390 protein-coding genes, 5 tRNA genes, 3 pseudogenes and 1 riboswitch (2 of these 399 cut by a window edge) are annotated in these 461373 nt (G+C 32.6%); of the genes and pseudogenes, 245 read left to right on the top strand and 153 right to left on the bottom strand.

The genetic code is table 11. The features are described from left to right. The 3 genes from GQR95_RS06280 to GQR95_RS06290 form a co-directional block, all read left to right on the top strand. Window positions 1-692, top strand: partial view of a sugar MFS transporter gene (locus tag GQR95_RS06280; RefSeq protein ID WP_159022355.1) — the 3' portion only. It extends 649 nt beyond the left edge of the window; only the last 692 of its 1341 coding nucleotides appear in the window; its start codon lies off the left edge, out of view; the stop codon is at window positions 690-692. Window positions 693-810: 118 nt separating this feature from the next. Further along, the gene (locus GQR95_RS06285; RefSeq protein ID WP_159022356.1) at window positions 811-2067 is read left to right on the top strand and encodes a Y-family DNA polymerase; all 1257 of its coding nucleotides are present in this window, start codon (window positions 811-813) and stop codon (window positions 2065-2067) included. Then, complete coding sequence (locus tag GQR95_RS06290; protein ID WP_159022357.1) at window positions 2064-2504, top strand: LexA family transcriptional regulator; 441 nt, start codon at window positions 2064-2066, stop codon at window positions 2502-2504. Before GQR95_RS06285 ends, GQR95_RS06290 begins: the two co-directional genes overlap by 4 nt. Before the next feature lie 203 nt (window positions 2505-2707). Here GQR95_RS06290 and GQR95_RS06295 read toward each other — a convergent pair whose 3' ends face one another. The 5 genes from GQR95_RS06295 to GQR95_RS06315 form a co-directional block, all read right to left on the bottom strand. Further along, a complete protein-coding gene (locus GQR95_RS06295; RefSeq protein WP_159022358.1) occupies window positions 2708-3001 on the bottom strand; it encodes a F0F1 ATP synthase subunit epsilon in 294 nt (97 codons plus the stop codon). A 73-nt stretch (window positions 3002-3074) separates the two neighbouring features. Continuing rightward, complete coding sequence (gene atpD, locus GQR95_RS06300; protein WP_159022359.1) at window positions 3075-4583, bottom strand: F0F1 ATP synthase subunit beta; 1509 nt, start codon at window positions 4581-4583, stop codon at window positions 3075-3077. 430 nt (window positions 4584-5013) lie between these two features. Next, complete coding sequence (gene glmS / locus GQR95_RS06305; RefSeq protein WP_159022360.1) at window positions 5014-6864, bottom strand: glutamine--fructose-6-phosphate transaminase (isomerizing); 1851 nt, start codon at window positions 6862-6864, stop codon at window positions 5014-5016. An 18-nt stretch (window positions 6865-6882) separates the two neighbouring features. Beyond that, entirely contained in the window at window positions 6883-7443 is a 561-nt protein-coding gene (locus GQR95_RS06310) for a hypothetical protein (RefSeq protein WP_159022361.1), read from the bottom strand. 16 nt (window positions 7444-7459) lie between these two features. Next, entirely contained in the window at window positions 7460-8269 is an 810-nt protein-coding gene (locus tag GQR95_RS06315; RefSeq protein WP_159022362.1) for a glycogen/starch synthase, read from the bottom strand. Window positions 8270-8378: 109 nt separating this feature from the next. Here GQR95_RS06315 and panC point away from each other — a divergent pair, with 109 nt between their 5' ends. From panC to dcp, 11 genes are all read left to right on the top strand, one after another. After that, on the top strand, window positions 8379-9227 hold the full coding sequence (gene panC / locus GQR95_RS06320) for a pantoate--beta-alanine ligase (RefSeq protein WP_159022363.1): 849 nt from the start codon (window positions 8379-8381) through the stop codon (window positions 9225-9227). Between the two features lie 13 nt (window positions 9228-9240). Further along, the gene (gene panD / locus GQR95_RS06325) at window positions 9241-9591 is read left to right on the top strand and encodes an aspartate 1-decarboxylase (protein WP_159022364.1); all 351 of its coding nucleotides are present in this window, start codon (window positions 9241-9243) and stop codon (window positions 9589-9591) included. Between the two features lie 77 nt (window positions 9592-9668). Further along, complete coding sequence (locus GQR95_RS06330; RefSeq protein ID WP_233266013.1) at window positions 9669-10556, top strand: lysylphosphatidylglycerol synthase transmembrane domain-containing protein; 888 nt, start codon at window positions 9669-9671, stop codon at window positions 10554-10556. Between the two features lie 89 nt (window positions 10557-10645). After that, window positions 10646-11794 carry an alpha/beta hydrolase gene (locus tag GQR95_RS06335; RefSeq protein WP_159022366.1) on the top strand — a complete coding sequence of 383 codons (1149 nt, stop codon included), beginning with the start codon at window positions 10646-10648 and terminating at the stop codon, window positions 11792-11794. Next, a complete protein-coding gene (gene radA / locus GQR95_RS06340; protein WP_159022367.1) occupies window positions 11794-13155 on the top strand; it encodes a DNA repair protein RadA in 1362 nt (453 codons plus the stop codon). Before GQR95_RS06335 ends, radA begins: the two co-directional genes overlap by 1 nt. A gap of 110 nt (window positions 13156-13265) precedes the next feature. After that, window positions 13266-15371 (top strand): M13 family metallopeptidase, encoded by a 2106-nt coding sequence (locus tag GQR95_RS06345; protein ID WP_159022368.1) that lies wholly within the window; start codon window positions 13266-13268, stop codon window positions 15369-15371. 336 nt (window positions 15372-15707) lie between these two features. Then, window positions 15708-19112 (top strand): isoleucine--tRNA ligase, encoded by a 3405-nt coding sequence (gene ileS, locus GQR95_RS06350; protein ID WP_159022369.1) that lies wholly within the window; start codon window positions 15708-15710, stop codon window positions 19110-19112. A 4-nt stretch (window positions 19113-19116) separates the two neighbouring features. Continuing rightward, window positions 19117-19497 carry a TraR/DksA C4-type zinc finger protein gene (locus GQR95_RS06355; protein WP_159022370.1) on the top strand — a complete coding sequence of 127 codons (381 nt, stop codon included), beginning with the start codon at window positions 19117-19119 and terminating at the stop codon, window positions 19495-19497. Between the two features lie 64 nt (window positions 19498-19561). Then, a complete protein-coding gene (locus tag GQR95_RS06360; RefSeq protein ID WP_159022371.1) occupies window positions 19562-20182 on the top strand; it encodes a hypothetical protein in 621 nt (206 codons plus the stop codon). A gap of 29 nt (window positions 20183-20211) precedes the next feature. Continuing rightward, window positions 20212-20832: a lipoprotein signal peptidase gene (locus tag GQR95_RS06365; protein ID WP_159022372.1), complete on the top strand. Its 621-nt coding sequence runs from the start codon at window positions 20212-20214 to the stop codon at window positions 20830-20832. Window positions 20833-20969: 137 nt separating this feature from the next. Next, window positions 20970-23096, top strand: a complete 2127-nt coding sequence (gene dcp, locus GQR95_RS06370; protein ID WP_159022373.1) for a peptidyl-dipeptidase Dcp — start codon at window positions 20970-20972, stop codon at window positions 23094-23096. A 60-nt stretch (window positions 23097-23156) separates the two neighbouring features. Here the strand turns inward: dcp and GQR95_RS06375 are convergent, their stop codons facing one another. From GQR95_RS06375 to GQR95_RS06390, 4 genes are read right to left on the bottom strand one after another with little or no spacing between them, the layout of a single operon-like run. Beyond that, window positions 23157-23720 carry a 5-formyltetrahydrofolate cyclo-ligase gene (locus tag GQR95_RS06375; RefSeq protein ID WP_159022374.1) on the bottom strand — a complete coding sequence of 188 codons (564 nt, stop codon included), beginning with the start codon at window positions 23718-23720 and terminating at the stop codon, window positions 23157-23159. 3 nt (window positions 23721-23723) lie between these two features. Continuing rightward, entirely contained in the window at window positions 23724-24695 is a 972-nt protein-coding gene (locus tag GQR95_RS06380) for a succinylglutamate desuccinylase/aspartoacylase family protein (protein WP_159022375.1), read from the bottom strand. Between the two features lie 3 nt (window positions 24696-24698). After that, a complete protein-coding gene (rimK, locus tag GQR95_RS06385) occupies window positions 24699-25577 on the bottom strand; it encodes a 30S ribosomal protein S6--L-glutamate ligase (protein WP_159022376.1) in 879 nt (292 codons plus the stop codon). Continuing rightward, window positions 25577-25999 carry a RimK/LysX family protein gene (locus GQR95_RS06390; protein ID WP_159022377.1) on the bottom strand — a complete coding sequence of 141 codons (423 nt, stop codon included), beginning with the start codon at window positions 25997-25999 and terminating at the stop codon, window positions 25577-25579. The genes rimK and GQR95_RS06390 overlap by 1 nt, the downstream gene beginning before the upstream one ends. A 111-nt stretch (window positions 26000-26110) precedes the next feature. On the opposite strand from GQR95_RS06390, the gene uvrC reads away from it, so the two are divergent. The 8 genes from uvrC (at window position 26111) to GQR95_RS06430 (ending at window position 38902) form a co-directional block, all read left to right on the top strand. Then, on the top strand, window positions 26111-27904 hold the full coding sequence (gene uvrC, locus GQR95_RS06395) for an excinuclease ABC subunit UvrC (RefSeq protein WP_159022378.1): 1794 nt from the start codon (window positions 26111-26113) through the stop codon (window positions 27902-27904). 37 nt (window positions 27905-27941) lie between these two features. Further along, entirely contained in the window at window positions 27942-30137 is a 2196-nt protein-coding gene (locus GQR95_RS06400) for a patatin-like phospholipase family protein (RefSeq protein ID WP_233266014.1), read from the top strand. Between the two features lie 224 nt (window positions 30138-30361). Then, window positions 30362-31147 (top strand): DUF3108 domain-containing protein, encoded by a 786-nt coding sequence (locus GQR95_RS06405; RefSeq protein WP_159022380.1) that lies wholly within the window; start codon window positions 30362-30364, stop codon window positions 31145-31147. 390 nt (window positions 31148-31537) lie between these two features. Then, window positions 31538-32848 (top strand): peptidoglycan DD-metalloendopeptidase family protein, encoded by a 1311-nt coding sequence (locus GQR95_RS06410; RefSeq protein WP_159022381.1) that lies wholly within the window; start codon window positions 31538-31540, stop codon window positions 32846-32848. 2 nt (window positions 32849-32850) lie between these two features. After that, on the top strand, window positions 32851-34497 hold the full coding sequence (gene pgi / locus GQR95_RS06415) for a glucose-6-phosphate isomerase (RefSeq protein WP_159022382.1): 1647 nt from the start codon (window positions 32851-32853) through the stop codon (window positions 34495-34497). A 159-nt stretch (window positions 34498-34656) separates the two neighbouring features. Continuing rightward, on the top strand, window positions 34657-37206 hold the full coding sequence (locus GQR95_RS06420; protein WP_159022383.1) for a TonB-dependent receptor domain-containing protein: 2550 nt from the start codon (window positions 34657-34659) through the stop codon (window positions 37204-37206). Window positions 37207-37217: 11 nt separating this feature from the next. Then, the gene (locus tag GQR95_RS06425) at window positions 37218-38357 is read left to right on the top strand and encodes a hypothetical protein (protein ID WP_159022384.1); all 1140 of its coding nucleotides are present in this window, start codon (window positions 37218-37220) and stop codon (window positions 38355-38357) included. A 101-nt stretch (window positions 38358-38458) separates the two neighbouring features. Beyond that, window positions 38459-38902: a hypothetical protein gene (locus GQR95_RS06430; RefSeq protein ID WP_159022385.1), complete on the top strand. Its 444-nt coding sequence runs from the start codon at window positions 38459-38461 to the stop codon at window positions 38900-38902. A gap of 34 nt (window positions 38903-38936) precedes the next feature. Here GQR95_RS06430 and GQR95_RS06435 read toward each other — a convergent pair whose 3' ends face one another. After that, window positions 38937-39947 carry an endonuclease/exonuclease/phosphatase family protein gene (locus GQR95_RS06435; protein WP_370514536.1) on the bottom strand — a complete coding sequence of 337 codons (1011 nt, stop codon included), beginning with the start codon at window positions 39945-39947 and terminating at the stop codon, window positions 38937-38939. Window positions 39948-40094: 147 nt separating this feature from the next. Here GQR95_RS06435 and GQR95_RS06440 point away from each other — a divergent pair, with 147 nt between their 5' ends. Continuing rightward, window positions 40095-42857, top strand: coding sequence for a carboxypeptidase regulatory-like domain-containing protein (locus GQR95_RS06440; RefSeq protein ID WP_159022387.1), 2763 nt, complete (start codon window positions 40095-40097; stop codon window positions 42855-42857). A 21-nt stretch (window positions 42858-42878) separates the two neighbouring features. Then, complete coding sequence (locus tag GQR95_RS06445; RefSeq protein ID WP_159022388.1) at window positions 42879-44285, top strand: DUF5689 domain-containing protein; 1407 nt, start codon at window positions 42879-42881, stop codon at window positions 44283-44285. 1 nt (window position 44286) lies between these two features. Here the strand turns inward: GQR95_RS06445 and GQR95_RS06450 are convergent, their stop codons facing one another. Continuing rightward, on the bottom strand, window positions 44287-45225 hold the full coding sequence (locus GQR95_RS06450; protein ID WP_159022389.1) for an endonuclease: 939 nt from the start codon (window positions 45223-45225) through the stop codon (window positions 44287-44289). A gap of 113 nt (window positions 45226-45338) precedes the next feature. Between GQR95_RS06450 and hflX the strand changes: the two genes are divergently transcribed. After that, window positions 45339-46565, top strand: a complete 1227-nt coding sequence (hflX, locus tag GQR95_RS06455) for a GTPase HflX (RefSeq protein ID WP_159022390.1) — start codon at window positions 45339-45341, stop codon at window positions 46563-46565. 116 nt (window positions 46566-46681) lie between these two features. Beyond that, on the top strand, window positions 46682-48988 hold the full coding sequence (locus GQR95_RS06460) for an FdhF/YdeP family oxidoreductase (protein WP_159022391.1): 2307 nt from the start codon (window positions 46682-46684) through the stop codon (window positions 48986-48988). 62 nt (window positions 48989-49050) lie between these two features. On the opposite strand, the gene GQR95_RS06465 is transcribed toward GQR95_RS06460, so the two are convergent. The 11 genes from GQR95_RS06465 to GQR95_RS06515 form a co-directional block, all read right to left on the bottom strand. Continuing rightward, window positions 49051-49968, bottom strand: a complete 918-nt coding sequence (locus GQR95_RS06465) for a DUF3078 domain-containing protein (protein WP_159022392.1) — start codon at window positions 49966-49968, stop codon at window positions 49051-49053. A 67-nt stretch (window positions 49969-50035) separates the two neighbouring features. Next, the gene (locus GQR95_RS06470; RefSeq protein WP_159022393.1) at window positions 50036-50542 is read right to left on the bottom strand and encodes a DUF2480 family protein; all 507 of its coding nucleotides are present in this window, start codon (window positions 50540-50542) and stop codon (window positions 50036-50038) included. Between the two features lie 3 nt (window positions 50543-50545). Next, the gene (locus GQR95_RS06475) at window positions 50546-50869 is read right to left on the bottom strand and encodes a DUF59 domain-containing protein (protein ID WP_159022394.1); all 324 of its coding nucleotides are present in this window, start codon (window positions 50867-50869) and stop codon (window positions 50546-50548) included. Beyond that, on the bottom strand, window positions 50870-51292 hold the full coding sequence (locus GQR95_RS06480) for a SufE family protein (protein WP_159022395.1): 423 nt from the start codon (window positions 51290-51292) through the stop codon (window positions 50870-50872). It lies immediately after the preceding gene. 36 nt (window positions 51293-51328) lie between these two features. Then, a complete protein-coding gene (locus tag GQR95_RS06485; protein WP_159022396.1) occupies window positions 51329-51766 on the bottom strand; it encodes a hypothetical protein in 438 nt (145 codons plus the stop codon). Window positions 51767-51816: 50 nt separating this feature from the next. Beyond that, complete coding sequence (locus GQR95_RS06490; RefSeq protein WP_159022397.1) at window positions 51817-53031, bottom strand: aminotransferase class V-fold PLP-dependent enzyme; 1215 nt, start codon at window positions 53029-53031, stop codon at window positions 51817-51819. Window positions 53032-53127: 96 nt separating this feature from the next. After that, entirely contained in the window at window positions 53128-54441 is a 1314-nt protein-coding gene (gene sufD / locus GQR95_RS06495; protein WP_159022398.1) for a Fe-S cluster assembly protein SufD, read from the bottom strand. 141 nt (window positions 54442-54582) lie between these two features. Further along, entirely contained in the window at window positions 54583-55335 is a 753-nt protein-coding gene (gene sufC, locus GQR95_RS06500) for a Fe-S cluster assembly ATPase SufC (RefSeq protein ID WP_159022399.1), read from the bottom strand. 26 nt (window positions 55336-55361) lie between these two features. Continuing rightward, a complete protein-coding gene (locus GQR95_RS06505) occupies window positions 55362-55748 on the bottom strand; it encodes a hypothetical protein (RefSeq protein WP_159022400.1) in 387 nt (128 codons plus the stop codon). 20 nt (window positions 55749-55768) lie between these two features. Further along, a complete protein-coding gene (gene sufB / locus GQR95_RS06510; RefSeq protein ID WP_159022401.1) occupies window positions 55769-57217 on the bottom strand; it encodes a Fe-S cluster assembly protein SufB in 1449 nt (482 codons plus the stop codon). Window positions 57218-57294: 77 nt separating this feature from the next. Further along, complete coding sequence (locus GQR95_RS06515; RefSeq protein WP_159022402.1) at window positions 57295-57624, bottom strand: iron-sulfur cluster assembly accessory protein; 330 nt, start codon at window positions 57622-57624, stop codon at window positions 57295-57297. Window positions 57625-58182: 558 nt separating this feature from the next. Here GQR95_RS06515 and thiL point away from each other — a divergent pair. Then, window positions 58183-59238: a thiamine-phosphate kinase gene (thiL, locus tag GQR95_RS06520; RefSeq protein ID WP_159022403.1), complete on the top strand. Its 1056-nt coding sequence runs from the start codon at window positions 58183-58185 to the stop codon at window positions 59236-59238. Between the two features lie 3 nt (window positions 59239-59241). Here thiL and GQR95_RS06525 read toward each other — a convergent pair whose 3' ends face one another. Next, window positions 59242-59514 (bottom strand): hypothetical protein, encoded by a 273-nt coding sequence (locus tag GQR95_RS06525; protein ID WP_159022404.1) that lies wholly within the window; start codon window positions 59512-59514, stop codon window positions 59242-59244. A gap of 64 nt (window positions 59515-59578) precedes the next feature. After that, window positions 59579-60352: an alpha/beta fold hydrolase gene (locus tag GQR95_RS06530; protein ID WP_159022405.1), complete on the bottom strand. Its 774-nt coding sequence runs from the start codon at window positions 60350-60352 to the stop codon at window positions 59579-59581. Between the two features lie 179 nt (window positions 60353-60531). Between GQR95_RS06530 and GQR95_RS06535 the strand changes: the two genes are divergently transcribed. Next, window positions 60532-62229, top strand: a complete 1698-nt coding sequence (locus tag GQR95_RS06535) for an FAD-dependent oxidoreductase (protein WP_159022406.1) — start codon at window positions 60532-60534, stop codon at window positions 62227-62229. Between the two features lie 105 nt (window positions 62230-62334). Here the strand turns inward: GQR95_RS06535 and GQR95_RS06540 are convergent, their stop codons facing one another. Next, window positions 62335-62991, bottom strand: coding sequence for a hypothetical protein (locus tag GQR95_RS06540; RefSeq protein ID WP_159022407.1), 657 nt, complete (start codon window positions 62989-62991; stop codon window positions 62335-62337). Between the two features lie 102 nt (window positions 62992-63093). Between GQR95_RS06540 and GQR95_RS06545 the strand changes: the two genes are divergently transcribed. Further along, complete coding sequence (locus GQR95_RS06545; protein ID WP_159022408.1) at window positions 63094-64416, top strand: aspartate kinase; 1323 nt, start codon at window positions 63094-63096, stop codon at window positions 64414-64416. A gap of 56 nt (window positions 64417-64472) precedes the next feature. Next, the gene (locus GQR95_RS06550; RefSeq protein ID WP_159022409.1) at window positions 64473-64919 is read left to right on the top strand and encodes a GNAT family N-acetyltransferase; all 447 of its coding nucleotides are present in this window, start codon (window positions 64473-64475) and stop codon (window positions 64917-64919) included. 159 nt (window positions 64920-65078) lie between these two features. Here GQR95_RS06550 and GQR95_RS06555 read toward each other — a convergent pair whose 3' ends face one another. From GQR95_RS06555 to GQR95_RS06565, 3 genes are all read right to left on the bottom strand, one after another. Beyond that, window positions 65079-65708 carry a DUF6563 family protein gene (locus GQR95_RS06555; RefSeq protein ID WP_159022410.1) on the bottom strand — a complete coding sequence of 210 codons (630 nt, stop codon included), beginning with the start codon at window positions 65706-65708 and terminating at the stop codon, window positions 65079-65081. A gap of 34 nt (window positions 65709-65742) precedes the next feature. Beyond that, a complete protein-coding gene (locus tag GQR95_RS06560; protein ID WP_159022411.1) occupies window positions 65743-66309 on the bottom strand; it encodes a hypothetical protein in 567 nt (188 codons plus the stop codon). Between the two features lie 189 nt (window positions 66310-66498). After that, window positions 66499-67791, bottom strand: coding sequence for an aminopeptidase P family protein (locus GQR95_RS06565; RefSeq protein ID WP_159022412.1), 1293 nt, complete (start codon window positions 67789-67791; stop codon window positions 66499-66501). A 378-nt stretch (window positions 67792-68169) separates the two neighbouring features. Between GQR95_RS06565 and GQR95_RS06570 the strand changes: the two genes are divergently transcribed. From GQR95_RS06570 to GQR95_RS06600, 7 genes are all read left to right on the top strand, one after another. Beyond that, window positions 68170-68829 carry a succinate dehydrogenase cytochrome b subunit gene (locus GQR95_RS06570; protein WP_159022413.1) on the top strand — a complete coding sequence of 220 codons (660 nt, stop codon included), beginning with the start codon at window positions 68170-68172 and terminating at the stop codon, window positions 68827-68829. A gap of 12 nt (window positions 68830-68841) precedes the next feature. After that, window positions 68842-70854, top strand: coding sequence for a fumarate reductase/succinate dehydrogenase flavoprotein subunit (locus GQR95_RS06575; protein WP_159022414.1), 2013 nt, complete (start codon window positions 68842-68844; stop codon window positions 70852-70854). A 10-nt stretch (window positions 70855-70864) separates the two neighbouring features. Next, entirely contained in the window at window positions 70865-71611 is a 747-nt protein-coding gene (locus GQR95_RS06580) for a succinate dehydrogenase/fumarate reductase iron-sulfur subunit (protein ID WP_159022415.1), read from the top strand. A gap of 99 nt (window positions 71612-71710) precedes the next feature. Next, entirely contained in the window at window positions 71711-73480 is a 1770-nt protein-coding gene (locus GQR95_RS06585) for a DNA mismatch repair protein MutS (RefSeq protein ID WP_159022416.1), read from the top strand. A gap of 186 nt (window positions 73481-73666) precedes the next feature. Next, complete coding sequence (locus tag GQR95_RS06590) at window positions 73667-74794, top strand: efflux RND transporter periplasmic adaptor subunit (RefSeq protein ID WP_159022417.1); 1128 nt, start codon at window positions 73667-73669, stop codon at window positions 74792-74794. Next, a complete protein-coding gene (locus GQR95_RS06595; RefSeq protein WP_159022418.1) occupies window positions 74794-77997 on the top strand; it encodes an efflux RND transporter permease subunit in 3204 nt (1067 codons plus the stop codon). The genes GQR95_RS06590 and GQR95_RS06595 overlap by 1 nt, the downstream gene beginning before the upstream one ends. Continuing rightward, on the top strand, window positions 77987-79303 hold the full coding sequence (locus GQR95_RS06600) for a TolC family protein (RefSeq protein WP_159022419.1): 1317 nt from the start codon (window positions 77987-77989) through the stop codon (window positions 79301-79303). The genes GQR95_RS06595 and GQR95_RS06600 overlap by 11 nt, the downstream gene beginning before the upstream one ends. A gap of 81 nt (window positions 79304-79384) precedes the next feature. Here GQR95_RS06600 and GQR95_RS06605 read toward each other — a convergent pair whose 3' ends face one another. The 4 genes from GQR95_RS06605 to GQR95_RS06620 all read right to left on the bottom strand — a co-directional run bounded on the left by GQR95_RS06605 (window position 79385) and on the right by GQR95_RS06620 (window position 87410). Next, window positions 79385-80407 (bottom strand): phytase, encoded by a 1023-nt coding sequence (locus GQR95_RS06605; RefSeq protein WP_159022420.1) that lies wholly within the window; start codon window positions 80405-80407, stop codon window positions 79385-79387. A gap of 139 nt (window positions 80408-80546) precedes the next feature. Further along, a complete protein-coding gene (locus GQR95_RS06610; protein ID WP_159022421.1) occupies window positions 80547-83399 on the bottom strand; it encodes a TonB-dependent receptor in 2853 nt (950 codons plus the stop codon). A 162-nt stretch (window positions 83400-83561) separates the two neighbouring features. After that, window positions 83562-85187 carry a tetratricopeptide repeat protein gene (locus GQR95_RS06615; RefSeq protein ID WP_159022422.1) on the bottom strand — a complete coding sequence of 542 codons (1626 nt, stop codon included), beginning with the start codon at window positions 85185-85187 and terminating at the stop codon, window positions 83562-83564. Window positions 85188-85322: 135 nt separating this feature from the next. Further along, window positions 85323-87410, bottom strand: coding sequence for a S46 family peptidase (locus GQR95_RS06620; protein WP_159022423.1), 2088 nt, complete (start codon window positions 87408-87410; stop codon window positions 85323-85325). Between the two features lie 183 nt (window positions 87411-87593). Here GQR95_RS06620 and GQR95_RS06625 point away from each other — a divergent pair, with 183 nt between their 5' ends. Continuing rightward, complete coding sequence (locus tag GQR95_RS06625) at window positions 87594-87911, top strand: hypothetical protein (RefSeq protein ID WP_159022424.1); 318 nt, start codon at window positions 87594-87596, stop codon at window positions 87909-87911. After that, the gene (locus GQR95_RS06630; RefSeq protein ID WP_159022425.1) at window positions 87911-88690 is read left to right on the top strand and encodes an amidohydrolase; all 780 of its coding nucleotides are present in this window, start codon (window positions 87911-87913) and stop codon (window positions 88688-88690) included. The genes GQR95_RS06625 and GQR95_RS06630 overlap by 1 nt, the downstream gene beginning before the upstream one ends. Here GQR95_RS06630 and GQR95_RS06635 read toward each other — a convergent pair. After that, entirely contained in the window at window positions 88677-90284 is a 1608-nt protein-coding gene (locus GQR95_RS06635; protein ID WP_159022426.1) for an Ig-like domain-containing protein, read from the bottom strand. The two genes, GQR95_RS06630 and GQR95_RS06635, sit on opposite strands and share 14 nt — an antisense overlap. 56 nt (window positions 90285-90340) lie before the next feature. Beyond that, the gene (locus GQR95_RS06640) at window positions 90341-91018 is read right to left on the bottom strand and encodes a ComF family protein (protein ID WP_159022427.1); all 678 of its coding nucleotides are present in this window, start codon (window positions 91016-91018) and stop codon (window positions 90341-90343) included. An 87-nt stretch (window positions 91019-91105) separates the two neighbouring features. Here GQR95_RS06640 and GQR95_RS06645 point away from each other — a divergent pair, with 87 nt between their 5' ends. After that, window positions 91106-92647, top strand: coding sequence for a glycine--tRNA ligase (locus GQR95_RS06645; RefSeq protein ID WP_159022428.1), 1542 nt, complete (start codon window positions 91106-91108; stop codon window positions 92645-92647). Between the two features lie 454 nt (window positions 92648-93101). Here the strand turns inward: GQR95_RS06645 and GQR95_RS06650 are convergent, their stop codons facing one another. Continuing rightward, entirely contained in the window at window positions 93102-96506 is a 3405-nt protein-coding gene (locus GQR95_RS06650; RefSeq protein ID WP_159022429.1) for a hypothetical protein, read from the bottom strand. A 283-nt stretch (window positions 96507-96789) separates the two neighbouring features. Between GQR95_RS06650 and GQR95_RS06655 the strand changes: the two genes are divergently transcribed. From GQR95_RS06655 to GQR95_RS06675, 5 genes are all read left to right on the top strand, one after another. Further along, window positions 96790-97551: an exodeoxyribonuclease III gene (locus tag GQR95_RS06655; RefSeq protein WP_159022430.1), complete on the top strand. Its 762-nt coding sequence runs from the start codon at window positions 96790-96792 to the stop codon at window positions 97549-97551. A 31-nt stretch (window positions 97552-97582) separates the two neighbouring features. Beyond that, a complete protein-coding gene (locus GQR95_RS06660; RefSeq protein ID WP_159022431.1) occupies window positions 97583-98542 on the top strand; it encodes an OmpA family protein in 960 nt (319 codons plus the stop codon). 152 nt (window positions 98543-98694) lie between these two features. Beyond that, window positions 98695-100878, top strand: a complete 2184-nt coding sequence (locus GQR95_RS06665) for a tetratricopeptide repeat protein (RefSeq protein WP_159022432.1) — start codon at window positions 98695-98697, stop codon at window positions 100876-100878. Window positions 100879-100893: 15 nt separating this feature from the next. Beyond that, window positions 100894-101931 (top strand): aldo/keto reductase, encoded by a 1038-nt coding sequence (locus GQR95_RS06670; protein WP_159022433.1) that lies wholly within the window; start codon window positions 100894-100896, stop codon window positions 101929-101931. Window positions 101932-101972: 41 nt separating this feature from the next. After that, window positions 101973-102557, top strand: a complete 585-nt coding sequence (locus GQR95_RS06675; RefSeq protein ID WP_159022434.1) for a hypothetical protein — start codon at window positions 101973-101975, stop codon at window positions 102555-102557. A 58-nt stretch (window positions 102558-102615) separates the two neighbouring features. Here the strand turns inward: GQR95_RS06675 and GQR95_RS06680 are convergent, their stop codons facing one another. After that, window positions 102616-104160 carry a ribonuclease E/G gene (locus tag GQR95_RS06680; protein ID WP_159022435.1) on the bottom strand — a complete coding sequence of 515 codons (1545 nt, stop codon included), beginning with the start codon at window positions 104158-104160 and terminating at the stop codon, window positions 102616-102618. Between the two features lie 372 nt (window positions 104161-104532). Continuing rightward, window positions 104533-104826 (bottom strand): HU family DNA-binding protein, encoded by a 294-nt coding sequence (locus GQR95_RS06685; RefSeq protein WP_038532346.1) that lies wholly within the window; start codon window positions 104824-104826, stop codon window positions 104533-104535. 135 nt (window positions 104827-104961) lie between these two features. On the opposite strand from GQR95_RS06685, the gene mutY reads away from it, so the two are divergent. From mutY to GQR95_RS06715, 6 genes are all read left to right on the top strand, one after another. Beyond that, window positions 104962-106002, top strand: a complete 1041-nt coding sequence (gene mutY, locus GQR95_RS06690; protein WP_159022436.1) for an A/G-specific adenine glycosylase — start codon at window positions 104962-104964, stop codon at window positions 106000-106002. Window positions 106003-106092: 90 nt separating this feature from the next. Beyond that, a complete protein-coding gene (locus tag GQR95_RS06695) occupies window positions 106093-106539 on the top strand; it encodes a single-stranded DNA-binding protein (protein WP_159022437.1) in 447 nt (148 codons plus the stop codon). 23 nt (window positions 106540-106562) lie between these two features. Beyond that, entirely contained in the window at window positions 106563-107867 is a 1305-nt protein-coding gene (locus GQR95_RS06700) for a gliding motility-associated protein GldE (RefSeq protein ID WP_159022438.1), read from the top strand. A 1-nt stretch (window position 107868) separates the two neighbouring features. Then, window positions 107869-108456 (top strand): gliding motility lipoprotein GldD, encoded by a 588-nt coding sequence (gldD, locus tag GQR95_RS06705; protein ID WP_159022439.1) that lies wholly within the window; start codon window positions 107869-107871, stop codon window positions 108454-108456. A 173-nt stretch (window positions 108457-108629) separates the two neighbouring features. Beyond that, window positions 108630-109517, top strand: a complete 888-nt coding sequence (locus GQR95_RS06710; protein WP_159022440.1) for a dienelactone hydrolase family protein — start codon at window positions 108630-108632, stop codon at window positions 109515-109517. 244 nt (window positions 109518-109761) lie between these two features. Then, entirely contained in the window at window positions 109762-110553 is a 792-nt protein-coding gene (locus GQR95_RS06715; protein ID WP_159022441.1) for a transglutaminase family protein, read from the top strand. A gap of 83 nt (window positions 110554-110636) precedes the next feature. Here the strand turns inward: GQR95_RS06715 and GQR95_RS06720 are convergent, their stop codons facing one another. Beyond that, window positions 110637-111209 carry a heavy-metal-associated domain-containing protein gene (locus GQR95_RS06720; RefSeq protein WP_159022442.1) on the bottom strand — a complete coding sequence of 191 codons (573 nt, stop codon included), beginning with the start codon at window positions 111207-111209 and terminating at the stop codon, window positions 110637-110639. A gap of 93 nt (window positions 111210-111302) precedes the next feature. On the opposite strand from GQR95_RS06720, the gene GQR95_RS06725 reads away from it, so the two are divergent. After that, window positions 111303-112178, top strand: a complete 876-nt coding sequence (locus GQR95_RS06725) for a DMT family transporter (protein ID WP_159022443.1) — start codon at window positions 111303-111305, stop codon at window positions 112176-112178. Window positions 112179-112228: 50 nt separating this feature from the next. Here GQR95_RS06725 and GQR95_RS06730 read toward each other — a convergent pair whose 3' ends face one another. Together GQR95_RS06730 and GQR95_RS06735 are read right to left on the bottom strand one after the other, a co-directional pair. Beyond that, complete coding sequence (locus GQR95_RS06730) at window positions 112229-114280, bottom strand: pitrilysin family protein (protein ID WP_159022444.1); 2052 nt, start codon at window positions 114278-114280, stop codon at window positions 112229-112231. Between the two features lie 17 nt (window positions 114281-114297). After that, complete coding sequence (locus GQR95_RS06735; protein ID WP_159022445.1) at window positions 114298-115617, bottom strand: pitrilysin family protein; 1320 nt, start codon at window positions 115615-115617, stop codon at window positions 114298-114300. A gap of 379 nt (window positions 115618-115996) precedes the next feature. On the opposite strand from GQR95_RS06735, the gene rplU reads away from it, so the two are divergent. Then, on the top strand, window positions 115997-116617 hold the full coding sequence (rplU, locus tag GQR95_RS06740; RefSeq protein ID WP_159022446.1) for a 50S ribosomal protein L21: 621 nt from the start codon (window positions 115997-115999) through the stop codon (window positions 116615-116617). Between the two features lie 42 nt (window positions 116618-116659). After that, window positions 116660-116920, top strand: coding sequence for a 50S ribosomal protein L27 (rpmA, locus tag GQR95_RS06745; RefSeq protein WP_159022447.1), 261 nt, complete (start codon window positions 116660-116662; stop codon window positions 116918-116920). A 183-nt stretch (window positions 116921-117103) separates the two neighbouring features. Here rpmA and ahcY read toward each other — a convergent pair whose 3' ends face one another. Then, window positions 117104-118420, bottom strand: a complete 1317-nt coding sequence (ahcY, locus tag GQR95_RS06750) for an adenosylhomocysteinase (protein WP_159022448.1) — start codon at window positions 118418-118420, stop codon at window positions 117104-117106. 62 nt (window positions 118421-118482) lie between these two features. Here ahcY and GQR95_RS06755 point away from each other — a divergent pair, with 62 nt between their 5' ends. The 8 genes from GQR95_RS06755 (at window position 118483) to GQR95_RS06790 (ending at window position 125855) form a co-directional block, all read left to right on the top strand. Then, window positions 118483-119109: a 4'-phosphopantetheinyl transferase superfamily protein gene (locus tag GQR95_RS06755; protein ID WP_159022449.1), complete on the top strand. Its 627-nt coding sequence runs from the start codon at window positions 118483-118485 to the stop codon at window positions 119107-119109. Beyond that, window positions 119110-119838 (top strand): geranylgeranylglyceryl/heptaprenylglyceryl phosphate synthase, encoded by a 729-nt coding sequence (locus tag GQR95_RS06760; RefSeq protein WP_159022450.1) that lies wholly within the window; start codon window positions 119110-119112, stop codon window positions 119836-119838. A 111-nt stretch (window positions 119839-119949) separates the two neighbouring features. After that, window positions 119950-120210, top strand: a complete 261-nt coding sequence (locus tag GQR95_RS06765; protein ID WP_159022451.1) for a hypothetical protein — start codon at window positions 119950-119952, stop codon at window positions 120208-120210. Next, window positions 120194-120826 carry a nicotinamide riboside transporter PnuC gene (pnuC, locus tag GQR95_RS06770; protein ID WP_159022452.1) on the top strand — a complete coding sequence of 211 codons (633 nt, stop codon included), beginning with the start codon at window positions 120194-120196 and terminating at the stop codon, window positions 120824-120826. The genes GQR95_RS06765 and pnuC overlap by 17 nt, the downstream gene beginning before the upstream one ends. Next, window positions 120787-121353, top strand: coding sequence for an AAA family ATPase (locus GQR95_RS06775; RefSeq protein WP_159022453.1), 567 nt, complete (start codon window positions 120787-120789; stop codon window positions 121351-121353). Before pnuC ends, GQR95_RS06775 begins: the two co-directional genes overlap by 40 nt. Further along, window positions 121350-122903, top strand: coding sequence for a DUF4301 family protein (locus GQR95_RS06780; RefSeq protein WP_159022454.1), 1554 nt, complete (start codon window positions 121350-121352; stop codon window positions 122901-122903). Before GQR95_RS06775 ends, GQR95_RS06780 begins: the two co-directional genes overlap by 4 nt. Window positions 122904-122905: 2 nt before the next feature. Then, a complete protein-coding gene (gene arfB / locus GQR95_RS06785) occupies window positions 122906-123313 on the top strand; it encodes an alternative ribosome rescue aminoacyl-tRNA hydrolase ArfB (RefSeq protein WP_159022455.1) in 408 nt (135 codons plus the stop codon). Between the two features lie 51 nt (window positions 123314-123364). Next, a riboswitch (TPP riboswitch) is annotated at window positions 123365-123456 on the top strand. 206 nt (window positions 123457-123662) lie between these two features. After that, the gene (locus tag GQR95_RS06790; protein WP_159022456.1) at window positions 123663-125855 is read left to right on the top strand and encodes a TonB-dependent receptor; all 2193 of its coding nucleotides are present in this window, start codon (window positions 123663-123665) and stop codon (window positions 125853-125855) included. Between the two features lie 44 nt (window positions 125856-125899). Here GQR95_RS06790 and GQR95_RS06795 read toward each other — a convergent pair whose 3' ends face one another. After that, window positions 125900-126337, bottom strand: a complete 438-nt coding sequence (locus tag GQR95_RS06795; RefSeq protein WP_159022457.1) for a hypothetical protein — start codon at window positions 126335-126337, stop codon at window positions 125900-125902. Window positions 126338-126486: 149 nt separating this feature from the next. Here GQR95_RS06795 and greA point away from each other — a divergent pair, with 149 nt between their 5' ends. Both greA and GQR95_RS06805 read left to right on the top strand, forming a co-directional pair. Next, complete coding sequence (gene greA, locus GQR95_RS06800; protein ID WP_159022458.1) at window positions 126487-126960, top strand: transcription elongation factor GreA; 474 nt, start codon at window positions 126487-126489, stop codon at window positions 126958-126960. A gap of 112 nt (window positions 126961-127072) precedes the next feature. Continuing rightward, the gene (locus GQR95_RS06805; RefSeq protein ID WP_159022459.1) at window positions 127073-127462 is read left to right on the top strand and encodes an HIT family protein; all 390 of its coding nucleotides are present in this window, start codon (window positions 127073-127075) and stop codon (window positions 127460-127462) included. Here GQR95_RS06805 and GQR95_RS06810 read toward each other — a convergent pair whose 3' ends face one another. Continuing rightward, window positions 127463-128635, bottom strand: a complete 1173-nt coding sequence (locus GQR95_RS06810; protein WP_159022460.1) for a PAS domain-containing sensor histidine kinase — start codon at window positions 128633-128635, stop codon at window positions 127463-127465. It abuts the gene before it with no gap. A 545-nt stretch (window positions 128636-129180) separates the two neighbouring features. Here GQR95_RS06810 and GQR95_RS06815 point away from each other — a divergent pair. Both GQR95_RS06815 and aat read left to right on the top strand, forming a co-directional pair. Further along, window positions 129181-129558, top strand: coding sequence for a DUF3127 domain-containing protein (locus tag GQR95_RS06815; RefSeq protein ID WP_159022461.1), 378 nt, complete (start codon window positions 129181-129183; stop codon window positions 129556-129558). Window positions 129559-129660: 102 nt separating this feature from the next. Continuing rightward, the gene (gene aat / locus GQR95_RS06820; protein ID WP_159022462.1) at window positions 129661-130284 is read left to right on the top strand and encodes a leucyl/phenylalanyl-tRNA--protein transferase; all 624 of its coding nucleotides are present in this window, start codon (window positions 129661-129663) and stop codon (window positions 130282-130284) included. 1 nt (window position 130285) lies between these two features. On the opposite strand, the gene GQR95_RS06825 is transcribed toward aat, so the two are convergent. Then, a complete protein-coding gene (locus GQR95_RS06825) occupies window positions 130286-130849 on the bottom strand; it encodes a DNA-3-methyladenine glycosylase I (RefSeq protein WP_159022463.1) in 564 nt (187 codons plus the stop codon). Between the two features lie 97 nt (window positions 130850-130946). Here GQR95_RS06825 and GQR95_RS06830 point away from each other — a divergent pair, with 97 nt between their 5' ends. Beyond that, window positions 130947-131567 (top strand): thioredoxin family protein, encoded by a 621-nt coding sequence (locus GQR95_RS06830; RefSeq protein WP_159022464.1) that lies wholly within the window; start codon window positions 130947-130949, stop codon window positions 131565-131567. On the opposite strand, the gene GQR95_RS06835 is transcribed toward GQR95_RS06830, so the two are convergent. The 5 genes from GQR95_RS06835 to GQR95_RS06855 all read right to left on the bottom strand — a co-directional run bounded on the left by GQR95_RS06835 (window position 131564) and on the right by GQR95_RS06855 (window position 135320). After that, on the bottom strand, window positions 131564-132349 hold the full coding sequence (locus GQR95_RS06835) for a hypothetical protein (protein WP_199269646.1): 786 nt from the start codon (window positions 132347-132349) through the stop codon (window positions 131564-131566). The two genes, GQR95_RS06830 and GQR95_RS06835, sit on opposite strands and share 4 nt — an antisense overlap. A gap of 55 nt (window positions 132350-132404) precedes the next feature. Continuing rightward, complete coding sequence (gene truB, locus GQR95_RS06840) at window positions 132405-133100, bottom strand: tRNA pseudouridine(55) synthase TruB (RefSeq protein WP_159022465.1); 696 nt, start codon at window positions 133098-133100, stop codon at window positions 132405-132407. Window position 133101: 1 nt separating this feature from the next. Continuing rightward, window positions 133102-133896: an undecaprenyl-diphosphate phosphatase gene (locus GQR95_RS06845; RefSeq protein ID WP_159022466.1), complete on the bottom strand. Its 795-nt coding sequence runs from the start codon at window positions 133894-133896 to the stop codon at window positions 133102-133104. Next, complete coding sequence (locus GQR95_RS06850; RefSeq protein ID WP_159022467.1) at window positions 133896-134150, bottom strand: DUF3098 domain-containing protein; 255 nt, start codon at window positions 134148-134150, stop codon at window positions 133896-133898. Before GQR95_RS06850 ends, GQR95_RS06845 begins: the two co-directional genes overlap by 1 nt. A 291-nt stretch (window positions 134151-134441) precedes the next feature. Further along, the gene (locus tag GQR95_RS06855) at window positions 134442-135320 is read right to left on the bottom strand and encodes an ABC transporter permease (RefSeq protein WP_159022468.1); all 879 of its coding nucleotides are present in this window, start codon (window positions 135318-135320) and stop codon (window positions 134442-134444) included. A 126-nt stretch (window positions 135321-135446) separates the two neighbouring features. On the opposite strand from GQR95_RS06855, the gene leuS reads away from it, so the two are divergent. From leuS to GQR95_RS06870, 3 genes are all read left to right on the top strand, one after another. Next, window positions 135447-138275, top strand: coding sequence for a leucine--tRNA ligase (leuS, locus tag GQR95_RS06860; RefSeq protein WP_159022469.1), 2829 nt, complete (start codon window positions 135447-135449; stop codon window positions 138273-138275). Window positions 138276-138451: 176 nt separating this feature from the next. Further along, window positions 138452-139552 carry an alanine dehydrogenase gene (gene ald / locus GQR95_RS06865; RefSeq protein ID WP_159022470.1) on the top strand — a complete coding sequence of 367 codons (1101 nt, stop codon included), beginning with the start codon at window positions 138452-138454 and terminating at the stop codon, window positions 139550-139552. 81 nt (window positions 139553-139633) lie between these two features. Beyond that, entirely contained in the window at window positions 139634-140329 is a 696-nt protein-coding gene (locus GQR95_RS06870) for a zinc metallopeptidase (RefSeq protein WP_159022471.1), read from the top strand. Window positions 140330-140410: 81 nt separating this feature from the next. Here GQR95_RS06870 and GQR95_RS06875 read toward each other — a convergent pair whose 3' ends face one another. Beyond that, window positions 140411-141019 carry a superoxide dismutase family protein gene (locus tag GQR95_RS06875; RefSeq protein ID WP_159022472.1) on the bottom strand — a complete coding sequence of 203 codons (609 nt, stop codon included), beginning with the start codon at window positions 141017-141019 and terminating at the stop codon, window positions 140411-140413. 99 nt (window positions 141020-141118) lie between these two features. Continuing rightward, entirely contained in the window at window positions 141119-141589 is a 471-nt protein-coding gene (locus GQR95_RS06880) for an Lrp/AsnC ligand binding domain-containing protein (protein ID WP_159022473.1), read from the bottom strand. Window positions 141590-142340: 751 nt separating this feature from the next. On the opposite strand from GQR95_RS06880, the gene GQR95_RS06885 reads away from it, so the two are divergent. The 3 genes and pseudogenes from GQR95_RS06885 (at window position 142341) to pckA (GQR95_RS06895) (ending at window position 146406) form a co-directional block, all read left to right on the top strand. Then, entirely contained in the window at window positions 142341-142736 is a 396-nt protein-coding gene (locus tag GQR95_RS06885) for a DUF423 domain-containing protein (RefSeq protein ID WP_159022474.1), read from the top strand. A 105-nt stretch (window positions 142737-142841) separates the two neighbouring features. Next, the gene (pckA, locus tag GQR95_RS06890; RefSeq protein WP_159022475.1) at window positions 142842-144473 is read left to right on the top strand and encodes a phosphoenolpyruvate carboxykinase (ATP); all 1632 of its coding nucleotides are present in this window, start codon (window positions 142842-142844) and stop codon (window positions 144471-144473) included. A 319-nt stretch (window positions 144474-144792) separates the two neighbouring features. Further along, window positions 144793-146406: pseudogene (gene pckA / locus GQR95_RS06895) on the top strand (phosphoenolpyruvate carboxykinase (ATP)). Window positions 146407-146497: 91 nt separating this feature from the next. On the opposite strand, the gene GQR95_RS06900 reads toward pckA (GQR95_RS06895), so the two are convergent. Together GQR95_RS06900 and GQR95_RS06905 are read right to left on the bottom strand one after the other, a co-directional pair. Next, the gene (locus tag GQR95_RS06900; RefSeq protein WP_159022476.1) at window positions 146498-147247 is read right to left on the bottom strand and encodes a uroporphyrinogen-III synthase; all 750 of its coding nucleotides are present in this window, start codon (window positions 147245-147247) and stop codon (window positions 146498-146500) included. Between the two features lie 25 nt (window positions 147248-147272). Beyond that, the gene (locus GQR95_RS06905; RefSeq protein ID WP_159022477.1) at window positions 147273-147920 is read right to left on the bottom strand and encodes a DUF4271 domain-containing protein; all 648 of its coding nucleotides are present in this window, start codon (window positions 147918-147920) and stop codon (window positions 147273-147275) included. A gap of 108 nt (window positions 147921-148028) precedes the next feature. On the opposite strand from GQR95_RS06905, the gene GQR95_RS06910 reads away from it, so the two are divergent. The 3 genes from GQR95_RS06910 to GQR95_RS06920 are packed head-to-tail and all read left to right on the top strand — an operon-like array spanning window position 148029 to window position 150576. Beyond that, window positions 148029-148754 carry a polyprenol monophosphomannose synthase gene (locus GQR95_RS06910; protein ID WP_159022478.1) on the top strand — a complete coding sequence of 242 codons (726 nt, stop codon included), beginning with the start codon at window positions 148029-148031 and terminating at the stop codon, window positions 148752-148754. 4 nt (window positions 148755-148758) lie between these two features. Next, window positions 148759-150105, top strand: a complete 1347-nt coding sequence (locus GQR95_RS06915; protein ID WP_159022479.1) for a dihydroorotase — start codon at window positions 148759-148761, stop codon at window positions 150103-150105. Continuing rightward, complete coding sequence (locus GQR95_RS06920) at window positions 150106-150576, top strand: DUF4296 domain-containing protein (protein WP_255473256.1); 471 nt, start codon at window positions 150106-150108, stop codon at window positions 150574-150576. It begins immediately after the preceding gene. Here the strand turns inward: GQR95_RS06920 and GQR95_RS06925 are convergent. Further along, window positions 150573-151580, bottom strand: coding sequence for an NAD-dependent epimerase/dehydratase family protein (locus tag GQR95_RS06925; protein ID WP_159022481.1), 1008 nt, complete (start codon window positions 151578-151580; stop codon window positions 150573-150575). The two genes, GQR95_RS06920 and GQR95_RS06925, sit on opposite strands and share 4 nt — an antisense overlap. An 85-nt stretch (window positions 151581-151665) precedes the next feature. Between GQR95_RS06925 and tyrS the strand changes: the two genes are divergently transcribed. Continuing rightward, on the top strand, window positions 151666-152970 hold the full coding sequence (tyrS, locus tag GQR95_RS06930; RefSeq protein ID WP_159022482.1) for a tyrosine--tRNA ligase: 1305 nt from the start codon (window positions 151666-151668) through the stop codon (window positions 152968-152970). Window positions 152971-153150: 180 nt separating this feature from the next. Here tyrS and GQR95_RS06935 read toward each other — a convergent pair whose 3' ends face one another. Continuing rightward, window positions 153151-154131: an acyl transferase gene (locus GQR95_RS06935; RefSeq protein ID WP_159022483.1), complete on the bottom strand. Its 981-nt coding sequence runs from the start codon at window positions 154129-154131 to the stop codon at window positions 153151-153153. 129 nt (window positions 154132-154260) lie between these two features. Continuing rightward, window positions 154261-154593, bottom strand: coding sequence for a T9SS type A sorting domain-containing protein (locus tag GQR95_RS06940; protein ID WP_159022484.1), 333 nt, complete (start codon window positions 154591-154593; stop codon window positions 154261-154263). Between the two features lie 197 nt (window positions 154594-154790). On the opposite strand from GQR95_RS06940, the gene GQR95_RS06945 reads away from it, so the two are divergent. Beyond that, complete coding sequence (locus GQR95_RS06945) at window positions 154791-155465, top strand: response regulator transcription factor (RefSeq protein WP_159022485.1); 675 nt, start codon at window positions 154791-154793, stop codon at window positions 155463-155465. Then, on the top strand, window positions 155465-156508 hold the full coding sequence (locus GQR95_RS06950; protein WP_159022486.1) for a cell wall metabolism sensor histidine kinase WalK: 1044 nt from the start codon (window positions 155465-155467) through the stop codon (window positions 156506-156508). Before GQR95_RS06945 ends, GQR95_RS06950 begins: the two co-directional genes overlap by 1 nt. Here the strand turns inward: GQR95_RS06950 and GQR95_RS06955 are convergent. Next, window positions 156491-157537, bottom strand: a complete 1047-nt coding sequence (locus tag GQR95_RS06955) for a glycosyltransferase (protein ID WP_159022487.1) — start codon at window positions 157535-157537, stop codon at window positions 156491-156493. The two genes, GQR95_RS06950 and GQR95_RS06955, sit on opposite strands and share 18 nt — an antisense overlap. A gap of 219 nt (window positions 157538-157756) precedes the next feature. Between GQR95_RS06955 and trmB the strand changes: the two genes are divergently transcribed. The 8 genes from trmB (at window position 157757) to GQR95_RS06995 (ending at window position 165099) form a co-directional block, all read left to right on the top strand. Further along, complete coding sequence (gene trmB, locus GQR95_RS06960; protein WP_159022488.1) at window positions 157757-158431, top strand: tRNA (guanosine(46)-N7)-methyltransferase TrmB; 675 nt, start codon at window positions 157757-157759, stop codon at window positions 158429-158431. Between the two features lie 4 nt (window positions 158432-158435). Continuing rightward, on the top strand, window positions 158436-159071 hold the full coding sequence (locus tag GQR95_RS06965; RefSeq protein ID WP_159022489.1) for a lysine transporter LysE: 636 nt from the start codon (window positions 158436-158438) through the stop codon (window positions 159069-159071). Next, on the top strand, window positions 159071-159418 hold the full coding sequence (locus GQR95_RS06970) for an MGMT family protein (protein WP_159022490.1): 348 nt from the start codon (window positions 159071-159073) through the stop codon (window positions 159416-159418). Before GQR95_RS06965 ends, GQR95_RS06970 begins: the two co-directional genes overlap by 1 nt. A 60-nt stretch (window positions 159419-159478) precedes the next feature. Further along, complete coding sequence (locus GQR95_RS06975; RefSeq protein WP_159022491.1) at window positions 159479-162028, top strand: M1 family aminopeptidase; 2550 nt, start codon at window positions 159479-159481, stop codon at window positions 162026-162028. Between the two features lie 210 nt (window positions 162029-162238). After that, window positions 162239-163375, top strand: a complete 1137-nt coding sequence (locus tag GQR95_RS06980; protein ID WP_159022492.1) for an Mrp/NBP35 family ATP-binding protein — start codon at window positions 162239-162241, stop codon at window positions 163373-163375. A 4-nt stretch (window positions 163376-163379) separates the two neighbouring features. After that, complete coding sequence (locus GQR95_RS06985; RefSeq protein WP_159022493.1) at window positions 163380-163619, top strand: NifU family protein; 240 nt, start codon at window positions 163380-163382, stop codon at window positions 163617-163619. Window positions 163620-163652: 33 nt separating this feature from the next. Next, window positions 163653-164705: an NAD(P)/FAD-dependent oxidoreductase gene (locus tag GQR95_RS06990; protein WP_159022494.1), complete on the top strand. Its 1053-nt coding sequence runs from the start codon at window positions 163653-163655 to the stop codon at window positions 164703-164705. A gap of 58 nt (window positions 164706-164763) precedes the next feature. After that, complete coding sequence (locus tag GQR95_RS06995) at window positions 164764-165099, top strand: 2Fe-2S iron-sulfur cluster-binding protein (RefSeq protein ID WP_159022495.1); 336 nt, start codon at window positions 164764-164766, stop codon at window positions 165097-165099. A gap of 111 nt (window positions 165100-165210) precedes the next feature. On the opposite strand, the pseudogene GQR95_RS07000 reads toward GQR95_RS06995, so the two are convergent. The 5 genes and pseudogenes from GQR95_RS07000 to GQR95_RS07020 all read right to left on the bottom strand — a co-directional run bounded on the left by GQR95_RS07000 (window position 165211) and on the right by GQR95_RS07020 (window position 169436). Beyond that, window positions 165211-166078: pseudogene (locus tag GQR95_RS07000) on the bottom strand (serine/threonine protein phosphatase). Between the two features lie 31 nt (window positions 166079-166109). After that, window positions 166110-167288, bottom strand: a complete 1179-nt coding sequence (locus tag GQR95_RS07005) for an acyl-CoA dehydrogenase family protein (RefSeq protein WP_159022496.1) — start codon at window positions 167286-167288, stop codon at window positions 166110-166112. A gap of 95 nt (window positions 167289-167383) precedes the next feature. Next, on the bottom strand, window positions 167384-168097 hold the full coding sequence (locus GQR95_RS07010; RefSeq protein ID WP_159022497.1) for a tRNA1(Val) (adenine(37)-N6)-methyltransferase: 714 nt from the start codon (window positions 168095-168097) through the stop codon (window positions 167384-167386). Window positions 168098-168315: 218 nt separating this feature from the next. Next, window positions 168316-168846, bottom strand: a complete 531-nt coding sequence (rimM, locus tag GQR95_RS07015) for a ribosome maturation factor RimM (RefSeq protein WP_159022498.1) — start codon at window positions 168844-168846, stop codon at window positions 168316-168318. A gap of 65 nt (window positions 168847-168911) precedes the next feature. Then, on the bottom strand, window positions 168912-169436 hold the full coding sequence (locus tag GQR95_RS07020; RefSeq protein WP_159022499.1) for a 30S ribosomal protein S16: 525 nt from the start codon (window positions 169434-169436) through the stop codon (window positions 168912-168914). Window positions 169437-169585: 149 nt separating this feature from the next. Here GQR95_RS07020 and GQR95_RS07025 point away from each other — a divergent pair, with 149 nt between their 5' ends. From GQR95_RS07025 to GQR95_RS07060, 8 genes are all read left to right on the top strand, one after another. Continuing rightward, on the top strand, window positions 169586-170101 hold the full coding sequence (locus tag GQR95_RS07025; RefSeq protein ID WP_159022500.1) for a DUF6252 family protein: 516 nt from the start codon (window positions 169586-169588) through the stop codon (window positions 170099-170101). Window positions 170102-170238: 137 nt separating this feature from the next. Further along, window positions 170239-174627: a DNA polymerase III subunit alpha gene (gene dnaE, locus GQR95_RS07030; RefSeq protein WP_159022501.1), complete on the top strand. Its 4389-nt coding sequence runs from the start codon at window positions 170239-170241 to the stop codon at window positions 174625-174627. 135 nt (window positions 174628-174762) lie between these two features. Then, window positions 174763-175080: a thioredoxin gene (gene trxA, locus GQR95_RS07035; protein ID WP_159022502.1), complete on the top strand. Its 318-nt coding sequence runs from the start codon at window positions 174763-174765 to the stop codon at window positions 175078-175080. 84 nt (window positions 175081-175164) lie between these two features. Next, window positions 175165-176094 (top strand): DUF58 domain-containing protein, encoded by a 930-nt coding sequence (locus GQR95_RS07040; RefSeq protein ID WP_159022503.1) that lies wholly within the window; start codon window positions 175165-175167, stop codon window positions 176092-176094. Between the two features lie 82 nt (window positions 176095-176176). After that, window positions 176177-176250: transfer RNA gene (locus GQR95_RS07045), tRNA-Asp, on the top strand. A gap of 314 nt (window positions 176251-176564) precedes the next feature. After that, window positions 176565-176638 (top strand) — tRNA-Asp (locus GQR95_RS07050). Window positions 176639-176947: 309 nt separating this feature from the next. Further along, the gene (locus tag GQR95_RS07055) at window positions 176948-177085 is read left to right on the top strand and encodes a hypothetical protein (RefSeq protein ID WP_159022504.1); all 138 of its coding nucleotides are present in this window, start codon (window positions 176948-176950) and stop codon (window positions 177083-177085) included. Window positions 177086-177144: 59 nt separating this feature from the next. Further along, complete coding sequence (locus GQR95_RS07060; RefSeq protein WP_159022505.1) at window positions 177145-177330, top strand: hypothetical protein; 186 nt, start codon at window positions 177145-177147, stop codon at window positions 177328-177330. Window positions 177331-177440: 110 nt separating this feature from the next. On the opposite strand, the gene GQR95_RS07065 is transcribed toward GQR95_RS07060, so the two are convergent. From GQR95_RS07065 to GQR95_RS07080, 4 genes are all read right to left on the bottom strand, one after another. Beyond that, window positions 177441-178328 (bottom strand): transglutaminase family protein, encoded by an 888-nt coding sequence (locus GQR95_RS07065; RefSeq protein WP_159022506.1) that lies wholly within the window; start codon window positions 178326-178328, stop codon window positions 177441-177443. 2 nt (window positions 178329-178330) lie between these two features. Then, a complete protein-coding gene (locus tag GQR95_RS07070) occupies window positions 178331-180892 on the bottom strand; it encodes a circularly permuted type 2 ATP-grasp protein (RefSeq protein WP_159022507.1) in 2562 nt (853 codons plus the stop codon). Between the two features lie 7 nt (window positions 180893-180899). After that, window positions 180900-184232 carry a DUF2126 domain-containing protein gene (locus GQR95_RS07075; RefSeq protein ID WP_159022508.1) on the bottom strand — a complete coding sequence of 1111 codons (3333 nt, stop codon included), beginning with the start codon at window positions 184230-184232 and terminating at the stop codon, window positions 180900-180902. Window positions 184233-184523: 291 nt separating this feature from the next. Beyond that, entirely contained in the window at window positions 184524-185822 is a 1299-nt protein-coding gene (locus tag GQR95_RS07080) for a D-alanyl-D-alanine carboxypeptidase/D-alanyl-D-alanine-endopeptidase (RefSeq protein WP_233266015.1), read from the bottom strand. A gap of 417 nt (window positions 185823-186239) precedes the next feature. On the opposite strand from GQR95_RS07080, the gene GQR95_RS07085 reads away from it, so the two are divergent. Next, window positions 186240-189386 (top strand): SusC/RagA family TonB-linked outer membrane protein, encoded by a 3147-nt coding sequence (locus GQR95_RS07085; RefSeq protein ID WP_159022509.1) that lies wholly within the window; start codon window positions 186240-186242, stop codon window positions 189384-189386. Window positions 189387-189398: 12 nt separating this feature from the next. After that, window positions 189399-190877 (top strand): SusD/RagB family nutrient-binding outer membrane lipoprotein, encoded by a 1479-nt coding sequence (locus GQR95_RS07090; RefSeq protein ID WP_159022510.1) that lies wholly within the window; start codon window positions 189399-189401, stop codon window positions 190875-190877. A gap of 61 nt (window positions 190878-190938) precedes the next feature. Here GQR95_RS07090 and GQR95_RS07095 read toward each other — a convergent pair whose 3' ends face one another. From GQR95_RS07095 to GQR95_RS07120, 6 genes are all read right to left on the bottom strand, one after another. After that, window positions 190939-191958, bottom strand: a complete 1020-nt coding sequence (locus GQR95_RS07095) for an aminotransferase class I/II-fold pyridoxal phosphate-dependent enzyme (protein ID WP_159022511.1) — start codon at window positions 191956-191958, stop codon at window positions 190939-190941. Window positions 191959-191963: 5 nt separating this feature from the next. Continuing rightward, window positions 191964-192974, bottom strand: a complete 1011-nt coding sequence (locus tag GQR95_RS07100) for a dipeptide epimerase (protein ID WP_159022512.1) — start codon at window positions 192972-192974, stop codon at window positions 191964-191966. A gap of 150 nt (window positions 192975-193124) precedes the next feature. Next, window positions 193125-195983 (bottom strand): alpha-amylase family glycosyl hydrolase, encoded by a 2859-nt coding sequence (locus GQR95_RS07105; RefSeq protein WP_159022513.1) that lies wholly within the window; start codon window positions 195981-195983, stop codon window positions 193125-193127. Between the two features lie 59 nt (window positions 195984-196042). Then, the gene (locus GQR95_RS07110; protein ID WP_159022514.1) at window positions 196043-197356 is read right to left on the bottom strand and encodes a SusF/SusE family outer membrane protein; all 1314 of its coding nucleotides are present in this window, start codon (window positions 197354-197356) and stop codon (window positions 196043-196045) included. Window positions 197357-197373: 17 nt separating this feature from the next. Further along, a complete protein-coding gene (locus GQR95_RS07115; RefSeq protein ID WP_159022515.1) occupies window positions 197374-198987 on the bottom strand; it encodes a RagB/SusD family nutrient uptake outer membrane protein in 1614 nt (537 codons plus the stop codon). 12 nt (window positions 198988-198999) lie between these two features. Beyond that, window positions 199000-201915 (bottom strand): TonB-dependent receptor, encoded by a 2916-nt coding sequence (locus tag GQR95_RS07120; protein WP_159022516.1) that lies wholly within the window; start codon window positions 201913-201915, stop codon window positions 199000-199002. Window positions 201916-202146: 231 nt separating this feature from the next. Between GQR95_RS07120 and GQR95_RS07125 the strand changes: the two genes are divergently transcribed. The 29 genes from GQR95_RS07125 to GQR95_RS07265 all read left to right on the top strand — a co-directional run bounded on the left by GQR95_RS07125 (window position 202147) and on the right by GQR95_RS07265 (window position 236081). Further along, a complete protein-coding gene (locus GQR95_RS07125; protein ID WP_159022517.1) occupies window positions 202147-203187 on the top strand; it encodes a LacI family DNA-binding transcriptional regulator in 1041 nt (346 codons plus the stop codon). 125 nt (window positions 203188-203312) lie between these two features. After that, entirely contained in the window at window positions 203313-204695 is a 1383-nt protein-coding gene (locus GQR95_RS07130; RefSeq protein ID WP_159024249.1) for an MFS transporter, read from the top strand. Beyond that, window positions 204692-205348: a beta-phosphoglucomutase gene (gene pgmB / locus GQR95_RS07135; protein WP_159022518.1), complete on the top strand. Its 657-nt coding sequence runs from the start codon at window positions 204692-204694 to the stop codon at window positions 205346-205348. Before GQR95_RS07130 ends, pgmB begins: the two co-directional genes overlap by 4 nt. 74 nt (window positions 205349-205422) lie before the next feature. Continuing rightward, window positions 205423-207717 (top strand): glycoside hydrolase family 65 protein, encoded by a 2295-nt coding sequence (locus GQR95_RS07140; protein ID WP_159022519.1) that lies wholly within the window; start codon window positions 205423-205425, stop codon window positions 207715-207717. A 165-nt stretch (window positions 207718-207882) separates the two neighbouring features. Then, entirely contained in the window at window positions 207883-209997 is a 2115-nt protein-coding gene (locus tag GQR95_RS07145) for a glycoside hydrolase family 97 protein (protein WP_159022520.1), read from the top strand. Window positions 209998-210101: 104 nt separating this feature from the next. Beyond that, window positions 210102-211946, top strand: a complete 1845-nt coding sequence (locus GQR95_RS07150; RefSeq protein WP_233266038.1) for a glycoside hydrolase family 13 protein — start codon at window positions 210102-210104, stop codon at window positions 211944-211946. A 113-nt stretch (window positions 211947-212059) separates the two neighbouring features. Beyond that, on the top strand, window positions 212060-214450 hold the full coding sequence (locus tag GQR95_RS07155) for a TIM-barrel domain-containing protein (protein WP_159022521.1): 2391 nt from the start codon (window positions 212060-212062) through the stop codon (window positions 214448-214450). Further along, window positions 214443-216329: an alpha-amylase family protein gene (locus tag GQR95_RS07160; RefSeq protein WP_159022522.1), complete on the top strand. Its 1887-nt coding sequence runs from the start codon at window positions 214443-214445 to the stop codon at window positions 216327-216329. Before GQR95_RS07155 ends, GQR95_RS07160 begins: the two co-directional genes overlap by 8 nt. A gap of 3 nt (window positions 216330-216332) precedes the next feature. Continuing rightward, window positions 216333-218003, top strand: coding sequence for an alpha-amylase family glycosyl hydrolase (locus tag GQR95_RS07165; protein WP_159022523.1), 1671 nt, complete (start codon window positions 216333-216335; stop codon window positions 218001-218003). Between the two features lie 347 nt (window positions 218004-218350). Next, window positions 218351-218800, top strand: coding sequence for a peptide-methionine (R)-S-oxide reductase MsrB (gene msrB, locus GQR95_RS07170; RefSeq protein WP_159022524.1), 450 nt, complete (start codon window positions 218351-218353; stop codon window positions 218798-218800). Window position 218801: 1 nt separating this feature from the next. Continuing rightward, complete coding sequence (msrA, locus tag GQR95_RS07175) at window positions 218802-219338, top strand: peptide-methionine (S)-S-oxide reductase MsrA (RefSeq protein WP_159022525.1); 537 nt, start codon at window positions 218802-218804, stop codon at window positions 219336-219338. A 9-nt stretch (window positions 219339-219347) separates the two neighbouring features. Continuing rightward, window positions 219348-220919 (top strand): YdiU family protein, encoded by a 1572-nt coding sequence (locus tag GQR95_RS07180; RefSeq protein ID WP_159022526.1) that lies wholly within the window; start codon window positions 219348-219350, stop codon window positions 220917-220919. 43 nt (window positions 220920-220962) lie between these two features. After that, window positions 220963-222180: a bifunctional alpha/beta hydrolase/OsmC family protein gene (locus GQR95_RS07185; protein ID WP_159022527.1), complete on the top strand. Its 1218-nt coding sequence runs from the start codon at window positions 220963-220965 to the stop codon at window positions 222178-222180. Window positions 222181-222368: 188 nt separating this feature from the next. Continuing rightward, window positions 222369-223325: an aldo/keto reductase gene (locus GQR95_RS07190; protein ID WP_159022528.1), complete on the top strand. Its 957-nt coding sequence runs from the start codon at window positions 222369-222371 to the stop codon at window positions 223323-223325. 108 nt (window positions 223326-223433) lie between these two features. Beyond that, entirely contained in the window at window positions 223434-223787 is a 354-nt protein-coding gene (locus tag GQR95_RS07195) for a YtxH domain-containing protein (RefSeq protein WP_159022529.1), read from the top strand. Between the two features lie 26 nt (window positions 223788-223813). Next, entirely contained in the window at window positions 223814-224248 is a 435-nt protein-coding gene (locus GQR95_RS07200; protein ID WP_159022530.1) for a hemerythrin domain-containing protein, read from the top strand. Between the two features lie 208 nt (window positions 224249-224456). Continuing rightward, window positions 224457-225332, top strand: a complete 876-nt coding sequence (locus GQR95_RS07205; RefSeq protein WP_159022531.1) for an acyl-CoA thioesterase II — start codon at window positions 224457-224459, stop codon at window positions 225330-225332. Then, window positions 225333-226022 (top strand): glycerophosphodiester phosphodiesterase family protein, encoded by a 690-nt coding sequence (locus tag GQR95_RS07210; protein WP_159022532.1) that lies wholly within the window; start codon window positions 225333-225335, stop codon window positions 226020-226022. After that, on the top strand, window positions 226019-227233 hold the full coding sequence (locus tag GQR95_RS07215; RefSeq protein WP_159022533.1) for an NAD(P)/FAD-dependent oxidoreductase: 1215 nt from the start codon (window positions 226019-226021) through the stop codon (window positions 227231-227233). Before GQR95_RS07210 ends, GQR95_RS07215 begins: the two co-directional genes overlap by 4 nt. Then, window positions 227233-227769, top strand: coding sequence for a DUF1697 domain-containing protein (locus GQR95_RS07220; protein ID WP_159022534.1), 537 nt, complete (start codon window positions 227233-227235; stop codon window positions 227767-227769). The genes GQR95_RS07215 and GQR95_RS07220 overlap by 1 nt, the downstream gene beginning before the upstream one ends. Before the next feature lie 4 nt (window positions 227770-227773). Continuing rightward, window positions 227774-228859 (top strand): diphosphomevalonate/mevalonate 3,5-bisphosphate decarboxylase family protein, encoded by a 1086-nt coding sequence (locus GQR95_RS07225; protein ID WP_159022535.1) that lies wholly within the window; start codon window positions 227774-227776, stop codon window positions 228857-228859. A 211-nt stretch (window positions 228860-229070) separates the two neighbouring features. Next, window positions 229071-230000 carry a mevalonate kinase gene (locus GQR95_RS07230; protein WP_159022536.1) on the top strand — a complete coding sequence of 310 codons (930 nt, stop codon included), beginning with the start codon at window positions 229071-229073 and terminating at the stop codon, window positions 229998-230000. Between the two features lie 46 nt (window positions 230001-230046). Next, window positions 230047-230952 (top strand): geranylgeranylglycerol-phosphate geranylgeranyltransferase, encoded by a 906-nt coding sequence (locus tag GQR95_RS07235; protein ID WP_159022537.1) that lies wholly within the window; start codon window positions 230047-230049, stop codon window positions 230950-230952. 67 nt (window positions 230953-231019) lie between these two features. After that, window positions 231020-231877: a pseudouridine synthase gene (locus tag GQR95_RS07240; RefSeq protein WP_159022538.1), complete on the top strand. Its 858-nt coding sequence runs from the start codon at window positions 231020-231022 to the stop codon at window positions 231875-231877. Between the two features lie 340 nt (window positions 231878-232217). Continuing rightward, complete coding sequence (locus GQR95_RS07245; protein WP_159022539.1) at window positions 232218-233618, top strand: arginine decarboxylase; 1401 nt, start codon at window positions 232218-232220, stop codon at window positions 233616-233618. Beyond that, on the top strand, window positions 233608-234546 hold the full coding sequence (gene speB / locus GQR95_RS07250) for an agmatinase (RefSeq protein WP_159022540.1): 939 nt from the start codon (window positions 233608-233610) through the stop codon (window positions 234544-234546). The genes GQR95_RS07245 and speB overlap by 11 nt, the downstream gene beginning before the upstream one ends. Beyond that, window positions 234536-235510 (top strand): deoxyhypusine synthase family protein, encoded by a 975-nt coding sequence (locus GQR95_RS07255; RefSeq protein WP_159022541.1) that lies wholly within the window; start codon window positions 234536-234538, stop codon window positions 235508-235510. Before speB ends, GQR95_RS07255 begins: the two co-directional genes overlap by 11 nt. Window positions 235511-235527: 17 nt before the next feature. Next, window positions 235528-235833: a hypothetical protein gene (locus GQR95_RS07260; protein ID WP_159022542.1), complete on the top strand. Its 306-nt coding sequence runs from the start codon at window positions 235528-235530 to the stop codon at window positions 235831-235833. Between the two features lie 20 nt (window positions 235834-235853). After that, on the top strand, window positions 235854-236081 hold the full coding sequence (locus GQR95_RS07265) for a hypothetical protein (protein ID WP_159022543.1): 228 nt from the start codon (window positions 235854-235856) through the stop codon (window positions 236079-236081). Between the two features lie 200 nt (window positions 236082-236281). Here the strand turns inward: GQR95_RS07265 and GQR95_RS07270 are convergent, their stop codons facing one another. Continuing rightward, window positions 236282-237394 (bottom strand): glycosyltransferase 87 family protein, encoded by a 1113-nt coding sequence (locus tag GQR95_RS07270; RefSeq protein ID WP_233266016.1) that lies wholly within the window; start codon window positions 237392-237394, stop codon window positions 236282-236284. Between the two features lie 420 nt (window positions 237395-237814). Between GQR95_RS07270 and mce the strand changes: the two genes are divergently transcribed. From mce to GQR95_RS07315, 9 genes are all read left to right on the top strand, one after another. Beyond that, window positions 237815-238228, top strand: a complete 414-nt coding sequence (gene mce / locus GQR95_RS07275; RefSeq protein ID WP_159022545.1) for a methylmalonyl-CoA epimerase — start codon at window positions 237815-237817, stop codon at window positions 238226-238228. Window positions 238229-238253: 25 nt separating this feature from the next. Beyond that, window positions 238254-239813 (top strand): acyl-CoA carboxylase subunit beta, encoded by a 1560-nt coding sequence (locus GQR95_RS07280; RefSeq protein WP_159022546.1) that lies wholly within the window; start codon window positions 238254-238256, stop codon window positions 239811-239813. After that, window positions 239813-240172, top strand: coding sequence for an OadG family protein (locus tag GQR95_RS07285; RefSeq protein WP_159022547.1), 360 nt, complete (start codon window positions 239813-239815; stop codon window positions 240170-240172). Before GQR95_RS07280 ends, GQR95_RS07285 begins: the two co-directional genes overlap by 1 nt. Window positions 240173-240217: 45 nt before the next feature. Then, on the top strand, window positions 240218-240646 hold the full coding sequence (locus GQR95_RS07290; RefSeq protein ID WP_159022548.1) for a biotin/lipoyl-containing protein: 429 nt from the start codon (window positions 240218-240220) through the stop codon (window positions 240644-240646). A gap of 91 nt (window positions 240647-240737) precedes the next feature. Then, complete coding sequence (locus tag GQR95_RS07295) at window positions 240738-242060, top strand: sodium ion-translocating decarboxylase subunit beta (RefSeq protein ID WP_159022549.1); 1323 nt, start codon at window positions 240738-240740, stop codon at window positions 242058-242060. Between the two features lie 52 nt (window positions 242061-242112). Continuing rightward, window positions 242113-243399 carry an acetyl-CoA hydrolase/transferase family protein gene (locus GQR95_RS07300; RefSeq protein WP_159022550.1) on the top strand — a complete coding sequence of 429 codons (1287 nt, stop codon included), beginning with the start codon at window positions 242113-242115 and terminating at the stop codon, window positions 243397-243399. 20 nt (window positions 243400-243419) lie between these two features. After that, window positions 243420-245228, top strand: a complete 1809-nt coding sequence (locus tag GQR95_RS07305; RefSeq protein ID WP_159022551.1) for a methylmalonyl-CoA mutase family protein — start codon at window positions 243420-243422, stop codon at window positions 245226-245228. Window positions 245229-245306: 78 nt separating this feature from the next. Then, window positions 245307-247445: a methylmalonyl-CoA mutase gene (gene scpA / locus GQR95_RS07310; protein WP_159022552.1), complete on the top strand. Its 2139-nt coding sequence runs from the start codon at window positions 245307-245309 to the stop codon at window positions 247443-247445. A gap of 541 nt (window positions 247446-247986) precedes the next feature. Next, window positions 247987-248751 carry an SDR family NAD(P)-dependent oxidoreductase gene (locus tag GQR95_RS07315; protein ID WP_159022553.1) on the top strand — a complete coding sequence of 255 codons (765 nt, stop codon included), beginning with the start codon at window positions 247987-247989 and terminating at the stop codon, window positions 248749-248751. Window positions 248752-248943: 192 nt separating this feature from the next. Here the strand turns inward: GQR95_RS07315 and meaB are convergent, their stop codons facing one another. The 10 genes from meaB to GQR95_RS07365 form a co-directional block, all read right to left on the bottom strand. Continuing rightward, window positions 248944-249948 carry a methylmalonyl Co-A mutase-associated GTPase MeaB gene (gene meaB / locus GQR95_RS07320; protein ID WP_159022554.1) on the bottom strand — a complete coding sequence of 335 codons (1005 nt, stop codon included), beginning with the start codon at window positions 249946-249948 and terminating at the stop codon, window positions 248944-248946. 214 nt (window positions 249949-250162) lie between these two features. Further along, on the bottom strand, window positions 250163-251653 hold the full coding sequence (locus tag GQR95_RS07325; protein WP_159022555.1) for a cellulose synthase family protein: 1491 nt from the start codon (window positions 251651-251653) through the stop codon (window positions 250163-250165). Next, window positions 251650-252342, bottom strand: coding sequence for a glycosyltransferase family 2 protein (locus GQR95_RS07330; RefSeq protein WP_159022556.1), 693 nt, complete (start codon window positions 252340-252342; stop codon window positions 251650-251652). The genes GQR95_RS07325 and GQR95_RS07330 overlap by 4 nt, the downstream gene beginning before the upstream one ends. 241 nt (window positions 252343-252583) lie before the next feature. Then, on the bottom strand, window positions 252584-254125 hold the full coding sequence (locus GQR95_RS07335) for a carboxypeptidase-like regulatory domain-containing protein (protein ID WP_159022557.1): 1542 nt from the start codon (window positions 254123-254125) through the stop codon (window positions 252584-252586). 75 nt (window positions 254126-254200) lie between these two features. Then, on the bottom strand, window positions 254201-254902 hold the full coding sequence (locus GQR95_RS07340; protein WP_159022558.1) for a TIGR04283 family arsenosugar biosynthesis glycosyltransferase: 702 nt from the start codon (window positions 254900-254902) through the stop codon (window positions 254201-254203). A gap of 21 nt (window positions 254903-254923) precedes the next feature. After that, entirely contained in the window at window positions 254924-255814 is an 891-nt protein-coding gene (locus tag GQR95_RS07345) for a sterol desaturase family protein (protein WP_159022559.1), read from the bottom strand. A gap of 79 nt (window positions 255815-255893) precedes the next feature. Continuing rightward, on the bottom strand, window positions 255894-256706 hold the full coding sequence (locus GQR95_RS07350; RefSeq protein WP_159022560.1) for a purine-nucleoside phosphorylase: 813 nt from the start codon (window positions 256704-256706) through the stop codon (window positions 255894-255896). Further along, the gene (locus GQR95_RS07355; protein ID WP_159022561.1) at window positions 256699-257376 is read right to left on the bottom strand and encodes a TIGR04282 family arsenosugar biosynthesis glycosyltransferase; all 678 of its coding nucleotides are present in this window, start codon (window positions 257374-257376) and stop codon (window positions 256699-256701) included. The genes GQR95_RS07350 and GQR95_RS07355 overlap by 8 nt, the downstream gene beginning before the upstream one ends. A 40-nt stretch (window positions 257377-257416) precedes the next feature. Further along, complete coding sequence (gene arsS / locus GQR95_RS07360; RefSeq protein WP_159022562.1) at window positions 257417-258472, bottom strand: arsenosugar biosynthesis radical SAM (seleno)protein ArsS; 1056 nt, start codon at window positions 258470-258472, stop codon at window positions 257417-257419. Between the two features lie 83 nt (window positions 258473-258555). Next, window positions 258556-258891 carry an arsenosugar biosynthesis-associated peroxidase-like protein gene (locus tag GQR95_RS07365; protein WP_159022563.1) on the bottom strand — a complete coding sequence of 112 codons (336 nt, stop codon included), beginning with the start codon at window positions 258889-258891 and terminating at the stop codon, window positions 258556-258558. A 166-nt stretch (window positions 258892-259057) separates the two neighbouring features. Here GQR95_RS07365 and GQR95_RS07370 point away from each other — a divergent pair, with 166 nt between their 5' ends. From GQR95_RS07370 to GQR95_RS07380, 3 genes are all read left to right on the top strand, one after another. Continuing rightward, complete coding sequence (locus GQR95_RS07370) at window positions 259058-260299, top strand: sodium:proton antiporter (RefSeq protein ID WP_159022564.1); 1242 nt, start codon at window positions 259058-259060, stop codon at window positions 260297-260299. A 177-nt stretch (window positions 260300-260476) separates the two neighbouring features. Next, window positions 260477-261379, top strand: coding sequence for a mechanosensitive ion channel family protein (locus tag GQR95_RS07375; RefSeq protein WP_159022565.1), 903 nt, complete (start codon window positions 260477-260479; stop codon window positions 261377-261379). Between the two features lie 76 nt (window positions 261380-261455). Next, a complete protein-coding gene (locus GQR95_RS07380) occupies window positions 261456-262031 on the top strand; it encodes a hypothetical protein (protein WP_159022566.1) in 576 nt (191 codons plus the stop codon). Here the strand turns inward: GQR95_RS07380 and GQR95_RS07385 are convergent. Then, complete coding sequence (locus GQR95_RS07385; protein ID WP_159022567.1) at window positions 262028-263560, bottom strand: GH3 auxin-responsive promoter family protein; 1533 nt, start codon at window positions 263558-263560, stop codon at window positions 262028-262030. The two genes, GQR95_RS07380 and GQR95_RS07385, sit on opposite strands and share 4 nt — an antisense overlap. A gap of 171 nt (window positions 263561-263731) precedes the next feature. After that, window positions 263732-263807, bottom strand: a tRNA-Phe gene (locus GQR95_RS07390). Between the two features lie 99 nt (window positions 263808-263906). On the opposite strand from GQR95_RS07390, the gene GQR95_RS07395 reads away from it, so the two are divergent. The 6 genes from GQR95_RS07395 (at window position 263907) to GQR95_RS07420 (ending at window position 270682) form a co-directional block, all read left to right on the top strand. After that, window positions 263907-264638, top strand: coding sequence for a type III pantothenate kinase (locus GQR95_RS07395; protein WP_159022568.1), 732 nt, complete (start codon window positions 263907-263909; stop codon window positions 264636-264638). A gap of 347 nt (window positions 264639-264985) precedes the next feature. Next, complete coding sequence (locus GQR95_RS07400) at window positions 264986-266368, top strand: hypothetical protein (protein WP_159022569.1); 1383 nt, start codon at window positions 264986-264988, stop codon at window positions 266366-266368. A 32-nt stretch (window positions 266369-266400) separates the two neighbouring features. Continuing rightward, entirely contained in the window at window positions 266401-266922 is a 522-nt protein-coding gene (gene lptC / locus GQR95_RS07405; protein ID WP_233266017.1) for an LPS export ABC transporter periplasmic protein LptC, read from the top strand. A 38-nt stretch (window positions 266923-266960) separates the two neighbouring features. Beyond that, window positions 266961-267149 (top strand): hypothetical protein, encoded by a 189-nt coding sequence (locus GQR95_RS07410; protein WP_159022571.1) that lies wholly within the window; start codon window positions 266961-266963, stop codon window positions 267147-267149. Window positions 267150-267158: 9 nt separating this feature from the next. Next, window positions 267159-268451: a hemolysin family protein gene (locus GQR95_RS07415; RefSeq protein WP_159022572.1), complete on the top strand. Its 1293-nt coding sequence runs from the start codon at window positions 267159-267161 to the stop codon at window positions 268449-268451. Window positions 268452-268558: 107 nt separating this feature from the next. Beyond that, entirely contained in the window at window positions 268559-270682 is a 2124-nt protein-coding gene (locus tag GQR95_RS07420; protein WP_159022573.1) for a SurA N-terminal domain-containing protein, read from the top strand. A gap of 119 nt (window positions 270683-270801) precedes the next feature. Here GQR95_RS07420 and GQR95_RS07425 read toward each other — a convergent pair whose 3' ends face one another. Both GQR95_RS07425 and GQR95_RS07430 read right to left on the bottom strand, forming a co-directional pair. After that, window positions 270802-271707: a GYDIA family GHMP kinase gene (locus GQR95_RS07425; RefSeq protein WP_159022574.1), complete on the bottom strand. Its 906-nt coding sequence runs from the start codon at window positions 271705-271707 to the stop codon at window positions 270802-270804. A gap of 2 nt (window positions 271708-271709) precedes the next feature. Further along, window positions 271710-273026 (bottom strand): hydroxymethylglutaryl-CoA reductase, degradative, encoded by a 1317-nt coding sequence (locus GQR95_RS07430; RefSeq protein ID WP_159022575.1) that lies wholly within the window; start codon window positions 273024-273026, stop codon window positions 271710-271712. A gap of 212 nt (window positions 273027-273238) precedes the next feature. Here GQR95_RS07430 and GQR95_RS07435 point away from each other — a divergent pair, with 212 nt between their 5' ends. The 4 genes from GQR95_RS07435 to GQR95_RS07450 all read left to right on the top strand — a co-directional run bounded on the left by GQR95_RS07435 (window position 273239) and on the right by GQR95_RS07450 (window position 279075). Continuing rightward, the gene (locus GQR95_RS07435) at window positions 273239-275389 is read left to right on the top strand and encodes a S9 family peptidase (RefSeq protein ID WP_159024251.1); all 2151 of its coding nucleotides are present in this window, start codon (window positions 273239-273241) and stop codon (window positions 275387-275389) included. 37 nt (window positions 275390-275426) lie between these two features. Continuing rightward, a complete protein-coding gene (locus GQR95_RS07440; RefSeq protein ID WP_159022576.1) occupies window positions 275427-276794 on the top strand; it encodes a peptide MFS transporter in 1368 nt (455 codons plus the stop codon). Window positions 276795-276833: 39 nt separating this feature from the next. Beyond that, entirely contained in the window at window positions 276834-278414 is a 1581-nt protein-coding gene (locus tag GQR95_RS07445) for a peptide MFS transporter (protein ID WP_159022577.1), read from the top strand. A 115-nt stretch (window positions 278415-278529) separates the two neighbouring features. Beyond that, window positions 278530-279075, top strand: a complete 546-nt coding sequence (locus GQR95_RS07450; RefSeq protein ID WP_159022578.1) for a thioredoxin fold domain-containing protein — start codon at window positions 278530-278532, stop codon at window positions 279073-279075. A 4-nt stretch (window positions 279076-279079) separates the two neighbouring features. Here GQR95_RS07450 and GQR95_RS07455 read toward each other — a convergent pair whose 3' ends face one another. The 5 genes from GQR95_RS07455 to surE are packed head-to-tail and all read right to left on the bottom strand — an operon-like array spanning window position 279080 to window position 283857. Beyond that, complete coding sequence (locus GQR95_RS07455) at window positions 279080-281104, bottom strand: ComEC/Rec2 family competence protein (protein WP_159022579.1); 2025 nt, start codon at window positions 281102-281104, stop codon at window positions 279080-279082. A gap of 19 nt (window positions 281105-281123) precedes the next feature. Then, complete coding sequence (locus GQR95_RS07460; protein ID WP_159022580.1) at window positions 281124-281684, bottom strand: C40 family peptidase; 561 nt, start codon at window positions 281682-281684, stop codon at window positions 281124-281126. Window position 281685: 1 nt separating this feature from the next. Further along, entirely contained in the window at window positions 281686-282804 is a 1119-nt protein-coding gene (lpxB, locus tag GQR95_RS07465) for a lipid-A-disaccharide synthase (RefSeq protein WP_159022581.1), read from the bottom strand. Next, a complete protein-coding gene (locus tag GQR95_RS07470; protein WP_159022582.1) occupies window positions 282804-283088 on the bottom strand; it encodes a hypothetical protein in 285 nt (94 codons plus the stop codon). The genes lpxB and GQR95_RS07470 overlap by 1 nt, the downstream gene beginning before the upstream one ends. Further along, a complete protein-coding gene (gene surE, locus GQR95_RS07475; RefSeq protein WP_159022583.1) occupies window positions 283081-283857 on the bottom strand; it encodes a 5'/3'-nucleotidase SurE in 777 nt (258 codons plus the stop codon). The genes GQR95_RS07470 and surE overlap by 8 nt, the downstream gene beginning before the upstream one ends. Before the next feature lie 154 nt (window positions 283858-284011). On the opposite strand from surE, the gene GQR95_RS07480 reads away from it, so the two are divergent. Together GQR95_RS07480 and GQR95_RS07485 are read left to right on the top strand one after the other, a co-directional pair. Continuing rightward, window positions 284012-286192, top strand: a complete 2181-nt coding sequence (locus GQR95_RS07480) for a carboxy terminal-processing peptidase (RefSeq protein WP_159022584.1) — start codon at window positions 284012-284014, stop codon at window positions 286190-286192. 7 nt (window positions 286193-286199) lie between these two features. Then, window positions 286200-287294, top strand: coding sequence for an ABC transporter permease (locus GQR95_RS07485; protein ID WP_159022585.1), 1095 nt, complete (start codon window positions 286200-286202; stop codon window positions 287292-287294). Here GQR95_RS07485 and yihA read toward each other — a convergent pair. Together yihA and GQR95_RS07495 are read right to left on the bottom strand one after the other, a co-directional pair. Continuing rightward, entirely contained in the window at window positions 287291-287896 is a 606-nt protein-coding gene (gene yihA / locus GQR95_RS07490) for a ribosome biogenesis GTP-binding protein YihA/YsxC (RefSeq protein ID WP_159022586.1), read from the bottom strand. The genes GQR95_RS07485 and yihA overlap by 4 nt on opposite strands. A gap of 15 nt (window positions 287897-287911) precedes the next feature. Next, window positions 287912-288676 (bottom strand): alpha/beta fold hydrolase, encoded by a 765-nt coding sequence (locus tag GQR95_RS07495; protein ID WP_159022587.1) that lies wholly within the window; start codon window positions 288674-288676, stop codon window positions 287912-287914. A 293-nt stretch (window positions 288677-288969) separates the two neighbouring features. Between GQR95_RS07495 and mraZ the strand changes: the two genes are divergently transcribed. The 20 genes from mraZ to GQR95_RS07595 all read left to right on the top strand — a co-directional run bounded on the left by mraZ (window position 288970) and on the right by GQR95_RS07595 (window position 315642). After that, window positions 288970-289440, top strand: a complete 471-nt coding sequence (mraZ, locus tag GQR95_RS07500) for a division/cell wall cluster transcriptional repressor MraZ (RefSeq protein ID WP_159022588.1) — start codon at window positions 288970-288972, stop codon at window positions 289438-289440. Continuing rightward, window positions 289415-290323: a 16S rRNA (cytosine(1402)-N(4))-methyltransferase RsmH gene (gene rsmH / locus GQR95_RS07505; RefSeq protein WP_159022589.1), complete on the top strand. Its 909-nt coding sequence runs from the start codon at window positions 289415-289417 to the stop codon at window positions 290321-290323. Before mraZ ends, rsmH begins: the two co-directional genes overlap by 26 nt. Beyond that, window positions 290320-290637 carry an FtsL-like putative cell division protein gene (locus GQR95_RS07510; RefSeq protein ID WP_159022590.1) on the top strand — a complete coding sequence of 106 codons (318 nt, stop codon included), beginning with the start codon at window positions 290320-290322 and terminating at the stop codon, window positions 290635-290637. The genes rsmH and GQR95_RS07510 overlap by 4 nt, the downstream gene beginning before the upstream one ends. 63 nt (window positions 290638-290700) lie before the next feature. Then, the gene (locus tag GQR95_RS07515) at window positions 290701-292653 is read left to right on the top strand and encodes a penicillin-binding protein (protein WP_159024252.1); all 1953 of its coding nucleotides are present in this window, start codon (window positions 290701-290703) and stop codon (window positions 292651-292653) included. Next, the gene (locus tag GQR95_RS07520; protein ID WP_159022591.1) at window positions 292650-294113 is read left to right on the top strand and encodes a UDP-N-acetylmuramoyl-L-alanyl-D-glutamate--2,6-diaminopimelate ligase; all 1464 of its coding nucleotides are present in this window, start codon (window positions 292650-292652) and stop codon (window positions 294111-294113) included. The genes GQR95_RS07515 and GQR95_RS07520 overlap by 4 nt, the downstream gene beginning before the upstream one ends. Before the next feature lies 1 nt (window position 294114). Then, on the top strand, window positions 294115-295356 hold the full coding sequence (mraY, locus tag GQR95_RS07525; RefSeq protein WP_159022592.1) for a phospho-N-acetylmuramoyl-pentapeptide-transferase: 1242 nt from the start codon (window positions 294115-294117) through the stop codon (window positions 295354-295356). Between the two features lies 1 nt (window position 295357). Further along, window positions 295358-296689 (top strand): UDP-N-acetylmuramoyl-L-alanine--D-glutamate ligase, encoded by a 1332-nt coding sequence (gene murD, locus GQR95_RS07530; RefSeq protein WP_159022593.1) that lies wholly within the window; start codon window positions 295358-295360, stop codon window positions 296687-296689. Further along, window positions 296689-297885, top strand: coding sequence for an FtsW/RodA/SpoVE family cell cycle protein (locus GQR95_RS07535; protein ID WP_159022594.1), 1197 nt, complete (start codon window positions 296689-296691; stop codon window positions 297883-297885). Before murD ends, GQR95_RS07535 begins: the two co-directional genes overlap by 1 nt. Then, window positions 297885-298982, top strand: a complete 1098-nt coding sequence (murG, locus tag GQR95_RS07540; RefSeq protein ID WP_159022595.1) for an undecaprenyldiphospho-muramoylpentapeptide beta-N-acetylglucosaminyltransferase — start codon at window positions 297885-297887, stop codon at window positions 298980-298982. The genes GQR95_RS07535 and murG overlap by 1 nt, the downstream gene beginning before the upstream one ends. Then, entirely contained in the window at window positions 298983-300335 is a 1353-nt protein-coding gene (gene murC, locus GQR95_RS07545) for a UDP-N-acetylmuramate--L-alanine ligase (RefSeq protein ID WP_159022596.1), read from the top strand. Further along, window positions 300325-301050 (top strand): cell division protein FtsQ/DivIB, encoded by a 726-nt coding sequence (locus GQR95_RS07550; protein ID WP_159022597.1) that lies wholly within the window; start codon window positions 300325-300327, stop codon window positions 301048-301050. The genes murC and GQR95_RS07550 overlap by 11 nt, the downstream gene beginning before the upstream one ends. Before the next feature lie 3 nt (window positions 301051-301053). Beyond that, window positions 301054-302403 carry a cell division protein FtsA gene (gene ftsA / locus GQR95_RS07555; protein ID WP_159022598.1) on the top strand — a complete coding sequence of 450 codons (1350 nt, stop codon included), beginning with the start codon at window positions 301054-301056 and terminating at the stop codon, window positions 302401-302403. A 91-nt stretch (window positions 302404-302494) separates the two neighbouring features. Beyond that, window positions 302495-304486, top strand: coding sequence for a cell division protein FtsZ (gene ftsZ / locus GQR95_RS07560; protein ID WP_159022599.1), 1992 nt, complete (start codon window positions 302495-302497; stop codon window positions 304484-304486). 96 nt (window positions 304487-304582) lie between these two features. Next, window positions 304583-305032, top strand: coding sequence for a GatB/YqeY domain-containing protein (locus GQR95_RS07565; protein ID WP_159022600.1), 450 nt, complete (start codon window positions 304583-304585; stop codon window positions 305030-305032). 44 nt (window positions 305033-305076) lie between these two features. Further along, window positions 305077-305150, top strand: a tRNA-Arg gene (locus tag GQR95_RS07570). 229 nt (window positions 305151-305379) lie between these two features. Beyond that, on the top strand, window positions 305380-307530 hold the full coding sequence (locus GQR95_RS07575; protein ID WP_159022601.1) for a prolyl oligopeptidase family serine peptidase: 2151 nt from the start codon (window positions 305380-305382) through the stop codon (window positions 307528-307530). Between the two features lie 668 nt (window positions 307531-308198). Beyond that, on the top strand, window positions 308199-311234 hold the full coding sequence (locus GQR95_RS07580) for a TonB-dependent receptor (RefSeq protein WP_159022602.1): 3036 nt from the start codon (window positions 308199-308201) through the stop codon (window positions 311232-311234). 23 nt (window positions 311235-311257) lie between these two features. Further along, a complete protein-coding gene (locus GQR95_RS07585; protein ID WP_159022603.1) occupies window positions 311258-312790 on the top strand; it encodes a RagB/SusD family nutrient uptake outer membrane protein in 1533 nt (510 codons plus the stop codon). A gap of 503 nt (window positions 312791-313293) precedes the next feature. Beyond that, the gene (locus GQR95_RS07590; RefSeq protein WP_159022604.1) at window positions 313294-314547 is read left to right on the top strand and encodes an Nramp family divalent metal transporter; all 1254 of its coding nucleotides are present in this window, start codon (window positions 313294-313296) and stop codon (window positions 314545-314547) included. A gap of 3 nt (window positions 314548-314550) precedes the next feature. Beyond that, entirely contained in the window at window positions 314551-315642 is a 1092-nt protein-coding gene (locus GQR95_RS07595) for a type I phosphomannose isomerase catalytic subunit (RefSeq protein ID WP_159022605.1), read from the top strand. Window positions 315643-315757: 115 nt separating this feature from the next. On the opposite strand, the gene GQR95_RS07600 is transcribed toward GQR95_RS07595, so the two are convergent. The 4 genes from GQR95_RS07600 to GQR95_RS07615 all read right to left on the bottom strand — a co-directional run bounded on the left by GQR95_RS07600 (window position 315758) and on the right by GQR95_RS07615 (window position 324279). After that, window positions 315758-316141 carry a DUF3037 domain-containing protein gene (locus GQR95_RS07600; protein WP_159024253.1) on the bottom strand — a complete coding sequence of 128 codons (384 nt, stop codon included), beginning with the start codon at window positions 316139-316141 and terminating at the stop codon, window positions 315758-315760. Continuing rightward, the gene (locus GQR95_RS07605) at window positions 316128-316913 is read right to left on the bottom strand and encodes a HipA family kinase (RefSeq protein ID WP_159022606.1); all 786 of its coding nucleotides are present in this window, start codon (window positions 316911-316913) and stop codon (window positions 316128-316130) included. Before GQR95_RS07605 ends, GQR95_RS07600 begins: the two co-directional genes overlap by 14 nt. A gap of 83 nt (window positions 316914-316996) precedes the next feature. After that, complete coding sequence (locus GQR95_RS07610; RefSeq protein WP_233266019.1) at window positions 316997-319294, bottom strand: BamA/TamA family outer membrane protein; 2298 nt, start codon at window positions 319292-319294, stop codon at window positions 316997-316999. 5 nt (window positions 319295-319299) lie between these two features. Then, the gene (locus GQR95_RS07615; protein WP_159022607.1) at window positions 319300-324279 is read right to left on the bottom strand and encodes a translocation/assembly module TamB domain-containing protein; all 4980 of its coding nucleotides are present in this window, start codon (window positions 324277-324279) and stop codon (window positions 319300-319302) included. A 261-nt stretch (window positions 324280-324540) separates the two neighbouring features. Here GQR95_RS07615 and GQR95_RS07620 point away from each other — a divergent pair, with 261 nt between their 5' ends. From GQR95_RS07620 to GQR95_RS07635, 4 genes are all read left to right on the top strand, one after another. Beyond that, window positions 324541-324879: a cupin domain-containing protein gene (locus tag GQR95_RS07620; protein WP_159022608.1), complete on the top strand. Its 339-nt coding sequence runs from the start codon at window positions 324541-324543 to the stop codon at window positions 324877-324879. A gap of 508 nt (window positions 324880-325387) precedes the next feature. Next, the gene (locus tag GQR95_RS07625; RefSeq protein ID WP_159022609.1) at window positions 325388-325540 is read left to right on the top strand and encodes a hypothetical protein; all 153 of its coding nucleotides are present in this window, start codon (window positions 325388-325390) and stop codon (window positions 325538-325540) included. A gap of 324 nt (window positions 325541-325864) precedes the next feature. Beyond that, window positions 325865-327664, top strand: a complete 1800-nt coding sequence (locus GQR95_RS07630; protein WP_159022610.1) for a tetratricopeptide repeat-containing sensor histidine kinase — start codon at window positions 325865-325867, stop codon at window positions 327662-327664. 11 nt (window positions 327665-327675) lie between these two features. Next, a complete protein-coding gene (locus tag GQR95_RS07635) occupies window positions 327676-328350 on the top strand; it encodes a response regulator (RefSeq protein ID WP_159022611.1) in 675 nt (224 codons plus the stop codon). A gap of 218 nt (window positions 328351-328568) precedes the next feature. Here the strand turns inward: GQR95_RS07635 and GQR95_RS07640 are convergent, their stop codons facing one another. Then, window positions 328569-329078, bottom strand: a complete 510-nt coding sequence (locus GQR95_RS07640; RefSeq protein WP_159022612.1) for a DUF456 domain-containing protein — start codon at window positions 329076-329078, stop codon at window positions 328569-328571. A gap of 121 nt (window positions 329079-329199) precedes the next feature. On the opposite strand from GQR95_RS07640, the gene GQR95_RS07645 reads away from it, so the two are divergent. From GQR95_RS07645 to GQR95_RS07655, 3 genes are all read left to right on the top strand, one after another. After that, entirely contained in the window at window positions 329200-329559 is a 360-nt protein-coding gene (locus GQR95_RS07645) for a BlaI/MecI/CopY family transcriptional regulator (protein WP_159022613.1), read from the top strand. Between the two features lie 2 nt (window positions 329560-329561). Continuing rightward, on the top strand, window positions 329562-330884 hold the full coding sequence (locus tag GQR95_RS07650) for a M56 family metallopeptidase (RefSeq protein ID WP_159022614.1): 1323 nt from the start codon (window positions 329562-329564) through the stop codon (window positions 330882-330884). Between the two features lie 171 nt (window positions 330885-331055). Continuing rightward, the gene (locus GQR95_RS07655; RefSeq protein ID WP_159022615.1) at window positions 331056-331532 is read left to right on the top strand and encodes a hypothetical protein; all 477 of its coding nucleotides are present in this window, start codon (window positions 331056-331058) and stop codon (window positions 331530-331532) included. Between the two features lie 5 nt (window positions 331533-331537). Here GQR95_RS07655 and GQR95_RS07660 read toward each other — a convergent pair whose 3' ends face one another. Further along, entirely contained in the window at window positions 331538-332668 is a 1131-nt protein-coding gene (locus GQR95_RS07660; protein ID WP_159022616.1) for a glycosyltransferase, read from the bottom strand. 3 nt (window positions 332669-332671) lie between these two features. Then, window positions 332672-333634, bottom strand: a complete 963-nt coding sequence (locus tag GQR95_RS07665) for a lysylphosphatidylglycerol synthase domain-containing protein (RefSeq protein WP_159022617.1) — start codon at window positions 333632-333634, stop codon at window positions 332672-332674. Window positions 333635-333661: 27 nt separating this feature from the next. Between GQR95_RS07665 and GQR95_RS07670 the strand changes: the two genes are divergently transcribed. Genes GQR95_RS07670 through GQR95_RS07690 form a run of 5 tightly spaced genes read left to right on the top strand, consistent with a single transcriptional unit; the run spans window position 333662 to window position 337254 of the window. Beyond that, on the top strand, window positions 333662-334309 hold the full coding sequence (locus GQR95_RS07670; protein WP_159022618.1) for an outer membrane beta-barrel protein: 648 nt from the start codon (window positions 333662-333664) through the stop codon (window positions 334307-334309). After that, a complete protein-coding gene (gene ruvC, locus GQR95_RS07675; protein ID WP_233266020.1) occupies window positions 334309-334926 on the top strand; it encodes a crossover junction endodeoxyribonuclease RuvC in 618 nt (205 codons plus the stop codon). The genes GQR95_RS07670 and ruvC overlap by 1 nt, the downstream gene beginning before the upstream one ends. Beyond that, window positions 334923-336089 (top strand): radical SAM family heme chaperone HemW, encoded by a 1167-nt coding sequence (hemW, locus tag GQR95_RS07680; protein WP_159022619.1) that lies wholly within the window; start codon window positions 334923-334925, stop codon window positions 336087-336089. Before ruvC ends, hemW begins: the two co-directional genes overlap by 4 nt. Window positions 336090-336104: 15 nt before the next feature. Further along, window positions 336105-336860, top strand: coding sequence for a cyclase family protein (locus GQR95_RS07685; protein WP_159022620.1), 756 nt, complete (start codon window positions 336105-336107; stop codon window positions 336858-336860). 31 nt (window positions 336861-336891) lie between these two features. Next, window positions 336892-337254: an MmcQ/YjbR family DNA-binding protein gene (locus GQR95_RS07690; protein ID WP_159024255.1), complete on the top strand. Its 363-nt coding sequence runs from the start codon at window positions 336892-336894 to the stop codon at window positions 337252-337254. 24 nt (window positions 337255-337278) lie between these two features. On the opposite strand, the gene GQR95_RS07695 is transcribed toward GQR95_RS07690, so the two are convergent. Next, entirely contained in the window at window positions 337279-338121 is an 843-nt protein-coding gene (locus GQR95_RS07695; RefSeq protein ID WP_159022621.1) for an AraC family transcriptional regulator, read from the bottom strand. Between the two features lie 578 nt (window positions 338122-338699). Here GQR95_RS07695 and GQR95_RS07700 point away from each other — a divergent pair. The 4 genes from GQR95_RS07700 (at window position 338700) to GQR95_RS07715 (ending at window position 343639) form a co-directional block, all read left to right on the top strand. Next, window positions 338700-340280: an aldehyde dehydrogenase (NADP(+)) gene (locus tag GQR95_RS07700; RefSeq protein ID WP_159022622.1), complete on the top strand. Its 1581-nt coding sequence runs from the start codon at window positions 338700-338702 to the stop codon at window positions 340278-340280. A 108-nt stretch (window positions 340281-340388) separates the two neighbouring features. Then, window positions 340389-341684, top strand: a complete 1296-nt coding sequence (locus GQR95_RS07705; RefSeq protein ID WP_159022623.1) for an aminopeptidase P family protein — start codon at window positions 340389-340391, stop codon at window positions 341682-341684. A 5-nt stretch (window positions 341685-341689) separates the two neighbouring features. After that, window positions 341690-342910 carry a Xaa-Pro peptidase family protein gene (locus GQR95_RS07710; RefSeq protein ID WP_199269647.1) on the top strand — a complete coding sequence of 407 codons (1221 nt, stop codon included), beginning with the start codon at window positions 341690-341692 and terminating at the stop codon, window positions 342908-342910. Window positions 342911-343060: 150 nt separating this feature from the next. Then, window positions 343061-343639, top strand: coding sequence for an alkylphosphonate utilization protein (locus GQR95_RS07715; RefSeq protein WP_159022624.1), 579 nt, complete (start codon window positions 343061-343063; stop codon window positions 343637-343639). A gap of 152 nt (window positions 343640-343791) precedes the next feature. On the opposite strand, the gene GQR95_RS07720 is transcribed toward GQR95_RS07715, so the two are convergent. Beyond that, window positions 343792-344757 carry an ornithine cyclodeaminase family protein gene (locus GQR95_RS07720; RefSeq protein WP_159022625.1) on the bottom strand — a complete coding sequence of 322 codons (966 nt, stop codon included), beginning with the start codon at window positions 344755-344757 and terminating at the stop codon, window positions 343792-343794. A 441-nt stretch (window positions 344758-345198) separates the two neighbouring features. Here GQR95_RS07720 and GQR95_RS07725 point away from each other — a divergent pair, with 441 nt between their 5' ends. Continuing rightward, entirely contained in the window at window positions 345199-346533 is a 1335-nt protein-coding gene (locus tag GQR95_RS07725) for a M28 family peptidase (RefSeq protein ID WP_159022626.1), read from the top strand. Window positions 346534-346900: 367 nt separating this feature from the next. Here GQR95_RS07725 and GQR95_RS07730 read toward each other — a convergent pair whose 3' ends face one another. After that, on the bottom strand, window positions 346901-348292 hold the full coding sequence (locus GQR95_RS07730) for a dipeptidase (RefSeq protein ID WP_159022627.1): 1392 nt from the start codon (window positions 348290-348292) through the stop codon (window positions 346901-346903). A 101-nt stretch (window positions 348293-348393) separates the two neighbouring features. Between GQR95_RS07730 and GQR95_RS07735 the strand changes: the two genes are divergently transcribed. From GQR95_RS07735 to GQR95_RS07755, 5 genes are all read left to right on the top strand, one after another. Then, window positions 348394-348475 (top strand) — tRNA-Leu (locus GQR95_RS07735). Between the two features lie 820 nt (window positions 348476-349295). Then, window positions 349296-349565, top strand: a complete 270-nt coding sequence (locus GQR95_RS07740) for a helix-turn-helix domain-containing protein (protein WP_159022628.1) — start codon at window positions 349296-349298, stop codon at window positions 349563-349565. 32 nt (window positions 349566-349597) lie between these two features. Next, window positions 349598-350998: a DUF3987 domain-containing protein gene (locus tag GQR95_RS07745; protein WP_159022629.1), complete on the top strand. Its 1401-nt coding sequence runs from the start codon at window positions 349598-349600 to the stop codon at window positions 350996-350998. A gap of 219 nt (window positions 350999-351217) precedes the next feature. Then, complete coding sequence (locus tag GQR95_RS07750) at window positions 351218-352303, top strand: DUF6371 domain-containing protein (RefSeq protein WP_255473257.1); 1086 nt, start codon at window positions 351218-351220, stop codon at window positions 352301-352303. 255 nt (window positions 352304-352558) lie between these two features. Further along, complete coding sequence (locus GQR95_RS07755) at window positions 352559-352942, top strand: BfmA/BtgA family mobilization protein (protein WP_159022631.1); 384 nt, start codon at window positions 352559-352561, stop codon at window positions 352940-352942. Window positions 352943-353125: 183 nt separating this feature from the next. Here the strand turns inward: GQR95_RS07755 and GQR95_RS07760 are convergent, their stop codons facing one another. The 14 genes from GQR95_RS07760 to GQR95_RS07825 all read right to left on the bottom strand — a co-directional run bounded on the left by GQR95_RS07760 (window position 353126) and on the right by GQR95_RS07825 (window position 369729). Continuing rightward, entirely contained in the window at window positions 353126-354529 is a 1404-nt protein-coding gene (locus GQR95_RS07760; protein WP_159022632.1) for a DUF3570 domain-containing protein, read from the bottom strand. Window positions 354530-354544: 15 nt separating this feature from the next. Continuing rightward, the gene (locus tag GQR95_RS07765; RefSeq protein ID WP_159022633.1) at window positions 354545-354757 is read right to left on the bottom strand and encodes a DUF4266 domain-containing protein; all 213 of its coding nucleotides are present in this window, start codon (window positions 354755-354757) and stop codon (window positions 354545-354547) included. Then, on the bottom strand, window positions 354750-355739 hold the full coding sequence (locus tag GQR95_RS07770; RefSeq protein WP_233266021.1) for an FAD:protein FMN transferase: 990 nt from the start codon (window positions 355737-355739) through the stop codon (window positions 354750-354752). The genes GQR95_RS07765 and GQR95_RS07770 overlap by 8 nt, the downstream gene beginning before the upstream one ends. Next, entirely contained in the window at window positions 355729-356166 is a 438-nt protein-coding gene (locus tag GQR95_RS07775; protein ID WP_159022634.1) for a thioredoxin family protein, read from the bottom strand. Before GQR95_RS07775 ends, GQR95_RS07770 begins: the two co-directional genes overlap by 11 nt. A 203-nt stretch (window positions 356167-356369) precedes the next feature. Beyond that, window positions 356370-356948, bottom strand: coding sequence for a cytochrome b/b6 domain-containing protein (locus GQR95_RS07780; RefSeq protein ID WP_159022635.1), 579 nt, complete (start codon window positions 356946-356948; stop codon window positions 356370-356372). A 309-nt stretch (window positions 356949-357257) separates the two neighbouring features. Continuing rightward, on the bottom strand, window positions 357258-358142 hold the full coding sequence (locus GQR95_RS07785; RefSeq protein WP_159022636.1) for a diacylglycerol kinase family protein: 885 nt from the start codon (window positions 358140-358142) through the stop codon (window positions 357258-357260). A gap of 1 nt (window position 358143) precedes the next feature. Further along, window positions 358144-360123, bottom strand: coding sequence for an LTA synthase family protein (locus GQR95_RS07790; RefSeq protein WP_159022637.1), 1980 nt, complete (start codon window positions 360121-360123; stop codon window positions 358144-358146). Between the two features lie 21 nt (window positions 360124-360144). Next, the gene (locus GQR95_RS07795; RefSeq protein ID WP_159022638.1) at window positions 360145-360744 is read right to left on the bottom strand and encodes an HD domain-containing protein; all 600 of its coding nucleotides are present in this window, start codon (window positions 360742-360744) and stop codon (window positions 360145-360147) included. Further along, the gene (locus tag GQR95_RS07800) at window positions 360722-361210 is read right to left on the bottom strand and encodes a hypothetical protein (protein ID WP_159022639.1); all 489 of its coding nucleotides are present in this window, start codon (window positions 361208-361210) and stop codon (window positions 360722-360724) included. Before GQR95_RS07800 ends, GQR95_RS07795 begins: the two co-directional genes overlap by 23 nt. 15 nt (window positions 361211-361225) lie before the next feature. Then, window positions 361226-361942, bottom strand: coding sequence for a VIT family protein (locus tag GQR95_RS07805; protein WP_159022640.1), 717 nt, complete (start codon window positions 361940-361942; stop codon window positions 361226-361228). Beyond that, entirely contained in the window at window positions 361943-363109 is a 1167-nt protein-coding gene (locus GQR95_RS07810; RefSeq protein WP_159022641.1) for an efflux RND transporter periplasmic adaptor subunit, read from the bottom strand. Window positions 363110-363111: 2 nt separating this feature from the next. Further along, the gene (locus GQR95_RS07815; protein ID WP_159022642.1) at window positions 363112-367449 is read right to left on the bottom strand and encodes a CusA/CzcA family heavy metal efflux RND transporter; all 4338 of its coding nucleotides are present in this window, start codon (window positions 367447-367449) and stop codon (window positions 363112-363114) included. A 241-nt stretch (window positions 367450-367690) separates the two neighbouring features. After that, window positions 367691-369025, bottom strand: a complete 1335-nt coding sequence (locus GQR95_RS07820) for an ATP-binding protein (RefSeq protein WP_199269648.1) — start codon at window positions 369023-369025, stop codon at window positions 367691-367693. Between the two features lie 35 nt (window positions 369026-369060). After that, the gene (locus GQR95_RS07825; RefSeq protein ID WP_159022644.1) at window positions 369061-369729 is read right to left on the bottom strand and encodes a response regulator transcription factor; all 669 of its coding nucleotides are present in this window, start codon (window positions 369727-369729) and stop codon (window positions 369061-369063) included. A gap of 256 nt (window positions 369730-369985) precedes the next feature. Between GQR95_RS07825 and GQR95_RS17080 the strand changes: the two genes are divergently transcribed. Beyond that, a complete protein-coding gene (locus GQR95_RS17080; protein ID WP_370514537.1) occupies window positions 369986-370237 on the top strand; it encodes a DNA-binding protein in 252 nt (83 codons plus the stop codon). A gap of 167 nt (window positions 370238-370404) precedes the next feature. On the opposite strand, the gene GQR95_RS07830 is transcribed toward GQR95_RS17080, so the two are convergent. From GQR95_RS07830 to GQR95_RS07860, 7 genes are all read right to left on the bottom strand, one after another. Continuing rightward, window positions 370405-371625, bottom strand: coding sequence for a site-specific integrase (locus GQR95_RS07830; RefSeq protein WP_159022645.1), 1221 nt, complete (start codon window positions 371623-371625; stop codon window positions 370405-370407). A 397-nt stretch (window positions 371626-372022) separates the two neighbouring features. After that, entirely contained in the window at window positions 372023-373093 is a 1071-nt protein-coding gene (locus tag GQR95_RS07835; protein WP_159022646.1) for a nucleotidyltransferase family protein, read from the bottom strand. A gap of 9 nt (window positions 373094-373102) precedes the next feature. Next, window positions 373103-373339: a hypothetical protein gene (locus GQR95_RS07840; protein WP_159022647.1), complete on the bottom strand. Its 237-nt coding sequence runs from the start codon at window positions 373337-373339 to the stop codon at window positions 373103-373105. Window positions 373340-373418: 79 nt separating this feature from the next. Further along, window positions 373419-373703 (bottom strand): hypothetical protein, encoded by a 285-nt coding sequence (locus tag GQR95_RS07845; RefSeq protein ID WP_159022648.1) that lies wholly within the window; start codon window positions 373701-373703, stop codon window positions 373419-373421. A 100-nt stretch (window positions 373704-373803) separates the two neighbouring features. Next, window positions 373804-374235, bottom strand: coding sequence for a hypothetical protein (locus tag GQR95_RS07850; RefSeq protein WP_159022649.1), 432 nt, complete (start codon window positions 374233-374235; stop codon window positions 373804-373806). 3 nt (window positions 374236-374238) lie between these two features. Beyond that, a complete protein-coding gene (locus tag GQR95_RS07855; protein ID WP_159022650.1) occupies window positions 374239-374505 on the bottom strand; it encodes a hypothetical protein in 267 nt (88 codons plus the stop codon). Between the two features lie 31 nt (window positions 374506-374536). After that, on the bottom strand, window positions 374537-376723 hold the full coding sequence (locus tag GQR95_RS07860) for a T9SS type A sorting domain-containing protein (RefSeq protein WP_159022651.1): 2187 nt from the start codon (window positions 376721-376723) through the stop codon (window positions 374537-374539). A 468-nt stretch (window positions 376724-377191) separates the two neighbouring features. On the opposite strand from GQR95_RS07860, the gene GQR95_RS07865 reads away from it, so the two are divergent. The 36 genes and pseudogenes from GQR95_RS07865 (at window position 377192) to GQR95_RS08040 (ending at window position 415587) form a co-directional block, all read left to right on the top strand. Further along, window positions 377192-377875, top strand: coding sequence for a zinc-dependent peptidase (locus GQR95_RS07865; RefSeq protein ID WP_159022652.1), 684 nt, complete (start codon window positions 377192-377194; stop codon window positions 377873-377875). 235 nt (window positions 377876-378110) lie between these two features. After that, on the top strand, window positions 378111-378629 hold the full coding sequence (locus tag GQR95_RS07870; protein WP_159022653.1) for an ArsR family transcriptional regulator: 519 nt from the start codon (window positions 378111-378113) through the stop codon (window positions 378627-378629). A gap of 96 nt (window positions 378630-378725) precedes the next feature. Beyond that, a complete protein-coding gene (locus tag GQR95_RS07875) occupies window positions 378726-380042 on the top strand; it encodes a nucleotide sugar dehydrogenase (RefSeq protein ID WP_159022654.1) in 1317 nt (438 codons plus the stop codon). Window positions 380043-380065: 23 nt separating this feature from the next. Continuing rightward, the gene (locus tag GQR95_RS07880) at window positions 380066-381064 is read left to right on the top strand and encodes an SDR family oxidoreductase (protein ID WP_199269649.1); all 999 of its coding nucleotides are present in this window, start codon (window positions 380066-380068) and stop codon (window positions 381062-381064) included. A 30-nt stretch (window positions 381065-381094) separates the two neighbouring features. Next, window positions 381095-382213 carry a GDP-mannose 4,6-dehydratase gene (gene gmd / locus GQR95_RS07885; protein ID WP_159022655.1) on the top strand — a complete coding sequence of 373 codons (1119 nt, stop codon included), beginning with the start codon at window positions 381095-381097 and terminating at the stop codon, window positions 382211-382213. A 12-nt stretch (window positions 382214-382225) separates the two neighbouring features. Beyond that, window positions 382226-383182, top strand: coding sequence for a GDP-L-fucose synthase (locus GQR95_RS07890; protein ID WP_159022656.1), 957 nt, complete (start codon window positions 382226-382228; stop codon window positions 383180-383182). Between the two features lie 6 nt (window positions 383183-383188). Then, a complete protein-coding gene (locus GQR95_RS07895) occupies window positions 383189-384580 on the top strand; it encodes a UDP-glucose 6-dehydrogenase (RefSeq protein WP_370514538.1) in 1392 nt (463 codons plus the stop codon). 2 nt (window positions 384581-384582) lie between these two features. After that, window positions 384583-385605: an NAD-dependent epimerase gene (locus GQR95_RS07900; protein ID WP_159022657.1), complete on the top strand. Its 1023-nt coding sequence runs from the start codon at window positions 384583-384585 to the stop codon at window positions 385603-385605. A 1-nt stretch (window position 385606) separates the two neighbouring features. Beyond that, window positions 385607-386476: an ABC transporter permease gene (locus GQR95_RS07905; protein WP_159022658.1), complete on the top strand. Its 870-nt coding sequence runs from the start codon at window positions 385607-385609 to the stop codon at window positions 386474-386476. Between the two features lie 25 nt (window positions 386477-386501). After that, window positions 386502-387764 (top strand): ABC transporter ATP-binding protein, encoded by a 1263-nt coding sequence (locus GQR95_RS07910; RefSeq protein WP_159022659.1) that lies wholly within the window; start codon window positions 386502-386504, stop codon window positions 387762-387764. Between the two features lies 1 nt (window position 387765). Continuing rightward, the gene (locus tag GQR95_RS07915) at window positions 387766-388458 is read left to right on the top strand and encodes a hypothetical protein (RefSeq protein WP_159022660.1); all 693 of its coding nucleotides are present in this window, start codon (window positions 387766-387768) and stop codon (window positions 388456-388458) included. 2 nt (window positions 388459-388460) lie between these two features. Next, a complete protein-coding gene (locus GQR95_RS07920; protein WP_159022661.1) occupies window positions 388461-389621 on the top strand; it encodes a glycosyltransferase family 2 protein in 1161 nt (386 codons plus the stop codon). A 1384-nt stretch (window positions 389622-391005) separates the two neighbouring features. Continuing rightward, window positions 391006-391164, top strand: a pseudogene (locus tag GQR95_RS17085) (DapH/DapD/GlmU-related protein); the annotation flags it as partial. Window position 391165: 1 nt separating this feature from the next. Further along, on the top strand, window positions 391166-392125 hold the full coding sequence (locus tag GQR95_RS07930; protein ID WP_159022663.1) for a glycosyltransferase family 2 protein: 960 nt from the start codon (window positions 391166-391168) through the stop codon (window positions 392123-392125). Continuing rightward, window positions 392100-393071 (top strand): sulfotransferase, encoded by a 972-nt coding sequence (locus tag GQR95_RS07935; protein WP_159022664.1) that lies wholly within the window; start codon window positions 392100-392102, stop codon window positions 393069-393071. Before GQR95_RS07930 ends, GQR95_RS07935 begins: the two co-directional genes overlap by 26 nt. 49 nt (window positions 393072-393120) lie before the next feature. Next, a complete protein-coding gene (locus GQR95_RS07940; RefSeq protein ID WP_159022665.1) occupies window positions 393121-393852 on the top strand; it encodes a glycosyltransferase family 2 protein in 732 nt (243 codons plus the stop codon). Further along, window positions 393845-394816: a glycosyltransferase family 2 protein gene (locus GQR95_RS07945; RefSeq protein WP_159022666.1), complete on the top strand. Its 972-nt coding sequence runs from the start codon at window positions 393845-393847 to the stop codon at window positions 394814-394816. Before GQR95_RS07940 ends, GQR95_RS07945 begins: the two co-directional genes overlap by 8 nt. A gap of 3 nt (window positions 394817-394819) precedes the next feature. Further along, window positions 394820-395968 (top strand): glycosyltransferase family 4 protein, encoded by a 1149-nt coding sequence (locus tag GQR95_RS07950; protein WP_159022667.1) that lies wholly within the window; start codon window positions 394820-394822, stop codon window positions 395966-395968. Beyond that, on the top strand, window positions 395965-396786 hold the full coding sequence (locus GQR95_RS07955) for a glycosyltransferase (RefSeq protein WP_159022668.1): 822 nt from the start codon (window positions 395965-395967) through the stop codon (window positions 396784-396786). Before GQR95_RS07950 ends, GQR95_RS07955 begins: the two co-directional genes overlap by 4 nt. Continuing rightward, window positions 396783-397940: a glycosyltransferase family 4 protein gene (locus GQR95_RS07960; protein WP_159022669.1), complete on the top strand. Its 1158-nt coding sequence runs from the start codon at window positions 396783-396785 to the stop codon at window positions 397938-397940. Before GQR95_RS07955 ends, GQR95_RS07960 begins: the two co-directional genes overlap by 4 nt. Before the next feature lie 379 nt (window positions 397941-398319). Further along, the gene (locus GQR95_RS07965; RefSeq protein WP_159022670.1) at window positions 398320-399189 is read left to right on the top strand and encodes a glycosyltransferase family A protein; all 870 of its coding nucleotides are present in this window, start codon (window positions 398320-398322) and stop codon (window positions 399187-399189) included. 2 nt (window positions 399190-399191) lie between these two features. After that, window positions 399192-399842 carry a DapH/DapD/GlmU-related protein gene (locus GQR95_RS07970; protein ID WP_233266022.1) on the top strand — a complete coding sequence of 217 codons (651 nt, stop codon included), beginning with the start codon at window positions 399192-399194 and terminating at the stop codon, window positions 399840-399842. A 58-nt stretch (window positions 399843-399900) separates the two neighbouring features. After that, window positions 399901-400620 (top strand): putative nucleotide-diphospho-sugar transferase, encoded by a 720-nt coding sequence (locus GQR95_RS07975; protein ID WP_159022671.1) that lies wholly within the window; start codon window positions 399901-399903, stop codon window positions 400618-400620. Then, entirely contained in the window at window positions 400620-401594 is a 975-nt protein-coding gene (locus GQR95_RS07980; protein ID WP_159022672.1) for a glycosyltransferase family 2 protein, read from the top strand. Before GQR95_RS07975 ends, GQR95_RS07980 begins: the two co-directional genes overlap by 1 nt. 10 nt (window positions 401595-401604) lie before the next feature. After that, window positions 401605-402894: a hypothetical protein gene (locus GQR95_RS07985; RefSeq protein WP_159022673.1), complete on the top strand. Its 1290-nt coding sequence runs from the start codon at window positions 401605-401607 to the stop codon at window positions 402892-402894. Window positions 402895-402905: 11 nt separating this feature from the next. Next, a complete protein-coding gene (locus GQR95_RS07990) occupies window positions 402906-404153 on the top strand; it encodes a hypothetical protein (protein WP_159022674.1) in 1248 nt (415 codons plus the stop codon). A gap of 5 nt (window positions 404154-404158) precedes the next feature. Continuing rightward, complete coding sequence (locus tag GQR95_RS07995; RefSeq protein ID WP_159022675.1) at window positions 404159-405328, top strand: glycosyltransferase family 4 protein; 1170 nt, start codon at window positions 404159-404161, stop codon at window positions 405326-405328. Window positions 405329-405333: 5 nt separating this feature from the next. After that, entirely contained in the window at window positions 405334-406617 is a 1284-nt protein-coding gene (locus GQR95_RS08000; protein WP_159022676.1) for a hypothetical protein, read from the top strand. Continuing rightward, window positions 406601-407596 (top strand): glycosyltransferase family 1 protein, encoded by a 996-nt coding sequence (locus GQR95_RS08005; protein ID WP_159022677.1) that lies wholly within the window; start codon window positions 406601-406603, stop codon window positions 407594-407596. The genes GQR95_RS08000 and GQR95_RS08005 overlap by 17 nt, the downstream gene beginning before the upstream one ends. Continuing rightward, window positions 407589-408728 carry a glycosyltransferase family 4 protein gene (locus GQR95_RS08010; protein ID WP_159022678.1) on the top strand — a complete coding sequence of 380 codons (1140 nt, stop codon included), beginning with the start codon at window positions 407589-407591 and terminating at the stop codon, window positions 408726-408728. The genes GQR95_RS08005 and GQR95_RS08010 overlap by 8 nt, the downstream gene beginning before the upstream one ends. A 17-nt stretch (window positions 408729-408745) precedes the next feature. Further along, the gene (locus GQR95_RS08015; protein WP_159022679.1) at window positions 408746-409693 is read left to right on the top strand and encodes a UDP-glucuronic acid decarboxylase family protein; all 948 of its coding nucleotides are present in this window, start codon (window positions 408746-408748) and stop codon (window positions 409691-409693) included. 1 nt (window position 409694) lies between these two features. Further along, window positions 409695-410234: a WcaF family extracellular polysaccharide biosynthesis acetyltransferase gene (locus GQR95_RS08020; protein WP_159022680.1), complete on the top strand. Its 540-nt coding sequence runs from the start codon at window positions 409695-409697 to the stop codon at window positions 410232-410234. 4 nt (window positions 410235-410238) lie between these two features. Then, on the top strand, window positions 410239-410994 hold the full coding sequence (locus tag GQR95_RS08025; RefSeq protein ID WP_159022681.1) for a glycosyltransferase family 2 protein: 756 nt from the start codon (window positions 410239-410241) through the stop codon (window positions 410992-410994). Between the two features lie 218 nt (window positions 410995-411212). Continuing rightward, the gene (locus GQR95_RS08030; RefSeq protein WP_159022682.1) at window positions 411213-412361 is read left to right on the top strand and encodes a glycosyltransferase family 4 protein; all 1149 of its coding nucleotides are present in this window, start codon (window positions 411213-411215) and stop codon (window positions 412359-412361) included. A gap of 59 nt (window positions 412362-412420) precedes the next feature. Then, window positions 412421-413185 (top strand): polysaccharide biosynthesis/export family protein, encoded by a 765-nt coding sequence (locus GQR95_RS08035; protein WP_159022683.1) that lies wholly within the window; start codon window positions 412421-412423, stop codon window positions 413183-413185. A gap of 5 nt (window positions 413186-413190) precedes the next feature. Beyond that, a complete protein-coding gene (locus GQR95_RS08040; RefSeq protein ID WP_159022684.1) occupies window positions 413191-415587 on the top strand; it encodes a tyrosine-protein kinase in 2397 nt (798 codons plus the stop codon). A gap of 419 nt (window positions 415588-416006) precedes the next feature. On the opposite strand, the gene GQR95_RS08045 is transcribed toward GQR95_RS08040, so the two are convergent. The 8 genes from GQR95_RS08045 to GQR95_RS08085 form a co-directional block, all read right to left on the bottom strand. Beyond that, window positions 416007-416594, bottom strand: coding sequence for a hypothetical protein (locus tag GQR95_RS08045; protein WP_159022685.1), 588 nt, complete (start codon window positions 416592-416594; stop codon window positions 416007-416009). Window positions 416595-416758: 164 nt separating this feature from the next. Beyond that, window positions 416759-417421 (bottom strand): ribulose-phosphate 3-epimerase, encoded by a 663-nt coding sequence (gene rpe, locus GQR95_RS08050; protein ID WP_159022686.1) that lies wholly within the window; start codon window positions 417419-417421, stop codon window positions 416759-416761. Window positions 417422-417555: 134 nt separating this feature from the next. After that, window positions 417556-418419, bottom strand: coding sequence for an RNA polymerase sigma factor RpoD/SigA (locus tag GQR95_RS08055; RefSeq protein WP_159022687.1), 864 nt, complete (start codon window positions 418417-418419; stop codon window positions 417556-417558). Between the two features lie 254 nt (window positions 418420-418673). Next, window positions 418674-420905 carry a polyribonucleotide nucleotidyltransferase gene (locus GQR95_RS08065; protein WP_159022688.1) on the bottom strand — a complete coding sequence of 744 codons (2232 nt, stop codon included), beginning with the start codon at window positions 420903-420905 and terminating at the stop codon, window positions 418674-418676. Window positions 420906-421052: 147 nt separating this feature from the next. Continuing rightward, the gene (rpsO, locus tag GQR95_RS08070) at window positions 421053-421322 is read right to left on the bottom strand and encodes a 30S ribosomal protein S15 (protein ID WP_159022689.1); all 270 of its coding nucleotides are present in this window, start codon (window positions 421320-421322) and stop codon (window positions 421053-421055) included. Between the two features lie 146 nt (window positions 421323-421468). Next, entirely contained in the window at window positions 421469-422326 is an 858-nt protein-coding gene (accD, locus tag GQR95_RS08075; RefSeq protein ID WP_159022690.1) for an acetyl-CoA carboxylase, carboxyltransferase subunit beta, read from the bottom strand. Between the two features lie 236 nt (window positions 422327-422562). Next, window positions 422563-423630 carry a class II fructose-bisphosphate aldolase gene (gene fbaA / locus GQR95_RS08080; RefSeq protein ID WP_159022691.1) on the bottom strand — a complete coding sequence of 356 codons (1068 nt, stop codon included), beginning with the start codon at window positions 423628-423630 and terminating at the stop codon, window positions 422563-422565. Between the two features lie 134 nt (window positions 423631-423764). Continuing rightward, the gene (locus GQR95_RS08085; RefSeq protein ID WP_370514539.1) at window positions 423765-426266 is read right to left on the bottom strand and encodes a BamA/TamA family outer membrane protein; all 2502 of its coding nucleotides are present in this window, start codon (window positions 426264-426266) and stop codon (window positions 423765-423767) included. A 130-nt stretch (window positions 426267-426396) separates the two neighbouring features. Here GQR95_RS08085 and GQR95_RS08090 point away from each other — a divergent pair, with 130 nt between their 5' ends. Beyond that, window positions 426397-427131: an RNA methyltransferase gene (locus GQR95_RS08090; protein ID WP_159022693.1), complete on the top strand. Its 735-nt coding sequence runs from the start codon at window positions 426397-426399 to the stop codon at window positions 427129-427131. Here GQR95_RS08090 and GQR95_RS08095 read toward each other — a convergent pair. Both GQR95_RS08095 and ubiE read right to left on the bottom strand, forming a co-directional pair. Next, complete coding sequence (locus GQR95_RS08095) at window positions 427118-427888, bottom strand: porin family protein (RefSeq protein WP_159022694.1); 771 nt, start codon at window positions 427886-427888, stop codon at window positions 427118-427120. The genes GQR95_RS08090 and GQR95_RS08095 overlap by 14 nt on opposite strands. 1 nt (window position 427889) lies before the next feature. Continuing rightward, entirely contained in the window at window positions 427890-428618 is a 729-nt protein-coding gene (ubiE, locus tag GQR95_RS08100) for a bifunctional demethylmenaquinone methyltransferase/2-methoxy-6-polyprenyl-1,4-benzoquinol methylase UbiE (RefSeq protein WP_199269650.1), read from the bottom strand. Between the two features lie 137 nt (window positions 428619-428755). On the opposite strand from ubiE, the gene trkA reads away from it, so the two are divergent. Together trkA and GQR95_RS08110 are read left to right on the top strand one after the other, a co-directional pair. Further along, complete coding sequence (gene trkA / locus GQR95_RS08105) at window positions 428756-430105, top strand: Trk system potassium transporter TrkA (RefSeq protein ID WP_159022695.1); 1350 nt, start codon at window positions 428756-428758, stop codon at window positions 430103-430105. Window positions 430106-430108: 3 nt separating this feature from the next. Then, a complete protein-coding gene (locus GQR95_RS08110; RefSeq protein WP_159022696.1) occupies window positions 430109-431602 on the top strand; it encodes a TrkH family potassium uptake protein in 1494 nt (497 codons plus the stop codon). 58 nt (window positions 431603-431660) lie between these two features. Here the strand turns inward: GQR95_RS08110 and GQR95_RS08115 are convergent, their stop codons facing one another. The 3 genes from GQR95_RS08115 to GQR95_RS08125 all read right to left on the bottom strand — a co-directional run bounded on the left by GQR95_RS08115 (window position 431661) and on the right by GQR95_RS08125 (window position 434825). Further along, window positions 431661-432386, bottom strand: coding sequence for a CPBP family intramembrane glutamic endopeptidase (locus tag GQR95_RS08115; RefSeq protein WP_159022697.1), 726 nt, complete (start codon window positions 432384-432386; stop codon window positions 431661-431663). Window positions 432387-432523: 137 nt separating this feature from the next. Then, complete coding sequence (locus tag GQR95_RS08120; protein ID WP_199269651.1) at window positions 432524-433711, bottom strand: pyridoxal phosphate-dependent aminotransferase; 1188 nt, start codon at window positions 433709-433711, stop codon at window positions 432524-432526. A 13-nt stretch (window positions 433712-433724) separates the two neighbouring features. Continuing rightward, window positions 433725-434825: an acyl-CoA desaturase gene (locus GQR95_RS08125; RefSeq protein ID WP_159022698.1), complete on the bottom strand. Its 1101-nt coding sequence runs from the start codon at window positions 434823-434825 to the stop codon at window positions 433725-433727. Window positions 434826-434961: 136 nt separating this feature from the next. On the opposite strand from GQR95_RS08125, the gene rsmG reads away from it, so the two are divergent. Further along, a complete protein-coding gene (gene rsmG / locus GQR95_RS08130) occupies window positions 434962-435591 on the top strand; it encodes a 16S rRNA (guanine(527)-N(7))-methyltransferase RsmG (RefSeq protein WP_159022699.1) in 630 nt (209 codons plus the stop codon). A gap of 2 nt (window positions 435592-435593) precedes the next feature. Here rsmG and GQR95_RS08135 read toward each other — a convergent pair whose 3' ends face one another. The 3 genes from GQR95_RS08135 to GQR95_RS08145 form a co-directional block, all read right to left on the bottom strand. Further along, the gene (locus GQR95_RS08135; protein ID WP_159022700.1) at window positions 435594-436727 is read right to left on the bottom strand and encodes a lactonase family protein; all 1134 of its coding nucleotides are present in this window, start codon (window positions 436725-436727) and stop codon (window positions 435594-435596) included. A gap of 235 nt (window positions 436728-436962) precedes the next feature. Beyond that, complete coding sequence (gene apaG, locus GQR95_RS08140) at window positions 436963-437349, bottom strand: Co2+/Mg2+ efflux protein ApaG (RefSeq protein WP_159022701.1); 387 nt, start codon at window positions 437347-437349, stop codon at window positions 436963-436965. A gap of 105 nt (window positions 437350-437454) precedes the next feature. Continuing rightward, the gene (locus tag GQR95_RS08145) at window positions 437455-438708 is read right to left on the bottom strand and encodes a DUF5103 domain-containing protein (RefSeq protein ID WP_159022702.1); all 1254 of its coding nucleotides are present in this window, start codon (window positions 438706-438708) and stop codon (window positions 437455-437457) included. A gap of 193 nt (window positions 438709-438901) precedes the next feature. Here GQR95_RS08145 and GQR95_RS08150 point away from each other — a divergent pair, with 193 nt between their 5' ends. The 6 genes from GQR95_RS08150 to nqrF are packed head-to-tail and all read left to right on the top strand — an operon-like array spanning window position 438902 to window position 444949. Beyond that, complete coding sequence (locus tag GQR95_RS08150) at window positions 438902-440257, top strand: Na(+)-translocating NADH-quinone reductase subunit A (RefSeq protein WP_159022703.1); 1356 nt, start codon at window positions 438902-438904, stop codon at window positions 440255-440257. A gap of 2 nt (window positions 440258-440259) precedes the next feature. Beyond that, entirely contained in the window at window positions 440260-441459 is a 1200-nt protein-coding gene (locus tag GQR95_RS08155) for an NADH:ubiquinone reductase (Na(+)-transporting) subunit B (protein WP_159022704.1), read from the top strand. 2 nt (window positions 441460-441461) lie between these two features. Then, a complete protein-coding gene (locus GQR95_RS08160; RefSeq protein WP_159022705.1) occupies window positions 441462-442214 on the top strand; it encodes a Na(+)-translocating NADH-quinone reductase subunit C in 753 nt (250 codons plus the stop codon). 3 nt (window positions 442215-442217) lie between these two features. Further along, the gene (locus GQR95_RS08165; RefSeq protein WP_159022706.1) at window positions 442218-442865 is read left to right on the top strand and encodes an NADH:ubiquinone reductase (Na(+)-transporting) subunit D; all 648 of its coding nucleotides are present in this window, start codon (window positions 442218-442220) and stop codon (window positions 442863-442865) included. A 44-nt stretch (window positions 442866-442909) separates the two neighbouring features. Next, a complete protein-coding gene (gene nqrE / locus GQR95_RS08170; protein ID WP_159022707.1) occupies window positions 442910-443626 on the top strand; it encodes an NADH:ubiquinone reductase (Na(+)-transporting) subunit E in 717 nt (238 codons plus the stop codon). Window positions 443627-443632: 6 nt separating this feature from the next. Then, window positions 443633-444949 carry an NADH:ubiquinone reductase (Na(+)-transporting) subunit F gene (nqrF, locus tag GQR95_RS08175; protein ID WP_159022708.1) on the top strand — a complete coding sequence of 439 codons (1317 nt, stop codon included), beginning with the start codon at window positions 443633-443635 and terminating at the stop codon, window positions 444947-444949. Between the two features lie 50 nt (window positions 444950-444999). Here nqrF and GQR95_RS08180 read toward each other — a convergent pair whose 3' ends face one another. The 3 genes from GQR95_RS08180 to GQR95_RS08190 all read right to left on the bottom strand — a co-directional run bounded on the left by GQR95_RS08180 (window position 445000) and on the right by GQR95_RS08190 (window position 447413). Continuing rightward, window positions 445000-445458: a Na(+)-translocating NADH-quinone reductase subunit F gene (locus GQR95_RS08180; protein WP_159022709.1), complete on the bottom strand. Its 459-nt coding sequence runs from the start codon at window positions 445456-445458 to the stop codon at window positions 445000-445002. Between the two features lie 97 nt (window positions 445459-445555). Further along, complete coding sequence (locus GQR95_RS08185; RefSeq protein ID WP_233266024.1) at window positions 445556-445984, bottom strand: response regulator; 429 nt, start codon at window positions 445982-445984, stop codon at window positions 445556-445558. Continuing rightward, entirely contained in the window at window positions 445941-447413 is a 1473-nt protein-coding gene (locus GQR95_RS08190) for a PAS domain S-box protein (protein WP_159022710.1), read from the bottom strand. Before GQR95_RS08190 ends, GQR95_RS08185 begins: the two co-directional genes overlap by 44 nt. A gap of 165 nt (window positions 447414-447578) precedes the next feature. Between GQR95_RS08190 and GQR95_RS08195 the strand changes: the two genes are divergently transcribed. Together GQR95_RS08195 and GQR95_RS08200 are read left to right on the top strand one after the other, a co-directional pair. Beyond that, window positions 447579-447956, top strand: a complete 378-nt coding sequence (locus GQR95_RS08195) for a Na(+)-translocating NADH-quinone reductase subunit F (protein ID WP_159022711.1) — start codon at window positions 447579-447581, stop codon at window positions 447954-447956. Beyond that, on the top strand, window positions 447957-448943 hold the full coding sequence (locus tag GQR95_RS08200) for an FAD:protein FMN transferase (protein WP_159022712.1): 987 nt from the start codon (window positions 447957-447959) through the stop codon (window positions 448941-448943). A 16-nt stretch (window positions 448944-448959) separates the two neighbouring features. Here the strand turns inward: GQR95_RS08200 and GQR95_RS08205 are convergent, their stop codons facing one another. Genes GQR95_RS08205 through map form a run of 3 tightly spaced genes read right to left on the bottom strand, consistent with a single transcriptional unit; the run spans window position 448960 to window position 450924 of the window. Next, the gene (locus GQR95_RS08205; protein WP_159022713.1) at window positions 448960-449331 is read right to left on the bottom strand and encodes a DUF423 domain-containing protein; all 372 of its coding nucleotides are present in this window, start codon (window positions 449329-449331) and stop codon (window positions 448960-448962) included. A gap of 9 nt (window positions 449332-449340) precedes the next feature. Then, window positions 449341-450105, bottom strand: coding sequence for a class I SAM-dependent methyltransferase (locus tag GQR95_RS08210; RefSeq protein ID WP_159022714.1), 765 nt, complete (start codon window positions 450103-450105; stop codon window positions 449341-449343). Beyond that, window positions 450106-450924 carry a type I methionyl aminopeptidase gene (map, locus tag GQR95_RS08215; protein ID WP_159022715.1) on the bottom strand — a complete coding sequence of 273 codons (819 nt, stop codon included), beginning with the start codon at window positions 450922-450924 and terminating at the stop codon, window positions 450106-450108. It abuts the gene before it with no gap. Window positions 450925-451049: 125 nt separating this feature from the next. Here map and GQR95_RS08220 point away from each other — a divergent pair, with 125 nt between their 5' ends. Continuing rightward, window positions 451050-452321, top strand: coding sequence for an acetyl-CoA hydrolase/transferase family protein (locus GQR95_RS08220; RefSeq protein WP_159022716.1), 1272 nt, complete (start codon window positions 451050-451052; stop codon window positions 452319-452321). Here GQR95_RS08220 and GQR95_RS08225 read toward each other — a convergent pair whose 3' ends face one another. Then, the gene (locus GQR95_RS08225) at window positions 452322-452738 is read right to left on the bottom strand and encodes a BT0820 family HAD-type phosphatase (protein WP_159022717.1); all 417 of its coding nucleotides are present in this window, start codon (window positions 452736-452738) and stop codon (window positions 452322-452324) included. A gap of 28 nt (window positions 452739-452766) precedes the next feature. After that, window positions 452767-454287 (bottom strand): 2,3-bisphosphoglycerate-independent phosphoglycerate mutase, encoded by a 1521-nt coding sequence (gene gpmI, locus GQR95_RS08230; RefSeq protein ID WP_159022718.1) that lies wholly within the window; start codon window positions 454285-454287, stop codon window positions 452767-452769. Window positions 454288-454971: 684 nt separating this feature from the next. Between gpmI and GQR95_RS08235 the strand changes: the two genes are divergently transcribed. Both GQR95_RS08235 and GQR95_RS08240 read left to right on the top strand, forming a co-directional pair. Continuing rightward, window positions 454972-455370 carry an ankyrin repeat domain-containing protein gene (locus tag GQR95_RS08235; protein ID WP_159022719.1) on the top strand — a complete coding sequence of 133 codons (399 nt, stop codon included), beginning with the start codon at window positions 454972-454974 and terminating at the stop codon, window positions 455368-455370. A 34-nt stretch (window positions 455371-455404) separates the two neighbouring features. Then, window positions 455405-455566, top strand: a complete 162-nt coding sequence (locus tag GQR95_RS08240; protein WP_159022720.1) for a hypothetical protein — start codon at window positions 455405-455407, stop codon at window positions 455564-455566. Window positions 455567-455705: 139 nt separating this feature from the next. On the opposite strand, the gene GQR95_RS08245 is transcribed toward GQR95_RS08240, so the two are convergent. After that, window positions 455706-456485, bottom strand: coding sequence for a zinc ribbon domain-containing protein (locus GQR95_RS08245; protein ID WP_159022721.1), 780 nt, complete (start codon window positions 456483-456485; stop codon window positions 455706-455708). A gap of 3 nt (window positions 456486-456488) precedes the next feature. Then, complete coding sequence (locus GQR95_RS08250; protein ID WP_159022722.1) at window positions 456489-457583, bottom strand: Nif3-like dinuclear metal center hexameric protein; 1095 nt, start codon at window positions 457581-457583, stop codon at window positions 456489-456491. A 53-nt stretch (window positions 457584-457636) separates the two neighbouring features. Here GQR95_RS08250 and lpxK point away from each other — a divergent pair, with 53 nt between their 5' ends. Continuing rightward, window positions 457637-458644: a tetraacyldisaccharide 4'-kinase gene (gene lpxK, locus GQR95_RS08255; protein ID WP_159022723.1), complete on the top strand. Its 1008-nt coding sequence runs from the start codon at window positions 457637-457639 to the stop codon at window positions 458642-458644. Here lpxK and GQR95_RS08260 read toward each other — a convergent pair. Both GQR95_RS08260 and gap read right to left on the bottom strand, forming a co-directional pair. Further along, entirely contained in the window at window positions 458641-460878 is a 2238-nt protein-coding gene (locus tag GQR95_RS08260; RefSeq protein WP_159022724.1) for an ATP-binding protein, read from the bottom strand. The genes lpxK and GQR95_RS08260 overlap by 4 nt on opposite strands. A 48-nt stretch (window positions 460879-460926) precedes the next feature. Next, window positions 460927-461373: the 3' end of a type I glyceraldehyde-3-phosphate dehydrogenase gene (gene gap, locus GQR95_RS08265; RefSeq protein WP_159022725.1), read on the bottom strand. The gene runs 549 nt beyond the window's last position; 447 of the gene's 996 nt are visible here — the last part of the coding sequence; the start codon falls outside the window, past its right edge — the gene reads right to left on this strand; the stop codon is at window positions 460927-460929.

Consider the following 461373-nt stretch of genomic DNA (forward strand, 5'->3'; position numbering starts at 1 on the left):
CAAAAGCACCATTACCACATGTTGAAGCAGATGAGACTGATGAAGAAACAGTAGAAGGATCAGTTGTTGTAAAAAAGACCAGTATATTTCAGTTTCCACATTTATGGTTAGGCGTTTTAGCACTGTTCTTATATGTAGGAGTAGAGGTTATTGCTGGAGATACTATTATTTCTTATGGTTTATCGCTTGGTATGCCAGGAGAAGAAGCCAAGTCGTTTACGTTAATGACGCTTTTTGCAATGGTAGGTACTTATCTTTTAGGTGTCATTTTAATTCCTAAATATGTTAGTCAGGTGTTGGCTTTAAAAGTCAGTGCTATTCTAGGAATAGTATTTGCTATTTGTGTATTATATACTACTGGATTTACATCTGTATTATTTGTGGCTGCACTTGGAATTTCTAACGCCTTAGTTTGGCCTGCAATTTGGCCTTTAGCTTTAAATGGTATGGGGAAATTCACTAAAACAGCTTCAGCTTTACTTATTATGGCTATTTCTGGAGGAGCGATTATACCGCCTTTATATGGAGCCTTAGTCGATTCTAAAAAAATAGAGTTAATTGCTCAAGGAGTGGAACAAGCTACGGCAACAGCAACGGCAGCAACTTCTGGATATTGGATCTTAATTCCGTGTTATGCATTTATACTGTTTTTTGCTGTTTACGGACATAAAGTTGGTTTAAAAAAAGCGTAAATTTATGTGATTTAGAGTTAGGACGTTATACTTATTTAAAACACTTTTTTCAAAGTTTAACAACCTAACATTTGTGCATTTTGATTCGTGTATATGAAAAAAATGTACCTTTATCACTATGTATGCTTTAGTAGATTGTAATAATTTTTACGCCTCTTGCGAGCGAGTTTTTAATCCGGATTTGCGAGGAAAACCCATTGCCATTTTGTCTAATAACGATGGTTGTGTAATTGCGCGTAGTGACGAAGCTAAAGCATTAAACCTTCCTATGGGAGCACTCGCTTTTAAGTATGAAGGTTTTTTTAAGCAGAATAATATTCAGGTTTTTTCTTCAAATTATCCGTTGTATGGAGATATGAGTACACGTGTTATGCGTATTTTAGAACAGTTTACTCCCGATGTTGAAGTGTATAGTATAGATGAAGCTTTTTTAGAATTTAAGGGCTTTGAAAATTTTGATTTAATAAACTGTGGTCATGAAATGCGCACTCGTATTTTAAAATGGACCGGCATACCAACTTGTGTAGGTGTTGCACCTACTAAAGCATTGTCTAAAGTGGCTAATAAAATTGCACGTAAATTTCCAGTACAAACTAAAGGTGTCTTTTTTATAGATTCTGAAGCTTCTAGAATTAAAGCTTTAAAATGGTTTAAAATTGAAGATGTTTGGGGTGTTGGTAGACGCTTGGCAAAACGATTAAAATATAAAAATTGCCATACAGCATACGATTTTACACAGCTTTCTGACGATTATATAAGAAAGGAATTCTCTATTGTAGAGTGGCGCTTAAAACAAGATTTGTTAGGTAACCCGACCTTGAGTTTGGAAGAACCGACTCCTAAAAAATCTATTGCAACAACGCGTAGTTTTGAAACCACATATTCTGATATAGATAACATTACTGAACGTATCTCTACATTCGCTACCAGTTGTGCAGAGAAATTACGGAAACAGAAAAGCAGTTGCCATATGATTATTGTACATTTAAGTAGCGACAGGCATAATAAAAACCATGCACATGAATATGGTAGCAAAATGATTACCTTGCCGTACCCAACAGATTCGTCTTTACTTATAAGTACACAGGCTGTAGCTGCTGCAAAACAATTATTTCATGCAGGAGTTAAATACAAGCGAGCCGGGGTTGTTGTTACCGGATTAGTACCTAATAATGCATTTCAATTAGATTTGTTTGCTTCCGAAAACCCGAAACATAAACCTTTAATGCATGTTATAGATGCTTTAAATACAAAGTATAGAAGACATGCTATTAAATTAGGAAATCAAGATTTAGAGCGTACATGGAAAATGAAACAAGAACGGTTATCTCCTAAATATACCACCAATATTAACGATATTATTATTGTAAAATGATGCTACATAAAACTCAAAATTTAACTTTTTTTACTCCTGAAGCCGATCCGGATTCTGGAGCTGTTTTTGTCGATTCTGGTATTTCTGCAGGATTTCCTTCACCAGCAGACGATTTTAAGGAAGAACGTTTATCGTTAGATGTTGAATTAGTACGCAATAAAGAAGCTACTTTTTTTGCGCGTGTTAGCGGGCAGTCTATGATAGGAGCAGGACTTGACGATAACGACTTATTAGTTATAGATAGAAGTTTGTCTGCTTCACATAATAAGATTGCCGTATGCTTCTTAGATGGAGAATTTACAGTAAAACGTTTAAAGGTAGAAGGAGGAGAAGTTTGGTTACAACCAGAAAACCCTAAATACGATCCCATTCAGGTTACAGATGATAATGATTTTGTAATTTGGGGAATCGTGACTAATGTGATTAAACGTGTGTAATTAAGCCTGTTTATGAAGGAATATTTCCCAATACTAATTACTGTTATTGTCATTGGAGTTCTGATATATAAAAATAGAACAGGAACTAATGATGATTCTGGTTTTGATGATTTTGACTTCGATTAAAATAATGGACTTTAATAAAACTAAAAACGCCTCAAAAATTAATTTTTGAGGCGTTTTTTATATGAGTAATAAAATTGTTAATCGGCTAAGATTATAATTTTATTGTCTTTAGATTCTAAAGTACCAGACTTAATTTTTAAAGTTAATACTTTGTTGTCTGACATGTGAGGTGTTACCTCAGGATGTAATTTTTCAAAATCTAAATGCGTCTGAGTATGAACCTTAATTTTTACAGTTCCAGCTGTTAAAAGTGATACTATAGCAGCGTGATGATTAAGCATTTCAAACTCTCCATCTGCTCCTGGTGCAGTAATGGCATCTATTTCCGAACTAAATAAAGTCGCTTCTGGCGATACAATTTCTAAATACATAGTTTATAGTTGTTTGTTAGTAGTAAATAAATGTTAATCAATAAGTAACTAATAATTATTTACTATTAACCAATTATGCTTCGGCTAACATTCTCTCTCCTGTTTCAATAGCTTCTTCAATAGAACCTTTAAGGTTAAATGCTGCTTCAGGTAAGTGATCTAATTCACCAGCCATAATCATATTAAATCCTTTAATGGTTTCTTTAATGTCTACTAAAACACCTTTAAGACCTGTAAATTGTTCTGCAACGTGGAATGGTTGAGATAAGAAACGTTGTACACGTCTTGCTCTACCTACGGCTAATTTATCTTCTTCAGATAATTCTTCCATACCTAAAATTGCAATAATATCTTGTAATTCTTTATAGCGTTGTAATAACTCTTTTACATTTTGAGCACACTCGTAATGATCTTTTCCTAAAATATCTGCAGTTAAAATTCTTGATGTAGAATCTAAAGGATCTACCGCTGGGTAAATACCAAGTTCTGCAATTTTACGAGATAATACAGTTGTTGCATCTAAGTGAGCAAAGGTTGTAGCAGGAGCAGGGTCAGTCAAATCATCTGCAGGTACGTAAACCGCTTGTACAGATGTAATAGATCCTGTTTTAGTTGATGTAATACGTTCTTGCATTGCACCCATTTCTGTAGCTAATGTTGGTTGGTAACCTACGGCAGAAGGCATACGACCTAATAATGCAGATACCTCTGAACCAGCTTGTGTAAAACGGAAAATGTTGTCTACGAAGAAAAGTACATCTTTTCCTTGACCATCTCCAGCTCCATCACGGAAATATTCTGCGATAGTTAAACCAGATAATGCAACACGTGCACGTGCTCCAGGTGGTTCGTTCATTTGTCCGAATACGAAAGTCGCTTTCGATTCTTTCATGATGCCTTTATCTACTTTAGATAAATCCCAACCTCCATCTTCCATAGAGTGCATAAAGTCATCTCCGTATTTAATAATACCAGACTCTAACATTTCTCTTAAAAGGTCATTTCCTTCACGAGTTCTTTCTCCAACTCCCGCAAATACTGAAAGTCCACCGTGACCTTTTGCTATATTGTTAATCAACTCCTGAATTAATACTGTTTTACCAACACCAGCACCTCCGAATAAACCAATTTTACCTCCTTTTGCGTAAGGCTCAATTAAGTCAATTACTTTAATACCTGTAAATAAAACTTCCGTAGTTGTTGATAAATCTTCAAATTTTGGAGCTTGTCTGTGGATTGATAATCCTGACTCTCCAACTTTTGGTAAGTTTCCTAAACCATCAATAGCATCTCCAATTACATTGAAAAGTCTACCATATACATCACCTCCAATAGGCATTTGTATTGGAGATCCAGTAGACACTACTTCTGTACCTCTACTTAATCCATCTGAAGAGTCCATCGCGATAGTACGAACAGTATCCTCACCAATGTGAGATTGTACTTCTAATACTAGAAGTGTACCATCAGGTCTTGTAATTTCTAATGAATCGTAAATTTTTGGAAGAGCTCCTTCTGAGTCGAATACAACATCGATAACTGGACCAACGATTTGTGCAACTTTACCTGTAACTTTTGACATTACTTAAATGTTTATAGATTTTTGCTTAATTTTTCTTGAAAAATAACTGTTTTTTCCGAGCTGCAAATATAATAGTTTATATTTAAAAAGAAATATGTTTTTCTCTTTTTTACGTAAAACAAACCCCTTTAAATTGATGATATTTAGATTTTTTTAGTGTATTTATCATATTGAGGTAAAGAAGACGCGTTTCTTGGGGAATTCTCATGTTTTGGAATGTTTCTCTAAATTTTACAATTTGATTAAAAAAGTAGAAATTGTCTTTATTTGCGACTTCAATTTTATTAATCATTTATATAATTTTATTTATCTATTAATACAATTATATAATGAAGCGCTAAGTTTATATGTGGTTGTGAAAATCACATATAAAATAAAGGTGCTTAAAACCGAAGTTTTAAACACCTTTATGTATCGTTTAAAAATAATGTTACTCTACAGTAACAGATTTTGCTAGGTTACGTGGCTGGTCTACATTTTTACCTAATTTAACTGCTATATGGTACGATAATAATTGTAACGGAATGGTTGTTAATAAAGGTGTTAAGAATTCTGACGATTCAGGAACTTCTATAACATGATCTGCAAGTCCTTTTACACTTTCATCTCCTTCTGTTACAATTCCTATAATTTTACCTTTTCTAGATTTAATTTCCTGAATGTTACTTACTACCTTTTCGTAATGTCCTTTTTTGGTTGCAATAACAATAACAGGCATTTGTTCGTCTATTAAAGCGATAGGTCCATGTTTCATTTCTGCTGCAGGATAACCTTCTGCGTGTATATAAGAGATTTCTTTTAATTTTAAAGCGCCTTCTAATGCAACAGGAAAATTAAAGCCTCTACCTAAATACAGACAGTTTTTAGCATCTTTATAGATTTCGGCAACGGTTTTAACATATGCGTCAGATTCTAATGCTTTTTTAACTTTAGCAGGAATAAGTTCTAACTCGATTAAATGATGACGGAAATCTGAACTAGAAATGGTTCCTTTAGCTCTCGCTAATCTTAAGGCCATTAATGTTAAAACAGTAATTTGTGTTGTAAATGCTTTTGTAGATGCGACACCTATTTCTGGTCCTGCATGTGTGTAAGCACCTGCATCAGATTCTCTAGCGATAGACGATCCAACAACATTACAAACTCCAAAAACAAAAGCGCCTTTAGATTTTGCTAACTTAATAGCAGCTAAAGTGTCTGCTGTTTCTCCAGATTGAGAAATGGCAATTACAATATCTTTTTCTGTTATAATAGGGTTTCTATATCTAAACTCTGAAGCATACTCTACTTCTACGGGAATTCGTGCTAAATCTTCAAAGATATATTCTGAAACTAATCCAGCATGCCAAGACGTACCACAAGCCACAACAATAATACGTTCTGCATTAAGGAATTTCTTCATGTTATCCTCTATACCAGACATTTTAATTATAGCTTCGTTTACTAATAAACGTCCTCTAAATGTATCTAAAATAGCATTTGGCTGTTCGTATATTTCTTTTAACATGAAATGCTCGTACCCGCCTTTTTCAATTTGCTCAAGATTTAATTGAAGTTTTTGAACATAAGGATCGACCATAGAGTCGTCTTTAATTTTTCTAACTTTAATTTGTTTTCCTAAACGAATAATAGCCATTTCTTCATCTTCAAGATAAATAGCATTTTTCGTAAATTCTAAGAAAGGAGAAGCGTCACTAGCTATAAAAAATTCGTTTTCACCAACACCAATTGCTAAAGGACTTCCTAGTCTTGCAGCAACAATTTCGTCTGGTTTATTTTTATCGAATACAGCAATTGCATAAGCACCTACGACTTGGTTTAATGCAATTTGTACTGCTTTTCCTAGCTTGATTTTTTCTTCTTTTTTCATGACATCTTCAATCAGATTGATTAACACCTCGGTGTCTGTGTCTGATTTAAAAGTATATCCTCTAGTAATAAGCTCTTTTTTTAAAGACTCGTAGTTTTCAATAATTCCATTGTGTATGATTACTAAATCTCCAGAATTAGAATAATGAGGGTGCGAGTTTACATCGTTAGGGATACCGTGTGTTGCCCAACGCGTATGGCCAATAGCAACGTGGCCTTTTGTTAAAATTTCTTTTTCAACACGTGCTTCAAGGTCTGAAACTTTACCTTTAGTTTTGCAAACTTTTAGTTCTTCGCCATCGTATATAGCAATACCTGCGCTATCGTAACCACGATATTCTAAGCGTTTAAGTCCGTTAATTACAATTGGGTAAGCTTCTCTGTAACCTATATATCCTACAATTCCACACATAAATTTTTAGTTTTTCGATTATGAATAATAAATATCTAATGTTGTACGCGAATTAATTAGACTGCTATGTAAATATATAGTATTCAGTATGTTATTTGCGTTTGCGGATAAAACTAAGTTGTTTTTTGTACTTGTTTTATCTTTTATTAGAATATTTTTAAAATGTTCTATTGCTTTTGTTTTGTACGTATGCGTATTTTTATTCTCTGTTTGTTGGGCTAGACTTAATATGTTTGTATGTGCAAGTTTTAAATTACAAGTACTAAAATAATAGTTGCCTTTATATGCAGAATGTTCTATTGAAAAATCATGAAATAAAGAATCTAATTTACATGTAATAGCATCATCTTTATCAAGTTTATTCGATAAGGAGAAATTTAGAATAGTTATTACGTTAGATGCTGTTTCAGGATGTTTACCTAAGGGAGTATTATTGGTGTTAGAAACCATTTTAAAAATCATTTCTGCATTTGTTTTTAGGCCATAGTTAGAAATATAATTTCTGTAAATGGCTGTAAAAACTGCTAGTGATAACAGTGTGCAGCTAGATAATGTAATGGCTCTTAAACCTTTTTTCATCTATTTTATAAACAGATTATTTTAAAACTTCTGTCATATAGAAATTAGAATATGCTTCACCAAATTCTTCTTTACTTTTATATCCTAATACAGGTTTGTCAGACTCGTCTATATGCGATTTTATTTCTTCTGGAATTTCTTCAGAACCAATAATAATAGCATCAGAATAATCTATGGCAACTTTCATTAAGTTATTGTAAGTTGGGTTGCTTAACGTTTTAACAACATCATCGCTAATATTGTCAAACTTCACTTTAGCTCCCATATTTTTATTTAATGTACCATCATAACCTTGATTATAGATAGATGTTACAACCTTACTGTCGTTAAATAATGGTTCTTCAGCAAAATATTCTTTTAAATATAAAGGAAGTAAAGATGCTAGCCATCCATGAACATGTATAATGTCTGGAGCCCAGTTTAATTTTTTAACTGTTTCTATAACACCTTTTGCAAAGAAAATAGCACGCTCATCATTGTCTGAAAATAAGTCGCCATTCTCGTCTGTTAGTGTTGCTTTACGCTTAAAGTATTCGTCGTTGTCTATAAAGTAAACTTGAATACGTTCTTTAGGAATCGATGCTACTTTAATAATAAGTGGCATGTCTAAATCATTAATTACTAGGTTTATACCAGATAATCTAATAACTTCGTGTAGTTGGTGTCTTCTTTCGTTAATGTTTCCATATCTAGGCATAAAAATCCTGATTTGACCACCTTGTTGATTTACCATTCTAGGGGTCTCAAATGACATAGATGAGATTTCTGTTTCAGGTAAATAAGGAACTACTTCAGATGATACATATAATATCCTCTTATCTTTCATAAATTACTGGGCTTTTGAGAATTCAAAATAAAAAACAAGCAAAATTACAAAAATTTATGCAGATTGCGAGTAAAATAATAACTTTGCCTCCGTTAATTTTTTATTTAGGGTGAAGATAATAACTGTACAATCGGAATTAAAAAAAGAAATAGAACTATTAAAATCTCAAGGTAAGACTTTGGGATTGGTTCCAACAATGGGGGCTTTGCACCAAGGACATTTGTCTCTGGTAAAGCGTGCTTTAAAAGAAAATGATGCACTTGTTGTAAGCATTTTTGTAAACCCTACTCAATTTAATAATACAGAAGACTTGGTGCAATATCCAAGAACTTTAGAGCGTGATGTTGCATTATTGCAAACCGCATCTGATGCGATTTTAGTATACGCGCCAGAAGTTGCAGATGTTTATGGAGAAGATGTAGCGTCTGTGCATTACGATTTTGGCGGACTAGAACATAAAATGGAAGGCCAATTTAGACCTGGACATTTTGATGGCGTCGGGACAATCGTTAAAAGATTGTTCGAGATTGTAACTCCGGATTATGCTTATTTTGGAGAAAAAGATTTTCAGCAATTAGCCATTATTAAAAAAATGGTTAAAAACTTTAAGATTCCTGTAGTTGTTGTGCCATGCGAGATTTTGCGAGAAGAAAATGGTTTAGCAATGAGTTCTAGAAATGTACGTTTAAAACCGGAGTATGCAGAAGCGGCACCGTTTATATATAAAACATTGCAAGATGCTAAAGTTATGTTTGGCACAGAACGTGCTAATAAAGTAACAGAATGGGTTGAGAGTCAGTTTGAAAATCATCCGTTGTTAAAGTTAGAATATTTTGTAATTGCAGATATTCAGACTTTAGAAACCATAGAGAATAAACTAGAAAACACTTTATATCGTGCGTTTGTAGCAGTATATGCCGACGATATAAGATTAATAGATAATTTAGCACTAAATTAATTATATTTGCCGCATGCAGATTCAAGTAGTAAAATCGAAAATTCACAGGGTAAAATGCACAGGTGCAGATTTAAATTACATTGGTAGTATAACTATTGATGAAGATTTAATGGATGCAGCTAACATTATTCAAGGTGAAAAAGTTCAGATTGTTAATAATAACAATGGAGAACGTTTAGAGACTTATGCTATTCCAGGACCACGTAATAGTGGTGAAATTACATTAAATGGTGCAGCCGCAAGACGTGTAGCAACAGATGATGTGTTAATCTTGATTACTTATGGTATCATGGATTTGGAAGAAGCTAAAACATTTAAGCCATCGTTGGTTTTTCCAGACGAGGCAACCAATAAGCTTATTTAATTATTGAATCCAAAAATATCTAAAATATTAAAAATTCACTCCCAATTTTATTGGGAGTTTTTTTAATATCATATTCGTTGTCAAAGGTATCGATAGACGAACTTCTAGTATACTTTAAAAACGCCAATTATTGGTGGATTTTGCTGGGTGCCATTCTTGGGTTGCTTAGTCATTTGTCGCGCGCATACCGTTGGTTGTTTATGTTAGAGCCTATGGGCTATCATGTAAAACTATCTAATAGTGTTATGGCCGTTTTTGCCGCGTATTTAATAAATTATACCATTCCAAGAGCAGGAGAAGTAGCTCGTGTTTCTGTAATTACAACCTACGAAGGTGTGCCTTTCGATAAAGGTTTTGGTACCGTAGTTGCAGAGCGTATTGCAGATTTAATTATCATGTTAAGTATTATTTTGGTGACATTATTCTTGCAGTTCGATTTTATTTTTGATTTCTTTCTTTCAAAATTCGATTTATCAAAAGTGATTATAGCCATGGTTGGGCTTAGTATTTTAGGTTTAGCTTTTCTTATCTATATTAGAAAAAGCCATTCGGTGTTGGCTGTTAAAATAAGAACCTTTGTTTTGGGGTTAATAGAAGGTGTTTTTAGTATTTTTAAGATGAAGAAAAAGTGGCCATTTATAGCGCATACGTTATTTATTTGGGCCATGTATGTCTTAATGTTTTACATTACCACTTTTGCAATAGAAGGCTTGCAACCTATCGCTTTAGGAGCAATTTTAGTCGGATTTATTTCAGCAAGTTTTAGTATTGCTGCTACAAATGGAGGTATTGGGTCTTATCCTGTTGCGGTGTATGCTGCATTCTCTTTGTTTGGAATTGCGCAAGGTCCTAGTATTGCTTTTGGCTGGATTATGTGGTCTTCACAGACGTTATTAATTATTGTTTGCGGCGGACTTTCACTCTTGTTTCTTCCTGTTTTTAATAGAAAATTCAATTTAAAATAGTCCTGTAAAAGATAATTTTATTAAGACGGAAGTTTTTTTTAAACAAAAAAACTATTTTCATACCTTGCGTAAGACTAACCTTGCTAAAAATGAAAAAATTACTTTACTTATTTATACTACTGTTTTCATGTCAATTTGTTTCAGCTCAAGCTATTTATGAGACAATAAGATCTGAAAAACTTGATGCAACAAGAAAAATTAAAATTCAATTACCAAGGAATTACAGTGAGAATACCGAGAAAAAATATCCTATTGTAGTTGTTTTAGATGGCGATTATTTATTTGAAGTTGTTGCCGGAAATATAGATTATTACTCGTATTGGGAAGATGTTCCAGAAGTTATTGTTGTTGGAATTAATCAAGTTGAAACGAGATATGACGACACAATGTTTTCAGAGCAAAACTCGTTGCCTTTAGATAGTAGTGCGAAGTTTTATGAATTTATTGGTATGGAATTACTTCCGTATATTAAAGAGAAGTATAGAACAGAAGATTTTAGTTTAGCTATTGGGCATGGAGAAACAGCTAATTTTATAAATTATTATTTATTAAAATCTAAACCTTTATTTCAAGCATATATAGTAATTAGTCCAGAATTAGCTCCTAATATGACTAAATATATCCCAGATCGTTTAAGTAAAATTGATAAAAAAACATTTTATTATTTAACAACAACTACAGACGATCTTAAGTCTGTAAAAAAAGGAACGCACTTGTTAAATACGGCAATTAAAAACGTAGAAAACGATTATTTGCAATACGATTATAAGGAGTTTGAAGGGTTAACGCATTATTCTGTGGTTGCGCAAGCAGTTCCAAAAGCATTAGAGAGTATATTTTATATCTATCAGCCTATAACTTCAGGGGAGTTTCAAAAAGATATCATGGCTTCAGACGACCCTGCTATAGATTATCTTAAAAATAAATACGAATCTATTCAAGAATTATACGGCGTAAAGAAAACGATTTTAATAAACGATTTTAAAGCCATTGCATCTGCAATAGAAAAGAAATCGGAATTTAAAGATTATCAAGAGTTAAGTAAAATGGCTCGAGATTCTTACCCAGAAACGTTGTTAGGTCAATTTTATTTAGCGCGTTTTTATGAGGAAACAGATCAGCCTAAAAAAGCAATGAAAACATATCAGTCGTCTTATATTTTCGATGAAATTGGAGGTTTAACAAAAGAAGATATGATTGAACGCGCAAACCGACTTAAAGCAGATTACGGATATTAATGGCAAAAGTAAAAACTACATTTTTCTGTCAGAGTTGTGGTGCCCAATATGCTAAATGGCAAGGCCAATGTAACTCTTGTAAAGCTTGGAATACTATAGTAGAAGAGGTGATTCAGACGCCTGAAAAAAGCGATTGGAAAACACCAACGTCAAGCAATACAAAACGGTCTTCTATACCGCTTTTAATAAACGAAATAGATGCGTCTCAAGAAGCGCGATTAGACACATTCGATCAAGAATTTAATCGTGTATTAGGTGGCGGAATTGTGCCGGGTTCTTTAACCTTATTAGGAGGAGAGCCAGGAATAGGGAAAAGTACTTTGTTGTTACAAGTCGCTTTAAAATTGCCTTACAAAACACTTTATGTCTCTGGAGAAGAAAGCCAGAAACAAATAAAAATGCGTGCAGAGCGTATTAATCCTAATAATAGCAACTGCTATATATTAACAGAAACAAAAACACAAAATATTTTCAAGCAAATAGAAGCCTTGGAGCCCGATATAGTGATTGTAGATTCTATTCAGACGCTACATAGCGATTATATAGAATCGTCTTCGGGAAGTATTTCACAAATAAAAGAATGCACTACAGAACTTATAAAGTTCGCAAAAGAAACATCTACTCCGGTTGTTCTTATAGGCCATATTACTAAAGACGGTAATATCGCTGGACCTAAAATTTTAGAACATATGGTAGATACGGTACTTCAGTTTGAAGGCGATCGTAATCATGTGTTTAGAATATTAAGAGCCAATAAAAACAGATTTGGATCTACCAATGAACTTGGTATTTACGAAATGCAAGGTTCCGGTTTACGTGAAGTTTCTAATCCTTCAGAAATTTTAATTTCTAAAAAAGATGAAGAATTGAGCGGGAATGCAATTTCTGCAACTTTAGAGGGTATGCGTCCGTTAATGATAGAAGTTCAGGCTTTGGTAAGTACTGCCGTTTATGGTACGCCACAGCGATCTGCGACAGGTTTTAATGCCAAGCGATTAAACATGTTACTCGCTGTTTTAGAAAAACGCGCGGGATTTAGATTGGGAGCTAAAGATGTCTTTTTAAATATTACAGGCGGAATTACTGTAGACGATCCTGCTATAGATTTAGCAGTTGTTGCAGCTATTTTGTCTTCTAATGAAGATGAAGCTTTGGCAAAAGATTATTGCTTTGCTGCAGAAGTTGGCTTGTCCGGAGAAATCCGTCCAGTGCAACGGGTAGAGCAACGTATTCAAGAAGCCGAAAAATTAGGATTTTCAACTATATTTGTATCTAAGTATAATAAAATTTCCCTGAAGCCAAAAGCTATTAAAATTCAATTGATTTCTAAAATTGAAGATTTAGTAGATTTAATTGTTTGATCTTAGTAAGTATTTTAAATTTACAGTAACTTTTTAAACTAAATGTAGACTACTCTTTGTGTGAGTTTATTTAAAAAATAATTCAAAAAAAACAATTCAAACTTAAATATATGAAAACTAATATTTTAAAGTTATCTGTGCTTAGCGCCATAGCTTTTGGAAGCTTAACAGCTTGTAAAGACGAGGCAAAAAAAGAAACGGCAGAGGTAGCAGTTAAAGAAGAAGTTGTTCCTGGAATCAATTTAGATTATATTGATAATTCGGTTAAGCCTAACGACGATTTTTTTAAATATGTAAATGGTAATTGGTTAAAAAACAATACAATCCCAGATGATAGATCTAGATGGGGAAGTTTTGATGAGTTAAGACAAAAAACAGATCACGATGTTTTAGATATTTTAAAATCAGCAATGTCTGACGATAAAGATGTTAATAAAATAGAAGTGCTTCCTGGTTCAGATCAAGAAAAAGCTGTTTTTCTTTACGAAACTATTATGGACACCGTTGCTAGAAATAAAGCAGGAATAGAGCCATTAAAACCTATTTTAGCTAAAATTGATGCTATAAACAGTGTTAAAGATTTAGAAAGTTATTTAATAGAAATGGAACCTAAAGGCGGAGCAGGATTCTTTGGTTTTGGAGTTGGTGCAGATGCAAAAGATAGTAATAAAAATGCAGCGTATTTAGGAACAGGTCGTTTAGGTCTTCCAGATCGTGATTATTATGTTAAAGACGATGCAGATTCTAAAGAAAAAAGAGCATTATATGTAGCACATATTACTAAAATGCTTCAATTTTTAGGAGATACAGAAGCCGTTGCTAGTACGCAAGCAAAACAAATTTTAGCATTCGAAACCAGTTTAGCAGAGCCTAAAATGGATAAAGTAGAATTAAGAGATAGTAGAAAAACGTATAATCCTACTGCAGTATCAGATTTACAAAAAATGGCTCCAGCTATAGATTGGACGGCATATTTTGATGGAATTGGTGCTAAAAAATTAGATACAGTAATTGTTGGTCAGCCAAAATATATAAAAGCATTACAGTCTATTCTTGCAAAAAACAATGTGAGCGATTGGAAAGCATATTTACGTTGGTCTGCTTTTAATCGTGCAGCTGGTTTATTGAGTAGCGATATAGAATTAGCAGATTGGGAGTTTTATAATAAAACATTACGTGGAGAGAAAAAACAACGCCCAAGTAACGAAAGAGCTTTGCAAACGGTTAACGGTACTATAGGTGAAGCTTTAGGGAAATTATATGTAGATAAAAAATTCCCGCCAGAAGCTAAAGTGAAAGCAGAAGAAATGATTAAAAATGTAATTAAAGCATTTGAAAATAGAATTTCTGTATTGCCTTGGATGAGTGAAGACACCAAAACAAAAGCTATCGAGAAACTTAAAGCAACTACAATAAAAATTGCATATCCAGATAAATGGAAAGATTATTCTGCTTTAGAAATTGTAAGTCCAAAAGATGGTGGTACATATCTTCAAAACATGCAAAATGCTAGAGCTTGGAATTTTCAAGAAGATATTGATAAATTAGGAAAACCTGTAGATAAAACAGAATGGGGAATGTCTCCACAAACGGTAAATGCATATTTCAATCCATCTTATAACGAGATTGTATTTCCTGCAGCGATCTTACAACCTCCTTTTTACAATTACCAAGCAGACGATGCTGTAAATTATGGTGGAATTGGAGCCGTAATTGGTCATGAAATTTCTCATAGTTTTGATGATTCTGGAGCACGTTACGATAAAAATGGAAATTTAAATAATTGGTGGACAGACAAAGATTTAGAAGAGTTTACTAAGTTAGGAAAAGCATTAGCAGATCAATACAGTGCAATAGAAGTATTGCCTGATACTTATATTAATGGTGAATTTACTTTAGGTGAAAACATAGGAGATTTAGGTGGTGTAAATGCTGCTTACGATGCTTTACAAATGAGTATGAAGAAAAATGGAAGACCAGAAGATATTGATGGATTTACTCCAGAACAACGTTTCTTTATGTCTTGGTCTACAGTTTGGAGAAGTTTATCTAGAGAAGATGCTTTAAAAAATCAGATTAAAACAGATCCGCATTCTCCAGGAATGAATCGTGCTGTACAACCACTTTTAAATGTCGATGCTTTTTATAATGCATTTGATATTAAAGAAGGAGATAAAATGTATATCGCACCAGAAAATAGAGTAAAAATCTGGTAAGCGTATTTATTCATTTCGATTAAAAAAAATAAAAACCCTCGGCATTATGTCTGAGGGTTTTTTGTGGTTTATATATTCTGTTTTTTATTTATTGTTAGTGCTTTCAATCTGTAAAATTCAGGTAGTAAAAACCGAAAATAAGTTCATTTTAAATAGAAGATAAAAATGGATATAATATTGCTTTTAATAAAGATGAAAATACTTTTAAAAGGAATATAAAAAGCAGAAAAAAAATAAAAATTAGAGGAGATTATTTTGAATCGGTTTTTTTGATTATTAACACCGCTGTTTTCTTAAAATTGATTAATTTCGCGTTCTTATAAGAAAATAGAACGAATGAGCATGAGATTTCCTGAGTATAAAGGTCTTAACTTACCAAACGTCGCAGAAGAAATTCTTGATTTTTGGGAGTCAAAAAATATATTTGAAAAGAGCATCACAACAAGAGAAGGACACGAACCCTACGTGTTTTTTGAAGGGCCTCCATCCGCAAACGGATTACCAGGTGTTCATCATGTTTTAGCGCGTTCTATTAAAGATATTTTTCCGCGTTACAAAACCATGAAAGGGTTTCAAGTAAAACGTAAAGCGGGTTGGGATACACATGGTTTACCTGTAGAACTTGGTGTAGAAAAAGAATTAGGAATTACCAAAGAAGATATTGGTAAAACCATTTCTGTAGAAGATTATAATGCCGCTTGCCGTACTGCCGTAATGCGCTACACAGGAATTTGGAACGACTTAACCCGTAAAATGGGATATTGGGTAAATATGGAAGATCCATATATTACTTACGAACCAAAATACATGGAAAGTGTGTGGTGGTTGTTAAAGCGAATTTACGACAAGAAGTTAATCTACAAAGGGTATACTATTCAGCCGTATTCTCCTAAAGCAGGAACAGGTTTAAGTTCTCACGAATTAAATCAGCCAGGAACATACCAAGATGTTACAGATACAACAATTGTTGCGCAGTTTAAAGCAAATGCAGATTCGTTACCAAACTTTTTACAAGACGAAGGCGATATCTTTTTCTTAGCATGGACAACAACACCTTGGACTTTGCCAAGTAACACAGCTTTAACTGTTGGAAATAAAATTGACTACGTTTTAGTAGAAACTTATAACCAATACACATTCGAACCTATGAATGTGGTGCTTGCAAAACCATTATTAGCAAAACAATTTGCTGGTAAATGTTTTCAAGTAGATAATAAACCTGCATTATTAGATTATAAGCATGGTGATAAGAAAATTCCGTTTTACGTTGTAAAAGAATTTAAAGGAAAAGATTTAGTAGGAATTACGTACGAGCAATTAATGCCTTATGCACTTCCAAACGATAATCCTGAAAATGCATTTAGAATTATTGCTGGAGATTTTGTGACTACAGAAGATGGTACAGGTATTGTACATACAGCGCCTACTTTTGGAGCAGACGATGCTTTGGTTGCCAAACAAGCAACGCCAGAGATTCCGCCAATGTTGGTAAAAGACGAAAATGGAAACTTAGTACCGTTAGTAAATTTACAAGGTAAATTCAGACCAGAAATGGGAGAATATGCTGGTAAATATGTGAAAAACGAATATTATAACGATGGTGAAGCTCCAGAACGTTCTGTAGATGTAGAAATTGCTATTCGTTTAAAAGAAGAAAATAAAGCCTTTAAGGTTGAAAAATATAAGCACAGTTATCCAAATTGTTGGAGAACAGACAAGCCTATTTTATATTACCCATTAGATTCTTGGTTTATTAAAGTTACCGACGTTAAAGGACGTATGGTAGAGCTTAATGATACCATAAACTGGAAACCAAAATCTACAGGAACAGGTCGTTTCGGGAACTGGTTAGCTAATGCTAACGACTGGAATTTATCGCGTTCTCGTTATTGGGGAATTCCATTACCAATTTGGAGAACCGAAGATGGTAAAGAAGAAATATGTATAGGATCTGTTGCTGAATTAAAAGCAGAAATGGCTAAGGCTGTTGAAGCTGGCGTTTTAGAGAAAGATATTTTTGAAGGTTTTAAAGTTGGAGATAATACAGATGAGAATTACGCATTATTAGATTTACATAAAAACATTGTAGATCAAATTACTTTAGTTTCTGCTTCAGGGCAACCTATGAAACGTGAAAGCGACTTGATAGATGTTTGGTTCGATTCTGGTTCTATGCCTTATGCACAATGGCATTATCCGTTTGAAAACAAAGAAAAAATTGACGGAAACGAATCGTATCCAGCAGATTTTATAGCGGAAGGTGTAGACCAAACACGTGGATGGTTTTATACACTTCACGCCATTGCTACTATGGTATTCGATTCTGTAGCGTATAAAAACGTGGTGTCTAACGGATTAGTGTTAGATAAAAACGGACAAAAAATGTCTAAGCGTTTAGGAAATGCTGTAGATCCTTTTGAAACACTTACTGCTTACGGTCCTGATGCCACACGTTGGTACATGATTAGTAATGCAAATCCTTGGGATAATTTAAAATTCGATATTGAAGGTATTGAAGAGGTGAAACGTAAATTCTTCGGAACACTTTACAACACGTATTCATTCTTTAGTCTATATACAAATTTAGATAAATTCACGTATAGTGAAGCAGATATTCCTTTAGAGGAACGTCCAGAATTAGACCGTTGGGTGTTATCAGAATTACACTCACTTATACAACGTGTAGACGAATATTATGCAGAATACGAGCCTACAAAAGCGGCACGTGCAATTTCAGAGTTTACACAAGATTATTTAAGTAACTGGTATGTGCGTTTAAGCAGAAGACGTTTCTGGAAAGGTGAGTACGAACAAGATAAGATTTCGGCTTACCAAACATTATACACATGTATGTTAACCATTGCAAAATTAGGTGCTCCAATAGCTCCGTTTTTCATGGATAAACTTTACCGAGACTTAACACAAGTGACACAAAAAGAAACATTTGAAAGTGTACATTTGGCCGAGTTCCCTGTGTTTGATGAAGCTATTATAGACAAGTCTTTAGAGCGTAAGATGGGGCGTGCTCAAGTTATTTCATCATTAGTATTATCGTTACGTGCTAAGGAAAAAATTAAAGTGCGCCAGCCGTTACAGAAAATCATGATTCCTATAGATACTAAGGAACAAAAAGAAGAGATTCTGGCAGTTGCAGATTTAATTAAGCACGAGGTTAATATTAAGGATATTGAGCTGTTAGAAGATGCTTCAGATATTTTAGTAAAACAAATAAAACCAGATTTTAAAGTCTTAGGTCCTCGCTTTGGAAAAGATATGAAGTTGATAGCTAGTGAAATAGCTAAAATGGCTTCAGAAGACATAAAAAAAATAGAGCAAAGCGGTAGTATAGATGTTGAGGTTAATGGAAAAAGTATTACTTTAGGACGTGAAGATGTAGAAATTATATCACAGGATATTGAAGGTTGGTTAGTTGCTAACGAAGGTAATTTAACAGTTGCTTTAGATATTACAATTTCTGAAACGTTAAGAGAAGAAGGAATTGCAAGAGAGCTAATAAATAGAATACAAAATTTACGTAAAGATTCTGGTTTCGAAGTTACAGACCGTATAACTGTTAAGCTTCAAAAACATGAGGATATTGTAAAAGCTGTAGCAACAAATTTAGAATATATTAAGGCAGAGACTCTAACCGCCAAACTTGAAATTATGGATCTAATAAACGACGGTATCGATATTGCTTTTGATGGTATTGAAACTAAGTTGTTTATTGAAAAACACTAACATTATGAGCGTAGACGTAAACGTAAGATACTCCGATAAGGATTTAGCCGAATTTAAGGAGTTAATTCAGGATAAAATTGAAAAAGCTAAACGAGATTTAGACTTAATTAAGAGTGCATATCAAAACGATTTAAATAACGGGACAGATGATACGTCTCCAACGTTTAAAGCTTTTGAGGAAGGAAGCGAAACGATGAGTAAAGAAGCAAATTCGCAATTAGCAATCCGTCAAGAAAAGTTTATACGTGATCTTAAGAATGCGCTTATAAGAATTGAAAATAAAACGTACGGAATTTGCCGTGTTACTGGTAAATTAATTAATAAAGACCGTTTAAAATTAGTACCACATGCAACGCTTAGTATTGAAGCTAAGAACATGCAATAGATGTACTTTTAAATTTATAAAAAATAAACGCCTTACATTTTATGTATAGGCGTTTTTTGATTTCATGAAATATATATTAGTAATTATAATTGGCTTTTATTGTTCTGTATCGCGCGCTCAAAAACGGGTCGATAAAATAATTGATGCTCAAGATATTTCTACGATCCAGATTAATGGAAATAATTGTTTTAAAATTCATGTACTTGCCTTAAATACAAGTGAAATAGCTATTCAGACCATAATTGAAGGGGAACATAGTGAAGATATGGTTGTTGTTGCAAGAAAAAGTAACGATACACTTTTTGTGTCTACAGGGTTTCAACCATTATTTAAAGCCGATAATGATAAATTAAGTGCGCATAAACTGATGTCTGTAGAGTTGGATATTCAAGTTCCAAAGCATCTAAATTTTAATGTAAAAAGCGATATTGCAAGTGTAGAAGCAGAAGGTGTTTTTAATACTGCCTTTATCGAGCTAAATCAGGGACACTGCAAATTGTTATCGTTTTTAGGTTCGGCTAGAGTTAATACTATTAACGGCTCTATTTATGTAGAAACCAATTATGCGAATGTTAGTGCGTCTTCCAGACATGGAGTTGTAAAGCTTCAACCATTAACTTTAGGACAGCATCAGCTAGATTTAAAGTCTATTCAAGGTGATATAAGTGTAATTAAAACAGAATAATATTCTTATTTTTGTTCAAAATCCAAAGCATGTCCTTAAAAAAAGCCAGTTTACTTATTTTTATTGTTCTATTAATAGATCAAATAAGTAAAATATATATTAAAACACATTTTATTTTAGGAGAGGATGTTACTGTTTTTAATTGGTTCAGAATTTATTTCATTGAAAATGAAGGTATGGCTTGGGGAACTAAAATAAGCGATTTCACTTCGTATATTTCAGATAGAACAGCTAAAACCTCACTTACCGTTTTTAGAATATTTGCCATTTTTGGTATTGGATATTGGTTATATGCCACTGTAAAGAGTAAAGGGCATTATTTGCTTACTATAGCAGTCGCTTTAATATTTGCAGGAGCTCTAGGTAATATCTTAGATTCTGTGTTTTATGGTATGATATTTAATGACAGTCATGGTCAAATTGCTTCGTTTCTGCCTGTAGATGGTGGTTACGATTCTATACTTCATGGTAAAGTAGTAGATATGTTGTATTTCCCTATATGGAAAGGGTATTTGCCAGAATGGTTACCTATTTGGGGAGGGAAATTTTTTACCTTTTTCGAGCCTGTTTTTAATGTTGCAGATGTAGCAATTAGTACAGGATTCGTTATGTTATTGTTATTTAATAAAAAAGCATTTCCTAAAGATTAATTTTAAGAATATAAATATTGCATGGTTTATAACGTAAATAATTTTCTGTGTGGTATTTAAAATATATGCATTTTCAAAATACAAATGAAGTTAATGTATAAAACACTTAATATATTATATAAATAAAGTTTAAAACTATGAAACAATTATCAGTGTTTGCTTTATTCGCCGTAGTTATTTTAACAACCTCTTGCCAAAAAGAAGCAAAGAAAGTTGAAGAAGTGAAAGACGAGTTATCAGCAACAAATCCATTTTTTGCACCTAGCGATTTACCTTTTCAAGCGCCAGATTTCGATAAAATTAAAAACACAGATTTCTTGCCAGCAATGGATGCGGGAATGAAAGCGCAATTAAAAGAAATTAAAGCAATAGTAGAAAATCCAGAAGCTCCCACGTTTGAAAACACTTTTGTGTCTTTAGAAAAAACGGGGCAGTTATTAATGCGTGTTAATAATGTGTTTAACTTATTGTCTGGAGCAAATACAAATCCAGAATTACAAGAAATAGAAGAAGTTTCTGCTCCAAAGTTTGCAGAACATAATGATGCTATTTATTTAAATCCTCTATTATTTGCACGTGTAAAAACAGTATACGATTCTAGAGATTCTCTTAAATTAGATCCTGAATCTATGCATTTGGTAGAGTATTATTATCAACGTTTTGTGTTAGCTGGAGCTAATTTAAACGATGCTGATAAAATAAAATTGAGAGAGTTAAATTCAGAGGTTGCTTCGTTAAGCGCTAAGTTTACCAATCAGTTATTAGCAGCAGCAAAAGCAGGCGCTTTAGTTGTAGATAATAAAGAAGCTTTGGCTGGTTTGTCTGATGCAGAAATTAGTGCAGCAGCAAACGATACGAATACAGAATGGACTTTACCATTACAAAATACAACGCAACAACCAAGCTTACAAAACTTAACAAATCGTGAAACACGCGAAAAATTGTTTACTAATTCTTGGACGCGTGCTTCTAAAGGAGATGAAAACGATACTAGAAAAACCATAGAACGTATTGCTGTGATTCGTGCAGAACAAGCGTCTATCTTAGGGTATGAAAACTATGCAGCTTGGAAACTTCAAAACCAAATGGCAAAAACGCCAAAGGCAGTTCAAGACTTTTTAGATCAATTAGTGCCAGCTACTGTAGCTAAAGCTAAAGTTGAAGCAGCAGATATTCAAGCATTAATAGATAAACAAAAAGGTGGATTTAAACTTGAAGCTTGGGATTGGAATATGTATGCTGAACAAGTTAGAAAAGAACGATACGATTTAGACGATAGCCAAATTAAACCTTATTTTGAATTATATAATGTATTAGAAAACGGTGTGTTTTACGCTGCTAATCAATTATACGGTTTAACGTTTAAGGAACGTAAAGATTTACCAGTATACCAAGAAGATGTTCGTGTTTACGATGTTATAGATAAAGATGGAACTCAAATTGGATTGTTTTATGGCGATTATTTTAAACGTGATAATAAATCTGGTGGTGCTTGGATGAGTAATATTGTAGAGCAATCTAAACTTTTAGGTACACAACCTGTAATTTATAATGTTTGTAACTTTACTAAGCCAGCAGACGGAGAACCTGCTTTAGTAAGTTTTGACGACGTAATTACGATGTTTCATGAATTTGGACATGCATTACATGGTTTCTTTGCAAATCAGGAATATGTGAGCTTATCAGGAACAAATACACCACGAGATTTCGTAGAATTTCCTTCTCAATTTAATGAAAACTGGGCGCTTTATCCAACCATATTAAATAATTATGCTAAGCATTATAAAACTGGAGAGCCAATGCCACAAGCATTAATAGATAAGATTAAAAAAGCATCTACGTTTAATCAAGGTTATGCATTAACAGAAGTGTTATCTGCTGCAAGTTTAGATATGCAATGGCACACTATTTCTAAAGATGTAAAAATTGATGATGCAGATGTGTTTGAAAAAGAAGCATTAAAACGTACGCATTTAGATTTAAGTGCTGTGCCACCACGTTACCGCTCAACATATTTCTTACATATTTGGGGTAATGGTTATGCTGCTGGATATTATGCGTATTTATGGACAGAAATGTTAGATCATGATGCATTTGCATGGTTTGAAAATCATGGTGGTTTAACACCTGAAAATGGTCAGCGTTTTCGTGATATGATTTTGTCTAGAGGAAATACAGAAGAATTCGGAAAATTATACCGAGATTTTACAGGTGAGGATCCAAAAATTGAACCGATGTTAAAAAGTAGAGGTTTAACAGAATAGAGTAAAAAAATAAAATAATAAGAAAGCCCGCAATTTTATATTGCGGGCTTTCTTTATGTTTTAAAAGGTGTAAACTTGTTTTGGTGTAACGCAATAATCTAAAGGAATGTCGCTGTCGTAAACATCAGAAATTTCAGCTTCAGCTTCAAAAAAAGATAATCCAATTTTTAGGGTTTCTGGGGGGCAAGCGTCTAAAAAACGATCGTAAAAACCTTTACCGTAACCAATTCTGTTTCCTGTTTTATCGAATGCTAATAGCGGAATAAAAACCACTTCAATACTAGAATCAGGAATAGGAATACCATCTATAGGTTCGGGAATATTGTATGAGTTTTTCTTAATAGTAGTTGCGTCTGTAAGTAATACATGATGCATTAATCCTGTTTTGAAATCACTCTTAGAAATCACGATATTTTTATCTTTCCCAGAGAGAATATTCAGAATAAATTCTGTGTTTACTTCCTTTTGTTCTTCAATAGTTAAAAAGATATGATAGAACGATTTGTCCCAAATAGGGAGCTTTAAAAGTTGGTTAGAAATGTCTATACTTAAATCGTCGCAAGCACCTATAGAAAGTGCTTTGCGTTTTGTTTTGTATAATGTGCGTAACTCAGATTTAGTCATGAATTATTGTTTCAGTTTTCTTGTAATATGAAAAAGAGCATCGCCTTGGTACACAATCGGAGATTCGTTTACATTAATAATATATCCGCTTATTTCAGCTTTCACAAAATCATTAAATTTCCCATAAGGATCGGTAATGTTTCCTAAAATATCTCCTTTTTTTACTTTAGCAGACATTAAATCTAAAGTAGGTCTAAATAATCCAGAATAGTTTGCGCGTTGCCATCTGCTTTCTAAAATAAAAACACAAGGTTTCTTTGGCGGAGAGACTTTAAATTTTGTGTTTAGCATATTTAAGTGCGATAAAACACGCTTTGCTCCATTAACACCCGTTAATGTTACATTGGCATCTAAGTGAATAGATTTTCCGCCTTCAAAAAGCAACATAGGGATGCCTAATTTAGAGCACGTATAACGAAAGGATTTACTTAATGTTTTAGAATACATAACAAAAGGAGCACCGAAAGACCGGGCTAATTTATCTAATTCTAAATTATTTTTTTCAATTCTAATTTGTGGAGCATTAAAACGTCCTGCGCCTCCTGTATGGAAATCGACTACATAATCTACAGAAGGAATTACTTCTTCAATTAATTTGTAAGCTACTTGGCTAGCAAGCGAACCATTTTCACTTCCAGGGAAAACACGGTTTAAATCGCGGCCATCAGGAAATTCTCGTTTTAAGTTTATAAATCCAAAAATGTTAATCACAGGAATACAAATAATAGTTCCGCATTTGGGTTTATTAATGCCTTTAGCTATAATTTGTCTTACTATATCTACGCCATTAACTTCGTCTCCATGTATTCCAGCTGTAAATAAAACGGTTGGTCCTGGGCGTTTAGAGCGTTCTATAAAAACAGGGACATCTACACTGGAAGAGGTGTGTAAGTTGGCAACATCAAAACTGATTTCTGCACTTTCTCCTGGGAGAATTTTTTTACCTAAAACGTGTAAAATTTCCTTATTTATCATGCATTATTTTTTTGCATTACGCTCTATAAACGTAATGATGTTTTTTGCAATATTTTTACCTGTAGCAGCTTCTATGCCTTCTAATCCTGGGGTAGAATTTACTTCTAAAAGTAATGGACCACGAGACGATTGTAACATATCTACACCACAAACAGGAAGTTTTAATGCCGAGGCCGCATTTATAGCTAATTTTAATTCTGCTTCATCTAATTTTATAATGTTTGCAGAACCACCACGGTGTAAGTTAGATCTAAATTCTCCTTCTTTTCCTTGGCGTTTCATTGCTCCAACCACTTGCCCGTCTACAATTAAAGCACGTAAATCGGCACCGTTTGCTTCTTTAATAAACTCTTGTACAATAACACGAGCTTGTAACCCATTAAAGGCTTCAAGTACAGATTCTGCTGCATTTTTAGTTTCGGCTAAAACCACACCTAAACCTTGAGTACCTTCTAGTAATTTAATAATTACAGGAGTTCCTCCAACATGGTTTATTACTTCTTCTACATCTCTAGAATAATTTGTAAATACCGTTTTTGGCATACCAATTCCTGCTTTACTAAGGCGTTGTAAAGATCTTAATTTGTCTCTAGAACGTTGTATAGCGTCTGAAGTAACAATGGTAAATACATTCATCATCTCGAACTGGCGTACTACAGCGCACCCATAAAAGGTAACCGAAGCACCCACGCGTGGGATAATAGCATCTACATAATCTAGGTAACGGTTTTTATAGAAAATGGTTGGCTTTTCTTTTTCTATAATAATGTCGCATTTTAGTGGATCGATAACTTCTATTTTGTGTCCACGTTTTTCTCCTTCTTCAACTAATCTGTCTGTGGAGTAAAGTTCTGCGTTTCTCGATAAAATTACAATATTCATTAGCTTTTTAAATTAAATGATAAGTTTTGAAGATCTACATCGACTAGAAATTTTCGTTTTAAAAATTGTCTTCCAATAAGTACAGGGAATCTCATATCGTCTCTTGTGCTTAAAGTTAAGTTTATCTTATGTGTTTTACCAAAAATTATGACTTCAGATTTTATTTTATATCTATTTTCTTTTATGCCATTACTACTTTTTACGTTTGTAAACGTATATTCTGTAAAGACAACTTCTTCACTACTAAAATTAGGGTGACCTTTACTGTAAAATATACAATGTAAGGTGTTATTTTCTTCTTTAATTTCGGAACAATGTATGGCAGAAGTATAAGCTCCTGTATCTATTTTTACATCTATATTAAACAAATCTAATTTAGGAAAATCAAATTTATCTACCCGACCTATATATTGTTTGTCCATCTTGGTGTTAAAGTGCGAAAGATATTTAATGTTGAATAAAAAGCAACATATTATATGCTAAATTTTATACAATGAAAATAGGTTTTAATATTGTTGTAGTATATTTGATTTATGGATGAAAACGCTTTACAAATTAAGCTAAAAACTTTGCCTAGTTCGCCTGGCGTGTATCAGTATTTTGATGCCAATGGGACTATAATTTATGTTGGAAAAGCAAAGAATTTAAAGAAGCGCGTATCGTCTTATTTTACAAAAACGCACGATAGTGGAAAAACTAGAGTGCTTGTAAAGAAAATAGCAGAGATTAAACATATTGTAGTCGAAACAGAAACAGATGCGTTGTTGTTAGAGAATAATTTAATTAAAAAACACCAACCTCGTTATAATGTACTGCTTAAAGACGATAAAACATATCCTTGGATTTGTATAAAGAAGGAACGTTTTCCGCGTGTGTTTTCTACACGAAGAGTAATAAAAGATGGTTCTGAGTATTTTGGACCATACACAAACTTTAAAACCATACACACGCTTTTAGATTTAATAAAAGGCGTATATCCATTAAGAACATGTAATTACGATTTGTCTGAATCTAAAATAGACTCTGGGAAATATAAAGTTTGTTTAGAATATCATTTAGGGAATTGTAAAGGACCTTGTGAAGATTATGAAACTATTGAAGAATACGATAAAAACATTATCGCAATCCGAGAAATTTTAAAAGGAAACTTTAAAGATTCTTTACATCAGTTTAAAAGCCAGATGAAACAATTGGCAGCCGATTTACATTTTGAGGAAGCCCAAAAAGTTAAAGAAAAGATAGAGGTTTTAGAAAATTATCAGGCAAAATCTACAATTGTAAATCCTAAAATAAGCAATGTAGATGTGTTTTCTATTATGAGCGATGAAGGTTTTGGTTATGTTAATTTTCTTCAGTTATCCTATGGTTCTATTATTCGTTCTCATACTTTAGAAGTTAAGAAAAAACTTGATGAAACCGATAAGCATTTATTAGAATTAGCGATTACAGAAATTCGTCAGCGTTTTAATTCTAATTCAAAAGAAATATATGTACCTTTTAAAGTAAGTTTAGGAGAAGATGTTAGGGTGACGGTTCCGCAATTAGGAGATAAAAAACGCATTTTAGACTTGTCGTTACGTAATGCAAAATATTACCGCATGGAGCGTTTTAAGCAAATTAAAATTACAGATCCAGATCGGCATGTAAATCGCATTATGGCACAAATGAAAACAGATTTGCGTTTACATGAAGAACCGCGACATATAGAATGTTTTGATAACTCGAATATTCAAGGAACAAACCCCGTTGCAGCTTGTGTGGTTTTTAAAGATGGTAAACCTAGTAAAAAAGATTATAGACATTTTAATATAAAAACCGTTATAGGCCCAGATGATTTTGCATCTATGGAAGAAGTGGTTTTTAGACGCTACAAGCGTTTATTAGAAGAACAGCAACCTTTACCGCAACTTATAATTATAGATGGAGGAAAAGGGCAATTGTCTTCTGCTTTAAATGCTTTAGGAGATTTAGGTTTACGTGGAAAAATTGCAATAATTGGTATTGCAAAGCGTTTAGAAGAATTGTTCTATCCGGACGATCCTATACCGCTGTATTTAGATAAGAAAAGTGAAACCCTAAAAATTATTCAGCAGCTTAGAAACGAAGCACATAGATTTGGTATAGAACACCATAGAAATAGGCGTAGTAAAGGGGCTCTGAATACAGAATTAGAAACCATTCCTGGTATTGGAGAAAAAACAATTGTAGAATTATTAAGTCATTTTAAATCTGTAAAACGAATTTCTAATGCATCTTTAAAAGATTTAGAAGCTGTGGTAGGTTTCTCTAGGGCAAATAAAATTTTTAATCATTATCATACCTCATAATTACATGCGCGTAATTTTATTTTTTAGTATTATTTTTATGAGTGTTTTTGTTCATGCTCAAGAACAAAAAAGCCCATCTGTTAAGGATGTAAAAGTTGGACTTGTTTTAAGTGGTGGCGGGGCAAAAGGATTAGCACACATTGGAGTACTTAAGGTTTTAGATAGTTTAGGTGTTCGTGTAGATTATGTTGCGGGAACAAGCATGGGTGCTATTATAGGGTCGCTTTATGCTTCTGGGTATTCTGGAATAGAAATAGATTCTATTTTTAAAACTATAAATTTCGATAATATTATTATTGATAATATTCCGCGTGAAGCCAAAACGTTTTACGAACGAGAAAATTCTGAACGTTATGCTTTAACCTTGCCGTTCGATGGTTTTAAACTGCGTTTGCCAACCGCATTATCTCGCGGACAAAATACATTTAATTTGCTGTCTGAACTTACGCTGCATGTAAAAGATATTTCCGATTTTAGTAAGTTGCCTGTTCCGTTTTTCTGTATGACTACAAATATAGAAACCGGTAAAGCAGTGCAGTTGGGGCATGGTAATTTGGCTCAAGCCGTTATGGCAAGTGGCGCTTTGCCAACATTATTTCAGCCCGTTAATATAGATGGTGAATTGTATATAGATGGTGGTGTAATTAATAATTATCCTTTAGACGAAATGAAGGCTAAAGGCGTAGATTTAATTATAGGAGTAGATGTTCAGGATGAATTATCTAAAGGGAAGGACTTAAAATCTGCTACAGAAATTTTATATCAAATTCAGAATTATAAAACGCTTAGTGATATGGTTCAGAAAGTTAAAAACACAGATGTTTATATAAAACCAGATATTACAAATTTTAATGTTGTTTCTTTTGATGAAGGTGAAGAAATTATACACAATGGCGATTTAGCTGCAAATAAGCATATAGAAGAATTAAAAGATATAGTAAAAAAACAGCGTACTCATTTTGTAAAAAAACCACAAATAAAACATCTAGATTCTATTTCTATTAATAGTATTCAGGTTAATGGTAACAATAACTATTCTCGAGCTTATGTTTTAGGAAAATTAAAATTAAAGAGTAATTCGTATGTTAGTTATAAAGACTTTTCTGATGGCGTAAACAACTTAGTCGCAACCAATAACTTCGATAATTTTACTTACGATTTAAAACCAGATAAAAGAAAACAAGGCTACGATTTAATTACAAATGTTACAGAAAGCGATAAGAAAACGGCGCTTAAATTGGCTTTACATTACGACGATTTGTATAAGAGTGCAGCCTTGGTAAATATAACGACTAAGCATCTTTTAACAGATAGTGATGTGATGTCTTTCGATCTTATTTTAGGAGATAATTTGCGTTATAATTTTGAGTATTATATAGATAAAGGGTTTTATTGGAGCATAGGTTTGCGGTCTCGATATAATCAGTTTAATAAAAATGTTGCTGCAGATATACTTTTAAGGGAAGACCTTGGGGTGAATAAGATCGATGTAGAGTTAAAAGATCTTACCAATCAATTTTATATCCAGACTCAGTTTTTAAGTGATATGGTGCTTAGTTTGGGGGCAGAACATAAGTATTTAAAAGTCTCTTCTGAAACAATTGTAGAAACACCAGAATCGTCAGAAAGTACGTTTGAAAATAGAAACTATTTTAGTGGTTTTGCAAAGATGAATTATGATTCTTACGATAATAAATACTTTCCAAAATCGGGATTTTATTTTAATGGAGATTTTCATTTGTATTTTTATGGTTCTGATGGCGATGCAGATTTCGGTCAATTCTCTATTGCGAAAGCAGATATTGGTTATGCATTTAAAATAAGTAATAAATTTTCTGTAAGTATTTTATCTGAAGGTGGGTTTAGTATAGGAGGTTACGAGAGTCCGTTTTTAAATTTCGCCATAGGTGGATATGGAGGGAATTTAATTAATAATATTAAAAGTTTTTATGGTTACGATTGGTTGTCTGTTTCCGGAGATGGCTTTGTAAAAAGTACCTTTAAAATAGATTATGAGTTTTCAAAAAATCATCATCTTATAGCTGCTGCAAATTATGCGAATATAGAAGATGGTCTTTTCGATTCAGGAGAGTGGATTACGTCTCCAGATTATTCTGGTTACGCGCTTGGCTATGGCTGGGATTCTTTCTTAGGCCCGGTAGAAGCTACTTATTCGTTTTCTCCAGAAACTAATTCAAGTATTTGGTTTTTTAATATCGGATTTTGGTTCTAGCTGTTGCTAATTAATTCAAAAAGAAGTATTTTAATATGTTTCCAGAATCTTAGTAAATAATAAAAATTGACTTAACACATATATAATGATTTAAAAACAAAAAGACTATTGCTAATTTCTATGGAGTTTTTTTTCTTTTAATATATTTGGAATAGAAATTGTTATTAGATGGTTCAAGAACAACTAAAACAGCAGAACCTTTAGTTGCAATTAAGAAAACAAATATGAAAAAATTTTATATCATTTTATTTCTAATTAGTAGTACTACGCTTAATCTTAAGGCGCAGAACAAAAGTGCTTTTGATGCGGGAGAATGGTTTAAATTTGAAATGAGTTATAGTGGTTTTTTTAAGGCTGGTTATACCACTATAGAAGTAAAAGATAATTATTATAAAGGTACGCCTGTATATCATATAATTGGAAAAGGTTGGACTACTGGTGCTATAAAATGGTTTTTTAAGGTTGAAGATCGCTATGAAACCTACATTGATAAAAAAGATAATTCTCCGTATAAGTTTGTTAGAAAGATAGACGAGGGTGGGCACACTAAAAATATAGAAATAGAGTTCGATAAATCTCAGAATAAAGCCTTTGTACACAATAAAAAAAAGAATACACGTAAAACCATAAACACAAAGTCTGATGTTCAGGATATGGTATCTACATTCTATTATTTACGAAATAAACTCGATATTAAAAGTCTTAAAAAGAATGACGAGATAAGTGTAAATATGTTTTTCGATGAAGAAAACTATCCTTTCAGGTTAAAGTATTTGGGAGAAGAAATTATAGAAACCGAGTTTGGTAATATTGCATCTTTAAAATTTAGGCCCTATGTAATGGCAGGTCGTGTGTTTAAAGAAGAAGAAAGCTTGACACTTTGGGTGTCTAACGATGAAAATAAATTACCATTACGAGTAAAAGCAGATTTAGCTGTTGGGTCTTTACGTGCAGATTTAACGGCTTTTAAAGGTCTCATTCATCCGTTTAAGATTATAGCAAAACCATAATTAGAAACACTTTTTTTGATTTCTAAATTCAAAAAAACAAAGACTTCCTGAATAAAATAATTTAACGTTAGGCTAAATATAGCTGCTAGATGTGTTCTTTTTAGACGCAACTTTAAATAGATGGTGGTAAAGTGCTTAAATCATGTGCTTGGTCTGTATATTAACATTTTTTGGGGACTATAACCATGATGAATTTATTAATTTAGCGAAATTATAAAATAGGCATAATCTTTGTCCAATATTTTTGCTATTGTTTAAGGAAGAAAAGAACAATATAGGTTATTAAATATTGTGTTTAAAAGGACATTAGGTTTAGCCTGAATTTTGAAGAGTAGTAAGGCTCAATTCAAAAAAAAAATCAAATTAAAAGAAAAATATTTTTCCAGATTTATGGACCAAACAAGAATGAGAAGATTGGTGAAGGGGTGTGCAATTATTTTTGCAGTTTCACTAGGGTTAACAAGTTGTAAAGATAAACCTAAACAAGAATTAGAAACAGATTTAGCTATAGCGGAAAATATAGCAGAACCTGATGTTTATGAATTTGGTTTTAATTTAAACGACTTTATTGTAAAACGTGATACTGTTAAATCTGGAGATAGTTTCGGTCAGATTTTAGAACGTAATAATATTGGGTTTTCTAAAATTTATAAAATTGCAGAAAAAACTAGAGATAGTTTCGATATTAGAAAAATTCAAATAGGAAAGCCTTACACTTTACTTTGTGCCAAAGATTCTTTAGAAACACCTAAGTGTTTCATTTATCAGCCAAACAAAGAAGAATATGTTGTGGTGAACTTCCAAGATTCCATTCATGCTTATACAAGCAGAAAACCTATTAAATACGTAGAAAAGGAATACTCTGGAATTATTAAGAGTAATATTTCTCAGACATTAGCAGACGATGGTTTAAGTTTAATTTTAGCATATAAAATGTCTGACATTTATGCTTGGACTATAGATTTTACAAGACTTCAAAAAGGAGATCGTTTTAAAGTTATTTATACAGATAAATATATAGACGACACTATTTATGCCGGAATAGAAAAAATAAAAGCAGCTTATTTTCTGCACAATACAGAGCCTTTTTATGCTTTTGAATATGAAACAGATACCGTTAATGGTACTGTAGATTTTTATAACGAAGAAGCTAAAACATTACGACGTGCATTTTTAAAAGCTCCAGTAGAGTATAAGCGTATTTCGTCTCGTTTTAATTTAAATAGAAAACTTGCATTGTATGGTAACAGAGTGCGCGCACATAAAGGAACAGACTTTGCTGCTAGTATTGGAACCCCAATTGTAGCTACCGCAAATGGAGTCGTAACTAAATCTAGTTATACCGGAGGAAATGGAAATTATGTAAAAATTCGTCATAATAAAGTTTACGAAACACAATACCTTCATATGCAAAAACGAAAAGTTAAAGTTGGCGATTTTGTGAAACAAGGAGATGTTATAGGCTGGGTTGGTATGACAGGACATACAACCGGACCGCATGTGTGTTACCGTTTCTGGAAAAATGGCGTGCAAGTAGATCCGTTTAAGCAAAAATTACCAGCGGCCGAACCGATTTCTGAAGACTTAAAAGACAATTATTTACAGTATATTAAACCTATCAAAATTCAGATGGATGCAATTCCTTTATTAGAAGGAAACAAACTAGAAGAAGAACAAAATTTAATAACACAAGCATATTAATTATGGCATTACCAACAATTAACCCAACAACAACCAAAGCTTGGAAAAATCTTCAAAAACATTTTGAAGATGTTCAAGATACACACATGAAAGATTTATTTGCTAACGACCCAGATCGCGCAAGTAAAAACACCATTATATGGGAAGACTTTTTTGTAGATTTTTCAAAGAATAGAATTACAGAAGAGACCATGAAGCATTTGCTAGCATTAGCAGATGAGGTGAAGCTGAAAGATGCTATGAAAAGTTATTTTTCTGGAGATGTTATTAACGAAACAGAAGGACGAGCTGTATTACATACGGCATTAAGAGCGCCTAAATCTGCTAAAGTTATGGTAGATGGTGAAAATGTAATGCCAGAAATATATCGTGTTAAAGCAGAAATTGAAACCTTTACTAATAAGGTAGTAAATGGAGAATTAAAAGGATTTACAGGAAAAGCCTTTACAGATGTTGTAAATATTGGTATTGGAGGTTCTGATCTTGGTCCTGCTATGGTTGTAGAGTCTTTACAGTATTATAAAAACCAATTAACTACGCATTTTGTAAGTAATGTAGATGGAGACCATGTAAATGAAGTTATTAAAGTTTTAGATCCAGAAACAACTTTATTTGTAATTGTATCTAAAACATTTACAACTCAAGAAACGTTATCTAACGCAAATACATTACGTACTTGGTTTTTAGAACATGCCAATCAAGAAGCTGTAGCAAGTCATTTCGTGGCTGTATCTACTAATATCGAGAAAGTAAAAGCATTCGGAATTAACGAAGCAAATATCTTTCCTATGTGGAACTGGGTTGGTGGTCGTTTCTCTTTATGGAGTGCGGTTGGTTTAACTATTAGTTTAGCTGTAGGTTATAAAAACTTTGAAAGTTTATTAGAAGGTGCTCACGATATGGACGAGCATTTTAGAACTACAGAATTCGATAAAAATATACCTGTTGTCTTAGCTTTATTAAGCGTTTGGTATAATAATTTCTTTAAATCTGAAAGTGAAGCTGTAATAGGATATAGCCAATACCTAACACAATTTGCTACATATCTTCAACAAGGTATTATGGAAAGTAATGGTAAAAGTGTAGATAGAAATGGAGATCGTGTAAATTACCAAACAGGAACTTTAATATGGGGAGAGCCAGGAACAAATTCTCAACATGCATTTTTTCAATTAATACATCAAGGAACAAAATTAATTCCAGCAGATTTTATTGGATATATAGAACCATTATATGGTAATGCAGATCATCAAGATAAATTAATGTCTAATTTCTTAGCGCAACCCGAAGCGCTTCTTCATGGAAAGACTAAAGAAGAGGTTTTAGCAGAAATGGCTTCTCAAAATTTATCTGAAGCAGAACAATCTAAATTATTACCATTTAAAGTTTTTGAAGGGAATAAACCTACAAATACAATCTTTATTAAGAAGCTTACTCCTGCAAGTTTAGGGAAATTAATAGCCATGTACGAGCATAAAATCTTCGTTCAAGGAGTGATTTGGAACATTTTTAGCTACGATCAGTGGGGTGTAGAGCTAGGAAAACAACTTGCAAATAAAATTTTAAAAGAGTTTGATAGTACTGAAAATTACGAACATGACAGTTCAACTCTTAATCTTTTAAATTATTATAAAAAAGAGCGTCAATAAATTGTAAAGACGCAATATTTACTCTAAAAGTTCTTCGTTTTTTTTATTTGTTAGATTATCAGTACATTGCGTTCTGTTAAAAATCTTAACATTTACGTAATAATAGATTAGTAAATAGGTCTATTTTTGCAGATGTAAAATTAATCTCAAATAACAAAAATGAAGAACGTTACAAAAAACTTATTTTTTGCAATTATTATGGTCTTTAGCACCGTGTCTTTTGCACAAAGTATTGTTACAGGAACTACAGTAGATCCTGATTCCAACTTGCCTTTACCTGGTGTTAACATCGTGGAAAAAGGAACAAAAAATGGTGTTTCAAGTGATTTCGATGGAAATTTTTCATTACAGACAACTAAAACAGATGCTGTAATAGTTATTTCTTACATCGGTTATTTATCTAAAGAAGTTCCTGTTTCAGGAAATGTAGACTTAGGTAAAATTAAATTAGAATCTAGCGAATTTGGTTTAGATGAAGTTCAAATTATTGCTTCTGTAGCAGTAGACAGAAAAACTCCTGTTGCAGTATCTACAATTAGATCAGAAGAGATTGAATTAAAATTAGGAACTCAAGAATTTCCTGAAATTTTAAAATCTACTCCTGGAGTTTACGCAACTAAGTCCGGTGGTGGTTTTGGTGATGGTCGTATTAACTTAAGAGGATTCGAATCAGACAACGTAGCAGTAATGATTAACGGTGTTCCTGTAAACGACATGGAAAACGGTGCTGTATACTGGAGTAACTGGGCAGGTCTTTCTGACGTTACAAGTTCTATGCAAGTACAACGTGGTTTAGGTGCTTCTAAAGTAGCTGTACCTTCAATTGGTGGTACTATTAACATTATATCTAAAACAACAGATATTGAAGAAGGTGGTTCTATAGGTACTTCTGTCGCTAACGATGGATACTTAAAATTTGGAGCAACATACTCTACTGGGTTAATGGATAATGGTTTTGCTGCAACTGTTTCTGCTTACAAAACAGATGGTAATGGTTATGTAGATGGTACAGAATTTAAAGCAGTATCTTATTTCTTAAACGTGTCTAAACAAATTGGTGAAGATCATAAATTATCTTTTACTGCTTTTGGAGCGACTCAACGTCACGGACAAAGACAAAACAGACAATTAATCTCTACATATAGAGCAACAGATAGTGGAAAACGTTTTAACGCAGACTGGGGTTATAAAAATGGTCAGGTAACTCACCAAGAAGATAACTTCTACCACAAACCACAAATATCTTTAAATCACTATTGGAATATATCAGATAAAACAACTTTATCTACTGTATTATATGCATCATTCGGATCTGGTGGTGGAGGAGGTTACTCTGGAACTAACAAATTTGGTCTTGGATCTGATGGAGTTAGTGATTACAGAACTGGATTATATGGTCCTATAGATTTTGATAAAATTGTAGACGAAAACGAAGCTCAAGGAGCTTATGGTTCTGAAACTATTTTAAGAGCTTCTCGTAACGACCACAACTGGTACGGTTTATTATCTACTCTTGATACTGAAATTGGAGAAGATTTCGTAGTAATTGGAGGTTTAGACTTAAGAACTTACAAAGGAATTCACTTTTCTGAAGTTACAGACTTATTAGGAGGTCAATTTTATGCAGATGATGCAGATGTAAACAACCCTAATGCAACTTACAAAGTTGGAGACAAATGGTCTTACTACAATGATGGTTTAGTAAACTGGTTAGGAGTTTTCGGACAAGTAGAATACTCTAAAGACGATCTTTCTGCTTTCGTTTCTATATCAGGATCTAATACATCTTACAAGCGTATCGATTACTTTAACTATTTAGATAGCGATCCAGATCAAGAAACAGACTGGTACGACTTTTTTGGTTACATGGCTAAAGGGGGTGCAAACTACAACTTAACAGACAACCACAATGTGTTTGCTAACATTGGTTACTTCGAAAAAGCTGCTGGTTTTGATGGTGTATTTATTGGTTACGATAACGAAAACATTAATCCAGATGCTGAAAATCAAAAAATCTTTAGTATGGAAGTAGGTTATGGTTACAGATCTCAAAAATTAACTGCTAACATTAACTTATACAGAACAACTTGGGATGATAGAACAGAAACGTATACGTTCAATCAACCAGACGGAACAAGCTCTACTGCTAACCTTTTAGGAGTAAATGCTATTCACCAAGGTATTGAAGTTGATTTCACATACAGACCAACAGATAAATTACGACTTACAGGTATGATGTCTTTAGGAGACTGGAGATGGGATAATAATTTAGAAGGTGTTGAAATCTATGACGAAGAACAAGACTTAATTGATACTGTAGATTTATACATTGAAGATTTACACGTAGGTGATGCTGCTCAAACAACTTTTGCTTTAGGTGCAAACTACAACATCATGGAAAGCACTACTTTAATGTTAGACTTTAACTACTACGATAATTTATATGCTGCTTTTGACCCTAGTGATAGAGGTATAGAAGGTGCTTCAGATGCATGGAAAGTTCCTGCTTACGGTTTATTCGATTTAGGTTTATCTCATAATTTTGATATGGGACCATTCGATGTACGTTTATTAGGAAGAATGAACAATATTTTTAATGTAGAATACGTGTCTGATGCTAATGACGGTGCAGGTTCTTCATCAAATACAGCTCTTGTTTATTATGGTGCAGGTAGAACATTTAGTATTGGAGCTAAGCTTAACTTTTAAAAAAAAATAAAATGAAAAAATTAGTATTTTTATTAGTAGCAGTAGGTGCAATGTTAACAAGTTGTGACCCGCTAGATGATATTTATAGTGACTTAGATAGTGTTGATACTCCAATTGTTGGAAGTGTAGATTATACTTTAGTAAGTGACGATTATGACGATTTAGGGTTAACTTATGGTACATTCGATTCAGATGACCAAGCAAAAGAATTAATTCCTGGATTTTTATCAGACACTTACCCAATTTGGGGAAAAGGATCTTCAGCATTTGTAACTTACGATTTGTATAAATCTAATAGTATCAAATCTACAACTGCTTACACAGTAACAGAAGACGATTACGATACATTAGGATTTAGTTTCGGAAACTTCGATAGTGCAGGAGATATGACAACTTTACTTATGTACAAGTATCCAGATGCTGTAAGAGGTGATTTAGTTGAATTAACTTACTTATACTATGCTTCAGGTTCTACAACAGAAGTAACAAATAGCTTTATCTTATTAGATTCTTGGGAAATGATTACTCAGTTTACTACTGAAGATTATAACGCAATGGATCAAGGTTATGCTAACTTCTCTAGCGAAGATGTTGCAGAATATAATATTTCTATATACTTAAAAACATTATATCCTTATGCTGCGGCAGGAGATGGTGTTGTAACCATGTATGAGTTATATTCAAGTGGTGATTATGAAACAAATTTAATTCCTTATACATTTGATGGTACATCTTGGATAGCAATTTCATCTGTTATTTCTTCAACGTTACAATTTGGTCATGATGGTACAACTTGGGTTCCAGATAATACTATTACTTATACTTTAGTATCTGCAGATTATATTTACATGGGAGCACAATTAATTTCTGAACCAGGTTTTGAAGGACCTGCGGATAGTATGGGATATTACCAAAACTTTGATAGAAGAGAAGGTAATTCTGCTTATTGGAGTGATGATACTTTCGATGTTACTGGTACTGATATTCCAGAAGACATGCTTGCAACAGCAATGGCCATTTTATTAGACAATAATGATCCAACTGCTGAAGATGGTCAAAAATATTTATTAACATACGACATATACAATGGTACAAATACCACTGAAAATGCGGCTATGATTAAAACAGACGGTGCTTGGGTTAGACAATAATTTTTAGCATTAAATTAAATATAAAACCATGTAGAAATACATGGTTTTTTTATGCGGTATAATTGTTTACATTTGTCGCTAATTAAATTAAAAATATTATCATGTATAATGTAATTAGAAATTTACATTCCTATTGGGCATTTTTAGTACTTGCCGTATTAATTATTGCAACAGTAAATAGTATTATTAAATATGCTAGTAAGAAGGAATATGGTCCTAAAGATTTTAGATTGGCTTTATTTACTATAATTGTATCTCATATTCAGTTATTAGTAGGTCTTATTCTATATGTAGTATCTCCTAGAATGGCATTGTTTAGTGAGTTAGGTATGGGAGGAATTATGAAAGATCCTATGAGTAGATTGTATTTAATAGAACATCCGGTTATTAATATTATAGCACTTGTATTTATTACAATGGGCTATTCTAAACATAAAGCGAAATTATCGTCTCACGCAAAATTTAAAACCATTTCTATATTTTATACAATTGGATTAGTACTCTTGTTTTCAAGAATTCCATGGAGTATATGGTTAGGATTATAAATTATAAGCGGCTGTTTAGTCGCTTTTTTTATATTTATTTTTTTGCTCTTATAACATAAATATAGACAGGGAAATGATCGCTATAACCATTTGTGAAACCTTCATATCCAAAACTTCTAAATGGATACCCTTTGTAAGTTCCCGTTTTTGTAATTAAAAACTGTGCGTTAAAAATACCCGCTTTATAAAATCGGTACGAACTAAAATTTGGTTCTAATAAAGGTTTAGTTACTAAAATTTGATCGAAAAGGCTCCATTTGTCTCGATATGCAGTTGTACCAAACCCATTGTTGTAAAGTTGTTCCATGGGGTTATAAATGCCCTTTAATGCTACTTTACGTATATTCTTTTTAGTCTTTAATACCGTTTTAAAGCTTTCGTTGGTTGGATCGTCATTAAAATCTCCCATGCTAATTATTTTGGCATAAGGATTTATAGTTTGTAACGAGTCTATAATATGTTTATTCAGTTTAGCAGCTGCAACACGTTTCGAGTTGCTTTTTGTTTCTCCACCACGTCTAGAAGGCCAATGGTTTACTATTAAATGAATTAAATCGTGCTCTAAAAGTCCGCTAACGACTAATTGGTCTCGAGTATAAATTCGCTTGCCAGTAATTTCATCTTTTAAGTGTAGCACATAACTAGATGTAGCTGTTGGTGTAAAATACTTTTTTTGGTATAGTAAACCAACATCAATACCACGTCTGTCTGGAGAATCGAAGTGTACAATGCCGTAATCATATTTAATAAGTAACTCATTGTTTATAAGATCTTCCAAAACATTATGGTTTTCAACTTCCGAAACACCTAAAATTACAGGCGCATTATTAGTGGTTTCAAAGCCAATTTTAGAAATAACGGTTGCCATGTTTTTTACTTTCATGGCATATACGTCTCCACGGTTTTCTGCTAATTCCATAATCGGACTACTTTCATCAAAAGTTATCGGATTATTTTCAACATCAAATAAGTTTTCAAGATTATAAAAGGCTATAGTGCGTATTGTAAATTCCTTGTCTTGTGCACATAATAATGTAGAATACACTAGGCATATTATGAGATAAATAGGTTTAAAATTAGATTTCATAAATAAAAAAATATACCTAAATATAGGTTTTTATTAATAAAAGGTATAAATTATAACTCCTTAAGTAATTGATAGATAGAAAGTAATAGGTTTTAAGTCAACTCTATGAAAAATTTTATTCTAGCATGTTCCTGTTTTATTTCTTCTTTTCAATGTGTTTTGGCTCAGAGTCAATCCATCTCTGGAAGTGTTAAAGATGCTATATCTTTGCATCCGCTTAGTCATGTTTTAATTCAAATAGAAGGTACTAATTATTCTACTGAAACAGATAGTTTAGGTCGGTTTCAATTAAACAAAATAAATGTTTTCGGAGATTACATTCTTAAACTATCTAAACCGAGTTATGTAAACAAACGGTATCCAATTATTATAAATAATGGAGTTCCACTGCAAATAGACGATATGTTTTTACAATTAGATGTCACTTTAAGCCAAGATGCATTTACTATAGTTTTAACAGATGATGAGTTAAATGACGATACAAGTGCAGCCGATAATATTTCAGGTTTATTACAAGCGTCCAAAGATGTCTTTCAGCGTACTGCCGCATTCGAGTTTAGTAGTTCGTTCTTTAAAATTCGAGGTTTAGATTCTAGTGAAGGCAAACTTTTAATAAATGGTATAGAAATGAACTCGATGTATAACGGGAGAATGCAGTGGAGTAATTGGGGAGGTATAAATGATGTGCTACGAAATCAGGAATTTAGTTATGGTTTAGCAGCTTCTACACTTAGTTTTGGGGGTGTTTTAGGAACTACCAATATGAATACTCGCGCTTCAAAATATCGAGAAGGTGGTCGGGTTACTTATACATCTTCCAATAGAAGTTATTCTAATAGATTAATGGCCAGTTATGCTTCTGGTTTGGTTAAGAATGGTTGGGCGTATGCCATTTCAATTGGCAGGCGTTGGGGAGAAGAAGGATACCAAGATGCCACGTTTTACGATGCTAATTCCTTTTTTGTTTCTGCTGAAAAGAAATTAAGTAAAACACAAAGTTTAAATTTTACTGGATTTTATACGCCTAACAGACGGGGTAAATCGTCTCCTAATACACAAGAAGTTTTCAATTTAAGAGACATTAAATACAACGAATATTGGGGCAGTCAGGATGGCGAAAAGAGAAATTCTAGAGTTAAAGATGTTGCACAGCCCATTTTAATGCTTAATCATTATTGGGATTTAAGTTCGGTAACAGAACTGCAAACAAATATTAGTTATACTTTCGGGAGGCAAGGTCACAGCCGTTTAGATTATCCTGGTGGCGGAAATCCTAGTGCCGCATATTATCAGAAATTACCAAGTTATTATTTAGCAGATGCTTCAGGTCCAGATTATACCAATGCATATCTCGCCGAACAAGAATTTATTAATAATGGACAGTTAGATTGGAACCGTATGTACGATGCTAATGCAACCAATGCCAATCAAGGTATAGAAGCTGCTTTTGTGTTGTATGAAGATCGTATAGATGATAATCAAATCACTATAAATTCTATTTTAAATACAGCGTTTAACGATCATATTTTATTTAGTGGTTCACTGAACTATTCAGCATTAACTTCAAATAATTTTGCAGAAATAAAAGATCTTTTAGGTGCTTCGAATTACTTAAATGTAGATGCTTTTGATGGTTGGCAATACGACTTACAAAATCCAAATAGTCTAGTTGGCAAAGGCGGAAAGATTAAGTATAACTATACCATGCATGCCAATGTTATTTCTGGTTTTGCACAAGCACAGTTTAAATATAAAACTATAGATTACTTTTTATCTATTAATGCAAACCATACTAATTATCAAAGAGACGGATTATTTCAAAATGAAGCTTTTAAAACAAATTCTTTAGGAAAAAGTGAGGCCTTAAGTTTTCTTGGTTATGGTATTAAAGGCGGTTTAACATATAAATTTTCTGCAAAACATGTTCTAGATATTCATGCGGCATATCTTACTGAAGCACCTAATCTTCAAAACTCATTTTCTAATCCTAGAGAGAATAATAATGTTGTGAAAGGGATTTCAGAAGCGCATACAATGGCTTTAGATGTAAATTATATTTACAGATCTCGAATGATAACGTCTAAGTTAACGGGATTTTATATTGATAAAAGAGGAGGTAACGAAATTGGTTTTTATTATGCCGACGGACTTACATCTGCAGGAATCGAGTTTAACGAAACATCTGCTTTTGTACAGGAAGTACTCTATAATGTAAATACACTTCATTTTGGTTTAGAGTTCGGAATAGAAGCAAAATTAACATCAGCTTTTAAGTTAAAAGCAGCGGCCTCTTCTGGACAATACACGTATAATAACAACCCTAATTTATATCTCACATCGTCCAGTTTCGTTACCGAAGATGGGTCTATAAATTTTGGAGCGTCTAATCTTAAAAATTATAAAGTAGCTGGCGGACCACAATCTGCATTTTCTTTCGGATTTGAATATAGCGATCCCGATTATTGGTGGTTTGGTGCAACTATAAATTACATGACTAATACCTATGTAGATGTGAGCCCGCTTACAAGAACATCAAATTTTTATTTAGATGATGACGGTTTACCTTTTTACGATTACGATGAAAGTATTGCAAAACAACTTTTAAAACAAGAGCAATTCGACGATTATTTAGTGGTGAATTTAATAGGAGGCAAGTCTTGGAAGATCGATAAATACTATCTCGGCTTATTTGTAAGCGTTAATAATTTATTAGATAACCTTTATAAAACTGGCGGATTTGAACAAGGTAGAAATGCTAATTACAGAGAGTTGAAAGCCGATAATGAAAACCCAATTCGTGTGTTTGGGCCTAAATATTGGTACGGACGTGGTGCAACGTATTTTGCAAATGTGAATATTAGGTTTTAGTAAATATTAAAATTTTGAATGATGAAAAGGATAAGAAATAAATATCGAGTTTTAAGTGTTTTACTTTTAGTTGTATTGATGTCTTGTGTTCAAGACGACGATTTTTCTGTACCATCGCATTTAAATGAAACCGAAAATAAAGCACTGAATATTATACTTGAAGGCCTAGAAAATGGAACGATTACAGAGATTTCTATAGCCGCTTTAAAAACGCAATTTATAGAAGGGGAAGTTGTGCAATTTGCATCTCATAGTGTGGTTAAGGGATATGTAACATCTACAGATAAAACAGGGAATTTTTATAAGGAGATTTATCTTCAAGATTCTCCAAGTAATCCAACAGCTGCGATTAATATCGTTTTAAATCAGGTAGATTCTTATAATCAGTTTAACTTAGGTAGAGAAGTGTATGTGTCTTTACAAGATTTATATTTAGGCGAAACAGCATCTGAAGTTTTGGCTATTGGTGGAGCAGAAGATGGTAGTCGCGTTGGATTATTAACCGAAAACCAGATTAAAACACACGTGTTTCGATCTTCAGAAACATTAGATATTGTACCTCTAGAATTAAATTTTTCAGATATTAATGACAATTATATAGGCATGTATGTTTCCATAAATAATGTAGAGTTTCCAGATAATTTACAAGGGCAATCTTATTTTAATGCCATAGACGATTTTGATACACAACGAAAAATGCAACGTTGTGAAGGCTTTAGCTACGAGGAATTTATTTTAGAAACAAGCTCGTTTTCTTCATTTAAAAATGAAATTTTACCAACAGAGAATGGAACTATAAAAGGTATAATTTCTAAAAGTTATGGAGGCGATGATTTTGTATTAGTATTAAACGATACCAAAGATGTTGAATTCGCAGATTCGCGTTGTACACCATTAAATGCAGATGATTTTACAGTAATTTACGAAGAGACTTTTAATGATGCTGTAGATGATGAAACTCTAGATACAGAAGGATGGATAAATTTCTCTGAACGTGGACAAGTACTTTGGACCGAACAAATTTATAGCAAAAATGGCTATGCAGAATTTGGCACTTTCGGAGCAAATGATACCTCTAACGTTGCTTGGTTAATTTCTCCAGGTGTAAATAAGGACGAATATGAGAACGTATTTCTTAATTATAAAATGGGACAACATCATGTAATATCTGTAAAAAATACAATAGACGTTTTAGTGTCTACAGATTTTAATGGTGTAGATGTACTTAATGCTAATTGGACAAAAATAGATGCAAAAGTTTCTACAAAATACGATGAGTGGTATGCGTTTAAAGATTCTGGATTAGTAAATATATCTGAATACACAGGAACGCTTTATGTGGCATTTAAAGTTACAGGTTCAGGAACTAATGAAGCTTTAGATGGTTCTTACCAATTAGACGATTTTAGAATATTAACCGAGAAATAAATTACACAACTTCTGGAACATCTCGCAATAATAAATATACAGGGAAATGGTCGCTATAACCGCCTTTATATTTTTTACCAACATACGTTCTAAAGGGTTGTCCTTTATATTTCCCTTTGTATTGTTTTAAAAAATCGGCATCAAAAATATCGGCATTATCAAAATTATGAGTGCCCGGTTTGTGATCTAGAAAATTGTGAGTCAACATGAACTGATCGAATACATCCCATTTAAATCTGTAATTAATACTACCACGATCGTAAGAGGTTAAACTTTCCATGGGATTAAAAAGCGAATTATTATTTACCATAGCTTGTACACTTTCGCTAGCAGAATTATCGTTAAAATCTCCCATAACAATAATCTTTACATTTGTATCTTTAGCTTTAAGTGCTTCAATAATTTCGGTTGCTTTTTTAGAAACCTCCATACGTTTTGGTTCGTTAGATTCTTCATTTTTAGAAGGCCAGTGATTTATTAAAAAATGCATAGGTTCACCATCAAAAACACCTGAAACACGTAAAATATCTCTGGTATAATCGGCGCTTCCATTAGCGTCTGTTAAAGTAATAGAATATGGTGCAGAATCTGTAACTGTAAATTGTGTTTTATCGTAAATAAAAGCCACATCAATACCGCGTTCGTCAGGAGAATCGTAATGTACAAAGCCATAAGGAATCTCTTTTAAATGTTCAGAATCTAATAAATCCTGAATCACTTTAGCATTTTCAACCTCTGCAACACCTACAATTGCAGGATGTGTTTCTGTTTCTTTCTTGCCAATATTCGATATTGCAAACCCTAATTTATACAATTTATTTTCGTATCGTTTTAAGTTCCAGCGCTTATCAGATGTCGATAAGAAATCATTGTCGAATGTATCTGGATCGTTGGTGATGTCGAATAAATTTTCTAAATTAAAAAAGGCAATAGTTTTCATGTAATCGTGTAAATTTCTATGGCAATATAAGGCTTCAAAAAGTAAAAATGAATCTTAAAAATATAAAAATTAATCAGCCTACAATTGCGTAACTTTGTGTTTTAAATTAATTTATGCTAGAAAAAAAGGATATAAACTTAGAACGGGCAGTATTAATAGGTGTCATCACTAAAGAACAAGACGAAGTGAAGTCTAAAGAATATTTAGACGAATTAGAGTTTTTAACCTTTACTGCAGGTGGAGAAGTGGTAAAGCGTTTTACCCAAAAAATGGAAGTGCCAAATCCTAAAACCTTTATCGGGACAGGAAAAATGGCAGATGTTCAGCAATTTATTGAAGATAACGATATTGGGACAGCAATTTTTGATGATGAATTATCTTCTGCTCAAGAACGAAATATAAGTAAAATATTAAATTGTAAAGTTCTAGATAGAACGAATCTAATTCTAGATATTTTTGCACAACGCGCACAAACAAGTTATGCAAGAACACAAGTAGAATTAGCACAATGCGAATATTTATTACCACGTTTAAGAGGAATGTGGACGCACCTTGAACGCCAAAAAGGGGGGATTGGAATGCGTGGACCTGGGGAAACCGAGATCGAAACAGATAGACGTATTGTAAGAGAACGTATTGCATTATTAAAAGCCAAAATTAAAACCATAGACAAGCAAATGTCTGTACAGCGTGGTAATCGCGGATCGATGGTGCGTGTGGCTTTAGTAGGGTATACAAATGTTGGGAAATCGACATTAATGAATGTTATTAGTAAGAGTGATGTGTTTGCAGAAAATAAATTGTTTGCAACTTTAGATACCACAGTACGTAAAGTCGTAATTCATAATTTACCGTTTTTATTAAGTGATACTGTTGGGTTTATTAGAAAGTTACCTACACAGTTGGTCGACTCGTTTAAGAGTACTTTAGATGAAGTTCGCGAAGCAGATTTGTTATTACATGTTGTAGATATTTCGCATCCTAATTTTGAAGATCATATTGCTTCTGTAGAAAAGATTTTAGGAGAAATTCAAGGCGCAGATAAGCCTACAATAATGGTTTTTAATAAAATTGATGCTTATAAAGCAGAACCTTTTGATGAAACCGATTTACAAGAAGTTAGAAATTCTACACACTATTCTATAGATGAATGGAAACGCACTTGGATGAATAAATTAGGTGAAAATGCATTGTTTATTTCAGCTTTAAATAAAGAAAACTTAGAAGATTTTAAAAAACGGGTTTATGATGAAGTGAGAGAAATTCACGTGACACGTTTTCCTTATAATAAATTTTTATATCCAGATTATGAGGATCTGGATTTAAGTGAAGAAGAATAAAAAGAATGCGCTATTTAGCGCATTTTTTTTATGCCAATTTTTAAGCTCATTTTATAATTTTTAAGCCCAATAAATAATTTTATTTAACTTGTCAGTAGAAAAGAATTAATAGTTATATGTCAAAACTAAATCAGAGGAACGTTAAAACGGAAGGTTCCAACGCATTCACAGGAATAGAATTAAAGGAAGCCGAAGATCATGCGGCAGGATTAACCGCTGTTAAAGTCGCTTTAGGCCATGTGTTTAAAGAAATGGGTGTCGTGAGGTCTTTTAAAACGTTATCTCATATGAATCAGATTGACGGGTTTGATTGTCCAGGTTGTGCTTGGCCAGATCCAGCTAAACGTTCTAAGTTAGGAGAATATTGCGAAAATGGAGCAAAAGCGTTATCTGAAGAAGCAACAAATAAAGAAGTTGATGCTAATTTTTTTAAAACGTATTCTATTGAAGAAATTTCGTCATGGACAGATTATAAAATAGGAAAAAGTGGTCGTCTTACGCAGCCTATGCTTTTAAAACCAGGATCTATCTATTACGAACCTATTAGCTGGGAAGATGCTTTTAAAGTTGTTGCAGAACATTTATATGAATTAGAATCTCCCAACGAAGCTATTTTTTATACTTCTGGACGATCAAGTAACGAAGCTGCTTTTTTATACGGCTTATTCGCTAGAGCTTTTGGAACTAATAATATGCCAGATTGTTCTAATATGTGTCACGAATCTAGTGGTGTCGGACTTTCTGAAACATTAGGAATAGGAAAAGGCTCTGTGAAGTTAGAAGATTTTGATAAAGCAGAAGTCGTTATGGTTATAGGTCAGAATCCAGGAACGAACCATCCACGAATGTTATCTGCTTTAGAGAAATGTAAAGCAAATGGCGGACATGTAGTGAGTGTAAATCCGTTAGCAGAAGCTGGTTTAGTCCGTTTTAAGAATCCGCAAGAAGTTTCAGGAATTATTGGTAACGGGCATAAATTAGCAGATTATCATTTACAAGTTAGAATTAATCAGGATGTAGCGTTATTAAAGTTAATTCAAATCCGATTAACTAAACTAGACGCTATAGATCAAAGTGTTTTCGATCATCAATTTATAGAAAAATATACAGAAGGTTACGAGGCTGTACTTGCTGAATTAGAAACTCATTCTGAAGCTGAGTTATTAGATTTATGTGGTGTTGATAATAATGCTATAGATAGCGTTGTTAAATTACTCGCTAAGTCTGATAAAATTATTATTTGTTGGGCAATGGGACTAACACAACATAAAAACGGTGTAGAAAACATAAAAGAATGTGTTAATCTACTATTGTTAAAAGGGAGTCTAGGAAAAGAAGGTGCAGGAACTTGTCCTGTACGTGGGCATAGTAATGTACAAGGAGATCGTACTGTTGGTATTATGCATTATATTTCTAAATCGTTAAACAATGCTATAAGAACAACTTTTGGTTTTAATCCGCCGGAAGTTATGGGGTATGATGTTGTTAAAGGCATTCAAGCCATGTATAATAAGGAAGCAAAGATTTTCCTTGCATTAGGAGGTAATTTTGTTTCTGCAGCATCAGACACTGAATATACGGCTCAAGCGATGCAAAATTGCGATTTAACTGTACAGATTAGTACAAAGCTAAATAGAAGTCATTGTATAACAGGAAAAACAGCTTTAATTTTACCAACCTTAGGACGATCTGATCAAGATTTTAGTGGTGGAAAACAACGTCATTTTACTGTAGAGAATAGTATGGGAGTCGTACATCAATCTAAAGGATTTTTACATCCCATTTCTGAAGATATAAAAAGCGAACCAGATATTATTGGAGGTATTGCAGATGCTTATTTTAAAGGAAATCATGCTGTAGATTGGAAATCGATAAGTACAGATTATGAATTACTTCGAGATAAAATGGCTCAAATTTTAAAAGGTTTTGAAGATGTAAATACAAAATCGAAGGGTAGAGGTTACTATTTGCCAAATAATGTACGTGATTTAGATTTTAGTCATCTGCCAAATAAGAAAGCCCAGTTTACAGTAACTAAATTACCTATTCACGATTTAAAAACAGATGAATTTTTATTAATGAGTATTCGTTCTCACGATCAATTTAATACTACTATTTATGGTTTAAACGATCGCTATAGAGGCGTGCATAATGAAAGACGTGTTTTGTTTATGAATGAAACAGATATGGTGAAATATGACTATAAAAAGTTTGATGTTGTAAACCTGATGAGTAATTATAAAGGCAAGGAACGAAAAGTGTTTCAGTTTTTAGTGATTCCTTATAATATCCCTGCAGGAAATTTAGCGGCTTATTATCCGGAAACAAACCCGTTAATTCCAATAGATGAATATGCTATTAAAAGTAATACACCAATAAGTAAATCTGTAAAAGTGACTGTCGAGAAAAGTATAACATTATAAAAAATAAAAAGGGCTTCAATATTAATTGAAGCCCTTTTTTGAAATAAATATTTTGTTTTAGATTAGAAACCGTAGCTAAGACCAAATGTCCAGTAAGATTGTAAATCATTATCTACATCTCCTAATGTAGTTGTTTCTCCTTCTGTAATAGCATAGTTATATGCTTCTTGTCTGTTTCCTCTTAATCCAAATTCAAAACCAAGTCCGATTCCTTTCCAAACAGTGTAAGACAATCCGTTTGTCCAAGTCCAGTTTGAATAATTAGAGTCTTCATAAGATTGGAATAAAGATAAATTAGACTTCACGTTTAATTTACCAAAAGATTTAGTGTAGTCTGCAACAATTTTTGCACCTAAAGAAGATTCGTAGTCTGAACTACCACTACTAAATACAAAGTTGTAGTTTAATGGGTGAGCAACCACTACTAATTCTGAAATTGGTGTCCAAGTAATACCAACACCTAAGTCTAAGTATCCAGGATCGTTAAAGTTGTTTAAAAGTGTTGTTCTGTATTCTGCTAAACCAGAAACAGCTAGTTTGCTATTTAGTTTATAACCATAAAGAGATGTTATAGTAAATACGTCTGTTGCTTGGCTGTAGTCATCATCATCTGTAGGATCATCTTTATCATCAAATTTTACCCAACTAAGATTAATGTTAGCGTTAGTGTACCAGAAAAAAGTATCTCTGTTTAATTTTGCATAAGGGTTTACAGTTATTGTAATGTTACCTGCAGAATTGTTTGGAGTTTCTTGTGCATACCAGTTGTCGAATCCTGATAAGTTAGCTCCAATAGTTCCAAAAGCACCATAATGCCATCCTGGAAAAGTATCAATTTGTGATTGTAATGCGTCTACCTCAGATTGAAGTGCATTTATTGAATCTTGTTTAACACTTTTCAGACTCTGTAATTCTTCTTTAGTTTGAGAAAAAGATACTGTAGCGATCAATAAAAGGCAAATTGTTAAAATTCTTTTCATAATTTTATTATTTTCATAATTTAAGTTGCAAACTTATAACCTAGATTTTCAAAATAAAAGTAAAATCTTATTTTCTTTTGTATAACGGCACACTTGAACAGGCTTCACCAAACATTATAGATCGCGCAAACGGTTTTAATTTGTTGGAAATCATTATATAAGCGCTTTCTGGAACTGGTTTTTTTGAACACCCTTTTATTATAACAGGGGCATCTTTATAGTCAGAAAGATCTAAATTAGAAATGATATCTTGATAAATTGCAGTTTCTAATTGGTTTAAGTCGCCTAATATTGTTCTTTTAGAATATGGTTCAAGCTCAAATGTAATTAACATATAAGCCCAAGAGGGTACTATAGCGTCGGTACTACAGGTTAGAGCTACATATGCATTTTGGTATTGCTCCCAATTATGCGCTGCAACTTGGGCTCTAAAATCCGTTTCACGAAGCACCAAACCTTCTAAAAGCCAATCTTTAATATCTATTAAAATTCTAGCTCCAGACGGATAATAATCCTCAAGATCTATAACTTTAAGTTTACTATTAGTAACCCTATTTATAATGTCTTCTGCCATATATTAAAGCATACCCAATTCTAACTTAGCTTCTTCACTCATTAAGTCTTGACTCCATGGCGGATCGAAAGTGATTTCTACTTCTGCATCTTTAACCATGTCTAAAGACTTTACTTTTTCTTCTACTTCTAGAGGTAAAGTTTCTGCTACAGGACAATTAGGGGTTGTTAATGTCATTAGTATTTTTACTTCAGAGTCTTCATTTACAAATACATCGTAAATTAATCCTAATTCGTAAATGTCTACTGGGATTTCAGGATCGAAAATGGTTTTCAATACCTTTACTATTTTTTCGCCTAATTCGGCTGTATCAAGTTCTTTGCTCATTTAACTCAGTTGTGTTTGGTATGCTATTGCATACATTTTTAATTGTTTAATCATACTTACTAAACCATTAGCACGCGTTGGTGATAAATGTTCTTTTAAACCGATTTTATCTATAAAATCGGTATTAGCATCTAGTATGTCTTTTGGATGTTGATTTGAAAATGAACGGATTAAAATAGCAATAATACCTTTTGTAATGATGGCATCACTATCGGCTGTGAAAATTACCGAATTATCTTTCATCTCTGCATGTACCCAAACTTTACTCTGGCAACCATTAATTAGATTGTCGTCTGTTTTATATTCTGCATCGATTAGTGGTAATGTTTTTCCTAAATCGATCATGTATTGATAACGTTCTTCCCAATCTTCAAACATTGAAAATTCGTCAATAATTTCGTCTTGTATATCTTGTATAGCCACGGCTTAAATGTTTATCAAATTTACTAATTGTGTGTGTTATTTAACCTTTTTAGAAAGTGTTAAAATAAAATCTACTAAAGGTTTAATTTTTGTATTTGGATTTTCATGATCGAATTCTGTGGTGCTATACAGCGTATCGTCTTCAGTAATTTGTAGTCTTGCTGAAGCTGCTCCATCATGTGCACGTTTCATTGAAGGTGCTTCTAGCGTAGGCAATGTCTTTAAATCTACAGTATGTAAATCGTCCATTAAAATATTCCATTCTTCTTTAGAAATACTTCCTATTTTATCCGGACCATGTTGTTCTGTTTTAACTAGAATTTCTTGATTCTCTATTCTTATTTCTAAAAAATAGCCTCTAGTGACTGCTTTATATTCTATTAATACATCGTTTTGAGCAATTACAGCACTGTTTTTAGTAATACCGCAAGCGGTGCATAATATAATGGTAACTATGATTGTAAAATGTTTCATGGTATATGAATTGATATTAGAAAATTACAAAAAAAGAAGTCTACCTGTATTTAAGATAACATCATTTTAGCTTTTTTAACACCTTTTACTAAAGTATCAATCTCTTCTTTTGTATTGTAAAAAGCAAAAGAAGCTCTAACAGTTCCTGGTATGTTATAGAAGTCCATAATAGGTTGTGCACAATGGTGGCCTGTTCTTACAGCAATTCCTAATTTATCTAGAATGGTACCAACATCGTATGGGTGAATCCCTTCTAAGTTAAAAGATATTACAGATGTTTTGTTTTTAGAAGTTCCATATATTATTAAGCCTTCAATTTCAGAAAGTTGCTCTGTTGCATAATCTAAAAGTTGGTGTTCGTATGTGGCAACGGTATCAAAACCAATTCCATTCATATAATCTATGGCTGCTCCAAAAGCAATTCCGCCACAAATATTAGGTGTTCCGGCTTCAAATTTATGAGGTAAACCTGCATAAGTTGTTTTCTCAAAAGTCACTTTGTCTATCATTTCACCACCACCTTGATAAGGCGGTAATTTATTTAACCATTCTTCTTTTCCATAAAGCATGCCTTCTCCCGTAGGACCACACATTTTATGAGCAGAAGTGACATAAAAATCGACATCTAAGGCCTGTACATCTGGTTTAATATGCGGACACGATTGTGCGCCGTCTATCAACACAGCTGCTCCAACTGCATGTGCTTTCTTTATAATATATTCTATAGGATTTATAGTTCCTAAAGCATTAGAGATGTGATTAACTAAAACCAATTTGGTATTAGCAGAAAGGAGTTTGTCGTATTCAGACATGATTAACTCACCTTCTGTATTCATAGGTATAACTTTAAGAGTTGCTTCAGTACGTTCGCATAGCATCTGCCAAGGCACAATATTACTATGGTGTTCTAATTCAGAAACTATAATTTCATCTCCTTTTTTTAATAAGGTTGTAAATCCGTTTGCAACTAAATTAATTCCATGAGTTGTTCCTGCAGTAAAAATAATTTCGTGAGAAAACTTAGCATTAAAGTGTTTCTGAATTTTTATACGCGCTTGCTCGTAAGCATCTGTTGCTTCTTGGCTTAAAGTATGCACGCCACGATGTATGTTTGCGTTGTAATTACTGTAATAATCTACAATAACATCTGTAACCTGCTGTGGTGTTTGTGATGTTGCTGCATTATCCAAATACACTAAGGGCTTGCCATTTACTTCTCTCTTAAGTATTGGAAAATCTTGTCTTATGTGTTCAACGTTAAACATGTTTGTTTTTTTAGCCCAGATAGAGGCAGTTGTTGGAGCTCTTTTTCGAGGAACGAGAAAAAAGCGACTGCCGAAAGCTGGAATTAGCTTCTAATTTTAAAGATCGAATCCTAGATTTACACCCAGTTTCTCTGCAATAATTTTAGTTATACGTGATTTAATTTCTGGTATTTTAACAGATTCTAAGACGTTGTTAGTAAAGGCATACATAAGTAAAGCTTTAGCTTCCTTTTCTGGAATACCACGAGAACGCATGTAAAACATAGCACTTTCGTCTAACTGGCCAATAGTACAACCGTGAGAACATTTAACATCGTCTGCAAAAATTTCTAATTGCGGTTTACTGTTAATTGTTGCTTTGTCGCTTAACAAAATATTATTGTTAGACTGGAAGGCATTTGTTTTCTGCGCTTCTTTATTTACAATTACTCTACCGTTAAATACACCTGTACTTTTATCTGCAAAAATACCTTTGTAATCTTGGTGACTTTCGCAATTTGGTTCTATATGGTGTACTAATGTATTGTGGTCTACATGTTGTTTCTTACCAATAATAGTGACACCGTTTAAAGTAGAATCTATACGTTCTCCGTTTTGGTAGAAGTGTAAGTTATTTCTAACTAATTTTCCTCCAAAAGAAAATGTATGTACAAAACAATGGCTTTCTTGCTTTTGGTTTACAAACGTATTGTCTATAAGTGTAGCATTTTCGTTATCGTTTTGTAGTTTGTAATAATCTACAATAGCGCGTTTGTTAGCAAATATTTCTGTTACCGAATTGGTTAATACAGGATTGTCTGTTAAACTTTGGTGACGCTCTATAATTTGTACGTGGCTATTTTCGTCTACAACAATTAAGTTTCTTGGTTGAAGCATTACGGCTTCTTCAGAACCTGTAGAGAAATGTATAATTTGAATTGGTTTATTAACCAATTTATTTTTCTTGATGTGTATATAAGCACCTTCTGTAGCGAATGCAGTATTTAAAGACGATAAACCATCTTTTTCTGCTACTTTATTGAAATAATTTTCAATAACTAAACGGTACTTTGGGTTGTTTAAAGCGCTAGACATTAGGCAAATGTCAAAACCATCGTGAGTAGTTTGAGATAAATGTGAAGAATATTTTCCATCTATAAAAATAATTTTATAAGTGTCCATTTCATGCAACATATAAGACTTTGCCTCACTAAATTCTAAAGCATTTTCCTGCTTAGGAAACACGCTATAGTCTTCTTTTAAGATGCTATTTAGTGATGTGTATTTCCAAGCTTCGTCTTTTTTTGAAGGAAATCCTTCTGCTTCAAATATTTTTATGGCTTCGTTTCTTATTTGATGCAATGGAGCATCGACATCGACTTTGTTTTCGAATGCCATAAACGAAGACACTAATTTTTCTTTTAAATCCATTTTCTTAATAGTTTCAAGTTTGGAGTTTTAAGTGCAAAACTTATAACTCTATTTAAACTTGCTTCCTTTAAAATCTTTTTTGTTGAAATACGAAATGAAAGCAGATAATCGTTTGCTTAATTGTTCATATTTTAAAACTGACTATGCGTCTACTTCTTCTTTAATCCAGTCGTAACCTTTTTCTTCTAACTCGTGTGCTAATTCTTTACCACCCGATTTTACAATACGACCTTTATATAGTACGTGTACAAAATCTGGAACGATATAGTCTAATAAACGTTGATAGTGTGTAATTAAAATTACAGCGTTATCTTTACTTTTTAACTTGTTTACACCACTAGCTACAATACGTAAAGCATCGATATCTAATCCTGAATCTGTTTCGTCAAGAATAGCTAATTTTGGTTCAAGCATTGCCATTTGAAAAATTTCGTTACGTTTCTTTTCTCCTCCAGAAAATCCTTGGTTAAGAGAACGTGATAAAAATTTTCTGTCAATTTCTAATAATTCAGCTTTTTCGCGAATTAATTTCAACATGTCTTTAGCAGGCATATCAGGTAAACCTTTTGCTTTACGTGTTTCGTTAATGGCTGTTTTTATGAAGTTTGTTACAGAAACACCAGGAATCTCGACAGGGTATTGAAATGATAAAAAGATACCTTTATGTGCGCGTTCTTCTGCAGATAACTCTTCAATATTCTCCTCGTCAAAGAAAATTTCACCTTCGGTTACTTCATATTCTTCTTTCCCTGCAATTACTGAAGATAATGTACTTTTACCAGAACCGTTTGGTCCCATAATAGCATGTACTTCTCCGGCTTTAACTTCTAGGTTAATCCCTTTTAAAATCGCTTTATCTTCTACGCTTGCGTGTAAATTATTAATCTTTAACATTACTCTATATCTTAGTTATTGATGTTCTAAATTTTTATTGTGTTTTCATCTTGTGCTTTAGGCTCGCTAACAGTTATTATATCTGTTATTTCAATTTGTAATGGCCAACCTTCTACACCTTCCGGTTTTGATTTTATGATGCCTTTAATTTCTACAGGAATCATGTCTGTGCTTTCTTTTTTAAACACTTTTGCTTTAGTGTTTAATTCGTGCATTTTGGCATTTATTAAAACGCCATAAATGTCATCTTTAGTTTGTAAAACAGCTGCATCTGCATAATACACAAAATTTCCTGTTATAACTTGAACAGCATGATTTAAAGCTGTCGAACTACTTTCTGAGGCCGATTTATTTTCACTTTTACAACTCACAAAAAGTGTAAAGCAAAGTAATAATATAAATGTGTTTTTCATTTTGTGCTGTTTTAGTTAGATTATCCTACAGAGCCTTCTAAGCTAATTTCCAATAATTTTTGAGCTTCTACAGCAAATTCCATTGGTAATTTATTAAGGACTTCTTTACTAAAACCGTTTACAATTAATGCAATTGCTTTTTCTGTATCTATACCACGTTGGTTACAATAGAAAATTTGATCTTCACCAATTTTACTCGTTGTTGCTTCGTGTTCTATTTGTGCTGTTTTATTTTTTGCTTCTATGTAAGGAAATGTATGTGCACCACATTCGTTACCCATAAGTAAACTGTCGCATTGCGAGAAGTTACGTGCATTTTCTGCTCTTGAACCAATTTGAACTAATCCTCTATATGAGTTTTGAGATTTACCAGCAGAAATACCTTTACTAATAATAGTAGATTTAGTATTCTTACCTAAATGAATCATTTTAGTTCCTGTATCTGCTTGTTGGTAATTGTTAGTTACTGCAATAGAATAAAATTCTCCAACAGAATTGTCTCCTTTTAAAATACAACTTGGGTATTTCCATGTTACTGCACTACCTGTTTCTACTTGTGTCCAAGAGATTTTTGCGTTTTTCTCGCATAAACCACGTTTGGTTACAAAGTTGTAAACTCCACCTTTTCCTTCTGCATTACCAGGGAACCAGTTTTGTACTGTAGAATATTTTATTTCGGCATCATCCATTGCAATAAGTTCTACAACAGCAGCGTGTAATTGATTTTCGTCACGACTTGGTGCTGTGCATCCTTCTAGATAACTTACATAACTACCTTCGTCTGCAACAAGAAGTGTACGCTCAAACTGTCCTGTTCCTCCTTGGTTAATTCTAAAATATGTAGATAATTCCATTGGGCAACGTACGCCTTTAGGTATGTAACAGAATGACCCATCACTAAATACTGCAGAGTTTAAAGCTGCATAATAGTTGTCTTTTTGAGGAACAATTGTACCTAAATATTTTTTAACTAATTCAGGATGTTCTTTTATCGCTTCAGAAATAGACATGAATATTATGCCTTTTTCCGATAGTGTTTTTTTAAATGTTGTTGCCACAGAAACAGAATCTACAACAATATCCATTGCTACATTATTCATTTTCTTCTGTTCGTCTACAGAAATTCCTAGCTTTTTATACATAGCTAGTAAATCTGGATCTACATCGTCTAACGTTTTATTTGGGTCTACCGATTTTGGTGCAGAATAGTATGCTATAGCTTGAAAATCTGGTTTAGCATAATTTACATTAGCCCAATCCGGTTCTTCCATCTCTTGCCATGCACGAAAAGCCTCAAGTCGCCATTCGGTCATCCATACTGGCTCTTCCTTTTTAAGGGAAATAGCTTTTACTATGTCTTCATTTAGACCAATAGGAAAAGTGTCTGATTCAATATCAGTATAAAAACCATATTCGTATTCTTTGGTTTTTAATTCTTCCCTTAAGTCGTCCTCTGTATACTTACTCATGTTTGTTTAATATTATAAAGTGTAAAAGTTTGAAGCCATAACGCGTATGTCTTTTAGTAACTTTAAAACTTGTTTTGTTATAGTGAAAAACTCTCGCCGCAACCGCAAGTTCTGTTTGCGTTAGGGTTGTTAAACACAAAGCCTGTACCGTTTAAGCCTCCAGAATATTCTAGAGTAGTTCCTATTAAATACAAAAAGCTTTTTTTGTCTACAATAATTTTTACACCATTGTCTATAAAGACTTTATCTTCTTCTTGTTGTTCTTTGTCAAATTTTAAATCGTAAGACAATCCAGAACAACCACCGCTTTTTACACCTACACGCACATAGTCGTTAGCTGCGTCATAACCATCATCTGTCATTAGTTCAATGACTTTCTTTTTGGCTGTGTCTGATACTTTTATCATAAATTAAATAGATTAATTCTAAAGTGATTGCAAATATACAATTTAAGTAGGGTTTTTCCATAGAACCTTACATTATATTAACTAATGATGTGATCGATTTTAATTATTGTTTTTTAAAGGAGTAATTGGGGTTGCTGTGTGGCCTTGTTTCTTGTTAAAAGAGATTTGTTTTGTGTTTATTTTATTAATGTTTAATTGTTTTTTTTTAGTGTAAGTTGTTTATTATTAATGTTTTATTGTGTGTTGTTTTACTTCTGTTTTATGCGCTGTAAAACGAGATTTTATAATAATGTTTTTGCTTTGTAATCTTTAATTCTAATTTATTTTAGTTGTCTAAATGAAATCATTTTTGCTTCAGTTTAAGTTTTATTTGGCTCGTAATAGGGGTTTAGTGGTAATTTCATATTTTAAAACATGACTTATATCATAGTTTTTATATTTAATGTTTATATGCGTTTTTTTAATGATTCGATAGTACTTTAATTTATTTGGAATAGTAATTTTAAAATCAAAGGGTTGTTTTGTTATAATTATAAATAAGCTTCTTATTTTTGCAGCATGATAGAAGATAAAAATCAAGAACGTACAGATTTAAGTCAATTAGGTGAATTCGGACTTATCGATCACTTGACTAAACATTTTGAAATAAAACAAGAAACAACAATAAAAGGTATTGGAGACGATGCTGCTGTTTTAGATTTTAAAGATAATCAGGTTGTTATTACAACAGATTTATTAGTTGAAGGTGTGCATTTTGACTTAAGTTATATGCCTCTTAAACATTTAGGATATAAAGCTGTAGTTGTTAATTTGTCTGATGTGTTTGCAATGAATGCTAATGCAACACAAATTACAGTATCTATCGCGATGTCTAATCGTTTTCCTCTAGAAGCTATTGAAGAATTGTATGCAGGAATTGAAACTGCAGCAAAACTTTATGGTGTAGATGTTGTTGGAGGAGATACCACATCGTCTACTACAGGATTGTTAATTTCTATTACCGCTTTAGGAACAGTTTCTAAAGAAGATGTTGTGTATAGAAACGGTGCAAAACCTAACGATTTGTTAGTGGTTACTGGAGATATTGGTAGTGCATATATGGGACTTCAAATTCTAGAAAGAGAAAAAGAAGTTTTTAAAGTGAACCCTAACAGCCAACCAGATTTAGAGCCTTATACTTATATTATCGAGCGTCAGTTAAAGCCTGAAGCACGACAAGATATTGTTAAATTACTGAAAGAATTAGAGGTTAAGCCAACTTCTATGATTGATATTAGTGATGGTTTGTCTTCAGAAATTATTCATATCTGTAAGCAAAGTAAAGTAGGTTGCGATTTGTATGAAAATAAAATACCATTAGATCCGCAGTTAATTAGTACTTGCGAAGAATTTGATATTGATGCAACTACTGTCGCATTAAGTGGAGGGGAGGATTACGAATTGCTTTTTACAATTTCTCAAGAAGATTTTCCTAAAATTAAAGCCAATCCTAATTTAACTGTTATAGGATTTATTACGGACGAAAATTCTGGTATGAACTTAGTAACTCGTGCGGAAACTAAAATCCCTTTAAAAGCACAGGGTTGGAATGCTTTAAATAATCAAGAGTCGTAATTATTATTGAAATGATGGCTCAGAATAAGTTCGTCTTTTTAATCGTTCTTGTTTTGAGCTGTGTATTCTATTTAATATAGAATTAATTTCTTTAAATTTTGGTGTTAGTTCTACTAAATTACCGTTACTGTATGTTGTTAATTCTCGGTTGCAATGTTTGCATTTGTACTCTTTAACATGATAAGTAACTTGTTTTGTAACTTCGTAACTATGACCAAAAAGATTACAGTAAAGTTTCGTTGGTAAACTTGCCTTTTTTTGAGTCGAATTTTTCATAAGTTAATTGATTAAGGGTATAAACTTATAAAAAAAATATCTATTTATCGATTAAATACACTTTTTATTCGATGAAATGCATTAATTCTTGTAAGGTTTCGCTTTCATTTTCTATAAAACTCATGTGTCCGCCTGGTAATTCAACTAATTTTACTTCTGTGTTTAAGGTTTGCTGAATAAGTGATTTTGGGTCTAAAACGGGGTCGTTTTTACCGTAAATAATCATTTTTTTGTAAGGCGAAAAGTGGAATAAAACTTCTAGATCTTGTCTCACCTTCATGCCTTCTTGAGCTGCGATGTAGCCCTGAAGTGGCGTTCTAAGTGCTTCTTCTTTTAACCAATCTATATCTTTACTAAATTTCTTCGCATTTTCAGGTTTAAATAAATTGGCAATAGACATTTTAACCATGCCTTCGTAATTATGCTTTACAACTTCTATAGCACGATTTCTTAAGTCTAAACGTTCAGGCGAATCTGTTTTTGCTGTAGAGTTAAGAAGTACTAAACCTTTAATATTGTCTGGTAAACGTTCTGCTAAAACTAAAGACACGTAACCACCCATAGAGTGTCCAATTACATAATAACGTCTAATCTTTAAATGATTTAGAACCGTTTGTACAGCATCGGCCATCATATCCATAGTATGTATGTAGCCAATACAAGCCGTATCTCCATGACCTAATAGGTCTATGCAAATAACGCGATGTTTCTTTGCTAGTTCAGGAGCAATGCGTTTCCACATGCTACTGTTTTCTAAGAAACCGTGAAGTAAAATAATAGCTGTTCCTTTTCCTTCGTCGCTATAATATATAGGAGACCCTTTGTGTTGTAAAATCATATGTAATTAATGTTAAAACAAAGGTAGTAATCATTGCCTAATTTTCATATAATAATCTAATGTAGGTGGTCTTTTACATATTAATTAGATTTCATTGGATTACGAAATTGGTTGAGTGACTAACGTTACATTTTATTAAAAGAGTTTGGTTCAAATTTGTGTAGAAACTAAGAGGTACAATGAAAAGAATTATAGTAATTGGTGGGTTGTCTGCAGGACCATCTGCAGCAGCGAAAGCAAGAAGAGAAAATGAACAAGCCGAAATTATTTTGTTCGAAAAAGGGGCTAATATAAGTTATGCGACTTGTGGTATGCCTTATGTTTTTTCTGGAGTTATAGAAAGCAGAGATAATTTATTAGTCGTAAAACCAGCATTGCTTAAAACACGATTTAATATTGATGTCCGTTTAAACGAAGAAATCATAAGAATAAATACCAAGGAGAAAATTGTTTACACCGAAACCGATGGTTACAGATACGATACGCTTGTTTTTGCAACAGGAGCAAGTTCTGTGGTGCCACCAATAGATAATGTGAAATTGGCACATGGTTGGTCTACGTGCCGCTCTATGGTCGATTTTGATAAGATTACAAACGAAGCACTTAGTAGTAATTCAAAACATATTACAGTTGTTGGTGGTGGATTGATAGGTGTTGAAGTTGCTGAAAATTTAAAAGAAGCAGGGAAAAATGTAACTTTAATAGAAGGTGCTCCATTTATTTTAAATATGTGGGAGAAAAAGTTTGCGAAATTTGGAGAGGCGGTTCTAATTTCAAAAGGGGTAGAGGTCTTGTCTAACACTTTTGTATCTAAATTTGATATCGATAAAGGTGGTAAAATTTTAGCAGTGATTACAAGCGATGGAAAACGTATTCCAACCGACTTTGTAGTTCTAAGTGCTGGAATTAAGCCAAACACGCAATTACTTTTAGATGAAGGTGCAGAAGCTATTGGTAATGGCGCTTTAAAAGTAAATGAGTTTATGGAAACCTCTATTAAAGATGTATTTGCTGCTGGCGATAATATTTCAATTAAAAACGTACAAACTAACGAAGATGATTATTTCCCGTTAGGAACGCATTCCAATAAAGCAGGTCGTGCAGCAGGATCGAATGCTACAAATGGAAATATAGCGTTTAAAGGGGCTTATAAAACTGCAATAGTTAAGGTGTTCGATTATACATTGGCAAGAACAGGTATGAATGCTACAGCCTTAAATAAAAACGGTATAGATTTTAAATCCGTATTAGTGGTTGCGGGTTCTACGCCTAGTTATTACCCAAATCCGAAAGATTTAATTATAGAATTGTATTACAATCCAAAAACAGATGAGATTTTAGGTGCAGAGCTTTTTGGTGAATATGGAGTAGATAAACGGGTCGATGTGTTGAGTACAGCAATCTATGCCAAGTTAAAAGTTTCCGATTTACCGTTATTAGATTTAGCATATGCACCACCTTTTTCGCCGGCTAAAGATCCTGTGGTTGTTGCGGGATATGTAGTTGAAAATATCTTAAACAATAAAACTGATCAAATTTCGGTTGAAGATTTAGAACGTTTTATGGACAACACGCCTAAAGACGAATATCTGTTATTGGATGTTAGAAATGAGAATGAATATGAAAAAGGAACTATTCCTGGAGCGATTAATTATCCGCTAGATACTTTAAGACAAAATATTGATAGCGTGCTTGTGCAAGAAAAAAAAGTAATTGTGTTTTGTCAAAAAGGCTTACGAGGATATTTAGCGGAGTCTATTCTTAGACATAATGGTGTTACGGATATCTTTAATATTGGAGGTGGCTATAAAGTTTGGGAGATGTATAGTGATAAAATTGAAGTTCCAAACATGCACATACCGCATGCGTCAGTCTAAAATGATTTAGAAGTACATAATAATCAAAAAAACCGTTGCTCTGAAATGTTTCTGAACAACGGTTTTTTAATTAATAATTATAAGTTTCGAATATTTGTTTAATCTTTAACTGTGTAGGCGTTTTATGGCAGAAAAAGCCTTGTTTACAAACAATTCTTCAACTAAAACGGTAAACTCGTTTGTTGTAGATACGACTTCGTAAAGTGTAATGCCTTCCCATGCTAAACGTTTAAATATCTGGTAGTAAAGCCCTGCGATTTTAGTGTTGTCCGATGGTAGACTAATGCTAATTGCAGACAGATTATTCTGTAATCCAATCTGGTTTTCAGTTGTGAACAATTCTTCAACATGTTTCTGTTCTGAGCTTGAAATTATAATATTGCTTTCGTGAATACCACGTGTAAAAGCGTAAAATATATTCGATTTGTCTCCTATTTTTTGAATCACTTTCGCGTGACTCTCAAAAAGAGTTGTCGAGTTTTTATAAGTATAGTTAGATAGGTTAGAGCGTACGGTAATATCTCCTAAACTATTTAAAACACGTTTTAATCGTACAGAGTTTCCTAAGTCTTTTGGTGGCGAATAACGGCGTAAAGCCATCATAATAGCTCCGGATTTAACAGGTTTTCTTAGCATTTCTGAGATCGGATCGACTAACTCTTTAGCTAAAGCCGAATAGTTTACAATGTTTCTAGAAATAGCTTCTTCTAAAAAGGGTTGTGCAAGTAATATTTCTTCAACACAAGAGGCAATGGTTTTCATTTGTTAATTATTTAACATTATGTGTAAATTTAGAACAAATTTTTCATTTTTATTTTAATTCATCTAACTCTAATTACATTTGAGTCTTTAAAACTAAAAATTATGCTTGTATTAAAATTTGGAGGAACTTCTGTTGGGTCTGTAGAAAACATGGCTAACGTAAAAAGTATCGTGTCTGAAGGTGGGAGAAAAGTAGTGGTATTGTCTGCAATGTCGGGCACTACAAATGCTTTAGTAGAAATATCGAATACAATTACTGAAGGTAAGTCTTTAGATGCTTTAAATTTAGTTGAAGCTTTAAATAATAGATATATAACTGTTGTGAATGATTTGTTTTCTAAACAAACTTTTATAGACGAGTCTTTAGAATATGTAGATGCTGTTTTTAAAGAATTAAGAGAATTAACTTCTCAGCCACATTCTGCTTTTTTATATAACATAATTGTAGCTAAAGGAGAGCTGTTATCTACGTTTATGTTTAGTCGTTTTTTACAGCAAGATGGAATAAAAGCTACATTAATTTCGGCTTTCGATTTTATGCGTACAGATAGATTGCATGAACCAGATTCTTTTTATATCAAACAAAATTTAGATCGTATTTTAAATGAAAATACCGATACTGAAATTTTTATAACTCAAGGATTTATTTGTTTAGACGCAGACGGACATATTTCTAATTTAGAACGTGGAGGAAGCGATTTTACAGCTAGTATTATTGGTGCTGCTGTAGGTGCAGATGAAGTTCAGATTTGGACAGATATTGATGGATTCCATAATAACGATCCGCGTTTTGTGCACGACACAGATGCGATTTCGCATTTATCTTTTGATGAAGCTGCAGAATTAGCATATTTCGGAGCAAAAATATTACATCCGCAAACGGTAATGCCTGTGCGTGATTTAAAAATTCCGGTACGTATTAAAAACACGATGGATCCTGCTGCTCATGGAACCTTAATAGACGATTCTGCAGAAGGAGAAGGTATAAAAGCCATTGCTGCTATTGATGGAATTACAGCCATAAAAATTAAGTCGGCACGTATGCTTCAGGCTTCTGGTTTCTTGAAAAAAGTATTCGAAATTTTTGAAAAATATCATACATCTATAGATATGATTACAACGTCGGAAATTGCGGTGTCTTTAACTATAGACGATGCGACATTTTTACAAGACATTGTAACAGAATTAGAAGAGTTTTCTAATGTAAGTGTAGATTCTCACAGAACTATTGTGTGCTTGGTCGGGAATAATATTGTGCACCATCCAGATACACATAAATTATTTCAAATTTTACAGGATATAAACATTAGAATGATTTCTTACGGTGGAAGTAATAACAACATTTCATTGTTAATAAATACAAGCGATAAATTAGAAACATTGCAAAAATTACATCGATACGTTTTTGAAGAAGCTTTAGTGTAAACTGTAATTAATTTTGTTATTATATTTTGATGATGAAATTGAAATAAATTTTAAGAATGACTTATAGAAAAGCCGTAGCAGAAGATATAAAATCTGTTACAAAATTATTTAATGCGTACAGAGTTTTTTATAAAAAGGAAGCTGATTTTATTAGTGCTGAAAAATTCTTAACAGAACGACTTAAAAATAATGATTCTGAAATTTTTGTTGCTGAAAGTAAGAACAGCGAGCTTATAGGGTTTGTGCAGTTGTATCCTTTGTTTTCTTCTACGAGAATGGAGAAGTTGTGGCTTTTAAACGATTTGTTTGTAAATCCTGAATATAGAAGCCAAGGTGTTTCTTTAGGTTTAATAGAAAAGGCAAAACAATTAGTTAAAGATACAAATGCTTGTGGTATGTTTTTAGAAACAAGTAAGTCTAATTTAATTGGAAATAATTTATATCCTAAAACAGGTTTTGAATTAAATGAAAGTTCTAATTATTACGAGTGGAATAATAGTTAAAAGACCACACAAGTGAGTCTAAAAAAATATACAGCATATTTTTTTAGACTCACTTGTGTTTTTAAGAGGAATTACGGTTTTATTTACTGTGTTTTCTGAAGGGAATTCAGTTGTAATTGAGCCGTTCTTAGCTTGGACGAATACCGATTTGTATATCTTTTAGTTGTTGTTTAACAATTGTAAATACTTTATTAAAACTTGCTCATTCACTTTGTCTATCTCGTTATTATATTGTGTAAGCAATTTACTATTGTTTGATAAAAGCAGCTCTAAGTTTTCAGGTGTCACAGTAATAATTTTATTTTCGGCTTTGTCTATTGCATATAAAAATCTCAATGTCGCTAATTTAGCGCCTTGAAATGCTCCACCTATGGCGCCAGAATAGTTGCTTGTTTTTGTTTGCTTTTTTCTTTCGTCAATTTGCTGAGATAGTCCTCCTTTAAAGACTAGGTATTTACCATCGGAAATTACATTGGAGTACCATGGTTGAGCTTTGTATTGAAAACAATTTAAGTATAAGGAGTCTCCTGTGGAATAGGCCCAAACCTCTTTCTTTACTGTTTTTTTTGAAACAGATTTATCAGGCGATGTTAGTTTGAAGTCATTACCACCATTCATCTTAATGTCTCCAGTTGTTCTTTTTTCAATTATTAAATTATAATGTTGTGATGGTTGTTTATTTATAATTTCTTCAATGCTCATGTAAGTTCCTTTAGGAAAATCTACTTGAGCAAATGATTGATTTTCAATAAGTAAAGTTGTGGCTAGAAATAATAAAATTAATCTCATTTTATTGTTTTGATTTAAGTAGTTAGTTTTTTAATTAGAATGAGTACCCAATTCGTAAATGAATATTTAATACTAGTAGGTTTTTGTCTCCGTAATAATAATCCTCTTTTGTTGTTATATATCGTCCATAACCAAGGCCTATTCCTGTTTCGTAATTAAAATGATTGCCTATATGCCTTCTAATACCCCAAGTAGGTATTATGGTAAAGTCTCCAATAAAGTTGAGGTTTTCTGCATTTGTAATTGTAAACCAATCGGGATGGTAACTTGTTCTTATAGAAATAAAATTTCCTGTATTATTGGTAGTGCTTTTATTTTTAGTTGCTCTTTTATTAATGTTGTAGTACCAGCGTGGCTCTATCGCTAAAATAGGTGTTAATAAATAACCGTTAAAATCGTTTACATCGCTTCCCCAAAACCCTGCGTCTAAACCTATTTCACTACGTAAGGCAATTCTATTTGTAAGTCGTAATTCATGATTTGCATAAATTCCAAGAAAACCTGTTTGTGCTCCAAAAATAGATTCTTCTACAGTTGTTGTTTGTGTGTGTCCGATAATAGAGATTGTAAAAACAGATAAGAATGTTAAGAGTTTTTTCATGTAAAAGACAATGTCGCTTTAGTAAGTGGTGATTGTAAAATATGAATATCTGTTTTAATAAATATATTTAGATCCTGTATTGTCAGGTGTTTACAAATAACGAACAATTGTAGTGAAAAACCAAATAGCATAAAAAAAGCAGAATTTATTTCTAAATTCTGCTTTTTTTATATCTAGTAAAAATAAATATTACTTATTCATAAGCGATTCAATTTCATCTGCATCAAGAGGAATATTTTTCATTAAGTTAAAAGGGGCTCCTGTTTTTTGAATAACAACATCGTCTTCTAAACGAATTCCGAATTTTTCATCAGGAATATAAATACCAGGCTCTACAGTAAATACCATGTTTGCTTTCATAGGCTCTGTAAGTATACCGTAATCGTGAGTATCTAATCCCATGTGGTGAGATGTTCCGTGCATAAAGTATTTTTTGTATGCAGGCCATTCTGGGTTTTCGTTTTGCACATCTGCTTTGTCTAATAATCCTAAGCCAAGTAATTCAGAGGTTACAACTTTTCCAACTTCTGCGTGGTATTCTCCCCAAATTGTACCGGGAGTAAGCATTTTAGTAGCTGCTTTTTTTATGCGGTGTACTGCATTGTAAACAGCTTTTTGTCTGTCTGTAAATTTACCAGAAACGGGAATGGTACGTGTCATGTCGGAAGAATAGTTTGCGTATTCTGCACCAACATCTAGTAAAATTAAATCACCAGCCTTACATTCTTTATTGTTTTCTATATAATGTAATACGTTTGCACTGTTTCCTGAAGCAATAATAGGTGTGTAGGCAAATCCTTTAGAACGATTGTTTAAAAACTCGTGCATAAATTCTGCCTCAATATTGTATTCCATTACGCCTGGTTTTGTAAACTCTAAAATGCGGCGGAATCCTTTTTCAGTAATATTACATGCTTCTTGAATAATATCTAGCTCAATCTGATTTTTTACAGAACGTAAGCGTTGTAAAATAGGATTGCTTTTGGCAACATTGTGCGCAGGATATTTTTTTATTAACCAAGCGTTAAATCGGTCTTCGCGAGTTTCTGTTTCTACGTTGGCTCTGTAATGTTCGTTTGTGTTTATGTAAACCGTGTCGCATTGCGTCATAACTTCTTTAAAAACGCGTTCGAAGTCTTGTAGCCAATATACGGTTTTAACACCTGATGTTTTAAATGCAGCCTCTTTGTCTAGTTTTGCACCTTCCCAAACTGCAATATGTTCGTTTGTTTCGGTTAAAAATAAAATGGCTCTATGTTTTGGGTTCGGACAATCTGGAAACAATACTAAAATACTGCTTTCTTGGTCTACACCACTTAAGTAAAATATATTACGATCTTGCTCAAAAGGTAATGCGCTATCTGCACCAATAGGATACAAGTCGTTAGAGTTAAAAACCGCTAAACTGTTAGGTTTCATTTGAGCAGAAAAATGAGCTCTATTTTGGATGAATAAATCGGAGTTAATTGGATGGTATTTCATTTTAATTTGAAGTTTAAATGAGAAGTTTTTTCAAAATTACATATATAATAAGTATTGCTATAAATAGAAATCTTAAAAAGATGTTAAAGCTTTTTTATTGTCTTTTTTTTATTCAAATTACAACGATTGAGCTCTGTTTTGTGTGATTTTTGATGATTTATCATTTTATGCTAAAATTTGAAGAAGTCGGGGTGGCGAAAAATTATTCTTTTTGGTTCATCGTTTGAATAAAATGAAAAATTAGTTCAACTATCATTAAATCAGTGTTTTGGATACTTCTTTAAAATCATTCTAAATATAAATTAAAATGCCTTAGTTTTTGTCTATAAATCTATTCTAGTTTAAATTTGTTGGGAATAAAACTAACATTAAAAAATAATGAGCGGATTTCTTAAATCTTCGATAGGAAGAAAAATTGCTATGGCACTTTCGGCATTCTTCCTTATGTTTTTCTTAATAATTCATTTAGCAGTAAACATCACGTCTATTTTTAGTCCTGATTTGTTTAATGAATTATCTCATTTTATGGGAACCAATCCATTAGTTCAATTTGCTTTACAACCGGTATTAGTATTTGGTGTTGTATTTCATTTTGTTATGGGATTTGTATTAGAATTAAAAAACAGAAAGGCAACAATTGTAAAGTATGTACAAGACAATGGTGCAGCGAACTCTACATGGATGAGTAGAAATATGATATACAGCGGAATTGCGATTCTTGCTTTTATTGTACTTCACTTTATCGATTTCTGGATTCCAGAATTAAACCACAAGTACATTGTAGGGATGCCAGAAGATCCAACAAGATATTTTGGAGAGTTACAACATAAATTTGTTCCTGTATGGAGAGTTATTGCTTATGTAGTTGCTTTCATCTTTTTAGGATTGCACTTAGCACATGGTTTTACATCTGCTTTCCAATCTATGGGTTCTACAGCAGGTCGTAAAAAAACATTACAACAAATAGGTAAAGCGTATTCAGTTATTATTCCTTTAGGGTTTATAATTGTTGCCGTTTTCCATTTCCTTAACCATTAATCTTAAATATAAATGGCTTTAGATTCAAAAATACCAGAAGGTCCAATTAAAGATAAATGGACAGACTATAAAAATCATATAAATCTTGTAAACCCAGCGAACAAACGTAATATAGATATTATTGTTGTTGGTACAGGTTTAGCAGGAGGTTCGGCAGCAGCAACGTTAGCCGAATTAGGATATAATGTAAAAGCATTTGCTTATCAAGATTCTCCTAGACGTGCACACTCTATTGCTGCACAAGGAGGAATAAATGCTTCAAAAAATTACATGGGAGATGGTGATTCTAATTATCGTCTTTTTTACGATACTGTAAAAGGTGGAGATTACCGTTCTCGTGAAGCAAACGTATATCGTTTAGCTGAGGTGTCTGGTAATATTATCGACCAATGTGTTGCTCAAGGTGTTCCTTTTGCACGTGATTATGGTGGGTTATTAGATAATCGTTCGTTTGGTGGTGTATTAGTGTCTAGAACATTTTATGCTAAAGGGCAAACAGGACAACAATTATTATTAGGTTGTTATTCTGCAATGAACCGTCAGATTGCTCGTGGAAAGATTGAAATGTTCAATCGTCACGAAATGTTAGAAGTTGTTAAAGTTGGCGGAAAAGCAAGAGGTATTATTGCTCGTAATTTAATTACTGGTGAGATTGAACGTCATTCTGCGCATGCTGTTGTTATTGCAACAGGAGGTTATGGAAATGTATATTTCCTTTCAACTAACGCAATGGGTTCTAATGCTACCGCAGCTTGGAAAATTCATAAAAAAGGAGCGTATTTCGCAAATCCTTGTTATACACAAATTCACCCAACATGTATTCCACGTTCAGGAGATTATCAGTCTAAATTAACATTGATGTCTGAGTCTTTACGTAACGATGGTCGTATTTGGGTTCCTGCTAAAATAGAAGATGCTAAAGCAATTCAACAAGGGAAATTAAAACCTACAGATATTGCAGAAGCAGATAGAGATTACTACTTAGAAAGACGCTATCCTGCATTTGGTAACTTAGTACCACGTGATGTTGCATCTAGAGCAGCAAAAGAACGTTGCGATGCTGGTTACGGTGTGAATGCAACAGGAGAAGCTGTATATTTAGATTTTGCATCTGCTTTTGTACGTTATGGTACAGAACAAGCAAAAATACACGGAATTAAAAATGCTTCTGAAGCAGAAATTAAAAAATTAGGTCAAGGAATTATTGAAGAAAAGTATGGAAACTTATTTCAGATGTATGAAAAAATCATCGCTGAAAATCCTTACGAAACGCCAATGATGATATATCCTGCAACACACTATACAATGGGAGGTGTTTGGGTTGATTATAACTTAATGACAACTGTAGAAGGTCTTTACTGTATTGGTGAAGCTAACTTCTCTGATCACGGAGCAAACAGACTTGGAGCTTCTGCCTTAATGCAAGGTTTAGCAGATGGTTATTTCGTGTTACCTTATACTATTGGAGATTATTTATCTGATGATATTAGAACAGGAAAAATACCAACAGATACTCCAGAATTTGAGGAAGCTGAAAAAGCTGTTAAAGATCAAATAGATTTCTTTATTAATAATAAAGGAACAAAAACTGTAGATCATTTCCATAAACGTCTTGGAAAAGTAATGTGGGATAAAGTAGGAATGTCTCGTAACGAAAAAGATTTAAAAGCTGCTATGGCAGAAATTAAAGGTATTCGTGAAGAGTTCTGGAAAGATGTTATGGTTCCTGGTTCTGCAACAGAAATGAATGTAGAATTAGAAAAAGCAGGACGTGTAGCAGATTTCTTAGAGTTAGGAGAATTGTTTGCAAAAGATGCTTTAGTAAGAGCAGAATCTTGTGGAGGTCACTTTAGAGAAGAATCTGTAGAATTAGACGGTGAACAAAAAGGAGAAGCAAAACGTGATGACGTAAACTTTGCTTTTGTTTCAGCTTGGGAATACAAAGGAGAACCTGCAGATGCAGTTCTACATAAAGAAGAATTAGAATTTAAAGATATTGAACTAAAACAACGTTCATACAAATAAGATTGACATTATGAATTTAACACTTAAAATTTGGAGACAAAAAGACTCGAATGCAAAGGGTCAAATGGTCGATTACAAAGTTAATGATATTTCAGAACACATGTCTTTCCTTGAAATGATGGATGTTTTGAACGAACAATTAGTAAACTCTGGGGAAGAACCAGTAGCTTTCGATCATGATTGTCGCGAAGGAATTTGCGGAATGTGTTCTCTATATATTAACGGTGAAGCTCACGGTCCAGATCGTGGAATCACGACTTGCCAATTACACATGAGAATGTTTAATGATGGCGACACTATTACAATTGAGCCTTGGAGAGCATCTCCTTTCCCTGTAATTAAAGATTTAATTGTAGACAGAATGGCTTTCGAACGTATTCAGCAAGCAGGAGGTTATATCTCTGTAAATACGTCTGGAAATACGCAAGATGCCAACTCGTTACCAATTTCTAAACACGCAGCAGATGAAGCTATGGATGCAGCTGCATGTATTGGTTGTGGTGCTTGTGTTGCAAGTTGTAAAAACTCGTCTGCAATGTTATTTGTTGGAGCAAAAGTATCGCAATATGCGTTATTACCACAAGGACAAGTAGAAGCTGCAGATCGTGTTAAAAACATGGTAGCACAAATGGATCTTGAAGGTTTTGGTAACTGTACTAACACTGGAGCATGCGAGGTAGAGTGTCCTAAAGGAATTACTTTAGAAAGCATTGCACGTATGAACAGAGAATTTGTTAAAGCAAATGTAAAAGGATAATTAAACCCTTTTAATTATTATAATATTAAGAATCCCAAGCATAACGCTTGGGATTTTTTGTTTAGTTTTATTCGTTTTTAAATTTTTATAATTCATTACATGAAATCTCCTATCACTTTCTATAAAGCGCAATCTCAAACCCATCAAGTAAAAGCGACTGCTTTAAATAAACACATGCGATTATTAAGCATATTACGTTTGTTAGTCTTTTTAAGCACTGTTTATGGTATTTATTTAACGTTCTCTAATTGGCAAGTTGCTGTGGCAATTGCTGTGGTTGGAATTGCCTTATTTTTATTTCTGCTGTTAAAGTATACAAACATTAAACAACAACGGAATCTAGAAAAGGCAATAGTAGCCATTAATGAAGATGAACTAAAAATTAAGACTGAAGGATTTATCGATAGATTAGATGGTTTAGAGTTTCAAGATCCATTACATGAATATTGTTTAGATATCGATTTGTTTGGTCGTGGTTCTTTCTTCCAGAATATAAACAGAACATATATTAAAGAAGGAACAGAGAAGTTGTCTGATGCGCTTAAAGCAAATGATGTAAATAATATTACTAAACGTCAGGACGCAATTAAAGAGCTGGCAGATAAAGCCATTTGGAGACAAAATTATAGCGCTATTGCCAGTTTAATTAAAGTAGAAACGCCAGCTAAAAGCATAAATGCATGGCTGTCTAACTATACACCTAAATTTAAACCCTTTTTAAAAGTTTTACCTTTAATTTTTTCGGTTGTATCCATACTTGCTTTTGTGGGGGTGTATCTTAATATGGTATCTCCAAATTTATTAGGTGTTTGGCTTGTTGTAGGTATTTTGTTAACTGGAGCGTTTTTAAAATCTATTAGTGTCATTGCTTCACAAACAGATAAACTTAAAGAGACGTTTAAACAATATGCAGCTTTACTTGATAAAATCGAACAAGAAACATTTCAATCGGAATTGTTGATTGAAAAACAAAATATGATTACCCAAGAAGGGGAAAAAGCTTCAGAAATATTTTCAGAATTATCCAGGTTACTAGATAACTTAGAGAATAGAAACAATCTAATTTCTGCCATATTTGGAAATGGTCTTTTTCTTTTAGATATTAAAAATTCTTATGCTATAGAGCAATGGATAAAAAAATACGCTCATAAAACTACAGATTGGTTTGAGGTTATTTCGTTTTTCGATGCGTATAATTCATTAGGAAATTATGCCTTCAATAATCCTGAATTTATCTTCCCAGAAATTAAAGAAAACGAAGATGTTATTTTAGCTAAGAATTTAGGGCATCCGTTATTAAAAACAGCGAAACGTGTAGATAATGATTTGAATATTAAAAACGAAGAATTCTTTATTATTACAGGAGCAAATATGGCGGGGAAAAGTACATTTCTTAGAACGGTTTCGCTTCATATTGTAATGTCTAATGTCGGGTTGCCTGTGTGTGCAGAAACAAGTACTTATAATCCGATTAAATTAATTACAAGTATGCGCACAAGCGATTCGTTAACAGACGATAGTTCGTACTTCTTTTCAGAATTAACGCGTTTAAAATATATTGTAGATGCTATTCAGACAGATCGTTATTTTATTGTTTTAGATGAAATCTTAAAAGGAACAAATAGTACAGATAAAGCCATTGGCTCTCGCAAGTTTGTCGAGAAATTAGTAGCCTCAAATGCTACTGGAATTATTGCAACTCACGATTTAAGTTTGTGTGAAATTTCAGGTGAATTACCAAAAGTGAAAAATCATTATTTTGATGCTGAAATTATTAATGACGAATTATATTTTGATTATACGTTCAAAGATGGTATCTGTCAGAATATGAATGCGAGTTTTCTGCTTAAGAAAATGGAAATAATTTAATATTTATTGGTTTAAAAATTCTATTTTTTTTCAACGAATATTAAAGGCTAAGAGTTTTGTTTTTAGTGCTTAATAGCTTCCTTGAAATTCTGTAATAATTAAAATGTTGTATTTTGTGTTTTATTTAACAAGGTTAGACTAAACTATGCGACATATATAGGGTCTAAATTATTTATATAAGATCTTATGAGAAAAACTTTACTTGCAGTTTTAGGACTACTACTTATAGTAGCCTCAATTTTTGTAGCAAAATTCTTGATTGATAATAAAAACAAAGTTAAACCTGTAGCTCCAAAAGTAGTTAAAGTTGTTTTTGCTGATACAGCTAAAAATAGCACCATTCCAATTGTAATTCCTGCAAATGGAAATCTCACCGCAAAGCGCAGATTTGAACTCTACGCAGAAGTGGAAGGTATCTTTAAATCAGGTTCTGTTTTGTTTAAAGCAGGGCAAGAATATAAAAGAGGTCAGGCCTTAATTCGTATTGAAGATTCTGAGTATTATGCAAGTGTACAATCTGCGAAAAGTGATTTATATAATTCTATTGCGGCTATAATGGCCGATTTGAGATTAGATTTTCCTGAAGTTTTTCCTAAATGGGAAGCATATTTAAAAGGGTTCGATTTAAATAAGACAACACCGAAACTTCCCGAAATGACTTCAGAAAAAGAAAATTATTTTATTACAGGTAGAAATATTGTTACTAATTATTTCAATGTTAAAAATTTAGAGCAACGTTTATCAAAATATGTAATTAGAACTCCTTTTGATGGTATCTTAACAGAAGCATTGGTAACCGAAGGTACGCTTATTAGAAGTGGTCAGAAATTAGGTGAATATATAGATCCATCTGTTTACGAAATGGAAGTTGCTATTAGTAAGTCTTTTGCAAGTTTATTGCAAGTAGGAGAATCTGTTGCTTTAAATAACTTAGAAGGCACAGAAACGTATACAGGGAAAGTATCTCGTGTTAACGGAAGCGTAGATGTTACAACCCAAACCATTCAAGTTTTTATTGAAGTAAAAGATGAAAAATTAAAAGAAGGTATGTATTTAGAGGCTAATTTAGATGCTAAAGATGAAGAAAATGCAATAGAAATAGATAGGAGTTTACTTTTAGAGACTAAAGAAATCTTTGTTGTTCGTGATTCTGTTTTAGATGTTATTCCTGTTAAACCAATACATTTTAGCGATACTAAGGTAGTTTTAAAAGATGTGCCAGACGGCAGCATTATTGTATCTCGACCTATTCAAGGCGGTTATGCCGGTATGTTAGTAAAAGTTTTTAATGAGCAATCTAATACTAACAACTAATGAGAAAAATAATAGCTTATTTTATTAAGCATCATGTCGCCGTAACGATATTCATTTTGGCGTTTACCGTTTTTGGAATATTAGGATTGTTATCTTTAAAATCTTCGTATTTCCCAATTATAGAATCTAAAATCATTACTGTACAAATTGCTTATCCAGGAGCATCACCTCAAGAAATAGAAGAAGGTATTGTACTTCAGATAGAAGATAATTTAAAAGGATTACAAGGTGTAGATCGTGTAACATCTACATCATCAGAAAATAGTGGTACCATTACTATTGAAATTAATAAAGGTGAGAATATAGATTTCATGCTTTTAGAAATTAAGAATGCTGTAGATCGTGTACCAAGTTTTCCTTCAGGTATGGAACCTCTTGTTGTTGCAAAAACCGAAAATGTTCGAGAAACAATTTCGTTTGCAATTAGTGGAGAAAACATTCCGCTAGCAACATTAAAACAAATAGGGAGGCAGGTTGAAAATGACTTGAGAGCAATAGAAGGAATTTCGCAAGTCGATGTGTCTGGATATCCTGAAGAGGAAATTGAAATTGCTGTTGATGAAAATAGTCTTTTAGCTTACAACATAACCTTTAGTGAAGTTGCTTCTGCTGTAAGTAATTCTAATATTTTAGTTACAGGTGGAAATATAAAAACAGACGCAGAAGAGTTTCTTATCCGTGCTAATAATCGCTCGTATTATAGCGACGAACTTTCTAATGTGGTGGTTCGTGCATTTGCAGATGGAAAAATAATTCGTTTAAAAGATGTAGCTGTTTTAAGAGATAGATTCTCTGAAACACCTAAGGCTACTTATTTTAACGATAAATTATCTGTTAATGTTAGTGTTACAAGTACCGATACCGAAGATTTATTGTCTTCCGCAGATCTTGTTAACGCATATATTGTACAATACAATCAGTCGCATAATAACGTGAAATTAGATGTAGTTAGGGATTTATCTATTACATTAAAACAACGTACGCAATTACTAACAGAGAATGCCATTGCAGGAATGCTGTTAGTTCTATTGTTTTTATCTTTATTCTTAAACACTAGATTAGCATTTTGGGTGGCTTTCGGGTTACCAATTTCTTTTCTTGGAATGCTTATTTTTGCAGGTCAATTTGGAGTTACTATAAATCAGTTTTCGTTATTTGGAATGATTATCGTAATTGGTATTTTGGTAGATGATGGTATTGTAATTGCCGAAAATATCTATCAGCATTTCGAGAACGGAAAAGATCCAATTAATGCTGCCATAGACGGGACAATGGAAGTTATTCCTCCTGTTGTTTCTGCCATTATAACCACCTTATTAGCTTTTTCAACGTTCTTGTTTTTAGAAAGTCGTATAGGTGAATTCTTTAGTGAAGTTTCTGTTATTGTTATTTTAACTCTAGTTGTATCGTTAATAGAAGCGCTTATAATTTTACCTGCGCATTTAGCACACTCTAAAGCATTACAAAGACATAAGGACAAAAAGGATAAACCGAAATCTAAAGCAGGCTTGTTTTTCTCTAAAATGAGGGGTATTAATGCTTTTGGAGATCGTATCATGATTTTCTTAAGAGAAAAAATTTATGCTCCTGTGTTAGACTTTATGTTCGAGTTTAAAATATTAGCACTTGGTATATTTTTAGGTGGTTTAATTTTAACTTTTGGAGCTATTGGAGGAGGTGTAATTGGGGTTACCATTTTTCCGAGTATTGCCAGTGATCGTGTGTCAATAGAATTAGAAATGCCTAATGGTACAAATGTTCGTGTTACAGATTCTATTATGGCTATTATTGAAGAAAAGGCACATGTGGTGAACGAAGAATTTACTAAAAAATATTTAGGAGGTACAGATAAAATACTTTTTGAAAATACTATTAAAAATATTAATAGTGAATCTAGTGCAACCTTAAATATAAATATGTTGCCAGGAGAAGAACGTCCAGATGTGATTAACTCTTCTTTGGTTGCTAATCGTGTTCGCGAATTAGTTGGTTCAGTAATAGGCGTAGAAAGTTTAATTTTTGGATCTGGAGGTAATTTTGGTGGTAGCCCAGTAGCAGTCTCTCTTTTAAGTAATAATATTGAAGAATTAAAAGCGGCTAAAGTAGAACTGAAATCTATATTAGAAACGAACCCGTTGTTAAAAGATGTTGCAGATAATGATCCTGCAGGTATTAAAGAAATAAGATTAGAACTTAAAGAAAGTGCCTATTTATTAGGATTAGATTTAAGTGCCGTAATGAGCCAAATTAGATCTGGTTTCTTTGGTGTGCAAGCACAACGTTTTCAAAGAGGACAAGATGAAATACGTGTTTGGGTACGGTACGATAAAGAAAATAGAGCGTCTATTAATAATCTAGACGATATGCGCATTGTAACACCAACAGGAGAGCGTGTGACCTTAAAAGATATTGCAACCTATTCTATAGAGCGTGGTGATGTTGCAATTAATCACTTGGAAGGGCGTAGAGAGATTGAAGTGTCGGCAGATTTAAAAGATCCAAACACAAGTGTAACAGATATTTTAGATGATATTAAAGCGACCATTATGCCTCAATTAACAGCAAAATATCCTACAATTTCAGCCTCTTATGAAGGCCAGAACCGAGAAGCTTCAAAATTAAATACATCACTTAAAAGTGCAGGTTTAATCATTATCCTTTTAATATATATCACCATTGCCTTTACTTTTAGAAGTTTAAGTCAGCCATTGCTTTTAATACTGTTAATCCCTTTTAGCTTAACCGCAGTAGCTTGGGGACATTGGCTTTTAGGTTTTCCTGTAAACGTATTGTCATTACTAGGTATTATTGCTTTAATTGGTGTTATGGTAAACGATGGTCTGGTGCTTATTGGTAAGTTTAATACCAATTTAAAAGACGGTTTAAAATTCGATGATGCCTTAAAAGAAGCTGGTAAATCACGTTTTAGAGCTATCTTTTTAACTACAATTACCACTATGGCTGGTTTAGCACCTTTACTTATGGAAAAAAGTAGACAAGCTCAGTTTTTAAAACCTATGGCCATTTCAATTACATTTGGTATTGCCTATGCAACCATATTAACATTACTTGTCTTGCCACTATTCTTATCGTTTAGTAATAGTATTAAACAGAAAACAAAATGGTTAATTACAGGAGAACATGTTACAAAAGAAGAAGTAGAACGTGCTATTAAAGAAGAAAATGAAGAGGATGAACATTAAATATAAAATAGTTATACTCATGTTGTTTGTGTTTACATCGGCAACAGCACAACGTGTTTTAACTTTAAACGAAGCAGCTACCATTGCTTTAGATCATAACTATGGTATTAAAATAGCTAAGAATAATACAGAAATAACCAAAAATAATAAGAGTATTTTAAACTCGGGTTATTTACCAACCTTAACAGGAGATGCTGGTGCTGGATATGATTTAAATAATACTGAAGCCGTATTTTCTGATGGAACTGTAACCAAATTAAACGGCGCAGAGAGTTCTAATTATAATGCATCAATAGATTTAGATTACACACTTTTTGATGGTTTAGGTCGCTATTACGATTATAAACAGCTGAAAGAAGAATATCAATTATCTGAACTTGAAGCTAGAGAGACTATCGAGAATACTATTGCGCAATTATTTACAGTGTACTACAATGTGGCACAGGTTTCTGAAAATGCAAATGCTTTAAAACAAACATTAGAAATTTCTAACGATCGTATTTTAAGAGCGCAATATCAGTTTGATTATGGTCAAGGAACCATGCTAGATGTGTTAAATGCTCAGGTAGATATTAATAATGATAGTATTAATTTAATGAATTCTGAACAAACACTGTCTAATACCAAACGCGATTTAAATGTTGTTTTAGGTACAGAATTAGAATTGAATTTTGAAGTAGATACTTTAATTACTTTTATGTTAGATATCAATAAAGAAGATTTACATGCTAAAATGAGAGCAAATAATGTGTCGCTCTTACAAATTGATAAAAACATTGTAATTAACGAGTTTACTATTAAAGCAAATACATCTGGTTACTTGCCTACAGTAGGATTAACGGGTTCTTATGGTTGGAATAAAAATAACAATAATGCAGCGTCTTTCTTGTCGGAATCTACAAACACGGGATTAAGCGGAGGTGTAACCTTAAGTTGGGATTTGTTTGATGGTGGTAGCACATTAACTAATGTAAGAAATGCGAGAATTAATTTAGATAACCAAAAGTTAGAAAAAGAGTCTATCTTCATTAGTTTAGATCGTGATTTTAATAACGCTTGGGGAGATTATAAAAATAAATTGAAGATTTATCACATTCAGGAGAACAATATTATAACCTCCCAAAATAATTTTGATCGTACTCGAGAGAAATTTAAACTAGGACAAGCAACTTCAATAGAATTTAGACAAGCTCAACTAAACTTATTAACGGCAGAGTTCAGTAAAAACAATGCTAAATATGATGCTAAAATAGCCGAGCTGTATTTGCTACAATTAAGCGGAGAGTTATTAAATGTGTCTTTTTAAGTGCTATATTATATAGTATAAAAAAAATCCCGTGTTCATGGATATGAACACGGGATTTTTATTTGTACAATACAATCTAAATTATCTTAGTTTCAGAGAATCTAAAGTGTGAAAAAAGAAGTCTCTTTCATCGTTCATAGATACAAATAAACCATTCGGATATTTAGGACCTAAAGCTTCTGTCGTTACATCGCAACCATCTGTTTCTAGTGTGCCAAGGTTTATTTTTTTTACAAAACTATTATCGCCACGTTTAAAAATATTGAAAGTATGATCTTGTTGGTCTGAGACTATTAAATAACCATCGCCATCACTATAAGTTGCAAGTGCAATACCTTCTATGTCGCGATTAAAAAGATCGCCTCCAAATAATGAAATTTGTTTGTTTCCTTTCGCCGGATTAGCATAAAATTTACGAATACCTACACCTTCATCAGAATAATATACATGTCCTAAAGCATCATCTACAACAATAGCTTCAATTTCTTTATTTCCGCTAAATGTTCCGAATTTTCTAACCAATTTAGTGGTCACATGTTCTGCCTTTGGTTGCAATTCGTACTGATATAAATAACCTTCCGTAGGTCCTTTCTTACGACCTACAATAGCGTATATTTTATTGTTTTCTGGGTTTTTGTATAAACTAATTCCCATAGGGCGTCTTAATTCAAGGTCTGTTTCATCTTCAAAAACAGGAAAACCGCCGTTGTCTAAAGGTGTCATATCCGGAATAGAATATAAACGTATTTGATGCTTTTCACGTTCTGTAAACATCATGATATCAATTTTAGTCGAATCGTTTAAAGAAAATCCATATTCAACATCTACATTGTTAGGATAACTTAATCCAGTAATGCTTTTTTCTTTAATAATTTTTCCGTCTAAATCGAATGCGTATACACCACCATTAACTTCGTCTTTATCTGTTCCGAAAACAATACTTTGCTCAGGATTAACTTTATTGATCCAAATGGTAGGATCGTCTGTGTCGTGTGGTGTTTTCTCGGTAATTAAAGTGGGTTTAATCTCTGGTAAATTGGTTGTGTTTTTGCAAGATGTAAAACAAATTAATGCTACAGCAATGCTAAATATATATATTTTCATGTGTTAAGTTTTTAATAGGGTTTCAGTCGTCGTCATGCTGAACTTGTTTCAGTATCTCATTAATCATGAGAATTAGAATTTTTAAAGTGAGATTATAAAACAAGCTCTTAATAACAACTGGGGTTAAATGCTAATTCATTTATTTTTTAAATAAATCGTATTTCAATCCAAATGTAATGCGTGTTTTATAATATTCCATTTGCATGGTTCTAGAACTCACACCTTGGTAATAACGTAAGGGTTGGTTTGTAATGTTGTTAACATCTACATATAAACTTAACTGCTTAGTTATGTTTGCGCGGGCGTTAAGGTCTAAAAAGAATTGCTCGTCGTAATATCTGTCTTCGAATGCACGACCTCCAATTTCATCTATATAAGCATCAGAATAATTAGCAGATAAACGTAAGCTAAAGTGCTTGTTTGTGTATCCTAAAGACCCATTAAACATGTTTGGAGCTGTGTTAGGTAAATTTAAATCTTCTCGCTCTTCTCCATCTTCATTTCTAATTCCAGAAGCATCAGATTTAAGATACGTATAGTTTAAATAGATGTTCAAGTTTTTAAGGAAACCGGGTAAGAAATCTAACTGACGTTGGAATGCGGCTTCGAAACCAAATAAATTAGCTTTGTCTCCATTAAACGGTTGGTACACTTCATAACCATCTGCATCTTCGTATTGAAATGTGTAAATAAAATCTTCAATATTTTTATAGAATACTCCTCCGGAAAGTAAACCTACAGAAGAGAAATAATGCTCTGCCATAATATCGAAATTCATAGATGTTGTAGGATCTAAATCAGGGTTTCCTAATACTATTTCTTCGTCTTCGTTATTAATTTCTTTAAACGGTACTATATCTACATAATTTGGTCTCGCAATAGTGTTTGTCCAAGCAAAACGTAACACAGTCTTGTCTGTAACATCGTATTTTACATGTAGACCAGGTAAAATATTGGTGTAATTATTTTTGCTTGTAACTGGAGATGTTTCTAAATAATCGCCATCGGCATCAAAAACAATTTCGTTTCCGGTAGCATCTACATCTGTATGCTCTAAACGTAAACCAAAAAGAAAGCTTAGTTTGTCTGTTATATTTTGGTTGGTCATTGCATAAGCTGCGTAAACATTTTCTTTAACATCGTAGTTTGCAGTAGTGTATTCGTCTGGTTTGTCTTCAGATTCAAATAAATCGGCATCATAAAGATCTAAATTTCCTAAATATTCAGGCGTACCAAAATATCCTATTTGATATTGAGAGCCTGCACTATAATCTGATCTTGTGTAGTCTTTACTTGGAATGTTTCCTAAGAATTCTAAATCGTCAGTTTCAGGGCTGTATTCTGTAAAGTCGTTATCACGTGTTTTAGATTTTAATCTGGTTTTTGCTCCAAATTTCAATGTTCCATTTTCTTTGTCTAGAAGGTGTAATGGAACTTCAAAATTTACTAAAGCATTAAAGTCTGTTTCGTCTGTATATTGATTTTCTTCAGATAATTCTCCGAATTCGAATAAACTAAAATCAGATTCGTCTGTATTACTAGGTGTAAAATTTGGCTTGTTAGCGTTGTTGTTAAACGTAACACCATATTCGCTTTCGTATTCTAGGTAGCGCTCGTTTAAACGCTCTTCAGATGCTTTAGAGTAAGATGCCATCCAATCTAGCTGTAGGTTGTTTACTAAATGCTCACCACCAATGCTGTAGTTTTGCATACGTTGATCTTCTAAACGTGTGTTTTTAGAACGGTCGTTATCTATGCCACCTTTTGTCTGGCGTTTGGCTTCAACAGGGAATGCTGTTAAATTTCTGTCAGCATCAACACTAAAATCTCCAACAGAAATATCTTCTCCATCAAGAATTTCTTGTTCTAAACGGAATCTATTTTCGCGATCGTCTCTCCAGTTGTAAATAGATTTAAAATAAAGTGTGTTATTATCGTTTAATTTATAATCGAAGTTAGCAGAAAAACTACGACGCACACGCTGGATTTGGTATTCTCTAATTTCTGAAACATTAGCATAAGGATTAACTTCTAATTCTTGTAAGATGTCTTCGCCTTCGCTATTTTGTTCTCCTGTGTTATATTCAAATTCATCGTCCCATTCTGCTTCAACATCATCAGATCCAAATTGAGTATCGTTGTAAGAAGTAGCCACTACCCAACCAAATTTGTTGTTTTTACTACGATCTCCTAATAAGAAGGATCCGTTTAATATACGTTTGTCGTTAATTAAATTAATACCAGAACCTCCAGTAGCCGAAAATCTGAATCCTTGTGGCGATGTTCTTGTTATTAAGTTTACAGAACCACCTATAGCATCTGCATCCATATCTGGAGTTACCGCTTTATTAACTTCGATAGATTGAATCATATCCGAAGGAATTAAATCCATTTGTACGTTTCTGTTATCGCCTTCTGCAGATGGAATTCTACTTCCGTTTAATGTTACCGAGTTTAATTGAGGTGCTAAACCACGAACAATAATATTACGAGCTTCACCTTGATCTACCTGCATGGTAATCCCAGGAATACGCTTTACAGCATCTCCAATATTGGCATCTGGAAATTTACCAATCTGATCTGTAGAAACAATGTTAGTAATGTTTTGTTTGTTCTTTTGTGTATTAAGCGCTCTGGCCTGACTTCCAAAACCAAAAGAGACTACTTGTACTTCGTCTAATTCTGTAGTTTGTTCGGTTAATACAATATTTAAATTAGTTGTCTGTTTAGGCGATACTGTAATTTGTTGACGGTATTCTGAATACCCTAAATATTTTATCACTAAAGTATACGTGCCAGCTTCTACATTTACAAGTGTAAATTTTCCGTTGAAATCTGATATAGCTCCTTTATTAAGTTGTTCAATTAATACAGAAGCTCCAGGAATTGTGATTTTATTTTCATCTGTAATGAGACCTTGAACTTGTCCAGTTTGGGCTAATGCACTAAATGAGGTTACAATGAGTAGCATTAATGTAATCCAATTTTTCATGATTTTTTGTTAATTTTTGTTTGAGACAAATGTAGATACAGAACGTATTTTCTATCTAAAGTAAGCGTTAACAAAACGTGATAAACGGTGCAGATTGGCTTATATATTAAAGCAACATTAACACTGAGATTACAAGTTGATAATGTTTTTGAAACATTGAATTTATAAATTCAGAATAAAGATCTGAAGGTCGTCTTTTGGGTTTAAAGGGAGTTTTTTTCTAAGTCGATAACGTGCAATACGCACACTATTAGATGTGATTCGGAGTATAGAAGCTATTTCTTTAGACGTTAAGTTAAGCCTTAATAACATGCATAAACGCAGTTCCGAGGGCGATAATTCTTTTGTAACAGCCTGTTTTAACGTTTGAAAAAAGTTTGGATGAATTTGCTCGAAGAATCCAATAAATTCTGTCCACTCTTGTTCTTGAGATAAGTCTAAATCGATCTCTTTTATTAATAGTTCGAGTTTAGATTTTATTAATGTGGCATGTCTATCTTTTATATTTATTAGGGTTCTAGAAATATCTGACATCATTTTATTTTTATGAGACAAATGCAAACTGTAATTTGTAAGAGCCGATATTTTAAAATCAACTTCTCTTTGTAAGGCAGCTTCTTCGTTTGTCTTTTTTTCGAGATCGGATTGCAAAAGTCTATTTTTATAATCTTGAATTTTAGATTGCTGTTTTTTGCGTTTTCTAAAGTAAAGAAGCCAACCAATTAACATAAGAATAAGGAATGTACTAGATAGTAAAATGATGCGTTGCCTGACTTGATTTAATTCGTGTTGTTTATTAAGTAACTTCAATTCGGCTTCGCGCTCTTCTACTTCATAAAGGATTTGTAGGATACTAACTAATTCTGCGCTTTTATATTCACTTTCTTTAGCATTTAAATCTTTGTATTTAATCATGTAATTGAAAGCGGTTTTATGATCGCCTATATCTGCATAATTTAAAGCTAAATCTTTAAAAGCAGCTTCTATTTGATGTGTGTTTTCTTCAGTTTTAGCCATTTGGAGAGCTAATTGCGTGTATGGAAGTGCTTCTTTTGCTTTCCCCATTTTTCGATAGGCATCTCCAAGATTATTAATAATATTTATTCTATTATTCGAGGGGATGTGAATAGCGTATTTATTGGCTTTTAAAAAATAATTTAAAGCACTATCAAACTGTCCTAAATCTTCGTAAATACTACCTATGTTTTCGTATGTAAAGGCTAAGCCTGTGCTGTCGGAAAGTTTTTCGAAAATAGCTAAACTTTTTTCTTGATTCTGTAGTGCTAATGCATAATCAGATTCTTTTTCGGCTACACTTCCTAATAAGGCATAACTGGTTGCTTTTCCTTTTTCAAAATTAATTTGTTCTGTAATATTTAAACTTTTATTTAAATATTGTAATGCATTTTTATATTGCTTTAAAGACAGATGTATGGCTCCAATTTTATTACTAATATAAACCGAAGTTGTGTCTGTTTGTGTATGAAGTTCTAAAGCACTATGGTAATTTTTTATGGCTTCGTTTTCTATCCCTAAATGCTCGTAGAAATTTGCTAATTGAATATGATATTGAACAATCTCTGTACTGTTATCAATGCTTTTAGCTTTGTTTAATTTGTTTTTTAATTCTGTAAAAATAGAATCTATTTTTTTTAAGGAGCTATATCTTTTTTCTTGTGCGTTTAGAAGAACTGTATTGAAAAGAAGACATAGAACTAGGGCTAAAGTTTTACTTGAGAAATAATTTTTAAACTCATGAAAAAAGAAGGTAATTTTGTGTGTAATCATGGCCAAAATTAAAAAACGCAATGTTATTTAAATATTACTTTATCATCACCTTTTTGCTGTGTTTGTTGAAAATAAAAGCCCCTTTTCTATCTCAGGAAAGGGGCTTTTGTTTAAATATATATTCGAATTGAAATCTTACTTTTTAGGATGAACTAATTTCATTTCCTTAATTAAGCGTTCTGCACCAGCGTATTTGTCGATTATGAATAATACATAACGTACATCGACCATAATGTTTCTACAAATTTCTGGATCGTAATTCATGTCACTCATAGTGCCTTCCCAAACACGATCAAAATTTAAGCCTACTAGATTTCCTTCAGCATCAATAGCAGGACTTCCAGAGTTTCCTCCAGTAGTATGGTTTGTTCCTAAGAAACACACAGGAAGTTTTCCGTTTGCATCTGCGTAGCGTCCGTAGTCTTTAGAAGTATATAAGTCTTGAAGTTTTTGAGGAACATCAAACTCGTAATCGCCAGGTACATATTTTTCCATAACACCATCTAAATAAGACACCGGATTATAATATACCGCATCTCTAGGTTCGTAGCCGCGAACTTGTCCGTAAGTCACACGAAGCGTACTGTTAGCATCTGGATAATAACATTCATTAGGAACAACCTCCATAAGAGCTTTCATATATTGAGTTTCTAGAGCATTAATTGCTGAGTTTTTTTCTTGGAAATTAGGCTCAATAGTTGTGTAGAAATCTTCAATAAATGGTTTTGCAAAGGCGTAAGCCGCATCTTTATTTAGTTTTTCAACCACTTCAATAGGAGTGCCCTCAAGTACAGCTAAGGCGCTATCTAAATTTGTAAATGCTGTATTATCGTAAATTGAAGCATTGACATTTTTAGTGTAGAACGGCATAATTGCTTTGAAAACACCTTTATCTACTTGTGTGTTAAAGTCTTTTAAAGTGCTCTTAATCCTGCCTTGCATGGCTTCTTTCGCTTTATTAAAAGTCGCTTCGTCTTTAGATGCGGCAGCTTCAAGCTGTGTTAATCTAAACATCATAGACATCAACTCGTTTGTTCTTATAAAAATTTCAACAAAATTATTACGCTTAATATCTACAGGAGCAAAAGCATTGTATTGTGTTTCAAGGTCTGGAAGAATGTGGCCATATTTTTCTTCAAGTTTTTTTGCTTTTAAAGCTTCAGTAAACGTTACTTCTTCGGCTTTCTTTTTAGCGATGGCATTACTCTTTTTTATTCCAGTATTTTCGCCAATCCATTTTTTCCAATAGTTTGCAATTCGTGCTTGTTTAGAGGCATATTGAATACGAATTTCATCGCTTTCTTTCATTTTAGCATCAATTATTTTTAATGCTGCTTCGCGAATAGCAATGTTACTAGGGTTTAATTGCTCTGTAATTTCTTTAATGGCAACTGCTGGTAAATATTCTTCTGTAGTTCCAGGGAAACCGAAAACTAAAGTGAAATCACCTTCGCTAATACCGTCTAAAGATACTGGTAAAAAGTGTTTTGGTTTATAAGGCTTGTTGTCTTTAGAGTATTCTGCTGGTCGATTGTTTTTATCGGCATAAATTCTGAAAATAGAAAAATCTCCAGTGTGTCTTGGCCACACCCAATTGTCTGTGTCCGATCCAAATTTACCAATACTTGTAGGTGGCGCACCAACTAAACGAATGTCGTTAAAACGTTCTGTTACAAATAAGAAATATTGATTGCCTTTAAAAAATGATTTTATTTTCGTGTTTTGCCAATCTTCTTTTTTTGTAGCTTTTTGAATGCGGTTACTATTTCCATCGGTTTTAGATTGCTTTTCTTTTGCAGTCATGTCTTTAGTAACGCCTTCAAGAACTTGAGTGGTTACATCTTCAATACGTACAATAAATTCAACATAAAGACCATTGTTTGGTAATTCTTCGTCAAAAGATTTAGCCCAAAAACCATCTTTTAAATAATCGTTTTCTAAAGAAGAATGTGACTGAATCTGACTATAACCACAATGGTGGTTTGTTAAAAGTAAACCTTGTTTGGAGATCACTTCACTTGTACACCCGCCATTAAAATGCCCGATAGCATCTTTTAAACTAGAATGGTTAACATCGTAAATATCATCAGCAGAAAGTTTGCTGCCTAAGGTTTGCATGTCGTCTTCGTTCATGCCTTGCAATAGAGAAGGAATCCACATACCTCCTTGTTGTGCACTTACTTGAAGTGTTAAAAAAAGAAGTAGAATTTTAAGTAATTTCATGAGTTTGTTTTTAGTTCTAGCAAAGATAAAAAAGGCAAATATATATGCACTCTTTTAGTGTAGTATTTACGGGGCTTAAAGCTTGATTTTAGATGCTAAAAAATAATTAAAAATTGTATAAGCATCAAATTTATAGGCAAATAGGTTGTCTTTTAGTACATTGTAATCCCAAATCTTATTTATATGAAACAACAACTACTATTAACAGTTGCTTTTTCATTGTTTTTTATAGTCGCTATAAACGCTCAGAAAATCGAATATAAAGGCAATGTTTACGAAGTAAAAGGAAACTCCATTTTATTAAAAGGTTACAATGTAACCGAAAGTTTAACGTTAGACGATCAGCGTAATATTCGAAATGAGTATAAGGCTAAAGAAAAAGCGTTTAGAGAAGCCGATAAAAATAATAAAGCTAAAGAAAAAGCAGAACGTAAGCAATCTAAGAAAGAAAGGAAGGCTACCAATGTAGATAAAGAGAAGAAGAAATATTTAATATTTTAATGACAAATAAATTACAAATAGCACTAATTCAGACCGAATTAATCTGGGAAAATCCTAAAGCTAATCGCGATAATATACAGCAAATTGTAGCATCTATTACAGATAAGGTAGATGTTATTGTGCTTCCTGAAATGTTTACCACCGGATTTAGTATGAATGCTTCTAAACTTGCTGAAACCATTTCTGGTGAATCTGTAACTTGGATGCAAAAATTAGCAGCCAATACACAAGCAGCTGTTATGGGAAGCCTTATTATAACAGAAGCCGATAACTATTATAATCAATTGGTTTTTGTTTATCCTAACGGTAAAACGCAGTCGTATAAAAAACGGCATACCTTTACATTAGCAGGGGAAAATACGGTTTACACGGCAGGAACAGAACGTGTAATCATAGATTATAAAGGTTGGTCGCTTTGCCCATTAGTGTGTTACGATTTACGTTTTCCTGTTTGGGCAAGGTATAATAGCGATTACGATGTGTTGTTTTATGTTGCCAATTGGCCCAAAACACGAATTACTGCTTGGGACGCCTTATTGCAGGCACGTGCTATAGAAAACATGAGTTATTGTGTGGGTGTTAACCGTGTAGGGATAGACGGAAAAGGACATGAGTATTCAGGACATTCTGTAGTTTATAATCCTTTAGGAGAAACCATTTCTACATTTGTTGAGAATGAAATAGGCTATCGCATTGTTGCTTTAAACAAAGATGAGGTTATAAATACCCGAAATAAGTTTAAGTTTTTAAATGATAGAGATTCTTTTATTTTAAAATAAACTCATATTCAGAATCCCATCCTACACGAATTTCAATAAGTTCTGGATAATAACTCATACGTTCGGGCTGTTTCTTTTTTAAGTAACTACCTGTGTCGTATTTTTTATTTCCATTTTCATCGTAAATCACACGCAGATAATATTTTCCAGTTTTTAAAAAATTGAAATCTATAGGTTCTGGTTCTGTGCTGTATATTTCGTTTATAACGTCCTCTTTTTCGTTCGTTAATTGTACTATTACTGGATATACGGCGTTTTTAAGAATAATACGTGCATTAGGATAATCGTCGTAACCTTTTGTTTGCATTACAAATTGTAGGGTGTCGTTTTTATTATCGAAAAAATCTGTAATGGCTTCAGGGAGAAATTGTAAACGGTATCTGTAATTTTCTTTCTTATCAAAGAAAAAGGTAATGTTGTTGTTAAGCGTATCCATTTTTGTGGTGTACGGAACAACAGTAGAATCTTTATCTATAAGAGAAACCTGAGCAGTATTTAAGGACTTAAAAGGAGTAGAAGACGATAAAACAAAGTTGTCTTTAAAATTAATCTGACCAGAAGGTTCTCCTTTAATAATTAAACTATCTTGAAGTTTATCTGTAATTTTCACATCGAAAGTATCAATTACAGTCTTCTTATAGCTCACTTTAAAACGAAGCGAATCAGTTTCTAATTTTGGTTTATACCAATACATCAAAGAATCTGCTTCGGCATCTTTTGTAATAGCGTATTCAAAATCAGGAGGTGTGTCTGTTAACACATCTATATCCATGTTTTTATAATCACCTTCAAAACCAAAAGCAATTTTTCCTTTAGAAAGTAGTCTGGGTTTATAGGCTTTAAAATCTAAATCTTCTTTAAATAATGTTAAGCGGTAAATAGAATCTGTCGGGAGTTCTATAAACGTTTTATTAAATGCAATTTTATCTGCTTTTTGTTGAAAAAGATAATCCTGACTTTCATCCTTCATTGCCGTTAACATATATTTTCCTGCCTTTACGTTTTGTAAGACAAATGTGGTTATACTGTCTAACGTATTGGTAACGTATGTTGGTTTCTTTTTATAAATAATAGAGTCTGTAAAAGTAGAATCTACTTCATATAAAGCAACGGTAACAAAATTATCGGGTTTTTTAGATGTGGCATCTAGAATAACTCCTGCAACATTTAAAGAATCTATATAATCTCCTGTAGAGAACACATATTTATAATAAGAAAACGGATTTCCTTCATTATTATCTTCAATACTACTTCCAAAATTAATAGCATAAGTTGTGTTTGGAGCAAGCGTATCGTGTATTTTAATGGTAATGTATTTACTCGCCGATCCTAAAGGTGTAATTTCAGGAGTTGTATTCATTGGAGGCGAAATAATAAGTTGTTTACTTAAATCGTTTATTTTAATGTATTCATCAAAATAAATTTTAATTTCTGTCTTATTAAAATTTGTAGAGTAGTTTTCTGGTACAGATTTTAAAATCACAGGTGGTGTTGTATCTTTTTCTCCACCACTAGGAGTTCCCTGACTTGCACAGTTTACAATAAACAAACACAAGGCACTTATGAACAAAAAATTTGAAAGCGTTTTACTCATTTCTACATTAAAATTTACACAAAGAAACAATTTATTTAGCAGTAACCGAAAACAGTTTAAGCAATTGCCATTGCTGCTATGCTTATTTTAACATTTTCGGCTCGAAGAAGTAAGGTTGCACAAGATTCTATAGTTGCACCAGTAGTAATAATATCGTCTACAAGTAAAATGTTTTTGTTTTTAATTTTATCTAAAGATTGTACACTAAAAATGGTTTCAGAATTTGTCCAACGGCTTAATCTGTTTTTAGAGACTTGAGAGTTTGTATTAGTCACTTTTATTAAAACATTATCCATATATTCTGCTTGTAAAGCTGCGGCTAATTGTTGTCCGAATTTTGTGACTTGATTATAACCTCGTTTTTTTAATTTCTTTTTATGAAGCGGAACAGGAATTACAATATCAATAGTTTTATAAGCATCTAAAGTTTGTAAATCACCACCTAGCCAATCACCCAAAAAGGTCCCAATAGGCTCTTGGCCTTTATATTTTAATTGATGGATTAGTTTTTGAGTCATCCCTTTTTTTTCAAAACGTAATAACGCAGTGGCTTGTTCAATTTTAACTCTTCCGTAGAAAACTTTACAAACACTAGCATCATTATTAAAATGAAATTGAGTTACAGGTAAGCGGTGTCTGCAATCTGTGCATAGTGTGTGTTCGCCATCTGCTAAAATATTTTGGCAGCTGTAACACACTTTAGGAAATAAAATATTAAATAGCGCTTTAAACATAAGACCTAAAACTTATAAATTACAAAAAAATACAATACTTTAAAAAAAACATACGTGTAGTTTTCCGGCGTTTTATATTTTTGTAGCATGGCAAATCAAGATGATCAATTTAAGAAGGTGATTTCGCATGCTAAGGAATACGGTTATGTATTTCAGAGTAGTGAAATTTACGACGGTTTAAGTGCAGTATATGATTACGCACAAAACGGTGTGGAGTTAAAGAAAAATATACGCGACTATTGGTGGAAAGCCATGGTGCAAATGCACGAAAATATTGTAGGTATAGATGCCTCAATTTTTATGCATCCAACCACTTGGAAAGCCTCTGGGCATATTGATGCCTTTAACGATCCGTTAATAGATAACAAAGATTCTAAAAAGCGCTATAGAGCAGATGTTTTAATAGAAGATTATTGTGCTAAAATAGAAAACAAAATAGATAAAGAAGTTACTAAAGCAGCAAAACGTTTTGGTGATGCTTTCGATAAAGCAGAGTTTGTTAGCACTAACGGACGTGTTGTTGGGTATCAAGAAAAGATTGATGCTATTTTAGCACGTATGGGTAAATCTTTAGAAAATGAAGATTTAGCAGATGTTAAAGCACTTATAGACGAGTTAGGAATTGCAGATCCGCTTACTGGATCTAAAAATTGGACAGAAGTTAAGCAGTTTAACTTAATGTTTGGTACTAAAATTGGAGCTTCTGCAGATACTGCAATGGATTTATATTTACGTCCAGAAACGGCTCAAGGTATTTTTGTAAACTTCTTAAATGTTCAGAAAAGTGGACGTATGAAAATTCCTTTCGGAATTGCTCAAACAGGAAAAGCTTTTAGAAACGAGATTGTTGCAAGACAATTTATTTTCCGTATGCGTGAGTTTGAACAAATGGAAATGCAATTTTTTGTAAAACCAGGAACTCAAAAAGAATGGTATGAGCAGTGGAAAGAAACGCGTTTAAAATGGCATTTATCTTTAGGTATGGGAGCAGAAAATTATCGTTTCCACGATCACGATAAATTAGCACATTACGCAGATGCTGCAGCAGATATTGAATTTAAATTCCCTTTCGGATTTAAAGAATTAGAAGGAATTCACTCACGTACAGATTTCGATTTAAGTCAGCACGAAAAATTTTCTGGTAAGAAGCTACAGTATTTCGATCACGAAGAAAACAAAAGTTATGTGCCTTACGTGGTAGAAACCTCTATTGGTTTAGACCGTATGTTTTTAGCTGTATTCTCAAACTCGTTAGTAGAAGAAGAATTAGAAAACAATACAACACGTACAGTTTTAAAATTACCAGCAGTTTTAGCTCCAGTTAAAGCGGCCATTTTACCTTTGGTGAAAAAGGACGGTTTACCAGAAGTTGCAAGAAAAATTGTAGAGGATTTAAAATGGGATTTCAACGTGGCTTACGATGAAAAAGATGCTGTTGGAAGACGTTATCGCAGACAAGATGCAAACGGAACACCGTTTTGTATTACTGTAGATCACGATACGTTAGAAGATAATATGGTAACCATTCGCCATAGAGATACGATGGAACAAACACGTGTTAAGATTGAAGATCTTCACGATATTATTAAACAAGAAGTAGATGTGCGTTCTTGGTTAATGAAGATGTAATTCGAATCATACCTTATAGAATAAAAAATCCTTAAGTTATCACTTAAGGATTTTTTGTTTTTATAAAATTCGTTCTATCTTTTTTGTGATGATTGTTGTAAATTTTTTAACGTGAATAATGAATAAAATATCATGGAGGCTTGAAAATGTTTTAGTTAAGCATGTGTATGATTAATTCTTGTTTGATAATAAAGCCTCTTGCAGATTTTTTTATCTAATTAATTTATCTTTAAAAAGTAAGGTTTTTCCGCAACTTGGAATAATATATATTACTTAAATTTACACATGAAATACAGATAACCAGTCTTAGTTCATAAATCAATTAAATTTTTGATAATTGATTTCGAATCCCTCCCAAATCTATTGAATAAATAAGCCTAAATATGTGAGTGTTTAGGCTTTTTTTGTGTTTAATTTATAATTTATTATCTGTTAAATTAAGCTTCTACACTAACTAAAAATAAGCTTTTAATTGTACTGTTCCTGTGTGTATTGTGTTGCTGGTTTCTGTTTTACGACCGTAATACGAGAGATTTAAATCTAAAAATTTAGTTATTTTTTTCTGTATTAAAAGTGTCCAAGTAAAGTTTTTTCCAGGTTGTAAACCTTCTAGTATTTCATACGCTACAGGCGTTGTAGAGTCTCCAGAATAGGTGTTAGAAAAGTAATTAAATTCGCCGCTTATGGCCGATTGTTGTAAGTTAGAAATAGAAAATGATGTTCCGTATTTTTGTTGTGTTAGCGTTTCAAAACTATCAATAGTGTTCTCTTTATTTGTAAATTGATAAAAGATATCAAATCGAGTATTTTCATTTAATAAGTAAGTTAATTTCGGGTTAAATTGTGTTTCATCTATATTATAATTTTTGCTCACGTAGTTCTCGCTAATACTTTCTGTAGTGCTTAAACTGCTTAAAAAGGTAACGAGCCAGCTTTGTGCTAATTTGTGATTAAAATTTAATTGGTGGCTGTCTATATTGTTTTGGGTATACCCAATAGAAGAAACACTACGTACTTTGTTTTTTAAGAATGTATACGAAGTGGTATAATGTTGTTTTCCGCGATTAAAATAGAGCACATTTCTAACATTTAATTGTAAACCTACCTGGTTTTCTTGATTGGTTTTAAACGGGTTGATCTGGAAATTATTATCATTACGTTCTGTTTTGCTATCTATTAAATAAGATGTTTGATTGTAAAATTTAGAAAGTAAAGATTTAAAACCGCTATCAGAATTTATCCATTGTTGTGGATTTAAAGTTAGTGTTTGGCTAAATCTATTTTGGTGTGTTTTTATATAAACTTGATTGGGTAAAGATACACGCAAGTATATTCCTTCGTCTGTAAATTGTGCCAACTCAAACTCTTCTAATTCTTGTATGCCATCTTCGTTATAATCATTCCAAGTGTAAGATCCTTGGCCTGCATCAACTTCTACATAAGTATATTCCTGTTCTGCTAAAGTTCCAGAATTGGTTTCAAAAATAGTATTCCATTGTACCATTTGTTTAAAGAATCCCTGATTATAAATTAAACGAGAATTTAGTGAGTTTTCATTCTCCTCATCTACATTATCTAACGTTCTATAATTTACATAAAGCGATAGGTTTGTACTCGTGTTTTGAATTAATTTAGAATCTAAATAATATGTTTTAGATGTGTTTACGCGTTGTAAATTGTTATCTTTTATACTATCGTTTACACGGTGTTTGAAACCTATTTCGGCAAAGAGATTTAAACTATCTCCAATTCCAGTAAAGACTTCATAGCTTTTAAATTTCTGACTGTCTTCAAGGTAAGTGTCTGTTGTTCTGTCTTTTTGCTGATTGTCTTCTAAAGCAATTTTTGTGCCTACCCAACCTTTCGTAAAACTGTAGGTTGCAGTGTTAGACGAACGTAAAAATGTTGAGGTATCTGTATCCGATTTAGAATCTAGATAACTAGAACTAGAGTAAAAATAAAAGTTGTTTAATTGAAGAAATCCTGTGGCAACATGTCTGTTTCCGTTAAAGATGTTTTCAAAACTTAAATGTTCAAATTGATATTTAAATAAAACTTTTCCTGGTAATTGCAGTTCAAGTCCGCTTGTTAATAAGGTTTGGTTGCCTTCTGTGCTGTCAATATTCCAATCTCTATCAAACTCTGTATTATAAATATATTCTATAGATTCAAAATTTTGTTGAATATAATCTAGGTTAGTCGTGAGGTCTAAAGACCAAAGATCTTTTTGTTTAATTATATTTTGACTGAATTTTAATTTCCCAGCAAAACCATTATTATCATCGTCATCTAAATCAGAAAACAAGTTTAAATCGTTTATACTTCCGGCACCTTCAAAATAAATATTTGTTTTAGAAGACGGTTTGTAGGTTCCGTTTAGTATTGCCATTTGTAATTTAGATGGCGCCACAAGTTGTGTAACAGGTGCGTAGCTTCCTTGAGAAAGACCATCTATTGGTGCAACATATTCGTAAATGTCATTAATCGCATTTATACTGCTTAATATGTAATCTCCAGTATTACTTTCTCCAGAACTAAAAGTTACACTGTAAAGTTCGTCGTCTGGGTTGTTAGAAAACACATAAACAGAGACACCGTTAATATTTTCTTTTTTATATAAAATCTGATTATCGCTATAGGTTGTTGGTGTTTCTGAAGGGGCAATCATTTTAGTTGAGTCGTCTCCCGCTTCAGATAAAATAGTTACTTGATCTGTAGATAAATTTTGTTGAACAGGACTGTTTTTAGAATCACTTTCCGAATAAACAGTAACGCCAATATCTAAATTATCGCTTTGGAAACGGCTACCACCATAACCAATAATTCTAGAATAATCCAGTTCGCTATACTGAAAATCTACAGTAACACGCATTTCTGAAGTTACAGGATAAGTCGAATTAAATGTCACTTCACCTGCATTATAATCTATAGTGTAATCATTGTTTTCTCCACGTTCTAAAGCAATTCCGTTTACATAAACCGTCTCACTACCAGATACAATTAGTACATAAAGTTCGTCGTTGGGGCCATCTAGTTTATAAGGACCTTGGTTGCCTTCATCTGCCGTAAATGTACTTTGTGTAAATTGTCCGCTAACCACAGCTCCGGCAGCAAAAATACTGGTTTTAGATCGGTCGTGATTAATTGTTGCATTTAAAGACAAACCTTGAACACGCTTACTAAAATTAGCAAAATAAGTACTCGTGTTTTCTAGATCTACATCTCCCGCTCTAATATTCCAGTTGTCGCTAAATATTTCTATAAACACTTGATCAAATTCATCTAAACGTTGCGAATATCCGCTTTCTTGTAAAGGAATATTGGCATCCTGAATAGAAGCTCTTAACGAAATTTTATCGTTTAATTTACCTGTAATTTGTAAATCGAGCTCGCTATTAAGCACCGAGTTTTGGTTGCTTCCAACGGTAACTCCTCGGGAGATACTTCCAGAAGTAGATAATCCATCGAAGGGAACATAACTAGATGTAGGTTTTGATTGTGATAGTTTGTACAATTTTTGTTGATTATTAGTGTTAGATAGTATAATACTTTCATCTAATAGCTTGTACGTTTTAGTTAAAAAATCGGGATACTTTAAATAAGACACTATAATAGAGTCTGTATCTATTTGTTGTTTAAAGGTTAATAATGCTTTTGGGAAATTTATAGTGTATAAACTAGTGTCTATGCTTGTGTTTGTTGTTGTTTTTACAGTAAACCAACTCGGGTTAATACTTACACTATCTATTACAATAGTATCTTTAACGGCTATTTTTTTTGTTTTGTAATTAGAGTTTGGCTCTTGCGAAAACACACAAAGGCTAGAACAAAAACAGATTAAGGCGATTATAAATTTCATGTAGTATTTAAACAGTGTAATGTCTAAAAATATTTTACCCACTAAGTGAGTTTTAAAATGCTCCGATTTTACATCGAAGGTGGTTTGTTAGTCAATTAAAAAGCATCAAGAGTTTCCTTTAAGAGTATTCGAGCAGCTTTCTGTTAAAAGGTCACTAAATTAATAGTGTAAAAGTAACGTATTATTTATTTTAGCTGAAATTCTATAAAAAATAAGCACATCAGATTAACTAAACGCGTTTTGCGTGCAAATATTGAATTTGTTGTGCATTAAAATAATAAAAATGAAGATAATTTCTTACAATGTAAATGGTATTCGTGCCGCCTTAAAAAAAGGATTCATAGATTGGTTAAAAAGTGCAGGTCCAGATGTTATTTGTTTGCAGGAAATTAAGGCTAATGAAGATCAATTAGATCTCGATATTTTTGCAGAAGCAGGATATCCATATAATTATTGGTTTAGTGCACAAAAAAAAGGATATAGTGGTGTTGCAATTTTAAGTAAAACCAAACCCAACCATATAGAATTTGGCACAGGAATTGAGTCAATGGATTTTGAAGGACGTAATATTAGAGCCGATTTTGATGATGTTTCTGTAATGAGTTTATACTTGCCATCGGGAACAAATAGTGCCCGTTTAGAGCATAAGTTTGAGTATATGGATCTGTTTCAAGATTATATTACAACTTTAAAAAAGGATATTCCAAATTTAGTTATTTGTGGCGATTATAACATTTGTCACGAAGCTATAGATATTCACGATCCGGTAAGAAATAAAAAAGTGTCTGGTTTTTTACCAGAAGAACGCGAGTGGATTGGCACATTTATGGATAACGGATTTATAGATTCGTTTCGGTTTTTTAATAAAGAACCCGATAATTATAGTTGGTGGAGTTATCGTGCTAATGCTAGAAATAATAACAAAGGTTGGCGAATAGATTACTGTTTAGTCGCTAATGCTTTAGAAAGTCGTTTAAAGCGTGCTGTTATTTTACCCGAAGCAAAACATAGTGATCACTGTCCCGTTTTAGTAGAGATTGCTTAATATATTTAAAATAACGTTTAATTTAATTAATATGAATTATAGATTAGTAGTATCGGCATTATCTATTGTTGTTGCAACATCTTGTGTTGCTCCAGGCGTGTATAAAGATCTGGAAGCAAGGCATGAGGTTTTAAAACAGGAAAATAAATCTTTAATGGATGAAAATTCCGAGTTGTTTGATAAAAAAGCCCAGTTAGAGTCTGATTTAGATGCGCTTAATAAAAATTATAACGAAACGGTTGCAGAACGCGACAAGCTGCAGAATGATTATAATGCTTTAAAGTCTAACTACGATAATTTACAAACATCTTATGATGCTTTAGAAAAAAATAGTTCAGCATCTATTGCTAAAAATGTGCAACAAAACAGAGAATTGTTAGCGCAATTAGAAGCTAAAGAACAAGCATTGGCAGTAGAAAATACGCGACTAGAAGAATTAAAGAAAGAACTAGAATCTCGTTCTCAGCGCGTTGCCGAATTAGAACGTGTAATCGCTCAGAAAGATGCGAGTATGCATGCTTTAAAAGATGCAATTTCTAGAGCCTTAACAGATTTTGAAGGTAAAGGTTTAACTGTAGAGCAACGTAATGGTAAAGTATACATCTCTATGGAAAACAAACTGTTATTTGGTTCAGGAAGTTGGGCTGTAGGAACAGAAGGGCGTAGAGCTGTAAATCAATTAGGAACCGTCTTGTCTGAAAATCCAGATATTGCAGTATTAATAGAAGGACACACAGATAATGTGCCTTATAAAGGCTCAGGACAGTTGTCTGGTAATTGGGATTTATCTACCAAGCGTGCTACCGCAATTGTAAATATTTTAAGAGAAAATAAAGATATACATCCTGTAAATTTAACTGCTGCAGGCCGAGGAGAATTTGCTCCAATAGCTTCAAACACAACAGCAGAAGGACGTGCTAAAAACCGTAGAATAGAAGTGATTTTAACACCTAAATTAGATGAAATTTCTAAAATTTTAAACGACATTTAAATTAGATTTAATACCGCTTAAGCAAGATTAAGACCGCAAATGTGTTTAGTAATTTATACTAATTCAAGACACATTTAGCGGTTCTTTTTTTTCTATACGTTGAAATTAACTTTAACTTAGTAGCTTAAGTTAATTTTACATTCTTTAAGGCTATGAAATGTTTTTTTTGGGTTGTATGTTTAGTTGTTCTTACAGGGTGTAATCCTAAAACAAAACAATCAGATTATGTTGCTATTGAAAATTTAAAGCTACAGCATGAAGATGGTTTTGTTGGAGATTCTCAATGCATGACATGCCATAAAGGTGTTTTTGATGATTGGAGCGGATCTGATCATGATTTAGCAATGCAGGTTGCAAACGATTCTACTGTTTTAGGAGATTTCAATAATGTTAAAACCATAATAGATGGTGTGTCTTATCATTTTACTAAAGCAAATGATAAATTTATGGTTCACGTTAAAGAAATTGACGGCAGCGAAACCGATTATGAAATTACTTATACTTTTGGTGTAAAACCACTTCAGCAATATTTAATAGAGTTTGATAGAGGAAGAAAACAAGTACTTCGAGTAACTTGGGATTCTGTAAAAAATAGATGGTATCATCAATATAAAGGAGACCAAATAGATCCGCATGATTGGTTACACTGGACGGAAACTGCACAAAACTGGAACACCATGTGTGCCGAATGCCATTCTACCAATTTAAAAAAGAATTACGATGTAGAAACCGATGCTTTTAATACTACATATTCTATAATTAATGTGAGTTGCGAAAGTTGTCATGGTCCAGCAGAACGCCATGTGTATTGGGCAGAGCATGTTCAAGACAGTATACATACAGAAAACACATATATTATTCCTGGAAATTCTCAATTAAGTCAGATGAATATGTGTGCACCTTGTCATGCCAGACGTGCGCGTTTAACCGAAAAAATGATTCCAGGAACAGCTTTTGAAGATCAGTATATGCTTCAAAATATAACCAACGATTTATATCATGGCGATGGGCAAATAGAAGATGAAGATTATGTGTACGGTTCTTTTCTTCAAAGTAAAATGTATCATGATGGTGTAAAATGCTCAGACTGTCATAATCCACATACTTTAAAAGTTAAATTTCAAGATAACAGATTGTGTTTACAATGTCACGCACCAAGTTACGACGAGCCTTCTCATCATTTTCATGAGAAAGCCACAGAAGGTTCAAAATGTATAAATTGCCACATGACGGGAGCACTTTATATGGGGAACGATTTCAGACGCGACCATAGTTTTAGATTGCCTCGTCCAGACCAAAGTGTAGAATATGGAACACCAAATGCATGTACACAATGCCACCAAGATAAATCAGATGAGTGGGCCGCTAAACAAGTTGTAGATTGGTATGGAACAGAACGACTAGATCATTTTTCAGACGATTTATTAATTAGTAATAAGTCTAATATTAACGATCAGGAACGTGATAGATTAGATCAGTTTATAAACAACCTAAACTATCCTGCGATAGCAAGATCTACTGTAATATCTAATTTAAATATTACAAATAAAGAGCAATTTGAAGCTATTCTTAAAAGTTTAGAAGATCCATCTGCAATGGTAAGATATAGTGCCCTTCAGAAGTTTAGAGGTGTAAGTCCTCAAGATCGTGTATCTATAGCTTCAAAATATTTAAGCGATACTACACGTTTGGTTAGAATAGGAGCAATGCAATTATTAACAGGTGTCGATACGCAAATTCTTGCAACCGTTAATCAAACAGCCTTAAGTAAAGCCCGAAATGAGTTAGAAACCATGATGTTTACTAATGCAGATTTTTCTACAGGACGATTACAATTGGGAGATTATTATCTTCAGAATAACGACATAGATAATGCTATTAAAAACTACGAATTGGCTTTAAAAAAGGATAGTTTATTATTGCCTGTATATTCTAATTTAGCAACATCTTACAGTTTAAAAGGCGATTCTAAATTGGCTTTAAATACTTTAAATTTATGGTTGAAGAAAGAGCCAAAAGAAGGTCGTGCTCATTATTTAAGAGCGTTATTGTATTTTGAATTGAAACAATATGATGCAGCAGTGTCCAATTTAAAGATGGCGATTCAAATAGATCCTACAGATACAAGATCAATGTATAATTTGTCGACATATTATTACCAAAACAAACAATTTTCTGATGCAGAATCTGTTATCTTAAAAGCAATCAAGCTTCAGAAAAGCAATCAGGATTATCAATATTTATTAGCTTTAATTTATCGCGATCAAGGTAAAACTGAAAAAAGCAATAAGATCATGCAAGCGTTGCAAGTTGCAGCTAGTCAAAATAATTCTTAAAATCATATTATAAAAATGAAGTATACTACATTACCTCATTCAGACATTAAAGTAAGTAAGCTCTGTTTGGGGACCATGACTTGGGGAAATCAAAATACTCAGGAAGAAGGGTTTCAGCAAATGGATTACGCGGTAGAGCAGGGAATTAATTTTTTTGATACTGCCGAAATGTATCCTGTTCCAGCTCAAAAAGAAACATATGCTGAAACGGAACGTATTATAGGAAAATGGTTAAAGAAAACCGGAAAACGTAGCGATATTGTGTTAGGATCTAAAATAGCAGGGCCTGGCGATTACACTGCGCATATAAGAACAAATGGATTTGCTCCTGAAGCGATTGAAAGTGCCATAGAAAGCAGTTTAAAACGCTTACAGACAGATTATCTAGACTTGTTTCAATTGCATTGGCCAGAACGCCAATCTAATTTTTTTGGAACACGAGATTATAAACATAATCCTAACGATCCTTGGGCTGATAATTTTAATGAAGTTTTAAATAGTTTAGAAAAAGCAATTAAGGCCGGAAAGATTCGTAACATCGGTATGTCTAATGAAAGAGCTTGGGGTGCGATGCGATATTTAGAAGAGTCTAAGTATAATAACAAACCTAGAATGAAAACCATTCAGAATGCATATTCTTTAATAAATAGAGGTTTTGAAAGTGATTTGGCAGAGATTGCTATGCGAGAAGGTTTAGGCTTATTAGCGTATTCGCCTATGGCATTTGGAGTGTTGTCTGGTAAATATGTACAAGGTCTTGCAAAAGAAGATTCAAGATTAAACTTGTTTCCTCGCTTTTCGCGTTATAGTAGTGTAAATTGTACAAAAGCAACAACTCAATACTTAAAAATAGCGGAAGACAATGGGTTAACATTAGCGCAAATGTCTTTAGCCTTTGTAACACAACAGCCTTTTGTAACGAGTAATATTATTGGGGCAACAAGAATGGAGCAATTAAAAGAAAATATAGATAGTATTCATGTTCATTTAAGTGATGAAATCTTGGCCGAGATTAATAAGGTACATGAAGATATTCCTAATCCAGCAACGTAAAAAAGATTTAGTTTTAATATGTTTTTAAAATATAAATTGTAGTGAAAATTACACAAGATAGAGGTGCTCAAAGAAAAGAATTTGAGCTTGTTAATGAAAGTGAATTAAGTATTAAAGTAAAAGGATTTTTAAGTTCTCAAGAATGGACTATAGATATAGAATCTATTGGTTATCAGAAATTTATTAAAACATATTCTAGAATAGGATTGAATGTTGTTGGAAGCTTTTTTGTTTTAATGGCTATAACAAGTTGGGTCGCCTTTATTGTAGAGGCTAATTCAGACTCTGAGTTAGACGGATTAATTTGGAGTGGATTCTTTCTTATTCTATTAGGGTTTACATGCTTTGCTGTACCGCTAAATAATGTTTTGATTTTAAAAGGAGGACAATCGGAATTGAAATTTTATTTAGACTCTCCTTCTAGAAAAGAAGTAGAATTATTTGTAGATAAATTAGTAAGATTGTCTAAAAAAAAACTAAGAGAAAAGTATTCTAGAATTGATTTAGATATTCCAGAAGATACATTCATGAATCAGTTAAATTGGTTATTAAATACCAAATTAATTAATCAAAAGGAATACGAGGATAAGAAAAAAGAGTACAAGGTTTTTAAGTTAATTAAATAATTTAATCTCATAAAAGCGCATAAAAAAAGCCTTACTTGGATAAAGTAAGGCTTTTTTATTAGTTGATTTGATTACCATCTTTATCAAAAAAGTGGTATTCTAGATATGTGTAAGCATCTCTGGGTAGTATTTTTACCCATTTTTTGTGTTCAATAAACCATTTTGAACGAATTGATGGAATGCCTTTTGTTAAGAAGGCCGCTATAAAAGGATGTGTGTTTAAAACCACCTTTTTATAGTCTTTTTTTAATAGTCGCTCAAGTTCTTGCGTTATTTTTTGTACCAATATTATTGGTGCTTCAACTTCTTCGCCTTTTATACCGTTAGGATTATCTTCACGGGTTTTTATGTTCATTTCTGGGCGAACACGCTGTCTTGTAATTTGTATCAATCCAAATTTACTTGGAGGTAATATTTTGTGTTTCGCTCTATCATCCTTCATTTCATCACGAAGGTAATTGAAGAGCGTTTTTCTGTTTTCAGCATTGGTCATGTCAATAAAATCGACTACAATAATTCCTCCCATATCTCGTAGACGAAGTTGTCTAGCTATTTCTTGGGCAGCAATCATGTTAACCTCTAGTGCTGTGTCTTCTTGAGAATTGGCTTTGTTAGAGCGGTTACCACTGTTAACATCTACAACATGGAGGGCTTCGGTATGTTCTATTACCAAGTAGGCGCCTTTTGCCATAGAAACCGTTTTTCCAAACGACGTTTTAATTTGTCTTTCTACTCCAAATTTTTCAAAAATAGGAACATTTGACTGATACATTTTAACTATTGATTCTTTGTTAGGTGCAATAAGTTGCACATAGTCTTTAATTTGATGATAAAGTTCTTCATCATCTACCTGTATGCTTGTAAAAGTGTCATTAAAAATATCTCGTAAAATAGACGAGGCTTTATTTAACTCTCCTAAAACCTTACTAGGGTGATGTGCTTTGTTAAGTTTCTTACACATTGCGGTCCAACGACCAAGCAAATTTTGTAAGTCTTTATCTAATTCGGCAACTTTCTTGCCTTCTGCTACTGTACGCACAATAATACCAAAACCTGGAGGCGTGATGCTTTTAACCAGTCTTTTTAGGCGATCTTTTTCGTCTTTGTCTTCAATTTTTTGAGAAATTGAAATGCGATCAGAAAAAGGAACAAGAACAATATATCTACCTGCAATAGAAAGCTCTGAGCTTATTCTAGGGCCTTTTGTAGAAATAGGTTCTTTTACAATTTGTACGAGTAGTGATTGATTCGATTTTAAAACATCTATGACGCTTCCATTCTTATCAATCTCTTTTTCAAACGGGAAATCTTTTAAAAAGAAATCGTTTAATTTACCTGTGCTTACACGTTTTGTGAATTTTAAAAGGGAAGGGAGTTTAGGACCTAAATCGTGATAGTGTAAAAAGGCATCTTTTTCGTAGCCTACATTTACAAAAGCAGCATTTAGTCCAGGAACAGTTTTTCTTATTTTGGCGATAAACACGTCACCAACAGAAAAATTGTTACCTCCTTCGTCTTTATGTAATTCAATAAGTTTTCCATCTTTTAATAAGGCAAAATCAACATGTTGGGTACCAGATCTTACGATCAATTCTTTATCCATTTCGTTAATTTTTATCCATACTATTAAGTATAAAGTTAAAAGCTAAAAGCTGAGAAGTATAAAACTTATCAGCGTTTAACCTAAACTATAAACCAAACTGTACAGATGGATTATACATTATTTTTTCACAGGATTTAATCTGTGGAGTTTCCTTTTTTTGCGAAAGGTAAATCGCGGGGAAACTCATGTCAAAGAACAATTTGATAAAAACCAAAAAAGTAGTTATAAAACTACTTTTTGGGATTATTTTTTCTTTTTGTGACGATTAGCACGAGCACGCTTTTTACGCTTGTGCGTCGCTACCTTATGTCTTTTACGTTTCTTACCACTTGGCATAGATCTGTTTTTTTTAGGTTAATATTTAGTTTTTTGTTATTCTTTAACGTCTACATTGGTTTTTACACCTTCTACAAATACTTTTGCAGGTTTAAATGCAGGAATGTTGTGTGCAGGGATCTTAATAGTAGTGTTTTTAGAAATGTTTCTACCAGTTTTTTCCGCTCGAGTTTTGATTATAAAACTACCAAAACCTCTTAAATATACGTTATCACCAGCTTCTAAAGATGTCTTCACCTCTTCCATGAATGTTTCCACAGTTGCCTGAACGTCACCTTTTTCAATTCCTAATTTCTCAGAAATTTTCGCCACTAAATCAGCCTTAGTCATTATTTATTATGTTTAAAGTTATCAATTAATTATAAAGGGATGCAAATATAGTCATTTAAAATTCAATATTTCAAACCTAATTCATTAAAATTTAAGATTATAAACGATTATTTTTGTCACACCTAATTTTTATATATGTCTTTTAGTAAAACTTTAACAGATTGGTATTCAGTGAATAAGCGTCAACTTCCTTGGAGACAGACAACTAATCCTTATTATATATGGTTGTCTGAGATAATTTTACAGCAAACTCAGATTAAGCAAGGTTTACCTTATTATGAAGATTTTGTTACTTCATTTCCTACAGTTTTCGACTTAGCTGATGCAAATGAAGCCGAAGTTTTAAAACTTTGGCAAGGTTTAGGATATTATTCTAGGGCTAGAAACTTGCATTTTGCAGCAAAATATGTTGTAAATGAGTTGGACGGTGTGTTCCCTAAAACCTATAAAGATTTATTAAAATTAAAAGGAGTGGGAGATTATACAGCGAGTGCTATTGCTTCTATTTGTTATAATGAAGTCTCTGCGGTGGTAGATGGTAATGTGTATCGTTTATTGTCGCGTTATTTTGGAATTGATACCGCCATAAATTCTTCTAAAGGTGCAAAAGAATTTAAAGCCTTGGCTCAGGAATTAATAAATAAAAAGGATCCTGCAACTTTTAATCAAGCAGTAATGGAGTTTGGTGCTGTGCAATGCAAACCTAAAAGTCCAGATTGTTCTGTCTGCCCTTTTAATAAGAGCTGTTATGCTTTCGGTAAAGGCGTTATTGGCGATTTACCTGTAAAGATAAAGGCAGCAAAAGTGTCTAAGAAGTATTTTAATTTTTTGGTGTTTTTATCGCCTAATCAGACTACCGTTTTAGAACAAAGACAAGGTAAAGGGATTTGGCAAAACTTATATCAGTTTCCTTTAATTGAGTCTGAAAAGGCATTAACGCATAAAGAGCTAGAGTTAGAATTAGCATCTTTAGAGATGGTAGAGGGAAAAACTTTTGAAGTGTCTTTATATAATAAAGACGAAATAGTTCATAAATTATCACACCAACATTTATATACGCGATTCTGGATTGTAGAGTTAGATACTAACCTAGATGGCGCTATTCCTGTGTCTGAAATAGAAGATTTTCCAGTGCCTATATTAATCGGAAATTTTATAGAAGCCTTTAATTTCTAGTCTCAGATAGTTATATCTTATAATTTTTTTATTAATTTTAAAAAAGTTGAACTACAAAGTGTAATTTTGCAGTTCGTTAAAAAACAATTTATGGCTGGAACGTTAAATAAAGTAATGCTTATTGGGCACTTAGGAGATGATGTTAAGATGCACTATTTTGAAGGTGGTGGTTGTGTTGGTCGTTTTCCTCTTGCAACCAATGAAACTTATATGAGTAAGCAAACTAATGAACGCGTTACAAATACAGAATGGCATAATATTGTTGTACGTAATAAAGGTGCCGAAATTTGTGAAAAATATTTAACTAAAGGTGATAAAATTTATGTAGAAGGCCGCCTTAAAACCAGAAAATGGCAAGATGAATCTGGGCAAGAGCGTTACTCTACAGAAATACAATGTACAGATTTTACCTTTTTAACAACTAAAAAAGAAAGTTTAGCTAATGCGCAACAATCTGAGCAAAATCCTAAACCTACAGAAAATAAATCAACAGCAAGTCCCGATACTTCTAAGGTAGAAGACGATTTGCCATTTTAATTGTTTAACTAAATTTATTCCAATTGGACCCTGACCCCTCGAGTTTTTTAGCTCTAATATCTTCAATAAATATTCCATTAATTAGTGGTATTGTACTTTTATGTGTTTTACTTATTTGTTCTGCACTTATTTCTGGCGCAGAAGTAGCCATGTTTTCTTTAACAGTTACCGATATTGAAAAGGGTATAGAAAACGATTCTAAAGCCATTCAGATTATTTCTGGATTATTAGAGCGTCCTAAAAAATTGCTAGCAACTATTCTTGTTGCAAATAATTTTATAAACATAGGTATTGTTATTCTCTTCTCTTATTTAGGTGATATTGTGTTTTATGGTGTAACCTCAGAAGTGCTCCGTTTTATTCTAGAAGTGGTTTTAGTAACCTTCTTAATCTTATTGTTTGGTGAAATTTTACCAAAAGTTTACGCAAGTAGAAATAAAATGAAATTTGCCACATTTATGGCTGTACCATTGCAAGTTATGGATGTGTTGTTTTCGCCTTTAAGCATACCAATGCGTAGTATAACTTTAGGTATTCATGCTAAATTAGGTAAGCAAAAATCTAATTTAAGTATAGACCAGTTGTCTCAGGCTTTAGAGTTAACTAGTGAGGCAGATACGTCTAAAGAAGAACAGCAAATTTTACAAGGTATTGTGTCTTTTGGAAACACAGATACTAAGCAGGTTATGCGTCCTAGAATAGATATTTTTGCTTTAAATAAGGAGCTAAAATACACTGAAATTATTTCTGAAATAGTTTCAAATGGGTATTCGCGAATTCCTGTTTTTGAAGATAATATAGATAATATTATAGGGATTCTTTATGTTAAAGATTTGTTGCCTTATGTAGATCGAAAACAATTTGATTGGATTTCCTTAATTAGAGAACCGTTTTTTGTTCCAGAAAACAAGAAGTTAGACGATTTAATGGGAGAGTTTCAAGAGAAAAAAGTCCATTTAGCGGTTGTTGTAGATGAGTACGGAGGAACCTCTGGATTAATTTCTTTAGAAGATATTATTGAAGAAATTGTAGGAGAAATTAGTGATGAGTTTGATGATGAAGATTTAGTATATTCTAAATTAGACGATCATAATTTTGTATTCGAAGGGAAAACACCTTTAAAAGATTTTTATAAAATTGTTAAGATTGAAGACGATTCTAATTTTGAACAGAAAAAAGGCGAAGCCGAAACTATTGCTGGTTTTGTGTTGGAGCATTCTGGTAATTTTCCGAAATTAGGCGCAAAAATTAGTTTCGAAAACTATTTGTTTACAGTTGAATCCTTAGATAAAAAACGCATTAAACGCGTAAAAGTTACCATTTCATAATATGTCAAAATACATTCAAAATAGCCTTATACTTTTTTTATTCATTTTTGTAATCTCTTGTGGTGAAGACCCGACTCCAAAACCTAATGCTTTTTTAAGATTAAGTTATCCTGAAGCACATTACAAGAAAGCTAATTTGGATTTACCTTTTACGTTTGATAAAAATAAATTTGCAACCGAAGTCGATGTAAAGAAAATGGTTGGTAAAGAAAATTATGGCGTTAATATCGAGTATTCTCACCTAAAGGGGACCATCTACTTAACGTATAAAAACATTAATGAAGACTCTAAAAATTTAATGGATTTTATAAAAGATGCTCAGAATTTTACTCAAAAGCATACCATTAAAGCAGACGAAATTGTAGAGCAAATTTATATAAACGACGAACGTAAAGTGTATGGTATGTTTTACGAAGTAGGAGGGAATGCTGCTTCTCAATCTCAATTTTACGTTACAGACAGTGTGAAGCATTTCTTAACAGGATCTTTATATTTTTATGCTAAACCTAATTACGATTCTATTTTACCTGCAGCAAAATATCTTGAGAAAGACATCAAACAGATTATGGAGTCTATTTCTTGGAAATAAAATAATATTATACTAAAGTTAAAAAGCATCTCGATCGAGATGCTTTTTAACTTTAATAATTACCCCTGTAGTTGAAGGTTGTCTCTAAAAGGTATTCATTTTGTAGTTGCCTCATCTTCTTAAAGTTTTCAAAAGCGTTAAATTATTTTGAAAATAATCATTAATTTAAGAGCATGAAAAAACTAAAAAAAGAAGATATAAATCAGGAGGTTTTCGATTTATACGATGATTACGCACATAATAAAATTGAACGACGCCATTTCTTAAAGAAACTCTCTCTGTATGCAGTTGGAGGGATTACCATGTCGTCTCTGCTTAGTTTTATTTCTCCTAACTATGTAGATTCCATTTTAGTTAATAAAGACGATTCTAGACTAGATTCCAATTACATTACTTATAATTCACCTAGAGGTGGCGGCGGAATTAAAGCGCTGCTTTCTAAGCTTAAATCGAGTTCCGAAAAACGTCCAGGAATTATTGTGGTTCACGAAAACCGTGGACTAAATCCCTATATAGAAGATGTTGGTAGGCGTGCGGCTTTAGAAGGTTTTATATCTATAGCGCCAGATGCGTTAACGCCACTTGGTGGTTATCCAGGAAATGATGATGCTGGAAGAGCGTTGCAGAAGAAGCGCGATAGAGATGAAATGCTTGAGGATTTTATAGCTGCCTTTACTTATCTTAAAAATCATGAAGATTGTACGGGAGAAATTGGTGTTGTTGGATTTTGTTTTGGTGGGTGGATTTCTAATATGATGGCTGTAAGAATACCCGATTTGGGAGCCGCTGTGCCATATTACGGAAGTCAGCCTAGTGCAGAAGAAACAGCAGAAATTAGTGCGCCACTCATGATGCATTATGCCGGATTAGATACGCGTGTAAATGCCGGTTGGCCAGAATACGAAATGGCACTTAAGGAAAATAATAAACAGTATGAAGCCTTTGTGTATCCGAAAGTAAATCACGGATTTCATAATAACACGACGCCGCGTTACGATGAAGCTGCAGCAACTTTATCTTGGAATAGAACAATAGCCTTCTTTAAAGAAAACCTAATGTAATTCGGATTATAAAATATTACAAAAAGCGCATCTCGTAAGCGGTACTTTTTTGTTTGTAGTATCTCTATTGCGGTTTTTATGTATACTGTAAATGGGTATTAGCTTAAAGTAAGTGTTTAATTATTGTTTAATCAGATTTGTGTTGTAATTAAAATAGATACGCTAATACATTTTTATTGATAATGATCTATATTTAATAGTTTCCAATTTTGGTAACAAAAATTACTTTGAATAAAGTCTCTTTATGTGGTTACGTATTAGTTGTAATTTGGTTTTTGATGTAGAAACGCCTACGCCTTTTATCTTAATGTTGCGTCCCCGAAGTGGTGCGGAGCAATGGATTGAGCGCGATGAATTTAAAATCGTTCCAAATGTGTCAATTATTGAATTTACAGATGGTTACGGTAATCTCTGTCAGAGGTTTGTAGCTCCTAAAGGAAAATGTATCATTCACACGACTTCAGATGTAAAAACGTCTGAGTTTGTTGATGTAGATTTTGATGCCCCTTTTGTTGAAATTCAATATTTACCAAACGATGTGCTATGTTATTTGTTGCCTAGCAGATATTGTGAGTCCGACCGCTTTAATGATCTAGCGAATACAATAACGGTAAATAAAACGCCTGGTTACCAACAGGTGTTTGCTATAGAGGAATGGTTGCGTAAAACGGTTAGTTATATTCCTGGTTGTAGCGGTTATCCAATTTCTGCTATAGAAGTGAATCAAAAAGGATCTGGCGTATGCAGAGATTTGGCACATTTAGGAATCGCTTTATGTAGAAGCTTAAGTATTCCTGCTCGCATGGTAGTTGGTTATTTACACAACCTGAAACCAATGGATATGCATGCTTGGTTCGAAGCTTTTATAGGTGGGCGTTGGTATGTTTTTGATGCGACCCAAACCGGAATAAAAGGCGGGTATGTGTCTGTAGGATATGGGCTTGATGCTGCCGATGTTGCTATTTTTAATCAATTTGGACCTGTGGTTCATGCTATAAAACAAGATGTTACTGTACAGCAAATTAAAAACTATTGATGTTAAAACAGATATAGTTTAAGGTTTGAAATAAAAAAAGCACCTCGAAAGAGATGCTTTTTTGTTTACGTAAGTTTGTAAACTTATGCTTTTTTAGTCGTGTAACATCCTTCTTTGCCGTCTGCAGAACATGACATAGCAATACCCTCAGATTCACTTTTACAGTCACCGTTGCATTTGCCTTCGCAATCTCCTTTACAAGTCATTTTTTTAGACGTTTCTGTTTTAGACGTTTCTGTTTTAGTATCGTCTGTTGTAGTCGTTGTGTCGAATTTTTCAACAGTTTTCATGTCTTTAACCGTGTACATGTCTCCTGCTTTAGTTACAGTTTCTTCAAGCGTTTTTGCGTCTACTTTTGCAACATCGTATTCTACCATTGCTAATTTCGTGTCGAAATTTACGGTTGCAGATTTTATACCGTCAAGTTTAGAAAGTTTACTCTGTATTGTATTAGCACATCCAATTTGGCAAGTCATTCCATCTATAGTGAATTCTGCTTTTGCGTATGTTGCGTTAGGATCTAAAGTTTTTGCGGCTACTTTTTCGGGAGCAGTTGTTTCTACTATTTTTATTTCAGGCTCTGCTGCTTTGTCTTTGCATGAAAATGCTAAAACAGAAACGAATGTTAGAGCGAAAAGAATTTTAAAGTGTTTCATTTGATTAAAATTTTATAACGTGAACAAATTTAGTAATTAAAGTGATTTTTTATGTTAAAAGTTTCATTTTTGTAGCTTTATAAAAAAAGTTTTATGAGTGAAAATACTTCGAAATGGGCTTATCTTTTTCTCTTATCATTAATTTGGGGGAGTTCTTTTATTTTAATGAAAAAAGCACTTATTGGGGTCACTCCGTTTCAGCTAGGTGCTTTGCGAAATGTATTTACGGCTTTAATTTTATTTACTGTAGGATTAAAATATATTAAAACTATAGATAAAACAGCTTGGAAGTGGATTGCAGTATCTGGAGTTTTTGGGGCGTTTATTCCTGCATTTTTATTTGCTGTCGCAGAAACTGAAATTGATAGTGCTATTGCATCTATTTTAAATTCTTTAGTGCCACTTCAAACGATATTGGTAGGATTTGCTGTGTTTCAAATAGCATCTACAAAACGTCAGGTTTTTGGTGTTGTTTTAGGTTTTATTGGGACCGCTTTGTTGGTTGTTAAGGGAGCAGATTTAAATCCGCATCAAAATTACTTATATGCAGGTTATATTGTGTTGGCAACTGTAATGTATGCCTTTAATGTAAATATTATTAAAAGTCATTTACAGCATTTAAAGCCATTAACTATAGCAACGGGTAATTATGTTGTTGTTTTAATTCCTGCTTTAATAATATTATTTTTCACTGGTTTTTTTGAGCATTCTAATTTGCAGCATCCAGAACTTAAAATGGCATTGGTGTATATTTTTATCTTATCCTTTTTTGGTACGGCATTGGCAAAAGTATTATTCAATAAATTAATAAAAATATCGACGCCTGTATTTGCTTCTTCTGTAACATATGTTATGCCAATTGTAGCATTAACTTGGGGGTTTTTAGATGGAGAAGGTTTTAGTGTTTTACAAGGATTGGCGTCTTTAATTATTTTATTAGGTGTGTATTTGGCTAATAAAAAGGCATAAAAAAAACCGAAGCATAAACTTCGGTTTTAATATAAAATATAGCATTCAGATTATTTAAAATCTTCGTCTGTAATACCTTCGTTAACTTTTATTTCTGTTACTGTGAAATCGAATTTTTGAGGGCCCATGTTTATCGCTAATTTATAAGGGAATTTAATACCGTCTAAATCTTTGTATTCTGAATAAAATAATGAAGAACTTCCTTCTTTACTTGTTCTTTCTTCTTTTATTTTTAATCCAGTATCTACACTGAAAAATAAAGATAATTCATCGTCTACTTTAATTTTATAAGCATTTTCTCCTTCTATAGCTTCAATTTTTTCTAAAGTCACACCGCCTTCTAAATATTTAATTTCTGGGAAAGGCGCAGATTCTGCAATGGTTTTCTTAAGTTCATCTTCAGACATGTCTTTTTTCTGACCTTGCATAATCGCGTAACCAGATTTACCATTCATTGCTGTTTTTACAATAGTTTGTCCCATTGCTGTAATTTCTTGCGCAAATTGATTTTTAGTTGTTTTTTTGATCTCTAAATTCATCATAACGCCTGGTTGTACCTCTGTTTCAGATTGCATTAAAAGCGAGTTCACTGTGTCTATTTTTTCTTTTCCACCAACTGCAGTAATGTAGTTCTGAATTACAGTTTTAGCAGTTACACCTTCTGGAATAGCAATTTCGTAAACCGGTTTGTCTGTAGGTGTTGCATATTTATCGTAATACTTAATTGGAAATCCTGTTTTTTCAAGGTTCGTTAAAACATCACTTCCTTTACCTACAACAATAACACGTGCATTTCCTGATTCAAAATATTTGTTGGCGGCTTTCTGGATGTCTTCTGCAGTTACAGCATTTATTTTTTGTAAATACGTTTCGTAGAAATCTTCTGGTAATTTGTTTAATTTAATGTCTAAGGCGTATCCTGCAATGGTTTGAGGTTTTTCTAGAGCCATAACAAAGCTACCAATGTATTTTGCTTTAGCACTTTCTAAATCTTTAGGATCTACAGGTTCTGTTTTAATTCTGTTTATTTCATTTAAAATCTGAACAACAGCACTATCTGTAACCGCATTTCTTACTTGAGAGCTTGCTTCAAAACGGCCAGCATTGTAGCGGCTGTCGTTAAGTGAAGAATATGCGCCGTAAGTATAAGCGTGCTCTTCACGAAGGTTTTTAAATAAATAACCTTCGCCACCACCACCAAGAATGTAGTTGGCTAGTTTGGCTGCAAAGTAATCTGCATCGTTCATTTTAAAATCAACATTATTTGTTACAACAATGTTAGATTGTACTGCATTTGGAGCATCTATAAAGTCTATTTGTGTGCTTCCAACATTAGCTGTTAAAGCAGGTGTCGCTGTTGTAATTTCTGTACCTTTTTTCCATTTTCCAAAATCTTTAGAAATGGCTTTTTTAACTTTCTTATAATCTACATCTCCAACAACAACTAAATATGCGTTGTTAGGAATAAAATAAGTAGTGTAGAAATCTTTAACGTCTTGAAGCGTTACGTTGTTAACTGTTTCTTCTGTAGTGAATTCTCCGTAAGGATTGTCTTTTCCGTAAGATAAAGCATCTCCAACTCTAGAAGCAATAGCATCTACACTTTTTTCTTGAGATTTTAAACCTTCAATAAGTTGTTTTTTGCTTTTTTCGAATTGGTCTTCAGTGAATAACGGGTTTATAGCAGCGTCAGACATTAATTCTAAAATACGATCTGTGTATTTTGTTAAAGATGATGCGTAACCGTTTTGAGATCCAAATCCTAAACTAGCGCCTAAGAAATCTATTTCGTCATTAAATTTGTCTTTAGGAATAGATGTTGTTCCGTTACCTAGCATGTCTGCAAGTAAACTAGAAACACCTGCTTTGCTGCCTTCTGTAATAGGCGTGTTGTTTAATCTTAAAGAGTAAGTAACTTTAGGTAGTTTATGGTTTTCTACTACAAGTACTTTAATTCCGTTTTTTAATTGAAACTCCTGTGGTGTTTTTAAAGTAATTTTTGGAGCAGGTCCTGGTTCGGGTTGTTTAGATCTGTCTATTTGAGCATGAACGCCAACAGACATTAAAAACAATACTAATAATACTGATATTTTTGTTTTCATTTTGTATACGTTTTTGGTTATTGCTTTTTCTCTTCTGGTAAGTATTCTAATAATAACCTTTGGTTAGTGTTTAAATACTTTTTAGCAACAGCTTGAATATCTTCTCTTGTAATAGATCTGTAAATATTAATTTCGTTATTAATTAAGTTTACATCGCCATAAAGTAAATAGTAAGTTGCTAAAGAGCTCGCAATACCTTCTACACTAGAATTTGAATTTACAAATTGGTTTTCAAATTGATTAAGTAGTTTTTGGTAATCTCTTTCTGAAATTAAATTGGTTTGAATTTTCACAATTTCTTCATCAATTTCTTTAGTTAAATCAGTAAGTTTTGTGTCGCCTAACGGAAGTCCGTAAACAATGTATGCACTATAATCTTCTTGACTAATATTCATTGCTCCAACTTGTAAAGCCATTTTTTTCTCGTCTACAAGTTTTTTGTAAAGTTTAGACGATTTTCCGCCGCTTAAATACTGAGAGATCATGTTTAAAACATAAGAATCCTTTTCTTTATAAGATGGTGTTCTGTAGGCTTCAATAATTGCAGGAACTTGAATGTTGCTGTCGTAAGCTTTAGCGTCTATTTCTGTAGTGATCGGGTCTTCTTTTGGTAAGTTTCTTACAATAGGAGTTCCTTTAGGGATAGGACCAAAGTAATCTTTGATCATTTTTTTTACTTCAGTTTTATTAATATCTCCAGCAACAACTAATACTGCATTGTTAGGAATGTAATATTTTTTGTTGAAGTCTCTAAATTCTTGAAGCGTTGCAGCATCTAAATCTTCCATTTTACCAATGGTTGTCCATCTGTAAGGGTGTTTTTTAAATAGATTAACCTTTACTTGTTCAAGAAACCTTCCGTAAGGTTGGTTGTCTACACGCATACGTTTTTCTTCTTTTACAACCTCATTTTGTGTATCTACACCAATTTGGTTAATAATCGGGTGCATTAAGCGTTCAGACTCTAGCCATAGACCAAGTTCTACCTTGTTAGAAGGGAAAACTTCATAATAATACGTTCTGTCGTCTGTCGTGTTTGCATTAAATTTTCCTCCGTTTGCAGGAATAATTTTCATAAATTCTCCACGTTTAATGTTTTCAGTACCTTCAAATAAAAGGTGTTCAAAAAAGTGGGCAAATCCAGTCCTGTTTGGTGTTTCGTCTTTAGCTCCTACATGGTACATTATAGAAGTTGTTACAACAGGTGCAGTGTTGTCTTGGTGTAGGATAACATGCAGTCCGTTGTCCAGGTCGTACTCTTCAAATTCAACCTTTTGCGCTATAGCCAAATGGCTTATAAGCAACAAAGAAGCTAAAGTAAATAAGCATTTTTTCATTGTGAGTTTGTGTTTAAGGTGATTGTTGATTTATTGATATGTCTAATAGCGAATGCAATAGTTACATAAAAAGCTAAAATAACGAATGATTATTTTTTAGACTAGAAATATGTTAAAATAATGTGTTTTTTTATGATTTGAAACGTTTTGGTATTTGTGTTTATTACTACTAACGGAGTGGATTGTATGGTGTAAATTAAGGGAAGTTGTCTGTTTTAGGAAGTTATTGATACTAAGAAAATTGACTTATTTTTAATGCTATGTTTTTTTTTAATGAATATTTTTTAGTTCAATTTAGATAAAACGTTTGTAGTTTAATTAATTAGAAGTATATTTGCACTCATTTTTGAACAAAATTAATAAATAAAAACGTTACGCTATGTACGCAATTGTAGAGATAGCAGGGCAACAATTTAAAGTTGAAAAAGACCAAAAAGTGTTTGTTCACCGTTTAGCTTCTAACGAAGGAGATGCAGTATCATTTGATAATGTATTACTTATAGGAGATGGTGACAATGTAACTTTAGGCGCCCCGGCTATAGATGGAGCACTAGTAAGTGCAAAAATCTTAAAACACCTTCAAGGTGATAAAGTTATTGTTTTCAAGAAAAAGAGACGTAAAGGATACCGTGTTAAAAACGGACACCGTCAGGCTCTTACTGAAATCGTAATTGAAAGCATTGCTGCTTCTGGAGCTAAAAAAGCTGCACCAGCAACAAAAGCTAAAAAAGCAACTGCTAAAAAAGCAGATGATTTAAAGAAAATCGAAGGTGCTGGACCTAAAGCTGCTGAAGCTTTAGTAAAAGCAGGAATCGATACTTTCGCTAAAGTTGCAAATACTCCTGCTGAGAAATTAAGCGAGATATTAACAGCTGCTAGCTCAAGATTATCTCACATCGTTACTGTTACTTGGCCTCAACAAGCTCAATTAGCTGCAGATGGTAAATGGGATGAATTAAAAGTATTACAAGACAAATTAGACGGTGGAATTGAAAAGTAATTTTCAAAATTCATTATTATTAACAATATAAAACCTTAAGACATGGCTCACAAAAAAGGGGTAGGTAGTTCTAAGAACGGTAGAGAATCAGAATCAAAACGCTTAGGTGTAAAGATTTTTGGTGGTCAAGCTGCAATTGCTGGAAATATCATCATAAGACAAAGAGGTAATACACATCACCCAGGTGAAAATGTATATGCTGGTAAAGACCACACATTACACGCTAAAGTTGATGGTGTTGTGAAATTTACAAAGAGAAAAGACAATAGATCTTACGTTTCTATAGTTCCTTTCGAGGCTTAAGAAACAGTTTCTTTACAATATAAAAGTCCTTGCAATTATTTGCAAGGACTTTTCTTGTTTCACTTAATTCATGTTGTTTTTTTCAAGATGAGTTTAGTATAAAGCATAAAAAATCCCAAACAAAACTGCTTGGGATTTTTCTATATAATATGTGTTGCTATCTAATTTAGCAAGATTATTTATTTAGTATCTGTAGTATTCAGGTTTAAATGGTCCTTCAACAGTTACTCCAATATATTCCGCTTGGTCAGATTTTAATTCTGTAAGTTCAACTCCAATTTTAGCTAAGTGTAATTTTGCTACTTTTTCATCTAAATGTTTAGGTAACATGTATACTTCGTTTTTGTAAGCATCTCTGTTAGTCCATAATTCGATTTGCGCTAATGTTTGGTTTGTAAAAGAGTTACTCATTACAAAACTAGGGTGACCAGTTGCACAACCTAAGTTTACTAAACGTCCTTCTGCTAATAAAATAATATCTTTTCCGTCTATTGTATATTTATCAACTTGAGGCTTAATAGTGTTTTTAGTATCTCCGTAGTTATCATTTAACCAACCTACTTGTATTTCGTTATCGAAATGCCCAATGTTACAAACAATAGTTTTGTCTTTTAACATTTTAAAATGCTCTCCGCGAACAATATCTTTATTTCCTGTAGTTGTAATAATTACATCTGCATTTGGAGCTATTGTTTCTAGTTTTTTAACTTCAAAACCATCCATTGCAGCTTGTAAAGCACAAATAGGGTCTATTTCTGTTACTGTAACAATACTTCCTGCACCTTTAAAAGAAGCAGCTGTACCTTTACCAACATCTCCATAACCACAAACTACAACACGTTTTCCTGCTAACATAACATCTGTTGCACGACGAATAGCATCTACAGCACTTTCACGACATCCGTATTTGTTATCAAATTTAGATTTAGTAACAGAATCGTTTACGTTAATTGCAGGCATTGGTAATGTTCCGTTTTTCATACGTTCGTATAAACGGTGAACACCAGTTGTTGTTTCTTCAGATAAACCATTAATTCCGTCAACTAATTCAGGATATTTATCTAAAACCATGTTTGTTAAATCTCCACCATCATCTAAGATCATGTTTAGAGGTTTTCTGTCTTCACCAAAGAATAAAGTTTGCTCTATACACCAATCAAATTCTTCATCATTTAAGCCTTTCCAAGCATAAACAGCAGTGCCACCTTCTGCAATTGCAGCAGCAGCTTGATCTTGAGTAGAGAAAATATTACAAGAACTCCAAGTCACTTCTGCTCCTAAAGCTTTTAAAGTCTCAATTAAAACAGCAGTTTGAATGGTCATGTGTAAACATCCTGCAATTCTAGCACCTTTTAACGGTTGGCTTTCTTTGTACTCTTCACGAAGGCTCATTAAACCTGGCATTTCTGCTTCAGCTAATTCAATTTCTTTTCTTCCCCAAGCCGCAAGCGACATGTCTTTTACTTTATATGGTACGTAAGGAATCGTTTTTGTATTCATAATTGTATATTTGTCTCTAAATTTAAGAGCGCAAAGTTACATAATAAGTACGAGAAATATAAATGCCAGTATATAAAACACTACATCCAAATTCACAAACTACTGTTAAGATATGGAAGATTACAGAATCTTATGATGAATTGTTTCAAGGAGTTAAGATGAAACCAGATAGTTTACTACGTGTATTCGGTATGAAAAGTGAGCTTCATAGACGAGGATTTTTAAGTGTAAGACATCTTTTGTCTGCTTTTGGGTATACCGATTTCGATTTATATTACGACGAAAATGGTAAACCGCACTTAAAAGACGGTAAATTTATTTCTATAACACATTCGTTTAATTTTTCTGGTGTTGTTGTTAGTGATAGCAAAACAGGAATAGATATTGAGAAAAATCGAGAAAAAGTAAAATTAATAGCTCATAAATTTTCAAATTATGAATTTTGCTACTTAAATGAAGATGACATTGATTATGTTAAAAAACTTACCGTTATTTGGGGAGCAAAGGAAGCATTGTATAAATTATATGCGACACCAGGATTAAGTTTTTATAGTCATATTTTGGTATTACCTTTTAGTTTAAATGAAAGCAAAACAATTGCTTGGATTGATTATAAAGATAACAAGAGCCGCTTCGATATTTATTTTTTAGAATTTGAAGGTTTTACTTGTGTTTACACCATTACATAAATGAAGAACGTATTAACCAATATTCAGCATAACATTTTTAGTAATAAAAAACAGTTAGCGATACTGATTGATCCTGAGAAAATTAGATTGAGTGATGTAAAAGGGTTTGTTGAAAAAATAGACCAATCTGTTGCTAATTATATTTTTGTTGGTGGTAGTACTGTTCCTGTCGATCTTACAGAACCTTTAGTTCTAGAAATTAAAGCACACACAAAACTTCCTGTAATTTTATTTCCTGGAGATGTTGCACAAATAACAAATACGGCCAATGCCTTGTTGTTTTTATCTTTATTGTCTGGAAGAAACCCAGCATATTTAATAGGTAAGCATGTAGAGGCTATCCCGACATTAAAAGAAACAAGTTTAGAGATTATTCCAACAGGTTATCTTTTAATTGAAAATGGAGCAACTACAATGGTTCAGAAAGTAACAGAAACAGAACCCATGCCGTCTAAACATGTAGAGAATATTGTTAACACGGCTTTGGCTGGCGAATTGTTAGGAATGCGACTTATGTATTTAGAAGCAGGTAGCGGTGCAAAAAGCCCAGTCTCTCCAGAAATAATTAAAGCTGTGAGTAGCGATTTAAGTATTCCTTTAATAGTAGGAGGCGGTATTAAAACGAAAGCACAAATGGAGCTTGCTTTTAATGCAGGCGCAAATCTTGTGGTTATTGGTACGGCTTTAGAGAATGATGAAGACTTATTTAACGATTTAAAACGTTGGTAAACATCTAAATTATCTCTTAATTAATTCATTTAAACTAAAATCCTTAGTATTTTTGGTTATTGTTAAGTGCACATCTTTATGCATTTCATATTAATCAAAATTATAAGTATCATGAAAATATCAGTAGAATTAACCTTAATGCCTTTAAACGCAGATTACGAACCACCTATTCAAGAGTTTATTAAAGATTTAAGAGCTTCTGAATTTACGGTTTTAGAAAATCCGTTAAGTACTCAGGTTTATGGTGATTTCGATAAAGTAATGCCATTTTTAACAGATGCGTTAAGAACTTCCTTTGATGCTCAAGAAGGTGTTATAGCAAATATGAAGATTGTGAAGACCGATAGAAGTGACTATGTCCCAAATTTTTAATTTCCTCTTTGGCCAATACGAAGGCTATCAAACCATAAATATTGTATTAGAAATTGTAGCTGTAATTTTTGGTTTTTTATCGGTGTGGTATTCTAAAAAGAATAACATATTGGTTTTTCCAACGGGTATGGTTAGTACACTTATTTTTGTGTATTTGCTATTGCATTGGGGACTGTTAGGAGATATGATGATAAATGCTTACTATTTTATAATGAGTGTTTATGGTTGGTATATTTGGACACGTCAAACCGGAAACGATCAATTAACGCCTATTTCTAAAATGACAGCCAAAGAGCAAAAAATTGGAATAGCTATATTCTTTGCAACAATGGTGTTTGTATACGTAGTGTATACCATTTTCGATAAATTAAACAGTTGGACTGCTTGGGTAGATATGCTTACAACAGCATTGTTTTTTGTAGGGATGTGGCTTATGGCTAAACGAAAATTAGAAAATTGGATTTTTTGGATTATAGCAGATATTATTTCTATTCCGCTATATTTCTATAAAGGATTTACATTTACAAGCCTACAATATTTAGGATTCACATTTATAGCAATTTCAGGATATTACGCATGGAAGAATACCTTAGGCAAAGACCTTCAGACTGCTTAAAAATAGTGTTGTTTGGGCCGGAATCGACAGGGAAAACCGTGTTGGCAAAACAATTAGCAGCGCATTACAATACTGTTTTTGTGCCAGAATATTCCCGAACTTATGCTCTCGAAAAACTAAAAAATAGCGAAACACTAACAGCTGCAGATGTTATGCCTATTGCAAAAGGGCAAATTTCTTTAGAGAATGAGTTAATCAAAGATGTTGAAACGCTGTTAATTTGCGATACCAATTTGTTAGAGACAAAAGTTTATGCAGAACTCTATTATAAAGGGTTTTGTAATGAGATATTATCAGCTTCGGTAGTTAAAAATCATTATAATCTATACTTTTTAACGTATATTGACATTCCATGGGTAGCAGACGATGTAAGAGACAAACCTAACGAAAGAGAAACTATGTTTAATGCTTTTGAAAAAGCGTTAATCGACTACAATAAACCCTATGTTTTATTAAAAGGAACGTTTAAAGAGCGTTTCGATTTAGCGGTAAAACAGATAGACAATTTAATATTAAAACAAACATGAATTTTTCAGAACAAGATTTAAAACAAATAGATAATAAAGGCTTGACCTTGCAGAAAATAAATAGACAAGTAGAGCAATTTCAAGATGGCATCCCTTTTATAGATTTAGAGTCCCCAGCAATACTAAATCATGGTATTTTAAAATTTAATGAAACCGAACGTAAAACTTATGTCGATGCTTACGACGAAAAACGTAATGAAATATCTGTTTTAAAATTTGTTCCTGCTTCTGGGGCAGCAACCAGAATGTTTAAAAATTTATTCAATTTTGTTGCTAAATTTAATCCAGAAGGCGAGGAGTCTTTTAGTGCTTTTGCAGAAAAAAATAACGATAAAAATCTAATTTCGTTCTTTGACGGATTAGAAAAATTACCTTTTTACAATTTAGTAATGGAGGTTATACATGAAACATATCCAGATTATTCTGCGTACGCTACAGATAAGCAAAAATGGATTTTCGTAAACGTTATGTTAGATCATAAGTATTTAGATTATGGTACTTTCCCTAAGGGATTATTACCATTTCATAAATACGACGATCATATTTCTACAGCTTTTGAAGAGCATTTGTTTGAAGCGGCTTCTTATGCCTCGGCAAATGGAAAAGCAAACTTGCATTTTACCATTTCAGAAACACATAGCGATAAGTTTAAAGCTGAATTTAATAAGATAAAACCTGTAGTAGAAGCAGAAACGAAATTGGATTATAATATTTCGTTTTCATTTCAAAAACAATCTACAGATACCATTGCATTAACGCCAGAAAAAGAGCCTTTCCGTGAAGCAGACGGAAGTTTGTTATTTAGACCTTCTGGACATGGTGCTTTAATTGAAAATTTAAACGATTTAGATGCCGATGTTATTTTTATAAAAAATATAGATAACGTTGTAGTTTCTAAATTTAAAGAGAATATTGTTGAATACAAGAAAGTGCTTGCAGGTGTGCTTTTAGAGCTTCAAGGGCAAGCTTATACGTATTTAGAACATTTAGATAATAATGTGCTAAGTGAGAATGAATTGGTTGAAATTACCGAATTCTTAACACGTAAATTAAACGTTGATATTTCTATAGAATTTGAAAAATATGCTTTAAAATATCAAATAGATTATTTAAAAGAAAAATTAAACAGACCGATAAGAATATGCGGTATGGTTAAAAATGAAGGAGAACCTGGTGGTGGCCCATTTTGGGTAGAAGATCATAGAGGTAATTTATCGCTTCAAATTGTAGAATCTGCACAAATAGATTTAAGTAACAGTATCCAAAAAGATATATTAAGCGGGTCTACACATTTTAATCCTGTAGATTTAGTTTGTGGTACTAAAGATTATGAAGGACATACCTTCGATTTATTAAAGTTTGTAGATCCTAAAACAGGATTTATAACTCAGAAAACAAAAGACGGACAAGATCTTTTAGCGCTTGAATTACCAGGATTATGGAATGGTGCAATGGCAAATTGGAACACCGTTTTTGTAGAAGTACCTTTAAATACTTTTAATCCTGTAAAAACGGTAGCAGATTTATTAAAGCCTGCACATCAAATGTAATTATGATTGATGATGCTTTACTTATTTCAGAATTATCTTTTAAAGCTGTACGTAGCTCTGGTGCCGGTGGGCAACATGTAAATAAAGTCGCTTCAAAAGTAGAATTAAGTTTTAGTATCTTAGAGTCTTCAGCGTTAAATGAAGGTCAAAAAGGACGACTCATAACTAAACTCCAACCGCGATTAACTAAAAATCAGGTGCTATTATTACAATGTGGTGAAAGCCGCAGTCAGCATAAGAACAAGGAATTGGTTATCAGTCGTTTTTTATATATTTTAAAAGAAGGGTTGAAGGTTTCTAAAAAGAGACGACCTACAAAAATCCCAAAATCTGCAATTAAAAAACGTCTTAAAGGTAAGCGCGTAGTGTCTGAACGTAAGGCTAGCAGGCGTAAACCAAACCTAGAGTAGAATTTTACATAAAAAATGTAATGTATCAAGAATTGTTACTACATTTGTAACGTTCTCATAAAGGGGTGCCTAATATCGGCTGAGATCATACCCATTGAACCTAGAACAGGTAATGCTGTTTAGGAATCGCGTATTTAACAAAAATGTCTAACAAACATTTTAGCACGTACAATACCGTTATCAATGTTATTTTATACTTCTAAATCTAAACATGTTATACATTACCCATGTCTTGATTTAAAATTTAAAATAGCAGTTTTAAAAATTGTATTTGTTTAAATACGCAAAAATTAATCAATCTAAAAATATAGAATAAGGACCTCTTTTTATTCGATTAACACATTTTCGAATGAAACATTTTTTTGTTTTAGCATGCTGCCTAATATCAGGGATTTCAGCATTTTCTCAAGAAGAGAAAGCACAAGATTCAACCACTGTTAACACCGAAACGTTAGATGAGGTTTTGGTTACAGCTGTTCGTGTACAAGCAACGTCACCAATTACACACTCTAATGTAGATAAAGCCGAATTGGCTAAGCGTAATTTAGGGCAAGATCTTCCCATGTTATTAAATTACTTACCTTCTGTGGTAACCACTAGCGACGCTGGTGCAGGTATAGGTTATACTGGAATTCGTGTGCGTGGTGTAAGTTCGCAATCTACAAATGTTACTATAAATGGAATTCCGTATAACGACTCGGAATCTTTAGGTACATTCTGGGTAAATTTAGGAGATATTGCTTCTTCTGTAGAAAGTTTACAATTGCAACGTGGTGTAGGAACATCTACAAATGGTTCTGGGGCATTTGGGGCAAGTATTAACGTCTTAACAGATGCCGTTTCTAATATAGCAAGTGCAGAAGTTTCTAACAGTTTTGGAAGTTTTAATACTAGAAAACACAATGCTAAATTTAGTTCTGGACTATTAAATAATCATATAGAAGTTGCAGGACGTTTGTCTATCATTAAGTCTGATGGGTATATAGATCGTGCATCAACAGATTTAAAATCTTATTTTTTACAAGCTTCTTATGTAGACGACAATACCTTAATTAAGGCTGTCGTTTTTGGAGGTCATGAAAACACATATCAATCTTGGAATGGTTTAGAAGATTTAGATAAATTAAAAAATGACAGAACTTATAATTCTGCAGGTATTTATACAGATGATGATGGCAATGTACAATTTTACGATAATGAAGTAGACGATTACCAACAAGACCACTATCAGTTACACTGGAATGAGCGTTATAATAATAATTGGACTACAAATTTAGGTTTAAACTACACGAAAGGAAGCGGGTATTTTGAGCAATATAAAGAAGATGAATCGTTTACAGATTATGGTCTAAATAACGTCTCTATTGGAACAACAACCATAGAAACTACAGACATTATTCGTCGTCGTTGGTTAGATAACGATTTTTATGTGATTAATGCGAATGCTAATTTTAAAAACGAAAAAATAAATGCCTTTTTTGGAGGATCGTTTAGTACGTACGATGGTGATCATTTTGGAGAAATAATTTGGTCTAAATATGCAAGTAATAGCGAAATTAGGGATCATTATTACGATGGTAACGGTAAGAAGAAAGATTTAAGCTTGTTTGCAAAAGCAACATATAGATTGAATACACAATGGAGTTTATTTGGAGATTTACAAATGCGTTTTGTAGATTATAAAACAACAGGAATAGATTCTGATCTTTCACCATTAACTATAGATGAGCAATACAATTTTTTTAACCCTAAAGCTGGGGTGACTTATGAATTAGATGGAAATAATAACATGTACTTCTCTTATGCAAGAGCAAACAGAGAACCAACAAGAGACGATTTTCAGAATAATCCAGATATTAAACCAGAACAATTAAACGATTTTGAATTGGGATGGAGACACGAAAAACAACGTTTTAAATTTAATGCCAATGTGTATTATATGCAATATAACGAGCAATTAGTATTGTCCGGAAGAATTGACGATGTTGGAAATCCGGTTAGAACAAACAGTGGAGAAAGTTACCGTTTAGGGTTGGAAATAGAATCGGCTATCGGGATTTCTAAAGCATTCTCTATTCGTCCTAATGTAACTTTTAGTACCAATAAAAATGAATCTGTTTACGCTTCTTTTGATGGAGAACTAAAAGATTTTGGATCTACAAACATTTCATTCTCTCCAGATATTGTTTTGGGTAATGCAATCGTTTTTCAGCCAAATGAAGATTTTCAAGTATCTTTTTTAAGTAAATATGTGAGTGAACAATATATGGGAAACACAGATTCTGAAAGATCTAAATTAGATAGCTATTTTGTAAATGATCTAAATATTACTTACGAATTTAAAATGCAGTCAATCTTTAAATCTATTATTCTAAGTGGTGTTGTAAACAATATATTTAATGAAAAATATGAGTCAAATGGTTATTATTATACTTACGATGATACTTGGAGTAATCCAAGCGCTGTAACAACTATAGAAGGTACAGGATATTATCCGCAAGCAACTACTAATTTTTTAGTAGGCGCAACTTTAAAATTTTAAATAAAAAAGGCGATTCTTAAAAGAGAATCGCCTTTTTTATTCTTCTAATCATTATATACCCGTATTGTTGTACCTGTTACTTTTACAAAATACGGTTTTAAAGTATATTCTCCTTCCGTATCTGTACTGGGATAACCATTTATAATATTGTATGTGTTGTCATCGCAATCGCAAGATGCTATAATACCATCTATTTCTAGTTTAGAACAAGAAGTAACAGCATGGTTTGGGTCTGTAAGTTCGAAAGCAGTATACATGCTAGATCCAATATAATATAAAACCACACCGTTAACACCGTAATTGTCTAAAATAATATAGTTTCCTGGGAAATTTAAAGCATTGTATTTTGGTAAGCTCGTGTTAATTAAAGTACCCGTATCAAAACTATAATCTGGAATGTATGGGTTGTCTTCATAAGTATCATTAGTGCTGCAATTCGCCATTAATAAGACGGTTATTGTAGCTAAAAAAAGTTTTTTCATAATAATAATTTCGATTTGCAATCTACAACAAAAAGTAGTTTGCTGTAAAAAATTTGTATATTTGTAACTAATCTCGTGTTGCGAGATTTTTTATGTTTTATGAACTGAGGTTTATGAAACATATTTTTTTTAATTAAAACGATAAAGTTATGAGTAAAGTATCTTATTATACTCCGGAAGGGCTAAAAAAGTTAAGAGACGAGCTAAGACAACTTAAAGATATAGAAAGACCACGCGCATCTCAAGCAATTGCTGAAGCTCGAGATAAGGGAGATTTAAGTGAAAATGCTGAATATGATGCTGCAAAAGAGGCTCAAGGTATGTTAGAAATGAAAATTTCTAAATTAGAAGAAGTCATGGCAGGAGCACGTGTAATTGACGAGTCTAAGTTAGACGCCTCTAAAGCGTTAGTATTATCTAAAGTGAAAATTAAAAACCAAACTAATGGTATGGAAATGAATTACATTTTGGTAGCAGATGGTGAAGCCGATTTAAAATCGGGCAGAATATCTGTAAATTCTCCTATTGGTAAAGGTTTATTAGGTAAATCTGTTGGTGATGTTGCCGAAATTCAAGTGCCAAGTGGTATTATGAAATTCGATATTGTAGAAATTTCTAGATAATAGTCTTTAGCGATTAAAAAATAAAGATTCCTATTGTTTTAAGCTGAAATTATTTCGGTTTGTACTAAAACTCTAGGAATCTTTCTATATTTACGTAATTAAATTAAATATTATGGCTTCTATTTTTAGTAAAATCATTTCAGGAGAAATTCCTTGTTATAAAGTAGCAGAAACAGATGATTTCTTAGCTTTTTTAGATATTAATCCGAATGCAAAGGGACATACGTTATGTATTCCAAAGCAAGAAGTAGATAAGATTTTTGATTTAGATGATGCGCTTTATTTAGGGTTAATGCGTTTCTCTAAGCAAGTCGCTAAAGCAATAGAAAAAGCAGTGCCTTGTAAACGTGTTGGAATGACTGTTATTGGTCTTGAAGTACCACATGCACACGTACATTTAATTCCGTTAAATGCTATGGAAGATGCATTGTTTTCAAAAAAAACTACACTTACCCAAGACGAGTTTGAGAAAACAGCAGCAGCTATTAGTGCAGCAATGTAATTAAGTAGTTTGCGTTAACTGTTTATCAATTTTTAAAGTGATTTGCATGGTTGTACCTTTTCCTATTTCGGAATGAGATACTTTTATTTTTCCATCATGAAAATCTTCAATAATACGTCGTGCTAGAGATAATCCTAATCCCCAACCTCGTTTTTTAGTTGTAAAACCAGGTTCGAAAATGCGATTAAATTGATTTTTAGAAAGTCCTTTTCCTGTATCGGAAATAGAAATTTTAACATCATGTTCGCTGGGTGTAATAACCACAGAAAGTTTTCCTCTTCCTTTCATGGCGTCTATAGCATTTTTAACCAGATTTTCTATAGTCCAACTGTATAATTGGGTGTTAAGTTGTACTAGAATAGCCGTATTTGGTATGTCTATACTAAAGTCTACTAATTTAGACGAACGTGATTTTAAGTAATCGTAGGCATCAATTGTTTCTTTAACAACATTTGCTTGTTCTAATGTTGGTACAGATCCTATTTTGCTAAAACGCTCGGTAATGGTTTCTAATCTACTAATGTCTATTTCTATCTCCTTAATATAATCTGGATTAACATCTTCAATTTTTAATATTTCTGTCCAACCAATTAAAGACGATAATGGCGTACCTATTTGGTGGGCTGTTTCTTTAGCCATTCCAGACCATAATTTATTTTGTGTAGCAATTTTTGTACTTCTGTAAAACACATACACTAAGCTTGCAAAAAGCACGAGTATAAGTACAAATGCAATAGGATAATATTTTAATTTGTTTAAAAGGGGAGAGTTTCCGTAGTATAAAGTGTTTAAAACTCGACCATCGTAAATAATTTCTATTGGGTTATTTTCTTTTTCAAAATCTAAAATAAGATCTTTTATATAAGTAGAGTCTTTATCTTTTATTTTACCTAAATTATTATGTTCAATATTACCATCTAAATCCACCATTATCATAGGTGTTGTGGTGTTACTTTGTAAAATTTGAAGCGGTAATTCCCCGATGTCTCCGTCTAAGTTTGTGCTTTTTATTAAGTCGCGCTGTGCTGCAGACCAGTTTTCCATCTTTATACGTTCCTCAGCTTTAAAACTTTGAAAGAACATATAAGTATTCCATAAAATAAGCGAGACTATAACAAACGAAAATCCGATAAATATCCAACGGATAAGATTTTTATGTTTAGTAAAAAGCATGAAAACTATTTTTAATGGTAATATAATGCAAATCTGTTAATAATATTGTGCTATCAAGTTACCAAATCATTTTTTGTTCATTGATAGAATACTTACCTTTGTCGAATATTAAAGAAGTAAAATAATTTCATTCAGACCTAAGTCCTTAGTAATAGATATGTTAAAAGGTTTTAGTTTAGTGTAGTAGCTTTAAGTGTATAGCTCTTGCGAGTACAATAGATGCTGAGGTGAAATTGAATTTATTACGATTTATTTTTTTAATGTATGAAGTGAAATCCACTAATTTTGGTATTTTCGCGAGCAAGACACATGCATCATAATTCAGTAAAACAGGCGTTGTAAATATAAAATATTTAAAGGGAGTGTAATTAATATTATAAATTACGACTGAGTACATCAGATGCCTTTAAATTTGTACTGAATGTGAGAAAGGTTTTGATATATTGATTAATACAAGCGTTTTAAAATTATAGAAATAATGTTTAAAAGCGTAATTGTCTTAAAGCATAAAATATAAAGTGAGTTTTTAATAGAAATTAAATGTAATGGAAGTACAAGGAAAAGTAAAAATGATAGGAGAAACCCAAACCTTCGGGAGTAATGGGTTCAGAAAAAGAGAGTTGGTAGTTACAACAGAAGAACAATATCCTCAGCATATATTAGTAGAATTTGTTCAAGACAAAACAGATTTACTAAACAGTTACACAGTAGGACAAAACGTAAAAGTGAGTATTAATTTAAGAGGTAGAGACTGGGTTAATCCACAAGGAGAAACTAAATATTTTAACTCTATCCAAGGTTGGAGAATTGAAGCAGTACAAGATGCAGCTTCAGGAGGAGCTGTTCCTCCAGTACCACCAGCAGATGCTTTTGAACCAGCATCTAGTTTAAATGAAGACGATCACGACGACTTACCTTTCTAGTTAAAGGTATACAATGACTAATTCAAAGTGTGATTAACCTCAATATCTAACGATATTGGGGTTTTTTCTTTTATACGAATTCTTTTTTTTTAAATTAGTATCATGAAATTTTTAAGTAATAAAATAGAATTTCCAAGTATAGATGAAGCCACAGAAGAAGGTTTAATTGCTGTTGGTGGCGATTTATCTACAGATCGTATATTGTTAGCCTACAAACGAGGGATTTTTCCTTGGTTTGAAGATGATAAAGCTATTTTGTGGTGGTCTCCAGATCCGCGTTTTGTGTTATATCCAGAAGAACTTAGGGTTTCTAAAAGTATGAAACAGTTTTTACGTAACTGTAGTCTTACGGTAACGGTAAATACTGCATTTCCTCAGGTTATAGAAGCCTGTGCAAGTATTAAGCGCAATGGGCAAGAAGGCACTTGGATTACTAATAATATGAATAAGGCGTATATAGAATTATACGAAATGGGTTTTGCTAAGTCTATTGAGGTTTGGAAAAATGATGAGCTTGTAGGCGGTTTTTATGGCCTAGATTTAGGAAACGATGTCTTTTGTGGAGAAAGCATGTTTTCTAAAGTAAGTAATGCTAGTAAGGCTGCTTTTATAACTTTTGTTCAAAATACAAATTATAAACTTATAGATTGTCAAGTGCATACACAGCATTTAGAGAGCCTTGGTGGCCGATCTATTCCTAGAGATCTATACTTAAGTTATTTGTAGTTTAAACCTCGTTGTATCTAAAACAATTTACTTCATGGTCGTTAACCATTCCGGTAGCCTGCATTTGTGCATAAATAACCGTAGATCCCACAAATTTAAATCCACGTGTTTTTAAATCTTTACTAATTGTATCACTTAAAGGTGTGTTGGCAGGAGAGTCTTTAAAATTTTTAAAACTGTTTTTAATAGTTTTTCCATCTACAAAATTCCAAATATAAGTGCTGAAGCTTCCAAACTCTTCCTGAATTTTTATAAAAGCTTGTGCATTAGTAATTGTCGCTTTTATTTTGAGTTTGTTTCTAATAATTCCGGCATCTTGAATTAATTCCTCGCATTTAGTTTCGTTGTATTTTGCTATTTTTTTATAATCGAAATTATCAAAAGCTTTTCTAAAATTTTCACGTTTTCTAAGTATTGTAATCCAACTTAAACCAGCCTGAAACGTTTCAAGAATTAAAAACTCGAACAGTGTCGCATCATCTTTTACAGGAACTCCCCATTCTAAATCGTGATACGCTTCATATAAATCATCGTTTTTGCACCAATCACATCTGTGTTTCTCCATCCTGTAAGGTTTTAATTTTAATACTACTAATGTAACAACAGTTACTTAAAAAACTACATTTAAGACTTAAATTTGTAGGGTAAATTTATAGAATTATATGGAAACAACACATAATATAGTTAAAAACGAAATTATTCAAAAGGGATTAGATAATGCAATGTCTTATCAAGATTTTAGAGAGTTAGTAAAAGAATTATCTAAAACAGGAGGCGCTACTGGTAACGAACAAAGTGCTGCTCTTGTAGGTTACACTAAAATTAACGAAAGCCGTATGAAGCGTTGGGATAAAACCTTAAAAGTTTCTGAAAACGATACAAAAGCTATTCAGGATTTTAAAGGAGATATTACATGGTTAGTTATTGCAGAAAGTTGGTGCGGAGATGCTGCTCACGTTATGCCTGTAATGAATAAAGTTACCCAATTAAATGAAAACATTAACCTTAGAGTTGTACTTCGTGATGATAATGATGCGTTAATGAATATGTTTTTAACTAACGGCGGAAAATCAATTCCAAAGTTAATTATGATAGATAATACTACGGGAGAGGTTGTAAATACATTTGGACCAAGACCAAAAACGGCCACTAAGTTAGTTGCAGATTATAAAGAAGAACACGGTGTGTTGACTCCGGAATTTAAGGAATCTTTACAAACATGGTATAACTTAAATAAAGGACAGAGTACTATTTCAGATTTAATAGGATTGTTAAAGGCTTAATCTTTGCCTTCAAAATAAAATGTAATCGAACCTATTTGAGAGGGTTTCGATACGTCTGTACTAAAACGTGCTTTTTTAGCATACTCCATTGCACTGCTAATTAAGCACTCGTTTTTAGAGGTAGAGGCATTGTTTAAATAAGAATCTGTAACATCTCCAGCTGCATTAACGGTGATGTTAATAATAATTTTTCCGCTAGCTTCACATAAATATATTGGTGTTGGCATATACATATGTGTTCTGTCTGTTAAAGAATAATGCATACTACTGTTTTTATTCGTAGACGCATTCATTGCAGTTTTGTCTTCAGAATTATTTCCGTTAGAGGCATTAGATTTACTCTTTTTTTGAGTTCTTGCTTTTAAAATACTATTTACACTATTAAAAGACGATAATTCTTGGGCATCTAAATTACTCTCTTCAGAATCTGAGTTTGTGTCTTCAAGTAAGTCTTCGGCTTCAGTAACTTCTTCGGTTTCTGTTAGTCTAGAATTTTCGTAATCTTTTGGAGGTTCAATCAGATTGTAAGCTTTTGCAAAACGTTTATTATTTTCTGTTTCGTTAAACGCTTTATTTGTTTCTGCTTTAGAATGCTCAAGCTCTTCTGCTAGTTTTTCGGCTTCTAATTCCTTTTCTGTTTTCTGCTCGGGTTGCATATTGTAAAACGTTTCAGAAAGGAGAATGTCATGCTTTGTAAGATGCATGTTAAACACAATAAGTAAAACTGTACCGGCAATAAGTGCAGTTATTAAGGCGGCTTTATGTGTGTCTGTTAATTTCAAAAAAAAGTAGGTATTGGGATCAAAATAAAAACTAATATACGGTTTTTCTGTAGCTTTAGCCTTTTAATTGCTCAATAAACTGTTCTGGGCTTAAGGCGTCATCAACATTAAAATCTCCTATTTTAGTTCTTCTTAGCTCAGATAAATGTGCTCCGGAGTTTAGCGCTTTTCCAAAATCGTTTGCTAAAGAACGTATATAAGTCCCTTTACTACAAACCACTCTAAATTCTAGATTGTGATCAGAAATATTGGTAATTTCAAATTCAGCAATATGAATAGTTCTTGGTTTAATATCTACAGAAACACCTGCTCGAGCAAATTCATACAATCGTTTTCCGTCTTTTTTTATAGCTGAAAAAACAGGTGGGTATTGTTCTATGTGTCCAATAAATTGTTTGGTAGTACCATGAATTAATTCTGAAGTAATATGGTCTTTAGGAAACGTTTCATTGATTTCTGTTTCTAAATCGAAAGATGGTGTTGTGCCTCCTAAAACTATAGTTCCTGTGTATTCTTTAATCTGACCTTGAAAGGTATCGATTTGCTTGGTCATTTTACCAGTGCAAATCACTAAAAGTCCAGTCGCTAAAGGATCGAGAGTTCCGGCATGACCAACTTTTATTTTTTTAATATTAAACGCTTGACGGATTTCCCAACGCAGTTTATTTACGGCTTGAAAAGAGGTCCAGTTTAATGGTTTGTCTATTAATAAGACTTCTCCGTTTAAGTAATCGTCTAGTGTTTTCTTCATATTAATTTAAAACAGTATAACCTATGGCGATAAAACCAACAATGGCACAATAGATAGCAAAGTATGATAATTTACTTTTTTTAACTAAAGAAATCATCCAAGTACAAGCAAAAAGTCCGCAAACAAAAGCAGCTATAAATCCAGCAGAAAGTGCAGTAATATCTGTGTTAGCTAAATTTAATTCGCCTCCTAAAATATCTTTAGCAATTTTCCCAAAGATTAACGGTACAACCATTAAAAATGAAAAACGCGCAGCTTTTGTTTTGTCGTTTCCAAGTAAAACTGAAGTCGATATTGTTGCTCCAGATCTTGAAATTCCTGGTAACATGGCAATGGCTTGCGAAACACCAATAATAAAAGCATTTTTAAAAGTTACTGGTTTTTCTGTATCCTTAGCTTTGTCTGCTAGGAAAAGTAATACCGAAGTTACAATTAACATGGCGCCTACTAAAAGTATATTTCCGTCGAAAAGTGATTCTAATTGTTTTTCAAAAAACAGTCCTATAATTACTGCAGGAATCATAGAGATTACAATTTTAGTTATAAACTGTAAATCTTCGTTCCATTCAAATTTTAAAGCACCTTTTATAAGTAAAAATATATCTTTTCTAAAGATTACCATGGTACTTAAAGCCGTTGCAAAGTGAAGTACTACAGTAAAAAGTAAGCTTTCTTCTGGCACAGAGTGGTCGCCAAGAAGTGCTTTAGCTATTTCTAAATGTCCGCTAGAAGAAACTGGTAAAAACTCTGTAAGTCCTTGAATAATACCAAGGATAATTGCATCTATAGTTTCCATTATTTTTTATTCGGATTTAAAAGGATGGCATAAATCTGAATTCCGAACCCAATTAAAATTAATGTTGGTGCTAATCGTATTCTTCTAAAACTAAAAACATCTGGACTAAAAACATTAGGGTCGTCACTACCACCTCCAGACATTAAAATAAAACCTAGCGCGATAATGCCAAGTCCGATAAGCATAAATTTATAGTTTTTCTTTCCGAAGATAAATTCATCTTTAGAAAGTTTATTTTGTTTTTGTTCTCCCATGTGTATTGTAATAATGCATTAGCTTAGAAAGCTCTGCAAATTAAAGGTTTTTATTTAAAACGAATTCTTAAAGCATACTTAAAAATTAGTCTAATTTAATAGAGTCTAAAATAGTAGCGTACTATGCTATAAAATTCTCGTTGTACTTTATATGCGCCGTATGTTGCTTGGGCTCTCATAACATCGAATCTTTCTTCTCCAAAATCAAAATCTTCGTTTAGTTTTTTACTTCCTTTTTACCGCTAATTACAACTAAAAAAAAGCAGTGCAAAACATAAGGATTTTATAATATTAATAATATAGTTGGTCCGTTTTTAAATTTAAGAAACGTTGTGTCGCAATAAATGTGCTAATCCAAGTAATTATAATACCTAGTAAAAAGATGGTAACAAATAAACCACCAATAAGAATGGGGTTGTTTAGTAATTCTAAATCAGGGAAGGTCTTGTTAAGGTAAAAGAACACAATAGCCATGCCTATTAACGCTAAAACGGCACCAATTATACCTAGTTTTACACTTTTCCAGACAAATGGTTTTCTAATAAAATGTTTTGTTGCACCCACCATTTGCATGGTTTTTATGGTAAAACGTTTAGAATATACAGAGAGTCTAATAGAACTGTTTATTAGTAATACTGCAATTAATGTAAAAATGGCACTAACTACTAAAATCCAGAAGCTAATACGTCTTACATTTTCGTTCATTAAGGTAACTAAGTCGTTATCGTAACGTACTTCGTCTACAAATGTTTTTGCTGTTGCTTCGTCTGATATAATTTTTAACTGCTCAGATGTTACAAAGTCGGCTTTTAAATGTACATCTATTGAGTTTTGAAGTGGATTAAAGCCTAAGAAATTCATGAAATCTTCACCATTTTCAGCCTTCATAAATTCTGCAGCTTGTTCTTTAGAAACATATTCGGTTGTTTTTACATAATCCGACATTGTTAAGCTCTTTTCCAGTTGTTTAATTTCAACGTCTTTAGCCGTTTCTTTTAGGTAAATAGTAACCACAACTTGCTCCTTAAAATGGTCTGCAAGTTTTTTAGTGTTTAGCACGAGCATGCCCAGTAAACCAAGTAAAAATAAAACTAAAGCAATACTCAATACCACAGAAAAATAAGACGATATTAATCTACGTTTCTGATAATTTTCAAAAGATGAGCTCATATAAGGCGTGAATTTGTTTGTAAAAATATAAAAGAAATCTATTTCATTAAGGATAACAACGTTTAAACTTTCAACATTGTTATAATAACCTTAAATTTGCGCCTTTATTAAGCGGAATACGACAACATGCAATATCATTTTAACGACATAGAAGCCAAGTGGCAAAAATATTGGGCAGAACATAAAACGTTTCAAGCCAAAAATCAATCTGAAAAACCTAAATATTACGTACTCGATATGTTTCCTTATCCTTCAGGAGCAGGATTACATGTTGGGCATCCGTTAGGATATATTGCTTCAGATATTTATGCGCGCTACAAACGCCATAAAGGATTTAATGTATTGCATCCGCAAGGTTACGATAGTTTTGGTTTACCGGCAGAACAATATGCGATCCAAACCGGGCAGCATCCTGCAATTACGACCGAAACTAATATTGCAACGTATCGTCGTCAGTTAGATCAAATCGGATTTTCTTTCGATTGGTCTCGCGAAGTCCGTACTTCTAATCCAGAATATTATAAATGGACACAATGGATTTTTGTTCAATTATTCAATTCTTGGTTTAATAACGATTCAGGGAAAGCTGAAGATATTTCAACTTTAGAAACTATTTTTTCTGCTGAAGGAAATACAACAGTAAATGCCGTTTGCGATGATAATATCGAACCGTTTACTGCTGAAGCATGGCATTCATTTTCATCTGAACAAAAACAAGATGTTTTATTACAATATAGATTAACGTATTTAGCTGAAACAGAAGTAAACTGGTGTCCTGCATTAGGAACAGTTTTAGCAAACGACGAGATTGTTAACGGCGTGTCTGAACGTGGCGGACATACGGTAGTTCGTAAAAAAATGACACAATGGAGCATGCGAATTTCTGCGTATGCAGAACGTTTACTTCAAGGTTTAAATACTATTGATTGGACAGACTCTTTAAAAGAAAGTCAGCGTAACTGGATTGGGAAATCTGTTGGAGCTTCGGTTACTTTTAATGTAAAAGGACATGACGATAAAATAGATGTGTTTACAACCAGACCTGATACTATTTTTGGTGTGAATTTCATGACGTTAGCACCAGAACATGAATTGGTGGCTAAAATTGTAACTGCTGAACAAAAAGCAGACGTTGAAGCATATATAGAAAAAACCGCAAAACGTAGCGAACGCGAACGTATGGCCGATGTAAAAACCATTTCTGGTGTATTTACAGGAGCATATGCAGAGCATCCTTTTACTAAGGAACCCGTTGCTATTTGGATTGGAGATTACGTGTTGGCGAGCTATGGAACTGGTGCTGTTATGGCCGTGCCTTGTGGTGACCAACGTGATTATGATTTTGCAAATCATTTTGGGATTACGATTCCTAATATTTTTGAAGGCGTAGATATTTCTGAAACGGCTTTCGGAGAAAAAGGAAAAACGAAATTAATGAATAGCGATTTCTTAAACGGACTAGCTTATAAAGAAGCAAGTAAAAAAGCCATTGAAGCATTAGAAGCTATTGGGCAAGGTGAAGGTAAAACAAATTACCGTTTACGCGATGCTGTATTTAGTCGTCAACGTTATTGGGGAGAGCCATTTCCTGTGTATTATGTAAATGGAAAACCACAAATGATTGCAATGGAACATTTACCAATCCGTTTGCCAGAAGTAGAAAAATATTTACCAACCGAAACCGGAGAGCCGCCTTTAGGTCGTGCCGATGTTTGGGCTTGGGATACCGAATTAAATACCGTTGTTAGCAACGAAAAGATAAATAATACAACTGTTTTTCCTTTAGAATTGAACACGATGCCAGGTTGGGCGGGAAGTTCATGGTATTTCTTCCGTTATATGGAAGAAGCTTCAAAAAGAGGTGATGCATTTGCAAGTGAAGATGCGCTTAACTATTGGGAAAGTGTAGATTTATACATTGGTGGTAGCGAACATGCAACTGGTCATTTATTATATTCTCGTTTCTGGGTGAAATTTTTAAAAGATCGCGGATTTGTTAATATTGAAGAGCCTTTTAAAAAGCTAATTAACCAAGGAATGATTTTGGGTACCAGTGCTTTTGTGTATCGTGAAGAAGGAACGAATACTTATCTTTCTCATGGTTTAATTGAAGGTAAAAGTGTTTCTCCTATTCATGTAAAAGTTCAGTATGTAAATGCTTCAGATGAATTAGATATTGAAGGATTAAAAACTGATGGTGAGTTTGGTGAAGATTTTAAAGATGCTGAATTTATTTTAGAAGATGGTGTTTATAAAGTAGGTCGTGAGGTTGAAAAAATGTCGAAATCGAAATACAACGTGGTTAATCCAGACCAGATTTGTGCAGAATATGGTGCCGATAGTTTAAGATTGTACGAAATGTTCTTAGGGCCTTTAGAACAAGCTAAACCTTGGAATACAGCAGGAATTACAGGAGTACATGGTTTTCTTAAAAAATTATGGAAATTATATATCGGTGAAGAATCTGTAAATGTTACAGATGCAGAACCCACAAAAGACAATTTAAAAACGCTTCATAAAACCATTAAAAAGGTAGAAGACGATATCGAGAATTTTTCTTTCAATACATCGGTATCTACGTTTATGATTGCTGTAAACGAATTCAACGCTCAAAAATGTGTAAGTAAAGCAGTGTTAGAACCATTCTTGGTTTTATTATCACCTTATGCACCACATATTGCAGAAGAATTATGGAGCCAGTTAGGGAATTTAGAATCAATTTCTGAAGCACCTTTCCCAGAGTTTGATGGTAGTCATTTAGTAGAAAGCAGTAAAGTGTATCCTATTTCTTTTAACGGAAAAATGCGTTTCACTTTAGAATTATCTTTAGACTTAGGAAAAGGCGAAATTGAGAAAATTGTAATGGCTCATGAAAAAACACAAGACCAATTACAAGGGCGTACACCTAAAAAGGTAATTGTTGTGCCAGGAAAGATTATCAATATTGTAGGATAATCTAAATTCTGGTTTTCAAATTCAGAAATTATCAATACATTTTTTTAGAAATATATATAATCACCTCTATATTAATAGGGGTGATTTTGTTATATATAATAATATGTAATTCAGTGATATAGATTTGTGGGTGTATTAAATTTTAATCAATTTTATAACATCAAAAATCTGTAATTATGAAAATAGGCATTCCAAAAGAAATTAAAAACAACGAGAATCGCGTAGGGATGACTCCAGCAGGAGTTTTCGAATTAGTTAATCAAGGTCATACCGTTTATGTACAAGCTACAGCCGGAGAGGGCAGCGGGTTTTTCGATACCGTATATCAAGAAGTTGGAGCAGTTATTTTAGAAACCATTCAAGAGGTTTACCAATCTAGTGAGATGATTGTAAAAGTGAAAGAGCCTATCCAGGAAGAGTATGCTTTAATTCAGCCTAATCAGATTCTATTTACCTATTTTCATTTCGCATCTAGTGAAGCATTAACGCTTGCTATGCTTAAAAGCAATGCTGTTTGTATTGCGTATGAAACTGTAGAGGATGAAGATGGCACTTTGCCGTTATTAACACCAATGTCTGAGGTTGCAGGAAGAATGGCTATTCAGCAAGGTGCTAAATATTTAGAAAAGCCCATTAAAGGACGTGGTATTTTACTTGGAGGAGTTCCTGGAGTTTCGCCAGGGAAAGTACTTATTCTAGGAGCAGGCGTTGTTGGTGTTCAGGCTGCTAAAATGGCTGCGGGTTTAGGTGCTTCTGTTACTGTTATGGATGTAAATATGAAACGTTTAAGATATGTAAACGATATTATGCCTAGCCATGTGGTTACAGAGTATTCTAGTGTATATAATATTAAAAAACACATACAAACACACGATTTAATTGTTGGTGGTGTATTGTTGAAAGGCGCAAAAGCACCAAAATTAATTACAAGAGAAATGTTGAAGGTTATGCGCCCCGGAACCGTTTTGGTAGATGTTGCTGTAGATCAGGGTGGATGTATGGAAACTACAAAAGCGACTACGCACGAAGATCCTACCTTTATTATAGACGATATTGTGCATTACTGTGTAGCAAATATGCCAGGCGCTGTACCTTATACGTCTACTTTGGCTTTAACAAATGTAACGCTATCTTATGTGTTGAAATTAGCCAACAAAGGTTGGGAGCAGGCTTGTGCAGAAGATAGGTCTTTGGCACGTGGATTAAATATTGTTGATGGTAAGATTGTATATAGTGAAATTACTGAAGCTTTTGATTGGGGAGTAGAATATGCATAAACACTGACAAATTTTCTTAACTTAAATTTGGCGCATTATTTGATATAATATATTAAATTTAACCAGATAAAATTAAGAAAAATGTTTACATATTATATACTTATTGGTGCAATTGCTTTAGTAAGCTGGTTGGTTAGCAACAAGCTTAAATCTAAATTCAAGACGTATTCTAAAGTCCATTTAAGAAATGGAATGAGTGGAAAAGAAATTGCTGAAAAAATGTTAGCAGACAATGGAATTCGCGATGTAAAAGTCGTATCTGTTGCTGGTAGATTAACAGATCATTATAATCCTCAAAATAAAACCGTGAATTTAAGTGAGTCTGTATATTCTCAAGCTAATGCAGCAGCAGCAGCAGTAGCAGCTCACGAATGTGGCCATGCGGTACAAGATGCTCAGGCGTATAGTTGGTTAACCATGCGTTCGCAATTGGTGCCGGTTGTAAATATATCGTCTAAAATGTCGCAATGGTTAGTTATTGGTGGTTTAATGTTAGGCGCTGCAGCAGGATCTGGATTAGGGTTTTATGTGTCCGTATTAGGATTATTAATGATGGGAATGGCAACAATTTTTAGTTTTATAACCTTACCAGTAGAATACGATGCGAGTAATCGTGCTTTAGCTTGGTTAAAAAATAAAAACATGTTAGCTCCAAATGAATACGATGGAGCGGAGGATGCTTTAAAATGGGCAGCTCGTACCTATTTAGTTGCGGCAATTGGTGCATTGGCATCTTTATTGTATTGGGCAATGCAAATTTTAGGAAATAGAAGTTAAAAGAATTTATAGTATTGAAAAAGGTCGGATTGTAAAATCCGACCTTTTTTTTGTTCTATATAATAGGTATAAACGTTTTTATTATTGAATTGCACCACAAGCAATACGTATTCCTGCGTCTCCGGTTGGTTGTGTTGTAAAATCGTCTGTACCTTGGTGAATTATAATTCCGCGACCTCCAATAGTTCTTGTGGTGTCTTGGCAGGTTATGCACCATTCATCTGTTTCAAAAGTAACTGTTGCTTTTCCGTTTTCGTCTGTAGTAAAGTTACCAATATCTCCACGGTGATAACCTTGAACGTCTCCCCATTTTCCGTGTTTCGAATTTGTAGGATTCCAATGTCCTCCAGAAGATTTTCCGTCAGGAGAAGAACAATCTGCTTTTTCGTGTAAATGTATAGCGTGTACTGTTTTTGGTTTTAGGCCTTCTAGTTGTGCCAGCATTTTTACGGTATCATTCATTTCTGTAAATACAACTGTCCCTGAAACTTTGCTGTCGCTCTTTGGCTCTAGATTAACTGTAATCATATTAGTCTGGTCCATTTCCTTTTTCATTGCATTGTTGGTAATGCTTTCGGTGTTTGGTGTATGTGTTGGGTCGGACATCGGGTCGCTTTTCTTTTTCTTATTTTGGCAAGAAGTAAATCCTATTATGCAAACGGCGATTAATACTGTTTTGATAATTTTCATAATGTTGATTTTTAATTGTTTACCGTTAAATTATAAAATCAACATTATAGAGATTGATAGAAATGCATTAAAAACTAACTCAAATCGTATGCGTAAATATTATATCGGAATTTGGCGATCTATTTGTTGTTGTAGAGAAATAAAGGTTTCTGTTCTAGATACACCATCTATAGATTGTATGTCTTTGTTAAGTAGGTGCATTAAATGCTCGTTATCTCGACATAAAATTTTAATAAGAATACTCCAGTTTCCTGTGGTGTAATGGCATTCTATAACTTCTGGAATTTTATTTAGCTGTTTTACAGCTTCTGGGTTGCTCATAGCTTTGTCTAGATAAATTCCAATAAAAGCCATGGTGTTATAGCCTAATACTTTAGGATTTATCGTGAATTTAGAGCCTGAAATTAATCCTGATTTTTCTAATTTTCTTAAGCGTTGATGAATTGCTGCTCCAGAAATTCCTACGCCTCGAGCAATTTCTAGAATAGGTGTTCTTGCGTCTTCCATTAATGCGCGAAGAATTTCCTTATCAATTCCATCAATTTCAATATTCTGATTTGAAACTTTCATAAAAATAATTATTAAAAATTAAAACATAAAAGTAGTAAAAGTCTTTAAAATTGAAATGATTTTGTTTTGATACTTGAAAATTTGTAATAGCTGATTCGTTTTTTAGCGAGATTTAAAAGCTGTCGTTAGCAACATTAACAGCCTTATTCATTTTTTAGAGATTGTATTTGTAAGTGTTTTTCCGAATTAATTTTTAAGTATTCTTTTGACTTGTTTTAAATGCCTTTTTATCTCTTTTTGGTTAGGCTGTAGTTTTAGGGGTTGGTGTTGTGTTTGCGTTCGTTAAATCGCCTGTAATTTGATTGTCTAATTTTGTATTTTATCTATAAAAACACATAAAAGCTGTAGTTTGTCTGTCGTTTTTGTGGTTTACTTTGTGGTCGCTCGTTATTTTGCTTGTAAATCCCGTTTTTACTCATGAAATTTCATTTTTAGTGCTAACATATCGCTATAAATATTTGGGCGATTTTGCTGAATATTTACTAAATGTGCGAGAATCATTGTCAACTTTTAAAAGAACGCTTTCAGAAGGCGTAGAAATGATAATATCTTCATTTTTAACGGTTTTTTTCTTCGAAATGTCGTTAAAAATGTCGAACTTTATAGTAGTTACATTAACTAGGTTTTCTATTCGTTTTTTACATTACCTAAAGGAATAACGGCAAAGTTAATGTGTAGGTTTTCGGCTTCAAAATTTATCTAACACATATTCGATTTAATAAGATGTCGAAATCTTCAAATTTAGATTTATATGGAAAAAAAAATAATAATTACCGGCGGGATTTTAGGTCTTTTAAGCGTAATTATTGGTGCTTTCGCAGCACATGGACTAAAGCCATTAATATCGGCTGAGTCTATTCAGACATTCGAAACAGGAGTGCGTTACCAAATGTATCACGCTTTACTATTGTTGTTTGTGGGAGGAGCATCTTTTTTGCCGAAAGCAAAAAAAACACTAATATTTTATCTTGTATTAATTGGCGTTATTTTGTTTTCAGGTTCTATTTATGGTTTAGCAACGAATGTGCTTACTGCATTTGATTTTAGAACCATAGGATTAGTAACTCCAATAGGTGGATTACTAATGATAATAGGTTGGTTAATTATGATATTATCATTCTTTAATTTAAAAAATGATAATGGTTAAAAATATAATATATAACTCAATTTAATTAAGTGCGAATATGAAAGTTTTGTAGATTATTATTATGAAATGAAATTTTGATGTTTGTATAGTAAAACATGTAACATTATGGTAGATAACAATCAAATCATGAAACCGATCTCGTTAGAAAAATACGGAATCAAAAATGCAGAAGTTAAGTATCAATTATCTTCAGAAGAACTACAGAAAATAACAGTTGAAGCAGGACAAGGTAAAGAAACTGCTAACGGAACTTTAGCTGTTAATACAGGTAAGTTCACAGGACGTTCTCCTCAAGATCGTTTTATTGTAAAAGATGATTATACTTCTGAAAGAGTTTGGTGGGGAAAAACAAACAAACCAGTATCTCCAGAAAACTTTGATAAACTTGAAAAAGAAGTAACAAAATACCTTTCAGGAAAAGAAATTTACGCAAGAGATGGTTATGTATGTGCAGAACCTCAATATAGAACAAATGTAAGAACAGTAAGTGAATATGCATGGTCTAACCTGTTTGTTTTTAATATGTTTTTACGTCCTACTGCTAGCGAATTAGAAAACTTTGATGAAGATTGGTTAGTACTTTGTGCTCCTGGTTATTTATGTCCAGATCCAAAAGCTTACGGTATTCGCCAAGGAAACTTCTCTATTATAAACTTTACTAAAAAAATAGCTTTAATTGGAGGATCTGCTTATACAGGAGAAATTAAAAAAGGTATTTTCTCTGCTATGAACATGGTTTTACCAGTAGAAAAAAATGTATTACCAATGCACTGCTCTGCTAACGTAGGTAAAGAAGGTGATACTGCTATTTTCTTCGGATTATCAGGAACAGGAAAAACAACACTTTCTGCAGATCCAGAAAGAAAATTAATTGGAGATGATGAACACGGTTGGACAGCAGATAACACAATCTTTAACTTTGAAGGTGGATGTTATGCAAAAGTTATCGATTTATCTGAAGAAAAAGAACCAGACATCTTTAGAGCTGTTAAACCAGGTGCTTTACTTGAAAACATTGTAATTAAAGAAGACGGACAACCAGATTATTTAGATAGCAGTATTACTCAAAACACACGTGTAAGTTACCCTATTTATCATATAGATAATATCCAAGAAAAACTTTACGCAAACAATCCAAAAAATATTTTCTTTTTAACTTGTGATGCTTTTGGTGTATTACCTCCAGTATCTAAATTAACTCCAGGTCAAGCTGCTTACCACTTTATCTCTGGTTATACTGCTAAAGTTGCAGGAACAGAAGCTGGAATTACAGAACCAGTACCATCTTTCTCTGCTTGTTTTGGAGAACCATTTATGCCATTACACCCAACAGTTTACGGTGAAATGTTAAGTAAAAAAATGACAGAAGCTGGTGTAAACGTTTGGTTAATTAATACAGGATGGAGTGCAGGACCTTACGGTGTTGGATCTCGTATTAAATTAAAATATACAAGAGCAATGATTACTGCAATTCTAAACGGAGAATTAGAAAATGTTGATTTCGATCAAAACTTTATTTTCGGTTTACATATGCCTAAATATTGTCCAGGTGTACCAACAGAAATCTTAGACCCAATGAATACTTGGTTGAAAAAAGGAGAATATATTGGAAAAGCTATTCAATTAGCTCACTCATTCCACTTGAATTTTGAAAAATTCTCAGGTCAAGCTTCAGAACAAATAATGGAAGGTGGACCATTAATAGACGAACACCACCACTTACATGAAAACTTATAGTAAATAAGTATATATTTAATATTAAGAAAAGGCTGTCTAAAAAGACAGCCTTTTTTTTGTGTTTAATTTTTTTAATATTATAAGATATAAAGCAACAGCGTTTATAAAATTAATAGTTAAATTTAATTAATTAAAAAAGGTAAATTTTTTATAAATCTACTAAGATAAAAAGTGTGAAACCTTCGGGAATTAATTGTATCTGAAGAAAATAGTAATTTATGTAAATGTTATTTTAAATATAGAACAGAATAATTAATTGAATTATATAGCCGCAAATATTGATTTCTTGATGTTTGTGCACTAAAACCACATTAAAACTATGAGTAACAATCAAATCAAAAAAACGGTTTCGTTAGAGTCTTACGGAATCAAAAATGCCAAAGTTAAGTATCAATTATCTTCAGATGAATTACAAGATCTAACTATTGAAAAAGGTCAAGGTGTATAAGTGTCTTCTGGTGCATTAGCCGTTAATACTGGAGAATTTACAGGAAGATCTCCTAAAGATAGATTTATTGTTGAAGATGATATCACAAAAGATAAAGTTTGGTGGGGAGATATAAATATTCCTATCGCACCGAGCATATTTGATGCCTTATATGATAAGGTTGTAGGTTATTTGTCTGAAAAAGAAGTATTTGTAAGAGATAGTTGTGCTTGTGCAGATGTAAATTACAAGATGAATATTCGTGTTGTAAACGAGCATCCTTGGACTAATATGTTCGCGTATAATATGTTTTTAAGACCTACAGAAGAAGAGTTAAAAGACTTCGATCCCGAATGGACAATTATAAATGCACCAGGTTTTATGGCAGATCCAAAAATAGATGGAACACGCCAACATAATTTTGCCATATTAAACTTTACAAAAAAAGTGGTGTTAATTGGTGGAACTGGTTATACAGGTGAAATTAAAAAAGGAATTTTTTCTGCTTTAAACTTCATTCTTCCAGTATTTAAAAACACACTTCCAATGCACTGTAGTGCTAACGTGGGAGAACAAGGAGATACAGCTATTTTCTTCGGACTTTCAGGAACAGGGAAAACAACACTTTCTGCAGATCCAAGTCGTAAATTAATTGGAGATGACGAACATGGTTGGACCAAAGAAAACACTGTTTTTAATTTTGAAGGTGGTTGTTATGCAAAAGTGATTAACTTATGTAAAGAAAACGAACCTGATATTTATAATGCTATTAAACGTGGTTCTATATTAGAAAACGTAATTGTAGGTAAAGATGGAGATGTTAATTTTGAAGACACTACAATTACACAAAATACACGTGTAAGTTATCCTATTAACTTTATTGATAACATTCAAGTACCATCTATTGGAGAAAATCCTAAATATATATTTTTCTTAACAGCAGATGCTTTTGGAGTAATTCCTCCAATATCTAAATTAACGCCAGCGCAAGCTGCATATCACTTTATTTCTGGATATACTGCAAAAGTAGCAGGAACAGAAGCAGGAATTAAAGAGCCACAACCATCGTTCTCTGCTTGTTTTGGAGCGCCATTTATGCCTTTACATCCTGCAAAATATGCAGAAATGTTAAGTAAGAAAATGAAAGATGCTGGTGTAAATGTTTGGCTTATAAATACCGGATGGACCGGAGGAGCATATGGTGTTGGTACACGAATGAAATTAAAATATACACGTGCAATGATTAATGCCGTTTTAAATGGAGATTTAGGATTGTATAATCACCACGATTATCATATACACTCTGTTTTTGGAGTGGCTCAACCTAGAAAATGTCCAGGAGTGCCTGATTCAGTTTTAAGCCCAAGAGCAACTTGGAATGATGATGAAGCTTATTATACTACAGCATTTAAATTATCGAATGCATTTAGAATGAACTTTAAACAATTTGAAAGTATAGCAAGTGAAGAAATTAGACGTGGAGGACCACAACGTTATAATCCATAAAAGGTCTAAAGTGCCAATTGATTTAAACCAAAAAAAAGGCGATTCATTTTTGAATCGCCTTTTTATATGCCGTAAAGTTAAATAAAAGAAGTTATCTTCCTTTGTTTACCTTTTCAATATATTTTTCTAATGCCATAGTCATAGAAGGTGTTTCTGGTGTTGGAGCAGAAATATCTACTCGTAATCCTTTTTCTTCTACAGCTTTAATTGTTGTGTTTCCAAATACAGCGATACGTGTATCGTTTTGTTTGAAATCTGGAAAATTATGAAATAGAGAATCAATGCCAGATGGGCTAAAAAATACTAAAACATCGTATAATACATCTGCTAAATCAGATAAATCACTAATTACAGTTTTGTAAAATACAGCTTCCTTCCAATCAATTCCTAAACCATCTAAAATTTTTGGTACTTCAGGCTTTAATTTGTCTGTAGTAGGTAATAAAAATTTTTCGTCTTTATATTTTTTAATTAAAGGCGTTAGTTCAGTGAATGTGCGTTTTCCTACGTAAATTTTTCTCTTTCTATAAACCACATATTTTTGAAGGTAATACGCTACGGCTTCAGATTGACAGAAATATTTCATTGAATCTGGTACTTTAAAACGCATTTCTTCAGCAACTCTAAAAAAGTGATCTACCGCATTTCGGCTAGTTAGAATAATAGCAGTGTAGTTATGAAGGTCTACTTTTTGCTGTCTAATTTCTTTTGCAGGAACGCCTTCTACGTGAATAAAAGGACGGAAATCAATTTTTACTTTTTGCTTTTCTTGAAGATCAAAATATGGAGAATTTTCTATTTTAGGTTCTGGCTGAGAGACTAAAATTGTTTTCACTTTCATGAGCGTTTTTTTATTAAGTTGCTCCCTAATAAAGTGTAATAAATTTATACAAAATTATATAAGGTGCGATTTCGAGAGTGCAAAGATACAAAATAAAATAAAATAGGTTAGATTTTATTAATTTTTGATAACGTTTAAAAGAAGTACTTGAACGTATAATTAATATGGTAAGTAAGATTGATATTACAATATATAAAATTGTTTTTGATGGAGTTACACTATAAATAAAAATTGCATTTACAGGAACAAGCAACATTCCAAAGTAATTTTTATAGCTCTTTTTTTGAAAAATGTAGTTGTCAATAAGATCATCTATGTTAAATAAATTGGCTATAAGTTTTTCAAAAAGTATTTTTACAATTAAAAACACAGCAATACCAAATGTAATAGTAAGTATAAGTTTTGTGTCTATAATTGCATTGGCAAAAAAGACTTTGTAGCAAATACTTAGAAAGATAGCGGTAGAAATAATAGAATTTGTTAGTAGCAGACTATCAAATTGGTCTATAACCTTAAGGTCTCGAGAATAAATATTAAAATATTTAGAATTGGTTAGAAGCGCAGCTAAATCGTTAAATCTATTTGTAAATCGTGCTTTAGCAAAGGCAAGACAAATAAGTCCTACCATTATTAAAATGGTGAATATTTCGTTATATGTAACCTCTCGAAGCATGAGCCAAAATTATTTAAAATAATAATAGCGACATTGAATTATTAAGAAATATTTTAAAAAAAGAAGGAGTTAAAAGATGTACATTTGTAATATTAATAGCAATTTTAAGTGAGAGACTCTATAGTCATAATCCCGACATATAACGAGATTGAAAATATAGAAGCCATAATTAGGGCTGTATTTTCGCAAGAAAAGGACTTTAATATTCTGGTTGTCGATGATAATTCGCCTGATTTAACAGCTTTAAAAGTAAAAGCATTACAGAAAGAATTTCCTGAGCGTTTATTTTTAGAAGTTAGACAAGGCAAATCTGGTTTAGGAACAGCATATATTCATGGGTTTAAATGGTGTTTAAAACATGCTTATCAATATGTTTTTGAAATGGATGCCGATTTTTCTCATAATCCTTCAGATTTAGTCCATTTGTATAATGCTTGTGCTAATAATGGTGCAGATTTATCTATTGGATCAAGATATGTAAAAGGTGTAAATGTAGTAAACTGGCCAATGAACCGTGTGTTAATGTCTTATATGGCATCTAAATACGTTAGGGTTATTACAGGTATGAAAATTCATGATACAACAGCCGGTTTTGTATGTTATAAACGAGAAGTTTTAGAGACTATTAATTTAGATAAAATAAAGTTTGTAGGTTATGCGTTTCAAATAGAAATGAAATTTAAAGCTTACATTAAAAAGTTTAAAATAGAAGAAGTACCGGTTATTTTTACCGATAGAACTAAAGGAGAATCAAAATTAAGTTCAGGAATTATTTCTGAAGCTATTTTTGGTGTGATTTCAATGAAATTGAAAAGTATATTTAAAAGACAGTAATATTATGCAGCTAAAACAAGTACTAATAAAAAACGCTAAGATTGTAAATGAAGGCGAGATTTTTGAAGGCGACATTTTAATTGAAGGTGAATTTATTAAAGAAGTAGGAGAGTCTATTAGTGCTAAATCTTCAGAGGTTCAGGTTTTTGATGCAGAAGGTAAATATGTGCTGCCAGGAATTATAGATGATCAGGTGCATTTTAGAGAGCCTGGATTAACTCAGAAAGCAAATATTGCAACAGAATCTAAAGCAGCAATTGCTGGAGGTATTACGTCGTTTATAGAAATGCCCAATACAATTCCGCAAACTACTACAATTGAAAAATTAGACGAGAAATTTGCTATAGCTGCAGAAACATCTCATGCGAATTATTCGTTTATGTTTGGAGGAACTAACGATAATTTAGAAGAAATTTTAAAAGTTGATACTAAAAATGTAGCCGCTTTAAAATTATTTTTAGGCTCGTCTACAGGGAATATGCTTGTAGATAATCCGAAGGTTTTAGAAGAAATTTTTTCAAAAGTTAACATGTTAATCGCTGTGCATTGTGAAGATGAACAAACGATTAAAACTAATTTAGAAGCCTTTAAAGAAAAGTATGGAGAAGATATTCCTATTAAATATCATCCAGAAATTCGTAGTGAAGAAGCTTGTTATTTATCGTCTTCAACAGCAATAGAACTGGCTAAGAAAACAGGTGCAAGATTACATGTGTTTCACTTATCTACAGGAAAGGAAACTAAATTATTTACAAATAAAATTCCGTTAAAGGATAAGAAAATCACTGCCGAAGTTTGTATTCATCACCTATGGTTTACAGATGCAGATTACGAGAAAAAAGGAACATTTATTAAATGGAATCCAGCAGTAAAAACGGCTAAAGATCAAGATCAGCTTTGGGAAGCGCTTTTAGATGGTCGTATAGATGTTGTGGCTACAGACCATGCGCCACATACGTTAGAAGAAAAGCAAAATATTTATACTAAAGCACCTTCTGGAGGGCCATTAGTACAACACGCCTTACCTGCAATGTTAGAAATGCACCATCGTGGTAAAATTTCTCTTGAAAAAGTGGTTGAAAAAATGTGTCATAATCCGGCAATATTGTTTCAAGTAGAAAAAAGAGGATTTATTAAAGTTGGCCATTATGCAGATTTAGTTGTTGTAGATTTAAATAATCCTTGGACGGTTACAAAAGAAAATATTTTATACAAATGCCAATGGTCTCCTTTCGAAGGAACAACATTTAAATCTCGTATTACAGATACATTTTTAAATGGAGAATTGGTATATCATAATTTTAAATTCAACAACGTTAAAGCAGCAAAACGTTTAACTTTTAATAGATAGATGAAACGTTTAATTTTAGGTATATTAATCTTATTTAGTATAACATCTTGTCATGATATTAGTAAGCCTGCAAAGCCGAAAAATCTGATCTCTAAAAACAAGATGATAGATATTATTATAGATATGAGTATGCTGTCTGCAACTAGAGGTTTCGATAAAAAAAAGTTAGACAGCAATAGTATATCCGTAAAATCTTATATATACAATAAGTATAATATAGATAGTTTACAGTTTGTAAAAAGTAATGAGTATTATTCTTATAATCTTGAAGAATACGAAGCTTTATATGAAAAAGTAGATGATAGCTTAAAAGCGCTTAAGCAGAAGTTTCAAGATATTCAGGATGCAGAATTAAAAGCAAGTCGCAAACAAGATTCGTTAGATAAGCTGATTATTCCTGAACTAAAACCTGTTAAGGGCAAAATAAACTTAAATCCGGATAGCTTAAAAGTAATAAAGAAGAGAGATTAATTTTCGTTTTTAAATTGTTTAGATATTGCCAGGATACTGTCTTCTATAGGTGTCCATTTATAATGTAAAAGCGATGTTATTTTCTCTGTACTATAAGTAGATTTTGTATTAATAGTCTGAGCGACTTGTTTACTTAGAATACGTTTTTTTCCAGTAAGTCCGTGTTGTAACCAATCCAAACGCCATCCTAGTTGTGCTTGCCAAGGTTGTATCGCTTTTGTAGGTGGTTTTACTCCTAATTCTTTAGCTATAGTTTGTAATACGTGTTTAAAACTCCAGTGTTCTGCTATTAAAATATAGCTTTTATTTTTAACGTCTGATTGCATTAAGGCAATCATAATATTTACAACATCGTTTACATCAATAAATCCAGTAATGCCATTTGTGTAGTATTTTAGGTTCTTGTATACACGTTTAAATAGATTACCACTACCTTGACTCCAATTTCCCGCTCCTAAAATAACGCCAGGATTTACAATTACCGCATTTAAACCTTCTTGTGTGCCGCGCCAAACTTCCATTTCTGCACCGTATTTTGTAATAGCATACACATTATTGTCTTCTTCCGGATTCCAATACGTTTCTTCTGTAACCGGATCGTTAGTTAGAGATTCTCCTAAAGTAGCAATAGAACTTACATAACAGAGTTTTTTTATATCATGCGCTAAGCATAAATTAACAATATTTGTAGTGCCTTGTGTGTTGGTTCGTTTTAACGTTAAGTAATCGTTAGGATCGAAAGACACTAAAGCTGCACAGTGATAGACGTAAGTTATATTCTTAAAAGCGTCGTCTAAATCAGGAACATTTAAAAGGTCTGTCTTTACCCATTCAATACTATTAAAAAGGGAATCTACATTGTCTGTGTAGTACGAAAAGACTTTTTTTACAACCTCAAGTTTGTGTTCAGATCTGTAAATTGCCTTTATTTTTTTCTTATCGCTTGCTAGTTTATAAAGTAAATGCGAACCAACAAGACCTGTGCCTCCTGTAACTAAAATCATAAATCGAAGGTAAAGAATTATTTAATATAGGGGTAATTATACTACGATTTTTATCTTTGCATAAGATTATTAAAATTTAGAACTAATGACTGAAAATTTTGTTGAAGAATTAACGTGGAGAGGTTTGGTGCATGATATTATGCCTGGGACTGAAGATCAATTGAATAAAGAAATGACAACAGCCTATATTGGCTTTGATCCAACTTCAGATTCTTTGCATATTGGAAGTTTAGTACCTATTATTATATTAGTTCATTTAGAAAAAGCAGGGCATAAACCTATGGCTTTGGTAGGTGGAGCAACAGGTATGATTGGTGATCCTTCTGGAAAAAGTGACGAACGTAATTTGTTAGACGAAGCAACTTTAGCAAAAAATGTAGCAGGAATAAGAGGAGTGTTATCTCGCTTTTTAAACTTCGATTCTACAGAAGCTAATGCACCAGTATTAGTGAATAATTACGATTGGATGAAAGATTTTTCATTCATAGATTTCGCCCGCGATGTTGGTAAACGTATCACCGTAAACTACATGATGGCTAAAGATTCTGTTAAGAAGCGTTTTTCTGGAGAAGAAGGTAGTATTGGAATGTCGTTCACAGAATTTACCTACCAACTAATTCAAGGTTACGATTTTTACCATTTACATAAAAACTATAACTGTGTATTGCAAATGGGAGGTAGTGACCAATGGGGAAATATTACTACAGGAACCGAGTTAGTAAGACGTATGAATCCTGGTGTAGAAGCGAAAGCTTATGCGATGACTTGTCCGTTAATTACAAAAGCAGATGGGTCTAAATTTGGTAAAAGTGAAGGAGGAAATGTGTGGTTAGATGCAGATAAAACATCTGTTTACAAATTCTACCAATTCTGGTTAAACACCACAGATGAGGATGCCGAAAAATATATTAAGATCTTTACATTCTTAGATAAAGCAACTATTGAAGCTTTAATTGAAGCACATAAAGAAACGCCACATTTAAGATTGTTACAAAAGAAACTAGCAGAAGAGTTAACCACATTTGTACACTCTAAAGAAGCTTTTGAAAATGCAGAAAAAGCATCGAATATATTATTCTCAAAATCTTTTAAAGCAGATATTAAAACGTTAGACGAGGAAACATTTTTAGATGTGTTTGAAGGTGTGCCAATGGCAGAGATTTCTAAAGCAGAATTAGGAGATATTGATATGATTGCAGTACTTGCTGCTAAAACAAACTTCTTAGCCTCTAATAGTGAAGCTAGACGAGCGTTAAAAGAAAATGCAGTTTCTGTAAATAAAGAAAAAGTAAAAGAAGATTATAAATTAAGCGCAGACGATTTAATTAACGATAGTTATATCATTATTAATAAAGGAAAGCGTAATACATATATTGTAAAAGTTATTTAAAATAATAAAGCCGGATTATTTATAATCCGGCTTCAATAAAAACCAACTAACCATTAAAAACCAACCTTTCTTTACTGAACCTAAAGCAAGGAGGTTTTTTTATAGTCGGTGTATAATCTGTTTACTTTCAGTATATTTTGTAAATTATATGTTAAAATTCTGTAACTCGAAATAATAGGGTTATAAAGCCATTAAATTGCAACCACGAATATCAGAATTATCAAAGCGACCAATCACTTCAAAGGCGTTTTCTCCTGTAATTTTTCCTAAATCTTGTGTTGCTATAAAAGCACAAGAATTTACATTAGCTAAATCAATTACATTTATACCTCCGGTTTTTCCTTCTGTCTGAATTGTTAAAGCATCTTCAGGATCTCTTGTTAAAATTTTCATCCAAGGCGGACAGTTAAAAATACCATGACCTTTAGAATAGCCCTGACTTAAAAGCTCTGTCATACCATATTCACTATGTATCTGGTTTACTCCAAAACCTGCTTTTAAAATATCGTGTAATTCTGTTCTAATAAGTTCTTTGCGACGACCTTTCATACCTCCGGTTTCCATAATTATGGTATGCTTTAGATTAAACTGGTGCGCTTCAACCAAATCTAATAAAGCAAAAGACACGCCAATTAAAAGTACGTTTTGTCCTCTAGAATCCAAATCGATTAATTTAGATTTTAACTCCGATAAATTATTTAAATAAAATCCGCTTTCAGAATGATTAGATTGGTTAATCATATCGTTAACCATGTATATTAATGAAGATCCGTTACGTTCTAAATAAGATGGTAATAAGGCTAAAACCACATAGTCGTTAATGTTTCCATACGCATTGGTAAATCCTTTTCTAAAGCTGTCTTCGTAAATAGAAGTGTCTGTTACCAAGTGTTTACTTGTTACGCTTCCTGTAGTTCCGCTACTAGAAAATGTGCATTGTACGGGTGCAGTACTGCTTAAAATGTCACGACTTTTAAAAAACTCTATTGGTAAAAACGGAATGTCTTTGTAGTGTGTTACATCGCTTGGGTGTATGTAGAGTAAGTCGCAAAACGATCTATACGTCCGATTGTTTTTAAACTGAAATTGAAAAACATTCAATGCTTGTTCATTAAATTGGTTTTCCGTTTTAATATTAAAAATAGCTTGAGTATCAATCATAGTTTTGAGATAAAAAACATAAGCAAAAATAGTTAAAATAAAAAAGCATTGCCAAGAGCAATGCTTTAAAATATGTTTTAAAAAAAGATTTTTATGAATGTTAAATGTAATATTTAAAGATTGTTAACGTTATTTAACTACAAGCTTTCTTGTTGTAGAGATGTTGTTTTCTTTAATTTTAATAATATAAATCCCAGGATTTAATTTAGAGATGTTTATTTCTTTACCAAAAAGAGTAGTTTTTAAAATAGACTTTCCTAAAACATTAAAAATTTCAATGTCTTTAGTTAGGTTTTCCTTGGTAACAATATACAATTTACCATTACTCACCGGATTAGGATAAATTGTAAGGTCTTCAATATTCTTAATCACATCTCTGTTTGTTGCCTGTGCTTGGGCAGTAACCGACATTATAAGAAATAAAAAGAAACATAAAAGAGTAAGTAGGTAGTTTTTTTTCATCAAATTAAATTAATATATAAAGGTAATAAATTCATAACAAATTTTAGGCCATAATTTGTTAAACTGTGTTATTGTTGATCTTAAATGATTATAGTGTAAGGTTGAAGTTACGTTATTGTTATTAAAAAATTGTTTCTTAAGAATGATTGTTATATATTTTATCTTTGAAGATTAAATAACATTTTAATAAACTAAAAATGGACATAAAAATTTTGTTGGTTGATGATGAGCCGGATATTTTAGAAATAGTAGGTTATAATTTATCTTCTGAAGGCTACGAGGTCATTACAGCAGAAAACGGAGTTGAAGCCGTTAAAAAAGCTAAAAAAGAAAAGCCACAACTTATCATTATGGATGTAATGATGCCGGAAATGGATGGTATTGAAGCTTGCGAACAAATTAGAAATATTCCAGAATTAAAAAATACAATTATTACGTTTTTAACAGCCAGAGGCGAAGATTATTCTCAAGTAGCCGGATTCGATGCTGGAGCAGACGATTATATTACAAAACCAGTAAAACCAAAAGTTTTAGTGAGCAAAGTAAAAGCTTTATTAAGACGTTTAAAAGAAGAATCTATAAACGAATCTATCGTTAAAATAGGGGATTTAACAATTAATAGAGACGAGTATAAAATTGTTTTAAAAGAAGAAGAAATCGTGCTTCCAAGAAAAGAATTTGAACTATTATCTTTATTAGCTTCTAAGCCTGGAAAAGTATTTAAACGTGAAGAAATTTTAGATAAAGTTTGGGGTAATGAAGTTGTAGTTGGGGGACGAACAATAGATGTTCATATTCGTAAACTTCGTGAAAAAATTGGAGACCATTGCTTTAAAACTGTAAAAGGTGTTGGTTATAAGTTTGTAGATTAATGCCGAAAAAAACCAAAAAAACATACAAGTTTGCAGTGAAAACGGCAGGCTATTCGTCTATATTATTAGGATTTCTATTTAGTGTTTACTTATCGATATTTTCTACTTTCAATATCTTCCATGTACTTGGTTTTGTAGGGGTGTTTTTCTTTGGATGTTTCTCTATTATTCAATATCGTGTAGAAGTATTTATCTATAAAAGGGTAAAGAAAATTTACGACGATTTAACACTTCTTGAATCTACAACACTTCGTAAAAAACGAATTACTACAGATATGGCAACGCTTACTGAAGAGATTGATAAGTATGCCAAAGACAAAAAAATAGAAATCGAAATGTTACAAGTTCGTGAGGAATACAGAAAGGAATTTCTGGGTAATATTTCTCATGAATTAAAAACACCATTGTTTACAGTTCAAGGTTATGTATTAACGTTGCTTGAAGGTGCTGGTAATGATAAAAATATTAGAGAAAAATATTTAGACCGTGCCAGTAAAGGGGTTGAACGTTTAATATATATAGTGAATGATCTAGATATGATTACCAAATTAGAGGTTGGTGATTTAAGACTAGAAATGGAAGAGTTTGATATTGTGGAATTGGTTTCGAATGTATTTGATATGTTTGAAATGAAAGCTGCTAAAAAACGTATAACACTTACCTTTGATCGGGATTACGAGGAACCAATTTTTGTAAACGCAGATAAAGAACGCATACAGCAGGTGTTAACCAATTTAGTGGTGAACTCTATTAAATATGGCCACGATAAAGGAACGACAGAAGTTAGTATTGAAAACTTAATTAAAAACAAAGTTATAGTTCGTGTTACCGATAATGGCGAAGGAATTCTTCCTAATCATATTTCGCGTTTATTCGAGCGTTTTTATAGAGTAGATAAAAGTGGTTCTAGAAAAGAAGGTGGTTCTGGTTTAGGATTAGCCATTGTAAAGCATATTATTGAAGCTCACGACGAAAAAATTTACGTTGAAAGTGATTTTGGAGTGGGTAGCGAATTTTCTTTTACATTAGAAAAGACTAAATAAATCTTTAAAATTAGCCGTTGCGTTTTGACCGTCTAATCCTTCGTAAGCAGATATGTTTTCTAGTTTATCAATAGTAAAATCATTTTGCTTGCAATAGGGTACAAGTTTTAATTCATCTAAACGTTCTGCTAAATATTCTTGTTCAAACTGACCAGGAGTTGGGATAAAAAATGCTTTTTTCCCTAATACAGATAAATCCATAACTGTAGTGTATCCAGATCTGGAAAGCACAAAATTACTTGCATTTAGTGCGTTTTCTAAGGTTTTACCAGTCATAAAATTGGTAATAGTTAAATTGCCATTAGTTGTAGTAATTTGTTCTTTTTCAATCACACCACGGACACATAAAATACGTCTAGAATCTGTTTTAAAAGTTTCTAATAATTTCTCTTCTAAAAATGTACGCTGAGGTTCTGGTCCGGAGAGTAAAATCATGATATCGTAAGTCTTTTCAATATCATGTCTTTCAAACCTGCTTAACGGTCCTAAATATTTTAGAGGAATCTCAATCCCTTTCATATGGCTTAATTTACCACTTAAACTCGGTTCGTTTTCGTGGTCAGGAACCCAACATTGATTAAATTTTTCAATTATACGTTGGTGCATTTTTGTGCTTAACCAAGTTGTGTTTCCGCTTAAAACTTGCAATTGGTGTGTTATAAAAACCGATGGAATTTTTTTACTGTGCACTCCAAGTCTATTGTCTGAGATAATACCGTCTATATTATGTGTTTCAATAAGTACTTTAGTCGCTTTCTTTTCAGCTTTAATGGCTTTTATTAATTTTGGAGAATCTTTTAAAAGCTTGAGTTTAAAAAAATGGCCTTTTTTAGCATAAGTAATATCGTAGGCAGGAAGCTCTACAGTTTCTACCGTAGGAAATTCTTTTTTTAAAAGAGCTAAAGCAATACCATCACTAGCAATTACAGGAGTGAAATTGTTTATAATTAACTGATTTATAATTGGGATACAGCGTGTGGCGTGTCCCAATCCCCAATTTAAAGGCGCAATAAGTATTCTTTTTTTCATAAAAAGGAGAGCTAAACTCTTTTTGTATAATTATAAATGTAATCCTGTAATTTCTTAAAAGGATGTTTAAATATCCTAAAAAACATTCAATTCAATATGTCCTAATTCTTATAAAAATCTTTATTAATTATTAAATTTTAAAACTAAAGGCGAAAAAATTGTAAATTAATAACTCTCTACCGTATTTTCGCAATTATTTTACAAGTAAATTTTTATATAGTGGGGAGCAAAAATAAACTGAAACGATTTAGAGAAAACGAAACTTTTAGCAATGTGTTTCAACCAAGTCGTGAAGCATTGGTAGATGCGGAATTTGATTTAAAAGGACATTGGAACGAAAAAGTCTTTAAAAACGATAACCCTTTAGTTTTAGAATTAGGGTGTGGTAAAGGTGAATACTCGGTTGGGTTAGCTCAAAAATTTCCGAATAAGAATTTTGTAGGTATAGATATTAAAGGAGCACGATTTTGGAGAGGTGCCAAAACTGCTATTGAAGATGGTATTCCTAACGTTGCGTTTTTAAGAACTCAAATAGAATTAATTGAGTATGCTTTTGCAAAAGGCGAGGTAGACGAAATTTGGATTACTTTTCCAGATCCGCAAATAAAATATAAGCGTACTAAACATAGAATGACTAATACTGAGTTTTTAGAGAAATACAAAAGTATTTTAAAACCAGATGGTATTATGAATTTAAAAACTGATAGTGAGTTTATGCATGGTTATACTTTAGGGTTGTTACACGGTGCCGGACACGAGGTTTTATACGCTAATCACGATGTGTATAAGCAAGAAGGAAGCCCAGAAGAGGTTACCGAAATACAAACGTTTTACGAATCTCAGTACTTAGTAAAAGGTAAGGCGATAACGTATATTAGGTTTAAAATAAAATAGGAATTTGAATATTACGGTCATCTTTATTTTAGGGTTTATTGTGTCTTTTCTTGGTGTAGCTCCTCCAGGGCTTTTAAACATGACCGCTGCTAAAATTAGTTTAAAAGAGGGGTACACGCGAGGGATTGTATTCTCTATTGGTGCTTGTATTATTGTTTTAATACAAACCTTTATAGCTGTTATTTTTGCTAGATATTTAACAATGCATCCCGATGTTGTAATTGTTTTACAGCGTGTTGCTTTGGTTATCTTTATTTTAATATCTATGTATTTCTTTTTTATTGCAAAAGGAGACGGAGATCTTACAAGTGAAAAAATTCCCGAAATTAGAAGTAAAAAAAGTCGTTTTTTTCAAGGCTTACTTATGTCTGCTTTAAATATGTTTCCTATTCCTTTTCAGGCGTACATGAGTGTTACACTCGCTTCTTTTGGATGGTTAACTTTTGAGCAATCAGATATTCTTACTTACGTTTTAGGCTCTGCTATGGGCTCTTTTGTAATGCTTTATTTGTATATGATTTTTTTCGATAAAATTAAAAGTACACAATTTAAGTCGCAAAAAAACATGAACTTATTAATAGGAGTAATTACAGCAATTGTTGCATTAATAACTTTAATTCATGTTGTAAAAAAAGTGTAATGAAACCAGAAACACTACGCTTTTTCGATAGAGTTTACGAGGTTGTTAAGCAAATTCCGTATGGTAAAGTTACTAATTATGGTGCAATTGCCCGGTATTTAGGAGCAGCAAAAAGTGCTAGAATTGTTGGGTATGCCATGAATGCTTCTCATAATATGGACGATGTTCCTGCGCATCGTGTAGTAAATAAAAATGGTTTGCTTACGGGTAAATTTCATTTTGATGGTACAAACCTTATGCAACAACTTTTAGAAAATGAAGGCGTTAAGGTTAAAAATAATCAGGTAGAGCATCTAGAAACTTATTATTGGGATCCTAGTGAAGCTTTGGACGAATTAGACACATAAAATAGAAGATTGGTTTATAGTGGTTTTTGTTATCTTGTATGATAAATAAAATCTCTATTTATGAAAATTAATATTATAGTTGTCTTAGCCTTGTTTTGTTTATGGTCTTGCCAAGAAGAAACCAAAGACTATTCTAAAATAGAGCCCGGAGTATCTTGGGATTTAGCACAACATAGAAAAGAGAATCTATCCAATATTAATTATAAACTAAGCTTTAATTTACCAAAAGAAAAGGCTGAAGCTATTCTTGCAAATTTAGAATTACGTGTTACTCTTAAAGAGGCAAACGAACCCTTAGTTTTAGATTTTAATCCCAATAATACTAGTAAACCAAAAGTGTTTATTGCTTCAGATTCTATTGAAAGTATTCAAGAACACGAACATCTTATCATTCCAGAACACTATTTAAAAGTAGGGGAAAATGTATTTCAGATCGCTTTTCAGGCAGGCGATCAATACTTGTATAGAAACGATGAGTATTTGTATACGTTATCTGTTCCAGATCATGCTAGAGCTTTGTTTCCGTGTTTCGATCAGCCAAACCTTAAAGCAACCTTTAATTTAGAACTTACAGCCTCTAAAGATTGGACGGTGTTAAGTTCTACATATCCCGAAATTACTTCAGAAACGGCAAACACTTCAACCTCTGTTTTCGAAACATCTAATGTAATGAGTACCTATTTGTTTTCTTTTGTAGCAGGAAAGTTTGACCAAGCGACTCGAGATAATCATCATTTTTTATACAGAGAGCAAGATTCACTTAAAATTGATGAAAGTTTAGATCCTATTTTCAATTTACATAAAAAATCATTAGCCTATTTAGAAGCTTATACGGGGTATTCCTTTCCGTTTAAAAAGTTAGATTTTGTTGCTATTCCGTTTTTTCAGTTTGGTGGTATGGAACATATTGGTGCTATTCAGTATAAAGAATCATCTTTGTTTTTTGAAGATTATATGCCAAAATTATCACATTGGAATCGTGCTAATTTAATTTCTCACGAAGTGTCACACATGTGGTTTGGAAATCTTGTAACTATGAATTGGTTTGACGATGTATGGTTAAAAGAAGTGTTTGCGAATTTTATGGCTGCTAAAGTGGTGAATCCAAATTTCCCTGACCTAAATTTTAATCTATTAACTCTAGTTACAAAAGCGCCAAGAGCTTATAGCGTAGACCGTACAAAAGGTACAAATGCGATACGCCAGAACTTAAATAATTTAAACAATGCAGGAAGTCTGTATGGAGATATTATTTATAATAAGGCACCAATAATGATGAACCAATTAGAAATGTTATTGGGGAAATCGCAATTTCAGTTAGGTATTCAGGAATACATAAAAACCTATGCCAACGGTAATGCTACCTGGGAAGATTTAATTAGTATTCTAGACGCAAAGTCAGATACAGATCTTAAGGCTTGGAGTGCTGTTTGGGTAAATCAATCTGGTAGACCCGTATTTACAAACGATATTATTTACGAGAATAATACTATAAAATCACTAACACTGCACCAAAAAGCAGAAGATGGTAGCGCTAATTTGTGGCCTCAGCAATTAGAAATTGCGTTAATTTATCCAGATTCCATCGTTAAAAAAACAGTTTTTGTTGAAGGGAAATCTCAAAACATTACAAGTTTAAAAGGAGTGCCTAAACCTAATGCAATAGTTTATAATAGCAACGGTTACGGATATGGTATTTTTCCTATAGATCCTGTTGCCGCTTTAAATAGTTATCAATTAAAAGATGAAGTTGCTAGAGCTTCAAATTATATAAATACTTACGAAAATACACTCTCAGGAAATATTCCCGTAAAAACCGCTTTAAATACTTTTTTAAATGGATTGCAACATGAAACCAACGAGTTAATTATGGGGACATTGTCTTCAGATTTTGCAAGTTTATATTGGAATTTTTTAAGTGAAGACGAGCGGGAAGCGCTTCAGCCCACATTATCCAATAAATTATGGGAACGCTTACATATGGAATTATCTTCGTCCGTAAAGAAAAGTGTTTATACTGCTTTCTCTAATTTAGCGTATCAAGGCGAAAGTTTAGATCAGTTATATAAAATTTGGAATAAGGATGTAACTATTGATAGTTTAAAATTAAATGAAAAAGATATTACAAACTTAGCAATGACGTTGGCTTTGTGTAACCACCCAAAACACGATGCTATTTTAGCTAAAACTGAAACCCAAATCTCTAGTCCAGATGCTAAGGATAGATTTAAATTTTTATTACCGGCATTGTCTTCAAATAATGCAGATCGAGAAGCTTTATTTATATCATTTAAAGATGTTAAAAATAGAAAAAATTCAAGTTGGGTTGGAACTGCAAATCATTATATTCATCATCCGTTACATCAGAAGGAAGCCATTAAATATTTGCCTTTAAGTTTAGAGTTATTAGAAGAGGTAAAGAATACAAGCGATTTGTTTTTTCCTTTAAAATGGTTACAGTCTACAATTGGTAAATATCAATCTAAGGAAGCGAAAGCTGTTTTAGATGCTTATTTAAGTGCGCATCCAGAATTAAATCCGCAGTTAAAATCTAAAATTTTACAAGCAACAGATAATTTAACGAGGTACCAAGACCTGATTAAAAAATAAAGTGTTTCTGCTTTTAATAAAGGGGACAAAACAGAGGTGTAATTAACAAATCTTTGCCAAATAAGAGTTTCAATAATTAAACAATTCACAGTATATTTGTGTTTTAGATTTAATCTAAATAAATAATTTTTGAAATTAATGTAAGACCTTCTGTATTAGCTCTACTAAAAGCGTCTCTAGCTTTATAATTTCACAAAGAATAAATTAAAAATGAAGATACAAAAAGAAGATGTTTTAAAAGCATTAAAAACCATTACGGTTCCTGGTGAAGGACAGAATATGGTAGATAGTGGTGCCGTTAAAAATGTAATAGTTTTTGGAGATGAGGTTGTTGTAGATATTACCATAGCAAACCCTAGCTTACAGGCAAAAAAGAGAACTGAAGTTGATATTTTAAAGACCATTCACGATTTAGTTTATGAGAAAGCTAAAATTAAAGTGAATTTAAAAGTTGAAGCTCCAGCTGCTCAACCTAAAAATGAAATAAAAGGAAAACAAATTCCTGGTATTAAAAATATAGTTGCTGTTGCATCTGGTAAAGGTGGTGTAGGAAAATCTACAGTAACAGCAAACTTAGCAGTAACGTTGGCTAAGATGGGCTTTAGTGTAGGTGTTTTAGATGCCGATATTTATGGGCCTTCAATGCCAATTATGTTTGATGTTGAAAAAGAGCGTCCGTTATCTGTTACTATCGATGGAAAAGCTAAAATGAAACCGGTAGAAAATTACGGTGTCAAAGTATTATCTATTGGATTCTTTACTAAGCCTGATCAGGCAGTTGTTTGGAGAGGACCTATGGCTGCAAAAGCATTAAATCAGATGATTTTTGATGCGCATTGGGGAGAACTAGACTTTTTATTATTAGACTTACCTCCAGGAACGGGAGACATTCATTTAAGTATCATGCAATCCTTACCAATTACTGGTGCTGTAGTTGTAAGTACACCGCAAACCGTAGCTTTAGCAGATGCTAAAAAAGGAGTAGCGATGTTTCAACAAGAAAGCATAAATGTACCTGTATTAGGAATAATTGAAAACATGGCGTATTTTACACCAGAAGAGTTACCTGAAAACAAATATTATATATTTGGTGAAGCAGGTGCAAAACATTTAGCCCAAGATTTAGATGTGCCATTTTTAGGAGAATTACCATTGGTACAAAGCATTAGAGAAGCAGGAGATGTTGGTCGCCCAGCGGCATTACAAGCAGATACTGTTTTAGAAAAATCTTTCGAGAAATTAACTCAAAACGTAGTTCAGGAAGTAGTAAAACGTAATGACGATTTACCACCAACAGAGGCAATTAAAATCACGACGATGGCTGGTTGCTCGTCCGTTAAAAAATAAATTTATGACTTCAGAGGAAATAAAAATAAATGTTGAGAAAGCGTTAGACGAAATTCGTCCGTTTTTAGAAAGTGATGGAGGAAATATTTCTCTGATTTCTATAGAAGACGATAAGTTGGTTCGTGTACAACTTCAAGGTGCATGCGTGGGCTGTAGTGTAAATCAAATGACGCTAAAGTCTGGGGTAGAAATGACCATTAAAAAGTATGTGCCACAAATTGAGCAAGTCATAAATGTAGAATAAAAAGTACAATTACTTTTTAGAAGATTATTATAAATGATTACAACAGATATTCTAATTATTGGGGCGGGCCCAACCGGATTATTTACCGTTTTTGAAGCTGGATTATTAAAATTAAAGTGTCATTTAATAGATGCTTTACCACAAGCAGGTGGACAGTGTTCAGAGTTATATCCTAAAAAACCGATTTACGACATTCCTGGTTTTCCAGAAGTTCTTGCAGGAGATTTAACAAAAAACTTATTAGAACAGTCTAAGCAATTCGAACCAGGGTTTACCTTAGGAGAGCGTGCAGAAACTGTAGAAAAACAAGAAGATGGTTCTTTTATTGTTACGACAAATAAAGGCACACAACATCAAGCTCCTGTAGTTGCAATTGCAGGTGGTTTAGGTAGTTTTGAACCTAGAAAACCGTTAATTGATAATATTACTTCTTTTGAAGATCACGGTGTAGATTACTTTATTAAAGACCCTGAAAAGTATAGAAATAAACGCGTTGTAATTTCTGGTGGAGGAGATTCTGCATTAGACTGGAGTATCTTTTTGTCTGATGTTGCTTCAGAGGTGACTTTAATTCATAGACGAAACGAATTTCGTGGTGCTTTAGATTCTGTAGAAAAAGTGCAAGAATTAAAATCTCAAGGAAAAATTAATTTAGTAACACCTGCAGAAGTAGTTGGTGTGTCTGGGAACAGCCATATAGAAAGTGTAACGGTTAAGAAAGGAGAAGAAGAGTTTCAAATAGAAACAGATCACTTTATTCCTTTATTTGGTTTGTCTCCAAAATTAGGACCTATTGCAAATTGGGGCCTAGAAATTGAGAAGAATGCTATTAAAGTAGATAATGCTTTAGATTACCAAACCAATATACCAGGAATTTATGCTATTGGAGATGTGAATATATATCCAGGTAAATTAAAGTTAATTTTATGTGGATTTCATGAAGCGACACTAATGTGTCAATCTGCTTATAAAGTAATTAATCCAGGTAAAAAATATGTGCTTAAATATACTACTGTAAGTGGTATAGATGGTTTTGATGGATCTAGAAAAGAATCGCCAAAAGCTGTTGTTAAGGCAATAAACTAAAAAAATAAAGTGTAGTTTTGGAGGAGTGTTTTATACATTTGTCAAGCAGTAATTTACTATGGAAGAACAAGATATAAATATAAAGATAACAGATAGAGATGGTGTAACACACGATGTTGTAGCACCTACAGATATGGCAATGAATTTAATGGAAGTAGTGCGTTCTTACGAGCTTGCTCCAGAAGGAACCATTGGTATTTGTGGTGGAATGGCTATGTGTGCTTCTTGCCAATGTTATGTGTTATCTGATACAGAATTACCGGAAATGCAAGACGATGAAGATGCGATGTTAGCAGAAGCATTTAATGTAAAAGATAATAGCCGTTTAGGTTGTCAGATTCAAATGACGCCTGCAATGGAAGGATTAGAGGTCGAACTAGCACCAGAAAGTTAGAACCTTTTTTTATTGGTAATCGTATAAAATATAATACCCAAAATAGCTTGTCTTCAAGTTGTTTTGGGTATCATTATTTATAATGATTTTTTTAAATTTTTAATAAATTGTTTATGACGTTTTGTAATCAATTAATTTTTTAGGGCCTTCTAATACGGTTTTTACAATTCTAAAATAACCTTCGTCTGTTGTTGAGGTATCCCATTTTATAAGAGAAATTTCCCCATTTTCTATTTCTATACCTGTAATACTGTGCGGGTGTACACAACTTCCATCGTTAAAAAAAGCAATATGTCCAGGTTCAGGAAAGCGGGGTCTATGTGTGTGTCCAACAATTGTAATTAGATTCTTATTAGTCTTAATCCATTTTTTAATATGGCGTTCAATTCGTATTAATTCTGTATAGTTTTTACCAGGACTTGTTGGGTCTAAAATGCCCATAACATTTAAAGGTTTCCATAAAACACGCACCATAAAACGGCTTAATTTCCAACACTTGTAATTCCACCAATCTGCCTGATGTCCGTGTGTTAAAAACACTTCTTGTTCAGACTCTTTATGTTTTAAAACTATACCTTCATGGTATTTAATGTCTGTAAATAAAGGTGCTTAAATGTTTTTTTACATAATTCTCCTTTCGATAAACCATATCGTGATTTCCCCAAATTAAATCTAGGCGATTATCATGGTAAAGGTCTTTCATTATCATGTATACATTCTTATGTGCCTCAAAAATGGATTTAAAAGTCCGGTTTTCCCAAAGTTCATCACCATCACCTAGTTCGCAATAATGAAACCCGTTTTTACTGTAGTGTTGTAATGCATGAAAATAGATGTTTCTATTGTGTGCCAAATCGTCTGCAAAACTATTGTCACCACGGTGGCAGTCGCTAAAAAATATAAATTTAGATGTATTATCGAATGCTATAATCTTTGCAGTTTTATAAGCGCGATCTAATCTTTTTTGAGATGAAAACATAAATTAAATATATATAAAATCAGTTTACGTCCTACTTAAAAGCATTTAGACCTGTAATATCTAATCCGGTTATTAAGAGATGAATATCGTGTGTGCCTTCGTAAGTAATTACACTTTCAAGATTCATGGCATGGCGCATAATACTGTAATCTCCAGTGATTCCCATTCCGCCAAGCATTTGTCTGGCATTGCGAGCAATAGTAATTGCCATGTCAACATTGTTACGTTTAGCCATTGAAATTTGAGCAGAAGTCGCTCTTCCTTCATTCTTTAAAACACCCAAACGCCAAGTTAATAATTGTGCCTTGGTGATTTCTGTAATCATCTCTGCTAATTTTTTTTGCTGAAGCTGAAACTGTCCAATGGGTTTTCCAAATTGCATACGTTCTTTGCTATATCTTAAAGCGGTGTCGTAACAGTCCATAGCGGCACCAATGGCTCCCCAAGCAATACCATATCTAGCAGAATCCAGACAACCAAGTGGTGCACCTAATCCAGATTTGTTTGGTAATAAATTGGCTTTAGGGATTTTTACATTATCGAAAATTAATTCTCCAGTAGCAGATGCCCGTAATGACCATTTGTTGTGTGTTTCTGGCGTAGTGAAGCCTTTCATGCCGCGTTCTACAATTAACCCGTGTATGCGTCCTGTTTCATCTTTTGCCCAAACTACAGCAATCTGTGCAAAAGGCGCGTTAGAAATCCACATTTTGGCACCGTTTAGTAAATAATGATCTCCCATATCTTTAAAGTTGGTAACCATTCCAGACGGATTAGAGCCGTGATCTGGTTCTGTTAATCCAAAGCATCCAATCCATGTTCCGCTGGTTAATTTTGGCAGATACTTTTGGCGTTGTGCTTCGTTACCATATTTCCAGATAGGATACATGACTAAAGACGATTGTACCGAGGCTGTGCTTCGGATACCAGAATCTCCACGTTCTATTTCTTGCATGATTAAACCGTATGAAATTTGATCTAAACCTGCTCCTCCATATTCTTGCGGAATGTAGGAGCCGAAAGCGCCAATGCTTGCTAGTCCATTTATAATTTGTTTCGGAAATTCTGCTTTCTGTGCGTATTCTTCAATTATAGGAGAGATGTCGCGTTTTACCCAAGCTCGTGCTGTGTCGCGAACTAATTTATGTTCATCGGATAATAAATCGTCTAGATTGTAGTAATCTGGTGCTTCAAATACATCTGGTTTCATAAAGCGTATGTTTTAGAAAAAAGCAGATAGCCTTTGTCTTTTGTTGAATAATCTTGAGTCGTATCTCTCAAATTTAGCGATTACTCAGCAAAACATTACATCTTTAAATAGAAATCTTTGGTAAGCTTAATGTAGTCTTCAGTGTAATTATGGCGATCTGTTTCAATAATAAGTGTGTTCGTTTCTGTGTCTGTTTTAGTGAATGAAAACTGCATTAAACTACGCTTAATCTCTGAATCAGGATTGCCTTTTACATGAAGAATTTTATTCGGAAATAAATTAACTTTTAATGCTAATTCAATAATATTAGATTCTTCTTTAAAAGGAATAATTAGGCAAAATATACCGTGTTCTGATAGTAGTTTAGAAGCACTGTCTATTAAGTGATCAAAAGGAAGTGCCTCTGAAAAACGTGCTAAATCGCGCTGTTCGTTAGCTGTTTTATAGTCTTCAGAATAAAATGGCGGATTAGAAACAATAAGATCATATTGGTCTTCAATTTCATCAACAAACTCTTCTAAAGCGGCGTGGTAGCAAAACAAACGATCTGCCCAAGGTGCGGTTTCAAAATTATCTACACATTGTTCGTAAGCCTCGTCGTCAATTTCCATCGCATCTATAAGTTCTGCATAGCTGCGTTGTGCTAACATTAAGGCTATTACGCCCGTTCCTGCACCAATGTCAAGAATAGAAAATGGATTATGATCTATACTTGCCCAGGCACCAAGTAATACACCATCTGTACCAATTTTCATGGCGCAACGGTCTTGGTTAATGGTGAATTCTTTAAACTTAAATGGCTTACTCATAATAAAGTTTGTATCATCTCATTGAGAAGGAAGTGCGATTGAAGAATCTTTTTTAATCCTGATGAAATTCCTTGCTTAGGCTCGGAATGACATTTTTTTTATAATTTGGTTGTAGGTGTTGTCAGGCTGAACTAGTTTCAGCATCTCATTTTTTATAGTTAATGTAAAGTCTATGTGAGACAGTGAAACAAGTTCAGGTGTGACGTATTTTTAAGAGATTATTCTTCCAAATATAAATCAATTAAACCTTCTGGAGTTTCTACAAAAATGGTTTTGTTAGGCTTGTCTACCTTAGATATAAACTCGTCGTTCATTGGGATTAAGATTTCAATACCATCACGATCTATTTCAAAAAGCGCTTGTGCAGTAGAGTCGTTTATAGATTGAATAATACCCACTTTTCCAAAATTAACATCTTCTACGGTAAACCCTATAATTTCATGAAAATAGAATTTGTTACCTTCTAGTTCTGGTAAGAAATCAAGTGGTAAATATAAATCCGATTTCATTAAAGCATCAGCATCTGCTTCTGTATCTACATCTTCAAATTTAATACGTAACAATTCCGATTTATGAAGCTGAGACGATTCAATAAAAAATGGGACTAAATTATTACGTAAATCAATAAATACTGAATCCATATCTTCAAATAATTCAGGCTCGTCGGTATCTAGTTTTATTAGTAATTCACCTTTAAAACTGTACTTTTTTACAATCTTTCCTAGAAAGAAACATTCATCTTTTTTCATAATATTTTAAATAAAAAAACCCGACAACGAGTTGTCAGGTTTTAAAAGTATAAAAAATTAATTTTTTATTCTTCTTCGTTAGAAGTTTCTTCTGCAGTTTCAGCGTTAGCAGCAGCTTCAGCAGCTTTTACTTCAGCTTCAGCCTCAGCGGCAGCAGCAGTTCTTGCATCGTTAACAGCTTTTTCAGCATCTAAAGCTTTTGCTTTAGCATCAGCATCAGCTTTTGCTAAACCATCTTTTTTAGAATCAACTTTACCAGTTTTTTCTTCTAACCAAGCAGTAAATTTAGCTTCTGCTTGCTCTTCAGTTAAAGCACCTTTTCTAACACCACCAACAAGGTGATTTTTAAGCATTGCTCCTTTGTAAGATAAAATTGCCTTTGCAGTATCTGTAGGTTGTGCACCGTTTTGTAACCAAGTTACAGCACCGTTTACATCTAATTCGATAGTTGCAGGGTTTGTGTTTGGATTGTAGCTACCTAATTTTTCTAAGTATTTACCATCTCTTTTTGATCTTACATCAGCTGCGACGATCCAGTAAAAAGGTTTCCCTTTTTTACCATGTCTTTGTAATCTAATTTTTACAGGCATAATAATTAATTAATTGAGGTTCTCGACCTCGGTTATTAATAAGGGCGCAAAGATACTATAAAAAATTAATATTCAATAACTTAATTTAAATGAAATGATATTCGTTTTTTATTCTATTTTTGAATCCCTAACGTAATACACTTGAATTTATGAAAACTTGGTTTGCTGTACTTTTAGTCTGTTTAACGCTTACAGGATGTGAAGATGATTTAGAATTTAATGATCCTGCTTTACAAGCTAATAAAGATGGTGAACTTTGGAAAATGGGAACACAACAAGTGTCTAATACGTCGGGAACTTTAATAATTTCGGGTGAATTAGATCGGACTACTATTAGTTTAGAATTACCAGCTCTAAAGGTCGGAACATATTACGTGGGGCAAACAACAGATGCAGACGTGGTTGCAGATGCGAAAGCAATATTTACAGATGCAGATGGTGTTGTGTATTCTACCTTATATAATGCAGAAGATAGTTTAACGACTCCAAATATAGACGAGAGTGTGGTGTATTATTCTGAAGGACAGATAGAAATTGAAGAAATTAATACAGTCAAAGGTTATGTAAGTGGTGTGTTTTGGTTTACAGCGTATACGGGTTTAGGTACCGAAAAAGTAGATTTTAATCAGGGGGTGTTATATCAAGTACCTTTTGTTACAGAATAAATTCAATATAAAGCAGTTATATAAAGCAGCACTTCGTGTTGCTTTTTTTTGTTTATAAAAGGTTGAAGAACTTCGTCGGATAACTCATAATTATTCTTAATTTTAACCTCCTCATTTTTTTAGCACAACAAATTTTTATGTACTTAATATTCGATACAGAAACTACAGGTTTACCAAAGCGTTGGAATGCACCAATTAGCGATACAGATAATTGGCCAAGATGTATACAAATTGCTTGGCAACTGCACGACGAGCTTGGAAACTGCATAGAACATCAAGATTATTTGGTGAAGCCGGAAGGATTTAATATTCCTTACGATGCAGAAAAAATTCATGGTATTTCTACCGAACTTGCCCAAGAACAAGGACTGCCTTTGTCTGAAGTTTTAGAGAAATTTAATGTTGCTCTAGGTAAAACTAAGTTTGTTGTTGGTCAGAATGTAGGGTTCGACCTTAATATAATGGGGGCAGAATTTTATAGAGAAGATCTAGAAAATGAATTGCAGGAACTTCCTGTTTTAGATACCTGTACAGAAATTACTGCAAAATTATGTCAGATTCCTGGAGGACGTGGAGGTAAATTTAAACTACCAACGTTAACAGAGTTGCATCAGTTTTTGTTTAATAAACCTTTTGGAGATGCGCATAATGCCACTGCCGATGTGGAGGCTACAACACGTTGTTTCTTTGAGTTAATTCGAAGAAAAGAATATACTGTTGAAGCTTTAGATGTTCAGCCAGATTATTTCGAACGTTTCGATAAGGCCAACCCACAAGAGATTCAGTTAATTGGTTTAAAGCATATCAATTTACAGAAGGCAAGTGCTAAAATTAATGCACGTTTACAAAAAGCACAGAGTACAGATCTTTCTGAAGCAGAAATAGAAGAAAATATTTCAACGTTAGAAGATGCTAATTTTTCGCATTTACATAATCACACTCAATTATCAATATTACAATCTACTATAAGTATACCTAATTTAGTAGGTGCAGCAGCTAAGCATAATATGACGGGTGTTGCGATAACCGATCATGCAAACATGATGGGGGCTTTTCACTTTGTAACGGCAGTTATTAATCATAATAAAGGTGTTCGTGCAAAAAACGAAGAAGCTATTGCAGCAGGTAAAAAGCCTGTGTTAAACGAAATGAAACCTATTTTAGGGAGTGAGTTTTTTGTTTGCGAGGATCATTTAGATAAAACAAGAAAAGACAACGGGTACCAAATCGTTGTCTTTGCAAAAAATAAAAACGGGTATCATAATTTAGCGAAATTATCGTCTGCGGCATTTACAGATGGATTTTATTATGTGCCTAGAGTTGATAAAAAACTGATAGAACAATATAAAGAAGACCTTATTGTTTTAACCGGAAATTTATATGGAGAAGTACCTAGTAAGGTGCTTAATGTTGGAGAAAAACAAGCAGAAGAAGCTTTACTTTGGTGGAAGGAACAGTTTGGAGACGATTTGTATATTGAGTTAATGCGACATAATCAGGAAGATGAAGATCGTGTAAATCCTGTTTTAATAGCGTTTTCTAAAAAGCATAATATAAAGTTAATAGCTACAAATAATACCTATTATCTAGAAAAAGACGATGCCAATGCACATGATGTTTTGTTATGTGTACGTGATGGTGAAAAGCAGGCAACTCCAATAGGTCGTGGTCGTGGTTACCGTTATGGTATGCCAAATCAAGAATATTACTTTAAGTCGCCAGATGAAATGAAGGCGCTTTTTAAAGATATTCCTGAAGCGATTACCAATATTCAAGAAATTGTAGATAAAATTGAAATCTACGAATTAGCACGTAGTGTCTTGTTGCCTAAATTCGATATTCCTGAAGAATTTCAATTTGCAGAAGACAATGTAGACGGTGGAAAGCGTGGAGAAAATGCCTTTTTAAAAGATATGGCTTTTAAAGGAGCCAAAATTAGATATGGAGAAGAACTCTCTGAGGAAGTTGTTGAGCGTCTAAACTTTGAGCTTGAAGTTATTGAAAAAACAGGGTATCCTGGATACTTCTTAATTGTAGAAGATTTTATTCGTGCAGCACGAAGAATAGGTGTTTCTGTTGGTCCAGGGCGTGGATCTGCAGCAGGGTCTGTAGTTGCGTATTGCCTTTGGATTACAAACATCGATCCGATGTTGTATAATCTGCTTTTCGAGCGTTTCTTAAATCCAGATCGTGTAAGTATGCCCGATATTGATATTGATTTTGATGATGAAGGTCGAAGTCGAGTTATGGATTACGTTATCGAGAAATACGGAAGCAATCAGGTGGCTCAGATTATTACTTACGGTACCATGGCAGCTAAATCGTCTATTAGAGATACTGCACGTGTTTTAGATTTACCACTTTTTGAAGCCGATAGAATTGCGAAGTTGATTCCTAATATGTCTAAGCTGAAAAAAATATTTGCTTTAGATGAAAAGGGATTAAAAGAAAAATTTAAAGCAGAAGAATTAGAAAAGGTTAATGAACTTATAGGACTTGCAGATGGTGATAATCTAGAATCTATAACCTTAAACTTGGCAAGACGTTTAGAGGGTTCTGTTAGAAATACAGGAATCCATGCTTGTGGTGTAATTATTACGCCAGACGATATTACTAAATTCGTTCCGGTGTCTTTGGCAAAAGATTCTAATTTATATGTCACACAGTTTGACAACTCGGTTGTAGAATCTGCTGGATTATTAAAAATGGACTTCTTGGGGTTAAAAACATTAACCCTAATTAAGGACACCGTAAAAATTATAAAAGCGAAACACGATATAGATTTAGATCCAGAATCTATTCCTTTAGACGATGTTAAAACATACGAGCTGTTCCAGCGCGGAGAAACAATTGGAGTGTTCCAGTATGAATCTCCAGGGATGCAGAAACACATGCAGTCCTTAAAGCCAACAGTTTTTGATGACCTTATTGCCATGAACGCCTTGTATAGACCGGGGCCAATGGAATATATTCCGAGTTTTATTAGAAGAAAACACGGTGAAGAAGAAATTGAGTACGATTTACCAGCGATGGAAGAGTACTTAAAAGAAACATACGGGATTACGGTTTACCAAGAGCAAGTAATGCTTTTGTCGCAAAAATTAGCAGATTTCACGAAAGGTGAAGCCGATGTTTTGCGTAAGGCAATGGGTAAGAAACAGATTGCAGTACTTGATAAAATGAAGCCTAAATTCATTAGTCAAGCGAGTGAAAAAGGTCATGATCCTAAAAAATTAGATAAAATTTGGAAAGACTGGGAAGCCTTTGCGAGTTATGCCTTTAACAAATCTCACTCGACGTGTTATGCGTGGATTGCATATCAAACCGCATATTTAAAAGCGCATTACCCTGCAGAATATATGGCGGCTGTTTTATCGAATAATATGAACGATATTAAACAGGTTGCATTCTTTATGGAAGAGTGTAAACGTATGAAATTGAGTGTGCTTGGTCCAGATGTGAACGAGTCTTTTTATAAATTCTCTGTAAACGATGAGTATGCCGTGCGTTTTGGAATGGGAGCAGTAAAAGGTGTTGGTCATGGTGCTGTTATGACTATTGTTGAAAACAGAAAAGAAGGAGGTCCATATAAATCTATTTTCGATTTTGCTAAACGTATAGATTTGCGAGCTGCAAATAAAAAAGCGTTTGAAAGTCTTGCTTTGGCAGGAGGATTTGATTGTTTCTCAGATACACACCGATCTCAGTATTTTCAAGATGAAGGCGATGGTATTACGTTCTTAGAAAAAGCAGTTAAATACGGAAGTAAGCATCAAGAAAACGAAAATTCTGCACAGGTAAGTTTATTTGGAGAAGCAAGTGATGTGCAAATAGAAGAGCCTTTAGTCCCGCCTGCAGACGAGTGGGGGAATATGGAGAAACTTGCAAGAGAGAAAGAAGTTGTTGGTATTTATATTTCGGGACATCCGTTAGATGATTTTAAGATTGAAATGAAAAATTTCTGTAATGCAAATTTAAGTATGTTCAGAAATTTAGAAACATGTTTAAATGCCGAGCTAACTTTTGGTGGTGTAATTACTGATGTGCAACACCGTGTAAGTAAACAAGGTAAAGGTTGGGCTTTGTTTACAATAGATGATTATTTTGATAGTTATGAATTCAGAATATTTGGAGAAGATTATTTAAAATTCAGACACTTTTTTGTAGTAAATAGTTTTGTTCATGTAAAAACCTTTGTTCGTGAAGGTTGGGTAAATAAGGATACAGGAAAGAAAAGTGATCCAAGAATTCAGTTTAATAGTTTTCAGCTGTTACACGATGTTATGGATCAATATGCAAAGAAATTATCTATTCAGTTAAGTATAAAAGATTTAACAGAAAATAAAATTAAAAACTTAAAACAATTGCTAGACGACCATTTCGGAACTAAATTACTTAATTTCTTGGTTTATGATCAAGAAGATAAAGTAAAGTTGCCTATGGTAAGTAGAAAGCAAAAAATAACAATTTCGCAAGAATTATTGCATGCCCTGGACGATCAAAATGTGTTTTATAAGTTAAATTAGATTAACTTTATTAAAAATCATCAATTAAGACAATTTGGCAATAAATAAAACAAATAGTCGCCGTGTAAGGTTTGGCAGAATTTTTGACTAATTTTGTGTAATAAGATAAGAAGTAGAACTTTTAAAATAAAAATAATGGCATTAGAAATAACAGACGCAAACTTTGAGGAAATGGTATTAAAAAGTGACAAACCAGTAGTAGTAGATTTTTGGGCTGCTTGGTGTGGTCCTTGTCGTATGGTAGGTCCTATTATTGATGAAATTAGTACAGAATACGATGGTAAAGCTGTAGTTGGAAAAGTAGATGTTGATGCAAATCAAGATTTTGCTTCTAAATATAGTGTACGTAATATTCCTACTGTTTTGGTATTTCAAAACGGAGAAGTTGTAGAACGTCAAGTAGGTGTAGCACCTAAAAAATCATATACAGACGCTATCGATAAGCTTTTGTAATCGCATTAAAACAATATAACATGTAATTAAAGGTTTGGCTTAGTGCTAAACCTTTTTTATTTTTAGATGGTAATAAAAAAAATCATGGATTTAAAAGAAGAATTACAACATGTAGGCGGGTTTGTTAATCTAGAATTATTGGCTAAACAAGTTGTAGAAGGTTTTATAGCAGGTATGCATAAAAGTCCGTTTCATGGTTTTTCTGCTGAATTTGCTGAACATAAAATTTACAATCAAGGAGAAAGTACAAAACATATAGATTGGAAACTGTTTGCTAAAACAGATAAGTTATACACTAAGCGTTACGACGAAGAGACGAACTTGCGTTGCCATCTTATTATAGATAATAGTAGTTCGATGCATTATCCAGACCTTCAAGATTTTTCAATAAATAAATTAAATAAAATTGCATTTTCAGCATTAGCTTCAGCATCTATAATGCATATGCTTAAACGTCAGCGTGATGCTGTGGGGTTAAGTGTATATAGTAATACTTACGATTATTATGCACCGGAAAAAGGGAGTGATAGGCATCATCATATGTTGTTAAACGAGTTAGAGCGTGTGGTTTTATCCAGGCCTAAGGCTAAAACTACAGATACTTATACCTATTTACATCATATTGCAGAAAAGCTTCATAAACGCTCTTTAATTGTTTTGTTTACAGATATGTTTCAGGAGTCTGCAAATAAAGACCAATTGTTTGAAGCCTTGCGCCATTTAAAATATAATAAGCATGAAGTTGTATTGTTTCATGTGTTTGATAAAGAGAAAGAAAAACGCTTTAATTTCGATAATACGCCAAAACGATTTGTAGATGTAGAGACAGGTACGCATATAAATGTGTACGCCGAAAATATAAAAGAGACCTACGAAAATGAAATTTCAGTCTATTTTGAAGCTTTAAAACTAAAATGTACGCAGTATAAAATAAAATATGTCGAGGCAGATATTAACGAAAATTTCGATAACATATTGACAGCCTTTATGGTAGAACGCTCAGGTTTTTTGTAATACACATTAGTTCTAAAAAAGTTTAAATATTTATTTGTGTAATTCAAAAAGGAGTGTATATTTGCACTCGCAATAACGCAACGGTCTGGTAGTTCAGCTGGTTAGAATACCTGCCTGTCACGCAGGGGGTCGCGGGTTCGAGTCCCGTCCAGACCGCTATATTGCTTAAAGCTCCATTCTTGGAGCTTTTTTTTGCAATAAAAAGTAGTTGTGTTGTTTAGATAGGTTTAGCGCTTATCTAAGGTTTACGTTGTTAAACCAATGAAAGGCTTTCCTTTTTTCATACATTGAAAACAGGGATGCTTTTTTATTTTAAGACCATTTGGTTTTATATATAGAAATTTTTTTTAGTCGTAAATATTTGTAAATGTATAAGTTAACTTTGTAATGAAAGATAATAGTGAAAAATATTACTTTTTATAGCTGAGTTGTTAGAAAAGAGTGTATCTTTGCAGTCGCAATAATGCAACGGTCTGGTAGTTCAGCTGGTTAGAATACCTGCCTGTCACGCAGGGGGTCGCGGGTTCGAGTCCCGTCCAGACCGCTATATTGCTTAAAGCTCCATTCTTGGAGCTTTTTTTTGCAATAAAAAGTAGTTGTGTTGTTTAGATAGGTTTAGCGCTTATCTAAGGTTTACGTTGTTAAACCAATGAAAGGCTTTCCTTTTTTCATACATTGAAAATAGGGATGCTTTTTTATTTTAGGATAGTTCTATTCTCATTTTATTCAAAAAAGGCATGCTTGGTAATCCTAATGTCTAAGTAGCTTGTTATATACTCTAGTGTTAAAAATCTTCTTTAAATAAAATTTAAAAGAATTTAATAGCCTACGACGATAATGGTAATCCGAAAACATGGTGTTTTATGAAGATGAATACGATTATGAAACCGATGAATATTGGGAAAAAGAATGTACTGCAGAAATTAAATATGACGAAGCACCTAATCCTTATTATTATACATTAGAACTGCGGGTGTTGTTGATGCGTTAGATAAGGTTAAATTAAATTTTAGTATCACGCAATCTTCAGAGATTGTAAAGGCTAAGCTTTTGTTTCCTTTAAATAATCCTTCTCAAGTTATTTATAGAAATCAAGAAAATGAAATTGTACTTACCTTAAATGCAAATTATGTTTATGATGATGATAATTATCCAAAATCTGCAACTTTAACTTCTGTAGATTCTAGATATGATGAGAGTACTTCATTAACACTTATATATAGCTACGTAAACTAAAATTTAGAGTTTAGTTTATCTATAATAGTTCCATTTATTACTAAAAAAACTGAATTACAAATCTAGGTTCGTAATTCAGTTTTTTGTTTTTAATATATTTTTTATCAGAATTAAGCCGGTCTAATATCTACGGCTACATTCATTTTGTTTTTTCCTGTACTATATACTACGCCTTTTAATGGTGGTACATCGTAATAATCTCTTCCCCAAGACACTGTAATGTGTTGGTTTTTTGGAATCTGATTGTTTGTTGGGTCAAAATCTATCCAGCCAAATGTTGGTATGTACACAGAAAACCAAGCGTGAGAAGCATCTGTTCCTACTAATTTTTCTTTTCCTGGAGGCGGTAATGTTTCTATATAACCACTAACATAGCGTGCGGGTAATCCCATAGAGCGTACACAAGCTATAGCAATTTGTGCAAAATCTTGACATACACCTTTCTTGGCTTTTATTACTTCTTGTATGGGAGTTGCAATGGTACTAAATTCTGAGTCGAATTTAAATTCTTTAAAAATACGTTGCATCAATTCAAAAGCAGCTTCAAAAATGGGTCTGTCTGGTTTAAAAGATTTTTCAGCATAAGCCTTAACTTCAGGCGATATTTGGGCTATGAAAATAGATTCTAATATAAATTGCTTAATGTCTATAAACTCTTTATTATTTGTCTTTAAAATAGCTAAACCTTCTTTTAAGGTTACGGTTTTTCCTGTTTCCGAATCTTCAATATGTGGTTGCAGTTCATAATCTCTTTCAATGATGCTTTTTGCTGTAACTTTTAATTTTTTATGTGGTTTTTGAATAGAAAATCGTGTAATTGTGTTTCCAAAAAAATCTAAGCGATCAGTAATTTCAGATGGCTCTGGACTTATTTCAAGTTCATAGTCTAAAAGCGTTTGGCCCAACATTGTTTTGGGCTTTAATGTTGCGATATTATGACAAAAGGTTACGCCACTATCATAATCGTAGCTAGTTGTATGTGAGACTTTAAATTTCATAATTATAATTCGAAATTTTGATTAACCAATTGCTTTTGTTGGTACGAATGATTAAAGTAAGTGTCTGATATAGCTAAAGACATTTCATGAAGTAAATCGCTTAATTCTGTTAAAGCGTCGTCTAGATTTTGTCTTATTATAGTGTCTGAACTTAATTCAGACAAGGAGTCTATATTTAAGTTCTGAATTTTAGTGTTCGCTGCCGAGATAAACTTTTGGCAATCGGTTGTTTCTCCTAAACCTTCAGGATGTGGTAATCTATCTATGTCTTTTTGTATACGTCTTAATTGATAAGTTAACGATTTTGGATATCCTTTATCTAATAATAGCAGATTAATTACATTTTTTGTACTTAAATAAGATCGGTAACTGTACCTGTAAATATTTAAACTTTCATGACTATTTAGTACTGCCTCTAAAATTTCGTATTGAGGTTGTTCGTTATAATTTACAACTAAAAGAGAACGACATTTAGCAATATTCATCATGGATTGCTCGGTTTGTAAACCAATAAAATACAAGAGTAAACCTTGTTCTACCATAATGCTCTCTTCAATAAGTGCCATAAAAGCGATAAGTCTTGTAATAATCTTATCTAATATTTTTATAAGCGATTGAATTGTGCTTTTTTCATCGGCTTGATTTACAAATAGTTTCCAATTTTTCTGAATACCATCAAAAACACGCCACATGTCTTTAGACCATAAATTACGTAATGTATAATATGAGTTATTAAAACTAGAAAGTGTTTGCGCAAAACTTCCTATTCTATCTGAATCTATCATAATTGATAGAATCTCTTTTAACGGATTGTTTAGTGCAACTTTTCCTTTTTCTCCTACAAAACCAGGAAACGTAAAAGTAAGATGTGTTACAGATTTTAATAAACAAACTAAGCTTTCAGATTGCTTTTCTTGCTTGTTATATTGTTCGTTACTCATCTTATTTAAAACGGTACGTAAATAGCGAGCAGTTACTAGTGCTCTTCCTAAATAACGTCCAGACCAATATAAGTTTTCGGCCGTGTTACTTGGTAAATCATTAATGCCTGGAATTGAAATTTTACCAGTGTTATTCCATGAATAATTCTGAATATTAGTTTGAGGCTTGTCTGTAACAACCCAGAAATCTTTACTTACACCGCCACGATGATTTGAAACAAATAAGTCTTCGCGTTCTGCAGCAACTCTTACTAAACCACCAGGCATAACAGAATATCCGTCGTCTTTGGCTATAGAAAATGTTCTACACATAACCTTACGAGGCTCTAATTTGCCTTTCACAAAATCTGGAGCTGTAGAAAATATTATTTTTTCCTGAGCTACAAAAACATAAGGATTCGTAATGATTTCTTTTTTTAACTTTTCTAAGTCTTCTTTTTCTAAAAATTCGCAGAAAACAATGCTTTCTCTATTAGATTTGTCTATACGTTTTAAAACTAAATTTGTTAGATTCTCTAAAACATAATCGCGTTCCTTTTTCTGTCCGCACCACCAAGAACCTATTTGCGGAAGAATTAAATCTTCTTTAAAAAAGTATTTGCATATGGCACTCATAAAAGGTATGAGTCCTGAGTTTTCTAAAATTCCGCTTCCTATTGGGTTAACTATTGTAACATGTTGTTCTCTTACTACATCAAGTAATCCTGCAACTCCTAAATAAGAATCTTCACGAAGTTCTAAAGGATCCATAAAAACATCGTCTACACGTCTTAAAATAACATCGACTTGTTTTAACTCTTTTAAGGATTTTAGCCAAACTTTTCCATCTCTTACAACCAAATCGTTCCCTGTAACTAAAGGATAACCTAAAAAAGACGACATATAAGCATGTTCGAAATAGGTTTCGTTTAAAGGGCCAGGTGTAAGAATAACAATGTTTGGATTGTCTTGATTTTGAGGTGCCGCATCTAAAAGCATTTTATTAAAATCGGCAAAGAAAGATGTTGGCGGTTTTACATGAATGTCGTTAAAGACATCTGGTAAAATACGACTGGTTGCATATCTGTTTTCTAACGCATAACCCATTCCCGAAGGCGCTTGTGTTCTGTCGTTAACAACCCACATACGACCATCTGGTCCACGAGCTAAATCGGCCGAATGAATTAATAAATTCTTAGCTGTTTTGTATTGAATCTGATCGCATTGTCTTAAAAAACCACGATGCGCATAAATAACCTCAAGCGGAATAATTCCGTTTTTAATAAGCTCACGCTTACCATATATATCTTTTAACGTTAGGTTTAATAATTCCGAACGTTGTTGCATTCCCTTTTCAATTGTTTCCCATTCTTTTTCGTGAATAAGAAAGGGAACAATGTTTAATTGCCATGAGCGGTGCATCCCTTTTGGGTCGTTGTAAACATTATAGGTTACACCGTTTTCGTCCATTAACCAATCCATTTCATCTTGCTTAGAGATTAAGGTTTTGGTGTCCATTTGGGTTAGATTACTTAGTAATTTTTTCCAATTCGGATTAACAGACTTATTTGATTTAAGAACTTCGTCATAATTTTTAAAATCAGAAAAATAGTTCTTAAATAATGTGTTTTTATCAATCGGCATTAATCATTTATTTTTTTCTTAAATCTAGAGTATAAGGGAACTCAGAATTAACCGGTTGCTCCTCGTATTTATACTTTCTAGAACTGCCGTGAATTTCGACATTTCTACTCGAATTATTATCATCTTGTTCAATTTTTTCTACTTCAAAAATTTCGCCTTGAGTGTGTCCTATGTCCCAGAAACGGTTAATTCTCCTAGATTCAGCTTCATAGCTATTAACCGGATATGTTTCGTAAGATCGTCCTCCTGGATGTGCAACAAAATATGTGCAACCTCCAATGGCACGTTTGTTCCAAGTGTCAATAATATCGAATACTAAAGGTGTGTCTACATCTATTGTTGGGTGTAATGAAGAATGCGGATTCCATGCTTTATATCGAATACTCGCTACAAATTCTCCTTTTACACCTGTATTGTTTAAGTTTATTTTTACACCATTACAGGTTAATACGTAGCGCTCTTCTGTGAAATGAGAAACTTTAACTTGAATACGTTCTACAGAAGAATCTACATATCTTGCGGTTCCTCCGCCAGTCATTTCTTCACCTAAAACATTCCAAGGTTCTATTGCTGCACGTAATTCTAAATTAATATTGTTTATTTCAACCATACCGTGAAGTGGGAATCTAAATTCGAAGAACGGATTAAACCAGTCTTCTTTAAATTTGTATCCAGCTTTGTTAAGTTGTGTAACAATGTCTTTTATGTCTTCTCTAACGTAATGTTCTGTTAAGAATTTATCGTGTAATTCTGTTCCCCAACGCACTAAATCATGCTCGTAAGGTTTTTTCCAGAACCAGGCAACAAGTGTTCTTACTAATAAGTTTTGCATTAAACTCATTTGTGGATGCGGAGGCATATCAAAAGCACGTAATTCTAAAATTCCTAAACGTCCAGAAGATGAATCTGGAGAGTATAATTTATCGATACAAAATTCTGCACGGTGTGTATTTCCTGTTAAATCGGTTAATAAATGACGGAATAATCTGTCTGTTAACCAAAATGGAACTTTACCACTTTTTGGAATCTGGCTAAATGCAATTTCAAGTTCGTATAGGTTTTCCATACGAGCCTCATCAATACGTGGCGCTTGACTTGTGGCACCTATAAATGCTCCAGAAAATAAATAAGAAAGTCCTGGATGGTGTTGCCAAAAAGTTAGTAAACTTCGTAATAAACTTGGTTTACGTAACAATGGGCTATCTTTAGGCGTAACGCCGCCTAAAGTAACATGGTTTCCTCCACCGGTTCCGGTGTGTTTACCATCTAACATGAATTTTTCTGTTCCTAAACGCGACTCTTTTGCAAGTCTGTAAAGGGTTAATGTGTTGTTTGTAAGTTCTTTCCAGTTTTTAGCAGGCTGTACATTTACTTCGATTACACCCGGATCTGGAGTAATTTTCATAGACTCTAAACGGTTGTCTTTTGGCGGATCGTAACCTTCTAAAACAACAGGGATATTAAGTTCTTTTGCTGTAGATTCTATAGAAGCGACTAGATCTAAAAATATTTCAGCAGTATCTAAAGGCGGGAAAAATAAATGCATTTTACCTTCTCTAACTTCTGCACATAAACCTGTACGGATAAAAAAGTTAGATGTGTCTTTAGAAATACCTTCCTCTTTAACCTTATTAGAACGTCTTAAGACAATGTTCTTATAACTTGGAAGTTTTTTCTTTTTTGAAAAATTATCGGGTTCCTGTTGTGGAAATTCTCCAAATTCAGGATCTCTAAGCAACGAATCTAGAGGTAATCTTAGTCCGATAGGAGAGTTTCCTGGAATTAAAAATAAATGTTTACGTCTAAAACTCCATGTGTTAGAATACCAAGTATCTGCTGTGTTATTTAGTGGTAATACATGCCCGATGGCTTTAGATTTTCCGTCTTTAAGGATTTGCTTTAATTTGTCTTTAACTAACAAAGCACCATCATCTACAGTCGGGTCTACATCAATAGGTAATTTACCTTCTTCCCACATAAAGTAAAACGCATCTTCGTAAGCGGGAATGATGTGTTTGTCTGTAATGTCTAATTTTTGGGCTAAGGTTTTTAAAAATAATTTAGTTGCATTTTCAGGCAACACGGGATTATTAGAGAATAGAGATAATAAATTTTTATTATGCCAGATTTTCTTACCGTCTTTTCTCCAGCAAAGTTCTATTTGCCAACGCGGTAGTGGTTCTCCTGGATACCATTTACCTTGCGCTTGGTGTAAAACACTACCATTATCGTATTCGTCGTATAATTTAGCAGCTAAATTTTTTGCCAATTCACGTTTATGAGGTCCATCTGCGGCTGTATTCCATTCTTCAGATTCCATATCGTCTATAGAAACAAAAGTAGGTTCGCCACCCATGGTTAATCTTACATCGCCTTTTTCTAGTTCTTTTTCAACCTTAAAACCTAGTTTGTAAATGGCTTTCCATTGCTCTTCGGTGTATGGTTTAGTTACTCGTGGAGATTCAAAAATACGTTTTACAGAATTTTCAAATTCAAATTCAGTTTCACAAATATCTGTCATTCCAGAAACTGGTGCAGCACTTTCAAAAGAAGGTGTACACGCTAATGGAATATGTCCTTCTCCTGCTAATAATCCTGAAGTGGCATCGAAACCAATCCAACCTGCACCAGGAAGATAGACTTCGGCCCAAGCATGTAAATCTGTAAAATCTTCTTCCGGACCAGAAGGGCCATCTAGGGATTTTTCATCAGATTTTAATTGTACTATATATCCAGATACAAATCGTGCACCAAAACCTAAGTGACGTAAAGTTTGTACAAATAGCCAAGCGTAATCACGACAAGAACCTGTTCTGTGGTCTAGCGTTTCTTCGCAAGATTGTACCCCAGGATCCATCCTGATGTTATATTTTAAATATTCATAAATTTTCTGATTGATGTCAATTAAAAAATAAATGGTTTTTCTAGGTGTTGTATCAATCGTTTTTAAGAAATCTTCTAGAAGCTGACCTCTTTCTGTGATTTCTAAATATGGAAGAAGTTCCTTTTTTGTAGTCTCAGAATATTCAAACGGATATTCTTCTGCACTTTCTTCAACAAAGAAATCAAACGGATTTATGGTCTTTAAATCGGCTATTATTTCTACCTCGACAGTTAATTCTCTAGTTTTTTCAGGAAAAATTAATCGTGCCATATAATTTCCGAAAGGGTCTTGTTGCCAGTTAAAAAACTGTTCCTCGGGTGTAATTTTAATAGAATATGCTTCTATTGGTGTACGACTATGAGGTGCGGGACGTAATCTAAAAATGTGGGGAGATAACGACACCAATCTGTCGTATTTATATTTTGTTTTGTGTGTAATTACTATTTTTAAAGCCATAAATAATCCAGTTAAAGACATTACAATTTAAGTGATTTTTATGCGATAATTTCAAGATCTTATGAAAAATAATAAAAGATTGTAAATTGTATATTAATAACAATAGTTAAATGATGTATTTATAATTTTTTTATATGTTTTTTGTTAAATAGTATTTATGTCTGCTTTTTAATTTAAATAAAGCAATGTAAGGTGTTAATATTATAGCGTTTTGTTTTTATTTTAAAGGCTGTTTTCTTTGTTTAAGGAGTTTAACGATGTCTTTCGTTTTTAGGTGATATTTCTTAAAGATTAATAGCTGTCTCTTAAGTATTCGAAAATTTGTTGCATGCGTTTTTTTACTTCTGTTGTAGGGGTTCTGTAGTGGTTATTCATAAAACTAAAAATTAATGTTTTTCCAGATTTAGTTATTAAAAATCCGCTTAAGCAATAATTGTTTCCAACAGTTCCGGATTTAGCGTAAATATAGGGTTCTGGATTTCCTGCATACCAATTTTTTAGGGTTCCAGATTGTCCGCCTACAGGGAAGAAACTTAATAAGCGCTCACGCGGAATTGTAGCATATAATTTTGATAATATTTGCACGAAAGAGAGCGGTGAAAATAGGTTGTATCTGCTTAATCCGGAGCCATCAACCCAACGCGGTTTTTGTTTTAAATCGTTTAAATAATCATCTAATATATAGTTTCTAACTAATGCGGTATTTAAGGTGTCTGATATTGTGCTCGATGCCATAACTAGCATTTGTTCGGCAAGAAAATTGTCGCTTTTGTGCATCATACGTGTGTAAAGAGAGTCGGATGGAATGCTATAGGCTATTTCTGGAGTAGATGTAAATGCGGTGTTGGTAAAGCTAACTTTTCCTGGCAGTACATCTTTCCAAAGATTTTTAGTGGTTAAACTGTCAAATACAATAGGGATTTCTACAGCACGTGTTTTTGTAGTGTCGTAATAAAAAATATTTTTGTTGTATAGACGACTTATTTTTTTTGTTTTTTGAAAAACACTGTCTTTAAAGTATTCTGGATTAACGTCTAATTTATTAGTATTAGAAAGACTCAGTACGTTTCCATACATGGGGAAGCTTGTACGTTCTGGACTATAATATGTATCGTAATCTTCCCAAGCCCATCCTGGTCCAAATTTATCATCGGCAAACGTGTTTTTTATAATCTTTACATGTTTGTAATTTGCAGCCCATTTTAGTGCTGTACTATCTTTAAAATAAGGATGTAAAAATGTAGGGTTACCAATTCCTTTTATAATTAGGGTGTCTTCTAGTTTCTCGTAATAAAAAGCAGGAACGCTATCTTTTAATAATGTTAAGGCACTAAATAATGTTGCAATTTTTGTGTTACTGGCAGGAATAAAATATTTTTCTGCTTGGTGCTTATAAATAGTGTCGTTTGTTTCTGGATCTAAAACCATGATTCCTGTAAACTGATTGTCATAAAGAGGACTAGAAATGGTTTTGGTAATGGCTTTATTTGTTTTCGCAGATTTACAGCTTAGTGTTATTATAGATATAATAAAAATGAAAAGTATTTTAAACGTAATCGTTTTTAAGTTGAAATTAGAAATGCGACACATATGTATTATTTTAAGTAAAAATGCGAATAGATTTAATTGAATTTATCTTGAAATATAAATGTAATAAACATTAATAGGACACGTTTTTTAGAAAACTAGAGCTTTATAATTTTGCCGTTTTTTTGCGATAGTTTCTTAAATATTGACGTTTTTAACATTAATGTTAGGTTAAAATTAAGTTTTAAAGTAATAAATATGCAGGTGTTAGTCATGTTTTATTGTGTTCTTTTTTTAGTTTTTTATGAAAACAATATTTGTTTGTTGTTTAAGGTGTCTTACTCTAGGATATCTTTATTGTAAGTCTTTGTTTTTTGATAAATATGTAGAAGTTGGAAGGTTTTGGTGATTTTGGCTTTTGTTAGATGTGTTATTACTGAATTTTATGTTAATTTAACATAACAATTAAAACAACCAAATATGAGAAAAACACATATGCTTTCTTTTATTGTCTTTTTTACATCGATGTTTTCATTTCTTTTTGCTCAAAACATTGAAGTAACAGGGACTGTAAAAGACGACAATGGTATGCCTTTACCTGGTGTAAACATTTTATTAAAAGGAACAGCTTCCGGAACCTCAACAGATTTCGATGGAAATTATAAGATTAAAACAAATCCAGGAGATGTTTTATTGTTTTCTTTTTTAGGTTACGAAAAATCAGAAAAAATAGTTGAAGGTTCAACTTTAAATGTAACGTTAGTTACGAGTGAAGGTGAAGCTTTAAATGAAGTTTTAGTTACTGCCTTTGGTATAGAAAAATCTTCTAGAGAATTAGGGTATTCTGTGTCTAAAGTTGAAACTGCAGATTTAGAATTGGCAGGACAATCTAATGCTGTAGCCGCACTTCAGGGGCGTGTTGCAGGATTGCAAATTAGCCAAACATCTGGTTCTTCAGGTGGAGGTGTAGATATTTTAATTCGTGGAGTTACTTCTGTAAATCCAGATAGAAGTAATCAACCTTTAATTATTGTAGATGGTTTAGCGCTAAATAACGATACATTTTCAGGAGATGTTCTTCCAAGTTCAGGGTCTAACTCACCAAGTAGTTCAGAGCAATTTTCATTTTCAAACAGAGCTACAGATATTAACCCAGAAGATATTGAAAGTTATAACGTATTAAAAGGTGCAGCAGCAAGTGCTTTGTATGGTGTAAGAGCATCTAATGGTGCAATTGTAATTACAACTAAAAGAGGTAAGTTAGGAAAAGCGAGAGTTAATATGTCTGCGTCTACTAGTTTTAAACAGATTCGTACAACTCCAGATTTACAAAAAACATATAGAGAAGGATATAGTGGTGCGCCTAGAACATTATATACTCCGGAAACAGATAGTGGTTTTACAAGATTAAGAGAAGGGAATTTAACTTCTTTTTATTCTTGGGGACCAAAGTATAGTGACGATTCTTATACTATGGATGATGGTACTATTGTAGATTTAACAGGAGATAAGTTTTACGATCCTTATAATTTATTTCAAACAGGAGTAAACACACAATTAAACTTTAATATTAGCGGAGCTACAGAACGTATGGATTATTTCTTTTCTGTAGGGAATAATAGTGAAGAAGGTGTGTTGCCAAATACAAATTACGACAAAACAACATTTAGATTTAAAAGTGGTTATAAAGTAACCGATAACTTTAAAGTGAATACGTCTATATCATATACTAAATCTGGTGGTTCTAGAGGTAATGGAGGTGATAAGTCTGTATTTAGTTCACTGTCTTATTATTCAGCAACATTCCCAATTAATGATTATATAAATGCAGATGGAACACAAAGAAATTATTCTTTTGGTATTATCGATAATCCAAGATATGTGTTAGAAACAAGTCCGTTATTAGACGATGTTAATAGATGGATAGGTAATGCAACATTTAATTGGACACCTCTAAACTGGTTGACGGTTACTTATGCGGCGCAAGTAGATAATTATTCTGATCAAAGAAATCGTTTTGTATCTCCATATATAGATGCCGGCGCTGGTGTTGGTGGTTTTATTGTAAATCAAAATATTAATTTTTTAGGCTTAGAGTCTAACCTTTTAGTAGCTATGGAAAAAGAGTGGAACGATGATTTTAGAACAACGCTTACTGTAGGTAATCAAATTTCTGATACTAAAAGAGATTATACTTGGCAACGCGGAGAAACACTAAATGTGCCAAGCATTAACGAAATCTCTAACACTATAAATATGTATGCGGGAAAATCTATAGAACAATTACGTAATGTAGGTGTGTTTGGAGAATTAAAAATGGACTATCGAAATAAGTTGTTTTTAACCGTTACAGGTAGAAACGACTGGGTGTCTACTTTACCAACACAGAACAGATCGTTTTTTTACCCTTCTGTAAGTTTAGCTTACGATATTCATGATTTAATTACAGAAGATACTAGTATTTTTAGTTTTGGAAAATTAAGGGCATCTTGGGCAGAAGTAGGTAAAGGGCCTTTATTTGGTCAAGTAGGACATTATTTTGTGTCTGACGATAATTTTCCTTTTAATGGTGCCGGAGGATATAGGTCTAGTACAGAGTATGGTGATGTAAATATGATTCCAGAACGTAACCAATCTCATGAAATAGGAGCAGATTTACGTTTCTTTAATAATAGATTGCGTATAGATTATGCATATTATAAAACACGTGTAAAAGATCAAATATTTACTGTTGCTGCTGCGTACTCATCAGGATTATCTGGTGTTGTTAGAAATGCAGGAGATTTTGAATCTTTTGGGCATGAATTATTAGTTGGGTATGATATTATTAGAAACAAAGACATTAAATGGGATGTGGTTTTTAATTGGGCGACTAACGAAGGAAAAGTGTTAGAGTTACCAGACGATATAGAATCATTAATTTTTGCAGATTCAGGTTTTGCAGGAGTGACTTCAGAAATTCGTGAAGACGGTACTATGGGAGATATGTATGGTTATAAATGGACTTATGTTGATGGTCAACGTTATATAAACGCAGATGGTTTACCTGTTGTAAATACAGATGAACGTGTTAAAGTAGGAAATGCATTTCCAGATTTTACAACCTCTTTAGGAAGTAATTTTAGTTATAAAGGTTTTGGATTTAATGTTTTAGTTGAATGGAAAAAAGGTGGAGATTTATACGATGCTGGAAGACGTAATGGTTTAAGAAACGGTATTCTAAAAGAAACAGAATTTAGAGATGAATTTACTGTTATGGACGGTGTTATGGACGATGGTGCTGGCGGATATGTTACAAACACAACAGCAGCTTACATCGATCAGGATTACTACAGAAGTAGTGATAATTACAACCGTGCATCTGAGGTCTTAGTACAAGATGCATCTTGGGTAAAATTACGTAGCATTGGGTTAAGTTATGATGTTAAAGGTGCGTTATTGAATAAATTAAAAATGGAGCGTATTGGATTTTCTATTAGTGCTAATAATATCTTATTATGGACACCTTATGAAGGTTACGACCCAGAAGGAAATCAATACAGTGCAGGAAGTAACGTTTATGGATTTACAGGTTTAGGTACTCCTGTTAGTGAGAGTTTTTCAATGGGAATTAATTTAGGATTTTAAATGATGAAAACGATGAAAAAATTTATAATAAAAACAGGAATGTTAGGACTGCTTCTAGTTGGGATTTCTTCTTGTAGTGATAATTATTTTGATGTCAATACACCATCAAGAACTGCTCAAGAAGAAGAATTACGTGTAAGTGATTTAATGGCTCCAGTAATGTATAGAGTTCTGTCAGGACAATATTCTGTAGAGCAATCTTTTGGTAACTATACACAATATTTTGTTGGAGAAGGCGGTGTGGCTTCTGGAGAAACAACAGCTTCTGGTTTATGGTCTAGTGTGTATTTATATACCTTACCTAATGTGGTGACCATTAAAGAAAAAGCAGATGAAATTGGAGCCATTCATTACAGTGCTGTAGCAGATATTATTACAGCTATTAATATAGGTGTTGCTACAGATACTTGGGATGATATTCCTTATACTGAAGCTACAGGTGGAATAGATAATTTGTTTCCATTTTTCGATACTCAGGAATCTATTTATACAGAAATTTTTACCCTTCTAGATAACGCTATTGTAGAACTTCAAGAAGTAGATGAGTCTGGAACGTATTTAGGAACAGACGATTTAATTTATGGAGGAGATATCGATAAATGGATAAAAGCCGCATATACTTTAAAAGCACGTTATCAATTACATTTAGTTGGCAAAGGAACGGTTTCTGCTAGTGATGTATTAACAACAATAGAAAACGGATTTGAATCTAACGATGATGATTTTCAAATGTATTACGACGACGAAGACCAAAATCCTTGGTATTCTGTAGAAGTTGTAGCAAAGAGTACAGGGAATTCTCATAATGATCTTGCTAGTCAATTAGTTAGTTCTATGAATGGAGATTATTTTCCTTTTCAAAGTTCTGCTTTAAGTATCGATCCGCGTTTACCTGTATTTGGAGACAATGATGGAGAAGCAGAGTGGAAAGGTTATGTAAGTGGTGGTGGTGGTTTAGCTCCAGATGGTACTTCTGGTAACACTGGTTTTGTTGAAGGCGGTTATTATACAAGTAAAGATTCTCCGTTATTACTTATTAGTTATGCCGAAGCACAATTTATAAAAGCCGAAGCTGCATTTTTAGAAAATGGAGGTACTACAACAAGTGTTGGTTCTAGCACAGTGGCTTACGAAGCGTATTTAGCAGGAATAGAATCTAGTATGTCTAAATATGGAGTAGATGGTTCAGATTATTTAGCAGACGGATCGATTGCTGTTGGAGAATCTGGATTGATGTTACAAAACATCATGAAAGAGAAGTATATTCATAATTTTTTAAACCCAGAAACTTTTGTAGATTTTAGACGTTACGATTTTTCTGATGATGTTTTTAAAGGTTTACAAATTAGAGGAGAAATAGATTCTGATGGTGATTATGCAGGGGAATGGTTTAGAAGAGCAACTTATCCAACTACTGAAGAATTTTCGAATCCAGATAATGTAGCCGCAAATAAAGAAACTCCAGTAACACCAGTTTGGTGGGATGAATAAACTTTAAGTGTGTAATTTAAAAAAGCGTTTTCATTTAGTTGAAAACGTTTTTTTTATGCCTTTATATAATTGATTTTTTTAATATATCTATATCTGCTTTTGTATGGTTTGCCGAGAGTACAATTCTGCTTAAAACATCTTTAGGTGTTGGATAATTAAAATGTGTAATAACAATATCTTTTTGTAATAACGATTCGTAGAATTCTGGTGAGAAATTATAAATATTTGGATATTTTGTGTTGAATAGAAAAGCATAATTTAACTGTAATCCATCAAAAAAGTACTGTAAATTACATTTTAGTTTGTCCTGTTGTGCTTTGTAAATGTCTGCCGATTGTAAATAGGCTTCTAAATACGCCGGACTCATTCCGGATGCTGTAGAAAACATTACAGTTGCTTTTATGTCTTCTATAAAAGAAGAATCTCCTGCGATAATTCCACCTGGTAATCCTATTGCTTTTCCTAAAGAACTCACTAGAATTTTTTGTTTTACATGTGTTGTCGGGATGCTACTAAAAATACCCATTCCTGTTTCTCCAGTAATACCAATACTATGCGACTCGTCTACAAGAAGTGTTATTTTTTTTTGCTTCGGAATAGTTTCGATAAAACTAAAATCTACAGTGTTTACAGTTGCTGTAGGTACAGCATCTGCACAAATAGCAATGGCTTCAATCGTTTCTGTTAATAGTGTTGGGTGTAGTGTATTATCAATAAATAATGGTAAACTGTTTGGTGCTAATATTGCTGGATGTGTATTGGGATAATGATAAAAACGTGTAGGCGATTGTGCCAAATAATCTAGTGTTAATTTCCCTGCTAACATTCCAGAAGATACGGTAACACAGGCTTCTGTTTGTAATTGAGAAGCCAGCAGCTTTTCAACATCATTAAACACTTTTAATTTTACATTTGCATGTCTAGAGCTACCATAAGCTGTTCCCCATTTTCTAATGCCTTTAATTACCTCATCCTGAAATGCAGGAAGTGTCGCTAGCCCTAAATAAGAAGTGCCTCCAAAATAGGAAACACTTTTATGTATTAAGGAAATTTTATCGTTGGGTGCTTTTATAACTTCCATGCTAATTAAAGTAAAGTGACGCCAGTTCCGTTTAAGTCGCTATAATGTGTTACTCCATTGTCTATAGTTATTCCTGTAGCAATATCTTTTGCTAATAACATAGCGCCGTCCATATCTACATAATCGAGTAACGGTAAAAGTTGTGCAACTGCAGAAATCCCAACCGAAGATTCTGTCATGCAACCTACCATAGTTTTCATACCGAGTGCTCTTGCTTCTACAAGCATGTTACGTGCAGGTGTTAATCCGCCACATTTTACAAGCTTAACATTTACACCGTGAAAGTGATTGTGGCATTTCGCAATATCTTCACTTACTTGGCAACTTTCGTCTGCAACTATTGGTAATACAGAGTCTTGAAATAGTCTTTTGTGTCCATCCCAATTATCGGCTTTTAAAGGTTGTTCTAAAAATTCAACGCCTAGTTTTTTTAGTGCAATTGCATTTTTTAGAGCTTCATCTACGCCCCAACCGCAATTGGCATCTATTCTAAACACAGCATCTGTATGTTTTCTTAATTCGGTAACAATTTTAATATCTTCATTTGTACCTAATTTAATCTTGTAAATAGGCCAAGGCAATTCTTGCATTTTCTCTACCATTTTTTCAACGGTATCAATTCCAATCGTGTAATCTGTAATTGGATTATGAGAAATATCGTAGCCCCAAAGATCGTAAAGTTTTTTGTGTTGTTTTCTTGCGTATAAGTCATTGTAAGCAAGGTCTAAAGCGCAAAGGGCAAACATATTGTGTTTTAAAAGCGGATACATTTTTGTCCAGAAAATATCAGGAGTTTCATTTACTGTGGTTTCAATACTACTTTTAACCTTAGATAATTCGTTCATCATTATAGGCACAGTAACATTGTAATACGGGTTTGAAGTAGCCTCGCCATAACCAGAAAAACCTTCGTCTTCTAAAACGACAATTAAACTGGGTTGTACATCTATCGATTCTCTAGAAATTGTAAACGTGTGTTTCAATTCAAGAACGTAGTCTTTTAAAATAAGTTTCATATACTAATTGTGTTGTTACTCAAAAATACGGAATTATCCGTTTTATAGATTCTAATAACAAGTTATTTTAAGTAAACATCCACTTTTGTTCATAAAAAATGCTTAACAGGAATTTTTGTTAAGCATTTGTGAATCGAAATAAATTGTGTTTTAGATCTTTATAAGTTTAGACGTGCTTTCTTGTCCTTCTGAATTAATTATTTTAATAATGTATAATCCAGATTTAAGTACAGAGACGTTAAAAGAATTAGTTGCATTAAAGTTGCCTTTAAATTGTTTTACACGTTTTCCTGTAATATCGTAAACATTTACATCTGTTGATGTTGTATTGATTTTAAAGCTATTTTGAGTCGGATTTGGGTAAACAGTAAAAGTGTCTGCTAAAACAGTATCGTCTACACCCAAGCTTTGCGGTATGTTGTTCCCGTAAATTTTGAAAGTTCCAGGTTCTAAAGTAATTGCATTAGTCGCAGAAATTGAAGTGTTTCCTGTTTCGTCCATTAAGTCGTACCAAATTCCTGTGCTAGGAAAATCAGGATCTACGGTTTGTGTTGTGGTATCAAAATTAGAAATAATTACGACTTCATTTAAATCTGTAGAAGCTAAGTCTGAATTCCAGATATAAATTCTAGGCGTTAAATCTCCAGAGGTAATGGTGTAATCACCCTCGAATACATCTTCATTAATTTTTAGTTCATTTAATCTGGTCCAAGTGTCGTAAACCGCTTTTCTGTTCTCGTCTGCTAACCAATTTTCAGACCATTGTGGCTGAGGTTTAGTGCTTAGTTTACAAGAATCGTCTGAAGATAACGAGCCATCTGTACAGGTGTAAATAGAATTATCCATACCTAAATCTCCAAAATGCCAAATCATTTTTGGACCAGGAATAGTTAAGGTAATCGCTCCTAAAGCTTCCATGCGTTGTAAAGACGTGTTTAAATCTTTTACACTATAGGTTCCTGAAGATGCACCATATTGCAAGTTTTTATACATTAATCGTTCTTCGTCATGACTTTCTGCATAGCCAACTAAGCGTTTTCCTGTGAAACCATGTGCATCACTTCCCATTCGCTCAATATTAGAATCAGAAGCATATCCCATAGTTAATTGATTATATGGATCTGTCATTTTTCCCCACATCATTACACCTTTACCTTCATCAATCTTATAGTTTGCCCATTCTTGTTCTTCGGTGTCTTCTCCTAAATGTTCGAAAATAACGTATTGTGTTTCATCTAAATCCCAAGAATAATCTGCATATTGTTTTAAAATATCTACACGATCTTGTTGGTAACTATTGGTGCAGCTTTCGTCGCTAGAGGTGCAGTTTTGTGTAAACCCTTTAGTTAAATCCCAGCGGAATCCATCAATATTAAAATCAGTAATCCAATGCTCGACCACACGTTCTACATAATATTGTGTGCGTGCTTGCTGATGATTAAAATCTGATCCCACACTATAACTGTGTGTTGCTTCTTCATTAAAATAGGGATTTTCACTACTTGGATCTCCCCAGCCATCGCCATCGGGATCTTCCATCCACATACGAACCATTGGGTTTCTACCGTACGCATGATTTAAAGCAACATCTAGAATTACTGCAATTCCATTTTCATGACATAAATCTATAAATTCTTTGACTTTGTCTTCTGTACCATAAAATTTATCTAAAGCCATATGAAAAGCGGTATTGTAACCCCAACTTTCATTGCCTTCAAATTCCATAATTGGCATAAGTTCGATGGCATTAATATTCAGATTTTTGAAATAATCGATACGATCTATTAAATCTTGAATATTTCTGTCTGCATCAAAATCACGAATTAAGACTTCATAAATGACTAAGTCTTCTTTTTTAGGTTTTTCAAAATCGCTGACTTGCCAATCGTATGCAGATACTCCAGTTTGTAATACGGTAACTTCGCGCTCCTGACCTGTTGGATAATCAGGTAAATTAGGATAGGTGTCTGAAGAAATTTCAGAATCATCGAAAGGTGATAAAACTAAAGTTGAAAAAGGATCGGCAGTTTTTACCATAACAGGTGAGTTTGCTATAGGTGTTTCGTCTACAGCCCAATATTGATAGGTTTCTATATTTTGAGACGTTAAACCTGTTAGTTCTAACCAGAACATTCCAGTAGTTGGATCTTGTTTCATGGCATAAGCCGATGTAGGTGACCAATTATTGAAACTTCCTGCGACGTACACAAAGCCTTTTAACGGTGCATCTAAAACCAAAGTTGCTTTTGTAGCATCGCTTGCATTGTAGTTAATTCCGTTTTCTAATCCATCAGGCATGGTTTGAGATAGCGTTCCAGGGTTTACTAATACAGAAAATGTTTTGGTAGTTGTATTAGAACCTTGATTTACGGTTAACTCATAATCCTGATTGGTTGTAATATTTGTTTGCGTATATGTATACGAACTGATGCTTGTTTTAGTGTCTAATACACTTCCGTTTGCTGTAAGTGTATAATTTGCACCTCCTGCAGTATTTGATGCAGACACGGTTAAACTTCCTCCAGAAGTTAAAATTGTTGAACTGTTTTCTTCAGGTGAATTTAAAGTGACTTGAAACGTCCCGACATTAACAAAAATATCTGAACAACCAGTTGCTTTTAATTCTTGGTCTCCGGCTGCATTTCTAAAAACCATCCCCATTTTTGTAGCAGAATCTGCTTGTGCATCGGTTAGACCGTAATATGTTTTAGGTGTAATGGTAATACTCCACGTACCATCGTTGTTATTAGTCATTTCTCCAACACCATCATCTGTGCCCCAATTCCCGATAACATTGTATCCCCAAGGATCAGAGCTATCCCCGATTCCGGAATGCATATAAACTTTAGAAGGACTACTTAGGGTATTACAATTTGTATCTGAACTTAAAATATTTACGGTAATGGTTACCGTTTCTGTTGTGTTAAATGTAGTTGGGTTTGTGGTTACTTGAGCATAATTAAAGCTAGTAACAATTAAAAGTAAAAAAGCGAGTAAAGTTTTTTTCATAATATATGGATTAAAAACAATACGGGCTGTGATGTTAATATCACAGCCCGTATTTATTGCTAATTAGTTAAAGTATACGTTGGATTAGACGTATCTGATAAGTCTAAAATTATATCGTAAGTGCCTGCTGTAATAGCGATGTTGTCTCCGCCATCGTCTAAAATACCATCTGCACCAGTATCTCCATAGTTTATTCCCCAATCGTTGTTGGCTCTAAACTTCATTTCTCCTGTTGTAAGCGTTACACCGTTTAAATACCAAACACCATCTGTAGTGTAATCCATATTTAAAACGGTGTCTGGACCATCCCAACCGTTAGGTGTAGCATCTCCAACAAGTCCCCAAAGATTTTCGATAGCTTCAAGAGAGTATGTCAAGTCGTTTAAGTTTAAAGTTACAAGATAATTTCCTGCTGTAACGGCAATGTTATCTCCACCATCATCTAAACTTCCGTCTGCACCAGTATCTCCGTAGTTAAAACTCCAATCGTTGTTCTTTCTGAATTTCATTTCACCATCGGTTAAGGTAACAACGGCACGCCATTGGTCTGATGTAGAATCGTATGTTAACGGCGTATCTGGTCCATCCCAGCCATTAGGTGTTGCATCTCCAACAAGTCCCCAAGTGTAAGCTTCAATTTTGTAGGTTAAAGTACCTGCGTTAAAAGTTACTTTATAAGTACCTGCAGTAACAATAATATTGTCTCCATTTTCTTCTAAAGTACCGTCTGCTCCAGTATCACCATAGTTTAAATCCCAGCTATTGTCTTGTCTTATTTTTATTTCACCATCTGTAAGTGTTACATAGGCATTAAAAATATCGGCTTCGCTAGTAGTGTAGAATGGCATATCTGGACCGTTCCAACCATTTTCTGTAGCACTACCAACAAGTCCCCAAACAGAAGATAAATCTAAAGTATTTGCATATCCTGTTACATTAATGTTGCTAATGTTAGATGTTGCTGCAATTGTAGAGGTACCAATAATACTTTCTACCTTAACATCTATAGTTGTTTCTACGCCAGATTCAACTTCTAAAGTTTGTAGAATAGTATTTAGTTCTTCAGTTAAAAGGCTGTATTCTAAATCGCTTCCTACATCTTTTTTTACTGCATTTTGGAAGTTGTTTCCAGAAACATCAAAGTAAACCATATATGTTGGTATGGCGCTGTATCCGTAGTCTGGCTCTGTCCAAGTTAAATCTAATGCAGTAAGACCTACATTGTCTTTAAGTAATACAATATCTGATGTAGATGTTGTAAGTGCTGTTGTGGCTGTGGCATTTAAAACCGTATCGGTGTCGTCTGTGCTGCAGCTGTATAATGCCAGGGTGACTAACATTATACTTAATAATTTTGAAGCTATATTTTTCATATTATAATGCTTTTATATTAGTATCCTGAGTTTTGTTCTAAGTTTGGATTAATAGAAATAACGTTAGTTGGTAAAGGGAATATTTGTCTGAAAGAATCTACTCCATTACCATCGCTAGAACCACCTTTAAACGGCCACACATAAGTATCTGATGTGAATTCATTAAAACGAATTAAATCTGTTCTACGTAAGCCTTCCCAATATAATTCTCTTGAACGTTCATTTAAAATGAAGCTTAAAGATAGGTCTGATATAGAAATATCTCCAGAGTTATCGCCATAAGCACGTTCTCTTAATTGATTTATTAAGTTTACCGCAGTATTTAAATCTCCTCCGCCACCACGAAGTGCAGCTTCTGCATAGTTTAAGTAAATTTCTGCTAATCTAATTAATGGAATATCTGTGTCTGCAAACTCTCCAGAAGTATCGTTAGCTTGGCTACCATCGCTATTTACATTTGAAAATTTAGTTACGGCATAACCATCTGTAAATGTGTTTGAAATGGTTGTAATTTCGTATTCTTGACCGTCTGTGTAAAACATAGCACGGTGATCTGCCCAAGCTGTTGGGTTACCATCGCTGTCTTTTGCAGTAATAGAAGTCGAAAATTTATTAACTAAAGCTTTCGTGGTTCTAAGTCCAGACCAACCTCCGTTAACACCATAAGCAAGCGGATCCATACTACCACCAATTGCAGCATGTATTAAGAATGTGGTTCCACCATAAGTTGTAGACTGTACACCATCAAAATTAGCTGTAAAAATGAATTCGTTTTGAGAACCATTAGTGTTATTGTCTGCTAAGAATAATTCATCGTAAGCAGAGCCGTTTCCGTTAACATCGTTAGTATTTATTGAATATGAAGAATTAATTACTTCGTTAGAATATGTAATGCAATCTGCATATCTGTCTTCACCAATCCAAGTTTCAGCATTTAAATATAAACGAGATAATAATGCCCAAGCAGCAACTTTGTCTACACGACCATATTCGTTACTATCTGCTAATTCATCTTGAATTTCTAATAATTCTGATTCAACAAAACTAAAAAGTTCTGTTCTATCACTTTGTAATGGTAAATCTGTCGATACTACTGTAGTTAATGGCACATTTGCATATAAATCTATTAAGTTATAGTAAGCATATGCTCTTAAAAAACGTGCTTCTGCAATATATGTTTGTGCTTCTGCATCTGATAATACTGATGCATTTTCAATGAAAGAGTTACAAAACGAAACTTCTTGTCCTAATCTGTAATACATAGCTTCAGAGAAGTCGTTACCAGAAGACCAGCTTAAGTTATGTAAATCAGGTAGTCCTGGATCTCCCCAGCCTACAACTGCATTGTCTGTTGTAAGTTCGTTTAGATTGAAAAGCATACGTGTGTATTGCGAGAACCCTTCATCTATACCAGAAATATCTGCATCGCCTGCAGGTCCTTCTTGCCCGGTTAAAGCTAAACTTGCATACAGTTTAGCTAAGGCTCCTTTAGCTTCATTTATATTTGCAAAGACATCTTCTTCTGTAAAACTATCTGGATCGATAGGCGTTTGGTCTAAATCGTCATGACAAGACACTATAGATAGCGCTAAAGCGAAACCAACTGTGAATTTATTTATTATATTTTTCATGAATTCTTTTTTTTAAAAATCAATATTTACACCTAAAACGTAAGTTCTTGGTCTTGGGTAGAAATTGTTGTCAATTCCACCATAAACTTCTGGGTCTAAACCATCGTAATCTGTTACTGTTAAAACATTCTGAACAGATCCGTAAAAACGGAACGTTGTGTCTTTAATGGCTTCCGTTAGTGTATAACCAAGCGTAATGTTGTCTACTTTAAAGAAGGATGCGTCTTTTACATAATGGTCGCTTAATAAACCATTGTCTGTTAAAGATTGGAATCCAGTATTGTAATAATCGGTGCTTAGATTTGTTAAAATACCGTTTTCTGTAGCTCTATTTAAAGTTCCTGCTCTAGATGAAATATTGTCGTAAATGTAGTTACCTAGATTAGCTCTTGTTACTACAGATAAATCCCATTTTTTATAACTTAAATTAGTGTTTAATCCCATAGTTATATCTGCATACGGATCGTGATCTATATATCTATCATCATCGTTAATAATGTTATCTCCGTTACGATCTACATACGCACCTTCAATAGGTTTTCCTGTACTGTCATAAACTTGCTCGTATACTAAGAAGCTGTAAGGAGCTTCTCCTTCTACGTGAGTTTGTACTGTGTTTCCTGTACCACCACTAATACCTCCAACAAATTGTTGGTCAGGAAGGTTTGTAATTTCATTGTCGTTAAAAGCAATGTTGTAACCAAGGCTCCACTCGAAATTATCATTTCTAACAGGAATAACATTTAAGTTAAACTCGATACCTTTATTTTCCATATCACCAATATTAGCTTCAATTTGGTTTCCAAAATTTGTAAAAGGATCTACAAAAGAGTTACTAATTAAGTCTTTTGTTTTCTTAGAGTATACGTTTAAAGAACCAGAAATTCGTCTAGAAAATAAAGCGTAGTCTATACCAATGTTAAGTGTTTGTGCAACTTCCCAACGTAAATCTTCGTTTGTAGCAGAAGGTCTATACGTTTGGTAAAATGCATTTCCAAATTGATAGTTTGCTGTAGATGTACTACCAGTATAACTTGTTATAAATTTGTAATCGTTTAGACCATTTACGTTACCAACTTCTCCGTAACCTAATCTTAATTTTAATTCGTTTACGGCAGAAACATCTTTTAAGAAAGATTCTTTATTAATGTTCCATGCTAAGGCTGCAGAAGGGAAATATCCCCAACGGTCGTCTGGATTTAATTTAGAAGATGCATCTGCTCTTAAACTTGCAGTAATAAGGTATTTTCCGTTTAGTGCGTAATTAACACGACCAAAATACGATAGTAATACGTTTTTAGATTTATCTATAAATTCGTAATCCACACCATCTTCTTCATTTTCACTATTATAATCAAAGTTGTTGTATTCAAAAGATTGGTAAGAGTAACCTGCTACTGCAGTTAAATTGTTGTTATCATCAATTTCTTTTTCGTAAGTTACATACGCATCAAATAATTTGTTTGTAGCTTCTTGAGTATAACTGGTACGAGATCCATTCCAAGTTTCATCTGCAGTTGGAATTAAATCTGATGTTACTGTTCTACCGTGGCTATTTTGTTTATCTATACCTATGTTAACTGTTGCTGTTAAATCTTCAAAAAAGTGAAGGTTGTAATCTACTTTAGCATTTGCTACTATACGACGTACTTCAGAAGTATCATCTACCAAGTCTAATAAAGCGACTGGATTTGTAGGCGCTAAACTTGGTTTGTTTCCTGTATTAGGATCTATCCAAGAGAAATATCCACCATATTTTGAATCTGCATCATAAATAGCTTGTGTCGGGTCGAAATCGATTGCGGAACCAATAGCGTCTTGATTTGCAAACGTGTTTTCAGTATACATCCCACGAGCATTTAAATCTAATCTTAAGTGATCGTCTAAAAAGCTAGGTTTTACGTTTAAGGCAGCAGTGGTTCTTGTAAGATTATCTCCTTTAAGAATACCATCCTGATCAGAATATCCAATAGATGCTCTTACAGGTACGCCAAAAGCATTACCAATTGCACTAAAAGCATGGTCAGACCCGTAAGCGTTACCATAAATTTGGTCTTGCCAATCTGTGTTTTCAGATCCTAATAAAGCGATGTTTTCTGCTGTTCCTGTTTCTGTAATAAGCGTTCTAAATTGGTTTGCAGACATAACATCTACAGTGTTAATAGGAGTTGCTACAGTTGCAGAACTGCTTATATTAAATTTAAAGCCTCTATCTTTCCCTTTTTTAGTAGTAATTAAAATAACACCGTTAGCAGCACGCGATCCGTAGATTGCTGTTGCAGAAGCATCTTTTAAAACCACCATACTTTCAATATCACTAGGATTAATAAAGTTTAATGGGTTTCTAGAACCGCCAACGCTTCCGTTATCAATAGGGAAACCATCAATAACATAAAGCGGTGTGCTTTCTAAAGATAAAGATCCTTGTCCTCTAATAATAATGTTTTGTCCTTCTCCTGGAGCTCCACTACTAGAAGTTACAGATACACCGGCAACTTTACCGCTAATTAATTGTTGTGCAGATAAAACAGGGCCTTCGTTAAATTCGTCTGATTTTACCATGTCTACGGCTCCTGTTAAGTCTTCTTTCTTAACACTACCATATCCAATAACAACAACTTCGTCTAAGACTGCCGCGTCTTCTTCAAGTTTAATGTTTAATGTTGTTTGTCCGTTAAAGGTTATATCCTGTGATTTATAACCAATAAAAGTAAATTCTAAAATATCTCCTTCATTTACAGAGAGGGAGTAGTTTCCGTCAAAATCTGTAGCAGTACCAGTTGTTGTTCCTTTAATCACAATATTTACACCAGGTATGGGTAAATTTGATGTGTCTTCGGAAACGGTTCCTGTTACGGTTGTTTGCGCCAATAGTAATGATGGTGCAAAAAACAATGCCAGTAATACACTGTTAAAAAATGTTTTCATACAATATGAATTAAATTAAATCTGAATTAGTTTGTTTGTTCGTACTTTTACTTCTCGAGATTAAAATTATGTAAATTTTATGTTACTTCTAATTATAATTTTACGATATCCCTAACGTAAACGTTTTCGTGTTAGTAACTTTTTCTGTATTCAAGAGTTTTTGGTCTTAATTCTGTGAATTATTGAAAATTTGATAGATTGTAATATATTTACGAGTATAAAATAATGCTTATGAAAAAGAAAGTAACCTTAAAACAAATTGCTAAAGAGTTAGATGTGTCTATCGCAACAGTGTCTAAAGCTTTAAGAAATAGCAAGGAGATTAGTGAAGATACCCGAGATAAGGTTAAGGCTTTTGCTAAGCTTTATCATTACAGACCCAATAATATAGCCCTAAGCTTAAAAAACAGAAAGACTAAAACTATAGGAATTTTAATTCCAGAAATTGTACATCACTTTTTCTCGAAAGTAATTCAAGGGATTGAAGAGGTTGCTAATAAAAAAGGATATAATGTTATTATAGGGTTATCTAATGAGTCTTTTGATAAGGAGGTTATTAATATGGAAATGTTAGCCAATGGAAGCATAGACGGTTTTATACTTTCTATCTCTAAAGAAACATTATTAAAGCATGATTATCATCATTTTAAAGAAACAATAAGTCAAGGAATGCCTATTGTAATGTTCGATAGGGTTGTAAACGAAATTGCTTGCGACAAAGTTGTAGTAGACGATTTAAGAGGTGCTAAAAAAGCAGTAATTAAACTGATTGAAAATAAATGTAAAAACATAGCAATTATAACTACTATGGACTATGTTAGTGTAGGTAAATTGCGTACTCAGGGGTATATTGAAGCTTTAAATGAGTTTAATATTGAAAGTAATCCTAATCTTATTCTAAAGGTAGATGATAAGTTGGTTTCTGAAGATTATATAGATGTCTTAGAAAAAGAAATTATGGATTTATTTTTGAAGAATCCAGATATAGATGGTGTCTTTGCCGTTAATGAATTATACGCTATAACAGTCATGAAAGTGGCTAGAAAATTAGGGAAACAAATCCCTGAAGAACTTCAAATTATTGGCTTTACAGACGGCGTATTGTCTCGTCATGCCATACCAAGTTTAACTACAGTGAGTCAGCATGGTAATGAAATGGGAGCTGTTGCTGCCGAATTATTAATTGAAAAGTTAGAGAGCGAATCTGAGGATGAGCAAGTTAGAGCGGTAGTTGTAGAGACCGAGTTGATTGAAAGAGAGTCTACCAAATAAAATTTAACATCACTAATTTAAAATCTTTTGTATCTTAGCACTTTAATCAAAACTTTTACTTCTCAATAATAAGTTTTGATAAGTTTTTTTTCGCTTATCAATGGTATCCATTAAAATATACTATGATGAAAAAGCGTACCCTTAGTTTCTGGGAAATTTGGAACATGAGTTTCGGTTTCTTAGGAATACAATTCGGATTTGCACTACAAGGAGGCTTCATGTCTCGAATATTTCAAACTTTAGGAGCCGACAAGGAAGCCATTCCAATGTTGTGGATTGCTGCACCTTTAACTGGTTTGTTAATTCAACCCATAATTGGCTATATGAGCGATCATACTTGGAGCCCGCGCTGGGGAAGACGTAAGCCCTACTTTCTAGTTGGTGCTATTCTAAGTTCTATTGCTTTACTTCTTGTGCCACATTCTCCCGTATTATGGGTTGCTGCTGGTTTTTTATGGATTTTAGATGCATCTATTAATGTGTCTATGGAACCTTTTAGAGCACTTGTAGCAGATAAATTACCCGATTCGCAACGGTCTTACGGCTTTGTCGTACAAACTTTAATTATTGGTATTGGTACTTGGGTTGCTAGTAATTTACCTTGGATGGTTTCTAAACTAGGTGTTAGCGATGCTGCAGCTATGGGTGTTGTGCCTATGTCTGTAAAAGTTGCTTTTGCTATCGGAGCCGTGGTTTTTATGGCGAGTATTTTATATACCGTTTTTAGTACATCCGAATATCCTCCAGAAGATATGGAAGCTTTCGAAAAAGAGAAGGCTAAAAAGAATAGTTTTATTTCAGATATTAATAATAATATCGGGAATATGCCTTCTACTATGAAACGTTTAGGACTTATCCAGTTTTTTAGTTGGTTTGCCTTTTTTACTATGTGGAGTTTAGCAAATCCAGCATTAACAGAACACGTATACCACACGCCAGCACCAATAGAAGCGGCATACGATTTTTCTATTCCAGAACAAGCCGCTGCTTTCGATGTCGTAAACACAGCTTTCCAAAAATCTTCAAATTTAGTAGGATCTTCAATGGGCGTTTATGGGTTGTCGTCTATGGTTTTTGCTTTAGTCTTAGCATTCTATACTTCTAAGAAACGTATTAACCGTAAATATGTACACATGTTTTCTTTATTTGTGGGTGGTTTAGGCTTTTTGTCTATGTATTTCTTTCCCTCTCCAGATTTTTTAAAATACTCGTTTATTCTAGTAGGAATAGCTTGGGGTAGTATACTTTCTATGCCTTATGCTATGTTATCCAGTGCAGTAGATCCTCATAAAATGGGAGTTATTATGGGAATTTTTAATATGTTTATAGTAATTCCGCAAATTATTGCAGCAATAGGAGGTATTAATTTTGTGTCTAACCTCTTGGGAGACGAAACCATTAACGCCATGTTAGTTGCTGGATTTAGTTTAATTATTGCAGGGCTTTGCAACTTTTTAATAACAGATAAAAACGCGATATCATATCAACCAGAATTAGAAAACTCATGAAAATAAAAGGATTTATATTCGATTTAGACGGTGTCATTGTAGATACTGCAAAATATCATTTTTTGGCTTGGAAAAATTTAGCCAATAGTTTAGGTTTCGATTTTACCGAAACTCAAAACGAACAGTTAAAGGGAGTGAGTCGTGTAGAGTCGCTTAAAAAAATATTAGCTTGGGGAAATACCACCGTTTCCGATGAGAAGTTTCAAGAATTAATGACTTTAAAAAATACAGAATATTTAGAGTTTATTAATAAAATGGACGATTCAGAAATTCTTCCAGATGTGCCTCGTGTTCTAGATTATTTAATAGATAACAAACAAGGTGTGTCTTTGGGGTCTGCAAGTAAAAATGCAAAAGTTATACTTGAAAAAGTTCACCTATTATCTAAATTTAAAACCATAGTAGACGGGAACGATGTTTCTAAGGCAAAACCAGATCCAGAAGTGTTTTTAAATGCTGCAAAATCCTTAAACATAAAACCAGAAGACTGTGTGGTTTTCGAAGATTCTGTTGCCGGTGTACAAGCAGCAAATACGGCCAATATGATTTCTATAGGTATTGGTAGTAAAGATGTGTTGTATGAGGCCGATTATATTTTTAACGACTTCACAGAAATTTCAACAGAATTTATAAATAAAATAATTAATAACTAGAATACATAAAACCGTAACGTTACCAGATTTCATTTTTGGTATACAAATCACGGTATTCTATTATCTTAAATAAAATGAATCAAGATTATATTAAACCAGACAATTGGTCGATAATTGAAGAAGGATTTGATGTAGAACGCGTTAAATCATCAGAGAGTTTATTCAGTATCGGGAACGGTGCTATGGGGCAACGTGCTAATTTTGAAGAGTACTATTCAGGACCAACATTTCAAGGAAGTTATATCGCGGGTGTATATTATCCAGATAAAACACGTGTAGGTTGGTGGAAAAATGGATATCCTGAATATTTTGCTAAAGTGTTAAATGCACCAAGTTGGATTGGTATTAATATATTCGTAAACGGAAATCCGCTAGATTTATTTACGTGTAAAGATGTGTCCGATTTTAAGCGTGAATTAAATATGAAAGAAGGTTGGTTGTCGCGTTCTTTTAAAGCAACCTTACCAAACGCTATTGAAATTGCTGTTGAAACAAAACGTTTTTTAAGCATAGATTTAGATGAGGTTGGAGCTATTTCTTATGCTATTACACCTTTAAATGGCGATGCAGAAATTACTTTCGAACCCTATTTAGATTCGGGAATTACAAACGAAGACACCAATTGGGACGATAAATTTTGGGAAACTACTGCGGTAACTCAAGATGGAAATATGGCGTTTATTGAAGCTCATACTATGAAAACGGAGTTTAAAACGTGTACGTTTATGGCTTCAGAGTATTTCTTAGATAACCAGAAATTAGATGTAAAAGCAGAGGTATCTCATACAGACCGGACTATTACATTTAAGCAGACTTCAGCAGTAAATAAAAATCAAACATTCACTATTCATAAATTTGGTGGTTACACCGTAGATCGTAATCACGAGGTAACGCATTTAGTGTCTGCAGCCAAAGACGTTTTAAGCAAAGCGTTAAATTTAGGGTTTCAACATTTATTGGTTCAGCAAGAATTGGCTTGGGCTAAAATTTGGGATATGGCAGATATTACAATCGAAGGCGATGTAAAAGCACAACAAGGTATCCGATTTAATATTATGCAATTAAATCATACCTATTTAGGAAAAGATGCCCGTTTAAATATTGGTCCGAAAGGGTTTACAGGTGAAAAATATGGAGGAAGTACCTATTGGGATACCGAAGCCTATTGTATTCCGTTTTACATGGCAACTAAAGATCAAGAAGTAGCGCGTAACTTATTAGAATATCGTTACAATCACTTAGATCGTGCTATTGAAAATGCAGGAAAACTAGGATTTACTAACGGTGCAGCTTTATACCCAATGGTAACCATGAATGGTGAAGAATGCCATAACGAATGGGAAATTACGTTCGAAGAAATTCATAGAAACGGAGCCATTGCATTTGCCATTTTTAACTATTACCGTTACACAAACGATTATAGTTACATTCCAGAAAAAGGATTAGAGGTGTTAATCGGAATTGCTCGTTTTTGGCAACAACGTGCAACATTATCTACAGCACAAAATAAATACGTAATTCTTGGCGTTACAGGACCAAACGAATACGAAAACAACGTAAATAACAATTTCTACACAAATTATCTTGCTAAGTGGTGTATAGATTATGCCATAGAAAATATTAAGAAAGTTGCTAAAGAATACGAAGACGATTTTAGTAGAATTCAAGATAAAGTAAATCTGTCTCCTGAAGAATTAGAAAAATGGAAAGCCGTTGCCGGAAACATGTATTTACCTTTTTCTAAGGAGCATAATATTTACTTGCAACAAGATGGTTTCTTAGATAAAGAGTTAATCTCTGTAGCAGATTTAGATAAGGCGTCTCGCCCAATAAATCAAAAATGGTCTTGGGATCGTATCTTACGTTCGCCTTATATTAAGCAAGCAGATACGTTACAAGGATTCTACTTTTTCGAAGATCATTTTACAACAGAAGAATTAGAACGTCATTTCGATTTTTATGAACCATTTACTGTTCACGAAAGTTCGTTATCGCCTTGTGTACACAGTATTCAGGCAGCAAAATTAAACCGTATGGATCAGGCTTACGAGTTCTATTTACGTACATCGCGTTTAGATTTAGACGATTATAATAGAGAGGTTGAAGAAGGCCTACATATTACGTCTATGGCAGGAACTTGGATGAGTATTGTTGAAGGTTTTGGAGGTATGCGTATTAAAAATAATATGTTGTCTTTTGAACCTAAAATTCCTCACCAATGGGAAGGGTATTCATTTAAAGTGAATTTTAGAAATCAAGTTGTAAAAGTAAAAGTAACTCAAAAAGGTACCGAATTTAAACTTGAGAAAGGTAGCGAATTAGAAATAATCGCAAATAATAAAAACGTATTGCTTCAATTAGAAGATTGAAAAATTAAGGATAGTGCGTTTTGATAGTTAGGCTGTTTAATTCTTGTTTTAGTGGTTTTTAATAACAGTCTCATTCAGGATTAAATAATTGTCAGAATGCACTTGTCTTTAATATGTTAAAGCTTGCTGTTTTGTAATTGAAAAATAAAATTGAAATACAGATTAATGAAAAATGTCATGCCTTATTTAATTGTTTTGTTCGCGTCTATTCATTTTACTAATGCTCAAGAGTTAAAATCGCCTAATGGTGACTTAACTATGCATTTTGAACTTTTAGAAAACGGAACTCCAACGTATAAATTAGCTTATAAAAATAAGGAAGTTATAAAGACGAGTCATTTGGGGTTGGAATTAAAAGACGATGAAAAATCTTTATTGAATGATTTTAAAATTACGAATACAGAAACAGCCACTTTTAATGAATCTTGGACTCCAGTTTGGGGAGAAGTAAAAACCATACAGAATCATTATAATGAATTGGCAGTAACGTTAACTCAAAACGAAACAGAACGTGTTGTTATTGTTCGTTTTCGTTTGTTTGATGAGGGGTTAGGGTTTCGTTACGAATTTCCGGAGCAAAAAAACTTAGTATATTTTACTATAAAAGAAGAACGTACACAATTTGCCATGACCGGAGATCATACTGCGTTCTGGATTCCTGGAGATTACGATACTCAGGAATACGATTATACAGAATCTAAATTATCCGAAATTCGTGGGTATTCTGAAGGTGCTGTAACCGCAAACTTATCGCAAACATCATTTTCTCCAACAGGTGTGCAAACCGCGCTAATTATGAAAACAGACGACGGTTTGTACATTAATTTACATGAAGCAGCCTTGATTAATTATTCTTGTATGCATCTTAATTTAGACGATAAAAATATGGTGTTTGAGTCTTGGTTAACACCAGATGCAAACGGAGATAAAGGTTATATTCAGGCGCCAGCAACATCGCCCTGGAGAACCATTATGGTAAGCGATGATGCACGAGATATTTTGGCTTCAAAAATGACATATAATTTAAACGAACCTTGTGCAATAGAAGATACATCGTGGATTAAACCTGTAAAATATGTTGGTGTTTGGTGGGAAATGATAACAGGAAAAGCAACTTGGAATTATACAGACGATTTGCCATCTGTTCAATTAGGGATTACAGATTACTCCAAAGTATCTCCAAATAAAACACATGCTCCAAATACAGAAAATGTAAAAAAATATATTGATTTTGCTGCTAAAAATGGTTTCGATGCTGTTTTGGTAGAAGGTTGGAATGAAGGTTGGGAAGATTGGTTCGGACATTCTAAAGATTATGTGTTCGATTTTGTAACGGCATATCCAGATTTTGATGTTGAAGGAATTCATGCTTATGCAAAATCTAAAGGTGTAGAGATGATGATGCATCATGAAACATCTGCTTCTGTGCGTAATTACGAGCGCCACATGGATGAAGCTTATAAATTTATGAACGACAACGGATACAAATCTGTAAAAAGTGGTTATGTAGGCGATATTTTACCGCGTGGCGAAAATCATTACGACCAATGGATTGTAAATCACTATCAGTACGCTATAGAAAAAGCAGCGAAGTACAAAATTATGGTTAATGCACACGAAGCAGTGCGACCAACAGGTATTGCTAGAACATATCCTAATTTAATAGGAAACGAATCTGCAAGAGGAACCGAATATCAAGCTTTTGGAGGTTCTAAACCTAATCATGTTACTATTTTACCGTTTACACGATTAATTGGAGGTCCGATGGATTATACGCCAGGGATTTTCGAAATGGACATTAGTAAATTTAGTCCGAATAACACATCTCATGTAAATAGTACAATTGCCAATCAGTTAGCCTTGTATGTTACTATGTATAGTCCGTTGCAAATGGCAGCAGATTTTCCAGAACATTACGAACAATTTATGGATGCCTTTCAATTTATAAAAGATGTGGCTATGGATTGGGATGAAAGTATTTATTTAGAAGCAGAGCCAGGATATTATATTACAGTGGCTAGAAAAGAAAAAGACAGTAGCAATTGGTTTATTGGAAATGTAAACGGTTATACAACAAGAACATCTAAAATTAGTTTAGATTTCTTAGATAAAGGTAAAAAGTACGAAGCTATAATTTATGCAGATGCTAAAGATGCAGATTATAAAACGAATCCTCAGGCTTATAAAATTACAAAACAAAAGGTCACTAATAAAACAAAATTATCTCAAGTTTCTGTTCCTGGTGGTGGTTATGCTATTAGTATTATGGAAATTAAGTGAGTTGTATATTTTATGTCTTAAAGAATAATTTTATGCTAGAAAAACATTTAGATATGCGTATATTATTTAAAGAATTAGTAAACAATAAATACACTATCTTTTCTATGGTATTACTATTTTTTAGTTTGAATTTAAATGCACAAATTTCACATGTCGAGCCTCCAAATTGGTGGGTAGATTTCCATAATTCGGAATTACAATTGTTAATTAAAGGTCCTGGAATAGGTCGTGCAACGCCTGTAATTAATTATCCTGGTGTTACAATTACTGCAGTCCATCAAGCTAAAAGTCCGAATTATTTATTCATCGATTTAAATATAGATAAGGCGACTCAAGCAGGAGCATTCGATATTGTTTTTAATAGCGAAACGGATAAACCTATTTCATATACATATCAATTAAAAGCACGCGATAAAAAGGCTGAAGATTATATTGGTTTTAATAGTTCTGATGCTATTTACTTAATCACACCAGATCGTTTTGCTAACGGGAATACTAAAAATAATATAGATACAGATCTTAAGGAACAAATTATAGATCGTAATAATGGATCTGCGAGACATGGTGGAGATATTCGTGGTATTATTAATCATTTAGATTATATAGACGAATTAGGGTGTACTGCGATTTGGCCAACACCATTATTAACTAACGATATGAATTCTTCCTCTTATCACGGTTATGCAATGACCGATTTTTATGAAGTAGATCCGCGTTTTGGAACACTTGATACATATAAAGAATTAGCACAAAAGATGCGTGGTCGCGGTTTGAAGTTAATTATGGATATGGTAGCAAACCATTGCGGTAGCGAACATTGGTGGATGAAAGATTTACCTTTCGACGATTGGGTGAATCAACAAAATGCATTTGAGACTAAAGGTACACTACGAAACTCAAATCATAGACGGACAACAAATCAAGATATATACGCTTCAGAAATCGATAAAAAAGACATGACCGAAGGTTGGTTTGTGCCTTCCATGCCCGATTTAAATCAGAAAAATCCATTTATGGCGAAGTACATCATTCAAAATAATATTTGGTGGATAGAAACGTTGCAACTTGGTGGTATTCGTCAGGATACATATCCGTATTCAGACAAAAACTTTATTAGTAATTGGGCAGGTTCTATAATGAAAGAATATCCCAATTTTAGTATTGTAGGAGAGGAGTGGAGCGTAAAACCGTTACTTGTTAGATATTGGCAAACGGGTACTCCAAATAAAGAAGGTTTTGAGTCGCATTTAAGATCTACAATGGACTTCCCGATGCAAGAAAATATTGTGAGTGCTTTAAATGAAGACGAAGATTGGGCAACAGGCTTTGTAAAAATGTATGAAGGTTTAGCCATGGATTTTGCATATACTAAACCTGAAGATATTTTAATTTTTCCAGACAATCACGATATGGATCGTGTGTTTACACAGTTAAGAGAGCATGTGCAAAATACCAAAATGGCATTGAGTTATATTTTTCTTATGCCACGTATTGTTCAAATGTATTATGGTACCGAAATCTTAATGCAAAACACAGAAAAACCAGGAGATCATGGTACGATTAGATCCGATTTTCCTGGAGGTTGGGACGGCGATTCAGTAAATGCATTTACCGGAGAAGGATTAACTGAAGATCAGGCAAGCATGCAAGATTTTGTAAAAAAAATACTGAATTACAGAAAACAAAGTGAAGCGATTAAGCATGGAAAAACAATGCATTTTGCTCCCATAGACGGTGTTTATGTGTTGTCTAGAATTAAAGATGATGAAACCGTAGTCTTGATTTTAAACAAAAATGAAACCCCTATAGATATAGATTTAACACATTATAAAGAACTAGGCTTAGAAGGGAAAATCCTAAAAAATGTAATATCTGGAGATTCTGTAATATGGAATACTAATTATAAGCTTACTCAGAAAGGTCCACTGTTATTAACGACAAAACAGTAATAATAATGCCTATCTATTTGTTGCTTTTAGATGTGTTTTAGGTGTTTGTTTTTCTACCAAATAATAAGCTTTTTCTAGAACGATTTCTTTTGCATTTTTAATGTCTAAATACTATGAGAAAATTTTTATATATTTTTATTACACTTTGCATAACTCAACTAAGTTTTGCTCAAAATCCCGATAGAACTTTTGAAAAATCAGAAGATTCTAATAACGGATATAAAGTTGAAGTTAATGATGGTTATTATCTGTTTAAACTGTATAATCAATCTATTGTAGAAACTACTTTTGTGCCCGATGGACAAGTTTTTAATCCAGAATCTCATGCTGTAGTTTTTAAAGAGAATCAATCTTTTTCAAAAATTACAGAATCTTCTAACGACATTACTTTAACGTCTTCGGGACTTTCTGTTCTAATAAAAAAAGCACCATTCCAAATTCAATATTTCTATAAAGGTCAACCAATCGTTTCAGAAAAAAAAGGCTATGCTAAAATTGAAGAAGGCGAGGCCATTCAGTTTAATTTAGACGATTCTGAAGTCTTATATGGAGGTGGAGAACGCGCTTTAGGGATGAATCGTAGAGGAAATCGTTTGCAATTATACAATCGTGCACACTACGGTTACGAAACGCATAGCGAGTTAATGAATTACACATTACCCATTGTAATGTCTTCAAAAAAATATATGATTCATTTTGATAATGCACCAATTGGGTATTTAGATTTGGATAGTAAACACGATAATAGTCTGACTTACGAAACCATTTCTGGCCGTAAAACTTATCAGGTTATAGCTGCCAATTCTTGGGTAGATATTATAGATGCTTATACCACGTTAACAGGAAAACAACCTATGCCGCCACGGTGGGCTTTAGGGAATTTTTCTAGTCGTTTTGGATATCATTCAGAAGCAGAAACACGAGCAACAGTGTCTAAATTTAAGGAGGAAGAAATCCCGTTAGATGCTGTAATTTTAGATTTGTATTGGTTCGGAAAAGAAGTAAAAGGTACAATGGGAAATTTAGCATTCGATACCGATTCGTTTCCTACGCCTGAAAAAATGATTAAAGATTTTAAGACACAAGGCGTAAATACAATTTTAATTACAGAGCCTTTTGTGTTAACAACGTCTAAGAGGTGGCAAGATGCTGTAGATCATGATGTTTTGGCTAAAGATGCTGTTGGGAATCCATATACTTACGATTTCTTTTTTGGAAATACAGGGCTAATCGATATTTACAGTACGTCTGGTTTCAATTGGTTTTCTAATATTTATAAGGACTTATTTAAAATGGGAGTTTCTGGAATTTGGGGAGATTTGGGCGAGCCGGAAGTGCATCCTAAAGATCTTATTCACGCAACAGGAACTGCAAACGAAGTTCATAATATTTACGGTCATGATTGGGCAAGATTAGTGTACGAAAGTAGTTTAAGTGCTAAAGCAAATACACGACCATTTGTGTTAATGCGTGCAGGGTATTCAGGGTCTCAGCGTTACGGATTAATTCCGTGGTCTGGAGATGTTAATCGTTCTTGGGGCGGTTTGCAAAGTCAGCCCGAAATAGCATTACAAATGGGTATGCAAGGCTTAGGTTATATGCACAGTGATTTGGGCGGATTTGCTGGAGATAATTTAGACGACGAGTTGTATGTGCGTTGGTTGCAATATGGCGTTTTTCAGCCTATTTACCGGCCTCATGCACAAGAAGGAGTGCCAAGTGAACCTGTTTTTAGAAGTGAACAAGCTAAAAATTTAGCACGTAAAGCCATAAGATTACGTTATGCATTATTGCCTTATAATTACAATTTAGCATTTCAAAATAACCAAAAAGGAACACCTTTAATGCGTCCGTTGTTTTTTGAAAATCCTGAAGATGTAACGCTTCAAAATTTAGCAAACACCTATTATTGGGGAGATGCGTTTTTGGTTTCTCCTATACTAGAAGCAGGCGTAACGTCTCACGATGTTGTGTTTCCGAAGAACACGTTATGGTTCGATTTTTATACAGATGAAAAGATTGATGGCGGACAAACTAAAACCGTTTCAGTAGCAAAAAATAGAATTCCAACTTATGTTAAAGCAGGTGCATTTATTCCGTTGGCAAAACGCATGCAAAATACAAAGTCGTATACAGGAAACGATTTAGAGCTTCATTATTATAATGATGCTTCTATTTTAAATAGTGAATATGAAATGTATGACGACGACGGAAAGACGGTTAATGCATTTGAAAAAGGGAAATACGAAAAGCTTAATTTTTCATATATAAATGATAAAAAAGGCATTCGTTTTGTCTTTAAAGATAGAATAGGTTCAGATTATGCGGCACAAACTAAGCTTATTCAATTTACCATTCATAATATAGAAAAAGAACCCGATGGTATTAAAATAGGAAGAAAAGACATGTCGTTTACTTACGATAAACATACGCATGTTTTAGAAATACCAGTAATATGGGAAACGGATTCTGAGTTAGAAATTAAAATAATTTATAATGATTAAACATCCAATAGTGTCAATTGCAATGATTTTATTAGTTTTAATCAGTTGTGATTCAAAAAAGAAAGATATTTTGAAAGAAAATAATAGGGCAGAAATTGCCATCGCACCAAAAAAAGAAGTTGTGTATCAGGTGTTTACAAGGTTGTTCGGGAATACAAATCCGACTAATAAACCGTGGGGAACTATTGAGGAAAATGGAGTCGGAAAGTTTAATGATTTTACAGACAAGGCTTTGTCTAAAATTAAAGATTTGGGTGTGACGTACATTTGGTATACAGGTGTGCCTCATCATGACGTGATTAGAGATTATACAGAATATGGCATTTCTAACGACGATCCGGATGTGGTAAAAGGCCGAGCAGGTTCACCGTATGCTGTTAAAGATTACTATAATGTAAATCCTGATTTAGCAGAAAATCCATCAAAACGTTTAGAAGAATTTGAGGCTTTAATAGCACGCTCACATAAAGCGGGTTTAAAAGTAGTGATAGATATTGTGCCAAATCACGTGGCTAGAAATTACCAAAGTATTACTAAACCAGAAGGTGTTACAGATTTTGGGGAGACAGATGATAAGACTGTAGTTTATAATGTAAATAATAATTTTTATTATAATCCAGGAGAGCCATTTGTTGTGCCAGAACGTCGCGATGGTTATGTGCCTTTAGGAGGTTCTGAAAATGTATTATTAGATGGTAAGTTTGATGAGAATCCGTCTAAATGGACAGGAAATGGATCGCGTTTATCGCAGCCAGATCCTAACGATTGGTACGAAACAGTAAAAATAAATTATGGTATAACTCCAGATGGACATCATGATTTTGATAGCTTACCAGAAGGTTTCGATGCTAAAGATTATAAGGCTCATTTTGAGTTTTGGCAAGATAAAACCGTACCAGATTCTTGGGTAAAGTTTAAAGATATTGCACTGTATTGGACAGCAAAAGGCGTAGATGGATTTCGTTACGATATGGCAGAAATGGTTCCTGTAGCGTTTTGGAGTTATATGAATTCGGCTATAAAAATGAAAAATCCAGAGGCGTTTTTATTAGCAGAAGTGTATAATCCGAGTTTGTATAGAGATTATATCCGTAAAGGAAAAATGGATTATTTATACGATAAAGTTCAGTTGTATGATACTTTAAAACATGTTATGCAAGGTTGGGGAAAAACGGACGATATTGTGCCAATTCAACACGATTTAAAAGATATAGAACACCATATGTTACATTTCTTAGAAAACCACGACGAGCAACGTATTGCAAGTCCTGAGTTTGCAGGAAATGCAGAAAAAGCAAAACCTGCAATGGTGGTATCTGCAACCATAAGTACATCGCCAACGTTAATTTATTTCGGACAAGAGTTTGGAGAGCCAGGAGCAGAAGATTTAGGTTTTGGAGATCCGTCTAGAACGTCTATTTTCGATTATGGTAGTGTGCCAACCTTAAGACGTTGGGTAAATGATAAGAACTTTGACGGCGGACAATCTTCTCCAGAAGAGTTAGAGCTTTACGATTTCTATAAACGGTTATTAAACTTTACAATTTCTAGTGAAGCATTAATGGGAGACTATCAAGATCTTCATGATTATAATACGCATAACACAGCGCATTATGGTTTAAAACAATTCTCTTATGCGCGTTGGAGTGCTAATGAAAAACTAATTGTCGTAAATAATTTCGATGCAGATTATGGTACCGAGTTTTATTTAAAATTACCAAAAGAACTTGTAGAAGCTTGGCAATTAAAACCAGGGGAATATATGTTAGAAGATCAATTGTATAAGTCGTATCAAACGCTTTTACAAGTCTCGGAAAATGGTGCAGAAGCTAAAATAGCAGTTAAACCTTTACAATCATTCATATTTAAATTAAAATAGATTATGCGTAACTTTATAGTAGTTTTAATTTTAGGAATTATGATTACAGGATGTCAAAACAAAACAGAAAAACCTATTGAAAAAGAAGTACAAGCTCCGTTTGAGTGGGATGCTGCTACCATTTATTTTATGTTAGTAGACCGTTTTAATAATGGAGATACTTCTAACGATGAAAATTTTGATAGGGATAAGGAAACTGGAGTGTTGCGAGGTTTTGAAGGTGGAGATATTAAAGGTGTAACAGAAAAAGTAGAATCTGGTTATTTTACAGATCTAGGCGTAAATGCCATTTGGATGACGCCAATTGTAGAACAAATTCATGGCGGAACAGATGAAGGTACAGGTTTGTCTTATGGTTTTCATGGCTATTGGACTAAAGATTGGACGAATTTAGATCCAGATTTTGGAACCAGAGACGATTTAAAAAAATTAGTAGAAGCTGCACATAAAAAAGGGATTCGTATTGTTTTAGATGCTGTTATAAATCATAGAGGACCAGTAACAGACAAAGATCCTGTTTGGCCACAAAGTTGGGTAAGAACAGGTCCTGCCTGCGATTATCATGATTTTGATAGTACTGTGAGTTGTACTTTGGTAGAAAATTTACCAGATATTAGAACAGAAAGTAATGAATCCGTAGAGTTGCCTCCTCAGCTTATTAAAAAATGGAAAGCAGAAGGTAGATATGAGAAGGAAGTTGCAGAATTAGATGCGTTCTTTGAAAAAACAGGATATCCAAGAGCACCACGTTTTTACATCATGAAATGGTTGGCAGATTATATTACAGAATTTGGTATTGATGGTTATCGTGTAGATACCGTAAAGCATACAGAACCTTATGTATGGCGTGAGTTTAGAAAAGTTGTAGATGCTGCTTTTGCTCAATTTAAGTCTGAAAATCCTGATAAAGTTTTAGACGATAACGGATTTTATCTTGTAGGTGAAGTGTATAACTATGGAATTAGTAATGAAAAAGCATTCGATTTTGGTGATCGCAAAGTGAATTATTTCGACAAAGCTTTTAATCAATTAATCAATTTTGAATTTAAATGGAACGCTGAACAAATGGATTATGAATCTATGTTTAGTAAATACGATAGTATTATTCATAACGATTTAAAAGATTATAGTGTTTTAAATTATTTAAGCTCGCATGACGATGGACAACCATTCGATCCTATGCGTGAAAAACCATTTGAAACCGCAACAAAATTATTGTTAACTCCAGGTGCTGCTCAAATATATTATGGAGACGAATCTGCGAGACCTTTACATGCAGAAGGTGCTGTAGGAGATGCAAATTTACGCACGTTTATGAATTGGGACGATATAAAATCTAACCCAACAACACAAGCTATTTTAGCACATTGGCAAATCTTAGGTAAGTTTAGAGAACGTAATCCTGCTGTAGGAGCTGGAAGACATAAAATGATTTCTAAATCACCTTATGTATTTTCAAGAACGTATGTTAATGGCGATTATAAAAATGCTGTAGTTATTGGTTTAAATCTTGAAAAAGGTAAGAAAATAATACCTGTTGGAGGGGCTTTTCCAGAACGTATGATGCTTCATGATGCGTATTCTAATACAGATGTTACTGTTGAAAATGGTAATGTTATTCTGAATAACGAATATAATATGGTGTTGTTAGAATTAGCATCTACGTCTAGATAATAACAAAAAATAGTTCGTTTTTTTTTAAGAGAAGCTGGGAATGTATAATTAAAAACGATGCATTTTAAATTTAATAATAAAACCTATCCTAATCGTGTATATAGATTAAGATAGGTTTTATTGGTTTTTATATTGTGGTTAGAATTTGTATCTTTTTTAATAATGTTATAGCTTCTTAATCTTGTTTCATGTAAAATTGTAAGATTATTAACAATCGATATTTTTATCGGCAACATGAAATAAGCATATTTGTATGTAAGATGTTGTTCATTAATGAGTCTAATAAAGATATATTATAACGCCATCAATGTTGTTTTTTAAATACAAATTAAAAGAAAGGAAATAGTATGCTTACATGGAAAGATATAATGGATTTTGCTGTGAATGGCAATCCAAAGCCAGACCGTCGTGTAGAGAAATCTGCAGAGGAATGGCAAGAATTATTAACACCACAACAATTTAGAATAACAAGATTAAAAGGAACAGAAGCACCACATTCTGGAGCACTTTGTAGTGCACATGAAGCTGGAAAGTATGGTTGTGTTTGTTGCGATACATTGTTATTTGATTCTACAATAAAATTCGATTCTAGTTCTGGGTGGCCAAGTTTTACTCAGCCTATACAAGAGAACGCTATTAAATACGAAAAAGATACCGCTTTTGGTATGGTTCGCGTAGAAGTCATGTGTAATACATGCGATGCGCATTTAGGACATGTTTTTCCTGATGGACCAGAACCTAGTGGTTTACGTTATTGTGTAAACTCAGAATCAATTACCCTAGAGAAAGTAGAATAAAATGAATAATACAACTGAAATTATCACACTAGGAGGCGGATGCTTTTGGTGTGTAGAAGCTGTTTTTCAGCAAATAAAAGGTGTAGAAAAAATAGTTTCAGGATATACAGGAGGAACCGTTCCTGGTGTACCAACTTATCGTGAAATTTGTTCAGGTTTAACTGGTCATGCAGAAGTAATTCAGGTCACGTTCGATACTGCTGTAATTTCTTTAGAAGATATTTTAGTTATCTTTTTTACAAGTCACGATCCAACAACATTAAATCGTCAAGGTGCAGATCGTGGTACACAATACAGATCTGTAATTTATTACCAGACAGAAAAACAGAAAGAAATAGCAGAAACGGTAATTGAAAAAATTACACCTTATTTTGATGATGAGATTGTAACTGAAGTGAGTGCTTTAGGAACCTTTTTTGAAGCAGAAGATTATCATCAAGATTATTACGAAAACAATAAAACACAAGGGTATTGCACTGCCGTTATTAGTCCGAAATTGGCCAAGTTAAGACAGATGCATGCCGATAAATTAAAATAGATTTTTCATTTGAAGACATTTAAATCACATATAAAAGACACGTTTACTAGCGAACTCCCTGCAGATCCAATAGCAGGAAGTGATAGAAGACAAGTAGAAAAGGCTTGTTTTTCTTACGTAAACCCTAAACTCACTAAAAACCCTAAATTGTTACATGTTTCTACAGAGATGTTAACGAATTTAGGAATTTCTGAAGCAGAGAGTCAGTCTAAAGAATTTTTAAATGTGTTTACAGGAAATCAAGTGTTGCCAAATACCAAGCCGTTTGCCATGTGTTATGGCGGACATCAGTTTGGGAATTGGGCAGGACAATTAGGCGATGGTCGTGCGATAAATTTAACAGAAGTTAATTATAAAAATCAGCATTGGGCATTGCAACTTAAAGGTGCCGGAGAAACGCCATATTCCAGAACTGCAGACGGGTTGGCGGTGTTGCGTTCTTCTATACGCGAGTATTTGTGTAGCGAAGCCATGTTTCATTTAGGTATTCCAACAACACGAGCGTTGTCTTTGTCTGTTACAGGAGACCAAGTGTTAAGAGACGTTATGTACAACGGAAATTCTGAATATGAGGAAGGTGCTATTGTTTGTCGTGTGGCTCCAAGTTTTTTACGGTTTGGTAGTTTCGAAATTCTTGCAGCAAGAGAAGATACAACAACACTTAAAACGCTTACAGATTATACCATTACTCATTTTTATCCAGAATTAGGAGCGCCCTCAAAAGAGACGTATTTAGCCTTCTTTAAAGTAGTTTCTGAGCGGACATTAAAAATGATTATAGATTGGCAACGTGTAGGTTTTGTGCATGGTGTAATGAATACAGATAATTTATCCATCTTAGGATTAACCATAGATTATGGGCCTTATGGTTGGTTAGAAGGTTTCGATTTTGGTTGGACACCCAATACTACAGATAGACAACATAAACGATACCGCTACGGAAATCAGCCAAATATTGGGCTTTGGAATTTATACCAGTTAGCGAATGCTTTATATCCTTTAATTGAGGATGTAGAATCGTTACAAGCTATTTTAGATGAGTATAAATCCGATTTTGAAACACAGTCTTTACAAATGATGCGTTCTAAAATAGGTCTTTTTCAGGCAGAAGAATCAGATTTAAAACTGATACAAGATTTAGAAGATGTATTGCATATGATGGAAACAGATATGACAATTGCTTTTAGAAATCTTTCTAAGTTTGAAAAAGATAAACCTTCAAATGGTTTAGGAATTATTCAAGAGGCTTTTTATAATCCAGATGCTTTAACTGACGAGATTAAAACGGTTTGGAACAACTGGTTTGTAAAGTATGCAGATCGTCTTCAGAAAGAAACTTTAACAGATGAAGAGCGTGCTTCAAAAATGAATGAAGTGAACCCCAAATATGTGCTTAGAAATTATATGGCACAACTCGCAATTGATGATGCTGAAAAAGGAGATTATGCACTGATTGATGAATTATTTCAACTATTAAAAAATCCTTATTCAGAACAAGAGGCGTCTCAAAAATGGTTTGCTAAACGTCCGGAATGGGCACGAAATAAGGTAGGATGTTCTATGCTGTCGTGTAGTTCATAAATTTAGCTAATTAGTGTTTTTAATCAATAAAGAATCAAAAAAAATGAAAAGTCAGAAACTGGAAATAGAGAATAGCAAAGGCGTTAAGTTACAGGCGTATTTAGAATTGCCTGCAAATCAGAATCCTAATTATTTTGCAGTTTTTGCACATTGTTTTACGTGCACAAGTACATTATCTGCGGTTAAGAATATTAGTCGGTCGTTAACCAATCATGATTTTGGAGTATTGCGATTCGATTTTACAGGATTAGGAAGAAGTGAAGGTGAGTTTTCAGACAGTCATTTTTCGTCTAATGTTTCCGATTTAATGGCAGTAAGTGCATATCTAGAAAAACACTATCAGGCACCTTCTCTATTGGTTGGGCATTCGCTTGGTGGCGCAGCTGTTATTGTTGCTGCATCTCAATTAGAATCGGTTAAAGCGGTAGCAACTGTTGGGGCGCCTGCAACGGTAGATCATGTCACGCATTTGTTTTCTCATGGTTTTGATGCTGTTGAAGAAAAAGGAGATGTCGAGGTAAATATTGGTGGTCGTCCATTTAATATTAATAAAGAATTTGTAGACGATTTTAGTAAAACAGATTTGCCAGAGATTACTAGAAATCTAAGAAAACCCTTACTTATTATGCATTCGCCTTTAGATACTGTTGTGCCTGTAGAAAATGCAGAGCGCTTGTATAAAACGGCACATCATCCTAAAAGTTTTGTGAGTTTAGATCAAGCCGATCATTTATTATCGGATGCTCGAGATAGTGTGTATGCAGGAAATGTTATTGGGACTTGGGTGCAACGTTATTTTGATGCTAAAGACAGTATAATCCTAGATACAGAAGGCGAACAATTGGTAGCACATTTAAACCTTTTAGAAGATAATTTTACAACTAATATTCAGACAAAAAAGCATACGCTAATTGCAGACGAACCAGAACGTGTTGGCGGAGACGATTTTGGGCCTTCTCCTTACGAGTATTTAAATGCCGCGCTAGCATCTTGTACCGCAATGACCTTAAAGTTATATGCGCAACGCAAAAAGTGGGATTTGCAGGAAGTGTTTGTTTATATTACATATTCTAAAAAACATAGCGACGATTTAAACTTAGATTTAGAAATTCCGGCACAAATAGATTATTTAAAAAAGACTTTAAAATTTGTAGGCGATTTAACCACAGAACAAAAAGACAGATTAAAAGAAATTGCTTCTAAATGTCCGGTTCATAAAACGCTTATAACAGATACAATTATCGAAACTGAAGTAGAATAAATTCTGTTTTTCGTTATTCTGAACGTATTTAAGAAATCCTTATTTAGTACATGAGTCTTGGTTTATAACTATGAACTTAAAATAAATTAAGCGTTTAACATTTGTCAAATTATTAGAAATAGTTAATAATTATATTAAATTCTGAATTTGATATCTAGTTTATTAATTTTGAATAAAATTAAAACGAAATGTCGAAACACACCAAAATAGGATTAGGTCTAGCTGCCATTGGTCGTCCGGAATATATCAATATTAAGAAAGAAGATATTGAACAAACAGAAGCTGTATTTCAAGAGAATGCCATGCAGGTTTTAGATGATGCCTATCGGTTTGGAATTCGGTATTTCGATGTGGCACCATCTTATGGTAAAGGCGAACAGTTTTTAATAGATTGGCACAACTCTAGACATTATCCGGATGTTACTTTAAGCACCAAATGGGGCTATACGTATATGGCTAATTGGGAATTAGGTTATGCTGGAAAACATGAAATAAAAGAACATTCGCTTTCTAAATTGTTAGAGCAGTGGCAAGTCTCTCAAGTGTTGTTACCTGAGTTAAAAATTTATCAAGTACATTCTGCAACCTTAGATAGTGGCATATTTACAAATACAGAAGTCCTTGAAGAATTACATCGAATAAAGAAAGAAACAGACCTGCAAATAGGTGTGTCTACAAGCGGTGCAAATCAGGTAGAAATTATTGAAACGGCTTTAGGTATTCAAGTTGAGGGAGAAGCTTTGTTTAGTAGTTTTCAGGTCACTTACAATGTGTTTGAACAATCTACATTTAAAATTTTAAAAACACTTTTAAGCAATAATAAAACAGTAATTATTAAAGAAGCACTTGCTAATGGCCGTGTGTTTCCTAACGAGAATTTTCAAAATTATTCAGCAGCGTATACTTATTTTAATTTATTGTCTAAACATTATAATGTTGGTGTAGATGCTATTGCACTTCGGTTTATAATAGATAGTTTACAACCCGATTATGTGCTAAGTGGTGCTTTAACAAGTCTTCAGCTTCAAGATAATTTAAAAGCATTAACGTTTCAATTAACTTCAGAAAACATACATCAACTTCAAATTTTTGCATCGCCATCTAAAGCGTATTGGCAAGAACGTAGCGCGCTTGCTTGGCGTTAAAAAGGCACTATAGTGTATTCGGTCAATTTTAAAATGATTAGAGTCAAGTAAGCCTGTACTTCTAACATAACTTTGTAGTATTAAGTTTAACCATTAAAATTAAATACTATGAAAAGTTTAGGAAATACAATATTAGGAATTACAGCAGGAGCAGCTTTAGGAGCATCAATGGGAATTTTGTTTGCACCAAATAAAGGGAGCAAAACAAGAAAAATGATTGCTAAAGAAGCCGAAACTACAAAAAGTAAAATTTCAGACCACGCCACAGAATTAGCAGATACTATTGCTAAAAAAGTTAATGTAAAAAAAGCTTCACTAGAAGAGCAATTAGAAGATCTTTCTGCAGATGCAAGTCATAAATCTAATGATGTAATCACTGCTTTAGAAAAGAAATTAGAAGCTCTAAAAACAAAGCAAAAAGATTTTAAAAACGGTGCTAAAAAATCAACTGCAACAGCATAAGTTTAACTTCTTTTTAAATTTTTACTATGACAATTTTTGAAGCAATAAGAAACGATCATGATATTCAGCGCGATTTACTAGATAAATTAGTGCAATCTTCTGGAGATACAACAAACAGAGATGAGCTATTTAAAGCGGTGAGAAACGAATTGGAAGTACATGCGAATGCAGAGGAGCGCCACTTTTATAAACCATTAATTTCTACAGATATGATGCAGGAACATGCTAGACATGGTATTGCAGAACATCATGAAATAGATGAATTAATAGAACAGCTAGAAGACACCGAATATGATTCGTCTGCTTGGCTTAAAATTGCTAAAAATTTAAAACATAAAGTGGAGCATCATCTAGAAGATGAAGAGCATACATTTTTTCAACTGGCAGGTAAAACCTTGTCAGATAAACAAAAATCAGACTTAGCTTCTAAATATGAAGTATATATGAAAAAGAATAGATAATAAAGGTTGATTAGTAGTGAATTAAGCGCTGAATATGTGTAATTATTTACATGAGTTTGGCGCTTTTTTGTGTTTTAGAATAGGTTTGTTTTTAGACCATTTAAATGCTTTAATTGACTTAAAATGAAATTGAATTTGATAAAAGCCAATTAAAGTAAGGTTCTCAAAAATCATTTTAATAGTTTTGAATATTAATAAGAAATAATTTATGAAGTCAGCAAACGAGTTATTAGAACTTTTAGATTTAAAATCTATAGATTCAGTACATTTTGAGGGAGTTAGTAAAACCATTGGGAGTCCGCATGTTTTCGGAGGTCAGGTTTTAGCTCAGTCTGTAAATGCGGCTTATAGAACGATTACAAACGGGCGTATTTTACATTCTCTTCATGCTTATTTTATTGAAGCGGGAGATTTAAATGTGCCTATTCGTTTTACTGTAAATGAGGTTCGTGATGGCGGAAGTTTTTCTACACGTCGTGTGTTGGCTAGTCAAAATGGAATTCCTATTTTTATTTTGGCGGCATCTTTTCATAAACAAGAAGAAGGTTACGATCATCAAATACAAATGAATACCAATTTAAAGCAACCAGAAGAGTTATTAAGTTGGACGGAAATGTTGGAACAATACGGAAGTGTATTACCTAAAATAACGAAACATTTTCTTGAGATTGAACGCCCAATAGAATTTAAGCCTGTAGAAGTTGTAAATCCTTTAAAACAAGAAAATTTACCACCGTATTCTAATGTGTGGTTTAAACTTAATAATCCGCTTAAAGAAGCAGATTTAGCAACAAAACAACAAATATTAACATACATATCCGATTACAATATCTTAGCAGCAGCCTTGTTACCACATGCAAGTAAAGCGCATTTCGGAAACACACAAATGGCAAGTTTAGACCATTCTATGTGGTTTTTTAGAGATTTCGATTTCGAGGATTGGATGTTATATTCTATAGAAACTCCAAATGCATCAAATGCACGCGGATTTGCAAAAGGAAATATTTTCTCTCGCGATGGTAAATTAATTGCCTGTGTTGCACAAGAAGGTTTAATGCGACCAATGAAAAAAAATCCAAAGTAAATGAAATCTAATTGCCTAGCTTTTGGGCATCGAGGTGCCAGAGCTTATGTTGCAGAGAATACATTAGAATCTATACAAAAAGCATTAGATCTTAATGTAGATGGCATAGAAATAGATGTGCATTGTTGTGCTTCTGGAGAATTGGTGGTATTTCATGATTTTACTTTAGACCGTATAACAAATGGTGAAGGTGAATTGTCAAAATACACACTTTCAGAATTAAAGGCATTGCATGTTAATGGACACTATTTAATTCCGACTTTAGATGAGGTTTTAAATCTTATTGATAAAAAATGTATTTTAAATATTGAATTAAAAGGAAAGTTTACTGCGGAAGCTACCTGCAAAACCATTCAGAATTATATAAATAATCATGGTTGGGACTATTCCGGTTTTTTACTGTCTAGTTTTCGGTTTTCAGAATTAGAAAATGTTTTCAAAATAGATAAAAACATACCATTAGGTGTGTTAATTGATGCTGATATGATTGATGCAATAGACTTTGCTGAAACTATAAAAGCAAAAGCAATTCATCCGGGGTATACGCTTGTAACTCGAGATAATATAAACTTAGCGCACAGTAAAGGTTACGCCGTAAATGTGTGGACTGTTAACGATAATGCGACTATAAAACGAATGAAAGATTATGGTGTAGATGCCATAATTTCTGATAACCCAGACCGTGTATGATTGAAAAAGATGTGATTATTGTAGGAGGTGGAGCGGCAGGTTTTTTTGCAGCGATAAATATTGCAGAACAAAATCCGGAATTGAAAGTTGCCATTTTAGAACGCGGAAAAGATGTTCTAGGAAAGGTGAAAGTATCTGGTGGCGGACGCTGTAATGTGACGCATGCAGAGTTTATTCCGCAGGATTTAGTAAAATATTATCCGCGTGGAGAAAAAGAATTGTTAGGTCCGTTTCATCAATTTATGACGGGAGATACAATGGCTTGGTTTCAAGAGCGTGGCGTCGAGTTGAAAATTGAAGACGACGGACGTATGTTTCCTGTTTCAGATTCTTCACAAACTATAATTGATTGTTTTCTGTTCGAAGCTAAAAAGCATCATGTTGAGGTTTTAACAAATCATGCTGTAAAAGCAATTCATAATGTAAATGATGCTTGGCAAATAGAAACAAATCATGGCGATTTTAAGTCCGAACAATTACTTATTGCCACAGGAAGTAGTCCAAAAATTTGGACAATTTTAGAGTCTTTAGGACATAGTATTTCTCAGCCCGTTCCGTCTTTGTTTACTTTCAATATAAAAGACAAAAGGTTAAAAGATATTCCAGGTGTTGTGGCTCAGAATGTAGAAGTTAAAGTTTTAGGAACAGATTTATATTCTGAAGGGCCTTTATTAGTGACGCATTGGGGCTTGAGTGCACCTGCAATTTTAAAACTATCAGCTTTCGGTGCGTTAGAATTGGCACAACGGGATTATAAATTTGATGTAGAAGTCAATTTTGTAAGAGAATCTACAGCTGATGTTTTAGACCGTCTAAAACAAGTAAAGTTAGATTCTGCCAGAAAAACAGTGTTTAAGTCTCCGCAATTCGATTTACCTAAACGCCTATGGCAACAATTGGTTTTGGCTTCAGAAATGACAGAGGATAGCCGTTGGGGCGACATCAATAAAAATCAGTTAGAAACTTTGGCAGAACAGTTGTCTCAAGCTGTTTTTAAAGTAGATGGTAAAAGTACCTTTAAGGAGGAATTTGTTACAGCTGGAGGTGTCGATTTAAAGGAAATTAATTTTAAAACCTTTGAAAGTAAACGACACAAAAACCTGTATTTGGCAGGAGAAGTTATAAATATAGATGCGGTTACAGGTGGCTTTAACTTTCAGAATGCATGGACGGGAGCATTTATTGCCGCTAAAGCCATTTCTGCAAAATAATGAATACTTATATTGCGTTATTACGAGGTATAAATGTGTCGGGACAGAAAAAAGTACCGATGGCAGAGTTACGAGAGCTCATGGCTAATTTAGGTTTTGTAAATGTGAAAACGTATATACAAAGTGGGAATGTGGTGTTTCAATCTTCAGAAAAGAATTTATCAGTTTTAGAAGCTAAAATTTCAGAAACTATTTCAGAAACTTTCGGATTTGAAGTGCCTGTTTTGGTGAAAAATGAATCGCAACTTCAAGAGATATTCAATTTTAATTCCTTTTCGGAAGAAGAAAGACCTACAAGTTATTTTACGCTTTTAAGTGAAATTCCAAAAGTAGAGTTAGTAGAATCTGTTTTAGAAGAAACGTATAAAGATGAGGTTTTTACCATTACCGATTCTTGCGTGTATTTGTATTCAAAACACGGTTACGGCAAAGCAAAATGCAATACCAATTTTTTTGAACGTAAATTAAAAGTATCGGCAACCACAAGAAATTTTAAAACAATGCAGAAGTTGTTATCTTTGTGCTCAGATTTATAAAATCATGATCGAACAACAATTTATTCCTCAAGCCTATTCTAATACAGTAAGCCAAGGAACAGTGTCTTGGGAATCGCCAAGCAATATTGCACTTATAAAATATTGGGGTAAAAAAAAGGATCAAATTCCTGAAAATCCATCTATTAGTTTTACGTTAAATGCGTGTAAAACCACTACGGTTTTATCGTATTCTAAAAAAGAAGAAACCTCAGGTTTCGATTTTGAAGTGTATTTAGATGGCGAACACAAACCAGATTTTCAGCCAAAAATAAAAACATTTTTCGAGCGTGTTTTCGTGTATTTACCATTTTTAAAAGACTATTCATTTAAAATTGAAACCTCAAACACATTTCCGCACAGTTCTGGAATTGCATCTTCTGCTTCAGGAATGAGTGCCTTGGCATTGTGTTTAATGAGTTTAGAAAACCAATTTGCTCCAGAAATGACATCTGAGTTTTTTAATAAAAAAGCATCGTTTTTATCACGATTAGGTTCTGGTTCTGCATGTAGAAGTATTGAAGGCGATTTAATTGTTTGGGGAGAAAATAAAACGGTTAAAGGAAGTTCAGATCTATTTGGTGTAAAATATCCGTATGCTGTTCATGAGAATTTTAAAAGCTATCAAGATACTATTTTGTTAGTCGATAAAGGTGAAAAACAAGTCAGTAGTACAGTTGGTCATAATCTAATGCACGGACACCCGTTTGCAGTACAGCGTTTTGCTCAAGCTCACGATAATCTAGCCAAATTAAAACCTATTTTAGAATCTGGAGATTTAGATGCTTTTATTGCGTTAATAGAAAGTGAAGCCTTGACGTTACACGCTATGATGATGACGAGTATGCCGTATTTTATATTGATGAAACCAAATACTTTGGAAGTTATTAATAAGATTTGGGCATTTAGAAAAGAAACTGGTCTGAACGTTGGATTTACTTTAGATGCAGGAGCCAATGTGCATGTGTTATACCCAAAAGCAGAAGCAGAAGCCATTTTAGATTTTATAAAAAAGGAATTAGTGGTACATTGCCAAAACGGACAATTTATTTGTGACGAAATAGGGTTTGGAGCGAAAGCGCTTACCAAGTAATAAATAAATGAGACGTATTTATCCTTAAATATTTAACATTTGAAATTGATTTGTGCCCTTAATTTGTTGTTCGTATTTCCTTATTAAAGTCTAATGGTATTAGTAGTCAGTAGTATAGCGTTAATTGCGGTACAACGATTAATTGTATAAATAAGTATATAAACAGAATTTAATTGTTAATTTTGCAGTAACAATTTACAATTGTGTGTACATGAAAGGACCTTTATTTTATTCTAAGATTTTACTTTTTGGTGAATATGGTATCATAAAAGATAGCAAGGGATTATCTATTCCTTATAGTTTTTATAATGGTGCTTTAAAATTAATGGAAACACCAACTGAAAAAACAATAAAGTCTAACGAAAGTTTAAAGCGTTATGCTGCCTATTTAGCTACTATTAATGCAGATTTAGTTGTTTTTGATGTCGTAAAATTGAATACAGATATCGATGCAGGTATGTATTTCGATTCTTCTATTCCTCAAGGCTATGGCGTAGGAAGTAGCGGTGCATTAGTCGCTGCACTTTACGATGAGTATGCACAAGATAAAATTACAGTTCTAGAAAATCTTACACGTGAAAAATTATTAAAGTTGAAAACCATTTTCTCTGAAATGGAATCTTTTTTTCACGGAAAATCTTCAGGTTTAGATCCTTTAAATAGCTATTTAAGTATTCCTATTTTAATCAATTCTAAAGATAATATTGAAGCTACTGGCATTCCTTCGCAAAAAAGTGATGGTAAAGGTGCTGTGTTTTTAATAGATAGTGGTATTGTTGGAGAAACTGCTCCGATGGTACATATTTTTATGGAAAACATGAAACAAGAAGGATTTAGAAACATGATTAAAAATCAGTTTGTAAAACATACAGATGCTTGTGTAGACGATTTTTTAAAAGGCGATATCAAATCGTTGTTTAAAAACACAAAACAATTGTCTAAAGTGGTTTTAAATCATTTTAAACCTATGATTCCTCAGCAATTTCATGATTTATGGAAAAAAGGTTTAGAATCTAACGATTACTATTTAAAACTTTGTGGCTCTGGTGGAGGTGGTTATATTCTTGGATTTGCAGAAGATTTTGAAAAAGCAAAACTAGCGCTTCACGGTCATAAATTAGAAGTAGTTTACAATTTTTAGTAAACCAAACTGTCGTTTTTCATTTCCATCTTTTTAATTTTTAACTATGTTCTCTAGAAAACATAAACATATTTTGTTGAAATTCTTCAGTATGTTTTCTGTGGTTAGAGGGTATAATGTGCTTATGGTTGTTGTGGCGCAATATGTTACAGCTGTTTATATATTGGCACATGAAAAACCGGTAAGAGAAGTTGTTTTCGATCTTAATTTATTTATGCTGGTTTTGGCGTCTTCTGCAACTATTGCAGGCGGATACATTATTAATAATTTTTACGATTCAGAAAAAGATTTAATTAATAGACCACAAAAATCGATGTTGGACCGTTTAATAAGTCAGAATACAAAACTCTCCTTTTATTTTGTTCTTAATTTGCTGGCAGTAATTATGGCAAGTTATGTGTCGTTTAAAGCTGTTATATTTTTTGCATTTTATGTTTTCGGGATTTGGTTTTATTCACATAAATTAAAGAAGATGCCTTTCGTAGGTAATTTAATCTCTGCAGTATTAACAATCACGCCTTTCTTCGCTATTTTTATGTATTATCAAAATTTCGAACATGTTATTTTTGTACATGCTATTTATCTTTTTTTAATTATTTCTATGCGGGAACTAACTAAGGATTTAGAGAATATTCCAGGAGATTTAGTACAAGGTTATAAAACTATTCCAATTCTATATGGAGAAAAGTATTCGAAAATAATGCTTACCGTTTTAGCTTTATTAACATTAATTCCAGCGTATTTTTTATTAACTAGATACGACATCGGACATATGTATTACTTTTTCTATTTTACAATGTTTTTACTTTCCGCTTTTATGGTGTTGTTATGGAATTCTGATTCTAAAAAACATTATTTAATTCTTCATAATATTTTAAAATTTATTATTTTTTCAGGTGTGTTTAGCCTGCTTTTAATTAACGTGGATTTAGTGTTAAACCGACTTTTTTAAAAGGATTTACATAAAAATAAAAAATCGTAAATTATAGTATATCTTTGCATAAAATAAATATATCACAATGAATAAGCAACAAGGCAGCAATAAAAAAGGAAAAGCTTCAGGACGCGGATCAGGAAATTCACGAAATACAAGTTATGCGAGAGGAAATGCGCCTATTAAAAAACAGGTTGTTACGAGTACGCCTAAATCAGAAGTTAAAAAATCAAATCCAGGCGAAATTCGTCTAAATAAATATATAGCCAATTCTGGTATCTGTTCACGTCGAGATGCCGACATGCATATTGCTACAGGTTTGGTTTCGGTAAATGGTAAGATTGTTGTTGAAATGGGATACAAGGTGAAGCTTGATGATGAAGTGCGTTTTGATGGATCTCGTGTTAACCCAGAAAAGAAAGCATACGTATTATTAAACAAACCAAAAGGTTTTGCAACAACAACCAGCGAAGGAAAAGGACGTACTGTAATGGATTTGGTCGCTAATGCAACATCTTCTAAAATTAAGCCAATAGGACGTTTGGGTAGAAACTCTTTAGGATTAATTTTATTTACGAATGATGAAGATATAGCAAAGAAATTTACAAATTCTAAAAATGGAGTGCCAAGATTATTTCATATCGAATTAAATAAAAATTTAAAGCACGAAGATTTTACAAAAATTAAAGAAGGTTTTAAAGTAGAAGGTAAACTTGTCGCTGTAGAAGAGATAAGTTATATCGATAAAGGATCTAAAAAAGAAATTGGGTTAAAAGTCAAAAATACAGGAAGTACAATTATTCGTACCATTTTTGATTACCTAAAATATGATATCGAAAAGATAGATTGTGTGAGTATCGGGCAGCTTACTAAAAAAGATATTCCACGCGGACACTGGAAACACTTAACCGATCAAGAAGTTATTAGTCTTAAGATGCTGTAAGTCAGTTTGTAAAAGTTTTTCAAAAAAATCGAAAAAAAACTTTTTTTTTCGATTTTTTATAGCACATTTGTATAAGCATTTAGCTGAACATCATGAAAAGTGTTTGTGTGTTCGGGCTTTTGAAACTTAGGAAGTTATATTCAAAAGCAGCTTATCAGATGAGCAACCGAATTTTAGAGCTAACTTCCGCATACTCCATAGTAAAAAGCCAACATGTGTATGGCTTTATTCCTACAACCCATAGTCAAATTCAGATTTGATAGATAGTTAACATATTAAATTACAATATGCAGAATACTCTGCGTATCTTATTTATTTTTAATTATTATATCAAAATCTCATGAATACTAAATACATTGATTTAATTAATCAATCTTTTTATTTCCCACAAGAAGAATTTAAATTAGAAAACAAAACCCTTCAATTTCACGATATAGATTTAATGAAATTGGTAGAAGAATATGGTGTGCCTTTAAAGTTTACCTATTTACCACAAATTTCTAATAATATTTCCCGTGCTAAAGGCTGGTTTGCAAAAGCCATTGAAAAGAACGATTACAAAGGAAAATATAACTATTGTTATTGTACAAAAAGTTCGCATTTTAAACACGTGTTACACGAAGCCTTAAAGAACGATATTCATATTGAAACCTCTTCGGCTTTTGATATTGATATTGTTGAAAGTTTAAAGAAAGAAGGTAAAATTACAGATAATACCTATGTTATTAGTAACGGTTTTAAACGTGCAGAATACATTACTAACATTGCAAGGTTAATTAATAACGGACACAAAAATGCAATTCCTGTAATTGATAATTATGAGGAAATTGATTTGTTATCTCAAGAAATTGATGGCAAATTTAATGTTGGTATTAGAATTGCTTCAGAAGAAGAGCCCAAATTTGAATTTTACACCTCTCGTTTAGGAATTGGCTACAAGAATATAGTACCTTTTTATAACCGTCAGATTAAAGATAATAAACAAGTCGAGCTTAAAATGCTTCACTTCTTTATAAATACAGGAATTCGTGATAATGCGTATTACTGGAACGAATTAGTAAAATGTTTAAAGGTATATACAGCTTTAAAAAAGATATGTCCAACACTAGATAGTTTGAATATTGGAGGCGGATTTCCAATAAAAAACTCTTTAGCTTTTGAATTCGATTACGAATATATGGTAGATGAAATCTTGCATCAAATTAAAATGGTTTGTGAAGAAGAAGAAGTCGATGTGCCTAATATTTTTACAGAATTTGGTAGTTTTACAGTTGGTGAAAGTGGAGGTGCTATTTATGAAGTATTATACCAAAAACAACAAAACGATCGTGAAAAGTGGAACATGATAAACTCATCGTTTATTACTACTTTACCAGATACTTGGGCAATTAATAAAAGATTTGTAATGTTACCTATTAATCGCTGGCATGAAAGTTATGAACGTGTATTGTTAGGAGGATTAACTTGCGATAGTGACGATTATTATAACAGTGAACAGCATATGAATGCGATTTACTTGCCAAAGTATAATAAAGATAAACCATTGTATATTGGGTTCTTTAACACCGGTGCATATCAAGAAACTATAGGTGGATTTGGAGGTTTACAACACTGTCTAATTCCGACACCAAAACATATTTTAATAGATAAAGACGAAGATGGAAACATCTCGACAAAATTATTTAGTGGACAACAAAAAAGTGAAGACTTACTTAAAATTTTAGGATATCATGAGCAATAAAACGTATGCTGGAATTCCTCAAGAATATGCAAAATTAGAAATCTCTAAAATTGTATTAATTCCAGTGCCCTATGACGGGACAAGTACATGGCAAAAAGGAGCAGATAAAGGGCCGAAAGCTTTTTTAGATGCTTCCGAAAATATGGAAACTTACGATATTGAAACTCAAACAGAAGTTTACCAACAAGGTGTGTTTTTAGCAGATGCTGTTACAGAAAACAGTTCGCCAGAAGCTATGGTTGATGCCGTGCATAAAACCACTAAAAAATACATTAAAAAGAATAAGTTTGTTACGCTTTTTGGTGGCGAACATTCTATTTCTATTGGTAGTATTAGAGCGTTTAATGAATGTTTTAATAATCTAACAGTTTTGCATATAGATGCACATGCAGATCTGCGTAAAACTTATCAAGGATCTGCTTGTAATCATGCTTGTGCAGTTTATGAGGCTAGCCAGACCACGAACCTAATACAAGTAGGTATTCGTTCTATGGATGTTAAAGAAACTACTGTAATGGATACAGAAAAAACATATTTTGCACACGAATTAGCCTCTAACGAATTTTGGATGGATAGTGCAATAGATCAGATGACGGGAAATGTATTCATCACATTCGATTTGGATGCTTTAGATCCGTCAATACTACCAAGTACAGGGACTCCTGAACCAGGAGGTTTGTTTTGGTATGAGACTTTAGACTTTTTAAAGAAAGTCTTTGCAGAAAAAAACGTGGTTGGATTCGACATTGTAGAGCTGTGTCCGAATAAGAAAGAGAAATCTTCAGATTTTTTAGCCGCAAAATTGTATTATAAAATGTTGAGTTATAAATTTATGGACGAAAACATAGATGATGAATACGACAACACATTCGAGAGTAAAACACAAAAAAATAACACATCTAAATTCATAGAAGACGATGAGTACTAAAGGAGCAATTTCAAATTTTATAGAAAAATATTATTTACACTTTAATTCAGCTGCTTTAGTTGATGCAGCAAAAGGGTATGAAGATCAATTAAACAAAGGGGCTAAAATGCTAGTGTCTTTAGCAGGAGCAATGAGTACTGCTGAATTAGGTAAAATCTTTGCAGAAATGATTCGCCAAGATAAAGTGCAAATTATTTCATGTACAGGTGCCAATTTAGAAGAAGATATCATGAACTTGGTAGCACATTCTCATTACAAACGTGTACCAAACTACCGTGATTTAACTCCTCAAGAAGAATGGGATTTGTTAGAAAAAGGTTTAAATCGTGTTACAGATACTTGTATTCCTGAAGAGGAAGCTTTTAGACGTTTACAAAAACATATTTTTAAAATTTGGCAAGAAGCAGAAGCTAAAGGCGAACGTTACTTACCTCATGAATATATGTACAAAATGTTATTATCTGGCGTTTTAGAAGAGTACTACGAGATCGATTTAAAAGACTCTTGGATGTATGCTGCAGCAGAGAAAAATTTACCTATTATTTGCCCAGGTTGGGAAGATAGTACTATGGGTAACATTTTTGCTAGCTATGTGCTTAAAGGTGAGTTAAAGGCTAACACGATGAAATCAGGAATAGAGTATATGACATTTCTTGCAGAATGGTATACAGCAAATTCTGAAAACGGAATCGGTTTCTTCCAAATTGGAGGAGGAATTGCCGGGGATTTCCCAATTTGCGTAGTGCCAATGTTGTATCAAGATATGGAGCGTCCAGAAACACCATTTTGGAGTTATTTCTGCCAGATTTCAGACTCAACAACTAGTTATGGTTCGTATTCAGGAGCTGTTCCTAACGAGAAAATAACTTGGGGGAAATTAGATATAGATACCCCTAAATTTATAATAGAAAGTGATGCAACTATTGTTGCACCATTAATTTTCGCTTATTTATTAGATATGTAAACCCGTTATACAAAAAAATGAAACGAGTAATTGTAGACTACCAAAAATTAAATGAAGATATTTTAGATCTTCTAGTAGAAAAATTTCCTGATGGATATGATGATTCAGACATCATCTCTTTTAGAAATGCTAAAAATGAAATAGTTGAGGCTGTAGAAGTTAAAACCGAAGACACCATTTACTTAGTAAAAGTAGGTGTGAGATTGGTTAAAGCTATGGAAAACTATATTGAAGTTGACGACGATGATGATGTAGATGCCGATGAAAATGTAGATTTCGATGAAGTAAAAGCCGAAGAAGTTGACGACGACGATAACGATTAATATTATAAAAATAACTTAAAATGAGAGTTGCTGTTTTTCAATCTTACGCCAACGGATTGTACACATTTATGTTTGAAAATGGGGAGGATATGATTTTTGATGAGATTCATCCCCGAGCTTTAAAACAATTCGATTTAAAGCATGATGAAAGCTATATCGAAAAAACCTTTAAAATTACTTTTGTTGAAGTACCAGATGCTAACGACGATGTGATTTATAGAATAGATAGTTTGAAACTCGTTTCGTAAACAGTTTTCAAATGCTATAAATATTTTGAGGTGTGCTTTCCTTATAAAGTAACGCTAAGGTAATCTTGTCTTAAAATTTAAGCTATTAAGTATATATAAAAGGGGTAAACAATAGGTGTTGTTTATCCCTTTTTTTGTATTAACGTAGTTGTTTTTTATCGTTGAAAAGCAGCGTGTTTGTTTTTAGAAAAGAACTGTTTTTAACTCCGTTTGTCAATATGTTTATTACCCAATTGTTTCTTTAAAATGACTTCGTAAATAAATGCGCCATACACTAAGATATATTCTAAACCAATAATCCAGAGGTTTTCTTTATGGTCCGAACTTACATAAGCAAGATAACTAAGTATTATTGTTACACTCCAAATTAAAGGGAATTTGTACCCTGTAAATACGGCTAATATTAGCAATATGCTTACATACCAAGGATGCACTGTGGTAGCCATAAAATAATACACAGAAATAATTAAAAGCATGTTAATTAATAGGTTTTTAATGTCTTTTAAAGGCGATTTATAGGTGGTGTATAGAATGTAAAGTATAACTAAAATAGCCATAACAGGACCAATAAGTTTGATTTTATTTTCTCCTGTAATCTGGTATCCTATTGATTTAGAGATGTTAAAAAGACTCGCATTAAATTCAAAGTTTTTAAACCAAAGTCCAACAGTCTCAGTATAATTAGTAATAAATTCAGAACTTATAAAAGGCAGGAATAAAACGATATTTATAAGGCCTACAATAGAACAAAATAAGAAGCCTTTTTTCAGTTTTAAATGCTTAAAAATTAAGGGTAGAAAAATTAGAGGAATTAGTTTTGTTGCTACAGATAAAGAAAAAGCTACTGCAGCCCATTGCCATTTTAGTTTTTGTAATAGGTATAAGCTCAATACCAGAAAGCAAATCATAACACCTTCAAAATGTAAATTTCCTGTCAGTTCTATAATAATAAACGGATTTAATATATACCAAAAAATGTAATTCGGATTTAAATGAAGTGCTTTTAAAAGTTTTCTTCCAAAAAAAAGCGTTGCGAAATCTGCAATTATAATTAAAATTCGCATAGCAATTATAGATCCTAATACTGAGTGATTTGCAAATACGGCAGCAAGAAAATAACAAAACTGACTAACGGGAGGATAGTTGGTGAAATGTGAAGCACTTAACCATCCCATTCCATCGTAAAGTGTTTGTGCTCCAGAAACAGGGAGCTCTCCTTTTTCAAAGAAAAAATTAGGTGTGTATAAAAAGGGATTATAACCTTCAAAAATCATACGCCCATCCCAAATAAAACGAAAGAAATCTTGTGACAAGTTTGGTGTTGCAACTAAAAATATAAGTCTCGATACGAATGCAATTCCTATTAATTGACTCGAATTTAGAAGTTTAGATTTTACTATTTTATAGCTTAATATACAGAGTAAAAAATACAGAATTATAAGTTTTAGATACTCTGTTCTGACTAAATGATAAGCAAAGATGTAGTTTATTAAAAAGATGAAAATTACAAGAAAAACAGAATGTGTTAACTTTTTTTTAACATATAATATTGTGCTCATAATGAAAATATAGGGTTTTTAACTTGTTGTATTTCAATTTAATGTATAATTTCAATCGTTGTAATTTATACGATGATTCTGTCCGGTTTACATGATAACTATCATAAATTAACTTCCAATCAAAATGTAAATTTGTAAAGTACATTATAAATAATCATAATAAACAATTTTAAAATGAATATTTCACATATAGAACACATCGGAATTGCAGTTGAGAATTTAGAAGAATCAATAAAATACTACGAAGGTGTATTGGGATTAAAATGTTATTCTATTGAAGAGGTTGCAGACCAGAAGGTAAAAACGGCATTCTTCTTAGTAGGACAAACCAAAATTGAATTATTAGAAAGCACTTCGCCAGATGGCCCTATTGGTAAATTTGTTGCGAAAAAAGGACAAGGTATGCATCATATCGCATTTGCAGTAAACGACTCTACAGAAGCGTTAAAGCAAGCCGAAGAACGTGGTGTAACATTAATAGATAAAACGTCTAGAAAAGGTGCAGAGGGATTAAATATTGGCTTCCTTCACCCTAAATCAACTCAAGGCGTACTAACCGAACTTTGTTCAAAAGAAAAACAAGAATAATAATACACAAATAAAACACGTACTAATGGCAAATCAAGAAAAAATTAATGAGCTCATTGAAAAAAGAGCGAAAGCAAAATTAGGTGGTGGTGAAAAGCGTATCGATTCTCAACATGCTAAAGGAAAATTTACGGCACGCGAAAGAATAGATATTCTTTTAGATGACGATAGTTTTGAAGAGTTTGATATGTTTGTTACCCATAGAACAAAGTCTTTTGGGTTAGACAAGGAACTATATTTATCAGATGGTGTTATTACCGGACATGGAACCATTGATGGTAGAATTGTATATGTATTCTCTCAAGATTTTACAGTATTTGGAGGTTCTCTTTCTGAAACGTATGCCTTGAAAATATGTAAAATTATGGATATGGCCATGAAAATTGGTGTACCAGTAATAGGACTTAACGATAGTGGTGGAGCACGTATTCAAGAAGGTGTTAGATCGCTTGCTGGATATGCCGAAATTTTCCAAAGAAATATAATGGCCTCTGGTGTAATTCCTCAAATTTCTTCAATTTTAGGGCCTTGTGCTGGTGGAGCTGTGTACTCTCCAGCATTAACAGATTTTACAATCATGACAGACCAAACCAGTTATATGTTTGTAACCGGTCCAAAAGTAGTGAAGTCAGTCACAGGAGAAGAAGTGACTACAGAACAATTAGGAGGAGCAAAAATACATTCTACAAAATCTGGAGTATCTCATTTCTTAGCAGAAAACGACGAAGAAAATTTAATGTTAGTTAGAAAGTTACTCAGCTATTTGCCTTCAAATAATTTAGAAGAAGCACCTATAGTGACTTGTAATGATCCTATAGATAGATTAGACGATGTTTTAAATGATATTATTCCAGAAAATGCCAATCAACCTTACGACATTATAGATGTTATTTCTGTTCTTACAGATAACGGCGAATTCACAGAAGTACATAGAGATTATGCAAGAAACATAGTTGTTGGTTTTGCACGTTTTAACGGACGTTCAGTAGGGATTGTTGCCAATCAGCCTAAGTTTTATGCAGGTGTTTTAGATTGTGATGCGTCTAGAAAAGCGGCTCGATTTGTGCGTTTCTGTGATGCCTTTAATATTCCAATTGTAACCTTAGTAGATGTTCCCGGATTCTTACCAGGTACAGGACAAGAATATGCGGGTATTATTTTACATGGTGCTAAGTTATTATTCGCTTATGGAGAAGCTACAGTGCCTAAAGTAACTATTACACTACGTAAATCTTATGGAGGAGCACACGATGTAATGAGTTGTAAACAATTACGAGGCGATTTAAATTACGCTTGGCCAACTGCAGAAATTGCTGTAATGGGAGCTAAAGGAGCAGTAGAAGTACTTGAAGGGTCTAACATTAGAAAAATTGAAGATGAAGTAGAAAAACAACACTACATTACAGAAAAAGAACATGAGTACAATACTAAGTTCGCTAATCCATATGTAGCTGCTAAATACGGATTTATTGATGATGTTATCGAACCTAGAAATACCAGATTTAGAATTGTTAGAGCTTTAGAATTGTTAGCTAATAAGAAAGAAGTAAATCCGCCTAAAAAACATTCAAATATCCCATTATAATGACACATATATATTTATTAACCAATGATCTAAGTGAAGGATATGTTATTTTAGTAACAGGCCTTACCATTGTTTTTGGAGGATTACTGATTTTAACGTTATTTTTTAAATATGCATTACCGATAATGCTCTATATATATAAAATAATTAGCAAGGGAAGAGATAAAAAAATAAAAGAGATATCTCCCAAACTTAATGAGCAATTTACAGGAGAAATTGCTGCGGCTATTTCAGCTGCAATTCATTTGCATTTAAATGAACAGCACGATAACGAAAATGCCATATTAACTATAAAACAAGCTCGGAAAATGTACTCTCCTTGGAGTTCTAAGATTTACGGCGTTTATAATAAACGGTAATTAAGGGTTCGTTTTTTTTCCACATTTAAAGACATACAACATACAATGAAAAATTTCACATTCAATATAAATGAAAATAGTTATAGTGTTAGAGTTGTTTCTCAAGAAGATAGCACGATAAACTTAGAGGTAAACGGAACTGCATATTCGGTTAAGATGAAGGAGGCGTTAAAAACCATTAAAACACCAACCTTGGTACGTAAACCAGCGAGTCCGGTTGTTGAGCCATTAAAAGTAAATAGTGCAAATTCTGGTTCTGGAAGCGTACAAATTGTGGCACCTATTCCAGGTGTTGTCTTATCAATTAATGTAAAAGTTGGAGATTCTATTAAGGAGAATGATTTATTATTAGTTCTTGAAGCCATGAAAATGGAGAATAGTATCGTTTCAGAAAAATCTGGAGTAGTTTCAGCTATAAATGTTAAAGTTGGACAACAAGTTTTACAGAGTGAAGTAATGATAGAACTAGAATAAATAAAATAGTGTTATACGTTTTAATATTTAAAGTGCTAATCTATTAAAGTTAGTAGGTCACAAAAAATTGGAACGACCAAAATTTAAAAAAATGAAAAAAATAATATTAATATTTGGAGTTTTATCGCTATTAGTTTTTATCAGACCTCTTTTAGGTATGAATGCTAGTTCTGAAACAACAACCATAACAACAGCTACTAATCAGTCTGTTGACTCTAACGAAGATAAAACTTTCGTTTCAGAGGCTGTAGGTGGGATAAAACAATTTTACCAGTTCACGGGTTTTGCAAATGCACAATCTGGCAATTTAATTATGATACTTATAGGTGTTATATTTATATATTTAGGAATTAAATTTGATTACGAACCACTGCTTTTAATTCCTATAGGTTTAGGTGTTCTGATTGGAAACATTCCATTTTTGCCAGGTTATGAAACGGGTATTTACGAGGAGGGATCAGTTTTAAACTTTTTATATTTTGGTGTTGTAAAAGGTATTTATCCGCCACTAATATTCTTAGGTATCGGTGCGATGACCGATTTCTCATCCCTGATAGCTAATCCAAAATTAATGCTTTTGGGTGCAGCTGCTCAAGTAGGTGTTTTTGTAACTTTTTTAGGAGCGCTTTATTTAGGGTTTAACCTTCCTGAAGCGGGTGCAATAGGTATTATTGGTGGGGCCGATGGGCCAACCGCTATTTTCTTATCCTCAAAATTGGCAAATGGGATAAACATATTACCTGATGGCACAACCGTTAAAAATTTAATAGGGCCAGTTGCTATTGCGGCATATTCTTATATGGCTTTAATACCTGTTATTCAACCCCCAATTATGAGATTGCTTACTACAAAAAAAGAGCGATTAATTAGAATGAAACCGCCGAGAGCAGTTTCACAAAAGGAAAAAATGATTTTCCCTGTGGTTGCGTTATTGTTAACTACATTTATATCACCTAGTGCAATACCTTTATTAGGGATGTTGTTCTTTGGTAATTTACTTAAAGAATCTGGCAAAACAGAACGACTTGCCGATACGGCTCGAACTAAATTAATAGACATAGTAACTATTCTTTTAGGTGTTACCGTAGGAGCATCAACTCAAGCCGATATTTTTCTTACTAAAGATTCTATGTTAATCTTTGGACTGGGAGCTATATCATTTGTAATAGCAACGACAGGAGGTTTGCTTTTTGCAAAATTCATGAATTTATTCTTGAAAGGAGATGAAAAAATAAACCCACTTATCGGTGCAGCAGGGGTTTCAGCAGTACCAAATAGCGCTAGGGTAGTACATGCAGAAGGTTTAAAAGCCGATCCTCATAATTATTTAATAATGCACGCCATGGCACCAAACGTTGCAGGTGTTATTGGTTCTGCAATTGCGGCAGGTATTGTCTTAAGCTTTTTAGGGTAGTAGCGATTTATAAAATCATTTAATCATAATGTAATTTTAAAAAATTAACGTCATGAACATACCAAATAAAATGTCTGCAGCAGATGCAGTAAAATTAATTAAATCAGGAGATAGAGTCTTAATTCAAGGTGGTTCTGCAACTCCTCAGTCTCTTATTAAAGCAATGGTAGCAAGAGCTTCAGAGCTTAGAGGTGTGAATATTGTTCATTTACATACAGAAGGTGAGTGCGGTTATGTCGCACCAGAATTAAAAGAAAGTTTTTATACTAGTGCCTTTTTTATTGGAGGAAATATTAGAAAAATGATTGGTGTTACAGCCGATTATATCCCTGTATTTTTAAGTGATATTCCAAGCCTATTCCGTGAAGGATATATGAAATTAGATGTTGTTTTAGTTAATGTATCTCCTCCAGATAAACATGGTTTTTGTTCATTAGGCGTCTCTGTAGATATTGTGATTTCTGGGATTGAAATGGGAAAAACTATTATTGCACAGATTAATCCTAAAATGCCAAGAACTTTTGGTGATGCTATAGTAAATATTAATCAATTTGCTGCTTGTGTTGAGGTTGATGAAGAACTTTTTGAAATGCAATTTGTAGCACCTTCAGAAGAAGAAAAAGCAATTGGTAAAAATGTGGCAGATATTATTGAAGATGGAGCCACAATACAAATGGGTATTGGAGGGATTCCAAACGCTGTGCTAACGTATTTAAATAATCACAAAAATTTAGGAGTTCATACTGAAATGTTCTCTGAAGGAATCGTAGATTTAGTGGAAAAAGGCATAGTAAATGGCTCTCAGAAAAAAGTAAACCCAAATAAAATTGTATCTGGATTTGCCATGGGAACACGACGTTTGTATGATTTTATGGACGATAATCCCGAAATTGAAATGTTAGATATTGGTTATGTTAACGATACATCTGTTATTCGTCAGAATCCAAAAGTAACAGCTATTAATTCAGCCGTAGAAATTGATATTACTGGACAAGTTTGTGCAGATTCTATTGGTACTAGAATGTTGTCTGGAGTTGGAGGACAAATGGACTTTATGCGAGGTGCAGCCTTGTCTGAAGGCGGAAAACCAATTATTGCTATAAATTCTAGAACTTTAAAAGGCGTTTCTAAAATTGTACCAACATTAAGAACTGGAGCAGGAGTTGTTACCACAAGAGCTCATGCAAGATTTGTGGTTACAGAATACGGTGTTGCCGAATTTTTTGGTAAAACCTTAAGAGAGCGTGCAAATGCTTTAAGAGACATTGCACACCCTGATTATAGAGAAGAATTAGATAAAGCTATTTTTGAAAGATTTGGAAGTAGCATCATGATTTAATCACACTAAATACAAATAGTATGAGTACTAAAAATAATACACTTTTTTCCGAGTTTGGACCTGTGACTAAGGACGCATGGTTGGAAAAAGTTAATATAGATTTAAAAGGTGGAGATTTCAATAGAAGATTGGTTTGGAAAAACTTAAACGGTATTGAAATACAACCTTTATATAATACTGAAGATACTATAGATTATCTTAAAAACACTGGCGAAAATGCACATGCATTAGTAAACTATAGAAGTGTTATAGTAACTTCAGCAGCAAGCGGAAACGCTTTAGCGCTAAAAGCAGTTGTAGAAGGTATAAACGGTTTGGTTTTTCAAATCAAATCAAATGTCTCTGTTTCTGCTTTATTACAAGGGCTTGATTTAAATACAATTACAGTCTCTTTTGTTTTATCTGAAAATGCTTTAGATTTTGCTACAGATTTCTTTGCATACGCAGAAAAAAATGTATCAGATAAAAAGAATTTAAAAGGATATTTAGACCTTGGTGTCATTTCAGATTATGTGACTACGGGATCTTTAAAAGCTAATATCTTTAAAACTTTAGCCAAAGTAATCACTCTAGGAACTGGATATTCAAACTTTAAAACAGTAACACTTTCTGGAACTGCATTTTTAGATTCTGGAGCAAATCAAGTTCAGGAAGTTGCCTACACTTTAAATGCTTTGGTTTATGTAATTGAAGAATTAAAAGCTCAGGATATTTCTGCAGAAACTATTTTTAATAGTTTACATGTTCAGTTAGCAATCGGATCTGAGTACTTTGTAGAAATGAGTAAATACAGAGCATTAAATAGCTTGGTACATAAAGTGGCTAATTCTTACGAGGTTTCTAATTTTAAATTTGCTTTAACCGCTAAAACATCTATTTGGACAAAATCTGTGACCGATGCACATGCTAATATGTTGCGTTCTACTACAGAAGCGATGTCTGCCATTTTAGGAAATGTAGATGGTATTTTAGTAGATGCTTACGATAAAGAATTTAATGCACCTTCAGATTTTTCAAGTCGAATTTCTGGAAACATTACAACTATATTAAGAGAAGAATCTTACTTCGGAAAAGTAGCAAATCCAGTAGATGGATCTTATTATGTAGAAGAAGTGAGTTCTAAAGTAGCAACAAAAGCTTTAGAGTTATTTAAAGCAATTGAAGCTGACGGTGGGTTCTTTACTGCTTTCGAAAACGAAACCATTCAACAACAGATTGCCGAAATTCGTCAGAAAAAGATTAAGTTAATTAGTCAGAGACGTTTACCAATGGTTGGGGTAAATAAATATCCAAACCTAATGGAAAAATTAGATCCAAAAGTATTATTTACAGGAGGAGAATCTAATTCTAAGGTGTTAACACCACGACGTGCTGCATTAGAAATTGAATCTTTACGTAAGGTTTCTGAAGACATTGTAGTTAAAGCTGGTAAACGCCCAATAATAGAACTTACTAGTTTTGGTAATCTAACCATGCGTAAAGCAAGAGCAGCATTTGCTTACGATTTTCTTGGAGTAAGTGGCTTTGAAGTCTTGCAAGAAAAAAGTTACGAAAGTGCAAAAGAAGCTGCAGAAGCAAGTGCAAAATCAGAATCTAGTGTGGTTGTTATTTGTAGTTCAGATCCAGATTACGACGAGCAAGCTTTAGCCTATGTAGAAACATTTAGAGCATTAAATACAGATAAAGTGCTTTTATTGGCAGGTAATCCTGTAGCACTTTTAGACGCGCTTACAAAAGCAGGTTTAGACGATTGTATTCATATAAAATCTGATGTTATTAAAACCATTTCTAAGGTTCAGAATAAAATTCAGAAACATATTAAAAAGTAGCGGTGTGACATTGTTTAAAACTTTATGTTGAGGTTTTAACAATAGCATGTGACCATTGATTAATTAAAAAAGAAACACATGAAACCAAATTTTTCAAATATAACATTAGACACTGCTTCAAAACAAGAGGCAGTACCTTCAGATAATAAAGACGTTTGGAATACGCCAGAAGGTATTCCTGTTAAAACACATTTTTCTAAAGAAGATCTTGCAGATGCAGAGCATTTACAATTTCTTTCTGGATTGCCTCCTTTTACAAGAGGTCCTTATAGCGCTATGTATGCGTTGCGTCCTTGGACTATTCGTCAGTACGCAGGTTTTTCTACAGCAGAAGAATCTAATGCATTTTACAGACGTAATCTTGCAGCAGGACAAAAAGGATTGTCTGTCGCATTCGATTTAGCAACACACCGTGGGTACGATTCAGATCACCCAAGAGTTACGGGAGATGTTGGTAAAGCAGGTGTTGCGATAGATTCTATTTTAGATATGGAAATTTTATTCGACCAAATTCCGTTAGATAAAATGTCTGTATCTATGACTATGAACGGTGCTGTACTTCCAATTATGGCATTCTATATAGCAGCAGCTAAAAAACAAGGTGTGGCGCTAGATCATTTAAGCGGAACCATACAAAACGATATTTTAAAGGAATTTATGGTGCGTAATACGTACATATATCCGCCTTTACCATCTATGAAAATTATTGGTGATATTTTTGATTACACCACTAAAAACATGCCTAAGTTTAACTCTATTTCTATTAGTGGTTACCACATGCAAGAAGCTGGTGCAACTGCAGATATTGAATTGGCTTATACTTTAGCCGATGGTATGGAATATATTAGAACAGGTTTAGCATCAGGATTAAAAATAGATGAATTTGCGCCTAGACTTTCATTTTTCTGGGCAGTAGGAATGAATCATTTTATGGAGATTGCTAAAATGCGTGCAGCACGTATGCTTTGGGCAAAAATTATAAAACAATACAATCCTAAAAATCCAAAATCTATGGCATTGCGTACGCATAGTCAGACATCGGGTTGGAGTTTAAGTGAGCAGGATCCTTATAATAATGTTGCTAGAACGTGTATAGAAGCGATGGCAGCAGCTTTAGGAGGAACACAATCTTTACACACCAATGCATTAGATGAAGCGATTGCGTTACCAACAGATTTTTCTGCTAGAATTGCACGTAATACACAAATTTATATTCAAGATGAAACCCAAATGACTAAGGCTGTAGATCCTTGGGCAGGTTCTTATTATGTTGAGTATTTAACTAAAGAAATTGCTAAAAAAGCATGGGCACTTATTGAAGAAGTTGAAGAACTTGGCGGTATGGCTAAAGCAATTGAAACTGGTGTGCCTAAAATGCGTATTGAAGAAGCATCTGCAAGAAAACAAGCGCGTTTAGATTCTGGTCAAGATATTTTAGTAGGTGTAAATAAATTTAGAACTGACGAAAAATCGTCTATAGAAATCTTAGAAGTAGATAATACAATAGTAAGAGATTCTCAAATTGCACGTCTAAAAAAATTAAAAGCAAATAGAGATCAAACTGTAGTTGATAAAAATATAAAAGCATTAACAGATTGTGCTAAAACAGGAAAAGGTAATTTATTAGAATTAGCTGTAGAAGCAGCAGAAAACTTTGCCACTTTAGGTGAAATATCTGATGCTTTAGAAGTTGTTTTTGGACGACATAAAGCAGATACTAAATTAATTAGTGGTGTTTACAGTAAAGAGGTAAGTAATGATACTACGTTTGCTGAAGCTTTAAAATTAGCAGATAAATTTGCTGAGATTGAAGGACGTAGACCACGTGTTATGGTTGCCAAAATGGGACAAGACGGACATGATAGAGGAGCAAAAGTTGTTGCTTCAAGTTTTGCCGATTTAGGATTTGATGTAGATATGGGACCTTTATTCCAAACACCAGAAGAAGTTGCAAAACAAGCCATTGAAAACGATGTACATTTTGTAGGAGCTTCTAGTTTGGCTGCCGGACATAAAACATTAATACCACAATTAATAGAAGAGCTTGCTAAACTAGGAAGACCAGATATTATGGTGTTTGCAGGAGGCGTAATTCCTGAACAAGATTACCAATTTTTATTAGATCATAAAGTTGCTGCAATTTTCGGTCCTGGTACCGTAATTTCAAAATCAGCAATTACCATATTAGAGAAGTATTTAGAACATGAGGAAGCTTAGTTTTAAGTATTGATTTGCCGAAAAACCCCAATATTGATATGCGTCAGTAATGGGGTTTTTTATTTTAATAAAGTAAAGGTTTCAGATCTACTAGATGAAGCTTTGCATACTATTCGTAAATAATTATTTTTTGTAATTACTTCAAAACTTAGTAATCTAAAAGTCTATATTCTTAATACTGTTTTCCTCTATTTCATGTTTCCGTGGATTTTACTTTTTCTTGATTTAGTTTATCTGTGTTATTAATGCAACTGTGTTGCGTTAATAATTAAAATAGTTGTATATTTGTACTATAAAAATATAGCTGTTTTATGCTGTATATATCTAAATTACAAAGTGTTTATAAAAAAAATAAGGACATGTATAAATAGAAACTACATTTAAAGTTTTTGTGTTTTTCTGTGATTTTTTAGCCTCAGCACAGCAATTAAATTTTCTTACACATTAATCATAATATGCATTGCTTCTAGCAGTAGAAAACAATTATGTTTTCATAAAATATTTAATTAATAGAAACAAAGAATTTAAAAATAATAACGTAATGAGTACTTTAAACAAAAGAGTAGCAGTAGTTACAGGTGCAACTAGTGGGATTGGATTTCAAGTTGCAAAAAGATTAGGACAAGATGGATATGCTGTTGTTTTAAATGGTATTGAAGATGAAGAAGGCGCTAAAAAAGTTGAAGAACTTAAGACGGAAGGAATTACAGCAGAGTATGTTAGTTTTGATGTTACCAATGATGCTGCTGTTACTAAAAATATTACTGCAATTGGAGAAAAGTATGGTAAAATAGATGTGCTTGTAAATAATGCAGGTGGGTTAGGAGGTAGATCTAGATTTGAAGAAATGACAACTGATTTTTACAGATTTGTAATGGCTTTAAACCTTGATTCAGTATTTTTTGCATCAAGAGCTGCAATACCTTTCCTTAAAAAAGGAGAAAATTCGTCAATTATTAATTATACATCAAATGCTGCTTGGAATGCAGGTGGTCCAGGTGCTGGAGTTTATGCAACATCTAAAGGAGGAGTTCATGCAATTACAAGAGCATTAGCAAAAGATTTAGCTGAATATGGTATTAGAGTAAATGCGGTATCTCCTGGTACTATTGATACGCCATTTCATGCACAAATTAAAGCAACAAAACCTGAAGTTTTTGCATCTTGGGCAAATAGTATTTTGTTGAAAAGAATAGGTAAACCAGAAGAAGTTGCTTCAGTTGTGTCTTTCTTAGCGAGTAAAGATGCTTCTTTTATAACAGCAGAAACTATTCAAATTGGTGGAGGTCAGGCTTTAGGTATATAGTCTGGTAGTAGACATATCTAGAGTAAGATTAATAATATTAAAGACATATTTAGAACATGAAGTAACCTAGTTTTATGTATTGATTTGTTGAAAACCCCCCATTACTAACGTATATTAGTAATGGGGGGTTTTATGTTTTGTAGTTATCCTTCGTTCTTTGATAAAATGAGTCAGAATCGAATATAATAAGTATTACAAACTTTTTTTAAACGTTTCCATAATATGCTGAGCTGCTTTTACAGGAGAAACTTTAGAGGTAATAACTTCACTTTCTAAAGTAGCTAGTTTGCTTTTCATGTGAGGCGAACCGTAAAATAAATGTTTTAGTTCTTCATTTATGTTGTTGTACATCCATTTTATTTTTTGATGATTTCTGTTCTCATCAAAATAACCATTTTCGTTAACAAGCTCTTTGTATTTTATAACCTGTTCCCAAACGGTATGAATTCCTGTATTTTTAGTAGAAGATGCTTTGGTTACCACAGGTGTCCAGCCCGAATCTGGTTGAGGAAAAATGTGTAAGGCATTTTGGTATTGTAATCGTGCCATTTCACTATTTTTAATATTATCGCCATCTGCTTTATTGATAACAACCATATCGGCCATTTCCATAATACCTTTTTTAATACCTTGTAGTTCGTCTCCTGCTCCTGCAAGCATTAAGAGTAAGAAGAAATCTGTCATGCCATGAACAGCTGTTTCCGATTGTCCGACACCAACGGTTTCTACTAAAATAACATCGTAACCAGAAGCTTCGCAAAGTAGCATGGTTTCTCCTGTTTTGTTAGCAACACCACCAAGTGTGTCTCCGGTTGATGATGGACGGATATAAGCATTTTCGTTATTGCTTAATTCTTCCATACGTGTTTTGTCTCCAAGAATACTTCCTTTAGAACGTTGACTACTTGGATCTATAGATAAAATGGCAACCTTATGGTCTAATGTTGTTAAGTATTTACCAAAAGCTTCTATAAATGTGCTTTTACCAACTCCAGGGACTCCTGTAATTCCAATACGGATTGATTTTCCTGAATAAGGTAATATGGATTGAATAATTTCTTTAGCAAGTACTTTGTCGCTTTCTAAATTACTTTCTATAATGGTTATTGCACGCGAAAGTATAACTCTACTCCCTTGTAAAACACCATCTATATATTCTTGAGCTGTTAATCTATTTTTACGTTTATATGCCTTCATCTTGTCCCTGTAAATTAATAACTTAATTACATGTTATTATGTTTTACAAAGATACTTATAACCGTAAAAATCACCATAAATACTGCGTTGTTTTTTGTGTAAACAAGACGGTATTTATGATGATTTTGCGTTAGGGATTGTAGTAGAAATCCTTTTGCTTTTTTGCAAAAGATTGTAACGGAAAGCGCGACCCTTTTGGGAACGCCCAAATTGTTTATGCTTTAGAGGTTATTGATTTAAAAAACACATAACCAAAACCTAAAAATAACATAAGGTGAAACGGAAATAATCCAAAGTCTCCTCCTTGATCTCCAACTATAAATGCGCTATACATACCGAATGCAAAATAAAGTGTAAGTAAGCCTTCGAAAATGACATTTACAGAGATGTTTTTCTTTATGTATTTGTTGTCTTTCCAGCTGTCTTTTAGGTTGTTAATGTTGAATTTAGGTGTACGAACAAATTCGCTTCGTTTACCAATGTGTCCTTCTAATACAGCAATAGAATTGTGTAGAGAGAAGCCCATTGCCACGGTAAAAAAGGTGAAAAACATACCTATATATTTGATGAAATTTTTAATACCTCCGCCATAAATATTTTTATACATAAACCAATAGCATATAAAGAAAATAACACTACTTACTACAAAGAAACTCATGACGTAGAAGTATGGTTTTAAATGCGCATATTCGTTTTTAATATACAACATTGGAATACTTAAAACGGCTACTATAAATACATTTAAAAACATGGTACTGTTTAGTAAATGTAATACACCGTGAATTTTTGTTTTACCAGAAATATTATCTGATTTTAAAACACGCCAAAGCATTTTTCTGAAGTTTTCTGCACCACCTTTATTCCAACGGAATTGTTGCGAGCGTGCGGCACTAATTACCACAGGAAGTTCTGCTGGTGTTTCTACGTTTTCTAAATATTTAAATTTCCAGTTTTTAAGTTGTGCACGGTAGCTTAAATCTAGGTCTTCTGTAAGTGTGTCTCCTTCCCAGTTTCCTGCGTCTATAATACAGTCTTTACGCCAAACTCCGGCTGTACCGTTAAAATTTATAAAGTGTCCTTTACTGTTTCTACCTACTTGTTCTAGCGTAAAATGCGCATCTAAAGCAAAGGCCTGGATACGTGTTAGTAAAGAATATTCGCGGTTTATATGTCCCCAACGGGTTTGAACTACACCAATATTTCTGTCTTTAAAATAAGGTAGTGTACGTAATAACCAATCTGTTTGAGGTAAGAAATCTGCATCGAAAATGGCAATAAATTCTCCTTTTGCTATTTTTAAACCTTCTTTTAAGGCTCCTGCTTTAAATCCGCTACGGTCTGTTCTCGTAATATGTACAATGTCTAAACCTGCTGCTTTTAGTTTTTGTACATGTTCGCGTGTGGTTTGAACGGTTTCGTCTGTAGAATCGTCTAAAACTTGAATTTCCAATTTATTTTTTGGATAATTCATAGTTGCGATGTTTTCCAACAAACGATCCATAACATACATTTCGTTATAAACAGGTAATTGTATGGTAACATAAGGGACTTCTTTTTCTTTAGAAAGATCTAAAGGGGGCAAAGAAGTATCTTTCTTATGAGCAGAAAGATAATTTAACAATAAATTTAACTGTGCTAAAGCATACATGAAAATTAATGCTAAAGAAGTTGAGTAAATGGCAATTATAATAATTTCTAATATCATTTTTTAAAGCTATATTTAAAAATCCAATACAGGATTTTCATGCCTGCAAATATAGCACCTTTTATCGTACCTGAAACTTTTGAAACTCCTATTCTGTTACGATATTTTACAGGGATTTCTCGATAAGAAAAATGTCTTTTTAAAATTTTTAATTGCATTTCTACCGTCCAACCATATGTTTTGTCTAACATGTTTACTTCTAGTAGGTTACTGTATTTTATAGCGCGAAAAGGACCTAAATCTGTAAAAGTTGATTTAAAAAATAAGCGCATTAATGACGTCGCTAACCAGTTTCCAAACTCTTGAGGAATGGTCATTGAACCTTTTTCACGAAGATTTTTCATACGTGCACCGACAACAAAATCGATATTTTCTTCTAGTATAGGTGTAATAAGCTCTGTTAATTGTTCAGGATAATCGCTATAATCTCCATCTAAAAAAACAATAATATCTGGTTTTGTATTTAGTTTAGAAATGTAATCCATACCCTTTAAGCAAGCATAGCCATATCCTTTGTTTTTTTCTATTAAAACAGTTGCGCCAGCTTGTTTTGCATTTTCTTCTGTATTGTCTGTAGAGTTGTTACTTACAACAATAATTTCGTCTACAATATTTGGAATATCGTGTATAACTTTCGAAATAGAATCTGCTTCGTTATACGCAGGTATAATAACTTTAATTATGGCCATATTAGGTTTTCAGAATGGGAAAGCAAATATAATTAGTTATTTGGATTTGCTTTTGTATTTTTAAATTCTTCTTGCTGAGCGGGATAATAGTAGTTTGTAAATTGTATAAAGACCATTTTATACCAGGAAATCTAGTGTAAAATGGTCTTTATTTTACTAGTGTACATCAGTGTTTTAGTTCTGATTTGTATCCGTGCAACATAACATGTAGTCTAATTAAAGTGCAAAACCTTTCAGGCGTTTAGTTTTCTGGTGCTGTTTCAATACTTTTAAATTCTTTTATGGCCTTATTTGGCTCTATAATATTGTAACCTTTCCAGAATTCGGGATCGTAGGCAGGAAGATAAATGGGTTCTACTTTTGCTTTTTCTTTAAATGTATTAAAATCTGTTTGTGTTATGGTGTTGTTTTCGAAAACCACCATTTCTTTTTTAGAGTAGTTAGTTGCTATAAAATTGATGTCTCCAGAAAGTTCGTTTTGTTTTCTTCGGCCTTTTACATGTTTGTTTTTTTCAATAATTTTAAAAGGTCTATCAATAGCTACTTTGTTTGCGGTTTCAATTTCTGCGTATTTTAAACTATAACTATCCGTATTATTTTTAGTATAAATAAAGCTACCTTGTCTTTTGTATACGTTTAAAGAAACGCCAAAAAGATTAAATGTTTTTAGAGATTTTACATTTTTAAAATCTATTCTTATTACAGCAAAATCGTCTGTGTTTATATAAAGTACACCTTTGTAGTCTTCACTGCGTTTTGGTTTAAAAGCAATTTTGTAAACGTATTGGTCGTTTAAAAACGAATAGTCTAATAGTTCGAATTCGTAACGGTTTGATTTGTAAATACAGTTTAGGCTAGAATCTTCGTCTGTAAAACTGCTTTTTTCAAGACTATTAATGCCATATTTTCTGTATTTTAAAAAGTCTTTTTTCTTGTCTGCTTCTTTTTTCTTCTCGGCTTCGAGAAAGGCTTTAGATTGTTTATCGGAGTCGTCCTGAAAAAATGAAGAATCTATATCTTCTTTTGTGCCAAACCAACCCGATTTAATTTTAAAGTAAGAATCGCGTTTTACGTGTTTCTTTAAAATAGCATTCAGTTTGTTTTCATAAGCCTCAAAAGTCATTTCATTATTTTTATCGTAAAGTTCTGAGGCCTTTATAATATCTAATTTTATAATAGTGTCTTCTGCTGTTTTTAATTTGTTTTTGTAGAATTCTCCTAATACTTCTGTGTATTGACTGGAGTGTAAAGGGATATCTTTTAAAATACTATCTGTTAATTCTTGATTGAATTCTGGAATAGTAGAGGCTTTAATTTTAACCGATTTTCTAAGAATGTTAGAGCCGTAGGTTGTTCTAAAAAAGAGTTTGCTTTTACTAAAAGTTCCGGCATAGTTTTTATCTAAATTGTCTTCAACCTTATCAATAATTTCTTCAACCGTATAGTTTTTATTAAACAACATAACTTCTCCTAATTCAATAGATTTAGGTTTTAAATAGATTAAACTATCTTGAAATGTTTGTACTTTAAATTGTTTAGACTCGTACCCTAAACAGCTAAAATATAGAGAATCTTTCGCAGAAATAGTTTTATTAATTTGAAGCTGAAACTGTCCAACATCATTACTTATTACTCCAGATGTATTATTAAATGAAATGGTAGCAAAAGGAATAGGAGCTTGGCTTGTTGAGTCTAAAATTCTAGCATGAATTTGTGTCTGAGCAGCAACTGTTGTAGCGCAAAAGAGTACTAAAAAGAAAGGGAGAAAGTAGTGGTGTTTCATGGTGGTAGTTTTTGTGAAAGTAATTTATTACCTGAAACGATGAATACACTTTAGATTTTAATTAAGTAAATTTTATTAGTTTTTAACACTTACATGCTTTAAATAGTAGTTGTAAAGTGTTTCAGGAGAGGTGCCTAGTCTGTATTTTAAATGAATTACAGTATAATGATATTGTAAATAGCAGATGCCTTTTGTGTGATATCTTCTTGCAGATGTTGTTAGTTGTTTTTGAATAACAGCAAAGTTAGTTGCTTTGTATGCACAATTTATAAAATGATTGTCTTCGTAAATTTTATAGTGCTCGTTATAACCGCCAAGCGTTTCGAAAAGTGTTTTTGTAACAAATAAACTTTGGTCGCCACCGCGACATATTCTCCAAGAAAACTGTGTAAACCAACCCGCTAGTTTTAGCCACCAATGCAAAGAATTAAACGACATTTTAAAGCAACCTGCTTGTGTGTTTGTATTGAGAGTTTCTGTAATATGTTTGTCGAAGTTTTTAGGCGGATAAGAATCTGCGTGAAGAAAATACAGAATGTTCCCTTTGGCTTGTTTTGCGCCTAAATTCATTTGGATTCCGCGTCCTTTTTCTGAGTTTATAAGGTTAGCTTCTGTAAATAGTTTGGTTATGTTTTGTGTACCATCTGTACTGCCGCCATCTACAATTATAATTTCTTTAATATTTTTTGAAGATGAATTTTTTATTAGATATGGAATTAATTCCTGAAGATTCTTTGCTTCATTAAAAACGGGAATTACTATAGAAATTTTACTCATTTAAATTTTCAGGATATAGCTTTAATCTTGTTTTCTCTTTAGTGGATAGAGTTCTTGGTCTATAAAATGTTTTGGAAATTTTTCGTCTTCTTCAAAACCTAATTCTATATCTCTTCCGTTATGCGGAATGTAATCTGTTTTAAATAAATAATCCCAAATACTTAATGTAATCCCGTAATTAGATCCATAAATAGAATTTGGAGGTAATTCTTTGGCGTGGTGCCAAATGTGCATTTTAGGATTGTTTAAAATATATTTAAAAGGACCGTAGTTCCAGCCCAAATTAGCATGATTTAAATGCCCAACAGCAATGGAGAAAAAATGAACCAATACAACATCTTGCACGTTAAATCCTCCAATAATAGCAATAGGAAGGTATAATAAAGATTTGTAAAGCACCGGTTCCATCCAATGGTAACGTAAGTGTCCTGCAAATCCCATTTCTTTTATAGAATGGTGTACTTTATGAAAATCCCATAGTAAAGGGAAACGGTGTAATAAGCGGTGAGTATTCCATTGTATAAAATCACTCACTATAAAAAAGATAAATAAACCAACGGCTTTAGGTAATTGGTTTACATTAAATAGTTGAAGATTTTCTAGAGATAATCCGAAAACAGAAAGGACATCGTTAAATAATTCTGAGGCCGTGTTAGATAATGCTATAAGAACAATTAAATTAAGAATAAAAAAATTGAAAAACATATAGAATATGTCTTGCCAAAAATCTTTTCTAAAAATAGACTGATTTTTACGCCAAGGAAATGCAATCTCTAAACTCCAAACCACTAATGATATAGTAATTAAGCCATAGAAATAATTATCCCAATGGTTTATAGATATTAACTCGTATTTTAAATACCTCCAGTAACCAGAGTACGAGTCTTGTATTATATTAATGTATTTATCCATAATAAAACATCTTGTTTTCTGAGTTGTAGACGTTAAAAACAAGATGTCATTACGTTTTTAAAATCTTTTTAAAGTAAAATTATAGAGATTTTATAAGATCTTTAAAAAGTGTTATCATTTTAGGTTCGGCTTTTTCTGCCATAGCTATAATGTCTTTAATGTCTACAGGGTATAAATTTTCAGGATCACCTTTATCTGTAATTACAGAAACAGCAGCAACTTTTAAACTTAAGTGATTGGCAACAATAATTTCAGGAACCGTACTCATACCAACAGCATCTACGCCTAAAAGTTTAAGCATTCTATATTCTGCACGTGTTTCTAATTGTGGGCCTAACATGCTTGCATAAACACCTTCGTGTAAAGTAAAGTTGTGTGCTTTTGCGATCTCTTTAAATTTGGTATTTATTTCTTTATCGTAAGGCGCACTCATGTCTGCAAAACGTTCTCCTAGTTTAGATACACCTTTAAAAGCTAAAGGAGAACCGCCTAGTAAATTAATATGGTCGTCTATTAACATTAAGTCTCCTTTTTCGTAATCTAAATTTACAGCTCCAGAAGCGTTAGATACTAAAAGCGTATGTATTCCTAATTGGTTCATAATACGAACTGGGTAGGTAATGTCTTGTAAAGTGTAGCCTTCGTATAAATGAAAACGGCCTTGCATAACCACTACTTTTTTACCTTCTAATTCGCCATAAATTAATTTCCCCTTATGGAACTCTACAGTTGCTGTTGGGAAATATGGAATTTGGTTGTAGCTCACTTCGTGAATTATAGATATTTCATCTAATAATTTTCCTAATCCTGTACCTAGAATAATTCCAATTTCAGGTTTATCGAAGCCTTTATTTTGTAAATATTCTGTGGTTTCGTTAATGTATTTAATCATGATGTATACTATATTTTTTAAATTGAGGATAATCTTTTATATCTTCAAATGTATCGATATCATTTAATTCTTCAAGTAAATAAACCGATTTGTTAGTTAAGTTTTTTAGAGATTCTTCTAGAACAGTTGCGGTTCCCCAAGCTTTATTTTTAAACAATTCGCTATGTAACGTTTTCATTCCTAGTAAGTAATATCCGCCATCTTTTGCTGGACCAATAACAACATCGTTATGTTCTAGTTGGTTAAAAGCATCGTCAATAATTTCTGAAGTAAGATCTAAAATATCACTTCCAATTATAACAACTTTCTGATAATTATTCTGAAACAAATCTTTGAAAGCATGATTCATACGTTCGCCTAAATCTTCGCCTTGTTGCAGTTTTTTTCTGAAATTATTATCGTCCCAAGTATCATTTTTGTGAATATGTTCAGAATAAAATACAAAATTATCAGCTTTTACACTTTCAGAAATCTTAGCCGTATGCTGTAAAAGTGTCCTGTAAATTGCTAAAGCATTTTCATCTCCAATAGTTTTGGCTAAACGGGTTTTGCATTTTCCCAATTCTGGGTTTCTTGCAAATACAATAAGTGCTTTTTTAGATGTAGGAAAATGAAATGTTGCAATCGCTTCATCATCATTTTCTGTGTCATTCGAGGTTAAAAATCCCATGTTTTAAAAGTAATATTAAATAAAATTGAATGTATAAAAATTATGCGACATTGCCTTGGCAACTGCTTCCTGCTCCAGCCGTACAGCCATAACAGTGTTGTGAGGTTACAATTTGCCTACCGTTTAGTAGGGTTTCGTTGTAATCTGAAATATGTTTTATTTTACTATTTACAGGTAATTCTAGCATTTGGTTAAAATCGCAATCGTATAAAAAGCCATCCCAACTTATAGATAACGTATTTGTACACATAACACTTTTTGTGGCCTGCGGGTTGTATGCTTCAACGAGCGCATACATATAATCTTCGTAATTTTCTGAAGCAATTAAATAATCTAAAAATCGACTAATAGGTAAATTTGTAATTGCAAATAAATTATGGAATTGAATACCAAAATCATCTAAAAGAGCATGTTTAAAATCTTTTTCCATCGCAGATTGATTTGCGGGTAAAAATGCTCCTGATGGATTGTAAACTAAATCTAGTTTTAAATTGCTTCCTGGCATACCGTATCCAACAGCATTTAAGTCTTTTAAAGCCTGAATAGATTGGTTAAATACGCCTTTACCACGTTGTTTATCTGTTTTGCCTTGTGTCCAATGTGGCATAGAGCTTACCACATGTATGTTGTGTTTTTTAAAAAAATCTGGTAAGTCGTGATACTTTTTATTGGCACGAATAATAGTTAGATTAGAGCGTACAATAAAATCTTTAATTCCTGCTTTAGAAGCTTCTTCTACAAACCATCTAAAATTTGGATTCATTTCTGGTGCGCCACCAGTTAAATCTAGCGTGTGTGCTTTTGTGGTTTTTATAACTTCAAGACATTGTTGCATGGTGTCTTTTGTCATAATTTCCTTGCGATCTGGACCTGCGTCTACATGGCAATGTTCGCAGACTTGGTTACACATATAGCCTACATTAATTTGAAGAACTTCTAGTGAGCCAGCAGTCAATGTATCTATACCTGTTTCTGCTAATTTTGTTTTAAAAGTAGGTAATTCACCATTTTTAAATATTCCATTGGCTAAAAAGTCTAATTGTTCTTGACTTTGAGCTAATTTATTATTGCGTTTATGTAATGATTTTTGAGTCATATTATTTTTCTGAATGATAAAGTTGTTGAGATCTTAAATTTGATTTTAAGATGTCTGTTCTAGTCATGTTTTTTTTATAAAAACTACATTTCTAATTTATTTACTTTATTCATCATTTGTACACCGTGTACTAGAGAAGCTCCGCCTCGAATGGCTGCCGAAACATGTAAGGCTTCCATCATTTCTTCTTTAGTTATGCCGCGTTGTAGTGCATCTCCTGTATAAGCATCAATGCAATACGGACATTGTACGGTATGAGAAACAGCTAATGCTATTAACGATTTTTCACGTTCAGATAAAGCGCCTGCTTCAAATACTTTGCCATAGTAATCAAAGAATTTTTCTCCTAATTCTTCATTCCAATCAGATATTTTACTAAATTTTTTTAAGTCGGCTGGATCGTAATATGTTTTTTGCATGCTTTCAGAATGGTTTATTTACATTTCTTTAAAAACGTAAGCTTTAATTAAGTCGTTTGTATTAAAATTTATTTACAGCTAATTTACGGTTTTCTGAAATTGAACCTAACAAGATCTTGTTAATCTCCTTAATTATGATTTATTTTAATCCTCTTAAAGACTCATCATGGATTATTTTGTAATTATTACCACTCTCGTTTTTCTTTCTGCTGCTTTTGGATACATAAATGTGAGGTTTCTAAAGATGCCAAACACGATTGGTTTAATGTTTATAACCTTAGTTTTTACCTTAGTTGTACTTGGTATAGCAACTATAGATAAGACACTTTTGTTAGCAGAAAGGAAGCTAATTACAGATATAGATTTCGAAACGGTGTTGTTAGATATCATGCTAAGTTTTATGCTTTTTGCGGGTGCATTACATACTAATTTCGAGCAGTTAAAAGTGCAACGTTGGCCTGTTTTTGTTTTTGCAACTGTGGGAACGTTGTTGTCTACCTTTTTAATTGGTGGTTTTATGTATGGCGTGTTAATGTTATTAGGTTTTAATATTGGCTTTATATATTGTTTGCTTTTTGGAGCTTTAATTTCTCCTACAGATCCTATTGCTGTACTTGGAATTTTAAAAAAAGTTGGTGTGCCTAAAGATTTAGAGGCTAAAATTGTTGGAGAGTCACTCTTTAATGATGGTGTTGGTGTTGTGGTGTTTTTAACCATATTTGAAATCGCTAATGCTTCTGGCGGAGGTGGTGTCCAGGCCACAGATGTTCTCGAGTTGTTTGGTCGAGAAGTTATTGGTGGTATTTTTCTAGGACTTCTTTTAGGATATGGAACTTATAGATTAATGAAATCTATAGACGATTACGATATAGAAGTGATTATTACTCTAGCGACTGTTATGGTTGGAACTGTAGTTGCACAGAAATTTCATTTATCGGCACCTTTAGCTATGGTAACGGCAGGATTGGTTGTAGGAAATGATACCGTAAGAGGGTCTGCAATGTCTGAAATTACAGAGAATTATGTAGATAAGTTTTGGGAACTTGTAGATATACTATTAAATACTATTTTGTTTGTATTAATAGGAATGGAGATGTTGGTTTTAGAATTTCAGTGGACGTATATTTTGGCAGGTTTATTGGCAATTCCGATAGCTTTATTAAGTCGATATATTTCGTTATACGGACCAATAAGTATGTTTGAGAAACGATTAGATTTTATTCCTAAAACTAATAAAATTATGACTTGGGGAGGATTGCGTGGTGGTATTTCTATTGCATTAGCTTTAAGTTTGACCAACGAAATGCATAGAGAACTGTTCTTAGTGATTACTTATGTATTGGTTGTATTTTCAATTTTAGTACAAGGATTGTCTTTAAGTGCGCTAGTAAAACGATTAATCAAATAGAACTTTCTGTTTCTATGCAGTAAATTCAAGACCAGTTTTTATATTTACTTTTAAATATTATTATGCGTTTTACAGTTCGTTATGTTTCTGGTTATTTTTAAAATGGAATGCGTCAATCCGTTTTGATTTATTTTAGTAACTTCTTTGTTTTAATTTTAAAACTGAACATACCAAATTATGAAGGATGATTTATTAAAAGCTTGGTCTAAAATGATTTCTAAGCTATGGCATTGGATAGATAGCGCCATCATAGCAGTTCCGAACTTTATTATTGCTATTATAGTATTTCTATTCATTTTATTTGTATCCAAGTATGTTAATAAGTTGGTTTTAAAAATACTAGATAGAAGTAAATTGCTGCAATCAATGAAAAATTTGATTTCCAAGTTAGTATCCGCAGTTTTTGTTCTTTTTGGGCTTTTTGTTGTACTCGGAATTCTAAATCTAGACAAAGCATTAAATACTGTTTTAGCAGGAGCAGGGGTTTTAGGTTTGGCGGTTGGTTTAGCATTACAAGGTGCTTTATCTAATTTTTACTCTGGAGTTGTACTGTCTTATGTTCACTTTTTTAAATACGGAGATTGGGTAGAAAGTAATGGTTATAGTGGTGTAATTACCAATATTGATTTGCGTTCGGTAACATTAAAACAATTCGACAATAATCTCGTGTATATTCCGAATAAAATGGTTGTTGAGAATGCAATTACAAACTATTCAACTACAACAGAAACTCGCGTTATTTTGGAATGTGGTGTACATTATGATTCCGATTTAAAGTTTGTTCGAGATTTGGTTATTAATACTATTGTTGAACAATTAGATACGGTTAAAAGCTCGAAAGACGTATTATTTATCTATAAAGAATTTGCAGATAGTTCTATTAATTTTGAAGTTCGTTTTTTTATAGAAGCTATATCTCCATTAGAGATGATAAAAGCGAAATCTGAAGCGATTATAGCAATAAAAGCTGTGTTTGATGCTAATGATATTAATATTCCATTCCCAATTAGAACATTAGATTTTCCTGAAGGCTTTATAAATGTAAATACTTCAAGCGATGCGCCAATTAGTAAAACTTAAAATGAAGTTTGAATTGAAGGACTGTCTTTCAGTTATAATATTAATTCTAAGTGTAATCTTATTTCAATCTCAAGCTATGTCAACGACATTACTATCAGAACATCATACGGTTCCAGAATCGATTAAAAAAGAAGCTAAAGAAGCATTTTCTTTCTATCCAGAACTCGAAAATGTAGACATAGATATTCGTTTTAAAAAAGAAATTAAGAAATCTACTATGCAAGCTCAGCCTCAGTTTTGGAGTTTATTAAAAGGGAAAAAGGGGAGACGCTATGTGATTTTTATAAGTAAGAAAATTAAAATTACAGACTCAGAATTTTCAACAAAACACATTCCTTTTAATGTTATTGTGGGCTGGTTGGGGCATGAATTAGGACATGTTTGCGACTATCAAAACCGGTCGTCTTTTGGGCTGGTTAAATTCGGTTTTAAATATTTGTTTTCAGAAAAGTTTATAAAGCAAGCCGAGCGTAATGCAGATTCTTTCGCTATTATTCATGGTATGGAAGATTATATTATAGTGACTAAAAACTTTATTTTAGATCATGCTAATATTCCAGAAGATTATAAAAATAGGATTAAACGCTTTTATTTGTCTCCAGAAGAAATTATGATGTTAATAGATGAGCGGGATAAAAAAAGCGACAACTAAATAGTCTCTTCGCTTTTAACGAAATCTTCCCAAACTTTAAATTTTTCTTCGTTCATAACGCGTTCCATTTTTACTTGTCCTCCTTTTTTCTTGTTTCTTGCATTCCAATTATAGAAGGTTTCCGGATTGGTTAGTTTTACTTTTAGTCCTCTTAAAGCTTTAGATCGTGCAACGGCATAATTTTTATTCACATCTTTTAAAAAGTTGTCTATAGCTTCTGCAATTTTAGTAGTGTCTTGCGTTGTGTTTTCTGTGCCTAAATACCAGCAATGGTAAAAACCATCTTCAAATTCTTTGGCGCAAATAGTAAATTCTGGAATTTTCATCCCAAATTTTTCTTCTAAATACATCATTGCATCATTCATTTTATTAACAGAAAGTTGAGAGCCAACTGTGTTTAGAAAGAATTTTGTGCGTCCTGTAATTTTAATCTCAGCACGATTAACATCTGTAAACATTATAGTATCTCCAATAATATAACGCCAAGCACCAGAAACTGTACTAATAATAAGCACATAGTCTGTGTCTGGTTTTACATTTGCTAAAGTAATAGAAGGTGCATCTGCTGTAAGTGAGCCGTCTTCTAAAATGTATTCAGGTTTAAAGGGGACGAATTCAAAATAAATACCATTATCTGTAACCAATTGCATAGATGTGGTTTCTGGTCTGGCTTGAAAGGCAATAAAGCCTTCAGAAGCTAAATAGGTGTCTATAATAGTTATCGGGTGTTCTAGGAGTGCATTAAAGCTTTTTTTATAAGGTTGAAAAGCGATTCCACCAGTAGTATATACTTGTAAGTTAGGCCAGATTTCATGAATGTTTTTTGCGTTGTGATATGCAATCACCTTTTTTAACATCAGTTCTAACCATGAAGGAATACCACTTAAAGCACCAATATCCCATTTTTTTGCATTTTCGGCTATTTTCTGAATACGTTCGTCCCAATCGTCAATTTTAGAAATTTGTTCTCCAGGTTTATAATAACCACGAAACCAAAACGGAATATTACTTGCACTTATGCCACTAATTTCACCTTCGTAATGGTCTTCTTTTTCAATTAAATCTGTAGAGCTTCCTAGCATCATAATTTCTTTTTCGAAGAAATCTGGAGGTAAATCGAATGCGTTTAGCGCAAAAACTTGTTGAATTCCTGAGTTACGTATAGACTCTATCATGTCTTTGGTTACAGGAATACGTTTGCTTGTTTTTCCTGTAGTTCCAGAACTTAATGCAAAATAATCTGGGTTTCCTGGCCATGTAATGTCTTTTTCGTTATTATGTAGTCGGTACCACCATTCTGTATTTATCTTGTTGTAATCAAAATAAGGAATGGTTTTAGAAAAAGCAGATTGGTAATCTTTATGGTTTAAAAGGGTTTCAAAATTATAGTGTTTTCCAAAAGCAGTGTGTTTTGCGGTCTCTAAAAGAAACTTTAGAACTTCTTTCTGGTTCTCTACAGGATTAGACTCTGGAGTAAGTGTGTCTTTAATTTGGATGACGCCTTTAATAATGTTACCAATAATAGCCATAAGGTTTAGTATAATTTATACCTATAAAAATAATAAAGCAGAAGGTTAAATGTGTACTCTAAACCGTTAAAAAATAACGGAATCAAAATAAAATTTAGAGAAAGCAGCGTGTAGTTGTAGAAATGGCTATAAAAGTAAAAACCCCGAAAACGTAATGTTTTCAGGGTTTTCTGGTGGTGCCTCCAGGAATCGAACCAGGGACACAAGGATTTTCAGTCCTTTGCTCTACCAACTGAGCTAAGGCACCAGTGCGTAATTGCGAGTGCAAATATACACGCTTTTTTTAGTTCTCCAAAACATTTTTATAAAAATTTTCTTTTGTAAATTCGTATTTCAAATATTAACTATGAATTTAATAATAGATGTCGGGAATTCTTTTGTGAAACTAGCTGTTTTTGAAGCGGATAGAATTACGGATAAAGAAACAGTAACTTCTGAAAATTTTTTAAAAAAAATTAAAAAATTTATTGAAAAGCATCAAAATATAGAAAAAGGGATCATGTCTTCTGTTGGAAATTTAACAGAATCTGATATTTTAGAGCTTAAAAGTTATTGCGAATTATTGATTTTAGATCGAGAGACTCCAGTTCCCTTTTTAAACAGCTATGCAACACCCAGAACATTAGGTATAGATAGAGTTGCTTTGGTTTGTGCTGCGGTACACCAGTGTAGAAATAAAAATGTACTTATAATAGATGCAGGAACATGTATAACCTACGATTTTGTTTCTAGTGCTTCAGAATATTTTGGAGGCGGTATTTCTCCTGGGTTAAATTTAAGATATAAAGCATTACACAATTTTACATCCAAACTACCGTTGTTATCTCCTGTACAACCCTTAGATCTTATTGGGCATTCCACAGAGACTTCAATTCACTCTGGAATAGTTTATGGAATTTTAAATGAAATTGAAGGGAATATTTCTAGGTACCAAAATGAGTATGCAGATTTAACAATTATTTTAACAGGAGGCGATTCAGATTTCTTGTCTAAGCAATTAAAAAGTAGCATATTTGTTAACTCGAACTTTCTTTTAGAAGGATTAAATTATATTTTACAATTTAATTCAGCTAAGTGATTGATGTGTTGGTTTATAGTTTTATTAATGCTTTAAATGTTAATAAAAGATGCTTAATATAAAGGTTAAACAGCGTTTTGTTCTTTTAACATATTTAGATTGTAATTTATAATTATGCTTGTTTAAAATGAGATTCTTAATAAGTTTGGCATGTCTTTTGGTATTAAATTAATAAATATTGGTTTTTCTTCGGTAATTTTTGTAGGATTCGAAAAAGAAGAAAGAGGAATATTAAACAAGTGCTGAGTTAAAGAAAACTTTATTAACTTTAGCGGCACATTATCTTTAAAACGATGGTTTATTCGTTGCACGGAATTATGATTAACTTTACTCAAATAAAAAAAATTATGAAAATGAAAGTTACTTTAATAGTAGCAGTATTATGTTTAGGGCTAACAAGTGGATTTGCTCAAACTCAAGAAGAATGTACTACTAAGTTATCTATTTTTCACGAATATGTAAAAGCTAAAAATTACGATGCAGCTTATACGCCTTGGATGGAAGTTCGAAAAGCTTGTCCTAAGTTTAATAAAGCGATTTATATAGACGGATTTAAAATTTTAGACCATAAAATTGATAATTCTGCTGCAGCTGAGAAAAAAGGATTCATTGAAGATAAAATGAAACTTTTAGATGAAGAATATGCTAATTTTCCTAAAAGATCATCAGAAGGAGAATTGTTGTCCGATAAAGGACAGTTAATGTATGATAACAAAGCAGAGTTAGGTTTATCTGATCTTGAAATTTACAATACATTCGATAAAGCGTTTACTGCGGATAAAAAGAATTTTAAAAACCCTAAAGGATTATATACCTATTTTTCTTTAATGGTAGATTTATATGATGCTAAAGAAAAAACAGCACAAGATTTATTCAATAAATATGATGATGTTGTAGAGAGAGTAGACGAAGAAGTTGCTAATTATTCTGCAGATTTAAATAAATTGATAGAAAAAGAAGAAGCTGGTACAGCTTTAACGAGTAAAGAATCTAAATATAAAAAATATTACGAAAGTTATTTAAATGCTTACGATCAAATTTCTGGAAGTATTGACGGTAAATTAGGTGAACGTGCAAATTGTGAGAACTTAATTCCTTTATACGAGAAAGATTTTGAAGCTCATAAAACAGATGCTGTTTGGTTACAAAGAGCTGCTGGTAAGATGTCCGATAAAGATTGTACAAGCGATCCATTATTCTTTAAATTAGTAAATGCATACCATAACTTAAATCCTTCAGCAAATTCTGCTTATTATTTAGGGATCTTAAAAGACAAAGAGAACAAAACAAGCGAAGCGATTAAGTATTACGAGCAAGCTTTAAGTTTAGAAACAGATTCTTATAAAAAAGCAAAATTATATAGTAAGATTGCCGATAAGTTAAAAAGAAGTCATTCTTACTCTAAAGCAAGAAGTTATTACCGTGAAGCTTTAAAATTAAATCCATCTAACGGTCGTCCTCACTTACAAATTGCTTCTATGTATGCTGCAAGTGCAAACAGCTGTGGAGATTCTAATTTTAACAAACGTGCTGTATTCTGGTTAGCTGCAAACGAAGCATCAAATGCTGGTCGTGTAGATCCAACCTTAAAATCTCATGCATCACAATCTGCTGCAAGTTATAGAGCTAAAGCACCTCAGAAATCAGATATTTTCTCTGAAGGGAATGCAGGTAAAACAATTAGCATTGGTTGTTGGATTGGATTAAGTGTAACGGTTCCTAATCTATAAACATGTTTTTAAAACATTATAAAAGTATATTCATGGTCATAGCTGTTGCTATGACCATGTTTGTTTCTTGTGGTAAAAATTTAAGCGAGGTTAATAATTTAAACGTATCTGCCAATGAGCCTATTGGTGTGGCAGAAGGTCTTAACCTTAAGTATACAGATTCTGGTAGGCTTAAAGCGAATTTAGTTAGTCCAAAAATGTTAGATTATTCTAATCGTGAGTTTTCTTTTTCGGAGTTTCCAGAAGGTGTACACTTGTATTTGTACGACAAAGACAAAAATAAAAGTACAGTAATTTCAGATTATGCTATCGTGTATGATAAAACTGGGCTAATAGATATGCAAGGTAATGTAGTATTGGCAACCTCTACAAACGATACGTTGTTTGCAGATCAATTGTATTACGATCAAAATAGACAATGGTTGTCTACAAACCAGCCTGTAACATTTAGAACAAAACAAGATGTTATAAATGGAAATGGTTTTGACTCTGATGTTAATTTTAAAGAAGCAGAAGTACTTGAAATTAACGGAATTATTACACTTGACGAATAATTGGTTACCTTTACACAAAATTAATTTTTATATTAATCATGAATAAATCATTTAAGCTTTTTCAATATGCTTATTTAATATTTGCCGTTGTTTTTTTATACGATGTTATTTCAAAATACATGGCAACAGCAACAATTAATTATGCTTCACTATTACTTTGTGCAGCTGCAATTTTTATGTTTTTCTTTAGAAAGAGATTCAATAAGAAATTTGATAATAAAGACTAATTGCTATAGATGACTTCTGCTATCATCATTATTGTTGTATCCTTAATTCTATCTGCATTTTTTTCAGGTATGGAGATTGCCTACGTGTCGTCTAATAAAATCCATATTGAAATTGAAAAAAAGCAAAAAGGATTTCTAGCAAAAATTTTAACTAAACTTACCAAAAAACCTTCAAAATTTATAGCAACCATGCTTATTGGAAACAATATTGCTTTGGTTATTTATGGACTTTTTATGGGCGATTTGTTGGTAGATTGTTTTCGAGATATCTTATCTACGTCAAACTCGGCATTTGTAAATTATTTACTGAATGATTTAAGTTTGTTAACGCAAACAGTGTTATCTACCCTTGTTATTTTAATTACTGCAGAATTTTTGCCAAAAGTCTTTTTTCAGATTTATGCAAACTCACTAATTAAATTTTTTGCAGTTCCTGCATACTTTTTTTATTGGTTGTTTAGTTTAATTTCAGATTTTGTATTGTGGGTGTCTAACTTTGTATTAAGGCGATTTTTTAAAACGGAAGGCGATCAAGTACAGCTCGCATTTACCAAAGTAGAACTTGGAAATTATATTTCTGAGCAAATGGAATCTATAGCAGAAAATGACGATATAGACTCCGAAATTCAGATCTTTCAAAACGCACTAGAGTTCTCTGAAGTTAAAGCAAGAGAGGTAATGGTGCCTAGAACAGAAATAATTGCAGTAGAAATACAAGAACCTACAAAAAATTTGAATGCTTTAATTATAGAGTCTGGATGTTCTAAAATTTTAGTTTATAAAGAAACGGTAGACGATATTTTAGGTTACGTACACTCGTTCGAGCTTTTCAAAAAACCAAAATCAATTAAATCTATAATACTTCCTGTAGAGTTGGTTCCAGAAACCATGTTAATTAAAGATGTGTTAAGTGTACTTATTAAAAAACGTAAAAGTATTGCTGTTGTTTTAGATGAATACGGAGGTACATCTGGAATTATGACTGTCGAGGATATAATTGAAGAGTTGTTTGGAGAGATTGAAGATGAGCATGATACGATGGACTTAATTGAGCAAAAAATAGACGACGATAATTATACGTTTTCTGCAAGAATAGAAGTCGATTATTTAAATGAAAACTACAAATTAGATATTCCTGAGAGTGAAAACTACGAAACTTTAGGAGGATTTATCGTTAATCATACCGAAGAAATTCCAGAACAAGATGAGGTTGTTGTTATAAATGATTTCGAATTTACAATTCTAGAAGTGTCAAATACAAAAATAGACTTAGTTGGACTTACCATAGTTAACCCTGATTAATTTTCTTATTTGTATAAATTAAATGAATTATTTGGTGTTTTCTCCTTTTATTATTAAAAGGAAAATGGTATTTTCGCGCCCAATATTTCATATAATTTAAATGACAAATGGCAGTTTTAAATAAAATTAGACAACGTTCACTTTTCTTAATCCTAATTATTGCACTAGCATTATTCTCTTTTGTGCTTTCTGGGTTATTCAAAAACGGAAGCGCTTTAGGTAGTAAATCTCAAAATGTTGTCGCTACAATTAATGGTAAAGAAATTTCTAGAGAAGATTTTTTACGTAAAGTTGAGTACGCACAAAGACAAATGGGACAAGGCGTAACAAACACACAAGCAATGAATCGTGTTTGGGATCAAGAAGTAAGACAAGCCGTTATGGAGTCTCAATATGAAAACTTAGGATTTAGTGTTGAGCGTGATCAAATGAGAGACTTGTTAAAAACAAACTTAGCAAGTAGCCCAGAATTTCAAAATGAAGCTGGATTATTCGACGAGAATAAACTAAACGAATATATTGCTAACTTAAAAGCAACATCTAAAGAAGCTTACGAGCAATGGGTAGATTACGAACAATCTATCGCAGCTAGTGGTATGCAACAAGATTATGTAAACATGGTTAAGGCTGGTGTTACAGGGACTTTAGCAGAAGGAAAAGTTGAGCATGGTTTAGAAAATAATAAAGTAGATATTAAATATGTACAAGTGCCATTTACATCAATTTCTGATAGCACTGTATCTGTTTCTAAATCTGAAATTTCTAGTTATATAAAAGATCACAACAAACAATTTCAAGTTGAAGCTTCTAGAGATATTAATTATGTAGAGTTTAGAGAAGTTGCTTCTTTAGACGATGAAAAAGAAATTTCTTCTGCATTATCTGGTTTGTTAAATAACTCTGTTGTGTACAACGATATTACTAAAGCTAACGATACACTTTTAGGTTTTGCACAAGTAAAGGATAACGAAACATTTGTAAATTCTAATTCAGATATTAAATTTGATGACCGTTTTCTTTTTAAATCGGCTTTAGCTAAAAATTTAGCAGATAATTTATACGACCAATCTGTTGGAAGTACTTTCGGACCATATAAGGATAATGGCTATTTAAAATTATCTAAATTAGTTTCAGAAACATTCATACCTGATTCTGCAAAAGCAAGACACATTTTAATTCCTTTTGTTGGGTCTCGTGGTGCTACTGCAGAAACAACACTTACAGAAGTAGAAGCTAAGAAAACTGCAGATAGTGTTATGGCTGTAGTAAAAGCTAATCCTGCTAAATTTGTAGATATGTTAAGCTTATCTGCAGATAAAGTGAGTAACGAAAAAGAAGGTGTTTTAGATTGGTTTACATATAATGCTATGGTGCCAGAATTTAGAGACTTTACATTTCAAAATAATAAAGGAGATATTGGTGTTGTAAAAACAGATTTTGGTTACCACGTTATTGAAATATTAGACCAAACAGCAAAAGAAAAAGCAGTTAAAATAGCTACTATCGCTAGAGAAATTGAACCATCTGACGAAACAGTAGATAAAGTATTTAGAGATGCTTCTAAATTTGAAATCGCTGTTGCTGGTAAAGATTTTCAAGCTGTGTCTAAAGAAAATGATTACGGTGTGCGTCCTGTAAAAGGAATAGAAGTTCTTCAAGAAAATATTCCTGGATTAGGTAGTCAACGTCAAATTGTACGTTGGACATTTAATGAAGAAACTAAAGTAGGAGATGTTAAACGTTTCAATATTTCTGGTGGATATGTAATTGTACAACTTGCAGCTAAAAATGAAGCAGGTTTAATGTCTGTAGAGAATGCATCAGCAATTGTGCTTCCTAAATTACGTAAAGAGAAAAAAGCAGCCTTAATTAAGGAACGTGTTAAAGCAACAACTTTAGATGCTTTAGCTTCAGAAGAAAATCAAACAGTTAAAATGGCTTCTTCAATAAACATGAAAAACCCTACTATTTCTGGTGCGGGTAGAGAGCCAATTATTGTTGGTGCTGCTTTCGGTTTAAAAGAAGGCGAAACATCTAAATTAATTGTTGGAGAAAATGGTGTGTATATGGTGCAAGTGACTAAAGTGTCTCCTGCAGCAGAGTTAGACAATTACCAAGCTTTTGCTAACCGTGTTGGACAACAAAAAGCAAATGCAGTTAATACTAAATTATATGAAGCTTTAAAAGATGCTTCTGAAATTGAAGATAATAGAGCAGAGACTGTTCAATAAATCACAATTTATTATATATAAAAAATCCTCATCGTTAGATGAGGATTTTTTTGTTTTATAACACGTTGTCTATTTTAAAACGTAAATTAATTACGAACACTAAATCTTGTAAGTGGTGTTTATAGAATCATATCTTGATACGATAATATGGTGTAGTATCCTTTTAGATTAAAGTATGTTGTGGGATTCTCTTTAGATGTTACCATAACAAAATCTCCTCCCCAAGCACCTAAACTCTTTATGCTTCCAGAAAAGTTAGGAAATAGTGCGCTTTTTACTGGCTCTAACTTAATAATGTCTGAAATAATAGTTTCATGTGCTTCAATTAAGTTGTTAAATACATTTATATCTGTACATGTTAAAAGTGCCTTAGTTATTGTGTTTAACGCTGTAATTGCTTCAGTTTTATCTGTTGTATTAGATTTGTAATGGGCAATACCTTCTCGACTATTTTGTTTCTGATTTAAATGAACAAAATAAATATTTTCAGAAAATTCAGGATGAAAGACTACAGGTTTTACAATAGGTAACTTCTTGTCTAATTGATATGTAATAGGCGAGTTGTTAGATGCGCATGCAATATCGTAACCGCTACCTCCAAAAGTAAGTTCAAGTAGCTTATAAGGGTTTATTTCTGCCCAGTCTGCAATGTTGTTTATTAGTGTAGACGATGTTCCTAATCCCCAATTTGTAGGGAAATCTAAATGTGTTTTTATAGTATAGCCAACATGGTCTTTTAGAAATTCAGGATTCATTACACGAGCAGTATTTAATATAGAAGCTAACCGTGTTGTGATTTCGTTTTCTATCTCTGATTCTAGTTTGTTGTTTTTAAGTTTAAAACTAGCATTTAGCCATAATTCTTGCTTATCATTAAAGCTTTTCCAGTTTAATACGTTTTCAGAATTGGGTTGTATAGTAAGCGATTGACCAAATTTTGTTGGAAGTGCTAATGCCTCGGCTCCGTCTAATACTAAATATTCTGCGGTAATTAATAACTTGCCATTACTGTAAAAAGTGTTCATTATTAACGTAGTTTTTCAAGCGCTTCAACAACGGCACTATGCGATACTGTGTGCGTTTTAAAATGATTTACTAGAGTGATTTTTTCTTCAGCATTAGCTTCAAACTGATTTAAAATATTCATTAAATGCATTTTCATATGTCCTTCCTGAATACCTGTCGTGGTAAGCGATCGCAGGGCAGCGAAATTTTGTGCCAATCCAGCGACTGCAACAATTTGCATTAATTCTTTGGCAGATGGTTTGCCAAGCATTTCTAAAGCTAATTTCACTAAAGGATGTAAGTTTGTTAACCCGCCAACAGTTCCTAAAGCTAAAGGGATTTCCATCCAGAAGGTGAATATGCCAGCTTCTATTTTAGCATGAGATAAGCTGCTGTAAGATCCGTTTCTAGACGCATAGGCATGTACGCCTGCTTCAACAGCTCTAAAGTCGTTACCGGTAGCTAAAACTACAGCATCGATGCCATTCATAATACCTTTGTTGTGTGTAACGGCTCTGTATGGTTCTATTTCGGCAATGTTTACCGCTTGTATAAATTTATTTGCAAATTCTTCTCCTGAGATGCTTTTGTTTTCGGCTAAATCTTCAACATTACAACTTACTTCTGCACGTACAAGGCAATCTGGAACGTAGTTAGAGAGTATACTCATTACAATCTCAAGCTGTTGTTCTTCAGTAGTAAATCCATCAAAATTTAAGGCTTCAACTTTAAAGGTTTTAGCAAACTGCTCTAAACACGAGTTTATAAAATTTGCTCCCATAGCATCTGCTGTTTCAAAAGAAACATGCAGCTGAAAATAGTTAGAAATTTGGTCTGTTTTATCTCGTAATTCTATATCTAGAATACCACCACCACGTTTTTCCATATTTTTAGAAAGTGGTTTTACAGCTTCTAAAAGTTTAGGTTTTACGGCCTTAAAATAAGCTTTTAAATGGTTGGTGTTTCCATGAAACATAAAGTGTACTTGACCAATTTTTGTTGTAGAAATTACAGTGGTTTTAAATCCGCCACGATCTAGCCAGAACTTTGCCGCTTTACTGGCCGCAGCAACCACAGAACTTTCTTCTATAGCCATTGGGACAGCGTAAATAGTGTTGTTAATTAAAAAATTAGGAGCAACACCTAAAGGTAAATAGTAGTTAGAAATGGTGTTTTCTATAAATTCGTCGTGTAACTGTTGAAGTTTTTCATCGGAATTCCAATATTGTTTCAGGATTTTTTTAGCATTTTCTTGATTAGAAAAATACGTGTTAACAATCCAATCTATTTTTTTTGACTTTGATAGTTTTGAAAAACCAGAAATTGTTTCGTTGCTCATTCATTTTTAATTTAAACGAAACAAATATAGTACTTATTAGAGGTAAAATACGGATTTAACCGAGTGTATTGTCTATATAAACTGTTAATTGAAGTGGTAATTTCGTTAATTTTTAGTAAACTTGGGGACTTTTTAAAATTCTTCAATTTTAACTCATTTATAAAAAAATATTCGTGAAGTATTATACTCCTTTATTACTGTCTTTATTTCTTATGACAGGTTTAGTTTCCGCACAACAAAAACAGATTACTTTAGAAGATATTTGGACTGGAAGTTTTAGAACAGACGGTATGGAATCTCTGCATTCTATGACAAATGGCCAGCAATATTCTGTGTTAGATTTTAATGGTGATACGAGAACAACTGCTATCGATATTTATGATTATAAGACATTAAAGAAAGTGAAAACTTTAGTGGATTCTGGCGATTTATCTGATATTGATTATTTTACAGATTACACGTTTAGTAAAGACGAAACTAAGGTGCTTTTGGCAACTCAAGTAGAATCTATTTTTAGACGCTCTACTTTAGGTAATTATTTTGTTTTCGATACGGCTACAAAAAAAACAACTTCGGTTTCTGATGAAAAAATTCAAGAACCTACTTTTTCTCCAGATGGAACAAAAGTGGCTTATGGCTTAAATAATAATCTTTTTATTAAAAATTTAAAGACTGGCGAAACGAGTAAGATTACTACAGATGGTGTAAATAATAAAATTATTAACGGTATTACAGACTGGGTTTACGAAGAAGAATTCGCTTTTGTACGTGCTTTTGAGTGGAATGCAGCAAGTAATAAAATTGCCTATATAAGATTTGACGAAACTAAGGTTCCTGAATTTTCTATGGATATATACGGTAAAAATTTATATCCGCAACAAGAGGTATTTAAGTATCCAAAGGCTGGTGAAGCAAACTCAGAAGTGTCTCTTCATATATTCGATTTAGCAAAAAATAAAACGTCTGAGGTTACTTTAGATAAAAGTTATTCAGATTTTTATATCCCAAGAATTAAATGGACAAATGAAGCAGATGTGTTAAGTGCACAATACACAAATAGACATCAGAATGAATTAGACTTATGGCTTATAGATGCTTCTGCAATGACATCTAAATTAGTGCTTACAGATAAAGATGATGCTTACGTAGATGTTACAGATAATTTAACGTTTTTAGACGATAATAGTTTTATTTGGACGAGTGAAAAAGATGGATATAATCATATTTATCATTACAAAAAAGATGGGACGTTAATTAATCAAATTACATCAGGTAATTGGGAAGTTACAAACTATTACGGTTACGATAAAAAAACTAAGAAAATATTTTATCAGTCTGTAGAAAACGGTTCTATTAATCGTGATGTGTATAGTATTTCGTTACAAGGAAAAAATAAAATACATTTATCAGATAAAGAAGGAACAAATTCGGCTGCTTTTAGTGCAGACTTTACTTACTTTATTAATACATATTCTAGTGCAACAACGCCGCCTTTATATACTTTAAACAGATCTAAAAACGGAAAAGTTATTAAAGTTATTAAAGATAATAATGCATTAAAAAATCAATTAGACGCATACGATATTTCTCCAAAAGAGTTTAGTACTCTAAAAGTGAATGGTAACGATTTAAACATGTGGACCATTAAACCTTCTAATTTTGATGCTTCTAAAACATATCCGTTATTAATGTTTCAATATTCTGGTCCTGGATCGCAAAGTGTAGCGAATACATGGTTAGCAGCAAACGATTTTTGGTATGAAATGCTTGCAGAAAAAGGATATATTATTGCTTGTGTAGATGGTCGTGGTACAGGTTTTAAAGGTGCTGCATTTAAAAAAGTAACACAGAAAGAATTAGGAAAATACGAATTAGAAGATCAAATACAAGCAGCAAGACAATTAGGAGATTTATCTTATATAGATAAAGAACGTATTGGAATTTGGGGATGGAGTTTTGGTGGTTTTATGAGTAGTAATGCTATTTTTAAAGGAAACGATGTGTTTAAAATGGCAATTGCTGTTGCGCCTGTTACAAGCTGGAGATTTTACGATTCTATTTACACAGAGCGTTACATGACAACACCTCAAGAAAATCCTTCTGGTTACGATGAGAACTCACCAATTAATCATGTAGATAAACTTAAAGGAGACTTTTTATTAGTACATGGAACGGGAGATGATAATGTACATGTTCAGAATTCAATGCAAATGATTGAAGCCTTAATTCAAGCGAATAAACAGTTTGAATGGATGCTTTATCCAGATAATAATCATGGTATTTATGGTGGTAATACAAGACTGCATTTATATACTAAAATGACGAATTTCTTGGATCAGAAATTAGGAGATAAAATTAAATAATAACTAAACTTATATAAAACCTTAATTATAAAGACTTATGGCAGATACGATTGATGTTAAACAAAAAGAATTATTTGGTCATCCTGTAGGATTGTACGTGTTGTTCTTTACCGAAATGTGGGAACGATTTTCTTTTTACGGAATGCGTGCTATTCTAGTATTGTATCTAGTCGCAGAAACTAAAACTTCAAATGCTGGTTTAGGTTGGACAAATGGAGAGGCATTAGCATTATATGGTTGGTATACTATGCTAGTTTATGTGTCTTCAATTCCAGGAGGTTGGTTAGCCGATAAGTTTTTTGGACAAAAAAGAGCTGTTTTATACGGTGGAGTTTTGTTAGTTGCAGGTCATGGTATTCTTGCTGTTGAGCAAATGTGGGCCTTTTATAGCGGATTAGCATTAATAATTTTAGGTGTTGGTTTATTAAAACCAAACATTTCTACAATGGTTGGTGGTTTATATAAAAAAGGAGATATAAGAAGAGATAAAGGGTTTACTATATTTTATATAGGAATAAATGTTGGAGCATTCTTGTCTAGTATTATAGTAGGATATGTAGGAGAAGTTTACGGATGGCATTATGGTTTCGGATTAGCCGGAATAGGTATGGCATTGGGTTTAATTCAATACGTTGCGGGTCAGAAATATTTACACGACGCATTAAGTCACGAGAGTGAATCTGAAGATGCTACTATTCAAGATAAACCTTTAACTAAAGTAGAAAAAGATAGAATTATAGTTTTATTCGTTTCTTTCTTTTTAGTTATTGTTTTCTGGGGAGCTTTTGAACAAGCAGGAGGATTAATGAATATTTATGCTTCAGAAAAAACAAATAGATTAATCATGGGATTTGACTTTCCAGCATCATGGTTCCAATCTTTTAACGCGATGTTTATTATTTTACTAGGAACTACAGTTGCTGGTTTTTGGGCAAAAAGAAAGCTACAAGGAAAAATATCTACTTCGCTTTTTAAAATGATTGTTGGGCTTATTATTATGGGAATGGGATTCTTTTTTATGACAGCTGCAGCGGCGCAATATAGTGCAAATGGACCAGTTGTAGATGGACAAGGAGGATCTGCAATGTATTGGTTAGTTCTAGCTTATTTATTTCATACGGTAGGAGAGCTTTCTTTATCTCCAGTAGCACTTTCATATATTACTAAGCTAGCTCCAGTAAAATATGCCTCTCTAATTATGGGTGTGTATTTTGCAATGACAGGTATTGGTAATAAAGTAGCTGGACTTTTAGGTGAAGCTTCAGAAAGTTTAGGAGAGTATACTATTTTCACTGGAATAGCTATTTTTTGTGTTGGTTTTGGATTACTAATGTTACTTTTTAGAAAGAAATTAGAAGTCTTAACTCACGGTGCAGAAGACGATGAACACGAAATGGCTCATTAAACTTGTTTTAAGTTTAAAGAAAAATATAAATAATTAACAATGAGTGTAGCAAATTTTAGATTTGAAGGTTCAGATATGAACCGAAAACTTTTAATGGGACATCCTTCTGGTTTGTTCGTATTATTCTTTACAGAAATGTGGGAACGTTTTTCTTATTATGGAATGCGTGCCATTTTCGTATTGTTCTTAACTTCTGCTATTTTAGATGGCGGTTGGGCTTGGAGTAGAGAAGATGCATTAGGACTTTACGGAACATATACTATGTTGGTTTATTTTTCTCCAATTTTAGGAGGTTTTCTAGCAGATAAGTTTTTTGGTTACAGACGTTCTGTGGCAATTGGAGCTTTAATTATGACTTTAGGTCATGCTGCAATGGCTTTCGATACGCCATGGAGTTTATATGTTGGAATTGGATTATTAGTTGCAGGAAACGGGTTATTTAAACCGAATATTACATCTATTATAAATGGTGTTTACATAAAAGCACAAGACAAAAAGGATGGAGCATTTACTATATTTTATATGGGTGTTAATGCCGGTGCTTTCTTAGGAATCTTACTTTGTGGTTATGTTGGCGAATCTATTGGATGGCATTTTGGTTTTGGTTTAGCTGGAATATTTATGTTCTTAGGAATGGTTCAGTTTTGGTTAGCTCAGACTATTTTTGGAAGAATAGGATTGTCTCCAAAAGAAACTCTAGATTATGATGAAGGTCATAAAGATGTAGACGAAGATTGTAATGGAGATCATGAAGAAGTTGTTCCTGGACATGTTCAGAGAGATAGATATATTGTTGTCGCGATTCTTGCCTTCTTTACCATATTCTTTTGGGCTGCGTTTGAGCAAGCTGGAGGTTCTATGACTATTTTTGCATCAGATTATACAAACCGTGTTTTAGAAGGAAACTCGGCTATGGTTTTTAGAATAGTAAATACGTTACTAACCGTAGTGCCCTTAATGATTATTACTTATGTGTTATTACAGCTTTTTAAAATAACCTTTAGTAAATACAAAGTATCAAATCTAGCTTTAGGTTTAAGTTTTACTATTATTTGGGGTATTGTAATATATATGCTTAAAGCACAATTCGATCAGGAAAATACTGAAATTCCAGCATCTTGGTTCGGTATATTAAACTCATTTTATATTATTGCGTTTGCTCCTTTAGTTTCTAAAATTTGGGAAAGTAAATACAACCCGCCAGCAACTGTTAAATTCGGGATTGGTTTAATTTTATTAGGATTAGGATTTGGTGTGCTAGCTTATGGTTCTGCAAGTATTCCTCAAGGTGCACAAACAGCTTCTGTTAGTGTCGTTTGGTTAATATTAGCTTATTTACTTCATACCTTAGGAGAGTTATCTTTATCTCCTGTCGGTTTGTCTTATGTTAGTAAGTTAGTGCCCGCAGCAAAAATAGGGATGATGTTTGGGCTTTGGTATATCGCCGTTGGTTTAGGAAATAAAGCAGCAGGTTTCTCAGGAGGACTAATCGATAAAATTACCGCAGCTTACGATATGAGTACATTCTTCTTAATCTTCACAATAATACCAATTTGTGCAGGATTATTAGTAATGGCTTTAACACGAAAAATGAATAAATTAATGCACGGTGTGCACTAGAAATAATAAGGTTAAAATTATTAAAAAGCATCTTCGTTGTAAGGTGCTTTTTGTATTTTAGACCACATACATTAGATACAAGTGTTTTTTATTATAAAATGAAATGTTTACAACTATGAAGAAAGGGGTACTAGTATTGGTTCTTATGTTTTCAGTAGGACTTATAAATGCTCAAGAAATTAAATGGTTAACTTTTAATGAGGCTTTAGAACTTCAGAAAATGACACCTAAAAAAATTATGATGGATGCGTATACCAATTGGTGTGGCCCATGTAAAATGTTAGATAGGAATACATTTCATAATAAAGATGTTGTAGCGTATGTAAATAAGCATTTTTATGCTGTAAAATTTAATGCAGAAGGGAAAGAGCCAATAACTTATCAAGACAATACTTATGGTAACCCAAACTTTAATCCAGAAAAAGAAAATCAAAGAAATAGTGTGCATGAATTTGCGAGTGCTTTAGGTGTAAATGCATATCCTACTATTGTGTTTTTAGACGAAGAAGCTCAAGTTATTACTCCTGTTCGTGGTTACCAAACACCACAACAGTTAGAGTTGTACCTAAAATTGTTTTATACAGATAAATATAAAGAACTAGATAATCAAGAAGTTGTAAATGCATATTTTGAAGCATTTGTTCCAGAATTTGTTGAATAAAAAATTACTCTTTAAAAATATAAGCTCCCTTTTTACCTGTTTGGTAGAAAGGGATTTTTTTGTGTTTACATGTCGCTTCCCAGCGTTTTATATACGATTTGTAATTACTGCCATCTGCTATAATCTCTTTAGGGCTTAAGGAATCTATTAAACGATTTAAATTGACTTTTGGTGAATTGCTAAGTAATACAAAATACGGTTTAAACGTGTTTACATTGTAAACTCCTAAACTATCTACAATAAGGAGTGTTTTGTGGTGTATGTTATATACTGATTTCAAAGATTCGTTAGTTTGATTTTTTATGTCTTTTGATATGATATAGTCTTTTAAAGGATATGACTTTGAGGTGTTAGATGAATCTGAATTGTAAATATTTAATGTAATTGCATCTTTATATGTTAGAAGTGTTTGTCTGTTTTTATGAAATAAAACCCATTCAGAATTATACAGAGACACATCGTTGTAAATTAAAGTTATTTGGAGTCCAATACATGTAAAAAGAGCAATGCTAATTGATTTAAATTTAGGATTTGTGTAAACGTAAATCAAATTTAACATGACGGCATAAATAGCTAAGAGTGTATTTAGTTTTATAGAAATGGCATCGAAAATAAAGTGCTGCTGACTTGCAATCCAACTTATAAAACCATTCATAAAAGCAATTGTTTCATTAAAAATATAGACTAAAGCATTTGGTAAAAGCTGAACAGAAGCTAGTGCGATTATAAGAATACCTAAACCTAAAATATAGCCTAATAGTGGTACAATTATAAGATTAGAAAGAAAGAACAAACCAGGAAACTGATGAAAATAATAAATACTTAATGGTAAAACGCCTATTTGTGCGGCTGTTGTTACAGTTAGTGTATTCCAGAATATTTTACTCAGTTTGGTTTTAGGAAACCATAATGCATTTAGTTTAGGTTGAAACGTTATTATGCTTAAAACGGCAGTGTAACTTAGCTGGAAACCGACATCGAAAAGAAGCATAGGTTTACAAAGTAATAATAAGAATGCAGATATTGCTACTGTGTTAAAAATATTAGAAGGCCGGTTACTGTTTAAACTAATAGCAACCAAAGTAAACATAAGTGTTGCTCTGCTTACCGACGGTGATAAGCCTGTTAAAAGTGCAAAACACCACATTAAAATAATAATGCAACCGGTTTTTATAATTTTGCCGTGTTTAATACATTCAAACGGCGTTAATATATAATTTAGTATTAATAGTAAAATCCCCACATGTAATCCCGATACAGCAAGTATGTGAATAACGCCTGCTTTAGTGTAGTTTGTATATAATGTTTCCGAAATATCTTGTCGTTGTCCAAGCAGTAATGCATTAAGAATGGCGAGTTCATCGGATCCAAAGGGATATGTTTTTAATTTGCTACTTATCGCTCTATTTGTTGCGTAAGCAATACCTAAAATAGAAGGTTTAGATTTCGGGAGTTGTAATAAGTGCTCTTTGCTTGTAGTAATTTGATTGTAAATATATTGCCGCTCTAAATACTGTTTGTAATTAAATTGATTTGGATTTAAAGGCGGAAGAATATCCTGAAAAACGTCTGTAGTCAGAAATACATCATCAATTTTATAAGATGCACTTAAGGTGTCTTTCTTGATGTTTAATAATGAAGTACCTGTAACATTTTTAGTATTAACTTTTAATATATCAATCACGTATTTATCATAATACGTATTTGATTTCAGTACAGATTTAATCTTAAAAGTAACAGATTCTACAGGTAATTTAAAATGAGAATAATGCCTCTTTTGTAATTTTTGATTGTGAATATTAACACTTAATATTCCGATGGAAATCATTAAAACAAAAGCAACAATTCCAAAAGAAAGAGGAGGCTGAAAACGGTTTGTATTCAGCACTAAAATCAGAAAAAGAATGCAAAGTAAAAGTAGGCACGTCACGATGCTCCATAACAACGTAATGTTTAAGAAATAGCCTAAACAAATACCAAGTATGAGAAAAAATGTGAGTTTTACTATTACAAAGCGACTTAACTTCATAACAGTAAGATACTAATAATTAGAGTATTCTGCGTGCTTCTTCAAAAGAATAATACCAGTAACGTTCTGCAAGAGAAGATATTATAACACCTTTGCTTGTAGAAGCATGTATAAATTCTACACTTCCCGTTCTAGAAGCAACAACTAATCCTACATGATTAATGCTTTTTCGTCTGGGATTGGTATGAAAGAATAATAAATCGCCAACTTTTACGTCTTCAATATCTATTTTAGAACCTTCTTGTGCCATGTCTCGAGAGACTCTTGGTAAACTAATATCGTAAGCTTTAAACGTTTCATAAATTAAACCGGAGCAATCCATTCCTTTTTTTGTTGTACCGCCGTATTTGTAACGTACACCCTGAAATTGCTTAGCGTAATCGCTTAATTCTGTTCCTAAAGGTTTTAAATTGTCTGTGTTTTCTGGTTCTAGGATAGAACTGTTTCTGTTTTTAGTCCTCTCGACAGTTTTTGAAGGAATTGAGACCTCTGTAGATCTTTTGTAAGATGTTGTTCTTTTTGAAGACTTACAGCTACTTATGCAAATAAGCAAGCAAAATAAAATGGATAATTTATGCATATTAGGCATTTTGTTTTAGGGCATTGTAAATATGTTCGGCAGTTTTTTGGCTTGCGCCTTTTCCACCAAGTTTTTTTTCTAAATCGTAATAATTGATAAAGAATTTTGTGCGTTCGTAAGTATTTAAAATACGATCTAATTCCTTTTTTAAATTGGTAGAATTAAATTCGTCTTGAATTAATTCTGTAACTACAGGTTTATCCATAATTAAATTCACCAAAGAAATATATTTTAATGTAATAATACGGCGTCCAATTTGGTAAGACAACCAACTCCCTTTGTAACAAACCACTTGAGGGACTTTAAACAAAGCCGTTTCTAAAGTTGCTGTTCCAGATGTTACTAAAGCAGCAAAGGACACGCTAAGTAAATCGTAGGTTTTGTTAGCTATAAAATGAACATCTGTGTTTTTTATAAATTGTTGGTAATAATTATAATCTTGACTCGGAGCCCCAGCTATAACAAATTGATAATCTGGATACTCGTTAATAATGCTAAGCATAACCGTTAGCATTTTATTTATTTCTTGCTTTCTACTTCCTGGTAAAATAGCTATAATGGGTTTCTCGCTTAATTTGTATTTAGATCTAAATTCAAACTCATCTACTTGTTTTCTGTCTGCTATGGCATCTATTAAAGGGTGTCCCACAAAAGTAACATCGTAATTGTATTTATCGTAAAACGATTTTACAAAAGGAAGTATCACATACATAGCATCTATGTCGTGTTTTATTTTTTTAACACGTCCAGCTCTAGAAGCCCAAACCTGAGGAGATATATAGTAATTTGTGCGGTAGTTTTGTTGTTTTGCCCATTTTGCAATTCGTAAATTAAATCCGGAGTTATCTATAAATATAATAACATCAGGATTATACTTTGCAATGTCTGATTTACAAAACGAGATCGCTTTTAAGATTTTAGATAAATTCATGAAGACTTCTGCAAATCCCATAAAAGCACGCTCCTTATAATGGCTAACTAAAGTGCCTCCTACATTTTGCATGAGATCTCCACCCCAAAATCTAAAATCGGCGTTTGCATCTACTTGTTGTAACGCTTTCATTAGATTCGAGCCATGTAAATCTCCCGAGGCTTCTCCTGCAATAATGTAATATTTCATTATAAAAATTTAAAAATAAAAGTAAAAATGGCAATACAAACGGTCGCTAATATTACGCCTCTTGCTCTATAGTCTTGTTTCTTTTTTATAAAAATAAAAAAAGCTACTAAATTTAAAATAGCACCTATACTTATTAGTTTTCCTAAAAAACCTTCGGCGGCAGCAGCATTAATTACTGTAGTAACATTATCGCCACGTCCAAGTAATAAAGCGGCTAAAAATAAGCCCATTGCATTGGCTATAACACCAACCATAAATCCTATAAATACTTCTTTTTTAATCATTAAAATTCCAAGTGTTAATTTCTTTTATACTTTGGTAAGCTGTTAAATCAAATTGTACAGGCACTATAGAAACATAATTGTTTTCTAGAGCCCATTCGTCTGTATCTTCACCTTGGTCTAAATTTTCGAATGTTCCGGCAAGCCAATAATAATCTTTACCCATCGGGCTTTGTCTTTTATCAAACTTCTCGACCCAATTGGCACGTGCTTGTCTGCACACGCGAATTCCCTTAATATCTTTTTTAGGAATGTTAGGGATATTTACGTTTAAGACTACGCCTAAAGGTAATCCGTGTTCTAATGTGTTTAGTGTAATACGCTTTATAAAAGATTCTGTGTGTTCAAAATTTGCACTCCAATTATAATCTAATAAAGAAAAACCAATGGCAGGAATACCTTCAATACCAGCTTCGATAGCGGCACTCATAGTTCCTGAATAAATAACATTTATTGAAGAATTAGAGCCATGATTAATTCCAGAAACGCAAAGATCGGGTTTTCGTTTTAAAATTTCACGTACACCTAGCTTTACACAATCTGCCGGAGTTCCGGAGCAACTATAATCTTTTTGAGGACCATTATCTACCCTAATTTTTTCAACATATAAGGTAGAATCTACAGTTATAGCGTGTCCCATTCCGCTTTGTGGGCTATCAGGAGCGACTACAACGACGTCTCCAATAGTGTTCATTATTTTTATTAAAGTTCTAATTCCAGGGGCAGTAATACCGTCGTCATTAACAACTAAAATGAGAGGCTTTTTAGACATATTTGTTGTTTTAAATAGCTATGCTAAAATACATAAAATCTCGCTGAAACCGCGAAATTGTTTAGTTTAACAAAAAATTACCTTTCGTGGATTTTTATTGGCATAGTTTTTTCTCTACTTTAGTGAAAAATATACGATGCATTTTTATAGGCTTATGAAAAGGAATTACAGATATTTAGTCTTATTGTTACTGTTAGCTTCGGCTTCTTGCAGCTTTACTACTAAAACATTTAGCAACCCAGATAAAGATAAATTATTAATCCAAGTAATCACTTATGTGCTTGAACGTGGACATTTCGATCCGAAAACTCTAGACGATAGTTTTTCTGAAGAAGTGTACGATAATTATTTAAAGGCAATAGATCCCTTAAAGCGCTATTTCTACGAATCTGATATTAAGGAATTCGAAAAATATAAGGATAATATAGACGATCAATTAAAGGAGTACGATATTACATTCTTTAATATTACTCACGAACGTTTATTGCAAAGAATGGAAGAGTCTAAAGTACTTTACAAATCTGTTTTAAGCGCCCCTTTTAATTATGGTGTAGACGAAGAATTTAATGTAGATTATGAAAATAAATCTTATGTGAATTCTAAAAAAGAAATGAGAAACCGTTGGAGACAACAACTTAAATTTTCTACCATTTCTAATTACGACGATTTAAAAAGTGAAGAGAGCCTTAAGAAAGAAGAAGATGCTACATATAAAGTCATGTCTGATAAAGAGATGGAAAAAGAATCTCGAGAAGCAACATTAAAATCTATAGATAATTATTATACAGATTATATAGACGATTTAGAACGTAGTGACTGGTTTACTATGTATGTAAATGCTGTTGTAGAAGGTTTCGATCCCCATACATTTTACTTTGCACCTGAAGATAAAGACAGATTCGATCAGCAAATGTCGGGTAAATTAGAAGGTATTGGAGCTAGACTTCAAAAGAAAATGGATAACGTTAAAATCATGGAACTTATTTCTGGTGGTCCAGCCTGGAGAGGTAAAGAATTAGAAGTTGGAGATGCTATTTTAAAAGTACGTCAAGAAGACGAAAAGGAAGCTGTTAATATAGTAGGTATGCGCTTAGACGATGCTATTAAATATATAAAAGGACCAAAAGGGACTACCGTTATTCTTACCGTTAAAAAAGTAGATGGAACCACGAAAGATATATCTATAGTTAGAGATATTGTAGAGCTTGAAGAAACGTATGCAAAATCTTCTATTGTTACTAAAGAAAATATAAAATATGGGGTGATTAATCTTCCTAAGTTTTATGTTGATTTTGAAGATTATAATAGCCGTAATGCTGCTTCAGATATTAAAAAAGAAATAGATAGGTTGAAAGATGCAGGCATGGAAGGTCTTGTTCTAGATTTAAGAAATAATGGAGGTGGATCTTTACAAACAGTTGTAGATATGGCCGGGTTATTTATTAAAGATGGTCCTGTTGTGCAAGTACGATCTACTGGAGAACCAAAAGAAATTTTAAGAGATAAAGACGAATCTATAGAGTGGGACGGGCCTCTTGTAATTTTAGTAAACGAATTGTCTGCTTCGGCTTCAGAGATTTTAGCAGCCGCTATGCAAGATTATAAACGTGCTATTATTATAGGTAGTAAACAAACTTATGGTAAGGGAACAGTTCAAAATGTTTTAGATTTAAATCGTATGGTTCGTAATAATAGTAACGGAGATTTAGGAGCTCTTAAATTAACAACTCAAAAATTCTACCGTATTAATGGTGGGTCTACACAATTAGAAGGTGTTAAAAGTGATGTTGTTGTTCCGGATCGTTACAGCTTTATTGATATCGGAGAGAAAGATCAAGAAAATCCATTACCATGGGATAAAATTGAGGCTGCAGATTATACATTATGGAATGGTTATTTCGATTATAATTCTACCATTAATAAAAGTAAAGAGCGTATGAATAATAATGCTCAGCTTAATCTTATTGCTGAAAATGCAAAATGGATTAAACTTAAAATGGATGAAAACACATTCAACTTAAACTATAAAAAGTATAAAGAAAAGTTAGAATTAAACGAAGATGAAGCGAAACGTTTCGAGAAAATTTCAGATTATAAATCTAACTTAACGTATTCTTCTTTGCCATACGAAGAAGCCCTTTTTGCAAAAGATTCTACGTTAAGAGAAAAACGCGATCGTTGGCACGAAAGTTTAACACAAGATGTTTATGTAGAAGAAGCTGTTAATGTTCTAGAAGATTTAAAAATGTCTTATTCTATGAAAAAAGTAGCAGCGACACAAACTGCAAAAACAGATTTAAAATCACAGTCAACAGGTTCTTCAACAAAAAATTAAATAATTAATGATTGCTAAAACACAGTCGTTGAAACAATTAGCGCTCCAAAAATTTAAACACAATTTCTGGGGCGTTTTTAGTTTTAGTTTCATTATTCTAGTAGGTTTGGTATCTGTCTTCGCGTATGTTTTGGCTCCAGACCATTCGCAACATGCTAACCAAATGCATTTGTCTGTACATTCTAAGAAACCAGGATTTACAGTCGATATGCTTACGGTTCCTTCTCAAATTAAAAACACACAAAGTACATTAGATAAGGTTTTCTTTGGAACTATAAATACAGAAACAGAAATTCCAATTTCAAAATCTGAAATTAAAAATAACACTTTATTATATACAGAATATGCTTCTGATGGATTAATTGGTGAAGAAAAAACGTTAGACTTAAAGCTGTTCTCTAAATCTCAAATCTCAAAATTAGTAACAACTAAAACGTTTCATTTAGGTACAGATAAATATGGACGCGATGTATTAAGTCGTGTTTTGGTTGGAGCAAGAATTTCGTTTTTTATTGGTTTTGTAGCAGTCTTTATTTCTTTAATTATAGGTTTAGGTTTAGGGAGTATTGCAGGATATTATGGCGGAAAAGTAGATACTATAATTATGTGGGTTATAAATGTAACGTGGTCTATTCCTACTTTATTATTAGTTATAGCTATTACATTGGCTTTAGGTAAAGGCTTCTGGCAAGTTTTTATAGCTGTAGGCTTAACTATGTGGGTAGAAGTTGCTCGAGTAGTGCGTGGCCAGATTATTAGTGCTAAAGAGATGCAATATGTTACCGCAGCAAGGGCTTTGGGATATACAGATTACCGTATTATAACTAAACATATTCTGCCAAATATTATGGCGCCAGTAATTGTAATTTGTGCAGCTAATTTTGCGTCGGCAATTTTAATAGAAAGTGGACTTAGTTTCTTAGGTATTGGTGCGCAGCCACCTATGGCTAGTTGGGGAGCCATGATTAAGGATCATTATAATTACATTATACTAGGAAAGCCCTATTTGGCAATTATTCCAGGGCTTTGTATCATGAGTTTGGTAATGGCGTTTATGTTAATAGGGAATGCGCTACGAGATGCGTTAGACGTAAAAAGTTAGTCTATTTTTAAATTGGCATTCATATTATCTATGTAGTCTAGTAATTCGTCTTTCCCGACTTCTTTAGAAGAAGATGTTACAAAATAGTTAGGCATTTCTTCCCAAGTTTTAAGTAAAACATCACGATAATCATTTACGTGATTTTCAATAGCCATTGGCTTTAATTTATCAGCTTTGGTAAAGATAATAGAGAACGGAATGCTGTGCTCGCCTAACCAAGCCATAAATTCTAAATCTACAGGTTGTGGTTTGTGGCGAATATCTACTAAAACAAAAGCAGATATTAGTTGGGCTCTTTTGCTAAAATATTGCGTTATAAATTTCTGAAACGTTTTCTTCGCGCTCTTAGAAACACGCGCGTATCCGTAACCAGGTAAATCTACCAAAAACCATGTTTTGTTAATTAAAAAATGATTTATAAGTTGTGTTTTTCCTGGTCTTCCAGAAGTTTTGGCAAGACTTTTACGGTTCGTTAGCATGTTTATAAGCGACGATTTCCCTACGTTACTGCGCCCTATAAAAGCGTATTCAGGGATTCTGTCTTTCGGACATTTTGCAACATCCGAATTGCTTACTACAAACTCAGCCGATTTAATTAGCATAATTCTCTTCTGTTATTATAGTTCTTTAGCCGTTAGCCAAGAGTTTAATATGTTATTAAATTCATCTGGGTGTTCCATCATAGCAGCGTGTCCACATTTTTCAATCCAAAATAAATCTGAATTTGGTAAAAGGTTGTGGAACTCTACAGCAACATCTGGAGGTGTAACAATATCATTTCTACCCCAAATAATACAAGTTGGTACTTGCATTACAGGTAAATCTTTAGCCATGTTATGTCTAATCGCACTTTTAGCTATTGCTAAAGTTTTAATTAGTTTGTTACGGTCGTTCACGGTTTCGTAAACTTCGTCTACTATTTCTTTGGTAGCTATAGCAGGATCGTAAAAAACATCTTGTGCCTTTTTCTTGATTACTTCGTAGTCACTTCTTTTAGTGTACCCACTTCCCATAGCGCTCTCATATAAACCAGAACTACCAGTTATTATAAGTGCTTTTACTTTTTGAGGGAACAGTTTTGTATGATATAAACCAATGTGTCCTCCAAGAGAATTTCCTAGAAGAATAACATTGTCAAATCCTTTATATTCAATAAAATCGTGTAAGTAATTTGCGAAATTTTTTACATTCGTTTTTAGTAAGCTCATGCTATAAATAGGTAGCACGGGAATTACAATCTTGTAGCCTTTTGTACTAAAATAGCTTGAGACGGCGTCGAAATTACTCAAACCGCCCATTAACCCATGTAATACAATTATGGGTTGTCCTTCACCCACTTCCATGTAGCTAAAATTCTTCTCTTTTTTTAAGCGATGCGTCATTAATTAGTCATTATCATCAACAAACAAATATAGGTATTTCATTTTTATAATAACCTATTTAATGTGACTCTGCTTAAATACTTTTTAAGAATAGATATTAACATGAAATTATGAGTTGTATTTTTTGTTCTAATAGATTTTAAGTCAGGTCTTAAGCTGTTTTTGGTGTGGTTTGAGTGCTAAAGTAGGTGGGTGTGTTTATAAATTTATCAACAAAGTGGTATATTGTGGTAAAAAGTGGTATATTTTTCAATATATTTGACAATTGTAGAATGTAATTCCAGAAAACTGTTTTGAACTCATTAATAGGTACATACGAATGTAAAGTAGACGCGAAAGGCAGATTGATGCTTCCTGTTTCGTTGAAAAAGCAGTTGAGTGTGGTCTTGCAAGATGGGTTTGTAATTAAGCGTTCTGTTTTTAATCCGTGTTTGGAATTGTATCCAATGCAGGAGTGGAATGCTTTAATGCAGAAGATAAATAAGCTAAATAGGTTCAAGAAAAAGAATAACGATTTCATTAGAAAATTTACAGCAGGCGTGAAAATGGTAGAGGTAGATGGAACGGGTCGTTTGTTAATTCCGAAAGATTTAGCGGTTTTTGGAGGGATTTCAAAAGAAATAGTTGTGGCTTCGGCTGTAAATATAGTTGAAATCTGGGATAAAGATAAGTATGAATTGAGCATAAGTGGCTCGGCTGATGATTTTGCAGATTTAGCTGAAGAAGTTATGGGACAAGATGATGAAGAATATGGAATATCATAACCCGGTATTATTAAAAGAAACAGTAGACGGTCTTAATATAAAAGAAGACGGTATATATGTAGATGTGACTTTTGGTGGTGGCGGACATAGTAAAGAGATTTTAAAACGTCTAGGACCGAATGGGAAATTATTTGCATTCGATCAGGATCCTGATGCTTTAGGAAATGCTTTAGATGATGAACGTTTTCAGTTAATTCATGAAAATTTTAGATATGTAAAACGTTTTTTGCGTTTTTATGGCGTAAAACAAGTAGATGGTGTGTTGGCAGATTTTGGTGTGTCATCTCATCAATTCGATGTTGCAGAACGTGGGTTTTCTACGCGCTTTGAGGCAGACTTGGATATGCGTATGGATCAGACGAGTCAATTGTCTGCTTTTAATGTTATTAATGATTATGATGAAGAACAAATTAAGCAAGTTTTGTCACAGTATGGTGAGTTGCGTGCTTCTTCTTCAATGGCAAAATTAATAGTAGAGTCTCGTGAACATGAAGAGATAAAAACGAGTAGTCAGTTAAAATCAGTATTGAAAAAATTTTTATCCCCAAAGTTTGAGAATAAAATTTTAGCACAAATATATCAAGCGATTCGTATAGAAGTGAATCAGGAGATTGCTGCTTTAAGGGAGTTTTTAGAACAAACTCCGGAGATTTTAAAGCCAGAAGGACGATTAAGTTTTATTTCTTATCACTCTTTAGAAGATAGATTGGTAAAACGATTTATTAGAAGTGGCATGTTTGAGGGGGAGCCTGTAAAGGATGTGTTTGGGAATTTTGAAGTGCCATTGAAAAAAGTAGGTGGATTAATAGTCCCATCTGCAGAGGAGGTAAAATTGAATAATAGGGCGCGTAGTGCTAAGCTTAGGATCGCAGAGAAGTTATGAAAAAAAGTACGTATAGTATTTTAAAAGGGACTTTTCTTGTTAGTGACGGGTCGTTTAAGAATTGGCAACTTATTGTTTTTGTTATGGTTTTAGCCTTTTTTATGATTGCGAGTTCGCATAGGGCAGATAGGAAAGTGCATGAGATTGCAAAACTGGGAGATGATGTAAAGGAATTGCGATCGGCTTTTATAGATGGGCGTTCCCGATTAATGCGAATTAAGATGGAATCGTCAATAGTAGATAAGATGTCAAAAAAGGGTTTGGTGCCTTCAGAAATTCCACCAAGAAAAATTAAAGTTAATATTAAAAATTAAAGTTCAAAGTTGGCAACAAACGGAAAGAGCATATTAAACAGATTATATTTTGTGGCAGGATGTATGTTCCTTTTTGCTATAGCTGTGCTGTTTAAATTGTGTTCTATTCAATTTGTAGATGGCGATAAATATCGTAGTCTGGCAGAAAAACGAACTATAAAATCTGTTACCATTCCTGCAAATCGTGGTAATGTGTATGATTCTGAAGGGAGTCTTTTGGCGACTTCGGTGCCTAAATACGATATCCGTTTCGATGCGGTTACACCGTCTTCAAAAACTTTCGAAAAATATTTAAAACCATTATGCGATTCGCTTCATGTATTTGGAGGGAAACCTTCTAGTTATTATCAGAATGTATTGCGTAGAGCGCGTGCTAATCGAAATAGATATCATTTAATAGCAAGAAATATTGGGTATTCAGATTATATCCGTTTACGAAACTTTCCACTTTTAGGGCTTGGTGCTTTTAAAGGCGGTTTAATCGTAGAGCAAAAAACAAAACGTGAGCATCCAATGGGTGGTATGGCAGAACGTACTATTGGTTACGAACGTATAGACGATCAAGGAAATGTAACTCGTCCAGGGATTGATGGTGCTTTTGGAGTAAAATATTTACGCGGAACAGATGGAAAGCGTTTAAAACAAAATATAGGTAAAGGACAATGGAAACCTATTGCAGATTATAACCAGATAGAGCCTAAAGATGGTTACGATGTGTATACAACCATTAATGTTAATATTCAGGATATTGCGCATCATGCGTTATTGAAACAGTTAGAATATTATGAAGCAGAACATGGGTGCGTGGTTGTTATGGAGGTTAAAACTGGCGAGATTAAAGCCATTTCAAATCTAGGAAAAACTAAAAGCGGAAGTTATTACGAGAAGTTAAATTATGCTGTAGGAGAGTCTCAAGAGCCTGGTTCTACGTTTAAGACAATAGCTTTAGTTGCTGCTTTGGAAGATAAAGTAATTGATACATCTACGGTTATAGATACCGAAAATGGTTCTAAGCGTTTTTATGGGCGTTCAATTTCAGATTCTCATCACGGTGGATTTGGTAAAATTTCTGCTGCGAGAGCGTTAGAGGTATCGTCTAATATTGGTTTGGCTACTATAATTGACGAAGGGTATTCTAAAAATCCAGAGAAGTTTATAAATAGATTAAAATCTTGGCATATAGATCAGCCTTTAGGAATTCCTATTAAAGGAGAAGGTAAGCCTGTTATTCCTGAGCCTGGAGATGCTAAGTGGAGTAGAAATGCTTTGCCTTCTATGGCTTATGGATATAATTTAAGTGTTACGCCGCTTCAAACATTAACGTTTTATAATGCTATTGCTAATGATGGTGTTATGGTAAAGCCGCGTTTTATTTATAGTGTAAAAGAATTAGATACGCCAATAGAAACATTTCATAAAGAAGTGATAAATGAAAAAATCTGTTCAGAAGAAACGATAAAAGAAGTACAAGCTATTCTTGAGAATGTGGTAAAACACGGAACAGGAAAATCGTTGTACAATCCGTATTTCTCTATGGCAGGAAAAACGGGAACTGCTAGAACAGAATATTGGATGGCAGATTGGAAAACGAATAAGCGTTATGTGTCTTCGTTTGCAGGATATTTTCCAGCAGATAATCCTAAGTATTCTTGTATTGTGGTTATTCACAAGCCAAGTGTTAAAAAAGGATTTTATGGTGCAGATGTTTCTGGACCAGTATTTAAAAGTATTGCTCAGAAAATATTTACAGACACACCAATTATAGATGAAGTGAATTCACTTCAGGTGGTAGACGAGTCTGCTAGTAAAGAGTTTGAAGGGTTTTATGAAACGGCTCAGACATATAAAACAATAATGCCAAGAGTAGTTGGGTTGCCAGTTATGGATGCGGTGGCTTTATTGGAAAACTTAGGATTGAAAGTAGAAATGGATGGTTTAGGGGAAGTGAAATCTCAATCAATTCCTAAGGGACAAAAAATTAAAAAGAATCAAAAAGTAGTATTAAAAATATCGTGAATTTATTAAAAGACATATTATACAAGGTTGCTATTGATACTGTTGTTGGGGTAACCAATGTACAGGTAAATAATATCGCTTTCGATTCAAGAAAAATTGAATTGAATGACGTGTTTGTGGCCATTTCTGGAACTGTAGCCGATGGTCATGGTTTTATAGAAACAGCTATAAATAATGGTGCTTTGGTAGTGGTTTGCGAACATATTCCTGCAGAAAGAGTTAACGGTGTTACTTATGTTCAGGTAGCAGATTCTAAAGTTGCATTAGCAATAATGGCTTCAAATTTCTATAATAATCCTTCAGAAAACTTAAAGCTTGTTGGAGTTACAGGAACGAATGGAAAAACTACAATTGCAACACTTTTATATCAGTTATTTAAAGCTGCTGGTTATAAAGTTGGATTGCTCTCAACAGTAAAAATATTAATAGACGATCACGAATATCCTGCAACACATACCACGCCAGATTCATTAACAATTAACTCGTTTCTGAGTATGATGAATAATGAAGGTGTCGAGTTTTGTTTTATGGAAGTGAGCTCGCATGGAATTCATCAAAAACGTACAGAAGGACTTCATTTTGTTGGCGGTGTGTTTACTAATTTATCGCACGATCATTTAGATTATCATAAAACGTTTGCAGAATATAGAGACGTTAAAAAATCATTCTTCGATCAGTTGCCAAAAACAGCTTTTGCTTTGGTTAATGTAGACGATAAGAATGGTGAAATAATGCTTCAGAATACGAAGGCAGAAAAATATACTTATGCTTTAAAAAATTACGCCGACTATAGAGCTCAGATTTTAGAAAATCAGTTCACAGGGTTGTTGTTAAAAATTAATGATAGCGAAGTTTGGTCTAGATTAATAGGTCGTTTTAATGCGTCTAACTTATTAGCAATTTATGGTGTTGCCGAATTGTTAGGCTTAGAAAAAGATGAAACATTACGCTTAATCAGTGGTTTAGAAAGTGTAAGCGGAAGATTTCAATATATAATTTCTGAAACTAAAATTACTGCTATTGTAGATTATGCACATACGCCAGATGCGTTGCAAAATGTGTTAGAAACCATTAATAGTATTAGAACTAAAAATGAAGATTTAATAACAGTTGTAGGTTGTGGTGGAAATCGCGATAAAACGAAGCGTCCAGAAATGGGAGATATTGCTTCTGTTTTAAGTACTAAAGTCATATTTACAAGCGATAATCCTAGGAATGAAGAACCTGGAGCTATTATAGAAGAGATTGAAAAAGGTGTAGAGCCTATTCATTTTAAAAAAACAATGTCTATTGCAGATAGAAGACAAGCTATAAAAACGGCATGCCAATTGGCAAAGCCAAACGATATTATACTAATTGCTGGTAAAGGACATGAGACTTACCAAGAAATTAAAGGAGAGCGTTTTCATTTTAACGATCTCGAAATTGTAAAGGACTATTTAAAACAGCTAGAGAAATAAGATGCTATACTATTTTTTCGAGTATTTAGAAAAACATTATCAATTCCCAGGAGCGTCGTTGTTTGGGTTTATAACCTTTCGTGCGGCAATGGCAATATTAATGTCATTAATGATTTCTACCGTTTATGGAAAACGAATTATTGGTTTTTTACAGCGTCAGCAAGTAGGAGAAACAATTCGTGATCTAGGATTAGAAGGTCAGACAGAAAAGGCCGGGACGCCAACTATGGGTGGAATTATTATTATTCTAGCCACATTAATTCCGGTTATTTTACTGGCTAAGTTGGACAATGTTTACATCTTGTTACTTATTGTAACCACCTTATGGATGGGGACTATTGGTTTTATAGATGATTATATCAAGAAATTTAAAAACGATAAAGAAGGGTTAAAAGGAAAGTTTAAAGTGCTTGGCCAAGTTGGATTAGGACTTATTGTTGGAGCAACGTTATACTTTAATCCTAATGTTGCTATTAAGGAAAAATTGCCAGTAGCGCAACAGCAAGAAATATTAGCAGAAAACCCAAATGCTTTACCTAGTAAGTTTTTTGCAGAAGAAGTACAGTCTACTAAAACAACAATACCTTTTGTGAAAGGAAATGAGTTTGAGTATGCAGATTTAATTACGTGGATTAATCCAAGTTACGGAAAATACGCTTGGTTAATTTTTATACCGATCGTAATTTTTATCATAACAGCAGTTTCTAACGGTGCTAATCTTACCGATGGAATTGATGGTTTGGCTGCAGGAACATCGGCAATTATAGTATTCACTTTGGGGATATTTGCTTGGGTTTCAGGGAATATTATTTTCTCAGGTTACTTGAATATTATGTACATCCCGAGAGTTGAAGAAATTACTATTTATATCGCTGCTTTTATGGGGGCTTTAGTTGGATTCTTATGGTATAATACGTATCCAGCACAAGTTTTTATGGGTGATACGGGGAGTTTAACAATTGGTGGAATTATAGCTGTAATTGCTATTGCGGTTAGAAAAGAATGGTTGATTCCTGTATTATGCGGAATCTTTTTAGCAGAAAATTTATCAGTGGTATTGCAAGTAAGTTACTTTAAATATACACGTAAAAAATATGGTGAAGGCCGACGCATTTTTAAGATGTCGCCTTTGCATCATCACTATCAGAAATCAGGATATCACGAAAGTAAGATTGTAACCCGATTTTGGATTATAGGAATTCTGTTAGCGATTATAACAATTGTAACCTTGAAAATTAGATAATATGAAAAGGTTGGTCATTCTTGGAGGAGGAGAAAGTGGTGTAGGAACAGCGCTTTTAGGAAAAGAAAAAGGATTTGACGTGTTTGTTTCCGATAAGGGAAAAATAAAAGAAAAGTATAAAGACGTTCTAATACATAATGAGATTGCTTGGGAGGAACTACAGCATACAGAAGCTAAAATTCTGAATGCGGATGTGGTTATGAAAAGCCCCGGGATTCCAGATAAAGTGCCTTTGGTAAAACAATTAGTTGAAAAAGGGGTGCCTGTAATTTCAGAAATTGAATTTGCAGCTCAATTTACAACAGCAACACTTGTTGGGATTACCGGAAGTAATGGTAAAACAACAACAGCAACACTAGCGTATTATATTCTAAAACAAGAATTAGATGTGGGGTTAGCTGGGAATATTGGAGACAGTTTCGCAAAGCAGGTTTTAGAAGATGATTTTAAAAACTATGTGCTTGAGATTAGTAGTTTTCAGTTGGATGGTGTGGTAGATTTTAAACCACATATTGCAGTAATTACCAATATTACACCAGATCATTTAGATCGGTATAATTATAATTTTGAAGAGTATATCGCTTCAAAGTTTAGAATTGCAATGAATCAGACAAAAGAAGATTATTTGATTTATGATGCAGATGATCCCGTGTTAGTTGATTGGTTGGATAAGCATCCTGTAAAATCACAATTATTGCCGTTTTCATTAGATAAAACAATAGAGAATGGCGCGTATTTAGATCAAGATAATATTAAAATAACAATAGATAATAACCAGATAATTATGTCAGCAAGAGACTTAGCATTAGAAGGAAAACATAATGTTAAAAATGCAATGGCTGCATCAACAGTAGCGCACTTATTAAAAATAAGAAAGCAGACCATTCGTGAAAGTTTAGAAAATTTTCAAGGTGTAGAGCATCGTTTAGAACAGGTGTTAAAAATTAACAAGGTTCAATATATTAACGATTCTAAGGCAACAAATGTAAATGCTACATATTATGCTTTAGAAAGTGTATCTGCGCCAACAGTTTGGATTGTTGGAGGTGTAGATAAAGGGAATAACTATGAAGCGTTATTTCCGTTTGTAAATACAAAAGTGAAAGCGATTATTTGTTTGGGTGTAAACAACGAGAAATTGTTGCAAAACTTTAGCAATATGGTAGATGTTATTGTTGAAACACAATTTATGAGCGAAGCTGTTAAAGTGGCTTATAAAATAGCAGAAGCAGGTGATAATGTATTGTTGTCTCCGGCGTGTGCTAGTTTCGATTTATTTGAGAGTTATGAAGATAGAGGAAGACAATTTAAAGAAGCTGTAAGGAATTTATAATGCAAGAGTTTTTTGATAAATTAAAAGGAGATCGTTCCATTTGGGCTATTGCTGCACTGTTAGCATTATTCTCATTTTTACCGGTGTATAGTGCGGCAAGTAATTTGGCGTATATGCGAGGTAGCGGTAGTACTTTTGCTTTTTTTTTAAAACATTTCATGCATTTAAGTGTTGGTTTTTTTATAACCTATGTTGTTCATCTTATGCCATATCGCTATTTAAAAGGGCTTTCTATGATTTTTATTCCTGTGGCGCTAGTATTGTTAGGTGTTACTATGCTGCAAGGAACGACTATAGATGGTGCTAATGCGAGTAGATGGATACAGATTCCTATTGTAGGAATGTCGTTTCAAACATCAACATTTGCATCTGTAATTTTAATGGTATATGTCGCGAGATATATGTCTAAAATGGAAGATAAACCTATTACGTTAAAAGAATCTGTTCTGCCGTTATGGGTGCCTGTTTTTTTAGTGCTTAGTTTAATTTTACCAGCTAATTTTTCGACAGCTGCATTAATTTTTTTAACAGTATTAATCTTGGTGTTTTTAGGGGGGTATCCTATTAAGTATTTGGTGTTTATTTTAAGTCTAGGTATACTGTCTTTAGCGATGTTTGTTTTGGTAGCTAAGGCATTTCCAGATGCGATGCCAAACCGTGTAGATACATGGATGAGTCGTATTGAGAACTTCTCTAACGGAGAAGATACAGAAGAAGATTATCAAATAGAAAAAGCTAAGATTGCGATAGCATCAGGCGGAATTCATGGATTAGGACCAGGTAAAAGTGTTCAGAAAAACTTTTTACCACAATCGTCATCCGATTTTATATATGCCATTATTATTGAAGAATATGGTTTAATTGGAGGTGTTATTTTAATGGCAGTGTATCTGTGGTTTTTAGTACGAGTAATTATTGTGTCGCATCAGGCAAAAACAATTTTTGGAACACTTGTTGTTTTGGGAGTAGGTTTGCCAATCGTGATTCAAGCATTAATAAATATGGCTGTAGCTGTAGAGTTGTTTCCTGTAACAGGGCAAACGCTTCCGTTAATTAGTAGTGGAGGAACATCTATTTGGATGACATGTTTATCTGTAGGAATTATTTTAGGAGTGAGTGCCAGAAGTGAAGCTTCTGCAAAAGAAGAAAAAATAGACGAAGAAAATCCGTTAGAAATTTTATCGGAAGCAATATAATGAGTAAAACGTATCGTATCATATTATCAGGAGGTGGAACCGGCGGACATATTTATCCGGCGATTGCCATTGCAAACGAATTAAAACGACGTTATCCAGACGCGCAGTTTCTTTTTGTGGGCGCAAAAGATAGAATGGAGATGGAGAAAGTGCCACAAGCTGGTTACGATATTAAAGGGTTGTGGATTTCTGGAATTCAGCGCGAATTAACGCTAAAGAATTTCATGTTTCCATTTAAACTAATAAGTAGTTTGTTTGCTGCAAGAAAAATTATAAAACAATTTAAGCCTGATGTAGTTATTGGAACTGGCGGATTCGCTAGCGGACCATTATTGCAAATGGCATCAGGGAAAAATATTCCAAGTTTAATACAGGAACAGAATTCTTTTCCGGGGATAACAAATAAATTGTTGTCTAAGAAGGTTCAGAAAATTTGTGTGGCTTACGATGGTTTAGAGCGATTTTTTCCGAAGCAAAAAATTATTAAAACGGGAAATCCTGTGCGTGAAGGGTTGTTAGATATTCAGTCTAAAAGAGAAGAAGCAAAAGCATTCTTTAAATTGGTGCCAGAAAAAAAGACACTACTAATTTTAGGAGGAAGTTTAGGCTCTAAACGTATAAACGAACTGATAGAAAAGGAAATTGATTATTTACAAACACGTAATGTTCAAATTATCTGGCAATGTGGGAAGCTGTATTACGAGGCTTATAAAATTAATGGTAATACTAAAAATGTTCAGGTTCATGCCTATTTAAATAACATGGATTTTGCCTATGCGGCAGCAGATGTTATTATTTCTAGAGCAGGAGCAAGTTCGGTTTCAGAATTATGTATTGTTGGTAAGCCGGTTATTTTTATTCCGTCTCCCAATGTTGCAGAAGACCACCAGACAAAGAATGCGATGTCTATTGTAAAGGAAAATGCAGCCTTGTTAATTAAGGAAAGTGATTTAGATGTCGATTTCGAAAATAAGTTTTCTCAATTAATTGAGTCCAAAGAAAAACAAAACGCCTTAGGCGAAAACATAAAGAAATTAGCATTAGTTAATGCCACAAAAGACATTGCAAACGAAGTAGAAAAATTATTAAACATTTAAATGAACCTAAACAGCATAGATAACGTATATTTTATAGGAATTGGCGGAATTGGCATGAGCGCTTTAGCTCGCTATTTCAAAGCCAATAACAAGCGCGTTGCTGGGTACGATAAAACGCCTAGCGATGTTACGCGTGCTTTGGAATCTCTGGGTATAGATGTTCATTTTAACGATTCTATTGCAAATGTAGATGGTGCTTTTTTAAATTACGATACTACTTTGGTAGTGTATACGCCGGCAATTCCTAAAGATAATATGGAGTTGGTGTATTTTAAAAATGAGAAAAGTTTTAGTGTTTTAAAGCGTTCGGAGGTTTTAGGATTAGTTACTAAAAATACGTTTTGTTTAGCGGTTGCAGGAACGCATGGAAAAACAACAACGTCTAGTATTCTTGCTCATTTAATGTACGAGTGTAATGTGCCTGTTACTGGGTTTTTAGGAGGAATAAGTGAGAATTATAATTCGAATTATATTTCTAAAGGGACAGAAGTTTCTGTGGTTGAGGCAGATGAATTTGATCGTTCGTTCTTAACCTTATCTCCGGATATTGCTTGTATTACATCTATGGATGCAGATCACTTAGATATTTATGGTGAAGCTAAAGCGTTGGAAGAATCTTTTGTAGATTTTTCAAAAAAAATAAAAGAGAATGGCAAGCTATTTGTAAAAAACGGATTGCCAATTAAAGGAATAACATACGGTATAGAAGATGATTCTGATTATACCGCAGAGAATATAAAAATTGAAAACGGAACGTATGTGTTTGATGTGAAAACGCCAAATACTGTTATTAAAAATATTCAATTTAACCTGCCGGGAAGACATAATTTGTCCAATGCATTAATAGCCTTGGCAATGGCTGTCGAGTATGGTTGTTCTGAGTTAAAGTTAGTCAAAGCTTTAGCTTTATACAAAGGGGTTAAAAGACGTTTTACATACCAAATTAAAACAGATGGTTTGGTTTTTGTAGACGATTATGCACATCATCCAGAAGAGATTAATGCCGTGCATCAGGCTGTTAGGGAGATGTATGCTGGGAAAAAAGTGTTAGCTGTATTTCAGCCACATTTATTTAGCAGAACACGTGATTTTGCAGATGAATTTGCTAAAAGTTTATCTCAGTTTGATCAAGTTTTATTGTTAGATATTTATCCAGCAAGAGAATTACCAATTGATGGTGTAACGTCTGAATGGTTGTTAGAAAAAATTAAAAACGAAAACAAAGAATTGGTGTCAAAATCAGATCTTATTTCAAAAATATTAGCCAGCGATGCAGATGTCATAATTACTATGGGTGCTGGAGATATAGGAGTAGAAGTTGAATCTATTAAAACCGCATTATATGGCAAATAAGATACATTGGGGTTTTGTTAAATTGGTTCTGTTAACAGGATTAGTGTTGTTTCTGTTCGCTTTTGCTTCGGTAAGAAATGGACATAGAAAAGTGTCTGAACCTGCGATTCATTTTCAGGGAGATAACAATTTATATCTCACGCGCGAAAATGTTAGTAACTTGTTAATACAAAATGAGAAAGAGGTTTTTAATATGGATAAAGAAGCTCTAGATTTGAACACCTTAGAATTTGCCCTGAATTCTAACCAGTTTATCAAGTCTGCTCAAGTTTATATTGATGTAAACGGCTTATTAACAGCAGATATTGAACAAAAAAAACCTATAGCTCGCGTACAAGACGAGTCGTCTTTTTATATAGACGACCAAGGTGGTTACATGCCATTATCGTCTAATTACACTGCGAGAGTCCCTTTTGTTGTTGGACATATTGAGAAAAATAATATGAGTACTATTTTTAAGATTGCTCAGAAAGTTTATAATGATATTTTTTTAAAGACACATGTTGTAGAGATTCATCAAGATGAAAACTTCAAGGTGTCTTTAAAGTTAAGACAACACCGTTTCGATGTGTATTTAGGAGATTTAAGTCAGTTAGACAAAAAAATAAATAATCTTAAAGTTTTTTATAAGAAGGCTTTAAAGGAGGATACTCTTGACGATTATAAGATTATTAATTTGCAATTCGATAACCAAGTGGTGTGCACCAAAAACTAAACTATGGAACATAATATAGCAGTTGGATTAGATATTGGAACCACAAAAATTGTGGCAATGATTGGTCGTAAGAATGATTACGGGAAATTAGAAATTTTAGGAATAGGACGCTCTAAAAGTTTGGGTGTGCATCGTGGTGTGGTTAGTAATATTACACAAACCATACAGTCTATACAACAGGCAGTACAAGAAGCAGAAGCTTCTGCGGGTAATAAAATTGAAGGTGTAACTGTAGGTATTGCGGGTCAGCATATTCGTAGTTTACAACATAGCGATTATATTACGCGACCTAATTCTGAGACGGTTATTGATGAAACTGATATTGATAAATTAATTAACCAAGTGCATAAATTGGTTATGCTTCCTGGAGAAGAAATTATTCATGTTTTACCACAAGAATATAAAATTGATGGTCAAGCAGAAATAAAAGAACCAATAGGTATGCATGGTGGACGTTTAGAAGCCAATTTCCATGTTGTTGTTGGTCAAGTATCATCAATTAGAAATATTGGGCGTTGTATTAAAAGTGCCGATTTAGAGTTAGAGCGTTTAACGTTAGAGCCTTTAGCTTCGGCAAATGCCGTATTAAGCCAAGAGGAAAAAGAAGCTGGTGTAGCACTTATCGATATAGGAGGTGGTACAACAGATTTAGCTGTTTTTAAAGATGGTATTATTCGCCATACAGCGGTTATTCCTTTTGGTGGTAATGTAATCACAGAAGATATTAAGGAAGGTTGTTCTATTATTGAAAAACAAGCCGAGTTATTAAAAATAAAATTTGGTTCTGCATGGCCGGGAGAAAATAAAGACAACGAGATTGTTTCTATTCCTGGATTAAGAGGTAGAGAGCCAAAAGAAATTACACTGAAAAATTTATCTAAAATTATTCATGCACGTGTAGTTGAAATCGTAGAGCAAGTATTTTTAGAAATTAAAAATTACGGTCACGAAGAACAAAAGAAAAAATTAATTGCAGGAATTGTGTTAACCGGTGGTGGAGCGCAATTAAAACATTTAAAGCAATTAGTAGAATATATCACTGGAATGGATACCAGAATAGGATATCCTAACGAACATTTAGCAGGCGATAGTAATGAAGATATTACAAGTCCGTTATACGCAACTAGTGTTGGTTTAGTTTTAGATGGATTAAAACATCAAGAACGCAAACAAAGAGAAGCTAGAATTGAAGAAATTGAGCAAGAGGAAATTAAACAACCCGAAGCCATTTCAGAAGAAGTTCTAGAAGAAAAGGAGGAGTTGAAAGAAACGCGACCAGAAAGAAGGGAGCGCAGAAATTTTTTGGACAAGTTTACAGACAAGATCAAGGATTTTTTGGACAACGCAGAGTAGTAAAAAAGATACGCAATATAATTAAGCAGATATTGCTATACATAAGAAATTAAAGACAAAAGTTAAGATTAAACCCAGTAAAAAAGAATTTATGAGCAGCAACAAAGAATTCGCAAGTATCTCATTTGATTTACCAAAGAACCAATCAAATGTAATTAAAGTTATTGGTGTTGGTGGTGGTGGTAGTAACGCTATCAACCACATGTTCCAACAAGGTATAAAAGGAGTAGATTTTGTAATCTGTAATACAGATGCACAAGCACTTCAAAACAGTGGCGTTCCAAATAAAATTCAGTTAGGATTAGATCTAACCGAAGGATTGGGAGCGGGAGCTAATCCTGAAATAGGGGCCCAATCTGCAATAGAAAGTCACGACGACTTAAAACGCATGTTGGATACCAATACAAAAATGATTTTTATAACTGCTGGAATGGGTGGTGGTACAGGTACTGGAGCTGCACCAATCATTGCTAAAATGGCAAAAGATTTAGATGTCTTAACTGTTGGTATTGTTACTATGCCTTTTCAATTTGAAGGTAAAATGCGTAACGAACAAGCTCAAAAAGGAATTGAAAAATTACGTAATGTAGTCGATTCTTTAATTGTGATTAATAACAATAAACTTCGTGAAGTTTACGGAAATCTTGGTTTTAAAGCAGGATTCTCTAAAGCAGATGAAGTGTTGGCTACTGCTGCTCGTGGTATAGCTGAAGTTATTACACATCACTACACACAAAACATTGATTTACGTGATGCCAAAACGGTATTAAGTAATAGTGGTTCTGCTATAATGGGGTCTTCAATTTCTTCTGGTCAAAACAGAGCGAAAGACGCTATTATGAAAGCTTTAGATTCTCCGTTATTAAACGATAATAAAATTCAAGGTGCCAAAAATGTATTGTTGCTAATTGTTTCTGGTGCACAAGAAATTACTATTGATGAGATTGGAGAAATTAACGATCATATCCAGAGTGAAGCTGGTCATGGTGCTAACATTATTATGGGTGTTGGTGAAGACGAATCTTTAGACGAGTCTATTGCTGTAACTATTATTGCTACTGGTTTTAATTTAGATCAGCAAGACGAAATTTCTAATACAGAGGCTAAAAAAGTAATTCACGCTTTAGAAGAAGAACAAAGCTTAGAGAAACAAGAGTCTAGTAAAGTAGATCGTGAGCCTGCTATTATTACACCCAGTATTGAATTAAATGTTGAAAAAGCTCCAGAAGTTGTAAGACATACTTTAGATATAAATGATTTAGAAGATTTTGATGCTCCTGTGAAAAAGGAAACACCAAAACCTGAAAACACTATGGATATCGTTCCAACTACTGAAGCTATAAAAAATATAGAAGTTAACCTAGATCAGTTTCCAGACTTAAACATAGATGCAAAAGACTTTGTTTTTACAGAAGTAAAAAATAATAAAGTTGATCCAGCACCGGTAGAAGACGAAGAAAAACAAATTACGTTAACCTTCGATATGCCATTACAACATGGTCAGAAAACAAATGTACCTCAAGACGAATCTAAAACGGTTATTAAACATGCTTTAGAAGATACAGATGCAGTTAAAAATGCACCAGTAAAAGAGTATGTAGAACTCGTAAACGTAACAGAATCTAGTAATAAAGGTGAAGTTAGATACGTACTTGATGACTATGAAGAGCAAGAGAAAAAAATAGCTGTTAAGCAAGACAAGAAGGTTGTAGAAGATGAGACGTTGAATAACTTTGATCAGGAAGTTAGTTTTATTAAAAAAGAGGCACCTGCAGAACCTGTAAAAGCGGCTCCGCAAACGCATTCAGAACCAATCGATCCTATGAATACGCCAATTTCAGAAATGCTTAAAGAGCGTGCAGCAGAACGTCGTAGAAAAATGAAAGATTTTAACTATAAATTCAATACATCAAAAATTGAAGAAATAGAGAAAGTTCCTGCTTACAAACGTCAAGGTGTAAGCTTAGATGAAACACAACATTCTTCAGAAAATAATATGTCTGGAACAAGCTTAAGTGTAGACGATAATAATGATATTCAGTTAAGAAGTAACAACTCATTCTTACACGATAATGTAGATTAATTTAATCGGAAAAATTAATTCACAATTTAGTTTTAAACCCAAAAACTCTATGAGCTTTTTGGGTTTTTCTTTTTATCTTAGCAAGAAATTTAAATAATGGGTTTACAACAAGATATCATGACTGCTATGAAGGCTGCCATGAAAGCAAAAGACCAAACAGCATTATCTGCTTTAAGAGCAGTAAAAGCTGAGTTATTATTAGCACAAACAGAAACAGGTTCTAAAGAAGAAATTACCGAAGAACATGAAATTCAAATTTTATCTAAATTAGTCAAGCAACGTAAGGATAGTGCGACTATTTATACCGAACAAAATCGATCTGATTTGGCAGAACCAGAACTAGCACAAGCAGAAGTTATTAGTCAGTTTTTACCAGAACAATTAAGTGAAGAAGCAATAGAAAAAGTAGTTGTAGATACTATTGCTAAAGTAGGCGCTGTTGGTATGAAAGATATGGGAAAAGTTATGGGTATTGTTAATAAAGAATTAGCAGGAAAAGCCGATGGTAAAACCATTTCAACTTTAGTTAAAAAGAACCTCGTTTAGGTTTAAAAATATAATTAATATATTCCTGTTTATGCAGGAATAATGGCTGCGTAGTTCAACTGGATAGAATATCAGATTTCGGCTCTGAGGGTTGGGGGTTCGAATCCCTTCGCGGTCACTTATAGTACTCTAAAAGACTATAGAAAAACCAAGCAAGTTTATTTACTCGCTTGGTTTTTTTATTTATATCAGTTTTTAATTAGATTATATATTGTTAGATAATATGTCTGATAACAAGTCAAATCGTTTAAATAGTAGATAATTAATTAGAAATAATACTTTACATTTCTTATTTTGTACATTTTATTTTTTGCCTTAAAATCAACCATTTCTAAACCTACCTATTTATGCCTAAATATTACCTGTCTTTCTTTTTATTTATTGTATTCTCTCACCTTTCATTCTCTCAAAAAAACTACGAGTATGTTTCTGCGCCTAAAGATGCCACACAAAATGTTTATTTTGATACCACAATAAGTGATCCGTACCAATGGATGGAAAATCCTCAAGATCCTAGATTACAAGTTTGGTTGGAAGCTGAAGAAAAAACGACGAGTAAAATAAAAAATAGATATTTAAAAACATTAGACTTAAAAGATCAACTATATGCCATGTATTATGGTGTTAAGAAAGAGAAAATTGAAGAGAATATAAAAAAAGACTCTTTAGGGGTAGATAAATATCAGTTTAAATATAAAACACAAAACACGGGGCGGTTTCCTAATTTGCTATTTCGTTTGTACGATAAGGGTAATTACTTAACATTGGTAGATGTAAAAAAATTGATGGATCACTCTGGAGACAATATAGCTGTTACAGGGTATAATGTTAATGAAGCGTACGATTTAGTTGCAGTTTCAATATCTCGTAACGGAAGTGATTGGCATGAGTTACTTTTTTACAACTTAAAAAACGGACAACAATTTCATAATACTTTAAAATTTGTAAGATCTGGGACAACTATTGTTTGGGATAAAATGAATTTGTATTACGATAGATACGATGAGCCTGCTGCAGGTCGGGAGTTATTAGATAAAGCTCAGGGACAGAAAATGTATTTTCATAAATTTGGAAATGAGCAAGAACAAGATAAACTGTTATATGTAAATACATCAGGTGTAGATCAGGAGTTTAGTTTTTTCGAGATGAAAGATCGGTTGTATTTTTACAGTACTTTTAAACATAAAAATACATTGTATAAAACACTTTCTGTAGCAGATAAGGATTCTTCTTCACTTTATCTTAAGAAATTTTTGGTGTATCCTAATAATTCAAAAGACCAGGTGTCTATAGAAGTTGCTTTTGGAGATAAAGTATTATTGAAAACAAATTGGGGAGCACCTAATGGACGTGTGCTTTTAGCAGATATAAACGAACCTAATAAACCTATAGAACTTGTTCCTGAATACGATGTGCCTTTGCGAGATGTAAATAAGTTAGGAAAAGATATGTTTGTTTGTATCTATAAAAATGGAAATAGAGATTTGGCTTTGTTTTTTAATTTAGAAGGAAAATTACTTAATAAAATAGATTTTCCTGAAGGAAAGAAAGTAAACTATTTATATGAAGATAATGAAGATGCTAAACACACTACTTTTTGTGTGTCTTCTTTTTACCATCCTAATCTTTGGTATCAATTAAATTTAGAGAAATTAACATTCGAACCCATAAGATCTGTGTCTGTGCCTTACGAGCCAGAGTCTTTAGAAACCAGATGTGTAACTTATAAATCTAAGGATGGTACAGAAATCCCGATGTATATTACCTGTCTTAAAAAAACAAAATTAAATGGAGAAAACCCTACGTTGCTTTATGGCTACGGGGGCTATGGTACAACTGTAGAACCTAATTTTGATGAGTCTAAAGTGTTGTGGTTGTTACATGGTGGTATACTTGCTGTACCTAATGTTAGAGGAGGCGGTGCTGGTGGATCTGAATGGGGAGAAGCAGGTAGACGATTAAAGAAACAAAACGGAATAGACGATTTTATAGCTGCGGGAGAGTATCTTATTAGTCAAAATTATACAAGTAAAGAACATTTAGGAAGTAACGGAAGATCTCATGGGGGTTTATTAGTTAGTGCTGCAGGAATACAGCGTCCAGATTTGTTTAAAGCTGTAATCGCAGAGGCTGGTCCGTATGATATGTTACGTTTTGGAAAATTTACAGTTGGATCTGCAAAAGGTAATATTAACGAGTTTGGTGATGCTTCAAATTTAGAAGATTTTAATAATTTAAAATCATACTCACCTCTGCATAATATAAAGGCAGGAGTTGAATATCCTAATTTTTTATTAATGACAGGCGCTAGTGACGACAGGGTTCCGCCTTTACATACATATAAATTTTTAGCAACACTTCAAGAAAAAGCAAGTCCAGAGTCTATGTCTATTATGTATGTAACTCCTGGTGCAGGTCATGGAGGTGCATTAACATTTCAAGATTGGTTAGATGCGACCTTGTATAAATATGCTTTTTTATATGGTCTTTTAAATTAAAAATGCCCTTTTAAGCTATATCAAATTTCTTTATTATAGGATTAGTGAATGGCTAGCCAAATGATTTTCAATTTTTCAATTGAATTACTGTTTGTTTTATTCAAATTATTCTTCACCTAATAAAACTTATTTAGTGAAAAGAAATGCCTATTCAAAAAGTAAAAATGATAATTTTTTGATGAATTATCATTTTTTATTTTGCCTTACAATTTATAACTATAAAAATACTTAGTTCTGTAAGTCTGTCTTAATATATTCGATCTCTTTAGGAAAAAATGAAAAACATTAAGAAAGATCATATTTGTAAGTGAAAAATGTTAAAATCCCTCTTTTTAAGGGGGACTTTTTTTTGTTAATATCTCTCTTTTTCGGTTACTACAAGGTTTTCGTAAATCGTGTTTTTCTTGAATTTATGTAAAATCCTACACTAATTTGTAGTCCTTGTAATTGTATTAATGTAAATTAATGAGCCTTATTTTGTTAAATTATGATTTTTTTGGGGGTAAATTTATATTTCTTACAAAATACCTATGGTTTTAACGCAATAATAACATATATTAGCATTGTCAAATTGGTAAACCAATCTAGATAACCAATCTAGACTGCTAATTTGGTTAATCTTTATTGATTATTTAAAGAAGTATTTTTTTAACAAAAACAAATTACAAATGAATTTAAAAACTAAACTAACTTTAATGCTAGTATTGATATTCAATATATCATTATTTGCACAAGACGGATATCAATTATCCGGGACAGTAACAGACGAGGGCAACATGCCCATTCCTGGTGTTAATGTACTTGTGGTAGGGACTACAAGAGGAGCTGCTACAGATTTTGATGGTAAATTCTTATTAGACGTTAATTCAGGAGACGTACTTCAGATTTCTTATGTAGGTTACATTAAGCAAATAGTTACAATTACAGATCAACAAACACTTAATATAACATTAGCAGAAGATGCTGCAGAACTTGATGAGGTTGTCGTTGTTGGTTACGGATCACAAAAAAAGAGTGATATTACAGGAGCTGTATCTTCAGTTAAATCTGCAGATTTAACAGCGTTTCCTGTATTAAACGCAGAACAAGCACTTCAAGGGCGTGCTGCTGGTGTTGTTGTTCAATCTAATAATGGTGGTGAGCCAGGTGCTCCTATTAGTATTAAGATTAGAGGTAATACTTCTATTAATGCAAGTAGTTCTCCTCTTATAGTTGTCGATGGTTTTGTTGGAGCTTCAATGCCTCAAGCAAACGACATTCAATCTATGGAAGTTTTAAAAGATGCTTCTGCAACAGCTATCTACGGATCTAGAGGATCTAACGGTGTTGTTTTAGTAACAACTAAAAAAGGTAAAAGTGGTAAATTGGTAGTAGAACTTAATTCTACTTATGCTATTAACTCTATTTCTAACGAATTAGATATATTAAATGCAGATGAATTTGCAGATTACCAAAATCAAATCAGAACAAATAATGGTGTGTCTTCTGCTTATAATCAAGGAGATTCAGATACAGATTGGCAAGATTTAATTTACAGATCTGGTAGTACTCAAAATCACCAGCTTTCTTTTTCAGGTGGTTCAGAAAAAATTAATTTTTATGCATCTGCTAACTATTTCAAGCAGGAAGGTATTTTAATTAATTCAGATTTCGAAAGAGCTACATTTTTAACTAACGTAGATGCTCAAGTTACAGACAAATTAAAATTAGGAATGAATCTTTTTGGAAGTAGAGGAACTAAAAATGGTGCCGCTACACAATCTAATGGTTCAGTGTCTGCTGGTGGTGACGACGTTATTACATTAGCAATGCGTTATGCTCCAGACCAAGGTGTTTATAATGAAGATGGAACTTATAACTATGGTAACACAGTAGGAGATCCAGTAGACAACCCATATGCAGTTGCTAAAGAAAGAATAGATGAAACTAAAGCAGACGATTTTAGAGCAAACTTCTACGCAAACTACGATATCTTAGAAAACCTTACGTTTAAAACTACATTTGGTTTAAGTACAGAAAACTCAACTCGTGGTATTTACTTACCATCTGTGTTAACGCAAACAGCTGGTGGAGATAATGGTAGAGCATCTGTAGAAACAGATAGAGAAACTAGTGTATTAAGTGAAAACTATTTAACATATACTAAAGAGATTGGAAAAGGTAACTTAACAGTATTAGCAGGTTATTCTTATCAAAAAACAGTAAATGAAAATTTCTATACTGAAGCAACAGGATTTATATCAGATAGTTTTTCTTACTATGGTTTAAGTTCAGCAACAAATGTATTAACTCCAGATTCTTCTATCTCTACAGTAGAAATTCAATCTCAATTTGGTAGATTAAATTACGATTGGGACGATAAGTACTTAATTACTGCTACAGTAAGACGTGATGGTGCTTCTAACTTTGCTGAAAACGAAAAATATGCAATCTTCCCTTCAGGAGCTTTAGGTTGGAAATTATCTAACGAAGATTTCTTAAAAGATAGCGAAACAATATCTAACTTAAAATTAAGAGCGAGTTATGGTGTAACTGGTAACCCTTCTATTGGAGCTTACGAGTCTTTAGCTAGATTTGAAACACTTTACGCTTCAAGTAATGGTGAAACCGTAAGTGCTATTACTCCAGAACAAGCTGCTAACCCAGATTTAAAATGGGAGTCTTCTTACCAAGCTAACTTTGGTGTTGATGTCGCTTTCTTAAATAACAGAATATCTTTCTCTGTAGATTATTATAATATAGATACTAAAGATTTAATTTTAACAGATAACACGATTACTGAATACTTAGGGTATACAGGAGATGATATCTTAGCAAACATTGGTGAAATTAACAACAGAGGTTTTGAATTCGCTATTAACACTAGAAACATTACTAACGATAATTTTAGCTGGTCTACAGATTTCAACATTGCATTTAATAAAAACGAAGTTGTAAACTTAGCAAACGGAGCAGATTTATTCTTCGATGCAACACCAAGTTACTGGAGTCATGATAGAAGTTATGTGTTAAGAGAAGGTGAAGAAGTTGGTTTATTCTGGGGGTATGAGTACGAAGGTGTTTACCAAGGAAATGATTTACCAGAAGGTACAGCAACTTTATCAGGTGGTGTAGCAGGAGATCCTTTATTTGCAGATTTAGATGGAAGTGGAGATATTACTTCAGCAGATAGAACTACTATTGGTAATCCTAATCCTGATTTTACATTCGGATTTACAAACAACTTTAGCTACAAAAACTTCGATATGAGTATTTTCTTCCAAGGTTCTCAAGGAGGTGATATTTTCAACTTAACAGACTCTCAATTAACTAACGGAGATGCTAATACAACTAAAAAGTATTACAACAATGCTTGGACATCTACAAACACAGATACTAACGATCCAAGAGTAGGAAACAATAGTAACAGAGAAGTATCTTCTCGTTTTGTTGAAGACGGAAGTTATATCAGATTAAAAAACATTGCAATTGGGTATAACTTACCTAGTGATGTTATAGAGAAATTCGGTTTAGAAGCATTAAGATTTTCAGTTAGTGCACAAAACTTATTAACATTTACTAGTTATTCAGGTTTAGACCCTGAAGTAAACTACTACGGTCGTGGAGGAGATAATAATACATCTGCTAACACAGCTCAAGGATTTGACTTTGGAAATTATCCAACAGTAAAATCTGTAAACTTTAGTCTTAACTTGAAATTTTAATAAATAATTTAAAAAGAAACACAATGAAAATATATAAATATTTATTCTTATTCTTGGTAAGTATATCAATTGTAGGATGTTCAGATTTAGAGGAAGAACCGGTAGGCTTACTAGCTCCAGAAGGTTTCTTTCAAACAACAAGTGATATTGAAACAGCTGTTAATGGATCTTTAACACATGCCATTAACGAAAAATTCTGGGGAAGAAAATTATCAATAGCCTTAATGTTACGTTCAGATATGGTAAGTCTTGCTTCTAACGAAACTAGAAGGGCAGAAATGAATGAGTTTACTACTTTAGCAAGTAACGGTATGATTAGCGAATTTTGGCCAAAAACATACCAAGGTATTGCAGCGGCTAACCAAGCCATTTCAGGAGCAGAAGATGTAGATGTAGACGAATCTATTAAAAACCCAGTAACAGCTCAAGCGTATTTTGCAAGAGCATTTTATTACTTTCATTTAGTAAGATTATTTGGAGATGTTCCTTACATTAGTGAACCAATCACAGATATTGATGCAGCAACATCTATTAGTAGAACTCCAGCTTCTGAAGTTTACGATAATATTATTGCAGATTTAGAATTTGCTAAAACATGGTTGCCAGATACACAATCATCTAGAGCAACTCCTTCTAAAGCAGCTGCTAGTTCTTATTTAGCGTTAGTGTATTTAACATTAGGAGAATACCAAAAAGCATACGATGAGTCTACTGAAGTTATTGCTAATGCAGGAACATATAATTTAGCTTTAGACTCTAATTTCCAAAACTTATTTGATGGAGAAGCTATTGATAATTCATTAGAGCCAATATTTGCTCTAGATTATAATAACTTTGAGGCAGAAGATAACGCTTACGATCAAGTTGCACCAATGACAGGAATTAGAGGAGACGACAGAAACCTAGGTGGTGGATGGTCTGTAGCCGTACCTACACTTGCAGTATATACAACTTGGGACGAAGGAGATTACAGAAGAGCCGTTAGTTTAGACGATAGAGCTTCTATTAATGGTACTATTGTAGACTACACAGATTTTGATATTAGCGGACACGAATTTGCTAAAAACAATCCGTACATCGCTAAGTTTATGCGTTACCCAGGACCTTTTGCTCGTGCAAATGCTAGAGCAACTAGTCTTAACTATTCTATGATTCGTTATGCTGAAGTATTATTAATCGCAGCAGAATCTGCAGTAGAATTAGGAAATAATGCAGATGCTCTTATGTATGTAAATCAAGTAAGAGCTAGAGCAAGAATGGGTGGAGATACTAAAACTGGAGCAGATGAAGAATACACATTTCCAGCTAGTGCAGTACCAGCAGATCTTACAGGAACAGTTACTATTGACGATATTTTAGAAGAACGTAAATTAGAATTTGCTTTTGAAAGTATTAGATGGTATGATATTGTAAGAAGACAAATTGGAGATGATGTCTTTGGAGAAGATGGATTAGAAGGCAAAAAAGAGTTCTTTACTGCTGAGGATTATTTATTACCATTACCAGAAGATGAATTAGAAAGAAATACAAACTTAACTCAGAACCCTGGGTACTAATTAATACTGTTTAGTATAGGCATGGCGTTAAAGGCTAAGTTTATTATAAAGAAAAATACTGGTCTAATATTTAGATCAGTATTTTTTTTGTTTTAAAACAGTTAGCTTTTTTTTGTATAAAACGTGCTTTAGTATTTCAAATCGTGGTGTTTTCTAAAAGGTTGTATTTGTAATAAAAATCTTTCTTATTAATCTTTAGCATTTAACTATTAAATGCCTAAATTTATTGAGTCTAGATGCTATTAATGTCAGTAACCGTGGCTGTTAATTTGTTTTTTGTCTAATTTTCAGGTTATTATGTGATAATATGTCAATTCGTGTTTATTACATGTTTCTAATTTGATTTAAAAACAGAAAAAAGTATCTAGTATTTAACTAAAACTAAACTCTAAAACTACTAATAACAAATGGCATCGAATCAATTATGATTAAAACGGAAATCAATAAATAAGGCGTTTATTTAAATAAAAGAATAAGTATTAATTATATAAAAAATTAAAATTATGAAACAAACCTTTCGAAGTAAGTTTTCTAAATGGATAGCCCTATTTCTGCCTGGTATTTTTTTACTTGGTCTAAATATAGGTACAGGTAGCGTAACTACTATGGCAAAGGCAGGAGCTGATTATGGGATGTCACTTCTTTGGACTATTATAGCCTCTTGTTTAACAACTTTTTTTATGATAAACTTGTATGGTAAATATACTTTAGTAACAGGAGAAACAGCCTTGCAAGCCTTTAGGAAACATATACATCCAGGCGTTGGAATATTTTTTATAATTGCATTAACCATAGGTGTCTGTGGGAGTGTTATGGGAGTAATGGGAATTGTAGCAGATATTTGTTATGAATGGTCTAAAAGTGCAGTTGATGGAGGTATTTCTCCAATATATTTTGCAGTTTCCTTTATTCTAATGGTGTATTATATTTTTTGGAATGGAAAAACACAGTTTTTTGAAAGAGCATTGGCTGTAATTGTAGCAATTATGTCTGCAAGCTTTCTGCTTAACTTTTTTATTATGATGCCTCCGCCAATGGAAATTATTAAGGGGCTTATACCAAATGTGCCTAAAAGTTTAGATACAGATAAAAGTCCTTTTTTAATAATAGCTTCTCTAGTAGGAACAACCGTTTTCTCAGGGTTATTTATTATTAGAACGACTTTAGTTAAAGAAGCTGGTTGGAAAATAACTGATTTAAAAAAACAAAGAACAGATGCTGTTGTATCTGTAACGTTAATGTTTGTTATTAGTGCCTCTATAATGGCTGCGGCTGCAGGCACGCTTTATGCGGAAGGTGTTGGACTAACTAATGCTTCTCAGATGATTGGATTATTAGAGCCGTTAGCAGGTCGTTTTGCAGCATCTGTATTTGCTGTAGGAATAATTTCTGCTGGTGTGTCTTCACAATTTCCAAATATCTTAATGTTACCTTGGTTATTATGTGATTATAATAACTCTAAAAGAAATATGACATTGCCAAAATATAGGGTAATGGTACTTTTAATTTCATTGTTAGGTTTAGTAGTACCCGTGTTTAACGCTCAACCTGTATTTGTAATGGTTGTTTCTCAAGTTTTTAATGCAGTTATATTACCTGTTACTGTTTTAAGTATTTTATACTTAAGTAATAGAGTAGATTTAATGGGAAAATATAAAAACAAACGAATAGAAAATGTTTTTTTAGCATTAATTTTGTTATTCTCAATATATACTTCTTACGTTGGAATTACAGGAGTTATTCAACTTATAAATTAGATTATGGATAAATTACAAAAATATGCACATATGCCTTTAAAACAACTTCAAAATAGAGTTTGGAGAACGTATGAAGGTGGAGCATTGATTGATAGATGGAAAAAAACGACTCCTGAAATAGATGGAAGCATGCCCGAAGAATGGATTATGTCTGCCGTTACAGCACGTGGAAATAATAGACCAGAAGATGAAGGATTGTCGCTTATTGAAACAGAAGAAGGAACATTTCCTTTAAAAGAATTAATTAATTCTGATTTAGAATTATACTTAGGAAAAACACTTGCCGATAAATTTGGAACAACGGGCGTTCTTATTAAAATGTTAGATTCTAAAGAACGTTTAACCGTGCAGGTTCACCCTGATAAGGAATATGCAAGAACCGTTTTTAATTCTGAATTTGGTAAAACAGAATCTTGGTACGTTTTGAATACGCGTGAAATAGACGGCGAAAAAAGCGTTGTTTATATGGGATTCAAAAAACATGTGACTAGAGAAGAGTGGAAAGAACACTTCGATAATCAGAACATTCAAGGGATGTTAGATTGTTTACATAAAATTGAAGTTAAACCAGGAGATGCGTTCATGATTTATGGCGGTGTGCCACATGCGATTGGTGCAGGATGTTTCTTAATGGAGGTTCAAGAACCTACAGACTACACGATGCGTGTAGAGAAAACAACACCAAACGGATTAACAATCGGGCCAGAACTTATTCATCAAGGTGTTGGTGAAGAAAAAATGCTAGAGTGTTTTCATTACGATAATTACACTTTAGACGAAGCGCTTGAAGCTTGGAAAATTACGCCAGAAGTTTTAGAAAGTTCAGACGCATTTACGTTAAGAACCTTATTCAATAAAAAGCATACTAATTGTTTTGGTTTAAGTGAATTGCTTTTAGACGGAAGTCATACCATTAAAGGAACATCTTGTTTCTATGTTGCCGTTATTTATTCTGGTGAAGGCACAATGGTTTGTAATGGAAAAGAATATACGTACAGTCAAGGTGATGAAATATTCATATCTGCTGCAATTTCAGAACTGACATTTAAATCTAATGAGGCTTCGAAAATATTATTATGTTACCCACCAAACTAGATTGTTTTAGTCTGATAAAAACGACTAGAATACTATAAATTTATATATAGAAAAAGGCTTCATGTTTTCGTGTTCGAAAATATTGAAGCCTTTTATATTTTAATAAATACTAGAATTACAACACCAATTCTTTAAATAAGCGTTGAGATGTCTTTTCAAGATCGTGACACATGCCTGGATGAGGTCTAGAGGTTTGTATTGCCGAACTTCTAATGGCTGTTAACCATCTAAATCGTGATGGAATATCCATGAGCGCTATCGGACTCTTTTTACACGCTCCATTTGCTATAGTTGCAAAAGCTGTCATGTTTAGTTCTAATTGATCAGTATCAAAATCTTCAGAAAACAGTTTTATTTTTTCAGTAGGAATCTGGTGTAAAACCGTAATAAATTTAGATTGTTTACTAAAAAGAATGATTCCAATATTTATAAATTCTTCGCGTTCTAATCTCGGAACCACGCGAATTACTGCATATTCGTATAGTTTAAGATCTGGCATGTTCAATTTCATTTACAAAAATTTCTGAATGGGCTAAACGTGTATTTAAAAAGTTGAAGTAAACCTCACGAATGGCTTCAGGAGAACTGTCTACGTCTTCCCATTGCAGCCATTCATCTGGAATAGTGCTTACGATGTGTTTTAATATTTCGGGTGTTAAAAGCGCTTTAAATTCGGAGTCTATTGTTTTTATTTGAGACGCTTGTGGTAATAACACATGGTCTTTAATTAACTTAAACGGACTCTTAGCAGATTGTTCCCAGTTACTCCAAGAATGATGAAAATATAAGCATGCACCATGATCTATTAACCACAGTTCTTTATGCCACATTAACATATTTGTGTTTTTAAACGTACGGTCTACATTGGTTATAAATGCATCTAACCATACGATTTTAGAAGCTAAAGTTTCATCTACAATCGTAACTGCGGGATCGAAAGTGATTGAGCCTGATAAAAAATGTAAAGCGAGATTTAAACCTTGGCTACCTTGTAGTAAATCCTGAATTTCTTCATCGGCTTCTGTGCGTCCAAAGGCTTCATCTAAATGTGCAAAAACCAATTCTGGTAATTGTAATTTTAAGGCCTTTGCTATTTGTCCGCCAATAAGCTCTGCAATTAATGCTTTTGTTCCGTGTCCTGCACCTTTAAACTTTAAGACGTACTTAAAATCGTCGTCAGCTTCTGCCAATGCAGGGAGCGAACCGCCTTCTCTTAAGGCCATCATATAACGTGTTACGTTTACATGTCTTAACTCAAAATTGTTTGTCATACGTTTAATACTAGGCTGTAAATTTAGTAATTAGTTTCTGCATTGTTTTATAAGTTTTACCCAATTCCATAGTGTGAAATGGTTTAAAACGGATAACCAATAGCGAAGTTAAAGGTGGTTTCTTTATACTGAAAATCGTAACGCTCACCTTCTTCAAGACTCGGATCGTGAACTGGGGTTGCAAAATCAAAACGAATTACAAAACCTTGAACATCTACACGAAGTCCGACACCAACACCAATTCCAAATTCATTAATAAAATCTGAACTGAATTTTCCGCCAGGAGTATCTTCAATTTCTGTAGAATTCCATACGTTTCCAGCATCTGCAAACAAAGCACCTTTAAAGTATGAAAATAACGGAAAACGATATTCTACATTGGCTTCAAGTCTAATGTTACCGGTTTGGTCTAAATAATAATCGTCGTCTGTGTTGTCTTCACTTACATATGTTCCTGGTCCTAAAGATCGCACACTAAATGCACGCACACTGTTTGGTCCTCCAGAATAGTATTGTTTTATGTAAGGAAGGTACTCTGAGTTTCCATAAGGGATTCCATACCCTGCAAATAATCTTGTAGCTAGTGTTTTTTCATTTTTAAAGTTAAAATGATAGCGTAAATCAATATCTGCTTTTACATATTGAGCGTATTCTAATCCTAAAAAAGTTTGTGTTTCGTTGCTGTCTTTAGAATCGAATAAGCTTAAACCATTTCCAGCTATATCTAAATTTATGTTAGTGTAAAATTGAATCTTTTTTGATGCATCTACCATTTCATTATAGGTAAAAGAATAGTTTAATCCGGCAATAAACTGTTGTTCGAAACTTTGTTCTAAATAAGAATTTTCATCAAGAATTTCTTCAAACTCATCAGAGGTGTTTATTAAATTATTGTAGTTTATGGAAATGGGATTTATATTATGTGTTGTATACTTATTGGCATTCCATGAATACCCAAACTCTGCTGTTCCAGACAATAATGTATATAATTCTGTACGACTTAAATAATCTACTCCTAAACTTACTTTTGTTTTAGGTATGGAATACTCAAAGAAATCATCGTTAATCTTTATAGGGAAAATCACTCTAGGAAACGTCATTTCGGACTTTATACCTAAAGACGTATTACTAATAGTATTACCGCTTCCCATTTGGAGTTCGTACCCTAAACTGGTACTAAGACTTAGAATCTCTCCACCTTTAAAAACATTTCTGTTGTTGTAAGAGAATTCCAAAGCAGGACCCGCAAAATTATTAGATTTTGTTACTGCTTGTAGTTCTGCCGTTAGAGATCTTTTATTAAGCGGCGATAAGTAAATATTGGCATCTAACACTCTAGAACTATCGGTTAATGTACTATCTCTTTCGTCGTATTGTATGTTTACAAATTTATAAGTCCCAATTGTAGATAAACGTCTTGCTGTATTTCTTGAGGCTCTTGGATTGTATAGTTCTCCTTCGTTAAGGGTAATAAACGGATCTAAATGTTTGGTCTTAAAAAACTCCTCGTCTTGTATGTAGTTTTTTTCATTAAAGCGTGTAGACTTCTGTTCTACACTATCTTTTTTAATATCGTAATCTGTATGGATATTAATGCTTCCAATTTTATAAGGTTTTATAGCTTCTTCAGGAACAGTGGATTTTAATCTTAAATACAAATCGAACGTTCTGTTTTTATAACGTGTTGTATCTGCTTCAAAAATTAAAAATTCAGAATTAAAATTATAATAGCCTGCATTTTTCAAATCGGCATCTATACGTAAGCGTTCCGTTTTTAGAAAGTCTAAATCAAAACGGATTCCGGGTTTAAATTCGGTGTTTGCAACACTCTTTTTGATTTCTGAAAAAATAGGGGCAGGTAAAGAATCTACCTGATAAGTTCCCATCTTATAAGGTTGTTTTATTTGTACTTCGTATGCTGCAGTTGCTTTTTTATCCACCTCATTTTCTATAATGTCTGATGATGAGCTGCTGTAAAAGAAACCATGATTTTCTAATTTATTAACAAGAATGTCTTCAACTTCAAAAGTTTCTATAGCCGATTGATAAACGGGTTCTTCTCCGATTTTTTTATATAACCAACGGTTAATAAATCCGGGTTTTTCTTTCTGGTTTTTATAGTAATAATATAAGCCTAGATACATGCCTAAAACTTTAGAATTAGGCTCTGGACTAATCGTAGACTTTAATTCTGCTTTAAGCTCAGATTCGTTTTCTACAATAGAATCTGTTTTAATTTTTAAAGTTGCTCCTGTATATAATAATTCGTCTTCAGGAATATGTTTTACAATACTACAGGCCTGAAAAAGAATAATAAATAAGAGCGCAAACGTAAATTTGCAGTATGTTAATAGAGTGTTTATGTTGAATTTATTTTTCAAAATCTTTATTTCGTTGTTTCCAGTGGTTCATTATCTTCTTTCTCGTGGCCTTGTCTGCGTCTGTCTTGAGATTTTTCTTTTTCAGAATTAATTAATGCAGACCATAATTCTTCAAACTTGTTGAATTCTTTTGTAAAAATTAAAGCCAATCCGCTGACGATGGTTTGCCCATCTATAACCGATTCGTATTCATTTTTTTGAAATGCTTTTAATCTGTATTTTCCGCTAGGTGTAATTAAATATTCTAAACTCACATCTCCAATTAGTGGTGTTTCTTCTCCGGAAGCACTACTACCTTCTATATCTACATCGCTACCTACACGTACAATAACACGATCGTTAAAGAGTTTTTTCTGTGCTGCTACTTCTAATTGTGTACGCTGTTGCGAGGTGTCTCCCTGATAATCTGTAAAGCTGTTTAGTCCGAAATCTAATTCTACACTAGAGCTTCCTAATAATTTATCTGAAAACATATTAAGCTGATCTGAAATGGCATCGTTTAAATTATCTCTGGCTATAGAGGCAAAACCACCGCTACTACCGTCGCTTCCGGATTCTGGATAAAACTGATTCATAACGAGTAGAGAGAATACCTGACGATTTAATTCGCCTTCTTGCTGATTAACCTGTTGTAAACGCCCATATACTTGTCCGCTTACAGCTCCTTGTTCTTCTTCTGGCATATCCAGATTAAAAGAGATTCTTGGATGCATAAGTTCCCCGTCTACATTTAAATAGACTTGAAAAGGTAAGGTTTGTTTAAATTGATTTTGTGTTGAACTGCTAGAACCTGAAATTTGTGCAGCCATTAAAGAAGACGCTGAAGTTTCTACATTATATAATGCCTGAACATTTAAATTGGCATCAAACGGATTTCCAGACCAGGTCACTTGACTACCGGAAACCAATTCGAATTTACGTTTTACAAGCTGATACAAACTCATTTCGTAATGTCCGCTAGACACGGTGTAAACACCAGCTAAATTCATCTGGCCATTAGTATCCATTTTAAAGATAAATTTCCCTTTACCAGAAGTTGTAAAATTATCTCCTGTATTTTTATCAATAATTAAGGTTGCTTTGGTGTCTTTTGGTATTGAAAAATCAGCGTTAACATCAAAGCCTGTCACGTTTGTAACATCTTCTTGGGTTCTTGTTAAAATAGCATCTGGATTATCTCGATTCACAAAAAGTAGAACACCATCTCTATCTTCTATATTTACTGTAGAAGACGGCATAACATACGTAATATCTGTTTTAGGATTTACACTTGCTTTAATATTAATAATAGGAATATTTAAATCGCCTTTAATCGTTCCTTGAGCTCTAAATGCAAGGAAACCATATAACATATCGTTATCTTTTTTTGTTGCATTTAAAACTTGAAAGTCGTCAGCATTTATTTTTAAATCGAATTTCGGATTTGTTAACGATTCTGTATCTATAAAACCACCAAGGACTAAATTGTTTTCGTTTTCATCTTTAATAGTGAAATCGGTCATGCGAATACCCGAATTGTCTATGCTTAGTGTTTCGTTTGGTAATTCAAAATAACTATTAAGTTTAGTCGCTTTAAAACGCGATTTGTTAAACACAATATCGCCGCTATATTGTGGCGCATCTAAAGCACCATTAATTTCAAAATGTCCATTAAAAGATCCTGTCGCATCTGTAATTTCGCCTAAAGATAATCCTTCAAGTGCTTTTGTTTTAAATTCATTTATATCTACAACTGCATTAATATTAGAGTTGGTTTCTGAAGCTGTATAATCTCCTGTTATATCCAAATCTACATCACCTTCTTTAGTAGCCAAGCTAAAATTGTATCGGGCACTGCTTTCAGAATCACCTTGTAAGGTTAGTGTTCCAAAATTGGTGTTTAATATGTTAAATTGACTTATAGATAAATCTGCTAAATACCCACGATTGCTAAATGGATTTTGTACTGTAAAACTACCATTTAAAACGCCTTTTGCTAATTCCTGCTCTGGGTTTAGATAGGTTAAAAATTCGTTGAGATTAAACCCGTCGAAGTTTATAGATATATCATTAGTTTCTGTTTCAGTAGCCTCACCATTGGTGATGGAAATAGATTGATTGGCTTTTGAGAAATTAACATTATTAAAGATAATGCTGTCGTCTCCGTAAGTGATTAAATTGTCGTTAGGAATTTCCCAGGCCGATTTATTTACAATAAAATTATCTGGTAAAATATGAACTGTAAAGTTATCGTCTTCTTTTTTAATTTTAGATTTTAATTGCATTAACACAGCTTCGCCATCGTACGCATACATATTTAAATCTAATTCTTTATCTAACACATCTCCATTAAATTGGGTGCGCTTTAAATAGATTGGACCGGCTTTAATGGCTTTAAAACCAAAGTCGAATTTAAACGTATTGGGGTCGGAATTAAATGTGAATGCTAAGCTGTCAATTTCGTTTCCTCCGTAGTTAATATGTGGTGCTAGCATTTTTGCATCTAAGAGTTTTTTAGATGAATTAAAATCGACTGCAATATCTACTGTGTCAATATTCTTTAAATTAGGAAGGAATAAGTCGGTTAAAATCGGATCGTCACTAAGCTTTCCTTTAAATTGTAAACGAACAGGTTTATTAGTTTCCGTTTGTATAGAATCTGAAGTAAAATAACTAGAAATATGCTGTTCTAAAGCTTTACTAAAAGTTTGCGGATTGGCATTAGACGCTAGTTCTAAATTCAATAATTTATTGGTAACGCTAACAAAAGTAGAGTCTGTATCTACATGGGCATTAGCAACTAGGTCGCCAAGTAAATAGGTTTTATTGTCGTAAACAATAGTCCCTTCATCTACAGCGCTTGTAAGGTCAAAATTATCTGCATTTCCTTTAAAATTGGCAGTTAGATTTAATCTTGCACGAATGTCTTTGTTTACAACACCTAAAGCAAGTAAATCGACTCCAATAATATTTAAATTAGCATTAACTTCTGGAGAAATACTATCTAAAATAACATGTGTTTGTAGTTCTGCATTTATATTCTTGTCTTTGTAATTAGAACTAATATCTCCAACTCCGTTTTCAATCTCTCCGTTAATAGGAAGGTTTATAATTTCGTAATTTTTCATTTTAAAATTAGAAATCATAGCTTCTAATTTTGCATCTAAAGTATTAATGTTTTTACCACTTCCGCTGGCTTTTAGCGATAGACTGAGCGCGCCTAATTCTTCGTTTAATAAGAGTTCGTTAAGTTTAAACTCTTCAATAGTTAAATCGGTTGTAAAAGCGAGTCCGTTTATATCTGTATAGGTAGCATTCAGGTTTGCCACACCTTGCGAGGTATTTAATTTGGCTTTGGTCTTTAGGTTGTTAACAGTGCCTTTTAAAGTTGCTTGTAAAGCAATGTCTTTTGGAAGGTTTATACCTAAGTCTGTTTCGTTTATAAATTTAAGTACATCTGTTTTTATCGTTTCTGCTATAAAATTTGAGATGTTGAATTTGAGTAGATCAGGATCTGTTGCATTTTCAATGACTCCCGATGCAGACATACGTGTGGCTTGCCCCCAATTCACTTTAGTGTTTTCTAAGGTTATAGCAGATACATAACCATTCGCATAAATTTGTCCAGTAATTAACTTCTGACTTAAACTATCTACATACGGATTTGTTTTTAAATCCGGTTCAAAACGATAGGCATCTGCGACATCTAATTGAATAACGGGGAGTTTTAAATCTAATTTTGAAGTTTCAGGAGCTTGTATTAAAGCAGACATGGTTGAAAAATCTAAACGCGTTTTACCTTGAATTTTATTGTTATTTAAAGCTACTTTTAAATCTTCTACATTCAGCATATTATCTGTTACAGCAAACCTTAATTCGCCTTGTTTAAGATGTAATCCTGAACCTTCTATAAAAGAAAAAGTCTTTAGATTTAAACCTGCTGTTTTATCTTGAAGATAAATGTCTTGGATATTTAAATTGAAATTAGTTAAAACGATAGCATTTGCGTTAAAGTTGTTTGCTATGGGTTTTGCCTCGTTAACTGTATATTGTATGGCATTCTGTTCCAAATCTACTTTATTAATTTTAACCTTTAAGTCTGGCCAAGAAAATGTAGATGTAGTCGTTTCAATAGTATCTATTTCAGTAGATGTAGCAGTTGTTAAAACTGCAATTTCTGAGTTTTTAAGTCCAATTTCATCAATGTCAAATTTATCTTTAGGTAAATCGATGGTTGCCTCTTCAATATAGAAATCTGAAATATTGGTACGCAGTGTCATACCATCTGCAATAGCGTTGTAATCTACTTTTACGTTTTCAATTTTAAAATCGTCTATATAAAGGTAAGGTAACGTTGTAGCCGTGGTGTCTGCAGATGGTGGAGTAGGAGCTTGCCTGTAGGTAATGTCTGAATTAGAAATTAAAGCTTCTGAGACTCTAAAATCCATAGCATCTAAATCGAAGGTATCAAATTCTAAATCGAGTATGCCTAATTTTGTCTTACTTTCTATTCCAAGCACATCATCATTAAAATCGATGTCAAAATCTTTAAGATGAATGTCGCCAACTATAATTTTTAACGGATCACTTTCTGCTTCCGGTTCTGGAACAGCAAGTGTATCTGTAGAGGCAAAAGCATCAATTAAGAATTGAAAGTTATAACCACTTATAGAGTCTTTTCTAACAATATTTGCTCGTAACCCTTCCCAATTTAAAGTTTCGATACCAATTCCTTTTCCTGTAATTGCTGGCCATAGTGGTAAGTTTGTTTTTACAGATTTAGAATATATTAAAGTGTCTCCTTTAGTATTTTCTAAATACAATCCTTTTAATTTAATATCGCCTCCAAACGTAATGTAAAGGTTCTCAATTTCTACTTTAGTATGGGTTTTGTTAGACACAAATGAAGTGGCATAATCTACTATAATATTTTGTCCCCAAGGACTTCTTATAAATAGAATAATGATTAGAAGTAAGACAAAAACGAAAATGAATATGTTTCTCAAGATTTTAAAAATCTTAAGCTTTTTAGTGGGCTTATTAGGTGTATGTGTGTCTTCCAAAGTCAGTATTAAATCGGGCTAAAATATTATAATTAATCTATTTAAATTAACTCTAAAAAAATCAATTTTGAATCAAATGTAATCATTCTGCTGTATCAACTTTAAAATGCCTTAAAAGATGTAATTATATTAACATTTTATTGTTGATTTTTAATGTTTTAGTCAATAAACAGACGTAAATTTATAGTACTTAAAACAAACATTATGATTTCAACTAATTTATATAATAATTTAGAATTTAACGATGATAAGCCTGCAGTAAGTGTGCTTTTACAAACAGCTTTTAGTAAAGAAATTCGCGTGTTACTAAAAAAAGGACAGTCTATGAAAGAACATAAAGCTCCAAAACCTATTGTTATAGAAATTTTTGAAGGCGAAATAGATTTTGGAGTAGAAGGGACTACACATACTTTGAAAAAAGGAGATCTTTTAACCCTGGACTCCAATGTGCCACATGATTTATTTGCAAAAATTGATAGTATTGTGCGTTTAACGCTGTCTATTCAAGATTCTGTAGAGCGTGTTGAACATGTAATAGAATAAATTTTTAGTATTTAATACGCTTATTTAAAGATTTAGTGTCTTTTTATAAGCCGATTAAGATTTTATAATTCAGGAATAAGATGTATTTAGTGTTATGCTACTACATCTTATTCTTCTTCTTTTATAAAAACATCCCCTTTTTCTTCTCGTTGAAAGATATCTCATGATGTTTTTTCTAAAATAACTTTCAATAATAATTCTTCTAAAACTTGTTTTTTGTAGTCTTTTACGTCGTTTCTCGAGTAAAAACGACTTCAAATGTTAAAATTTAGTGTATTACGTCGATAAATGGTGCTTTTTAACGAGTCTTAATTAGGTTTTTATAAGAAAAATACTATATATTTGGATGTAACTAATTGGTAATGTAGTGATTAGTCCGGTACGGGATAGGTGCGTCTTGTCCATTGGTTATAAAATTAAAGTTTTTTTGAGACGATTTGTCTTTATGAAAATTAAAATAGAACGATAATAAATAAAATAATAAACCAACAACCTAAAAATTAAACTTATGAAATTCTTAAAAATTACTTTATTCGCTTTTGTATTATTTGGATCTTTAACAGCTTGTGTTAATGAAGAATTAGATGATGATGTGTTAGTAGCACCTGATAATGTTGAATCAACAACCTTTACCGGTGGTGGTATTGACGAAAGAGATTAGTCTGAAATATTTTAATTTAAAGCCCTTATCTATACGGATAAGGGCTTTTTGTATTGTGAAAAACGGAAAAATATAGATACATTTGAGACTATTAAGATAAATTACTCAATTATTCTAAAGAAACTTTTAATCTGCGTTAGTATTGTTTACAGCTTGCAAAGTATTGCTCAAGCCAAACAAATAGACACTATATCTTTACTGTTAGATAAAGTGTCTAATACAAATGATTATAGCTATAACGATCGTTTTTTATTCAGTAAGAAAGCGAGTAGATTAGCTCATGAATTCCGGGTTGATTCTCTAATTTTGAAGAGTGAGATTCAGATGGCTGATTTATTTTTAGAAGAGAAGCAGTTTGATTTGTTCTTAAAAATGAATAAATATAATTTGCAGTTAGCAAAACGGTTAGGGGATTCTACTTCTATGGGTCATATTTATTCGTATCGAGGTAATTATTTTTATAATCGAGCATCAGACAGTGCTTTTTTTTATTATCACAGAGCAGAGAAAATTTTTCATAAAATAAATGATGGGTATAATAGGGCTGTAATGTTGCTTAATATTGCCATTATTCAAAAAAATGAAAAAGATTTTATTGGTAGTGAAGTCTCCTCTTTTGAAGGGATTAAAATATTAGATTCCTTTCCTGCGCAATATAAAATAATTAGAAAAAAAGCTTTTTTGTATAATAATTTGGGTCTAGTTTACGATCAATTAGATCAGTTTGAAGATGCTATAGAGTATCATAATAAGTCATTGTCATTAAAGAAAAAATTAGAAGGGAATAATAAATCTACCATAAATAATTCTTTAAATAATTTGGCTTTAGCCTATAAGAATTCTGGGAATTATAATATTGCATTATCGTATTATCAAGATATTTTAAGCGACAGTAATCTAAGGCATGATCGTCCTGGATTCTATGCTTTGGTACTCGATAATTATGCCCATACACGCTATTTAAATAATATTGAAGACGAACTTCCAGAGTTATATTTAAGAGCCTTAAATATTTGCGATTCTATAGGCGATTCTTACAACTCTATTGTAATTAATCAGCACTTAGCCCAGTATTTTTATGATAAAAATAAAATAGATTCTGCTAAATTTTACGCATATACAGCACGAGACATTTCAACACAATATCATAACGACGATTTATTAAAGTCACTTTTACTATTGGCAAGAATAGAAACCGATAGTATGGCTGTTAAGCATTATGATACTTATATTCATTTAAACGATAGTCTTCAAAAAATAGAACGTGCCATTAGAAATAAATTTACTAGAATTAGTTATGAGACTAATGATTTAGAACTTAAAAACGAAAAAATAACAAGAGAGAGACTCTTATTTATGTTTTTATCATTAGTATTACTTGTGTCGTCCTTTCTTATTTTTATTATCGTATCTCAACGAAGTAAAAATAAATCATTACAATTTAAACAAAAACAGCAACAAGCTAACGAAGATATTTATAACTTAATGCTTTCTCAACAAGATAAGATTGATGAAGCGAGAACATTAGAAAAACGTAGAATATCAGAAGAATTACACGATGGTATTTTAGGTAGGCTTTTTGGGACACGTTTAAGTTTGGATAGTTTAAATGCTAGTAAAACAGACGATGCTATTAAAACTAGAAGTAATTATATAGACGAATTAAAAGAAATTGAATTAGAAATAAGAAAAGTATCTCATGATTTAAATATCGATTTTGTAGCCAATTCTAGTTATATAGATATTGTTAAAGAATTACTTGAAAAACAATCTTCTGCTTATAATTTAATTTGTAATTTAAAGTACGAAGATAAAATTAATTGGGATGATGTCTCAAATAAGATAAAAATTCATTATTATAGAATAATTCAAGAATCATTGCAAAATACATGGAAACATGCCGAGACAAGTCAGGTTTATATCGATTTTTACACTAAACATGGAGAAATTTGCTTAGAGATTTTTGATGATGGTAAAGGTTTTGATTTTTCTAAATCTAAGCGAGGTATTGGTTTAAAAAATATAACTTCCAGAGTGAACGATATAGAAGGATTTTTACTTATTAAAACGGATGTAAATGAGGGGACTAAATTAATTATTCAGACCCCGATTTATAATAATTAAACACAATTAAGATGAGCCAACTGATTAGAATTTTAATGACAGACGATCATCCCATGATCATAGAAGGTTATCAGAACACATTGTTATCTACAAAGAAACCCGAACAGGAATTACATATAGATACAGCTAATAATTGTGATGAATCTATAGAAGCTATGCAACGTAGTATTAGGTTGGAGGAGCAATATGATGTGTTATTTATAGATATAAAGATGCCACCCTCTGCAGATGGTCAATTTACAAGTGGAGAAGATTTAGCAAGACATGCTCGCAAAATTTTACCGCATGCTAAGATTGTAATTCTTACTATGTTTAACGAAACTTATCGCATTCATAATATTGTAGAAGAAATTAATCCAGAAGGATTTTTAATAAAAAGTGATTTAACATCTAGTGAGCTCGCAAGCGCTTTTCAAGCTATTTTAAATCATCCTCCGTTTTATAGTGGTACAGTAAATAGGTATTTAAAACAAACTATTATAAGCGATATTTATTTAGATGATAAAAATCGTCGTATTCTCTATTTACTTTCTAGAGGTATAAAGACTAAAAATTTAGCCGAACATATAGACTTATCTTTAAGTGGTGTTGAAAAACGAAAAAAACATCTAAAAATATTATTCAACATTGATGATGGTCAAGATGAAAGTTTGATAAGAGAAGCAAGAAAATTAGGTTTTATTTAGAATAACGGACACAAAATGGTCTAAAATGCGCATGAAAAACGCAAAAGCATGCAAAATAAATTAATAAGTACGGTTTTCCCGTAGTGAATATTCAATAAGAGTTACTATCTTTGGAATGTATCAAACAGATATATGATTAATTAATCCCTCAAGTAATTAATTGTTGATTATAGCAAATCACAAAAAAACCTTATAACTCTCGTTATTAGGTTTTTTTTTTAGAATAAACCGAAGCTAGATTTATACTGCCAAAACAGCCGTATAAATAATCCGAAATAGACTATACCAATTATAAATTTTAATAGTGTACCAGTAAGAAACCCTAGAAAAGATCCAAAAGCCGCTTTTGCAGCTGTTTTATGATCGGCCATATAAATCATCTCTCCAATAAAGGCTCCAATAAATGGCCAAATTATTACTCCAAGAAACCCCAAAACAGGAAAAACAATAGAAATAATTAATCCAACAGTGGTTCCTATAACACCAAATTTACTGCCTCCAAATTTTTTAGTTCCTATAGCAGGAATAGCATAATCTAAAATTACAACTGCTATAGCAATAACTAAACTTACGCCCAAAAATGTCCAGTCGTTAGGAATTGCTTTTGTTAAATATAATAATAGAAGGCCTAACCAACTTACAGGAGGTCCTGGTAGAATAGGTAAAAAACTACCTAATAAGCCTATAATCATACATATTAGTCCGAGAATAATTAAAAGGATATCCATATTCTAAAAATTAGTATTTAGCGAAGTTACATATTTTATTTGTAGTTTTTTAAACTATAAAATTAGTTCAAACTAAATATTTAGTTACATTTGTTATCTATTAAACTAAAAACTTAGTTGAATGAAAGCGTTAACAAAAGCAGAAGAAGAAATTATGCAAGTGCTTTGGCAATTGGAACATGCCAATGTAAAAGCCATTATAGAGAAATTACCAGAACCAAAACCAGCATATAATACGGTGTCTACCATAGTGCGTATTTTAGAAAGTAAAGGTTTTGTAGATTATGAAAAGCAGGGGAAAGGACATATTTATTTCCCGTTAATCTCTAAGCAAGATTACAGCAACCAATCGTTAAATACATTGGTCGATAATTATTTTCAAGGATCGTTTAAAAGTTTAGTGTCTTTTTTCGTAAAGAAGAACGATGTGAGTTTAAATGATTTGGAAGCCATGATGAAGGAAATTGAAAAAAATAAATAATTATGCTACACTATATTCTACAAACCATAGCGTTTCAGTTGTTTTTCTTAATGGTGTACGACTTGTTTTTAAAACGCGAAACTTTTTTTAATTGGAACCGGTTTTATTTATTGTTTACTCCAATAGCTTCATTTGTATTGCCATTAATTCAGATAGAAGCATTTAAAAATATTTTACCACAACAATATGTCGTGCAGTTACCCGCCGTAATTTTAAATCCTGATGCTGCCGCTGTGCAAACACAATTGTTACCAACGGTTTATCTTAAAAATAGCAGTTCGTTTTGGTCTTGGGAATTCATCTTATATGTCGGAATGAGTGTTACAGCTTTTATGTTTCTATTTAAAATTTATAAACTTATAGGTGCAATTATAATAGGAGATAAGCAGAAGTTAAACAAACTAACTATTGTAACCATTAAAAACAGTTCGGTAGCCTTTTCATTCTTTAATTATGTGTTTTTAGGCGATGCTATTAGTCCAGAAAATTACAACACCATTTTAGCTCACGAATGCGTTCATAAAACGGAAAAGCATAGTGCCGATTTATTGTTTTTTGAAGTACTTCGCATCCTGTTTTGGTTTAATCCGTTAGTGTATATGTACCAAAATAGAATGGTTACACTTCATGAATATATTGCCGATGCTTTAGTGGTAAAGCAACAAGATAAAGTGACTTACTATCAAAACTTACTCAGTCAAGTTTTCGATGTCAATCATATTTCATTCATCAATCCATTTTTTAAACAATCATTAATCAAAAAACGAATCATTATGTTAACAAAAACGAAATCAAAACAAATTCATTTAGCCAAGTATGCGTTACTAATTCCAATGGTATTTGGTATGCTATTGTACACGTCTTGTGATAAAGGTGTCTCGGAGTCTAAAACATCTGATGCTGAAAACAGTATAGAGAATAATCCAAAAGCAGCAGTAGAGAAAGTAGATTCTGAAGAAGAAGTAGAAGTTCCGTATAGCGTAGTAGAACAACCTCCCGTGTTTCCAGGTTGTGAAGATGTATCTGCAGAAGAGCAAAAGAAATGTATGTCTACAAAAATATCAAAATTTGTAGGAACGCATTTTAATACTGATTTAGGTAAAGGAGACGAAAATATTACGGGAAGACAACGTATTAATGTTGTTTTTAAAATTAGTAAAACTGGTGATATTGTAGGGGTTAAAGCCAGAGCTAAATCTGAAATATTTCAAAATGAAGCTGTTCGTGTAGTGAGTCTACTGCCAAAAATGCAACCAGGAATGCAAAAAGGGAAAGCAGTTATAGTGCCTTATTCTTTACCAATTGTATTTCAAATACTGGAATAATTTTTTAAAATAAGAAATTGAAAAAACCGAAGCTAATCACTTCGGTTTTTTGTTGTTTAAAATAGACTTAATTATAGAACCATTTCAGTATTAATGATTTTCGGCTAAGAATTGCTGTCTAAAAAGTATTAAATACTAAAAATATTGTATTTTCGATTTTCATCTTGTATTATGAAGCATTTCGTATTTATTCTAGCATTATTATTACTTAGCGCTTGCGACGACTTAAAGGTGAAAAAAACATCTACAGAAGCCATTTTAAATGAAGAATTAAAATCGTTTAAATGGAATGAAGTCGATGAATACCCTACCTTTTCGTCTTGTGAAACTTCGGGAACCCAACATGGAAGAAAATTATGTTTTGAACAGACACTATCTACCGTAATTTTAAAACGTTTGGAAGCCGAAAGGATTATTGTAAATCATGATGTTTTAGATACCATACTTATAAAATTTAAAATTTCTGACCTTGGGCATTTAAGTCTATTGCATTTTAAAGTCGATTCGATTACACAATCCGAAATTCCGAATATTAAATTTCTAATTACATCTAGTTTAGATAGTTTGCCCACTATAGAGCCAGCAATAAAACGCGGACAAAAAGTGAATTCAGAATTTACACTTCCTATTATTATAAAAGTGAATTAGAGATATTATTTACTAAATCTTCTATCTTTCCAAGTATACGAAGAAAACAGTGATGCAACTGCTACATACGTGCAAAATACTGGATATAATACGGCGACTATACCATACCATTTTAAGCCAGATTTCTGATTAAAAAACGATGCGCTTTTATAAATAAGCAGATAATCGATAATAATTTTTATGGCACAAATATTAACAAAGTAGTGTAAAGGAAAATCGCTAAAACACATAAAAATAAACACACAGATTAGTAAGGCATTCATGCTTAAAACTAGAAGTCCTGTAATCTTGCTAAAATTATTTTTATATGCTTTTGTTTTAGAGGCCCAACGTATACGCTGACTAATTAAATCGGGTAATGTTGGTTGTGCATGTGTGTAAATAACAGCCTCGGTAGATTTTAAATACCGAATACTTTCTGGATATTTTGTGCTAATTTTTTCAAGTAAAAAAATATCATCTCCACTTGCAATAGTATCATTTTCGGCAAATCCATTTACATTATAAAAGGCCTCTTTTGTATATCCTAAATTAGCGCCGTTACATAAAAAAGGTTTCTTTATTCCGAATCCGCCAAGCGTGGCGCCTTGTAAACTCATCACATCAAACCACTGAAAAATATTAAGAAATTTAGTAGTTGTAAAATAGGTAATTGGAGCAACAATAAACTGGCATGTTTTATATTTATCTATAAAACTATTAAATGTGGCTAACCATGTTTTTGGGAGTACACAATCTGCATCTGTAGTGAGTATCCAATTAAATTTAGATTTAGAAATAGCTAAACCAATAGCATCTTTTTTTGGAGAATTAGAGACTCGTTTATTCTGAAGTAATGTGATTTGAAGCTGAGGTTGGTTTTTAATAAAATGGGTTACTATAACTTCAGAAGCATCTTCAGAACCATCATTCACTAAAAGTATTTCAAATTGATTTTCTGTGTAGTTTAATTCCGAAATAGATTGTAGTAATTCGGGTAAATGTTCAGCTTCATTTCTAAAAGGTATAACAATAGAGAAGCCGGTATGTTTAGATGTTTTTTCAGCCTTAAACGACTTTACTTTTGTAAACCCCAAAAATAAACGCCCGATTAACCCTGTGTATAATATTAAAATAATGACACTAAAAACAATCATAAATTAGGATTTTAAGAGTTTAAAATTCATTACAAAATAAGTGCCTATAAGACTTGGCAATACAACGTTAAATAACCACATTATTGTAATACAACTTAAAACAATGGTTTCAGGAATATTAAAAAACGAAAATAAATACACAGCAATACTTCCTTTTAAAACCACGTCGAAAATAAATATACTTGGTAAAATAGAGGCTAAAAGATACATGCTAGAAATTATCATCATCGCATTTAAATAACTTAAATCCACATGAAATAAGTATAGTAATACGTAAAATTGAAACGAAAATATAACATAGCGTATTCCTGAAAACAATAAAGTTTTTAAGAATAGGGATATAGAAATAGAAGTTAGAAAATGTTTTGTTTTGTCTAACCAAATTTTAGGTTTTCCAAACCGTTTAACAATTATAAAGAGGATACTAAAAACAATTATTAAACCTAGATATTGAGGCCAACTTAAAGATTGTATATCTATTTGTAAGGGGAAATTAGACGCGAAAAAAAATAAGCCAATGCTTCCTAAAATAGTAGTGATTAGCATTTGTGCAAGATTACCAATACCGTTAAGGCCTACAATTTTGGACCTTAGTTTAGATTGAAAATATAATGCTTTTGCACCATAGTCGCCAATACGGTTTGGAGTAAAAAGAGAAGCGGTATGTGCGCCTAAAGTTTGCTCTAATGCGGTTTTAAACGTTATGTTTTTAATGTAATTAACTAAAGTTTTCCATTTTAAAATTTCAAAAAACCAATTTAATACAGATAATAATGTGATAATCAGAATTGAATTAAAGGAAAATAAATTATTAGATAATATATTCGTTTTTAATTCTGAAATCGATAAATCGTTGTTATTAAACAGTTTATGGTATATAAAATAAAAACTAAAAGCAATAATGCTTATCTTAACCGAATAAATTAAGATTTGATAAGATTTAAAAGTAAGTGCTTTAGCGTGCATACTGCAAATTAAACCTTTTATTATAAGATGTCTTCTATATTAAAACAACAAAAATACATAGCCTGTTTGGTTATTTTTATATTTCTAATTTCTATCCCTGGATTTTCTCAAACAGATGAGGATGTTTTAAGATTCGAATTGGCATTAGGTGCTAATACAGCATTTAAAGATGGCTTTGCAGAATCGTTTTCAGGAAAAACACTAAATCTGGCTACCATAAATGTAGGAGCCCAATATATGTTTACAAAAACACTTGGTGCTAAATTCGATTTAGGGTTTAATCGTATTAAAGGAGAAGGCCCTTCAGAGTCATTTAAAATAAACTATACACGACTAAATTTACAAGGTGTTTACGATTATACTAAAATCACTGGTTTAGATGTAAGAGAATTAAAATTTCTAATACATGCTGGACCTGGATTTGCATTTGTTAGGCCTTTAAGTATTGATTATGATAATAATCAGAATTATTTTAATGCCATAGTGGGTACAGAAGTTTTATACGAACTTAATAGAAATTCGTCTGTGTTTTTTGATGTGTCTTATATTCACGGCTTTACAGAGGCAGATGATTATTCTCCAATTACATCTGGTCAAGGTGCTTTTAATGGCAGTATACTTACTTTTACAGTTGGCGTTTCCTTATCTTTGAGCGGATGTTATTATTGTAATTAATGAGTAAAGAACGTATTATTTTAGGGATAGATCCCGGAACCACAATTATGGGGTTCGGACTAATAAAAGTTGTGGGTAAGACCATGTCTTTTTTGCAATTGAATGAATTAGATTTAAAAAAATACGACGACCATTATCTAAAATTAAAGCTCATTTTTGAACGCACCATAGAGCTTATTGAAACCCATCACCCAGATGAAATTGCTATTGAAGCGCCTTTCTTTGGTAAGAATGTACAGAGTATGTTAAAGCTTGGTCGTGCTCAAGGAGTAGCTATGGCAGCGGGTTTGTCTCGAGAAATTCCTATTACAGAGTATGCACCTAAAAAAATAAAAATGGCAATTACAGGAAATGGTAATGCTAGTAAAGAGCAGGTTGCGAGAATGCTTCAAAGTCTTTTAAAGTTAAAAACACTTCCTAAAAATTTAGATTCTACAGACGGACTAGCTGCCGCAGTTTGTCATTTTTATAATGATAATCGTGTAGAGGTTGGTAAAAGTTATACCGGTTGGGCTGCTTTTGTAAAACAAAACGAATCGCGTGTTAAAACACAAAAGGTGACAAAAAACAGTATAAAAAAAGTGAGTAAAATAGGTGTAAAAAAGACAAAAGAATGAATTTAAATCCACAGACTAATTCTACAGAATATGTTGAAGGTGTTGGCATTTATATTCATATTCCATTTTGTAAACAAGCTTGTTTTTATTGCGATTTTCATTTTTCTACGTCTTTAAAAAAGAAGGATGAATTAATAGATGCTTTAATAACAGAACTAGAACTAAGAAAATCTGAATTTAAAAACGATACGGTAGCAACTATTTATTTTGGTGGAGGTACACCAAGTGTATTGTCGTTAGCAGAAATTGAAAAAATATTAACTGCAGTTTATACGCATTATAAGGTTACCGCAAACCCTGAAATTACGTTAGAAGCCAATCCCGACGATTTATCTGAATCTAAAATATTAGAACTTTCTAAAAGTAAAATTAACCGCTTAAGTATTGGTGTGCAATCTTTTTTTGAAGCCGATTTAAAACTCATGAATCGGGCACATAATGCAGCCGAAGCCAAAACATGTTTAACATTAGCTACACAGTATTTCGATAATATTTCTGTCGATTTAATTTATGGTATTCCAGGTGCTTCTCACGAGCAATGGCAAGAAAATATACAAACACTTTTAGATTTTAATATTCCTCATATTTCTAGTTATGCATTAACCGTAGAACCTAAAACGGCCTTGGATACTTTAATTAAAAAAGGAAAGATTGAAGATGTAAATGAAGCACAAGCAGAAACGCAGTTTCATATGTTAATATCTCAATTAACAACAAATGGATTTCAGCATTACGAATTGTCTAATTTTGGAAAACCGGGATATTTCAGTATAAATAATTCAGCGTATTGGAAAGGTAAAAAATATATTGGTATTGGCCCATCTGCACACTCTTTTACAGGAGAATCTCGCAGTTGGAATGTTTCTAATAATTCAAAATATATAAAAGCAATTCAATCTAATACATTACCAAGTGAAATAGAATATTTATCGGTTAACGATAAGTATAACGAATATGTTATGACGGGGTTACGTACCATTTGGGGCGTGTCTATACAAACTATAGAAACCCAATTCGGATCAGATTTTAAATCTTATCTTTTGGCACAATCAGATAAATATTTAAAAGCAGAAATGTTGTATCTTGAAGGAGATAATCTTAAAGTAAGTAATAAAGGGAAATTCTTAAGCGATGGCATTGCATCTCATCTTTTTAAGATTTAAAAAATAGTATTTAATATGATTGCAAGTATTCAAACCAATTCAAAAAAGTATAAAATAGATTTCACTAAACCTCTAGATATTTCTATTCCGTTACGTGCTTCGCATACCAATGTTTCTGCTTGGTATGTAGAGCCACCAAAGATGGAGGCTGTTAAAGATCCAGAAGGTTTTTCTGCTCGTGTATCAGATGGTGCAGCATTTAATTTTAATAATATTTCATTTAATCCACATGCACATGGCACACATACAGAATGTGTTGGGTATGTTACTCACGATTTTCATTCTGTAAATGAATATTTAAAACAGTTTTTCTTTTTAGCAGAAGTTATTACCGTTGCGGTAGAAAAGTTAGAAGACGATTTTGTTATTTCTAAAAAACAACTTCAATTTGCTTTAGGAAATAAAAAACGTAAGGCCGTTGTTATAAGAACAATTCCCAATACTACAGAAAAATTAAGTAAACAATATTCACATACCAATCCGCCATATTTACTCGAAGATGCCGCAGTATATTTACGTGAAAAAGGAGTAGAGCATTTATTGGTAGATTTACCTAGTTTAGATAAAGAAAAAGACGATGGCGAGTTATTGGCACATCATGCTTTTTGGAATACAAAAGGAAAGATTAGAACGCATGCCACTGTAACCGAATTAATTTATGTACAGAACTATGTACAAGATGGGACTTACTTTTTAAACTTACAAATAGCACCTTTCGATAATGATGCTACACCAAGTAAACCTATATTATATCAGGTAATTACAGCCTAATTAATTTGCTTATTGTATCTTAAAACTTATGATAAACATAGAACAACTATACGACTATTGTTTAAAGAAAAAAGGAGTTACAGAAGCATTTCCTTTCGATAATAATACATTGGTCTTAAAAGTATTAGGAAAAATGTTTTTATTAACGGCTCTAAAAGGATGGGAAGAAGGACAACCAGCAATTAATTTAAAATGCGATCCTACAGAAGCAGAAAATTTAAGAGCCAATTACGAAAATATCCTTCCGGGCTATCACATGAGTAAAAAACACTGGAATACTTTAAAACTCAATCAAGGCGATTTAGAAAACACTTTGGTTTTTCAGCTTATAGATCATTCTTATGCGTTGGTTGTAAAAGGGTTGCCTAAAAAGTTAAGAGATACGTTGTTGTAAAGGAGACTTTATTTTTAATAACTATTAGTTGCGTTTTTTGTGCGCAGAGGGAATCACACCTTTTACACTTTTAAATTGCCTGTTAAAATTCGAGATATTCTTGAATCCTGAACGGTACGCAATTTCCGAAATAGATAAATCATTGTTTTTTATAATAAGTTTACAGGCGTGTTCAATACGCAACTCGTTTAAAAACTGAAAATATGTTTTATTAGTCCGCTTTTTAAAATATTTACAAAACGCATTTTTTGTCATTACCGCAACTTCAGAAATGGTCTCTAAAGAAATATCCTGATTAAAATGTGTCATGGTATACTCAAAGACATCGCGTATACGTTTTCCTTCATTATCGGTATATCTTTTGTCGTAAATAAAAGACGATAAACTCTTGTAAGGCGCAACAGCAGTAATTTGTAGCACCTGTAATAAAATAATAAAAGCCTCCAGTTTTGTGCTTTGCTTAAGCGTGTAAAATAAATCTGTAACCTGTTTTTTATTAGACGTAATTTTAAAACCTTGCTCAGCACGTTTAAAAAAAGATTCTAATTCTTCAAGTTCAACCAAATCAAAAAAGTGAGACCCAAAAGCATGTTTTGTAAAAAACAACGTTAACATATGCGATTGCTTTTCTACAATTTCATCACTTATAAAAACATGCGGTAAATTACTACCTATAATTATAATATCTCCAGTTTCGTATGGGTTTATTGTATCGCCAACAATTAAAGAACCTTCTCCAGAAACAATTAAACTTAACTGAATTTCTTCATGTTGGTGTAGTTTATCATAAAAAAGAAACCCTAAATCTTCCTGAAATACAAGTGCGTCCTGCTTAGGTTTAGGTATTTTAAAAGGTAAAACTTTCATGTTATAAAGCTTTTTTGGAGTTTAAAATTACATAAATAATATGCTATAATAATTTAAAAATATAAATAAACGGATAATTTTATATTAATTAAGGATAATTATAATCCATATAAAACGGCATTCCTTAGGTAGCTTTGCTCTAATTAAAATAGTGTTAACAGTATGTCATAGCAGGGTATTTAGCCTTAAATTAGCATGCTAGTAACGGTTTTAAAATTAGCTATAGAAATAGTATTAAAACTCGGCTGACTTTTTTAATGTAATTTGGGTGTTACCCTATCGGGGCAGGCTTTCGGCACTCGCTTTTTTAATGGCAAAAACAGACCAATAAAAAGAGCTCAAACAAAGCCTCAATCCTTAACACAAAAACCGTATATTAAAGAGGAAGCCAGATTATAAATATATTACAAGCAAACATTATAATAAATTATCGCTTTGGGGTACTCTAGAGGCAATGATTTGTGCGTTTAAGATTGTTTTATAATAGCTTACGTTAATACAATACAGTCCATATTTAAAAGCACCAAATACGTATTAAATAATAGGTGTAAAAAACAGATTTACAAAATAGCATATAAATGATTACAGGAAAAAATTACATTGGTTTTACACCATCTGCAAACGGAACAAAAACATACACAACCTTTAATCCGGAAACGAATACTAAAAACGAAGAGGTTTTTACAGAAGCAACTTCTAAAGAAATAGATCATGCTATTGTTTTAGCGACAGAGGCTTTTAAAAGTTTTTCGAAAACTTCAGGAAAAGAGAAAGCTAAATTTTTAAACACCATTGCAGACGAGATTTTAGCCTTAGATACTTTATTAGAAACTTACAGTAAAGAATCTGGATTGCCAAAAGAACGTGCAGTAGGAGAACGCGCGAGAACCATTGGGCAATTGCGTGCGTTTGCAACATTAGTAGAAGATGGATCTTGGGTAGATGCTGCAATAGATACAGCACAACCAAATCGTGAACCAGTGGCGAAACCAGATTTAAGAAAAATGTATATTGGTTTAGGGCCAGTGGCTGTTTTTGGTGCAAGTAACTTTCCGTTAGCATATTCTACAGCAGGAGGCGATACCGCAGCAGCACTTGCGGCAGGATGTCCTGTAATTGTAAAATCGCATCCCATGCATGCAGGAACAGGCGAGTTAGTCGCTTCTGCAGTAATTAAAGCAGCTAAGAAAACCAATATGCCAGACGGTGTGTTTTCAAATCTAAATAGTAGTGGTGTCGAGGTTGGACAGCAATTAGTAAAACATCCAGGAATAAAAGCGATTGGTTTTACGGGGAGTATTCGTGGTGGTCGTTCGTTATACAATTTAGCAGCAGCTCGTAAAGAACCTATTCCTGTGTTTGCAGAAATGGGAAGTATAAACCCTGTTGTAATTCTTCCAAAAGCATTATCAGAACAAGGAGCAGTATGGGCAAAAACGTATGCAAGTTCAATAACACTTGGCACAGGGCAATTCTGTACAAATCCAGGATTGTTGTTAGGTGTAAAAGGAAAAGATTTAGATAAATTTATTAAGGTCTTATCCGAAGAGATTGTAAAGATAGAACCTACCTGTATGTTGCATCCTAATATAAAAAGTGCGTTTTCTAAAAATAAATTTAAAGCCTTTAAGCAAGAAGGAATTGCTATTTCTGCAGAATATAAAACAGATGTTAAACCTAATTATGCACAGCAAACCGTTTTAACGGTAGATGGTAAAACGTTTCTAGAAAATTCAACATTACATAAGGAAGTCTTTGGTCCATTTTCTTTAATTGTTCAATGTAAAAACGTAAAACAATTAGAAACTATTTTGTACCAATTAGAAGGGCAACTTACAGGAACTTTAATTACCGCAAATGAAGAAGCAGATGCGCATCCGGAAATAGTAAGTGCATTACAAAACCGTGTGGGACGTATTATTTTTAATGGTGTACCAACAGGAGTAGAGGTTTGTCCGTCTATGGTTCATGGCGGTCCATATCCAGCATCTACAGATAGTCGCTTTACTGCCGTAGGAACACAATCTATAAAACGTTGGGTAAGACCATTTAGTTATCAAAATTGGCCAAATCATTTATTACCCAAAGCGTTACAAAATGAGAATCCAGAAGGGATTTTAAGATTAGTAAATAATAAATCTACCACAGATGCTATTTAGTATTTTGCGTACTAAATTTTATTCATCAAGTCTTAGTTTAAATTAATATCAGAGATAAAAAATAATATTAAATTTGAGTAATTTTCATCTAAACAGTACATTTTAAATATGAGATATAAACAAATTTCAAATTCACTTTTTATACAGAATAGAGCTCGTTTTGCAGCCAAAATGGAGCCCAATACTATTGCTGTGTTAACGTCTAACGATGTAAAACATAATAATGCAGACGATATGATGGGTTTTACCCAAAATAACGATCTGTTTTATCTTTCAGGAATAGATCAAGCAGAGTCTATTTTGGTCTTATATCCAGATGCTGTTAAACCAGAAAATAAAGCAATACTTTTTGTAACAGAAACCTCTGAACAAATTAAAATTTGGGATGGTGAAAAATTAACAAAAAATCAAGCTACTGAAATTTCAGGAATTAGCCGTGTAGAATGGGGACAAGATTTCGAGAAACTACTTCAGCTTATGGCGTTCGAGGCCGATGGTTTTTATTTAGGACATAACGAACATGTTAAACGTGTAACTCATAATCAGCAAACACAACAAGATCGTATGATTTTATGGGTAAAAGAGAAATATCCATTGCATGATTTACACCGTGTTGCAAAACTAACACGCGATTTACGACCTGTAAAATCTGATGTAGAAATCGATTTAATGCAACAAGCTGCAGATATTAGTGTCGAGAGTTTTAAACGTGCATTAAAGGCAACTAAGCCTGGCATTATGGAATATGAAATTGAGGCGGAACATATTTATCACCTAACGAAGTCTGGAGGTTTGCGTCATGCGTTTAAACCTATTATTGCATCTGGAAAAAATGCATGCTCATTACATTATAATACTAATGATGATGTTTGTAAAGACGGAGATATGATTCTAATGGATTTTGGGGTGTGTTATGCAAATTACAATAGTGATACTACTAGATGTTTTCCTGTAAATGGTACGTTTACAGCGCGTCAGAAAGAAGTGTATTCTGCCGTTTTACATTGTTTAAAAGAAGGTGCTAAATTATTAAAAGCAGGAACAGTATCTGCAGATTATGAAAAGCAAATGGGTAAGTTAGTCGAAGGGCAACTTATAAAAATTGGATTATTAGATGCTGAAGCCGTTGCAAAACAAGATCCAGAAAAGCCATTGTTTAAAAAATATTATATGCATAATTCTGCTCATCATTTAGGTTTAGATGTGCATGACGTAGGTTTGTATTCTCGTCCGTTTGAGGTCGGAATGGTACTTACTTGCGAACCTGGAATTTATATTCCAGAAGAAGGTATTGGATGTCGTTTAGAAAATGATTATTTAATTACCAAAGATGGTAATCGTAACTTAACAGAAGCGATGCCGATTGAAATAGAAGACATTGAATTAATAATGAAAAATAACTAATTAAGATGATAACATTAGGATTAGGAGGTTCTACAATTGAGGCAGAATTAGCAGCAATAGAATCCAGAGCACATTTAGTGCAACCCATAAAAAGTGATGCTTACCCAAAGCGTATAAAGCGTGCTTTAGAAATAATGGCTACCGAAAATATAGTTGCTGTTTACTTACATGCAGGTACAAACTTGTATTATTTTACAGGCACAAAATGGCATGCTAGCGAGCGTATGGTTGGTGCTTTATTACTTGCAGATGGAACCATTCATTATATCGCTCCTCATTTTGAAGAAGGTACCATTTTAGATTTTATGGAATTTGAAGGCCCTATTCATGGTTGGGAAGAGCATGAAAGTCCGTTTGAGTTGTTGGTTTCTGTTTTAAAAGAAAACGGAATTACAAAAGGAAATATTGCCATGGACGAAGTCACACCGTTCTTTATTATAGATGGTGTTCTAAATTGTCAGTCAGATTTTAAATTAGTCAATGCAAAACCTGTTACAGCAGGTTGCCGTATGATTAAGTCTAGTGAGGAAATTGCCATTATGCAAACCGCAATGGATATTACAATGGAAATTCATAAAGCTGTAGCACGTATCTTAAAACCTGGAATTGCTGCCCAAACGGTAGAAGATTTTATTCATGAAGCACACAAACGTTACGGAGCTCCAGATGGTTCTTACTTTTGTATTGTGTTGTTTGGTGTAGATACATCATTCCCGCATGGTGTAAAAAAACCAAAAGATTTAGAAGATAACGATGTGGTTCTTATTGACACAGGTTGTATGCTTCACGATTATATTTCAGACATTACAAGAACGTATGTTTACGGAGATATTACAGACGAACAACGAAAAATTTGGAACTTAGAACGCGAAGCGCAATTTTCTGCTTTCAAAGCTGCTCAATTAGGGCAAACTTGCGGATCTATAGATGTTGCTGTTAGAAAAACATTAGAGACAAACGGATTAGGCCCAGATTATAAATTACCAGGATTACCACATAGAACAGGACATGGTATTGGTTTAGATATTCACGAATGGCCATTTTTAGTAAAAACAGATCAAACTATTTTAGAGCCTGGAATTTGTGTTAGTAATGAGCCTATGTTGGTTATTCCAGATAAATTTGGTATTCGTTTAGAAGATCATATTTATATGACAGAAAACGGACCAAAATGGTTTACAGAACCAGCGCATAGCATTGAAGATCCTTTCGGACTTTCAAAATAATTTGAAGTTTAGATGATAAAATGAAGGCGTTAGATGTGTGAATCTAATGCCTTTTTTTGTGCTGAAAAAAGATGTATTTTCTAATCAATTCATTTTCATTTGTTGTAATTCGTTTTAAAATGTATTTTCGCGATGCTAAAAATTAAAATTATGAGTGTACTCCAAATGTTAGAAGATCGCAGCAGTTCAACTTGCGAATTATGTGGTTCAAAAGATCAATTAAAACAATACGTTATTCCGCCATCATTAAACGAAAGTGTAGACAATAGTGTGTTGGTGTGTAACACGTGCTTACAACAAATAGAAGAGAACGAAGATATGGATGTAAACCACTGGCGTTGTTTAAACGATAGCATGTGGAATGAGCATGTTGCTGTACAAATTATGTCTTGGAGACTATTGCAACGTTTACGAGGAGAAGGTTGGCCAAAAGATTTAATAGATATGATGTATCTAGATGAAGATGCTATGGCTTTGGCTCGTGCAACAGGAGAACATGAAGAAGAAAGTGCTAAGATTATTCATCGCGATGTGAATGGTGTTGTTCTTGAAACAGGAGACTCTGTTGTATTAGTGAAAGATTTAAAAGTAAAAGGATCTAGTATGGTTGCTAAGCAAGGAACTGCTGTTAGAAACATTCGTTTAGATCATGAAAATGCTGAATATATTGAAGGTAAAGTTGGAAGCCAACAAATTGTGATTATTACAAAATATGTAAAGAAATTGTAAGACTTATATTTCTTTAAATAGGATATAAAAAACGGGCTGTAAAATAATTTTACAGCCCGTTTTAATTTTAGATGTTATAATAATGAGATTCTTCTTTGTGACTTATTCGGAATAATAAATTGTTTTTATAAAAATAATTATATTGAAATAAGTTAGGCCTTAGTTTTTGCGTATTTATCTACATAATAGGTTGCTGCAAGTAAATCTTCAAGTGCATGACCAACCGATTTAAAAAGGGTGATTTCAGTATCGTTTTTACGTCCCGTTTTTTGATTGCCGCATAACTCAAATAAATCGGCTTGAATGTCATTCTCTTTTAGTATACCTGTATTAAGCGGAATAAGAATATCTCCACTTTCTTTTAAACCTCCTTGATAGGTGTCTATATATACAGATGATTTTAAAATGGCTTCGTCATCTGCTTCTCGTGTATCTTTTTTATAAGCACCAACTAAATCGACATGTTGACCAGGTTTTAAATGTTTTCCAATAACAAGAGGTTTAGTAGACAGGGTAGCCGAAGAAATAATATCTACTTCACTTATTTTTTCTTCAATGGTTTTTATCGCTTCAATAGTAAACTGTGTAGTCGTGAAATGTTTGCAAATGGCTTTTGCTTTATTATAATCACGTCCGTAAACATAAACTTTTTTAATAGGTCTGATGCTGGCATGTGCTTCAATTAAATTGGTAGACAATGCTCCTGTACCTATCATTAATAAAGATTCTGAATTTTCTCTAGATAAAAATAAAGATGCTAATGCCGAAGCAGCAGCAGTTCGTTTTACAGTTAAACTTTTCGCTTCTAAAATGGCTTTTAATTTTCCAGTTATGGAATCTAAATAAATATAGGTACTATGAATTGCTGGTAAATTATACTTTGCATTGTCAGGGCTAACCGTTACAATCTTTACACCTGAATTTTGTCCTGGATGCCATGCGGGCATTAAAAGAAGCGTAGAATCTAAGCCCGAATCTGGATTAGGAAAATCATGATGATGGCGCAGAGGCACTAGATAGTCGTTCGAGGAGAATCCTGTTTTTAAAGCAGAAATAAGTGTTTTAAAATTAGTTGAATTTTCGATAAAATCAGAATCAATTATAGCTGTATTTTTCATAACTTAAAATTAGTGAATATCTTGAAACTAATATAATTTATACCTAAAGAGGCTAATATTATATAATACAAGGATAATTATTAATCGATATAAAAATGGGCTGTTTTTTGTTTTACTCACTTTCTTGGTTTAGAAAGTTGTTTATTAAGCACCCCACAATTGACTATTATTCGTTTCATAAATGCTATTTAAGGTTTTAAACTAAAGTTCAGTTCGCTTTAACGAGTATTTTGTACTGTTCCGTAAATAAATTAGAACTTATTTTCGATTTAATTAATACTAGTTTTAACAAACTAGTATTAATTTTTAAAAAGACTGCCGCATTTTTTTGTTTATGGCCAGCTTTTATAAGATTCTTAAAAAATTAAAATAGTAACATTGAAGCTAATAAATCTCCCCTTTTCTAAAACAAATAAATTAGGCCTAAGCCTGCTTTTTTGTATGTTAAGTTTTGCTTTTTCTTATAGTCAAACTGTAACAGATATTATAAATGCCGTTAACCTAGATTCTTTGTCGCTTACAGTTAAAGAATTTTCTGGAGAAATTGCTACAGTTGTTGGTGGTAATACCGTTACACTTTTAAATAGGAAATACGATAATAACAACTTGGCTGCCGAGTATCTTTATGAAAGATTCGATAAGTTAGAGAATACCACTGTTGTAAATCAATTTATGGATGGTGAAGATAGTAGACGAAATGTAATTGCGACTCAGCTAGGAACAACACATCCGGAAAATGTATATATAATATGTGCGCATTACGATGCTGTTGCCGATTATTGTGCAGATGATAATGCAAGTGGTGTGGCTACAATTTTAGAAATAGCGAGACTGCTGTCTGGGCAATGTAAAGAAAATACCATTATTTACGCTTTGTGGGATGAAGAAGAGATTGGATTAATTGGGTCTAAATATTATGCCGAATTAGCAGAGACCAATGGTAATGCTATTTTAGGTGTTTATAATATAGATATGATTGGTTATGATGGCGATGATGATGAAAGCTTTGATATAGATGTTAAAAAAAATGATGCTGGTTCGCAAGGTATGAGTGACGATATTGTTGCTGTGTTAAATTCGTATCCGTTTAAATTGAATGTAAATATTGTTATTCCAGGAACAGAATATAGTGATCATTCTGGTTTTTGGAATCGTGGCTATCCAGCTGTTTTAGTTGGAGAAGCTTGGTCTGAAGATGATCAAAATTCAAAATATCATTCTAAAGAAGATAGATTTGCCTTGTTTAATCTAGAATATTATCACGAGTTATCTAAGCTGTCTGCTGGTTATATTGCTACCAAAGCAGTGTTAGGCGGCGTAGATAATACAGTTGCACAGAGTAATAATAGTCTTATTGCTAATCAAGATAATGCAACGTACCAATGGTATAATTGTGTTACCGATACTGCAATTACAGGAGCTACATTTCAGACCTATATACCAACAGCTAATGGTCGTTATAGCGTAGAAATTACATCTGGAACTTGTGTTGAGTTTAGTGATTGTTATGAATTCTCAACTTTAGGCTTACCAACGTTTAAAGATTCTGAACTAACGGTATTTCCTAATCCAGTACAATCTCATTTAACAGTTGAAAGAAGTGCAAGTGGTACAGCCGATTTTACAATGTATGATGTGTCTGGTAAACGGGTTTTTAAAATGACTTCTGAAGAAAAAACGACAGAATTACAATTGGGTAGTCTATCTAAGGGGATTTACTTTTTAAGTGTAGAAAGTGATAAAAAGAGAGGCGTGTATAAAATTGTTAAAGACTAAAATTTTTAATAATTTTATTAATATGAATGATACTAGATTTTGCGTTAGCGATTGCAGTGGCATCCTTTTTATGTGATGTAAACGATTTGTGTTTGCTAAACTGAAGTTTTTTGTTTGAATTAAATTATGCAGTGGTTAACTGTAATGTAATAAAAAGATATAACGGAAAGCGCGACCTTTTGGGAACGCCCTGAAAATTTGAAAATCATTTAATTTGGAAATGTAGCAATTCATTCCTGAGGTTTGAATTTTACCATATCATTTAAATACGATTTTTATTACGAGATGCTGAAACAAGTTCAGCATGACGAATAAATAAAAAAAATCCGCTCAAAATATTGAACGGATTTTTTTATGTGATTAGAATTTATTTTTTAAATAATTCTGTAAAATGTTTGTAAAACATTGGGATGGTTTCTATACCTTTTAGGTAATTCCATACTCCAAAATGTTCGTTAGGCGAGTGAATGGCGTCGCTGTCTAGTCCGAATCCCATTAAAATGGTTTTACTCTTTAATTCGTCCTCAAAAAGCGATACAATTGGAATACTTCCTCCGCTGCGTTGTGGAATTGGTGTTTGTCCAAAAGTTTCTGCATACGCTTTAGATGCTGCTTGGTAACCAATACTGTCTATAGGTGTTACGTAACCTTGACCGCCATGATGAGGTTTTACAACAACTGTAACAGCGTCTGGAGCGATACTTTCGAAGTGTTTTTTGAACAGTTCTGTAATGTCTTTCCAATCTTGATTAGGCACTAAACGCATAGAGATTTTAGCAAATGCTTTACTTGCAATTACTGTTTTTGCACCTTCGCCAGTATAACCTCCCCAAATTCCGTTAACATCTAATGTTGGTCTAATAGAGTTACGTTCGTTAGTTGTATAACCTGCTTCTCCGTAAACGGCATCGATATCTAAGGCTTTTTTATAGTTGTCTAAATTAAAAGGCGCTTTTGCCATTTGGGCACGCTCGTCTTTAGATAATTCTTCAACCTTATCGTAAAAACCAGGAATGGTAATGTGATTGTTTTCGTCGTGAAGTGACGCAATCATTTTTGTTAATATGTTAATTGGGTTTGCAACAGCACCACCGTAAAGTCCAGAGTGTAAATCGCGATTTGGACCTGTTACTTCTACTTCTACATAACTTAAACCACGTAATCCTGTGGTGATTGACGGTACGTCTTTCGCAATCATTCCTGTGTCTGAAATAAGAATAACGTCGTTTTTAAGTTTTTCGTGATTGTTTTTTACAAAGGTTGCAAGGTTTACACTACCAACTTCTTCTTCACCTTCAATCATGAATTTTACGTTACAAGGAAGCTCGTCGTTTTTGGTCATGAATTCCAATGCTTTTACATGCATATACATCTGGCCTTTATCGTCGCACGCTCCACGAGCAAAAATAGCCCCTTCTGGATGAGTTTCGGTTGTTTTTATAACGGGTTCGAATGGAGGAGAGGTCCAAAGTTCGATTGGATCTGCAGGTTGTACGTCGTAATGACCATAAACAAGAACGGTTGGAAGTGATTTATCGATGAATTTTTCACCATATACAATCGGATGGCCATCTGTCTTGCAAATTTCTACGTGATCGCATCCTGCTTCTTCAAGGCGTGTTTTAACGATCTCCGAAGTTTTTAAAACGTCGTTTTTGTGAGCCGAGTCAGCGCTAACAGACGGTATTTTAAGTAGTTCGATAAGTTCGTTTAAAAATCTATCCTTGTTATTTTCGATGTAAGTCGAGATATTTTTCATGTGGAAATATTCTGTTTCCAACAAAAATACAAAATTGTATAATTTTTTCTTGAAAGTTTATTTGATTATTGAAACTAATTTATATATTTGCACACCTTATTGCGGGCGTGGTGGAATTGGTAGACACGCTAGACTTAGGATCTAGTGCCGCGAGGTGTGAGAGTTCGAGTCTCTCCGCCCGCACAATATGAGAAAGCCGACTATTTATAGTCGGCTTTTTTTGTTTGGGGTAACACATGGGTAACACATTTAGTAAAAAGCTTGAATTTTAACACCATTTAAGAAATTTGTAGTTATTTTAATACAAATGGTACCAAATAATATTAAGAAGACTTCTTTTGTACTCTAAAAGATAGTTGTTTATCCCACTTAGCCCATTTCCTCTTCATTCCGCGAAAAGCGATTCTAGACAAAAGTCTTAAACACAATCCGCAATTTTAGCTTTCTATTGTGTTAACCCTTACCGCTACTCCAGTAAGGACAACTTCATTAAAGGAAGAAAATTGTGAATAGCCTTCGTTTGATTCGAACTTAAAAAAAGAATTTAATGACTGATTGTCTTTATCATAAATCAGCTTTTTAGAAAGCGCTCTATGCTGTTTTTACTTCACGCGTATCTGCCTGAATGCTATAAAAACAGCACAGAATCTTTGCGCAGTTAAGTTATGGTTGATTTGGGGTGATTGAACTAAAATTAAGATTCGATTTCTTTAGAATTGGCCACTTTAAGTTGAATTTTAGCAATTAACTTATTAACAACGAGTTGTTTGTAAAAAATAGCTCTATTTTATTTGACCTGAAATAATATGGAATGATATTAGATGAATTTTATGGTCATTTAATATGGTACCATTTCAGTTCATTTGAGGTTTAGCGTCCTGTGGATAACTTTAAGCTTCTAGAAATGGTTCTATTTGCATATTTTAATAGATTTAATACTAGAATTCAGTATAAGTTAACAAAAGCGCTTTTGTTCATTATCTAACATTAAAAACAAGAAATAATGAACAGTCATCAACTACTTTTTGAACGATTAGATCGTTTAGAACAATTATTAGTATCTAAAAAAGAGGTGCTAACCTTTGATGAGGCCTGTGATTATGCAGGAATATCAAGAAGCTATTTGTATAAACTTACCGCTTCGGGTAAGGTGCCACATTCCAAACCTAATGGAAAACTCATTTTTTTCTCAAGACAAAAATTTGAAGCTTGGCTCATTCAAAGTCAGGATGTACTAGAACTCAAGGATCCAACTAAGACCAATTCCATTTAGTCATGGAGAATCTAAATAAAAACACTCCGAACATGCTAGTGCATGAAAGAAATGAGTCTCGAAAATCGCAAATTAAAAATCCTCATAAATTAAATACTATAGATCGTATAGATTTGGAAAACGACTTCCTAAAATTGGATAGTAGTAATAACAATCCCTTTCCGGTAGATATATTTCCCAAAGCACTTCAAGAAATTATTTTCGAGGCGCATAACGTCTATCAGTTTTGTTTAGACTATTTAGGAGCAGGTGTGTTATCGGCAGCTTCAGCGGCTATAGGAAAGACATATAAAGTTGAAGTTAAAAAAGGTTGGGAAGAAAAAGTGAATTTATTCACTGTTATCGTGGGGCGTCCAGGTGATTCTAAAACACATGCGCTTAATTTTTGTTTTAGACCGATTCATAAAAGAGAAGATACCACTTTTGAAATCTACGAGCAAGAACTAAAAGACTACATTCAAGAAAGCTTAAATACCAATGAAGACCGTAGCAAATTAAAAAAGCCACTTTTAAAAAAGATTCTCATCAGTGATTTTACGCCAGAAGCACTAATCGCTATACATGCTAATAATAAAAAAGGACTGTATGTTTATGTAGATGAACTTCATGGTTGGATTAAAAACTTCAATAGATATAATACTTCAGGCGAAGCGGAAACCTATTTAAGTCTGTGGAGTGGTACGCAAATTTCTACAGACCGAGCCTCTGGTAAGAGTCAAAGAATAAGCGATCCCTTTATTGGGGTTATAGGTAGCACACAAATTTCGGTACTTAAAGAGTTCGCTAAAGGAGGCAGACAAACAAACGGATTTCTGGATCGCTTTTTATTTGTTTATCCATGGAAATCTACCACGCTTAAATGGAATCTCAATACTATAGCTCAAGTTCATCTGGATAATTACTTTACTATTATATCCAGTCTTTTGGATTTAGAATCCCATGAAGAAAAAACATCAGAAGTTATTCCTTTATCTAGCCAAGCCAAACACTATTTGTTTGCTTGGCAAAATAGTAGACCTAATCAATATTTATTTGATTACGAGCGGAGTATAGATGTCAAGCTTCAGCAATATGTAATACGATTTGCTCTTATATTACAATTAATAGAATATGTGATAGAAAAAGGAAGTAACAAGCAAATAGAATTAAAAGCTGTAAAAAGTGGGATTCGGCTGTTTGATTATTTCTATCAAAATGCCATTCGAGTAAGACAAGAAACCACAGTGCGTAATTATTATGAATCGCTTACCCAGCTACAGCGTGATATTTTAGAAGAATTACCCAAAGCATTTACAACTCAAGAAGGCCTTGAAATCGCATGTAAGTCCCTTCAGGGGAAAAATAGAATTAGTGAGCGTCAGTTTAAAACCTACTTAAATGATACTAAGCTTTTTAAAAGATGCTCAAGAGGGCATTATGAAAAAGTACTATAAACTGCACTAACTGCATTTACTGCATTAACGATGTTAAAACATTGTAAATCAATTATTTGATAAACTAAGTTTGTGCAATATTCGTGCAGTTTGTGCAAAAGAGAAAGAATCCAAAAACTAGGTTAGTGCAATGTAATGCAGTCTTAATGCAAAATAAAATCATTTGAAAGTCGCGCTATCACTGCAAAGTGAAGTTAATGCAATTAATGCAATACAGGTATGTATAAATTTTGTCTACATAAGAGTTCTAAGAAGCATCATTGTCCCGAATGTGGACAACAAAGGTTTGTGAAATACATAGACCAAGAAACAGGAGATTATCTGTCTAATGAAGTTGGCAGGTGTGATCGTGAGATAAATTGTGGCTATCATTATCCGCCAAAACAGTATTTCAGAGATCATACTAATGAGAAACCTACTAGCCTTCAATATGGTAAGATATTTCAAAACAGTAAACAGCTTAAACAAACAAAAATAAAACCATCCTATCACGATCCTATGGCAGTTAAGGAAAGTCAATCTAATTTTAAGCAGAACAATTTTATTCAATTTTTATACTCAAAATTTGATGGCAAAGGAGTTAACCAATTAATTCAAGATTATAAAATAGGTACAGCACTGCATAATTATTATGGCACTATTTTTTGGCAGATTGACGAGCAGCAAAAGGTTCGATCAGGTAAGATTATCAATTATACCAAAGCGGGCAGGAGAACGAAGTATATTAACTGGGTACATGCCAAGAAACTTAAACAAAAGCAATTAAATAAATTCCATTTAAAACAATGTTTGTTTGGTCTTCATCTCCTGAATACTAATCAAAAACCAATAGCTATAGTGGAATCAGAAAAAACAGCTTGTATAATGAGTTTGTTGTTTGCTAAATATCTGTGGATGGCAACAGGAAGTTTAAATGGTTTAAATGAAGAGAAGTTGAAACCCTTAAAAAACAGGCCAATAATACTATATCCTGATCTAGGACGAGAAGGGGTAAATGGTTCTCCGTATATGCAATGGAAATTGAAAAAGGAGCACTTAAATAAAGTAGGTTTTAATATTCAAATTTCAGATTTGTTAGAGAAAAAAGCTAACCACAATCAAAGGCTCAAAGGATTAGATATTGCTGATTATTTTTTGAAAACTCTAAAAGAAAAACCAAACATAATGATACCAAAGCAAGAAGGTATTATTCAAACTTTTATTCAAAAAAATAGCGCCGTATTAACGCTTATAAAAACCTTCGATTTGGATAAGGGAAAGCTATTAAATAGGGTTGGAAATAATGATTCTAAGTACGGAAATTAAATGAAATCTAGCAGGTATATGAATAGGAGCTGTAAGCCGAAAAGGTTATATGTTTTGTCTCACTGGGTTGAGACGAAAGAGATAAGCAAGAGGGTAACACGCTGCGCGATGTTACATAATTTTAAATTTAATTCAAATTTCTGAAAATCAGTTAATTACATGATTGTCTAAATGTTTAAATATCTCTTTCTATTCTATTTTTAACGAAAAAACGCGCTGAGCCCAGTAAAATCAACAAAAATTTGGAGCAAAAAGATGGATAAGCAATATAAAAATCAAGAATTTAAGAGTATTAGTATTAAAACATCGGCAGTTAAAAGATTCCGAAAGTTTAGCCGATCTATGGGCCTGTCTCAGACAGCTGCCTTAGAATTAATGTTGGATTTTTTTAAACATAATGAAATTTCGCCTACCGAAGAAATGGGGCCGAAATTTCAGACTTTGGATGCGTCCATAAAGAGTAGAATAAATGCTGTAATCGCAATAATAAAGCATATAGAAAAACATCAAACTAAACCAACTGTAGCCATGTTGGAATTGCTTTTACTAGCAGAACCAGAAGAGAAAAAAGTAAAGTTTGTAGAGAAGAAAAGATTTGAAGAAAATGAACAGATGGAAAATGGAAACCTAGATGAATAATGATTTTTAAATCTTTATTCATCTTCGAAGAGAAGAAGTATATTTGATTTTAAAGTGGGTATTATCCATAAATCAAGATTTTACTTTTGTCTATAGACTATATTTAAATAGGGTTCTCCTCTGAACTTTAAATAATCCATAACCTTTGATGATTTTAAGAGTTTTTTTATAAGTGATTAATAATTAATCCATTACAAACTTAAATCCTAATCCAACATAATTAGCACTTAAACCTGTATTTCGCTGATAATTATTGTATTTAAGATCTATACTTTTCAATCCTAATTTCCAGATATGTGCTTTACTGAATATGTCTGTATAGCTGAAACCAAATCCGTATTGATTTGCACTAAATTTAGACAAATCAAAATCGGACGTATAGAACTCACTAGTAGATAAATTTTGGTTATAAGGCGCAAAATAATCTGCTTGAGTCTGGTCATAATATCTAAATGAGGGATACAAAGTAAATTTATCTGAAATTTTTATAGGTATTTCTAAACTAGCTGTATTAGACTGAACTCCCCAGTTATCAAAATAATAACGATAATATGTTCTTAACGAAACGACTTCATTTATATAATAATTTAAGCGAAATCCTATTGGGATTTTTAACCTGTTTGACGGTAAGCGCTCAATATCATCTGCTAATTGAAATACATCTTTATTACTTGGAGATGTATAGTTTGGAATACTTGAGGCATTACCAATATAGTAATTATCAACATCACCAAAATACACACGCTGTAAAGGATTCCCTAACCAACCCTGCTGTTTAACGACATCTAAAAACATTGAAAATTGTGCATTTTTACTTAAGATTTGAGAAAAACTTAAAGACACAGAATAGGAATTTCTACCTTTATTATTTATCTTTTTAAATCCATTTAATGGCTGCCAATTCGTAGAGGCATTCCCGTTTTGATCTAAAATAGTAACACCTTTAAAATAGCCTTGGTTTAGGTTTCCATTTTCATCGGCATAAGCTTTTAATTCGGTAGGATAAATTGGTCTCCAAGTATCTAAATAGACTTTAGCACTCAAACCAACTGTAGTGTTCTTTTGGTTGTAGAGTTTGGTTAAGCCTCCACCAAATCCAATTGAAGAATAATCATATTCAGTTGCAAAAGACACATCTGCATTCCAAATAGTATTTCTATCGTCAGAACTATGCGAATAATCTGCGTTTATATTTGCCCAAACATCTGAGCTTGATGCACCAGAAGACGCAACCCAAGGACTACCTATAACATCGTCATCACCATTGCCGGAAGCACCAGAAATATCGAAAGGGTTTACATTACTGGAAGACGCAGAGGTATATGCAGAAATACCTGCGTCAATGGTTAGCACATCGTCATCATTCATGGGCATACTAACGACTATAGTTGTAGTTATATCAGATAATTTTTCATTTCCTATCCCTCCAGTTACCGAAGCATTATTCCCTTCTTGGGAGTAATAGCTGCTTAAAAAATCGACTTCTGTTGTTTCTAAAACTCGTTTTTTATAGACCAAAGTTGAGTCTTGTTGAGCCATTATGCTTCCAAAGCAAAAAAGAGCAACTGTTATAATTAGGTATTTCATTTATTTTTTTAATATTTAATTACAGCCACAGCCTCCACCAGATTTTCCACCATTTGCTCCAGATGCACCTTCTCGATACACTTGAAAAGCAGTTTCAAAACGATCAATCTTTTTCTGTGTTAAAACCATATCTGGGTCGTTAAGATTTACTTTCTCATATTCTTTTGCAGCTACACAAGAGCTGAAAGAACATATTACTATTGCTATAATAATCACTTCTTTAATCATTTTTTAGTGGGTTTAATTCAATATTTTTAGATGTTAGAATACTACTGTTTTCATCAATAATTATACACTCAACTCCATTTAATTGATTGATAAAGTCCAAGCCCGTTTCTTTTCCCATTACAAAAATTGAAGTTGCCAAAGCATCAGCTAATTCAGCCGTTTTCGTAAAAATGGAGACACTTAAAATTCCTGTTGCCGGATATCCAGTTCTAGGGTCAATTATATGTGTATATAAAACATCATTAAATTTTACATATTTTTCATAATTACCAGAGGTTACTACTGCACTATTGTATATAGGCATCCAGGAAAACACTTTTTCTTTGTTTAAAGGGTTTACAATAGCAACCATCCAATCTTTTCCGTTTGGTTGTTTTCCCCAAGTATTTAAATCGCCCGATGCGTTTATAATTCCAGATTTAACACCTTTTTCTATTAATAGTGCTTTTGCTTTATCTGCTGCATATCCTTTACCGATTGCACCAAAACCAATTTTCATACCCTCTAGATTTAAAAAAATAGAATGGTTATCATTGTCTAGAATAATATTTTGATAGCCTACTTTTTCTACTGATTTTTTTATTTCATCCTCAGTTGGCATCTCAGTCATACTACCATCAAAATGCCAAACTTTATCCATCGAAGCATAACTAATATCGAAAGCACCATCAGTCAATTTTGAAATTTTAATCGTTCTATCTATAAGATCAAATAATTCTTCATCAACAATTACAGGTTTTATTCCTGAATTTCTGTTTATTTCAGAGGTTTGTGATTTTAAATCCCAAGAAGAAATCAATTTCTCAATCCTAGATATTTCATTGACAGCTAAATCAATATAAGTGTTACCTTCAAGTGAATCATTCGCGACAACCGTTATATCAAACCGACTGCCCATTAACTTAAGCGTTTTGTTATACACTTGCTGACTAATAGCAGAAGAAGTAATGAAGAATCCTATTAAAAAAAGTTTATTTTTCAAAAGCTTCTAATTTTTTAAAATATAATGCAGGAGTGGTTTTTTCATAACCTAAATTTCCCAAAACTTTACCACTAGAATTTAATACAACTACATAAGGAAAATAACCGTTAAGGTTATATTTTTCAGCTAGTTTATTGTTGTGTGCTTGTTGTTCTTTTGACAATGCATTTTTACTCTTTCGAGGAAAATCAGCTTGAAGCATCACAAAATGATTTTCGCTTAGCTCTTGAAACTCATTTGTGCTCCATATTTCTCTGTCGAGTTTTATACAGGGTGCACACCAGTCTGATCCTTGAAAAACCAGAATTATTGTTCTGTCATTTTCAGTAGCAATTTCTTTTGCCTTGGTAAAATCTGTTTGCCAATCTTGAGCATAACCACTTACGGTTGTGATAAGTATTATGGCTATTAAAAAAACTTTTTTCATAGAAATAATTTATTTACAGTATATTAAACGGTATTTGTTCTAATTACTTACATTGTTATTTATCAACTTGTACTAGTATTGCTTTTAGAGCAGATCCGCCTCTTTCACAAGACCTGCAAAAATAAAATGAACGTTTTGTTTTCATTTGTTTAGACTCATATAAGTGTTAAACTTAGATAAATAATGTTGTGCATTCGTTTTTATCAATCTTTATCCTTTGAGCCACTTACTATTCTTGAGATAATTCCTTTCTGGTCTTTAAATTCTGCTATTAATACACCAGCCAAATGAATTACTATAAATGCAATCAAGTAATAAATACCAAGCACATGGATTTCTTCCATTGGTTTTTTGAATTCTTTAGGACCAAATTCTATGATTAGACCTGTAATTAAAGAAACGATAACACACACGTAAAAAATGAGGTATGTCCATTTCTGCAATTTCATTTTAGTAGACAGATTTTTACCAAATGGATTTTGAATTTTCATAGTTCCGAATGCTGGAAGTATGAAACGAATACTAAATAATCCAACCAACACATAGCCAATATAAATATGCCAATCCCACATGGGTTTTCTTATTTTTTTTGCCAATGTTATGAGTTGGTCTTGAGATAAATTTTGTTCTGTACCAGTCAAATAATCTTTAATGATAGCTGCTACATTAACCTTGTTCAACCACGTTAATCTCAAAAAAATTGTAAGTAACAATAACAGAAATGAGATAGCTATAGCCCAATGCATGAGTCTATATACTTTAGAATACTTTGTGTTTTCCATAATATTTCCTTTTTATAATTAATTTTTCGTTTTAGTACTCGACCTGCGTTTATTTTTGATGATAGTTTAGTTAAAAGAGAAATTGCCACCTTAGCTATCAATTGTAAGCTAGTATTTAGAACAAGATAAGTCTGAACTTAATATGTGTTTATAGTTTATTTTTACAACACTAGTTCTGTCTTTGTTTAGGTTAAAATTAGCTTTTTTTTAAACTAAGCTCCTCTTCTTTATAATTTTTCACATTTAAAATAAGCGACAATCAATCTACTTCATTTAAGTAAACTGATATGGTCCATATTCTATCTTTTTTCAACAAATAATAACACTTAATGACTTCTCTTTTAAAAACAGAGAAAGTGATTGTTCATTAATTTGAGCTAATTCTCCATCAATTTGAGATTCAAAAAAATCACTTCGATTTCTAGAAAGCAGAATATTCTTTGTTTGGAAATATTTTACTTCATCTAGCAAATCAGGTTTTTTAATGAGCATACAAAAGCCAAAAAACAACATTTTTAGTTTACTCATTTTTGGAACAATAAGAACATCTAATAGTCCATCTTGTAGCGAAGCCTTTGGTGTTAGGCTGAAATTATACCCCATCACGTTCGAATTTGAAATAAAAATTAAAAATGGATTTACAATTTCAGAAGTACCATTTATAATCATAGTATTTTCTTTTAATTTATTAAATTCTCTAAATGATTTAAAAGATGCCTTTATATAATAAATAAGTGTTCTTTTCTTTAAAGTTTCGTAGTTTCCTATAACGCTAGCAGTAAAGCCAAAACCAGTATTACTAAAAAAATACCTCTCATTAACACAACCAACATCAATTCTTGTTTGGTTATTATTTCTAATGATATGAAGTGCTTTTATAATATTCTTTGGAATATTCAAATTAGAGGCTAATCCATTACCAGAACCAATAGGAATAATACCTAATGGAATGGATGCGCCAACCAAAGTTGAAGCCACTTCATTTATCGTTCCATCTCCACCACAAGCCACAATGATATTTGCTTTTTGGTTGATAGATTCTTTGGTTAAATCAATTGCGTGTCCTCTGTAAGTCGAAGATTTAATAGTTATGCAATATTTATCTACCTCGAAGTATTCCTGAAGTAATTCTTTAGAAAGGCTATGATGACCAGATCCTGCTATTGGATTAATGATGAAGTGAATATTTTCCACCTTATTTACGCTTTAATTTTAAACCTTCATTTCTGTATAAATCATCTGAAACCTCATAAAATGAAATACTTTTTTTCTCAAAATTCTCATCGGAAGGAATACTTGTTAAGCTATTATTTAAGGGATTCCAAGAATAAAAATTTGCATTTTTCTGTTCATCTAATATCAAAATTTTATCCTCTTTTAAATACCCTAGTTTTCTGTAGTTTCCTATAAAAGCACGTTCATCTCCTGGTTGCATTGCTAGTATGTTTTTTCCAAAGAGATTAGACTTATAATCCCAATGCAATACCGAAAACAAGGTTGGAAACACATCAATTTGAGAAGCCAACTTGTTTACTTTTTCTGGTTGCTGATTTGGTAAATTAAAAATTAATGCAGGTATGTGGTAGTTCTTAACATCCAATTCCCAACGTCCTGCACTACTTGCACAATGGTCGCTCATTATAACAAATACCGTATTTTTAAACCAAGATTTTTGTTGTGATTTTTTTATAAATTGGCCAATTGCATAATCGGTATATTTTACAGCGCCATTTCTCCCAGTTCCTGAAGGGATATCTATTTCGCCTTCTGGGTAGGTATAAGGTTTATGATTAGAAGTCGTCATTACAAAATCGAAAAACGGTTTTCCGGTAGCGTAAACCTTGTCAGCTTCGTTAAGTACTTTATTGTAAAGATCCATATCACAGACTCCCCAAGCATTTTCAAAAGTAACTTCGTCATCTTCAATATTAGTACGAGTAGTTTTTATGGTTTTATCCAACAAAAAACCACGACCTCTATCAACGATATTAAATCCATTTCCTCCAAAATAGGTATTCATATTATCGAAATAACCATCGCCTCCATAGAAGAAATTACGTTCGTAACCTTTTTCTTTAAATACTTCGCCAATGGTAAATAAGCCTTGATTGTCTTTTCGTTTTACAATACTACGTCCTGGTGTTGGTGGAATTGATAAAGTAATGGCTTCCATACCTCTTACGGTTCTTGTTCCTGTGGCATAGAGATTTTGAAAAAACAGACTATTATTTGCGAGTGAATCTAGTATTGGAGTGATGTTCCTTTTATTACCAAATTCACTTAAAAAATCGCTACTTAAACTTTCTACACAAATAAAAATAACATTTGGTTTTATTGATTTATGAATACTATCCGTATTTATTATTGTTCTGTAAATCGAATTTATATTTGCATTTTCAAACGTGTTTTTTGAATCTAAATAACTCACTTTAACGGTTTGAAAAGCTTCTTCTTTTGGAATGGTTTTATAAAATTCGTTATAAGGCAATTCGTTATTTCGGAAGGCTGCAAAAAATGAGTATATACCCGACTTTGCTAATTCGTTATTGTATCTATTTCCAGAAAAATCAGCTTGTTTATTCGTAATAAACATCAGACTAATAACACCAATAACCATCCAAGGAAGCGAAGCGATTAATTTAGATCTGAATGTTGTTTTACTTTTAAACGTTTTATTAAAACAGCCTAACTTATAAACAATAAATATACTTGTTAGGACTAGAGCTAGCATCGCAGAAATAAGAATAGGCAACGGGTAAGACTCGTTAATATTCTTTACGACTTCGTAAGTGTAAACCAAATAGTCAACAGCAATAAAATTGTAACGTCTGTGAAATTCATCCCAAAATGTAAACTCTCCAAAAAAAGAAAAAAACAGAATCAAGACACCAATTGAAAATCCTAAATACGTAATGATTTTATCAACTACGGAACCATAAAATCGCTTTGGTAAAACTAATAAGTATATAAGATACGGAATTGCAAAAAATGAAATGGTTGCTAAATCAAAGAAGAAACCAATTCCAAAAGTTTCAACAAGTGTAAAACCAGCATTATCTACTTCAGAAAAATTCCAAATAAAGAAACTCAACCTTACTATAAAAGACAGTACTAAAAATAAACCAATATAGGCTTTCAATAAAGTGAAGCGCGTTGGAAAGATTTTAATTTTCATATTACTTGAGGTGTTTTTAATCTAGTAGCTAGCTAGTATTCTTTTTACTTTTTCTATATTTTCTTGTTTTCCTTGTTCCAGTATATCTTCTCCGTAAATGGTTCTGAAATGATGCTTTTTCAAAAATTCAAAATTCAATTTATGCCACTCTAAATCTGTTACTTTGTCATCACAAAAAAGCTCCCACTCTCTTCGTAATAGCAACTTTCTGTAAAAGAAATGTGAATTGCTAATATGAAAAATATCGGCATCACAAAGTACTTCGGCTAAAGCTGTTGTTGGGCATTGGGGTATCTTAGTTGCTTCAATACAATCTTTAACTTTATTAATAAAACTAGCAGCAACTTTTTCTTGCTTCAAGAACTTACTTGCAATGGTTTTACTTTCGTCTTCGTGACCTTTATATGTCTTTGAAAATCCTATATCGTGAAACCAAGCTGCAACAATTAAAACCGCTGTATTCTGTTCGTTAATATCCATTGCAGCGCATAAGTATTTTACGTTTTGTACTACTTCTTTGGTATGCTGAAGGTTATGAAAAGGCAATGCCGCACATTTTGAAGTCGTCAATATATCTGTACAATATGCAGCAACGCTACTAATCATTGTCGTGGTCATCATGTCCATCTAATTGAATTGTATTCCTATTGCTTCTAATCTCTATATGGGTTATTTCGCCACCACTTGTTCCAACGTATTTAGCAACTCCCATTGAGACCGTTGAAAGCAGTAAAATCAACATAAAACCGTACTTAGAGAATGGCATTTTTTTATATTGCAAAAACAATGTTATTAGTGAAACAACTCCCAAAACTTGCATTATTGAAAGAAACAATTCCGCGTATTCTTCGTGTTTATAGATTAATGTTTCGCTAATTCCAGATAAATTTTCAACGATTTCTTCTGCACCATCTCCAGTATAAAAAGCTATAATGGATGTAAGGGCACTAAAAATAAAAATACCCAATGCTGTGTTTTTCACCTGAGGTTTCTTCATTATCAAACCTACCAACAGCACTAAAAAACCAATCAATACTCCTACAATAGGAAGATGATTTACTACCAAATGAAGATGTGCATCGTTCATAATTCTGTTTTTTATTTAAGCAATATTTACATTAAACAAGTATCCCACTAATGCGGTTAGACCCATTGCAACTGTTCCCCAGAAAGTAATACGAGCAATTGCTTTTCCAATACTTGAGCCACCGGTTTTCGCCGCTAACGCTCCTAAAATGATAAGAAAGAGTATCGCAAAACCGTAAATTGAATATTCCATACTATTTAGAGGAAGAAATAATGTTACTAAAAAGGGAAGTAATCCTCCTACCGTAAATGCTGCTCCTGATGCAAAAGCTGCTTGAATTGGATTAGCTTGGCTAATTTCGTTTATCCCTAATTCGTCTCTAATGTGCGCACCTAAAGCATTGTGCTGTGTTAATTCTTTAGCTACAGTTAAAGCAGTTGTTTTTTTTAGTCCTCTTTTTTCGTAAATCTCTGCTAATCGCTGTAATTCGATTTCGGGCATTTCTTCCAATTCTTGCTTTTCCCGCTCAATGTCTGCTTTTTCGATATCTGTTTGGGAACTAACTGAAACATATTCTCCGGCAGCCATAGACAGCGCACCAGCAACAAGTCCTGCTAATGTTGCCAAAATAATAGGCTCTCGTGTAGCACTTGCCGTTGCAACACCTATTGCAATACTTGCCGTTGACAAAATACCATCATTTGCTCCAAGTACTGCGGCTCTTAACCAGTTACTTCGGTGAATGTAATGGCTGTCTAAGTAATCGTCTAAATCTTCTGATTTTTCTGTCATCTATTCAGTAATTAGATTAAATGCCCCTTTTGTCAAAAACTCTGTGTTTGGTTCAAAATCATTTGCATTAATGATTTGAATAAAGCCATTATTAGTAGCTCCAATTTTTACTAGTAATTTTTTAAAATTTGTTTTATTTTCTTTAACCAAAACAAAATAGTCGTTATCAATATTAGCTACCGCTTCAACTGGTAATGCTGGATATTCTGTTGTTGTGGTTAAAATTTCTCCTTCAATGTACATTCCTGGGGCAAATAACTTTGCATCACTTTCATTAACTAAATCACCGTGAATATCTACCGTTCTGTCTTGAATATTAATGGCTTTATTTACTAAATGTATTTTTCCTTGGTACATTTTATTCATATCGTTCTGTAACCTAACGTTAATAGGTTGCCCTACTTTTACCATTGGTAGGTCTTTTTCAAAAATCTTCAGTTCAATATGTAAATCATCGGTATTTGTAACAGTTACAGCAACATCAGAAGGATTCAAATACATCCCTTTAGTAGCATTAATTGTTGTTGCATAACCTGATAAAGGGGAAGGCACGCTGATGACCGAGCGCATGTTTTCTGCAGATAAAGTGTTTGGATTAATATTCATTAAGCTTAACTTCTTTTTTAGCGACTCATATTGTGCTAAAGTCACTGTGTATTCCGATTCTGCTTTTAGAAAGTTCTTTTTGGATGTAACATTATCTGCCATCAATTCTTTTTGGCGTTCATAATCAGACTTTAAATAGTTCAGATGTCCTTTGGCTTCTAAAAAATCTTGTTGAGCTTGTATATATTCAGGATTTTCAATAGTGAATAATGTTTGACCTTTTTTGACAGCATCTCCAGGCAAAAGGCTAATGTTTTTTACATATCCAGCAAAATAGGCACTAACATCTGCTTGGTTTTCTGGCGGAACCGCAAACATACCGTTTGCTTTAACCACAGTATTAAATGGTTGGGTTGTTATTTTGCCAACCTCCATATTACCTGATGTAAACTGATTTTCTGTTATGGTAATTAGATCTACATCCTCTGTTGTTTCATTTACATCTGTATTAGTAACCTCACTTTTTTCTTTTGAATTACAGGAAGCTAAAGCTAGTATTGCGACCAATAAAAGACCCTTGAAGTATATAGAATTAGATGATTTGTTGTGTGTATTTTTCATTGTTAATTGGTTAAATAGTTTAACTCTAAAACGGTATTATTGTACTTGTTTAGGTTTTGTAAATAGTTGATTTCGATATTTTTTGCACTCTCCAAAAGTTGCACATACTGCAAGAAATCTATTTCGCCATTTTGAAATGCTTTTGAAGCGGTTGTTGTTAATTCTTTAGAAAGTCGCCGTCCTTTAGTTTCGTAATAATCAACCGTTTCTTGATATTTTTTTAAATCGGAAAGTAGCGCGTCATAATTGGATTGCAGTTGAATTTTATAGTTTTCAAATTCATTAGCTACAATCAATGTTTCTGTTTTTGCCGCTTTGATTTTTGATTTATTTGCACCAAACCATAAAGGTATTGCAACGCCTATTTGAAAACCGTTGTATTTTTTTGCATTAGTACCATTGTTAGTGCCTTGAAATACCGAAAATTGCAAATCGGGTAATAGTTTCTGTCTTTCTAAAGAAAGGGACGATTTTGCTAAATTTTCTGCTGAATTATAATATAAAATCCCTGGGTGGTTTGCTATGGCAAAATCATCTAAAGTTAATCTCGGCAGTACATCTTCATTAACAGTAATTAACGACTCACTTTGTACCCATTGGTTGAGCATTGTGTAGGCTTTAGAAACGTCTTCTTTAGCTTGCGCAAGTGCAATGCTAATCTCTTTTTGTTTTGTTTCAGCAGTTAATTTTTCTAACAAATTGGTTTCTCCTACATCATATCGCTTTTTCGCTGCACTAGCGAATTGCCCGTATAAACTATCTAAATAAGTATATTGCTTGACTAAATTATGATTGTAGACCACATTATAATAAGCTACATAAACCTCTTTAGTTAACATTCTTTCATTTAATTGATACCGTTGTGTTGTTAAGGCCACTTTCTGTTTTTCCACTTTACGTTGTGCACCGTAAATTGTTGGGAACTGAAGTGATTGACTTACACCAAATACTTTTAAAGCCAAACCATTTTCAGCAATATTGTTTTGGTCATAGCCATAGTGAATCTGTGTCTTATCAATATTAAAGGCACCACCCACCAGTTGTTCTGATTGATTGATTCTTTTTGCGCTAGCCTGAAGCCCTTTATTATTCTCGATTGCCATTTTTACGGTCTCCTCTACATTCGCAGGATTCTGTTGCGCATTACCAAAAAATGGTAAAAACAATAAAAGCACTATACTTAAAGCCTTAAGGTTTACTTTGGTTTTTACTTTAGGATGATGCCCTTTTCTATCAAACATGGCATACAAAACAGGTAAAACTACAAGCGTTAAAGCCGTCGCACTTATTAAGCCTCCAACTACTACAGTGGCTAAAGGTCGTTGCACTTCTGCACCGGCAGATGTTGAAATAGCCATTGGTAAAAATCCTAAAGCAGCGGCTGCTGCCGTTAATAATACAGGTCGCAATCTGTTTTTTGTACCCATTAATATTCTTTTATTGATATTGCTAACTCCGTGTGCTTTTAGTTCTTTGAATTCTTCAATCAATACAATACCGTTTAGTACAGCAATACCAAAAAGTGCTATAAATCCAACACCTGCAGAAATACTGAATGGTAAATCTCGAATATAAAGTAACATCACGCCTCCAATAGCGGATAATGGGATCGCACTATAAATCATCAATGCTTCTTTTACAGAATCGAAAGCAAAATACAACAGGACAAAAATCAATATTAATGCAATGGGTACAGCTACTTTTAATCGTGCTGATGCGGTTCTTAAATTTTCGAATTGTCCACCATAGCTAACCGAATAACCAGTAGGAATCTTTATATCTCTTTCAATTATTGTCTGAACATCTTTTACTACAGATTCTAAATCTCGGTTTCTTACATTTACACCTACCACGATTCGACGCTTGGTATTATCACGAGAGATTTTTGCTGGCCCTTTGGTGTAGGTAATATCAGCAAATTCACTAAGTGGTAATTTTGTACCGTTAGGTAATGAAACTGATGCTGTTTCCAAGTTTTCTATATCCTTTCTATGGCAATCATCAAAACGCAACATTAAATCGAATTGCTTTTCTCCTTCAAACACGGTTCCTGCAGGCATTCCTGCAAAGCCCATTGTGATGACTTTATTTAGGTCTTCAATATTTAATCCGTATTTCGCAATTTTCTGTCGGTTATATTTTACTGACATTTGAGGTAAACCAGCTGTTTTTTCTACGGAAATATCCGCAGCTCCTTCTACATTTTGAATGGCCTTTTCTATTTCTAGGGCTTTTCTGTAGAGTACATCTAAATCTTCCCCAAAAACCTTGATGGCTAAATCGGCTCTTACTCCTGTAATTAATTCATTAAATCGCATTTCTATAGGTTGGGTAAATTCAAAATCCACGCCTGCGATTTCATTAGATAAGGCTTCTTTAAATTTATCTGCTAATTCGTCTTTAGACTCAGCAGAAGTCCATTCACCTTTAGGTTTTAGTTTTATAATTACATCACTTTCTTCCATAGACATTGGGTCTGTTGGTACTTCGGCAGCTCCAATTCTACTTACTACTTGTTCTACTTCTGGAAATTGTTTTAGTATTTTTTCTATATGAGTAGTCGCTTCAATGGTTTTGCTCAAGGACATTCCCGTTCTTAATACGGGCTGAATCACAAAATCGCCTTCATCTAATGTTGGCACAAACTCGCCACCCATTCTAGTGAATAAGAATATCGTTAGAATTAGTAAACCAACAGCCATACTCAATACTAATTTCTTTTTATGCAATGCCCAAGCAATTGTAGGCTGATATTTATTTTCTAAAAAAGCAATCAATCGAGACGATAAGGTTTTCTTTTCTGTATTGTTTGGTTTAATAAATAGAGATGCCATTACTGGTATGTAAGTAAAACAAAATACCATTGCACCAATTAGGGCAAAACAGAATACCAATGCCATAGGGCGAAACATTTTTCCTTCTACACCTACTAAAGATAGAATTGGGATAAAAACAATGATGATAATTAGTTGCCCGAATACTGCGGAATTCATCATTTTAGATGCACCTTGATAGGTAATCGTATCTATTAAACCTTGTCTTTCATTCTTAGGAAGTGCCAATAACTTGGCACGCTGACTGGTAATTTTAAATGCGATGAACTCGACTATAATTACAGCACCATCGATGATAATTCCGAAGTCAATTGCACCCAAACTCATTAAATTGGCATCTACACCAAAAATGTACATCAGCGACAGCGCAAATAGAAGACATAAAGGAATTACAGAAGCTACAACCAAACCAGAACGCCAGTTTCCTAAAAGCAATACCACTACAAAAATCACAATTAAACAACCTAGAATTAGGTTTTCTGCAATGGTAAACGTTGTCTTAGCAATAAGCTCGCTACGTTCTAAAAAAGGATTAATTGAAACACCTGGAGGTAATGAAGATTGTATTTCTGCTACACGTTGTTTTACTGCTTCAATTACAGCATTTGAGTTTGCATCTTTAAGCATCATAACTTGCCCAAGAACTTTTTCGCCCTCGCCATTTCCTGTGATTGCTCCAAAACGATTTGCGTGACCAAAGCCTACTGTAGCAATATCCCGAACATAAACCGGCACCTCTCCTTTTTTTAGTACTACAATATCTTCAACATCTTTTATTGAGCTTATTAGACCTTCACCTCTAATAAAGTAACTTTCATTGATTTTTTCGATATAACCACCTCCAGCAACACTATTGTTTTTTTCGAGAGCTGAAAAAACATCAAAAATAGAAATATCCATAGCACGAAGTCGCTCAGGGTTTACAGCAACTTCATACGTTTTTAGATAGCCTCCCCAAGTATTGACTTCTACAACACCAGGAATACCTGAAAGTTGACGTTTTACCACCCAATCTTGAATGGTACGCACATCTGATAGGGAGTATTGGTCTTTATGTTTGGCATCTACATCGATTATATATTGGTAAATTTCTCCTAGACCTGTAGAGACAGGTCCCATAAAGGGTTTGCCAAACCCTGCGGGAATTTTTTCTTCAGCACTTTTTATTTTTTCAGCAATGAGTTGGCGTGGTAAATACGTACCCATTTCATCATCAAAAACAACGGTAACCACTGATAAACCAAATTTTGAAATAGAACGAATTTCTTTTACGCCTGGTAAGTTTGCCATTTCTAATTCTACAGGATAGGTTAAGAACTTCTCTACATCTTCAGTAGCTAAATTCCTTGAAGTAGTAATAACCTGTACTTGATTGTTGGTGACATCGGGAACTGCTCCAATAGGAATATGAGAAAGAGAATATAATCCGAATCCAACGATTCCAGCAGTAAATAATAGTACAATAAGTTTATGATGAATACTGTACCGGATAATACGTTCTAACATTTTTTGGTGGTTTATTAAAATAATAAAACAAATGTAGACGAGCTATCTAAGTGTATTCTAAATGGTTTCTTAAGATTGGCTTAAGATTGCTTTTAACTATAAAAACAAAAGCCCTGAGAAATCTCAAGGCTTTTACCAACCAAGTAAAATTATCAACCAATCAAAAAATATTTTTTAATTAAGTGTAATCCAGGCTATTGTTGCTATCACATAATTTTCTTTTATTATTCTTTAGATTGTCTTAAAAAATGATAGTGAAGGTGGTCCATTGTCCAAAGTCGCTTTCTACTGCAATCTGAGCATCAATAGCATCTGCAGCTTTTTTGGCTATGGAAAGACCCAAACCGTTCCCTGCAATATTTTTATGATTTAACGCATCAGATCTAAAAAAATTATTAAACACATTTTCCAAATCTTCTCTTTTAATGCCAATGCCTTTATCTTGAACTTTGCAGATTATTTTAGAACCAGATTGGGTTATTGAAATGTAAATATTAGTACCACCTTTGGCATATTTTACGGCATTACTGATAATATTTTCCAATATTAAATTGCTGAAATATTGAGGTACTAAGGTTTCATTTTTAATGTCATTTTCAAAACTTATTGAAAGCTTCTTTTCTAATATCTGTTTTTTGTGTCTTGTAAGAATTTCGTCGATGATGGTAGCTAGAGGCATTGATGATTCATCAGCAGCCTTTGAACTTCTATCTAGTCTAGCCAACAGTAAAAGCTGCTCTAATGTAGCAGTCATACGGTCTATTTCCGTTAAACTGAATTTAATTTTTTCCTCATATTCGGCTCGTTGCCTTGGCTTACGAATTAATACTTCTAATGTTCCCTTTAGGGTTGCCAAAGGTGTACGTAATTCGTGCGAAGCGTCTGAGGTAAATTGACGTTCTCTTTCCATCGCATTTTCGATACGCTGGAGTAAGTTATTTATCCCAGAAGATAAATCAAAAAGTTCATCTTTATTCTGAGGTAATGCAACGCGTTCGTTTAAGTTGTTCCGAGTAATTCTATTGGTCGTTTCGGTTACATTTTTCACAGGTATGATACCCCTTCCTGCGATATATTTTGATATAAAATAGAGGCTTGCCAAAAGAAGTAAATACACTAACAGCAAAATATTTCTTAGATTAAACAGTACCATTTGTGAAGATTCTAATGACATTGCTGTTACTATAAAACCTTTTATTTTTCCATTTTCTTCTATAGGTAATTGAATCTGTCTGACGGGTTTATCGTTAAGCATCTTGTTGTAGCTTCCACCAAAATTTGCTTCCTCGTTGTAATCGAGCTCTTTTTCTTTTAGGTTTGGGGATTTATCCATAAAAGAACCGTTCTTATCTAGAATTTGGATAAAAACAGGATTTATCTGGACCTCTCTATGTTCTCTTTCTTCCCACTCTTTTTTATTTTTTATTTTGATGCTGTCACCAACGACTTTTATTTCCTCGGTATGTTTTTCTGCTTCAAAAGAAAGGTCACTATCTATATTTTGATATACTACACCTTTAACCACAAAATAGACAGTTGTAAACGCTACAGCCATTATGATAGCTGTGGCTATCATATAATGAAATGCTATCCTATTTTTAAAACTGAAATTCATATTTCCTTTGCAATGTAGCCTACACCTCTAACCGTTTGTATGTAATTCTCGTCTTTTCCTAATTTCAATTTCTTGCGAAGGGCGTTGATGAACACATCAATAACGCCTGTATTGTAATCAAAGTGGATGTCCCATATGCTTTCAATAATACGTGACCTTCTACAAACCAAACCTTTGTTACGCATTAAATATTCTAATAGGGCAAACTCTTTTTGGGTTAATGCTATTTCTTCCTCGGCTTTAAATACTTGGTGTGTTGATGTATTAAGTGTAATTTCTCCAAGTTTAAAATTGGAATGTTCCCCTGATTTTGGACGTAGTTGTACCTTGATGCGTTCTAAAAGTTCTTCAAAATGAAAAGGCTTTTTAATATAATCGTTTGCGCCAGATTGAAGCCCGAAAATGGTTTCGTCTACGGTGTCTTTCGCTGTTAAAAAGATAACAGGGGTGTCTTTAAAATCCTTTCGGAATTGCCGACAAATTTCAATACCGCTTAAACCAGGAACCATCCAATCTAACAACAATAAATCATATTCTCCTGAAAGTGCCATTTCAAGCCCTTTTTTGCCTTCCTCGGCGATGTCGACAGCGTATGACTCCTCCTCTAAACCTTGTTTAAGGAAGTTAAATATACCAGGTTCATCCTCTACAATTAAAATTCTCATGGCGCAAAAGTTACAATTTTTAATTAAGTTAAGATTTGGTTTTTCTTAAGATTGGCTTAAATTTTATAAAATACTACATGACTATCATAATAGCTAAGATTAATTAGTTTACGCTTCACAAATTTATAGCTTCTGTCTTTTGTTGATTCTTGTAAAAACACATAAATACCTAGAAAACATATTTTTATATAATATTTAAGCTGTAGAACAGACCTCAAAACAAACCATATCTACTATTAAAGAAATTCAAGTTTTAATGTTAGAATACAAGCATCTAATAAGAGATAGTTATAAGTTTTATAGTCAAAACTTACTGAATAATTTATTTCAACATCCTTACACTAAAATTGAATTCATAGAAAAAGATTTAGGTGTATCTAGAATAACTGCTGCTAATTATTTAAATAGATTGGCAAAGGACGGAATATTAATAAAACAAAAACTAGGAACAGGAAATTATTATATCAATCATAAATTATATACTATCCTAAGAAATAGAGTGATTTAGCTAGCAACGGCTAAAAAACAGAACTAAGGTTATACTTGTTCAAAGTTACTTTTCTTTTTGTGTAGTTTTAATCTGAAAAGTAATTGGCTATTTAAACGTTATATTTCCTAGCTAAAACCGGAGTAGCCAATTAAAATGAGTGACGAGGTATTAAATATAAAATTAAATCAAAAACTAATTACACTCTCTAAGGCATCATCTGTATCCTTATGAATAAAATTCCCTTGATAGCCTATTGTTGTGCTAATGTGGGTATGCCTGTATAATTTTTGAAGCATTTGTGGAGAAACTTTGTCACCGGCAATATTTCCAAAACTATGTCTAGATATATGGTTCGTAATTTTTTTGTTAATTTCAGCGAGCTCTGCAATTTTAGATAAATTATTATTTAGCTTTTTTATCGTAGTTTTTGTTTGAGTATAAATTGCCATAGAATCATACGATGGAATGTTTTTTAACTCGGGAAATATATAGTCACTATTATTTCTTTTCTGGGGTTTATAAAATTCCAGGATGGCAAGAACAGGGGTAGGTAGTTTCAAAGAGTCAGCTTTGTTGTTTTTACTCATTTTATAATAGATTCGATCCTCTACAATGTCTTTCCATTTCATTTTTAATACATCAGATATTCTAATTCCAGCTAAATAGAAGGAGAATAAAAAAATATTTCTTGTATGCCAAATAGGAGATCTAAAAGTTAATTCTAGTTTCTCAATTCTTCTAATTTCCTCTTCGTTTAATCCGATTTTTATGGTTTGAGGGTATTTAATTTTTATTCTGTCTTTGCCGAATGGATAAAACTTTGGGTCCACTAGTTTTCTACTAATTCCTCTATTGTAAAGTAAACGGATAAGTACGAAAATATTCATAACGGATCTTTCAGAAATTTCAACTTTATGTAACAGATGATGCTTAAATCTTTTTAAAAATTGTTCGTCAATACTTTCGAAAGAGATATCAGGTTCGTTTGCAAATTGTTTCAATCTATTTAATTTACTTTTATCAGATACAGCTCTATTATGTTTTTTTGCCTGAAAAAGGTCATTTATGTGTTCGTCTGCTAATTCAAAGAAAGACGATTTTGGATTATTATTTCTAACAGAATCTATTATGAATTTTGCTGTATAATCATGTTTTGATGATTCAAGTTTAAAAATGAGTTCTTCAATCTCATCAAATTTTTTTCTTATGAGTCTGTTTATCAACTTATATTTAGGATTTGATCTTTTTACTTCCTCTTTTTTTTCATTCCAATCCGAAATATTTATAGTTTGACCAAGAAAATAATAGGCGCGCTTTCGATTTACGGTTAATCGTAGTGCTAATCTGTATATTTGGTTTCCTTCTTTGTTCACTTTGTTATGTAGAACTGTTTTTAGAGTTGCCATAATTTATGTTGTTTTTATAAAGATAATAAATTGGGGTAACACATGGGTAACACATTTTCTGGTATTTATTGATATCAAATGAATGTAAACAAAATATAATATATCTGAAAATCAGTAGTTTGACATAATTTAAGGTGATTTGGCAGTTGTTTTTTTAAACTTAGGATCTAGTGCCGCGAGGTGTGAGAGTTCGAGTCTCTCCGCCCGCACAATAAGAGAAAGCCGACTATTTATAGTCGGCTTTTTTTGTTTAGATAATATGTGTAATTCTTTACTTAATTTTATCTAATACTAATTACTTGTGTAATGCCTATAGAGAATGTACACTGAATTTTAGAATAAGAATTTTACATGAGAGATTAGACCTTATTATTTTTGTCTAAGAATAAAAGTGATCTTACAACTTCGATTTAATAAAATCTTTGATGCGTTCCTGATCATTTAAGATGTCCTTTCTGTAATGTTTATTTATAATAAAAAACCATGTACGGTGCAGCAGAAGTTTAGCTAGTTCTAAATAAGCAAGAGTTTTGTAATGCCAATTATTAAAGTTGTTATACTTGTTTTTTAAACGATATATGGTCGTATTATATCTAACTCTTAAGGACTTTTTAGGTTTAGGGATTTCAGTAAAATATAAACTACCAACATTAAAATTATTGACAATATGTTTGTTCTCTAAAAGTTGTGTTTTGTCTTTTGAATCTAGTTGAGGTAATAAAACAATCGAGTCGAAGCAGTTTTTTAAACCGATGAAATTATAGTAAGATCCGTGATCGTTAATTTGAAAATTTAATACATTATGAATTAACAAGTGTTTTGCTGAAGGAATTGGAATGTTTGTGTGTTCTACAAGCTGTTTATTTTTTAAAACATCTTCAGGCTTTAAATCTTTTTGGTCTTTATCTAAAAGTTTAAAATGCACTTCCACAGCACCAATGTAGTCTTTAGATGCTAGTCTTAAAAGGTGTTTGTCTCCAAAATATTTAGGGTTAATAGTTGGCTCTTTAGCAAATGTGTATCCTTTATCTATTAATAGCTGAAAAGCTTTTTCTGATTGCTCTTTAGGTACTAAAACATCTATATCTCCAAGCATACGTTCTCCAATTGCTTCGTAATAATTTGATGCAATCATGGCTGCTCCTTTTAAAAATACATGTTCAATGTTATTAGAATTGAACCACGAATTTATAAGTTTTATTTCCTCTAATAAAGATTTGTTTCGCTCTTCATTTAAGTCGTAAATATATTTAAGATAACCTTGTAAATCTTGAGCCAAAAAGGAAAGAAGTCCTTTAGATTTTAAACGTGAATAAATGGTAGGGATAATAAGGTGTTTACTGCCTGTTTTAACAATGTTCTCCCAATTAAAAGTCTGATTTAATATGTCTTCTTTTAATGTTTTATGGTCTGGATTAAAACTAATTAGACGAGAAATTTGTGTTAAGTTGACTTCAATGGGACTCATAAACGATTCTTATTCGTCTATAAAGATAGTTGAAAATATATCAATAGCATCTTGATTGTTGCTATAAGTAAGTTTGTAAAATGTAACTGTATTAATCCATTTCAGAAAAGCTTTTGCATTTTCTGGTTTAGGAGATATCCAAGAATCAGGGATTAAAATCTCTAAAGCCGTTTTAGCATTTATAGGTTCTAATAGTGTTTTGGAATTAGCTTTATAATTTACTAAAACAATAGTTTTACAAGGCACGTGTTTTAGTTTTGGTTCTGGTGTTGGGATGTATTTAATACCGCCTTTATAAGCCCTTAAATGGCTTTCTGGTAACTCGTCAAAGTTTGATATTAATGGTTTTAATTGTTGAAAAGGCTCCTGGCTTTACAGATATTCCTCCAGGGAAATAATAGGTGTTTAAATCTGCTCTTAAAATAGGAGTGGTGTCGTCTGCAATTAAATCATAACCATTATGAGTTAAGATGGTTGTTAAGGTGCTTTTTCCGCTTCCAGATGTACCAATAAGCATAACAGACTCTGTATTGTTAGAGATCGTTGAAGCATGAAATAAACCTATCCAATCGTGTTCTTTTTTATGATGTAAGGCACAAATAAGTTCCATATTAAACTTTCCTTGTAATTCATGAAAATGATTAGAATCACACGATCTAATAAACTTGTTATTTGTGAAAAGTTTAATTTGATTATGGTCTTCTTGAATATCAAAACAAAAATCGGGTTTGGTTTTTGTTGACGTTTCTAAATGAAGAATTTGAGGATGTATATAATTTATAAGTGATTCCGATTTGAAAATGAACTTCAAAATTTAAATCACCAGAACGATATTGTTTTGTGTAATTTCTTTGATCTGTATTTAATTGATAGCGAGTGTTTACTTCTTTTACTAAAGGTGTATTCCTATCTAAAAGAAACTGTTCTACATCTAAGTAAACTTCTTTAGCTTTTTCTAGAGAAAGTTCAAAAGTAGAGGTGTATGCATTTAAACAAGCCGTTTTAGTTTTCGATTCTAAAAAGGTGCGTATACAAAAAAATAATCCGTTATCGATTATAATATATTGGTTCGATTTCTCAAACCATAATATCGTAAAATCGATAACGGATTGTATGAGTTTAGGAGCTAAATTAGCTTTCAAATACTAGTGTGTAGAAGTTTTACCAATTAGAGTTTCTTCTCCTCCGGTTCCCGTTTGGCTTGACTTTGCGGAATCTGATGCATCCAGTGTTTTTGCATTAGTGCTACTACCAAAACCTGATCCTCCAGGACCAACAGGGTCACTAGTTTCTTGTGCCTTTAGTGGATTTAATACAGCTAACGTACCAATGGCAGTAAAAGCAGCATACTTGCCCATTTTTTGTACGGCTTCCTTTCTAGTAATTTTTGTATGTTTTGTTTCTTCCCTCATAATTATAAATAATATTTTTTCTAAAATGATGTTATTTTAATATAACACGCTTAGAGATTTTGTTTCCGTTGTTGTCTATTCTTACTATATAGATACCACTACTTAAATTTACAGTGTTAATAGTGTATTCATTAACCGTTTGATTTATCGTTGAATAATATATTTGTCTCCCTTGAATATCAAATACACTTAAGTTAGTATTCTTATTTAATTGACCTTTTAACTTAATAGAGTGTTCCCCTGAATAAATCTGTAATTGGTATTCTTGACTTTCGTCTTCTATTCCTAATGTTTTTTCATTTGATATATGTAAAACAAAACGTCCTAATCCGTTTAAACTTTCGTTTGTTACAAATGTATAAGGAGAATCATTTAACAATGTCCATTCATCAGTTTTAGTATCCTCTAGGTATACCTTGACTGTAGAGTCTAAATTAGTTTCTTTAATACTAATCGATATTTTCTTCCCTTCAGGTGCTATTACTCCCAGTTGAACTGATGCTTCTCCATCAGATATTTCATCTTGACTTAATGTTTGTATTGCTAATTTATAGTTAGTATTACCTTCAACTAACTGTGTGAACAATGTGTATCCACTTTCATTAAGTCCGTATATAGAGCTATCATATCCTTTATCAAGGTTATTTGTACCATATTCGTTGAAATATAATTGGTTTGAGTGCTTCTCTTCATCGTCTGCATTCAATGCTATATCTAAAAAGTAGTTTGTTTCAGTTCGTCCTGCAATAAAATCATCGCTATTTACAACTCTCCTCCAGCTTTCACGAAATTCTAATTTACCTAATTTTGCAATATTTTCTTTAACAGCTACATAGAAGCCTTGACCTGGAGCGATGTTTACTGCATTGTTATTATTATAAATAGTCCAATCAATGCCATTGTAAGCGTAAACAGCTACTTTGTCTTCCTGAAATAAATTTTGGTTAACACTCAAGAAAGGTGTCATGGTAAAGTAACTTGTAAATGGATTACCAACTAAATTCCATTGTGAAGCTAGTGTGTTTATGTTATAATACACATCTGTTTCTACATCTTCTGTAACTACATTACCTGTATAAGAAAGTAAATTACCACTAACTGTAGATGCTCTATATCCTACTCCAGATACTAATATTTCGTCGCTGTCATTTCCCGCGTGCCAGTTTGCGTATGTACCACCAATTCCAGCTGTTTTTACAAATGGACCGAATTTTTTTAAATTAATATCATTTTCACTAAAATATAAACTATCATTATTTACACCAGTAGCGCTTGCAAATTCACCAAATGTAATGCCTGAAAGTGGTGCAGAAACTAAATCATTAACACCATCCATCATCGTGAATCTTTCATAAGTAACTAAACCTGTGGCTGTTCCGTTTACAATTAGGCTACCGTAACTGTCGGATTTTGATGTAATTGTTAAATTGTTGCTTGATGTTAGATTTCCGAGAACCCTCATTCTACCATTATAATTTATGATTGCATTAGCATCGTCAGATATTGTCAAATCTTTTAAGTTAGATCTACCTGTAAAAGTGTAAGAGCCATTAAGAATTAAAACATCATCAGAGTTTGTATTGTTGTCTGGTTCATTTCCATCTTTCCATCCGCCATAATTTATCTCGTCGTAAATTAAACCAGTAAAGATAGCGGTAGTGTACAATTGAAAGTTGTCTAGGCCGATGTTAGCTGTTGATGAAGTGTTTCCTACTGAACCTATAGAAAGGTTTATTATGTCTATTTCTAAGTAAGCAGATGAAGCACTATCATTTACATCTATAGTTATTGTGCCGCTTCCACTTGAACCTGGGGTAGATATAACTACCTTTCCTGTAGATATTCCATCTTCATAGATGTAATAACTTAATTCAGGCATAACATCTGTTGCACTTGTTACTTCGTAAAAGTAATCAAAAGACATCTTTACATCAGTGTTAGTTGAAACGTCTACAGAATCAAAAGTTAATTTATGTGCAATTGAAGAAGAATTATTTGTAGGATTATTATATCCTCTAAAGTGAGTCCCAACGGTAGGAACTAATGTGCCTAAGACTGTTAGATTATCCCAAGTTGTTCCACTATATGCAGAAGAAGGATTAGCTGTATATCCCCAGGTTCCAGAGTCCTCAAAACTTTGAGTCCTTAAGATTGTTTGCCCAAAACTAGTAAAAGAAATGGCAAATAAAAATAGTATTAAATAGTAAATTTTTTTCATAGTATCATGTTTTTTAGATTTATAGCAAACCTACATTTAAGTAAGTGATATTTAATTCTTTGATAGTTTTGGAATGGCAAATATAAATAAAAAATCGCTCAAGTTTTACTATACTATTAAACTTTATGATTTAGGACTAAATACATATAATAGGGATAAAGGTTAGTGAGCTAAAAGTGTAGGTGTATGTTGTCGATTTTATATGATAGATAGTCTAAATATAGTTTGAATTATCAGATTATCAGTTTTTTATAATTAAATTTAGAATTAGCCATTAATGTATAATTCTGACTTATTATGATAATTCACCCGCTGTTATTACAATATTTTAATTTGCCTAGTAAAATTGTTTTAGGTGTCTTTTTTTCTTTATTCATATTGATAATGATACATTATTCTTTTAAATTGGTAGAAATGGTTTATGTTCTTTTTTTTAAGAAACCCATTTTTGTTCATTTTTATATGTTAATGAAAAAGTTGAATGCAGAGGATAAAAATTTATTAAAATCTAAATTCAACTTTTATAGACATTTGTCTTCTAAAGAGCAATTGTATTTTGATCATCGTGTGTCTTGTTTTATTAAAGATAAAGATTTTGTAGGCAGAAAAGGATTGGAGGTGTCTAGAGAGATGAAATTGTTAATTTCTGCCCATGCTGTAATTCTAACTTTTGGTTTTCGTGATTTTTTTATAGGATTAATCGATAAAATTTTTATTTATCCAGATCAGTTTTATTCTATGTCTAATGCGTCTTACCATGCCGGAGAAATAAATCCAATGATGAAGGTTTTGGTGATTTCGTGGGAAGATTTTAAAGACAGTTTAGACTTAAAAGGCGAGACTGTTAGTTTGGGTATTTATGAATTCACGCAGGCAATTCATTTAAATAGTATGAAAGAGGGCGATGTAAGTTCTACTATATTTACAGATAGTTTTAAAGAGTTGGCAGCTATGTTAACCAAAGACGAACCGTTGCGCCAGAAATTACTAAGATCTCGTTTTTTTGAAGGGCAAGCTTTCCTGAATCAGTTTCAGTTTTTAGCAGTTATTATGGAGCACTTTATAGAAAGTCCTTCTGAGTTTCGAGGTCAATTTCCTCAAGTATATGCTAAAACAAAACAAATGCTTAATTTCGATTTTGCAGGGTATTAATTATGTCTTCCTGTCTTGATTTTTAATTTTTTTATTATGGTATAAATTAGTGTTCCTAATTCTTGTTAGGCTTAAGCCTAAAGTCATTGTTTAAATGCGGAAATGAATTATTTTTTTAGTTTATTATTGTGTTGTTAATTCTTCTTATTTAAAACGTTATCGTTAAAAATGATCAAGAAATAGTTTTCGAAATAAATAAAAAAGAGTAGTTTTGTTACTCGTTTTTAAATACTGCATGCTAGAATCCTTAATAACCTCAAAAACAAGAATCCGAATACTCGTTAAGTTGTTTCTTAACCCAAATAATAGTGGTTATTTGCGTGGCTTGGCTGTAGAGTTTAATGAGTCTACAAATTCGGTTAGAAAAGAACTTAATCAATTATCTTCGGCAGGCTATCTTGGTAAAGAAAAGGAGCGCAATAAAGTCACTTATAAAGCAAATACAAATCACCCTTTATTTGGAACCTTACAAAATATGGTTCGAAAATATGTTGGTTTAGATACCATTGTTACAACTGTATTGGTTAGAATGGGACATGTGTCTCGTGTAATAATAATAGGCGATTATGCAGATGGATTAGATAGTGGGTTGATTGATGTTGTGGTTGAAGGACGAGAATTGAACACGGTATATATTAACCAGATGGCTGGCAAAATTGAAGCTGAAATTAATAGAAAAGTTAATTTCACGTTTACAGATGCTTATCAGCATGAGAATGGTTTTGTTATCTACGATGAGTTGACTGAGAAATGATAGAAAGAAAAAAGTATTTGTATATTTGTTGCTCTTCATTGTTTTAAGACAGATGAAACTAGTAGTATTAGTGATTTAATAAATTTTAAAGTAACCATGTATTCAGATTTTGTGGAAAATGCACATAAAAAAACCGTAGCTATTATTGGTCTAGGCTATGTAGGCTTGCCATTGGCAGTCGAATTCGCAAAACAATATAATACTATAGGTTTTGATGTTAATGAAACACGCGTTGCTGAGCTTAAGGCTGGAGCAGATCATACTTTAGAGGTTAGCCCGGAGCATTTAAAAGCGGTACTTCATAATGAAGATGATTTAAAGTTGGGAGAAAAAGGTTTTTTTCCTACAAATGATCTCAATTACTTAAGTCATGCTAATATTTTTATTGTTACCGTTCCAACACCTACAGATAAAAATAACAGACCTGTATTAATACCGCTTATAAAAGCTTCAGAAACGGTAGGTAAGGTTTTAAAAAAAGGAGACATTGTTATTTACGAATCTACAGTATATCCCGGAGTTACAGAAGAAGAGTGTGTGCCTGTCTTAGAGGCTCAGAGTGGTTTAAAGTTTAATACAGATTTTTTTGCAGGATATTCTCCAGAACGTATAAATCCAGGAGATAAGGAACATACTGTCGCTAAAATATTAAAAGTGACATCGGGATCTACGCCAGAAATAGCAGAAGTTGTCGATCAATTATATAAATCAGTAATTACAGCAGGGACATTTAAAGCCACTTCAATAAAAGTAGCAGAAGCTGCTAAAGTTATAGAAAATAGTCAGCGCGATATTAATATTGCTTTTGTAAATGAATTGGCAAAAATTTTCAATTTATTAGGTATAAATACGCATGATGTTTTAGAAGCTGCTGGTACAAAATGGAATTTTCTCCCTTTTAAGCCAGGTCTTGTTGGTGGGCATTGTATTGGTGTCGATCCTTATTATTTAGCACAAAAAGCACAAGAATCTGGTTACCATCCAGAGATCATATTAGCCGGACGTCGTTTAAACGATAGTATGGGCGATTATGTGTGTCAGGAAATTGTAAAGGAAATGATTGGTAAAGGTCAGTGTGTTAAAGGTGCTAAATCTTTAATTTTGGGGATCACCTTTAAAGAAAATTGTCCAGACATTAGAAACACTAAAGCTATAGATATTTATCATGGTCTGCGTGGTTTTTATGTAGATGTAGATGTTTACGATCCTTGGGCGAATGCTTCAGAGGTAAAACGTGAATTTAATATAGATTTAGTTAAAGATTTAAAAGAAGGCGCTTATCAGAGTGTTGTTCTTGCGGTATCTCATAAAGAATTTTTAAGTTTAGATGTTGAAAAATTAAAAACAGATAATGGTATTATTTACGATGTAAAAGGCGTGCTTCCTGCAGAAATTGTAACTAAACGTTTGTAATAAATTATATTGAAATTAGAATAATGATACAAGAATTGAACATGCCAAGCTTAAAAGAACAAACTGTTTTAGTAACAGGAGGAGCAGGTTTTATTGGTTCGAATCTCGTAGAGGTTTTATTAGAGAATAAAGCACGTGTTATTTGTTTAGATAATTTTGAAACTGGTCATAAAAAAAATATTGAGCCTTATTTAAATAGCAGCTCATTTACTTTAATAGAAGGAGATATTCGCGATTTAGATACATGTCATAAGGCTTGTAAAGATGTAGATTTTGTGTTGCATGAAGCTGCTTTAGGTTCTGTCCCAAGATCTATTGTAAACCCGATAACAACTAACGATGTTAATGTTAATGGCTTTCTTAATATGCTAGTGGCTGCACGCGATGCAAAAGTAAAACGGTTTATTTATGCGGCGAGTAGTTCTACGTATGGAGACTCAGAAGGGTTGCCAAAGGTTGAAGATGTGATCGGGAAACCATTATCGCCTTATGCAATAACAAAATATGTTAACGAACTGTATGCAGATATTTTTAATACAACCTATGGTTTAAATACGATTGGTTTGCGTTATTTTAATGTATTTGGCCGTCGTCAAGATCCTAATGGTGCATATGCAGCAGTTATTCCGTTGTTTGTAAAACAATTTATGAAATATGAAAGTCCTTTAATTAATGGAGATGGATCTTTTTCTAGAGATTTTACGTATATAGATAACGTATTACAAATGAATTTGAGAGCGATTACAACATCAAACACAGCTGCTTTAAACGAAGTGTACAATACCGCTGTAGGAGACCGAACAACGCTTTTAGAGTTAACAACATCTTTAAAAACATATTTATCGCATTACGATTCAAAAATTAGTGATGTAGATATAATTCATGGTCCTAATCGAGTGGGAGATATTCCCCATTCATTAGCGAGTATTGAAAAAGCACAACAAAAATTAGATTACCAACCTACCCATACTATCGAAAAAGGCTTAGAAGAAGCTGTTGCATGGTATTGGAAGAATTTATAGAAAGATTATAGAATTTATACTAAAAGTACAATGAGTAAGAAAGTAGCTTTAATTACAGGAGTAACAGGACAAGACGGCGCTTATTTAAGTGAGTTTTTATTAAAAAAAGGTTATGAAGTTCATGGTTTAAAACGTAGATCTTCACTTTTTAATACAGATCGTATCGATCATTTATATCAAGATCCGCATTTAGATGGACGTAACTTCTTCTTGCATTACGGCGATATGACTGATAGTACAAACCTTATCCGATTGATTAAAGAAATTCAACCTGATGAAATCTATAATCTTGCTGCAATGAGTCACGTACATGTGTCTTTTGAGATTCCTGAATATACTGGAAATGCAGATGGATTAGGGACGTTACGTATCTTAGATGCTGTTCGCTTGTTAGGATTAGAAAAGAAAACTAGAATTTACCAAGCGTCTACTTCAGAATTGTACGGAAAAGTTCAAGAAGTGCCACAATCAGAAACGACTCCTTTTTATCCTCGTAGCCCGTATGCTGTTGCTAAAATGTATGCGTATTGGATTACTGTAAATTATCGTGAAGCTTATAATATGTATGCTTGTAATGGTATTTTATTTAATCATGAATCTCCAATTCGTGGAGAAACGTTTGTTACACGTAAAATTACAAGAGCAGTTTCTAGAATTGCTTTAGGACTTCAAGATAAATTTTTCTTAGGAAATTTAGATGCACAACGTGATTGGGGACATGCTAAAGATTATGTACGAATGATGTGGATGATTCTTCAAGCTGAAGAAGCTGAAGATTGGGTTATTGCAACAGGAAAAACAACACCAGTTAGAGATTTTGTAAAAATGGCTTTTGGTGAATTAGGTATTACTTTAGAATTTAAAGGCGAAGGTATTGAAGAGAAAGCTTATGTTGCGTCTTGCGACAATGCAGAATTTCAATTAGAAATAGGAAAAGAAGTGTTGGCTGTAGATCCTAAGTATTTCAGACCAACAGAGGTAGAATTACTTATTGGAGATGCGTCTAAAGCAAATAATAAATTAGGTTGGATTCCTGAATTTGATTTAAAAGATCTTGTTAAGGATATGATGAAAGGTGATTTAAAATTAATGCAAAAAGATCAATTCCTTAGAGAAGGCGGTTACGATACTTTAAATTATTTTGAATAATCTAATAACGTCATGAATAAAAAAGCAAAGATATATATAGCTGGTCATCGCGGAATGGTAGGTTCTGCTGTTTGGCGAGCACTAGAAGCAGACGGTTATACGAATTTAGTTGGTAAAACCAGTGCTGAATTAGATTTAAGAGATCAAGTTGCTGTTAATAACTTCGTTGTTTCAGAACAACCAGAAGTTATTATAGATGCTGCAGCTCGTGTTGGTGGGATATTAGCAAATAGTAATTATCCATATCAATTTTTAATGGAGAATTTACAAATTCAAAATAATCTTATTGATATTGCACATAAACAAGACGTTAAAAAGTTTGTCTTTTTAGGAAGTTCTTGTATTTATCCAAAATTAGCACCACAACCTATTAAGGAAGAGTATTTATTAACCGATACTTTAGAACCTACAAACGAATGGTATGCTATAGCAAAAATCACAGGAGTTAAAGCTTGTGAAGCGATTAGAAAACAATATAATAAAGATTTTGTAAGCCTTATGCCTACAAATTTATATGGCTCTTTCGATAATTTCGATTTAAAAACATCTCATGTGTTACCTGCCATGTTACGTAAGTTTCATGAAGCTAAAGAAAACGGAAATTCACCTGTAACATTATGGGGAAGCGGAACGCCTATGCGTGAGTTTTTATGCGTAGATGATATGGCAGAATCTGTGGTGTTTGCCGTAAATAATGTTTTGCCAGAGCATTTGTATAATGTAGGTACAGGGAAAGATGTAACTATAAAAGAGTTAGCAGAAACCATACAAAAAGTAGTGGGCCATGAAGGTGACATTATTTGGGATTCAGAAAAACCAGATGGTACACCAAGAAAACTGTTAGATGTTTCAAAACTGAAAACAGCAGGATGGCAATATAAAACAGAATTATTACAAGGAATACAAGAAACATATGCTTGGTTTTTAGAAAACCAAACAGAATTAAAACAAATTAAATTATCTAAATAAATCATAATGAAAATTAAAAACATTTGCTGTATAGGCGCGGGTTATGTTGGTGGCCCTACAATGGCGGTAATCGCTCAGAAAAACCCAGGAATAAAAGTTACTGTAGTTGATTTAAATGAAAAACGTATTGCTGCGTGGAATGATACTAACTTAGATAATTTACCAATTTACGAACCTGGTTTAGATAAAGTTGTTGGAGAAGCAAGAGGGAGAAACTTGTTTTTCTCTACAGAAGTAGATAAAGCTATAGATGAAGCTGAAATGGTATTTATTTCTGTAAATACACCAACTAAAACGTATGGTGTAGGTAAAGGCATGGCAGCCGATTTAAAATATATCGAATTATGTGCGCGTCAAATTGCACGTGTTTCTACTACAGATAAAATTATTGTTGAAAAATCAACTTTGCCAGTGCGTACTGCACAAGCTATTAAGAGTATTTTAGATCATACTGGTAATGGTGCAAAATTTCAGATTTTATCAAATCCAGAATTCTTAGCAGAAGGAACAGCTGTAGAAGATTTAATGGCTCCAGATCGTGTGCTTATTGGAGGAGAACAAACTCCAGAAGGTTTAGCGGCTATAGAGGCATTAGTAAACGTTTATGGCACTTGGGTTGCTAAAGAAAATATTCTTACAACTAATTTATGGTCGTCAGAATTATCAAAATTAACAGCGAATGCTTTCTTAGCGCAACGTGTATCTTCAATGAATTCATTATCAGAGTTATGTGAAGTTACTGGAGCAGATGTTAATGAAGTAGGAAGAGCTATAGGAAAAGACAGTCGTATTGGACCTAAATTTTTAAAATCATCTGTTGGTTTTGGAGGGTCTTGTTTTCAAAAAGACATCTTAAACTTAGTATATATATCAAAATCATATGGTTTAGATGCTGTTGCCGATTATTGGGAACAAGTTATCATTATGAATGACCATCAGAAGAATCGTTTTGCTAAAAATATAGTGAAGACGTTATACAATACCGTTTCAGGTAAGAAAATCGCGTTTTTAGGATGGGCTTTTAAGAAAGATACAAACGATACAAGAGAATCTGCTGCCATTTATGTTGCCGATATTTTATTAGACGAACAAGCTAACATTGTTGCTTACGATCCTAAAGTAACAGCACAACAAATGTATGGTGATTTAGATTACTTACAGACTAGAGACTGTGCTTCAAACGAAAAAGGGTTAACTGTTGTTAACGATCCTTACGAAGCTTTAGAAGGAGCACATGCTATTGCTGTATTAACAGAATGGGATGAATTTAAAACATACGATTGGCAGAAAGTATATGACAATATGCAGAAACCAGCATTTGTATTTGATGGCCGTAATGTTTTAGATAAACCAGCATTAGAAAAAATTGGTTTTCAAGTTTATGTAATCGGACAATAATTATGGAAGTTAAAACTATTCTTGTTACTGGGGCAGCTGGATTTATAGGCTTTTATGTGTCTAAACAACTTTTAGAACTTGGGCATAACGTAATTGGTATTGATAATATCAATGATTATTACGATATTGACTTAAAGTATGCACGATTAGCAGAACTAGGAATTCAAAGAGAGCAAGCAGAGAAAGAATTAAACATGAGCTCTAGTGTTAACGTTGGAGATCGCATGCAATTTATAAAAATGAATTTGGAAGACAGAGATGCGCTTCCAAATTTATTTGCTTCACATAAAATAGATTTGGTCTGTAATTTAGCTGCTCAAGCAGGTGTACGTTACTCTCTAGAGAACCCCAATGCGTATGCTGATAGTAACTTGATTGGTTTTTTAAACGTTCTTGAATGTTGTCGACATAATAATATTACAAAATTAGTCTATGCGAGTAGTTCTAGCGTATATGGTAATAGTGATGCGGTTCCGTTTCAAGAAACTGCTAATGTAGACCATCCTATTAGTTTATATGCTGCAACAAAGAAGGCTAATGAATTGATGGCACATACGTATAGTCATTTATATGGTTTTGAAACCATAGGCTTACGTTTCTTTACAGTTTATGGACCTTGGGGTAGACCAGATATGGCCATGTTCTTATTTACAGATGCTATTATTAATGATAAACCCATCAAGGTGTTTAATAATGGCGATTTATCCCGAGACTTCACTTATATAGACGATATTGTTTCAGGCGTGTTATCTACTTTATTAGAGCCTTCAGATTCTAGCGAGTTATATAAACTGTACAATATAGGAAATAGCCAACCTGTAAAATTATTAGATTATATAGAAGCTATAGAAGATGTGATTGGTAAAGTAGCAGAAAAGAAGATGTTACCTATGCAGGCAGGAGACGTAAAGCAAACGTATGCAGACGTTACTAAGCTTCAATCACAATATAATTATCAACCCAAAACCGATGTTAAAGCAGGTGTTTCTGCTTTTGTATCTTGGTATAAAACATATTATAATTAATATGCAAGATTCATTACAAGAAGATGATTGGACGATTGAGATATATCCGAAATCAAAATTATTAGATCTTAATTTAAAAGAGGTTTGGAAGTATCGAGACTTGTTGGTCTTGTTTGTACGTCGTGATTTTGTTGCGGTATATAAGCAAACGGTATTAGGTCCATTATGGTTTATTATTCAACCTATTTTTACTGCCATTGTGCAGTTGTTTGTCTTTACTAATATTGCTAAACTATCAACAGACGGCATTCCTCCTTTGTTGTTTTATATGTCAGGGAATGTGATGTGGGCTTATTTTTCGGGGTGTTTGTCTTTAACAGCAAATACTTTTAGAGGGAATGTTGGTATTTTTGGTAAAGTCTATTTTCCTCGACTTATAACACCGCTATCTTTAATTATTTCTCAATTATTAAAGTTCTTAGTGCAATTTGTCTTATTCTTAGTTGTATGGTTCTATTTTTATTTTGATGGAAGTTCAAGCGGTATCGCATTACATCCTAACTGGAGTATTATACTCGTGCCTTTATTGGTTGTTATTATGGCTGGTTTAGCTTTAGGATCGGGAATGATTATATCGGCATTAACAACAAAGTATCGTGATTTTACATTCTTATTATCATTTGCTATACAATTATTAATGTATGGAACGGTTGTTATTTACCCTTTATCGAGTGCGCCTGAACAGTATCGAAGTTTAATTTTGGCAAATCCGATGACTCCACTTATAGAAACATTAAGATATGCATTTACCGGTTCAGGTAGTTTCGATTGGATGTATCTAGGTTATAGTTTTAGCTTCATGATTATTATATTGACCATTGGAGTTATTGTTTTTAATCGCGTAGAAAAAACCTTTATGGATACTGTTTAGTATTAATTTTATTAAAAAAATTAAAATGTCAAAACCAGTTATAAAACTTGAAAATTTAAGTAAACAATACCGTTTAGGAACTATAGGTACAGGTACGATTGCTCATGACCTTAATCGATGGTGGCAAACAAAGGTGTTTAAAAGAGAAGATCCTTATTTAAAAGTAGGTGATACTAATGACCGAAGCCATAAAGGGGATAGTGAGTATGTTTGGGCCTTAAGAAATCTTAATTTAGAGATAGAAGAAGGTGATGTTATTGGTATTATAGGTCGTAATGGAGCAGGAAAAAGTACGTTATTAAAGCTTTTATCTAAAATCACATCTCCAACAACAGGTAGTATAAAAATTAAAGGGCGTTTAGCCTCTTTGTTAGAGGTTGGTACAGGGTTTCATCCAGAATTAACCGGACGTGAAAATATTTACCTTAATGGTGCTATTTTGGGTATGACTAAGGCTGAGGTGACGTCAAAATTAGAAGAAATTATAGAATTTTCAGGTTGTGCAAGATATATTGATACTCCAGTAAAACGTTATTCATCAGGTATGACGGTGCGTGTTGGTTTTGCCGTTGCTGCATTTTTAGAGCCAGAGATTCTTGTTGTTGATGAAGTGTTAGCTGTTGGTGATGCTGAATTTCAAAAGAAAGCAATAGGGAAAATGAAATCAGTATCTCAAGAAGGGCGAACGGTTTTATTTGTGAGTCATAATATGGCATCCATTAAAAATTTATGTTCTAAAGGTGTTTTATTAAGTCAAGGAAGTGTTGAGTTTGTTGGTACAGCAGAAGAAACGGTGGAGTATTATTTAAAACAAGATGCCGAAGCATATAAGAGTGGTAAAGTTATTGACAAAGGAGGGAGTAAAGATATTGAAATATTAGATTATAAAACGTTTAGAAAAGATGAAGAAAGTCGTTCTTTTTATACAGGAGATCAGTTAACTTTAAAAATAGAATTAAAGTTTAATGAATTTATAGGTAGTGTTGATATGGGCATTAATTTTAATAATGCGAACCATGAGTTAATTACTCATATTACGAATCTAGATGAACATGTATCTATTAGTGGAAATAAGGGGGATTCAAAAACTGTAACAATAGTAATTGATAGTATTAATTTAGCACCCGATTCGTATAGAATCGATATAGGTCTTATGGCAGATGGGAAACCTTTACATATTTTAGAAAACTGTTTTGAAATTGACATACAAAAAGGACCAAATATTGGTCGATTAGGTGTGTTTCCTAAACATGTTAAAGTATTTACACCAACTAAATGGCAATTCTAAGATGAAAGTATATACAAGTACATTTTATAAAAGTAATATTTCACCGTATTTATTATTTTATCAGAAACAAGTGTTTAAAATGCTTGGAATTGAACTCCATCAAATTTGTGATAATGATATTACTCATGGTGATTTTATGAATAGAATTTTAAGAGAAGAAGATGCTGATTATTTTATCTTTTTTGATATAGATTGTATTCCTTTAAATCCAAAAGTGATTAAGAAGGTGTTAGATGAAGTCGTTAATAAAAAAACAATTTCAGGATGTGCACAAACAGCTAACCAATATTATAATGGTGAGAATATTTATGTGGGACCATGCTTTTTTTGTATAAGTAAAGAAGTTTACAATTTATTGGGGCAACCAGATTTAAATGAAGATCGTGAAGTGAAAGTTGATGCAGGAGGTATCCTTTCTAAATTGGCACCTAATCATAATATTAATTTAAGTTTTTGGTATCCAACAGCTATAGAAGAAGCGAAATGGAAGCTATATCCGGATAAAATGTTTGGAATAGGTACAACGTATGAAGATTCTGTTTATCATTTATTCGAATCACGTTATACAGCTAATATTGCTAAGTTTGTTAGAAAATCTAAAACTACGATAAACGAAAACTGGAAATTAAATCCTTTAAAATACTTGATTATTAAAAGTGAAATTTTAATGTTTCAGATAAAAAATAAATTTTAAAAATGAAAATAAGTATTGTTACAGGTTTTCGTAATCGAGATAGTTTGCGTGTCTCACGATATTTAGAATCACTAGAAAATCAAATAAATAAAGATTTTGAATTAATATTTGTTGATTATGGTAGTGATTTAAAAATTTCTGAAAAGATTAAAAATCTAACATCACAATTTAGTTTTTGTAAATATATATATAATGATACCCGAGGATGGCCATGGAATAGGTCTCATGCGCTTAATACTGGGTTGAAAATATCTAAGGGCGAATATGTTTTATTTAGTGATATAGATTTGATTTATTCGAATAATTTTATTGATTACCTTATTAAGGAAAGCAATCCCTTATATCAGTATTTCAAAAGATTTTATTTGATGCCTGAATCATTTGGCGATTTTAATAATAATCTAGAAAAACATACTCAACAATTTTCTTTAAGTGCAATTAATACAAAAGGGGCTATTCACCTTGTTGAGCGTAAAAAATTGATAGAAATAAATGGATTTGATGAGTTCTATTGTTTTTGGGGGTTTGAAGATCTGGATTTATATCTTAGGTTAAAGAATTTAGGGATACAGGAAAAATGGTTAGAAGAATCGGTAGCTCCTGTTTTTCATCAATGGCACCCTATAGTGTCAAATGAAAATAGATATTTATTTCCAAATAAATGGTATGAACAAATGCTAATTTATTTTCGATTAAATATTAATAATTCTATAAGAAATAATAGAAGTTGGGGGGGGGTAATTAATGCTAAAGATCGTTTGATAAATAATAAATCTCAGGAGGTTCATTTAGAAATTCCAAAGCAGATTTTATTAAACTCTAAAACAAAGTTTATAACTAATTTAATTGAAACTCTAAAAAATCTTAAAGAAAATCAATATATCTATTTAGAGGTCCCCTTACCAAAACAACCAAAAAAATATTTAAAAAAACGTTTCTTGAGTTTTTATACTAAAATCACAAGTTTGTTTTATTCGAATCAGGTTATAATTAACGATGGGTATGTTAAATATCTAGAAAGAGAAGTAATCGAAAATAAGGCAATATTATTACCGGAAGAAGATATTTACTTTGTATTATGGACTTTAATAAAGTTTCACAATGTAGTAAATGATTATAGTATTTCCATAGATGAAAATAAACAAATTTTTAAATTATGTTAATGTTTTAGAATAATAAAAAAACTTTATAACTTAAATATGAAAAAGTAATTTTTGTTAGATTTCAGAACAAACCTTATTTCCGATTTGTTAAGTTATTCTCTATGCTTTATTGATCTATAATTATGAAGATTCAATAATGAAAGAAATAAAAGATGAAATATTGGAAATTTTTGTAAATATAGAAAAGGTGATATTAGCTTAATTTTTAAACAAAAGTTTGAGATATTAAAGATTATTGAATTTACAAAACTAGGTTTATATTTGTCACTCCGATAAGGAAAAGTAGAATTATTTATTGTTAAAATAACAAGATTTAATGTTTTTCCTATATAACGATAATTTTATTGATGACCTAGATGGTTTTTAATTGAGTAACAGGGATAATATAAAGATTACCTGTGTCAGAAATTTGTTTCTAAGAATATTTAATTAATCATTTATGAACGTATTCGTGTAAAGAGGTTTTTTCTATAGAACTTATTGATAACATTCGATTGAATACGGAATCCTAAAAATGAGATATACAACCCGTTGTTAAAAAAATGGCTAATAATAAAAAAATATAATAATAGAGTTTAGCGAACAAGCCAAAGTTCCTGTTTTTTACTTTGTTTCAACTTTATTTGATTGGGATTATCAACATAGTAATATTAGGATTAACTTTAGATAATATTTATCCTTTTTTGATTAAAAGTAATATATGGTATTCCTTATTTATAAATAAAAATCACAAACAGTTTTAAATTTAGATTCTAATATTTAAAAAAAGCTATCGTCAAAAAAGTATATTCTAATTTTTTATTTTCTTGTAAGCTCTTATTAAAACCATAAAAAACTTTAGGATTAATTATAAAAAACAACACTAATTACTTTAAAATCAATATAATTAGTATTTGTAATAAGATTTTAAATGAATATAAAAAATAAAATTAAACAGAAAATTATTGATTTATTGTATTCAATAGAAGATATAAATCATAATAAAGCAGTTTCTAAAATTAAAAGAAACACAAAAGGAAATCTTAAAATTTATAAAAACACAAGCTTAGACATTGATCCTAGTTCTAAGTTAGTTATAGATGAAGGTTATCTAGAAATTAATAAAAAATGGACAAATAACGATCCATTTCCTTCAGTTTTTGTATTAAGAGAGAATGCTGAAATTCTAGTTAGAAAATCATTTTCTATTTATTCAGGTTCTAAAATTTATGTAAATAAGGACGCTAAACTTATTTTAGGAAGTGGATACATAAATAATAATTTTAATCTATCGTGCTTTAAACAAATAGAAATTGGTCACGATGTTGCAATTTCGGAGAATGTTTGTATAAGAGATACCGATAATCATAAAATTTTGAACAGCTCTCAAGAACCTACAATGCCTATAAAAATAGGAAATCATGTTTGGATTGGAATGAATGCTACTATTCTTAAAGGTGTAACCATTGGAGATGGTGCTATCATTGCAGCAGGGGCTTTGGTAAACAAAGATGTTCCTCCGAAATGTTTGGTAGGTGGTGTTCCTGCATCTTTAATAAGAGAGAATGTTGAATGGAAGTAATATTCTAAAGAAAAAAATAATTATGAATCAACAACCTTTAGTCTCAGTTGTTTTAACTAGTTTTAATCAGTGTACTTTATTGAAAAGGGCATACGAGAGTCTTGTTAATCAAACCTATAAAAATATTGAAATTATTGTAGTAGACGATTGTTCTACAGAACCTGAAACTATAGCTTATTTAAAAGAACTAAAAGATTTATGTAATAAAAATATTGTTATCAATATTCAAGAAGTAAACGTAGGGATTACTAAAAATAAAAACACAGGCTACAGACTAGCTAAAGGGGATTATATTACCTACTTAGATGGAGATGATTACTATTTTGATACTAAGATCGAGAAGGAAGTTGAATTCTTAAAAGATAATTCGAATTTTGATGTTGTATATTCAAATTTTCTTTTCGTTGATGAAATTTCAGAAGAATCTAATAAATGGATAAAAGAAATAGATACACCTCCAACAGGAGATGTGTTTATTAATATCTTTACACGACAATTTCCGAAAAAGACTTTGTTTCGATTTGAATTAATGCGACGTGAAGTTTTAGAAACAATAAATTATTACGATGAAACTCGTAAGGCTTATGAAGATTGGGATTCTAGAATACGATATTCAAAATTATTCAAAATAGGTTACGTTGACAATGTAGGTTCTGTTTATTTTTTAAACCCTGAAAGTATTTCTCAAAGATGGACTCAAATAAAACATCTTTTGGAAAAAGAGCAAGTGTTTTTTAAAAATCAAAATTTATTAAAAGGAAGCCATAAAAAAGATGTTAATTTTCTGCTAGGTAATGAATTATTGGAATTGAGAACCAAATTATTTAAAAATAATACGTTTTATTCTCTGAAAAATTTGATAAAACAATTTTTTATTATAAATAAAATAGACTTTAATTATTTAATAAAGACATTAAATGGAGGACGATATTCAAGACGGTAGTAATTTAATTTTTATACTATCACTGCCAAGGAGTGGTTCAACTTTATTACAAATGTTGTTGTCTAATAATGATAAAGTATCTACAGCTAGTGAACCTTGGATTCTATTGCCTTTAATTAGTTTTTTAAAATCTGATTTTAAGATAAAAGCTAATGGCGATTTATCGAGAATAGCGGTAGAAGATTACTTAAGGTTACATTCTGATAGTTCATTAGCAAATGAAGTAAAAAAAATAGCCTTAAATTTTTATGCTAAAGCCACTTCTAAAGATGCTAAATATTTCTTAGATAAAACTCCTAGATATTACGAGTTTGGGGACGAGATCAAACAATTGTTTCCTAAAGCCAAAATTATTATTCTCAAAAGAGATTTAAGCGATGTTGTTTCTTCTATTTGCAAGACTTGGGATATTGATACTATTTATAAAATGAGGGATTATAAAAGAGATCTCTTAGCGGCTCCTAAATTAATGCAGGAGTTTCAGGATGCTAATATAAATAATCCTAACGTTAGAACTGTTTTTTATGAATCTCTAGTTGATAATCCTGAAGCAGAAGTGAAAATGCTTTATGAGTGGCTTGGTTTGGATTTTAATCCAGATTTTATAGATTTCACTAACAACAAAAAAGCTAATGGTGTATTGGGGGATCCAATAGGTGTAAAAGCGAATAGGAAGCCTAAGAAGAACTTAAATTCAAGAAAAATTTTGGAAGACCACTATTGGAAAGATTTTTCGATAGGTTATCTAAACCATTTAGGGAAAACATTTTTAGATTTATATGGTTACTCAGACTATCCGCAGCTAAAACCTACTGCTGATTTTAATTTGTTTCAGTATAGTTGTTTTCATAAAAGAACAAGTTTTAAACAAAGTATGAGTAATATTTTAAAAAATATGAAATATTATTTTACGACTTCAAAGTATAAGAAAGAAATTTTTAATTAATTGAAATAATAAAAAGTTTTATTGTTTTATTAAAATTGTAAATATTTAAATGAAAGTTTCCATTATCACCGTCTCATACAACGCAGCCAAAACTATTTTAAAAACCATAGATTCTATTGCGGATCAATCTTATACTAATATTGAATTTATTATTATTGACGGTGGCTCTACCGATGGGACATTAGATATTATTGAAGACAATAAGGAAAAAATTGATATTGTCGTCTCCGAACCAGACAAAGGGGTGTATGATGCCATGAATAAAGGGATTTTAAGAGCAAGCGGCGATTGGATTCTTTTTTTAGGAGCAGATGACTTGTTAGCTAATAACAACGTTATTGAAACGTGTGTTCAGCAGTTTTCATCATCTCATCTCGTGTACGGTGATGTTATTAAAGTACCAGAAAACGAAGTGTATGATGGTGCATTTAACCTTTATAAAATGATTTATAGAAATATCTGCCACCAAGCGATTTTCTTTCATAAAAGTGTATTTAAATTAAAGGGACTTTATCATTTAGATTATAAGGTTAATTCTGATTGGGAGTTTAATTTAAGATGTTTTCAAGACCCTAAAATTAATACAAAATATATACCACTAGTCGTTTCTCATTTTAATACAGAGGGCCTAAGTTCAAATACGGAAGATGTGGCTTTCGAAATCAGAAAAAAACAGCTTATAAAATTAATGCCTATTTGGGTGCGGTTTTGTTATAAATACAGACGAACTTCATTTATAAAATGGATTTCAGGAACCTTTTTAAATTTTGATTATGCCTAGAGTTAGTGTTATAGTTCCAAATTATAATCATGAGAAATTTTTAAGAGGCAGATTAGACTGTATTATTAATCAATCGTATGGTGATTTTGAGTTAATTATCCTAGATGATAAGTCTACCGATAACAGTTTAAAGCTTATTCAAGAGTACGAAACGAAGTTTCCTAATAAGGTACAATTTGTGCCTTCCGAAGAAAATTCAGGTTCCCCATTTAAACAATGGGATAAAGGAATTTCTTTAGCGAAAGGCGAATTAATTTGGATTGCGGAAAGTGATGATTTGGCGTCTACGTCTTTTTTAGAATTTTGTATTCCTTATTTTGATAGTAACGAAAATTTAGGGATGGTTGTAACAAAGTCTAATGCTATAGATGCTTTAGGTCAGGAGATTTCAGAGTATCATCCTATGTTTAAAGGGTATGAGACGAAATTATTTAACGAAAACTCTGATGGATTCAATTATTTTAAGGGTAATGATTTTATTAAAGATTACTTAGTTTATAAATGTCTAATACCAAATGTAAGTGGTACTTTATTTAGTAAGAATGCCTATGTAAAGTCCGGAGGTCTAAATATGAACTTTAGAAGAAATGGAGATTACGATTTGTATTTTAGAATGCTATATAATACAGATGTCGGATTTTTAAATAAAAGTTTAAATAGTACGAGATATCACGATGCTAAATTAACAGCATCTAATAATGCACAGTCGTTTAAAGAACTATCAACAATATTAAAGCCCGTATTTAATAAACTTAAATTGACTGCAAACAAGAGACTGGAAATTATGTCTTTTTACTTTACCGTTTATAAGTATGATATTTACTTAAACAACACCTATACATTTAATGAGAAATTGGCTATTTTTCGTAATTTATCTGAATTAAGTGGTTTACTAAAATTTCGATTTTTAAAATTTATCCTTCAACGTCAGAAAATTGATTTAGCTAAAAAACTAAGAAATTAAATAATGAAGAACATACTTTTTGTTGTCCATGAATCCAAAAAATCTGGAGCGCCATTATTATTGCTTCAGCTTTTAAAAGAATTTAAAAGTCAAGACAGTTTTAAAATAGACATTCTAATTAGTAAAACAGGAGAATTAGATAGTGTATTTGAAAACATTGGTGGTACGTATTTTTATAATCCTACCTATCTTTTAGACTTAGATTTGAAATCTAAAATATTACGTAAAGTTTTAAATGCTGAAACCTCAGTAAAAAAACATCAACATAAATTATATAAGACGTTAGTGCAAAATAAATATGATGCTATTTATTTTAATTCATTGGGATGTCAATCTATGTTTACGTTTTTACAGAATTATCCAGCCAAAAAGTTAACTCATATTCATGAATTGAAAGATGTGGTTTCAGGTATGGATGAGGGTATTGTAAGAAATATGCTTAATACTTCGGATGTTTTAATATCTAGTTGTAAAACTATTACAGAGTTCTTAATAGAATCTTACAATATAGATACCAATAAACTCGTAGAAAATTCTGTATTTTTATTTAAGGATAGAAAGTATGCTATCGATAATCTTGAATCTCCAAATAGACGCTCAAGTAATGTGTTTGTAATAGGAGCCTGTGGTGCTGTTGAATTAAGAAAAGGAGCGGACCTTTTTGTAGATTTCGCTATTCGATTGATTAAAGAAGTTCCAAACACTTCCTTTGAGTTTATATGGGTAGGACATGATAAAACAAGTTTGGGAGACGATTTAAAAGCTAAAATTAGTGGAGAGGGTTTACAAGAACACATAAAATTTGTGGGAAGTACACCAACGCCCGAAACATATTTTAACACCTTTAATTTGTTTTTTCTTTCATCCAGAGAAGAAGCCTTTGGATTGGTAGGCTTGGAAAATGCGTATTGTACAAATCCTTTAATTAGTTTTGATATTAAGGGCGACTTGCCTTTATTTATTAAAAAGTATGACTGCGGAAAAGTAATTCCGAAATATGATTTTGAATCCTTTAAAGATTTTATCTTGCAGTTAATAAGCGATAAAAGTTTTGCAGAATGTTTAGGTGAAAATGGAAGGGAAGCGGTTATTAAAGCTTTTAATATTCAAGATCAAGCAAAAATAATAAGAGAAGCCTTAATTAAGTTATGATATCCATCATTATCCCTTCAAGAAGTGCAGAAGCCTTAAAGTCTATATCTCAAAATATAGCCAAAACTATTGGAGTTCCGTTTGAAATTATTGATTACAATAATTCTGATAATGGCTTCGGAATATGTAAAATATATAATCTTTGCGCACAGAAAGCAAAATATGAAAATTTAGTTTTTTGCCATGATGATATTATTTTTCATAGTTCTAATTGGGGATATAGTTTATTAGAAGTGTTGAATATTAGTAAGATAGGGTTGATTGGTGTCTGTGGGGCTACCTATAAATCTAAATACCCTGCACCATGGGTTTCAATACCTAAAGGCTATTATAGATCAAATTTATTTGAAAAGAATTCAAAACAAGTCGTTGATGAGCAAGCAGACTTTGAGAAAGTTGCTGTGGTAGATGGATGCTTTTTGAGTATGAGAAAAGAGATTTGGAACGAATTTAAGTTTAATGAAACGGAATTAAAAGGGTTTCATATTTACGATATTGATATTTCGGTAAGAATTGGTAAAAAGTATGATGTGGTCGTAGAAAAATCATTTGAAATAGAACATCTATCAGAAGGTGTTTTTAATCATGTTTGGTATGGTGATTCTTTTATTTACCATAAAAACAACAAAGAATTGTTCCCTGCAAAATCAGATGGAGGTAGTGATGAAAAATATTTGGATGGATATGCTCTAAAATCCTTAATTTTAAGAAGTCCTAAATTAAAGATGAAAAGAGCAGAACGCTTAGCTTATCTTTTAAGTTTATTAAAGAGTTACCCAAATCAATTTTCTTTAAGATTATTAAAAACGTTAAAGTGAAAGAAATTATATATTTTATACCCGATGTAGATGCCGGAGTAACGTCTATAGTTCGTAATTTACTTAAATTTAGACCTCAAAGTAATATACATTATAAGGTAATTTTTACGCGACAGATTGAACGCGATTCGGTTTATATAGAAGATCAATTTAATGTAGATGAGCAAATTGTATTTTCTTATAGTAAATATGAAAATTTATATGCTGTAGTAAAACGTTTAAATAAACATGTCTCTAAGGCGTCTGTTTTAGTCGCTAACGATGGCTTAGAATTACGAATGGTACAATTACTAAAGCTGCCTAACCCTTTAGTATATATTATCCATGGAGATTTTAAATATTACTATGGTTTAGTAAATCAAAATCAAGGAATAATAGATCAATATATTGCTTATAGTAAATTTACAGAAGACCAGTTATATTCTAAAATAGATTCATGCAATCATAGTAAAATTAAAATGTTGTATTATCCTGTACCGGAAACAAATAGTTTACCGGACGAGGACAAGCCAACGGACTTGTTATTTGTAGGGTCCTTTAACGAGCGTAAAGGCGTTCAATTTTTATTTAAAATTTATAAAACTATTCAAGCTAAACTTGCTAATGTGAATTTTGTACTGGTGGGAAGTGGCGAAATGGATGCTGAATTAAAGTCACAGTTTAGTTTAGAACCTAAAGTAGTTTTTAAAGGGCAATTAAATAATAGTGAAGTTATACAAGAAATGCAAAATGCAAAGGTATTGTTATTTCCGTCTTTGTCTGAAGGTTTACCAAATGTAGTAGTAGAATCTATGAAGGCAAAATGTGTCCCTGTTTGCAGTGATATAGCAAGTGGAATACCAGATCTTATTGATGATGAAATAACCGGATATCGTGTGCCAATAGGGGATATAACTTTATTTAGTACGGCGACAATCGACTTGTTACAGGATAAAGAAAAAAGGAATACCATTGCTGAGAATGGTTTTAATAAAGCATATCGTATGTTTAACCCGCTTACAAATGCAGAGCACTATGAGGATTTAATACTGAAAATAGAGCCAAAAGAAAAGTTGTTTTTAAATCAGACTTTGGGAGGTGTATTAAATCAAAAATACATGCCTAATGCATTGGTCACTTTAATTAGAAAGTTAAATTTGTCACCGAAACTATAATTCTTATTTTTATAATACGAGGTATAGTGTAAAATAGATATTAGGTTCTATAAAATTTATGTAAGATCATTCGAAAAACAGTTCCTAATTATTGATTGTTTTTTAATAAATATGTTTCTGTAACTGATTGAATTAGAGTGGTTAGATATATGTGGTACAGTGTTACTGTTGCCTGTTTTTATGATAAAAATTATAGATTATAATGTATAAATAAGTGCAATGTTTTATCAATTGTAAAGAGCGGTTTTACCGATTTTTAGCTCTAGTATTATAATTGACTTAGTAATATAGTGTCAAAAATTCTATTTAATTATAAAAATAGTTTAATGCCTCAAAGATTTAATTGAAGATATAGAATTAATAGCTTAATATAAAAATAATGAAAGAACCTTTAGTTTCCGTTTTAATGACGGTATATAATAGAGAAAAGTATATTGCAGAGGCTATAGAGTCTGTTTTGGCTTCTACATACCAAAATTGGGAATTAATAATTGTAGACGACCGTTCTAAAGATTCGTCTGTTGAAATTGCCAATTCATTTAAGGGTAAAGATGATAGAGTTAAGGTTTATATTAACGAGGTGAATTTAGGAGATTACCCGAATAGAAATCAGGCAGCATCTTATGCTAAAGGGAAATATATAAAGTACGTTGATGCAGACGATAAAATTTATCCTTTTGGATTAGAACAACTTGTTTTTTTTATGGAGCAATTTCCTGAAGCAGGTTATGGTCTGTGTTCACTTGCACAAGATAAAATTAAAATGTATCCATTTCAATTAGAACCAATGGAGGCTTATTATAGACACTACTTTGAGCAACAATTATTTCATAAAGCACCTTTGTCGGCTATAATTAAGAAAGATAGTTTTGAAAAGGCTGGGAGGTTTAGTGGTAAACGTATGCTAGGCGATTTTGAGATGTGGCATGTGCTATCTCAAAAATTCCCAGTAGTTTTAATGCCTCAAGGTATTGTTTGGTATAGAGAACATGATGAACAAGAAATGTCTTTGCATAGAAGTGATCCGATGCAACCTTTTAGATATAAGTTATTAGCTGAAGATTTATTAAAAAGTAACAACTGTCCGCTGTCAGCAAGTGATAAAATGCAAGCTTTAAAAATTGTCAAGAGTCAACAGGCATCGGCAATTTTATCAGCAGGTAAACATTATAATATTAAAAAAGGTTTAGAATTGAAAAATGCAAGTGACTTGAACTTTTTAGAAATTATTAAAAATAAACTGTCTTAAAATTGAATATAACTAAAGAAAAGATAATATATATTGCAAAGAACCCATTCAATATTTTTATTTGGATGGTTACTAGGCTACCCTATTTTAAATTTCTTAGAGATTTTGAGCATACAAATTATCCTGTAACTTTTGGTTTTTGGTTTAACCAGAAAGTATTAGGTAATAATAAGGATGCCTATTGGCCAGTTCATAAAAGTTCTAGAGTTGTTGGTGTTCAAAATATATATGTTGGAGTTGGAACCTTTCCAGGCTACCAACGAAATGTGTATATACAAGGCACGGGAAAATTATACTTTGGTGATTACACAGGAGTCGCACAGAATTCTGGAATTTTAAGTGGTAATCATGACATATACGATCATCGAAAATTATCAGCAAAGGATACAACTATCGGATCATATTGTTGGATAGGAATGAATTCAGTTGTTTTGGGAGGAGTAACATTAGGAAATCATACCATTGTGGCTGCAGGGTCTGTGGTTACTAAATCCTTTCCCAAAGGAAATTGTGTGATTGGAGGTGTGCCTGCAAAAGTAATTAGTGAACTTGATCCCAAAAAAGTTGTGGAATATGAAAATAAGGTTAAATATCATGGCTATATTAAACAAGATAGATTTGATAGCTATCGTAGGAAAAATTTAAAAATTTAAAAATTAATTATTACCTTATTTTAGATTAGAGAGGTGAATTTTGTGTAAAAAAATAGTTATGAATAAAGGAGTGCTTTATGTAGCGTCAAATAAAACGTTTTATTTAGAAGAGGCAGTGTTTTCTGCAAAATCATTTAAAAAATATAATAAAAATATACCGATAACAATTTATACAAATCTTAAAGAAGCTGATAATTATAAAGTATTCGATCAAGTTATTTTTGATTATGAAGATTTACATCCATTTTTATATAAAACAAAAGCATTAAATAGCTTTCCTTACCAGAAAACACTATTCGTAGATTCCGATACTATGTTTAAGGGTAGTGTTTACGAGTTATTCCCTTTATTAGATAACTTCGATTTGGCAATCGCAAAACGAATACATGCGGATTGGAATCCTCCAATAAAATTTATTAAATATGAGGATCCATTTCAATTCAATACCGGAGTGTTTTCATATAATGACAGTCAAAATACTAGAGATTTTTTTAAAAAATGGCTTGAAGAAGTTATTAGAGAAAATGAACTGCATAATTATTATCACTTAACCGGAGATCAAGTATGTTTTAATCACTTGTTAATCCATAATGAAATGGATAAACATTGTAATATGAAAATTGTCACAATTCCAAATAGAATTTATAATGCAAGACATATGTTTGGCGAATTAAAAAAAGATAATTTGTTGAATGAGGTTAAAATTTGGCATCAGCATGGCTTAAATAAGTCAATCTTTAATAAAATTAAAGATAAACTGTTCTATAAATTTAAATAATGAAGGTTCTTAAAATTTCAGTAATAATCCCTTTATATAACTCAAGTGAATTTATTAAGGACACCTTACAATCGGTAGTAGATCAATCGTATCAGGATATTGAAATTATTATTATAGATGATAGTTCTACAGATGATTCTTTTAATAAAGCAATAGAATTTCAGTCTGAGAATGTTATTATCAAACACAATAAAGGTAAAGGTGCATGTGCTGCGCGTAATTATGGATTTGAATTAAGTTCTGGAGAATATATACAGTTTTTAGATGCCGACGATATTTTAAGTCTAGATAAGATAGAAAAACAAGTCCAAGCACTTAATGGTTCTCAAACAGAATTGGCTGTATGTAATACGGTTCATTTTATAGAAAAACTAGAAGAAGGGAAGTGTGTGGATCAAGCGTATGTGTATTCAACACCAAAGCCAGAGGCGTTTTTTATTAATTTATGGGGAGGTAATCATTTACCGATGCATATGATACAAACTAGTGCCTGGTTAACGCCTAGAACATTGATTGAAAAAGTAGGGTTATGGGATGAAACTTTAGCAAAAGATCAAGATGGTGAGTTTTTTGCACGTTTAGGTTTGCAAAGTTCAGGTATTTTATATGTTCCCGAGGTTAAAAATTATTACAGAAAGCATAGTTCTGGAAAAAATATAGCTTCTCAAAAAAAAGAAATTCATTTAAATAGTCTTCTTAAAGCTACAAATTTAAAAGCTAAATATTTGTTTTCTAAAACGGAATCTGATGCTTCAAAACAAGCTATTGCAACGCAATATAAACATGTGGCCATAGATGCTTGGCCACAATATAAAACAGTTTATAACACAGCAATTAGTAAATGTAATGCTCTAGGAGGTAGTAATTACAACCCTATTTTGGGTGGGAGAGCAATAGAATTTATTAAGAATACTTTAGGATGGAGAACGGCCAAGTCAGTTGCATTCTATGGTAGAACATTTTTAAACAGATAATCTAAGTAATTTGAAGCACTTACTATTCCTTACCACCAATAATTTAGCCACTAATCCGCGTCTTGTAAAAGAAGTGCAGTTGGCTTTGCAACTCCGGTATCGTGTAACTATTATAATGTTTAAACTTAATAATTGGAGCGATGCTAAAAGTATTCAGCTAAAAGATCAATTATTAAAAATTAATAATAACGACGAAAGTTATTTAACTATAGAAGAAATTGAAGCTATTCCTTCAAATAAATTAAAATGGATTTATTTAGGAATTTCAGAAAAGTTAGCAAAAAAAATATCTGGTTTAATTTCAACACATTTTAAATTAAATGCTTTAGCGAATAATAGAAGGTCTTTACAGATCTACGATTTAGCAAAAAAGAATAAAGATATACCTGATTTAATCTGTGCCCATAATATGGGGGCTTTATATCCTGCTCATGAGTTAAGTGAGTTGTGGAACGTGCCCTTTGTTTTCGACGTAGAAGATTATCATCCTGGCGAAATCGTTTCCACAGATGGAGAAACGGCCAAGAACCGTACCGAGTTTTTAATGAAATCATTTTTACCGAAAGCTAAAAGTCTAACATTTGCTAGTCCGCTTATAGGTAAGTATACTCTAGATTTAATAGGAGGGCATCCTAGTCATGCTGTCGTGTTAAATGGATTTAATGATAATGAATTCAGTTTGTTATCGAGTTCAGAACATGATTTAAATAAAAAAGAAACAGCTTTAAAATTGGTTTGGTTTAGCCAAAAGATTAGTTTTGGACGCGGTTTAGAACAGTTATTTAAAGCTTTAGAAGTGATTTCAAAATCAGACACTAACATAGACCTAAGTTTAACGCTTATAGGTGAATTAGATTCAAATTTTGAGACACAAGAACTTTTAAAAATTTGTAAAGAATTAGAACATACAAATTTGAGTATAACCATAAATGAACCTTTAGGACAACAAGAGCTACATGCCACATTAAATCAGTTTGATATTGGTTTGGCACTAGAATTTAATTCTAGAGACCTAAACAGACAAATATGCTTAACCAACAAAATTATAACGTATGCTCAAGCTGGATTATATATTTTAGCAACAAATACAAAAGCGCAAGAACAGTTTATAACGGATTATCCTGAACTAGGTGTTTTGAGCGATCAATCTGAGTTTGAAATTTCAGAAACCATAGTAAAACTGTATCAGCATAAAGATCAAATTAAAGCGAATAAACCATCTAGATTCCAAAAAGGAAAAACTTTAAGTTGGGATGCAGAACAAATTAAAATTCAAGAACTTTGGAATCAAATACTATAAAAAATAACGTTTTGAAAACAGTACTCATTATATATCCGCATTGGGTTCCTGCAAATTTAGCAGGAGTGCAAAGACCACGTTTAATAGGTAACTACTTAAAGCAATTTGGTTGGAAACCCTTATTACTTACCGTAGATTCTAAATATTATGAGGAAACTCCAGATCCGCATATTTCTAAAACAGCTTCAGAAGATATTGAAGTCATATATACAAAAGCATATAAGGTTTCAAAACCAAGAATTATAGGAGATATTGGCTTAAGAGCATATCCTTTTCTTAAAGAAAAAGCGTTACAAATATGTAAAGAGCGTAAGATAGATTGTATTTGGATTCCGATACCATCATTTTATACTGCTATTTTAGGTCGTGTAATACATGATAAAACAGGGATTCCTTATGGAATTGATTATATCGATCCATGGGTTCGTGATATCACAAATCAAAACGATACTAGAGCAAAACTTAGTCAAACAGTGGCTAGAACTTTAGAGCCTTATGCTGTTAAAAAAGCAGCGTTTATAACAGGAGTATCTACACCGTATTACTGGCCAGTAATTGAACGTAATTTTAAGACACCACCGGTGCATGCAGGTATGCCTTATGGTTTCGACCCAAACGATCATAAATTGAAATTAGAGGGGTTAAAAATGCCATGGGATGGTATAGAGAATTGTAAGCCTTGGATTTATGCAGGGGCCTTTCTTCCAAATTCACATTTATTCATGGATTGCTTTTTTAATGCCATTAAAACATTAAAAGATAATGGAAATTGGGATGCAGATATTAAACTGTTTTTTATAGGAACAGGTCCATATCCCGCTAAGCGTATAACGGCTTATGCAGCAGATTATGGACTAGAAGATATTGTTGTAGAGCAAAGAGAACGTCAGCCTTTTTTAAATATTTTAAACTATTTATCGCAGGCAGATCGCGTCATGTTATTTGGAAGTACAGAGAAACATTATACAGCCTCAAAAACATTTCAATGTTTGTTAAGCGAACGTCCGTTGTTTACTGTTTTACACGCAGAAAGTTCTGCGGTAAAGGTTATTCAAGATGTTAAAGCAGATGCATATTTAGTGCCTTATACTGAAGGTGATACTAAAGCTAAAATTGTAGATGAAATGGTAAATGTTTTAAATCCATATCAAAATGTTGCATCTTGGTCTCCAGAATTACAATTGTTAGATCAATATTCTTCTAAACAATCAGCGAAAGTGTTGGCTGAAGTTATGGATGAAGTTTTAAACCAAAACTAAATAATTTGAAAAAATTAGCAATAGTCACGACGCATCCTATACAATATTATGCACCTTGGTTTAGATTAATGGCTGAGAGACAAAATGTAGCCATTAAAGTGTTTTATACATGGTCTCAAGCTGCAGCAGAAGTAAAAGATAAAACATTTGGTAGAACTATTAAATGGGACATTCCATTATTAGATGGATATACTTACGAGTTTATAAATAATATTTCGGCAGATCCAGGAACACACCATAAAAACGGAATTGATTGTCCAGAATTAAATGATAAAATTAATAACTGGAAACCAGACGCTATTTTAATCTTTGGATGGTACTTAAAAAGTCACTTAAATGCGATGACCTATTTTAAGGGAAAAATACCTGTTTGGTTTAGAGGCGACTCTACATTGCTAGATGATAGCCCTGGAATTAGACAAGTATTACGAAAATATTATTTAACATATATATACAGGTCAATAGATAAAGCATTTTATGTAGGTTCTCAGAATAAAGCCTATTTTAAATCCGTAGGATTAAAAGAGAGTCAATTAATATTGGCACCTCATGCGATTGATAATGAGCGCTTTAATGATTCGGAAAATGATAATTATGAGGGTTTAGCTTTAAATTGGCGTAAAGAGCTAGGCTATGCTTCAGATGATTTAGTCGTGTTATTTGCTGGTAAATTTGAATCTAAAAAGCAACCCGATTTTTTATTGAAAGCGGTTCAAAAAGTAAATAAAACTTTAAAAAAACCTTTAAAGTTATTAATGGTTGGTCATGGACCTCTAGAAAATGAATTACTTGAGTTAGCAGAAAATGATTCTAATATAAAATTTATACCTTTCCAGAATCAGAGTAAAATGCCTATTTTATATCGTTTAGGAAATGTGTTTTGTTTACCATCTAAAGGCCCAGGAGAAACTTGGGGATTGGCTATAAATGAGGCTATGGCTTCTTCTAGACCCGTTATTGTGAGTACTAAGGTAGGTTGTGCTACAGATGTTATAAATGTTGGTTCTAATGGTTTTGTCTTTAATTTTAATGATGAAGCAGAGTTATTGGATGTGTTTAGTTCTCTTTCATTAGAACGTTTGAAAACTATGGGAGAAGTCTCAAAAAAAGATATTAATCAATGGAATTTTAAAGCTATCGTTGAAGCTCTAGAAAGTAATTTAAAAGAAGATTAAATTAAATGGGAGGATGGACTCTTATAGGCTGTATCGCTGTTATGTATTTAGGATTCTTATTCGTTAAACGTTTAGGAAAAAGCGTGCCTATATTAGAGTTAATGACTTTAATAGCAGGATTACAATGGATTATTGGCCCTATAATAGAATATGCTAATCCATCTCACCATTATAAATATCATATGTATGTAGATCAAGGAACTTATATGAGTTTTATTGTTCCTGCATATTTAGCCTTTATGTTATTAGTGCTTTATGGAATTAAAAAGACGACAACTTATAAACTGCCTATATCTAAATTAGAAAATTTTTCTAAATATGGTTTAATAATTTTTGGTATTGGAGTAGTGTTTGATTTAGGAGGAGGTTTTTTACCAGGAGCTTTAAAGTTTTTTGGTTTTTTACTTTCAAATTTCAAGTTTGCAGGAGCTATAATTTTATTCTTTTCAAAAGATGCTTTACTAAAAAAAGTGTTTTATGGTGCAATTGCTTATCTTTTTGTAATGGCTTTAGCAAAAGCTTTGTTTCATGATTTAATTTTGTGGTCTGTTTTCTTTTATATGTTTTGGGCAATAAAAAATAAACCTTCTATCAGCTTTATTCTAACAACGTTTTTAATTGGTGCTTTATCTTTAACAACATTGCAAACCATAAAGGCAGCCTACCGGAGTCAAGTCTGGAACGGCTATTCTGGAAATAAATTAGAATTATTTTTCACTTTAATGACAGAATCAATAGAAGCAGGGGATACAACAAATGAAGCTGAAGAAGGAGAAGTAGGTACAAATGTAAGATTGAATCAGGGTTGGATTATAAGTGCTGTAATGTATCATATACCTGACTTTAGCCCTTATTTAGAAGGAGAAACTATAGAAAGTGCTGTTTTTTCTTCTGCTTTACCTCGCTTTTTAAATCCGAATAAATCAAAAGCTGGAGGTCAAGAAAATTTTAGAAGATTTTCAGGTTTAGAATTAACTGATGGGACATCTATGGGAATTAGTATTATAGGTGAAGCTTATGGTAATTACGGTGTTACGGGAGGGATTCTCTTTATGGGGATTTGGGGGTTTTTCTTAGCTAAAGTTTGGTCTAGATTATTAAAAATAGTTTTAAGTAACATTGTTTTTGTAGCTTTCTTACCATTAGTATTCTTACAAGTTATTAAAGCAGAAACAGAATTGGTGGTTGTTTTAAATCATTTAATAAAATCAATCATAGTTGTACTGATGTTTTTCTGGTATGCTAAGAATTATATGAATTGGAAATTTTCAAATGGGACTAAAGCTTAATTACATTTTCAGAAAACGCCTACCTCAATATAATAGTATTGAAGAGTTGTTTGGTGCTATTCAAGCTAGACTTAAAGATAACGTAGATGTAGAAAGCCAAGAACTACAATTTTCAGGAGGGAGTCCTATTGTCATTTTAAAAAATATTTTAAATTTCAAAAAGAAGTCTGTAAATCAAGTTAATCATATTACTGGAGATGTAAACTACATGGCCTTGGTTACAGGAAGTAAATCTGTACTCACTATTCATGATATTGGCTCTATTTTAAAAGGCAACATATTAAAACGCACTTATCTTAAGCTTGTTTGGTTTACTTTACCATCCATGTTTATTAAGAAAATTACAGTGATTTCAGAATTTACAAAAAATGAATTAACTAAAGTTATTCCTTTTGCTACGGATAAAATTCAAGTGGTTTATAACCCTGTGAATTCGCAATTGGTTTATTGTCCGAAGAAAAAGGTATCTGTTTGTCCAAATATTTTATTGATAGGAACTAAGCCAAATAAAAATATTGAACGTACTTTTGAGGCTTTAAACGGAATATCTTGTAAATTAACGATAATAGGTAAATTGACAGAAATTCAGTTAGCGCTTTTAAAAACGTACAACTTAGAATATAAGTCAATGTTTCAAATTCCTTACAATGATATTGTTGAAGCTTATAAATCATCTGATTTGGTTTTGTTTGCTTCAACTTATGAAGGTTTTGGAATGCCAATTATAGAAGCTCAGGCTATTGGTCGTCCCGTAATTACGTCTAATATTGGAGCTATGAAGGAGGTTGCGTTGGATAGTGCTTATTTAGTAGATCCATATAATATTGATGAGATAAGAACAGGAGTGAAGACTATTTTATCTGGTAAAAGTGTACAAGATGAATTAATTAGAAAAGGACAAGAAAATGTAAAGCGGTTTCATATTGATAAAATTGCTGAAGATTATTTAACTATTTATAAGGAAGTTGCTAATGCCTAAGAAAGAAAAAATATTAATTTTTATAGATTGGTTTTTGCCAGGTTACAAAGCCGGTGGACCAATTCAGTCTGTAAATAATATTGTGTTTCATCTTCATGATGAATTTGATATTTCTATAGTGACTTCAAATAAAGATTTAGGGGAATCTGCTCCTTATAAAGATTTAGAGTTTAATACTTGGCAAGTCAAAACAAATTATAAAGTGATGTATTTAGATGATGAACATCAGAATAGCAAGCTTTATAAAAAATTGATTGAAGAGGAAGATTATAATTATGTGTATTTTAATTCTTTATTTTCGGTAAAATTCACATTACTTCCATTATGGACATTCAGAAAGACATCCTTAAAGCAGATTTTAGCACCCAGAGGTATGGTTGGTAAAGGGGCTTTAGCTATAAAACCTTTAAAAAAGAAAGTGTTTATCTCTTTATTTAAATTAAACGGATTGCATAAAAAAGTAGTTTGGCATGCAACTTCTGGTTTAGAAAAAGAAGAAATTGAAGATCAGTTTGGGCACGATTTAGATATTCGTATAGCTCCAAATTTGTCTTCTAAAATGGGAGTATATCAAGATAAAGAAAAAGAAGTGAAAAGTTTAAATGTATTTTTCCTTTCTAGAATTGCACTAAAGAAAAATTTACTAAAAGCTTTAGAGTATTTATCTCATACCAATTCTGATTATAAAATTAAGTTTTCAATAATTGGTCCGATAGATGAAGCAGACTATTGGCAATCTTGTGAAGCATACATAAAAAAAATGCCGAAACATGTTGAGGTAACTTATTTAGGAGCAATTCCTAATTATAAATTAAAAGACACATTAAAAAATCAGCATGTATTGTTATTACCGACTATGCATGAGAATTTCGGACATGTAATTATGGAATCTTGGCAAAATGGATGTCCCATTATAATTTCAGACCAAACACCATGGGATGAACTTCAAGAAAAACATATAGGATATTCTGTACCTTTGTCTAAACCTGAAGCGTTTGTAAATAAAATCAATTTTTTTGCAGAAATGAATGAGGTTAGTTTTAATACATGGTCTAAATTTTCTTATGATTTTGCAGCAATATTTACTCAAAAACCACAACTTGTAATCGATACTAAGAAATTATTTAAATAGAATAAAAAATAAATATAATGAAAAGAATATTAATAACTGGAGGAGCAGGTTTTGTAGGTTCACATTTATGTGAACGCTTATTAAACGAAGGTAATGAAGTAATTTGTTTAGATAATTATTTTACAGGAAGTAAAAAGAATATCGAACATTTAATGGATCATCATTATTTTGAATTGGTACGTCACGATGTGACAGAACCTTTCATGATTGAAGCTGATGAAATTTATAACATGGCGTGTCCTGCATCACCAGTACATTATCAATATAATCCTATAAAAACGATTAAAACGTCTGTAATGGGAGCGATTAATATGTTAGGTTTAGCAAAACGTGTTAAAGCTAAAATATTACAAGCATCGACTAGTGAAGTATATGGAGATCCTGCAGTACATCCCCAACCAGAATCGTATTGGGGAAATGTAAATCCAATTGGATTACGTTCTTGTTATGATGAAGGAAAACGTTGTGCTGAAACGTTGTTTATGGATTATCATTTACAGAATCAGGTTGATGTTAAGATTATTAGAATTTTTAATACCTATGGTCCAAATATGAATCCTAATGATGGGCGTGTCGTATCTAACTTCATCGTCCAAGCATTAAAAGGTCAGGACATTACGATGTTCGGAGACGGAAGTCAGACACGTTCTTTTCAGTATGTTGATGATTTAGTAGAAGGATCTATTCGTATGATGGGAAGCCGAGATGGTTTCACAGGCCCTGTAAACATTGGTAATCCAGTAGAATTTACTATGATGGAATTGGCAAGTAAAGTTATAGAAATGACTAATTCTACGTCTAAAATTATTTATTTACCATTACCTCAAGACGATCCTTTACAACGTAAACCGGTTATTGATTTAGCTAAGAAGGAATTAAACGGATGGGAACCAAAAATTCATTTAGAAGAAGGTTTGGTAAAAACAATTAGCTACTTCGATAATTTACTTAAAGCTGAACACTAATTTGAAAACGGATTTATCAACTTATAATAATAACTGGTATCAGCCAGGAAGTAAACTTAAAATCTTACTCTGGTATTTTGTTAATGTGTTGTTTTTTATAAATCCTTTAAATCCTGTGTCTAGTATAAAAGTGTTTCTTTTGAAACGTTTTGGAGCTAAAATAGGTACAGGGGTTGTCATAAAGCCTGGTGTGAATATAAAATATCCATGGTTATTAACTATTGGTGATTATTCATGGATAGGAGAGAAGGTTTGGATCGATAATCTAGCAAAAGTGACTATAGGTAATCATGCTTGTATATCTCAAGAAGCCATGTTATTATGTGGGAATCATAATTATAAAAAATCGACTTTCGATTTAATGATTGGAGAAATTATAATTGATAATGGGGCTTGGATTGGAGCAAAATCTGTTGTTTGTCCGGGTGTAATTGTGGAATCCCATGCTATTTTAGCAGTAAATTCTGTAGCGACAAAAACATTAGAAGCAAATTATATTTATCAAGGAAACCCAGCAAAACAAATACGAAAAAGAGAATAAACTAATGAAAGTTTCGATAATTACAGCTACATATAATAGTGAAAAAACTATAGAAGATTGCTTTAAATCTGTTTTAAATCAAAGTTATGATAACATTGAATATATTATAATTGACGGAGCTTCTACAGATGGAACATTAAATATTCTTGAAACTTTTAAGCAAAAACATAAAAATATAATTAGTGTGTCTGAACCTGATAAAGGTATTTATGATGCATTAAATAAAGGAATTGAAAAAGCGACTGGAGATGTTGTTGGTTTTTTGCATTCTGATGATTTTTTTGCTTCAAATGAAACAATTAGTCATATTGTTAGTGCATTCAATTTAGAAGATATAGACGGTGTTTATGGTGATTTACATTACATAAATGCTACAAATTCTGAAAAAATTGTTAGAAATTGGAAGAGTCAACCCTTCTTAACAAAATTATTAAAACAAGGTTGGATGCCAGCTCATCCGACTTTGTTTTTAAAAAAAGCAGTCTATATAAAGCACGGATTATTCAATTTAAATTTTAAAATAGCAGCAGATTACGATTTAATGTTACGTATTTTTAAAGATGTTACGCTTCAATTTAAATATCTTCCAGAAGTAATTACTAAAATGCGAGTAGGAGGAGCAAGTAATAGAAGTTTGAAAAATATCTGGTTAAAAACAAGAGAGGATTATATGGCTGTAAAAGGTAATAAATTAGGAAGTCCGATACTCGTTATATGTTCTAAAAACTTATCTAAGATTCCTCAATTATTTAAAAAGTAAAAACTATTTTTGCAAAATAAGATACAAAGAAATGCCTTTTAAGTATTTTTTTGACTAAGTTTTGTATATTTCTATATTAAACAGAAATTAATGTCTCTAATTTTATTAAGGACATTAGGTCTTTAGATTTTTTGTTTTAGAATTTTATTTTTTATTAAACCAACCCCAAATTGTACAATATTTAATGACGTTGCACAGTTGTATTTAAATAGCTATTAATGAATTTATTAACCTCAATTATAGATAGTGGAAATGGAACCGTTTTATTGTTGTTTCCTTTTTTATTAGCTTTAGTTACTGCTTTTTTAGCTTTTCCAACTATTATTTTTATAGCACATGCTAAACAATTAGTAGATGTTCCCGACAAACGAAGTGTACATTCCAAAACAGTGCCTACTCTTGGTGGTATCGGAATCTTTTTTGCAGTTGCAATTGTACTTACATTATCAGGAGCTTTTTTACAAGCTAAATTATTAATGCCAATTGTGGGCGCGTTAATAATTCTGTTTTTTTTAGGTGTAAAAGACGATATTTTAATCTTATCACCTAAGAAAAAAATGCTTGGTCAGGTTATTGCATCCTTGATGGTTATTATAATCACGGATATTAGGATTATGACATTTTCTGGTATTTTAGGTATTGGTAGTTTGCCTTATTTTGTTTCTATTGGCTTTACTTTATTTGTGTTTATTTTAATAATAAATGCATATAATTTAATTGATGGTTTAGATGGGTTAGCTGGGTCTGTTGGACTTCTGGTCTCACTGTTTTATGGTTTCTTGTTTTTTAAAATGCAGGAGATGACATTAACAGTGGTGTCTTTGTCACTTGTAGGTGCGCTCATTCCTTTTCTTTATTTTAACTTTTCTAAAGTTAGAAAAATTTTTATGGGAGATACGGGGTCTATGGTTGTTGGTTTTCTATTAGCGTTTCAGTCGATAGCCTTTATATCAATGAATCAATTACAGGTAGGAAGTCAATTTCATTTAAATGCACCAATTTTAGTCTTGGCAATTTTGTTTTTTCCTTTACTAGATACACTTCGTATTTTTTATGTTCGTGTAGTTATTTATAAGAAACATCCATTTAGCCCAGACAAAAATCATATTCATCATCAAATGTTACAATTAGGTTTAAAACATTGGCAGGTAACTATTGTTATTTCTATAGCATCTACATCTGTATTAATCTTTGCTTTACTTGTTCAAGGTTTAAGTGTGAATATGCAATTATTGGTCGTTATACTAGCAGGACTCATTATGTTTTCTTTACCCTTTTTTATTAATTATAGTGTGTTTAAAAAACGAATTAAGATGAATAAATTATTAAAAAAACTACACTTAATTAGTTATTCTAAAGCGAAATAAAACATTTGTGATTGAATGTATTACGTTTATATTTGTAAATCATTTTAAAAAATATTTTAATGAAATTATTTAGATTGCTAGGGATATTCTTAGCTTTTCTTTTTATAACGTCTTGTGCTACTAAAAAGGAAATTTTGTATTTTCAAGATTATGAAAATATACCACAGGAAGTTATTCTTAACACAACAAAAATTCAAATTAATGATATCTTAAGTATTTCTGTAAAGTCTTTAATCGCAGAAGCTGCAGAACCTTATAATAGAGTTAGCTCTACGAGTGGTAGTGCTAATAATACTAGTGCCTTAAAACAACAGGGGTATTTGGTTTCGTCTACAGGTGAAATTACATTTCCTATTTTAGGCAAGCTTCAAGTGATAAATAAATCTACGAAAGAATTAGAAGACTACATCAGACAGATTTTAATACAAGGAGGTCATTTAAAAGATCCTACTATAATTGTTCGTATTGTTAATTCGAAATTTACGGTTTTGGGGGCGGTAGGTCATGCCGGGACCTATGATTATGATGAGGAAACAATAACCTTACCTCAAGCACTTGGTATGGCTGGTGATTTGTCTATAAATGGTGTTCGTGAAGATGTTATGATTATAAGAGAAGTGGATCAGGTACGTACGGTTGCTCATATTGATATGACAAAAACAGATTGGTTTACAAGTCCGTATTACACGATTAAACAAAATGACGTTATCGTAGTTAATCAAAATGGGCCAGCGGTGAAGAAAGCTGGATACATTACAAATTATACCGGTTTATTTGGAGTTGTGTCATTTGCTTTAACCTTAATTTTATTATTAAAAAATTAGAAATTATGGCAGAAGAGTTTATGAATAATAATAATGAAGAAGATAATACTTCTGGTATAAATATAAAAGAAGAAATTTTAAACTATTTACATTATTGGAAATGGTTTGTTTTATGTTTTATTATTGGTATTACAGCTGCATTTCTTTATTTAAGATATACACCAGAAATATATAGTTCTTACGCTAAAATTAAGATTTTAGATGAATCTAAAGGCTTAGAATTGTCACCTCAAGTAGGAGGAGCGATGTTCTCTGAGGCTAAAAGTCTTGAAAATGAAATTCAGATTATAAAATCTAATCGTTTATTAGCGAAAGTTGTAGATAGTTTAGATTTACATATTAGATATTTTATTCAAGGACAATTTACAGAGAAAGAACAATGGAAAGGTGCTTTGAAATTAGTATACTTAAAACCTAATAATCAAATTACCGGAGCAACTTTTAATATTGAGATTACCGATAATGGTTTAAATATAAGTAAAGGCAAGGACCATTTAAATGAATTTTCTATAAAAGGTTACAATTTAAATTCTCCAAAAGAAGGGTTTCCATTTTTAATTCAATCTGAAAGTTGGATTAAAAAACATGTTGGGTTAACATATATCGTTACTGTACAATCTATTTCATCTGCCGCTAATAATTTAGCTAATGCTATTTCTGTTGGTAAAGTTGGAACGACAGATATTTTACAATTATCCATTGCAGGAGAAAATAGAGAAAGATCAGAAGATGCTTTAAATAAAATTGTAGAACAATTTAATGAAGATGGCGTAATTGATCGTCAATTGGTGTTTCAAAGAACAATTGATTTTGTAGATGATCGTTTTGTTTATTTAGCAGCGGAATTAGATTCTATTGAAGTTGGTAAAAAGGATTTTCAGCAAGATAATGAACTTGTAACATTTAGTGCAGATGTTGGTTACAGTATGGGAAAACGAATATCTTCTGAAGATGCTGTTATTAAACTAGAAAATCAAATAGCTTTAGCTAAATTATTAGAAGAGCCTTTGGCTAATAATGATTTGAGTGCTTTGATGCCTGAAAATGTTGGATTAGAGAGTGCTAATACCAATGGTATTGTTTCCCAATATAATACTATAGTGCTTCAGCGTGAAAATTTAATTGCCAGTGCCGGTGAGCAAAACCCTATGGTCGTTGCTTTAAATCGTCAGCTTTTAGATCTTAGAGGTAATTTAAAGGTGTCTTTAAACTCTTATTTTAAACAGTTAAATACTTCATTAAATAGCTTGCAGAAAGAAGAAGTAACTGCAAAAGGTTTAGTTAGGGGAATGCCTGTAAAAGAGAAAATATTACGTTCTATTGAGCGTCAACAAAATATTAAAGAAAATTTATATTTATTATTACTTCAAAAACGTGAAGAAGCTGCAATTAACCTAGCAATTACATCTCCATCTGTTAAAGTTGTAGAGTATGCCTCAAGCTCAGGTAGACCTGTAAGTCCGGATGCTAAGGGGATTTATATGAAAAGTATTTTAGGTGCTTTGTTATTGCCTTTTGGTATTTTATTTCTTGTATTTAAGGCTGATACTAAAATTAATGATAAAACAGATGTCCTAAAGTTATCGAGCAGAGTTCCTCTTATTGGGGAAATTCCAGAACTTAAGAATGGGCATAGATTATTTGAAAATCCTCACGATAGAACTGTTTTAGCTGAATCATTTAGAATTTTAATAGCCAATTTAAAATATACATTAGCTCCTAAACAAAATAGTGAAGCACATATTGTTTATGTTACTTCTACGATAAAAGGGGAAGGAAAAACATTTGTATCTGTTAATTTATCATTAGCTCTTTCTAGTATTAACAAAAAGGTGTTATTGATTGGTGCAGATTTAAGAAATCCTAAAATTGATGTCACAGATGGTTCTAAAAAGGCAAAAGGACTTTCGAATTATCTTCTCGAACCTGATTCAGATTGGAGGACATATTTACAAAAGAGTACTTATAATGTAAATTATATGGATGTTTTAACTGCTGGTACTATTCCTCCAAATCCAACAGAGTTATTGTCTAATGGTAAATTAAAAGACCTCATTGATGAAGCTAAAGGTTTATATGATTATATAATTGTTGATACGGCTCCTATTATTCTCGTTTCAGATACTTTATTAATTTCGCAATATGCAGATGCTACCGTTTATGTAACAAGAGCAGGGGTTACAGAGAAAAAATTATTAGGTTTCTCTCGTGAATTATACGATAACAAAAAACTTAATAATATGGTTTATGTTGTAAATAGTATAAGTGACTCTAAAAACTCTAGAGGATATGGCTATAATTATGGTTATGGTTACGGGTATCATCAAGAGAAAAGGGGCGTTAAAAAATATTCTTGGAATTGGTTTAAAGATGGTATTAAAGACAAAATAAGAAAGTTTTAAACTTTAATTTATATTTTTAGATTATCATTTAAAGAGATAAAAAAGAAGAACCTAAACACAAGATGTATTTAGGTTCTTCTTTTTTATAATTATTTTATGCCCTATAAACGTAATTGGTATTTTGTTTATGATTTAATTCCTTATTGAGTCTTATTTTTAGATGCTGTGGTTGTATTTACAGAAAAGAGAGTATTATATTGTGTAAAAAAATTTTATAGTCCAACCATTGGCTTAATTTTATCTTTTGAGATGTTTACTATCAATGCTGCCAATTTTTTTTTAAATTTTAATGAAACTGGATAAATGTATTTAGCCTTTAAGTTGAATTTTATTTTACTTGAAATTAAATAAGCTTTTAAACAAAAAAAGAGATAGCTTATTAAGCTATCCCTTTTTGTTATCTATATTAAAAATAGGTTTTAGAATCTAAGCAAAAATTCTATACTATGTACAAAATTATTATTTGCGTAAACCTTATCGTTATCAAAAGCAAATTTAGCCAAACTCTGTAGTCTTATACCATATTGAGGTTTTATCCAAAATCTTAACCCTAATGCAAAGTTTCCTGACACATTAGATTCACTGGATACATTAAAATATCCTAAACCTAAGCCTGCATAAGCATCTATCTTATCATTTCTAGCGATTAACTCGTCGTAATAAAATTTACCATTTACATCAAATGAAAAATATGAGCCACTTTCTTCAATCCAACCTTGTGTTAAACCTGTTTCTTGAGATTGTCCATAATCTACATAAAATCTATCAATTTTATTTAAAGATATCATAGGGTTGATAGACCAAAAGTCATCAAATTTATATTCAATACCAAATGTAATAGGTGTGCTAAAACTCCAGTCTTCAGTTCCTTTAAGAGGATCTTTAAAAGCACTGTTATCTACGATGTTAAAACCTACACTTGCAACCCATTCATCATAACCTCTATACTGGCTATATGCGAATGAAGTACACATTAGAAAAAAAAGTATGGCTGTAATCTTTTTCATATTAAAATTTTTGTTAAAAATAATGTTTAAAATTTTTATTATAGAAGTTTATCATCTTTATTTAGATTTTAAACCTTTTTTTTAGTTTAATGATAATCAATTAATTCGATAACTAACATAATCAAAATTAATGACGTATTAAAATATTATATATTTATTATTTATTAAGAATTTACGAGGTTTTTTAAATCAGAAATTGTTTTTAACTGTTCAGAACTCTTAAAAACATAACTTCCTGCTACCAAAATGTCTGCTCCACAATCTACTAATGCCTTTGCATTTTTGTTTGTTACACCACCATCTATTTCAATTTGTGTATGCGCACCTTTACGGATTATAAGTTCTTTTAATTGTTTTATTTTATTATATGTGTTTTCAATAAAACTTTGTCCGCCAAAACCAGGGTTAACACTCATAATTAAAACAACATCAATATCGTTAATAGTGTCTTCTAAGACATTAATATTTGTATGAGGGTTTAGAGCTACTCCTGCCTTCATACCTTCAGCTTTGATTGCTTGAAGCGTTCTGTGTAGGTGTGTACATGCTTCGTAATGTACTGTTAGTATATTACTTCCTAAATCAGCAAATGTTTTGATATATCTATCAGGATCAATTATCATTAAATGCACGTCTATTGTTTTTTTTGCGTGTGTTGTAATGGAATCTAGAACGGGCATACCGTAAGAAATATTGGGTACAAAAACACCGTCCATTATATCTATATGAAACCAGTCTGCCTCACTGTTATTTACCATTTCAATATCTCTTTGAAGATTACCGAAATCTGCGGCTAAGATAGATGGGGCTATTAATTTTGAACTCATTGTAGTAAATTTTGCGCTAAAGTAATATAAAAAAATGAACCCTCGGTAATCAGCCAAGGGTTCTTTCATCAATCAAAAAACGAACAGTTATTTTTCTCTTTAAACGAGTTAAACTGTTTGTTGCTGTTTTAGGTTTATCCTAAATATGTTTTTAAAATTTTGCTTCGTGATGTATGTTTTAATCTACGAATTGCTTTTTCTTTTATTTGTCTTACACGTTCACGAGTTAAATCGAATGTTTCTCCTATTTCTTCAAGTGTCATAGGGTGTTGGTTTCCTAATCCGAAATATAAACGAATTACATCTGCTTCACGTGGCGTTAATGTTTCTAGAGCGCGTTCTATTTCTGTACGTAATGATTCGTGCAATAATTCGCGATCCGGATTCGGAGATTCTCCACTGTTTAATACATCGTATAAGTTAGAGTTTTCTCCTTCAACTAAAGGTGCATCCATACTTACGTGGCGGCCAGAATTTTTCAAAGACTCTTTAACATCGTTAATAGTCATGTCTAATTCTTTAGCGATCTCATCTGCACTTGGCGGACGTTCGTTAGCTTGTTCTAAGAATGCAAATGTTTTATTGATTTTGTTTATAGAACCAATTTTGTTTAATGGTAAACGTACTATTCTAGATTGCTCTGCTAATGCTTGCAAGATAGATTGTCTAATCCACCATACGGCATAGGATATAAATTTAAAACCACGTGTCTCATCAAAACGTTGTCCTGCTTTAATTAATCCTAAATTACCTTCATTAATTAAATCAGGTAATGTTAAACCTTGATTTTGATATTGCTTTGCTACCGAAACAACAAAACGTAAATTAGCTTTTGTTAACTTTTCTAAAGCAATTTGATCTCCTGCTTTAATACGTTGTGCTAACTCTACTTCTTCGTCTGCGGTAATTAAGTCAACTTTTCCAATCTCTTGAAGATATTTATCTAGCGAAGCTGTTTCTCTGTTAGTAACCTGCTTCGTAATTTTAAGTTGTCTCATGAAAACTTTTTCTGTAAATAATTAAGTGAATACTCCTTTGTATGTAGTTATACGTAAACGTTGTTGTAAATGTTACAATTAAATTAATTTTTTTAAAAAAAATAAAACGTGTAATAAAATGGGGTTCTTATTTTAATTTACAAATTTGTTAATCAGGTCATTAATGTTTTTTTGTAAATGTATGATTTTTTAAAAAGATAAAGCCAATCTTGAACATTCAAGATTGGCTTTATTAAGTTTATAAGATTAAATAATTAATCTCTTTTTTCTCTAGGTTTTCTGTCGTCACGTCTGTTGTCGCGATTTCTATTATCTCTAGGTTTTCTATCATCACGATCACGTGGTGGTCTTGCTACATAACCTTCTGGTTTTGGCAAAATCGCTTTACGAGAAACTTTCTCTTTACGTGTTTTAGGATCTGTTCCGAAATATTTTACATCAAATACGTCTCCCATATTTACAACATCAGAAACATTTTCTGTGCGTTCCCAAGCTAATTCGCTTACGTGTAATAATACTTCGTTTCCTGGTGCATCCATATATTCAACTACAGCTCCAAAATCCAACATTTTAATAACTTTTACTTCGTAAACGCTACCAACTTGTGGTTTAAATAATATAGAATCAATTTTAGCTTGTACAGCAGCAATACCTTCATTACCTACACCTAAAATCTCAACAATACCTTCTTCTGTTACAGGATCTTCGTTTATTACGATAGTAGTTCCTGTTTCTTTTTGCATTTCTTGAATTACTTTTCCTCCTGGTCCAATTAAAGCACCAATAAATTCGTTAGGAACTCTTCTAGAAATCATTTTTGGAGAGTGAGGTTTAACATCTTCATTAGGTCCAGAAATAGTATCTGTTAAAATACCTAAGATATGTAAACGACCATCACGAGCTTGTTTTAAAGCATTAACAAGAATTTCGTAAGATAATCCTTTTACTTTAATATCCATTTGGCAAGCTGTAATCCCATCTGCAGTACCGGTTACTTTAAAGTCCATATCTCCTAAGTGATCTTCATCACCTAAAATATCAGATAATACAGCGTATTTACCAGATTCTACATCTGTAATTAAACCCATTGCTATACCTGAAACTGGTTTCTTTAATTGTACACCTGCATCCATTAATGCCATTGTTCCAGCACAAACAGTTGCCATAGAAGACGATCCGTTAGATTCTAGAATTTCAGACACTACACGTACTGTATAAGGACAGTCTGTAGGAATCATGTTTTTTAAAGCACGTTGTGCTAAGTTTCCGTGTCCTACTTCACGACGAGACGTTCCTCTTAAAGGACGCGCTTCACCAGTAGAAAAAGGAGGGAAGTTATAATGTAAATAGAAACGCTCTTCACCTTCATAAGATGGCATATCTATTTGGTTTGCTTCTCTAGATGTTCCTAAAGTAACTGTAGCTAATGCTTGAGTTTCTCCACGAGTAAAAATAGAAGATCCGTGTGTAGATGGTAAGTAATCTACCTCACACCAGATTGGTCTAATTTGGTCAGTCTTACGACCATCTAAACGTAAGCCTTCATTTAGAGTTAAATCTCTAATTGCAGTTTTTTCAGCTTTATAAAAATATTTAGAAACTAAGTCTCCAAAATCTTCTAATTCTTCTTCAGTGAAAGATGCTTTTACTTCTGCTTTAATTTCATCAAAAGCAGCACTTCTTTCATGTTTTGCAGATGCTTTTTTAGCAACAGCATACACTTTATCGTAAGTTAATTCTTTAACTCTTTTTTCTACAGCTTCATCTTCTCTTTCTGCATCGTACTCACGTGTTTCTTTCTTGCCGAAAGCTTCTGCTAATTTTACTTGAGCAGCACATTGTACTTTTATAGCTTCATGGGCAAATTTAATTGCTTCAGCCATTTCTTCTTCAGAAATTTCTAACATTTCACCTTCAACCATCATTACAGAATCAGCAGATGCTCCAATCATCATATCGATGTCAGATTCTTCTAATTGTGCTCTTGTTGGGTTGATAATGAATTCACCATTAATACGACCAACTCTAGCTTCAGAGATTGGTGTTTCAAAAGGGACATCAGATAATTGAATTGCTGCAGAAGCGGCTAAACCAGCCATAGCATCTGGCATAACATTAGGGTCATGAGACATTAACTGAATCATAACTTGAGTTTCTGCGTGATAATCTTTAGGGAATAATGGACGTAAAACACGGTCTACAAGACGCATTGTTAATACTTCTCCGTCACTTGGTCTAGCTTCTCTTTTAAAGAAACCTCCTGGGTAACGACCTGCTGCTGCAAATTTTTCTCTGTAATCTACCGTTAATGGTAAAAAGTCTACATCACTTTGTTTGTAATTTGAAACTAATGTACATAATAACATACATTTTCCAGATTTTACAACTACCGATCCATGAGCTTGTTTCGCTAATTTTCCGGTTTCGATAGAGATTTCTCTTCCATCACCAAGGTCTATGACCTCTTTAAAAACTTTTGGAATCATAATTTTTTTTATTCTAATTAAACAATGGTCGTTGTGTTGTAGTTGTTGTGTGTGTGGGTGACCAATGAAAAACTAAGTAATAGCTTTTTATCTTATCTCTTACAAGAAGTATAAATTAAAAAAAAGAGGCATAAAGCCTCTCTTTTATTATTTTCTTAATCCTAATTCTTTAACAATAGCACGATATCTTAAGACATCTTTCTTAGTTAAATAATCTAGTAAGCTTCTTCTTTTACCTACTAACATTACTAAAGAACGCTCTGTATTATAATCTTTACGATTATTTTTTAAGTGTTCTGTTAAGTGATTAATTCTTTGTGTAAATAAAGCAATTTGTCCTTCTGCAGAACCGGTATCGTTTTTCCCTTTACCGTGTTTAGCAAACATTTCTTGCTTTTCTTCTTTTGATAAATACATTCTAATATTATTGTAAATGATTGTTATGTACACGAAAGCCTATCTTTCGAGCTGCAAATATAGCAATATTATATCATTTAAAAATTTATTAGTTGTCTTTTATATAGGTGATTAAAAAAGAGATAATATTCTTCCTTTTTTAATACTTATGCTCTTAAAGGTGTGTTTGTAATTAAATCAAGATATAAGTTCACTTTGTTTTTTAAATCTTTACGGTGTGTAATGAAGTCTAAAAAGCCGTGTTCTAATAAAAACTCTGCTGTTTGAAAGCCTTCAGGAAGTTCTTTTCCTGTAGTATCTCTTACAATTCTTGGACCAGCAAAACCAATTAAGGCTCCTGGTTCGCTAATGTTAATGTCTCCTAACATGGCAAAAGAAGCAGTTGTTCCTCCGGTTGTTGGGTCTGTACATAACGAGATATAAGGAATACTAGCATCTGCTAATTGTGCTAATTTTACTGAAGTTTTGGCCATTTGCATTAAAGATAATGCAGCCTCCATCATTCTAGCTCCGCCTGATTTAGAAATAACCATTAAAGGAATTTTATTTTTTAGAGAGTAATTTGCTGCACGAGCAATTTTTTCTCCTACTACGCTTCCCATAGAACCTCCAATAAAACTGAAGTCCATACAAGCAATAACAATATCTTTTCCTTTAGATTTTCCTACTGCAGTTCTTACAGCATCTTTAAGATGTGTTTTGTCTTGTGCAGCTTTTAAACGGTCTGGATATCTTTTAGTGTCTACAAATTTTAGGGGATCTTTAGACGTTAGATCTGCATCTAATTCTTTAAAAGTATTATCGTCAAAAAGTATTTCGAAGTATTCTTTACTTCCAATTCTAACATGGTATCCATCTTCTGGACTTACATAGAAGTTTTGTTCTAATTCTTCTGTATCTACTATTTTACCTGTTGGAGATTTATACCATAGTCCTTTCGGGGTATCTTTCTTCTCGTCGGTAGTTGTTGTAATTCCTTTTGTTTTTCTCTTAAACCAAGACATATTGATTCTTATTTTTTATATTCTGAAATGTTAAATATATTTCGGAATAGTTCCTTTTTAGCATTAAACAAACAGACATAAAAAATATACTTTTTTATGTCTGTTTGAATTAATTTAATGTAAATATAATAGAAATGTAAATACAAGAATGTTAAATACATTTCTATTCCATTAGATTATATTATTGCCAAAATTAAAATTTTGTTTTTAATATAAGCATAACGCCTCGGTTTTTTTTATAATGTGTTTACATTATTTAAATCTTCAAAAGCCTTTTTTAATCTAGTTACAAAAGTTTTTTCTCCTTCTCTTAACCAATTTCTTGGGTCGTAATATTTTTTGTTTGGAGCATCACTTCCTTCAGGATTACCAATTTGAGACTCTAAATATGCTTCGTTTTTCTTCATGTAATCACGAATACCAGTCATAAATGCATATTGCATATCTGTATCAATATTCATTTTAATAACACCGTAAGTAATAGCTTCTTTAATTTCTTCTACAGTAGATCCAGAACCACCATGGAAAACAAAGTCTATATGGTTGTGAGGTAAATTGTGTTTTTTAGATAAGAAATCTTGAGAGTTTCTTAATATTTTTGGAGTTAATTTTACGTTTCCTGGTTTGTAAACACCGTGTACATTTCCAAAAGCAGCAGCAATTGTAAATTGATCACTAATTTTACTTAATTCTTCATAAGCATAAGCAACTTCTTCTGGTTGTGTATATAATTTAGAATCGTCTACATCAGAGTTGTCTACACCATCTTCTTCACCACCTGTAATACCTAATTCAATTTCTAAAGTCATACCCATTTTGCTCATACGCTTTAGGTAAGTTTTACAAATTTCCATATTTTCTTCGATTGGTTCTTCAGAAAGATCAATCATGTGAGAACTAAATAGTGGTTTTCCTGTTTCTGCAAAATGTTTTTCACTTGCATCTAATAAACCGTCTATCCAAGGTAATAATTTTTTAGCACAATGGTCTGTATGTAATATTACAGGAACACCGTAAGCTAGAGATAATTCGTGTACATGTTTTGCTCCAGCGACACCACCTACTATGGCTGCTTTTTGGTTTTCGTTACTTAATCCTTTACCTGCATTAAATACAGCACCACCGTTAGAGAACTGAATAATTACTGGTGCATTTAAAGATGCCGCAGTTTCTAGAACTCCATTAATAGTATCAGATCCAATTACATTTACAGCTGGAAGAGCAAATCCTTTTTCTTTGGCAAGTTTAAAAATTTCTTGTACTTCTTTTCCGGTAGCAACTCCCGGTTTAATATTGTGTCCCATAATATTTTATTTATTATTGTGAATGTTGATTATTACCAAAAGTAATACTTTTAAAGTATTTTTTTAGTGTTTTAGGTGCTTTACTGATGCAAAAATCAGCGAAAACGATATAAATCTTGAAGTCCGGAAATATGTTAGAACGGATAGTTGATCCCTACATTATAAACAGCATTTCCAAAATTGTAATCTTTAAACCAACGATTACCATCGGAGTAGGAAGGGTCGTACGTTTTTAAACCAATATCGAATCTAAAGACTAAGAAACTAAAATCGTAACGGAGTCCGAATCCAGATCCTATTGCTGTATCTTTAAGAGAACTTAAGTCGTTAAATGTAGAAGCTTCGTCATCTATATTATCAAAAACATTCCATATGTTTCCTATGTCTACAAATACGGCACCATACAAATCTTCGAATAGATTAAAACGATGTTCTATATTTAAAGCAAGTTTAAGGTTGGCTTCATTAAAATCGTCGTTACTCTGAGAGCTTCCAGGTCCTAAATCGTAAGCTGTCCATGCTCTGTTATCGTTTGCTCCTCCGGCAAAGAAACTCTTAGAAAACGGAATGTTTTCTGAGTTGCCATAAGGAATTGCTATTCCGAAAAAGGCACGAATAGCAAGTATGTTTCTGTGTCTTAAATCCCAGTGTTTTGTAAAGTCTAGTTCTGTTTTTAAGTACTGAGAATATGCTACATTAAATAACTCGTAATGGTCGTCTTCATTTTTAGTACTGTTAAACAACTTAGAGCCTAAGGCCATAAGGTTTCCAGCAGATTCTAGTTTAAATCTAAAAATATAAAAATCTTCATCTGTAACAGATTTACGATTGTCTTTTACAAAAGAATAAGCTGTAGATACAATAAGGTTGTTTTCTGTTAATCGTTCTTTTCGCTCTTCAATATTGTTAATTGTTTGAATATCGTCGTCTGAAATATCGTTTGGCGGATTGTCGCTTAAAGCTTCTGTAATAAACTCATCTGTGCCATCAGGAATAGATAAATCTTCATCACTAGAAATGTATCCAATATCTTGAGCAATGTCATTTAAACTGTTGTATGACGTGCTATAAACATTAAAATAATTATCTGGATTTAAATTATTAACATATTGGGCATTAAATAAATCTACCGCTTGTGTTTTTCCACGTTCTGGTTTCCAATTATAATTTAAGTTCCCCGTTAAGGAACGTTTATCTAATCCTACATTTTTTTGGCTCGCAATAGAAATTCCGATTTTTGTAGTCGGAGACATGTATTTAGGGATTAAACTATCTGTTTTAAAAGGAAAAAACACTCTTGGTATGGTTAACTTTAAATCTGCACCAATTTCGTTGATATCAAAAAAGGCATCTTTATCATCGCTAGAATCATCTGAAGCTCCAATAGATGCAAATCCTGATAATTCTAAAGTTTCTGCACCTCTAAAAATGTTTCTGGCAAATAAACTTGGGTTAACAGAAAAACCTATTATTTGAATATTACTTGTAGATACATCTGTTGCAAAACCTAAATTAAATTTCTTTAATGGCGTTAAATGTATATTTGCTGTAAGTGTAGAGTCTGGATTTTCTACATATTTAATGTCAGGGTATTTAAAGGTTTTTAACTCGCTAATATGATTATATGTACGTGTGCGGTCTAAATCGCTATAAATTCTTCCCGGACTAATAAAAAGAGCATCGGTTAATGCTTTTGGTCTATAGGCTAATTTTCTGTTACTATATAAATGGTATTTGTTATAGGTTACAGAATCTATAATAGTAGCCTTTCTGTTTTCAACAGTAGAGTTTGTGAAAATATTTACATCTTTAATTTTATAGACTTTAAAAGGTTCTCTGCGTGAAGAATCCTGATTTCTTATCTCTAAATCTTTGATTTGTACTTCTACATTTACTTTCTTGTTAGTTCCTACAGTATCTACTTGAAAGATAACATAATCTTGACTAAATTGATAGACGCCATTGTTTCTTAGGTCTGTTGTAATTCTATCGCGTTCTGCTTCAAAATTATCTGTAGTATAACGATCTCCTGTTTTTATTTTAGATCTGTTTTTAGTGCGATTGTAAATAGAATCGACCATAGGAGAAGCAATTTTTGAAGAAATACTATCTATTTTAAAAGCTTTTCCTAAATTAACATGATATTTAATCTCTGTTTTGTTTTTGGGTTTATTAACGGTGTCGTAACTGGCAGAGACATTAAACCAACCATTGTTAGTGTAGTAGTCTTCTAAGCGTTTAAGCGATTTTATTGCTCGTGGTTCGTTAACAATTGTTGGGGCTTCTCCTGTTGTTTTTAGCCACGAATTAAATCCTTTTCTATAACCTATATATTGAAAAAGCTGTTTTTTAGATAGAAACTGTTCTAGGTTTTTTTTGTGTTTTTCAGATTTGTTTAAATGTGCATCTATTATAGAATCTATATTTGGTCTAGCAAGATTGTAAATGTATAAACGCACAGGAAGACCAAGCATTGTTTTATTGGGGTCTTGATATAGTAAATTATCTATTTGTTCGGAAGTGTTTCGAACACTATCTACATAAATCGTGTTTTTCACTAAAAGACGTTCGTTTTCTCCAACTCCCTTTATAGAATTACAAGCCGTAATTAAACCTGTTATTAAAATAAATAACACTATTTTTGATAACCTTTGTCTCAAGTATATTCTAGGAATTAAAAACATTTAAAAGACTTGTTTTATGTTTGCAATCGTTATGGAAGTAAACGTAATAAGTCGATTATAAAATCAAAAATACATTATTTGAATGTTATCAAAAAATCAAATAAAATTAATTAACAAATTAAAACTTAAAAAGCATAGAATAGAGTCGAATTTGTTTGTTGCTGAGGGGATTAAGACAATTAAAGAATTGTTGCAATCCGACTTAAAACTTCAGCATATTTACACTACCGAGCTTTTTAATATTGAAACAGATTTAGAAACACTTATTTCTGAAGCAGATTTAAAACGTATTAGTTGTTTAACAACACCAAATAAAGCTCTTGCCGTTTTCGAGATGCCAGATTCTAAGCCTATAGATCTGTCTCAACTTTGTGTGGCTTTAGACGATGTTCGTGATCCTGGAAATTTAGGAACTATAATTCGTTTATGCGATTGGTTTGGTATTCGAGATTTGGTTTGTAATGTAGGAACAGTAGATTGTTTTAATCCTAAAGTGGTTCAGGCAACTATGGGGTCTATTACTCGCGTTAATATTAATTACTTAAACTTAGAATCGTTTTTAAACGATGTAAGCGTTCCCGTTTTTGGAGCCTTCATGGAAGGTGAAAATGTATACACACACAAACACCTTTTAGATTCTGGAATTCTGGTTATGGGCAATGAAGCCAATGGTGTTTCTAAGGCTGTAGAATCTTTAATTACCGAAAAAATAGCAATACCAAGATTTGGAGCTCTAAAAGCAACAGAAAGTTTAAATGTTGCAACGGCAACCTCTATTTTATTAAGCGAGTTTAAACGTCGTACTATTGAAAAGTAAAGTTTATAAAGATACCTTGTGTTTTCATACTTGAAATATTATCTGTCCATGGGCTAGGACCTTTAGAAGGATCATCGGGAACTAATTCATCACTTAAAGCAAACACCCCACGAATTGAGGGTGTAAATTTAAAGTATTCAAGATAAAAATCTATACCAGCACCTATTTCATAATAATAGGTGTTTTTTTTCATTCTAAACTGGCCACTATTGTTGTCGTCCTCATTATCCTCGTTACTATTTAGGTTTAGAGACATTGATAGACCTCCAACAATAAACGGCTTAAAATTATTTATACGTTTAGCCGAAAATTTAATTAATAAAGGTAAGTGTACATACGTAGATTTTAGTTCGCGTTCTAATACATTATCCGTGTCTGCTATAAAATCGTAATCAGCATAACCATCGTAACCACTAAAATAATTTTTGTTATAATGTAGCGTTCTACTCGATATAAATAATCCAGGTTCAAAACGTAAATCGAAATAATCATTAATCCTCATATTTCCTAAAAGACCAACACTAAAACCAAAGCCTTTATCTATCTGGATTTCTGTGACATCTTGCCCCGTTTCATCGTAGATTTTATCTTTATATTCAAAATTTAACCCATAATTATTAAGCCCTAGAAAATAACCGTAACTAAATCGGTCTTTATCAAAGTTTTCATTATTTAAAATTTGTTCGCCAGTAAAAAGTTGAGCTATACTAGATTGTGAAATCAAGATAAAAAATAGAATTACAACTAATTTTTTCATATTACTGTTTAGATGATTTGTAAATAGTAGCAACTCCAAATGTTTGCGGAAACGCCTCAACATTAATAAACCCAATTTTCTTTAAAATATTGTTCAAAGCTTCTCCGTGAGGAAATACAGCAGCAGAATCGCTTAAATATTTATAGGCGCTTTTGTCTTTAGAGAACAGTTTACCTATTGTAGGCATAATGTGATTTGTGTACAATTTGTAGCCTTGTTTAAAAGGTGTTTTTACAGGAACAGATGTTTCTAAAATTACAAAAATCCCGTTTGGTTTTAATACACGAAGAATTTCTGCAAGACCTTTTTCAAGAGTTTCAAAATTTCGTACTCCAAAAGCAACAGTAATAGCATCGAAGCTGTTGTCTTCAAACGGCATATTTTCAGAATCGCCCAAAATCATTTCAATGGTACCTTCTAATTTTTTTGCTTTAATTTTTTGTTTTCCAACATCAAGCATTCCAGGACTAATGTCTAATCCTATAATCTTTTCAGCGTTAGTTTCAGCTAAGTTTATTGCTAAATCTCCAGTTCCTGTAGCAATATCTAATACAGAATTAGGATTGGTGTTTTTAACAAGCTCTACCACTTTTTTACGCCATTTAATGTCTATTCCAAAAGAAATTACACGATTTAAATCGTCGTAAGTGCCTGAAATATTATCAAACATTTTAGTGACTTGTTCTTTTTTACCTAAGTCGCTGTCTTTATATGGATTTACTTTTATCAAATCAGAAATTTTTAGGCAAATATAAGTTATTCGGCATGTATTAGGAAACTTGGAAACAAATAATTATATTAATTGCAAAAGTCTACATAAAATATAAATTCGATTATATTTGTTTTACTTTTTACAACATACCACACATGAAAATTATCATTGCAGGCGCTGGTGAAGTTGGATTTCATTTAGCTAAACTTTTATCTTATGAAGCTCAAGAAATTACATTAATAGATGTAAATAAAGAGAGTTTAACAAATGCAGATACGCATTTAGATATTAAGGTAATTAAAGGGGATTCTACTTCTATTTCTATTTTAAAGGATGCACGAGTGTCTGAAAGTGATCTTGTTATAGCTGTAACATCTTCTGAAACTACAAATATTACAGTTTGTGTTTTAGCAAAGCAACTTGGTGCAAAGAAAACCATTGCACGAATTTCTAATACAGAATTTATAAATCATAAAGATGAAGTTGGGTTTACCAAATTTGGAATTGATGAATTAATTTCTCCAGAGGCTTTAGCGGCTTCAGAAATTAAGTTGTTGTTAGATCAATCTGCTTTTAATGATAGTTACGAATTTGAAGAAGGAGCGTTAACTATGGTGGGTTTAAACTTATCTAGTAGAATGACTTTTGTGGGGAAAACAGTAAAAGAAGCTGCCGAAATTTTTCCAGAAATACGCTTTGTACCTATAGCAATTCAACGTTTTGGAACACAATATACAATTATTCCTAGAGGAGATACCGTATTTAAACAGGGAGATAATGTAGTGTTTATTACTGCTGAAGGTGGTGCTGAAGAACTTTGCCGACTTACTGGTAAAACGTATACCGAAGTTAAAAATGTAATGATTTTAGGCGGAAGTAAAATAGGTTTTAAAGCTGCCAGAGATTTAAGTAACTCGTCTACAAGTGTGAAGTTGATTGAAAAAGATAAAGAACGCGCTTTCGATCTTGCCGATGAATTACCAAAAGTTTTAGTAATTAATGGAGACGGACGTAATGTAGATTTGCTAGAAGAAGAAAATCTTAGTGAAATGGATGCCTTTATTGCTGTTACAGGAAATTCTGAAACAAATATTATGTCTTGTTTAGTCGCAAAATCTAAAGGTGTAAGAAAGACAATTGCTTTAGTAGAGAATATGGATTATTTCGAGTTGTCTCAATCTATAGGTATCGATACACTTATTAATAAAAAGCTTTTAGCTGCCAATAATATTTTTAGATACATTAGAAAAGGAGAGGTTGTGGCAATGACCAAACTGAATAATATGAATGCAGAATTGTTAGAGTTTAAAGTAAAGGCTAAATCTAAAATCTGTAATAAATTAATTAAAGAAATAGATTTTCCGCGTTCAGCAATTATTGGTGGTATTATTAGAGACGATAATGGTATTATTGCACTTGGAGATTTTAGAATTTCTGAAGGCGATCGTGTCGTTGTATGTTCTTTACCACAATCTATTAAGCAAGTAGAAAAACTCTTTCTCTAACAGATGAAATTAAATCATAAAATTATTTTTTATTTCTTAGGGTCGCTATTGTTATTCAATGGTGGTTTTATATTGTTGTCGGCTATTGTGAGTTTGTTTTATAGCGATGGTGATACTATTAAATTACTTATTTCAGGATTTATTCCTATTGCTTTAGGTGTAATTGTAATGTATAGTACCCGAGATCATAAAAAAGAAATAAATAAACGAGAAGGGTATATTATTGTCACCTTTGGTTGGTTAATTATGACTTTGTCTGGTACGTTACCTTACATTATAACGCAAAGTATTCCAAACTTTACTGATGCCTTTTTCGAGACCATGTCTGGATATACAACAACAGGATCTTCTATTTTACATGATATTGAGGCCATTCCGCATGGTGTCTTATTCTGGAGAAGTTTAACACATTGGATAGGAGGAATGGGGATTATAGTATTGGCAATAGCTATACTTCCGTTATTAGGAATAGGAGGGATGCAGTTATTCGCTGCTGAAGCACCTGGACCAAGTGGAGATAAATTACACCCAAGAATTACAGATACCGCGAAACGCTTGTGGTTAATTTATTTTGGTTATACAGTTGCCGAAACCATATTATTGTGGGTAGCCGGAATGACTTTTTTCGATGCCATTAATCATGCGTTAGCAACCTTGTCTACAGGTGGTTTTTCTACTAAAAATGCAAGTGTAGCCTATTGGAATCATCAACCAATTATACAATATATAATTATTGTTTTTATGTATCTGGCTGGTGCTAATTTTGTACTTAGCTATTTTGCGTTTAAAGGGAGAGTTCAAAAAATTTTAAAAGATGAAGAATTTAAACTGTACACTATATTTATAGCCATTTTTACAATAATTGTAGCTTCTATTATCTATTTTAGAGCAGATTTAGCCGTGTCTAGTATATCGCACCCAATGGTTTGGGGACAAGCAGAAAGCGCATTTAGGCATGCCTTATTCCAGGTTTTATCTATTATAACAACTACAGGTTTTGTTTCAGCAGATTATACGTTATGGACACACTTTTTGGTGGTATTTTTCTTTGGTTTAATGTTTTTAGGAGGCTCTGCAGGAAGTACATCTGGAGGTGTAAAAGTGGTGAGACACCTAATTATGATTAAAAACGGATTCATGGAGTTTAAACGTTCGCTTCATCCTAACGCAGTATTGCCTGTGCGCTATAATAATAAAGCCGTTTCAGGAGAAATTGTATTTAATGTTTTAGCTTTTTTTATACTATATATGTTGTCCTTTATTATTGGAGCCTTAGTGTTTTCTATGCTTGGTATTAATTTTGAATCTGCAGTAGGTTTGTCGGCTTCAAGTTTAGGTAACGTTGGTCCTGCTTTAGGGAATTTTGGTCCCGTTACAAATTATGCTGCTTTGCCAGCATTTGGAAAATGGTGGTGTAGTTTTTTAATGCTTATTGGACGTTTAGAATTGTTTACTGTTTTAGTATTACTAACTCCGTTCTTTTGGAGAAATAGATAGCGTTTTTTTAAAATAGACTGAAGCTTAATTGTATAGAGTAGATAATCCTTAAGTGGTTTTACATTAGTCTTATTAAGAAGTTCATGACATTAATTATATTATGACCTAGTATTGGTAAAAGTAAATTACCAGAATATTTTCTTAAAAGACCAAGCGCTAATGATGATATTAATGTTAGATACATGATTGTAGCGATGTCATAATTAATCTCAAACGATTCGGTTAATATAATTCCATGAGCTACTCCAAATAATACGGTTACAATTACAAAACTCCAACTAAATGATACGCCATTAATTACTTTAGAAGAAACAAAAGCTTTATTTAATAGCCATAAGTAAATACCTCTAAATAGAATCTCTTCGGTTAATCCGGGCATTGTTGCTTGAAATAAAAAAGATTCTAAATTAAATTCACCACCTTTTGGGAATACTAAATATTTAAAAGCGAAATCAAATATTAAAAAGCCTAGAAATATTAAAATACCGAATTTTATTTTAGAATTAAATTTTGTTGTAAATCCTATGTCCTTTCTTATTTCTTTAGATTGAAATAGTATAAAGCCTAGACTTAATATTAAGCTTAAAAACTTACCATCCCAATTCCAATTTAAGTTTGGTAAAAAAGTGTCAATAAAATCTAAAGAATTTAAGTAGTTGTCAAATAGAAAATAAATAACAAATATTAAAAGGTATTTGAAATTCGTTCTTTCAGATTTAAAATGAGCAATAATTAGTATTGGAGTAATTATAACTAGCCATAAAAGAGGAGTCCATATTGACATAAAATAGAGTGTGTTGGTTTTCTATTATGACGAGCTACCTTTAAGTTTGTTACAATCTCTATTTCTTAACTTATAGATATAAAAAAAGCCACTATCGTAAAATAGTGGCTTTTGTAATAATATGGAATACGTTATAATTAAGCAGTTACTGCGTCTTTAATACGTTTTAAAGCTTCTTTAATAGTGTCTTGAGACGCTGCGTAAGAAATACGGATACAGTTAGAGTTTCCGAATGCTTCTCCTGTTACAGTTGCTACGTGCGCTTCTTCTAATAAATATAAAGAGAAGTCTGTTGCATTGTTTATTGTTTTTCCTCTTAAAGTTTTTCCGAAGTATTCAGAAACATTAGGGAATACATAAAAAGCACCTTCAGGAATATTTGTTTTAAACCCGTCGATGTCGTTTAATAAATCTAAAATTAAATCACGTCTAACTTTAAATTCATCTACCATAAATTGGATACGTTCTGGAGATTCGTTTAATGCTGTAATTGTAGCACGTTGTGCAATACAGTTTGTTCCAGAAGTAATTTGTCCTTGCATTTTAGTACATGCCTTAGCAATCCAATCTGGAGCACCAATATATCCAACTCTCCAACCTGTCATTGCAAAAGCTTTTGCAACACCATTTACAGTAATTGTACGGTCGAACATACTTGGAATAGCAGCAAAACTAAAGTGTTTTGTACCGTAGTTTATGTGTTCGTAAATTTCGTCTGAAAGGATAAAAATATTTGGATATTTTTCTAAAACTTCAGCCAAAGCACGGTATTCTGCTTCTGTGTAAATTGTTCCACTTGGGTTATTAGGCGAGTTAAAGAATACCATTTTCGTTTTAGGAGTAATGGCAGCTTCTAACTGTGCTGGCGTAATTTTAAAATCATCTTCAATAGATGAAGGGATTTCTTTATAAGTCGCTTCACATAACGTTGCAATTGCAGAATAGCTTACCCAGTATGGTGCAGGTAATAATACTTCGTCTCCAGGGTTTAATAGAACCTGAGCCACATTTGCAATAGATTGTTTTGCTCCTGTAGAGACAACAATTTGTGCAGGTGTGTATGTTAAGTTGTTATCGCGTTTAAACTTTGTAATAACCGCCTCTTTTAATTCTACATAACCGTCTACTGGAGAGTAAGAATTATAGTTGTCGTTTATTGCTTGAATAGCAGCGTCTTTAATATAATCAGGCGTGTTAAAGTCAGGCTCTCCTAAACTTAATCCGATAATATCAATACCTTGAGTTTTTAATTCTCTTGCTTTTGCTGCCATGGCTAATGTTGCCGATGCAGGCAGACTTGTAATTCTGTCTGAAAGTGGATTCATTTGTAATTAATGATTAAGATTGTAAAGCTGGTTTTCTACCCATTTCACGTAAATAGTTAAAGTGAGCAGCAATAGCTTTACGGGTCGTTTTATATTCGTTATATGGTAAATTAAATTCTGTAGCAGTTTCTTTCACTATTTTAGCAATTTTAGAATAGTGAATGTGGCTAATGTGAGGGAAAATATGATGTTCTACCTGATGATTTAATCCTCCAGTATACCAATTTATAATTCTGCTTTTTGCTCCAAAATTAACAGTGGTTTTAAGTTGGTGAATGGCCCATGTGTTTTTCATTGTTCCATCTTCTTCAGGAAGTGGCATTTCTGCTTCTTCCATAACGTGTGCTAATTGAAAAACAACACTTAAAATTAACCCAGCAGTATAATGCATAATGAAGAATCCTAATAAGATTTTCCACCAAGAAAGTTCTAAAATTACCATAGGTAATACAATCCAAATGCTTACATAAATAAGTTTAGAGATTACCAATCTGCTGTAATTTGCTGTTTTGCTTGGAAATTTTCCATAAGATAGTTTACGTTTCATGTAACTTCTCATTTGTTTCCAATCTGTAGTAATAGCCCAGTTTATAGTTAATAAACCATATAGTAAAACAGAATAGTATTGTTGAAATTTATGGTGCCATTTCCATTCAGAATGTCTAGAAAAACGCAATACACGTCCTGCTTCTAAATCTTCATCATGTCCGTGAATATTTGTGTAGGTGTGGTGTAATACATTGTGTTGTACTTGCCAATTGTAAACATTGCCTGCAAGAATATATATACTACTTCCCATTAATCGGTTAACCCAGTCTTTATTAGAGAAGGCTCCGTGATTTCCATCGTGCATTACATTCATTCCAACTCCAGCCATACCAATTCCCATTACAATGGTTAGTAGTAATTGTGCCCATTGTGGGATGTTTGTTGTTAAAATTAAAAAGTAAGGCGCTAAAAATATGGTAAACATGATTATGGTTTTTACCCATAATTTCCAGTTACCAGTTCGTTTAACATTGTTTTCTTTAAAATACTCATTAACGCGTTTGTTCAGTGTTCTAAAAAACTTAGCTGGATCCTGACGTGAAAATGATAATACTTGTTTATTCATAAAATATTTATTTAACAGCAACTAAATTAGGAGGTTGCTATTTTGGACAAATATAATTAATAAAGCAGCGCAACTTATTATTTAAATCATAAAAAAATGTTGTCAAATTGTATATTTTTACCAAAAATTAAATGAAATGGACCTTATTTTAAAGTACTTCCCAGATTTAACAGACGATCAGATTTCTAAGTTTCAGAAATTAGAAAGTTTATATCAAGATTGGAATCTAAAAATTAACGTGGTGTCAAGAAAAGATATAGACGAATTGTATTTACGTCATGTATTACATTCTCTGGGTATTGCAAAATTAATTTCATTTAAAGATGGCACTAAATTAATGGATGTTGGTACTGGTGGAGGTTTTCCTGGTATTCCTTTAGCTATTCTATTTCCAGAATGTTCTTTTCATTTGGTAGATAGTATTGCTAAAAAACTGAAAGTAGTTTCTGATGTTGTTGAAGGTTTAGGTTTAACCAATGTAAAAGTTACACACAGTCGTGTTGAGGAGATTAACGATAAGTATGATTTTATTGTAAGTCGTGCTGTTGCTGCTATGCCTACTTTTGTGTATTGGACTAAAGGAAAAATAGCCAAAGAACAACGAAATGACCTTAAAAATGGAATTATCTATCTTAAAGGAGGCGATTTAGAAGACGAACTTAAAGATTATAAGACCGCTACAATACATGATTTAAGCGATTATTTTGAGGAAGATTTTTACGAAACTAAAAAAATTGTTCATCTTCCTCTTAAGTATAAAGGCTAATATTATTCAAATAAAATACAAGACGGTGTTGGCGCTTTAATTTCATCGACAAATGTTAATAGCCCACTGTCTTGATCTCTTTTATACGATATTAAATTATCTGAATTTTTGTTTGCAACTACTAGAAAATCTTCATTTGGAGACAATGCAAAATTTCTAGGTGTTTTTCCTCGTGTAGATTCATATCCTATTGCTGTTAAGCTTCCATCTTTTTTATCAACTTTAAAAATAGTGATGCTGTTGTGTTCTCTATTAGAGGCGTATAGAAATTTACCATCTGACGAAATATGAATATCGGCACAATAAGCTTTGCCTGTGTAATCTTCAGGGAGAGTTGTTATGCTTTCTTTTGCTACATATTTTCCGTTAGCTAAACGTTCTACTTTAGTTATGGTGTTGTCTAATTCATTTATAACATAGATCCATTTGTTATTGGGGTGAAATGTTAAATGTCTTGGTCCTGCACCTTCGGGCATAAGTAATGTGTCTTGTAAGTTGGCTTTAAGTTTATTTGTGTTCTTATCAATGTTATAAAACCATAAACTATTTGTGCCTAAGTCTACAGAAATAATATCGTCACTATTGGGAACAAAATATACAGAATGTGCATGTGGGCCTTCTTGTCTAGAGGTTGTGCCTTTTCCTAAATGTTGTTTTACATCTATTTTTGTACTTATAAAACCATTGTCTTCTAATTGTAAATGTGTAACCGTTCCGCTTCCGTAATTAGCGACAAGAATTGTATTGTCTTTATTAACAGTTATAAAGCATGGATTCATCCCGCCTGAAAACATTTCATTATTCAGCTTTAAAGAATCTGGAGTAATTTTAAACGACGTTATATTACCTTGATAAGGATCATTCTTATTTGCAGCGATGAGATGTTTTTTATCTGCTGAAAAACTTAAATAAGACGGGTTTTCTGTTATGGCTTGTAATCCTAAATTAGAGAAGGTTCCGTCTTTATGTAATTCATATTTATAAATGCCTTTGCTGTCTTTATTAGTGTAAGTACCAACGTAGAAAGGGAAGCTCTCTGTTTCTGTTTTGTTTTGTGTTTCTGGATTAGATTTTTTAGAGTTGCAACTAAAAAGAAGACACAGGGAAAGACCTAAAATGGATAAAAACGTTTTCATGGGTTGGGTTAATTTGTTTGCACTACTAAAATAATAATAATTTCAATCAAGAAAAAATGAGATAAAAAAACCTGTTTAAAAAATTAGACAGGTTAATATATTTATTCACCTAAAAATGGGTAACGGTAATAGTCGTGTTATAAAATCCTAAAAGCGTTAAATATTAGGCATTTTTAATTTTAAAAGAGAAGTATTGAAAGATTGATAAAATTTTACAAAATTAGAGTGAATGCCTTTAGTTTGTAGCAAATGGAGCGCTAAGTTTAAAACTAGGAATAAAGACTTTAAACTTCATAGCATTGTTTAAATTTATCATGTTGTAATATCCAGACATGGCTCCGAAGGGAGAGCTTAGCATGCAGCCAGATTTATACGTATGCGATTCTCCTGGTTGTAATATAGGTTTATAGCCAACAACACCTTCTCCTGAAACTTCTTCGTCTTCTTTTAAAGCATCAAGTATGTTCCAGTGTCTTGCGTATAGCTGCACGGTATCTTTACTTTGATTTTCAATAGTAATCTTATATTCAAATGCATATTGCGTTCTATAATTATCATAGAGAGTGCCTTTGAAAGATGTTTCTACCGATATTTTAATATCTCTTGTTACTTGTTGAACCATATACTTAACTGATAAATAAAGCGTTTAGCTATGCAAAAATACAAACTTATTATGTGAACTCATATTTAAAAGATATAAAGCGTAAAAGTATTCTTTATAAGAATACTAGTTTGAAATGTTTACAGAACTAGCTTCTCCAACGCCAATTATCTTATCATAACGCCCACCAAGGTCTCTATAGTATACAATAACTTTGTAATCGTTTTCTGTTTGATAATAATTTCCGCTAATTTCTCCTTCATTTATAACATTATTATCGTCTTGCGTTACAAACTTATAATTGTAGAATCCTTGTTTTAGTAATATAGCAGTTTCGTAAATTTCTTTGTCTGTATTGTATGACATTTTATTATTCTTGTTTATGGCGTAATTATTAAAATTTCCATAAACATACATAGACTTGTTTGGCGGTAATTCTTCAGATTTTAGAGAGAAATGTATCCAGGCATAATCGGCTTCAATATTAGGGTCTGTTGCATCTATATTATTAATTACAAAATTTCCGTTTATATCTGGATTATATGTGTAAGCCGCATTTTTCTGAGGTACATTTGTAAAAAGATAACTGTTGTAAAGGTCCTGTAAATCTACAAAGTTTATACCGCTATTGGCGATACGTATTTCTTTGTTTTCAAAATAATAGTATTCATTTCCTCCCCAAAAGGTAGTCTCTTTGTTGTATTTATATATTAAGGTTTGTCCCATAGTATACGTGGGATTTACATTGTTTATGGCTGTATTTAAATTATTATTCTTAATAAAGGTTGTCTTTATTGTTTGTAAAGGATTGTTAAATTGAATACCGCTTGAGTTTATTTTTAGGTCTACAGTTTGTTTTTGGTTTATGTACTTTACGTCTCTAGATGTTTTTATAGAGACATTAACTGTTGAGCCTCCTTCATTAATCATGAATTTTCTTGAAAACATGAGCGTGTCACTTTCGTCGAAAATTTTTATCATATAATTTCCAGATAATTTTAAACTACGAACCTGACTATTCGGAATGGAAAGTGTGTAATGCGAATACATTTGGTATGTATTATAAGAGTTCTCGTAAGTTGTAATACGTTGTTTGTCGAAACCATCTATATATTCAGAACGCATTAAGTTTGAAGGCGTCCAATCGTAATTATAGTGTTGTATAGAGTAGTAATAGTCATCTTCATTGCCGTTAAGTACATCAAACTCTAATTGCAGGTCGTCTCCTAGGTCTATAATAGGGAGCATGCTAATGTCTGTATCTCCTTTAAACATGATGGTTTTAATGTAATCTGGCGGACTGGTTTCGTGTTCTATTTGGGCAAAGCATAAGCTTTGTGTAAAAAATATTACGAGGTATAAATATGATTTAATATTCATTTTGTACATTTAAAAGGTAAATATAAAGGAAAAATAAAAACTAGAATTGTTTTTTATTTAGAACTAATATAAATAAATAAGATATACTGTAATTCGAACTATTTTATCTTTTTATTCTTAAATTTGCTCGGATTTTTCAATGGTATCAGCATTGAAATCACTATAACTATTATTAATACATAGATTTATAAATATGTCAAACGACATTAAGATTAAAAAAGGTCTAGACATTAAACTCAAAGGTGAAGCTGAAAAGGCTTTAGAAAGTGCTGTAATAAGCAATACTTACACCTTAAGGCCTGAGGACTTCCACGGAGTTATTCCAAAATTAGTAGCGAGAGTTGGTGATAAAGTAAAAGCAGGTAGCCCTGTGTTTTACGATAAAACTAACGAAAATGTTCAATTTGTTTCGCCTGTTTCAGGAGAAGTTGTTGATATTTTACGTGGTGAAAAACGTAAGATTTTAGCAATTAAAATTCAAGCAGACAAAGAGCAAGCTTATCTGGAAAACGAAAAAATTAATGTTAATTCTGCAACTGCTGAAGCTTTAAGTTTATACTTACAAGCAACAGGGTGTTGGCCGTTTATAAAACAACGACCATACGATGTTATTGCAAATCCAACAAAACAGCCAAAAGCTATTTTTGTTTCAGGTTACGATAGCGCACCTTTGGCAGTAGATTTAGATTTTGCTTTACAAGGCAAAGAAGCAGAATTACAAGCTGCAGTTACTGCTTTAGGGAAATTGACTTCAGGAGCAGTTCATGTCTCTGTTAAAAATGGATCGAATTCACCATTAGCAGGTTTATCAGGAGTTTCTGTTCATAAATTATCAGGACCACATCCTGTTGGTAATGTTGGAACTCAAATTAATAAAATTGATCCGGTAAATAAGGGAGAAGTGGTTTGGACAATCAACCCACAAGATCTTGTTATTATTGGAGAATTATTATTAACAGGAAAGTTTAATGCAGAGCGTATTGTTGCTTTAGTTGGATCTGCGGTTAAAAAACCAAGATACTTTAAAACTAAAATAGCAAGCGAAATCGCTACTATTGTTTACGACAATGGTATCGAGCAAGACGGAAACAACCGTATTATTGTTGGTAATGTATTGTCAGGAAAACAAGTGAAGCCAGATGGGAATTTAGATTATTATAGCAATTTAATTTCTGTGATTCCAGAAGGTGACGATTATGAGTTTTTTGGATGGAACAAACCAGTCTTCAATAAAATTTCAACATCAAGAGCCATGACGTTCTCTTGGTTAAGTCCGAATAAAAAATACGATTTAAATACAAATACAAACGGAGAGCACAGAGCTTTTGTATTAACAGGTAATTATGAAGAGGTTTTTCCTTTAGATATTTTTCCTATGCAAATTCTTAAGTCTTGTATGTATAAAGATTTAGACGAAATGGAAGCACTTGGTATGTACGAAGTTGCTCCTGAAGATTTTGCGTTAACAGAATTTGTTTGTGTATCTAAACAACCACATCAGGAAATTATTAGAAAAGGTTTGGATGTAATGATTAAAGAAATAGGGTAATCATGGGTTTAAAAAGTAATTTACATAATTTAAAAGAGAAGTATAAGGGAACCAAAATGGCTCCAGCGTTTAATGCACTGCATACGTTTTTATACTTGCCAAATGATACCACACATAATGGTACTCATATAAAAGCAGCCGATGATTTAAAGCGTACAATGAATACGGTAATCATGGCATTGATTCCATGTTTAATTTTCGGAATGTTTAATGCGGGATACCAACATTTCTCTGCGTTAGGTACTCCAGTAGATTTTTTATCTTGGGATGCGTTTTACATTGGTTTAATTAAAATTTTACCATTAGTAGTTGTGTCTTACGGTGTTGGTTTAGGTATCGAGTTTATATTCGCTACTATTAAAAATCACGAAGTAGAAGAAGGATACTTAGTAACAGGTATGTTAGTACCTTTAATAGTACCTATAGATATTCCATTATGGATGCTTGCAGTAGCAGTTACCTTTGGTGTTGTTATTGGTAAAGAAGTTTTTGGAGGAACTGGGATGAATATCTTAAACCCTGCATTAACAATTCGTGCATTCTTATTCTTTGCATATCCAACTTGGATGTCTGGAGATAAAGTTTGGATTCAAGGTGCTGTAGAGCGTACTAAAGAAATTGCAGCAGGAGCAAATATAGATGCTATCTCTGGTGAGACAATATTAGGAAGCCTCGCTCAAGGACATCATATTAATTATTCCGTTTCAGACATGTTCTTTGGGTTTATTCCTGGATCTGTCGGAGAAACATCCACATTTTTAATTCTTTTAGGAGCGTTATTTTTAATCTTTACAAAGATTGGAAGTTGGAGAATTATGCTATCTGCAGTAGTAGGAGCCTTAACAATGGGATTAATCTTTAACGGTGTAGCATCTTCAGGATTAATTACCGAAACAAGTAAATTCTATACCTTAATGAGTACAGAATTCTGGCATCACTTAATAATTGGTGGTTTTGCTTTTGGTGTTGTATTTATGGCAACAGATCCGGTAACGGCATCGCAAACAAACAAAGGAAAATGGATTTACGGATTCTTAATTGGATTCTTATCTATTATGATACGTGTTTTCAACCCTGCATATCCAGAAGGGGTAATGCTAGCTATTCTATTAATGAATGTGTTTGCACCAACTATTGATCATTACATCATTCAAGGTAATGTGAAGAAAAGAATGAAACGTTTAAAAGTAAAAACGGCTTAACAATGGAAAATAGAACAGATAAAAATTCATATACTATTATATTTGCAATAGTAATGGTTTTTGTTGTAGGTGCTTTATTAGCCTTTACAGCATCATCATTAAAACCTAGAATTGCAGAAAATCAGCGTATAGAAAAGCAACAAAACATTTTGTATGCTATGGGTGTTAATGATAATACCGATGGAAGTGCTGTTTTTGTTTCAACAACAGATGCTCCTGAATTATTTAAAAAATACATTACTCACCAATTAGTTATAGAAAACGGTGTACCTAAAGAAGATAATGAAGCGTATTTAATGGATATTAAAAAAGAAAAAGCAGCAGCTATTTCTGATCCTTCTAAAAGACGTTTACCATTATTTATAGGTGAAAAAGACGGAAAAAAACTATATGTTGCCCCTATCTATGGAAAAGGATTATGGGACGCTATTTGGGGTTATGTTTCAATGGACGAAAATATGGTAGTTCAAGGTGCTTACTTCGATCATAAAGGGGAAACTCCTGGTTTAGGAGCTAACATTAAAGAACGTTTCTTTATGGACGATTTTATTGGTGAACATTTATTAGATGCTTCAGGTAATTTTAAAGGAATTACTGTTGCTAAAGGAAATGCAGATCCAAAAAATGAAGATAAAACAGATAATGAGGTTGATGCAATTGCCGGTGCTACTATTACAGGAAATGGGGTAACTGCAATGATTAAAAGTGATTTAAAACTTTACAAACCTTATTTCGATAACTTAAAAAATAATTAATTTATGGCACTTTTATCAAAAAAAGACACAAAATTAATCACTGATCCGTTACTGGATAATAACCCAATTACCATTCAGGTATTAGGTATATGTTCTGCTTTGGCTATTACAGCTCAATTAAAAGCTTCAATAGTAATGGCTCTGTCGGTAATGGCTGTGCTAGCAATAGGAAATGTTGTAATCTCTTTAATGAGAAACATTATTCCTTCAAAAATTAGAATTATTGTGCAGTTAGTCGTTGTAGCTGCTTTAGTAATTATTGTAGATCAAGTTTTAAAAGCATTCTCTTACGAGTTAAGTAAAACACTTTCTGTATTCGTAGGATTAATTATTACCAATTGTATTATTATGGGACGTTTTGAAGCTTTCGCTTTAGCAAACGGACCATGGAAATCGTTTTTAGATGGTATTGGTAATGCTGCTGGTTACGGTTTAATTCTTGTAATTGTAGGTTTCTTTAGAGAGTTATTAGGTTCTGGTACTTTATTAGGATTTAAAGTTTTAGGAGATCCAATTGAAAAAACAGGATTATACGCTTTAGGTTATGAAAATAACGGATTTATGTTATTATCTCCAATGGCTTTAATTGTTGTTGGTATTATAATTTGGGTTCAACGTAGTAGAAACGAAGCATTAGTAGAAGATAATTAATCAGTTTAACGTTTATTTTAAACGTAACTGAAATCTAAAAGAATATGGAATATATAGAATTATTTTTTAAGTCAATATTTATAGATAACATGGTATTCGCTACATTCCTTGGAATGTGTTCTTACCTTGCTGTTTCTAAAAAAGTATCTACAGCAGTTGGACTTGGTGCAGCAGTTGTATTTGTAATGTTAATTACAGTACCTTTAAACTGGTTGTTAGATCAGTATATCCTTCAACCTGGAGCATTAAAATGGCTAGGAGCAGAATATGCAGATTACGATTTAAGTTTCTTATCATTTATCTTATTTATTGCAACCATTGCTACAATGGTACAATTAGTAGAAATTATTGTAGAGAAGTTTTCTCCTTCACTATATAATTCACTTGGTATTTTCTTACCACTTATTGCAGTAAATTGTGCTATTTTAGGAGGTTCATTATTTATGCAATCTCGTGAAATTCCTACATTAGGATTAGCAACAGTTTATGGTGTAGGTTCTGGAATAGGATGGTTTTTAGCGATTTTAGCTATTGCAGCTATTCGCGAAAAAATTAGATATTCTAACGTACCACCAGCATTAAGAGGATTAGGAATTACATTTATCATTACAGGTTTAATGGCTATCGGTTTTATGAGTTTCGGTGGAATGTTAACCGGAGGTGATGAAGAAGGAGCTAAAGAAGAAAAAACTGTAAAAGTGGAAACTCCTGAGGCAGAGAACGTAAAAGAGTTAGCGAATAATACAAAAGAAATCAACTAAGATATCATGACGATTTTAGCAGCAACAACAACAGGAACAATAATCGCTACGGTAGTAGCCTTTTTAGTTATTACTTTACTTTTAGTGAGTTTATTATTGTTCGTGAAACAAAAATTATCACCATCTGGTCCGGTAAAGATTAAGATTAATGGTGAACGCGAAATAGAAGTAAGTTCAGGAGGTAGTTTATTATCTACTTTAGGTGCTCAAAAGATATTCTTACCATCAGCTTGTGGTGGTGGTGGTACTTGTATTCAATGTGAATGTCATGTATTGTCTGGTGGAGGTGAAGCTTTACCTACAGAGACACCTCACTTTACAAGAAAAGAATTGAAGGAAGGTACACGTTTAGCTTGTCAGGTAAAAGTGAAGCAAGACATGGAAATTACTATTCCAGAAGAAGTTTTCGGAATTAAAAAATGGGAAGCAACTGTAGTGTCTAACTATAACGTGGCAACATTTATTAAAGAATTTGTAGTTGAAATTCCAGAAGATATGGACTACAAAGCGGGAGGATATATTCAAATTGAAATTCCTGAGTGTGAAGTTAAATATTCAGAGATGGATGTGTCTGCTCACCCTCAAGATCACCCAGAAGATCCTGATAAATTTAAAGCAGATTGGGAAAAATTTGGTTTATGGCCTTTAGTTATGAAAAATAACGAACTTGTAGAAAGAGCCTATTCAATGGCTTCTTATCCTGCAGAAGGGCGTAAAATTATGCTTAATGTACGTGTAGCAACACCTCCTTTCGATCGCGCTAAGGGTGGTTGGATGGATGTAAATCCAGGTGTAGCTTCGTCTTATATTTTTAATCAGAAAATTGGAGATAAAGTAACAATTTCAGGACCTTACGGTGAGTTCTTTATCAACGATTCTGAAGCGGAAATGCTTTATGTTGGTGGTGGAGCAGGTATGGCGCCAATGCGTTCTCACTTGTATCACTTATTCAGAACCTTAAAAACAAATAGAAAAGTTACATATTGGTATGGTGGACGTTCTAAAGCAGAATTGTTTTACATACATTATTTTAGAGCTTTAGAAAAAGATTTCCCGAATTTCAAATTCTTTATTGCATTATCTGATCCTACGGAAGCAGATAAGTGGAAAGTTAAAAAAGATGTTAATGATTTAGAAGGAGATGGATTTACAGGATTTATTCACCAAGTGGTAATAGATCAGTATTTATCTAAACATGAAACTCCAGAAGATTTAGAATTATACTTCTGTGGACCTCCATTAATGAACAATGCTGTTAAGAAAATGGGTGAAGACTTTGGTATGCCAGACGAGAATATTAGATTCGATGACTTTGGTGGTTAATCTAAAGTATTTCATATAAAAAAAAGCCAACTCTGTAGAGTTGGCTTTTTTTATGCTTTTAAAACTTCTGTTTTTAATGCTTTTACTTTTCTATATTTAAATAATTTAGAGCAATCCATAACATCTGGTATACAATCTAGTTTACATAAATAACTAACAACAGCAGTTAGCCCATTAAACAATATATCTTTATCTGTTGGGTTTATAGGCTTCTTGTTTTTATGATGTAAAGGCAGACTATAGCCACATGCCTTTAAAAAGGTTGTTTCAATTTGTAAAAGTTCTAGAGGTGTGTATCCGTTAAAACGCCTTCCTAAATTTTGATGTACTTGTCCTATATAATTAAGCGTTGTAGTTCCATGGTCGTCAGATAAATGTTTCCAAGTATCCTTTTGGTCTAATATGTTGCCTACAGCACATTGTTTACAGCATTCTGGTAATAATGCATCTGAATGAAATGCGTGATATAGTTTGTTAATGGCTAAATTAAATCGCGTAGTAGTTTCCATATATTGCTATTTATTAGGTTTTAAATTACAAAAAAAATGCTAGAAAATAAAAAAGCCAACTCCTTTGAGTTGGCTTTTTTGTAATGAATAGTCTTGTTTATATATCTTTTAAAATATTTTTTAAAGCATCTACAGATATGGGTTTAACTAAATAATTAGATACATTTTCATAACGTTTAGCACGTTTTATGTCTATTGGATCAATAGATGAGCTTACAATATAAATAGTGATTTTTTTATTAAATATTAGTTTACTAAATTCTTCTAAAAATTCCCAACCATCCATAACAGGCATATTTATATCTAATAGTATAATCTCTGGGATATCTATTTCTTTTAAATTTTCGGTTTTTAGTTTAGTAATTGCTTCATGTCCGTTTTTAAAGACCTTAAATGAATTACAAAAGTTAGATATCTCCATCATTCTCTTTGCTCCAAAGATAAAGATAGGATCATCATCAATAATATACGCTACATCAACTTTACTCATCGTTTCTAAGGTATATATTAAAGGTTGTACTTTCATTTACTGTGCTTTCAACTTTAATTTTACCGCCAATAGCTTCAACTTGATTTTTGGTTATAAAAAGTCCTAGTCCGCGAGAATCTTCATGTTTATGAAATGTTTTATACATACCAAATAACTTTTCTCCGTGTTTTTTTAAATCTATACCTTGACCGTAATCTTTAATAACTAAAACAACAAACTTCTCTTCATTATATGTGCTTATTTCTATTTCTGCCTTTTTGTGTGGTTTTTTATATCTAATTGCATTAGTCAAAAAATTGAGTAATATACTATCTATATAAGCTGGTACTCCCATTACACAAACTGTTTTATCTACATTTAATTGGAGTACTGTTTTAGATTCAATTATTAAGGCGCTAATAGTAGATAGAGCTTTGTTAAAGTGACTTAATAAATTTATAGGAACGGTCTTTAAATCTTTATTTGTATTTATTGCAGCTACTTCATTAAGGTTTTCTAAACTTTCTCCTAAATTACTTACAGCAAGTTCTATTAATGGAAATATTTCGTTTTTTGTAGTTTCTGGCAGGTCTACCTTTAGAATATTTAATAACATATCTAGATTACTGTAATGAGACCTAAGGTTGTGGGAAACTATTTGTGCAAAATTTAGAAGACGCTTGTTCTGATCCTTCGTCGTTTCTAAAAGCTGAATAACTTCAGAATTACTTTTCTTTATTTGTGTTTGATTGCTAATTTGTGCTACAAAATGCAAAGGTTTATCATCATCATCTCTAATAATAGAAGCATATAACATTGCAGAAATGGTCTTGCCTTCTTTACAGATGTATCTTTTTTCAGTGATAAAATCTTCAAGTTCACCATTAATCATCTTAATGATTGATTTGCGTCCAATAAGTGTATCTTCAGGATGTGTAATGTCTTGTAAACTAAATTTTTCAAATTCTTCTTTAGTGTAGCCAAAGGTTTTACAAAGACTTTTGTTAACATCTATCCAATTACCTTTTAAATCTACAATAGCCATACCAACTACGGCGCTTTCAAATATTTTTCTTAGTTGTTGCTCTTTATATGCTAAGGTTTTAGTGTTTAAAGTTTTTTCGTTTATATCTTGAAAAGAACCTTGAACTTTTATGCATTTCTTATTTTCTATTATTGGTATGCCTATAGATCTTACCCATTTTTCATCACCTGTTGCGGCAATTATTTGTAGTTCTACATCGAAATTTTCGTGTTTTTCTATGCAATTAGTATATAGTTGAGTAATTGTGTCTCTATTTTGTCCTGCTTTATAAAAAGATAATCCAGAATTTACATCTGGCACATAGTCTGTGGGGAGGCCGTGTATTCTTTTGGTTTCAGAACTCCATTGGAGTGTGTTTAATTTTATATCAAATTCCCATGTACCTATGGCAGCATGTTTTTGAATAAAATTGAATAGGGAGGATTCATTTTTATTAGTCATATTGCTAATATATGGGATTATGTTTTAAATCTTTAGTTTTTTTATTTTTTTCATTGTAAATCAATGTGTCTTTTTATTATTAAGTTATATTCGGAAATATGTTATTTAGACTTTATCTTTGTCTATGTTATTTTAATATATTTATATAGTTGAGCCTGTTTTAATATGAGTAAAGCATTAACAAAACAAGAGTTGCATAATTTGGCAATGAATCATGTTGGTAAAGATTTAGAACAGCGAGGTTTTGAATTTATTGCCATTAATAGTAAATTAAAACGTCATCCTCAGTTTGTTTGTATTGATAAAACGGGGCAATATTTTTTTGTTATAGTAAGAGCTGTTTTGTTGCCAGATAATCCTAATAATTACGATGTGGTTTGGATGGAAACGTTTAAAGATCATGCCAGATCTAAAAATGCAAAAGTACTTTATGCAGGTGTTGGGTTAGGTAACCCAAAAGGAGACACACTTCCTGTTTACCTTAATGAAGAATATTTAATCGAATATAATGGTATTCAAGTTATAGAAACTCCCTTAAATTAAATGAAACATTTTCCTTTTTTTTTATTATTTCTTGTTGTTCTTTCTTCGTGTAGCAATTCTAACGAACATGTTAAGTTAACAGGACCTGTTTTTGGTACATCTTATTCTGTACAGTATTTTTCTGAAGCTGGTGTAAATTATCAGCATCAGTTCGATAGTTTATTTACAGTGGTAAATCATTCTATGTCTACATATATTCCAGATTCAGATATTTCACTTTTAAATAAAAACAAATCAAATCTTATAGATAATCATTTTGCATATGTTTTTGATGCATCTAAGACTATTTATAAAAGTACTGAAGGTGCTTTCGATCCTACTATTGGTGTTTTAGTGAATGCCTGGAGCTTTGGTCCGGAAAAACGAATTATAGGTTTAGACAGTCTTAAAGTAGATAGCTTAATGCAAAGCGTTGGTTTGGATAAAGTTTCTAGACACGAGAATAAAATTATTAAAGAGAATCCAAATACATATATCGATTTTAATGCTATTGCAAAAGGATATGGAGTAGATGTTATAGGTAGGTTTTTAGAATCTCAAAACGTTACAAATTATCTTGTAGAAATAGGAGGAGAGATTAGAACTAGAGGAATAAATAAAGAAAAAGAAAGTGAATGGAAAGTAGGTGTTGAAATGCCTCATTTTGATGGAACTAAATCTTTGCTTCGCGCTGTAGAATTAAAAAATGAATCTATGGCAACATCGGGTACTTATAGAAAGTTTAAGGTAGATGAAAATGGGAATAAATTCTCACATATTATAGATCCGCTTACAGGATTTCCTAGCAAAACAAATTTATTAAGTATTTCTGTAATTGCTAAAGATTGTATGACAGCAGATGCTTATGCAACAGCTTTTAAGGCAATGGGAATAAAGCGTATTAAAGCCTTTTTAAAAGGTAGACCAGAATTTAAAGTGTTTCTTATTTTTGAAAATGAGAAACAAGAGTTAGAAACTTTATCTTTAAACGGATTTCCTGAAAAGTAAAAAACAATATAACTATTTATAGCATATTAAATAATACCATAAACCAACCTGAAACTAGTAGTAAGCCTCCTAGAGGTGTTATTGGTCCTAGAAATTTAAGTTTTTTCCCTTTGGCATCAGATAAAACTAAGCCGTAAATACTAAAAGAAAATAAAAAGATACCTATTGTAAAGCACCAATAAATTGTGGTAGGAAGCATGTCTTTAAAACCAAGTCCTAAAACCAACAGTACAATGGCGTGGTACATTTGATATTTTACACCAACTTCAAAACTTTGTAATTGCTCAGGTGTTAATACTTTCTTTAACGCATGGGCGCCAAAAGCACCAAAAATAACAGCTAGCATTCCAAATAGAGCTCCTGTTGCTATAATGATTTGAGAAGTCATAAGTGTGTTTTATTTATATACTACAGGAATTATTTCTCCTTTTGCTAGGCAATATTTTTCAATTTCAGAATTAGAAAGTGTAGCTGTATAATCTACTTCTTCAACCTTAAAACCAATAGATCTAAGTTTATTAAAATAATCTCGTCCATATACACGTACATGGTCGTATTGTCCAAATATTTTTGCCCGCTCTTTTTTGTCTGTAATTGTATCGTCTTCAAAAGTCACTTCTCGAGATAAATCTTGAGGAATTTGAAGTATACCCATACCTCCAGGTTTTAATATGCGATACAGTTCTTGCATGGCTTTAGTATCGTCCGGAATATGTTCTAATACGTGATTACATAGAATTACATCAAAACTATTATCTTTAAAAGGAAGATTACAAATATCTGCTTTTACATCTGCCAAAGGCGATAATAAATCTGTAGTTGTATAATCTAGATGTTTAAGCGCTCTAAATCGTTTGTAAAATGCTTGTTCTGGAGCAAAATGAAGTACTTTTTTAGCTGTTGTAAAAAAGTCTGTTTCATTTTTAAGATATAACCATAACAACCTATGGCGCTCTAAAGATAATGTAGAAGGCGATAATACATTGTTACGTTGTGTACCATATCCATAAGGTAGAAAAGATTTAAAACCTTTTCCATCTATAGGATCTGTATATGTATCGCCTTTTAAAGCAATTGTCATTATAGGACGCACTACATAACTTAAACGAATAAGTAATGGTCTTGGAATGGTGTTTAAAACGAATTTAAATGCTTTTTTCATTTAAAGTACTAAGGGCTTTTGTCTAAACTCATCTTCTTCATGAGTTACAATACCTAAAGCTTCGTGTACGTAAGCAAATGTTGAAAGTAATTCTGCTTTTCCATCTACAATAGCAACATCGTGTTCAAAGTGAGCACTTGGTTTTTTATCTAGCGTTGTTATTGTCCAACCATCTCTATGTTGTTTAATACGTTGTGTTCCTAAATTTATCATAGGTTCGATTGCAACAACCATACCTTCCATAAATTTTTTCCCACGTCCGCGTTTTCCATAGTTTGGCATTTCTGGATCTTCATGCATATCACGACCAACACCATGACCAACTAATTCTCTTACAACACCATAACCTTCTGCTTCACAAAAATTTTGAATTGCATAACCAACATCTCCAACACGGTTACCTACTTTTAATTCTCGTAGACCAACATAAATGGATGCTCTGGTTATATCTAATAATTTTTGTGTTTCTGGAGCTATTTCTCCTACAGCAAATGTATAGGCATGATCGCCATAAAAATCATTTTTTAACGCACCACAATCAATAGAGATAATATCTCCATTTTCTAATGGTTTGTTGTTTGGAATTCCGTGAACAACTTGCTCATTCGGACTCATACAAAGTGAATTTGGGAAATCATACATACCTAAAAAACCAGGGTATGCACCGTGGTCTCGTATAAATGTTTCTGCAAGTTTGTCAAGTTCTAAAGTTGTTACACCAGGTTTTACTGCTTTAGCTAGTTCTCCTAATGTTTTAGATACGATTAAAGCACTTTCGCGCAATAATTCTATTTCTTCTCGTGTTTTTATTATAATCATGTCAATAAAATAAAGTACAAAGATACTTAAAAATACCTAGTTTACTTGCTTAATAGAATATGACTTTAAACAGTTTTTATACCTTCAAAAATATTGTAATTTGCATGCTTAAATAAAAAACCTATATGTATAAATGTGTAAGTGCAGCAGAGGCTGTTAAAGTTATTAAATCTAACGACAGAGTCTATTTGCATGCAGCCGCAGCCGTACCACAGTTGCTAGTAAATGCATTAACCGAAAGGCATGACGAATTACGTAACGTAGAAATTTGTCATTTACATACCGAAGGTAAAGCGCCTTATGCCAACCCCGATTTTAGAGATAGTTTTCATGTAAATTCTTTTTTTATAGCTAAGAATATTAGGCATACTATTAAAGCAGGTAATGGATCTTATACACCTGTGTTTTTAAGTGAATTACCCCTTTTGTTTAAACGTAATATTGTTGATTTACAAGTTGCTCTAATTCATGTTTCTGTACCAGATTTACACGGATATTGTTCCTTAGGTGTTTCTGTAGAAGCTACTCTAGCAGCAATTGATAATGCAGATTATGTTATCGCTCAGGTAAATAAAAGAATGCCAAGAACCTTTGGAGATGGGATTATACATATTTCTGAAATTAATGCTTTTGTTGAGTGTGACGAGCCTTTACCAACTCACGATATTCCCGCTCCATCTGTTATAGAAAATAGAATTGGTGCATATGTTGCTAATTTAATAGAAGATAAAAGTACACTGCAAATGGGAATTGGTACTATACCCAATGCCGTATTGTCTTTATTAGGAAACCATAAAGATTTAGGATTGCATACCGAAATGTTTTCCGATGGGGTGATTGATTTGATTTTGAAAGATGTGATTAATGGGAATTATAAAAGTATAAATCCAGGACGTGCTTTGGCTACATTTTTAATGGGGTCGCAACGTTTGTATGATTATGTAAACGATAATCCGTATATAGAATTAAGAAGTTCGGACTATGTTAATGATGTGTCTGTAATAAAACAAAACCCTAGAATGGTTGCTATTAATTCTGCTATTGAGGTAGATGTTACTGGACAAGTTTGTGCAGATTCTATAGGTGCAGAAATGTATTCTGGTGTAGGTGGCCAAATGGATTTTATTCGTGGTGCCTCTTTAAGTGAAGGCGGTAAAGCAATTATAGCATTACCATCTGTAACAAAACATGGAATTAGTAGAATTGTTCCTTCTTTAAATTCTGGAGCAGGTGTTGTAACTACACGCGCGCACATACATTATGTGGTTACAGAATATGGTGTTGCAAATTTATATGGTAAAACCATACAGCAACGTGCAAAAGCATTAGTAGAAATTGCACATCCAGACCATAGAGAATCTATAGATAGAGATTATTTTAATTTAGTAAGAAACTAATTATTTATTAAAAAGAGAGGAGAAAAATCCTCTCTTTTTTTCTATACTGTTTGGATCAAAATTGGGATCTGATAGTAAGTGATATATCTCTCCCCAACCTAAAAACCCGCCAATATTTCTATCATCAATAAAAATATCGGCATTGATTTTTCTACTTTTTGAAACATCAAACTCTTCTCCAGGAAAACTACTATTTATAGCATAAAATTCAATACCATTTTCTTTACAGAATGCAACAGCCTCGTCTAGAGGTTTACCACATCTGTAAGTCCATAGTATTAAGCGATGGCCATCTTTTTGAAGACGCTTTAAGGTTTCGAAAGCAAATGTTTTAGCTCTCCCTATTTTTGGATATGCATCTTCTACAACGGTACCATCAAAATCTATGGCAATAATTAATTTATCTTGAAAAATCATTAAGCAGTTTTATGTTTTTTTATAAGTATTAATCTATAAGTGAATGCCTTGTCATTGCTTCTGGTTGAGGCACTCCAATTAATTTTAAAATTGTTGGAGCCATATCTCCTAACACACCATCTTTAATATTTTTTAATTCATTATCAATTAAAATTAAAGGTACAGGGTTTGTTGTGTGTGCCGTGTTTGGCGAGCCATCAGGATTAATCATCGTTTCACAATTACCGTGATCTGCAATTAATAAAGTAGTATAACCATTGTCTAAAGCTGTTGTAACCACTTCTTTAACACATTCGTCTACCGCTTCACAAGCTTTAATAGCAGCATTCATAACACCTGTATGTCCAACCATATCTCCGTTAGCAAAGTTCAAACATACAAAATCTACATCACCTTTTTTTAATTCAGGAACTAATGCTTCTTTTAATTCGAATGCACTCATCTCTGGTTGTAAATCGTAAGTTGCTACTTTTGGAGAGTTTTTTAGAATACGAGATTCACCTTCAAAAGGATCTTCTTGTCCTCCAGAGAAGAAAAATGTAACGTGTGGGTATTTTTCTGTTTCAGCAATACGAATTTGTTTTTTGTTGTTTCTTGCTAAAACTTCTCCTAATGTATCTTTTAAATTGTCTTTATTAAAAACAACTTTTATGTTTTTAAAGTTTTCATCGTAATTAGTAAGTGTTACATAATACAAGTCTAACTTTTTCATGTCATACTCTGCATTATCGTTTTGCGATAATACTTCTGTTAATTCACGACCTCTATCTGTTCTAAAATTATAGAAAATAACAACGTCACCTTCTTTTATTTTTCCAACAGGATTTCCGTTTTCATCACAGTTAATAATAGGTTTAATAAATTCGTCTGTAACGTCATTCGCGTAGTTTTTAGAAACAGAATCTGCTACATTAGTAGTATGTTCTCCTTCTCCCTTCACCATACCATCGTAAGCAAGCTTAACACGTTCCCAACGCTTATCTCTATCCATTGCATAATAACGTCCTGTAATAGACCCTATTTTAGCTGGAGTATCTTTAATGTGATCTTCTAATTGATTAACAAAACCTAATCCAGATTTAGGATCTACATCTCGTCCATCTGTAAAACCATGTACAAATACATCTTTTACTTTAGCTTCGTTAGCAGCGTCCAATAATCCGAATAAATGTTTAATATGAGAGTGTACACCACCAGTACTTAATAAACCTAAAAAGTGTACAGGTTTATTGTTTTCTTTTGCATATTTAAAAGCATCTGCTAAGACTTGTTCTTGTCCAAGCGTTTTATCTTTAACAGCTAAATTTATCTTTACTAAATCTTGGTATACAATTCGTCCGGCACCTAAATTCATATGTCCAACTTCACTATTCCCCATTTGTCCTTCTGGCAAACCTACGTTTTCTCCATCTGTCCTTAATTGAGCACTGGGATATTTTGTATATAAAGAATCAATGAAAGGCGTGTTGGCATTGTCTATAGCCGATACTTTTGGGTCAGGAGACATACCCCAGCCGTCTAGTATCATTAAGATGACTTTTTTATTCATAATAGATTTTATTTAGTACGTAAAGATAAAAGTTTAAAATGTCTTTCGGGAATTATTTAGGTTACAAAATTGTGTTTTTTGTTATTTTTATAATGATTTTATTACGGTATCGTTTGCGTTAAAATTTCTTTAATACATTTTTAACAATTTTGTTTTCAAACTGTTAATCTATTAGTCTTAAAAGAAATCTTTTTAAGTGCGTAGTCCATCTTGTATTGTTTAAGATGTATTAAAAGAAAGAAAAGCTTAATACAGTATTGATTATGTAATATTGAAATACAAAAGACATATTATAAGATGCTATTGTTTAAAAATTAGCGTCTTTTTACATAGAATATGTATGTTAATACACGTATTAATTAGTGTATTAAAAGTTTTTTTCTTCTAATTAGCGTTTACTTTACATTTTGATAACTTAATAGTAATTTAGGTGTTAAAATACCTAAAAAAAGCCAAAATAATAATGCAATATTATGTCTGTTTTATTGATTTTATGACACCAAAAAGTTTTAAATGAAAACGTTTTCGTAAAATAAATCAATATTTGTTTAAGTGTTAATAAATCTATTTTTCCAGGTGTTAATATTTTGTTAAAATGAATATTAAAATATGATATTCTCGTTAAATTTGAAATATATTATTAAATATATAAAAATATTCAATTTTATTAAAAATTTCGTAATTATGAGAACTTTACTATTTATTATCACAATCGCATTAGGAACTGTAACTACAAATGTACAAGCTTCTAACTTTATTTCAAATACAAACACTAACCCTTTAACAGTAACTGTAAATAAACCCATGGTTAATTTACTATGTACATCAATAGCAAAAGGAGATACAGAAATCGTTAAAAAATTAATTGCTAATGGTGAAAATATTAATGCAAAATCTAACGGACTTACTCCAGTTATGTACGCTGCTAAATACAACAGAGTAGAAATTCTTCAAATTTTAATTGCTGAAGGTGCACACTTAAAAGTAAGATGTAATAAAGGATATACTGCTTTAGATTATGCAAAAGCTACAAACGCAAAAGATGCTCAAAGAATTATTGAAGAAGCAATTGCTAAAAAGTAAAAGAATAAATATCAATAAATGCTAAGTAAAGAGGATGTCTATAAGATGTCCTCTTTTTTTATGTCTACTTTTAATTGCTGAAGGTGCACACTTAAAAGTAAGATGTAATAAAGGGTATACTGCTTTAGATTATGCAAAAGCTACAAACACAAAAGCTACTCAAAGAATTATTGAAGAAGCAATTGCTAGAAAGTAAAAGAATAAATATTAATAAATGCTAATTAAAGAGGATGTCTATAAGATGTCCTCTTTTTTTTCATGTCTAATTATATGGTGTAAAAAAAACCGTCTAAATTATTTAGACGGTTTTTGTATGATATAGAAAAGAAAAATATTTAGAACTTAGTAAAAAGTTTTTCCATTTTTTCTTTTTGTTCTGCAGCTAGGGCTTCATCAACTAAGATTCTTCCACTATGCTCATCAGTAATAATTTTTTTACGTGCACCAATCTCCATAATAATTTGTGGTGGAATAGTAAAGAAAGATCCTCCAGAAGCACCTCTTTCAATGGCTACAACTGCTAATCCGTTTTTTACATTCGTACGAATTCTAGTGTAAGCTTTTACTAAACGTTCTTCAATTAAAGTCTTGTACTCTTCAGATTTTTTAATTAATGCTAATTCTTCTTTTTCAGTTTCAGCTAAGATAGCATCTAATTCACCTTTTTTGTGCTTTAAGTGAGCTTGACGTTCTTTAGAACGCTCTTTAGTCTGACCAATAATTTCTTTCTTTTGTTCAATTTGAACTCGGAATTCATTGATGTGCTTTTCTGCTAATTCAATTTCTAACTCTTGAAATTCAACTTCTTTAGTAAGCGAGTTATACTCTCTGTTATTGCTAACATTTTTTAGTTGCGTACTATATTTTTTAATTAAAGATTTAGCCTCTTCAATTAAATTTTTCTTAGATTTAATTTCGTCATCTATAGTCTCTAGACTAGCGTCTAATTTCTCAAGTCTAGTGTGTAGTCCTGCAACTTCATCTTCTAAATCACGTACCTCTAAAGGTAGTTCTCCGCGAACGTTTCTAATTTCATCGATTCTAGAATCGATAAGTTGTAGATCGTATAAATGTCTTAAACGTTCTTCTACAGTTACTTCTTTACTTTTTGCCATACTTTAAAAATACTTAACAGGGTTTGTATCGGTCTTTGATAAAACGATTGCAAAATTAGTGATTTTTTTTGTAAGATGTGCTACTAAACCATTTTTTGTAAACTGTTCGCTTTCAAAATGTCCAATATCTGCTAAAATTAGTGCGTTTTCTGCCAAGAAAAAATCATGATACTTTAAATCGGCTGTTATAAAAGCATCAACTCCAGCGCGTTTAGCATTTGGAATAGCAAAACTTCCAGATCCGCCTAAAACGGCAACTTTTTTTATGGATTTACCTAATAATGTACTATGTCTAACGCAAGCTGTGTTCATTTTTGTTTTTAAATACAACAGAAATTCTGTTTCGCTCATTTCAGCTTCAAATTCACCAATCATTCCAATCCCAATATGCTGGTTGGTATTTTCTAGTGTTACAATTTCGTAAGCAACTTCTTCGTAGGAATGTGTGGTAAATAATGCTTTTAAAATTTTAGACTCTAAATGCTTCGCAAAAGTGACCGTAATTTTAGTTTCCTTTTCAAAATGAAGTTCTCCTTTTTTGCCAATTGTAGGCTTTGCGTCTTGGTCTGGGTTAAAAGTACCTGTGCCTTCGTTGCTAAAACTACAATCTGAATAATTTCCTATGTGTCCTGCTCCAGCTTTAAATAAAGCCTTTCTAACTGTCTCTGCTTCATCTTTAGGCGCATAAGTTGTTAATTTCTTTATGGTGCCCTTTTGCGGAATTAATATAGATTTATTAACCAATTTTAATTGATTACAAATCATGTCGTTTACGCCTTTAAAATGATTGTCTAAAGCGGTATGAATGGCATAAATTGTAATATTATGTTGTATTGCTTTTAAAACCACACGCTCGACATAGGTTTTTCCTGTGATTTTTTTTAAGCCTTTAAAAATAATAGGATGAAAACTTACAATTAAATTGCAATTGTTTTCTATGGCTTCATCTACAACAGCTTCTAAAGTATCTAGTGTGACTAAAATACCTTTAAGTTTTTCGTTTTTATCACCAACAAGAAGCCCAACATTGTCAAAATCTTCGGCATAATTTAGTGGTGCAAAATCTTCAAGATGATTTATAACGTCTTGAATAATCATAATATTTATGGTATTAGGTTTAAAACAAAGATAAAATATTTACTTTCGTTACAATGAAATTATTGCGTTACATCTTCTTTCCAATCGTACCTGTATATTACGGAATAACCTGGGTTCGAAATAAATTATTCGATTTAGGTATTTTAGAATCTACATCGTACAATTTTCCTGTGATTTGTGTTGGTAATTTAAGTGTTGGTGGAACTGGAAAAACACCAATGATTGAATATTTAATACGCCTGTTAAAAAACGATTATAAAGTTGCTACTTTAAGCAGAGGTTATAAGCGTAAGAGTGAAGGGTTTCAAATAGGAAAACCCGGAGTTACCGCCGATATTTTAGGTGATGAACCTTTTCAATTTTACTCAAAATACATAGACAAAGTAACCGTTGCTGTTGATGCTAATAGGAGGGAAGGAATTTCCAAATTAATGCAATTAGATCCTAAACCTAATGTTGTGCTTTTAGATGATGCTTACCAGCATAGAAAAGTAAAAGCAGGTTTTAATATCTTATTAACAACGTATTCTAATATCTATACTTCAGATATTGTTTTGCCAACGGGGAATTTAAGAGAACCCAAAAAAGGAGCTAAACGTGCTAATGTTATTATCGTGACTAAATGTCCGGAGACGCTTTCAGATTCTGAAAAGAAAGAATTAATAAAAGCTATAAACCCTAAAATGCATCAGCATGTTTTTTTTAGTGCTATAAAGTATGCAGATCATGTTGTGTCTAAGACTAAGCAATTACTTTTAGAAGATGTTCCAAAATTTACTTTAGTTACAGGTATTGCGAATCCGACACCTTTAGTTGATTTTTTATCTAAAAAGGAATTAGATTTTGAACATTTAAACTTTAAAGATCATCATGATTTTACTGTAGATGAATTGGACATTTTTAAACAAAAATCTTTTATAATTACTACCGAAAAAGATTTTATGCGTTTAAAACAGTATCCGTTCTTAGCAGATAAACTATTCTATTTAAGTATAGAGGCAACAATAGATAATCCCGTTCTTTTAAACGAAACTGTAAGCGCGTTTATATCGCATTTTTAACCTTTTAAATCTTTTGGATCTTGGTTTCCAATTACTGCACTGTATAATTTCTTCTCGAAATCGTCTTGTTTAAATGGTTTAGATATAATATCGTCGAAACCAGCTTCTTCAAACTCTTGCATTTTATCTTCAATAGTAACGGCTGTAAGCGCGAATATATTAAGCTCTCGATCAAATGTTCTAATAATTTTAGTGGCTTCAATACCGCTTATGCCAGGCATGTGTATGTCCATTAAAACAACATCGTAATGGTTGTTTTTAACCATATCTACAGCTTCTTCACCATTGTCTACAATGTCGCAATTAAGCTTCATTTTAGTAAGAATTTTATTGGTAATCATTTGGTTGATTTTGTTATCCTCAACCACCAAAATTTTAATATTACTTAGTTCAATGTCTGTAACATTTTTAAAGTAATTTTTCTTTTGTTCAGGAAGGACTTCTTCTGTAGTATGTTTTAAAGGAATTTCAAAAGTGAATGTTGTTCCTTTATTTATTTCACTTTTAAGATAAATTTTTCCATTAAGAATATCAATCAATCCTTTTACAATAGATAAACCAAGTCCTGTTCCTCCGTATTTTCTGTTAATTTGTATAGAGCCCTGAGAGAAGCTTTCAAACATATGTTTTTGTTTCTCTGGTGTAATCCCGATTCCGTTATCTTCAATTTCAAACTTTATATTAAAAACATCATCGGTTTCATTCATTTTAATTACTCTAACCCAGATGTCTCCATCTTTGGTAAACTTAATAGAGTTTCCAATTAAATTGATTAAGATCTGAGATAGTTTTATTTGATCGGCTTTATAATGAAGCGGTATATCTATATCGTATTCTAAATGAATTTCGACACCATTATCTGTCGCCGAATTTTTTAATGCAGAAATTACATCAGAAATTTTCTTTTTTAAATCGAAGACTTCATACTCTACATCTACTTTATTTGCTTCAATTTTATTAATTTGAAGAATATCGTTTATAAAGGTTAATAGGTAGTCTCCAGAAAATTTAAGCGATTTTAAATGTTGTATTTGTTCTGGTTTTGGGTTTTCGTCCAGCAACATATTTGTTAGCCCTGTAACCGCATAAAGTGGTGTTCTTAATTCGTGGGTTACGGTAGATAAAAAGTTGGCTTTGGTCTTAGATGCTAATTCTGCTTTCTCCTTAGCAAGTATTAGTTCTGCATTCTTTTTGTGCAACATATTGTTGGTTTTTAACCTAATGTTGTTGTTTTTATACAGCGATAATGTAAGAAGGGAAAGAATTGTAATTAAGGCAATACTTAAAATAGTAGCTAATTTGTTTAAGCTTTTATCGACCTTTAATTTTTGTAAATCGGCTTCTTTTTCTTTCTGAAACTCGGTTTGATTGTCTAAAATAAATTTAGCACGTTTTTCAGGAGATAAATTTTTATGCTTTATTTCTAATAAAGATTCAGACAGCGTAATATGGTTTTTTAAGTATTGGGTAGACACTTGATAGTTGCCTAACTTCTCGTTTAATTCACTTAAAATTAAATAACCATTACTTAAAACATCTGTAAAATGATTGCTTTCTGCAATTAAAATTCCTTGGTTTCCATATTTTAAAGCGTTCTCATTTTCGTTTAAAAAGTAGTATACCTTTGCTTGATAAATTAAAGCGCTACTTCTAATCTTTTTTAACTCGTAACGTTGGGCTAGTGCTAAAGATTTATCTATGCGTTCCCTCGCTTTTCTATACTGCGTAAGTTCTATATAGGCTTTACCTTGGTTTAAAAGCACTTCAGCTTCAAATTCAGAAAGACCTTCTTGTTCAAATAGCGATAGCGATGCAACGTAATAGGTTAGTGCTTGTTCGTATTCTTTTAAAGACATGTATACATTACCTAATGTTTTGTAGGTTTCTGCAAGATTTATATTGTCTTTTGCAAAACGCTGGACTTCTATGGCCTTAGTTAATGTTTTTAAGGCTTCATCATTTTCTTCAATTACATATTCTAATTTTCCTATTTTAGAATAAATAAGACCAATGCTTTTTTTATTATCTAGTTTTTCTGCAAGTTTTAAAGCATCTTCAAGTTTCTTCTTTGCAGGATAATAGTTATTATTATCCAGGTCGTATTGCGCCTGAGTTATGCGATAATCTATAGTGTTTTGTATGGTTTCAGGGTCGTCTCCAACAGTTTTCTGAGCATTAAGACAGAGGGAGAATAGTATAAGTATTCCTACTAAGTAGCATTTAGTATTAATCATAAAATAATTCGATTATCGCGTAAATATTTTTTTACCCGATAAAAGTAACTATTTTTCCGATAACTTACCTATTAAATCGATAATTCTACTTGAATATCCTGTTTCATTATCGTACCAACCTATAATTTTTACCATATTTCCAATAACAGAAGTCATTTGTGCATCAAAAATGCAAGAATGTGGGTTTCCAACAATATCTATAGAAACGATTGGATCTTCGGTATATTCTAAAATAGATTTTAAGTGTGTTTCCGAAGCTGTTTTAAAAGCAAGGTTAACATCTTCTATGGTTGCTGTCTTTTTTATATTGAATGTAATATCTGTAAGTGATCCATTGGCAACAGGAACACGAATACCACAACCTCCAATAACATCGGATAAACTAGGGAATATTTTAGTTAATGCTTTTGCGGCTCCAGTGGTAGTTGGTACAATAGATTGTCCTGCAGCTCGAGCACGGCGTAAATCGCGATGTGGTTGGTCGTGTAAACTCTG

Source organism: Formosa sp. L2A11 (assembly GCF_009796865.1).
In the GTDB taxonomy this organism is placed as follows: Bacteria; Bacteroidota; Bacteroidia; order Flavobacteriales; family Flavobacteriaceae; genus Formosa.

What these genes read in the sequence shown, in the direction of transcription:
- GQR95_RS07810 (WP_159022641.1), bottom strand. Translation starts at nt 363,109, where the DNA reads ATGAAAAATACACACAACAAATCATCTAATTCTATATACTTCAAGGGT.
- GQR95_RS06880 (WP_159022473.1), bottom strand. Translation starts at nt 141,589, where the DNA reads ATGAAAGTTTCAAATCAGAATATTGAAATTGATGGAATTGATAAGGAA.
- GQR95_RS07025 (WP_159022500.1), top strand. Translation starts at nt 169,586, where the DNA reads ATGAAAACTTGGTTTGCTGTACTTTTAGTCTGTTTAACGCTTACAGGA.
- GQR95_RS07350 (WP_159022560.1), bottom strand. Translation starts at nt 256,706, where the DNA reads ATGATTAAATACATTAACGAAACCACAGAATATTTACAAAATAAAGGC.
- murG (WP_159022595.1), top strand. Translation starts at nt 297,885, where the DNA reads ATGAGTAAAACGTATCGTATCATATTATCAGGAGGTGGAACCGGCGGA.
- GQR95_RS07875 (WP_159022654.1), top strand. Translation starts at nt 378,726, where the DNA reads ATGTATTCAGATTTTGTGGAAAATGCACATAAAAAAACCGTAGCTATT.
- nqrE (WP_159022707.1), top strand. Translation starts at nt 442,910, where the DNA reads ATGGAATATATAGAATTATTTTTTAAGTCAATATTTATAGATAACATG.
- GQR95_RS07065 (WP_159022506.1), bottom strand. Translation starts at nt 178,328, where the DNA reads ATGAAATTTAAAGTCTCACATACAACTAGCTACGATTATGATAGTGGC.
- GQR95_RS08090 (WP_159022693.1), top strand. Translation starts at nt 426,397, where the DNA reads ATGTTATCAAAAAATCAAATAAAATTAATTAACAAATTAAAACTTAAA.
- yihA (WP_159022586.1), bottom strand. Translation starts at nt 287,896, where the DNA reads ATGCTAATTAAATCGGCTGAGTTTGTAGTAAGCAATTCGGATGTTGCA.
- GQR95_RS07905 (WP_159022658.1), top strand. Translation starts at nt 385,607, where the DNA reads ATGCAAGATTCATTACAAGAAGATGATTGGACGATTGAGATATATCCG.
- GQR95_RS06490 (WP_159022397.1), bottom strand. Translation starts at nt 53,031, where the DNA reads ATGTTTAACGTTGAACACATAAGACAAGATTTTCCAATACTTAAGAGA.
- GQR95_RS06825 (WP_159022463.1), bottom strand. Translation starts at nt 130,849, where the DNA reads ATGGAGAAACACAGATGTGATTGGTGCAAAAACGATGATTTATATGAA.
- rpe (WP_159022686.1), bottom strand. Translation starts at nt 417,421, where the DNA reads ATGAGTTCAAAATTAATAGCCCCATCTATCTTAGCCGCAGATTTCGGT.
- tyrS (WP_159022482.1), top strand. Translation starts at nt 151,666, where the DNA reads ATGACTGAAAATTTTGTTGAAGAATTAACGTGGAGAGGTTTGGTGCAT.
- GQR95_RS07845 (WP_159022648.1), bottom strand. Translation starts at nt 373,703, where the DNA reads ATGGAACTTATTTGTGCCTTACATCATAAAAAAGAACACGATTGGATA.
- GQR95_RS07265 (WP_159022543.1), top strand. Translation starts at nt 235,854, where the DNA reads ATGAGAGTTGCTGTTTTTCAATCTTACGCCAACGGATTGTACACATTT.
- GQR95_RS07010 (WP_159022497.1), bottom strand. Translation starts at nt 168,097, where the DNA reads ATGAGTAAGCCATTTAAGTTTAAAGAATTCACCATTAACCAAGACCGT.
- GQR95_RS07125 (WP_159022517.1), top strand. Translation starts at nt 202,147, where the DNA reads ATGAAAAAGAAAGTAACCTTAAAACAAATTGCTAAAGAGTTAGATGTG.
- GQR95_RS06640 (WP_159022427.1), bottom strand. Translation starts at nt 91,018, where the DNA reads ATGTTTAAAGCGCTATTTAATATTTTATTTCCTAAAGTGTGTTACAGC.
- GQR95_RS07080 (WP_233266015.1), bottom strand. Translation starts at nt 185,822, where the DNA reads ATGTGTCGCATTTCTAATTTCAACTTAAAAACGATTACGTTTAAAATA.
- GQR95_RS07510 (WP_159022590.1), top strand. Translation starts at nt 290,320, where the DNA reads ATGAAAAAAAGTACGTATAGTATTTTAAAAGGGACTTTTCTTGTTAGT.
- GQR95_RS08165 (WP_159022706.1), top strand. Translation starts at nt 442,218, where the DNA reads ATGGCACTTTTATCAAAAAAAGACACAAAATTAATCACTGATCCGTTA.
- GQR95_RS08110 (WP_159022696.1), top strand. Translation starts at nt 430,109, where the DNA reads ATGAAATTAAATCATAAAATTATTTTTTATTTCTTAGGGTCGCTATTG.
- gldD (WP_159022439.1), top strand. Translation starts at nt 107,869, where the DNA reads ATGTCAAAATACATTCAAAATAGCCTTATACTTTTTTTATTCATTTTT.
- hemW (WP_159022619.1), top strand. Translation starts at nt 334,923, where the DNA reads ATGAATTTAAATCCACAGACTAATTCTACAGAATATGTTGAAGGTGTT.
- scpA (WP_159022552.1), top strand. Translation starts at nt 245,307, where the DNA reads ATGAAACCAAATTTTTCAAATATAACATTAGACACTGCTTCAAAACAA.
- GQR95_RS07370 (WP_159022564.1), top strand. Translation starts at nt 259,058, where the DNA reads ATGGATTATTTTGTAATTATTACCACTCTCGTTTTTCTTTCTGCTGCT.
- GQR95_RS07455 (WP_159022579.1), bottom strand. Translation starts at nt 281,104, where the DNA reads ATGAAGTTAAGTCGCTTTGTAATAGTAAAACTCACATTTTTTCTCATA.
- GQR95_RS07235 (WP_159022537.1), top strand. Translation starts at nt 230,047, where the DNA reads ATGTTCTCTAGAAAACATAAACATATTTTGTTGAAATTCTTCAGTATG.
- pckA (WP_159022475.1), top strand. Translation starts at nt 142,842, where the DNA reads ATGGTAGATAACAATCAAATCATGAAACCGATCTCGTTAGAAAAATAC.
- GQR95_RS06390 (WP_159022377.1), bottom strand. Translation starts at nt 25,999, where the DNA reads ATGGACAAACAATATATAGGTCGGGTAGATAAATTTGATTTTCCTAAA.
- GQR95_RS07815 (WP_159022642.1), bottom strand. Translation starts at nt 367,449, where the DNA reads ATGTTAGAACGTATTATCCGGTACAGTATTCATCATAAACTTATTGTA.
- GQR95_RS07935 (WP_159022664.1), top strand. Translation starts at nt 392,100, where the DNA reads ATGGAGGACGATATTCAAGACGGTAGTAATTTAATTTTTATACTATCA.
- GQR95_RS07485 (WP_159022585.1), top strand. Translation starts at nt 286,200, where the DNA reads ATGATTGCTAAAACACAGTCGTTGAAACAATTAGCGCTCCAAAAATTT.
- GQR95_RS06990 (WP_159022494.1), top strand. Translation starts at nt 163,653, where the DNA reads ATGATTACAACAGATATTCTAATTATTGGGGCGGGCCCAACCGGATTA.
- GQR95_RS06900 (WP_159022476.1), bottom strand. Translation starts at nt 147,247, where the DNA reads ATGAAAGTGAAAACAATTTTAGTCTCTCAGCCAGAACCTAAAATAGAA.
- GQR95_RS06580 (WP_159022415.1), top strand. Translation starts at nt 70,865, where the DNA reads ATGAATTTAACACTTAAAATTTGGAGACAAAAAGACTCGAATGCAAAG.
- GQR95_RS07890 (WP_159022656.1), top strand. Translation starts at nt 382,226, where the DNA reads ATGAATAAAAAAGCAAAGATATATATAGCTGGTCATCGCGGAATGGTA.
- ileS (WP_159022369.1), top strand. Translation starts at nt 15,708, where the DNA reads ATGAGCATGAGATTTCCTGAGTATAAAGGTCTTAACTTACCAAACGTC.
- GQR95_RS06545 (WP_159022408.1), top strand. Translation starts at nt 63,094, where the DNA reads ATGCTTGTATTAAAATTTGGAGGAACTTCTGTTGGGTCTGTAGAAAAC.
- GQR95_RS06645 (WP_159022428.1), top strand. Translation starts at nt 91,106, where the DNA reads ATGGCAAATCAAGATGATCAATTTAAGAAGGTGATTTCGCATGCTAAG.
- thiL (WP_159022403.1), top strand. Translation starts at nt 58,183, where the DNA reads ATGATAGAAGATAAAAATCAAGAACGTACAGATTTAAGTCAATTAGGT.
- GQR95_RS06355 (WP_159022370.1), top strand. Translation starts at nt 19,117, where the DNA reads ATGAGCGTAGACGTAAACGTAAGATACTCCGATAAGGATTTAGCCGAA.
- GQR95_RS07420 (WP_159022573.1), top strand. Translation starts at nt 268,559, where the DNA reads ATGGCAGTTTTAAATAAAATTAGACAACGTTCACTTTTCTTAATCCTA.
- GQR95_RS06465 (WP_159022392.1), bottom strand. Translation starts at nt 49,968, where the DNA reads ATGAAAAGAATTTTAACAATTTGCCTTTTATTGATCGCTACAGTATCT.
- gmd (WP_159022655.1), top strand. Translation starts at nt 381,095, where the DNA reads ATGAGTAAGAAAGTAGCTTTAATTACAGGAGTAACAGGACAAGACGGC.
- GQR95_RS07720 (WP_159022625.1), bottom strand. Translation starts at nt 344,757, where the DNA reads ATGAAAAATACAGCTATAATTGATTCTGATTTTATCGAAAATTCAACT.
- GQR95_RS06310 (WP_159022361.1), bottom strand. Translation starts at nt 7,443, where the DNA reads ATGAAAAAAGGTTTAAGAGCCATTACATTATCTAGCTGCACACTGTTA.
- GQR95_RS08030 (WP_159022682.1), top strand. Translation starts at nt 411,213, where the DNA reads ATGAATTTATTAACCTCAATTATAGATAGTGGAAATGGAACCGTTTTA.
- sufB (WP_159022401.1), bottom strand. Translation starts at nt 57,217, where the DNA reads ATGAGTAAGTATACAGAGGACGACTTAAGGGAAGAATTAAAAACCAAA.
- GQR95_RS08005 (WP_159022677.1), top strand. Translation starts at nt 406,601, where the DNA reads ATGGGACTAAAGCTTAATTACATTTTCAGAAAACGCCTACCTCAATAT.
- GQR95_RS06560 (WP_159022411.1), bottom strand. Translation starts at nt 66,309, where the DNA reads ATGAAAAAACTCTTAACATTCTTATCTGTTTTTACAATCTCTATTATC.
- GQR95_RS07440 (WP_159022576.1), top strand. Translation starts at nt 275,427, where the DNA reads ATGGCAGATACGATTGATGTTAAACAAAAAGAATTATTTGGTCATCCT.
- GQR95_RS07285 (WP_159022547.1), top strand. Translation starts at nt 239,813, where the DNA reads ATGACACATATATATTTATTAACCAATGATCTAAGTGAAGGATATGTT.
- rimK (WP_159022376.1), bottom strand. Translation starts at nt 25,577, where the DNA reads ATGAATATTGTAATTTTATCGAGAAACGCAGAACTTTACTCCACAGAC.
- rsmG (WP_159022699.1), top strand. Translation starts at nt 434,962, where the DNA reads ATGGACCTTATTTTAAAGTACTTCCCAGATTTAACAGACGATCAGATT.
- GQR95_RS06780 (WP_159022454.1), top strand. Translation starts at nt 121,350, where the DNA reads ATGAATTTTTCAGAACAAGATTTAAAACAAATAGATAATAAAGGCTTG.
- GQR95_RS07160 (WP_159022522.1), top strand. Translation starts at nt 214,443, where the DNA reads ATGATTAAACATCCAATAGTGTCAATTGCAATGATTTTATTAGTTTTA.
- arfB (WP_159022455.1), top strand. Translation starts at nt 122,906, where the DNA reads ATGATTGATGATGCTTTACTTATTTCAGAATTATCTTTTAAAGCTGTA.
- GQR95_RS07900 (WP_159022657.1), top strand. Translation starts at nt 384,583, where the DNA reads ATGGAAGTTAAAACTATTCTTGTTACTGGGGCAGCTGGATTTATAGGC.
- GQR95_RS06830 (WP_159022464.1), top strand. Translation starts at nt 130,947, where the DNA reads ATGGAAACAACACATAATATAGTTAAAAACGAAATTATTCAAAAGGGA.
- GQR95_RS08120 (WP_199269651.1), bottom strand. Translation starts at nt 433,711, where the DNA reads ATGAATCCACTTTCAGACAGAATTACAAGTCTGCCTGCATCGGCAACA.
- GQR95_RS07190 (WP_159022528.1), top strand. Translation starts at nt 222,369, where the DNA reads ATGTCGAAACACACCAAAATAGGATTAGGTCTAGCTGCCATTGGTCGT.
- GQR95_RS06715 (WP_159022441.1), top strand. Translation starts at nt 109,762, where the DNA reads ATGTGGTTACGTATTAGTTGTAATTTGGTTTTTGATGTAGAAACGCCT.
- GQR95_RS07575 (WP_159022601.1), top strand. Translation starts at nt 305,380, where the DNA reads ATGCCTAAATATTACCTGTCTTTCTTTTTATTTATTGTATTCTCTCAC.
- GQR95_RS06635 (WP_159022426.1), bottom strand. Translation starts at nt 90,284, where the DNA reads ATGAGTAAAACGCTTTCAAATTTTTTGTTCATAAGTGCCTTGTGTTTG.
- GQR95_RS07895 (WP_370514538.1), top strand. Translation starts at nt 383,189, where the DNA reads ATGAAAATTAAAAACATTTGCTGTATAGGCGCGGGTTATGTTGGTGGC.
- GQR95_RS07020 (WP_159022499.1), bottom strand. Translation starts at nt 169,436, where the DNA reads ATGCCTGTAAAAATTAGATTACAAAGACATGGTAAAAAAGGGAAACCT.
- GQR95_RS07595 (WP_159022605.1), top strand. Translation starts at nt 314,551, where the DNA reads ATGGATAAATTACAAAAATATGCACATATGCCTTTAAAACAACTTCAA.
- GQR95_RS06985 (WP_159022493.1), top strand. Translation starts at nt 163,380, where the DNA reads ATGACTTCAGAGGAAATAAAAATAAATGTTGAGAAAGCGTTAGACGAA.
- GQR95_RS07295 (WP_159022549.1), top strand. Translation starts at nt 240,738, where the DNA reads ATGAAAAAAATAATATTAATATTTGGAGTTTTATCGCTATTAGTTTTT.
- GQR95_RS07130 (WP_159024249.1), top strand. Translation starts at nt 203,313, where the DNA reads ATGAAAAAGCGTACCCTTAGTTTCTGGGAAATTTGGAACATGAGTTTC.
- GQR95_RS08195 (WP_159022711.1), top strand. Translation starts at nt 447,579, where the DNA reads ATGAGTAAAGCATTAACAAAACAAGAGTTGCATAATTTGGCAATGAAT.
- GQR95_RS07930 (WP_159022663.1), top strand. Translation starts at nt 391,166, where the DNA reads ATGTTGAATGGAAGTAATATTCTAAAGAAAAAAATAATTATGAATCAA.
- GQR95_RS06970 (WP_159022490.1), top strand. Translation starts at nt 159,071, where the DNA reads ATGAAACCAGAAACACTACGCTTTTTCGATAGAGTTTACGAGGTTGTT.
- pgi (WP_159022382.1), top strand. Translation starts at nt 32,851, where the DNA reads ATGGCATTACCAACAATTAACCCAACAACAACCAAAGCTTGGAAAAAT.
- GQR95_RS06485 (WP_159022396.1), bottom strand. Translation starts at nt 51,766, where the DNA reads ATGAAACATTTTACAATCATAGTTACCATTATATTATGCACCGCTTGC.
- sufC (WP_159022399.1), bottom strand. Translation starts at nt 55,335, where the DNA reads ATGTTAAAGATTAATAATTTACACGCAAGCGTAGAAGATAAAGCGATT.
- GQR95_RS07965 (WP_159022670.1), top strand. Translation starts at nt 398,320, where the DNA reads ATGAAAGAACCTTTAGTTTCCGTTTTAATGACGGTATATAATAGAGAA.
- GQR95_RS07640 (WP_159022612.1), bottom strand. Translation starts at nt 329,078, where the DNA reads ATGGATATCCTTTTAATTATTCTCGGACTAATATGTATGATTATAGGC.
- GQR95_RS07055 (WP_159022504.1), top strand. Translation starts at nt 176,948, where the DNA reads ATGGTGTTTTATGAAGATGAATACGATTATGAAACCGATGAATATTGG.
- GQR95_RS07835 (WP_159022646.1), bottom strand. Translation starts at nt 373,093, where the DNA reads ATGAGTCCCATTGAAGTCAACTTAACACAAATTTCTCGTCTAATTAGT.
- GQR95_RS07470 (WP_159022582.1), bottom strand. Translation starts at nt 283,088, where the DNA reads ATGATTAAAAAAGAAGTATTTATAGGATTTATGGTTGGTGTTATAGCC.
- GQR95_RS07480 (WP_159022584.1), top strand. Translation starts at nt 284,012, where the DNA reads ATGAAAAGGAATTACAGATATTTAGTCTTATTGTTACTGTTAGCTTCG.
- GQR95_RS06515 (WP_159022402.1), bottom strand. Translation starts at nt 57,624, where the DNA reads ATGATAAAAGTATCAGACACAGCCAAAAAGAAAGTCATTGAACTAATG.
- GQR95_RS08150 (WP_159022703.1), top strand. Translation starts at nt 438,902, where the DNA reads ATGTCAAACGACATTAAGATTAAAAAAGGTCTAGACATTAAACTCAAA.
- GQR95_RS07195 (WP_159022529.1), top strand. Translation starts at nt 223,434, where the DNA reads ATGAAAAGTTTAGGAAATACAATATTAGGAATTACAGCAGGAGCAGCT.
- GQR95_RS06670 (WP_159022433.1), top strand. Translation starts at nt 100,894, where the DNA reads ATGAAGTATACTACATTACCTCATTCAGACATTAAAGTAAGTAAGCTC.
- GQR95_RS06460 (WP_159022391.1), top strand. Translation starts at nt 46,682, where the DNA reads ATGTCAAAACTAAATCAGAGGAACGTTAAAACGGAAGGTTCCAACGCA.
- GQR95_RS06380 (WP_159022375.1), bottom strand. Translation starts at nt 24,695, where the DNA reads ATGATAAATAAGGAAATTTTACACGTTTTAGGTAAAAAAATTCTCCCA.
- GQR95_RS07215 (WP_159022533.1), top strand. Translation starts at nt 226,019, where the DNA reads ATGATTGAAAAAGATGTGATTATTGTAGGAGGTGGAGCGGCAGGTTTT.
- GQR95_RS07910 (WP_159022659.1), top strand. Translation starts at nt 386,502, where the DNA reads ATGTCAAAACCAGTTATAAAACTTGAAAATTTAAGTAAACAATACCGT.
- GQR95_RS08015 (WP_159022679.1), top strand. Translation starts at nt 408,746, where the DNA reads ATGAAAAGAATATTAATAACTGGAGGAGCAGGTTTTGTAGGTTCACAT.
- GQR95_RS06445 (WP_159022388.1), top strand. Translation starts at nt 42,879, where the DNA reads ATGAAAAGGATAAGAAATAAATATCGAGTTTTAAGTGTTTTACTTTTA.
- GQR95_RS08225 (WP_159022717.1), bottom strand. Translation starts at nt 452,738, where the DNA reads ATGATTTTTCAAGATAAATTAATTATTGCCATAGATTTTGATGGTACC.
- GQR95_RS08125 (WP_159022698.1), bottom strand. Translation starts at nt 434,825, where the DNA reads ATGAATAAACAAGTATTATCATTTTCACGTCAGGATCCAGCTAAGTTT.
- GQR95_RS06470 (WP_159022393.1), bottom strand. Translation starts at nt 50,542, where the DNA reads ATGGCAGAAGACATTATAAATAGGGTTACTAATAGTAAACTTAAAGTT.
- GQR95_RS07240 (WP_159022538.1), top strand. Translation starts at nt 231,020, where the DNA reads ATGAATAAGCAACAAGGCAGCAATAAAAAAGGAAAAGCTTCAGGACGC.
- GQR95_RS07975 (WP_159022671.1), top strand. Translation starts at nt 399,901, where the DNA reads ATGAATAAAGGAGTGCTTTATGTAGCGTCAAATAAAACGTTTTATTTA.
- rplU (WP_159022446.1), top strand. Translation starts at nt 115,997, where the DNA reads ATGTACGCAATTGTAGAGATAGCAGGGCAACAATTTAAAGTTGAAAAA.
- GQR95_RS07825 (WP_159022644.1), bottom strand. Translation starts at nt 369,729, where the DNA reads ATGAGAATTTTAATTGTAGAGGATGAACCTGGTATATTTAACTTCCTT.
- GQR95_RS07980 (WP_159022672.1), top strand. Translation starts at nt 400,620, where the DNA reads ATGAAGGTTCTTAAAATTTCAGTAATAATCCCTTTATATAACTCAAGT.
- GQR95_RS08010 (WP_159022678.1), top strand. Translation starts at nt 407,589, where the DNA reads ATGCCTAAGAAAGAAAAAATATTAATTTTTATAGATTGGTTTTTGCCA.
- GQR95_RS06430 (WP_159022385.1), top strand. Translation starts at nt 38,459, where the DNA reads ATGTATAATGTAATTAGAAATTTACATTCCTATTGGGCATTTTTAGTA.
- rimM (WP_159022498.1), bottom strand. Translation starts at nt 168,846, where the DNA reads ATGAAAAAAGATGAATGTTTCTTTCTAGGAAAGATTGTAAAAAAGTAC.
- GQR95_RS07115 (WP_159022515.1), bottom strand. Translation starts at nt 198,987, where the DNA reads ATGAAAAATATAATAAATAAATTCACAGTTGGTTTCGCTTTAGCGCTA.
- GQR95_RS08135 (WP_159022700.1), bottom strand. Translation starts at nt 436,727, where the DNA reads ATGAAAACGTTTTTATCCATTTTAGGTCTTTCCCTGTGTCTTCTTTTT.
- GQR95_RS06650 (WP_159022429.1), bottom strand. Translation starts at nt 96,506, where the DNA reads ATGAAATTTATAATCGCCTTAATCTGTTTTTGTTCTAGCCTTTGTGTG.
- GQR95_RS06575 (WP_159022414.1), top strand. Translation starts at nt 68,842, where the DNA reads ATGGCTTTAGATTCAAAAATACCAGAAGGTCCAATTAAAGATAAATGG.
- GQR95_RS06885 (WP_159022474.1), top strand. Translation starts at nt 142,341, where the DNA reads ATGGAAAAAAAAATAATAATTACCGGCGGGATTTTAGGTCTTTTAAGC.
- dcp (WP_159022373.1), top strand. Translation starts at nt 20,970, where the DNA reads ATGAAACAATTATCAGTGTTTGCTTTATTCGCCGTAGTTATTTTAACA.
- GQR95_RS06615 (WP_159022422.1), bottom strand. Translation starts at nt 85,187, where the DNA reads ATGATTACACACAAAATTACCTTCTTTTTTCATGAGTTTAAAAATTAT.
- rpsO (WP_159022689.1), bottom strand. Translation starts at nt 421,322, where the DNA reads ATGTATTTATCAAAAGAAGAAAAGCAAGAAATGTTTGCTAAACACGGT.
- GQR95_RS07725 (WP_159022626.1), top strand. Translation starts at nt 345,199, where the DNA reads ATGTTAAGTTTTGCTTTTTCTTATAGTCAAACTGTAACAGATATTATA.
- ald (WP_159022470.1), top strand. Translation starts at nt 138,452, where the DNA reads ATGAAAATAGGCATTCCAAAAGAAATTAAAAACAACGAGAATCGCGTA.
- mce (WP_159022545.1), top strand. Translation starts at nt 237,815, where the DNA reads ATGAATATTTCACATATAGAACACATCGGAATTGCAGTTGAGAATTTA.
- GQR95_RS07255 (WP_159022541.1), top strand. Translation starts at nt 234,536, where the DNA reads ATGAGTACTAAAGGAGCAATTTCAAATTTTATAGAAAAATATTATTTA.
- GQR95_RS08000 (WP_159022676.1), top strand. Translation starts at nt 405,334, where the DNA reads ATGGGAGGATGGACTCTTATAGGCTGTATCGCTGTTATGTATTTAGGA.
- GQR95_RS06600 (WP_159022419.1), top strand. Translation starts at nt 77,987, where the DNA reads ATGAACATTAAATATAAAATAGTTATACTCATGTTGTTTGTGTTTACA.
- GQR95_RS07645 (WP_159022613.1), top strand. Translation starts at nt 329,200, where the DNA reads ATGAAAGCGTTAACAAAAGCAGAAGAAGAAATTATGCAAGTGCTTTGG.
- GQR95_RS08260 (WP_159022724.1), bottom strand. Translation starts at nt 460,878, where the DNA reads ATGATTAATACTAAATGCTACTTAGTAGGAATACTTATACTATTCTCC.
- mraY (WP_159022592.1), top strand. Translation starts at nt 294,115, where the DNA reads ATGCTATACTATTTTTTCGAGTATTTAGAAAAACATTATCAATTCCCA.
- GQR95_RS08210 (WP_159022714.1), bottom strand. Translation starts at nt 450,105, where the DNA reads ATGAAAAAAGCATTTAAATTCGTTTTAAACACCATTCCAAGACCATTA.
- ftsZ (WP_159022599.1), top strand. Translation starts at nt 302,495, where the DNA reads ATGAGCAGCAACAAAGAATTCGCAAGTATCTCATTTGATTTACCAAAG.
- GQR95_RS07495 (WP_159022587.1), bottom strand. Translation starts at nt 288,676, where the DNA reads ATGACGCATCGCTTAAAAAAAGAGAAGAATTTTAGCTACATGGAAGTG.
- GQR95_RS08235 (WP_159022719.1), top strand. Translation starts at nt 454,972, where the DNA reads ATGAGAACTTTACTATTTATTATCACAATCGCATTAGGAACTGTAACT.
- GQR95_RS07300 (WP_159022550.1), top strand. Translation starts at nt 242,113, where the DNA reads ATGAACATACCAAATAAAATGTCTGCAGCAGATGCAGTAAAATTAATT.
- GQR95_RS07335 (WP_159022557.1), bottom strand. Translation starts at nt 254,125, where the DNA reads ATGAAACACCACTACTTTCTCCCTTTCTTTTTAGTACTCTTTTGCGCT.
- GQR95_RS07210 (WP_159022532.1), top strand. Translation starts at nt 225,333, where the DNA reads ATGAAATCTAATTGCCTAGCTTTTGGGCATCGAGGTGCCAGAGCTTAT.
- GQR95_RS08185 (WP_233266024.1), bottom strand. Translation starts at nt 445,984, where the DNA reads ATGAAAGTACAACCTTTAATATATACCTTAGAAACGATGAGTAAAGTT.
- GQR95_RS06555 (WP_159022410.1), bottom strand. Translation starts at nt 65,708, where the DNA reads ATGAGATTAATTTTATTATTTCTAGCCACAACTTTACTTATTGAAAAT.
- GQR95_RS06425 (WP_159022384.1), top strand. Translation starts at nt 37,218, where the DNA reads ATGAAAAAATTAGTATTTTTATTAGTAGCAGTAGGTGCAATGTTAACA.
- GQR95_RS06295 (WP_159022358.1), bottom strand. Translation starts at nt 3,001, where the DNA reads ATGTATTTAGAAATTGTATCGCCAGAAGCGACTTTATTTAGTTCGGAA.
- GQR95_RS06440 (WP_159022387.1), top strand. Translation starts at nt 40,095, where the DNA reads ATGAAAAATTTTATTCTAGCATGTTCCTGTTTTATTTCTTCTTTTCAA.
- GQR95_RS06685 (WP_038532346.1), bottom strand. Translation starts at nt 104,826, where the DNA reads ATGACTAAGGCTGATTTAGTGGCGAAAATTTCTGAGAAATTAGGAATT.
- GQR95_RS07830 (WP_159022645.1), bottom strand. Translation starts at nt 371,625, where the DNA reads ATGGCAACTCTAAAAACAGTTCTACATAACAAAGTGAACAAAGAAGGA.
- GQR95_RS07225 (WP_159022535.1), top strand. Translation starts at nt 227,774, where the DNA reads ATGATCGAACAACAATTTATTCCTCAAGCCTATTCTAATACAGTAAGC.
- GQR95_RS06905 (WP_159022477.1), bottom strand. Translation starts at nt 147,920, where the DNA reads ATGCTTCGAGAGGTTACATATAACGAAATATTCACCATTTTAATAATG.
- aat (WP_159022462.1), top strand. Translation starts at nt 129,661, where the DNA reads ATGAAATTTTTAAGTAATAAAATAGAATTTCCAAGTATAGATGAAGCC.
- GQR95_RS07315 (WP_159022553.1), top strand. Translation starts at nt 247,987, where the DNA reads ATGAGTACTTTAAACAAAAGAGTAGCAGTAGTTACAGGTGCAACTAGT.
- GQR95_RS07365 (WP_159022563.1), bottom strand. Translation starts at nt 258,891, where the DNA reads ATGCAAAAAACATATTACGATCCAGCCGACTTAAAAAAATTTAGTAAA.
- rpmA (WP_159022447.1), top strand. Translation starts at nt 116,660, where the DNA reads ATGGCTCACAAAAAAGGGGTAGGTAGTTCTAAGAACGGTAGAGAATCA.
- hflX (WP_159022390.1), top strand. Translation starts at nt 45,339, where the DNA reads ATGCTAGAAAAAAAGGATATAAACTTAGAACGGGCAGTATTAATAGGT.
- GQR95_RS08245 (WP_159022721.1), bottom strand. Translation starts at nt 456,485, where the DNA reads ATGGCAAAAAGTAAAGAAGTAACTGTAGAAGAACGTTTAAGACATTTA.
- GQR95_RS07940 (WP_159022665.1), top strand. Translation starts at nt 393,121, where the DNA reads ATGAAAGTTTCCATTATCACCGTCTCATACAACGCAGCCAAAACTATT.
- GQR95_RS06725 (WP_159022443.1), top strand. Translation starts at nt 111,303, where the DNA reads ATGAGTGAAAATACTTCGAAATGGGCTTATCTTTTTCTCTTATCATTA.
- GQR95_RS06610 (WP_159022421.1), bottom strand. Translation starts at nt 83,399, where the DNA reads ATGAAAAATTGGATTACATTAATGCTACTCATTGTAACCTCATTTAGT.
- pnuC (WP_159022452.1), top strand. Translation starts at nt 120,194, where the DNA reads ATGTCCCAAATTTTTAATTTCCTCTTTGGCCAATACGAAGGCTATCAA.
- GQR95_RS07385 (WP_159022567.1), bottom strand. Translation starts at nt 263,560, where the DNA reads ATGGCTATTATTGGTAACATTATTAAAGGCGTCATCCAAATTAAAGAC.
- GQR95_RS06680 (WP_159022435.1), bottom strand. Translation starts at nt 104,160, where the DNA reads ATGGATAAAGAATTGATCGTAAGATCTGGTACCCAACATGTTGATTTT.
- msrA (WP_159022525.1), top strand. Translation starts at nt 218,802, where the DNA reads ATGAATAATACAACTGAAATTATCACACTAGGAGGCGGATGCTTTTGG.
- GQR95_RS07790 (WP_159022637.1), bottom strand. Translation starts at nt 360,123, where the DNA reads ATGAAAATTAAAATCTTTCCAACGCGCTTCACTTTATTGAAAGCCTAT.
- GQR95_RS06945 (WP_159022485.1), top strand. Translation starts at nt 154,791, where the DNA reads ATGGACATAAAAATTTTGTTGGTTGATGATGAGCCGGATATTTTAGAA.
- GQR95_RS06525 (WP_159022404.1), bottom strand. Translation starts at nt 59,514, where the DNA reads ATGAAAAATTCGACTCAAAAAAAGGCAAGTTTACCAACGAAACTTTAC.
- GQR95_RS07775 (WP_159022634.1), bottom strand. Translation starts at nt 356,166, where the DNA reads ATGAAAAAAGTTTTTTTAATAGCCATAATACTTATCACAACCGTAAGT.
- GQR95_RS07780 (WP_159022635.1), bottom strand. Translation starts at nt 356,948, where the DNA reads ATGGAAAACACAAAGTATTCTAAAGTATATAGACTCATGCATTGGGCT.
- GQR95_RS06450 (WP_159022389.1), bottom strand. Translation starts at nt 45,225, where the DNA reads ATGAAAACTATTGCCTTTTTTAATTTAGAAAATTTATTCGACATCACC.
- GQR95_RS07205 (WP_159022531.1), top strand. Translation starts at nt 224,457, where the DNA reads ATGAAGTCAGCAAACGAGTTATTAGAACTTTTAGATTTAAAATCTATA.
- GQR95_RS06810 (WP_159022460.1), bottom strand. Translation starts at nt 128,635, where the DNA reads ATGCTTTTTACTAAACATAAAAATCTTATCCGTTGGATATTTATCGGA.
- GQR95_RS07325 (WP_159022555.1), bottom strand. Translation starts at nt 251,653, where the DNA reads ATGATATTAGAAATTATTATAATTGCCATTTACTCAACTTCTTTAGCA.
- murD (WP_159022593.1), top strand. Translation starts at nt 295,358, where the DNA reads ATGAAAAGGTTGGTCATTCTTGGAGGAGGAGAAAGTGGTGTAGGAACA.
- GQR95_RS06850 (WP_159022467.1), bottom strand. Translation starts at nt 134,150, where the DNA reads ATGGGAGAACAAAAACAAAATAAACTTTCTAAAGATGAATTTATCTTC.
- GQR95_RS07445 (WP_159022577.1), top strand. Translation starts at nt 276,834, where the DNA reads ATGAGTGTAGCAAATTTTAGATTTGAAGGTTCAGATATGAACCGAAAA.
- GQR95_RS06410 (WP_159022381.1), top strand. Translation starts at nt 31,538, where the DNA reads ATGGACCAAACAAGAATGAGAAGATTGGTGAAGGGGTGTGCAATTATT.
- radA (WP_159022367.1), top strand. Translation starts at nt 11,794, where the DNA reads ATGGCAAAAGTAAAAACTACATTTTTCTGTCAGAGTTGTGGTGCCCAA.
- mutY (WP_159022436.1), top strand. Translation starts at nt 104,962, where the DNA reads ATGTCTTTTAGTAAAACTTTAACAGATTGGTATTCAGTGAATAAGCGT.
- GQR95_RS07685 (WP_159022620.1), top strand. Translation starts at nt 336,105, where the DNA reads ATGATTGCAAGTATTCAAACCAATTCAAAAAAGTATAAAATAGATTTC.
- GQR95_RS06845 (WP_159022466.1), bottom strand. Translation starts at nt 133,896, where the DNA reads ATGGAAACTATAGATGCAATTATCCTTGGTATTATTCAAGGACTTACA.
- GQR95_RS07695 (WP_159022621.1), bottom strand. Translation starts at nt 338,121, where the DNA reads ATGAAAGTTTTACCTTTTAAAATACCTAAACCTAAGCAGGACGCACTT.
- lpxK (WP_159022723.1), top strand. Translation starts at nt 457,637, where the DNA reads ATGAAATTATTGCGTTACATCTTCTTTCCAATCGTACCTGTATATTAC.
- glmS (WP_159022360.1), bottom strand. Translation starts at nt 6,864, where the DNA reads ATGTGTGGAATTGTAGGATATATAGGTTACAGAGAAGCTTACCCAATT.
- GQR95_RS06565 (WP_159022412.1), bottom strand. Translation starts at nt 67,791, where the DNA reads ATGAAATACCATCCAATTAACTCCGATTTATTCATCCAAAATAGAGCT.
- GQR95_RS07430 (WP_159022575.1), bottom strand. Translation starts at nt 273,026, where the DNA reads ATGAGCAACGAAACAATTTCTGGTTTTTCAAAACTATCAAAGTCAAAA.
- GQR95_RS07330 (WP_159022556.1), bottom strand. Translation starts at nt 252,342, where the DNA reads ATGGCCATAATTAAAGTTATTATACCTGCGTATAACGAAGCAGATTCT.
- GQR95_RS07860 (WP_159022651.1), bottom strand. Translation starts at nt 376,723, where the DNA reads ATGAAAAAAATTTACTATTTAATACTATTTTTATTTGCCATTTCTTTT.
- GQR95_RS06655 (WP_159022430.1), top strand. Translation starts at nt 96,790, where the DNA reads ATGAAGATAATTTCTTACAATGTAAATGGTATTCGTGCCGCCTTAAAA.
- GQR95_RS08145 (WP_159022702.1), bottom strand. Translation starts at nt 438,708, where the DNA reads ATGAATATTAAATCATATTTATACCTCGTAATATTTTTTACACAAAGC.
- GQR95_RS06660 (WP_159022431.1), top strand. Translation starts at nt 97,583, where the DNA reads ATGAATTATAGATTAGTAGTATCGGCATTATCTATTGTTGTTGCAACA.
- GQR95_RS06955 (WP_159022487.1), bottom strand. Translation starts at nt 157,537, where the DNA reads ATGAAAAAAAGAATACTTATTGCGCCTTTAAATTGGGGATTGGGACAC.
- GQR95_RS06875 (WP_159022472.1), bottom strand. Translation starts at nt 141,019, where the DNA reads ATGAAAATTATCAAAACAGTATTAATCGCCGTTTGCATAATAGGATTT.
- GQR95_RS07075 (WP_159022508.1), bottom strand. Translation starts at nt 184,232, where the DNA reads ATGGCTTTAAAAATAGTAATTACACACAAAACAAAATATAAATACGAC.
- GQR95_RS07915 (WP_159022660.1), top strand. Translation starts at nt 387,766, where the DNA reads ATGAAAGTATATACAAGTACATTTTATAAAAGTAATATTTCACCGTAT.
- GQR95_RS07920 (WP_159022661.1), top strand. Translation starts at nt 388,461, where the DNA reads ATGAAAATAAGTATTGTTACAGGTTTTCGTAATCGAGATAGTTTGCGT.
- GQR95_RS08115 (WP_159022697.1), bottom strand. Translation starts at nt 432,386, where the DNA reads ATGTCAATATGGACTCCTCTTTTATGGCTAGTTATAATTACTCCAATA.
- GQR95_RS07105 (WP_159022513.1), bottom strand. Translation starts at nt 195,983, where the DNA reads ATGAAAAAAACTTTACTCGCTTTTTTACTTTTAATTGTTACTAGCTTT.
- GQR95_RS07345 (WP_159022559.1), bottom strand. Translation starts at nt 255,814, where the DNA reads ATGGATAAATACATTAATATAATACAAGACTCGTACTCTGGTTACTGG.
- GQR95_RS06815 (WP_159022461.1), top strand. Translation starts at nt 129,181, where the DNA reads ATGGAAGTACAAGGAAAAGTAAAAATGATAGGAGAAACCCAAACCTTC.
- accD (WP_159022690.1), bottom strand. Translation starts at nt 422,326, where the DNA reads ATGTCTTGGTTTAAGAGAAAAACAAAAGGAATTACAACAACTACCGAC.
- GQR95_RS07660 (WP_159022616.1), bottom strand. Translation starts at nt 332,668, where the DNA reads ATGATTGTTTTTAGTGTCATTATTTTAATATTATACACAGGGTTAATC.
- GQR95_RS07880 (WP_199269649.1), top strand. Translation starts at nt 380,066, where the DNA reads ATGATACAAGAATTGAACATGCCAAGCTTAAAAGAACAAACTGTTTTA.
- GQR95_RS07145 (WP_159022520.1), top strand. Translation starts at nt 207,883, where the DNA reads ATGAAAAATGTCATGCCTTATTTAATTGTTTTGTTCGCGTCTATTCAT.
- GQR95_RS08240 (WP_159022720.1), top strand. Translation starts at nt 455,405, where the DNA reads ATGTCTATAAGATGTCCTCTTTTTTTATGTCTACTTTTAATTGCTGAA.
- GQR95_RS07705 (WP_159022623.1), top strand. Translation starts at nt 340,389, where the DNA reads ATGAGATATAAACAAATTTCAAATTCACTTTTTATACAGAATAGAGCT.
- dnaE (WP_159022501.1), top strand. Translation starts at nt 170,239, where the DNA reads ATGTACTTAATATTCGATACAGAAACTACAGGTTTACCAAAGCGTTGG.
- GQR95_RS07670 (WP_159022618.1), top strand. Translation starts at nt 333,662, where the DNA reads ATGTCTTCTATATTAAAACAACAAAAATACATAGCCTGTTTGGTTATT.
- GQR95_RS06935 (WP_159022483.1), bottom strand. Translation starts at nt 154,131, where the DNA reads ATGATTGATACTCAAGCTATTTTTAATATTAAAACGGAAAACCAATTT.
- GQR95_RS07580 (WP_159022602.1), top strand. Translation starts at nt 308,199, where the DNA reads ATGAATTTAAAAACTAAACTAACTTTAATGCTAGTATTGATATTCAAT.
- meaB (WP_159022554.1), bottom strand. Translation starts at nt 249,948, where the DNA reads ATGAAGGCATATAAACGTAAAAATAGATTAACAGCTCAAGAATATATA.
- GQR95_RS07620 (WP_159022608.1), top strand. Translation starts at nt 324,541, where the DNA reads ATGATTTCAACTAATTTATATAATAATTTAGAATTTAACGATGATAAG.
- GQR95_RS08045 (WP_159022685.1), bottom strand. Translation starts at nt 416,594, where the DNA reads ATGAAAAAGATTACAGCCATACTTTTTTTTCTAATGTGTACTTCATTC.
- GQR95_RS07605 (WP_159022606.1), bottom strand. Translation starts at nt 316,913, where the DNA reads ATGACAAACAATTTTGAGTTAAGACATGTAAACGTAACACGTTATATG.
- GQR95_RS08040 (WP_159022684.1), top strand. Translation starts at nt 413,191, where the DNA reads ATGGCAGAAGAGTTTATGAATAATAATAATGAAGAAGATAATACTTCT.
- GQR95_RS06915 (WP_159022479.1), top strand. Translation starts at nt 148,759, where the DNA reads ATGCAGCTAAAACAAGTACTAATAAAAAACGCTAAGATTGTAAATGAA.
- GQR95_RS08035 (WP_159022683.1), top strand. Translation starts at nt 412,421, where the DNA reads ATGAAATTATTTAGATTGCTAGGGATATTCTTAGCTTTTCTTTTTATA.
- GQR95_RS06400 (WP_233266014.1), top strand. Translation starts at nt 27,942, where the DNA reads ATGAGTGTTTTTGTTCATGCTCAAGAACAAAAAAGCCCATCTGTTAAG.
- GQR95_RS06995 (WP_159022495.1), top strand. Translation starts at nt 164,764, where the DNA reads ATGGAAGAACAAGATATAAATATAAAGATAACAGATAGAGATGGTGTA.
- GQR95_RS07005 (WP_159022496.1), bottom strand. Translation starts at nt 167,288, where the DNA reads ATGAAACCAGATGTATTTGAAGCACCAGATTACTACAATCTAGACGAT.
- GQR95_RS07805 (WP_159022640.1), bottom strand. Translation starts at nt 361,942, where the DNA reads ATGACAGAAAAATCAGAAGATTTAGACGATTACTTAGACAGCCATTAC.
- GQR95_RS06710 (WP_159022440.1), top strand. Translation starts at nt 108,630, where the DNA reads ATGAAAAAACTAAAAAAAGAAGATATAAATCAGGAGGTTTTCGATTTA.
- fbaA (WP_159022691.1), bottom strand. Translation starts at nt 423,630, where the DNA reads ATGGGACACAATATTAAACCGGGAGTTGCTACCGGAAAAGAAGTACAA.
- GQR95_RS07535 (WP_159022594.1), top strand. Translation starts at nt 296,689, where the DNA reads ATGCAAGAGTTTTTTGATAAATTAAAAGGAGATCGTTCCATTTGGGCT.
- GQR95_RS07355 (WP_159022561.1), bottom strand. Translation starts at nt 257,376, where the DNA reads ATGGGATTTTTAACCTCGAATGACACAGAAAATGATGATGAAGCGATT.
- GQR95_RS07425 (WP_159022574.1), bottom strand. Translation starts at nt 271,707, where the DNA reads ATGAACACTTTTTACAGTAATGGCAAGTTATTAATTACCGCAGAATAT.
- GQR95_RS06345 (WP_159022368.1), top strand. Translation starts at nt 13,266, where the DNA reads ATGAAAACTAATATTTTAAAGTTATCTGTGCTTAGCGCCATAGCTTTT.
- GQR95_RS06540 (WP_159022407.1), bottom strand. Translation starts at nt 62,991, where the DNA reads ATGAAAACCATTGCCTCTTGTGTTGAAGAAATATTACTTGCACAACCC.
- GQR95_RS07095 (WP_159022511.1), bottom strand. Translation starts at nt 191,958, where the DNA reads ATGGAAGTTATAAAAGCACCCAACGATAAAATTTCCTTAATACATAAA.
- GQR95_RS07800 (WP_159022639.1), bottom strand. Translation starts at nt 361,210, where the DNA reads ATGAACGATGCACATCTTCATTTGGTAGTAAATCATCTTCCTATTGTA.
- GQR95_RS07395 (WP_159022568.1), top strand. Translation starts at nt 263,907, where the DNA reads ATGAATTTAATAATAGATGTCGGGAATTCTTTTGTGAAACTAGCTGTT.
- GQR95_RS06585 (WP_159022416.1), top strand. Translation starts at nt 71,711, where the DNA reads ATGAAATCTCCTATCACTTTCTATAAAGCGCAATCTCAAACCCATCAA.
- GQR95_RS07185 (WP_159022527.1), top strand. Translation starts at nt 220,963, where the DNA reads ATGAAAAGTCAGAAACTGGAAATAGAGAATAGCAAAGGCGTTAAGTTA.
- trxA (WP_159022502.1), top strand. Translation starts at nt 174,763, where the DNA reads ATGGCATTAGAAATAACAGACGCAAACTTTGAGGAAATGGTATTAAAA.
- GQR95_RS07100 (WP_159022512.1), bottom strand. Translation starts at nt 192,974, where the DNA reads ATGAAACTTATTTTAAAAGACTACGTTCTTGAATTGAAACACACGTTT.
- msrB (WP_159022524.1), top strand. Translation starts at nt 218,351, where the DNA reads ATGCTTACATGGAAAGATATAATGGATTTTGCTGTGAATGGCAATCCA.
- GQR95_RS07590 (WP_159022604.1), top strand. Translation starts at nt 313,294, where the DNA reads ATGAAACAAACCTTTCGAAGTAAGTTTTCTAAATGGATAGCCCTATTT.
- GQR95_RS07085 (WP_159022509.1), top strand. Translation starts at nt 186,240, where the DNA reads ATGAGAAAAACACATATGCTTTCTTTTATTGTCTTTTTTACATCGATG.
- GQR95_RS06360 (WP_159022371.1), top strand. Translation starts at nt 19,562, where the DNA reads ATGAAATATATATTAGTAATTATAATTGGCTTTTATTGTTCTGTATCG.
- GQR95_RS07280 (WP_159022546.1), top strand. Translation starts at nt 238,254, where the DNA reads ATGGCAAATCAAGAAAAAATTAATGAGCTCATTGAAAAAAGAGCGAAA.
- GQR95_RS08095 (WP_159022694.1), bottom strand. Translation starts at nt 427,888, where the DNA reads ATGAAAAAATTAGTTGTAATTCTATTTTTTATCTTGATTTCACAATCT.
- ahcY (WP_159022448.1), bottom strand. Translation starts at nt 118,420, where the DNA reads ATGAATACAAAAACGATTCCTTACGTACCATATAAAGTAAAAGACATG.
- GQR95_RS07710 (WP_199269647.1), top strand. Translation starts at nt 341,690, where the DNA reads ATGATAACATTAGGATTAGGAGGTTCTACAATTGAGGCAGAATTAGCA.
- GQR95_RS07515 (WP_159024252.1), top strand. Translation starts at nt 290,701, where the DNA reads ATGTTCCTTTTTGCTATAGCTGTGCTGTTTAAATTGTGTTCTATTCAA.
- GQR95_RS07340 (WP_159022558.1), bottom strand. Translation starts at nt 254,902, where the DNA reads ATGAGTAAAATTTCTATAGTAATTCCCGTTTTTAATGAAGCAAAGAAT.
- GQR95_RS07305 (WP_159022551.1), top strand. Translation starts at nt 243,420, where the DNA reads ATGAGTACTAAAAATAATACACTTTTTTCCGAGTTTGGACCTGTGACT.
- GQR95_RS07230 (WP_159022536.1), top strand. Translation starts at nt 229,071, where the DNA reads ATGAAAGGACCTTTATTTTATTCTAAGATTTTACTTTTTGGTGAATAT.
- GQR95_RS07070 (WP_159022507.1), bottom strand. Translation starts at nt 180,892, where the DNA reads ATGCCGATTGATAAAAACACATTATTTAAGAACTATTTTTCTGATTTT.
- GQR95_RS07625 (WP_159022609.1), top strand. Translation starts at nt 325,388, where the DNA reads ATGAAATTCTTAAAAATTACTTTATTCGCTTTTGTATTATTTGGATCT.
- GQR95_RS07665 (WP_159022617.1), bottom strand. Translation starts at nt 333,634, where the DNA reads ATGCACGCTAAAGCACTTACTTTTAAATCTTATCAAATCTTAATTTAT.
- GQR95_RS06775 (WP_159022453.1), top strand. Translation starts at nt 120,787, where the DNA reads ATGGAAGAATACCTTAGGCAAAGACCTTCAGACTGCTTAAAAATAGTG.
- GQR95_RS07700 (WP_159022622.1), top strand. Translation starts at nt 338,700, where the DNA reads ATGATTACAGGAAAAAATTACATTGGTTTTACACCATCTGCAAACGGA.
- GQR95_RS07740 (WP_159022628.1), top strand. Translation starts at nt 349,296, where the DNA reads ATGAACAGTCATCAACTACTTTTTGAACGATTAGATCGTTTAGAACAA.
- GQR95_RS06795 (WP_159022457.1), bottom strand. Translation starts at nt 126,337, where the DNA reads ATGAAAAAACTTTTTTTAGCTACAATAACCGTCTTATTAATGGCGAAT.
- GQR95_RS07855 (WP_159022650.1), bottom strand. Translation starts at nt 374,505, where the DNA reads ATGAGGGAAGAAACAAAACATACAAAAATTACTAGAAAGGAAGCCGTA.
- GQR95_RS06505 (WP_159022400.1), bottom strand. Translation starts at nt 55,748, where the DNA reads ATGAAAAACACATTTATATTATTACTTTGCTTTACACTTTTTGTGAGT.
- trkA (WP_159022695.1), top strand. Translation starts at nt 428,756, where the DNA reads ATGAAAATTATCATTGCAGGCGCTGGTGAAGTTGGATTTCATTTAGCT.
- apaG (WP_159022701.1), bottom strand. Translation starts at nt 437,349, where the DNA reads ATGGTTCAACAAGTAACAAGAGATATTAAAATATCGGTAGAAACATCT.
- GQR95_RS07955 (WP_159022668.1), top strand. Translation starts at nt 395,965, where the DNA reads ATGATATCCATCATTATCCCTTCAAGAAGTGCAGAAGCCTTAAAGTCT.
- GQR95_RS07410 (WP_159022571.1), top strand. Translation starts at nt 266,961, where the DNA reads ATGAATAAATCATTTAAGCTTTTTCAATATGCTTATTTAATATTTGCC.
- ruvC (WP_233266020.1), top strand. Translation starts at nt 334,309, where the DNA reads ATGAGTAAAGAACGTATTATTTTAGGGATAGATCCCGGAACCACAATT.
- sufD (WP_159022398.1), bottom strand. Translation starts at nt 54,441, where the DNA reads ATGGATTTAAAAGAAAAATTAGTGTCTTCGTTTATGGCATTCGAAAAC.
- GQR95_RS06590 (WP_159022417.1), top strand. Translation starts at nt 73,667, where the DNA reads ATGAGAAAAACTTTACTTGCAGTTTTAGGACTACTACTTATAGTAGCC.
- GQR95_RS06405 (WP_159022380.1), top strand. Translation starts at nt 30,362, where the DNA reads ATGAAAAAATTTTATATCATTTTATTTCTAATTAGTAGTACTACGCTT.
- GQR95_RS07870 (WP_159022653.1), top strand. Translation starts at nt 378,111, where the DNA reads ATGCTAGAATCCTTAATAACCTCAAAAACAAGAATCCGAATACTCGTT.
- GQR95_RS06530 (WP_159022405.1), bottom strand. Translation starts at nt 60,352, where the DNA reads ATGATTTTACAACACAAAGGGTCTCCTATATATTATAGCGACGAAGGA.
- GQR95_RS17080 (WP_370514537.1), top strand. Translation starts at nt 369,986, where the DNA reads ATGTTAGAATACAAGCATCTAATAAGAGATAGTTATAAGTTTTATAGT.
- GQR95_RS06595 (WP_159022418.1), top strand. Translation starts at nt 74,794, where the DNA reads ATGAGAAAAATAATAGCTTATTTTATTAAGCATCATGTCGCCGTAACG.
- GQR95_RS08220 (WP_159022716.1), top strand. Translation starts at nt 451,050, where the DNA reads ATGTATAAATGTGTAAGTGCAGCAGAGGCTGTTAAAGTTATTAAATCT.
- rsmH (WP_159022589.1), top strand. Translation starts at nt 289,415, where the DNA reads ATGATGAAGAATATGGAATATCATAACCCGGTATTATTAAAAGAAACA.
- greA (WP_159022458.1), top strand. Translation starts at nt 126,487, where the DNA reads ATGAGTAAAGTATCTTATTATACTCCGGAAGGGCTAAAAAAGTTAAGA.
- GQR95_RS08180 (WP_159022709.1), bottom strand. Translation starts at nt 445,458, where the DNA reads ATGGAAACTACTACGCGATTTAATTTAGCCATTAACAAACTATATCAC.
- GQR95_RS07795 (WP_159022638.1), bottom strand. Translation starts at nt 360,744, where the DNA reads ATGATGACCACGACAATGATTAGTAGCGTTGCTGCATATTGTACAGAT.
- GQR95_RS07165 (WP_159022523.1), top strand. Translation starts at nt 216,333, where the DNA reads ATGCGTAACTTTATAGTAGTTTTAATTTTAGGAATTATGATTACAGGA.
- GQR95_RS06765 (WP_159022451.1), top strand. Translation starts at nt 119,950, where the DNA reads ATGAAAATATCAGTAGAATTAACCTTAATGCCTTTAAACGCAGATTAC.
- GQR95_RS08065 (WP_159022688.1), bottom strand. Translation starts at nt 420,905, where the DNA reads ATGATTCCAAAAGTTTTTAAAGAGGTCATAGACCTTGGTGATGGAAGA.
- GQR95_RS07565 (WP_159022600.1), top strand. Translation starts at nt 304,583, where the DNA reads ATGGGTTTACAACAAGATATCATGACTGCTATGAAGGCTGCCATGAAA.
- GQR95_RS07155 (WP_159022521.1), top strand. Translation starts at nt 212,060, where the DNA reads ATGAGAAAATTTTTATATATTTTTATTACACTTTGCATAACTCAACTA.
- GQR95_RS06335 (WP_159022366.1), top strand. Translation starts at nt 10,646, where the DNA reads ATGAAAAAATTACTTTACTTATTTATACTACTGTTTTCATGTCAATTT.
- lpxB (WP_159022581.1), bottom strand. Translation starts at nt 282,804, where the DNA reads ATGAAATATTACATTATTGCAGGAGAAGCCTCGGGAGATTTACATGGC.
- GQR95_RS07140 (WP_159022519.1), top strand. Translation starts at nt 205,423, where the DNA reads ATGAATCAAGATTATATTAAACCAGACAATTGGTCGATAATTGAAGAA.
- arsS (WP_159022562.1), bottom strand. Translation starts at nt 258,472, where the DNA reads ATGACTCAAAAATCATTACATAAACGCAATAATAAATTAGCTCAAAGT.
- GQR95_RS07765 (WP_159022633.1), bottom strand. Translation starts at nt 354,757, where the DNA reads ATGATTAAAGAAGTGATTATTATAGCAATAGTAATATGTTCTTTCAGC.
- GQR95_RS06695 (WP_159022437.1), top strand. Translation starts at nt 106,093, where the DNA reads ATGGCTGGAACGTTAAATAAAGTAATGCTTATTGGGCACTTAGGAGAT.
- lptC (WP_233266017.1), top strand. Translation starts at nt 266,401, where the DNA reads ATGGTCATAGCTGTTGCTATGACCATGTTTGTTTCTTGTGGTAAAAAT.
- panD (WP_159022364.1), top strand. Translation starts at nt 9,241, where the DNA reads ATGCAGATTCAAGTAGTAAAATCGAAAATTCACAGGGTAAAATGCACA.
- GQR95_RS06760 (WP_159022450.1), top strand. Translation starts at nt 119,110, where the DNA reads ATGAAGAACGTATTAACCAATATTCAGCATAACATTTTTAGTAATAAA.
- GQR95_RS06475 (WP_159022394.1), bottom strand. Translation starts at nt 50,869, where the DNA reads ATGAGCAAAGAACTTGATACAGCCGAATTAGGCGAAAAAATAGTAAAG.
- GQR95_RS07120 (WP_159022516.1), bottom strand. Translation starts at nt 201,915, where the DNA reads ATGAAAACATTTTTTAACAGTGTATTACTGGCATTGTTTTTTGCACCA.
- truB (WP_159022465.1), bottom strand. Translation starts at nt 133,100, where the DNA reads ATGAAGAAAACACTAGACGATTACTTAAACGGAGAAGTCTTATTAATA.
- GQR95_RS06375 (WP_159022374.1), bottom strand. Translation starts at nt 23,720, where the DNA reads ATGACTAAATCTGAGTTACGCACATTATACAAAACAAAACGCAAAGCA.
- GQR95_RS07435 (WP_159024251.1), top strand. Translation starts at nt 273,239, where the DNA reads ATGACAGGTTTAGTTTCCGCACAACAAAAACAGATTACTTTAGAAGAT.
- GQR95_RS06535 (WP_159022406.1), top strand. Translation starts at nt 60,532, where the DNA reads ATGAAAAGAATTATAGTAATTGGTGGGTTGTCTGCAGGACCATCTGCA.
- GQR95_RS06730 (WP_159022444.1), bottom strand. Translation starts at nt 114,280, where the DNA reads ATGAAAACAAAAATATCAGTATTATTAGTATTGTTTTTAATGTCTGTT.
- GQR95_RS07550 (WP_159022597.1), top strand. Translation starts at nt 300,325, where the DNA reads ATGGCAAATAAGATACATTGGGGTTTTGTTAAATTGGTTCTGTTAACA.
- GQR95_RS07200 (WP_159022530.1), top strand. Translation starts at nt 223,814, where the DNA reads ATGACAATTTTTGAAGCAATAAGAAACGATCATGATATTCAGCGCGAT.
- GQR95_RS06720 (WP_159022442.1), bottom strand. Translation starts at nt 111,209, where the DNA reads ATGAAACACTTTAAAATTCTTTTCGCTCTAACATTCGTTTCTGTTTTA.
- GQR95_RS07630 (WP_159022610.1), top strand. Translation starts at nt 325,865, where the DNA reads ATGGCTGATTTATTTTTAGAAGAGAAGCAGTTTGATTTGTTCTTAAAA.
- murC (WP_159022596.1), top strand. Translation starts at nt 298,983, where the DNA reads ATGAACCTAAACAGCATAGATAACGTATATTTTATAGGAATTGGCGGA.
- GQR95_RS08190 (WP_159022710.1), bottom strand. Translation starts at nt 447,413, where the DNA reads ATGACTAATAAAAATGAATCCTCCCTATTCAATTTTATTCAAAAACAT.
- GQR95_RS06290 (WP_159022357.1), top strand. Translation starts at nt 2,064, where the DNA reads ATGATGCTACATAAAACTCAAAATTTAACTTTTTTTACTCCTGAAGCC.
- GQR95_RS07715 (WP_159022624.1), top strand. Translation starts at nt 343,061, where the DNA reads ATGAGTGTACTCCAAATGTTAGAAGATCGCAGCAGTTCAACTTGCGAA.
- GQR95_RS07950 (WP_159022667.1), top strand. Translation starts at nt 394,820, where the DNA reads ATGAAGAACATACTTTTTGTTGTCCATGAATCCAAAAAATCTGGAGCG.
- GQR95_RS06855 (WP_159022468.1), bottom strand. Translation starts at nt 135,320, where the DNA reads ATGAGCTCATCTTTTGAAAATTATCAGAAACGTAGATTAATATCGTCT.
- atpD (WP_159022359.1), bottom strand. Translation starts at nt 4,583, where the DNA reads ATGTCAAAAGTTACAGGTAAAGTTGCACAAATCGTTGGTCCAGTTATC.
- GQR95_RS08200 (WP_159022712.1), top strand. Translation starts at nt 447,957, where the DNA reads ATGAAACATTTTCCTTTTTTTTTATTATTTCTTGTTGTTCTTTCTTCG.
- GQR95_RS07460 (WP_159022580.1), bottom strand. Translation starts at nt 281,684, where the DNA reads ATGCATAAATTATCCATTTTATTTTGCTTGCTTATTTGCATAAGTAGC.
- GQR95_RS08205 (WP_159022713.1), bottom strand. Translation starts at nt 449,331, where the DNA reads ATGACTTCTCAAATCATTATAGCAACAGGAGCTCTATTTGGAATGCTA.
- GQR95_RS06630 (WP_159022425.1), top strand. Translation starts at nt 87,911, where the DNA reads ATGACAAATAAATTACAAATAGCACTAATTCAGACCGAATTAATCTGG.
- ftsA (WP_159022598.1), top strand. Translation starts at nt 301,054, where the DNA reads ATGGAACATAATATAGCAGTTGGATTAGATATTGGAACCACAAAAATT.
- GQR95_RS06315 (WP_159022362.1), bottom strand. Translation starts at nt 8,269, where the DNA reads ATGAAAGATAAGAGGATATTATATGTATCATCTGAAGTAGTTCCTTAT.
- GQR95_RS07945 (WP_159022666.1), top strand. Translation starts at nt 393,845, where the DNA reads ATGCCTAGAGTTAGTGTTATAGTTCCAAATTATAATCATGAGAAATTT.
- gpmI (WP_159022718.1), bottom strand. Translation starts at nt 454,287, where the DNA reads ATGAATAAAAAAGTCATCTTAATGATACTAGACGGCTGGGGTATGTCT.
- GQR95_RS07750 (WP_255473257.1), top strand. Translation starts at nt 351,218, where the DNA reads ATGTATAAATTTTGTCTACATAAGAGTTCTAAGAAGCATCATTGTCCC.
- GQR95_RS06975 (WP_159022491.1), top strand. Translation starts at nt 159,479, where the DNA reads ATGAAAATTAATATTATAGTTGTCTTAGCCTTGTTTTGTTTATGGTCT.
- GQR95_RS06870 (WP_159022471.1), top strand. Translation starts at nt 139,634, where the DNA reads ATGTTTACATATTATATACTTATTGGTGCAATTGCTTTAGTAAGCTGG.
- GQR95_RS07760 (WP_159022632.1), bottom strand. Translation starts at nt 354,529, where the DNA reads ATGAAATACCTAATTATAACAGTTGCTCTTTTTTGCTTTGGAAGCATA.
- GQR95_RS06420 (WP_159022383.1), top strand. Translation starts at nt 34,657, where the DNA reads ATGAAGAACGTTACAAAAAACTTATTTTTTGCAATTATTATGGTCTTT.
- surE (WP_159022583.1), bottom strand. Translation starts at nt 283,857, where the DNA reads ATGTCTAAAAAGCCTCTCATTTTAGTTGTTAATGACGACGGTATTACT.
- GQR95_RS07745 (WP_159022629.1), top strand. Translation starts at nt 349,598, where the DNA reads ATGCTAGTGCATGAAAGAAATGAGTCTCGAAAATCGCAAATTAAAAAT.
- GQR95_RS07650 (WP_159022614.1), top strand. Translation starts at nt 329,562, where the DNA reads ATGCTACACTATATTCTACAAACCATAGCGTTTCAGTTGTTTTTCTTA.
- GQR95_RS07655 (WP_159022615.1), top strand. Translation starts at nt 331,056, where the DNA reads ATGAAGCATTTCGTATTTATTCTAGCATTATTATTACTTAGCGCTTGC.
- GQR95_RS06940 (WP_159022484.1), bottom strand. Translation starts at nt 154,593, where the DNA reads ATGAAAAAAAACTACCTACTTACTCTTTTATGTTTCTTTTTATTTCTT.
- GQR95_RS07220 (WP_159022534.1), top strand. Translation starts at nt 227,233, where the DNA reads ATGAATACTTATATTGCGTTATTACGAGGTATAAATGTGTCGGGACAG.
- GQR95_RS07090 (WP_159022510.1), top strand. Translation starts at nt 189,399, where the DNA reads ATGAAAAAATTTATAATAAAAACAGGAATGTTAGGACTGCTTCTAGTT.
- GQR95_RS07585 (WP_159022603.1), top strand. Translation starts at nt 311,258, where the DNA reads ATGAAAATATATAAATATTTATTCTTATTCTTGGTAAGTATATCAATT.
- GQR95_RS08250 (WP_159022722.1), bottom strand. Translation starts at nt 457,583, where the DNA reads ATGATTATTCAAGACGTTATAAATCATCTTGAAGATTTTGCACCACTA.
- GQR95_RS06625 (WP_159022424.1), top strand. Translation starts at nt 87,594, where the DNA reads ATGAAACAACAACTACTATTAACAGTTGCTTTTTCATTGTTTTTTATA.
- GQR95_RS08055 (WP_159022687.1), bottom strand. Translation starts at nt 418,419, where the DNA reads ATGAGACAACTTAAAATTACGAAGCAGGTTACTAACAGAGAAACAGCT.
- leuS (WP_159022469.1), top strand. Translation starts at nt 135,447, where the DNA reads ATGCAATATCATTTTAACGACATAGAAGCCAAGTGGCAAAAATATTGG.
- GQR95_RS07375 (WP_159022565.1), top strand. Translation starts at nt 260,477, where the DNA reads ATGAAGGATGATTTATTAAAAGCTTGGTCTAAAATGATTTCTAAGCTA.
- map (WP_159022715.1), bottom strand. Translation starts at nt 450,924, where the DNA reads ATGATTATAATAAAAACACGAGAAGAAATAGAATTATTGCGCGAAAGT.
- GQR95_RS06620 (WP_159022423.1), bottom strand. Translation starts at nt 87,410, where the DNA reads ATGAAATTACTTAAAATTCTACTTCTTTTTTTAACACTTCAAGTAAGT.
- GQR95_RS07260 (WP_159022542.1), top strand. Translation starts at nt 235,528, where the DNA reads ATGAAACGAGTAATTGTAGACTACCAAAAATTAAATGAAGATATTTTA.
- speB (WP_159022540.1), top strand. Translation starts at nt 233,608, where the DNA reads ATGAGCAATAAAACGTATGCTGGAATTCCTCAAGAATATGCAAAATTA.
- GQR95_RS06605 (WP_159022420.1), bottom strand. Translation starts at nt 80,407, where the DNA reads ATGAAAATATATATATTTAGCATTGCTGTAGCATTAATTTGTTTTACA.
- uvrC (WP_159022378.1), top strand. Translation starts at nt 26,111, where the DNA reads ATGGATGAAAACGCTTTACAAATTAAGCTAAAAACTTTGCCTAGTTCG.
- GQR95_RS07600 (WP_159024253.1), bottom strand. Translation starts at nt 316,141, where the DNA reads ATGCCAGATCTTAAACTATACGAATATGCAGTAATTCGCGTGGTTCCG.
- GQR95_RS08160 (WP_159022705.1), top strand. Translation starts at nt 441,462, where the DNA reads ATGGAAAATAGAACAGATAAAAATTCATATACTATTATATTTGCAATA.
- GQR95_RS06285 (WP_159022356.1), top strand. Translation starts at nt 811, where the DNA reads ATGTATGCTTTAGTAGATTGTAATAATTTTTACGCCTCTTGCGAGCGA.
- GQR95_RS07380 (WP_159022566.1), top strand. Translation starts at nt 261,456, where the DNA reads ATGTCAACGACATTACTATCAGAACATCATACGGTTCCAGAATCGATT.
- GQR95_RS06365 (WP_159022372.1), top strand. Translation starts at nt 20,212, where the DNA reads ATGTCCTTAAAAAAAGCCAGTTTACTTATTTTTATTGTTCTATTAATA.
- GQR95_RS07865 (WP_159022652.1), top strand. Translation starts at nt 377,192, where the DNA reads ATGAAAAAGTTGAATGCAGAGGATAAAAATTTATTAAAATCTAAATTC.
- GQR95_RS06805 (WP_159022459.1), top strand. Translation starts at nt 127,073, where the DNA reads ATGGCTTCTATTTTTAGTAAAATCATTTCAGGAGAAATTCCTTGTTAT.
- GQR95_RS07040 (WP_159022503.1), top strand. Translation starts at nt 175,165, where the DNA reads ATGGATTTAAAAGAAGAATTACAACATGTAGGCGGGTTTGTTAATCTA.
- GQR95_RS07635 (WP_159022611.1), top strand. Translation starts at nt 327,676, where the DNA reads ATGAGCCAACTGATTAGAATTTTAATGACAGACGATCATCCCATGATC.
- GQR95_RS06735 (WP_159022445.1), bottom strand. Translation starts at nt 115,617, where the DNA reads ATGAAAAAATGCTTATTTACTTTAGCTTCTTTGTTGCTTATAAGCCAT.
- nqrF (WP_159022708.1), top strand. Translation starts at nt 443,633, where the DNA reads ATGACGATTTTAGCAGCAACAACAACAGGAACAATAATCGCTACGGTA.
- GQR95_RS07730 (WP_159022627.1), bottom strand. Translation starts at nt 348,292, where the DNA reads ATGAAAAATATCTCGACTTACATCGAAAATAACAAGGATAGATTTTTA.
- GQR95_RS07400 (WP_159022569.1), top strand. Translation starts at nt 264,986, where the DNA reads ATGAAAATGAAAGTTACTTTAATAGTAGCAGTATTATGTTTAGGGCTA.
- GQR95_RS06570 (WP_159022413.1), top strand. Translation starts at nt 68,170, where the DNA reads ATGAGCGGATTTCTTAAATCTTCGATAGGAAGAAAAATTGCTATGGCA.
- GQR95_RS06550 (WP_159022409.1), top strand. Translation starts at nt 64,473, where the DNA reads ATGACTTATAGAAAAGCCGTAGCAGAAGATATAAAATCTGTTACAAAA.
- GQR95_RS07150 (WP_233266038.1), top strand. Translation starts at nt 210,102, where the DNA reads ATGGTATTACTATTTTTTAGTTTGAATTTAAATGCACAAATTTCACAT.
- GQR95_RS07110 (WP_159022514.1), bottom strand. Translation starts at nt 197,356, where the DNA reads ATGAAAAATATAGCTTCAAAATTATTAAGTATAATGTTAGTCACCCTG.
- GQR95_RS06790 (WP_159022456.1), top strand. Translation starts at nt 123,663, where the DNA reads ATGAAACATTTTTTTGTTTTAGCATGCTGCCTAATATCAGGGATTTCA.
- GQR95_RS07820 (WP_199269648.1), bottom strand. Translation starts at nt 369,025, where the DNA reads ATGATAGCCACAGCTATCATAATGGCTGTAGCGTTTACAACTGTCTAT.
- GQR95_RS06665 (WP_159022432.1), top strand. Translation starts at nt 98,695, where the DNA reads ATGAAATGTTTTTTTTGGGTTGTATGTTTAGTTGTTCTTACAGGGTGT.
- pgmB (WP_159022518.1), top strand. Translation starts at nt 204,692, where the DNA reads ATGAAAATAAAAGGATTTATATTCGATTTAGACGGTGTCATTGTAGAT.
- GQR95_RS08025 (WP_159022681.1), top strand. Translation starts at nt 410,239, where the DNA reads ATGAAAGTTTCGATAATTACAGCTACATATAATAGTGAAAAAACTATA.
- GQR95_RS06950 (WP_159022486.1), top strand. Translation starts at nt 155,465, where the DNA reads ATGCCGAAAAAAACCAAAAAAACATACAAGTTTGCAGTGAAAACGGCA.
- GQR95_RS06920 (WP_255473256.1), top strand. Translation starts at nt 150,106, where the DNA reads ATGAAACGTTTAATTTTAGGTATATTAATCTTATTTAGTATAACATCT.
- GQR95_RS06980 (WP_159022492.1), top strand. Translation starts at nt 162,239, where the DNA reads ATGAAGATACAAAAAGAAGATGTTTTAAAAGCATTAAAAACCATTACG.
- GQR95_RS06925 (WP_159022481.1), bottom strand. Translation starts at nt 151,580, where the DNA reads ATGATTTTAGTTACAGGAGGCACAGGTCTTGTTGGTTCGCATTTACTT.
- GQR95_RS07415 (WP_159022572.1), top strand. Translation starts at nt 267,159, where the DNA reads ATGACTTCTGCTATCATCATTATTGTTGTATCCTTAATTCTATCTGCA.
- GQR95_RS07450 (WP_159022578.1), top strand. Translation starts at nt 278,530, where the DNA reads ATGAAGAAAGGGGTACTAGTATTGGTTCTTATGTTTTCAGTAGGACTT.
- GQR95_RS08155 (WP_159022704.1), top strand. Translation starts at nt 440,260, where the DNA reads ATGGGTTTAAAAAGTAATTTACATAATTTAAAAGAGAAGTATAAGGGA.
- GQR95_RS07290 (WP_159022548.1), top strand. Translation starts at nt 240,218, where the DNA reads ATGAAAAATTTCACATTCAATATAAATGAAAATAGTTATAGTGTTAGA.
- GQR95_RS07245 (WP_159022539.1), top strand. Translation starts at nt 232,218, where the DNA reads ATGAATACTAAATACATTGATTTAATTAATCAATCTTTTTATTTCCCA.
- GQR95_RS07755 (WP_159022631.1), top strand. Translation starts at nt 352,559, where the DNA reads ATGGATAAGCAATATAAAAATCAAGAATTTAAGAGTATTAGTATTAAA.
- GQR95_RS06755 (WP_159022449.1), top strand. Translation starts at nt 118,483, where the DNA reads ATGCCAGTATATAAAACACTACATCCAAATTCACAAACTACTGTTAAG.